We start from the raw sequence: 415,085 nt of genomic DNA on the forward strand, positions 1-415,085 counted from the left end.
CACTGACGTATGCCACTGCGTCCCCTTCCGAGTATTGCCATGTCTTTTCCCCATCGCTCACATAATACTGTACAGGCAGATCTTCAGTGTGTACTTCCCGGCGGACGAAACTCTTGTCATCTTCCGTATGATACCACTCCTTCGTTTCGGACACCTGCGTCTCCTCCTGATATTCCATTGTGACGCGGGTATGGAGATAGTAGTTGAGATTCTCTCCAGCCCGAGCCTCCACCGCATCGACGATCGATTCGGCCGTCATCGACTCCGGTGAAATGGAGGACTCTTCGGGATCTTCCGGCTCCTCCGAAGGGGCACTCGCCTCTTCTTCCGTCACTTCCTCGGTCGTCTCTTCAGGCGAGGATTCTTCCTCTTCATTTTCCTGCGTGCCGCAGCCCGAGAGATACAGGGCTGCTACAATCAACATCAGCCATCGTTTGTACATACAGCACCTCCCCTCCAGATACTTCCTCTTATCATATACCCTTTCTGATCCAGCCGCGCACATCAATAGCGCCAAATAAAAAAGAGCAGTTTTTATCTGCTCTTCATCACACCAGCCGCCCGTCCCATATGGAAGCGCCCTTCTGCCCTTCGTATTCCGATTCTCCCTGAAGACGTCCGGACTCCACTTGACGGAGCAGCTGCTCCTGCTTGCGGAAAAGGGTGATCGCACGCTTCCTGTTTGAGACGATGATGGATTCATATTGATGGGCCAGTTCAGCCATTCTTGCTTCGATGGCATCCACTTCCATCTCGGCACTTCGTTTCTGTACTTGTAGATGCCGTTGTACGAGGATGCAGTCGGTGATCATCCATGTCAGTCCGATGCCGCTGCTCAATGTGACCAAGAGGAACATCCCCACGAGCCCAAAATCCAGGCCGAGATACAGTATATGGACGAAAGCCAGCAGCACAGCTGCGATGACTGTCGCTGCTGCACCACGCATGAAGCTGCCGCAGAAAGCCATGAAGTTTCGAAGTTTCCCTTTTCCACCAGACATTTCAGCATCGGAAGATCCCGACAGGCGGTCTGCCTTCAGGTTTTCATACCATCGCAACGTATCTTCATACTGATGACTCAGATTATTCTCATGGTAGGCAAGGAGCCTTTTTTCATAATACGCTATATTCTCCTGGCAGACGTCGATTTCATTTTCGATGCGCCTCAATGATTTTCCAATATGCTGGCCAGCTGCATACTGCGATTGAACTTTATGGACCACGACATTCTCCCCCATGATGTATGTACAAGTAATTTTACCCGTTCAATACATTATAGGGTATTTTATTGTAATTGCCTATCATATATTTCCTAAAAGGAGAAGAAAATGAAAAAATAAAGGGAATTATACACTTCACCCTATCTTTCTTCATGAAGAAGCCCCTTCCGAGCAACATACGCCGGAAAGGGCTTCAAATTCGTTTATTTTATGATCATGCTCTCCAGATCCCTCGGATATTCCGTGATGATTTCAGCACCGTTCTGCGTCAATACGACGGTATCGGAGTGTCTGAACCCGCCTACGCCTGGAATGTAGATGCCCGGTTCGACGCAGAATACCATGCCCGGCTCCAGTACAAGGTCGTTGTCGAAGCGAAGTGAGGGCTCTTCATGCTGGCCGATGCCGATTCCGTGGCCGGTGCGGTGCGAGACGTAGGCGTCGTATCCGGCTTCCTTGATGACGTCGAGCGCCGCCTGGTTGACGGCCTTTGCGGTGACGCCCGCCTTGATGAAATCGAGCGCGGCTAGGTGCGCCTCCAGCATGACGTTGAAGGCCTTCTCCTGTTCTTCCGTCGGTCCGCCGATGAAGTACGTTCGTTCACATTCCGCCCGGTAGCCGTTCAGGCCGACCTGGCGGCTGTGGATGATGGCGTCACCCATCTCCAGTTTCCGCGTATTGGAGAATACATGGGGCATGTTCGTCCGCTCGATGCCCGACGGTGACATGACGAAGTAGTCCAGCGTGGAGTCGGTGTGATTCTTTGATATCTCTTCAAAGAGATATTGGTTACCATGGTAGTCGATCTCAAGCTCCGACTTGCCCGCTTCCGAATGTTCGAGCGTGTGCTTCAGTGCACCGCTCACAAGCTTGCCGGATTCCTTGATCATGTCGATTTCTTCATCACTCTTGATGGCCCGCATCCGAACGATATCCCCTTGAATGTCGATGAGGTCATGGCCCTTCTCCTGGATGCTTGAGGCAAGTTCAGCCGGCAGCGAACCGAATTCGATGCCCACCTTATCACCTTCAATACCGTCCATCACTTCATCGAACAGTTCGTGATAGTCCGTGCTGCCTCGTCCTTCAACTTCATGGTAGATGTGGAGCGCCGCATCCGTCTTCTCACCAGCATGCTTCTCCTCAAGCGATGGGATGATCAGACTCTCTTTCGTCTGCTCCACGACCATGATGATCGGACGGGAATACGTGATGGCCTTGAGACCGCTGAAATAGAACTGGTTCTCGAAGTTGAATATGACGGCGGTGTCCAGATGCTTTTCTTTCATGACTTCTCTGAGATTGTCCACTCTTTTTGTCCTATCCATTCTCAGGCACCTCCTTCATTTCATTATGCTGTCCTTTAGTAAACAGTGTCACGGCAAACAGGACGATGAACGCGATCGGTACTGAAATCAGTGCCGAATTGATGCCTGTCGACTGTACAAAGAAGAATTCCCAGAACAGTGTGGAGACGAGTCCAGAGGCCATTGATGCAAGGCCGGCCGGTTTCGTGACTTTCGGGAACAGGAACACTGCGAGCAGTGCTGGGGTGATACCTGCGCCATACACCGTGTACGCATACATCTGTACGGAAAGTACGGTCGGGAAGTACATCGTCAGCATGAATGCGATGATGCCGAGTATCGGAATCAGTACCCTTGTATAGACCAGTCTTTGATGGTCATCAATGTCCTTCTTCAAGTACTTGCCGACGAAGTCGTAGACGACGCTTGTCGCAGCAGACAGGAGATACGAGTTGCCCGTCGTGACGATGAATGCCGTCAGTGCCGCAATCAGTATGCCGCCGATGACGACCGGCAGTACACTCGTGATGGCGATCAGTGCCATGCCCGGTTCAATATCCGGGAACATGGAGCGTGAAATGAATGCCAGGATCGAAATCACCGGTGTGACGATGATCAGGCCGATGATCCAGCCCGCTGTACCCAGCTTCGTAGATTTGTCGTCCATTGAAGACGACATCCGCTGATAGATGTTCTGGTCACCGAGCAGCAGGAACAGCGTCGGGATGTAGTATCCCATCAGCTGCAGGAAGCTCAGTGAACCCGTAGCGCTCAAGTGGCTCTCCGGCACGTTGGAGGTGATTTCACTCCATCCGCCGCCTGAAGATAATGCGATCGGCAAAGCGATGATCAGACCGAAGATGACCAGGAATGCACTGAATGCATCCGTCGGTGCCACGGACATCAGTCCGCCGATGCCTGCTAGGAATATGATGATTACTGCAGCGATGATCGTACCCGTACCGACCGGTATGCCGAGTGAGATGTTGAGTATGTAGGCGAGACCCTGGTACTGGTATGAGACGATGCCCACGAAAGCGAGTATGATGATCAGGGCTGCAAGCAGGCTTGCCACCTTGCCATATTTCACTTCCAGTATTTCAGCGACTGTATATTTTCCGTAATGTTTGATCTTAGAAGAGATGAGGAAGATTGTCGCGATACCGATGAGCGACGGCAGCGTCGACATCAATGCCGGCCATATTCCGAATGAGTACGCCAATGAGTTCTGTCCACCCGTGACGGACCCGCTTCCGACCCAAGTTGCAAGCAGCGTCCCCATCAGGACGACCGGCCCCAATGACTTGCCGGCGAGTATGAAGTCCTCGCTCGAACTGATCTTCTTGGAGTAGTACATGCCGAGCAGCAGCATGAACACACCATAACCTACTACAAACCATATGAGTATGGGTTGATTTGAAAATTCCATTGTTTTCCCCCTGTGTTTGGATTGTGCCCTTAATCAACCTAACATATTGAAATTTTCATTTCATCTTCTCATCCGGAAAAAATTTCACAAATCCTATAAGAACAACTGATACGACGACAAAGTAAAAATTTTCAGTAATATATTATTTCATGTATACAAGATTTAAATAATATTAACCTGTAGCTCAAGATACACTTTAAATTAATCCCTCTAACTATTCCTATTATGTTCTTCAGCTCCCAAACCTCTTTTCCATTTTTTATAGTAAGTTGTACTATTTTAATTTTTCCTTTAAGTTTCTTCGAAATTTATAAAACGCTTACAATATATATTGACAAAACTGTCTGAAAAGGATAGATTTATATTATACTTAATTAAATTAATTAATTAACTTAGGAGGTTGTGTATGAAAAAAGTATACTTGTTATTAACTCTAGTCTTTGCGCTCGTTTTAAGTGCTTGTGGGAATTCCGGCGAAACATCCGGGAATGCAAACAACGAAGGAGGCGGTGATGGGGCTTCATCATCTGGCGATACTTCTACAGTAAAACTCTATGCTCCTTTCTCAGGCCCGGATGGAGAAAACATGAAGCAGATTGTGGAAGATTATAATGGGTCACAGGAAGACGTCCAAGTAGACTTGCAAATTGTTCCACAGAACGACTACTATACTACACTCGACCTTACCCTAAGTGGTGGTGGCGAAGGCGATCAACCGGATCTTGTCGTTATGCACGGTGATCAGATTCAGACATATGTAGAAAACGGTAGCCTCCAAGAAGCCGCTCCTCTTCTCGAAGGAGATATTTCAGCAGACGATTACCATGAAAAAGCTCTGATCGGTACAGAACATGAGGATACACTTTACGGTATACCTTTCGATATACACCCTCTCATGTATTTCTGGAATAAAGACTTGATTCAAGAAGCTGGTTATGATGCAGAATATATACCCTCCAACAGGGATGAATTCATCGAAATGACAACGGCAGTATCCGAACTCGGGGACGATAAGCATGGTTTTGTTGTACCTACACTTTGGCCACAACAATTTATCTTCCCTACACTGGTTTATCAGAATGGTGGAGAACTCATCACAGATGGAGAGGTCAATTACACTGAAGAACCAGTCGTTGATGCGGCACAGTTCCTCTATGACTTGATCTACACACACGAAGTATCTCCTTCAAATGTTCAACAGGATGGAGAATTGACGCTCTTCATGCAAGGTAACAACGCAGTAACATTTAATGGTCCATGGATGATGAACCAATTTGAAGAATCTGGCATAAACTATGGTGTCGCACCAGTTCCACAACTGGGCACTGAACAGCAGGCAGTATTTGCAAACTCACATAACTTTGTTCTTCCTGCAAGCGTTGAAGACGAGACAAAAATCGAATCAATCAGAAACTTCCTAGGCTACGTTGCAGAAAACTCCATGGAATGGGCTGAGTCAGGCCAAGCTCCAGCTGCAAAAGCAGTATATGAAAGCGAAGAGTTCCAAGATATGGAATTCCAATCTCAAGTTGCTTCACAATTCGATGATGTAAAGTTCGCACCAGAAGTCTCGAACTGGGGTCCTGTATCCGACCCACTCTTCCAGAACCTGAACGAAATCTTACTTGATGAAAAAGAGATTGAAGCCGCACTTCAAGACGCTGAAGAAGCATCACAAGCTAATCTTGAATAACAAAGAAATCAAGGGAGTTTATCACATGATAAGCTCCCTTAAATTTAAGGTGGTACTATGAAAAAAGATGACAATAAATTCACATCAAGCCTATTCATCCTTCCCTATCTGATTATGTTTATAATCTTCCTTATAGTCCCCCTGGGCTATGGGTTCTATATAAGTCTACATGATTGGAGTCTTGTAGGTGGCAAAGGGGAATTCGTTGGCCTTGCCAACTACACGGAAATCCTCTTCTCAGGGAACTCTTCGAGTAACATATTCATGAACGGCCTGATTAACACTCTGATTTTCGTAGTCTTGAGTGTACCTGCCCTTGTAATACTTGCACTCATATTGGCATTACTCTTAAATTCTTTACCTGAAAAGTTGCAACCTTTCTTCAGAACCGTCTATTTCATACCATACTCCATTTCAGTATCCATCATCGCTGTAATATGGCTCTGGATGCTTGATACCAATTCTGGATTTATCAACGAGTTTCTTGGACAGTTTGGGATAGGACCACTACCTTGGCTGACCGATACAAACTATGCATGGTTCTCACTGGTTCTTGCCACGGTATGGTGGACAGTAGGTTTCAATATGATCATACTTATCAATGCATTAAATGAGGTGTCTGAAGAGTTGTACGAAGCAGGCAGTATCGATGGAGCTTCTCCATGGCAGAAGTTCATCCATATCACATTGCCCAGCATACGTCCCATCATGTTGTTCGTTGTCGTCACGACCACAATCGCCTCTTTCAACGTCTACGGACAACCCTACCTCATGACACGTGGTGGCCCAGGTACCTCGACCGAAGTACTGCTTATGGGCATCGTCAGACAAGCTTTTGAACTGCGTGACATCGGTCTCGCTTCTGCCATGGCTGTAATCATGACACTGATCATCATTTCTATTTCAGCAGTCCAGTTTAAATTCCTAAGAAATAAAGAAGGTGTTTAAGATGAAGAATATGAAACTTCTCAGAAATATAGGGCTGACCATTTTAGCGATATTTTTTGCAATATTTTTTGCCGTGCCACTCATCTGGATGATATCCACCGCCTTCAAAACTGACATGGAAGCCATGCTTGGCGGCATCAATATAATTCCTAAAGAGTTTACTCTGGATAATTTCAAGTATTTCTTTGAAGGTGCCAATAGTGATGCACCTGTGTTCCGATGGATGTTCAACTCGTTGTTCTCAGCAACCATGGGCACAATCATCATTGTAGCCATCGACGCAATGGCCGCCTACGCACTCGCACGATTAAACCTTCCAATCAAGAAAGTACTTTTCGCTATCATAATCAGTACTCTGATGGTGCCATGGGTAATCACTTTCCTTCCAATGTATATGCAATTTGCTCAATTTGGAATGCTGAATAGCTATGCTGCACTTATTCTGCCCTACTCAGCAAATGCGTTTGGCGTGTTCCTCCTTTACCAGTTCTTCTCCACATTTCCGAAAGAACTGGAGGAAGCCGCACGCATTGATGGCGCGAACAAATGGCAGATATTCATCAGGGTGGTACTGCCATCCGCAAGACCGCTTATGGCAACACTCGCTATCTTCTCATTCATGACAATATACAATGACTTCCTGTGGCCGCTCGTAGCAACCAACAGTCCCGACATGAGGACAATCACTACAGGTATCGCCATCATGTCACAGGGCAGCTTCGTTTCTTCATATGGAAAGCTGATGGCGCTGACAACAATTGCAACCGTACCAATCATTATTGTATTTATACTAGGACAAAAACACTTCATCCGTGGCATTACACAGTCCGGAATTAAATAAACTAAGGAGATATCTTTATGAGAAAAATGTATCCAAGACCAGATTTCCAAAGAGAAGAGTGGATTAGTTTAAATGGTCAATGGGAGCTTAGATTTGATGATACAGACCAAGGGATTAAGGAAAAATGGGGGAAAGGGTTTGAGGGTAACCATAAGATTACAGTCCCCTTTGCCTATCAAGCAGAATTGAGCAACGTCGATGAAAAGGAAAACCATGATATATTATGGTACCAGAAAAAATTTGATATCACCGATAAATCGAAATCCTATATCCTCAATTTCGGCGCAGTCGATTATGAAGCTATCATATTCGTCAATGGGGAGCGGATTGGCTCACATATCGGGGGGCATTCATCTTTCAATTTTGATATTACGCCCTATGTGGAGAAGGGTGAAAACCTTCTTGTCATTCGTGTTTATGATCCAATGACCGATGAAACGATTCCACGGGGCAAACAATATTGGAAATTGGAACCAGAATACATCTTCTATACACGTACATCCGGTATATGGCAATCTGTTTGGATTGATATTCTTAGCAGAGAGCATCTGGATGCATTCAAGTTTACGCCAGATATAGATAGAGGGACAGTAAATATCAAAACATATTTTGACAATGTCATTCACGATAAGAACAGGAAAGTTAAGCTGAAAATTTCATTCGAAGACCAGCTGATTTCAGAAGATATCAGCACAATCAACAGTCGATTCTTCTCACGCGACATTGATGTCAGAAATCTCTTTACCGAAAGAAGTAACATTCATAACGACGGCTGGTACTGGACACCTGAGAATCCTAACCTGTTCGACGTAACCATTGAGCTTTTGGATGAAACCTTTAAAACTCTGGATAGAGTAGAAACATATTTTGGGATGCGGAAAGTGGAAGTGTTGGACGGCAAATTTATGCTGAACAACAAGGCATATTATCAGAAACTTGTCCTTGATCAAGGGTACTTTCCAAAAGGCTTGATGACAGCTCCAGAAGATGATGATCTCAAGAGGGATATTGAACTGGCAAAAGAGATGGGATTTAATGGTGCCCGTAAACACCAGAAGGTGGAGGATCCTATATTCCTCTATTGGGCAGATAAGCTCGGCTTTCTCGTCTGGGGAGAGATGGCCAATGCTGCTGAGTATGATGAAGGTTACGTTGAGCGTATGAACAAGGAATGGATCGAGGTCATCGAGCGTGATTACAACCACCCTTCCATCGTCACCTGGGTTCCGCTCAATGAAAGCTGGGGAATCTCACGAGTTGCCCATGAAAAGAAGCAGCAAGATCATTCATTGTCTATGTATCACCTTACCAAGTCTCTAGACAACACTCGACCGGTCTTGTCCAACGAAGGATGGGAGCATACCCAATCCGACATATGCGGAATCCATAACTACCTAGATGAAACAGATATACGCAATCATTATCAGGATGTGGACAGTGCCCTATCTCATACACCTGCAAACCGTCTCATCTATGCACGTGGGTATGAGTATAATAACGTTCCGATTATGATTACGGAGTATGGAGGCATCGCCTATGTCATTGATGACAAAGGTTGGGGCTATTCAAGTGTCGATTCCGAGGAGGCATTGATTGAAGGCTACAGAGAGCTGACAGAAGCAATCGGCGAAAGCCCGGTACTGCATGGCTACTGTTATACCCAACTTACAGATGTGGAACAGGAGATAAATGGCCTGTTGACATATGACAGGAAGCCTAAATGCGACTTGCAAAAAATCAAAGAGATCAACGACAGTGTAAGTCATTCTAACTAAATAAAACCCTTCAGAGATTACTCTGAAGGGTTTTATCATATCAATCGACTTGTGGACTTCTATTCACTTCTGATTGTGGTTCCTCTGTTTCCATTGCAGGCCAACCATCCTCAAATGCTAAAGGACTCATCATGAGAGGTCTTCTTGTGGCACCCATGGGAAGGTAAGGTTCATCAGTATCTATTGCGTGATATAGGAGCCAGTGCTCTTCATTATCATCAACTATCATTGTAGTATGTCCAGGCCCGACGAAGGTCTTCCCTACGCCTGAATCATTGCCGTCCAGCAATACTGTGCCCCGACTCTCCATGATATCTTCACCTTCCTTGTTCAAGTAGGGTCCTCTGATATCATCCGCTTTTGCGATTTCCAACTGGTATTGGCTTGCTATACCCTCACAACAGCTTCCTGTCGAACCGATGAAATGGAATTCATCGTCTTTTTCGAAGATGTATGTCGCTTCGAATGCATCACCGGCAATTTGGAACTTGTCTCCTGTTGTCGTAAATCCATCATCCTCGAGTTCTATGCCATATATCCCGTGGAAACTGCCCCAGAAAAGATAGTTCGTTTCCCCTTGAACGACAAAGGGATCGATGGAATTCGATACACCGATTTCTTCACTCTTGAATATCACTCCTTTATCTGTAAAAGGGCCCTCAGGAGTGTCAGCTACAGCCATTCCGATTCCAGGATTCGGATCACCCCATATGGAATACGAATAATAAAGATTGTACTGGTCGCCGAATTTGACTATTTCAGGTGCCCATAGGAAACCCTCATCTTTCCAGTCTGGTTTTTCCTCGAGTGCCTGTCCGACAAACTCCCATTCAATCAAGTCTTTCGACCGGATGATGGGGATATTTGGTTGCCCTTTCTCTTCGTCAAGGTAGTCCTCTGTACCATACGCATAGAAGTAGCCATCATCTGATTCAATCACTGTCGGATCTGCCAAAGTAGGTTCAAAAACCGGATTTGTGTAGCCTTTGTCCCTATTTAAAAGTAAAAGACCGGCTGCTATCACTGCAATAAACAGTACACCGATTATCGAAATGACAATTTTCTTCATGGCATCCTCCTAATCTCCAGTAACTTCTTTAAAGAAGACCTTGAACGTCTTCTCGTCTTTGAAGACACCACATGCCTCGAGTATCTTTCTGAACTTCAATCCGAGTTCTTTCTTAAAAACCTGTTCAAAGTTTTCTTTGATGTGATTAGCTTCATATTTCTTCTTCCAAGCTTCCACCCACTCATCGTGGACAGTATCGATTTTTTCACCATTTTTGAATGACGCTTCCAACTCTTCAGCATCCTGCTTTAGACGTGCAGGCAATACTGCTAATCCCATCGCTTCAATGAGTCCAATATTTTCCCGCTTGATGTGAAAATCTTCAGGGTCAACATGAAACAGTCCTTCCGGTCTTTCTTCAGTCGTCCTATTATTGCGCAAGATAAGGTATATATGATACTTATCTTTCATTTTTCGGACTATGGGTGTCACTGTGTTGTGCGGTGCATCTGTATGTGAGAGGATGCCAAGCGCTTCATTATCGTATTGCTTCCAAGCTTCTGTCATCTCTACAGACCTTCTGATTACCGCTTCCTTGTTCCTTCCAGAAATGCGTATGGTAGACAAAGGCCACTTCAAAAGTTCATAAGTCACCTCATTTACTTCATGTTCAAAGAAGGACGGAGCTTTCTCGATTGGGAAGACATGCCGTCCAGCCTGATAATGCTCATGCGACAGCATGCTCCCTCCCACTATAGGCAAATCGGCATTCGAGCCTATGAAATAGTGTGGAAATTGGTCGACGAAATCAGTCAGATTTCTGAATGTATGCGCACCAATCTTCATAGGAGTATGATTTTTCGAAAATACGATGCTATGCTCACTATAGTAGGAATACGGGGAGAACTGGAAGTACCATTCATTCCCGCCCATTTCTATGCCTACAATCCTATGGTTAGATCTCGGAGGGTGGTTGATATGACCGATGTATCCCTCATTTTCTTTGCACAACAGGCATTTTGGGTAATCATCGTCTTCTTTTTTATTGTTCTGCGCTTCCCTTATTTCTTCTGTCGTTTTTTCCGGTTTGGATAGATTGATCGTCAACTCCAAAGGACCCTTATCGGAATTGCTCGAGAATGAAATGTTCTGTCTGATCCTATTCTTCTGTATATAATTGGAGAACAAGGAAATGGCATAGAAATCGTCTGTTGCCCTGACAGTTCCTTCCTGCATCAGACGATGAAACCGTTCTTCGATGACTGAAGGTTTTGGAATCATTAAATTCATCATATTGGCTGCTGTAAGGTCCTTTACATACACTTTATCTTCTATCACCTTACTTTCTGCAAGCCTTTCAACAATTTTTTCTATCAAGGTATTCGAATCACTTTTTAAAACTTCTTCAGATTCAAAAAACAATTTCTCAGGTATATAGCCCATCATCTGATTATGAAGATACGTACGGTCACGTGCTTCGACAAGCTCCAGCTCTATTGCCTGGTCTATGATCTGATCAATCAGCTTTTTCATCGGTCATCCACCCATCTGGATTTTTTTGATGCCAATTCCAGGCATCAGCTATGATTTCATGTATTTTATTATGTTTCGGCTGCCATCCCAATGTATCCATCGCCTTACCTGAATCAGCAATAAGGATAGAAGGATCACCTGCACGTCTGTCACGGTATTCGAACTCTATTTTCTGCCCTGTCACCTTCTCAGCCGCTTTTATGATTTCAAGGATCGAATAGCCACGGTTGTAACCGAGATTGAAAATATTCGAATTGCCCCCATCCATCAAATACTTAAGCGCCAGTATATGAGCATCGATGAGATCTTCCACATGAATGTAGTCTCGGATGCAAGTCCCATCTTTTGTATCATAGTCATTTCCGAATACATATAATTTTTCCCGCTTTCCAAGCACCCGCTCAAGGACTATTGGAATCAGGTGCGTTTCAGGATCATGGGACTCCCCGATTGTTGAATCCTTGCTCGCTCCTGCTACATTAAAATACCTGAGTGAAACGAAGTTCAGATCAGTAGTTCTGCTTACCCAACTGATGATTTTCTCCATCATGAGTTTGGAGTCTCCATATGGACTGGAAGGATGCTTCGGCACCTCTTCGTGGATTGGCACTTCCTCAGGTTCGCCATATACGGCTGCCGTAGAACTGAACACCAGGTGTTTCACATCATGTTCATTCAGCTTTTCCAGCAATGTCAGCATCGTGCCTGTATTATTTTGAAAATATTTCAATGGTTGTTCCATAGATTCGCCGACAAGCGAGAACGCTGCAAAATGGAAGACCCCTTTAATGTCATTTTCATTGAATACTGCATCCATTGCAGATCCATCCGCAATGTCACACTCATAAAACTTTGCCCGCGCGTCCACTGCCTTCCTATAGCCGGTCGACAGATTATCGACTACAATGACATCTTCCCCCTGTTCAACCAATTTTTTTACCGCATGGGAGCCAATATATCCGGCACCTCCCAATACAAGAATACTCATATACCTGCACCTCTTTCAGAAATGATTGACGGTCCTGTGGAAAGTCGAACCGGATAGAGACTTGGAGCATAACCAATACGCTCATTATAATCCGCTTCAATTGCTTCTTTAAAATCGTCAAACCGTCCCTTTTCAATAAGGGCGATAGCACTTCCACCGAAACCCGCACCTGTCATTCTTGCTCCAAGGACATAGTCAAGCTGTTTCGCCGTGTCCACTATCTGATCCAATTCCTTGCCGGTGACTTCATACATCCTCTTCAAGGAATCATGCGACTCATACATCAACGCTCCGAACAATTTAAAGTCTGACTTATCAAATGCTTCAATTGCCTTCAGAGTACGCTCATTCTCGTCGATGACATGATGAGCACGCAAGTAAAACACGTCACTACTTAATCCTTCACGGCTTGCATTAAGATCTTCAAGGTTATAATCACACAAATATTGTTTGGCACCAGCGTTAAACCGGTTTAATTCCTCCAATGCTGCTTCGCACTCGGTTTTCCTGTTCTTATACTCGGAACTGATCAATTCCCTCGGTTTATTAGTATTGATGACGACGAATTCATGTTCATCCTCCATATACTCATGGAGGCTGTATTCCATAGTCTTACAATCGAGGGCGATCGCTGAACGATCATGTCCGAAGGCGATGGCAAACTGATCCATTATGCCACTCGGCAGACCCAGGTAATCATTCTCCACCCGTCTCCCGATTTCGGCCATTTCAAACCTTGAGAGTGTCGCACCATAGACGTCGCTGATGATGTAAACCATAAGCAGTTCGATTGAAGCTGAAGAAGACAGGCCGCTTCTGTTTGGCAGAGTCCCATTAATAGTGATATCCAGACCATGGGATAGCTCGACCTCTTCACCCATCAACTTGAATGCACCAGCAACATAACTTGCCCAGCCATATTCACTGCTTTCCCCTATGTGGGAAAGCTCTATATCCACGATTCCAGAATCCGGGAAATTATGCGAATATACCCGGACTCTGGAATCCTTCCTCATACCGATGACAGCATAGGTTCCCAGATTGATTGCTCCCGGAAAAACCGTTCCCCCATTATAGTCAAGATGCTCTCCAATCAGATTAATCCGTCCTGGAGAAAAGAAGATTTTCTCTTCTGGGTAATAGTGATGAATCTCTTTATGTACTTCAAAAAGCAGATTTCGCTCCATAAAATGACTCCTCCCTTTATTAATTTTATATTCAATGGTATTATAAACTTAATAAATTAATTTAATTAAGTATATAATAATTAATACTACTATTCAAGCGAGGGATGTTTATGGGATCAATAAGCTTCAAATCAGTAAATAAGAAATATGATGACAAATTTCATGCAGTGAAGAATTTTGACCTTGAGGTGGAAGACGGCGAGTTCGTCGTCTTTGTAGGACCTTCAGGCTGTGGAAAATCGACGACTCTCAGAATGCTGGCAGGACTTGAAGAGATTTCATCTGGGGAAATTTGGATTGAGAATAAGAAGGTCAATAACGTGGAACCGAAAAACAGGGATATTTCCATGGTGTTCCAAAACTATGCACTTTATCCGCACATGAACGCCTATGACAATATGGCATTCTCACTCAAACTCCGTAAAACGGATAAAAAGGAAATTGAACGAAAGGTGATGGAAGCAGCAAATATACTCGGTATTACCGAACTCCTTGAGAAGAAACCAAAAGCGATGTCCGGTGGTCAGAGGCAGCGGATTGCCCTTGGCAGGAGCATCGTAAGGGATCCTGCTGTATTCCTTATGGATGAACCCCTATCTAACCTCGATGCCAAACTTCGTGTTCAGATGAGGTCCGAGCTAACCAAACTGCACAAGAACTTAAATGCCACTGTCGTTTATGTTACCCATGATCAGACGGAAGCGATGACAATGGCAAGCCGTATCGTTGTATTGAATGCTGGGGAGATTCAACAAGTCGGTGCACCTCGCGACATATACGAAAATCCAAGAAACAGATTCGTCGCAGAGTTCATCGGCAGTCCTTCCATGAATGTCGTCGAGGTGGAGCTCGAGGGGAACACCATCAAATGGGGAGACTTCAGAATAGAGATTCCGAAAGGTAAATTGAATAAGATTAAAGATTACAACAAGGACCGTATGCTCCTCGGCATCCGGCCGGAAGATATACACGATGAACCGATTTTCATGGAGAACACAACCAACAACAAGATCAACCTGAAGATCGATACGGTTGAGCTTCTAGGTGCAGAAACGATCATCTTTGGAAGGGTCAATGGGGACGAAGTAAAAGTGAAGCTGGATTCAAGATTCGAATATACAGTGGGGGATAAAATCGAACTTGCAATCGATCAGAACAAGATGTCATTCTTCGACATCGATACTGAGGAAGCCTTATGAAAGTCGATATAGTAAGCTCTTTCACCGAAGAGGAGAAAGAACTGACAACAATAACCATTTCAAATAAGGGGAAAAGTGTCACACTCCTCAATTTCGGTGCACGCATCACCAGCTGGGTTGTACCTGACAAGGACGGTACATTTGAAGATATAGTGCTCGGGCACGAAGCCCCTCACGATTACCTCACCAACCCCTACTACTTCGGAGCGGCAATTGGGAGAGTGGCCGGCAGAATCAGGGATGGTAAAGCACAGCTTGAAAAGCAAACCCTAGACCTCACCAAAAATGATGATGGCAACCATCTTCATGGAGGAAACTACGGCTTTGATCGTCTATTCTATACTTATGACATCATTCAGAATGACAATGCCGTCACCATACATTTCAGCAGCAGACTGGAACATATGTCAGATGGTTACCCAGGCAATCTGGACATCAAGATTTCCTACACGTATACGATCGATGACCTTCTCATCATTGATTACACTCTCTCAACAGATCAGGATACACTGGTCAACCCGACAAATCATATGTATATAAACCTCAATGGGAACCTGAAATGCGACATATTGAATCATCGTATGAATTTGGGTGGAAAGAAGTTCGGAACAGTTGATGAATCCGTTATGCCAACAAGTAAAAATGGTATAATTGAAAGCAGTAACGAAATACTACCACTTGCTGATATCATCAAATCAGACAATCCTCAGTTCAAACAGTTCAATGGCCTTGACCATCCATTCATAATTGAAGACGAACGACTGATAGTACAGACGCAAAACGGCAGAACTCTCAGTGTAGAAACTGAAGATCCTGTCGTGGTGATATTCACTTGCAATGATTTTGATTTTAAAGATTCATCAGAAAAACATTTTTATCAGCATTGTGGACTGACATTGGAAGCACAACTGCCTCCGGATGACATCAATAGTAATCCTGCTTCAAAGACAATACTTAAGGCTGGAAAAACATTCAAAAAGCGCACAGCATATCAATTCAATATACAATGATTAAGGTGGAGTCAAATTGGAAAGAGCAACATTTGAAAATATGAAAATGAGAAACAAGAACCTGGTACTGAACTATATTCGCAAAAATGACGGCATCAGCCGAGCAGAAATTGCCCAACAGACCGGTTTGACTCCTCCTACCGTAAGCTCACTTGTAAAAGTGCTGCTCGATGAAAATATAATCTATGAGTCAAGCATCGGTGCTTCGAAGGGCGGCAGAAAGCCTAGGTTACTGAAACTCAATGATGAAGATAACAAAGTCATCGGCATCTATATTGGACCGAAGACACTCGAAGCAGTAGTCACCAACTTGCGCGGTGATGTAGAAAGTGTAGAAAAGCACAGTATAGAAAGCTCCATTGATAAAAAAGCACTGAAAACACTCATTATCGATGTAATCCGACATGTAATGAAACCTTCACACAACTATCTTGGGATAGGCATAGCGATGCATGGTTTCGTCGATGTTGAAACAAACACATCCCTCTATGCGCCCCTATTGCTTAATATTAAAGGTTTCAATTTCAATTTCATTACAGAAACGTTCGGCATTCCCATCCATGTAGAAAATGATGTGCGATGTAAACTTTGGGGAGAGGTATCTAAGATAGAATCAGATCATAACAACATCGTCTACATTAATCTTGGCCACGGTGTCGGTGGGGCCATCATGATCGATGGCCAGCTATATAATGGCAGTCATAACCATGCCGGTGAAATTGGCCATTCAATCATCGAGGTCAATGGACGCCAATGCGAATGCGGCAGGAAAGGATGTCTTCAAGCCTATGTATCTGGACTGAGCATCGCAGATAGTGCCCAGCAGAAAAAGATCATAAGTGAAGGCGAAACAGCGAAAGAACTTCTCCGTCTGGCAGATCAAGGAGATGTTGAAGCTAAAGCACATATTTCTACCATAGGTACTTATCTTGGAACTTCCATCAATAATCAAATGAATATGTTGGATCCTGATCTCATCATACTGGGTGGCGGCATCAGTAACCTCTACAGTCATTTTAAGGATGAGCTTCGTAAGACTATCGCAAATGAGAATGTCTCTACAAACTTTGGTACCCCTGAAATAAAAATTGGAGAAATCAAGGACTCAGCTTCTTCGCAAGGAGCGGCGTTACTGATTCTCGAACAGATATTCAATTCCTAAAATTTTGTCTAACAATCTTAAAGTCACACCATTAAAATTGATGGTGTGACTTTTTATAGTGCCCCTACTCACTCCACCAGTATATCCCCATCCTGTACACCCACAGTTTGATGTATTCACTGTACCAGACATAGAAACCATCGCCGCCTTCATGCCATCTGCCATCTTGGAAGGGCAGCGCCGATATATATTTGAAGTCGAAGCGGCCATCATTCAGCTTGTCATAGATGTACTTGGTGCGTTTGATGTGCCAGTCGCTCGTGACGATGAGTGCGGAGTCCATATCGCGCTGTTCCATGATGTCCATGGTTATTGTGGCTTTGGTGTATGTGCTGATCGCTTCGTATTCCAATATCAGTGTTTCTTCGGGGATGCCGTACTCCATTGCGAGTGCTGTACTCTGGTTGAGGTCGTCGGACTCGACAACTGGAATAATCAGGACATGATCTGCATAACCTTCGTAGTAGAGGTGTGCGGCCTGTTGCATCCTTGAGTCTTCGCCGTCTCCAAGCATTACAATCAGATCACTCTCTACAGGCTGATCCGTATAGCCGTGTTCAAAGCTGTCTATGATGGATACGACAATCAGCATCAATGAAATGCAGAACAGAATGATTAATATCCTTATTTTCATAATTTTCATATGTCCTCCTCGACGGGCAAATGATGCAGGTGCATCTCTTCCACCACCAGTTCTTCCAATCAGAACTGCATTCCAGACCTTTGTGACTGCTAAACTAAACTGGACAGTTCGGCATGCGGACAAAATCTTAGACCAAATTGAGTAGTAGACAGTCGATGTATTCTTATAAGTTTCGTTTGTCAAAATAAGCTAGACAGTTCCTTATCACCCATGTAACTCAAAAACGCTTCCAACGGCGTACGATAGTTCGATGATTTTCTCGGTATGTGGTTTCTTCTTGCGGCAACAGATGAGATAAAAGTCTGATCAACCGTGTTGAAATCCATATCTTTGGGCAGTCCATCTCTTCTGAGCAATCCATTTGAATGTTCGTTCAATCCCCGCTGGGACGGCGTCCCCGGGTCGGCAAAGTAGATGGACAGATCATTTCGATTGCTCATCGATCGCCAGTTGGAGAATTCCTTACCACAGTCGAAAGTGATCGATTTGAATAGGTTTCTCGGCACCCGATGACACCACGTGTTGATGGCGGTTTCGATATCCTTGGCCGTCCGGCCTTCGGGCTTTAGCGTAATGATGACCTTGGACAGGCGTTCAACCAGTGTGATGACGGCACTCATATGTCGCACACCGACGATGGTGTCCCCTTCGAGGTGGCCAAATTCATCATTGAACGCCGGGTAGTCATTTGTTCTTTGGGAAATGTTGCGCCTGAATGCCTGACGGCCCCGGCGTTCCTGATGGCCGTTCGGTTTTCGCTTGCCCTGCATCGGCAGTGTGGCTGCATCAAAAGCTTCCCGTTTGAACATCCGATACAGTGTACGGCCTGAACAGTCAAACGACATTTCCTGCCGACCGACGATGACATCCGGCGTCCAACCCTGCTTACGGCGCTGCTAAGTTACCATAAAAACGCGATTTACGATACCACGTAAATCGCGTTTGTCATTACCACTTAAATCGGTGTATCTCTTGATAAATCATCCATTTTTCCACTCCATGTTCTCCCCCTTTTGTCAAGGGCAACTTAAAATTGGTTCTTACGCTAATTTGGTGAATATATGCGTATGTATTTAACTAATATCTCAATCATTTTTTAAATCAGGCTATTCTGTAAAGCATCCGCTGTCGTAACAATTTAAATCCTGCACGGCCATATATCATTCTTTTCAGTGTTTTCAGCCGGTTGACATTGCCTTCCACAAATCCATTACTCTCTGTGTACACGATGGCATTCACCATGGATTTGAAGTCACTGAGCAGTCTTCGGATGAAGTGTTTCGTCAATGGGTCCTTCCGCTCTTGCTCATAGAGTATCAGCTTGATAAATCCGGTATGGTCTTTCAGAACAATGGTTTCACGGAAGCCGGCGATGAATGCATAGACGGGCTGAATTTGTGGATATTTTTTCAAGACACGGTTGATGATTTCCCGTTCCGAATCGTCTTCCAGATGATTCTGCCAGAGGATACGGCGAATGTCCCGCCGGCTGTGATATTCAGTGTCCAATGGCGCTTTCGCCCGTTTTTTCTTCCGGAGCTCTACAATAAAGACTTTGACCGCGCCATATGCCCCTGTATAGCCGATGCCCTGGAGTTTCTCATAAATGATATGAACGGCATGCCCCGCAGCTTCCCAATCAATGATCTGCGTGTGATAGACATCCAACGGTTTGGCCCGTTTCTGTCTGGACGTGTCCGGTGGACCGGTCATCTCAAGGTAGCGTTTAACTGTCTTCCAATGCAGATTGAACTGCTTCGAAATCCGGGTGATCGAGTATCCATCCGCATAATATTTCTGAAGTATTTGGGCCTGCTCCCATTTGTTCCTGGCATTTTCTTTCTGCCGAAGTTCTGCTTTTGACTGCGTGCGAGATGGATCCGGCCGTGGCAGGTGTGTGCCCAAGTCAACGCGTGCAGGCAATATTTTCCGGATAATCTGGTCATGCAGAGACCATAGATTCTGAATCAGATGAAACCGGTCATGGATCTGAATGACATTCGAAGCATGGGTAGAGATGACCTCCTGAAAACGGGGATACCGATCTCATGTAACGTGCGTCAGTTCCGGGTGACTGCCCAGCCAATCCGTCAGTGTCTCAGCTTCCCGATCGGGCAGGAGGTCGATGGGATGATGAGTCATGGCATCACAAATTAGGATGCCGTACCGGTGGCCTTTTTTCCAGGCGAAATCGTCAATGCCGATAAAAGGGGCTGTGTACCGTCGGCATCTCTGTTGTATGGATCAAACGGAGCAGTGTGTCATGACTCACCGGCATACCCAGCATTCGAGTGACATGTGCCGCCTCGATACAATTGGTGGAGAAAGCAATGACCCGGAGCGCAGCATCCAGACGGACCGTTCGCTGTCTATGGGGCAGGAGCCATTCGAAGCGTTCCGTAAACACTTTTGCTTCGCAGAAACTGTTTGTACAGAACCATTTGTGGGTTTTCAGATACAACTGGACAGACTTGCCCTGGATGGGCAAATCATCAATAACCCGCATGTAGGCACTATGCCGCTTATGGGACCCGTACTGACACTTCGGACATCGGCCTGTTTTTGAAACTATTGTAACGACACAGGTCAATGTATTAGCATCTTCGATGCACGACAAGACAATCAGGCGAGAATCAAGATCAGCAAAGTGGGTATACATGACCATCATTCCTTTTTACTGATATATACCCCGTTCTCCCCAAATTAGCGTAAGAGCCCTTTTATAACTGCCATTTACACTCTTGATAAATCATCCATTTTTCCACTCCATTTTCTCTCCCTTTCAATATACTCTGTCTCAGTATGCCGAAAAGTGATTTCTAGTTTGTAAACTGTTGAGTCTTAATTGTGGAAAACTGTTGAGTCTAGTTTAGCAATTACAAAAGGCCCCTGAACACTAAGAAGAATGGCGATTCATCCCGATAAGCGGATGAATCGCCATTCTTTGTGTCTGTTTTCAAAGCAGTGCGCATCATTTGGGTGAACTTCCGGAGGTTCGCGGCCAATAATGCGAGGCCGATTTCGATTTTCACTTTGCGTCTCCCGCGGAGTGAAAATCGCTTGAACGCCAAATTGGCCTTCAAATTGCCGAAATCCGTCTCGACATCCACCTTGCGCTGCTGATAGATGCTGCGGTGCCCTTCAATTGAAAGCTGCTTTTTCACCTGGACCCTGAAGTAGTCCAGGTTCATATTCTTTTGGATGCGCTTAGTGGTCTGCCTGTCGCTTTTGATACATATGTCATGGAGGGGGCATCCGGTACAGTCTGCTGACGCATACATTTAAATGCCCGGGGTTAGGCATATTTGTGGGTCCGATCGGAATAGCGTTCAAACTGGAGCGGCCGTCCGGGCAGATGTACATATCATTCCCCTCATCATACGTCCAGTTGTCCGGATGCATTTCATCGGTTTGGTGACTCTGCTTCTATTCCTCATGGTATGTATTGTAGGGGATGAGCGCCGCCGTGCGGCCGTAGTCGTCCATGATCATCTCGTAGTTGGCTTCACTGCCATAGCCGGCATCGGCCACAATCTTTTCAGGCAAGTGCTGGAAATGTTCCAACATCGTATAGAGAAATGGCGGCAGGGTCCGGGTATCTTTCAGGTTGGGATAGAGATTAAAGCCTAAAACGAATTGATTGTTGGTCGCAATCTGCAGGTTGTAGCCGGCTTTCAGTTGACCATTCTGCATATGGTCCTCCTTCATGCGCATGAAGGTCGCATTGGGTCGGTTTTCGAGTATCTGTTGCGGTCACCGAGTATCTCCAATTGCTCGGTATATTTCAATTCCCGGTCCCGCAGGTCTGCACATTTCTTTTTGGTCTTTCGGATGACGGACCGTTCAGACCGGCGGGCTTTTCTCTCTTCCACGTCTTCCGTCGCATCGATGGTCTCCGTCATATCCGTTTCCACCGTCTCCAACGCCTGGTGCATCGTGTGCAGGTGATCGGCCGTCACGACGGCTTCCGACTCTTCAAGGAGGGCCGGCACGATCTGCTCTTCATACAGCGTTTAATACATCAGCTTCGATTGGGCCCGGAGTTTCTCCTGGTGTTTCTCGACACTTCTCCGAAAGACGAATGTATATTTGTTGGCATTGGCCTCGAGATTCGTACCATCGATGAAAATCGCATCCGTATCAATCAGCGCCTGGGCTTCCAGCTGCATTCTGAACTGGATGAACGCTTCCTGGATCAGCGCATCCATGTGAGGATGCACCCGGAACCGGTTGATGGTCCGGTAGGAAGGCGTCTGGTTTTGAGCCAGCCACATCATCCGGACACTGTCTGTCAACAGCGCTTCACTTTTGCGCCCAGATGTCATCGATTGTGTGTAGCTGCAGAGGATGATCTTCATCATCATTCTCGGATGGTACGACGTCGCACCGAAGGCATGGTCAAAGGGCGTAAATTCAGTCTCCGGGATGCTTTCCACCAATGCATTGACGGCAAGGGCGATGTCATCTTCGGGTATGATGACTGCCAGATCGAGTGGCAGTGTCAGTTGGTTCATGGTATAATTTTTATACATAAGGCACCTCTTTTTCTGTTTGTGTGGTCACTTACATTATAAAGAGTGCCTTTTGGTTTGTCTTTCATTTATATACATAAGAATCCCCCGGGTTAAAATAAAAATTTTAACCCGGGGGATTCTGCTTGGATTGGGACTTATGTCCCAGCCCCAACCATAACTGATTCTTTTTTCACTGTCTACTTAACGGGGTTCAGTCCAATCAATCGCTATGGGGGCTAATAACGAAGTAATGAAAACTTCATTTCATTGTAAACACATTTTAAAGGCTCCATAATGTAACTTGTTCTGGTTGTTTTTCTTTGTCTAATTTGCCTTTAATGTCTATTACAATGCCTTCACTGTTTTTAAGTAAATAATCAAACTGAGACCAACCGTTGTCTAAATAGAATTGGTGGGGCACTGCTAAGATAACCCCATCTGCTGGTCTTAGATTTTCGTATTCTAAGAGATCAACATTATATATTTCTTTAGCTTGTTTTTTTTCCGCATAAACATCTGTTATTTGAAGTTCTACCCCAAATTCATCTAGTTCTCTAATAATATCAATCACTCGTGAATTACGTAAATCTGGAACATTTTCTTTAAAAGTCAAGCCAAGGACTGTTATACGAGAACCACGGATGTGGATATTTTTATTAATCATTTCTTTGATTAATGATGTAGCAATATGTTTGCCCATGCCATCATTAATTCGACGACCTGCTAAAATCATTTCAGGATGATAACCAATGCTTTCAGCCTTATGAGTTAAATAGTATGGATCTACTCCAATGCAATGTCCTCCGACCAACCCAGGAGAAAAAGGAAGAAAATTCCACTTAGTTCCAGCAGCCTTCAGCACCTCATTTGTGTCTATATTGAGCTTATTAAATATTAATGATAATTCATTCATTAATGCAATATTTAAATCTCTCTGTGTATTTTCAATCACTTTAGCAGCTTCTGCGACTTTTAAGGAACTCGCCTTAAAGACACCAGCTGTAATAACACTCTCATAAACTTTAGCTATTATATTAAGTACCTCAGGTGTTTGACCAGAAACTACTTTTGTTATTGTTCTAAAAGTATGTTTTTTGTCACCTGGGTTAATTCTTTCAGGGGAATAACCGACAAAGAAATCTGATTCGGACTGTAAACCTGATTCTTTCTCTAAAATAGGTATACAAACTTCCTCTGTTGCACCAGGATATACTGTGGATTCATATACAACTATGGATCCTCTTTGAAGTATATTCCCTACCATTTCTGTTGCTTTAATAAGTGGGACTAAGTCAGGCTGTTTATTTTCATTAATTGGGGTTGGGACAGCTACAATAATAAAATCACAATTTTCAAGACATTTAGGATCTGTAGTGAATTCTATATCAGCCTCCTCTAGTTCTTTAGGATCTACTTCGTTTGTATAATCATAATTATCTTTTAAAGTTTGAATACGGCTCTCACTAATATCAAAACCAACAATTTTATGTTTTTGACCAAAAGAAACAGCTACAGGCAATCCAACGTAACCAAGCCCTACTACACCTATTTTTCTATCCATTTTATCTCTCCTATCTTCTAACTTATATTTAAATTAATAACTCAATAATACAATTACAGTAATAATCGGTCTATATATTGATTATTAAACATAATTATTATTTAACAACTATCGAAGGTTTTCACTGCCTTTAAAGTATAAAATATTAAAATTATATAAATAAAAACACTGACAATTGAAAATATTGCCACAGCTATAATGTCATCATTAAACAAATAAAATCCTAAAATTAATGAAATTAATTTAGCTATAGTTCCAAAAACTTCAAATATTAAAAACTCTTTTTGTATGTTCACTATTGGTATTGTCGAAATAATAGGCCTTGTAATCAGCGTGAAAAAAGAAAGAACTGCAATCCATTGAACATAATATCCAGCTCTTCTCCATTCTTCTCCAAATATAAAACTAAAAATTTCCGGACCAAAAATAACAATAAAACCGAAGGGCACAACTCCAATGAACCCTAGCCCAGCCATAGTTTTAATAAGAACCTTTATAATTTCTCCCCCATTGTTAGCTACTTCGGAAATCCTTGAATAAAAAACATTTTGTACAGATTTTCCTATTAATTGAACTGGCGCGCCCATAGTTTGAGTACCTAATAAGTAAAATCCTGATGTCACAGGGCCAAAAAATATAGTAAGAAGTAAGATTGGCAATTTTTGTGAAAATGTGTTAATGAAAATTTGAGGAGATCTATAAATAGGAAAATCCTTATAATAACTAGCAATTTTTAGTAGTTCTGATCGATCGTTGGAATTCCCTTTAAAAGTCATTGATCGATCTGATAAATAATGCATTAATATTCCTCTTAACGCAATACCCAGTGTTTGCAACAATATTAACGATGCTGCTATTGGTAGAAATAGCCCAACTCCAATTTTGGATAGATTAACTAATAGAGAGTTATATATTTCTGTTTTTGCTGATACTCTAAATTGCTTAGTGCGTATTAACCATTGTTGAATAACTTGCAAAATCCCAGAAAAAATAATTACTAAAGGAATTAAGTATAAAAATGTCGATATTTTTTCTATATTGAACAAGCTAGCAATTGTGTTATTAAAGAAAAGAAGAATAATTAGCGCTATAATTGCAACTGTAATAGTTAAATATAGGGATAGACGAACTAATTTATTTGCATCATTATTACTTTTTGGCAATACTATTGCCACCGGGTAGCTTAAAGCTGCAATAGGAGAAAGAATTCCTACCACAGCCGTAAATATGCCTAGCAAACCAAAGGCTTCTGGGCCATACAAACGTGTAATTATAGGAGATAGTGCAATAGTTACTATTTGGGCAAGAGCTGTTCCACTCGCCACTATTATGATATTGCGTATAAAAGATTTCTCACTCAGTCTTATCAACTTATTTTTCATCTTAAACTCCCTCAATTTGATGGTGCTTTATAAGAAAAATTGAATGTTAAACCATATATTGGGATTTATCAAAATAATTAGATTTATAAGTTAATAGATTAACATTGTAAATATGATTAATTTGGTTAGCCAAAAGATTATAGTTCTTTCTTATACCATTCTATTGCGGCTCTAATCCCACGTTCAAAATCCCAATCCGGATTATAGTCCAAATACTGCTTAGCCATGGTAATATCAGCATTACTATGTTTGATATCTCCTTCTCTTTCTAAACCGAACTTTGGATCAATATCTTTTTCTAATATTCTACATAGCACTTTATATGTATCTAGGAGATAGCTCCTTCCTCCATAAGCAATATTATAAGCTTTTCCAGCAGCTGCATGCGTTGCTTTACAAGCTTTTAAATTAGCTTCGATTACATTTTCAATATAAGTAAAATCTCTACTTTGGCTTCCGTCACCATTAATGACAGGTTGCTCTTCGTTGAGCAATTGTTTAATGAATTTAGGAATTACTGCAGCATATGCACCATTTGGATCTTGTCTTTTACCAAATACATTGAAATATCTCAGTCCATAAGTGTCTAAATTATATAAACTGGTGTATATCTTTGCATACTCTTCATTCACTTTTTTTGTTATAGCATAGGGCGAAAGCAAACTGCCTTCTCTACCCTCTTTTTTTGGTAGTGTAGGTTCATCTCCGTATACTGAAGAACTAGAGGCATATACAAACTTCTTTACACTATTTTGTCTAGCTGCCTCCAGCATATTTAGTGTGCCTTTAACATTTATTTCATCGTATAACAATGGCATTTCAATACTTCTTGGAACGCTCCCCCACGCTGCTTGATGTAATACATAATCGACATTTTCACATGCACTCAAACATGTTTCAAAATGCCTAATATCTCCTTTAATAAACGTGCAATTTTCATTGTTTTTAAATAGATCTACGTTTGATTGAAGTCCTGTTGAAAGATTATCTAGACATTTTACTTTATATCCTTTTTCTAATAAAGCAATACATAAATTTGACCCAATAAATCCAGCTCCGCCAGTGACAAGAAAGACTGTTTCTTTTTTAAAAGTAAGATCTTCATAACCCATAAGCCAATCGCCTCCATTACGACTTCTAGTAGTCAACTTATTTAATTCTCGTTATTGTTATTGCTGATATTTTCTCAATGCTACCCGCTTGTATATTACATAAACTAAAACTAGCGGCAAAATTACCTGAAATAAAGTTTGTGTTAACAAGTTAATATTCGCATTAATACTTGAAGCGAATAGCCAAGCAGTATATCCCCAAAGAAACTTTTCGAATATATCTTTAGAAAGTTTATATTTACCATCTGCCTCTAAGGCCAATTTTGTGAAAATAGCTGAGAATAAAGGAGAAAAAATGTAACCTCCATATATAGTCCCTTGTCCCACAGAGGGGATAACACGATCTGTAATCAGCGTATTATTATAAAATGTGTAATTAAAAAATATTGTACTTCTGGCGTTTCCATCAATTAATTCTCCTCCAAAATAAGGAAATGGATAAAAAATATCATTAATTAACGTAGACACTCCTAATGTCTCATCATACCTTATACTTGTTTCAATAGCTATTGCAGTGTGTTTGATAAATGCAAAGTATGAATCTAAATATGTAGCAAACCAGTTAATCTGGTCTTTTAACATTGAAGTCTCAATTGATTGACTTACTATAGATTTTTGCATCGTCATATATAAAAGTATGGAAACTGCGGTGCCTCCCATTAATACGAGTATCCTTCTTCTGTATTTAGGGAACATCTTAATAGATATTAATAATGTCAAAATAAATGGTACTATTAGTGCACCTCTACGATTTCCTTCCGCAAACATAATTATAATGAAAGATGGGAATAGTGCTAATATTACTGGAGTAAATTTTTGAGTTTTATCATAGAACATTTTCCCATAGTATATAAAAAGCAGAGGAATGAGTAACTTAGCTGTATTAATAAAAAGAGTTAAAAATCCGAAATGAGAATAGTCCTCACTATTCATGAGATTATTCGCAGGCGTAAAAACAAAATTGTAATTACGTAGTACACTTGGATTAATTAAAACTATTAATATGGCTATTAATATGAATACTATTATTATAAATTGGCTTTTTTTTGTTACTAAGGAATCTACTACTCTAGTTTGTTTAAACTTTTGTTTTCGTAATGTCCAAAATGCTATAAAATATACAATTATCATTTCATATAGCAATAAAAAAGTAGCTGTTGTATAATACTGATCACTAGTATATCTACCTTCAGTTACCGTATGCATACCTGATAATGCCGTGACTAATGGTGTGATAAAATAACGGATAAAAGACACACTCATAAAACAAATTATCCCCGGAGACCATGAAATATATTTTAATAATTGGCCCGGAAAAAAGGTCAAAAAACCATAAATCAAAGGTATTAAAAACATTATTGAATAGCTTAGTGGTGATATAGAAGCTATTAGTATACTAGTAACAATACATATTATTAGTCCGATTATACCAATAATAATTTTACCATTTTTTTTAGATGATCCTACATCATTATTCATAATTAAATTTCCCGCCCGAAAATTAATAGGATACAATTGTCCTTATATTTTCTTCATAACTTTATCCATTTGAGCTTTCCAAGTTAAATTCAACTTTGCATAATTTCTCAATTCTTCTCTAAAATCTTTTTTCTCTGATACACTGTGATAAAAATCAATAATTTTATTAATATTTATTGGTGAATCATCCGAAGAAACACGACATACGAAAGATTTAGATTCATTTATCCCCCCTTCTTCATTAGCTATAATAAATGGTATTCCGCGTGCACAGTATTCCCTTACTTTTAATGTATTTACATAGCTCATATTTTTTCGATGCAACCCAAGACAACCAATGCCAATATCTATTTTATCAAACATGAGATCTAATTCTTTACCATGTAATTCACCTGTAAAAATAACAGTTTCACTATCAATAAGACCATATTTATCTGCTAACTTGTATAACCTATCTCTTTCTCCACCTTCTCCAATGATTAAAAACCTGACGTTATTATTTCCTTGCTGATTATACTTATAAAGACCTTCTATTACTCGATCAAATCCTTGCCAAAATGATAAACTCGATACAGTTGCTAACGTAATATTTTCATCCTCTTTTTCACTATTAGCAATGGGCACTTGATCTACATCAAATCCGTTATGTATATTCACGGTGGGAACACCATATATGGTATTGTATTTAGAAGATGTAACAATAAAGTCTACATACTCTTTCATTTTCGTACGATAAACTTTATCTTTAGCAAAACGCATTTTTTTACTAATAGATTTAGCTTCCCCATCATATGGAAAAGTTGCTACTTCAATAATTAACTTACTATTTGGATTCTCTTTTTTTAATTTTTTAAAAAAGCGGATAAGCCACTTATCAGCTAGTGGGTACCTTATATAAAAAAAATCGGCACCTTTATAGAAATTTTTGTATTTCCACCGAGAAGATAAGGGAAAGAAAGGAAGTCTTGTAGTAAGAGCTTTTAACTTCCTTAATCGATATCTTTTAAAATAACTTATTAATTCTATTTCATGTCCTAGACTTTTAATTGCTGATATTTGCATATCTATTTTTTTCGACACGCCAGACTGTTCATTTAAATTAAGATTCGTAATATAGTACCCTTTCATATTTTCTCCTTTATAACTATTTTCGTTTGTAAAATAAGCTAGACAGTTCCTTATTATCCATGTAACTGAAAAACACTTCCAATGGTGTAAGATACTTCAATAATATTCTCAGTATGCGATTTATTCTTGTGGCAACAGATGAGACAAAAGTCTAATCAACCGTGTTAAAACCATATCTTTGGGCATCCTTTGTGAACAGTCCATTGGAAATTTCATTCAATCCTCACTGCGACGAAGTCCCTGGATTTGCAAAGTAAATGGATAGATCATTTAAATTGCTCACCGATCGCCAATTGAAATATGTCTTGGCGCTGTCGAAAGTACTGAAATTGGACAGGTTTCTCGACATCCGATGACACCTCGTGTCGATGAAGGTTTCGATATCCTTGTTCGTACGGACTTTAGACAGGCGTTCAACCAGCATGATGACGGCACTCTTGTGTCGCACAATGACGATCGTGTCGCCTTCAAGGTGTCCAAACGCTTCATTGAAAGTGGGATAGCCATCGACTCCTTTAGAGATATTATGCTTGAAGGCTTGTGTACCTTGGCGTTCCTAATGGCTATTTGGTTTTCGCTTGCCCTGCATCGCCAGTGTAGTCGTATCAAAGGGGTCCATTTGAACAACCGGTACATTAGTCAATCGACGTTACTTGCAACCGACAACCACATCTGGCCTCCATCTCTGGGGCATCTTCTTTTCAACATTCTTCTGCTGATCGTTAGGCACGCCATTCCACTTTCTACCACAACGTTTTATTTTCCTTATAGCACTGATAATGATCCAGCTCGTATGTGGTAACACGAGTGTAGGTCATGCCTGATCACTCTTATGATTTTCTTTGGTATAATAACACATTTTAATCTATCACAGGTGACCAATTTTAAGTATCTAGCTAAATTTTACAATCGCAGATTCTAAACATATACTAGAACTTTTAATCATTTTCATTTATCTTTTTATTACTTTTCCTGGAATGCCAACTACTGTACAATTACTTGGTATATCATCAATAACTACAGCATTAGCACCAATTTTAACATTATCTCCTATAACTACTTTACCAAGAACACATGCACCTGTACCAATTAAAACATTATTTCCAATGACAGGGTTTGCACGCACTCCAGCTCTTCCTCCTATAGTCACATTATGTAATAACTTTGTATTCTCTCCAATTACTGTATCGTGACCTATAACCACACCTAACCCTTTGTGTGAAAATATAACCGTGCGATGAATATCTGCTGTATAGGGTATATCGCAAGAATAGAAATGATGCATAATCTTTCCGTATATTTGGGGTATGAGTGGTATTTTTTTTAAATAACATTTGTGAGCGAAATTTTGTAGTTTTGTTATATTCACTATACTACCTCCTCTTAATATGAATAATTCAAATAAATCAATAAATTAAAAGTCATGAAATTTTTATAGCATACTCTGATTGTTATTCTCATCTTTCTTTTTCAAAACAATTACACTTAATCAATACTTCCCCACTTATAACTAAAGTAAATAATATACTACTCTCCTTACCTTGGTTTTAATAAATAATTAAATTATTTATAATGTAGATACTCTATCCACACAATATATAAATAACTAAGTCACTCTTTATAATTAATAGCACATGTTCTAAATCTTATTATGATTCCATATAACTAGTTATTAATAATTTGTTCAAAACTCGCAATCGTACTAGTCATCGAATTCTTAGTAATTTCAAGGTTAGAAACACAATTTAGTTTTAACTCTTCGTTTTTCATCATCTCTTTTATGCCCTCAGCAAGATCTTCTGGGCTCATGCTTACAATTATACCATTATGTAAATTAATAATTTGTTCCCTCACAGTTGGATAATTAGTAACTACAATGGGCTTACAAGCATATTTCGCTTCATCTACAGCATTTGATTTACCTTCAAACCTTGATGGATGTACAAAAATATCACAATCCTTAATAAATTGATAAGTATTATTTTTAAACCCTAACAATATAAAATCATTTTCTAAATCATACTTAGCTATCTTTTTTTGTAAAGTTTTTCTATATGTTCCATCGCCTAAAATATACCATTTCACTCTAATATCTTGTGATTTTAGCTTTTTCATAGCCTTTACTGCAAGATCTAAGCCTTTGTTGGGGTCTAACCGTGATATTGTTAATAAAACCGTTTCATTTTTTGTTTTAATTATTTGAGAAGTATCTTTTCCCATTTTTTCGTATAATTTAAACGGCAACAAATTATAAAAAACATGAGTTTTATATGAAAATTCTGGGAATTCTTCATCCATAATATCTTTACAAATATTAGAAACTGTAATAATCCCATCAACTTTAGAAAAATATTTTTTATCTATTTTTTTATCTCTGTTAAAGACCCGGTAGTCTGATCTGACCCAAGTATATTTTTTTGTTGCTGAAACACAATCGGATATAAAATAGCATAAATTTCCACCAGAAACCGCAATTGCTATATCATATCTGTTATCTAAAGTTGGAAAATTTTTTTTATTTTTTTCCCAAAATTTTTGACGTCCTATTGCCATGTTCTTTCTATATTTTATTGTAGTTAAGAAGCCAGATTTAACCAATCGATGGTGTCCATTAAATACCATTTTCAAACTATTCTTAACTATTTCACTTTTAGAAAGTCTTAAATAGGATAATTCTATAGGTAGGTTAACAATTTTAACTTCCTTAGGTAAATATTTCTTCAAAGAACCATTTTGCGACCATATCATTAAATCAACATCATAGCGTTTGTAATCTATGTCATAAAGAAGTGATAATAAACTCTTTTGAGGCCCACCCATATCCAAATTTTGTATGCAAAATAGTATTTTCTTTTTCATAATTCACCTCTATTTCGATACTTTATATATAAATATAACAGTATACCTAATGGCGCCATAACTATATTTGCAACCTTATAATCAGAGTCTTTGAATCCTATACCATTTTTAGCGATTAAATTCATAGCTACAAAATGAATGGATTGTCTAAATATATTCTTATAGACAGGATTATATTGCATTATAAACTTTCTATATGCTGCTAACCCGACTGGATTTTCATAATATCTCTTGTATCTAGAAGCGGTAATTCCATCTGGTAAATACTCTACAACACATATTGGTTCATTTAAAAGAAGGCACGGGCCTTCTGTATCAATCATGTAATACTTTTGTCTATTAGGATAGTATTTTTCTCCTTTATAATTAGGAGTAGGGTATTTCTTACATACAGATGTCTTATAAGCCATCTTCTTATCTCCATAAATCCCATATTTCTCATATAATTCAAATAGTGTAGCTTCTGTTAATTCTTTTGGGAAAGGTTTCCCTACAATAACTTCTGATGGATAACAATCTAATCCAATTACTCCTACATAAATATCGCTTTTCCTGCCATCCCAGGTTGTAAGTATTTTTTCGATTGCTTCATCTTTAAAAAAATCATCTGAATCCAAACAAACGTTTAGCTCTGAACTTATATTTTCTATGGCCTTATTTCTAGCAATATTCACTCCTTGATTTTCTTGAAATATATATCTTATATTAATTTCGCCTTCATTAATCCATTTTTGCACTAAGGTTGCTGTATTGTCCGTTGATCCATCATCCACAATTAACCATTCAAAATCATCACACGTTTGTCTGCATAAAGACTCATATGCTTTTGTTAGTATATAAGCTCTATTATAGGTTGTAGTATATACTGTAATTCTATTAGTTTTCTCATTCATTAGTCTCACCAAATTCATTTTTGTTTCTTTTATAGTTCAATTTTCTCACGTTATTTATAAGCTTCAACCTTTGATTTTTTACATTTTCAATATAGTGATTTATTTCTATATTTATATCTTCTTCGTTTTCTTGTAATGTAATGAATTTTTTTTGCAACTCTACAAAGGAAACAAGTTCAATAGGGATACTATAATCTGATAAATTCATGTCTTTCATAATTCCTTGCCCCTTATTACCCCCGTAAGTGATAGCTAATGATGGCGTTCCTTCCGATAAGGAAAAAATAATGGAGTGGAATCTAGTTCCAACTACGTAATCTAAATTACTATAAATAGCTTTCAAGTCTTTACTGTTATACTCATCATTACTTATAATTTCATATTTTACTTCAGAAAGCCTAGCAGTAATTTCTTCGATTGCCGAGCCATCATTTTCATGAGTATGCTCAGATAAGGTATGTTCAACAAATACTGGTAAAAATTTATTCTTATAAAGCCATATACTGAATTCTGCCATACTTTTGATATACGCTTCATAATCTTTGGAAGGGTTTTTGCTTGTTGGAAAACGGTATGGCCTAGCTGTTATTCCCACCAACTTATAGTCCTGATATTTTTGTCGTATATTTTTAATTTGACTATATTCTCCACTTTCTTTCTCTAATAAAAAACCTAGGTCAGGTGATATTTGATGCGGAACGCTTATTTGTTTCAACATTTTAGAAGATATACTTTCTCTTACAGTAACAAGTTGACAGCCTTTTAACACTTTCTTAACCATTTTTTTTACTCCAACACCTTTAAAAGGTCCAAATGAGTTGGGCATTACATAGACAGGCTTTTTAAAAGATTGTGCTAAAGCAATATGAAATAAAGAATAATATATTGTATAGGGGTCTGTTATTTTCCCAGATGAATGTATAAACCCCCCACCCTTAACAAAGCACACCTCTGCATTCTGTATAAGCTTTAATGTTTCTTTCTCTTTGTTAGACAGAAATAATGTTCCTATCTTACTAGTCGCTTTAGATAATAGCAGGATACTTCGTATTAAATCGAAAGATGCTACCACCCCCCATTTAACTATCAAACCAGCGGTATACTTACTATTGTTTTTATTTTTAAATTTTCTATTAGGGTGCTTTAATATAGGTTCCAGTATTTTAATTCCTTGACCTTGGGATTGCTTAGTTAAACTTTCTTTTTCAGCTAGCATATAATAGTCACTATTATATCCAGCTTTTTTGGCTACTTCTATCGTTTCCCAAATTAGTGCTTGATCCCCACGGTTTAGATCATTATTCGAAGGAAGAATGACTACATTATTCATATAAATCGCCTCGTTCCGCTATTTTCTATTATTTGTATATATGTATTTAAGACATTGTCTATACCATACTTTTCAATAGTGGTTTTATTCTCTTTAATCATTGATTTAGAGATAACCTTATTATTCATTATTTTATCAATGCTATTTGCAAAACCGTTGACGTCCCTTGGGTTCGATAAATATCCATTTATCCCATCATTAATTAAATCTTTATTACCTCTGATATCGGAGCAAATGACAGGTAAACCTGAGGCCATCGCTTCCATCAAAGATAAAGACAGTCCTTCCCTGTACGATGGAAATGCAAATAGATTGGCTATTTTACATAGCTCTGGTATATCATTTCTAAAACCTAGAAATATTACATTTTTACTAATACCTAAATGCTCTGCTAAATCTCTTAATTCTTTTTCCTTCGGTCCTTCCCCACATAAAACATATACTATATTATTATTATTTAAAGTTGCTATTGCTCTAATTATCACTTCATGGTTTTTGTTTTTATTAAGCTCTCCAACAGATAATATCATAAACTGGTTTTCATTTATGTTGATTTCTTTTCTTTTCTTTTTCTCATCAATAGACTTTTTTTTAAACTCCGTAGTGTCAATTCCAACGCCAGGTATATACTCAATTTTTTTAGCTTTAAACTTTCTACTTGTTTTAAAATCTTCTTTGTTTATAGTTATGAGCAGATCAGTATATCGAGATAGCCAGAACTCTACAGGATAATAGGTTAACCAATTTATAATTGAAGATCCTTTAAAAAAGTGAAAGCCATGAGCAGTATAAATAACCTCAGTATTTCTTTTTCTTGCATTTTGAGCTGCTAACCTAGTCAGCACCCCTCCCATTGGAGTATGGCAATGAATAATATCATAGTCATTCGAATTAATAATTTTTTTTAAATTGTGATAAGTTTTTATATTATTCAGTTTGAGAGGGGACCTTTCAAAAGGTAGGTCATAAAATTTATCACAGAAAGGTATGTTACAGTTCTCTTCTTTATTGTAATCATTCTTAGCACATACATGAACTTCATACCCACTTTTTTTAAACCATTCTAAATAAGGGATGTGAAAGGTGTTAATATGGGCTTTTACCACGGTTGCTACAAAGAGGACTTTTTTCATCCTTTTCTCCTCCTTCCGTTATAAGAATAGATTCTTTAAAAGCGTAGAAATTATAATTACTATCAGAAATGTTTTTATCATATACTAAATTGCCAAATAGCTTTTTAACTGTATTTATTTTAATGAAATGAAGTACTGGATTGAATACCTTCGTAAGATAAATCTTTTTTCCATGAGCTTGAGCAATTAACTGAACCATTTCACTTGTATTTACATATTCTGTATTTTGAGGCATGAAAATTCCCCTCTTTTTTCCATCAACTATTTGCTGTATATAATGAGTCAAATTATCTATATATAGCATACTTCTTTGGTTATTAATATAAGGGAAAATACATGTTTTAGTTGCAAGCTTGGCTAATTTAGGATAATTACCTTTACATCCTTTTCCATAAATCATGGGAGGCCTTAAAATGACAACCTTAAATGAATCTTCATCAAGGTATAGCAATAACTTTTCTGCTTGAAGTTTTGATTTCCCATAGTTACCTGAAGGTTGAAGTGGTGTGTTACGATCTATGGTTCCACACTCTAATCCATAAACACTCATCGAACTTATGAACACGAACTGCTTTACCGATTCTTCTTTAGCTTTTTTAGCTATTTGATAAGATAAATCTCTGTTTACTTTATAGTACTCTTTACAATTTTTTTTTCTTTCTTTTCTATGGGCTATTCCTACCGTATGAACAATAACATCATATTTTGAAAAATCTCTAGTTTTCCAAGCGTTATCTCTTAAGCTAATGGTATCAACAGAATAAGCATCAGGATATCTTGCTAACCAACTCGATAAACTTTTTCCAATATAACTGTTAGTTCCCGTTACTAATATTTTTTTCATTAAGAATAATTCTCCTTTTGAGAACTCTTTCTTCCACCTTCAACTACACCATCACTTTTTACAACACTTATTAAAGTACCAAAAAAACACTTTGTATCCATTATAGGTCCCATATTTTTAACATATTCTCCATCCAACATGGCCTTTGTTTCAATAGGTGTTTCATCCCGTCCATTAATTTGTGCCCAGCCTGTGAGTCCTGTTGGAATATCATTAGCCTTATATTTGTCACGTTCTGCTATGAGATCATATTGATTCCATAAGGCTGGTCTTGGACCAATGATGCTCATTTCACCCTTTAAAATATTAATGACTTGCGGGAGTTCATCCAAACTTGTTTTTCTAAGAAACTTGCCGCTTTTTGTAATGAATGTATCCGGATCTTCAAAGAGGTGGGTCGGCATATCATCAGGTGTGTCTATTCTCATAGTTCGGAATTTCAATATATTGAAGTGCTTTTTATTCCTCCCAATTCGTTTTTGTTTAAAGAGCACAGGTCCTTTTGAATCAATTTTTATCACTATCGCTATCAAAAGGAACAAAGGCCAAAGCACCAACATAGCTAGAAGGGATAGACTAAAATCTATTAGCCTTTTTATTTTCAAATACATCTTCATAACGCTCCTCATAAAAGATATTTAGTCTCTTGTTACTTAACTATGTGTGTAAAGCGGTTATTATCAAACTGCTTATTAATCCACTAAAATTTACCTAATCTAATGAGTCTACGTACTTCATCCTAAAGATTAAAATAAAGAAAAATTTGTAACTTAATTTTTTGTATACTCTTTTTGATTCACAAAGTCTAGCAGCAGTTCTTTGATATTATCTTTATTTTCTAATTGATTAATAGTCTTTTCAATTTCGAAAATAGGATAAGATACTGTTTTTCCTCTATAAATTTTTGTATATACTTGATTTGGATGTATTTCATCTTCACTCAAAAGTTCTTCAAATAGTTTCTCGCCCGGTCTAACGCCACTGAACTTTATTTCTATTTCATCTTCTTTATAACCGCTTAGTTTAATCATATTTCTGGCTAAATCCACTATTTTTACTGGTTCTCCCATATCAAGCACAAACACTTCTCCACCTTCTGCTATTGCTCCTGCTTGGATTACAAGTCTAGAAGCCTCGGGTATGGTCATAAAATACCTAGTCATTCGTTCATCCGTAACGGTGATCGGGCCACCCGCCTCTATCTGCTTTCTGAATTTAGGTATTACAGAGCCTCGACTGCCTAAGACGTTACCAAATCTTACAGCTACCAGAGTAGTTTCTTTACAATCTTGATTCAGCCCCTGTACCACCATTTCAGCAACCCGTTTTGAGGCTCCCATCACATTCGGTGGATTTACCGCTTTGTCTGTAGATATTAATACAAACTTTTCAGCTTTGAATTCACATGCGGCTTCTGCTGTATTTTTTGTTCCTTTTATATTGTTCTTTACAGCTTCTTTTGGATTATATTCCATCAATGGCACATGTTTGTGCGCAGCAGCATGATAAACAACATTCGGTTTATACGTTTTAAACACTTCAAATATTCTTTCACGATCCTGAACATCTGCAATGATTGGAATATATTTTATATTATTGTTAAGCCCAGTCATTTCTTCTAAAATCGTATATATACTGTTTTCGCCGTGGCCAAGCAACACGATTTCCCTAGGCTGGAATTTGGTAATTTGCCTGACTATTTCTGATCCGATACTGCCTCCAGCACCTGTGACAAGTATTGTTCGGTCTCTCACCTGGTCTTCTATACCTGCTGCGTCAAGTTCTACAGGTTCACGTCCCAGCAAATCTTCTACTTCCACTTTTTTGAGTGCATTCACTTCCACTCTCCCTGACATCACATCATCGATATTCGGCATAATCATGACTTCTATATTCTCATGGTTTGCCAATTCATAAATTTGATTCAGTTCTGTCTTGCTTAACGAGGGGATTGCTATGACGACTTTCCGAATGTCATACTTTCTTATAAGCTTTTCTATATCTTCTCTTGTACCCTCTACCTTAACCCCACCAGCAAGTTCCATTCTTTGCTTCGTTGTATCATCATCTACCGCAACCACTGGCAACATATTCATCGCAGGGGTGTCCAACATCTGTTTAATCAGTATTGACCCACCCTTCCCAGCTCCTACTACTAAAGTACGCAGTTTTTCCTGATCCGATGATTGTTTTCCAATCAAGTGATGACGTGCAACTCTCCAAGATAACCTAGAACCTCCAATCAATATAAGGTGCATCATCCATGTAATGATCATCAACCTTGTAAATGTTGTCTGAAACAATAGGATATTCAATATATAAGTCGCAATAATTGATGCAGTTACAGCTTGGGCGATGGACATCAATTCTCTGACACTTGCATACTCCCAAGCACGGTGATACAGGTTAAATACGTATGCAAAGACATGGTGACTGATCAAGAGGATGATTGAAGTGGTAATAAGTACCGGTATTGTATACTGGAGAAAGAATGGAGCCAGTATGTAATAGCCGAAGAATACCGAGAAAGTAACAATCAATGAGTCAATGATAAGGAGAAGTATATACCGTTCTTTTGCACCCATAAATCACACGCTTCTTTCCAATTAAAATAATCCTAAAAACTTCTTCTTTTTTCTTTTCTTACTGCTTTTATAATGTGTTTCTATCTTAGATGGCCGCTTCACCTTCACTTCTTTCCCAAGAAGCACCGCTTCTGCATTGTGTTTCAAGTCTTCTACATAAATGGAGCCAAGTTCCCTCTCCACCACATCATATGCTTTCTGGAGCATAAATGGTCTAAGACCCGCATGATGGGCATCACTGGCGATGATGTGGACGAGATGCGCCTCGATCATCTTTAAGCTTGTTTCTTTAAGATTCTCTCCAAGCTCCCCAGCCACCGACCCTGCAGTAACCTGAGCCACGGCACCCCTCTCCACATACTCATGAAGCTTATCCGGGTCCTTGATGATCGGTTTGCATCGTTCCGGATGTGCAATGAGTGGGGTATACCCGCTCATCTGCATGTCATAGAACATGGGACATGTATAGCTCGGCACTTCATTAAAAGAAAACTCAACCAGCACGTACTGCGATTGGTTGAGCGGGATGCCTGCACCGGACTTCAACTCTTCGACGAAGTTCCCATTCATTCTGATCTCCTGTCCGGGGTGTACGTTGATGTCCAATTGATGTTGTGAAATGATCTGGTTGAGTTCGTCCATTTTTTCTAGAATCTTACTTCCGGGGTTAACGAAATCCCCACTATAATGATGTGGGGTCGCAATGATATCCGTTATGCCATTGTCGATGGCCTGTTTAAGAAGCAATACTGCCTCCTCTTCTGTCTGTGGACCATCGTCCACTCCTATGAGTACATGGTTATGGATATCTATCATTTCTATTCACTCCCGTAGTAATAATAATAGTCGTCCTTCTTCGTGTTCATCTTCTTATTGTTCATGACGACGCCGAGAATGTTCGCATCGGCCTTATCCAATAGATCCTTCGCTTCCCGAAGCCTATCCCTGTTGTTTTCAGCTACGTTGGTGACGAGCACTGTGCCGTCTGTAATCTTGCTAAGTACTTGGGCATCGGTCACCGCAAGCAGTGGCGGCGAATCGATGATGACCATGTCATAATGCATGGAGAATGTTTTGAGCAGGTGCATCATCTTATTGGATGACAGGAGCTCTGATGGATTCGGCGGAATCGGCCCGGAAGTGATGAGGTCGAGGTTCTCAATTTCGGTTTCCCTGACTATGTTCTCCACCGGTACATCATTGACGATGGCTGTGGACATGCCACGCTGGTTCGTCATTTCAAAAGTGTAATGCATCGTCGGACGACGCAGGTCTGCATCAATCAATACAGTGCGCTTGCCGGACTGTGCATAGGCGACAGCGAGGTTCGCTGCGGTAGTGGACTTGCCTGCACCGGGTGTTGCCGAGGTGACGAGGACCGTCTTGATTTCAGTATCGATGTTCGAATACATGATGTTCGTCCGGACGGTACGGAACTGTTCACTGACCGGGGATTTCGGCTGCTTCTCCACGATAAGTTGTCTTGGCCCGGATACATAGTTGCGGGATTTATTTTTACCAAACATGATCAGTTTCCTTTCTGACTCTCGAATTTTGCGATGGTACCAAGCACAGGGAGTTCAAGGACTTTCTCAATTTCCTCGTCCGTCGTAACGCGTTTGTCGAGGAAGGCCCTGAGGAATGCGATACCGAGTCCAAGCAGTCCACCCAGAATCATGCCGATGGCGATGTTGATGAGTGGCTGTGGAGATACGGGTGATGGCTCTTCTCCCACATCCGCCGGCGCAAGAATGGAGACGTTATCGACGTTCATCACTTCCTGCACGCGTTCCTGGAACACATCTGCGATTTCATTGGCGATGGTTTCCGCATCCTGCGGGTTTTCATTGGTGACAGTCACTGTCACGACCTGGGACTGGTCCTGGTTATTTACTGTAATCTGGTTGGCAAGTGCCGCTGTTGATTGCTCCAGATCAAGGTTGCTTACCACATCATCGAGCACTGTCGGACTTTTGATGATATCCCTATATGTATTGATCAGCTGAAGGCTGGCCTGAATGTCCTGATTGTTGACGGCTTCTGATTCTTCGGATTGACTGACGAGGATTTGTGTATTGGCTTCATATTGCGGGGTCATGAAAAATGCGGTGGCGAATGCAGCAGCTGCACCGAAGAGCAGTACAAGGGCGACGATCATCGCCAGGTTCTTCTTGATGACTTCAAGAATGTCTTCCAAATTCAATGTTTCTTCCATGTTGGCCTCCATATTTATATGTAGAAATATTATATATGTTTATAGTTTATTACTATATCAGATTATAGATGCTTTTTGGACAGATTTTTGGATTTTCTTCATGAAAGCGCATTTTTACAACATTATGGCATTAAGTGTCGTCATTCATTTTAAAAGAATAATATTTCACCCTGACTCGAGTAATTCACGGAATATTGTTTAAATTTTAACATATCGTCTATAATATTAAAGTCCAAAATTCAAATACGGAGGAGATTTTTTGAGTTATCGACGAGAATCAATGATGATTGGATTTGCCTATACGGGGGTCATTGTAGGGGCCGGATTTTCCACAGGCCAGGAAATACTCCAGTTCTTCACAAACTACGGGACATGGAGCTATGCTGCAATCATCCTTTCGGCACTGATTGTCATGTTTGTCGGCCGGCAGGCGGCTAAACTTGGCTACCGGGTGAAGGCGGATTCCCACGAGGAGCCGATCAACACGATGTTTGGAGATATGATTGGAAAGGCAATCGACTACATACTTGTCTTTTTCCTATATGGCATCGCAGTGATCATGCTCGCAGGTGCGGGCTCTGCATTCTACGAAAGCTTCGGTGTCGCCCCGTGGATCGGTTCGCTGATCATGATGGTGGCGGTGTTCGTCACCCTGCTGCTCGACTTCAATAAGATCGTCGCGGTACTTGGAGCAGTGACACCATTCCTGGTGGCGTTCGTACTCATCATTGCGGCGTTCAATGTATTCAATCCATCTGTGCCGATGAGTGAAGTGAACCAGTATGCACAGATCGACCGGACGCCATCGGGACACTGGTGGTGGGATGCAATCACATACAGCGGCCTCGTGCTCGCGACCGCATTCAGCTTCCTGTCCATCATGGGCTCTGAGGCGTCGAAGCATAAGGCGGCGAGGCACGGCGCATTGGTCGGCGGCATCATCATCATGCTGCTCATGCTGCTGATCAACGGCGGCATGCTTGCGAACTTGAACACTGCCAACGAGGCGGCACTGCCTACCATTCTGCTCGCAGAAGGTGTGCATCCGGCGCTGAGCTTGGGACTTTCCATCGTCATGCTGCTGGTCATTTATAATACGGCAGTTGGCCTGATGTACCCGTTCCTGACACGCTTTGCCACCGCGTATTCCGGCAAGTATAAGATCATGCTTGCTGTGGGGCTCCTGTTCGGCTATGCACTCAGCTTCGTCGGATTTGTGGACCTGGTCAACATATTCTATCCGATTTTCGGATACATCGGCCTGTTCATCGCAGGCGGACTCACCATCCGCTGGGTGGCGAACAAGTTCTCAAGGAAACAACTCGTATAGATTCATGCCGGCAGGGTATCCTGCCGGTTTTTTAGTAGATTGATAGTGGTAAAGAGGAGTATTACGCGATTGGAGGTCATATGATGAAGCTAAAGGCATTGATACTCAATACGACATTGAAATACGGTGAGGATCCATCCAATACGGAAGTGTTGGCCCGTGAAGTGATGGACATCTATGAGGCTCATGATGTAGAGACGGAAATCGTGCGCCTCAACGACTACAACATCCGCTACGGGATTTCTGACGACATGGGGGATGGAGATGAATTCCCTGAAATACTCGAGAAGGTCAAGGCAGCAGACATCGTTTTGATCGGCACGCCGATCTGGCTCGGTGAGAAGAGCAGCATCGCGACACTGGCCATAGAGCGTCTATACGGGAGCTCATCACTCACGAACGACAAGGGCCAGTCGATCTTCTACAATAAGGTCGGCGGAGTAGTCGTGACGGGCAATGAGGACGGGGCGAAGCATGCGGCACAGTCGATTCTCTACGGCCTCTCCCACATCGGCTTCACCATTCCGCCAAACGTCGATACGTACTGGGTTGGAGATGCAGGACCGGGCCCATCGTATATGTACACGGACCAAGACAACGAGTTCACGAAGCAGCATGTAAAGATGCTCGCCTACAATACGATGCATCTGGCGAAAATGTTCAGGGAACAGCCGATACCAGCAGAGGGCAATGTGATGGAATAGTACATTTCATTTGAAAGAATCCGAGTTTCAGCTATCATTGAAGTAACACAAATTAGGAGGATGCGTTATGCAACTTACAGTATATTTGGCAGGACAGATCCATGACGACTGGCGTGAGGAAGTGAAGCAGATTGCGGATGAGAAGGATCTGCCGCTCGACTTCGTCGGGCCGCAGACGAACCATGACCGTTCGGACAATATCGGAGAGGATATCCTGGGTGAACAGCCGAGCGGCTTCTTCAAGGACGATGCCGCTTCTGCAGTGAACAACCTCCGCACGCAGGTGCTGATGCAGAAGTCGGATGTCGTGATTGCGCTCTTCGGCGAGAAGTACAAGCAGTGGAATACGGCGATGGATGCAAGTGCCGCCGTGACGCTCGGCAAGCCGCTCATCATCGTACGCCCTAAGGAACTGATCCATCCGCTGAAAGAATTGTCCAACAAGGCGAACATCACGGTGGAGACAGTCGAGCAGGCGCTTGATGTCCTCGCCTACATCTACGAGTAGATGCAGATATTCAGAGTAAGTCCCGACCACACGACGAGTGCGCGGTATCTCGACAACCGGCGGCTCTCCAAGCAGGTACTGGAGCTCTATCAGATCCTGCGGGTAAATTTGAGCCTCGTCGGTGTGCTCGATACCAATACACGGTATCAGCACCACCCGATCGTGAAGCATGTATATAATGTTGGGAACCCGTACATTACGGATACCTACCGTCTGCTTGAGGCGTGCGACCTGGAGCATCAGCGGCGGGGTGGCAAGCGAAGCCCAGCGTTCCGGGAAGATCTCGAATCACTGAAGAGATTGATCGAAAGTCATCTCGCTGATGACCTGTGGAACCATGATCCGCTTCCCCCGCTTTATGTATTCGGGGACGACCGTGTATATGGCGATGCGGCATATGATCTATATGTATTACTCCTCCACGACAAGTGGACGGCGGACACCATCGCCCCGCGGTGCGGAACGGGACTGAAGAAATGATGTTGATGTGGAAGAATCGGTTCGAAATGCCCTTTTCGGGTATCCTCGGACCTTTTTCTATTTTGCTCATTTCTATATTATAATGGAAGAAAGCATAGCGCCTGATATACTGGATGATGCAACGACACTGCCAATATATGGGCGCGAATCGGGTAGAATATGAATAGGACATCACTGAAGGAGGTGGATCGATGGGCGTGCTGCAGAAACAGTGGAATAAGATATATAGAAAAACTTTTCCCAGACGAGTAAGGGAACGTTTGAACAAGAAATTGACTCTGCATGACATCACCGTGCACGCGGATCATGTAATCGTAAATGTTTCATTCAAGAATTTCGTCAGGGTCGGACTGGAAAAGCGGCTCCATATTACATTGACGAATGGCCCGGCGATCTATGAACTGGATGCCCACTGTCAGGGCCACATCATCGGCATTGAAATTCCATTTGCCGTCATCGATCAGACAGAAGGACAGTCCACCATCAAAATGATGCTCGGCGGAAAAAGATTGATCGTCCAGACGGATGTGGACAAGGCAGGAAAGAAGCGATCCTTCTTCTCGAACCGGCGCTATTTCACTGTATCCATCGCCCGGGGCAACCTGCTGATTGCCAACCTGCTTTCGGACTACCGCTTCAGGATGGATCAGCCGGTGGCACTTTCAAATATCGAAGCCGGCTACCGGAGGCTTGAACTTTCTACTGAAGACATGGATGACCTGAGTGATCATGCGCTCGCCTTCCACTACGGCAATAAGCTTAAAATAATGGAGAATGTATCCGATGACCCTGCCGTCATGCAGATTAGGGATTTCACGGATGTTGTGACGGGACAGCCGGATGTATATCTGTTGAAGGACTTTGAGCTGGTGCCGATCCGATATACTGGAGAACCGTTATCCGTGGCTGCATTGAATCATGCAATCACATATTTTGGACAGGACGGTATGCTGTCGGCGGAAATCACCACCCACAAGGCACGTGTGGAGGCGTTCGAAAGCAGCCTCGAGGGGGATGCTGTACGGATGCACTTCTACACCGATACATCCGCAGCATTGTCTGCACTGCTCGTGGCGGATACGACTTCCGACGACATCATCCGTATCCCGTTTGACGGCGATCAGACTGGAGAGGCGACCGAAGTCAGCGTGCCGCTCGATCAGCTGATCAACAACATATCACGGAAACGGCTCATGTTCGAGACCGCCGGCGACGCACCAATCCGTCTGCAGCTGGACATGAGGGACATTGGAACATTCGGGTTCGATGGGCGGATATGGGCGACTTCCCACTTCGAGAAGTTCCAGATATGGTTCTACCGACGCAAGGATGGCATGCTCGGCTTCAATGTCGCGAGGCGCCGGCTGAAGCGTCAGGTGACCGAAATCGACGACTTCAACCTGGAGGGGTATATCAGCGGTGAGGATGCATTCATCGACAGCACCCCGAATATGGCATTCGTCGACCGGTACTCTGGAGACTTCGTGCGGGTGGAGATCGGCAACAGCTTCAACGTGGACTTGAAGTCACTCGACCTCATCGACATCAAAAGCAAGGATAAGACGATCATCGATGTATTCATAGAAATCGTCCACTCGAGCGGCGAAGTGCTGCGCCGGGAGAAGATCAAATACAGACATGCCGACTACAGGAAGGACAACTTCTACTCGCGGCATGAAGTTGTGGATGCAGAGGGCAACACCCACCATCACCTCATTACGACGACGCCCTACAACAACCTCAAAGTCGAGACCTTCATGATCCCCGCTTCCGTCGACATCCCTGAGGACACGAGCCACAAGGACATGAACATCTGGCTGCTCGGCGAACGGTATGACACGGCACAGGATAACGGCTATGCCCTCTTCACCTGGCTGAAGGAGAATACGGATATCGAAGCCTACTATGTCATCGAGGATACCGCCGAAGACTATGAGAAGATAAAAGATGAGGACAATGTGCTTGCATTCGGGTCGCATGCGCACTTCGACCGCGCCTTCCGGGCGGGTGTCCTCCTCGGCACCCATGACCTTGAGAACCTGCTGCCATACAAGACGGCACGGGGCTTCTTCCACTATGAGGATACGGTCAAGGTCTTCCTCCAGCACGGCGTGCTGGGAAGGAAACCTGTTGAGTATGACAAGAAATACTACGACCTTCCGTTCGACCTGTTCATCGTCAGCAGTACACCGGAGAAGGAGGATGTCGTCATGCGCAAGATGGGGTATGAAGAAGATGAAGTCACGGTAACGGGGCTGGCACGCTTCGACCATCTGCCCCACCACAACGAGACGCGCGACATCCTCCTCATGCCGACTTGGCGCGACTGGATCAGCACGGATTATGCATTCCTTAACAGCACGTATTACGCACGCTACCACAGCCTGATCCATAACGAACGCCTCAACAGGCTGCTTGAAGAGAATGATGTGCACCTGAACTTTTACCCACACTACCGTGCACAGCGCTACTTCAACGATGAGCATCTCGACCAGGGGAAGAATATCCACTTCATACGGCTCGGTGAACGGACGGTGCAGGATCTCTTGATCGCGCACTCCCTGCTGATCACCGACTACTCGAGCGTCAGCTTCGACTTCACGCTGATGAACAAGCCGGTCATCTACTACCACTTCGATGTCCGCCAGTTCTTCAGACAGGGCAGATTGCGTCCCCTCTCCCAGACATTCATCGGAGATATTGCGAAGAAGGAGGAGGACCTGGTCGACGCCATCGAAATCTATATCAGAAATGGCTTCCAGCCGCGCGAAGTCGACCTGTCCAGCATATTCGACCACCAGGACCACAACAACCGCAGACGCATCTATGAAGCGGTGATGGAAAAAATAGAGAAGCTTGAGGACTAGTCCTCAAGCTTCTCTTTATATACTGTCTCAATCAATCTTTTCGTCGAATTGCCGTCTGCATACTTGTTCCATACCGCATCGAACGCTTCGATAGCTTCCATATTGAAGCTGTCTGCTTCAATCGCTTTGATGACCCCTTCCGTCGTACGGACGACGGGGCCCGGGGCCAAGGCTTCATAATCGAACCATAGCCCGCGCGTCGCTTCGTATTGTTCCAGATCATATGGATAGAAGATCATCGGCCGGCGGAGCGTCGAGAACTCGAAGGGGATCGATGAATAGTCCGTAATGAGGATGTCCGTCACACTGAGCAGGTCGAAGATGTCATGCCGCTTCGAGGTATCCGTCGCAAAACGGGTCGATTCGAAACCTTTGAAGTCCACCGCCGGATGCAGGTGGACGAGCAGATGATGCGTGTCTCCGAGTGCCTGCTCCATCATTTTGAGGTCGATCGGCAGGTCACGCACCGTGAACCCATCATCGCGGAACGTCGGTGCATAGAGGATGACGGTCCTGTCCTTCATCTGCGGCAGTGCTTCATGCATCTTTCTCCTGGCCTCATCAAGCCGATCCTCCGAATGGAAGAAGTCAGTCCGCGGTACGCCTGTCCGCATCATATTCTCTTCTTCGAGACCGAACGCCTCCTTGAAAATGTCCGCCATCGCGTCGGAACTCACGACCACCTTATGGAACCGGTCATACACCTGCCTGAAGCGCCTGTGGGCGGAATCCGGGCGGGTGTTCGTCGTCTTGTCCCTGAGGCCAAACAGCTTGACCGCCCCATTGGCATGCCACAGCTGGACGCATATCGTCTTCTTCTTGAAGTCGCATGCGGCGAGGATCAGGTGGTAGTTGTCGACGAACACGACTTTGGCCGTGGCAAGATGGTAGATTCCCCTGATGAGATTCAGGAGGTGCTTCGGTGAGAAGTCGATGCGGTTTTTATTTTCCATCCCCGTGAATGCACTTCTGCATGATGGTTCCCTCAGTACAATGATACGGGAGTCCGTACGCTGTGTGACTTCATGGCGGACTTCCTCGATGTTGTCGCCGAAGGATGCCAGCATGACGCTCTTGTTACGGACCGGAAACAGTTTGAACACGGTGAAGATGATGCGGACCACCGCAAGGTACACGGTGATTGCGGCTTCCCTAATCATGCCGCTTCGACAGGTCCTGCTTCGTCTTCGTCGTGGATACCCCTTCGGTCCGCGGCAGGTAGATGACTTCACAGTATTCCTTCAGGAAGTCGAACTCCCCTTCCCAGTCGTGTCCCATGACGAAGATGTCGATATCGTGTGCCTTGACGTCCTGAATCTTCTGGTCCCATGTGTGTTCGGGAATCACTTCGTCCACATAGCGTATGGCTTCGAGTATCTGCTTCCGTTGTTCGAAGGAATAGTATGCCTGCTTGTGCTTGATGGTATTGAACTCATCGGTCGAGATGGCGACGACGAGGTAGTCTCCCATTTCCTTCGCGCGGCGCAAAATGTTGATGTGTCCCGTATGGATTAGATCGAATGTCCCGTAGGTGATTACTTTTTTCATGGTAATGCCCCCCTGTTTACATCGAAAATGATATAATATTCTAGGTATACTATATTAATGTAAAGATAATGTAAATTATATCATACTATTGGTAAAATATTAATTCAGGTGTGGTGCGTATGAAATCCTTAAAAGTAATTGCATTGAAACTCTACAAATTGCTGTTCTGGTCGCTTGGGAGATGCTTCCATAAGGACCACCGGCTCATCATGTTCGAGAGCTTCCTCGGCAGGCAGTACAGCGACAATCCGCGGGCGCTGTACGAGTACATGTCGGTGGCCTACCCGGACTACCGCCTGATGTGGAGCGTCGACAGGCAGCATAAGAAGATCTTCAAAGAAATGGAGATTCCGTATGTCACACGATTCACGCCGAGCTGGATCATCTATATGAACAAGGCGACGCTGTGGATCACGAACAGCCGCCTCCCTCTGTGGATACCGAAACCGAAGGATACCACGTATCTGCAGACATGGCACGGGACGCCACTCAAGCGTCTCGGCACGGACATCGACACGGTGCACATGCCGGGGACGGAGACGGAGAAGTACAAGCGGAACTTCACTAAGGAATCCAGCAAATGGGACTATCTGATCTCCCCGAACCGCTATTCGACCGAGATCTTCCGCCGTGCATTCGCCTATGAACGGCCGGTGCTCGAGACGGGCTATCCGCGGAATGACCACCTGTTCGTGAACAATGATTCGGCGGCCAAGGAACATATCCGCCGGAAGCTGGGGCTTCCACTCGGCAAGAAGATCATCTTCTATGCACCGACGTGGCGGGATGATGCCTATCACGCACGCGGCAGATACAAGTTCGACCTCCAGTTCGATGTGGACCGGATGCAGCGGGAGCTGTCGGATGACTACATCATCATACTGCGGCTCCACTACCTCATTGCCGAGAATCTGGACCTTTCCCGATATGAAGGCTTCCTGTACGACTTCTCCAAGTACGAGGACATCCGCGACCTCTACGTCATCTCGGATGTGCTCGTGACCGACTATTCCTCCGTGTTCTTCGACTACGCAGTGCTCGAACGCCCGATGATCTTCTATACTTACGACATCGACAACTACCGCGACAAGGTGCGCGGCTTCTACTTCGACTTCGAACAGGAGGCGCCGGGGCCGCTCGTCAAAACGACTGACGGACTGCTCGGGGCCATCCGGGAGACGGAGACGCTCGACTTCAACGAAAAATACGATACCGCAGCCTTCCGGGAACGCTTCTGCGCCCTCGAAGACGGACAGGCGTCGAAGCGCGTCAGTGATGAGATTATTTGTCATTTAAAAGATAAAATTGTATAATTCAACAACGATGAAAGAAATGGTTGTGAAAAACTGATGAAATCCATATGGGTCGTATTGAAGGAGCAGTTCAATCACTTCTACCTTGTGAGACGCCTGTCCATGTACGACATAAAAAGTAAAAACCAGAACAACTACCTCGGCATCGTGTGGGAAGTGCTGACGCCGTTGATCAGCATACTGATCTATTGGTTCGTCTTCGCCACACTGCGGCAGCGGGAGCCGATACAGATGGGCGGCATGGAAGTGCCCTTCTTCTTCTGGCTCTTCATCGGCTTCGTCGTCTGGACGTTCTTCTTCCAGGGCAGCATCGAAGCATCGAAGTCGATCTACCGGCGCCTTAAGCTGCTGTCGAAGATGAACTTCCCGCTCAGCCTCATACCGAATGTCGCGATATTCTCGAAGTTCTATACACATATACTCATGCTCGTTATTGCGTTCGTGGTCTTCCAGTTCGCCGGATACTACATCAACATATACTATGTACAGCTCGCCTACTACATCTTCGGCACATATGCCTTGGTGTTCGCGTTCTCACTGATCACGTCCACCTTGTCGACGCTCGTGCGGGATGTGCACCTGCTGCTCAACTCGCTTCTGCGCATGGCACTGTACCTTTCCGGTGTACTCTGGCCGCTGACGCTGCTGTCGGACTTCCCGACGCTGATGCGGCTCATGCAGCTGAACCCGCTCGTCTACCTGATTGAAGGCTACCGTTCGGTATTCTTCGGTACCGAGTGGTACTTCATCACCCATTGGGAGCTGACGCTGTACTTCTGGGGCCTCATCTTCGTGATGCTCGCCATCGGTGCGACGCTGCACGTCAAATTCAGACGCAATTTCATCGACTACCTATAAGAGGGATGTAAATGACCAAAACAATCGTGACCAGGAATCTGGTAAAAAACTACAAGCTCTACGAGAGTCAGAAGGAGCGCATCTTCGACCTCCTCAGTCCGCGTTCCCATGGGCAGGTGTTCCATGCACTGAACGGTGTGGACTTTGAGGCCGAACAGGGGGACGTCATCGGATTCATCGGCATCAACGGCTCCGGAAAATCGACGTTGTCGAACATCATCGCCGGCATCGTGCCGGAATCCGGCGGGGAAGTCCATGTCAACGGCCAGACGGCGCTGATCGCCGTCGCAGCAGGCCTGAATGATGAACTGACCGGACGGGACAACATCGAGCTGAAATGCCTGATGCTCGGATTCTCGAAGGATGAGATCCGTGAACTCGAACCCGACATCATCGCCTTCTCCGAACTCGAGAACTTCATCGATCAGCCGGTCAAGTCGTATTCGAGCGGCATGAAGTCGCGCCTCGGCTTCGCCATCAGCGTCAACGTCGATCCGGACATCCTCATCATCGATGAGGCACTGTCCGTCGGCGACCGGGCATTCGCAGAGAAGAGTCTGCAGAAGATGATGCAGTTCAAGGAACAGGGCAAGACGATGATCTTCGTCAGCCACTCGATCAACCAGGTCAAGAACTTCTGCGACAAGATACTGTGGCTCGAATTCGGCCGGGTCAAGGCATTCGGTGAAGTGGGCGATGTCATTCCGCTGTACGAGTCGTTCCTCAACAAATGGCAGAAGATGTCTAAGGAGGAACGCGAGGAATACCGGACACGGACGATGAACCGTGAGATGAACGGCGACGACTACCGCAAGGTCGGCAGCCTCCTCCTGCTGGACGATGGGGAGGAAGATCTCGAAATCTCCCACAAATACACCATCCAGCCGGTCAGCAAGCTCGCCCACCTGAAGGCGCATGCCACCGATATATTCAGGGTACCGAACGACCCTGAAGGCATCGAAAACGCCAAGCAATACAAGCACCGTGTCTATCATGTCAAACGGGAAGCCACCTATCAATTCGAGAACTACTACCTGCTCAGTACACGGGCGAGCGGCACCGAAGGCGTCATCGGCTGGATCCGCGCCACTGAAGCAACAGCGCACGTGCATACGCTGGTCGATCGTGATAAGAAGCAGCTGATGCTGACCGGCAGCGGCTATGCATCCACAGCCCCCTGGGGCGGCCAGCAGCAGTATGTACATGAATCTTTGGAAGATCAGGCCGGCCTCGGCTTCGCTGTGAACCAGACCGTACTCGTCGGCAACAACGTCTGGTACAGGGGACGGATCAAAGGCGAAGACAAGGACGTCTGGGTCCATGAAAGCAGCACTTCAGAAGAAACGACGGAAACATGATACAACCGCCGGTCGCCCTGACCGGTATTTTTCTATAGAAATAGAGGGGATCTTATGATTGAACAGCACGGAAACGTTACAGTGATGGAGATCGAATTCACGAATACGACGCTGGAAGGCTTTATGGAGAGTACCGTACGCCCATGCCTTGATGGCGCGGACAAATGCTTCATCGTCACTGCCAATCCCGAAATCGTCATCGCCACCCGCGATCACCCTGACTTCAAGGAAACCGTGCAGTCTGCGGACCATGTACTGCCTGACGGCATCGGCATCATCAATGCAGCAAAAATGATGGGCACACCGCTCCAGGAGCGGGTGAGCGGCATCGACACCATGCGCGCGATGCTCGCCTATGCCGAAGAGCAGGGCTACAGCGCCTACTTCCTCGGTGCGAAGGAAGACGCCAACCGTAAAGCTGTGGAACGGGCAGAAAGGCGTTTCCCGAAACTCAAGATCGCCGGACGCCACCACGGCTATGCGGACCTTGACGATGAGGCATTCGTAGAGTCCATCGCGGCCACCGAGCCCGACATCATCTTCGTCGCACTCGGAATGATGAAGCAGGAACAATGGATCAGGGACCATATGGACCGCTTCAACAAAGGCGTCTTCATGGGCGTCGGCGGCAGCTTCGATGTCCTCTCCGGTGAAGCCAAGCGCGCACCCGACATCTGGATCAGATTCCAGCTCGAGTGGCTGTATCGGCTCATCAAGCAGCCGAAGCGCATCACACGGGTGATGAAGGTCGCCCAGTTCATGATGCTCCATACACCGATCATCAGCAGCATCATGCGGCTGTTCGGATATTCGAAGACACGCCAACGCAAAAAGGGCTGAGAAATCATCATGATTTCCCAGCCCTTTCTTCATGCCTATTTGGTTTACTGCTCCAGTGCCATATCCACATGCTGATGCCCCGCAATGTCATAGCGTTCCGATATCCGCCTGAAGCCGAAAGTCTCATAGAAGTCCTCCAGATAGCACATGGCCGTGATGACGACCGGTGTCGACGGATGTTCCTGCTTTACATATTCAAGGGCATAGTCGAACAGTTCCTTCCCCCTGCCCTCTCCTCTGTAATCAGGATTGACCAGCACACGGCCGATGACGACCTTATCCGCCTGCATCACCCGGCAGTAGGATTTGATCATGTCATCCTCCTGATGGAAGATATGCACCGCTTCTCCATCTCTCCCATCAATATCCTCAAACAGGCTTTCCTGCTCCAATATGAACACCCTCTGCCGCAGACGGAATATCTCTGCCAACTCTTCAAGGGACAGTTCCTCAAACCTTCTAATATGCCACATGCAGTTCCTCCTAATATATTCGACAACTCCATTGTACTATATATTTTCAGAAAATTTAATATACTGACTCAAAGCGCATTAAAAAAGGCACAGCAGAAGTCTGCTGTGCCAGGGATTCTATTTTCCAGATTTGGCCGCATTCATATCGGACATGTCCTCCCTGAGTGTCAAGATGTACGCCATGAAGATGAACAGCAGCACGATCGGCGAGAAGTAGACGAACATGAACAGGTAGTTGTATTCGAACAGCCCGATGAAGATGTAGGCACCGAAGTACAGCAGGATGCCGAGCGTGTATTTGGTCGTCGCCAAGAGGCTGATCACCCCAAGCACCAGGATGAACAGCACCAGTGGGATGATGCCGTAGCGTCCCAGCGTATCGAAGAAGATGTTGTGGGCGTGGATCAGATCCGTGAAGTTGAAGTATGAATGCCCCTCCCCGAACCACTGCCTGTTGTGCCACACCGTCGCCCACAGTTCATAGCGGTGGGAAGTGAATTCATTCATATTGAATCCCTGCCCGGTGGTACTGTATCCCACGAAGAACCGGTATATCGATCTGCCGAAAATGAGGAGGACGATGGCCACCCCACCGGTGACGATACCGAGGAACCATTTCCTCTGGGTCTCCGTCGTCCTGTACAGGTTGATCCAGGCAAGCTGCAGGAAGGCGATGGCCATATAGGTGAAGATCGCCGTCCTGCTTGTCGTAATTATGTTCAATATCAGGAACGTCGGCAGCATATAGAAGATCATAGCCCTGTTCGTCCTCGGCATGAGCAGAAGCCCTGCTGTGAATACAAGAACCAGCGTCGCACCCGATTCATTGAGCGTATGGTCGATCAGGAGCAGTGACGGCAGGCTTAGGAGTGCACCGATGACGAGATACACTACGAGCCGGCCTGGTATGCGGTAGAAAAGGAGCGCCGTGACCATGAGCAGAATCAACGCCTCTGTCCAGACGAAGTGTCCGGCAATGACCATGCTGAGGAACAGTGACCCGATATAGAGTCCCCAAAGCGTAAGGAACATTTTTCTGAGCGGGGACAGCGAAATGCGGGCATTCTTATATAGGAATACGAGGATTGCCGCAAGCATCAGGATCATGAAGGGGTCCTGTGAAGCTATCATACTCTGGAGGTTCCGGTAGTCGATCATGAAGATGTTGGTCACCATGAACAGCAATGTAAACACTATAATGAATACGAATGCTTCATATGTGAAATAGGCACGTTCCACATTGATATTTGTCATGATGGTCTCCCCTCCTCCTTAGTGATTATGTCATTCTATCACGGCTGACTGAAAAAGTCCGAAGAAAACATATGGTATGATTACCCCGAAATGATACTCAATTAAAAAACGATGCACCAGTGAGGTACATCGCCTTTTCAGCTCTCCAGAAACTTCTCGAGTTTCTCTATATTGTTTTCCCAAAGGAACTTTTCATCGAGCAGCGCTCTTGAGTTTTCCCGGTATGAGGCTTCAAGCTGCGCGTTGTCCCTGATCTTCTCGATCGCTTCGATGATCTCTTCAGCTGTGGCCTTCTCCTTCGCGAAGCCAACCTTGTATGTGTTGATCATGCTGTTGGTATAGCCGCCGAGGTTCGTGACCACCGGGATGCCGCAGCCGATGCCGTCGATGATCTTGCCCGGCAGGACATTCAGGAAGACATCGCTCTCCTTAAGCAGTGAGAGCTGGATGCTGTGGTGGCGGATCATGTCGAGGCATTCCGACCGGCTCTTCTCTTCGTGTGTATGCACATATTTGAAGTTGTGCTTTTTGATGTAGTGGTTGAACTTGTGTGCATTCACCCCGTAGCCGATGACGTTGAAGATGATCTCACGCTCCTCGAGCATGTGGGCGACCTCGATCAGCTGATCATAGCTCTGTGCGAATCCGATATTGCCGGTATAGATTACCTTGAAATCTTCAGGCAGCTGCCTGAAGCCGACCTCGTTTGAGGTGAAGGCGTTCGGGAGGAAGAGCTGACTCTTCAGCGGCGCCATTTTGGCAATGTGGGCACGGAAGCCTTCATTGTTGATGACGATCCTGTCCGCCTTGCGGTACATCATCTTCTCCATGAACTTGAGTGTGGGATAGAATTTGTCGATGTTGATCTTCTCGATATCCCGCACACTGTCGGGCCAGAGATCCCGCACTTCAAGGATTCTTTTGGTCGAATTCAGCTTCTTCTGAAAGAAGAATGTCGCCCACGGCAGGAAGATGTTCGGCGTCGTCACATACACTGCATCATATTCATGCTGGTACTTCCTTATGTAGGTGCGCACCTTGTAGGCAAGCTCCAAGTAGTAGAGCATGCGTGAAGCCATCGTCTTGCCTTGCTTATCACTGCGCATATTGAGGCGCATTATGTCGGTCGAATTGTTGATCAGTGGTTCATTCCAGTACTTGTCATCCTTGTACATCTTCGCATTCGGATATGTCGGCTTTGTGGTGAGCACTGTAACCTCATGGTTCTTCGACAGCTGCGTATATAGGTTTTTGAATCTATTTGCCCCTGAGCCGATCTCAGGATAGAAGTTCTGTGTAATGAGTAGAATTTTCATCGGGTCACCTTTAGGGTTGTATTATCTTACTCCAATCATAAATGATACCATGAATCAAGTGACACTGAAACTCTCTTAATACTATCTTAAGTAATTGACTTTAAATCATCTTACAACTGAATAAAACAAACACCTATATAGAACTATTTCATAGATTCCTATTTACTCTATATTATCAAATGTTATTATGCACACATCATTAAAATAGCTTAACTTTAATTATTTAATTTTTAAAGAAATCCTCATAGTTTCCAGACGTTCGCCCGTTCAACGAATCTGTTTTTCAAATCCATTACTATTCCTGTGTCTTTTATAAATCGTTCTATGTCTCCCAACTTTTTAAAACTATTATGATCTACTGCATAAACCAATGCATCATATTGATCACTCTGTATTTCATTGATATCTATGTGATTAAATTTCTTCGATGTAACTGGTTCTACAACGTCATCGATAATATCCACATTAATATTATAATCATTTAAAAGATCAATTATATCAAGAACCTTGGAGTTTCTTATATCAGCTGTGTTTTCTTTAAAGGCGAGACCGAAAACCAGTACTCTGCTGTTATTAACATTGATGTTGTTTTGAATCATCCGTTTAACAAGAGATTGAACGATAAACTCTGGAACACTGTTATTGATTTTACGGCCCGCAGAAATTATTTGTGAGTGATAGCCTAGCTGTTCTGCTTGATAAATGAAGTAATATGGATCTACACCTATGCAATGTCCCCCGACCAATCCTGGATAAAATCCTAGAGCATTCCACTTGGTACTCATTGCTTCTAGGACATCCTGGGTATTTATATTCATTTTATCCAATATCATTGCCATTTCATTCATAAATCCTATATTGACATCCCTTTGACTATTCTCCAGTACCTTAGCAGCTTCTGCCACCTTTATTGAGGGAGCTTCATGAATTCCTGCCACTATTATTTCTCCATACACCTCTCCTATAGTACGAGTAACATTGTCATTAGTACCTGCAACGATCTTCATTATATTTTCAACCCTATTTACTGGATCTCCGGGGTTAATCCTTTCCGGGGAATAACCTACAAAGAAATCTTTTCCGCAAGTCATGCCTGTTTGCTTTTCTATAAGGGGTATACATAACTCTTCTGTAACACCTGGATAAACTGTGGATTCATAAATTATATATGCTCCACGCTTCATATTTCTTGCTATCATTTCTGTAGCGTTTATTATTGGTGATAAATCCGGCGATTTATCTGGTTTAATAGGTGTTGGTACTGTCACTATAATGAATATAGGTTCACCCAACATAGATTCTTCTGTTGTAAATTGAATGTGACTATTGTTCAATGCCTCATTTCCTACCTCATTAGTTCTGTCTATTCCTTTTTTATAATCCTTTATCTTACCATCATCGATATCATAACCGATAACATCAAACGATTTAGAGAAAGCATGAGCCAATGGTAAACCAACATACCCTAGACCAATGACTCCAACTTTTTCTTTTCTATTCTTTAAATTATCATATATGCTCATGAAACTACTCCAATATTATTATTATAGTCTAGAATGCATTACAGCCTACAACCCAGGTGACTTACCCCTTAATCTATAGTAATAGTGGGTTTAGGATCCCCATAGCATATTACCTCAGCTTTATTCATCATTGCCATATCTTCAACTTTCCATGTGTGACTCCCCTTGTCAGCACCTCTGAAAACACAAAATTCGTAAGGATGTCCTTGATAAACTTTCCCACCCTTTTCTCTGACACGCCTTAGAAGGTCGGTATCTACAGCAGCAGGCAGATCACTGAACATAAATTTTTTCATATATGAAGTGTCTACCATAATAGTCGCTCCCATGATAAATCTATCAAACTTAAAGTAACGGTCATGTTCCCTTTTTATCATCAAATCCTCTTCCTCGATATATACGAATTGGGATGCTTTGCCTACTAAATCAGCCTCACTATATTTCAAGGCAATCCACTGGTCAATGATATAGTTCTTCGTATAATAATCATCATCATCAATTTTTGTCACAACTGGATATGTAGCTTGATTTATACATTTATTGAGGCAATGCCCAAAAGAAGTTTCCTTTGGTTCGTCCAATATAATAAGTTCAAAACTAGCAATTCTATGCAATTCTTCTTTTTCTTTATCACTCAATACAAACCCGTGTGTCAAAAGAATAACTTGTAGATGGACATACGTTTGTGCTTTCATCTGGATAATGAAAAAATCAATATTTTGTTTACGGTTTGTAGAACAGATGACACTTACCATTGGTCTCTTACTATCTAGCTTTCCATTGATTATTTCATTAAGAGGATGTCTAGTTATAAATGAATTGTTCAGAAACGCTTGACGTTGCTTAGGCAATACCTGTTTATCTTTATATAGTTGACTGTTCATAATGGCACGCATCTTACCAACATTGCCTTGATCGGTTGTTGACTGAAAAGCATATAGCTTTTCTGATTCATATCTGGAATCGAAAACTACAAAGGTATTCGACATGCACGCAATTATTTCCAGATATCTTAATATATTCTCATCAATATTTTCTATATAATCTATGTATAATATCTTAGATTCTTTAATCTTGGATAATAGTAAATTAAGCTGTTCGCGGTTTAATTTTTTGCACACAACCTCTTCTCTCTCTGGGAGTGCTTTAACATGGAAATGCTGTATTGCTTTGTTCCTTACATGAGTTCCCAGATAAAAGTATACAACATCCAATCTCTTCTCAGAATCTACTGGGTTTATAGTCCCTTGATCCACCAGTAATGGAAGCTTTAAAATATTGCCTTCGAAAGCTGCCTCATCCACCTCTACCGATAATTCTATAGTAAGATATGACTCTAATAATGTCTGTATAGGCACATCGGTGTTCCTAATCACTATTAACCTCAAGTTGCTGCCTTTTACATATTCGATTAAGTCGTGGTAAGAGAAACCGAACCAGTCATGGTCTATCTCATAGATATCATTATCAATAATTACAGTACGGAGTTCATTGCTTTCAATTTCTTCTTTGAACCCTGTTGGCGTAAGATCAATTCTTTCGTAGCCATTATCCAGTGTATGATTTGTAAGGATTGTAGTGATACTGCCGACTTTTTTCTCTGTCTCGTATGAGGGTTGTTCTTCCATCTGACTCATATCCTCTGTCTTTTGCCGCCTAAGTGTTTGGTTAAGTACATTGATTATTCCCATTCCATCCTCCATTTATATACTATTACAACTAAAATTAGCTATATAAATTGTAACATAACTGAACTCAGTTCCGAATTTATATAAACTCTATTGAAAGTTGTTTCTTAGTTCGAAGCTGTATCCTTAAGCTTATGTAATCATAGCAATTGAGTCCATTTAAGAGCCTCATCAATTTATGTTCGAATATTAAAAAAGGAGAAGCAATGCTTCTCCTTTTTACGCTTTGTTATATTCAATGTCGAGAGTGTTGTCCACTTTTTGTATATTGCCGTAGTTGTAGTATTTCACTTCTTTGAAGTCATTCTTCATCACGTTTTTCGTATCGAAGATATAGCTGTCCTTCATCGTGGAAAAGTCTGCATCCGTCATTTTCTTGAATTGGCTGTGGTCACTTAGTACCAGTACCAGGGAACTGTCGGCCACTGCTTTCTTTACATCTTTTTCTACCCAGTCCATCTTGACATGTGGATCATAGGCGACAACATCAAGGTTCGTTTCTTTTCTCAGCAGTTCGTAAATATCGAAAGCCGGGGATTCCCGTATATCGTCCACATCACCCTTATATGTCAGCCCGAATACAGTAACCTTGTTGCCACCAAGTTTGTTCAATATCTCTTTCGTATACTCGACGACATATTCCGGCATGGAGTTATTGATTTCCCGAGCCATCTGTATCAATGGGGATTTCTCAGGAGCTTCAGCAATGATGAAGTATGGGTCAACCGCGAGACAGTGACCACCTACACCAGGCCCTGGTGTATGCAGGTTCACTCTTGGGTGTTTGTTCGCCATTTCAATGACTTCATGTACATTAATATCGAGATGGTTACAAATTTTCGCGAGTTCATTGGCGAGTGCAATATTCACATCACGATACGTGTTCTCCATAAGTTTGGACATCTCTGCAGTCTTGGCGTTTGTTTCTATCATCTCGCCTTTGACGAATGTTCCATAAACTTTCTTGCCAGCTTCGACACAAGCTGGTGTCATGCCACCGATAATACGGTTGTTGTAGATGAGTTCTTCCATAATTTTGCCTGGCAGCACACGTTCCGGACAATGGACGAGGAAGATGTCCTTACCGATAATGAATCCTTGTTCTTCAAGGTAAGGTGCAACATTGTCATTCATAGTGCGTGGGGCAATCGTAGATTCGACGATAACTGTATCGCCCTTTTTGAGAAGAGGCACGATGCTCTTCACACCGGACATGACAATTGAGATGTCACAGGATTTAAATTGATCATTATTATTTGGTGTTGGAACTGCGATGATATAGACGTCTGCTTCTTCAGGAGTTGTAGAGGCGCGGAATGTGCCGCGATCAATCACTTCCTCCAAAGCCTCCTGTAGACCCGGTTCTTCTATATGGATTTTGCCGTTGTTAAGCATATCCACTGCTTCCTGTTTGATATCTACACCAAGAACATCTACACCATGTTTTGCAAACATGATAGATGTTGGCAAACCGATGTATCCTAAACCAACTGTCGTCAATTTCATAACTTTACATCCTCTTCTCTTCCATTAATTATTCACAACATTAGACATTATAGCAAATTCTAATAAATTTTCAAATTACCATATCTTATTGAATCTTATTAGAGCAATTGGCACACACTATACAGATATCAGCAACAGTTGCATTTAAGTAAAAGAAATCTTTATAGAGTGTCTATCTTCTACAACATCTTTACCTGAAGTTTCCCTGCCTCAAACCAAGACGCTCTATTAAAGTTTTTAGTGTATTCATAACCTATTTTCATTGTGCTCCCTGCTTGCAGTATTACGCTTTTACCTTCTTTGAAAACATTGATTGATTGACTCTTTCCATCAATCAAGATGAATATGTTCTTTTGAGGATGTTGATAGAATCCCTTTATACCAATTTCTTTATCTGATTTAGTGTTATTCCTGATGGTAAACGTAACCTCATCATCTCTTAGACGAGTGCCGCCTTTAGGTTTTATATACAAATTATTCTCGGCAAAAGATACTTCCACATTAACCAATTCTTCCAAGTACACATCGGTGTCTTCTAACTTCACTGAGTGACTGTATTCAGAAATATCTTCTAGCGTTTTGTAGGAATTAGGGATGAAATAATTCAACATCGGCCAGAACCTTTCGACAATCTTCGTAAAGTATAGCTTATCGCGACGGGCCCCTACTTCTAGAAACATGAATTGATTAAGTATATATCTATTATTTACAAATATGAAAGTTTCTAAGGTATTATCAGTTTCATGAGTAATGTTTCCGTGCCAATTTCCCATGCGGGTCTCCCAATATAAGAGCATTGGCAAATTATAAGAATATTCATTGCTTAAGTCGAATTTAGATCTTTCCAGATAACCCTTGAACATTTTAGTAAGCCATTTCGTGTTCTTCTTGAATGATTTTGGTGCCCATGTGGATATTACTTTTAGAAGTTTTTCAACATCCTCAGTATGGTCATACTCTATTAAAAACGGTAACTTAGCAATCTCATATATAGTAGATTTTACATGAACGGATTCCGGTATGAACTCCTTATAAGTTAAATAACTTAATATATAGGAATGATTTGATGATACTGTCTTTTTTAGGGTATCTTCATATTCATCTGGTATAACATAGTCGCTGAAGAAATAATATTTATGATCAAGTCTCAAGTTATAGATAAGACGATCCACAAGATCTTTATCTTTTTTGTATATACGGCTAAAAGGTGTGTCAGGGGTATTATCAAGGTTAATCATATAAGTAAAGTATTCAATATTCTCCATAATTGGCTTTGTTAGAGCCAAAGAAACTTTAGAATCAAACCCTCCTGTCACTGACTGGTATATCTTATTGTAATTCTCCTTTAACCATTCGGTTTGAGGTTGGTAATATGGTAATGTGTTTTCAATTACGTCCTCTACAGATAACCGCTGTGAAGTTACCCTGGGGTAATAGCGGACAAAATCTTTTTTGACTGATGAGAACAAGACGTTTGGATTCATTTTGTATATTTCTTCAGTATTGGAATAATCCAGAAAACCGTTCATAGTATACCAATCACGGTTCAGTTTTATATTTTTTTCTTTTTCCACTGCATGATTGACTAAAGATTCATGAGATGCAAAAATCTCCTTATTCCAATAGAAAACTGGACGCATACATGTGGCATCAGTATACAATTGCGTGTCTTTTCCATCGTCCATAATAAGGATATATCGTCCATTCATAAAATCAAGTTGATTGTAGAAGGCTTCTTTGTCCTCGTAACTGAATAACTCACATAAGTTCTTAAGGATTTCTTCAGCACTTTTTTCTCCACTGCTAATATCAAGGATATATCCCACAAGAACTACTTTTACTCCATCACTGAACACTTTCTTCACTGCAGTCTTCTCATCATAGTATAAATACCCAGAAGTGAATTCTTCTGTACAATCGAACTCATCCCTTATTCTATCCAATTCTCTTGGAGAGAAAACAAAAGGCTTTCTTGTTAATGTTTTATCCATACCCTTCCCCCTAGAAGAAATTCAGTTGATTCAGTATGCTGTATAGAAACAAACCTAATATTGAAAGTCCAGGCAAATATCTCAACCACGGTCGTTTGTATTTTTCCACACTCAAGCTCTGGCTTTTTTCCTGCTGCTTACTTATCATATCTTCTTTATATTGAAGTTGCTCTTCTTTACTCATGGCTTTGAACTCGTTAATAAATCTCGCATACTCATTCACTATTGGTACACACTCACCATAATCTTTTAGCTCTCCATAATGGACCCAAAGGGCTTTATTGCACATTTTGGCGACTTGTTTGGCCGAATGTGAAACAAAGAATATAGTTTTCCCTTGTTTCTGAAAATCTTTCATCCTGTCTATGCATTTATTGGAGAAGGTCTCATCCCCAACCGATAACGCCTCATCAACAATCAAAACGTCAGGGTCTGTATGGATGGCTATAGAGAAACCAAGCCTCGACTTCATTCCACTGGAATAGGCTTTTATAGGCTGCTTAATGAACTCTCCCAGCTCACTAAATTCCACTATATCTTCATACCTTTCATCAATGGTTTCTTTACTCAAACCATGCATCAAACATTTCATACGTATATTTTCTTCTCCAGTAAGATCTTGGTTGAGCCCCGCATTTATAGCAATAAGGGAGCTTTGTCCATTAATTTTCACCTTTCCCATAGTAGGCACGGTAACCTGACCAAGAAGGTCAGATAAAGTAGACTTCCCTGAGCCGTTAAGTCCGATGATTCCCACCGAATCACCAGGTTGGACCTCAAAGTTTATATCTCTTAGAGCGAAATAAGGTTTTTCTTTATAAAAATGTCCCAGCGTAAAGAGAGATAACAGTTTTGATATCTTGCTCCGGTTCAAGTCGTAGACTTTCGATACATTTTCAACTTTCACTTTATAAGTCATATGCATGACCTTCCTTCATCATTCTTGGGAGAGCTTGTCATATACATTCAGCAGCTTCTCTTTTTCAATATCCCAATTATACTTATATTTCGCAGTTTTACAATTATTGCTGAACGTCTCTCTGAGTGCCTCATCCGCAACAAGACGATTGACTGCTTCTGCAATGTTGTGGGGGCTCGCTGCATCTATCGAGAAGCCAACCGACTCACCTTCCACTACATTCCTGATTTCTGGAAAATCACAGCTGACGACCGGCACGTGTGCCATGATGTATTCGAACAGCTTATTGGAGGATGCAGAGTAATGATTGTAGTTGATATTCTGCAGCACCTGGAAACCGAGATATGCGTTACGTGTATAGGAGGGCAGTTCGGACAGATGAACTTTTGGAACAAAACGGATTCGTTCTCCAAGCTGTCTTTCCCTGACCATCTCTTCGAGTTCCTTCTTCTGGCGGCCATCTCCAAGGAACACAAGGGTGCCCTCCTTGACCAGCGGCATCATGTCCACGAGCAGTTCAAGCCCCCTGCCCGGCTGAATGCCCCCCTGATACAGGAGAATCTTCTCATCCGCAGGCAAGCCGAGTGCTTCATGGAGATCTTTTTTGGGCTTATCTTCAATATCATACAGTTCAGAGTAGTTATACAGCGTATGTGGATAATATCCATAAAGCGCTTCATGCTTCTTCGCACGTGTGTGGTTCTCGACGAGCGTTTCATCGACGAAGGGCAGGAGTGCACCCTCCCATCTTTCAATGATTTTCGGATTATATCCTGTTCGGTCCGTCTGTACTTCATGGGAGTCATAGACAAGCTTCTTCGGCTTGAACCTCAGTTTCGAACATATGACGCCTTGGGTCAAGGTGTTCAGATCATTCGAATGATAGATGTCTGCATTCTGCCTGTACCCTTTGATGATCATCTTCATGCTCCTGACAAGCTTGATCATGTTGCGTCTTGCACTGCTGTTCTTCACGACGCCATAGGCAATCCCAAGGAACAGGAAATATGCGGACATCAGCAGCCACGATTTATAGAAAAGAGCTGGAGCGACTAAAGTCGTTACTCCAGCCACACTGATGACAAACTCTTTTTTATTGTTCTGGTACACTTCAAGAAGCCATGGATACATCGGTACACGGTGTACCCTGAAACGGCCATTGATTTTTTCGAATGCCTGGGCCCTCGGGTCCTTCCTGTTCTCAATCGCAATCAGGTTCACATCGTAATTGTTTTCACTGAGTGCCATCCCTTCCCGCATGACACGGGCATCGTTTGTAAAATGGTTCCAGACGAACATTGTCACTTTTTTCATTTTCTCACCTATTCGGATTCAAGGACTTTCATTACATCTTCTTTTATGATCGGTCCCATCGATTTGCTGTAAGTAGAACTCATATGGCTTCCGTCAATATATACAATTATATTTCCTATAATTGCTGGACACTTACCTTCAGAACAGAAGTATTCACTGTAGTCCACATAATTTACGTATTCAGGAGGGGAATCAAGTTTTTCCCAGGCACTGGGGGTATGCAGGGCCTCTTCTTCTTCGATGTCACACTCTCCACTTTTAACACCAAAACTGTTTAGACATTCTGGAATATCCTGGTTTAGATAAGGTGTATCCCTCAATGCCAAAATTGGTATATTTTCGTTATGCAATCTCTCAAACTGTTTTAAGTATCCTTCAGGAACCTCATCATAATTTTTAGATGCTGTATCTGCTAAAACGACCGCGAGGTCGGGGGATTCTTTGGCAACTTCAGACACAACGTTCTCATTCCATACAGTACATTCTTCTTCTTCAAACGTATCTAAGGACAACCTGCATCCACTTTTCGTTACGTTCAATAGGCGTATTCCCTCCGCTTCAGCAAAGGACTGTAATGCCGGCAACCAGTGTGTAGACTTGGATCCGCCTATAAGCGCTACAGTATAATCACTTTCTTCAACTGCACCATATTCACAAATAAGGACTTCCGAGTTTCCTGGTCTTTGATGGCATCCATCAAAGTAAGGTTCCGCTTTGTCATTCTTTATATCAGCTAAGCCTGGGATAGGTTCTTTTTCCTCCAAAGTAGTATACTCATCTTCTACAGCTACGGCTCCTGGATAATCAGGATCTTCGACGAGGTTCGCCATATTAGCAGACTGGTACTGACTAATGCCAAACCACGTTCCGACCGCAATGATGAGTGCTCCGATCAATGCAAAAATCGGCCGGAAAGCTTTCAGCGTGAAATTGTGCTTTGCTATATACTTGTTGACTGGGTTTTCTATTAGGACAGTTGAAAGATAACTGAGTCCGAGTGACAGGGCAATGATAATGAGCCCATGTAGCACACTGACATCTTTAGTGTCGAATATGACGTAATAAAAGCTCAGTAACGGCCAATGCCATAAGTATAGGCCATAACTGAGACTACCAAGATAGACCATCGGTCGACTTCCGAGGAACTTTTCTACACCAATTTTGGTTGGATTCTGCCCTCCCAGCATTATGAATACTGCCGCCATTACTGGCCATAGTGCAACGTAGCTTGGGAAACTCCCTTCCACATCAAGTAGTAAGCCGGTGCTCAATAACGCCAGCAGGCCTGTCCACCCCATTAATGCGCTGATGAAACCAGGAAGTTTGACTCTGAATATGAACAGCATCAATATCCCGCCAATGGCAAATTCCCAGATACGTGTACGCGTATCAAAGTACGCCCATGGCTGATTCACTGCGGTAAGGTATATAGAGTATGCCAATGAAACTGTGAAGAGTACTAACAGTATTGTAAAGAATATTTTGTATAAATTACGCTTCAGCTTTCTATGAAGAAATATAGTCAATGAAATGATCAGAAACCAGATGACATAGAATTGTCCCTGTATCGACATTGCCCAGAAATGTTGAACAGGGCTCTTCTCATTCGTCTGATCAAGATAGTCGGTACCAATTATTGCAAGCTGCCAATTCTCATAATAGAACAGCGAAGCAATGATTTCCTTCATCGTATCGAAATGCCGGACTTCTGGAAGGAGGAAGTAGCCAGCCACTGTGACGAATAAAAGTACTGTTAATGCATTCGGCAGCAGCCTCTTCAATAGACCTAGGATGAATGTCGAAAATTTTATATAGCCATCTCGTGCATATCGAGACAGGAGTGATGTAGTAATCAAAAAACCTGAAACAACGAAGAAGACATCTACTCCGCCAGATACTCTCATCATCCAAATATGATAAATTGCAACAAGAAGCGCTGCAATGACTCTGAGCCCTTCAATTTCCGGCCGATACTGCTTTTTCACTTCCACAATCTCACCTAATTCATTTTAGTCATAATTAAAATATCACAGCTTTAACCATCATCTAATAGATAAATACCCAAGAAAAAGTTTTACTTCAAAACCGTATACTTCTGATTATCCAACACAATCTCTACAGACTCTTCCTTCACTTCGATATTCAGGCTTTCCACGGTTTCTTCATCATATACCGCTGTTGTAAAAGCAGTGCCAGATGTGAGTGATTTCGAGAAGTCCAATTGCCTTGTGTTTATCCCCTTGCCGAAACTGGCAGTATTGATGACAAGCTTATCTTCCTCATTACCATCAATTACAGTCTGCGCATTGATTTCATTAAACTGTTTTACAGTAAGTGATTCTTCCCCATGAGTCAATCTATATCCATGTTCATTCTCGGCTATTTCAACATCTTGATGAAGGTTGAATTTCTGCACTACATTCAACTCATGTTCTATATCCGTCTCCAACTCATCCAGAACTATGAGGACTGGAGCATGTTTAAACACTATAAGCGTACGATAAAGCACCGCACTTGTGCCTGTATATCCAGTGTGTTTCCCTTTTACTATCGAATAGAATTTGTTGTCTTCATAGGCATTTAAAACGGTTTTTCTTTCAAATCTGTTCTTAGGGTCTATGACATAGTTGAAGTCCTTTAAGTGGAAGCTGCTATGTGCGGCCTTTGATACCACGTATGTTCTCTCCTTGGACTTGCTATAGTTGAACTTTCCTGGGTCGACAAAAAATTCCTTACCATTGTAGTTCGTAGTGATACTGAGGTCATCCTTGTGTTTGTGCACAGCACTGCTATATCCGCAGACAAAACTTACATAGAAAGGCTTCGGATCCTTATTTTGAAGTACAGCAATCCCCGCTTCTACATCGTATATATTTTTATATACTTTATTTTTTCTGACGATGCCTTTTCCGGAATCACCAATGGAAGGCATTCTGCCATCCGGTTTCAATAAAGCATTGGGATAATCTTTAGCAAGCTTCAAGTATCCTGTAACGTTTTTACCTAATGTCTTTCCTTTTTCGTTCAGATACTCTTCTATACCTTCATACATGGATACGACCATATTATGGTATTCCGGTGAATTCTCGAGATGTATACCTTGGTGACTGAAACTAAACCAGAAGGTGTCTATTGCCCGATAAAATCCTTTGGTAAACAGATACTTATCATCCAGGACGTTCCCTAGAATCATCAGGGAACGATCCATCATAAGCCCATGATTATTGTTGTTGTAATTTTTATCATCACTCAACACTTCTGCATGTCTCTGCATTATTCTATAGTATTTGTCCTCCTGAATGCTGAGTCCCTGTTGCTTCGCATGGTAAAGAAAATGTATGATCGTCTGAATCCGGTTTGCTGTTGGATGATCATACCAGAGCATCTTTTCCGATGGTTTTCCCTCTTCATATTTAATCCAGGATTCTATAATCTCCTGTGTCTTGTTCAGATATCTGGGATCCTCGGTTTTCTCATATTCATTAAGCAGCTCGGCACATACACGAAGCGACTGGATGTACAGTTGGTAACTTGCACCATATTTTTTGGTTTTATCTACGTACCAGAAGTTATCATCAAAGACAGTAGGGTCAAAATTCGGAAATGGAATGATTATATTATTCAAAGCCTTATCTGCAATGTTTCTTGTTCTTTTAGTGTACTTCACTAGAGAAAAGACATCCGATTGGCTTACTTCAACACTGTATTTCTTCGTTTTTGTTCTACTGCCCAATAATTTTTTTAACACGTTTTATCCTACTTTCTTGTTTTATCTTTATTATAATCGACCTCGTCTTTAAGTTCTTTGATGATATTGTCCAGGTCTTTGTTGGCAGGTTTTTCAAACTCATCATACAGGCTATAGATATCCAAAAACCTGGTTACTGCCCTATGTCTAAATTCCGGTTCAACACGTTCAAGTCTCGGCAAGTACCATCCTCTGACATAGAAGTTAAAGCGATGCTCAAGGTAGGAATCCAGTAGTCCGTGCTTTTGCAGAAAAGGTATGCGCTCTATTTCTAATTTATAGTATTTATCAAAAAATTTATCTTTAATGGTATTGGTTACCGAACCTGTAACTGCTGCATAATACATGTGTATGATTTCATTGACGACTTTAACCTTGCTGCTGTTCAGCATCAATTCCTGGAAATACAATGTATCTTGCCCCGCTGCGCCTTCAATCATTTTTATATTGTTATCTTGAATCACTTCTCTTTTAACGAGGAGAGCCTGTATGCTCTGCGCTCTAAGTCCACAGCGTTCCATATATGCTTTTGGATCACTGATGACTTCTTGATCATCATTGTATTTCTTTGCTGTAGCATAATAGTTGAAGTAAGCCTTCCGTTTGTTGTCTTCCTTAATGATGTTACCTACAACCATATCCAATGAAGGGTCCGTTTCTGCTTCTTGCAATAGGTTGGCATAGCCATCCCCAATTGCCTCATTATCTGGATCAAGGTAAGTGATGTACTTCCCAGTAGCCATCTCAGCACCAACATTTCTTGGTCTAGAAGCACTACCTGATCCTGTATCGAATGTCTTCAATCTGATGTTTGGATGCTTCCTCATTAATCGGTTGATGATTTTATTTGTAATTCCATCGTTGCTGCCATCATTGATGAATAATATCTCCATCTGATTAAAAATGGTGGATCGCTGGAGGGACTTCATGCATTTCTCTTCCAAATACACTCCATTGTTATGGATTGGTATAATGACACTTACTTTAGGTGCATCTAAATTCTCGTAGTTGGAATTCATACTGCCGGCCTTCTTGACTTCACTCATATCCAGGGCATAACCCTTGCTGTTTGTTCCTTCAACAGCATACATGGTAAGACCTTTATCCAATGATCCTTCGAAGTAATTGTGGTGATATCTATTGTCTGAGGTTTTAGTAACAAAATCTACATCCACGTAATTGAAAGCGGAGACGAGATCGGCCAAATAGTATTCCTCATATAGATACTCTGGCAGAAAATACGTAAAGAAGTCGAAATCACCTTTATTTTCTTCAAATTCTTCCTTTGTAAGCAATGCTATATTTTCACAAATTTGTCTGTCGAACATTTCTTGGACAGATTCTGTCTTGTGCTCTACCACAACAGCTATTGTAGGAGAAACATTTATACTGGATTCAATACCAGTGTCCTTTAATATCTGATTCATCCTATGATACGTGGTATTATTAATCATTACATTGCGGATGGCTTTAGCCCTAAAGGATAGTATTTCATCATCCGTATATCCATTCAATATTGCGGGCACGTCAGACTTTGTATTGATGATGAATACATTGGGAAATTTATCGTTCACTCCGACACTATAGTTTGAGAGTATAACATTACCAAACGCCTGTAATTCATAAATTCTATTTGCAAACATACTTTGGGAGTACTTGACGGAATTTACATTGATGCCAAAAGTATGCACCCTATGTACATCCTGCAACAGATCGTGGGAGATTGGGCTTGTTATGTTGGGCATGAATTTGATTGGATATTGGTATCTCTGTTTATTCAGCCAAAGGTTTCGATCAATTATCGTCAAATCATTTCCATTCTCCAAAACCCCTTCAAAAATCGTCTGGGATTCTTTATTCCTGATGCCATATTTCTGAGTCCAGGAACCTGAGAAAATGATATCGTTCTTAAGCCTTTCTGCACTTTCACTTCTGGAACCAACAGGGTTGTGATAATGCGGGTTGACTCCAAACTCGAGAACATCCACCCTATCATGGCCGCAGTATTCCTTGTAGTCTTCGATACACTCTACAGCAGATGTATAGACATAATCACATTCTTTTGCAAGATCTTTGTACAAGTCATAGTTGACGGGGTCTTCTTTAGAATAGAATACAGTAGGTACACCCTTGCTCTTCAGATGACTGATGAGGTCATATGCTGTCTGCCTTTTTTCGTGTGTATGAGTGGCCAATCCTTTCCAACTCTCATCTACACCTTTCCAGGCAGTTGCAACTATCATCAAATCGAGGTTCAGGTTATCCACCTCTGCCTCAGTCCACTCAGAAGAAATATGATAAGTGTTTGCAATATCCTTATAGGAATTGTACAAGAATTCGTCCGCAATGAAGCCGACATTCACATTTATTTTGGAGAAATTACGGGAACCGTTAGATCGTGGCAGATCAGTGATGATTTCTTTCATTTCATCTAGATATTCTGTCTTTCCTCTCTCCCTGAAGGCTTCCAAATAATCAATCATATCAGTATTCGATGATTCTTTTGTTAACAGATTGTTTCCAATAAGGAAAGAGTTACTCAGATGCTTTATATATTCGTGATAGCGTTCGTCCTTATTCATATCCTGTATCTCGTTTAAATAATGCATTAAGACTCTCTCCTCTTTTTCTTCTTTTCCCAAATCTTGGTCTGAATTCTACCGAGCTTTGAATGTTTGAGGTTTGTATATAGCTGGTTGACCCTACCTAGGCGTTTCTTTAACCGCCCTATCTCTTCTTGGTATTTCAAAGATTCGCGTAGCAACTTGATCATATTATTTTTACTCTGCTTGCGCTCCCTCTCAATGTTAGCTAAAAGGTCTTCCATAAGAATATCTTCTATGCGCACAGGCTCCTCTTCCAAATCAGCCAGTTGATTCAAAATGACATTCTTATCTTCCTGAATCCAACCTTCCCGCTTACCTTGAATGACTTTGAAGATTTTACTGTGTGGGAAATATGTAGTCACTGTTACAGGTTCGATTCCAGAAAAATTCCAATTAACCATGTCTTTGACTTGGGAGTTCTTATATACAGTATAGTTTTCGATTTCTTCAATCGTGTGTTCATTTTTCTCCTTGAGCACTTTTGCCTTCTCTAAAATATCAGTGTGGCTCCATCCTACAAACCTTTTATTGGCATACAATGCTTCATAAAGTTCTCCTTCATGTACAGCGTAAAACATCGAGACAAGTCTCCTATCTTTAAATGCAAGATTCATATCACCCTTGATATTCATAACATCATGAAGGAGAGGGGTTTCATATTTTTCCAGGTCCACTCTCACCATTTCAGACTTCTTTTTGAAGAGCTCAATGCTCTCCTCTACATGATACCAGCCAAGTATCTCATTGGATCTTTCAAGAAGATAATATAAATCCCCATTTATCATACGCTGGCTTATTACCCTGAGCATACGGCCATTATACTGGTCGAGCTCTGCCACCACTTCTTCCAGGTTTACGTTCCTGTATAGGGATTTATTCTTTTCATTAACAATGACATGATGACCAAAATCGAATTCGTTTCTCTTGTTTCTCAGAAAATCAGTTATTTCAGAATTAGACATGATATAAAACTCCTATTTTATAAGTAATCAATAAGTTTATTCCTGAATCTATAGTGGATATGTGCACCCATATACAGTAGAAGTAGCGTCAACGACCAGAAATATAGGTGATCTCCAAAATCACCGTACAATGGGGCGTCTGAAAGTACAAATGCTTGTCTGTAATTCATCACCAAATAAGCAAATGGGTTGAACGAAGTAATTGTCTGAAGGATTGGGTGTACCCCCTCCAATGCCCAGAATATAGGTGTCAGGAAGAAAAACATTCGAATCGCATTCTGCAAAACATTCTTCATATCCCGTACCAAAATCACTAAGGAAGACATTATAAGCCCGAACGCAAAAATAAAGGTATAAGATGCCACTAAAAAATAAATGAATCCAAGATAATGCAGAGGCTCAGAATAGCCATTCCATAGGCTGAATATGATTATAAGCGCTGTAGTCATAAACAAGTTAATAATACTGTTCACAATAGCAATTGAGAGCAGAGTGCTCGAGGGAAACTTCATCTTCGTCACAAGGCTCAACTGCCCTTGGATAGCATTAGCTGCAGAATTCACACCTTGAGAGAGGAACAACCAAGGAAATAGACCTGAAATGAGATGAATTATAAAAGGGACCTCACCAACATCACCCCTTACCCCTCGTAGCCCAAGTCCGAATACTACGTAGTAGATAAGGACCTGCATGGCAGGTTGGAGGATGTTCCAGAAAACGCCTAAATAATGATTAGCATATTGACTCTTAATCTGATATATACTGAGTTCCCAAATCAGATGACGATGAATCCACTGCTCTTTAAATATGTCAAAAATTTTTTTCATGATTAAGCCTCTATTCCCTTACTTGCAGAAATTTTCTACTCAAAATAATTATTGGAAATCTTGGGTTACTCAAGCAACGATTATATCACAGTTTATAGTTGATAAAATATGAACAAAACCACTATGTCATTATAATATTTTATATTGAGCATGTCATCCTACGACTGATAGCGTCCTACATTATTACAGTTATATTACATTTATAAATTTATGGAAAAAATTATACCTAATTACAAGGGAATCGTTTAAAATGTGATTGTACATCATTTTAGGAGGCACAAATGAAATATAAAAATAGGCTGATTGTCCCAACCCTGATTTCCACCGCCCTGTTTGGAACTGCTTTAAATGTTGAAGCGGAAGAAATGGTAAAAGATGAGAAAGCAACATATAGTGAAACAACTCTTGAGGTTTCAAACGCAGAAGTAGATGATGCAGAAAAAGAACACTACATAGAGCCGAAAAATGGAGAACCAGTCAAGGAAGAAGTTCCACTCGAAGAAATAAAGACAGAGGATCTATCCAATGATGCTGGAGATAATCTTGAGAATTCACTCGAAGAGGGGACTCCACAAGAAGATGAAGGCTCATTGGCCAAAGAACCTCCAAACGAACCTTCTACCGAGCCGATAGAAACAAATGCTGAAAGCCCATCTGACATTGACCAGGCCAACGCTCTCGAAGATGAAGGGGAAATGGGCCAAACATTGTCTGATGAAGAAAACAAGTCTACTTCAGATACATCTGAAGCACCGGATGGGACAGTTTTGAAAGAAACAGAGAATGTAGAGCCAGAAAATGGCATAGAGGATTCCTCAGTGGAAGAAACCGAGGAAGTTCACGAAAATGAACAGCCATCTTCTAATCAGACAAACGAATATGTAGATGAAGAATTGGATAGGTCAGAAGACTCCCAATCTAGCGAGGCTGTTAATGCTGTCGAACAAGGTGACACTAGAGAATCTGAAGAAGAAGAACTAAGGAAGCCAAAAAACGATGATTCTCAAAACAACGGAGAAGACGAAACATCAGAAACCGGACCTGAATTAAGCACTTCAGACAATGCAGACATCTCAGAAGAATCTAAAGAAGAAAATGATAATGAGCTTATATCAGAAGATGACGTTAATTCTGGTGAGTCAAATGAGAATGATGAAGATGTTGATAAAGCAAATGTTATGAAGCTTGAGCCGACCTCCCTCTTCTCACTGATGTCAGCTCAAAAAATTGATGCTGCCTCTCCTGTTTATACTGAAGCCTCTTACGCCGCTAAAATTGCTTCAGCAATAAATTCAGGTCTATACAGCCCTGTAACAAGTAAGAAGGGGGTCAATGCTGATTTCCTTCTAGATAAAACTATTTATGTTGAACGGAAAGCCAGTTATGGGGGAGAAACATTCTACAGGGTCCACTCCAGTTATGAAGGCGCAATGCAGGGTTGGATGAGAAAGAACGATCTGAAGCTTTGGAAGCTTTCTGAGGAAACTAAAAACTCACAGCAGTACAAGCTTTCCAGAAATAATGGCGGGTTACTTACAGACCCCTGGGGTACAGAAAAACAGTACGTCAAAACGCTCGATAGTTACAAGAGTAATGCAATCTTTAAAGCTGAAAAAACAGTGAAACTAGGAGCACTTACTTTCTACTATGGAAAATTAGGTCAAGACTATGGATGGATACAGGATACAAAAGTTGAAGAAGTCAAATCTCCTCCTGTATACTCTGATGCCAGGTTTGCGGCTAAGATTGACTCAGCCAAAAATTCCGGACTTTATAGCCCTGTAACAAGCAAAAAAGGAGTCAACTCCGACTTCCTTTTAAACAAAACCATTTATATTGAACGTGAAGCAAACTATGGGGGCGAAACATTCTATAGAGTCCACTCCAGCTATGAAGGTCCAATGCAAGGGTGGATGAAGAAACATGACTTGAAGATTTGGAACCTCTCTACAGAGACTAATAACACTCAAAAATACGATCTTACAAATCATAAGGGCGGTTTGCTGACTGACCCCTGGGGCACGAAGGAACAATACGTCAAGGCCCTGGACCGCTACAGTGAAGACGAGGCATTTCAAGCTGAAAAAACACTAAAACTTGGCGCGCTGACATTCCATTATGGGAAGCTTGGTACGGATTATGGTTGGATACAAGATACAAAAGTAACACCTGTTCAACCGTCTACCCCTTCACCTGTCATCAACGAAGTCAAATACGGCATTTCACTCGACGAAGCAGTCGACATCCAGATGGGCCTTCGTTCCAAGCCGCAGGCCTGGGCATCCGGAGGGGGCTGGAGAGATGCAACACGCAGTGAGGTAGAGTATTACCTCAATCCAGCGAACCATAGGACGGATGTTTGGGACTACACCTATCTCGACCTGAACCGTGCGCAGAACATCTCCACCGTGGAACTGAACAATAAGCTGCTCGCCAATAAAGGCATCCTGCACAACCAGGGTACAGCCTTCCTGCAGGCGGCGAACACGCATGGGGTCAATGAAGTCTACCTGATTTCCCATGCCCTGCATGAGACGGGCAATGGTCAAAGCACACTCGCACAAGGCGTACGCCTCGATGAGAATGGCAACATCTCAAAGAACGGCAAACTCTACTACAACATGTACGGCATCGCAGCATATGACCACAACCCTGTGCTTGAAGGTGCACGCTACGCGCAGCGCATGGGCTGGGATACGCCTGCCAAAGCGGTCATCGGTGGTGCGCAGTTCATCTCGAGTGGCTACTTCAACCGTGGACAGAACACGCTCTACGCAATGCGCTGGAACCCGGCAAACCCGGGCACATACCAGTATGCAACGGATGTCAACTGGGCCTATGCCACAGCACGCAACTTGAAGAACTACTACGATCAGCTCGGCATCCGCGGACAGTACTACACAAGATACACGTTCTAACAAAAATCCGTTCCTCAAAACGAGGAACGGATTTTTTCTATCTGCCTATTCTTCTGTACACCTTCTTCAGTACATCCTTCTCTTCATTCCAGTTGTATTTCAGCTTCGCCTGCTTCGTATTCTCTCTGAACCTCTCCCTGAGTGCATCATCACCCATGAGCTGTTCGATCGCAGCCTTCAGCTGAATGGTGCTCTCGGGTTCGACGGTCAGCCCCACTTCTTCTCCTTCGATGACCGCTTCGATCTCCGGAAGCTTCGAACCTATGACGGGCACATGGGCCATGATATACTCGAAGAGCTTGTTGGATGACGCGGAGTAATGGTTGAAGTTCGTGTTCTCGAGGAACTGGATGCCGATGTCGGCGGATTTCGTATAGCGTCTGAGTTCCTTGTACGGTACCCGGTCGATGAAGATGACCTTGTCCTCGATGCCGAGCTGCTTATGGTATTCGATCAGGTTGAGGCGTTCCTTCCCATCTCCAAGCATCATCAGACGGGCGCCTTCGATATCCTGGAAGGCATCGAGCAGCTTGAACAGCCCCCTGCCCTCCTGCATTCCGCCCTGGTACAGCACGACCTTCTCGTCGGGGGCAATACCGTATTCCTTGCGAATCGGGTATGCATCGACCGTTTCAATATCATAGAATTCCGAATAGTTGTGGACTGGTGTCGGCCTTTTTCTATACAAACGCCTATGGTAATCTGCCCGTGTGTCATTCTCCACGATGACGTGATCGATGAACTTGAGCAGGAATTTCTCAATTCTATATATCTTATTGAACGAATAGTGTGTACGGCTGGTCTGCACTTCGTGGGAATCGTATATGAGCGGCTTCCGATCCAGTCGCAACTTCGCGCTGTATATGCCCTGGAGCAGCGTGTTCAAGTCATGGGCATGATAGATGTCTGCATTGCTGCTCCGTCCAAGCATCATCATCTTGAACATCTCGAGCATGTTCGGCAGATGCTTCGACAGGATGGTGGACTTCATTTTCTTCTGTATGATCTTCGGCAGTTCTATCTTGAGCGGCCGGTTGACGTAGACGTTCGGGGCGACGGTTTCGCTTGAAGGGAGATGCAGTTCGTCCATCTCCTTCTTGGCGATGACGGTGACTTCATATCCCTCTTCCGTAAGCGCAGTGGCTTCCCTTAGCACCCTTGCATCATTGACGAAGTTGTTCCATACAAACATTGTGACTTTCTTCATAAAGCACCTCTGACGTTTTCTGGTTATCGCTTGTGATTTCACTCTATATTCTATATCATATGGTACAGTTTTAATAATGGGAAATAATATTCATTTCCTATTCCATTTTATGGTTCTTCCATATTATAATTAAAAGATGGCGATCTGTCATTACATACCAATACCAAAACAAAGTGGGTCTATCAAATCATGAAAAAGAAAATTTTTATCGGCATACTGCTGTTCCTCATCATTGTGCTTGTGGTCATCGGGGTATATATATACAACCTGTTCAATTCATTCGAGCAGGGGGTGAGCGATTCGTTCGAAGCGACGGACCGCGACCGTTCCGAGCTCCGGCTGGATGATATCGATCCGACGATGGACAGCTTCACAGTCCTGATCCTCGGCATCGACGAAAGTGAATCCCGCAAGGAGGAGGACGACCTGGAATCAGGCGACTTCCGTACGGATTCGATGATCCTTGCGACATTCGACAAGGATCAGGATGAAGTGAAACTCGTCAGCATCCCGCGGGATACATTGACGTACTTCCCTGAAGAGAACTATTTCGACAAGATTACACACGCCCACCGTGAAGGCGGTCCGGAAGCATCCATGCGCGCTGTGGAATCCCTTCTTAACGTACCGGTCGACCACTACGTCCGCGTCAACATGGCCGCCGTCGTGGATATGGTCGATGCGCTCGGGGGAGTGGAATTCGATGTGCCGTTCGACATGAACGAGCCGAATTCCATGGACCGTGGACGGATCAAGCTTGAAGAAGGCGTGCAGGAACTGAATGGTGAAGAGGCGCTCGCAGTCGTAAGGAGCCGTCGTGTGGATACCGACCTCGGACGCGGCCAGCGCCAGTTAGAGATGGTGGAGAAGATACTCGCAAAGGCGAAATCGACCGGTGCCCTCTCCAAGATCGATGACCTGATCGAGGTCGTTGCAGACAATACGAAGCATGACATGGAATCGAAGACGATACGCAGCCTTGCGGCCTACTACTCCTTCAACGACATCGATTTCAACACGACGCAGGTGCGCGGGGATGACTTCTGGAACCCAGGCAACGGTGCCTACTTCTACTGGGCGAACGAAGAGCATCTGTACGTGCTGTCGAAGACATTGCGCGATGTACTGAAGCTCGATGAACCGGATCCGTATGACCTCATCAATATCCGGCTGTCGGACCATATCGTGCCGTACCAGTTCGTGGACGACTACTACCTGAATGAGTTCGAACCTGAGGGAGAACCATACTTCGTGCAGGAGGGCTACGAAAGCCGGTTCGGTAACGGCTTCAACATCCAGGAGGACAACCCTGAGGACAGCATCGAAGGTGAAGAGAACCCTGAGGAGACGACCGGCGAGGAAGTGACAGGAGAACAGCCGATCCAGGAGGAAGCGACGGGCGAAATCCCAGGTGAGCAGACGACCGAAGAGGACAACTACTGGCCGCCGGAAGACGGCAACGGTTCTGACGGCATACAGGAGGAAAGCACAGAGCAGTTCAACTATGAAGAGGACACAGAGGAATACTATGAGGAGAACACCGGTGAATACTACGACAACGGCACTGGCAGCGCGGACTTGGACCGTGCACAAAATGAATACTAGGAGCGGATTGTGATGCGGAAGACGTATGACAAGGAGACGAACATCAACGAGATGTTCGACTTCCTGGAAGATCAGATCAAGCACAGCGGCGAGCCGAAGATCGAAGATACGTATTTCTATCAGAACCATGAGCACAAGGAGATGTACCAGTCGATCCGGGGCTACTTCAGCGAATCGCAGAAGAATCCGGAAGTCGATGCGGCGTGCTACATCATCGCCCTGCCGGACATCTACAAGCGGATCAACATATTCGAGCTCATCTTCCCGATGGATTGGATCAGGGAGGATGGCCGGCTATCCGAACCGTTCAAGCAGCTCAGACCCCATATCCAGTATCTAGCGCTCGCAGCGGCTGAAGCGAGCGGCATCAAGTTCAACACGAAGCCTGCCCTCTCACTCGGCCTCGAGTACTGGAACCTAGAGCAGTTGAAGATGTTCTGGCAGTTCACCGCCATCCGGCGCAAGAATGCAATGTAAGGAGGATTCCATGGAAATCAAAGTGGCTGACAACAACATCATGTACAACCAGTGCCTTGAAATCAGGAAACGCGTCTTCGTCGAGGAGCAGAACGTCCCGATGGACCGCGAAGTCGATGAATATGAAGACGTGGCGACGCACATCCTGCTCATCGATGACGAGCCGATCGGCACGGTCAGATACCGTCCGGCCTCAGAGGATATGATCAAGGTCGAACGCATGGCCGTCCTGCCCGAGGAGCGCGGCAGGAAGCTCGGTTTCAAGCTGATGGATTTCGTTCATGACCATGCCCGGGAGCATTGCTACAACCGCGCCAAGCTCGGGGCGCAGGTGCACGCTATCGAATTCTACAGGAAGCTCGGCTACACCGTCAGTTCCGATGAATTCGAAGATGCTGGCATTCCGCATGTGTATATGGAGAAGGCACTGTAGACAGTGATCGACACCTGGACGGCATCCTGCTGTCCGGGTGTTTTTAAATAACCGTTTGGACATGAAAAGTGTCCATGATATAATGGATGTGCAAAATGAATAGAAACAGCATAGGGGAGCCGTTACGGCTGAGAAGGTGAATACCTGACCCTTGGACCTGATCTGGATAATACCAGCGTAGGGAATGTGCAGATTATACGGCATCCGTATATCCTGCTGCAGCTCTTTGACGCCTCCAGATAAGGAAGGTGTTTTTTTATACCGTTTTTGCGGTATGGAAAGCACCCCATCTTGAGAGGAGATTTTATCATGAAGAAATTATTGTCCATCTTTATACCGGTACTGCTGCTCGCAGCATGCAGCGGCAACGGGGACGGCGGCCAAACAGAGGATGATGGGCTGACGGAAGTCACCTTCGTACTCGACTGGACGCCGAATACGAACCATACGGGCATCTACACAGCACAGGCGGAGGGCTACTACGAGGAAGCGGGACTTGATGTCGAGATCATCCTGCCGGGTGAAGCCGGTGCGGAACAGACCGTTGCGACGGGCAACGGGGACTTCGGCATCAGTGCCCAGGAGAACGTCACACAGGCACGCCTCCAGGACGTATCGATCGTTTCGCTGGCGGCCATCATACAGGATAATACATCCGTCTTGGCTTCACCTGAGGAATACGGACTCGAGACGCCGTCGGACCTCGAAGGGCACACATATGGCGGATACGGTTCACCGATCGAGGAGGAGACCATCGCGTCCATCATGCAGGCGGATGATGCTGACATCGAGAATGTCGACATCATCAACATCGGCGACACGGACTTCTTCACCGCCGTACAGCGCGATGTCGACTTTGCATGGATCTACTACGGCTGGACTGGCGTCGAGGCGGAACTGCGCGACTTCCCGCTCAACACGATCGACTTCACCGAGTATTCCGACGCACTCAACTTCTACACGCCCGTCCTGATCACGAACGAAGAGATGATCGAAAACGATGCCGAAACCGTCGAGGCATTCACAGAAGCGACGGCTGAAGGCTACCAGCTTGCGATGGACGACCCGGAAACGGCGGCACAGCATCTGCTCGATGCAGAACCGGATCTTGACGAAGAGCTCGTCATGGCAAGCCAGGAGTGGCTGACGGACGTCTACCAGGGGGATGCACCCTACTGGGGCCACCAGGAGCGCGACGTCTGGGAGAACTACATGAACTGGATGTATGAAAGCGGCCTGATCGAATCCGAACTCGACGTCGACCAGGCGTTCACGAACGAATACCTGCCCGGCGGAGAGTAAATTGGAGGAATAGCGAATGCGACGAATTTCATCATGGAGCGTGATTCCACCGCTCCTTGCGATACTGGCCATACTGGTGGTCTGGCAGCTGGCCGTCTCGCTCTTTGACATCCGGACCTGGATTCTGCCGAGCCCGTTACAGATCATACAGGAAGGCATGGAGATCTATCCGCGCCTGTTGAGCCATGGTCTCGCCACAATACAGATTGCGCTCGGGGGATTTGCTCTCGGCGTCGGTGTCGGGCTTCTGCTCGCCATACTGCTCCATCTGATGCCGCGGGCCAAGGAGAGCATCTATCCGCTGATGGTCCTCTCCCAGAATGTGCCCATCATCGCCCTGGCGCCGCTGCTCGTGCTGTGGTTCGGCTTCGGCACACTGCCGAAGATACTGATCATCACACTCGTCTGCTTCTTCCCCGTCGCAGTCTCGCTGATCGACGGGTTCAGGCAGACCAATCCGACGCTGCTCAACTACATGCAGATGATCGGCGCGTCCAGGCGGCAGATCTTCTTCAAGCTGGAATGGCCGAGTGCCCTGCCCTACTTCTTCTCAGGTCTCAAGATTTCAGCGACATACAGTGTGATGGGTGCCGTCATCGCGGAATGGCTCGGCGCCCAGGAGGGGCTCGGCGTCTTCATGACCGTCGCCTCCTCCGCATTCCGGACAGACCAGGTATTCGTCGCCATATTCGTCATCATGGCGATCAGCCTGCTCCTCTTCGGCTTCATCATGCTGATGGAAAAATGGCTCGTGCCATGGGATACGGACAGGAAAGGAGCGGATGATGATGACGAATAAGCTTGAGGTCCACAACCTCACACACACGTTCAATGGCGGCAACACCGTGCATGTGCTCGATGACCTGTCCCTCGATGTGGCAGATGGTGAATTCGTCACCCTGCTCGGACCCTCCGGCAGCGGCAAGAGCACCATCTTCAACCTGATCGGCGGACTCTACAGACCCGATTCGGGCGACATCTTCATCGACGGTACCCGTGTCAACGGCACGCGCGGCAACATCAGCTACCTGCCCCAGCAGGATTCCCTGCTGCCGTGGCGGACGATCGAGGACAACGTCACACTCGTCCAGGAGATCACCGGCACCGTCGATAAGGATACCGCCCGCAAGTGGCTCAAGCGCGCCGGACTCGAAGGATATGAAAAGGCCTACCCGAGCACGCTGTCCGGCGGCATGCGCCAGCGCGTCGCCTTCATCCGGTCGCTGCTCAGCCCGCAGGAGCTGATGCTGCTGGACGAACCGTTCGGGGCACTCGATGAGCTCACCCGCCTCGATATGCAGGACTGGCTGCTCAAAATATGGGAGATGGACCGGCGTTCCGTCCTCTTCATCACCCACAGCATCGAAGAGGCCATCTACATGTCCAACCGGATCCTCATCCTCTCCGACAAACCAGCCCGCATTGCACGCGAAATAGAAGTGCCGTTCGAACGGCCGCGAAATCACGACATCATCCTTGATGAATCATTCACCAAGCTGAAACGCGAAATCTATCATATGCTCCGGGCAGGGGACGACTGAACATAAAGGGAGCAGGAGACTTTGTCCCCTGCTCCCTATTTTCTATGCTAGAACCCGAGGCGTGACACATTCAGCGTCACCTTCATGTTGGCGTTCTTCGTCCGGATGGCGTCCATCAGCGTCTTGTCCCGGGTCTCCTTCTTCGTGCGCACCCTGTACTCAAGCATATACATCGTGCCGAGGTTCGTCGTTTCGATGTTGACGAGCTCGTTCTGTTCGAGATATTGGCGGAACACGTCATCGAATGCGCCTTCGAAATGCATGTTTTCAGGTACGGTGATCTTGAGCACCTTCTCATCGGACCCCTTGCTGCCGTAGTCGGTCTTGTGCATCACTCCGATGATCAGGCTCATGATGGCCGTGAATATGACGGCGAGCAGATAGAATCCGAGGCCGCATGCGATGCCGACGACCATGCCGAAGAAGATGAAGGCGATGTCCTTGGGATCGCTCATGGCGCTCCTGAACCGGATGATGGAGAATGCGCCGACGAGTCCGAATGCGACGGCGACATTGTTGCCGATGACGATCATGATGATGGCGACGACGACACTCATGATGACGACCGTCTGGACATAGGACTGCGAGTAGTTCACCCCGTGGTGCGTCCATTTGTAGACCAATGTCACCACCGTGCTCAGAATGGCGCTCAGGATGATCGCAAGCAGGAGCTCGATGACCGTAAACGTCGTCGTTTCATTGCCGATTTCAAAATACTGCTGTACAAATTCATTCATTGTTATCCCGTCCTTTTCTCATTTACGGCATGCTCGATGCCCTTCGTTTCAACGTCGATGCTGGTGCAGAATTTGGATACCCCTTCCTTCCGGAGCCCGTGGGCGGACAAAATCTCCGTCAGCCACAGCGGGATGCTTGAAGACATCTTCACTTCCATCACGACAAGACCTAGGTCGATGAAGTGGGTGCCATGCGGTCCGTTCTCTATATTCAGATCATCCGAACGGCAGCGCAGATTGTAGTCGAACGTCACCCGGAGGTCGTCCTCACGTATGCCGTGGAAGGCCTGGCGGTCATAGCTCACGACCACCTGCGGCGCGAGGTTGTAGAGTTCCCTGAAATGGTCCGCCTCCCTGAAGATCTGCGGGTTCGTCGCCGCTTCCACCACATCGCGGCCCCCATATATGTAGTCATATGCCGCATGCAACGGCAGCCCCGTCCGTCGCTTGTTGACCACATTGTTGTACTTCTGCTTCACTTCGAGGAATGCCGTACTGGTGAGATCGGCATCATCATAGACCCGGAGCCTCAGCTTCTGGCGGAACCTGAGCTTATTGCGTGTCTCCGAATAGATCCTGCCATCCTCGGAGTCGAAGTACAGGCTGACGATGTTGTACTTCCCCTCCGTGCCGAACCGGTCGAAGCGCATATGTGCGGCTATTTCCCGGGCGATTGCTTCATACGTTTCAAAGGGGATCAGATACTTCACTTCCCTGCGGCTGAAAACTTCAAGTGCCATGGTCATTCTCCTTTCTTCCTCCTGCATGGTTCAAATGTACATGTGGATTATTAAAGGATGGTTAGACGCTGATGATAAGTCCTTTAAAAGACGGTTAATCGGCAAAATGAAAGGCCCGCCTCCCGGATGGGGAAACAGGCCAAACCTTGCGTTATTCTGCATGGGCGACGATCGCATCCCGCAGGAATGCTGCAGCACCCGGTGCGACGTCGTCATAATATTTTTTGAAGCGCTCGTCATATACATACATTTCGGCGAGTCCCTGATGGGCTTCTTTCGAATAGGTGCTCCATGTGAACATCAGCCATTCCTTATGCAGCCGGGCAGCCTCCCGGGCGTGCTCTTCCATCGGGTCATCCACCGCCTCCTTCAGGACTGCCTTGAGCTCCGCTTCAACCGCCGTCATCCTGTCGTAGTCCGCTTCCGACATGCCCATCCATTTCTCATTGGATGCCCTGACGGTGTCCTCCCCGTACTTCTCACGGATCTCTTCACCGTACTGCGCTTCATTTTCCTGTAGCTTCTCCTCCTTGAAACCTTCGAATTTATCCTTGTCCTTCATATGTCTGCCTCCTTCTTTTGCTTCCAAAGTCTGTTCCACATTCCGTATCAGCCTGTCGATCCTGCTGCGTTCTTCAAGCAGCTGGGCATGGTGGCGCCGGAGTGCCGCTTCCGCGTCGAAATCCGGGTCCTCCATGAGCTGCCTGATTTCACCGAGCCGCACCCCGAGTGTCCGGTAGAACAGGATGAGCTGCAGCCGGTCCACTTCCGCCCGTCCATATATCCGGTAGCCCGAGCTGTTGATGCGGGCGGGTGTGAGCAGTCCGATCTGGTCGTAATACCTGAGTGTCCGCCGGCTCACGCCGGCGAGGTCGGCAAGCGCCTTCACCGTATACTCCATCATTCCCCCTCCTCACATTCATGATAGACCGTGACGCAGCGTCAATGTCAATATACATTATACCCGGCTCTAAAAAAGTTTATATTCCCCGTTCCGGGGTACGCTATAAACGAAAGCCGATTCAATAAACCGGGAGGAGGATGGACATGGCCAAGAAGAAGGATAAGAAGCAGAATAAAAATGCAGACAAGCCGGAGCTTGCGGTGCATGAGACACTGGAACTCCATGAGGTGACGACGGTGAAGCAGGCATCGCTCCTCAAGGCGGGCATGATGGAATCGCTCGTCGAGGATGCCAAGCTGCGTGAAATCATACGCAAGGAGCGCAAAATCTCCAAAAAGGCGATTGATGAAATACAGGAACTTCTGCCCTAGGGGTGGAACAATGGAAAGGAGTGGTATGTATGGAAATGGAGGAAATGCTTGAACAGGCAGGAGAGAAGCGGGATGAACTCATCGCAACGGAGATGCTCGTCACAGCCAAAGCTGCCGTACGCACATATGCCGTGGCGCTGACGGAAGCGGCGTCACCGGAAGTCCGTGATGTGCTGAAACGCCAGCTGACGCAGGCGATCAACCAGCATGCACGGATCGCCGACTACATGATGGAGAACGGCATGTATCATGCCCATAACGTCAAGGATCAGCTGAAGAACGACAAGAAGAAAGTGAAGACCGTAAAGAAGCTCACCAAAAAAGATAAATAGATGCATTAAATCCCCCGGAACCTTCAGGTCCCGGGGGATTTTTCATCACAGATGAATTTTTTCAAGAATGTCGGTCAGCGCCTTCTTCTCATCTCGATCCAGCTTCTCAAGTACGTCATCCGTCACTTCACAGATCTTCTCTTCCAGTTCATCGAGCGTCTCCACCGACTGTGCCGTCACTTCAAGATATGAGGCCCGCATGTCATCATGATGCTGACGTTTGATGAGGTAGTTCTGGTCGACGAGCTTCTGGACGGCACGGGAAATCGAAGTCTGCTCCCGTTTCAACCGCCCGATGAGCGTCTTCTGTGTGATGCCCGGCTCCTCAGCCACCATTTCGATGATGTAGAGCTGTTCCCTGGACAATGCACCGTACTTTGTCCTGAATTCGACCAGATGATCGATCTTTGCATTGAGCAGATAGATGTATCTGCAGACATTCCGTGTGTTCAATTTACTCATAGATAGTCAACCCGCTTCTTTGACATATTACTCTCCCTCACATTATGACAATAAAGGTGTCATGCTCCATAGTGGCATCAAAGACACTGTATGGCAACCATTGAATTCACCGGATGCCTTCCAGCTGCGCCCTTTCTATATATCCTATGGAAGCGGCGGCGCCCAATTGTACGTATGTCGGCAGATGTGTGTCAGTACTTTCAAGATGAGTGGTGGTCCCTTCGAATTCGCCGATGATATCGGCCATATGATGGATGAGTGCTGTAATCATATCGATGTGCTGCTGCGAAATCGGCGGATGGTTCAGGTGGATCAGTGGATTGCGCTGGCGACGGGATGGGAACATGATGCTCCGCACCCACTTGAGCTCCTCCTTCGTCAGTTCATCCCGAGACTTCAGTTCGATGGTCAGGAACGGATCCCGATCCGTCTCCCGGAAAGCCGCTTCATACTGCATATCGAAATGGAAGACCTCGATCGTCTGGAGCTCCCGCCGCAGCAGATACTGCTCCGATTCCTCCTGGACGAAGAATACCGTCCCCGGCCGTACCGCAAATGCTTCCAGCGCCTCATCATACCGCTTCACGGCCCCGACGACCTTCGAATAGTCGAGCAGCATCTGGTTGGCGAGCGATGGCACTTCCTTCTTCCGCGTCAAAGTGATGCTGATGTGCGCATTGCTCAAGTAAGCCTTGTCCGTACTCCAGAAGAGCCTGGAGAGTCTAAGCTGTTCTTTCTTAATTTTTTCATACCCCTTTACAGTCAAATCATGCATCATCTGTGGAGGTGCAAGCCTCTTTTCGATCAGCAGGCCTATGAGGTCGTGTATGGTGTCTTCTTCATTGATGCTTACGGTGTCTATCGTGAGTGCCGTATCTCTGATCTTCACTTTAATCTTCAATTGAAGCCCTCTCCTTTTCATATTCCAGGATGTTGGATAATATGTCGACGCGCAGTCCGACGAGTGCCGGATCTTCGTACATTGCGCGCACTTTGATATCCTTCAGCTGTCTGCTCTCCTCCGGCATTTCATTGATGATGAAGTGCAGGAAGGTGATCGCAAAGTCCTCCTTCGGATTGGTCGCCTGATAAGGCTCGTGGAAATCGTTGATGTTGTTGTTGTAGAATGCCTCCCGCTCCGGCTGGGATTTGAACTTGTTCTCGATCCACTCCTCGCCGTACTGGCTCCAGAAGCGCTCTGTGTACTCCGCCATCAGCGTACCCTCCTTCAGATCATCGAGATCCGTGCCGTTGCTCTCGAACGCCTCGATCGGCAGGGAGTAGACATGGGCAAACTCGTGGATCAGCGTACGGTACTCGCTCGGCAGATCCCGGTTGTCGCGGATGTCCATCGCAAGCGTCGTGCCTTCTTCCGTCACATCGACATAGGCGAGCGTGTTGCCCTCCCCGTCGGAGAACAGCTCGAACTGGTCGACATCCTGGATGTGCGCCTCCGGGAAGAACCTGTGGAAGCGCGTCCATATGGCTTCGAACGCTTCCCTTGAACCGAGCGGCAACGGCTCGTGCTCAGTCGGATTTGTGAGCATGAAATCCTCCACCGTATAGGTGATGTAATGGATCCGGCTCCGGTTCTCGACGAACATATGCGGGGACTCCCTGATGTCGATGTATGTGCCGAGCGCTGCCAGATGATCGTCCCCAAGTGCACGGCATTCCGCAACGGTACTGCAGTCGGCGTGGTCCACCGCCCGATCGGGGTCGACATCCGCCTCATGGGCCCCGCCCCCACTGGTGAGTCCGATGAAGTAGAGCACGCCGAGTATCGCCAGGCCGGCGATTGCACCGATGGCCGTCAGCTGCAGGAGGACACGGAGCACCGTATGGAGCGGCGAACGGACCCGGCCGCGCCGCTCGACCGGGGAGGGTTCGATGATGCCCCGTGCAAGCAGTGCCTCCCGGATGGCCTCAATGTGGCTGTGATACTCCGGCACCCCCGTCTCTGCCAGGATGATGGTGTCGATGTCATGCGTGCTGAACGACGTGTACTCGCCGCATGTGAAGACGATGACCGGAATGTCCTCCCGGCGGGCACGGGCCAGCAGCCACCTGAAATCACGTTCGGCGATGTCGGTGGTGAGGATGAAGAGGTCATAGTCCTCCCCTTTCCCGCTCCGGTCGGCCCGGACGGTTTCGAACACGTTGCTCCCGGGTTCGACGGCCTCCCCATCGATCGTGCCGTAGGGGGCGGAAACGCGGCCGGCGATGCGCGGATCGACCCCGTCGTCACGCAGGCGGCGCTTCAGGACCTTCGTCTGTTCCGTCGACTCGGTGCTGAGATTCGTATGTAGGTGAATGGTATGCCGGGAATGGGATGCCGTCAGGATGGCCACTTCATGGCCGCCGATGAAGGCGTCATCCGCTTGAGTCTGATCGATATATACGCCGCCGGCTGTCAGAATCTTCATATTGCACCCCCGTCCCCACTACCATTATGCAAAAATTTACCCAAAAAGAAAAGTTTTAATATAAAGACTAATCGATCAATTATAGAAATCCGCCTCTTGGCTGTGCTTCTGGTGCCTTGTGATGTAGAGTGCGCTCTGCTCACGGATCTTCGTCGAGCGGTCCAGAACCCGGAGCGCCTTCTCGTACTGCTTTTCGCAGAAATTGTAGTCTGCCGCCACCCGCTTAATCATACCATGATTGAAGTGGATTTCCGTCATCCCCTCCCCTGCAGGTGCACACATGAGGAAGTGGTGGAGGTTGATCCAGAATGGATTGCGGGCGCGGCTTGTCGTAACGGGAAAGAGGACGAACTGCATGCGCTCGTCGATGACGATCGGCCCCATGCGGTGGATGGCATGCGCCGCCTTGAGATGGGCGCGCCGTGCCGCGAGGTTCGTTCCGTAATAGTAGATGAGCAGTTCGTCGATCAGTGCTTCTGTCGGCTTGTGTGATGGCTCCGGCGCCCTGCCATGGTAGACCGCCTGGCACAGGAACTCTGCATGCCGGACGGGTTCGATGCAGCAGACGCCCGGATTCAATGATGGTGTCGTAAACATGGTTCACCCCTTTATGTAGTTGCAGCCTCAATTATACCCTAACTTCACTTTACATAACATAATATTAACAATATTTAAATAAATGTTAACTTAACTTTGATTAGGGGTTTGTTTTGGGGGCGGGGGACATGTGCCGCAGGGAGCATTTTATTATAAGATGCAGTCATCCGGAAATAAAAGAGGCATCGATGCGTCACAGGACGAAGCTATGAACGAGAAGATAAAGGATTATGAACCGATGATCTACAGCATCATGAAGCGTCTGAACATACAGTATGACCAGGATGACTACATGCAGGTGGGCCGCATGGCGGTGTACAATGCGCTGTCGACCTTCGATGACATTGCGGCGAAGGGGGCGACGGAATCCCAGTTCGTCTACACGCGGATCCATCAGCGGCTGATCGATGAGATACGCAGGGTCTCCCGCTATACGAATGCGGTGAGCGTGACGGCGGATGATCTGCTGGCGGAATCGGTCGGCGGGCGTTTGGACAACCTCCATATGATGGAACTGGAAAGCGCGCGGGGGCTGCTCGGGGAGCAGGAGTGGCTGTGGCTCGCGTACACATTGAAAGGGTACAGTGTGCGGGAAATTGCCGGGGTTACGGGCTTCAGCGTGTCGAGCGTGAAGAACTGGCGGGCGTCGGCGCGGAAGAAGCTGCGTGCGGTGTATGATGGGGCGTGACGGTGCAAGTTGTTAGAATATTATTTCTATTGCGTCCCATGGTGTCTATTTTCCCCAGTCATGGTATTCTAATGCCATAGAGTGAATTGAGGAGGCAAACCATGGCCAAAAAAGACAAGCTCGACCTTGACCTCGGCGTCCACGAAACGCTGGAGCTCCATGAAGTGACGACGCTGCGCCGGTCGACTTTATTGAAAGCCCATATGATGGAATCCATCGTCGAAGATCCGGAACTGAGGAAGCTGCTGCGCAAGGAAAAGCAGGTTTCCGAGAAGGCTATCGATGAAATAGAAGCACTGCTGCCATAGCTCAGGATGCAAGTTGTGAGTCACCAGACCGATAGTGATATGCAAGACCAGGACCCAGGGAGGCCAAACAATGGAATTCGAAGATATTTTGGATCACGCTGGCAAGAAGCGGGATGAGCTCATCGCCACGGAGCTGCTCGTCTCGTCCAAAGCCACCGTCCGTGCCTATGCCGTTGCACTGACGGAAACCATTTCCCCGGAAGTGCGGGAGATTCTGAAGCGCCAGCTGTCACAGGCGTTGAACCAGCATGCACGCATCGCCGACTATATGATCGAGCGGGAGATGTACCATCCGTTCGACCTTGATAAACAGGTCAAGAAGGATAAGAAGAAGGTGAAGAAGGCACGCAAGATCATCGCGGAAGGCGAGAAGCCGAAGCAGCGCAGCCAGAAGGTGAAGAAGCGCAGCAGGGCCGAAGCAGCCGTGGCTGATGATGCTGCGCCCAGGCTCGAGGATGATGCTTCCATGTCTGATGCGCATGAAACAGACCGCCAGCCGGTGGAATCCGGCAGTACACGTACAGAATAATAGTGTGGATTGGACCGGGTGCCGTATGTTTGCTGGAAGCTGCTGTACCCGGCATTTTTACGGATTATGGTGTAAGCGGTTACTTTTATTTTTCATATAACGCAGCTATGGATTGAAAAATATTCAAAATGTAGTATAATGTCTTACATCATTGTTGTGGAGGTATGTTCCATGGAAGTAGAAGTAGTAGCGGCGAAAGTTGGAAACATCGTAGAGTTTGACGGCATGAAAGGTAAAGTTGAGAAAGTGAACGAAAACTCCGTCATTGTCGACGTAACGATCAATGATAATTTCGACGAACACGAAATGTTTGAAAAGACGGTCGTCAACCACAAGAGATACAAGATCATCGAAGAGTAGTTCTCTAGCAATCGATGGAGACGTCCGGCAATCGGGATGGATTCAAGTTTTCTTAAAGGGGCATGTATGATAGGTATTGCTGTGAGGCGATATTGATATATGATTTTTACAGATTAAAGGATGTAGGACGTCCATCGATTCTTTTATAGATTTTATAAATAGAGATGAAAACCACCCTCAGTGGCTGCGTTATGCAGTGTGCTGGGGGTGGTTTTTTATGCGGGTGGTGGGTGGTGGTGTGGGGTGCGGTGGTTAATTCGCAGTGGGAAGTGCTGCGATGGCAAGTTAACCCGTCAACTCACCGTCGCAGGCGAAACGATGGCAAGTTAACCCGCCAACTCACCGTCGCGCCCAAAACGATGGCAAGTTAACGCCCTAACTCACCGTCGCAGGCGAAACGATGGCAAGTTAACCCGCCAACTCACCGTCGCGCCCAAAACGATGGCAAGTTAACGCCCTAACTCACCGTCGCAGGCGAAACGATGGCAAGTTAACGCCCCAACTCACCGTCGCGCCCAAAACGATGGCAAGTTAACGCCCCAACTCACCGTCGCAAGCAAAACGATGGCGAGTTAACCCCCCAACTCACCGTCGCGCCCAAAACGATGGCAAGTTAACGCCCACACCCCCCGCCATCCCACAAAAAATCAGCAGCCCCCATCAAAGGGAGCTGCTGATCTTCATTTTCATAGATGGTAGTGCACGAGGTCGAGCATGCGATGGTCTTCCGTGAGCTGGGAGACGGACTGGTCGATGCGTGAGACGGAATGGCTCAAGTATTCGTAGGTGGTCGTCCGGGTCTTGAAGTTGAGCTCGACGTGCATGATCTTGCCGGTGTGGTGGTGATGGTAGCGCGGGATGTTGTGGTCATCGGCCGCGGTGAAGGTTTCGTGTGTGTCCTCTTCGACCGGCTCGTCGTCGCAGCTGCCGGTGATGAGGAGGCCGACGCCTTCCATATCTTTGATGATGGCGCTGATTTCGTCATCGGCATCGGAGATGCAGACGATGACGTAGTCCGGATCTTCGGTGTCGTAGATGTAGCGGAGCCAGCGCTTGATTGATCCGCTGAGTGATGAGACGTGGAGTGTCGGGCGCTTCTTCCCTGATTCGGGAAGGAAGCTGCCGGCATATCCGCCGAGGATCGCGAGCTTCATGCCGTTGATGACATAGATTTCATATGGCTCGCCGAAGAACGGTTCCTTCGTCATCGGATGGGTGATGTTGCAGTTCATCCACGGGAAGTTCGAGAAGCTCATCGTCCGGCGCAGATGGGAGATGTTCGACATGTCCTGATGGTTGAAGACGCCGAAGTCGTATCCCATGTAGTTCATGCTGGTGATGGACGGATTGCGCGGGGCGATGTACTCCATATCGATGCCGAGCGTCCCGCCGAGGTCGCACAGGAGGATGTGATTGTTCTCCTCGAAAGAGAGTCCACGCTTGTACCTCGAGACTTTGGACAGGGTGACGCCGGGCTGTTTACCGAGCTGACGGTTGATGTGCTGCGTCAGGATGAGACTGACGCTGAAGAATTCCTGCATGGCGGTCCCTCCTTTCTCATTAGGATATGCTTAACCGATCAGGATGCGTTCTTTAGGGAAGTGGTACGGCAGTTCCTTCTGGCGGCCGGCCATGGAGAACAGGAATGAAATGAACCCGATCCGGCCGATGAACATGAATATCATGACGACGATCTTGCTCGGCGCCGACAGTTCGTCGGTGATGCCGGTGGATAGTCCGGATGTTCCGAATGCGCTGGTCACTTCGAAGATGACGTCGATCAGGTCGAAGCGGCTGTCCTCGAACAGGACGACGGAGATGATGCCGCTGAAGACGAGGAACACCGCGAGCGTGATGACGGCGAATGCGCGGTGCAGGTCCTCCTTCGCGATCTCCCGGTTGAAGATGCGGATGTCCGTGCGGCCGCGGCTGAAGGCGACCAGGAACAGGATGAGCAGGGCGAACGTCGTCGTCCGGATGCCGCCGCCGGCGGAACTCGGCGAGGCCCCGATGAACATGAGGGCGCTCATCATCAGCTGGGTGGCATCACTGAACAGGCTCGGGTCGACGGTCGTCAGCCCCCCACTCCGCGTCGTTGCGGAGGCGAAGAGGCTATTCATCATCGTCTTGAACCATGAATCGCGGGCGAAGTAGTTCTGCGATTCCATGATGAAGATGAAGAATGCGCCGATGAAGAAGAGTCCCGCGTACGTCACCGTCGTGATCTTGGCGAACAGGGTGAAGCGGAAGTTCTTGTGGTGCTTGCTCAAATAGTTCCTCACTTCGATCAGGACCGGATAACCGATGGCCCCGAGCATGATCTGGATCATCACCGGCACCTGCAGTATGTAGGCTTCTTCAAACCCGAGCAGGGAATCGCCGAACAGATCCATCCCGCCGTTCGTCGTGGCGGATACGGAGAGGAAGATTCCGTTCATGAGTGAATAGTACAGGTCATTCGACTCCACGAAGAAGTAGATCACGTACATGAGCGCCCCCACCGCTTCGATCACCAGCAGCACCTTGATGATTTCGAGCACCAGCTTGACTGCGCCGGAAAATTTGTACTGGTTGTTGTCGACTGCAATCTGCATGCGTTCGCGGAGGCCGATGCGGCGGCCGAAGAGCACCCATACCATCGTGCCCATCGCCATGATGCCGATACCCCCGAGGTTCATGATCAGCATGATGACGACATATCCCCCGAGGTTGAACGTCTCGGCGATGTTGATTGACGTCAGACCCGTCACCGACAGGGCGGAGGCGGCCACGAAGATGATGTCGATCAGTTCCGTCGTCTTCTCCCCCCTGTAGAATATAGGGAGGCTGAGCAGTACACTCGCCAGCATCAATGCAATGAGATAGTACAGAAATATACCGCGTTGTGGACTGAGGGAATCCAGGAAGCGCTCCAGCCACTTGAACATTGCAACCCCTTCTTTCAAATGCATTCATTTCGCATCATATATTCAAAAATACACTTCATTATCACGCAGGTGGACACCTGTGTCAAGACGCTCTGTAATTGCTTCTACAGTACCCTCTTTCACCCCCTTACATGCATAATAAAAAGCACCGGCCATCAGCCGGTGCCCCTCTCCTACTCCAATGTCGCCGTCGTCTGCTGCAGCTGTCCATCGCGGTAGTATTCTATCTGCATCTCTTCGCCCTGTTCCTTTTCATAGTACAGGTACTTTCTGAGTTCCATCATGTTCTGCACTTCGTTGCCGTCGAGCGATACGACGACATCAAGCGCTTCGAGTCCTGCCGCATCTGCAGGCGTCCCCTCTTCGACGTTGCTGATGATGACGCCGGAATTCACGTCATCCGGAAGATTCATCTCATTGACCAGCACTTCTGCAGGGACCGTATAGAGGTCCTGGAGCAGCACACCGAGATAAGGCCGCTGCACTTCGCCGTTCTCCTCGAGCTGTGTGACGATCTGCTCGACTTCATTCACCGGAATGGCGAAGCCGATGCCTTCGACCGTCGGCATGCTGATCTTCATGGAGTTGATGCCGATCAGGTCGCCGTTCTGGTCGACCAGTGCCCCGCCGGAGTTGCCGGGGTTGATGGCGGCATCGGTCTGGAGGACGTTCGCCTCCCAGTCGTAGTTGCCGTCGGTATCGATGTCGACGGGGACGCTCCGGTCAAGTCCGGAGATGATGCCCCGGGATACGGAGCCCGAGAATGCCTGGCCGAGCGGCGAACCGATCGCGATGGCGGTCTCACCGACGAGCAGCTGGTCGCTGTTGCCGAAGTCTATGGCATCATCGATGTTGCCGCGTTCGACGCGTACGACCGCGAGGTCCGTCCAGAGGTCGGTGCCGATGATCTCACCGCTCAGCTGGTCGCCATTTTCAAGGTTGACCTGGAGCTCCGTCGCACCTTCCACGACGTGGTTGTTCGTGACGATGTACGCATGCTCTTCAGTCAGCTTATAGATGACACCGGAGCCGGTACCCGCTTCCTCGGGTTCACTTTCCGGCCCCTCCTGGAGACCCGGTACTACTTCGCCCATCCTTTGCAGGTTGATGATCGAAACGACCGACTGCTTCGCCTTCTGGATGGCGGCCGTCGTGTCCGATACGACCTTATCGGAGTTGCCGCTCTCTTCCTTGAGCTGTCCCTTGATGTCCTCCATCTCCTGCTCGTTCTCTTCGGAGACGCTCCGATCGGCGGCCTCTTCGGTATCGGCGCCATCTTCCGCGCCGTTGCCGCCGCTGCCGTCATCGTTCAGGAAGTTGAACAGGAGCAGCATGGCGAGTGCGCCGAGAAGCCCTGCGATGAATGGCAGGAGGAAGCCGCCGAGGCAGCCGCGCCGTCTGTTGCCGTCGTTCCCGCCATTACCATCATTGATGTGTCTCTCGTCATCGGAAGGCCGGTCCGCATCGTCCGCGCCCGGGGTCATGCCGGCAGTGCCGCCCATGCTGGCTGGTGCGCTCCGGTCCCTGTATCCTTCCTCGCCCGGAGCGTATTCCCGCTCCGTTTCCGGAGGCTGTTCATTTTCACGACGCCTGGCCGTCGCCGGCACCTCTTCCGCATCACTCGATGCTGCCTGGGTTTCGATGTCTTCATCCTGCGGTGCCTGTGACACGGACTCCCGTTCATCCGTCACATTGTTCTGCTGTGACGGTCCCTGGTCCGGCCCGTCCCTGCGCTCTGGCTCATCGCCCGAAAACGTCCTCCGCTTCCGGCGGTATCTATCTTTTGGAATGATATGCTTCTTCGATCTTTCCAAACGCGACCCCTCCTAACTTTTTATACCCCCCATTATAGGGATTTTAATAAGTGCTTTCCACTTTTTCACCATGTCCCCGGTCTTTGCTCAGGAACCATCCTGCTGCGATGATGATCACCATCACTGCCCAGAAAATCAGCTTCCATGTACCGGAATGCGGGAAATCATGCGGAACGACTGCGATGGCATCATGCGCAAGCGTAAGCACGGCAAGCTTCACGCCGACCCAACCGACGATGATGAAGGCTGCGACTTCGAGCCCCGGCTTCCTGTTGAGCAGCTCGACGAACCATGTGGCGAAGAACCGCATGATGATGACACCGATCAGTCCGCCGATGAGCATTACGGTGTACTGTCCAGCATTGACGCCGAAGAAGTCGCCGCCGACTTCAGGCAGTGCAAGTGCGATGGCTGCAGCTGCAAGTATCGAATCGATGGCGAATGCGATATCCGCAAGCTCCACCTTGAATACCGTAAACCAGAAGCCGCTGCCCTTCTTTTCCTTCGCTGCTTCCAACGCAATGCCTTCGGTGCCGGCTGTAGGTTCCTCCGGCTCCTTGTTGCCCTGCCACAGCTTGTAGAGGTGTGAGATCGACACGTAGAACAGGTAGAGTGCGCCGAGTGCCTGCATCCACCACCACTGGACGAGCCAGACGAGCAGCAGTATGGCGATCATGCGGAAGACGAATGCACCGAGCAGTCCGTAGAACAGCGCCTTCTTCCGGCGTTTCCTATCCAGGTGCTTGACCATTACGGCGAGCACGACCGCGTTGTCTGCAGCAAGCAGCCCCTCAAGCACGATCAGGACGACGAGCACCCATGCGTACTCCAAAATTATCGCAAAATCCATAACATTTCCTCCTAAAATTTGATGTGAACGCAAAAAGACCTTGATCGCATGCCAAAAAGGCATGCGGTCAAGGTCTCACGACACAATACGATGTATTGCTCAATGCACCGGGATTCATCCGTCATGACGATGCATTGGTGGGTCGCCCCACTCGTTACTCCCCTTTTCCGCTGAAAAGGTGTACGTCCACTGTGATTACATTCTAAATATAGACGATGTGCCGTCCAAAGTAAAGTGCAGATGCTACAGCAGCGTATAAAGTTTTATTTCGGGATACTTCTCGCTGAACCAACGCATGGCGAACTCGTTCTCGAACAGGAAGACCTGGTTGTCATAGCGGTCGAGCACGAGGTTCGAGCGCGAGGTGCTCATCGCATCCGTGATGGCATCCTCGTTCTCCACCCAGCGGGCAATCTTCTTGCCGACCGGCTCCATGATGACGTCGGTGTTGTACTCGTTCTTCATGCGGTGTTCGAACACTTCGAACTGCAGCTGGCCGACGGCGCCGAGTATCGGCTGGTTCGTGTGCACCGTCTTGTAGTACTGGATGGCGCCCTCCTGCACGAGCTGTTCGATGCCCTTGTAGAAGTGCTTCTGCTTCATGACGTTCTTAGCGGATACTTTCATGAATATCTCCGGAGTGAACTGCGGCAGATCCTCGAAATCCACCTTCTGCCCATCATAAAGCGTATCGCCGATCTGGAAGTTGCCGGTGTCATACAGTCCGATGATGTCGCCGGCGTATGCCTCGTTGACGGTCTCCGTATCGTCCGCCATGAACATTGTCGCACGGCTGACCTTCGTCTTCCGGCCGGTGCGTGCCAGGGTGACGTCCATGCCGCGCGTGAACTTGCCGGAGACGACGCGCATGAACGCCAGGCGGTCGCGGTGACGCGGATCCATGTTGGCCTGGATCTTGAAGATGAAGCCGCTGAAGGCTTCATTCGTCGGCGACACCTGCGACTCCTCCTTCGTGCGCCTTGGCGTCGGCATCGGTGCATAGTCGACATACGTGTCGAGGAATTCCTCGATGCCGAATGTGGACAGTGCCGAACCGAAGAATACCGGTGTCAAGTCGCCCGTCGCAATCTTGTCGCGGTCGAAGGCATCCCCCGCCTCCTCGACGAGCATGAACTCGTCGATTGCGGTCTGGAACGCTTCGTCTTCTGCGATCGGATGCGATTCCTTGAGTGCATAGTCCGCATCAAGCGTAAGCTTCTCCTCTTCGCGGTACGGGTTGATCGTGTGGTCCTTGCGGTTGATGATGCCGAAGAAGGAGGGCCCCATGCCGATCGGCCATGTCATCGGATACGTTTCGATCTCTAGCGTCTCCTCGATCTCCTCGAGCAGTTCGAACGGCTCCTTGCCGACACGGTCGAGCTTGTTGATGAACGTGAAGATCGGGATGCCGCGCATCCGGCAGACTTTGAAGAGCTTCAGCGTCTGCGGCTCGATGCCCTTTGCGGCATCGATGACCATGACGGCGGAGTCGACCGCCATCAGTGTGCGGTACGTATCTTCCGAGAAGTCCTCGTGGCCCGGCGTATCCAGGATGTTGATCTTGTAGCCGTCGAAGTCGAACTGCATGACGGAACTCGTGACACTGATGCCACGCTCCTGCTCCACCTTCATCCAGTCTGAAGTGGCGAACTTGCCGCCCTTCTTCCCCTTGACCGTACCTGCCTGGCGGATGGCGCCGCCGAACAGCAGCAGCTTCTCCGTCAGCGTCGTCTTCCCGGCATCCGGGTGCGAGATGATGGCGAATGTCTTTCTTTTTTCTATTTCATGAGTGAAATCCATAATTTTCTCCTTACTTTGTAGAGGTTGCGCGTGTAATGTCACGTGCGACTGCTTCGCATGTTTCCTCATCCATCACATTGAACAGATGAAGGACGATCTCCTCGGCCTGGTCCGCTTCACTTAAGTCCTGGCTGTACTCCAGGCTGAAGTTCATATCCGGTATGCTGACGATGTACGTGCCCCGTTCCTCGTGCGGGACAATGAAGACCGGCATGCGGGCGTCATTGATGGATGTCTGTATCTGTAACATATTCATCCCTCCGGTATTTGCGGTATGCCCGATCCAGTGCGATCAGGTCGTCGCGGTGCGGCACCTTCACATAGTCCTCCATGATCTGGTACGGCTCGCGCCCCTTGCATGCGAGCACCACGGTGTCGCCGGGCTCTGCGATGTCTATCGCGTATTCGATGCCTTCTGTGCGGTCCGTGAAGGAATGGTAGTTGTCATGCGAAGCGCCTGCCGCGAGCGCATCGACGAGCATCTGCGGGTCGTCATTGGCCGGGTTGTCCGGCGTGAAGATCGCCACGTCCGCCCGTGTGGAGATGCGACCCATCTCGCGGGCCTTCGACAGATCGCGTTCCCCCGTCATGCCGACGAGGAAGATCATGCGCTGGGTGACGAAGGGTTCGATCGTATCGATGATCTTGTCGAGCGCGTCCGGCGTATGGGCGAAGTCGATGATGATGTCGATCGGCAGTGTCTTATCGAGCACCTCAAGGCGCCCTTCGACCGGTGCCATGTCGCCGACGGCCCCGATGATGCGGGAGAGCCGGTACCCCTGCAGCCATTCACTGATGATGGCGCACATCAGGTTCTGTATATTGAAGTGGCCGATGTACGGCGAATTGACGTGGAAGGCCCCTTCCGGCGTATTGAGCGTGAAATTGAAGCCTTCGAGCGTCCCCTCGATGTCCGTCGGATGGAAATCCGCTTCCGGGGTCATGCCGTAGGTGATCACTTCGTGCGGCGTCATTTTGCTGTAGCGTGCACTCCATGGGTCGTCCTGGTTGAGGACGATGTATTTGCGGTCCTTCATGTTGTGCCCCATCTGGGAGAACAGGAGGCCCTTCGTATAGCCGTATTCATCCATCGTATTGTGGAAATCGAGGTGGTCCTGCGTCAGATTGGTGAAGATCGTTATATCATATTCGATGCCGAATGTGCGTCCGAGGCCGAGCGCGTGCGAGGACACTTCCATCGTGAACACTTCGGTCTCACGCTCATGGGCCTCCTGGATGCGCTTGTGCAGGCGCGTCGTCTCCGGCGTGGTATTCGTGCTGCCGTAGCGGTCTTCATTGAGCATGAATCCGTTCGTCCCGAGATAGGCACTGTTCTTGCCGAGCGCCCGGCTCAGGTTATGGATCATCGTCGCCACGGTCGTCTTGCCGTTCGTACCGGTGACCCCGATCATCGTCTGGGTCTCATGCGGGAAATCATAGATGTACTCCGCAAACAGCGCCGCCACCTTTTCCGGATCCTTGACGATGAGCAGTCCGGCACCTTCCGGCAGCTCAACATGACGGTCTGTGACGATGAACCGGCAGCCGGACCGGATGGCCTGTGGAATGAAGTCAAACCCGTCCACCTGGTAGCCCCTGATCGCGACGAACACGGAACCTTCGTCCACTTCACGGGAATCCATCGTTATATTTGTCACGGTTTCCGGGAAATCCCCATAGGCCTCTTTTATTTTCAGAAGGGAAATCAGAGTCTTCGAATTCATGTTTCCTGCCACCTTTCAACTTTTATATTATACAATAGAAGCGTGGTGTTTAATAGTAGGAATTGACAGATGGAACCGCCCCCAGTATCATCAAACAATGATATACTGGGTGGTAAAATATGCTCCACCCATCAAATAATCTTCTAAAAAGGTGACACAATGGCAACCAATGATCATAAGAAAAGATTCTGGAAACTTGCTTTCATCCTTTTCCTGACTGAAATCGTCCGGGGGATGTTCATATTAAGTTACCTGCCCGCCCTGCCGACCATCGGCATCATTTCGCTCAGCCTGTCGGCCATCGTCATCACGATGCACTATGTATTCGATGCCGTGACGAACATCTGGCTCGGCTTCCTGATGCGCAAGATCGGCGCCTGGTGGACGATGTTCCTGTCATATGTCGTCGGCGTCGGTGCCATGGTCACCGTCATGTTCGACCAGAGCTTCTACGTGCTGCTGATCGCAGCATGCCTGCTCGGCATCAGCGTGTGTCCGATATGGATCATCGCACTGTCGAACGTGAAGGATGAGAACCGTGGCCGCGAGATGGGCCTCATCTTCTTCGCATGGCTTGCGGGGCTCGGTGCCGGCATGGTCGTCATGAACTTCCTGATCGGCATCTTCGATGCCGGTGCCGTCTATGCGATGGCCGGGGTGTTCCTGATCAACTTCATCGTCTTCCTCGTCATGCCGGGCGACTACAAGGTGAAAACCCGGGAAGGACAGACGGCGAGCCGGCGCAAACAGCGCCTTCCGCTCCGCGAGACGTGGGATATCCTCCGCCACCATATGAAGAACATGCCGGGCATCATGCTGCAGGGACTCGGTGTCGGGATGCTGCTGCCGGTCCTGCCGACATACATCACGACGCTGCTCGAGCTCAACTATTTCGAATATACCTTCTTCATCCTGCTCGTATTCGGCATCGTCGGCTTCGGCATGACGGTGCTGAGCCGGGCACTCGACATCCATACCGAACGCTTCACGCGCACTATGATCACCGGCGGATTCTTCGTCTATGCTGCCGGTGTCATCTGGTTCAGCACGCTTGAGACCGTATGGCTCATCTTCGCCATCGCAAGCTTCATCGGCCTCGCCTATGGCATCATGCTGCCGGCATGGAATAAATACCTCGCCGGCACGATCGCCGACAGCCAGAAGGAGGAGTCATGGGGCGTCATCAGTTCCGTCCAGGGCATCGGCGCCATGATCGGCCCGGCGCTCGGCGGGCTCATCGCCGACATCTTCGGCACGGTGACCGCCACCCTCATGGCGAGCGGTCTGATCTTCGTCCTCCTGTTCGTCTACTATGGCGTGCTGTTCTCCATCAACTGGCGGACAGCGCGGAGCTGACCCTGGCCCCGCCCGCGACTACTTATACGCCCGTTTCCCTATGCAGATGGAAACGGGTTTTTCATTTTCCCGAAAGGTCTCGTGCAATTGGTAGGCAAGCCGGGGATTAAACGGTAGAATGGAGGTAAGCGCTATCGCTGAAGTCCAATTCCAATGGGGTGTTTATATATGATGAAAATAATGATGTTCGTACTGCTGAGCCTGCCGTTCGGCAATGGCGAGGTGGCGGACTATGAGACATATGACAAGGAGCTCACGCAAGTATCCGGGGAGACGATACATAATGTGATCAATACGCACTTCCAGACGTCGTTCAGCTTCGCGGCGACGGGGGATGTGCTGATCCACGACCACCTGTACGAGGATGTGGAGACGGAATCGGGCTATGATTTCATCTCCCGCGTCGATGAGGTGGCACCGTATCTCCAGAAGCAGGATCTCGTATTCATGAACCAGGAGACGCCGATCGGCGGGGAGGACTTGCGGCTGAGCGGCTACCCGATGTTCAATGCCCCGCTTGAGGCGGCGGACCTCCTCGAGTATTTCGATGCGGACATCGTGTCGTTCGCGAACAACCACACGCTTGACCGGAGCACGGAAGGTGTCGAGCGTACGGCGGATATACTGAACGAGAAGAGTATTGAATATGTCGGGGCGAACACGAGTCCTGAGGATGCAGAGCGTAAGCGGATCATGGAGGTCGACGGCGTCGAAGTCGGCTTCCTCGCCTACACCTACGGCACGAACGGCATCCCGGTGCCCGAGGGTGAGGACCACCTCGTGAACCTGATCGACATGGAGACGATCCTCTCCGATATGGAGGAACTGCGTGATGAGGTCGACATGCTGGTCGTCAGCATGCACCAGGGCGTCGAGTATGAACCCTATCCGCGCGATGAGCATGTGGCGCAGTTCGAACAGATTGCAGAAGCCGGCGCGGACATCGTGCTCGGCCACCACCCGCACGTGCTGCAGCCGGTCGACATCTATGAACGGGAGGACGGTGGAGAGACCGTCATCGCCTACTCCCTCGCCAACTTCTTCAGCGCCCAGCAGGATCTCGACACCAAGCTCGGCGGCATCATCGAATTCGATGTGAACCACAAGCAGGGCACAGGTGACACCACTGTCGAAGGCGTCCGCTTCATGCCGACATACGTCCACAGCGAGGAGTACGACAACTTCGAATTGATCCCGCTGGCCGATGCCGACGAATATGGCCTCGAGGACGCCGATGGCGTCTATCAGGATGTCAGCGATCATATGCAGTCATATACGGAAGAGCTCGAAATCGTGGAATATCTGGAATAATAATGAGTTGCGCCCCGAAACCCGGGAGGAAAGATTTGGGTTTCGGGGCGTTTTTGTGTGGTGTGTGGGTGTTGGGGTGTGGTAGGAGTGTGGGGGCTTAACTTGCCGTCGTTTCGTCTGCGATGGTGAGTTAAACCGCCAACTTGCCATCGTTCTGTCCGCGACGGTGAGTTAACCCGCCAACTTGCCATCGTTTCGTCCACGACGGTGAGTTAAACCGCCAACTTGCCATCGTTCCGTCCGCGACGGTGAGTTAAGAATTAACAGATGACCTCCCTCCACCTTTTCACCTCAATCCACCAGAATTCGTTTACCTTTTTCATATTTGGAATTGTATCCCTTCATTTTCAGCAGGTCTCCAAGATTTAAGGTGTCAATCGTATAAGTTGAATGCTTCCCTTTTCTCACAAGTGTACAGTATTTATTCAAATACCGCTCTATCCTGCGGTCACTGACCCCCGCCCCGGTAATCCAACGAATACCCTTTTTGCTGAGACTTTCTTCAGAAAATAAAGTGGCAAAATCGATGATTGACTGCACCGTCTGATACTCTATCGTTTCCTGATGCCCGCATGACGTGCAATGTGACCGGTAGCGGTCAAGGGTCAGCTTGAAACTGCTGCATCGCCCGCAATATAACCCCGTCCGAATCCGGGCCACATCGACTTCCGGCAATGCCATCGGATCTTCGATGATGCAGTTCCGGATGGTATCCGACAATGCTGACGCGTCAGCTCCGGAACGCCGGCGTGCAACATCGCGCATGTAGTATTTCAGCATGGGACGGGTGATGATGTGATTTTTACTCTCTTCCGTATCGACTGTGAGGTTGAAGTTCGGATTGACGAATGCCACTTTCCTGTCGACTTCGAACGGATGGCCATGTCCGCCGCCATATTTCAGTCGGATGAGCTTGCCGGCGGTGCGGCTGACCTGGGCGACCGGATCCTCTGAAATCTGGAAGCTGTTGACCGACCAGCTGCCGTCGGCATACTGATACATGCCGCTGTAATTCTTGATTTCGTTGACGATCAGACGATCTCCATACACAATCAACCCATCAATCTGCAGTGTGGCATTCTCCACTTTCATCCAGATGTCGCGGAAGATCAGCAGATGGTCATGGCCGACCTCCTCCCACAGACGGTCATATGACTGCTCGCCTTCGAATCCCTGGCGCAGTATCTTCAGCGTCTTCCTCTCCCCCTCCCCGAGTGCTGTGCGCCGTTCAAGCACCTCGTAAAAATTAAGTTCCTTCGATTTCTTCCTGTCCGTCAAAAACATAAAACACCTCCTATTATATATATGGAGGAAAATGGCCGTTTTGCTCTTTTATTTTTTGGGCAGTTTTACACTTCAGGCAAAATAAAAAAGCGGCATGACTCCCCATCCTCTCGGGATCAGGGTCATGCCGCTTTTCATCTTTACTGCCGTCTGCCTGCGTTTTCATTCTTCTCCAGAGTTTCCGCCATGAAATCCAGGAGTTCATCCTTCATGTCGGATTTCAGTGCGTATTCGATCGTCGTCTTGACGAATCCGGTCTTATCACCCACGTCGTAGCGGCGGCCTTCGAAATCGACGGCATGTACATCCCCGCCGCCTTCAGCGACGGCGCGTATGGCATCTGTGAGCTGGATCTCTCCGCCGGCGCCGACTTCCCCTTTTTCGAGGTGGTCGAATATCTCGGGGGTGAGGACGTAGCGGCCCATGATCGCCAGTGTGGAGTCGGTCACGCCAGGGGCAGGCTTTTCGAACATGTCGGAGAGATGGTAGAGGTTGCCCTCCTGGCGGTCGAATTCCACGATCCCGTAGCGGGATGTTTCGGATTCGGGCACCTGCTTCACCCCGATGATTGGGCTGTGGCACGCGTTGTACTGCTCGATCAGCTGGCCGATTGCAGGGGTGCCGCCTTCGTTATCGACGATGTCGTCCCCGAGCAGAACGGCGAAAGGTTCATCGCCGATGAACTGTCTGGCTGTATGTATGGCGTGGCCGAGTCCTTTCGGTGCCTTCTGCCTGACATAGAAGATGTTCGCAAGCCCGGTCGCATGTTCGACCTTTTCGAGCAGTTCGAACTTCTCCTTCTTCTTGAGGTTCATTTCAAGCTCGATCTGATGGTCGAAATGGTCCTCGATTGCCCGCTTATGCTTGCCGGTGACGATGATGATGTCCTCGATGCCCGCTTCGACCGCCTCTTCGACGATGTACTGGATCGTCGGCTTGTCGAGGATCGGCAGCATCTCCTTCGGCATCGCCTTCGTCGCCGGGAGGAACCGCGTTCCAAGTCCTGCAGCCGGAATGACCGCTTTTCTTACTTTCTGCATGTTTCCATCTCCTTTTCTGTTCCCTCTCATTTCTTCTACTATAACAAATACTGCACCACTATATGCGATTCGCGTGTGATTTATTTATAGGAGGATGCGGCTGCCAGGATCCGCCCACCAAAAAAAGAGGGCCGAAGGCCCTCCATAATCCCCGGTCACATCAGGCTGCCTCCGCTTCTGCTCTCTCTTTCTGTGCGGTGCGCCTTTCTTTTCGTCTGACGAGGATGATGCTGATTTCATACAATCCGATCATCGGCAAAAGTGTAATGAGATGGGTGAAGAAATCGGGTGGTGCAATGAGTGCAGTGATGACAAGCAGCCCGAAGTAGGCGAACTTTCTGGATTTCTTCATGAGATCGGAATCGAGCAATTCTATATGATTAAGGAATAGAACAACAATCGGCAGCTGGAAGATCAGTCCGAACGGAATCGTCGTGATCAAAAGGAATGACATGTACTCATCCGCTGTGACGAGCACATCGAAGTTGATCTGCCCCATCTCTATCAGAAAGAAGTAGCTGATCGGATGGACGACGAAATAACCGAAGGAGAGGCCGACCAGGAACAGCCCGAGCATGACCGGCAGCGACCCCTTGAGGAACTGGGTCTCCTTGTCGACCAGCCCGGGCCGGACGAACTGCCAGAGGAACCAGCAGATGAACGGCAGGCTGAGCCCAAGGCTCATGGCTGCTGAAGTCCGGATGTAGAACCGGATGACCTCGAAGGGGCCGAGCACGATGATGTCGGCGCCCTTGGAGACGACCGGGAACCACCAGCCGACCGTCATGAATATGACGAAGAACCACAGGACGAAGACGACAGCCGATTTGATCAGCAGGCTCCGCAGATCCTCGATATGATCCATGAGCGGCGCATATGGATCTTCCGTACTCACCTTTTTCCTTTTCCTAGGTTCCTCCGGCTCCTGCGGATTGCGCGGTCCATTGCCGTTTCCACCCCCGCCGCTGCCTCCGGAACCCCCTGAAGCTTTCTCCTCCTGGGCCTTCCTGTTCTTTTCGGCCTTCCGCTTGTGTACCGGACTGACGTTCAGATTTTGGTATGGATCCATCTATATCACCTACTCTTCTTCGAGACGTCCGCCTTCCTCCGCGAATCTGATCACGCCTTCTGCGCAGCGGTAGGCAAGTGCACCGACTGTCGCAGTCGGGTTATACCCTCCATTATGGACGAAGTTTCCGGCACCGACAACAAACAGGTTGTCGCGATCCCAGTGCTGCAGCCAGTTGTTCACGACGCTCACTTCAGGGTCGTCGCCCATGATCGTGCCGCCTGTGTTGTGCGTGGACTGGTAAGGGACGATGCTGTAGTCGCCGAGCTCACTGTTCTGTACGACTTCCGACGCCCCCATCTCCTCGAGCACTTCTGCAGAACGTTCTGCAAGGTACTTATGGCGTGCCCTGTCCTGATCTTTGAAGTTATATGTCAATCGGACGAGCGGCACACCGTAGACATCGGTGTACTCCTCATCGAGGTCGAGGTAGTTGTCCTTATGCGGCAGGGTCGCCCCCTGTCCTGAAACGCTCAATGTACGTGTATAACTTTCGATCGACTCCTTCTTGAACTCGCTGCCCCAGGAAGGCGTGTCCGGGCGTATCCGGTTCGTAGCGATCGGACGGTTGCCGGTCTGGGTGATCGAGATGTTGCCGCCGTGCAGGAAGTCGAGGTCCTCGTGGTCGAAGTTGTCCCCGTTATAATCATCGAATGCCATGCCCAATGCGCCGGCTCCCATGAATGTATTGAACTGTTCATCGAAGTAGCCCGTCGCACCGCCGAAGATCTGGTAGCAGTAGCTGCGGCCGAGTGTACCTTCTTCCGTCTCCGGATCATACTGCTGGCCGATGTCGGACACCCTGAGGAGCTTGTAGTTGTTGAACACGTAGCTGTTCAGCACCACGACATCCGCCGGCTGGATGAACTCTTCACCCGTACGCGTATCGACGTATCTGACGCCGCTGACCTGGCTGTCATCCTCCTCATCCGTCAGTACCTCCACCACATTGGCATGCGTCCGGACTTCGAAGTTGCCCGTCTTGCGTGCTGTCGGGATGACCGTCACTTCCGGCGAGGACTTCGCACCGTATTCACAGCCGAAGCGCTCACAGAAGGCGCAGTACTGGCAGGCCGCGATCGTTTCGCCATCCGGGTTCTCGAACTGTTCGCTCAAGTTCGCAGAAGGCATCATGATCGGGCTGTGGCCGAGCCCGGAAGATGCTTCCTCGAACATCTCGAGTATGCGGGTCTTGATCATCGGCGGTGTCGGATAGGCATCCGACCGCTCCCCGCCGAGCGGATTTTCTTCGCCGGAGATGCCACACGTCTTCTCGAACTTGTCGAAATACGGTTCGAGTTCGTCGTATGTAATCCCCCAGTCCTGCAGACGGTATCCTTCGTCCTCCATCAGCTTCTCTTCACCATATTTCTCCTCCGTCATGCTCCGGATCTCGAAATCATATGGCAGGAAGCGCCATGTCTGGCCGTTCCAGTGCGTCCCTGCACCGCCGAGGTTTTCACCGAGCAGGAAGGAGCCCATCTGACGCATCGGCAGCGCACGCTGGTCGGGGGTATTCCTGAAGGTGATGGTCTCCTTCGAGACATCCTGCATGAGTTCATACCGTATCGCGTACTTGTATTCATCATGAATGTTCTGGTAGTCTTCAGTCCCGCGCTCCCTGCCGCGTTCGAGGCCGACGACCTGAAGTCCCGCCTTCGCCGCTTCCGCCGCTACGATGCCGCCTGTCCATCCGACACCGACCGTCACTACATCCACTCTATCCAATTCTGTCGCCATTAGCCATTCCCCCCATACAATGATTGCGGATCGATCTCTTCAAAACTTCCGGTGTCGATGCGGTCGATGTATTGGTGCTGGTGGCCCGGGAAGTTCTTCATCTTCCAGCCCTCCATGCCCCGGTTGCCGCGGTAGAGGGGATCTGCATAGACGCCTTCGATCGTCGCCGAGCGCAGGAGTCCGAAGAAGTCTTCGGGCTTGGCCGTGGCTGCAGGTACCCCCATGTCCGCCTCCCCTTCCTGGAAGCGAGTCAGTATCTCGTCCTGATCCTCACCGTCAAGGTTGCTGAAATCGTCGTCGAACTGGTCGTTGGACTCGGTGTTGAGCCGTTCGATGCCCAGCCTGAACAGGTCTGCCCGTTTCAGCCTGGACTGGTACCCCTGTGTCGGTTCGCCTTCATAGAACGGCCCCTGCATATATTCCTTGGTGTTGTTGCCGTATTCCCCGGCCAGCTGCATATCCAGGAAATAGGGGGCGCCGAGTGCAATGGCCCCGGGTCCCATGTCGTCTTCCGGGAATATGCGCTCCATGGCCTGCGAGATCGTTTCGAACTCAGCATCATTATGGAAGAAGATCCGACCCGGATTCTCCTGGCCCTGCTGCGCCGTATCCCCGCCGGTGCCCTGGTCGTTCTCGGCCGTGTCGCTTCCGGAGTCCGCCATGTTGAATCCCACAAAGCCGCCGAGCAGCGATCCGCCAATGATGCCGCCTGTCGCAACGCCGGTGGTCTTGAGGAAATCACGTCTCGAAAACTGCTTATCGTCAGGTCCTTTTTCTGCCATAATCAACACCCCTTTGATAAATAGATGATTTCATTATATAATATTAACAGAATATTGCAAATAAAGATTGGGGTGAATTATTTGGCTTTCTTCAAGTATCTGACATGGGACAATTCACACATGGATCTGCGCTACACAAAAGATGAATATGGCGGTGATGTACACATCACCAAAGTCTATCGGGACGACCGGGATGTGAATATGGACCGGGTCAACCAGAAGTATTCGGATCAGCTCAGGGATGCCCAGCGTGCCATATATGGCAACCGCCTCGGAATGTTCCTCGTCTTCTTCGCACTCGTCATCATGCCGGCACTCGTCATCGGCGTCATCCAGAGCAATATCCTGCTCATCGCCGTCATCACCGTCTACACGATCATCGCCTATTTCCTCGTTGAAGCCGTCAATCAGGTGGAGATCAACCGACTGCTCTACAAGCTGGACCAGGAAATAAAATCCTCACCCCGCATCGAAAACCGCCGATGAAATCAAAAGAAGGGCTGAAGTCTAATGACTTCAGCCCTTCTTTGCTTTGCCCCGTGAAGTATCCAGTCCGCCGACCTTCCCCCACAGACGGCCCAGAGCATCCGCCCGGCGGAAGTTGACCCCCGTCTGCTTTTCTCCGACTGCAATACATTTCTGTCCACCATCACCCGTCATGCGAATCCACCACAGCCCTTCATTGACATATAGACTGTCGAAGCGGACTTTCCTCCCCGGCGTGACGATACCCGTCGCTGGTGCCTGCTTCGATGGATGGTCACGGATGCGGATGCGGCTGTCTGCCGTAAAGTGTCCCCGCCACAGCCAGGTATCCGGCCCGTCATCTTCCGGGATGTCTATCTTCAATGGATCGATGCCGCTGCATACGAAGGCCCGCTCCCCTGCGATGTAGCCGTAATGCTGGAACTGGATGTGCAGATGGCTCGCCATCGTGACGTTGCTGTAGTTCGTGTTCGACTGGAGCCCGACTGTATCGCCCTGCCGGAGGATCTGGCCGATCCGGACTTTGAGGTTCCGGTCGAGATGCCCGTAGATCACCTGGATGCCGAGCGCCCTGTTCGCAACAACCACCGTCCCCCCGAAGTTGCCGTGCCGCGCAGTGCCTGCAGCCACCACTCCGCCGCATACCGCCGGCACCGGTGCCAGGTGTGACTTGGCGAGATCGTATGCCCGGTGGTATCCGCCACAGTATGCGTCGTAATTGTAGCCGTCCACCGTATAATCCCGCTTCCCCCATATCCCGCTCCTGTAGCGGGTTGGATCCGATGTGACCCTGAAGCCTTTGCCCACAAGATAATCGATTGGATTCATGAATGTCCTCCTTTTCCATGCTGTTCCATATATCGAAACCTTGTGTGTAAAAAGTCATTGACCACATCGGTCAATAGGAATATAATGAAGTTGACCAGGTTGGTCAATATAAAGGAGGTGCCCATGAAAAAGCCATTCAAAAAGCTGGATGACGCCCAGCAGTACCACATCCTGACGACTGCCATGGCCGAATTTTCGAAACATGGCTACAAGCAGGCATCGACCAATCGCATTGTGAAGTCGGCAGGCATCAGCAAAGGGATGCTCTACTACTATTTCGACAGCAAGCAGTCGCTCTACCTGAGCGCTGCGAAGTATGCCTATGACCACTTCACCACCCATCTCCTCGATCAGATCCGGCTCGAGGAGGAGGGCTTCATCGAGAGGCTCGCCAGGCTGTCGCGCATCAAACACAAATATTTCATCCAGCATCCTGAAGTTTCCCAGTTCGTGACCCATATGTTCTACGATACGGAGATGCTCGACGACTATCAGCAGTCGCTGCAGGCACTGCGGGAATCGAACCTTGCTGCGATGTATGAGAAGGTCGATATGGACCTGTTCCGCCCCGACATCGACCGGGAGACGATGATGAAGATGATCCGCTGGACATTCGACGGCTACATCAGGGAAATGGAACAGCACTTCGAAGCGGAAGGCATCGACTTCGGACAGATCGACGTCTATTTCGACCGGTTCGAAGGCTACCTTGGGACAATGCGCAAGCTCTACTATAAGGAGGCAGCACAATGACAGTACTTGAACTGAAAGGTCTGACGAAACGCTTTGGCAAAACAGTCGCTGCAGATGATGTATCATTCGAGCTCAGGGAAGGCGAAATCTTCGGCTTCATCGGGCCGAACGGTGCCGGAAAATCGACGACGCTGCGCATGATCATCGGCGCCCTCACCCCGGATGCCGGAGAGATACTGATGGACGGCACCCCGATCAACAAAAATCGGCACTACAGGCAGAACATCGCCTACGTTCCGGGGGACATCAACCTGTGGGGGAACCTGACCGGTGAAGAGGTCATCCGCTTCTTCATGAAAGTACGCGGCTACACGGACATGGAACACAAGGACCGGCTGGTCGAGCGGTTCCGCCTCGACACCTCGAAGAAATGCAAGGCCTATTCCAAGGGGAACCGGCAGAAGGTGGCCCTGATATGCGCCTTCCTTTCCGATGCCCGCTTGCTCATCTTCGATGAGCCGACTTCCGGCCTCGATCCGCTGATGGAACGTAATTTCCATGAAGAGGTGACGGCGGCCAAAAAGGATGGCAGGAGCATCCTGCTCTCAAGCCATATCCTGTCTGAGGTGGAGAAGCTGGCCGACCGCATCGCCATCATCCGTGAAGGTCAGATCATCGAAACCGGACGGCTCGAAACGCTGCGCCATATCACCCGGACCGAATATGTCATTCAGGCGGAAGGCGACCTTGGCGCCCTCAAGGAACTCCCCTATGTGCATGACTATGAGGTGACGGAGACGGGCGTCCACATGCGGGTGGACAACGATGCGGTGGGCGATTTCCTGCAGGCACTCGTCCCCCATCAGCCGAGCCATCTGGAATCACTGCCGCCGAGGCTCGAGGACATATTCATGCGCTACTACGAAGGCCGGCATGAACAGTCATGAGACATTTCCTTAAGCTGACGCTGGATGATGCATGGTTCCGCATACTCCTATGGGTCATCGGCATCAGCGCACTGACGCTCATCGTCCCCTACGCCTTCCTGGGACTGTATGACGATCCCACAGAGCGCGAACTGCTCCGCGAGACGCTGGACAACCCGGCGCTGATTGCGATGGTCGGTCCCGTGCCGGAAGGCGCCTACACAACCGCCATCATGTTCAGCCATGAGATGCTCGTATTCATGGGTGTCATCCACGGCCTGTTCGGCGTCATGATCGCCAATTCGGTCAGCCGCAAGATGGAGGACCGGGGACTGATCGAATACGTCAACAGCGCAGGCATCACACGCCAATCCATCTTCATGACGCAGCTCCTCATCGGGGCCGGCATGAATGCACTCCTCGGCCTCGTGCTCTTCGCCGGCCTGTCCCTGTCACCGGACGACTCGTTCACATTTGCAGGCAGTGCGATGTATGCCATCGGCACCAGCCTGTTCGGGCTGATGTTCTATGCACTGACGCTCGTATTCGCACAGCTCTTCCCGGCATCAGAGTGGGCGTTCGGGGTTTCACTTTCCGTCCTGCTCCTCCTGTATCTCTACCGTGCGATTACGGATGTCGCAAGTCCGGACCTGTCCGTCGTATCACCATACAACTGGCTGACACGGCTCGAGCCGTTTGCGGGCAATGAGGTCGTCTGGCTGCTGCCATTCCTCATCATCCTGCTCTTCTTCGGCCTCGCGTGGATTTTATTTTCCAGAAGGGATCTCGATGATGCCTATCTGAACTTCACCATGAATAAAAAGCCGCGTGCGATCGGATCCTATCCACGGCTCATGATGGGCGGCATGAAGATACTTGTTGCAAGCTGGCTCATCGGCATGGTACTGATCGGCGCCTCATACGGCTCGATATTCGCCGACCTCGATACGTTCATCGGGGGAAATGAATTCCTTGAAGAGAGCATGGCTGCTGCCGGAGTGGATATCGTCACCCAGTTCATCAGCGTGCTCGTGCTGATCACTTCGATCATCGGCATCATCCCAGCCCTGATGATCTCCGGACGCATTCTGCGCGAGGAGAAGCACGGACGCCTCGAATGGCTGGAGAGTGCCGGCATCCGCCGCCGGACGATGCTCCTCTCCCACGGCATCTACGCAGTCGTGACTGGGTTCATCGGCATCGCGGTCGCCATGCTTGGCATGTATGGCGCCAGCATGAACGCCGAAGGCATCGATATGACATTCGGCGACTATATGCTCATCGCCGTCAACTATGGCGGAGCCGTCGTCCTTTTCGTCGGCCTGTCGATACTGCTGATCGGCATATCGGCCCGCCTCCACATCATCGTCTGGTTCTATCTGCTCTATTCCTTCTTCGTCAACTACCTGGGCCTCATCCTCAACCTTGATGATGTGTGGCGGATGGCGACGCCGTTCCATCACCTGGCCGAAGTGCCGAAGGAATCCATGGACTGGGCGGCCTGGGGTGGCGTTGTCGCCATCGGCATCGTCCTGATGGCGCTCGGCGTACTGTTCTTCAGGAGAAGGGATGTCGGATGATGTGTGGTTGGCTGGAACTTGCAGTCGGAATGGGTGCGACGGTGAGTTGGAGGCCCAAACCCGTAACAATCATCACAACATCAAAAAACGGTCTGAATCCCAACCGGGTTCAGACCGTTTTCATTTCTAGATTTCAACTGTCATGCCCGCTTCTGCCAGCATTATTTTGCCGGCCGGGTGCTGCTTGGCACTGTCGAGCAGGACTTCCCGTTCCCCATGATGTGGAAGATTGGTGAGGACCGTCTGCTGGACATCGGCCTTGGAGGCGAGCCGGCCGGCTTCTTCGGCGTTCATGTGACCCTCCACTTTCCCGTCGAATCCTTCATACAGCTTGCTGTCGACGAGGAGCAGGTCTGCTCCAAAGGAGAAACGGACGAGACTGCCGCGGTAGCATGTATCCGATGTATACACACATACCGCACCATCATTGTCCGTAACCCTTATGGCATAGGTTTCGACTGAGTGTTCGTTACGGTGGAACTCGAATCTGAACGGACCGATGGTATAGGCTTTATGCGCCTTCACCGGCAGGAAGGTGGTGTATTTCATCCGGCGGATCGTCTTTGCAGCTGCACCGCTCTCCGGTCCATATATTTTGAGGTTGCGGTCGACGCGCTTCAGTTGTCTGGCCACCCTGCGTGCCAGCATGAACGCTTCGGCGTCTCCCGCATGGTCATGATGATAGTGGGATAGGATGATATAGTCCAGATCATGTATGCCGATATATTTCTGTATACCGCCTGCGATGCCGCTGCCGGCATCCAGCAGTATCCTGACCCCGTCCTTCTCCAAAAGATAGCCGGATGTCGGCTCTGTACCGTTCGGAAAGCTGTTCCACATTCCAACAATGGTGACTTTCATGACATCATCCCCTATAGGCTTCTACTATCCCATTTACCCATTTTCTTCTCCCTGCAAGCGGTGCAGGTCTTTCATTTTAAAATATTCCATGAAAAAGAGGCGGGCTACCCCGCCTCCATATTGATGCCGGTCACTCCGTCCCGGCGTCGTTCGCTTCCGCAAGCATCGTCTTTCTGAGGTTCGTGCGGTAGCGCCAAATATTCTGGATGATTGTCTTGACGACCGCATAAGTCGGTATGGCGATCAGCATGCCGATGAATCCGGCGATATTTCCTGCAGCAAGCACCACGGTGATGACCGTGAGCGGATGCAGCTTCAATGTCTGGCCCATGACGTTCGGTGTAATCAGGTTGCTTTCGATCTGCTGGGCGACCAGTGTGATGCCCGATACCCAGAGCAGCAGAATCGGGTCCTGTATGACAGCAAGGAGCGCTGCCGGCAGGAAGGCGACCCACGGACCGATGAAAGGGATGAGGTTCATGAAGAGCGCGAATATCGCGAGCAGTAATGCATAATCCAGGCCGATGATTGCATATCCGATGTAGAGGATGATGCAGAGGATGAAGCTGACCAGCATCTGCCCCTGTATGAAGGCACGCAGTGTACGGTCGACATCATACATCACCTCTGTCATGAACTGCTTCGTCGTCCCGCTGAATGGGGAGACCATGGATGGAATGAACTTCTCGTGGTCCTTCAGCATGAAGAAGAAGAAGAACGGAATCAGGATGAGCGTGATCAGGATGCTCACCGTACTCGTCAGGATCGTGAAGGCATTGCTCGCCAGGTTGGAGAGCATCTGCGATCCCTGATCCAGGGCATCCTGGACATACTGCTGGGGATCGATCGGAAGCCGGTCCCGATAGGACAGGATGACATTGAAGAGATCCTGTATATCGTTCTGGATCGCCGGTGCACGGGAGATCAGGTTCTGCACCTGCTGGGTAACCATCGGTACGATGACCATGGCAAGCGCCGTCAGCACAAGTACGATGATGACGAACACGGCAAGGATGCTCGTCAGCCTCCCTACCCCCCGCCTCTCCAGCAGACGCTGTATGGGCTCGGTGATGTAGTAGAGCAGGCCGCCCAGAAGCAGCGGCACGAATATCGTCGTCACGACCGTCAATGCCGGTTCGAAGACGACCTGGACCCGGATGACGAGCATGATGATCAAAAGCGTGATTATGATTGCTATACCGGTTTGGAACCAGACTTTATTCGTCATATGATTGCTCCTTCATTCTCATTTTGAAATTTGTATACAGTGTATCATAAAAATACACATTCCAATAAAATTTATATGGACAAATGCATAATGTACCAGTAATATAAATGTTGTCAGAATCTTCAATACAAAGGGGAAAAGGGGAAAATAACTATGCAGACAATCGTAGATTTTCTGAATGGTCTGGTATGGAGTTCACCACTCGTTTACGGCCTTCTGGCTGTCGGGCTCTACTTCAGCCTGAGGATGCGCTTCTTCCAGATCAGACACTTCAAGGAAATGATCAGACTGATGTTCCAAGGGGAGAAATCACCAGTCGGCATTTCAAGCTTCCAGGCACTCGCGGTATCACTATCAGGACGTGTCGGCACAGGTAACATCGTCGGTGTTGCAACAGCCATCTTCATCGGTGGTCCCGGCGCAATATTCTGGATGTGGCTCATCGCCTTCCTGGGGGCGGGCAGTGCATTCGTGGAATCCACATTGGCCCAGATCTACAAGCAGAATGAAGATAACCAATACCGTGGTGGCCCAGCCTACTACATAGAAAAAGGACTTGGCGGCAAGCTCGGCAAGATCTACGCCGCCATATTCGCACTCGTGACGATCCTTGCCACAGGATTCCTGCTTCCGGGCATCCAATCCAACTCGATTGCAGGATCCATGACGAATTCGTTCCCGCTGCCGCACTGGGTGATCGGTGCAGCACTTGTCGTACTCGTCGGCCTCGTCATCTTCGGCGGGATTAAATCCATCGCACGTGTCGCTTCCGCGGTCGTGCCGTTCATGGCATTGATCTATGTCTTCATCGCCATCATCGTGGTCATCATCAACATCCAGGATGTGCCGGCACTGTTCGCGCTCATCTTCAGAAGTGCCTTCGGCATGGAGCAGCAGTTCGGCGGCATCATCGGTGCCATGATTGCAATCGGCGTACAGCGCGGCATCTACTCCAATGAAGCCGGACAGGGTACAGGACCGCACGCGGCCGGTGCTGCTGAAGTCTCCCACCCTGCAAAGCAGGGGCTCGTCCAGGCATTCTCGGTATATGTCGATACGCTTTTCGTATGTACAGCAACGGCACTCATGATCCTCATGACGGGCATGTACAACGTATCCGACGGTGAGGACGGACTCATCGTCGACAGCGGTGTACACCAAGTATCGCCGGACGGTGAAGAGAATTATGGCGGTACGGTCGCCTATACGCAGGCCGGCCTCGACCGGGCATTCAGCGGACAGGAGACATTTGATGTTGACTTCGTAGGCTTCGGTTCCTACTTCATCTCATTTGCACTGCTGTTCTTCTGCTACACCACCATCCTTGCATACTACTACATCGCAGAGACGAACCTCGTCTACCTGACGCACGGCCGCTGGCCGATCACCAAGATCCTCTTGGGTGTGCTGCTGATCGCATCCGTATTCTATGGTACGATCAACTCCGCAGGCCTTGCATGGGACATGGGTGACCTCGGTGTCGGTCTGATGGCATGGCTCAACGTCATCGCCATACTGATCCTGCAGAAACCGGCCCTCGCCGCGCTCAAGGACTTCGAGCGCCAGAAGAAGGAGAAGGGTTCCGGAAAGTTCGCCGTCTATTCACCAGATCCAGCAGAGGTGAAGGAAGCAGACTTCTGGCATCATGACTATCCGAAACGCCTCGAAGAGGAAAAAGAGTATAACATGGACTTCAAGAACATCGATCGTTAAATTGTAGAAGTTATATGTTTCAGACATACCCCCTTATTGGTAAAATGACCATGAGGGGGTATTATTATGGACATGACACCAGGAAAGATACACAGTATTGATTTCAAATCAGAGACATTGGAAGAGACATATGAAATACAATACTATCTGCCTAAAAACTATTCAGATCTTTATAAACACCGTGTGGTGATCACATTCGATTCGCAGGATTTCTTCAGGTATGGACAGATTGAACGTGCCTACGAAAAATTGAGGAAGGCCGAGGAGATCGACCGTGCCATCATCGTTGGTGTGCCCTACCCGAGCGTCGACTGGAGATATGACTACTTCGACCCGAACGGGGAGCATCACGAGGCGTTCATCACTTTCGTCGCCCACGAACTCATCAGCTGGGTGGATGAAAATTTCCCGACACTGAAGGTCGGCACATCGCGTACACTGATGGGGGATTCCCTGGCCGGCAGCTTTGCATTTTCAATCGCAGCCAAGTATCCGGCGACTTTTTCGAATGCACTGGCCTTCAGTCCATTCGTCGATGACGCATTCATCGAACGCTTCAAATCGCAAATGACACTCATGCATCTCGATCTGTATCATACGATCGGACTTGAGGAAGATGACTTCGAAACGATTTCGGGTGAACAGGCAGACTTCCTGACACCGAACCGCGAACTCAACGAATATCTCTCCACACAGATGCTCGAATACACGTACCGCGAACTCGAGGGGGGCCATATCTGGAAGACCTGGAAGCCTGAGCTTGAACCGGCGTTGCGTCACTTCCTTAGTTAGAATATTGTGGTATTTTGAGAAAACTTTGATATAATGGATTATATAATCGAACAGGGAGGAATTACGATGAAGTTTGGGGTAGCGATGTTTCCATCCAAAGAACTACAAGATAAAGTGAATCAATATAGAAAAAGATATGATGCACACTACGCACTTATTCCCCCACACATTACGATCAAGGACCGTTTTGAAGCGGATGAATCCGAGAAAGAGGAAATTGCAAAATATCTGAAGGAAGTTGCAAAAAAGCATGAGCCGACTGAAATTGAAATCAAGAAGGTTTCCAGCTTTTCACCGAACTCACTCGTCATCTATTTCAAGGTGGAAAAGAATGAAAAACTCCAATCCCTGCATGATGCATTGAACAGCGGTGACTTCTATGGTGAAAACAAACACCCATTCGTCCCGCACCTTACAATCGCACAGGGCCAGACAACACAGGAATATGAAGACATCTTCGGCCATCTGAGCATGATCGGCATCCAGCACAAGGAAACGCTTGATAAAATCAGCCTCCTCTATCAGCTGGAAAACGGTGTATGGCAAGTCTATGAAACATATAGGCTTGGCGAAGGTTAAAAAAGTAAAGAAATTGATGATCATGCCTGCCTACCCTATCCGGGTGGCAGGCTTTTTTTTGCGTGGTCCGGGGGGTGGAGGGATGGGTGAGTTAGACTGTTAACTCGCCGTCGTTCCGCCCGCGACGGTGAGTTGACCCGCCAACTTGCCATCGTTCTGTCCGCGACGGTGAGTTAAACCGCCAACTCGCCGTCGTTCCGCCTGCGACGGTGAATTAACCCTCCAACTTGCCATCGTTCTGTCTGCGATGGTGAGTTAACCCGCCAACTTGCCATCGTTCTGTCCGCGACGGTGAGTTAACCTGCCAACTTGCCATCGTTCTGTCCGCGACGGTGAGTTAACCCGCCAATTTGCCATCGTTCTGTCTGCGATGGTGAGTTAACCCTCCAACTTGCCGTCGTTCCGCCTGCGACGGTGAGTTAACCCGCCAACTTGCCGTCGTTCCGCCTGCGACGGTGAGTAAAACCTCCAACTTGCCGTCGTTCCGCCTGCGACGGTGAATTAGACCCTGAACCGACGACCGTCCACCATGCCAATCACTCCCAACCCTACAAAAAACAGCACCCCCTGAGGGTGCTGTCCTATATCCAATCTCTATCAACCTATGCCATGATGTGGTAGCCGGAGTCTACGTGGAGCACTTCACCGGTGATGCCGCTTGCGAGGTCGCTGAGCAGGAAGGCGACCGTATTGCCGACTTCGAGCTGGTCGACGTTGCGTTTGAGTGGTGCGCGTTCCTCGATTTCCTTCAGGATCGACTTGAAGTCGCCGACTGCTGAAGAGCTCAGTGTACGAATCGGGCCGGCAGATACTGCATTGACGCGGAAGCCGGATTCACCGAGGTCGAGGGCCAGGTAGCGTACGCTGGACTCGAGGGCTGCTTTGGCAACGCCCATGACGTTGTAGTTCGGCATTGCGCGTTCGCCGCCGAGGTAGGTCATCGTGACGATGCTGCCGCCTTCATTCATGATCGTCTTGGCGTGCTTGGAAACGACTGCGAGTGAGTATGCGCTGATGTCGAGGGCATTCTTGAAACCTTCCCGTGTCGTTTCGCTATATCCGCCCTGCAGCTCATCCTTTCCTGCATAGGCGATGGCGTGGAGGACACCGTCGATGCCGCCTGTCTTCTCTTTGATTTCGTTGAATGCCGCTTCCACCTGCTCATCGTTCGTGACGTCACATTCAACAATGACGTCGTGGTCGCCTTCAAGGTCGCCGACCAGTTTATCCAGCTCGCGTCTGAAACGCTCATTCAAAATCGTAAATACAAGCTTTGCACCCATCTGGTCCAGTGCCCGCGCTGCGCCCCATGCGATACTGCGCTTGTTGGCGACACCCATGATGACAAAAGTTTTACCTTCGAGATTCATATGTCATAAACTCCCTTTTTGTTAATTGTGCGCAATAGTCTGCACATCAATTAGCGTTTGTTATTAGTACCTACTACTAATCTACATTTTTTCGGGCTGGAATGCAACAAAAAAGATGGCACCGGAACAATTGCCCGCGTAAAAAAAGACGCACATCCGACCCTGTCGGATGCACGCCTGTCCCATCAATAAAGTTCAAGCTCGCGCTTGAGCTCTTCGACATATTCCCTTGATCCCGTCATGAAGATGCGGTCATCCACATGCAGCGGCGTATCGCCATGCGGCACGAGGGATTCCTGGCCCCGCAGTATCCTGAGGAAGATGATGTCCCCGGTGAACGGGAAGTTCCGGAGCAGCATCTCATCATAACGGTAGTTATTCATCTGGATTTCATATATTGCTGTATCCTCATCCGAGAGGAGCTGCATCATGTTCGGAGATTCAATCAGGCCGCGCAGCAGCGTTTTCGAACTGAGCATCGTCGAGAACAGCTCGTAGCCGCGTTCCTTGACGGCACTCTCCTGCGTCGGATCGTCGACGCGGTAGATGATGCGCTCGACACCCTTCTTGTCGGCCATTTCGGCAACACGCCAGTTGATATCGGAATCATTGGCGCCGAGCACGACGATATCCGCATCGAAGGCTTCGATCTCATCGAGTGCCTCCTCCGAGTATTCCGGAATTTCATGGAAACTCAGATTATCGGTACTCCGCTCCCTCGAATCCGAATAGTTCTTGTGGAAGACGAGCTTCACATGATACAGACCGCCGGCGATGCTGTGGGCCACCGGCACGGTCAGCTGGTTGTTGCCGAAGACCGTCACATTGATGACGCGGTCTTCATTTTCACCTTCAGGATAGAGATGACGGAAGATTGCCGGCGTGATGATGCAGGCGATGACTGCACTCAATATGAACATGCCGCTTTCAGCGTTCGTGATCATGCCGATCTGCTCGGCGATGACGGCTGCTGCGATGATGAGCGACAGTGTCGACGTCAGCAGGAATCCTGCCGCTGTAACGCGCTTCGCATCAAAGTATCTGAGCAGTACCAGCACCGGCACCAGCTTGCTGAGCAGGAAGGCGAGCAGCAGCACAGGGATCAGTATGAACACCCGGCTGTCCGAGAACAGGGACGGCAGGTCGAGGTCCACGCCCACCATGATGAAGAAGATGGGAATGAAGAACCCGTAGCCGAATGAATCGAGCTTGTGGACGATGTCCTGGTCGGGCTTGAGCAGGCTGACGATGCACCCGGCGATGAAGGCGCCGAGGATGTTCTCCGCACCCACCCCTTCAGCAAGTGCCACCAGCATGATGATCAGGGCGAAGACGCCCCGGATGCCGATCTGCATTGTGCCATTGTTCAACTGTTTGATGAAGTGCGATTGGTTCATGACCCTGCCCAGGAAATAGAACAGGATCGCAAAGCCGACGAGGATCGTCATCAGCCAGATCGGCTGGCTGGCGTCCGCGTACAGCTGGGAATAGAATGCCAGCATGATCATCGTGGCGAGGTCCGCAATGACGGCGACGAGCAGGATGATCTGCCCCATCTGCGTCGTGATGAGGTTCGCCTCCTTCAGTGTCGGTACGACGACACCGAGTGAGATGGTGGAGATGATGATGACGAGCAGGAAGATGTCGTCAAATACACCGAATCCCCGCATCATGAGCGCAAACAGCAGGCTGAGCGTCAGGATGCCGATGAATATGCCGGTGGTCAGCAGAAGCGTGTTCGGCAGCGGCCGTTTCAATACCTTCGATTTCTTCTGCCCGGTTGATTTCTGGGTGAAGGCATCGAAGTCGATTTCAAGTCCGCTGAGGAACATCAGAAATATGAAACCGAGCGTGGAGAGGATGTTCAGCCACGGGTCACCTGCATCGACGATATCAAGGAATGATCTTCCGATGATGACCCCGACGATGATCTCTGCAACCACGACCGGGAGGAAGCTTACTTTAAGGCGGCTGATCAGTATTGGCGTAAGCAGTGCCGCAAGCACAACGATCGCCAGTGATACTACAGATGGTCCATGTTCCATAGGTTACTCCTTATAACAGATACGACATGAAGGCATTCGCAAGCGAGAAATAGACGAGCAGGCTGATGATGTCGTTTGCCGTCGTTATGAATGGTCCGCTCGCAACTGCCGGGTCGATGTTCAGCCGGCTCATCAGCAGCGGTATGAGTGTTCCGAGCAGCGTGGCCAGCGTCATCGCAATCAGCAGACTGACTCCGACGATGATACCAAGAATAGAGGAGTCATACAAGAGTGAAATGATCCCGAATATGATCAGGCCGCATACAAGTCCTGTGATGAGACCCGATCCCATCTCACGGAGGGCCAGCTTTATTTTACTTGTGTCCTTTATTTCACCGGTTGCGATACCGCGGACGGCCACAGCCAGCGACTGTGTGCCGCTGTTGCCGGCCATACCACCGATGATGGGGATGAAGGCACCGAGGACCGCGACCTGGGCCAGGGTGTCCTCGAATGTCGTCAGCATCGCTGCGGTGATCATCCCCATGAACGTCAGGCCGATGAGCCACGGCAGCCGCTTCTTAGCTGTGGAGAATGAAGAGTCGGAAGTTGGTTCGATTTCACTCATACCGGCAAGCCGGGAATAGTCTTCGTCGGCCTCTTCAGCCATGACGTCCATGATGTCGTCTGCCGTGATGATGCCGACCAAGTGGTCCTGGTAGTCGACGACCGGCATCGCAAGGAAATCGTAGTCCCGCATGATCTGGGCCACTTCCTCCTGGTCGTCGGAGACGCGTGCCGAAACGACACGCTCGACCATGATGTCCCCGATATAGGCGTCGTCATCCGCAATGATCAGTTCACGGAGGGAGAGGATCCCCGCAAGCTTCCGGTCCGGGTCCACGACGAACACATAATAGATCGTCTCCGAATTAGGCGCCATCTGCTTAAGGTGCCGCATGGCCTCACGCACAGTCATGAGGGAGGTCACGCTGACGAATTCGGTCGTCATGATACCGCCGGCCGTGTCCTCCTCGTAGTTCATGAGCTTGCGTATTTCCTGCGCATCCGCTTTCTCCATCAGTGTCAGGAATGAAGTGAGCTTCTCCTTCGTCACTTCGTTCAATATATCGACGGCATTATCGTACTGCATCGCCCCGAGCATGCTTGCTGCATACCGGGCATCCATCTCTTCAAACAATGCGTCGTACTCTTCCGGATCGAGCTCCAGGCTGTCGAAGAACTCCGCCACCTCTTCCGGACTGAGGAAATGGTACATCTTCTGACGGTCTTCTTCCTCGAGCTCAAGATAGAATTCACTCTGCTCATAGGTGTGCAGATCGAAGAATGCATCACGGAACGCATCCATCTCCCCCTCCCTCAGGCGGGCGAGCAACGCTTCATATTCAAGTTCCATTTCTGTCTTTTCTATCACATCAGCCATGATGCCACCCCCACGGGATTATTTTTTTCCAAAGGATGCCTAAACTAAAAAAGCACCATGACAGTGCTTTCACCCTAGGAGATAAAGGAATCGTGCACCCGTTTCCAGAATGGGAACGGTCTGAAGCGGGCAAACCTTATCTTTTCATCCGCCACCCTGAACTGGATCGACTTGACACCTTTGTGCACGAGATTGATATGGTCGATCGTCATCTGGTAGACTTCGCTGTTCACCGGCAGCACCTGGCATGTGTGGTGTTTCGGCAGGACCAGCGGTGAACCGACGGTACGGAAGACCCTGTTGTTGATCGAGGCGATCTCGGTAATCTGTATCGCTTCGATGGACGGGTGGATCAGCGCGCCGCCGAGGGCCTTGTTGTAGGCGGTCGAACCGGATGGTGTCGAAATGCACAGGCCATCCCCCCTGAACCGTTCGAAATGCTGGTTCCGGATATCGACATCCATGACGAGCGTCGTCCCATTGTCGGTCCTGAGTGTCGCCTCATTCAGCGCGAGATACCGCGTTTCCGTGCCTTCCGTCTCATACCGGATGATTGTCTCCAGCAGCGGATATTCGATCACCTGGAATTCGTCGTTCTGTATGGCGATGATGAGCCGCTCCACTTCCTGAGGCAGCCAGTCTGCGTAGAAGCCGAGATGTCCTGTATGTACACCGACGAACGCCGTGTGGTCAAGAAGGTGCTGATAGCGGTGGAAGGCCTGGAGCAGCGTGCCGTCCCCTCCGACCGAAATGACGATGTCGGGCGCCTTCTCATCGGGTGTCATCCCCATGTCCACCATGTAGTTCATCATTTTATCCTTCAATGCATTCGATTTGGTGTCTCCTTTGGAAACGATGAAAAACCTCATATAGCCACACCTTCCTCAGCCTTTGTCTGTAGTCGATCAGCGGATGTTCCGCTTTTTCGTATAATATTTCTGGGCATCCTGGATCTCCTCGCGGATCTCTGACATCTCCTGGTCGAGAAGATATGCCGCTTCAGCCGCGTTCTGGAGACGTTTCTTTATTTCCGGCGGGTATTCCCCGCTGTATTTGTAGTTCAGCGTATGTTCTATTGTCGCCCAGAAGTTCATGGCCAGCGTGCGGATTTGGATTTCTGCGAGGATGGTCACCGCGCCGCCGATGCGCTCCACCGGATATTCCACGATGAGGTGGTAGGAACGGTATCCGCTCTCCTTCGTGTTGGCGACGTAATCACGCTCTTCGACCACCTTCATATCCGAGCGATTGCGGATCTGGGTACAGATCAGTTCGATGTCATCAACGAACTGGCACATGATCCTGACACCTGCGATATCATACATGCCCTCCTGCAGGCGGTCATAGGGAATATTGCGCGCACTCGCCTTCTCTATGATGCTCTGCACCGGCTTGACCCTTGCCGTTACGAATTCCACCGGCGAGGACTGGCGAGTGAGCTGATAATCCTGGCGCATCCCCTTGAGTTTGATCTTGAGCTCCTCGACAGCCTGCTTGTAAGGTGCAAGAAATTTCTCCCATTGTTCCATCACTTACACTCCAGTCCCTAAATCCGTTCTATTGTATGAACTCTTCTTTGACTGCACTCTCAAATGCTTCCCCGTAATTGTCGTTGTCCTCGATGTTATCGACCAGGTAATCCAGCTCATCCCAGAAATCCGTCAGGATGACATCCGTATTCAGGATGACTTCAGCACCATGGTGGGCCTTCAGCATGGACCACGTTTCCTTTACAAAGTGAACCCTTCTGAACGCTTCCCCATCGTCCAGCATGTATATGAACGCCATGTTATCAGAATCGACGATCATGCGCGCAGCTGCCTTGAGTCCCTGTGTGTCTTCCTCTGCGTAGCATTTCAATGCATCATCTTCATATTTCATCTCTGTTACATATATATCCATTATCTTCACTCCTTGCGCAATTTATTTTACCATAGTATCTTGCATTTGATAACGTTGGAATCTGTTTACTTTACACTGCATTTCAAATTTAAGATAATATACATTAAGGAGTGGATCTGATGAAAGAACTCGAAATAGAATTTAAGAACCTCTTGACCGGAGAGGAATATGGACGCCTGCACGAAGCGCTGTTCAAGAACACACAGCCGGTTGTACAGACGAATTTCTATATAGATACCCCGGATCTCAGCCTGAAACACAACCGCCTGCTGCTGAGGATCAGGGATACAGGCGGAGAACAGGTCATGACGCTGAAGGAACCGACCGTAAAAGGCGTGATGGAGTACCACGGTGAAGTGGAGAGCGACCTGAACTTCGACCGCAACATCCGTACGGACGAGATACCTGAACTCATCTGCGGTGAGCTCGAACGCTTCGGCATAGATACGACACAGCTCAAGATATATGGAGCACTGTCCACCGAAAGGCGTGAAACGTCATATAAGGATGGCCTGCTCGTGCTCGACAAGAACAGCTATCTCGACACGGAAGACTTTGAACTCGAATTCGAAGTGGACAATTACGACAAAGGTGAAACCCACTTCCTGAACCTGCTTGAGGAATATGGAATCGAGCGCCGCCGGGAAGTGACGAAGGTCGAGCGTTTCTACAATAAATTGAACGACATCAGATCGGGTGACAACTATGCCAATTCCATTTAAGGAAATCGGCCAGGACAAGCTGTACCGCATGATCGACATCTTCTACAGCTATGTTGCAGAAGATGCACGCATCAACCACCTTTTTCCGGACGACCTGACTGAGACGGCCTATAAACAGAAGCTGTTCCAGACACAGTTCCTTGGTGGGCCGAACCTCTACAATGAGGAATACGGCCATCCGATGCTGAAAGCACGCCATGCCCCGTTCCGCATCACGCCGGAAGCGGCTGAAGCGTGGCTTGAGAACATGGACCGGGCGATGAACGACGTAGGTCTTGAAGAGGAATTGAAAGCATACATTATGGCACGTTACACATTGACAGCGAACCATATGGTGAATTCAATAGATTAAGCAGGGTGAGGACATGAATAGAACTGGAACACAGTCACTTGTATTGGAACCGACATCCCATTATATTGAGATATTTTATTTTTTCGACCCGTTCTCCAACGACTGCCGCGCACTGGAACCGATCATCAACAAGCTCCAGCTCGAATATCGCGGACACGTAACGATCAAGAAGATATTGGCGCCATCATTGCAGGTGCTGACAAAGTGCCAGGCCCAGTCCACCTCGGATATCGACAACATCGCACTCGCCTACAAGGCGGCTGAAATACAGGGGCGCAACAAGGCACGTGCATTCATACGCTATGTTCTCAACCGCATTGTACCAACCAGGAATATATGCACAATCGAGCACATGGAGGAAAGCGCCAGGCTCGCCGGCCTCGATGTCAATGCCTTCACAGCCGATGCACACTCCGAGGACGTGCGCAGTCTGCTGAAGCGCGACCTCATGGTCTACCGTGAGATGGACGTCGAAGAGCTGCCCGCCATGGTCTTCTTCTCGGGAGACGTAGAGACTGAAGGTGTGAAGGTGGAGGGCGTCTACCCTTACCACATCTACACCTACATCATCAACGAGCTCATCGACAAGGAGATAGAGAAGCACCCGCTGCCGAGCATCCATGATTACATCGAGTCCTATGAAGTGGTCAGCTTCCACGAGCTGAAGACCGTCTTCGAATGGCGGACCGGCCTCCTGCTCAACGAGCTCAAGAAGCTGCGCCTGCAGCGGCTGGTGGAAGAAGTCGAAACGGAAGATGGCATGTACTACCAGATACGGGGTGGCCCCTCTTCCTTTGGAAGATAGTATTTTTATTTGTTTTGTATAGATTGATTTTGGGAGGGACACCAGAGATGGTGTCCCTTTTTTGGTTGGGCGTGCAGCGACACGATCTTCCAATTCGCAGTCGCGGGCGTTCCGACTGCAAGTTAGACCCACACGCCCAGCCCACAATCCATGCTTATATGATATGATATAGCAAAAAGAAAAGTGAGGTATCAAAGATGCAGCGAACCGATCTGGAACGTCTGCTTTCTCAGATTGAGATTTTCCGTTCATTGACGGATGAGGAACTCGGGCTCATCGTGGATATTTCAAATCAGAGGAAATTCTATCGCAACACCCATATATTCATGCAGGACGAACCGATGAATCATGTCTATTTCGTCGCATCGGGCAAAGTGAAGATCTACCGCAACGACCCTTCGGGCAGGGAGCAGATCGTGAATTTCTTCCAGGCCGGGGAGATGTTCCCGCACCATGGGCTGTTCCGTAAGGATTCATACCCTGCGAACGCAATCACTGTAGAGACGTCGGAGCTGATCACCATCGAAAAGTATGATTTCGAACAGCTGCTGATGGACCACCCGGAAGTGTCGATCAAGATGTTCCGGACACTCGGGCAGCTGATCGTCGATCTGCAGAAGCGTCTCGAGGACAAAATCTTCCGTTCGACGGACAAGCAGATCCTGCTGCTGCTCGAACGCCTGCTGACGAACCATGGTGAAGTGATTGATGAGACATACAGCCGGATATCCACACGCCTGACGAAGCAGGACATCGCGAACATCATCGGTACGACCCGGGAGACCGTGAGCCGCAACATTACACACTTCAAGAAAATGGAGATCATCACCGAGGGTGCAGACGGCCACCTCATCGTCCATCTTCCGAATCTGAACGCACATTTGAAAGCCTCCACCTGAATCAGGTGGAGGCTTCGTCGTAGTATTGGGACTGGTCTGTAAACAGCGTCAGCACAAGGTAGAGTATCAGGCACAGGCTGAAGAATGCGAATCCCCAGCCGACCGTCTTCTGGTCGACGAGCAGATAATTGTTGCACAGTGTGCTCTCGAAGAAGATGTAGAGATAGGCCATGATGCTGAAGAGGATGGCCAGCACGAGCAGCAGGATGCTTTCCGTCGCCTTTCCGATCTTCGACCAGCTGTCCCGGAGCGGAACGCCTGCCAGGAACGGAAGCGAGATGAACTTGAATGCTTCGACTGCCATGATCTCGAGCGATTCATCCATCGCCTTCGGCACCATCCAGTACATGACGATGATGAGGAAGAGGATGATCCCCGGCAGGCCGCTTTCATTCCACTTGCCGAAGAATTGCCGGAAACGCTTCATGAAGAATGGCGCCATCAGAAGACCAGAAACGAAGAGCAGCGGCATCTGCATGTGCATATGGAATGCCATGATCGATTCGAGCAGATGCCTCACAGGCGGCAGTGCAAGGAAGAGGAAGAGTACAAGTCCATACCAGAACTGCTTCATGATGCCGCCTCCCCTACATATTTGTCGAGTGTCTGCACTGCCCCGTCGATATCCCGGTAGTCGAGCACTTCTGCGAGTCCGCCGTCCGGTCCGAGCAGGTAGAATGAAGTGTTGTGCTGATAATCGGCATCCCCTTCAGGGATGACTGTGACGCCGTACGTATCGAGTACCGTGTCGAGGTCCGAAGCTTCAGGCACCCGGAGCATCCGCCACGTGTCGCCGTCGGCATCAAAGTATTCAGCATACCTATCGAGCACCTCCACCGTATCGCGTTCGGTATCGAATGACGTGCTCAGGAAGACCAGATCATCACTGTAGGCTTCCGCATCGAACGTATCGTACACTTCCTTCATGTTCGCCTCCATCATCGGACAGGCCGTCTCACATGATGTATAGATGAATGTCATCAGGATGTATTTCCCCTCGAATTCATCGAATGGATACGCCCGCCCCTTGTTGTCGACGACGTCCACATCCGGGAAATCAGGCTTTTCATTTTTCAGGGATTCGACGCGTTCCGCTTCAATCGTATAGATCCGGAAGCCGTCTGTGGAAATATAGAACAGGAGGCCTCCCAGCAGCAGGATGATTATGATGGATATGATGTCCTTTTTCATGCGGGCGGCCTCCTTTCATTTGAATTACCATGTTCTGTGCGGCGGTGATCCCGGTGGTGCATTTTCAATCAGGTCGACAAGCGGGACGACGTAGCCCATCGAGATGATGAGGATGGCGACGATGACCCACAGTCCCCAGTTCTCAGTCCATTTCGGTGTCGGATGTGCATTGTCCTCAACACGTGAATCCATGAATGGTGTGTCCCCTTTTGGTGCAAAGAACATCAGATGGAATACGATGTAGACGATGAGGATGACACCGAAGAACAGCAGCGTGCCGCCTGTTGCCAGGAAGGATAGGTATGGTTCCCAGCCGAGTGCCGTGGCGCTGTCCCCATATGTCGTATAGGAAGTCCGTCTCGGTGCGCCGAACAGGCCGACTGCATGCATGGAAAGTGCCATCAGTGCCATGCCGACCGTCCAGGTCGCTGTCTGGAACATTCCGAGATGGTGGATGAATGGTGTCATCACACGGCCTGAGAGGTGCGGGATGAGCCAGTAGACAAGTCCGAAGAATGTCATCACGACGGTCACGCCGACTGTGATGTGGAAGTGTCCGACCACCCACAGCGAGTTGTGCACGACCTGGTTCAACTGGTTGTTTGTCTGGGCGATGCCGCCGGCGCCCCCGATGATGAATGAAATCATCGCAATCATGATCGTGAGGAAGCGTACATCTCCCCAAGGGAGGACCCAGAGCCAGCCGAGGAGCCCGCGTCCGCCGCGTTTGCGTCCCGTCCGTTCAAGCACCGCGAACATTGCGAATGCCGTCATCAGTGAAGGGAATGCGATGGACAGGCTCATGAATACGTGCATGAACTTGAGTCCTTCTGAGAAGGCCGGGTCGACGATCTGGTGGTGGAAGCCGCCGGGTACATTCAGGATGACGATGAGTATGACGACGAGTCTTGCGAGCGTGTCGCTGAAGATGCGTCCGCCGATGATCTTCGGCAGGATCGTATACCATACGGATATCGCAACCAGGTACCAGACGTTGACCAATGTATGGCCGAAACTCCAGAACAGTGTCCGGCTGAGCATGACGTTGATGGTCTCCGTCCAGCCGAATGCCCAAGGGATGAGCATGAGTACTTCGACTGTGACACCAAGGCTGCCGAAAATCACGAGCGTATAGATGCCGACTGCGAAGAATGCCAGTATCGGAAGATGCTGCCCTTTATTCCTCCGCTTCCATTGGAAGGCACTGATGAAGACACCGAGGCCGGCCAGCCAGATGCACAGGACGACGAACACGAGGCCGATGTAGAACCACGGTGACGCCTGCATCGGCGGATAGAAGGTGTACATGACGGTCGCTTCACCGGCAAGCACCATCCACACGACGAGTACAGAGCCGATCAGGAAGCTCGCGAGACTGGACCAGGCGAGTATCTTCACGGTTTTGGACAGTTCACCGAGCGTATGCCTTATTGCTGCATACAGGTAGCCGTTCGTGAACAGCGTCGTGAATGCCAGGATCAGCAGGATGCCGTGGAGTGTAAGCACTTCGTAGTAGTTGAAGCTCGCCGGGAGCTCGAATACGCCGCCCCGGTTCAGCCCTTGGAGCAGTCCGAGCGTACCTCCGATCAGGAGCATGATGAATGCCAGGAAGAAGTGTACAAGCGGAAGGGTGTTGTTCTTCATGTGTGTCTGTATTGTATTTGCCATAGTCTATTCCTCCACCGTTATGGTCGCAGACATCATCTGGTGTCCGGTTCCACAGTATTCGTTGCATATCAGCAGAAACTCATCCGAGTCGTGGAAAGTCTGGGTGATGCGCTGGACCTGTCCCGGGACGACCATCGTGTTGAGGTTCGTATGCGGGGCATTGACGCCGTGGATGACATCCTTCGAAGTCATGATGAAGGTCACTTCCGCACCTTTCGGGACGGTGATTTCACTCGGTTCGAAGCTGAACGCCTGAAGCGTCATCACCACTTCATATTCATTCTCCCCTGTCTGGTAGACCCCTGGATTGTCGAACGGGGCGGTGTTCTCCACCTGGGTCGGGTCGATTGTCTCCTTGTGGCTTGGAGGCGCCATTCCCTGCGCGAATGCCTGATACCCTGTAATTGCCATCGAAATGACCAGCACAGCCACTCCGAATATGAGCCATATCTCTTCAAATCTATGCATTTTCATTTTCTTTCTCTCCCATCTAGAATCTCATCATATAGAACATCAACAGCAACAGTATGAATAAAATGATTGTGCCGCCTACGAAGACGACTGTAGAAAACAGCGTTCCCTTAAGAGATTCCAATTCCTCCTGCGAAGGCTGGTGTACTGTATTGTATGGCGGTTTCGTATATTTCCTTTTCATGCCGCTCTCCCCTTTCTCCTTGATTGATGTGTTTGAAATTTATCTTGATTTAATTATATATTTTAAATACATCTTTTAACGTGATGCATATCACGATGCCTCAAGTCGAATTTGTGACAATGGTGGATTTTGATGGGATATTTTGCAAGTTGATGTTTACTTCGCCGGTGTTGGCGTGGCGAGGGTGAATTGGAGGTTAACTCACCGTCGCAGGTGGAACGATGGCAAGTTGGACGCCTAACTCACCGTCGCGGGCGGAACGATGGCAAGTTGGACACCTAACTCACCGTCGCGGGCGGAACGATGGCAAGTTGGACGCCTAACTCACCGTCGCGGGCGGAACGATGGCAAGTTGGACGCCTAACTCACCGTCGCGGGCGGAACGATGGCAAGTTGGACGCCTAACTCACCGTCGCGGGCGGAACGATGGCAAGTTGGAGATCTAAACACAAAAAAGCGCGGCGATCCAATTCGGATCACCGCGCTGCAATAATTATATCCATGTTAAACCAATTCAAATAAAAAAAGCAGCACACCTTCTATAGTGTGCTGCTCAAACAAAGGGGATGGGAGAAATTTTTCACTGTTTTAACAAAGGGGTATGTTTCAGTGATAAAAATTTCATGTCTAGAATATACCACGGTTTAAGGTCTCAGACAATATTTTGAACGACTTTTCACAATATGGACATAATGAAAACGTATCCACATTATATCTTGTACATAAAATACATACATGTATAGTTTATTGCATAAACTAAAAGGTCCCCGACCTTAAAATAGATCGGGGACTGCCAGGCATTATACCTCCTGGAGCAGAGCTTCAAACTGATCGAGCTGTGCTTCGAATACCTTCATGGCATTCTCTATCGGTTCTGATGTCGTCATGTCGACACCGGCATTTTTGAGCACATTGATCGGATAATCGGATGATCCTTTTTTCAGGAATTCGTTGATATAGCGCTCTGCTGTCTCTTTGCCTTCTTCAAGTACCTGCTTGGACAGGCTGGCAGCCGCAGCATAGCCGGTGGAGTACTGGTAGACATAATAGTTCATGTAAAAGTGCGGGATGCGCGCCCACTCCACTTCGATATGCTCATCGTATTCGACCGCGTCACCGAAGTACTTGCGGTTGAGTTCTCCATACACTTCATTCAGCTTGCCGGCAGTGAGCGGTTCGCCGGCCTCCTTCATGGAGTGGATCTTATGCTCGAATTCGGCGAACATCGTCTGCCTGAAGACGGAGCCCCTGAATCCTTCGAGCTGCTCATTCAGCAGATAGAGCTTCTTCTTCGTATCTTCAAGATTTTTGAACATATAGTCGGCAAGCAAGGCTTCGTTGAAGTTGCTGGCGACTTCAGCGACGAAGATGGAATAGCCGGACATATTGGATGGCTGGTTCTGTCTGCTGTAGTAGCTGTGGACGCTGTGGCCGAATTCATGTGTCAGCGTGAACAGGTTGTTCACGTTGTCCTGCCAGTTCATGAGGATGAATGGATTCGTACCGTATGTGCCTGAGGAATAGGCGCCGCTCCGCTTGCCTTTATTCTCATACACATCAACCCAACGGTTCTCGAGTCCTTCCTTGATGATGTTCACATAAGTCTCGCCCATCGGCTCGAGTGATGCAAGCATCCATTCCTTCGCTTCCTCATAGCTCATTTCGAAATCGACATCTTTAACCATTGGTGTGTAGACATCATACATCTTGAGCTTGTCGAGGCCGAGCATCTTTCTGCGCAGTTCCGTATAGCGGTGCATCAGGTGCAGGTGATCGTTCACCGTCTTCACAAGGTTATCGTAGACTTCTTCGGGAATGAAGTTGTTGGACAGTGCCTGATGCCTCGCGGATTCATAGCCGCGCGCCTGAGCCTGGAATACATGCGTGCTGACGACGCCCTGAAGCGTCTGACTGAGCGTATTTTTGTATGCGCCATATGTGCTGTACAGATTTTCATATGCCGACTGCCTCAATTCACGGTCGCTGGATTTGAGGAGATCGATGTAGGTGCCCTGCGTCAGTGCATGTGCGTTGCCTTCGGAATCGACAGCATCAGGGAATTCAAGGTCGGCATTGTTGAACATGCCGAATGTGGAAGTCGGATTCGACATGACCTCCCCTGCCTGCGCCAGCAGCTTCTCTTCCTTGTCGCTGAGCACGTAGGCCCGCTTCCTGTTGAGCTTCTCAAGGTCGAAGGAGAACTCACTGAGGCGCGGATCCATACGCCACTCTTCGAGCGTCTCTTCATCGACCTTCATGACTTCCGGCACGAGGAAACTCCATGCAGTATTGAACTTCACCACGAGCGTGCGTGCCTTCGATTCGAGTGCGCTGTATTTGTCTTCCGATGTATCCTGATCATGCTTCAAGTGTGCATAGACGAACAGTCTGCCGATTTCCTCACTCAGTTCCCGTTCCGTCTCCAAAGCATCCGCAAGTGTTTCCAGTGAATCGATCTGTCCTTTGAAACGCTCCTCTTCCCCGAGACGCCCTTCCAACTCTTTATATTTTTCTTCGAATGCTTCATCCGATTCGAAGATGGTTTCAAGATCCCAAGTATTCTTCTCTTCCTGTTCCTGTCGCGTAATGACTTTTGCCATAATTACCCCTCCATTTTTCAGATGGTATAATTTTCTCAATATTCCTCATAAATTTCAAGTATCGAAGTTTATTGTGAAATATATAGCATTTTATAGGCGGCCAGAAGAGCCTTCAGCACTTCCTCTTTCGCGGGTGAAGTCTGCATTTCACGCATATGGATGAAGCGGCCGAACTGCTCTTTGTCGAACCTTCCCTTCTCCAGTGCATGCATGATATAGAGCTTCCATTCCAGCGGCGGATTCAGTATCCATCTTTCAGGCTCGACACTCATGCACAGATGCGGCGGCAGCTTCCCTGGGTCCAATGAAAGTTGGTAGAGGAATGTAAGTGTCGGATTCAGCCGGTTTTTCTGCTGGCGTTCCCGCTGTATCATACGCCTGATATCCCCCGCTCCGAGCTGGAGCGGAGCGACGGGTTCTGCGGGATGCGGACCAAGCAGGTCGTCGGGGGTGATTTCTTCGGTATGGTATGTCCACCGGTTGCCGCCCCTGTGATGTCTGAGATGCCATTTCATCAATCTTTTGTGAGTGTTCGAGTAGGTGAACAGTGCGGTGTTATAGAGCGTCGACATCTGAAAATGTGTGGGGCTGATGCATCCGTCCCCCTGTCTGATGGATGCTTCATCAAGCAGCCAGATGACATCCATTCCGATGGAATGGTAGCCCTTAGAGCGCTCGGTGATCAGTTCCGGGGAAATCGCCGAATACTGGATTTCAAGCGCCCGATTTCCAACCATCAAGTCAGGAATCTGCTCGATTTCCTGAAGGTAGTACTCCATCGAAACGTGATGCCGCCTGCTCAATGCCTGATAGAGGTCGTGCTTCGCCTCAAGATGTTCGAGAGACTCCTTTTTGTACAGGTAGCGGATGCAGTCGACGATCCTGTGATGGGAAAAGTGGGCCGTCTTGACATTGCCCGCCTTGAAAGTGACGGGTGCCTCACATACCGGGCAGAAGTATTTCACTCCTTTTCTTGCTTCATCTGCTGTGATTCTTGTGCCATTCGTGTCAGTTGCTGTGAACATAAAAAAACCTCCTCTTCTATATATGGAAGAAAAGGGGGTTTTTGATTTATTTTCGCTTCAAGTAAATTATTTTTCTTTAAAAAATCTTCTTACCCGGGCTCTGACGTTGATGCTCATGATAATTTGACCATATTCTTCAACCACCATGCTGGATATTTCTGCTGGAGAACTGTATTCGAGAAGTTTCGCTTCGATGCGCTCCATATCCATGTAATCCATGCGGTAGTCGAAGAAAATCTGATAGTAGTAGCTTCCTTCGTGGACGATGAGCAGATCTTCGTACTGCGTTTCATCGACTTCCACTTCATGGGTGTATTTTATGAGGTCCTCGAAATCATTGAATTTCACCATGACCGGCTCTTTCGTCACTGGCGCAATTTCTTCCTTGTCTCCGGAAATGCTTTCAAGGAACTGTTCTACATCATTATTATTCATATCCATAGGCGTCTGCTCCGTTGAGAATGGTTTATCATCCTGAGATTTGGAAACCACCACTTCAATCCCTTTGTCATAGGCATGCACTTGGATCCATAGCGGCCCTTCCATTGAGAAATCTTCTTCATGCTCGTGGTTCACTTCGTCCATGATGGACCAGAAGAACTCTTCACCACGCTTCCGGTTCATCCATAGGTCTTCTCTATCAAATCCGCGATTCTCGATGTCCTGGTAGGTAATGAAAAACTTGATCGTCGAGTCGTCAATTCTTTCAATCCTCATACTTCTCACTCCTCTCCTTCAAGTATGCTCCTTATCTATATTATACCTTATTCTTATGGGGTAAAACCAGTTTTGGAATTGTCATGTCATTATACGCCAAAATACCCGCAGACATCAAGTAATCTGCGGGCATCTCAATCGTAAGTATTATATCAGTTATTTTTGGGGAAACACACTTATAGTTCAGCGAGGCGCTTTGCTTCCATCAGATGGAAAGTCCTCACCTTACGAGGCAGGAAACGACGGATTTCATCTTCGTTGTAGCCAACTTGAAGACGTTTTTCATCCATGATGATCGGCCTTCTGAGAAGACCAGGATTCTCCATGATCAATGTGTAAAGTTCCTGCATTGGCAAGCTATCGATATCTACATTAAGTTTCTGGAAAGTCTTGGATCTTGTAGAAATAATTTCGTCTGTGCCATCTTCAGTCATTCTGAGGATGGACTTCACTTCGTCCAATGTAAGTGGTTCAGAGAATATATTTCTTTCATTATAAGGAATTTCATGTTCTTGTAACCATGCTTTCGCTTTACGGCATGATGTGCAGCTTGGAGAAGTAAAAAGTGTTACCATACAACTCACACTCCAATTTTAAAAAGATTTGTAACAACAATCTATACCCGATTTATCTCCATTATAAACATATTTCATATAACTTTGATAAATTGATGTATAAACTTTATTTACACTATGTAGTATACAGAATGAACATTAAAATAAAATGAGAATCATGTAATAATCTAACAAATTTTTAGAAAAATTATGGTTAGATTAAATTTCAACATCACCGTGTCCATATTGCAAGCGGCCCGGAAGTTTATTATCATGTATATAATGACTAACTTAAAGGTGATTACGACATGAAAACATTATTCTCAGGAGTACAACCAAGCGGCATCCCCACTATCGGAAACTATATCGGGGCATACAAACAGTTTGTGGAGATGCAGGAGGAATATGATTCCTATTTCTGCATTGTGGACCAGCATGCGATAACCGTTCCGCAGGACCGACTCAAACTCAGGGACAATACAAAGAAACTCGCAGCCATCTATCTTGCCTCGGGGCTCGATCCGGAAAAGATCACCCTCTTCATCCAAAGTGAAGTGGCGGCACATGCGAAAGCAGCGTGGATGATGCAGTGTGTAGGATATATCGGGGAGCTTGAGCGCATGACCCAATATAAGGATAAGGCACGCAAGCAGAACCAGCGCGACGGCATCAGCGTCGGTTTGTTGACATACCCATCCCTCATGGCTGCCGACATCCTCATCTACAGCGCCGATGTCGTGCCTGTCGGAGAAGACCAGGGACAGCACCTTGAATTGACCCGCGACCTGGCAGAACGCTTCAACTCGAAATACAACGACATCCTTACAGTATCTGAAGTCAAGCACCCGGAAGTCGGCGGACGCATCATGAGCCTGAACGATCCGATGAAGAAGATGTCGAAGAGTGACGACAACCAGAAGGGCTTCATCTCACTTCTTGATGATCCGAAAGCCGCGGCCAAGAAGATCCGAAGCGCCGTAACGGACTCGGGCAGCGAAATCAAGTACGACAAGGAAGAGAAGCCCGGAGTTTCAAACCTGCTGACGATCTATTCTTCCCTGACTTCAAAGAGCATCAAAGATCTCGAGAAGGAATACGAAGGCAGCAACTACGGCACATTCAAATCCGACCTCGGAGAAGTTGTTGAACAGTTCCTGATCGAATTCCAGGATAAAGTGAACCACTACCTGGAAAGCGGTGAGTTGGATGACATTCTTGACGAAGGCGCCATGAAAGCATCACGCAAGGCCGATAAGATGGTCGAAAAGATGGAACGTGCAATGGGACTCGGCAGAAAACGCAGATAAATTTCATATTACGGCGGACAGGCAGCTGCCTGTCCGTTTTTTGTTACCTGTGAAGGCTCTGTGACCCCCAATTCACAGTCGCAGGCGTTCCGACTGCGAATAGAACCCCCCAGAACAGCAGAAAGCCTGCCTTCCACACGGGAAGGCAGGCTTCATCTATATAATCTATTCTTCGTATTTCTTGAATACAAGGCTTGCGTTATGTCCACCGAAACCGAAGCTGTTTGATATTGCATATCGGAGATCCGCTTCCACTGCACCTTCTGTGACATAGTTCAAGTCGCATTCAGGATCCGGATTGTCCAGGTTGATCGTCGGGTGCACCTTGCCGTCCCGGAGGCTCAATACGGTGATGATGGCTTCCATGCCACCGGTACCGCCGAGCAGGTGTCCTGTCATCGATTTCGTGGAGTTGACGAGCAGGTTGTAGGCATGGTCTTTGAAGACGTTGCGGATGGCCATCGTTTCAAACAGGTCATTATACTGTGTACTTGTTCCATGTCCATTCACATAGCCGATTTCGTTCGGGTCGATGCCCGCATCCTTCATCGCTTCGATCATCGCGCGTGCACCTCCCTCGCCTTCTTCAGCCGGGGCTGTGATGTGGTGTGCATCGCCTGTAGTGCCATAGCCGACCACTTCACCATATATCTTTGCACCGCGTGCTTTAGCATGCTCAAGTTCTTCAAGCATGACGATGCCTGCACCTTCCCCAATGACGAATCCATCCCTGTCTTTGGAGTATGGGCGGGATGCCTTGTTCGGGTCATCAGATGTGGTCAGGGCCTTGTTGGCCTGGAAGCCTGCAACCCCCATCCGTGTGATCGGGGCCTCTGTTCCGCCCGTCACCATGGCATCGGCCTGGCCGCGCTCTATGAATTTGAATGCTTCACCGATGGAATTCGTACCTGTCGCGCAGGCAGTGACCGTAGCACCGTTCGGCCCTTTCAATCCATGCTTGATGGAGACCTGGCCGCTTGCCATGTCCGGAATCATCATTGGAACGAAGAAAGGACTCACACGGCGTGGTCCGCGTTCATAGAGCACTTTGAAACCATCTTCAAGGGCCTGTATACCACCGATTCCGGAACCTATCCACACACCGATCCGTTCACGGTTGTCATCGGTGATTTCAATCCCACTGTCTTTCACAGCTTCATCGGAAGCCACCATCGCATATTGCGTAAAGCGGTCCATACGGCGCGCTTCCTTCTTGTCCATGTAGTCTTCAATATTGAAGTCCTTGAGCTCTCCCGCAACATGAACATTGTATTCACTGTTGTCGATGCGGGTGATCTTATCGATACCATTTACTCCCTTGAGGGCATTCTCCCAGGTCTCAGGTGCAGAATTGCCAATTGGCGTCAACGCACCGATACCCGTTACAACTACTCTTCTCTTATCCATGAGTTTCCTCCTTATTGTCTCCCCATGTCAGGCATATTGCCCCCCATGTCAGGCCGCCACCAAAGCCGACCAGAACGAGGGTGTCTCCTGACTTTATTCTACCATTTTTAACTTCGTAATGGATACTTAACGGTATTGACGCAGCCGAAGTATTGCCATACCTGTCAACGGTGACACTCATGCGGTCCTCAGGCAGGCCCATGCGTTCGCGTGCTGCATTCATGATGCGGATGTTCGCCTGATGCGGCACCAGCATATCGATGTCTTCCTTGGAGAGGCCAGCCTTCTCGGTCACATGGACACTGGACTCGCCCATCTGCCTGACGGCAAACTTGTAGACTTCCCGGCCATTCATCCTGATGTTGCCGTCCTCTTCATCGTCATACAGATACGGGCCGCCATTTCCATTGCTGCCGAGCTCGAACGAATGCATTCCGTGTCCATCCGCCACTTCTCCCATGACAACTGCGCCGGCGCCATCACCAAACAGGACAGCTGTGGAGCGATCGTCAAAATCGGTGATTTTGGACAGCTTGTCTGCACCGACCACCAGAACATGATCATATGTCCCCGTCTGGATGAACTGCTGTGCTGTGACCATGCCATAAATGAAGCCCGTGCATGCTGCAAGCTGATCCATCGATGGCACTGACCTCAGTCCAAGTCGTTTCTGGAGCATGGTTGCCACAGTCGGGAATTGATGATCGCCTGTCGAAGTCGCCACGATGACCAGATCGATGTCCTCCGGGGTGACGCCTGAGTTCTCCAGCGCCTCCTTCGCCGCTTCGTAGGCCATATCACTCGTATCCATGTTTTCGGCAAAACGTCGCTCTTTGATGCCCGTCATCTCTGTAATCCATTCGTCGGAAGTATCAAGTATCTTTTCAAAGTCATGGTTGGTAAATACCTTTTCCGGTACATAGGTACCCAGACCCAGAACGCCTACATTTTTCATTTGACCACACCTTATAATCTCATATTATCACTAGGTACTAATTTATCACATTTGAGAATGTCATACAACAAAAAAAGCATCCATGCCAAGCATGGATGCTTCATGTTTCAGCTTATTCAGTTTCCGTTACGCCCCAGTTGTAAGGGAGTGTTTCTTCATTGTAGCCGAGTTCGATGCTGTAGTTTGCGACTCTTTCATTTACAGGTACAACATAAGATCTGTAAAGTGTCGGTACTACCGGCATTTCCTCAACCATAAGCGCCTGCCATTCGTTGTAGATTTCCTGTCTCTGCTCTACATCGAATGCATCCGGAGAGTTACCCTCTTCCATCAGCTGTGTGCTTTCTTCAGTCTCATAGCGTGGGTAGTTGAATGGTACATCCGGACCGTAGAGTCCGTATGGATCCACATCGGAACCGACGCCCCATGCACCCTGGTAGATGTCCACTTCAGGATCGTCGTTTTCAACCATATCGTAGAATGTGTTGAATTCGATCAGGCGGCCGTTTGTAAGCTGTACATTCAGGCCGATATCTTTCCAGGATTGGATGTAGTAGTTTGCCAGTGGTTCTGCAGTGTCGCCGCCGGACATGGAAGCAAAGTTGATTTCAAGCGGTTCGCCATCCGGTGTTTCACGGAAGCCGTCGCCATCAGTATCTTCGTATCCTGCTTCATCAAGGATCTGATTCGCCTGCTCTGGATCGTATTCAGGCACCTCCAGGCTGTCATCATGCCAGTTTGCATGGTAAGGCGTGATCAGGGATGTCGCTTTCCAGCGGAGTCCATTGTAGAAACGCTCTCCGACTGCATCGTTGTCCATCGCATGCCACATTGCACGACGGAGTTCCTTGTCGCCCATCTTCATTTCTTCCGGCTTGTAGTCTACACGTCCTTCGTCTTCGTTCCACTCACCCAGTTTGAAACCGATGTAAGTGTATGCACCCTCGATGTTTGCGAGCCATTCCACGCCTTCCATTCCCTCAACATCAGGATACTGGTCGGTCGGGAAGTTGATTGCAACATCGACTTCTCCTGTTTCCAGAGCATTCGCTATGGAAGACGGAGATACGACAGTCAGTTCGACACCGTCAAGGTTCGGTTCGCCTCTCCAGTAGTCTTCGTACTTGGACATTACAACCGCTTCACCCGGAGTGATGGAATCCACTTTGTATGGTCCCATTCCAAGCGGGTTTTCGCGAGTCTGTGGCGCTTCAGCCATATCTGCGATCTCTACCCCTTCATAGTGGTGCTCAGGCATTGCGTATGCCCAGAATCCACCGGCAGTGAGGGATGGTGCCAATTCAGTGTAAGTAAACGTAGCAGTGTACTCATCTTCCACTTCGATGCCGGAAATTTCTTCTGCATCTCCAGATTTGTACTCGTCATAGCCTTCGATCAGAGTGAATCCGTCAGTCGCGCCACGGATACCCGGGTATTCCGGATGTCCGATGACTTCGTATGAATAGACATAGTCATCGATTGTGACAGGTTCACCATCGTGCCAAGTGACACCTTCCTGCATAGTGAATGTAACTGTGTTATCATCTTCATTCACCTCATAGGTCATGGCGCCATCATTCGTGTACTGGAAGTCTTCATCCATTGACATCAGCGGCTCATCGAAGAGGCTGATGACCTCGAAGTCAGGGTTCCCCTGGTAAAGGTTGAAGTTCAATGTACCCTCGAATGGCGTGTCTGAAGTCAGACCTACATTAAGTGTACCTTCTCCGCTCGCTTCACCATCGTTTGATACGGTCTGGTTGAAGTCTTCATAGTTGTATACATCGCCTGAAGCTGAATCCTCGGACCCTTCCTCGGACCCTTCTTCAGTTTCCTCTTCTGAACCTTCTTCTGTTGATTCTTCAGACCCTGTGTCGCCAGAGCCCTCTTCTTCTGACGTCTCTTCTGATGAGCCCCCGCCACATGCAGCCAATGCCAATACCATGATCAGCATCGTAAGAAACATCAGTTTCGACCAAGAATATTTCCCCATCATATTTCCTCCCTATAATTTAGAATATAACTGATATATATACTTAGTTCAGCTGAAACTGAAACTTAGTACCATAATATGGTTAAAACCGTCTTTGGATTTTAATGCGTATGTAACTCCATCTACGCATAATGTTATCACAATTGTCTGAAATATCAATGTCTTGTTAAGAATAAATTTCAATATATGTGTATTATAACACTCTATTGTTAATTTTTTGTAAACATCAGCAGTTTCATAGAAAGCGCTTCCATTCCATTTCATTTATAAGGTTCCATTTCACTGGAACCTTGTAGATTATGCCTGTCTCTGTCTTGCATCTCCGGCACGTCTCATCGCTTCCCCGATGTTCCGTACACACAGCATGAGCACGAGGATCATGATTGCTGCCGGCACCCAGATCCACGGTCTATGCTGGAGCGTCTGGGAATTCGTGGCGTAGGCCATCAGCGTACCGAGGGAAGGATAGTCTTCCGGGAAACCGAAGCCAATGAATGACAGCCCGGATTCGATGCCGATGTTCGCCGCAAGCGACAGCGTACCGTTGACGATGATGATGCCGACCAGGTTCGGCATGAGTTGCGTGAATACGATCTTTCCATGCGAACTGCCCAGGGTTTTGGAAGCGCTGATGTAGTCGAGCTCCCGCTCCTGGATGGCAAGGGACCGCACGAGGCGGGCGGTACCCGTCCACAGGAATGCCGCCATCATGAACGAGAATGTGAAGATGTCGTAGGATGGTGAGATCGTAACGAAGACGATGACGATCATCAGGAATGGCAGTACCATGAAGAAGTCCACGATACGCATCATGATGTTGTCGATCTGACCGCCGAAGTAGCCGGAAACGACCCCGTATACGACACCAAAACCGACACTCATGATCGTTACGAGCATACCAATCGCGAGGGAGTTCCTCGTACCGATGATCAGCTGGCCAAAGATGTCACGTCCGCCATAATCGGTACCCAGTCTGAACGTCTCATCAGGTGGCTGGTTGATGGCAAACAGGTCGACCATGACGATCTGCTCCCTGTTGAGGAACATCGTCAGCCCGAATACATAGGCTGTAATGATCGTGAACAGTATGAGTGAAAATAGTGCAAGCTTGTCTGCTATCACTTCCTGGATGATGATCCGCCATCCCGGAGTACTCCTCGGCAGATTCTTGGAATCGAGCGCGCCATGGCCCGCAGCCCCGTGAGGCAGGTCTGCCTTAACGGTCATGTCCATATCGCCCTTTTCGTAGGTATGGTCATCATCCGTGCGTGCTTCGAACGGGTCCCCATTTCTCGGCTTGTCATCACTTTCCGTATTGCGTCGATCCAGTTCCTGCTGACGGAGACGCGCTTTGTCTTTATTTGCATCTTCTTCCGGACGCCCGGCGCCGGAATTCTGATTGAAATCATTTCTATTGCCCACTTTATACGCTCCCTCCTATTTGATGCGGATCCTAGGATCTACGATACTGAGAATGATGTCCGATATCAGTGCACCGAGAATGGCCAGGAATCCATAGAATAGGATGAGCACATTCGCTACACTGAAATCGCGTGTTGAAATGGAATCCAGGAACAGGCGGCCCATGCCCGGATAGCTGTAGATCATCTCTATGAAGATGGAGCCACCGAGCAGTGCAGTGATCTCATAGCCGAAGAATGCTGCAATCGGCAGGATCGAGTTTCTGAATACATGCCTGTTGTAGACGGCGGACTCCTTGACACCCTTGGCACGTGCCAAAATGATGAAGTCCTTCTGTTTCGTCTCGATGATGCCGCTCCTCAAATACTGCACTGTCCCTACCAGCCCGATCAGGGCGATGGCGAAACTCGGCAGGACAAGGTGGTTTATCTTGCTGAGGATATAGTCGATGCTGCCCGGCTCAAGTCCCGGTGCGACGGAGCCGCCTGTCGGGAACCAGCCCAGGTTGTAGCCGAATACCCACAGTATGACGAGTCCGAAAATGAACTGCGGCGTTGCAAAACCGAGATATGTATATCCAGTGATTGCATTATCGAGCAGTGAGTCGTTGTAGCGTCCGGATACGAGGCCGAGCGGCAGTCCGAGCAGGTAGATCAGCACTGTTGAGAACAGCGACAACCATACCGTGTTCATCAGGCGGTCTCCAATCACGTCCATTACCGGACGCTGGTGGAAGATCGATGTCCCAAAGTCGCCCTGGAACATTGCGAAGATCCAATCCCTGTACTGTATGTACCATGGATTGTTCAGACCGAGCGCTTCCCTTCTGGCCTCGATGGCCTCCCTCGGAATGTTCGGATCGATCAGTCCGGACAGTGCATCGCCCGGCATCATCGATCCCATTATGAATACGAGCACGCTCAAAATGACGAGCTGTGGAAATGTGATCAGGAGTCTTCTTATTGTAAATTTCAGCATATGTTCATCAACCTTTCACCGGCAACGCCACTCTGTGCGTCTCCGTAATGGATTGCAGCGGGAAAGCCCTGCCCTCTTCATCAAGATGGTCGGCGAAATTCCGGTCGTACTCTTCCTTGACCATCTTCCTGAATGCAAGGTTGGCTTCTATTTCATCCACATCCGTATCGGGAATCGCTGCAATCAGCCGCTTCGTATAGATATGCTGTGGGTTCTTGAAGATCTCTTCCGTCTTCCCCTCTTCAACAAGCCGGCCCTGATACATGATGCCGATATGCCGGCACATGTGCCGGACGACACCAAGGTCATGGGCGATGAACATCATCGTAAGGTTCATATCCTGCTGGATGTCCTGCATGAAGTTGAGCACCTGCGCCTGTACAGACACATCGAGGGCCGATACCGGCTCATCCGCGATGATCAGCTTCGGGTTCAGAGCAATCGCCCTGGCCACACCAATCCGCTGGCGCTGACCACCCGAGAACTCATGCGGATACTTATAGAGGGAGCCCGGCGGCAGACCGACACGCTGAAGCAGCCCCAGTACTTCGGGAACAAGTTCGTTCCTCGGCTTCTTATTGTAGTTCCTGATCGGTTCAGCGACGATGTCGAATACGCGCTTCCTTGGGTTGAGCGAGGAATACGGATCCTGGAAGATCATCTGGATATCATCCCTGACATCGACCTTCTTCCCCTTGCTGTTGAGCTTCTGACCTTCAAAATATATTTCGCCATCAGTGACATGGTTCAGTCCCATGACTGCTTTTCCAGTCGTGGTCTTTCCCGAACCCGATTCTCCCACAAGGCCGTAGGTCGTACCCTCAGGGATGCTGATGCTGACCCCATCCACCGCCTTGACATGATCCTTGACCGTGTTGAAGAAGCCGCCCTTTATCGGGTAGTGGACTTTAAGATCTTTGATTTCCAATAGATTCATCGTGCACTTCCCCCCCGGGCTCCTGTTTCAATCTGGTATTCCTCTGCATCGATATTCTGGGTGGTCCCGCCTTCCAGGGAGAAATTCTTGTAGCAGGTGCAACGTACATGATGCCCTTCTGAAATTTCCCTGAGCTGTGGGTTGTGCTCATGCGCATCGGCCGGCACCCATGGGATCCGTGGTGCGAAACGGCATCCTGTACGGTCCATCTTGTTCAATGCCGGCACCACACCCTGGATGACATGAAGCTTATTGCCGAGCATGGATTCGGTCGGCAATGAATTCAGAAGCGAGCGTGTATAAGGATGCTGTGGATTCTTGAAGAGCTCCCGTACCGGCGCCACTTCGACGATCTGGCCGGCGTACATGACGGCCACCCGGTCGGCCATCTCAGCAACGACGCCAAGGTCGTGTGTAATCAGGAGGACGCCTGAATTCAGGTCATCCTGAAGTTCGCGGATCAGGTCGAGGATCTGGGCCTGTATCGTCACATCCAGTGCCGTCGTCGGTTCATCTGCGATGAGCAGCTTTGGACGGTTGGCGATCGCGATGGCGATGACGACACGCTGGCGCATGCCTCCGGAAAGTTCATGTGGGTAGGCTTCCGCTACACGTTCAGGACGCGGTATGCCGACGCGGTCCAGCAATTCGACAGCGTAGGACTCCCGTTCATTTTTCGATTTCGTGTTATGTATCTTGAGTGTTTCAATAATCTGCTGCTTTATCTTCATCAGTGGATTGAGCGCCGTCATCGGATCCTGGAAAATCATCGCCAGGTCGCCTCCACGGATCTTATTCATCTTGCCTTCATTCAGTTTCAGGAGGTCCCGTCCCTGAAAGTTTACTTCTCCTTCAATGCGGGCTTTCCTATGCAGCCCCATCAGTGAGAAGGCTGTAGCACTTTTCCCAGAGCCCGACTCTCCCACGAGCGCCAGCACTTCATTCGGCTGTATGCTGAAAGAGACATCATCCACGGCCGGGAAGTACTCGCTTCCAATCTTGAAGGAAGTCGTCAGGTTGTTCACTTCCAGAAGCTTATCAGTCATTTGATTTCACCTATTCTTTCCCCTTTTATACATGATCGATTGTTCCAATACGATATATTCTGCACCCTTGCAGTCGACGCCTGGAATATGCATTGATGAATGGAAGATGGATGCCTTCCTTTCAAAACGTATCGCCCACCGAGGGATTCGGAGGAGCTGCGAAAGCTTGCAGCCGGCATATTCCATTGATTTCGTCTCCATATATTGTAAGGTCACAGGTAATAATTTGCAACATTCATTTTTTGAATTGCAACAATATTTAAGCATTTACAGGAACTAAATATACACTAGTGAATAAATGTTTTCAACTCATTTTCCATATATTTAAGCCCTTTATTGAAAACGTTTACATTTTATTATTATCGTGACCGGCTTCCGAAGCCATTATGTGAAAAAATTATTTTTGTAGCCTTGTGTCGAGATTACCACTATACATGGAAATCGTTTTAGGTTATCATTAATTTATATAATTATGTAGTGGAGGCAGGACCATGAAATATATCATCAGTTTCATCTGGGCACTCATGCTGACTCAAATGGTCAACTTCGTTTTGAACAGCCTTGGCGGCGGCGGACCGCTCAACATCTGGAGCGGTGTACTCCTTGCAGTACTTGTCACACTGACAATCATCGTTCTGGACTTCATGCTGAAGCCGGACAAGACGAACGAAGCACAGCATAACCATTGATTACAGAAAAGACTCACCACAATGTGGTGAGTCTTTTTTCATTATGTTCGGGCTGCCCTTAGCACATGCCCGTCATACTTCCACCCCGAACGTCCTCGTTTCTATGACTAGCTGCCGGACCAGTTCGCCGGCAGACATGGTGCGGGCCATGCCCTTCCCCTGGCCGGCAAGGAGCATGGCATATTCTGTGCTGCCTGCAGCCTTCGAAGCATCCTGGACCGGCTGGGTCAGGCGCCTCTGGACTGGATAGTCGACCATGCTCTTCGTATGTTCGGCCATATCCCTGATGAAAGTATTCTGGATCGCCCGTGCAGCACGACCAGTAAATACTTTCGTCAAGACGGATGGTATATGCCGATTTTCACTCAGCGCATTCTTATGTACCAGATGCGCCCCGCTTTCTTCAGTAGAGATGAAGGCCGTACCCAACTGGACACCTGCTGCACCGAGGATTCTTGCAGCCGCAACACCGCGTCCATCCATGATGCCGCCTGCAGCGATGACCGGAATGGACAGCTGGTCTGCCGCTTCAGGAATCAGGCTCATGAGGCCCACGAGACTGTCGTCCACCGGATTGAGGAATGTCCCCCGGTGGCCGCCTGCTTCTGCCCCCTGAAGCACAACAGCATCGAATCCGGCCCGTTCGATCGCTTCAGCTTCCTCCACTGTCGTTGCTGTACCGAGCAGGATCGTCCCGGCCTCTTTCAGCCGTTCGATGTGATGACTTTCCGGGATGCCGAAAATGAAGGAGCATACAGGCACCTTCTCCTCCACAATGACATCGAGCTGGGCATCGAACTTCACTTTGATGTCCTTCATATCCGGCGGTATGAAAGTTTCCTGCTCCAGCCCAAAGTGGTCATACACCGGCCTCAGCTTTTCATAGGCACCGGCAATATTCTCTTCAGTGACTTTGAAGTTCCATGGGACGAACAGGTTGGCACCGAAGGCGCCATCGTTCCTCTTCTTCAGTTCATGAATCGTTTTACGCAATGCTTCCGGATCCATGCCGCCTGCACCGATCATGCCGAGTCCCCCGGCCCGGGAGACGGCACTGACCAGTTCTTCGGTCGTTATGCCGCCTGCCATAGGCGCCTGTATGATTGCATGCTCCACCCCGAGCAGTTCCTTGAGCATACTGTTGCCTCGTGATGTATCCACTTGCCCTACCCCCTTGACGTTACTTCCATGAACGTGTTTCTACTATTTAAATGGAGGTGGTCCGTCCACCCCCTTGTTACTGTACACTACAATGGCCCACATTGTGTTTATCTATACCCCAATTTCCAGATGCTATACAATTTTACATATCTATTCTATGATAAAAGGAATAATAAATTTGAAATGAAGGTGCAATGGTGTGAAAATTCTACCCGCAATCCGTTCCATGAAGGATTTTGAAAAACTGATCGGCAGTCCCTATCGGGCCTGTGTCATCCTGGATATCCATATCGGCCACCTGGAAAGCCATATCACCACCATAAAGAAACATGGTTTTGATGTCTATCTTCATCTCGACCTCATCAAGGGGCTTGCGGTGGACACCGCTTCGCTCGAATACATACACCAGAAATATAAGCCGACGGGCATCGTCACCACACGTGGCAGGATCATCAAAAAGGCCAACCAGCTCGGCCTGGAGACTGTTCTGCGCATTTTTGTCATCGATTCCTCAGCCATCGAGAAAAGCATCGAACTCATCAGACAGACGGAGCCGAAGCTGATTGAAATCCTGCCCGGTGTCGTGCCGAAAGTGATCCACCTGATCAATTCAGAAGTGGAAGCTGATGTCATCGCAGGGGGATTGATTGAAACGCAGCGTGAAGTCGACGAGGCCATCGCCGCCGGAGCGAAGTATGTGACGACAAGCAAGACCAGCCTGTGGTTCGATCCCGCCAACCAAACTCCCTGAAGTATATAAAAGTTGACAGCGCTGCCATTATAGGATAGATTATAAAGTAAGTTAATAGGACACGGAGAGACAGAGCCCACATTAGTAGCTTTTACAAAGCTACCAGTGTGGGCTTTTTTATGTTTTATTAGCGGATCAATCAAACAAAGGAGTGGTTTGCAATGAATGAACTCGTTGCAGAATTTGTTGGAACGGCAATACTTATCCTGTTCGGGGCAGGCGTCGTAGCCAACGTCAATTTGAAGGGGTCCCTGGCGAAAGGGTCGGACTGGATCGTCATCGCATTCGGTTGGGGTTTTGCGGTGGCTTTTGCCGTATATGCCGTCGGCCAGTTCTCAGGTGCACACATCAACCCGGCCGTTACACTCGGCTTCGCATTTGCGGGTGAATTCGAGTGGGCGAAAGTAATTCCCTACATCATCGCACAGGTACTCGGGGCAATGGTTGGTGCATTCCTCGTCTGGCTGCACTTCATGGCGCACTTCAAGGATGAGGATGACGAAGGCACGAAACTTGGTGTGTTCGCCACAGGTCCGGCCTATCCAAACTATGTCGCCAACTTCACCAGTGAGATGATCGGTACATTCATCCTTGTCATGGGCCTGCTCTTCATCGGTGCCAATGATTTCACTGAAGGCCTGAACCCGCTCATCGTCGGCTTCCTCATTACGGCGATCGGACTCAGTCTCGGCGGTACTACGGGATATGCCATCAACCCGGCCCGTGACTTCGGCCCGCGGCTCGCTCACTTCCTCATGCCGATTCCAGGCAAGGGAAAATCGAACTTCGTCTATGCCATCGTACCGATACTCGGTCCTTTGGCCGGCGGTGCGCTCGGTGCAGCGGTATATAACGCGATATTCCTGGGTTCACCGGACCTTTTCCTCGCCATTGCGATCGTCTTCACTGTTTTGGTTCTCGTGCTTGGGGTATTTCTTAATAAAAGCATCCTTAAGGACGAAGCTTCCAAACTGATGTAGATTTCAACGTTTTTGAATACAACAAAAGTAAAGGGGAATGAATCAATGGAAAAATATATCATGTCTATCGACCAGGGCACTACGAGTTCACGCGCCATCCTGTTCAACAAGGAAAGTGATATCGTCGGCACCAGCCAGAAGGAGTTCAAGCAGTATTTCCCGGAATCCGGATGGGTGGAGCATAACGCCAATGAAATCTGGAGTTCGGTCCTCTCCGTGGTTGCAGGTGTCATGTCTGAAAATGACATCAAAGCCGAACAGATTGAGGGCATCGGCATCACAAACCAGCGTGAAACCACCGTCGTCTGGGATAAGAACACCGGCCGGCCCGTCCACAACGCCATCGTCTGGCAATCCCGCCAGACCGCAGACATCTGTGATGAACTGAAATCCCAGGGCCATGAGGATACATTCCGCAACAAGACCGGTCTGCTCCTCGATCCTTACTTCTCCGGTACGAAAGTCAAATGGATCCTCGACAATGTCGAAGGCGCACGGGAAAAGGCGGAGAACGGCGACCTTCTTTTCGGTACCATCGACACGTGGCTCATCTGGCGCTTCACTGAAGGGGATGTCCACGTGACGGACTATACCAACGCCAGCCGTACGCTGATGTACAACATCCATGAGCTGGAATGGGATAAGGAACTGCTCGACATACTGGGTGTTCCGGAATCCATGCTGCCGGAAGTCAAATCCTCGAGTGAAGTATACGGGGAAACGACGAAATCCCACTTCTTCGGACGCAACGTTCCCATTGCAGGGGTTGCAGGAGACCAGCAGGCGGCCCTGTTCGGCCAGACCTGCTTCAAGGAAGGCGACGCGAAGAACACTTATGGTACCGGCTGCTTCCTGCTCATGAATACAGGCACAGAAGCCATCCAGAGTCAAAACGGACTGTTGACGACGATTGCCTACGGCATCGACGGCAATGTGAAATACGCACTCGAAGGATCCATCTTCGTTGCCGGATCCGCCATCCAGTGGCTTAGGGACGGGCTGCGCATGTTCAATGACTCGCCGCAGTCGGAATCATATGCGAACCGCATCGAATCGACGGAAGGCGTATATATGGTTCCGGCATTCACCGGACTCGGCGCGCCATACTGGGACTCTGAAGCACGCGGTGCCATCTTCGGATTGAGCCGTGGGACTGAAAAGGAACATTTCGTCCGCGCCACGCTTGAATCCCTTGCATACCAGACGAAGGACGTCCTCGATGCGATGCAGAAGGATTCAAATATAGAACTGGAGACGCTGCGTGTAGACGGCGGCGCTGCAGCCAACGACTTCCTCATGCAGTTCCAGGCAGACATCCTCGATACGACTGTAGAACGTCCGGAAGTGCTTGAAACGACGGCCGTCGGGGCCGCCTATCTTGCAGGCCTCGCAGTCGGCTTCTGGAAATCCACCGATGAATTGAAATCGGTCAGCGAAACGGACAGCGTATTCGAACCGAAGATGGAACAGGAGCAGCGTGATGCCCTCTATGATGGCTGGCAGCACGCCGTACAAGCCACACAGGCATTCAAACCGAAACACAGTTTCAAGAAAGAAGATTCACAATAAAGACCCGGGGACGCATGGGCTTTATTTGCCATAAAAATAGGAGGTAGGAAAATGCTGAACACATTGACCAGAAAAGACCAGTTACAGCATATGGAGAAAGTCGACTACGATATCGTCGTCATCGGCGGCGGCATCACCGGTGCCGGAATCGCACTCGATGCGGCGAAGCGCGGCATGAAGGTCGCACTCGTCGAGATGCAGGACTTTGCTGAAGGGACGAGCAGCCGGAGCACGAAGCTCGTCCATGGTGGCCTGCGGTATCTGAAGCAGTTCCAGGTGGGTGTCGTACGTGAAACCGGAATCGAGCGTGCCATCGTATATGAGAATGGCCCGCATGTGACGACCCCTGAATGGATGCTGCTTCCCTTCCACAAAGGCGGCACCTTCGGACAGTTCACGACAAGCATCGGCCTGCGTGTCTATGATATGCTCGCTGAAGTCAAAAAGAGCGAGCAGCGCAAGATGCTGAGTGTGGATGATGTCCTTGAGAAGGAACCACTCGTGAAGCAGGACGGCCTGCTTGGCGGCGGCTACTATGTAGAGTACAGGACGGATGATGCGCGCATGACGATCGAAGTCATGAAGAAAGCTGCAGAGTTCGGTGCTGACCCGATCAACCATGTGAAAGCCATCGGCTTCGTATATGACGAAGGCAAAGTAGTCGGCATTCACGCCGAAGACCAGCTCAGCGGGGAGACCCATCAGATCCTCGGCCGCCGCGTCATCAACGCCACCGGGCCATGGGTGGATGATGTCCGTTCGAATGATGAAGAAGCCAAAAAGGGCAAGAAACAGCTCTTCCTCTCAAAAGGTGTCCACCTCGTTTTCGATGAGGAGGACTTCCCGCTCCACCAGGCCGTCTACTTCGATGCCAAATCGGATGGCCGTATGATCTTCGCCATCCCAAGAGATGGCAAGACATATGTCGGAACGACGGATACGCATTATGAAGGGGACAAGCAGAACCCAGTCACAACGCGCGAAGATCGTCAGTATCTTCTCGATACGGCGAATGATATGTTTCCGGGACTCGGCCTTACAGAGGAGCATATTGAGTCCACGTGGGCAGGCATACGGCCCCTCATCCATGAAGAAGGCAAGGACCCTTCAGAAATATCCCGGAAGGATGAAATCTGGGAAGCGAAGAGCAATCTCATCACCATCGCCGGCGGAAAGCTGACCGGCTACCGCCACATGGCCAAGGAGATCGTCGACCTTGTCGCTAAGCGCCTGGCCAAGGACTATGGACTCAAATTCGATAAAAGTGATACTGTGAACCAGCCGATTTCAGGCGGTGATGTGGGTGGCAGCGAAGGTTTCAGTGAATTCGTGAGGAATATGGGCGACCGTGCCCCATCCTACGGCCTGTCCATCACAAATGGCCAGAAACTCGCCTCCCACTACGGCAGCAATGTCGAAAAAGTATATGAAATCATCGGTGGACTCGGGGAAGCTTCAGAACACTACGGACTGCCGAAGGACGTTCACGCAAAAGTCATCTACAGCATACAGCACGAAATGGCTGCAAACCCGCGGGACTACTTCGTCAGACGTACAGGCGAACTCTACTTCGACATCGCCAAGGTAGAGGAATACAAAGATGGCGTCATCCAATTGATGAGCGACATCCTCGATTGGGATGACAGCACACGCCAGACCTATAGGGATGAACTTGAAGTCGCCTGCCGTGAAGCAAAAGGTGTCTCCACCATGGAACACGCATAAACCATCCTCACCCGCCCCAATATGGGCGGGTTTTTTATGTTGGTTCGGCGAGTGGGCGGGCGGCGTGGGCTTAACTCCCAGTCGGAACATCTCCCACTGTGAATTGGAGGTCTAACTTGCCGTCGTTCCGCCTGCGACGGTGAGTTAACCCCCTAACTTGCCGTCGTTCCACCTGCGACGGTGAATTAACCCCCTAACTTGCCATCGTTCCACCTGCGACGGTGAATTAACCCCCTAACTTGCCATCGTTCCACCTGCGACGGTGAGTTAACCCCCTAACTTGCCATCGTTCCACCTGCGACGGTGAGTTAACCCCCTAACTTGCCATCGCTCCACCTGCGACGGTGAGTTAACGCTCCAACTTGCCGTCGTTCCGCCTGCGACGGTGAGTTAACGCTCCAACTTGCCGCCGTTCCGCCTGCGACGGTGAGTTAACCCCCTAACTTGCCGTCGTTCCGCCTGCGACGGTGAGTTAACCCTCCGCCCCCGGCACAAATCAAAAAAGCGCCGGCTTCTGCAGCCGGCGCTTCATCTTTATACTTCTTCTTTTCTGAATCTCCTCAGGAAATCCTGGAGTCTTGGGTTGTCTGACTTGTTGATGACCTCATCGGCGGTTCCGGATTCAGCAATGACCCCGTCATCCAGGAAGAGGACGCGGTCTGCTATTTCCAGTGCGAAGTCCATTTCGTGTGTGACGAGCACCATGGCCATATCATCCTGTTCTGCGAGGTCACGGATGACTTCGAGCACTTCCCCTACAAGTTCCGGATCGAGTGCTGAAGTGACTTCATCGAACAGCATGATTTTCGGCTTCATGACCAATGCGCGAGCCATGGCGACACGCTGCTTCTGACCCCCGGAGAGATTGGATGGATAGGCTTCATATTTGTCACCAAGCCCTACCCGGTCGAGCATCTGTTTGGAGAGCTCCACGGCTTCCGCTTTTTTCAGCTTCTTGACCTGGACAAGCGGAGTGACGCAGTTGTCCAGTATGGTCTTATGCGGGAAGAGGTTGAAGTGCTGGAAGACCATGCCGATATTCTTCCTTACTGACCGAAGGTGCTTTTCGTTTGCCGTCTTCATCTTGCCCCCTGATTCCATCTTCCATAGATTTTCTCCAGCGACGATGATGTCCCCTTCACTCGGCTCCTCAAGTGTCATCAGCAGGCGGATGATTGTGGTCTTCCCCGAGCCGCTCGGGCCGATGATCGCAATCTTCTCAGTCGGGTATATATCAAGATTTATGCCCTTCAGAACATGTGTATCACCGAATGACTTATGGACGTCTTTGTATTGTACGATGGGTTCCATTATTCGGTCACCTTCACTTTCTTTTGCTTAGTCTCGAATCGACGATTCATTTTATTTTCAAGTCTTCTGATCAGCAGTGCAGAAGGATAGCTGAGCAGCAGGAACAGCAGCGCGACGATGGTCAACGGTTCAATATAGGACCATGTCTGTGCACCATAGCTCCGTGCGATGCTCAGTATGCCGACCACCCCGATGGTTGCTGCAAGCGGTACTTCCTTGAACAGTATGATCAGGTAGTTTCCGAGCATCGGTATCGTCGGCGGCAGTGCCTGCGGCAGGACGATCTTCGTCCATTTGTCGCGCGTCGAGAAGTTGAGTGCGGTCGACGCTTCCCACTGTCCCTTGTCCACGCTTTCTATACCGGAACGGTACACCTCACTGATATAGGTGGAAAAATGGATTCCAAGTGCCAGCATGGCTGCGACGAAGGGTGTGAAGGATGTTCCTACATACGGTACCATCGGCCACGCAAAGTACAGGAAGAAAATCTGCACAATCGGCGGCGTGGATCGTATGAACTCTTTTATCCAATAGACGATGAAATTGAATGGTTTGACTGGTGTGGACTCGAGGAGCAGCCAGACGAACCCTGCAACCAACGCAAGCAGGTAACTGGCCACAGTGAGGCCCAATGTGATCTTGAGTCCCTCCAGTATGATTGGAAATGCATTGAAGAATGTTTCCCAACTCCAATATGTTGCTGACATCAGCTCGCCACCCCTCTCTTGGAGATTTTCTCACCTTTTTTGGAAAGCCAGATGAGCGGCAGTGCGATGATGAAGTACATTACCAGTACCATGAAATAGGCCAGTGGTCCTTCTGAAAGATTCGATGACCGATATATGTCCCCGTAGTAGAGTATGTCGGTCAGACCGATCAGTGAGACGAGGGCTGTACCTTTAAGTATCTGTATTGAATAGTTTCCGAACTCGGGCAGCATCAGCCTGAGTGCCTGGGGCAGTATGATATGCCTCATGCGCTGGAATCTTGAAAGATTCAGTGCAACACTCGCCTCCGTCTGGCCCTTGTCGATGGACAGAATGGAACTTCTGACCACTTCCGACATATACGCCCCGTAGTTCAGTGCAATGGCAACGACCCCTACCCACCAGTTGCTTCCAAGGTCGATATTGAACAGCATCGGCACGGCATAGTAGAGCCAGAAGAGCTGGACAATCAGCGAAGTCCCCCGGAAGATTTCAACATATAATGTAGTGAAGCCACGAATGAATGGATTTTTCGCCAACCGTGAAAGGCCGGCGATGAATGCCATTACGAAAGAGAAGAACGTGGCCATCAGAAATATGCTGATGGTCGTCCATGCACCCTGGGACAGGTAGGTCAGTATGTTCACCCCGGTATCAAACATTTTCCTCACTCCTTATCTTCCAATAAAAAGGTCCAGTTTTTCCAAAGGAATGACTGGACCTGAAAAGATTATTCGCCTTCACACAGCTGCTCGGTTGTCACTTCTCCGACTTCCACTCTGTTGTTTTCTGCAGTGAAGCCTTGGGATTCATCGAGAATCTCATCGATTGTGCCATCTTCCTTCAGCGTTTCGAGTGCATCGTTATATGCAGTGCGGAGCTCTTCATCCTCAAGGTTGAATGCTGCTGCACCGAAGCTTGGTATACCCTCGATATCAGGCTGCTCGAAATCTTCGACGATTTCCACATCGTCACTATCCAGTGATTCATATGCTGCCCTGAGCGTTGCTTCAGTCGCCGCTGTCACATCCGCGTTACCGGATTGTACTGCTGAAAGCTGTGCAGGTATGTCTCCGACCGACATGATCTGGCTTGGATCTACACCCTCCTGATCGAGGAAGTCGAACTGTGTCGTTCCTTCCATAAGTGCCACCGTCACGTCAGGGTTGTCGGCGATATCCGCATAGCTGTGGATATCTTGCGGGTTGCCCGCTTGTACCACGAGCCCTTCACCGTACTGCATTTCAGGTTCTGCAAACAGTGCATTTTCACAACGGTCCGGCAGGATCGCCATACCGGCAGTGATGACATCATACTGTCCGGCCTGTACGCCCGGAATCAGTTCGCCCCAGTCCGTCAGGTGCCCTTCCACATTGTCGATGCCCATTTCCTGGAACACCGCTGTCGCTATGTCTATTGCGGCCCCTTCAAGTTCTCCGCTCTCTGAATCTTCATAAGCATAAGGCGGTTCATTCGCAAATCCGATGTTCACAGTCCCGCTTTCCTGAAGTTCAGCAAGCTTTCCTGATTCTCCACCGGATTCCCCTTCTCCGGACCCGCTGTCTTCCGAGCCTCCATTACCGCAGGCTGCGAGTACGAGAACAAGCCCAAGCATAAGTACTAATGCGTAATTCTTCAAAAGAATCTCCTCCTAGTAAGTTGGTTATCTTTCCCTAGCCATGAACATGTACAACGTTAGTATACAGGAGTGACGTTCTGTGTCAAATTCAGGATGCGGTGGATAAAAAAGGGGGGAAACATAACGTCGGGGGACTATGCTGTAAAAGCAGTAGGACTTGAATCAATTTTAATATAAATTTACAGATAATTCAAATTATATTGTAAATGTTCAACTATTAAAATGATTTTCATCATTTGAGAACATATGCAACAAAAAAGCTGCCCCTCATCAGAGGGACAGCTTGGATAAAACTGATCTACATCTCAAATTGCAGCGCGCCGTCTCGGTAGTCTATCTTTACATTGATGCCTTCCGACATATCCGCTTCAATGAGCTTCCTTGCAAGCGGTGTTTCGATGTGGCGCTGGATGAAGCGCTTGAGCGGACGTGCACCGAATTGCGGTTCATAGGCCTCTTCAGATATCCAATCCTTAACCGCATCCGTGACTTCAACGGTCATATGCTGGTCTGTGAGGCGTCTGTTCAGGTCGTTGATCAGCTTGTCTGTAATAAGCTTCATGTTCTCCCTGGACAGCGGGCTGAAGATGACGATGTCATCCATGCGGTTGATGATTTCAGGTTTGAAGTGCTGATGGACCTCCTTCATGACGATGTCCTTCGTGCCTTCGGAAATCTCCCCATCCTCCATCACCGTATCGAGCAGATGGTTCGAGCCGATATTCGATGTCATGATGATGATCGTATTCCTGAAGTCGACCGACCTTCCCTTCGAATCCGTCAGGCGGCCTTCGTCCAGCAGCTGGAGCAGGATGTTGAAGACATCCGTGTGGGCCTTCTCCACTTCATCCAGCAGGATGACGGAGTACGGCTGGCGGCGGATGGCTTCCGTCAGCTGGCCGCCCTCCTCATGTCCGACATATCCCGGCGGTGCACCGATGAGCCTGGAGACGGCATGCCGTTCCATGTATTCACTCATATCGATGCGGATCATGTGCTTCTCGGAATCGAACATCGTCGCCGCCAGCGTCTTAGCGAGTTCCGTCTTGCCGACACCGGTCGGGCCGAGGAATAGGAAGCTGCCGGTCGGCCGGTTCGGATCCTTGATGCCGGCCCGTGCCCTTATGACAGCATCGGCAACGAGGTCAACCGCCTCATCCTGCCCGACTACACGTTCATGAAGTATATCGGACAGCTTCAACAGTTTATCCTTTTCGGTTTCGACGAGCTTCGTTACCGGTATACCGGTCCACTGGCTGACGATGTAGCCGATTTCATCCTCCGTCACCACTTCACGGATGATCCGGTTCTCCCCGGCGCTTTCCTCCTGGAGGGCCGCTTCCAGCTCTGAGAGTTCACGCTCGAGCTGCGGCAGCCTGCCGTGCCGGAGTTCTGCGGCCTTTTCAAGCTCATAGTTGTTTTCGGCCTCCTCGAGCTCCTGGCGTGTACGGTCGAGTTCCTCACGCTTATCGTTGACCTTCTGGATCTGTCCTTTTTCCTTCTCCACACGCTGAGCGAGGGACTGCTGGGCTTCACGTGCTTCGGACAATTCCTTCTGCAGTTCTTCAAGCCGTGTCCTTGATACGGAATCATCCTCCGACTTCAAGGCCTGCTCCTCGATTTCAAGCTGCATGACGCGGCGGTTGATCTGGTCGAGCTCGGTTGGATTCGAGCCCATCTCCGTCCGTATCGTGGCGCTCGCCTGGTCCATCAGGTCGATCGCCTTGTCCGGCAGGAACCTGTCCGTAATGTACCGGTCGGACAGTTCAGCCGCTGCAACGAGGGCGCGATCGGTGATCCGCACCCCGTGGTGCACCTCATAGCGCTCCTTGAGCCCGCGGAGGATGGAAATCGTATCCTCGACATCGGGTTCCGGTATCTGTACCTTCTGGAAGCGGCGTTCCAGGGCGGAGTCCTTTTCGATATATTCGCGGTATTCATTCAGTGTGGTGGCCCCGATGCAGTGGAGTTCCCCTCGGGCGAGCATCGGCTTCAGCATATTGCCGGCATCCATCGCACCTTCAGTCTTGCCGGCGCCCACCAGCATATGGATCTCATCGATGAAGAGGATGATCCGCCCTTCCGACTCCTTCACTTCCTTGAGTACAGCCTTCAGGCGTTCCTCGAATTCACCGCGGTACTTCGCACCGGCGACAAGCGCAGAAAGATCGAGTTCAAATATCGTCTTATCAAGCAGGCTGTCCGGGACGTCCTTGCGCACGATGCGTTGGGCGAGCCCTTCAACGATCGCCGTCTTGCCGACGCCCGGCTCCCCGATCAGGACCGGGTTGTTCTTGCGTTTTCTGCTCAGTATGCGGATGGAGTTGCGGATTTCCTCATCGCGCCCGATGACGGGATCCACATTGCCGCTCCGGACTTCCTCGACGAGGTCACGTCCATATTTTTCCAAAACTTCATATTGCACTTCCGGATTTTGTGTTGTCACATGATTTCCCCCTCTTACTTTGTTGATGATCTCCCTGATCACTTCACCCTTGTTTCCGACGGTCTCCTTCAGGATCGGTTCCGTCTCGATGCCTGCCATGAGCATGTGTTCGACCGAGATGTATTCATCCTTCATTTCGCCCATGATCTTCTCTGCCCTGTTCACTACCTGTGTGAAGCCGTTCGACATGTACTGCCCATATTGGACATTGTCTCCCTTGACCACATTGTACTTCGACAGTTTTTCATCATATTTCGTGAGCAGTGCATCCACATCGATGTTCGCCCGTTCCAGCACATCCCGCGCCATGCTTTCATCAATGGTGAAGAGCGCCTTCATGACAGCTTCCACCTCGATCGACTGGAGCTTCAGGTCGACTGAGATCGACTGTGCCCGTTCGATGATGGACTGCACGCTGTACGTCATCCTGTTGATATCCATATTCATCACCTCTTGTTTCAAAATGGGAGCAGTTGTTTACCAACTGGCTCAAAAATGTTTGACCTTTTTTGACCTTTAATTATATTATACACCCACTGCATTAATTTTCAAGTAATTGATAGCTTTTATCCGGCATTTATTTTATATTATATCCTAGGGTTTCATAGGAGGTTGAATCATGGATATCTTGGAAATTATCCGTTACATATTTTTGGGGCTGCTGCAGGGGTTCACTGAACCGATTCCTGTATCATCCAGCGGCCATCTCGTCATCGCCCGGGAAATCTTCGGGATAGAGGCCAAGGGCCTGTCGTTCGAAATACTGCTGAATACCGCATCACTCATTGCGATACTCTTCATCTACCGTCTGGACATCACTGCAATCATCGTCAATCTGAGCCGCTTCCTGTTCAAAGGGGCCAGGGATGAAGAAGCGGTCGAGGACTTCCGCTATACCATCTATCTGATCATCGCCACCATCCCGGTCGGTGTCCTCGGCATCCTGCTGAAGGACATCATCGGGGACAATGTCTCCATGCTGACCGTCGGAATGATGCTGTTCATCACCGGCCTCGCACTCTGGTTCATCAAGAACAAGCGGGGCGTGAAGCGCGACGGCGACCTGAGCATCAAGGATGCCATCATCGTCGGGCTGGCCCAGTGCGTTGCACTGATGCCAGGCGTGAGCCGCAGCGGTGCCGCACTCGTCGGTTCAATGGCTGTAGGCATGAACCAGAAGAACGCCCTCAGGTTCGTATTCCTGCTCTACATCCCCGTATCGCTCGGCACGGCACTGATCTCCGTCGGGGACCTCGTGAACGACCCCGAGATCATATCGCTGGCCATTCCCTATGCGCTTGCATTCATCGCCAGCATCATCGCCACATACTTCGGCCTGAAGTGGCTTCAGGGGGTCATGGAGCGCGGAAATCTCGCCATCTTCACCTATTACTGTTTTGCACTCGGTTCATTCGCCATCCTGTATCATCTATTCATACTGTAGGATATGGGTCATACAGTATTATGCATACCCCGGTAGCATCCTCCGGACACAAAAAAATCCCACAACCTGGAGGTTGTGGGATTTACTTATATGCTGGCCTAGCTCACACCGAGTGCAATCTTGGCGTAACGGCTCATTTTATCTTTGTCCCATGGTGGATTCCATACGATATTTACTTCCGTCTCTTTGACTTCGGGAAGTTCAGAGAGTGCAGTTTTGACCTGATCCACAATCTGTGGTCCCATCGGGCAGCCCATGGAGGTAAGTGTCATTTCAACACCTGCGTTGCCATCTTCATCAAGATGCACACCATAGACGAGTCCGAGGTTGACGATATCGATGCCGAGTTCCGGGTCGATGACGTTCTCAAGGGCACCCATCATGCTTTCTTCCATTGCTTTATCCATTTATCTCACTCCTTTTAGAGTATATACTATATAATATATCAAAAAAACTACACGATATAAACATAAATGATATGATAGTTATGATAGTTTTATGAATGTTGACAAGGAGATTTGCCGTAATGGAAAAGCATCTTATATGTTTGGACCTGGATGGGACGCTGCTGACCGACGACAAGGCGATCAGCCCATTCACCAAAAAAGTACTACTTGAACTCAAGACCCACGGCCATGAAATCATGATCTCGACCGGCCGCCCCTATAGAGCAAGCGAACCCTACTACCGGGAACTTGGCATGAATACGCCGATCGTCAATTTCAACGGCGCCTTCGTCCACCATCCCCAGGATCTGTACTTCAAGACAGTTCATGAAGAACTCGACCTCGAAGTCGCCCAGGAGATCGTCAAGCGTGTGCCGGATTTGAACATCCAGAACATCATCGCCGAAGTGAAGGACAATGTCTATATCCACTACCATGACGAGGTGCTCTTCGAAGCCTTCAGCATGGGGAACCCACAGGTCAAGATCGGCGACCTGACCCAGAACATCGACTCCGGCCCGACGACCATACTGATCCAGGCTGAGGAGCCGGAGGTGCCGGCCATAAGGCAGGCACTGGATGACCTGTTCGCCGAAACGATCGAACACCGTCGCTGGGGTGCGCCCTATCCAGTCATAGAGATCGTCAAGAAGGGCATCAACAAGGCGGTCGGAGTCGACTACTGCCGGGGCTACCTCGGCATCGACCAGAAGTACACGATCGCCTTCGGCGATGAGGACAACGACACCGAAATGCTCCGCTATGTCGAGCATGGGGTGGCGATGGGCAATGCCATCGATGAAATCAGGACAGTGGCCGACTACATGACGGACACCAACAACGACGACGGCATTGGCCAGTTCCTGAATGACTTTTTCAAATTGAAACTATAACGAAGAAAGGAGCAGATGATATGCAATTGATCGCAGACAGCTGTTCAGATATTTCCGTAGAGGAACTGGACAGGATGGAGATAGAAATGGTCCCCCTGAAGATTACGATTGATGACAGGGACTACCTGGACCAGTTCGACATTTCAAGTACGGAAGTACTCGATGCTATATCCGAGGGCAAACGCCCGTTGACGAGCCAGGCAAACCCGGAGGATTTCACAAAAGTCTTCCAGAAATACGTGGACCGGAAGGAACCTCTGCTCTACATCGCCTTCTCGAGTGAACTTTCCGGGACATACCAGAGTGCCGTAATCGCCAGGGATACGATTCTCGATGATCATCCCGATGCCGACATCACCATCATCGATACGAAGGCCGCAAGCTATGGCCTTGGACTCATCGTGGAGCGTGCCCACAGCTATGTGGAGTCAGGACTCTCCAAAGATGAGATCATTTCCAAAGTGGAAAAGGATGTCAAGGACATCCGCCACTTCTTCACAGTGGACGACCTCGACTATCTGGCAAAAGGGGGGCGTCTGTCGAAAGGTCAGGCATTCCTCGGCGGCCTACTCAACATCAAGCCGCTGCTCCATGTCGAAGAGGGGAAACTCGTCCCGCTTGAGAAGCACCGCGGCGTCAAGAAGGTGCACAGCAGCATGGTCAAACATCTGATCGCCGATAATGTCACCCGTGAGGTGCATATCACCCAGGCCAATGCGGTAGAGCAGGCGGAACAGCTGAAGCAGAAGATACTCGACGGAACCAACATCACCGATGTCAGAATCAGCACAATCGGCCCGACGATCAGCAGTCACACCGGCAATGGCACGGTAGCAATGTTCTATTTCAATGAGGGAGTGTAGGCATGTCGAAAGTTATTATTGTAGGGGGCGTGGCTGGAGGCGCCACGACAGCCGCTCAGCTCAGGCGAATCGATCCGGAAATCGACATCACCATCTATGAAAAGGGCCGCGACATCAGCTACGGCAATTGCGGCCTGCCATATCACATCGGTGGGGAAGTCGAGGAACGCGACCAGCTGGTCGCAGCGACACCCGAAAGTTTTGCAGAACGCGATGTCACCGTCGAAATATTCCATGAGGTGACGGCAGTCGATGCGGATAACAGGACGGTACAGGTGAAAGATATCAAAAATGACCGCACGTTCGATGCAGCGTACGACTACCTGATCCTCTCCCCCGGCGGCTCCCCGCGCCTCATTCCAGCACTGCTTGATGTGCCCCAGGCCTTCGTCCTCCATTCCCTGGAGCACCTTGATGAAATCAAGGCCCACATCGAGGAGAAGAACATCACCCGTGCAGTCGTCGTCGGTGCCGGGTACATCGGTCTTGAGATGACCGAAAACCTTGTCCATCGCGGCATCGAGGTGACACTTGTGCACCGGGACACGGAAATCTATCGGCCGCTTGAATCCGATATGAGCGATTTCTTCATGGAGGAACTTAAATCACGCGGAGTCGATGTGAAACTGGATACGGAAATTGTCGATGTTTCAGGTGAGACTGCGACCCTCTCAAACGGTGAAGAAATCGATGCACCTATGATCATCGCAGGAATCGGCATCACGCCGCGTACAGATTTCCTTGAAGGGTCAGGCATCATGTTGAATGATGAAGGCTATATCTGCACAGATGAGCATGGCCGCACCAACAAGGAAGGTGTATATGCTGTCGGGGATGCAATTGAAACGAACTACCACCACGTAGACCGCCCGGTCCACGTGGCACTGGCATGGGGCGCCCACAGGATGGCATATGTCATCAGCAACCAGATCAGCGGTGACAGTTCGGTCTGCTTCGAGGGTCTGCTCGGCACCAACATCATGCGCTTCTTCGACTATGACATCGCCACGCTCGGACTGACCGAACCGGAGCTTGCGGACTATCCGCACTTCGTTGTGGACCATAAGCAGAAGAACAAGGCTGGATACATGTCGGACAGTGTCCCGATCCATGTCCGCGCCTATGTCGGCAGGGATGACGGCAAAATATTGCGTGCGGTGGTCGTCGGTACCGAAGGCGTCGACAAGCGTATCGACATCCTGTCCGCCCACATCCGCCTCGGTGGGACCGCCATGGATCTTGCCAACATCGAAGTCGCCTATTCCCCGCCATACTCAAGCCCGAAAAGCGTGCTCAACATGGTCGGATACAAGGCGATAGAGAAAATGAAGAAAATACATGAATAAAATTATGCTCCCCTCCGATTGGAGGGGAGTTTTTCTATGTGGATGAACAAAAAGATGACCAGGATATCCATCCTGGTCATGCATCTCATTAATATCCAATTATTCTTTCGTTTTTCTTCCTCTTCTCGCAACAATCCAGATGAAGATTCCGAACCCGCCGAAGATGATGAGTGCGGCATAGATGTAGCCGTTGTTGAATCCTCTTTCTTCGACTACGGCATAGAGTTCCGTCTCTTCGCGGTCAAGCACTGCCAGGAAGGCATCATCCTCCATGTCGCTGCTGCGCAGAAGGTCACCGATCAGGAGCCCGCTCAGCATCTTTCCTTCATCCTGGGACTCGATCGGGATTTCGGCATTTTCCGTAACCGACGTGTCGTTCAGATTCAGTATGAAATCAACATCGGAAGTATAGTATCTCTGGACATAATGTCCATCTTCGTTCTTCAGTATCTCCCTTTCCCCTTCAAACATGTTCGGGTGCTGCGACAGCACGTTATTGAGCGACTCGATGTAGTCCACGACCTCCTGGTCGGTCCAGAGGTCCATCTGACGGTGAACGTGCGGTATGTCGTCCCCATTCAGTGCGACTTCCGTTCCGTATTGGAAGGCGATCGGCCCCGGATATGCATACAGATAAGCCGTGAGCTGGCTGATGCGGGTGCCGGGGAACATGTTCTCTTCCACCGCAGACTTTGTGAAGCGTTCGCTGAACCAATGGTCGGCAAGCAAAAGTGTGCCGTCGGTCGGATGTTCGGGAATCTCCCTGTCCGTCGTACTGAATGATTCAGTCAGCTCATTGGTCATGGCAGGGTCATTCGTATGGTCGAACCCTTCCGCAGACATCCCCTCGCCTGGAATGATGCCGTAGGTCGTCACGCCTTCAGGCATGAAGGTTTCGGCATCAATGCCATCCTGCACGATGGTCATGCTGAGTCCATCGACATCATATTCGTCGACGAACGCCTGGGCCATCTCCTGATACCGCGCCTGGTTGTCCGTATTGGTGAAGTCGATGAATTCGGCATCGATCATATCATAATAGCTCTGCTGAAGTGCATTCAGTTCAGGTTCCTCAAGTGCCGTGTAGCCATCGGCCATTGTGGCCGGCATGTCGATGACGACTTTCATATCGCGTCCATGTGCGGCATCGATCAGATCTTGGAATGCTTCCGCACCGCCGAAAGCCGCTTCGATCTCTCCATAGGCTTCGACATCATAACCGAGGTAATCCTCATCCGCCTTGTCGAATACAGGAGACAGCATCAGCGTATCGAAGCCCATCTTTTCTATGTAGTCCAGGTGGTTCCGGATGCCCTCGAAGTCGCCGCCAAACGGCAATGGTGCGTCTTCATCGTCTGTGACGCTGATGTCATTCCCGGAATCGGCATTCAGGAAACGGTCGACGACGATCGTATAGATCCGTGCCTCATCGTTCTCCTGGGCCGCCACTTCTCCATTCGACATGGATATGCCCATGAGCAGAACCGCCATATATATCATTAATCTCTTCATTGCTATCCTACCTTCTGTTTTTATACTGCAAGTATACTAGATAAAATTTGAAAAAAGCACCATGTCAATAAACGTTCACAAATTTGCATGAAAAAAGGCACCCTGTAGAAGAGTGCCTGTCTCCGTCCCGTCTATGCAAACATTGCGCTCAACGGACCGGCCGGTAGATAGATTCCAAGGGCAATCGTCACGATCAGGAAAATGACCAGCGCGATGACGAGGTTGCGCCCCGTCCCTTTTTTGCGCTGCTTGATCAGTGCCATCTCCATCAGGCCGATCGTGATGAGGCCCGCAAGGAATTTAAGTCCGTACATCATCTGGTCACCGCTGCTGAAGTCGAGGAACAGCATGAGGCCAGTGAACAGGATGATCAGGTAGATCAGCCTCAGGACCATATGCAGTGCTTTTGAATACTTGGATTCGCCATCCGGACGATCGATCGAATTATACGTGATGATGAATAGTATGATCGCCAGGACCAGCGATGTCAGGTGCAAGTGTATCATTTAATCTTCCTTTCAAATATGAATCAAGAATATCTTATCATATTTCAGGAAAGATTACCCATCAATATATGTCGTCAATGTACCGATTCCATTGATGGAGATGCGCACCTCATCGCCGGGCTGCAGGAACTTCGGCGGATTCATGCCGGCGCCGACGCCGCCCGGTGTTCCAGTAGCGATGATGTCGCCCGGTTCAAGGGTCACATATTTGGAGACTTCAGCAATCAGTTCGTCGAGCTTCAATACCATCTCGCGCGTGCTGCCGTCCTGTCTGATCTCCCCGTTCACCTTGGTTACGATGGAGGTCTGCTCGGGATTCGGCAGTTCATCCTTTGTGACGATGAAGGGCCCCATCGGACATCCGCCCTTCAGGCTTTTGGAAAGGAAGGCCTGGTGATGTTCCCTCTGCAGGTCACGGGCAGTGATGTCATTGATGATCGTATAGCCGTAGATGTGATCCAGTGCCATGGAACTCTGGATCTTCTCGGCGCGCTTACCGATGACGACACCCAGCTCCCCTTCATAATCCAGTTCGCTTGTGACGTCCTGATGGTCCGGAATGGTCGCCTCATCACCGACAAGGCTGGTCGCCGCCTTTGTGAAGACGTAGAGGCTCTGCACTTCGTTGTTCATCTCTTCGGCATGCTTCCTGTAGTTCCGTCCGAATGCAATCACATTGTTCGGCGGCGTGACGGGTGCACGGAAAGTGATTTCATTGAACGGTGCCTTGTACTGGTCGGCATCTCCCGACTCTTGTGCCTTTTCCACTAATTTTCGGACATGTTCCTGGAAATCCAGCGTGTGGTATTTTGAAATGCCGTCAAGCAGGGTTTTAGGATAATCCGCTTCATCCCCGAACGCTTCGAACAGCTTCGGAAGGATCCAGGCACTCTCCTCACGCTTTACTTTGACGCCGTAATACGTATGATTCCCATAATCAAATGTTAAAAATTTCATGGAATACGCTCCTTATGTGTGTATTTACTTCATTATAACAGACAATGGCTATCTGTTGATTCCATTTTCAGAATTATGCGCAAATAAATCCTCGATGCTTCTGATACGGTAACGGTGCATCACGGTTGCAAGGACCATCAGGAAAACCAGAATGATGAGGACGGTCCATATCATGGCAGTGATCTCGATTTCCCCATACATTCCCGCGCCTATGCCGTAGAAGATCAGCATGAAGACGACGTTGGACAGGATGTAGAGCGTCAGGAAATATCTGCCCATCCGTCTGAACACTTCCAGTACGGAAGAGGGCACGATGGTGGTGAGGTACATCACCAGCAGGAAATAACCGAGGGCGAGGACCGGCCCGCCGAAGTTCTCAGCCAGCAGGCGGCCGCTGTAGCTGCCGAGCGTCAGCACCTGGATCATCTTGATCGCCATGCCGCCGCCTGCAAGTACGATGAAGAGGATGATGTGCATCACCGGATTCGAACGGATGAAACGGACGATATCGAGTCTGCCGAGGCTCATGCCGACGAGCAGCCAGGGCAGTACGGTGAACAGCAGGCCATAGAGCGTGCTGACCGCATTCCTCGAGAACAGTTCAATGTTCAGTGCGATGATGGCGAAGTAGTCCGTACTCCTGAAGACACTCGTGAACTCCTGGACATCCTGCATCGCCGTATAGATGATATCCGTCGGGGAGCCGACGCTCGCAAAGAAGCCGACGAGCACATTGGCCGTCAGATGGAAGAAGAACAGCAGCAGTGCCGCCAGGAGCGACACCGCCCAGTGCGCCTTCAGGAAGAGCAGTGCCACCAATGCCATCAGCGCGAGTCCGGGCAGGAAATCAAACGCGAATATGAAGAATGTCTGTACGATGCCGAGTGCCAGCACGAAAGCTGCCACTTTGGCGAGATTGCCCATCCCATAATGCCTGAAGGCATGGATGAGATAACCTGTGGCCAGGGCCACAAACGGCACGACGGCGCCTCCAATGAGGATATCCAGCACCTGGAAGGTGCTCAGATTGCTGCCTCTCAAATATTCATATGGGTTCAACGCTTCATAGGGCATCATGAAATAAAGGCCGTTCATCAGCAGTATACCGAGGAACGCAAGCCCTAGGAAGATGCTTGAACGTATGTTGTCAGTCATCAAATTTAATCGCTCCATAATCAAAGAAATATAGGTATACCGTAACATCTTTCCCAAGCGCCTGCATTATCGAGCGCCTGTATATGTCCATCTGCGTCCGGTATCTTTCCACAAGATCCGCTTCAGTCAGGCCGGTATGCGCCACCCGGTCCGTCTTATAGTCGATGATGACGAAATCCTCCTCCATCTCGAGGAGTGCATCGATTATACCCTGCACCATCTGCCGGTCGAAACTGGAATAGCCGATGGCCTGCTGGTTCATGATGAATGGGATCTCAGTGTGGATCGACTGTTGGTCTGCAAGCAGCTGCTGCATCGTTTCATCTTCCAGGAACCGGTGGATGTTCTGGATCATCTGCGTCTGGTGTGCCGGCGTGATCAGCGGATCGTCGGCCGTCTGTTCCAGAATCATACGTTCGATGAAGGCCGCCTGCGCTTCTGCATCCAGCGTGCGGAGCGCATCGTAGCGGTTGAGCAGATGCATCATCATCTGGTGCATCATCGTCCCGAACACCGGTGCATCGAGCGATTCATTGCGGAAGTTCGGGGCACGGAAGTTCGGCGTGCGGTCGTGCCGGATGATGGCACTGTCGTCAGGCGGTGTTTCATTGCGCCGTTTGATCTCCGTCACGGATTCCTTATATACGGTCTCAGTCGCCTCCCTGTGCGGATACCGGTGGAGGATACGGTCCTTCAGCAGCTGGTCCCCCCTGACCTTCAGGTCTTCCAGCGCTTCGAGGGAAGTATATTCTACCGCCTGGGGCTCCGCCTCCACCTCTTCAATGGTGTGCACCTCAAGTGCATCCATCGGCGTATTCATGAGGACCGGGGCGAGCAGGTCCTGGATGCTCCGGATGGAGAGCCTGTCGTCCGCATGGACCTTTCCGCCTTCATAACTGTACTTCTCCGTCACCTCATGCTTGTAGACGAGGGGGATGATCAGCTGGTCGATGGCACGCGTCAACGCCACATAGACGAGGCGCATCTCCTCACTGATCCGTTCCTGCTGGATTATCTGTTTGACGACCTGGGCATGGATGCTCGGCAGGAGCACCTGCTGTTCCGGCATGAAGCGTTTGAAGGCGATGCCCCCGTCCGGGTGGATTGTCACCTTCTTTGTGACATCCATCATGTTCAGCTGCCTGTGCAGGCCGGCATATATGACATGGTTGAATTCGAGTCCCTTGGATGCGTGGATGGTCATGACACGGAGCGTATCCGCATCATCGGAGACCGTATTCTCCTCGCCGAAATCCTGGCCGTCCTGGATCATGCGGCCGATGTAGGTGATGAATTCATAGAGGGAGAGGTGGGACATCTTCTCGAAATCCATCGCCTTCTCCACAAAGCCGTTCAGATTGGCACGGCGTGTAAGTCCGCCCTTGAGCCCTGCGAAATACTCCAGGATGTTGAGTTCAAGATAGATTTCATCGATCAGCTCCGGCACACTCATGTACCTTGCATAGTCCTGAAGCGTCCGGAGCGTATCCAGGAATTCTTCGATCTTCTTCATCACGAGTGCCGGGCCCTCGTAGCCGACGAGGGCTTCATACATGTATTCGCAATCGGAATCGGCCCGTATGCGTGCGATGTCATTCTCCGAGAAATTGAACATCGGCAGACGCATGACGCCGACCAGATGGTCATCCTGGAGCGGGTTGTCGACGATGGACAGGATGCTGATCATCGTGCGGATCTCAAGGGTGTCGAGATAGCCCGAGCGGTTGTTGACGAACACCGGCAGTTCCGCTTCCGACAGCAGTTTACGGTAGGCTTCATTATCCCTCGTGTTCCGTGTCAGTATGACGATGTCCCGGTAGTCCGCCCCGGCTTTCCTGAGGCACTTCACCACCTGGACGATGTGGAGTATCTCCGCGTCCTCCCCCTTGCCCTCTGCATCTTCGATGATGTGGCACTCCGAGGCGAGCGGCGGGGCATCCAGATAATTCCCCTGGACGAGGCGGTGGGTTTCATCATACTCCACTTCCCCGACCTCCCTGTCCATGATGCGCTCGAAGACCGCATTCGTCAGATCGATCACTTCGCCGCGGGAGCGGAAATTGTGGTTCAGGCTGATGACTCGGCCGCTGCCGGGTTCGCGGAAGCGTTCGGACTTTTCGATGAAGAGTGAAGGATCCGCCTGCCTGAATTTATAGATGGACTGTTTGACATCCCCCACCATGAACAGGTTACCCGTCGCCTCATCCCCTCTTTTTAGGGATTGGATGATCGCCTCCTGGACACGGTTGATGTCCTGATATTCATCGATCATGACCTCCTTGAACTGGCTCTGGTACATTGATCGGACCGCCCCGTCGGATGCATTCAGGATAGCCAGTGCGTAATGCTCATAGTCGGAGAAGTCCATTTCATTGCGGGTACGCTTCTGTCTGCGGAAGCGTTCAACCACTTCCAGAACGATGCGGATCAGGGTATTGCTGTAGCCGTTCAGCGGGCCGAGTTCAGCCTTCACACGGTCGAGCGTATAGGCCGGAGCCTCCCTGATTTCCGCATACCGCTTCTTCACCCGGTTCTGTACTGCAAGCAGCTGTGCTTTGGCGTCCGGGTCTTCGATGTTTTTGATGAATGCAGAGCGGCCATCCTTGAGGCCGAACACCGGCAGTTCCACCGGCCGCCCTTCGCGGTTCTCCTCCATCGCACCCATGACGGTACGGCCGAGGCCCTCGAGGGCGTCGAAGGCATCCCGCACCTGCGTTTCCTTGATCGATTCGTGCGTCACCACATGATAATGTTGGCGCAGCTGATCGACATCGGCCATCAGGGCGTCTAGCTTCAGCTTGATGTTGTGGTTGTGCGCATCCAGGATATCCTTCAGGTGCGCTTCATCCAGATACTGGTCGATGTTCCCTTCCAGATAGCCTTCCGGGTCGGGGCTTGCCACAGCCGTATAGTAGAGGTCGCGGATGGTATTCAACAGCCCGTCGTTATTCTTGTCGGTCGACAGCATCATCGACAGCGTGTTGAAATCCTCTCCTCCTTCATCATAGTAGGATTCGAGTACATTTGATATCACCTGATCCAGGCGGATCTTCATCTCGACATCCCCGAGCGTCCGCATATCCGGGGACAGGCCGATCGTATTGTAGTGCATCTGTATGAGGTGCAGGCAGAAGCTGTGGAGCGTGGATATGTGCGCCTCCTTCAGCTTGAGCATCTCGGTGTAGATTGCCGGATCCCGCTTCTCCCCATACGCCTGGCGCAATGCCTTCTCTATCTTATCCTTCATGTCCCGTGCACTCATGTTGGTGAAGGTGGCCACGAAGATTTCATCGATGCTGTAGCGGCCCTCGAGGATCTTGCGGATGATCCGCTCGACCAGGACCGTCGTCTTGCCGCTGCCGGCCGCTGCTGCCACCAGCACGTCCGATCCTTCATATTCAATGGCTTCAAGCTGCTTATCTGTCCACTGGACCATCGATGGACACCTCACTTTCAAATAGGCTGACTGCTTCCTCATCCAATTCGTTCTTTCGTATATCCTGGCGGTTCATCAGCGCATCGATGTGGCACGCGGACTTGAAGTCGCACATCTCACATGCGAGCCGGGTATTTCCGGCATCCGTCGCCATCGGTGATGCGAGCACTTCCCCGCCATATATCTCATCCGTTGCATTCCTGTACATGTCCATGATGTGATCGGCATAATGCCGGAAGAGTTCCGGACTGAAGTACTTGCCCCGCGTCCGCGCATTGATCTTGCCGTTCTTCGAGACGGATATCGGCAGATACCTGTTGTATTCCTTGAAATCATCGAGATCCGCAAGCATCCCCTGTATTCCGATGGACGTCTCATCGAGCTGAGCGTCATATTCCGCATGCTCATTGATGAATACGCCATCCGGCCGCATGCGCTTCTTGTGCTCGGCTTCCGCCGCTTCCAGAGCCGCTTCGTCATCGAGTGACAGGAGCGGGTCCCTGACCGGGAAGAAGAGCATGCTGTTCGGCATGATCTTCTCCTTGCCGAAGTATTTCCTCCCCTGGTCCATCAGCACATGCATATAGGTCATCATCTGCAGCTCGAGGCCATTCAGTACGCCTTCACGCGAGATGCTGCGGGTGCTCGACTTGTAGTCGATCAGGTTGACGTAGGCGCCGTCCTTCGTCTCGTACATGTCGACACGGTCGATCTTCCCGCGCAGATGGATCTTGTAGCCATCATTGCTCGTCAGCGTGACCTCCTCCATCGGGCTGTCCCTGAAGCCGAATGACAACTCGACATCGGCGATCCTGTAGTGGCCGAGCGCCTCGATGTCCTTCATGAAGAGGAGCAGTTTGATGATTGCGTCGCGGGCCCTTGATTTCAGGGATTTATAGTAGCCGGTATGTTCGAATATGCCGAACTGGATCGCCTGTGAAAACCGCTCGATGGATTCCGCCACCTGTCCGCGGATTTTTTCGTCCGGATGGCGCAGCGTATAGTCGAGCGATTTGACGACATCATAGAGCACCTCATGATACAGGTTGCCGAGTTCGAGCGGCGCCACCTGATAGGGTTTACGCACCTTGAGCTTCAGGCCGTAGCGGCTGAAATGCTGGAAGGGACACCTGAAGAACGATTCGAACCGTGAAACGCTGGCATTCATCTCGGGGGTATAGAGCGCCTCGGCCGCCTCGCGCGTCAGCGGCTCCGCCCGGTTGTCATAGGTCAGGTTGCGCTTGAGGCGCGGGTACACATCGTGCCAGCGCTCCTTCATCAGTATATGATATGCTTCGATCCACCCCCTGTATTCCGGGAGCTCGAGGAAGGCTTCCGGCGACCCGACGGGTGCCGTCATCATCTCGCGCATCTTCAGATGGAGGAGCGGCTCCATGCTTTCTATGGAGGTGATGAGCCGTGACGGGTTGAAGCGGTCATATTCCGATGTCCGTCTGTAGTCATAATGCTTCACACGTGCCTCCCCGGGCAGGAGTTCTTCGAGGAACGGGCTGATCTTCGTCGCTTCGCCGGACGGCAGTGTACTCGACCAGCTGAGATAGAGCCCCTCCGTCGCACGTGTCACACCAAGATAGAAGACGAAGCGTTCATCCTGTGCAAGGGTTCTGGAACTTGGCGAGAGCTCGATGTCCGCATGTTCGAACACCGTCTTCTCCTCATCGGAGATGATTTCCGTATTGCGGCTCTCCCGCGGCATGACGTCCCTGTTCAGGCCGATGATGAAGATGTATTTCTTGTTCTCCACCTTCGACAGGTCGAGGGAGCCGACCATCACCTGGTCGATCGTCGAGGGCAGCAGGCTGAACTCCGCATTCTTCAAACCATCGATGAAAGTCTCGTAGAAGAGCGTGAACGGGACCTCTTCATCATCGAACACCGTATAGGCATCATCCAGCAGCCGGATGAACATGTTGTAGGCCTGCTCGGTCTCATCCCGCACCTGGATTTCGTTCCTTTCATCGAGCGCCTGCATCTCTTCGGCGAGCACATCGATGATCCCCTCATCCACGATGAAGTCATAGATGGTGTTGATGTAGTCGCGCACTGTGCCTTCCTTCCTGAATTCCCTGAAGATATTCTCGAGCTTCTCGAGCACTTCATTCTTGAAATCGATCATCCCGGCGTACGCATCGCTTTTGTCCACCCGCCTGATGCCTTCATCCGTCACTTCCGTATGATAGCGGAACTGTTCGTCATCGAAAAGGGAGGCGCCACTCAGGCCGCGCTCCAGCACGAAGTTCTCGAGCTGATCGATGTAGTGCCGCTTTGATGCTTCGCACAGGTATCCCGTCTTCAGCACATTCATGAATGCGCCGAACTCATAGTTCCGCATGTAGCACTCCAGGAGGCTCATGATGAACTGGATGAACGGGTGGGCGTGCATGGGCACTTTCTGGTCGATATGATAGGAGATTCCGTACCGGCGGAAGACCGACTGGAGCACGGGTTCATAGTTGGCGTCCCGATAGAGTACACCGATGTCGGTGTACTGGGCCTTCCCATCGAAGACGAGCGACTCGACCTCCCGTGCCACATCATTGACTTCCTCAAGGACGTTCGGCGCCTCGGTGAATACGACCCCGTCATAGTCGTAGATCGATTCGTTCCGGTCGAAGTACCGTTCGACCTGGATGAGCCCATTCCTGCTGGAACGTCTGAAGTCCTCCCCGAAATGCTCGAAGGAGAGCTTGTGGTCACCCATGTGGTAACGCAGGCGTTCGATGACTGAATCCGTCTTCCGGAACAGCTGCTTGTTCGTCCCCTGATGGGTCAGCAGCAGGTTGATTTCCCTCACCCGTGTCTCAAGCGCCTGGATCAGGGCGAACTCGCTCTCTGTGAAGTTGTGGAAGCCATCGATGTAGATGACGGCGTCCTCGAGCGAGCGGATCGGCGTATCCGAATACAGAAGGTTGATGAACTGGTCGGCCAGATTGATGTCCTCTATCTGGAGTTCCGTGATGCGCTTTTCCCAATTTCGGTAGATGATTTCAAGATCATGCATCTTGTCCCGGATGCGGCCGGAAGGGGTCTCGATGCGTCCGAAATCGTCAGGTGATACACGGTAGGCACGGAATTCACTCAGCATATCCAGCACCTTGCCGGAGAATTTTATGTACTGCGCGCTGTCGCGATAGAACTCGAATTCAGACTTCATCTCATTCATCATCTTATGGAGCAGCATGATGTGGCCGCTCTCGGACAGTGCATCCCGTGTCGAATGCCCCGTCTCATTGAAGATGTGCCACATCAATCGCGAGAAGCTGAACACCGCGGTACGCAGACTCCCGACACTTGGGTTCTCCCCCGTCGGGTTGGTGATGATGTTCTCATAGCGTAATGTATTCTGGGTAGGGGTGACGATATAGATGCTCGAACCGAGCGGTGCTTCACTTGTGATGGCATTTATCTCATCGAACATGCGCTGCGTCTTTCCAGTTCCGCTTATTCCTGTCCAGATGTTGATTCCCATGTATTTCCTCCTTATGAGTAGACAAAAGACACCCCAAGGGGTGCCTTTCTAATCAAAATTTACTGCAATCCTATTGAATGGCCAGAACCTGAGCTGTACCTCACCGATGATCTGGGATTCATCGACGGTACCGAAATCGCGGCTGTCGCGGCTCAGCGGCCTGTTGTCCCCGAGTACGAGGTACTGCCCTTCCGGTATGGTCTCCCCTTCGACCCCAAGGTCCTGGAGCGTAAAGTTATCCATGTACGAATCGGTCCTGTGCACAACGTAGTCCTCTTCCAACGGCTCACCGTTCACAAAGACCTCCTTATCCTCCATCGTCACCGTATCCCCCGGCGTACCGATGATGCGCTTGACGTAGGCAGGCCCCGCCTCCGAATTGAAGACGACGACATCGCCCGTTTCATATTCCCCAAAATTGTCCATGAGCTTGTTTACGACCACCCTGTCCTCATCTTCGAATGTCGGGTCCATACTGAGCCCGTCCACTGTATAGGAGACGAAAAGGAATGACCGGATGAGGACGATGAGCACAACGGCAATCAGGATCGCAACAAGCCATTCACCTATTTCCTTCTTCACTCGACTTCACCTCTATTTCTCTAATTTGCGGTTTATATATTTCTGGTACCATTTCGAAAAGAAATAGAGTACCACAAGGAATATGATTGACACTGTCAACTGCAGCGGTGAAGTGAAGAATGAAGTGATGTCATATCCGACGACCGACATCAGCAGTATCATAATCGCTTTTGCTGCAATCAATATGGATAAATATACAGTCTTTTTCATGTTGGATAAGGCCGCGATGACATTGACCGCAAAACTCGGCGTAAACGGCAGGGACAGAAGGATCAGCAGAAAGGAGAAACCCTTCGTGTCGATGAAGTGCAGCATCCTCCCAAGCCGTTCATGCTTCTCGATGTATCTTTGGGCCGGCTTCCTGAAGAGGTATCGGACGAGCAGGAACACAAGGTAGCTTCCGATCACCGTGCCCGAGTAGCTCGCCACGAAACCCAATAAGAACCCATATGAATTGATGTTGATGATGACGATGGCGAACAGGGGAAGGAAGGCAAACAACGACTCGGCCATCGCAAGCAGGAAGCCCACGATGAGGCCAAGCGCCTCTACCTCTGCAAACAGGGACTCCATCCCTTCCCGGGTGGTCAATTTTTCAAACAGCTTTTCCAATTCCACACACATAACCTCGCACATTTAATAAAGGCTATATTACAGTGTAATATAGCCTGACTATCCTTCAATTATATAATTTTTATCCGAGTCTGTCATTCAATTGTTTTCTGAGGTCCTCAAATCCTGATTTTCCGAGCAGGGCGAACATGTTCTGCTTGTACGCTTCCACACCCGGCTGGTTGAATGGATTCACACCAAGCAGGTAGCCGCTCATCGCACAGGCGATCTCAAAGAAGTAGACCATATACCCGAATGTATAGGCATCGAGCTTCGGCACATTCACAATCATGTTCGGCACGCCGCCGTCCACATGGGCGAGTACCGTCCCCTGCATGGCCTGGTGATTCACTTCGTCCACCGTCATGCCTTCGAGGTAGTTCAGGCCGTCGAGATCCTGTTCCTCGGCCTCGATCACCACATCGCTTTCAGGCGTCTCGACATTGATGATGGTCTCCATCAGCATGCGGCGGCCTTCCTGGATATACTGGCCGAGCGAATGGAGGTCTGTAGTGAAGTTTGCGCTATGCGGCAGGATGCCCTTGTTGTCCTTGCCTTCACTTTCACCGAACAGCTGCTTCCACCACTCCCCGAAGTAGGAGAGGCGCGCCTCATAGTTGATCAGCATCTCCACATCGTATCCCTTGTTGTAGAGGGCATTGCGCACCACTGCATACTGGTAGGCCGGATTCCTTTCAAGCGATGCCTCCGAGAGGTCGCCCATTGCGGACCGTGCACCTTCCATCATCTTTCCGATGTCGATGCCTGCGGCTGCAATCGGCAGCAGTCCCACTGCGGTCAGGACAGAATATCTGCCGCCGACGTTATCAGGTACGACGAACATTTCATATCCCTTTTCACGTCCGAGCGTATTGAGTGCACCCTTCTCCTTGTCGGTCGTGACATAGATGCGCTCTGCCGGATTGTCGTATTTCTCCTCGAGCAGTTTCTTGAAGACGCGGAACGCTATCGCAGGTTCGGTCGTCGTGCCGGACTTGCTGATGACGTTGATTGAAAAGTCCTTATCCTTCAGATGGTCCTTGAGCTCATTCATATAATGGCTCGACAGCTGATGTCCGGCGAACAGGATCTCGGGGCCGTCCTGGCCGAAAGTCGGCGTCAGCATTTCAACCGCCGCCTTCGCACCGAGGTAGGATCCGCCGATACCGATGACGACGAGCACATCGGAGTCCGAACGGATCTTATCTGCAGACTGCTGGATGCGTGAGAACTCTTCCCTGTCATAATTTTCGGGAAGGTCCACCCAGCCCAGGAAATCACTGCCGGCGCCTGTGCCCTTGTGGATCATTTCATGTGCACTTGAAACGAAAGGCGCCAAGCCTGACATCTCTTCTTCACTCATGAATGGTGATGCATTTGAATAATCGAATTTAATATGTGTCATAGGTATCCTCCAAATAGTTTATCCATCATCCATATTGTAGATAAAAACAGGAGGCCATTTCAATTATTTTGTCGCATCCGCTGCAATATCGCGATTTTTGGGGATGAGCGTCCTTATTTCATCCGCCTTCCCTTCGTTCAGCAGGTTGACGATGCGGCTGCCGACGATGACACCATCACAGTGTGCACCGATCTTCTCCGCCTGTTCCGCATCATTGATGCCGAAACCGGCACAGACAGGCACATCACTCGCCTGGCTGATCTTCTCAAGATGGTCGTAGAGGGAGTCGACAAAGCCTTCCCTCACACCCGTCGTGCCGTTGACCGTCACTGCATAGATGAAGCCCTCAGCACCTTCAATGACTTCCTTGATGCGGTCTTCCGAACTCGTCAGCGTGATGAAGCGGATCATCGCGATGTCATACTTTGCAAGGGGCGCGCCGAACTCGTACTCCTCCTCCAGGGGTACATCCGGAATGATGACGCCTGAGACGCCCGCTTCATGTGCCAGTTCCGCAAAACGGTCTGCACCGAGGCGGAGCACCGGATTGGCATAGGTCATGATTACGACCGGGATGGATACCTCGTGCCTGATCCGTGCAAGCTCGACCAGCACCTTCTCAAGTGTGACCCCCTGCGCCAGTGCGCGCTGGCCGGCCGCCTGTATGGCCGGGCCGTCTGCAACGGGATCTGAAAACGGGATGCCGAGCTCCACGATCGATACACCGGATGCTTCAAGCGATTGTATCTGTCCCTTCAGATTCTGGAGGCCGCCGTCGCCCGCCATGATATACGCGATGAACGCCTTCTCGTCCTCTGTCCTCAATGTACCGAATGCCTTTTCCAATTCGAATTTGCTCATAGTTCCCTTCCTTCCTCTCTTGCCTTGATCTGTGCCACGTCCTTGTCTCCGCGTCCCGACAGACAGATGACCAGTGTTTCATCCGGGGACATCCCTGCCGCCATCTTCACTGCATGCGATACCGCATGGGCGCTCTCGAGCGCCGGGATGATGCCTTCGGTATGCGACAGCAGCTTGAAGGCTTCAAGCGCCTCCTCATCCGTCACATGTTCGTATTCCGCCCGTTCGATATTCTTCAGGTGGCTGTGCTCCGGTCCGATGCCCGGGTAGTCCAGTCCGGCTGAGATGGAATAGGCCTCCTGTACCTGGCCTGCTTCGTCCTGCAGGAGGTGCATCTTGGCACCATGAAGGATGCCGATGGATCCTTCATTCAATGAAGCTGCATGCTCCCCGGATGGTATGCCATGGCCTGAGGCCTCGACTCCGACGAGACGGACCCCACTGTCATCGATGAATGGATGAAACATGCCGATCGCATTGCTCCCTCCGCCGATGCATGCCACGACCGCATCGGGCAGCCTGCCTTCCTTATCGAGCATCTGCTGCTTCGTCTCCTTGCCGATGACCGACTGCAGGTCACGCACAATCTGCGGGAACGGGTGCGGTCCCATCGCCGAACCGAGAATGTAGTGCGTATCCTCGACATTCGCCACCCAGTAGCGCAGCGCTTCATTGACGGCATCTTTGAGCGTGCCCCTGCCCTGGTCGACGCTGACGACTTCGGCACCGAGCAGCTCCATGCGGAAGACGTTCAGCTCCTGGCGCTTCACGTCCTCCTTGCCCATGAAGACCACGCATTCCAGGTCCAGCAGTGCACATACGGTCGCTGTCGCGACCCCATGCTGGCCGGCCCCCGTCTCGGCAACCACCTTCCTCTTGCCCATCCGTTTCGTGAGCAGCGCCTGACCGATCGTGTTGTTGATCTTATGTGCGCCCGTATGGTTCAGGTCCTCCCGCTTGAGGTAGATTTTTGCCCCGCCGGCCTTTTCCGATAAGCGCTCCGCGTAATAGAGCGGGGATTCCCTGCCGACATAGTCCTTCAAGTAGTAGTTGAGCTCCTGCTGGAATGCTTCATCGTACTGGGCAGATTTATATTCCGCCTCCAGTTCCTTGATGGCGCCCATCAGTGTCTCCGGCACATATCTGCCGCCGTATTCTCCGTAGTGGCCGTTTTCATTCGGCTGAGTGTAGATCTGTTCCATTTATATGCACACCTTTCATCTGTTCAGTCAATTCGAATATCTTCTTCCTGTCTTTCACACCATCCGTCTCCACCCCGCTTGAGATGTCTACATATGCCGGTGATACGGATTCATATGCCTGGCGGATATTGCCGCTGTTGATGCCGCCTGCGAGAATGAGGCGGCTCTGGTCCACGTCCGGGTGATCGAGGGCCGACCAGTCGAATGTATGGCCCGTGCCTCCCCGGTACCTGCCCGGCGGACTGTCGATCAGTATATAGTCTGCACTGTATCGGAACATCTCCCGGATATCCGTCTGGCGGATGGAGAAGGCCTTGATTACTGGAATTTCCAGAATATCGACGTAGTCCCGGGATTCGTCCCCATGCAGCTGTACAAAGTCCAGGCCGACCGATTTGTATATCCGCCTCACTTCATCGACCGGCTCATTGACGAAGACACCGACGGTTCCTATTTCATTCCCAACAGCCCGGACGATTTCACGCGCTTCTACCACACCGATCTTCCGGCGGCTGTCGGCGAACATCAGGCCGATCATGTCCACCCCCGCCTCGACTGCCCAGCGGGCCGCTTCCACCGACTGGATGCCGCAGATTTTGATCTTCATCCGCGCGTCACCTTGAGTGAACGGATGGTCGCGTCCGGTTGTTCTGCACGCATCAGCGTCTCGCCGACAAGCAGCGCGCTTGCCCCTGCGTCCCGCATGCGTGCGGCATCCGCTTCGGTCTTTATACCGCTCTCTGCGATGAAGTGCGTGGAGGCATCGCCATATTTTGCGAGCAGCCTTTCGGTGTTTTCGAGATCCACTTCGAATGTCTTAAGGTCCCGGTTGTTGACGCCGATGAGTTCAGGACTTATTGCGAGCGCCCGTTCCATCTCTTCTTCCGTGTGGACTTCTACGATCGACTCCAGGCCATATGTCCCGGCATAGTCGTACAGACGTTTGAGCGTTTCGTCATCGAGGGCCGCCACGATGAGCAGGATGACATCGGCACCGTACAGGTACGCCCGGTCGATCTGCCGCTCGTCGATGATGAAATCCTTGTTCAGCACCGGTACACCGACTGCACATTTCACCGCTTCAAGATCTCTCATGGACCCCTTGAAGTAGTTCTTATCCGTCAGTACGGAGATGGCATCCACACCGCCTGATACGTATTTTGCCGCCTGGTCTTCAGGCCTGATGCCGATGTTGATGTCCCCTTTCGAAGGGGATGCCCGCTTCACTTCTCCGATTACAGCCATCGTCTCCGAGTCTTCAAGGCGTGCCCTGAAGGATACCGGCTTCCGGCTCCGGATGATCTGCTGGGCATCCAGTGATTTTATTTCAATGCGTTTATGTGAAATGATCTCTTCAAGTATTGCCGCCATTTTATATCCCGCCTTCTTGTGTATAGGTAACCAGGTGGTTCAATTTCGCAAGTGCCCGGCCAGAATCGATGCTCTCCCGCGCTTTTTCTATGCCTTCCTCGATCGTTTCCGCCCGCTCTGCACTGAACAGTCCGAGTCCCGCATTCAGCAGGATCGTGTCGCGCTGGGCCGGGGTGGCCCGTCCGGAGAGGACATCAAGGAGGATCTGTGCATTTTCACTGCTGTCGCCACCGGTGATCGCTTCCTTCGGATATGCCGGCAGGCCGACCGATTCCGGGGTGAACGTCATATTCGTGATTTCACCACCGTCAAGTATCGTCATGTGGTTTTCGCCGAGCAGGGATGCCTCATCCATCGAACCTGCCCCGTTGATGACCACGGCGCGCTTCCTGCCGAGACGCTTCAGCACCTGTGCCATCATCTCCACCTTATCCTTGCGGTAGACGCCGAGGAACTGGTAATCCAGGGCTACCGGGTTGATCAGCGGACCGATCAGGTTGAAGATCGTCGGCACCTTCAGGTCGTGCCGCACCTTCATGATCTGCTTGATCTTCGGATGAGCGTGTGGTGCAAAGAGGAATGCGATGTCGTTCTTGTCGAGCAGTATATCGATATCCTCCGTGTCGAATGATAGGGAAACACCGATTTCACCCAATACATCTGAACTGCCCGTCTTGCTCGTGATGCTGCGGTTACCGTGCTTCGCAACCTTCACGCCCGCACCCGCCAGTACAAAGGCGGATGTCGTCGAGATGTTGAAGCTGTTCGAGCCGTCCCCTCCAGTACCGCAGTTGTCCATCACGCCATCGATATGGCGGCGGATCGGCATCGCATGTGTGCGCAGCACTTCGACGAGTGCCGCAATCTCCTCCACAGTCTCACCTTTCGCCTTCAAGGCCATGAGGAGTGCTGCGATCTCACTATCGCTGACTGCATCCAGCAGCAGGATCGACACGGCTTCCGACATCTCTTCGAAAGTAAGATCCTCGCGCTCGGACAATTTTGCCAGATAAGGTTTCATGCTTCTATCCACTGCTTGTTTGACTGCTTCTGATCTCATCATTTTTCCCTCCCAGAATATAAAAAATCCTCCACAGACCAATATGGTCTATGGAGGACGATTTCACCGCGGTGCCACCTCGCATTGAGCCCGTAATGGACTCCTGCTCTTTCCGCGTAACGTGCGGCGTACGGACGCATTCCCACCAGGCCCATTCATGGAGCATGCATGCATCGGTTTCCAGCTTCCCCGACTCTCTGTGCCATGCGGTGCTCCACTACTTGTTCTGATATGCGTTCTATCCCATTTTTTATACAAAAAGGCTCCCCTGTCTTTAAAAAAGGACGGGGAGCCGTGGTGCCACCTTTATTGACCGGTCGCGACCGGCCCGCTCAAGATATGGACACATATGCATCCATATCAACCATGTAACGTTGGAAAGACGCCGGTGCCTTCTGCAGCAACCGGTTATACAGAAGTCCATTCACAATATCATTGCACCGGTTCGCACCACCCACCGGCTCTCTTCAGCATGGAGAAATTGCTACTTCTCTTCTTCAATCAAAGGCTATTCAATTGATTGAATATTATAATAATACAAAGGCGGCATAATTACAACCCTTAACCGGAAAAAAGTTTTTGCCGATTAAGGGAGACCCCGCCACTACAGGGTCTAGTTCAGGTCGCGGAATTCATCTGCGATGCGGTTCAGCGCCTCTTCAAGCACGGATCTTGGGGAAGGCACACAGATCCTCTGGAAGTCATCGCCCTCCTCGCCGAACATCTTTCCGTCCTCAAGCAGCACGTTGGCCCTGTTGTAGATGCGGTCGTGCACTTCCTCCAGCGTGATGCCGTATCCTGAGAAATCCATCCACAGGACATATGTGCCTGCCGGACGCTCCACCTTGACCTTCGGCATTTCACGTGACAGGAAATCGATCACGAAGTCGATGTTGCCGTCGATGTACTCCCTGACCTGATGGAGCCACTCGTCGCCTTCGGTGTAGGCGGCGATGAGGGCGGAGACTGTAAACGGGCTCGGCAGGCTCATCCCCTGTTCTTCCTGGAACTGCTTCCTCAGTTCCTCATCCGTGATCACCACATTCGTACAGTGCAGCCCTGCGAGGTTGAATGTCTTGTTTATGGCCGTCAAAGTGACGATGTGATCCGTGTGGGATGCGGCCTTGACGATCGGTGTGAAGGTCTCACCCAAGCGGATCAGGTCCCCATGGATTTCATCCGCGATGATGGTGACGCCATTTTCACGGCAGATCTTGGCAAGGCGTGCAAGATCGTCCTCCCTGAAGATGTTGCCCGTCGGGTTGTGCGGGTTGCACATGATGAACATCGTCGTATCATCTTCTTTCGCCAGCGCCTCGAAGTCTTCGAAATCGATATGATAATGGCCGGAATCATCCCGCTTCAGCATGTTGTTCTTCACTGTTCGCCCATTGCCTTCGATCGCTGAAGTGAATGGTGGATATACCGGACGCTGGATGATGACGCCGTCCCCTTTGCCGGTGAACGCCTTCACCGCGATGTTCAGGGAATGCACCGTCCCAGGGGCATATATGATCTCTTCCTTGTTGATCTCCCAGTCATATTTGTCCGAAAACCACTTCTGGATGGCTTCATAGTAGGCGGGCGGCGCTATCGTATAGCCGAATATCTGATGATCCACCGTCTTCCTCAGCGCCTCGACGACCGGTTCGGCCACCTGGAAGTCCATGTCTGCAGTGAACAGTGGGATCGTATCCTCATCATAGCGCTCGGTCAGCCCGAACTCCTTGATCAGTTCTCCGCCATCCCATTTCATGGCATAGGTGTTCCTTCTGTTTATTGGTGTATCGAAATCATATTTCATCATAACCGCTCCTTGTAGATATGTTCATATGGGACAATTATAGACTTTGATGTGCAGGAGTTGAAATGATTCAACTTGAAAAACCCCTCCTCTAGGGAGGGGTTGAACCTATACCGCCCTGTCCATGCATGTGATCAGGCGGTCCTCTATGTCCTGGGCGAATTGCTTGAGTGCGTCATCGTTGACCATTTCAATCAGGGCCGTCGGTTTTGGCAGGCCGATCTTCGTCGTGCCCCCGTCTTCATAGACGACCATCTTGCACGGCAGGAAATAGCCGACCATCTGGTTCTCTTCGAGGACGTTCTTCGCTTCCTGCGGGTTGCATACTTCAAGGACACGGTATGGCTGCTCGAATTCAAGGCCTTTCGATTCAAGCGTCTCCTTGATGTCGAAGTGCCACAGGACGCCGAACTTCTCCTCCTTAAGGCTCGCTTCAAGTGATGATACCGCCTCTTCAATGGGTTTGTCCGTCTCTACTGTGTAGTGGAACATGCACTCATCTCCTTGTATGATTGATCTGCACAAGTACTCTATCCGTTAAAGGGGCCGATGATTCATGGATTATCCCGGTCGTTCAGCATGCTGTTGGTGATGTTCAATGTACCGATGTGTGCCACCCGCTCATACAGTGCACTCAATTCACACTCCGTGAGGTTCTGGCCGTTCTCCACCCACAGCTGGTACATGTTGATCATGCCGGATATATGGTATTCGATGATGTATTCGTACTCGATTTCCTCCCTGATGCCCAGTTCATGCACGAAGTTCATGATGATCTGACGTACCCGTGCCTTCATCTCATGCGGAAATCTCGGATCCCCCTCGGGACCAAGCAGTATGGCGATGCGGTCACCATGCTCATTGATATAATCGGAGACGCCGTTCAGCGACTCCTCTACCTTCCCGCCGTTCTCCCTGATCTCCTTCAATGGATCGAGGATCATGTCTTCTGTCGGCATCACTGCGGCCTTCTGTATTTCCAGCACTTCGTAGACATCGGAGAAATAGGTGTAGAAGGTCCCCCGGTTGTACCCGGCAAGATCCGTGATTTCCTTGACTGTGATCTTTTCCAGCGGCTTCTCCACATAGAGCGACCAGAATGCATCCAGGAGATTTTTCCGCGTCTCCTCTTTTCGACTTATTTTCGACATATTACTGCTCCTTTTCAACACTTGCCAGTGGATTGTATATTGAATCGATTATATAATTTAACTATCATTGAATATTATACAACATGTTGTTGGATAAAAGTATGCATTTTTCATATTAAATTAGGAGTGAAAATATTTGAAGCTAGCGGATTTCTCGATAAAGAGACCCAAGTTCACCATCGTCGTAATGATCATACTGATCCTGCTGGGGGCCGTCTCGCTGACCCGCCTCCCGCTCCAGCTCCTCCCGAATGTGCAGCCGCCGATTGCTGCGGTTGCCACCACATACCAGGGAGCCGGGCCTGAAGAAGTGATGGAGGATGTCACCGTGCCGCTTGAGGCGGAACTGTCGACCGTCAGCGGATTGACCAACATCTCATCCCAATCCCAGGAAAGTTCCTCGATCATCCTTCTCGAATTCGGTTATGACATGACCATCGATGAGGTCGAGAACGAAATCATGCGGACAATCGAGAATACAAGTCTGCCCGACCAGGCGGGCGATCCCTCCTTCCTCGAATTCGACATCACGATGTTCCCGAGCATGACGCTTGCCGTCACCTCGGGCAATGACAGTGTCAGTGAATTCCAGGGTCAGGTCGATGATCTCATCGGGGAACTCGAGAACATCAATGGTGTCGCCTCGATCAGTGAGACCGGAAGCATCACCGAAGAGATTGCCGTCACACTTGATACGGAAGCACTCGAAGAGTATCAGCTGAGCCAGAGTGATGTCGCCAACATCATTGAAGCGAACAACATCTCCATCCCGAATGCCACCATCGTCGACGAAGAAGCACAGGAGGCCATAACGACACGGACGGTGAGCAGCATCGACGGTGTGGAAGAACTCCAGAACCTCGTGCTGATCGACCTGCCTGAAGATGCGGGCACCATCGCCCTAGATGATGTGGCCGATGTGGAAATACAGGAGCAGGATAACGATGTCCTGACACGCCTCAACCAGGACGATGCGATGCAGATCGAAATGAGCCTCTCTTCCGATGCCAATGCATCGACAGTCAACGGCGAGTTCCGTTCCGTGCTGGAAGAACAGCTCGACAAGGAAGAATTTGAAAACCTGACGGTGGAGACACTTTATGACGAAGGTGAGTACATCGATGTCGCCGTCAACAGCGTCTACCTGTCCCTGATCAGCGGGGCCATCCTCGCTATGGTGGTGCTCTTCGCCTTCCTGCGCAACCTGAAGTCGCCGCTGATCATCGGAATCGCCATCCCGTTCTCCGTAATCACCACATTTGCACTGCTGTACTTCACCGACATCAGCATCAATATGATGACGCTCGGAGGACTGGCACTTGGAATCGGGATGCTTGTCGACAACGCGGTCGTCGTCATTGAAAACATCTACCGGCACCTCTCCATGGGAAAAACGCCGAAGCAGGCCGCAAGCGACGGCGCGAAAGAGGTCGCAGCAGCCATCACCGCTTCCTCCATGACGACAGCGGCGGTATTCCTGCCGGTCGTATTCGTCAGCGGACTTGTGGGGCAGCTGTTCGCGCCATTTGCAATCACAGTGGTATTCAGCCTGCTTGCCTCCCTGTTCGTCGCACTGACCGTCGTGCCTATGATTGCAAGCCGCATCCTGAAGGCACCGGATGAAAACAAAGAGAGGAAACGCCAGAACAAAGCCTATATGAGAGGGCTCAGGAAGCTCTCACGCTGGACACTCGCGCACCGCATGCTCGTTCTGGTGCTGACGGCAGTCATACTTGCCATCGGTGTCGTCGGCATCTATATACAGGGCATCGATCTGCTGCCGGAAAGTGACGAAGGCACAATGATGGTGGAAGTGGAAATGCCCCAGGATGCCATCCTCTCCGATACGGAAGAGACCATCGGACTGATAGAGGAGAAGCTTGAGGAGTACTCCGAAATCGAGACCTATATGAGTACCATCGGTTCCGCATCTACGATGAGCCCGGTCGATGAAAGCAATGTCGGGAACATCATGGCCACACTCGTCGGTCAGGGCGAACGCAGTGTCACCACCAATGAGTTCATCGAAGACATCGAAAGTGACATCGAAAATATCGATCCTTCCGCAGACATCAGCGTCAACCCGATGTCGCAGGCGGGAACCGGCTCGAATCCGAATACACTTACGCTCAATGTGGCGGATGAAGATTCCGACCGTCTGGCGGAATCTGAGGCAGCCATCATTGAAGCACTTGAAGATGATAGTGAGATTGAAGGCGTCACTTCCAGCCGTGAAGAAATGATCCAGGAACTCCAGGTGCGCGTCGACCGTGCAGCTGCACGTGCGAACAACCTCCAGCCTGCCGAAATCGGCAGTTCCATCTACGAAGCGGCAAACGGCGTTGCCGCCTCCACTGTGGATGAAGGGGAGGAGTTCCTGACCATCAACGTCAAATATCCGGAAAGCATCCTCTCCAGTGTCGATGCCTTCCAGGATATCCAGATCGCCAACGGCCAGGGGGAATATGTCTCCATCGGTGATGTGGCCGAACTTGAAGAAGCGGAAATGCTGCCGCTCATCAACCGGGATGACCAGAGGGAAACGAGCGAACTGACGGTCAACTATTCTTCCGACATGAGCCTGAACGAAGCGGGCACCCACGTCGAATCCATCGTGGACGACGCAGAATTCGCTGATGAAACCGAGACTTCGATCGGGGGAGACCTTGAAATGCTCGAGGATGCAATTCCACAGCTCGCCCTTGCGATTGCACTCGGCATCATCTTCATCTACCTTGTGATGGTTGCCCAATTCGAATCATTCAAGCACCCGTTCGTCGTCATCTTTACACTGCCGCTCAGCATCATCGGTGTGATGTTCTCATTGATCATCACCAATAATCCGCTCAGCGTCATTGCCGTGGTCGGCATCATACTGCTGCTCGGCATCGTGGTCAATAACTCCATACTGCTCGTCGACTACATCAACCAGCAGAAGGAGAAGGGCATGCCTGTACTCGAAGCGATCGAAAAGAGTGTCCAGGACCGTTTCCGCCCGATCGTCATCACCGCGTTGACGACGGCGCTCGGCATGGTGCCACTCGCCATCGGCATCGGGGAAGGTGCAGAACTCATCGCTCCGATGGGCATCGTCGTCATCGGCGGTCTCATCAGCAGCACCTTCCTGACATTGTTCATCATTCCGATCATCTACAGCTACTTCGACAGTGAAACCCGCAAGATGAACAAGAAGTACATGACGCCGGATGGTGAAATCATCACCCAGAAGGAAATCGATGCACAGAAACGTGAAGAGGAAGCACTTCATTCCGAAAACGAATACGATTATAATTCGGAAGCCGCATATCCCAATGAATCAGATCATGATGCACCGAAAGTGCAGGAAGATCTGTCCGGACAGGAAACCGGCGGTTCCGACCGTGACTACATCGATGAGATGGAGCGGTTGATCGATAGAATGAAGAACGACCGAAGAAAAGAATAGAAGACAATACAAAAAGCCTGTTCTCCAAAGTATTGGAGAACAGGCTTTTTCGATGATGCAGGGTGGCCGGGCCCCGCCCCCTAGGCCCATCCTCTGAATCTGACTGCTTCTGAAGTCCGTTTGATGCCTACAGTATAGGCTGCAAGCCTCATATCCATATTCCGCGCTTCATGCAGGTCATATATGGTATCGAATGCGCTCTTCATCTTCTTCTCGAGCAGCTCCTGGATCTCATCCTCTTCCCAATAGAAGCCCTGCTTGTTCTGGACCCATTCAAAGTAGGAGACCGTCACACCACCGGCTGAGGCGAGGACATCCGGAATGATGAGGGCGCCCTTTTCCGTAAGTATGCGGGTCGCCTCTTCTGTGGTCGGGCCATTGGCCGCCTCACAGATGATGTCCGCCTTGATGCGTTCGGCATTCAGTTCAGTGATCTGATTCGCGATTGCTGCCGGGATGAGGACATCGCAGTCCAACTCAAGCAGTTCCTCATTCGAAAGGACTCTGACTGCCATATGATCTGCAAGATCAACTTTTTCCCGGTTGTCGAGGACATAGTCTATATCGATGCCTTCAGGATTGTACAGGGCACGGGAAGACCTTGAAATACCGACGATCTTCGCTCCTTTGTCATAGAGCATCTTGGATATGTAGCTTCCTGCATTCCCGAATCCCTGGACGACGACGCGCGCTTCTTCGATCGGGATGCCCCTCTTTTCCATCGCCTGCTCGACACATATGACCGCCCCCATTGCGGTAGCTGTTTCACGGCCTTTCGATCCGCCTACTGCAAGCGGCTTGCCTGTAATGAATTCAAATGGATCATCCGAGTTCTTGACGCTGTATTCGTCCATCATCCATGCCATCACCTGAGCATTGGTGTAGACGTCAGGCGCAGGGATGTCCTTTGTCGGGCCCACAATCTGGGAGACGGCCCGCACATAGCCCCGTGCGACCCCTTCGAGTTCCCTTGTGCTCATGACCCGCGGATCACAGATGACGCCGCCTTTGCCGCCACCATACGGAATGTCCACGATTCCCGCCTTCAATGTCATCCACATGGACAGCGCCACGACTTCATCTTCTGTGACATCAGGGTGGAACCTGATGCCGCCCTTCGTCGGGCCTGCAGCATCATTATGCTGCGCACGGTATCCTGTGAATACTTTCGTCGAGCCATCATCCATTTCTACCGGTATACGGACTTTCAGTACTCTGAGCGGCTCCTTGATGAGTTCATACATTCCCTCATCATATCCGAGGTTATCCAATGCCTGATGGATGATCTTTTGAGTGGATGTGATGAGATTCGATTTTTCTGTCATGCTTTCCTCTCCTTTTCATACGATACTGCCGCCCATCGGATTGAATCTTATATGTATATTTATACTAAAATGATGCAAAATCATTATACAGCAAAAAGTGTAGAGAGCAATCGCAATGGACACTAATATTATTAGAAATTTTCAACATATTCAAATATTTATAATAATACATTTATCTTAATAAATCAAGGGAAGTCATGGATTAAAATGCAAAAAAGCCGGACAGATGTTCTGTCCGGCCCTTCTTCTGTCTTGCTTATGCCCAGCCTCTATAGCGTGCAGCTTCAGCAGTACGTTTGATGCCGACGATGTACGCGGCAAGGCGCATATCGATATGGCGTTTTTCATGTAGATCATAGATTTCATTGAATGCTTTCTTAAGCTTGATTTCAAGCTTTTCATTCACTTCTTCTTCATCCCAATAATAGCCCTGGTTGTTCTGGACCCATTCGAAGTAGGAAACTGTAACCCCGCCTGCAGATGCAAGGACATCCGGTACAATGAGTACACCTTTATCGGTCAGTATCTGCGTCGCTTCCTTCGTCGTTGGACCATTGGCCGCTTCACAGATGATATCTGCCTTGATGTTGTCTGCATTCTCTTCTGTGATCTGGTTGGCGATTGCAGCCGGTATGAGCACATCACAGTCGATGTTGAAGAGCTCTTCACCTGCAAGAACATCATCGAACAGATTGGTCACCATGCCAAAGCTGTCACGGCGGTCAAGAAGGTAATCGATATCGAGTCCATCCGGTTCGTGGAGGGCACCGTTGGCATCTGAAATGCCGACGATCTTGGCTCCTCTGTCCGCCAATATTTTGGCGAGGAAGCTTCCTGCATTCCCGAAGCCCTGAATGACGACCCGTATCTCATCCATCTTCTTGCCGCGCTTTTCAAGCGCCTGTTCGAGACACAGGATGACACCCATCGCTGTGGCACGGTCACGGCCCTGGGACCCGCCGAGCACAAGCGGTTTCCCCGTGATGAAACCTGGAGAGTTGAATTCATCAATGATGCTGTATTCATCCATCATCCAAGCCATGATCTGGGAGTTCGTAAAGACGTCCGGCGCAGGAATATCCTTCGTCGGTCCAACAATCTGGGAAATCGAACGCACATATCCGCGACTCAGGCGCTCGACTTCAGCGATGCTCATTTCCCGTGGATCACATACGATGCCGCCTTTACCGCCGCCATACGGCAGGTCCACGATCCCTGATTTCAAGGTCATCCACATGGAAAGCGCGACAACTTCCTCTTCATTGACGTCCGGGTGGAAACGTACGCCACCTTTCGTCGGTCCGACAGCATCATTATGCTGTGCACGGTAACCGGTGAACACCTTGACGGAACCATCATCCATACGCACCGGGATGCGTACTTTCAGAAGACGCATGGGTTCCTTGATCAGCTCATACATTCCCTCATCAAAACCGAGTTTATCCAAAGCCTCATGAATGATTGCCTGTGTGGAAGTGATAAGATTTGATTTCTCTGACATTTTATATCCGCCTCTTTTTTGGAACTGTTTTCAATGTTATTGTAACATATTAATTACTATTTGAAAGCGTTATTTGGACAGTACCTTCCTCACTCTTTCGAGCGCCCAATCCAAGTCTTCCTTCGATATGACAAGCGGTGGTGCAAAACGGATGACCGTGTCATGCGTTTCCTTGCACAGAAGGCCGAGTTCTTTCAGCTCTTCACAATATGGACGTGCAGACTCCGTCAGGTCGACGCCTATGAACAGGCCGCGTCCCCTGACTTCCTTTATCAATGGTGTGTCGATTTTTTCGAGTTCGGCTTTGAAGTATTCCCCAAGTTCATTCGAACGCTCGACAAGTTCTTCATCCACCAGCACATCCAATGCTGCCTCGGAGACGGCACATGCAAGCGGGTTTCCTCCGAATGTGGATCCATGGGATCCCGGATTGAACACGCCAAGGACTTCCTTGTCTGCAAGTATGCAGGAGATCGGGAAGACGCCGCCGCCAAGCGCTTTACCCAGAATATACATATCCGGCTTTACATCATCCCAGTCCGTCGCGAACATTTTGCCTGAACGGCCAAGTCCAGCCTGGATTTCGTCTGCGATGAAGAGGATGTTATGTTCATCACACAATTCCCTGACTTCCTTCAGGAAACCTTCAGGTGGAATATTGATGCCTGCTTCCCCCTGTATCGGCTCGAGCAGTATCGCTGCTGTATTTTCGGATACTGCATCCCTGATCTGCTCGATATCGCCGAAATCGACCAGCTTGATGCCGTCGAGCAGCGGGCCATAGCCACGGCGGTATTCCGCTTCCGAGGAAAGTGAGACCGCAGCCAGTGTACGGCCATGGAAGTTCTGGTTCATTGCGATGATTTCAGCTTTGTTGTCCTCTACGCCCTTCACATCATATGCCCAGCGCCTCGCTGCTTTGATGGCTGTCTCCACAGCTTCCGCACCAGTATTCATCGGCAGTGCCATTTTCTTGCCGGCAAGCTTGCAGACCTTCTCATACCATGGGCCGAGCCTGTCGGAGTGGAAAGCACGGGAAGTCAGGGTGAGCTTATCTGCCTGATCCTTGAGTGCCTGGATGATCTTCGGGTGCCTATGCCCCTGGTTCACTGCAGAATATGCACTGAGCATATCCATGTATTCATTTCCTTCCGGGTCCCTGACCCATACTCCTTCTGCCTCCGAGATGACGATCGGCAGCGGGTTGTAGTTCGGTGCACCATACTGTTCTGTCTGCTTGATGATTTCTTGTGATTTCGTCATTTTACATCCCTTTCCAAAAAACAGCGGGTGGATTCCCGCTGTTCTATTTGTGTTCTTGCTGGTGATGGAGCTTGAAGCTGTTCGGAGCTTGTCTTACCTTGCACATGGAGTGTCAGGCAATCCGGCCAACCTGTTTCCGGGCCGGCGATGGAACATATTGAAGCCGACGAATGCCAGACTGGAGATTTCCTCCTGCATGAGCATATCTTCATGCTTCATTACTGGTATTTCCCTACCTCAAGTTTACCTTCTTCTTTCCCGATTTCAATATGCTTTTTGATTTTTCCGGGGAAATGGCTGAGTGGTCCGGGATCGATGCCGGATTCCTTCCTGTCATCCATCATGACAAGCTCCCCTTTGTGCAGCATCACTCAGTAATCTTCCTTATAACAGTGAAGCACTATAAATAATAATGGACTTTTTTTCAGATTTTTTCAAGCTTTATGAAAAATGGGCTGCAGACCTCCCAATCCCCTTTGCAGGCATGTTCTGATCTGCTTTTCCAGGATCAGGATTTGCGCCCCTGATATTTTCGGCAAATAAAAAAACTGCAGAGGATCACCCCCTGCAGATTCCATATTTCCGGCTGTACGTTTCGATTGTCTGGCCAGCTATGCTACTTCATGCGTCGTTTCGCCGTCTCTATCCATTCCGGCATCTTTTGTCTAAGGGACTCGAATCCATATTTTTCCGTATCCTTGATCTGGTCCAGGACGGAACGCCTATCCCGTTTCCTTTCCTCATTCTTGAAGTATTCATTATCCTTCAGAGTAAGGTTGAGTTTCCCATTCTTGTCCACACTGAGCACTTTCGCCTTGACTATCTGCCCTTTGGATAAAAATTGATTGACATCGTGGACGTAATCGTTCATCACTTCTGAAATATGAATGAGTCCTTCTTGATTATCAGGGGTTTTGACAAAAGCACCATACGGCTGGATACCAGTTACTTTGACCTTCACGAACTGGCCTGTCCGATATTTTTTTGCCACTTGGATTACCCCACTAACTTTCAGTAGTTCATACGCACTGATTATTTTATCATAATAGGAAGGGATTATCTAATCATAGGTCGGGAACAACGCAAAAAACCGCATGGAGAGCTCGGCTCATCCTGCGGTCAAGGTGCTTTATATAATTCCACGATCTCCAGTCCCTCTTCAGCTACCGGACGGATTTGTGCAAGCGGTATCTCCTCTTCAAACGAATGGAGGAAGATCTGCTGTATCTTCCGGCCCGCCGTTTCGACGTCCCGGGTGCTGTGCAGCACTTCCATGCTGTCATAGATTTCAGCATCATAGTCGAAGTCCTCCGCCGCCAGACCAAGTGGATCCCACTCCTTGAGCAGCCGATAGAGTTCGATGCTACCTTCCGGATTCATGGTACTGTTCCTGTTCAATTCTTTCCATCACCTGCTGCTCGAAACGCTTCATCTTCTCTTCCTGCTTTTCTGAATGCCTCTTTACGAACCGGTAGGCAAGGTAGGCAAGCAGTATGCACAGGGCAAGCATGAGGAGCGCAGGGATATACTCCGTCTTATCCTCAGGGAAATATAGAAACGGCATCATGATTAATCACTCCCCTTTACTCACTACAGTATAACAAACACCATTTATGTATGAATCCTTTATTAATGACTATTTTGTGAGCATTTTATGATGAAGGGAGAGGGCCTGGTGCCCTCTCCCTCATGATCCTATTCGGTGATTCCAATCGTTTCGATCTTGACATCCTCAACCGGACGGTCCTGCGCACCCGTCTTCACTTCAGCGATCTTCTCGACGACATCCATGCCGCCGATGACCTGGCCGAATACAGTATGACGCTGGTCGAGCCATGGTGTGCCGCCGCGCTCTTTGTATGCTTCGATGATTTCAGCAGGATACCCTGCGCCCTCAAGCTGGCCGAGCATCTGGGAAGGGACTTCCTTCGCCTGGACGATGAAGAACTGGCTGCCGTTTGTACCCGGGCCGGCGTTCGCCATGGACAGGGCACCGTACAGGTTGAATGCCTCGGTGGAGAATTCATCCTCGAAGCTGCCGCCGTAGATGCTTTCGCCGCCCATGCCTGTACCAGTCGGGTCTCCTCCCTGAACCATGAAGTCCTTGATGACACGGTGGAAGATCTGGCCATCGTAGTAGCCGTTCTTCGCATGGGTCGTGAAGTTCTCGACCGTCTTTGGTGCGATGTCCTTGAAGAGCTTCACCTCTACATCCCCATGGTTTGTATGGATGACGGCCTGTACTTCATTACTGCCTACTTCTGTCGTTAACTGTGGGTAAGTCATGTTATGCCTCCTGATTTCATTTATTGCAGATTCAGTGCCTGAAATGTGAAAAATATGTGACAGGAAACTGCTTTTTTCCTATTTATACTATACAGATATTTTCACATTTTTCAAACCCTATACGTTTATTTACCCTATTGGTTACTGTATAATTGCTATATATATTGTGCAAATAAAGGAGGATACACTTTGGCACTGATACACTTAGCGATCTTATTGCCTCTGATCGCCGCCATAGCAATCGGCGTCATCTACAGGTATTATAAACGTCTTCACCTGGGCTGGTTCGTTCTGCCGGTCCCCCTCATCATTGTAATCTACCTGCTTACACTTATACCCAGGGTGAGCAGCAACCAGTTGATCTATGAATCATTGGCAATCATGCCTAGGATCGGCATGAACTTCGATGTATACATAGATGGTCTTGGACTTTTATTTGCCATACTCATTTCCGGCATTGGGGCACTCGTTGTACTCTACTCGATCGGTTACCTGTCCCACAGGGAGGATCTTGGAAGTTTCTATGTCTACCTGCTCATGTTCATGAGTGCCATGCTTGGTGTGGTACTGAATGATAATGTCCTCATGCTCTACCTTTTCTGGGAGCTGACATCGATTTCCAGCTTCCTGCTCATCGCCTTCTGGTTCATGAAGGAGCGATCATTATACGGTGCACAGAAATCCATGCTGATCACAATGGGCGGCGGATTCCTGATGCTCGGCGGTTTCATACTGCTCTATATAATGACCGGCACATTCAGCATCAGGGAGATGCTGAACCAGGTTTCAGCCATCCAGGAGAGCCCTCTGGCACCCCTGGCGGTCGTGCTCATCCTGTTCGGCGCCTTCACCAAATCGGCACAGTTCCCGTTCTACATCTGGCTGCCGGATGCAATGGAAGCGCCTACTCCGGTAAGTGCCTACCTCCACTCCGCCACCATGGTAAAGGCGGGCATCTACCTCGTGGCGAGACTGACGCCACTGTTCGCATTTTCGGAACTGTGGGTGTGGATCATACTCCTCGGCGGACTGATCACCATGGCCTGGGCCTCCTTCAATGCGATACGCAAGGATGACCTGAAGGCCGTCCTCGCCTTCTCGACGGTATCCCAGCTCGGACTAATCATGTCACTGCTCGGTCTCGGTGCCCTGAGCGTCGTGACCGGTGCAAACGAGGAATACTTCTCGATCGCCGTGGTCGCGGCAGTCTTCCATCTGATCAACCATGCGACCTTCAAGGGCGCACTCTTCATGGTGACGGGCATCGTCGACCATGAAGCGGGTACGAGAAGTCTGAAGAAGCTCGGCGGCCTGCTTACGGTCATGCCGGTGTCCTTCACTCTGACGCTGATTACAGCGTTATCCATGGCGGGGCTCCCGCCGTTCAACGGCTTCCTGTCGAAGGAACTCTTCCTAGAAGCGATGATCCACGTGGGAGATGCGAACTTCAGCGCACTGGCGGATGTCGCATTCATCTTCCCACTGCTCGCCATTGTAGGAAGCATATTCACCTTCATATATTCCATACTGCTCATATACGGTGTCTTCTTCGGCAAACGGACTTATGATACGCCGAAGGAGCCGCATGAAGCGCCTGCGCTGATGCTCATCTCCCCGGCGATCCTGACTGTCCTCGTTCTTGTCTTCGGCTTCTTCCCGAACGTATTGTCAGGAACGATCATTGATCCGGCTGCAATGAGCATCATGGCGTCCGATACACCGCTCGAGACCCATCTATACATGTGGCATGGGTTCGCCAACCCGGCCCTGTGGGCAACGGTCTTCATAGTGATTACAGGCACCCTGTTGTTCTACTTCAGGGACAAATGGATGTTCATCTACGACTATCATAAGGACCGCTTCACCCTGAACTACCTGTATGACCAGGGATTGATCTACAGCCGCTTCGGCTCGCGGAAAATAACCGATTCATACATGAGCGGCTTCATCCGCTCCTATCTCGTATATATATTCCTGTTCTTCATCGTGATGGGCATCCTCACGCTGCTGAATACAGGGATACGGATCAGCTTTGATGATATGGCACCGGTCGGCATACATGAAATGGCCGTCGTACTCATCATACTGGTGTCGATTGCCGTCATCCTCGGCACGAAGTCGCGCATGGTTTCGATCATTATGCTCGGAGCCATCGGCTTCTCCATGTCGCTGTTCTTCGTATTCTTCAGGGCAGCCGACCTTGCACTGACACAGCTTGCCATCGAAACGGTGACGACTGCGCTCTTCCTGGTCTGCTTCTATCATCTGCCGAAGAACAGCAGACATCAGGAGCGTATGAGGTTCAAGCTGACGAACTTCCTCGTCTCCCTCGGGGTGGCGCTCATCGTCATCATCATCGGGCTTACCGCCTATTCGAACCAGCTGTTCGACCGCATCAGCGAGTTCCATATAGAAAATGTATATGAGCTTGCCGCAGGCGGCAACATGGTCAACGTCATACTCGTCGACTTCCGTGGTTTCGATACACTCTTCGAAACACTCGTATTCGGCATCGCAGGCATCGGCATATACAGCCTGATGAAACTCAGATTGAACAGAAAGGATGGGAATAATGAAGAACACGCTGAAGAAAGCCGGATATAATAAAGTTCAGAAACAGATGAACGATGTGTTTCTCCAGTTCACTGCGAAAGTGGTCTTCTTCATCGTCATCATGTTCTCCTTCAACCTGTTCTTCGCAGGCCACTATACACCGGGTGGCGGATTCGTCGGGGGGCTGCTCGCAGCAGCGGCACTCATCCTCCTTCTAATCGCATATGACAGGAAGACGCTGGAAAGCATGGTGCCCATCGATTTCAGGTTGGTCATCACGATCGGACTGGTGTTTGCAGCAGGCATACCGACGCTCTCCTTCCTGTTCGGCACACCGTTCTTCACACACCAGTACACCTACGTGGAAATTCCGGTATTCGGGGAAGTGGCGCTCCACTCCGCAGTCCTTTTCGACATCGGAGTCTTCCTTACAGTAGCTGCCACTGCCCTCCTCATCATCGTACTTGTAGGGGAGGCGGATGAATAATGGAACTGATCACAATCATATTGAGCGGCATCCTCATCGGCTCTGCCGTATACATGATGCTGTCGAAAAGTGTTTTGAGAATCATCATCGGCACTGCGCTCCTCAGCCATGGGGTCCACCTTATGCTCCTTACAATGGGACAGCTGAAGCGCGGGAATATCCCGGTGCTCGATGAAGAAGTATCCAACTACTCTGACCCGCTGCCGCAGGCGCTCATCCTGACCGCAATCGTCATTGCCTTTGCACTGACCGCCTATATATTGGTTCTTGCCCTGAGAAGCTACAGGGAGCTTGGTACAGACGACGTTGAACAGATGAAAGGAGTCCCACATGACGACTAACATATTGCCTCTATTGCCAATAATGATTCCATTCTTTGCGGGAATCATCATGTTATTTACAGGGCAGCGGCCATTGGCACATAGGGTGATTGCGACAATAAGCAGTCTGCTCATCATCATATCTGCCGTTTGGCTGGTCGTCCTCGTCTATCGGAACGGCACGATTGCGACTTTCCTTGGAGATTGGGCTCCGCCCTTCGGCATCAGTGTCGTCATAGATATGGCGGCGGCGCTCCTGCTCCTTACAACCGCAATCATCACATTGTTTACCGTAATCTATTCCTTCCAGTCCATCGGCGTCGAACGTGAGAAATTCTACTACTATGTCATGGTCATGTTCATGATTTCCGGTGTGAACGGTGCCTTCTCGACCGGAGACCTGTTCAACATGTTCGTCTTCTTCGAAGTCTTCCTGCTCGCCTCCTATGTACTCATCACGTTGGGCGGCACTAAGATCCAACTTCAGGAAGGATTCAAATATATACTCGTCAACATGATCTCCTCGAACTTCTTCGTCCTTGGACTCGCCTATCTCTATTCGGTGACAGGCTCACTCAATATGGCTGATATCCATGCGAAGCTCGCAGGATTTGAAGGAAACTACAGCATCATGACACTCGTCGCTGTTGTCCTGCTGTTTGTATTTGCGACGAAGGCTGGGGTCTTCCCCCTCTACTTCTGGCTGCCAGGCTCATACTATGCCCCGCCGATGCCTGTACTGATCCTGTTCGGTGCACTGCTTACGAAAGTCGGCATCTATGCGATTGCCAGAACGTACAGCTTGCTATTCATAGATAATGTCGAATTCACCCACCAAATGCTGCTTCTCCTCGCTCTGGCCACCATCGTCATGGGGTCCATCGGTGCACTCAGCCACGCGGATATGAAGCGCATCATCATCTACAACATACTGATTGCAGTCGGCGTCATTCTTGTCGGCGTATCGATGATGGATGAGTCCGGAATGCTCGGTGCGTTCTACTACCTGATCCATGACATGATAATCAAAGCGGCGCTGTTCATGCTTGTCGGCTTCCTCATCTACCGTACCGGGGAGACGAACGCCGAAAGGCTGGGCGGTCTGATCAAGATCCACCCCATTACAGGCTGGATGTTCTTCATTGCCGCTCTGTCACTTGCAGGAGTGCCGCCACTTCCGGGATTCTACGGCAAGCTGTTCATCGTGCAGTCGACGTTCGCCAACGACAACTACATCGCCGGCATCCTCGTGCTCATTTCAAGCCTTGTTGTGCTGTACTCCGTCATCAGGATCTTCATCAGCGCATTCTGGGGCGAGGATATGGACTTCAGCAGGCTGAAGCCGGTCAAGAGCGATAAGCTGCTCTTTGCCTCCATAGCGATGGTGATCGTCTCCGTCGCTTTCGGTCTCGCGGCGGATGCACTCTATCCGATGCTCGAGATGGCAGCGCAATCGTTCCATGATCCAGCCTCTTACTCTAATTATCTGCCGGAGGTGGAATAGATGGCATTACAAATACTGATCAATCTGGCCCTCGCCGCCCTTTGGATGTTCCTGTCCTCGAATTTCAGTGTGGCATCATTCACTGCCGGGTACCTGCTTGGGATGCTCGCAGTGTACATGCTCAGGAACTTCCTGCCGGGCTCCTTCTATCTCAGAAGGGTCAAAGCAGTTATCGTTCTTGTGTTCATCTTCATCTGGCAGATGATCCTGGCCAACATCGACGTGGTGAGGATCGTCCTGCGGCCGAAGATAGATATACGTCCCGGGTTCTTTGCATATCCATGCGACCTTGAAGACGAATGGGCAGTCAGTCTGCTGTCCGCCCTGATCACTTTGACTCCGGGGACTGTCGTAGTAGCCATATCGGATGATCATTCCACACTGTATGTACACGGACTTGATGTTGAAGATTCAGAGACCGAAATCGCCTCGATCAAGGACAGCTTCGAACAGGCGATCAAAGAGGTGAAGAAACCATGAATACTTTCCTTGATATCGTCATCATTCTGAGCATCATCATTCTTGCATTCTCGATGGTCGGCATGGTGTACCGCATGGTGAAGGGGCCTTCCCTCCACGATAAGGTCATGGCCCTCGACGCCTTCGGTGTCATGCTGATGGCGATGATTGCATTGATTGCCATGACGCTCCATACGACCTACCTGCTTGTAGTCATACTGCTCATCGGCATACTGGCCTACATCGCCACGATCGCATTTGCCAAATATCTGGAGAAAGGCGTGATTTTTGAAAATGATAGAGATCATAATGAGTAGCCTCATCGCCTTCTTCATACTGGGTGGTGCCTTCTTTACAGCCGTCAGTGCCATCGGTGTCATCAGGCTGCCTGATGTCTATTCCCGGATGCATGCAGCTTCGAAGAGCTCCACTCTCGGAGTGATGATGATGATGATCGGCACCTTCCTCTACTTCTGGTACATGGACGGCTACATGGACAGCAAGCTTTTCCTTGCCATCCTGTTCATCTTCATCACTGCACCGGTATCCGCCCACATGCTTTCACGCAGTGCGTTCCATACCGGCGTCACGCCCTATAAGCTGACTGTGCTGAATGAACTCAAACGGGACGAGATGGGCGAATCCGACGATACGGACACCCACCCGATCACAATAAAGAACTTCAAGAAATAAATAAAAAAGTGCAGTGGCACCCAAATGGGTGCCACTGCACTTTTTTCATCTCTTCTTTTTCACTGCCATGGTACACCGGGACAGGCAGACGAGTGATTCCTCCTCGTCCATGATCTCGATTTCCCATATCTGCGAGCTCCTGCCCTGATGCCGGCACCTTGCTGTGGCGGTAAGCATGCCCGACTGCTTCGTCTTGATGTGGTTGGCGTTTACCTCCATGCCGAAGGTGATCTCATCTTCGGCAATAAGCCCTGCGGCTCCGCGGCTGGCGGCTGTTTCCGCCAATACCACATTTGCTCCGCCATGAAGGTAGCCGTATGGCTGGAGCACCTTCTCCGTAACCGGCATCCCCATTACCATGAGGCCCGGCTCATCCCGCACGACTTCAATCTCGAGCAGTTCGATCAGACCGCCGCTATTCATGGACATCCCCTGTCTCGAACAGCTTTACGATGGTGCGTATCATCACGCCTGTCGCCCCTTTGGGACCATATGGCGTTTCTTTATCCGATGTACCCGTCCCCGCAATATCGAAGTGGATCCACGGTGTGCCGTTGGCGAACTGCTTGATGAAGCAGGCCGCGAATGATGCTCGGCCTGGCTTCTCCACGTGATTCGTGAGATCTGCGACCTGCGACTGGCGTACATTCTGCTCCTCGATTTCGGAAATCGGCAGCTGCCAGATCTCTTCACCGGTATGCTTCGTCATTTCCACCAGCGGTGCGAGGAATGAAGCGTCCTTGTTCGTGAACACCCCTGTACGCTCTGTACCGAGTGCAGCCACGACGGCACCGGTCAATGTAGCGAAATCCATGATCAGGCTTGGTGCGTACTGGGAGGCATGGAAGACTGCATCCCCGAGTACCAGACGGCCTTCAGCATCCGTGTTCTTTATTTCCACAGACTGTCCGCTATAGGAAACATAGACATCGTCCGGCCGCATGGCATTTCCATCCACCATATTTTCTGCGAGTGCTACGACTGCGATGACATGGACCGGCAGCGACATCTCCGAAATGGCATGGACCATGCCGATTACATTCGCAGCCCCGCTCATATCATATTTCATTTCCGGCATGCCGGTCTTAGTCTTGATCGAATATCCGCCTGTATCGAACGTGATGCCCTTGCCGACCAGGGCGATCGGCCTGTGTCCTTCCGCTTCCGGGTGACGGTATTCGATGGTGACGAGCCGCGGCTTCGCCTTGGAGCCTTTGCCGACTGCATTGATCAGGCCATACCCTTCTTCTTCAAGCGCTTCCGCGCTCTTCACTTCTCCCGTCACATACGGATGGGAGCGGAATATGGCGGCGATCTTGTCTGCCATATGTTCCGGTGTCATGATGTTCGGCGGCGTCTCACTGAAGTTTCTCGCCATGGCAATCGCCGCACCGACTTTCCTGTAACGTGAAATCCTCTCTTCAACCGCTTCGCTGCTGGTGATCGAGAACATCGCTTCTTCAGAGAAGAGGGGCGCCTGGTCGGTCTTATATGTATTGAATTCATACACACTGATCTCCGCCATTATGCCCACCGCCTCCGCAAGCATGTCCATATCCACCGGGAACGTATCGAGCAGTATCTGTCCGCGGACCGTATCCGTATCTTTCATGAACTGGAACATTCTGCCCAGTGCTTCCGACAGTCTCACTGAATCAAGCTTGTCGATCGCCCCGAGTCCGATGGCGATGACTTTGCGGTAGTCCCGCTGTATGGTCACGCCAGTTGTCGTCACTGCTGAAAATTCCGTCGACAGGACATCCTCCTTGATGATGGCATCCATCTGGCCGCCAAGCAGCGTGTCCACTTCTTCATAATTCTCCATACGGGCCGGCTCATGCGGCAGCCCGATGATGATCGGTTCCTCTGTTGCGACATATTTGTCGCGATATTGAAATTCCATCATTTATCCTCCTAGAACATCTGATACCCGGCTTTGCGCAAGTAGCGGATAGTCATACCGGCAAGTATCGTCCCGACGAGCCCGCTCCCAAGCATCAGCATATCCGCCGGATGCAGATTCACAAGCCTCTCCCCAAGGGCGCTGAAGGCTTCAGATGTATTTGTAAAATATTCCGCTGTTGAGATGCCGTCCACGATGATCAGGACGATGAAGGGATAGACGCCCACCATCAGCCATGTCATTTTCAGAATCATATTCAGTATGAAGCTGATTCCATAGAATAGGACGAAGAACAGCAGCATGGATATTGCAAGTTGTATTATTGACATTATTTGTTACCCTCCACATGAAAAAAGGCACGGGCATTAAAGCAATACCCATGCCTGTCATATCAGTTGTATCAGAACAGTTTTCCTTTAGAATAGGCAAGCAGTGGCCCACCGATTTTGTATATTGCCCTCGAATCGATGACACGCTTCATGAATGCTGCCTTCTTGCCTTTGATTTCACGGCCCATGACGAGTCCGATTCCATCTTTGGATCCAAGTGAACAGACGGTACCCCTATCATTGTAGGAGAACTCCTCGAGCCGTTCCCCTTTGAGTGAAAGCTCGATGTTCTTCGCTGTATGCTCACCAAGCTGCATTGCAATCTGGGCAGTCGTCGGCCATGGACGTTCAGTTTCCCCATTCATTACTGCAGCGACGTCGCCGATGGCATAGATGTTATCGTATCCTTCGATGCGGAGATCCGGACCTACAACGATGCGTCCGCGTTTGACACCATCGAAGGATTCCTCCATCAGGCTGCTTCCGCGTACACCTGCAGTCCAGATGACGTTGTTCGCTTCAATCTGCTGCTTCTCACCATCCACTTCCACAACGAAGCCATCTTCATTCGCTGCGACGATCGGGGTATCGACCATGAATTTGACACCGCGGTCTTTAAGGAAATCAACAGCATATTCGACCAGGTTTTCAGGGAACATCGGCAGCATTTTAGGCGCTGCTTCCACACATGTGATGTTCACTTTGTTGTAGTCGATGCCATGCTTTTCACAAAGCTCCGGTACGCTTTCGACAAGTTCGCCCAGATACTCTATGCCTGTAAATCCTGCACCACCGATAAGGATGGAAATATCCTTCGGATCATTGGATTGCCTGTAGTTTGCAAAGTTCCGTTCGATCTCCTTGCGTGCTGCTGTAGCAGTCTCCGGGTTGACGATTGAATGCGCATGCACTTCCATGCCCTCGATGCCGAAAGTTTCACTTTCGAAGCCAAGCGCTACGACAAGGATGTCATATTCAAATGTGCCCTGAGTCGTTTCCACACGCTGTTCATCCTTATGGATGGCAGTAACCTCAGCCGGTACGAAAACCACCTTCTGTGCATCGACCACCTTGTTGATCGGGTATACGCCCTCTTCCCAGTCGATTGTTCCTGCAGCCGTTTCATGCAGCCACGTAGCTTCATAGTGGTACTCATTCTTATTGATGAGTGTGATATCGGCATCTTGATGAGACAACAATTTCTGAAGTTTGGATACAGTCTGCAATCCGGCATACCCTGCACCCAGCACCAAAATTTTCTTTCTCTCAAAACTCATTATAACGTCACCTTTTCTCTCCATTTTTTTATACTGCACCTGAATTTGGGCATAATTAAAACCGCTAATATTAATCTCCTATAATATTAGCGATTTTCTTCACATATTTCAAGCGGTTTGGATGATTCTTTAGCAATCTTCCGGTTGGCCGGCGACTTCTTTAGTCCTGAATGAAGAGCCGCATCCACAGGCGAGCGTCGCGTTCGGATTGTCTATGGTAAAACCGCCGCCCATCAGGGACTGTTTGAAGTCGATCACAGTACCGTCTATGACGGGGATATCCTTCTTGTCGACTAGTACTTTAACACCATGGAATTCGTAGACTTCATCGTTGTCCGCCTGTTCGATTTCAGCTGCCATCCCGTATGTCAGACCGGTGCAGCCTCCACCCTGGACTTTGAACCTCAGGTAGCCATCTTCCATCTCGTTCTTCTCAAGCATGTCCTTCACTTCGTAGGCGGCGCTTTCCGTCAGAGTTACGTGAGACACATAATCACCCCTCGTTGATTTTTAGTAATTCCAATTATAGAGCAAACGGACGTCTAACTCAAATCCTCGGTCCATTCTTCCATTTCCCGCTTGTTCCTGTCTATCCTCTTATATATCTTCTCAAGGAGCTTCTCCGGTGTCATGGCACTGACTATCTCGCCGTCCACAAGTACGAAGAATGCTTTGCTGCATAATCCGCAGTTGTTCAGGCAGCCATAGTCCAGCACATCGATTTCGGGATCGTCGTCCAGTGTCCGGTACACCTCTTCGGTGCCCTTCAGCATGTTTGATGAACAGAACTCGACAAGGGTAAACATTGCACTCCCTCTTTCTCGGTATTATTGCCGACTTTCATTGTAGTTTATCGCGTTAAATATTATAATATAAATAATAGAATTTTAATACAAGGCGGTACTGACTATGAATACTATCGTATGTCTTGGAGGCGGTTATGGAAATATGCGATTCATTCAGCGCATCCTTCCAAAACTGCCCTCCGGTTACACCATCACCCTCGTGGATAAGAATCCTTTCCACGGGATGAAAACTGAATACTACGCCCTGGCTGCAGGGACGAAAAGTGAAAAGAACGTCCGGGTCGACTTCCCCGACGACGACAGGGTCAATATCGTCTTTGACACGGTTTCGGAAATCGACATCGACAGAAACAGGGTCATCCTCGAGAACCAGGCGCTGGACTATGATATGCTCGTCATTGGCCTCGGCTGCGAGGATAAATACCATGGCGTGCCGGGTGCTGAGGAACATACATACAGTATCCAGTCACTCCGGGAATCGCGCGCTACATACGAGAGCATCGGGGACCTCAAACCCGGCTCCACAGTCGGCATCGTGGGTGCAGGCCTGAGCGGCATCGAAGTGGCCAGTGAGCTGCGCGAGGCACGCGAAGACCTCCACATCAAGCTGTTCGACCGCGGAGACCGCATCCTGCCGATGTATCCGGCACGGCTCAGTGCCTACGTCAAAAGGTGGTTCGATGACAACGACGTCGAAGTCATCCCGAACTCGAACATCGTAAAGGTCGAAGCCGACAAGGTCTACAACAACAATGAATCGCACAATCTGGACATGGCCATCTGGACAGCAGGCGTACAGCCGGTGGAGGTCGTACGCAACCTGCCCGTTGAATTCGGCCCCGGCGGACGCGTCGTCCTCAACCAATACCATCAGGTACCGGGACACGAAAACGTCTATGTGGTCGGCGATTCGGCAGCACTCAAGCACGCACCATCCGCTCAGGTCGCAGAAGGGCAAGCTGAACAGATCGCGGAAGTCATCGAGGATATCCTCAAAGGCAAGCCGCTTCCGGAACAGATGGCGGACATCAAAATGCAGGGGATCCTCGGATCACTCGGCTCCAAGGAAGGGTTCGCCTACCTCAAGGAACGGACGGTCACAGGCCGTATTGCACGCATGCTGAAAAGCGGTGTGCTGTGGATGTACAAACTGGGCAACAATTAACAAACAGCCCCCGCGATGCGGGGGCTGTCCATTTGGATGTATCAGAATACCTGTTCCACTTCCACAAATCCAGGTACTTCTTCAAGCAGTGCACGTTCGATTCCTGCCTTTAGTGTGATTGTTGAACTTGGGCATGTGCCGCAAGCTCCGAGAAGACGCAGCTTCACAATGCCGTCTTCCACATCCACAAGCTCGCAGTCCCCGCCATCCCTCAACAGGAACGGACGCAATTTATCCAATACTTCATCGACTTGTTCAAACATCGTATCTTGTCCAGTAGTCATGAAATTCACTCCCTCTTATTTCATACGCAAATGATTATATGTATATTATAATGGATATGGAATAAAAAATCCATCATCTGAAAGGCGGATGTTACTTTATGAAATACGCAATCAATGTATACGGCCGTGATGTCGTATGTGCAAGCTGCGTCAATGCACCAGGTTCCAAAGATACGTACGAATGGCTTGAAGCCGTATTGTCAAGGAAGTATCCAGACCACGAGCTCAAGTTCAATTATATCGACATCGACCATGAGGATAACCTGTCGGATTATGACGAGAGCCTCATCGAACGCATCAATGACGATGAACTGTTCTATCCGCTCGTCACCGTAAACGACGAAGTCGTCCAGGACGGCCATGTCCGGCTCAAGCCGATACAGAAGACAATCGAAAAGGAAGCATGATTTTTGCCACTGGGAAGCATTTTCCAGTGGCATTTTTCATCACCCATTCGCCAGGTGGAGTCCGCGTGTATGGAGCATACGGGCAAACATGCTCGTCAGTACAGCCACAGCCACATCCTTCAGTATGAATGGAAGTATCGCCACCTTGAAGGCAGCAACAGCACTCATCGGCGTGTCGAGTACCACATTCATGATGAAGATGAAGTACAGGAAGCCGAACAGGAAGATGACAGCCGTTGCAGCGAGTGCAAAGCTGATCGCCCGGGCAGACGAGGACTTGTGAGCGGCACCGAATCCGGCAAGCCAGGCCGCAGGTATGTAGCCGACGATGAAGCCGAAGGATGGTGAAACAAGCGATCCGATGCCGCCTCCCCCGGCAAAGACGGGAAGCCCGACGAGGCCCATCAGCATATAGACGAGCGTACTCAGCGCACCGAGTTTCGGCCCGAGCATCAGACCGGCAAGGAGGACCATCGGCACCTGCATCGTCACCGGTACCGGACCGATGGGCAGACGGATCTGTGCACCGATTGCAATGAAGGCTGCAAACAGGGCAACGTAGAGAAGATGTTTCGTTGACATAAAACCACCTCTTTCCTTTATGTCTACCATCATATCACTAACGGAACCCTATGTTAACCTTTTATTTTTATAGGTTGACAATAAGCGGTGAAGACGGCCCATAGGGACGCCTTCCCTATTGGACCGGTGTAATCGGTTTGCCGCCGTTCAGCACTTCCATGATGTTATTGACGCAAAGATTCATCATGTTGTTCCTTGTATCCACAGATGCGCTGCCGATGTGCGGAAGCAGTGTCATGTTCTCGATGCCGATGAAAGGATGATCCCGTCCGATCGGTTCATTCTCATAAACGTCGAGGGCAGCCCCTTTGATGTCCCCATTCCTGACCGCTTCTGCAAGGTCCTCCTCCACCACATGGGCACCGCGGCCGATATTGATGAAATAGGCGCTCTCCTTCATCTGGCTGAATGCCTCCTTGTCAAAGCGGTGCTTCGTCTCGCCGGTCAGGGGTGCAGCACATAATACAAAGTCCGACTCAGCCAGAAGATCTTCGAATGAGACCAGTTCCGCACCCATGGACTCGCCGACTTCAGAGCGGCTGCGGTTATGGTAGAGTACCTTCGCACGGAATCCCGAGAGGCGTCTGGCGAATGCCGCGCCGATCGAGCCCATGCCGAATATGCCGACCGTCTTGCCGAAAACATCCGTGCCTGCCATATGGTAGGGGCTCCAGCCGGACCATTCCCCTGCCATCAGCTCACGGTTCGCCTCCAGTACACGGCGTGCGGCCGTCAGCATGAGCGTGAATGCCAGTTCGGCAGTCGTTTCCGTCAGCACATCCGGCGTGTTCGTAATGACGACCTCATTGGCTCTGGCCGCCTCCAGGTCGATATTGTCGAAACCGACCGCCAGGTTCGCCACCACCTTGAGTTTCTCGGCATTTTCCAGCATCTCGCGGTCGACCTTGTCGCTGAGCATGGTCATCACGCCGTGGGCATCTTTCGTCTCTTCGAGGAAACGTTCGCGCGGCATCGGCTGCTCATCTTCGTTCCATACAACCACTTCAAAATCCTTCTTAAGTTTTTCAATCATGTTCGGGTTGATCTTTCTGGTGATCACAATCTTCTTCATTTACATTACACTCCATTCCTTCAGGTGATCGATCATATATTCAGGCTGTCTTTCCTGTTTCTTCACTTCCTCGGCCGATGTGACCCCCGTATTGACGTGAAGGGTGTGCACCCCGTTGTCGAGGCCGGTGCGTATATCCGTGTCATAATTATCCCCGACGAGCAGCACCCTATCCTTCGGCAGCCCGAGCGTAGAGACTGCCGCCTCCAGTATGATCCCCTCAGGCTTTCCGATTACAATCGGCTCTATCCCGGTCGTACTGACGAGTACCGACACCAGGGAACCGTTTCCCGGCACAAGGCCTGCTTCCGTCGGAAACTTCCGGTCCGGGTTTGTGGAGATCAGCTTCGCCCCTTCCGCAATCAACAGGGCACCGCGGGACAGTTTGTCATAATTGATTTCCCTGTCGAGCCCCATAACCACATAATCCACATCATCATCCGCCAGTATGAACCCCGACTCTGCGAGTGTCGACTTCAAGCTTTCTGAACCGATGACATGAATGCGTGCACCGGGCTGTTCATTCTCAAGATAGGCGGCTGTCGCCATCGCTGAAGTGTAGAGGGTTTCCGGATGGATGTCGAATCCCATGTCGATCAGCTTCTGGGCCGCCTCCTGCTGGGTCTTCGTCGCATTGTTGGTCAGGAATACATAGGGCATGCCGTTCCTGTTGAGCCTGTCGATGAAATCGATGGCCCCGTCTATGACCGTGTTACCGTTGTACATCGTCCCGTCAAGGTCGATGAGATACCCTTCATACTTCATGCTGGTCTCCCTTGAATGCGGTGATGGTCTGCCCCTCATTTTCAAAGAAGGCAAAGACGTTCCCCTTGAAATCCTTGTACGCCGCCAAGTGCGCCTGGAATTCCTTCTTCATCGCCTCGTGGTCGAGCTTTGTATAATTACGCGTAAGCTCGCTGCGCCATGTGAATGTTTCGCTGAAATGGCGGTTGTCATCCGACGGGATCACACCTTCATTCTCCATGATGTCCATGACGTCCTGGTAACTCCCCGGATCCCTCAGGATGAATGCATCGATGATCATGTTGCCGACATCCACCACCGCTTCGATCAGCATATGGCATGTGCGCTCGAGCGCAAGCCCTTCGGCCCTGTCGAACCCGGCTGTGAGCCCTTCTATATAGTCCAATCTTTCAAGCAGTATATCCTTATCTACAAAATACATCCAGCGACACTCCCATAATCGTTCTTTTGTAACTCTTACAATAATATGATAGCATAATTCCAGTATACTTGAACTGGAGGGGACCCCTTTGATCGACTTCTTTCTATATGATGAATCAGAAGACACCTATACACGCTATGTCAGTTTCGTCGGTGACCATGGGCGGTACGACCTCGCCATCATCCAGACGGCCCGCTATTTCGGCAAAAGTCTGGTACTGAATACACAGGGCAACCGCTTCGGCATCATCGGCCCGGATGATCTCGAAGAGGAGGGATACATCGCCCATATACTCGGATACACCGATGATGAAGCTTCGGAAGTGGAGGCGTTCCTCTCTGAGGTCATCGTCTGACGAAAGTACAGCTCCATATAAGAATCAAGCCTGCTCCCCTGATGGGGAAGCAGGCTTTTTTCATTTCCCATCCACAGGCTGGTGGGCGGCGAGTGTCTTGTTTTTCTTTGGTTCCGGCCTGCTGGCCGCTCGGCCCTGTTCATCCGATGAAGTTTCGGTTCTGGAACTTTCTGCCTCCGCTTCCTGTCCGGCCTTCATTTCCGATTTCGGTATTTTGCGCAGTACGAAGTAGGCGCATCCGAAATTGCAGTACTCATAGAGGTAATCCTGTATCGCGCTGTATTTCTTGTCGCGCTCCACCTTCGATTTGCCGTCCCGGTAGAAGCCGGTCAGCCTGAGTTTCTCATAGCCGATGTCCCCAACGATATAATCATATTTATTCAGCACTTCACTGTACTTCTTCTTAAATTGTTCTTCATCAAAAGCATCCCGGTAATCTTCCACCAGTTCAAAATGCATATGATCTATCGTAATCATAGTACTTACTCACCTTTCAATAGTTCATCACCTTTGGCCTGCCTCGCCTTGGCAGCTTCATTCACCTGCTCGTCGGCATGATAGCTCGAACGCACCATCGGTCCCGCTTCACAGTGCTTGAATCCCTTTTCCATGGCCACTTTCCTGAGCTTGCCGAATTCAAGCGGCGTATAGTACTTCTGCACTTTGAGGTGCTTCCTTGAAGGCTGAAGGTACTGGCCGATCGTCAATATGTCGACGTCATTCGCACGGAGGTCGTCCATCGTCTGGTGGAGCTCCTCTACCGTCTCACCGAGACCGACCATGATGCTTGATTTCGTCGGGATGTCCGGATACATCTCCTTGGAACGCCTGAGCAGTTCAAGCGTCCGGTGATACTTTGCCTTCGCACGGACCCTCGGCGTCAGGCGCTCGACCGTCTCGATGTTATGGTTCAGTATATCCGGCTTCGCATCCATCAGTGTCCTGAGGTTATCATACTCCCCACCCATATCCGATGGCAATACTTCTATTGTAGTAAATGGATTCTCCTCGCGGACTTTCCTCACCGTCTCCGCGTATACCCTGGAACCGCCATCCTTCAGGTCATCCCTTGCGACCGCGGTGATGACGACGTGCTTAAGGTTCATCAATTTCACGGATTCTGCGACGCGGTTCGGCTCGTCCCAGTCAAGTTCATTCGGCAGCCCCGTCTTGACTGCACAGAACCGGCAGGCACGTGTGCATATCGCACCCAAAATCATGAAGGTGGCTGTACGGCGCTCCGCCCAGCATTCGTGTATGTTTGGACATTTCGCCTCTTCACATACTGTATGTAGGTTCTTCTCACGCATCATCTTCTTCAGACCAGTATAGTTTTTGTTCGTGTTCAGCTTGATCTTCAGCCAATCCGGCTTCCTCAGGATCTCTTCATTTTTTGTAGCCAATTTACAATGCCCTCCTTAATGAAATCAATATCATGTTCATGTTATCATAATTATTCGAATAAAGTGGCAAAAACAAAAAATTCTTCGTTATGGCTCCAGCACATTAAAGAAGCCCCCACACGCGGGTGGGGGCTGATATGCTCTATGATCCTGCGCTCTCCTTGGCGATCGGTGTATGGACGACTTTGGAGACGACCACAACGATGATGAGGAGCACCAGCAGTGTCAGAAGGGCAAGCGGAAGGCTTGATGTCAGACCAAGCACCAGATACCCGGCCAGCGCGATCATCGCGGAGCCGATCGCATATGGCAACTGCGTCATTACATGGACGATGTGGTTGCAGCCTGCACCTGTCGAGGAGAGGATCGTCGAGTCGGATATCGGTGAACAATGGTCACCGAACACTGCACCTGCGAGCACTGCTGCGATGCTCGGCAGCAGCAGATCCGTCGCATCGAGTGAAATCATGATTTCACCTGTAATCGGGATGAGGATGCCGAACGATCCCCAGCTCGTCCCCGTGGCCAGCGCCATCAGACAGGCGACCGCAAAGACGACCGCAAGCAGGATGCCTGTCGGCATATTCGAACTTTCGACCATGGAACCAAGCAGTTCGCCGGTGCCGAGTTGGCCGATCAGGTCACCGATCATCCATGCCAGCGTCAGCACGAGTATCGCCGGGAACATGGCCATGAAACCGGTCTTCACACCGAGCCATATCTCCGTTTTGCCGAAGGCATTGTCGCTGCGTGTGTACCTGAAGAAGTAAAATAGGCTCAGCGACAGTCCGACGATGCCCCCGATGACGAGGGAGTGGGTAACGAGCGTATTTTCGAAGATGCTGAAGATATCCATGGAACCGCCTGTGGCTGCACCTGTGACGAACATCGCTATGATGACCGTAAAGGCGAGTCCCAGGATCGGCACGATCAGCGCCTTGGCAGACCCCTGCTGATGGACGGGCAGTTCCTCATCCGTCTCACCAGGTACCTCACGCGTGTCCCCGACCACCTGTCCATCATTGATTGCGAGGGATTCATGCTTCCGCATCGCTCCGATGTCGAAGCGTGTAAGGATGACGATGAACATCATCGCCACTGCAGTCAGCACATAGAAGTTCATCGGTATCATATAGACGAATGCCTGGAATGGCGTCACTGCCACCATGCCCGCTGCGGCAATCAGCGGGGCCACAAGCCCCATGATGCCGGCGCCCCAGCTTGAAATCGGGGCAATGACGGAAATCGGAGATGCCGTCGTATCGATCAGATAAGCAAGTTTGGCACGGGAGACATTGTATTTGTCCGTCAGGGGCTTTGCCACCTGGCCCACGATCAACGCACTGAAGTAGTCATCGATGAAGACGATGATGCCGAGCAGTGCAGTAGCCATGTTGGCACCCTTCCGGGATTTCACCTTCGTCAGTGCCCAGGCCGTGAAGGCCCTTGCCCCGCCCGACATATTGATGAATGCAGTCATGATGCCGAGCAGACTGAGGAAGATGAGGATGAAGGCATTCCACGTATTGATGGCGCCCCCATCGACGAAGATGATTGCGAAGCTGTTCCATATCATCCGCAATGTCTCCATTATATCCGCACCCGCAACGACAAACGCCGAAGTGAGGATGCCGACACCGAGGCTGATGCCCACTTTGCGCGTCAGCACCACAAGCAGCAGCGTAAGGAGCGGCGGGATGAGGGAGATGTACTCCCAGTTCAATATACTTTCCATATATATCCTCCTGAAAAAACTATTTAGATCATAAAAAAGACGTCACAGCAGCATTACAGAATCAGCCACCGTGACGTCAATCACCAATATGTAGCGCATCATCGTAATGACAGTATCAGGACTCTTCGACCTGATCCCAGGATGTCACCCCGCCGGATGCACCCTTCGGCAACTGCCCCTTTCCAGGAGTTCAAAGCATGCCTGCTCCCTCCTGTACTCATGGCCGTTGCGACCTCTACTTTCCGTTCTTCAATTGTCATAGAATATTATAGCATAAACTGCATACTTTTCAACTATAATTCCGTGCGGTACATCTTGACGATTTCCCTCAGGAACTCGGGCATCTTATAGACCTTCTTCGAATATCTGAACTGCGGGAATATCCTGCCGAATGTATACATGTCCAGTGTGCCGAGCTTATAGTGCCGGCGGTCATCGATCCGTTCACCATTGATGTAGTATTCGCGTTCCGACTGGATATAGCCGATATTGTCCGTGACGAAGCAGCCGAATATATCACCGCGGAAGCCGAGCCCCCGGATGATGTCATCCTTGAACTCATGCTTCGACGCCTGATTGAACACTTCCTTCAGCTCACGTCCGGTCAATTCGATCTGGACCGTGTTGATCGCGTGCGGCAGCACCTTATGCAGATCATATTCCGTCAAGGTCCCGCCCTCGAAGGACTTCGCAATGAGCCCCGTATGGAGCAGGCTCGCATCACTGTCCGTGAACAGCCTGAGCATGCGGGCCAATGCCATGATGAACCGGCTGGTGGAATAGAGGGTCCGTTCGATCGGCGGCGCCTCTTCCTTGACGACCGTCGACATCATGTCCCGGCCGATTTCATAATAATGGTCGTCACTGCTCGACAGCAGATCGGTGTCGTAGAGCCGGGCATGCTTGCGGATGAGTGTGCGCCCTTCAAACTCCAGCGTCACCTCCCCCACAAAATCCCCGAATCTTCCGGCAGCGGCAAGCAGCGTATCGCCGATCCACTCACCCTCTTCGAAATAATGGTGTGTATGTGAACTCAATATGACATCTATCTCAGGAAACATCATTGCGAGGGATTCATCATCATAGCGTCCGAGATGGCTCATCATGACGATGCAGTCGACCTCTGTATTGATCTCCGTGATGGCTTTCAAAATCCACTCGAAAGCCTCCGACACTTCCCAGCCCAACGCCTTGTAGAAGGGCGTAAATTCGACCGTTGCGGCGATGAAACCGAATTTGATGCCATTGATCTCCTTGATGACATACGGTTTGAAGTATGGGGAGGTGCTCCCCACCTCACGAAGGTTGGCACAGATGACATCGAAATCCGCGTCGTCGTACAGTGTCTTCAGGTCCTCCTTCTGGAGGGTGATCCCTTCGTTGTTGCCGATTGTAGCAATATCGCATCCGGCTTCGTTGAGGATCTCCACATTGCCCTTGCCGAGTGTCGCCTCGGTATAGGGATGGGAGCGGTCCGCGTGGTCTCCAAGGTCGACATACACCATATCCTGCTTGTACTGCCGTTTCTTGTTGTCGAGAAAATCCTTTATCTTCAAATAGTTGTACAGATGACTATGTATGTCATTTGTATGAAAAAGCTTCACTTCCATCCAATCACCTCTAAATGATGGTCTGTAGAATCATATATACGCCGAGCAGCAGAAGGACTGTGCGCAGCACGACAACGAGCGAATCGGAATTGAAGCGGTGGTTGGCCATTACGCCGATTTTGGCCCCGATGAATGCGGCGGGAACGATGAAGACCGCGTACCAGAAGTCCACATTACCCTGCAGTATGTGTCCGGCTGCAGCAGCCGAGCCGGAAAAGAAGACCATCATCATGCTGGTGCCGATGGCGATCGTCGCCGGCATACGGAAGACGAGCAGCATCAGCGGCGTCATCAGTGCACCACCGCCAATGCCGAAAAGCCCGGTGAAGAAGCCCACCACAAATGTCGAGATGACGGCGATATAGGCCGGAAATCCATAGTGGTGGACCTCCCCCATGTTGTCCACGTGGGGTTCCATATACCGTTCATCCTGAAAGATGGAAATGGGTTTTATCCTGTCCCTCACGATGAGCAGGGTGCTCAGGAATATGAGGAATATGCCGAAGTACAGATTGAAGCTGTCTATGGTGAAGAGACGGCTGGCATACGACCCGATGAAAGCCCCGGGCATGATGCCGAGCAGGAAGAGCCGGCCATTCTTCCAGTCCACCTGGTTGCTTCGTCCGTAGGAGATCATCGCCGACAATCCGATGACGATCAGGATGATGCTCGAAGTGCCGACTGCACTCTGCGGTGTGATGCGGTCCAGGATCCCCATGTTGATGCCGAAGAATATGAGCAGCGGAACGATGATTACCCCGCCGCCGATACCAACGAGTGCGCCAAGGGCAGAAGCGGCAAGCCCGATCAATATAAGAATGATAAATTCCATAAGCGTGGCTCCTTTGAAAGACCAGGAGATCCTGGCTGTAATTGTGCATCAGAAATCTTCTTCCCCCTTACTGCTAGAACAGCTTCAACTGTTTCGGGGAAAGCCCTTCATACCGTATATCCATCATTGACATGAAATCCTGTGCATTTCCTGCGGCATGGCCGCCGGAATTGTTGTTGAACACGATGTAGATGTCCTTCGTCTTGTGCTTGAGGATTTCGACCTGCCGCTTCAGCCATTCCAATTCTTCTTCGTTGTAGTCGTAAAGATACCTGACGGTCCGCCATTCCTGGCTGCTGCGGTCCTTCTGTGTCCAGCCGTGGACGTTGCGCCCATGCAGCCTGATGAATGCCGTCCGGTCCGTCACCCGGTTGACGAATGGGATGCTGCCGATGCCGGCCTGCGGTTCATCACAGATGCTGTGGATCATGCCGTTGGCGTCGAGGAATGACAATGTCTCCTCCCGGTAGCGCGTCTCGAACCATGTCTGGTTTCTGAACTCTACCGCCACCTTATATGGTTCAAGCTGTTCCTTCGCATACTTTACATAGCGTATATTCTTATGTGTACAATCGAACCATGGGGGGAACTGCAGCAGGACGAATCCGAGCTTTCCAGCCTGTTCCATCGGGCGCAGCATATCCCGGAATGCGCTGAAGACATCCCTGATGGAGTCGTAGTGGTCGCGGTAGTCGCTGTGCCCCGTCATATACTGGTGTGCCTTGACGACAAACTTGAACTTGCCCGGCGTTTCATTGCACCATTTTTCAACCGTTGAAGTACGCTGAATCGCATAGTATGTCGCATCCAATTCAACGATGGGGAAATGGGAGGCATAGGCCTGCAGCTTATCCTTCTTATTTACAAGGTCGGTATACAGATCGTCGTGATCGCCCCAACCTGTCAATCCAATATAGATCATAGAAATCACCTTAATTTATTGTAACATAATTCGGTCTGCCATTTGTATAAAGTCCCCATCAGAGATGCTACGCCAAATATATTATTTATAATAATTACAATCTATGTTATAGTTTATTTATAATTATTATAAATAATATGAGCATCTCTTTTGTCGATGACGGGAAGTTGATATAAGATGGTAGTTGAAAACGCAGCGATTATGGTTGTTTATATTCATATATAAATAATAAAAGCATCTTAAGGAGATGACTCCAATGGTTCTTGATCTGAAGGACTATGGAAACGACCCATTTGTAATCAACATCGACGACGCTACACTGCAGAACGAAGATTACCGCGTTGCACTATGGACGGGTGAGGAAATCCAGATTACGCTCATGTCCATTCCGCCCGGCGGGGACATCGGTGGGGAGGTCCATGAAGGGCACGACCAGTTCCTGCGCCTCGAAGCTGGACACGGCAAGGTGATCATGGGGGATTCCGAAGATGAAATCACTTTTGAAAAGGAAGTCGGCCCGGATGAGGTCATCCTGATTCCAAAAGGCAAGTTCCACAATGTGATGACTGTCGGCGATGAACCGATGAAGCTCTATTCAATCTACGGCCCGGCACACCATCCCCAAGGAACCAGACAGGCGACGAAAGAGATCGCCATGGAGGAAGAATCAGACCATCACTGACCCCACCCCCAATGCAGGAAACAGCCATGCAGGTGCATGGCTGCATCATTCCTGCCATTGAAGAACCATCCCTGCCACTCTAATGTATAAGGAGCACATTCCCATGACTATAATAGAATTCAAAAACGTCAGCCACAATGACATTCTACATAATATTACCGGCCACTTTAACGAGGGGCGCATCACAACCTTCGTCGGACCCAGTGGTGCAGGAAAGACCACATGCCTGAAGCACATCAACGGTCTGCTGTCGCCCGATTCCGGAGAGATATTCTTCAGGGGCGAGAACATTGCTGATATGGATATGATCGAATTGAGGAAGCGCATCGGCATGGCCTTCCAGAGTGCACCAATGATCGGCGGCACCGTCTATGACAACCTCAACCTTCCAAAAGCCATCTTCGGTGAGACAATCGATGAGGCGCATGCCCTCGAGTGCCTCGAACGTGTCGACCTCGGCGGCATCCCGCTCGATCAGAATGTAAAGTCACTTTCCGGCGGGGAGAAGAGCCGCATCTCCATCGCACGCACGCTCGTCAACCGCCCCGAGGTCCTGCTCCTCGATGAGATCACTGCGAGCCTCGACTACCGGATGGTGAAGGAGGTCGAACGGCTGATCATCCGCCTGCAGCGCGAAAATAATGTCACCGTCATCTGGATCACCCACGACCTCGATCAGGCACGCCGGGTCAGCGATGACATGTGGTTCCTCAGAAGTGGAGAGCTGATCGAATTCGGGGACGCCTCCTTCATCGACCAGTCGGATAATCCGCTCATCAGAAAATTTGTGGAGGGGGAAGAACTTTGAGTTATGCACAGCTTGCACTGTCCCTGATATTCATCGCCATCCCGCTCGGCTTGGCGATCGTGCTCAAACTCGGACTTGAAAAGGATATCATCATCGCCACCATCCGTTCGATTATACAGCTGCTGATCATCGGATACATCCTCACCTTCGTCTTCGAAAGCGACAGTCCGATCTTCATCATACTGATGATCATGCTCATGATCGCCGCTGCCACACAGAACATCATCAAGAAGGGGGACGGCATTCCGGGCATCACCTGGATGATCGTCCTTACCCTCATCGTTGTCGAAACGGTGACGATGGGTATCATGCTGAGTTTCGGCATCATCCCTTTCGCTCCGGAAGAAGTCATCCCGATCAGCGGCATGGTCATCGGCAACTGTATGGTGCTGTCCCTGCTCTTCCTCAACAAATTCAAGGATGAGGTCGACCGCAGTGATGAAACCATCGAACTCATCCTGTCCATGGGCGGCCAGCCAAAAGTCGCCATCGACAAGAGTCTGAAGTCTGCAATCCAGACCAGCATGATTCCGACGATAGAAGCCCAGAAGACCATGGGGCTCGTCCAGTTGCCGGGCATGATGAGCGGCCTCATCATCGGCGGCGCCGATCCGATGGAAGCCGTCATGTACCAGCTGCTGATCCTGTTCCTCATACTGACCACCGCAGCCATGTCCTCCGTCATGGTCGGATATATGGCCTATCCGAAACTGTTCAACCAGAAGATGCAGTTCATCGGTCTTCAGTATAAAACAAAATAGATTTCGAATCCGCTTCCGGTTGGAGGCGGATTTTTTATTTTTATGGGGCGGATGGGTGGTGGAGGGTGTTTAACTCGCCGTCGTTCTGGTTGCGACGGTGAATTAAACCTCCAACTCGCCGTCGTTCTGGTTGCGACGGTGAATTAAACCTCCAACTCGCCATCGTTCCGCCTGCGACGGTGAATTAAGCCCGCAACTCGCCCTCGTTCCGCCTGCGATGGTGAATTAAACCCGCAACTCGCCCTCGTTCCGCCTGCGATGGTGAATTAAGCCCGCAACTCGCCCTCGTTCCGCCTGCGATGGTGAGTTAAGTCTCTAACTTGCCGTCGTTTTGGTTGCGACGGTGAATTAAACCTCCAACTCGCCGTCGTTCTGGCTGCGATGGTGAATTAAGCCCGCAACTCGCCGTCGTTCTGGCTGCGATGGTGAATTGGACAAAAAAAGGTGCACAAATGTGCACCTTTCTACCTGCTATCTTCTGTAACTTCTCCATAGCGTACTGCGATAATGTGACGGCGCCCGCAATGACACCGGTCATTACTCCTTCTACAAACAAACCGAGCAGACCTCCTGCAATCACATATGTTGTCACCCTATTCTTCATACATCAAACCTCTTTTCATGACTACAGCTTTTCCCCGAGGGTCTCTTTTATGCTTTCGTATGTGGCCTGCCAGAATGTCTCATCACTAATAAAGCGCGAAGTCAGCGTCTGGATGGCTTCCTTGAACTGGGCATCGTATTCCGGCGCATCCTTTTCCGGCAACCCGGCCATCAGCTGGTCGACTGCTGTCTGCACCGTTTCTGAACGCGGGCCCCAGTGCGCGACTTCTTCCCCGTCTTCATCAATGAAGATGAAGATGGGGATCGAACGGGATCTGCCGTTCGTCAAATACTGATCCATCAGTTCGAGATTGCTGTCCCTCAGCAACATACGTACTTCCATGTGGCTCTTTTCGGCCAGGTGCAGCAGTATCGGGATGTTCATCATGGCATCACCGCACCAGTCCTCGGTAAGGACGATGACCCGGAGTTTCCGGTTTTCCAGCTGCCTGAAAAAGTTTTCGTCATCCGGAACCTGGAATTCATCGTATACCTTCTGCAGGTTCTCCCTGTGCTTTTCCATATCTTCTATATAGACTTCTGCTGTCATTGCCTGATCATACCAATGTTCGAGCGGCATCTTCTCTCCTCCAATATTCCTTTATCATCCCGATTATATCATTCCCTCGTACACCCAACTAATAAATGGGCATTGTATTTTTTGATGCCCTGGACTATCCTTTTAATAATAGAGAAGGGAGGCACAAGTATGGAATCGAATTCGAAGCACCTCAGGGGCCTGATTTTTGTACTGCTCGGTGCAACATTATGGGGCGTCGGAGGTACAGCTTCTGACTATATTTTCAGGAACACGCCGGTCACTGTGGAATGGTATGTGGCATTCCGCCTGACGGTGAGCGGCATCATCCTTCTTTTTGCATATTGGCTGTTTTCACGGAAACAGCAGCCTGTCCGGCTCGACCGCCGCACCCTTGGCATGCTGATCATCTATAGCCTCCTCGGCATGACGATGGTGCAGTATTCATTTATGGCGGCAATCGGTTACGGCAATGCCGCCATTGCAACGGTGCTTCAGTATACGGGTCCAATCTACATCATCCTGTGGCTGATCATCCGCAAATATGCAAAATGGACGTTCGCCGACGCCTTCATCATTCTCGGCATCATCACTGGCGTTGTGCTTCTTGCAACAAATGGAGACCTCTCAAGGCTGGTCGTCTCACCTCCCGCCCTGATATGGGGTCTGATATCGGGTGTTGCACTCGCATACTACACCCTGCATGCCCAAGTGCTCCTGTACCGTCTGCACCCGCTCCAGCTCGTCGGCGGTTCGATGCTCATCGGGGGGATTGCGATGAACTTCATCCATCCCATCTGGCAGTTTGATTTCAGCTTCGACTGGACGGTCGGGCTCATCACCATACTGCTCTTCTCCGTCCTTTTTGGAACGACCCTCGCTTTCCTTCTTTACATAACCAGCCTGAAGCACATCTCTTCAAAGGAAGGTGGCGTCCTCGGAACTGTCGAACCAGCTTCGGCGGTCCTGAGTTCAGTGTTATGGCTTAATATCAACCTGGGATGGTATCAGATCATCGGAACCATCATCATCCTCGGGGTGGCCCTCTATATTTCCGTCGGCCGCAAGGAGATGGAGAAAAAATAAAACCACCCTGCAGGGTGGTTTTTTACATATCCGGAAACAGGCCCAGCCATATCGCTGTGACCATCGCCAGCAGAAGGAGCACTTTTTCGTAGGCGGTCACCTGTTCGACATCCCGTACCCGCATCCTGAGCACGAGATAGATGCCATACCCGAGCATGAGCAGCGTACCGATGGCACCGATCGGCCGGTCCCCTATCATGAAAAAGGCGATCAGACCGACCAGGAGGAGATAAATCAATGCAGGCAGGCCTGCACGGTTCATTCCAAACCGCTTCACTGCCCATACGACACTCGTTTCCTTCACAGGTGTCGCCCTGCGGTCGGCTCGGATATCAGGCACATGGTGAATCATGACCCAGGCCATGCACCAGATTGCGTTGATCAATGCATTCTGCCAGGCCCAGGCGGGGATGTGATCCAGCATGATCCATGGTGCTGCCAACCCCAGCAGCAGAAGGGAGGGGAACAGGCTCAGCCATTCGCCAAGGAAGGGGCGGTATGCAAACCTGAATGGTGCAAGGGAATATGTAGCCGCCCCCCACAACCCGACCATGCACAGGATCGCGAGCTCAATCTGTCCGAAAAGGAAAAACAATGCTGCAGCAAACACGAGTATCGCCGTCACGATAAGACCTATGCGCTTCAGCATGCCGAGGGTCATGGTGCCGGTCTGCAGCACACGGCTGCCGCCTGACAGCAGTCCCGGACTTTCCTGATCGGTACCGGAGTGGAAATCTGTGATGTCATTGAAGACATGGGTGAGCACACCGTGGACGAGAAACCCTCCGATCACGAGCAGAATGAATAATAGAAATAGATTGGACTTCGATACATCGTACCCGAACGCCAACGGGAGCACCGTTGATATGATCGTTGCGATACTCGATGTCACGACCGCAACCACCCGCATGAGCATCCCGATTCCCCTGAAACTGTATGATCCCTGTTCTGCCATAAATATACCCCTTTCGCCCTTTATGTTACATGCTGTCGTGCATTGCGCAGTGCCTGTTCGATATCACGCTTCCAGCGCTTCCTGCCATTGACGACAAAACGCATGGATTCTCCACTTCTAAGGACGAGTTCCAGTCCGTTCGGGACCGGGAGCACCTTCATGATATGGTGGCTGATGAGATTCACATGCTCCACTTCCTCGAGTGCTATTTTCGATTTCTTGTTGTTCAGATTCATCGCGTGCGGAAAATGATATATATATTTCGATGTCAGGTGGAGTTTTCCACCTTTGGCCACGCCATTTTTGAACAGGTTGCCGTTACCGCTTCTCAAAGCCTTTTCCTTCACTTCTTCTCCTCCATTTCCTTGAGTATCCCTTTGGCCGCTTCAATGACATCCCCGGGCGTGACGCCATAATGGGAATGAATGCCTGCCGCCCTTTCACCAGCGGTTGCATGCAGATATACCGCAATCTGCATCGCTTCGGCTGCCTCGGCACCCTGGGCCAGGAAGGCAGCGATCATTCCTGTGAGGACATCGCCGCTTCCCCCTTTTGCAAGCGCATCATTTCCATGCGGATTCACCCAGAGCCTTTCAGGCGTCGCGATGATCGTCCGATGCCCCTTCAGTACGAAATTGACCTGATACTTTTCTGCAAAGTCCTTCGCAACACCCATCCTGTCGGCTTCAATATCAGCGACCGTCCGGTCTGTCAGATTGGCCATCTCGCCAGGGTGCGGCGTGAGGATGACGGGCCCATCGTATCGGGCCAGGAGTTCAAGCCGGTCCTTCACATGATGCAGTCCATCAGCATCTATGATGATCGGCTGACCATCCAGCTGCCGGATGATCTCTTCGATGAATGCCTCTCCTCCATCAAACCTTCCAAGTCCCGGTCCGATGGCCACTGCATTGACCTTCTCAAACAGTTCCGCCTCCACACCCGCACCACTGAAATGGCCGTCAGCTTCCGGCAGGGTCCGGAGGAGGGCCAGCTGGTTCTGCCCGGCAACGGCCGGGTAGATGCCTTCCGGTATCGCCAATGTGACGAGGCCGGCCCCCGTCTTATATGCGGCATGGGCACTATAGAGTGGGGCACCGACAAACGGTCTGGAGCCGCCAATGACCAGCGCATGTCCGAAAGTACCCTTATGCCCAAACTCCGGTCTCCCGGGCAGTGCCTGGACAGCCAGCTGCTCCGTGACCAGTTCGGGCAGCTTCATACCGATCCTATCCGCCAGCGTTCCCGGCACTGAAATGTCCTTCACTGCAAGCCGTCCGATGACGGAAGGCCCATCCTGCGTAAAGAAGCCGAGCTTCGGAAATGCGAACGTGATTGTTTCGTCCGCCCGCACCGCCACATTCTCCACCCGCCCTGTATCACAGTCGAGACCCGATGGCAGGTCCACCGCATATACATGTGCTGCATGACTGTTGACCCTCTCGATGACACGGTCGAACGGCGCCCTTACCGCACCGGATATACCCGTACCAAGCATTGCATCGACGATCACATCAGATGAGGCAAGCGCTGCATCGAGATGCGCCAACCCTTCTTCGACGGAATGGAGCGGCAGCTCCCTCGCAGTATGTATCCGGTATTGCACCAACGCATCGCCCTTCAGCTTTCCCGGGTCCACAAGCAGCCAGGGCGCCGGGGTATAGCCTGCATCGGACAGGCGTCTGGCGATGACGAACCCATCCCCTCCGTTATTTCCACTGCCGATCAATATGACGATCGGCACCGACTGGTCCGGGTATGACCGGATGATCTCTTCTGCAACCTGGTTGCCGGCAATCTCCATGAGTACGGCACCGGATATACCCACTTCATCCATCGCAAACTGTTCGATGGCGCGCATTTCATCCCGCTTCACAATTTTCATGTTCAACCCCCATTCGCCTTTTCTGCCATTATACACTCAATTGTTTGAAAATAAAAAACCCACGGCAAAGATTGCCATGGAAATATTCAGCCGCCTTTCATGCATTTCTCCATATTCAGCGCCGCGTCCATCCTATTGGAGTCTGCCCCTGGCATCGACCCTGATCTCTTCAAGCACTTCGTCCCCTGAGACCAGCCAGGCTGTATCATACAGGTTCGATACAGGACAGATGTGGTTCGGTATGATCCGCACCCTCTCTCCGACCGCCACATTCCGGTTGAACGCTTCATCGTAGATGATCGCATGTTCATCGAACACGGAATCGATATGGACCCCTTCATATTCCCTGAGGAGACCGAGTCCCTCGGTACGTGTGATTCCGGCTATCCTAGTCTGCATGGTCAACCCTTTTGCGCCGACATCCGTAATGACTCGTGCCTGTGTCGGTTTGCTGATGACGCTCGTCAGCACTGACGCAGCACAATGTGCATACGTACCGATGACATTCGACTGTCCGGCGTCCATCAGGATATAGGTGCCCGGCCTGATTTCAGTAATGCCGTCAGGAATGTCGAAGCCCAGCATGAAGGGCGGTGTCGAGCCGATGCTGATGACTTCGGGAGGCATGTCCATCTCCCGGGCGAGCTGCGCAAAACCGAGGGTGCGGTGGGCACTTTCCTCATAGAGTGTCCTGCAGGCTTCAGCATCCTCCGCCTTGTATGTATGCCCATCGTGTGAGAAGACTCCTCTGAAGTGTACATTATCGCTCCTGCCTATCGTTTCGAGCAGCTTCTTGAAATCATCCGCTTCGATGATGCCGGAACGCTTTTCACCCACTTCAATTTCCACGACCACCTGTGCTTTTCGGCCGCTGCCCTTAAACACAGCGTCTGCTTCCTCAACATGATGGATGCTGTCGATGCCGAATGAAATGTCGATGGTTCCGGAAAGCTGCCTTATGCGTTCCAGCTTCTTGCTGCCGACAACCTGATTGGCGATGAATATGTCATCGAGGCCCGCCTGTGCCATCACCTCAGCTTCCCCCACCTTGGCTACCGTAATGCCCTGGGCGCCCGCTTCAACCTGCCATCCTGCAAGTGCCGACATCTTGTGGGTCTTGGTGTGCGGCCTCAGTGCCACCCCATTCCTGTCGGCAAAATCCTGCATTCCTTCAATGTTCTCCCATACCCTTTCCCTGTCGATCAGAAGGGCCGGTGTATCAATCTCCGAATAATGCATACTTCTACCTCCCATATGTTCATATCCAATTCAATTCTATCATGAACCTCCGCTGTAATCAGAATTCAACATTTCCGGTTCCCCTGAAATGAATGTTACAGCAAAGTTAACCTTTCTTTTCAATCCCCCTTCCCATGTTTAAAAAGGGAAAGGCGGATGATATGATGCTTCAGTATCTTGATGGAACTGAAAAAATATAACCCGGAAGGAGCTGGAACCAGCCAATGACAAAATACATAAAACTGTTGACCATGATATGCTTCAGCCTGTTGGCAGCAGGCGGAATCCTTCTCATGGATGCAGGCACCGCAGCAGCGGAAGATGAGGAGAAGGACGAAGCCAAAGAGGAGAAAGAAAAGGAAGAGGAAGAGGAAGAAGAGGAGCTCGACTTTGATGAACTTCCGGACGGTCTGCACCCGGAAGTGGAAGAGAAGGCGGAGGAACTCATTGAAGAGGCGGAAGAGGAAGGCATAGACATAAAGATCACTGATGATTTCCGATCCGTTGAGGAGCAGGATAAGCTCTTCAGCAAAGGCAGATCCTTCTTCGGGCAGATCGTCACCAATGCCAAAGGCGGCGAATCCTACCATAACTATGGCCTCGCCATCGACTATGCGCTCGAAGTCGACGATGAGATCATCTGGGATATCGAATATGATGGAAACGACAACGGAGAACCCGACTGGTTTGAAGTCGCTGATATCGCCAAGGATCTCGGATTCGAATGGGGAGGTGACTGGGAAGATTTCAAGGACTATCCGCACCTCGAAATGAACTTCGATTATTCCATTCCTGAACTGCAGAAGGAGTACCAGGACCTGCTGTAGGAAGGACGAGAACCGCCGATGCCTCTGCATCGGCGGTTTTTTGATGGATTGATAGTCGCTTCCTAATGAAAAGCTGCATACATAATGAAATTAATATCTATACTTTATTTAAAATTATATTACATTAGTATTACTATTTCATATCAATTTTTCTATATTATTGAAAAATTTAGACATAATGATATCGTAGTTACGTACCATACAACTATGAAAAAGGAGCAGGACTACATTTATGAAGAACTTCAAACCTCTAGCACCATTGCTTTTCACACTTCTTGCTGTGCCGAGTTTTGCATTCGCAAGCTTCAGCACTGCATCCGCCGACCAGTGGCACGAGAATACATATGAAAGCAGCCAGCCTCAGGGGCTGCACCCCATCGTTGCCGAACGCGCTGAAATATTGAGGCAGCGGGCTGCTTCCATCGGCATCGTCATCAGATTTACAGATGGCTTCCGTTCATTCGAAGAACAGGATGCCCTCTATGCCCAGGGACGTACGGAGCCGGGGTACATCGTCACTAACGCCCGTGGCGGACAATCCTATCACAATTACGGCCTCGCGGTCGACTATGCGCTTGAAGTGGGTCACCAGGTCATTTGGGACATCGAATATGACGGCAACGGCAATGGCAGATCTGACTGGTTCGAAGTAGCACAGATGGCCAAGGAGCTTGGCTTCACCTGGGGCGGCGACTGGGAGAGCTTCCGGGACTATCCGCACCTCCAGATGGATTTTGGCTATTCACTGCATAACCTTCAGACAGGGAACCACTACCTGTACTGATGTCCATAAGAACCAAAAATCACCCTGGTCAATATTGACCAGGGTGATCTTAATGGTCTCTGGTGTAATCTGAACCTATATCAGCGTATCATAGACTTCCTTCACGATTTCATGGCTCGGCATCGGACCGAGGTTCTTCGTAATCGTCCCCTTGAGATAGGACGCGCTCATATGCGGTTCTATTTCAGCAACCGATTCCCGGCTGCCGACGAGATAGGCGCCGCTCAGTTTACGCTCCTTGATCTCTTTCGACAGGCGCGGGACAAGGTTCTTGTACCAGCGCTGCCTGTTTTCATCGAACCGCCTCTGGAATGCGTCCTTGCCGGTTGCCCGGTCGACGGGTGGCGTCGCCTTGTCATAATCCACCCAGTCCTCCCGGTCAAGGTCCCAGCTGAAATGCCTTTCATCGAGAATCTCCCCGAGTGCCGTTTCTATAAAAGCGACATTCCTCTGCTGGATGACGATGATGCCTGTTTCAGGAAACTTCTGATCCAATGCTTCCAGCTGGTGTGTCTGGGCTTCAGTACTCCAATGGAAGGAGGTGGTTACAGGCACTTGGAGGATCTTTTCCTCCCATAGCTCCCCATCAGCGGATGCAGCAAGGAAATAGCTCTTCTGCATATTCAGCTGCTGTTCCAGAATACGCGTTTCCATCTGGTCCAGAAGCTTCTTCAACGCCTTCTCCTCTTTCGGATTTTCACTTTCCTTGACCTGGTCCTTCAATTCCTTCATGCCATTTTTCAATTGGATCTTCCATTCCCCGTTCTGCTGGCCTTCACTGGCATCCGTATTGAGATACATGGTGAGGATGCCGATGTCATCCGATTTTGCGTTAATCTTCTTTATGTCTTTTGTCATAGCCATATACGTGCTCTCCCCTTCTTCGTAAATTCATATTTGCGAAGCGGCACACATTTCAGTTGCTTTCCACTTTCATACAGTCTACCCTGAAATATTTCATATGAAACATCGATCAGGCTCCGTTGCGGCCCACTGTGACCTCTCCATCCCTTCTGCCATGCATGAAGTGATAGACCGCAATGCCGGCCAGGATCACCGCAACAAGCACCATGTACATCCCACGGTAGCCGGAGACGGGAACGATATATCCAAGCATCAATGGTCCAAGTCCGAGACCAAGGTCGAGAGCGATGAAATAGGTCGAATTGGCAAGGCCCATCCGGTGATGCGGAGTCAGCTTGATCGCGAGCGCCTGGGCGATGGACTGGAAATTCCCATACCCGAGCCCCATCAGTACTGCTGCAGCAAGAAACATCCACCCTGCGAAAGACTGGCTGAGCATCAGCATTCCTGCTGCGAATGAAACGAGGGCAGGATAGACCACGATATTGGCACCCCTCTGGTCCATCAGACGACCTGTGAACGGGCGCGACAGCAGCACCGACATGCCATAGACGAGGAAGAAGAAACTGCCTGCTTCGACCAGATTGATTTCAGCTGCATATTCGGTCACGAATGACAGGATGCTTGAATATGCAAGGGCCAGGACGAACATTGCGATCGAAATCGGGAGTGCACGCGCTTCGAAGTAGTCCGTGATCCTGAACCCCTTCCTGCCCGTCTCAACTTTGACCTCAGGAGGCTGCAGCGAGAGGCTGAGCACAAGGCTTAAGGCTGCCATGATGAGGGAGAAGAGGAAGATGCTGTTGAACCCAAACTGGGTCAGAAGCATCACACCGATCAAAGGTCCGATGGCTGTAGCCATGACCACACTCATGCTGAAGTATCCGATGCCCTCCCCGCTCCTTGAAGTCGGAATGATCTGTGAGACGATGGTGCTCGTCGCGGTCGTCGCAAGGCCCATTGCCAAACCGTGAAGAAATCTGAGCACCATCAGCGGATAGAGGCCGAGCGGCAGAAAGTATAGTGACGTCGCAAGCAGCACGGACACCGTGCCGATCAGCAGCATCTTCCTGTTGCCGACCACAGCAATCCGCTTTCCACCATAGAGACGGCCGAACAGTGCCCCGATGATGAAGATGCTGGAGACGAATCCACCCATGCTGACCGAAGCATCGTATGTGTCCATGGCATATGTCGCCATCGTGACGAGCAGCAGGTACAGCGACAGCATGAGAATCAGGTTGGCGACCGACGTGAAGACAAAATCCTTCGTCCATAGTCTTTCCTTGTATGTATCACTCATATGGTATTCAACATCCTTATCAATAGAAGTGGTTAGTCCGCCTAACTATTGTATTCCTTTTTATTCACCGTGTCCATGCATTACGGAAGGTCCCGAACCTGAGATCCCCATAGTCCGCTTTGTGATGTGGCACATGCCGTTATGCTGTTATAATGGAAGATGAAGACCGTGCCGTCCATAGGGCGGAATAATATAATGCTTGTGAGGGAATACCTATTGGATAATCGACGAATGCCAATCCACTTAAAAATGGGCAGCTTTCTGGCCAATATGAAGAATCTGCTGAAAGGCAAGGTGCTGCTGGCCAACGTGCTCCCTGTCTTTACAGGCTACTGGCTGGCTCTCTATTTCAGCGGTGCACGCTTCATGGACCACCTGGGGCTGTTCCTGCTGACGATGGCTGGGAGCACACTTGTCATTTCAGGGGCACTGATGCTGAACAACTGGTACGAGAGCGACCTCGACATGAAAATGGACAGGACCCGGAACCGCCCAACGGTGACAGGCGCCTTTCCACTGCGCGCCGTACTGTTGGGAGGAATCGCGACGACGACCATCGGCCTCTCCATCATGATGTTCACCACCTTCGAGGCAGCCATCTATTCATTTCTTGGCTGGTTCTTCTACGTCGTCCTCTACACATTCTGGACGAAGCGCAGATATACTCTCAATACCATCATCGGCAGCATTTCAGGTGCGTTCACCCCACTGATCGGCTGGGCCGTCATCATACCGGCGGATCATATCGTGCCGATTGCTCTGTTCTATCTGCTGCTCATCTGGCAGGTTCCCCATACGTTCGCCATCGCAATAAAGCGTCTTGAGGACTATACCCGGGCTGGTGTTCCCATGCTGCCGGTCGTGAGCGGAGTCGATCTGACGATCCGCCAGATCATCGTCTACGTGATTGCACTCCTGCCTTTCCCCTTCATCCTGGCCGATCCGATGGGCTGGATCTTTTCCACGTTTGCACTCGTCCTTACCATCTTTTGGATCATACTCGCAGCACTGGGACCGAAAGCCCAGAATAAAAAGGTATGGGCACGGATGAACCTGAGATACTCGATCATCTATCTGTTCCTCGTCCTTTTCTCCATGGTGCTCATTACATTCTTCACAGGCTGAAGAAGATGCGCCGAAATAAAAAGCCTTATCACACTCGAAGTGTGATAAGGCTTTTCGTATATCGATTAACCGATGGAACCTTCCATTTCGAAGGAGATCAGACGGTTCATTTCGACCGCATATTCCATTGGCAGTTCTTTCGTGAATGGCTCGATGAAGCCCATTACGATCATTTCAGTTGCTTCTTCTTCCCCGATGCCGCGGCTCATGAGATAGAAGAGCTGCTCTTCTGATACTTTGGAAACTTTCGCTTCGTGTTCCAGTGAGATGTTGTCGTTCAGGATCTCATTGTAAGGAATCGTATCTGAAGTGGAATCGTTGTCCATGATGAGCGTGTCACATTCGATGTTGGAACGTGCGCCATCCGCTTTCCTGCCGAAGTGGACCTGTCCCCTGTAGGAGACTTTGCCACCCTGCTTGGCAATGGACTTGGAAACGATTGTGGATGATGTGTTTGGAGCAAGGTGAATCATCTTAGCCCCGGCATCCTGCAGCTGTCCTTTGCCTGCAAGTGCGATGGACAGTGTCATGCCACGTGCGCCTTCGCCTTTGAGGAATACTGCCGGATACTTCATTGTGATCTTGGAACCGATGTTGCCGTCGACCCATTCCATTGTACCGTTCGCATCAACGAAAGTACGCTTCGTAACAAGGTTGTATACGTTGTTCGCCCAGTTCTGGATGGTGGTGTAACGGCAGTATGCGTCCTTCTTGACGATGATTTCAACAACAGCGGAGTGCAGTGAGTTCGTCGTATAGACTGGTGCAGTACAGCCTTCTACATAGTGTACGCTTGATCCTTCATCACAGATGATCAGTGTACGCTCGAACTGTCCCATGTTCTCGGAGTTGATGCGGAAGTATGCCTGCAGTGGTGTATCGAGCTTCACACCCGGCGGGCAGTAGATGAATGATCCACCGGACCATACAGCTGAGTTGAGTGCAGCGAACTTGTTGTCCGTCGGTGGCACGACCGTCGCCCAGTACTCCCTGAAGAGGTCTTCGTTTTCACGGAGGGCAGAGTCTGTATCCTTGAAGATGACACCTTTGTCTTCAAGATCCTGCTCCATGTTGTGGTAGACAACTTCGGATTCGTACTGTGCGGAAACACCTGCAAGGTATTTCTGCTCAGCTTCAGGAATGCCAAGCTTGTCGAAAGTACGCTTGATTTCTTCCGGTACTTCGTCCCATGAACGTTCAGACTGCTCGGAAGGTTTTACGTAGTATGTGATTTCATCGAAGTTGAGTTCCGAGAGGTCGCCGCCCCATGTAGGCATAGGCATTTTATAGAAATGTTCCAGCGCTTTGAGTCTGAAGTCGAGCATCCATTCCGGCTCTTCTTTCATTTTGGAAATTTCACGTACAATTTCTTCAGTAAGGCCGCGGTCGGAACGGAAAATGGATACGTCTTCATCGTGGAAACCATATTTGTAATCGCCGACTTCTGGTGCTTGTTTAGCCATTTAAATCACTCCTTCTTATTGTTTGCTGTCAGCCTTGACACCTTTTTCAAGTGCCTTCCAGGACAGTGTGGCACATTTGATGCGTGCCGGGAACTGGCTTACGCCTGACAGCGCTTCGATATCTCCCATTTCTTCGGAGATATCATAGTCTTCACCGAGCATCATCTTGCTGAACTCGTCTCCCATGGAGAGTGCTTCATTGATGTCCTTCCCGGTGATGGACTCGGTCATCATGGAGGCACTGGCCATGGATATGGAACAGCCTTCCCCATCGAACTTGACGTCTTCAACGATTTCATCGACGACATTCAAGGTGAGGCGGATGCGGTCTCCGCATGTCGGGTTGTTCATATCCACCGTCAGTGTACCATCTTCGATGACCCCTTTGTTGCGCGGATTCTTGTAGTGGTCCATGATGACTGAGCGGTATAGCTGATTGAGATTGTTAAAATTCATAAGAGAAAAACTCCTTCGTACGCTTGAGGCTTTCGATAAAGCTGTCAATCTCTTCTGTAGTGTTGTATATATAGAAACTTGCGCGGGCTGTAGATGATACCCCCAGCCACTTCATCAGCGGCTGTGCACAGTGGTGGCCCGCCCTGACAGCTATGCCTTCAGAATCGAGTGCGGTGGCCAGATCATGCGGATGCACATCTTCGAGGTTGAATGTGATCAGGCCTGCACGTGACTCGGGACCATAGATTTCAATGCCCTCCACTGCGTTCATGCTTTCAAGCGCGTAGTTCACAAGTTCCTGTTCATATTCCAAAATGGCTTCCGGACCGATGTCTTCGATATAGTCGATTGCTGCAGCAAGGCCGATCGCTTCTGCAATCATCGGTGTCCCTGCTTCGAACTTCACAGGAAGGTCCGTCCAGGTGGATGTCCTGAGATCGACAAAGTCGATCATGTCCCCACCGTATTCAATCGGTTCCATATCGTCAAGCAGTTCACTTCTTCCATAAAGTACACCGATCCCCGTCGGGCCGAGCATCTTATGGCCGCTGAATGCGTAGAAATCGACATCCAGGTCCTGTACATCGACCGACATGTGGGGAACGGCCTGCGCCCCATCGACTGCGATATAGGCATCATTCCTGTGGGCGACTTCGGCAATTGCCTTGATGTCATTGATGGTGCCAAGGACATTCGAAACGTGGGTGATGGCGACGATCTTCGTCTTTTCACCGATTGTCGCCTCCACATTCTCCATCGTCAATGTGCCGTCCGCCTCCATGGGAATGAACTTCAATTCCGCCTGGGTGCGCTTGGCCAATTCCTGCCAAGGCACTATATTGGCATGGTGCTCCATCTCCGTCACTACAATTTCATCTCCCGGCTCTATCACCATGTCACCGAAACTGCGTGCTACAAGGTTGATTGCTGCAGTGGTTCCCCGCGTGAATACGACTTCCTCAAATCGCTTGGCATTGATGAATGATCTCACTTTCATACGTGCCTGTTCGTAACCATCTGTCGCTTTCGTGCCGAGTGTATGCACCCCACGGTGCACATTGGAATTGTAAGCTTCATAATACGCAGTCATTGCATCTATTACAGGTGACGGTGTCTGACTCGTTGCTGATGTATCAAAGTAGATGAGGTCATTGCCGTTGACCTGCTGATCAAGGATTGGGAAATCCTTTCTGATATCTTTTGCATTCATGCGGGAAAACCCCTTTAACGCTTATTTTGAAAGAACTTTGAGTTCTATGACTTCTCTGAGCTGGTTTTTCACGGATTCAATCGGCAATGCACGCACTACCGGGTCGAGGAAACCGTGGATGACGAGCCTCTCCGCCTCTTTTTGGGAGATGCCGCGGCTCATCAGGTAGAACAGCTGGATAGGATCCACACGTCCGACGGATGCGGCGTGGCCTGCTGTAACGTCGTCTTCATCGATCAGAAGGATCGGGTTCGCATCACCGCGCGCCTTTTCACTCAGCATCAATACTCTGGATTCCTGCTGGGCGTCACTGCGCGTTGCGCCGTGCTTGATGTATCCGACACCATTGAAGATGCTGGATGCACTGTCCTTCATTACACCGTGCTTCAGGATATGGCCTGAAGAGTCCTTGCCGTAGTGGATGATCTGTGTCGTGAAGTTGAGCGTCTGTTCTCCACGGCCCACAACGACCGTCTTAAGGTTGGAGACGGAATTATCCCCCATGAGATAGGTCGTGTTGTCATTGATGACATTGGAGTCGTTCATCAGACCGAGCGCCCAGTCGAGTGTTGCGTCACGGCCGACGACACCACGACGGTTGACATAGCCTGTGAAGCCTTCAGAAAGGAAGTCCACTGCACCGTAGTTGACCTTCGCGTTATCTTTTGCAATGACTTCTGAAATGATGTTGAACTGTTCATTGGATTTATCTACGTTGGAAAGGTAGTTTTCGACATAAGTCAGTTCCGAACCTTCATCCGCGACGATCAGTACGTGGTTGAAGAGGGAAGTCTTCTCATCATCATGGAGTACAACCATCTGTACCGGATCTTCAATCTGTACATTCTTCGGTACATAGACGAACAATCCGCCGTTCAGCATTGCTGCATGGTAGGCAGCAAGCTTGTGCTCATCAATTTTCACGCCTTCGGTCATGAAATATTTTTCCACGAGTTCCGGGTGGTTTGCACTGGCTTCGATGATGTTTTCGATTACCACGCCCTGGTCGAGCAGTTCATCGGAAACTTGAAGATATGCAGGCGTATTGTTGTGCTGTACATAGATGTTTTTCGTGTGCTCGATGTCGAGCAGGCTCTTGACTGCTTCAGGCAGTTCTTCCAAGGAGCTGTATGTCGCGCTGTCCGTCACCGGCTGGGATACTGTGAAGAAATCCCACTTGTTGAGTTTCGTCTTGTCCGGTTTCGGCATATCGAGGGATTCGATTTGTTCTAGTGCTTCTTTTTTCTTGCTGATGAGAAGTTCAGATTCACCGCGTGATTCTGCACGGGAAATGACTTCATCAGCATTGATAACATATTCATTAACTTCAGTAGCCATGGTCATCCTCCTGTCCTATTCTACATCTGCAGCGATAGTTTCGTCTTCAATGCCAAGTTCTTCCTTGATCCAGTCGTAGCCTTCCTCTTCAAGACGCTTGGAAAGCTCTTCGCCACCGGATTTCACTACACGGCCCTGCATCATTACGTGGACGAAGTCAGGTGTGATGTAGTTCAGAAGACGCTGGTAGTGTGTGATGATCAGTGCGCCGAAGTTTTCGCCACGCAGTTCATTGATGCCTTTGGATACTACTTTGAGGGCATCGATGTCGAGACCGGAGTCGATCTCATCCAGAATGCCGAATTTAGGTTCGAGCATCATGAGCTGCAGGATTTCATTACGCTTCTTCTCACCGCCGGAGAACCCTTCATTCAGATAGCGTGTTGACATGTCGAGATCCATTTCCAGGTAGTTCATGTTCTTGTCCAACTTCTTGATGAACTGCATCAGGTTGATTTCGTCGCCCTCTTCGCGCTGTGCATTGATTGCAGAACGCAGGAAGTCTGAGTTCGTCACACCAGAAATTTCGGATGGATACTGCATGCCGAGGAAAAGACCGGCTTGCGCACGTTCATCAACTTCCATTTCGAGTACGTTTTCGCCGTCGAGCAGAACTTCACCTTGAGTCACTTCGTACCTTGGGTGGCCCATGATTGCCTGGGCAAGCGTGGATTTACCTGTACCGTTCGGTCCCATCACCGCGTGGATTTCTCCTTGTTTGAGTGTGAGATCGACACCTTTAAGAATTGGTTTGCCGTCGATTTCGACGTGCAGATCTTTGATTTCTAGAACAGAAGCCATTTATTAACCCTCCAACAGATTATTTTGTATAAGTTTCTCCATACCAGTTTATAATAATTATAAATAATAGTCAAAGCCTGGTACGGGATTTAAATTACCATTATATTATAACGTAAATGCGCCACACTTTAAACCTTTACCCCCCTTTTCACGGGAAAAGGCCCATAAAATAGACCTCACGACTGATAATGGTCGTGAGGTAAATGAAAATGACTACTTGATGATGTCCAGGGTGAATGGGGGTTTGTAGACTTTCCCGTCATTCGCCTGGATGGCGCCGATGATGAGGAATACGTAGAATGCGATGGTGATGATCGGGCCGATGATCAGACCGATGAGGATAAAGGATGTAAGCCATGCGATGAACATGTAGATCGTGTAGGAAAGGCCGAAATTGACTACATGCCTCAATGCTTCTCCTGTAGCGGGATCATCGTCCTTCTTCAGTACCCAGATGAGCAGCGGGCCGAGGACAGCTGTAAAGGCGGATACGATGAATGAAACCATTACGAGGGACTTGTCGAAGACGTGGACTTTTTCTCCATCCACGTTTCTTCCGTTCATATTTCCTTCGTTCATTTCTCCTCCCCCTCCAATTAAAATACTATACAGTGTATATTTACCCTCATCCCTCAAAAAATAACACGCTGTTTCAATTTCTTTCCAGTATCCATTCCATGACAATTGAAAAAAGGACAGGATTTTTTTCAATTAAAACATATTAATCGTAAAAAACCCCCGGTCCACAACCGGGGGCCCTGCATTATTCTGTTGGAATGACTGCACCTTCATAATTCTCTTCGATGAACTGCTTGATTTCTTCACCCTGGAGCACTTCCATGAGTTTCTGGATATCTTCGCGCTCTTCATCGCCGGTGCGGACTGCCACAAGGTTGGCGTAAGGGGAGTTGCCATCCTCAACGACGATGGAATCCTCCGTCGGGCTCAGTCCGCCGTCCAGTGCGAAGTTGGAGTTGATGATGACAGCAGGCGCCTCATTATTTTCATACATGCTGACAAGCAGCTCCGGAGCAGTCTGGTTATCGAATTCAAAATTCTTTTCATTTGATGTGATGTCATCGAAAGTCGCATCTTCAATGTCGATGCCATCTTCGATTTCAACCAGTCCTGCATTTACGAAAAATGAAAGGAAACGCCCTTCTTCAGCGGGGTTGTTGGACACGAGGATCGTCGATCCATCAGGCAGGTCTTCAAGGGAGTCGTAGTCCTGGGAATATACGGCCATCGGCTCGATATGTACATTTCCCGCACTTGTGATGTCATAGTCATGGGATTCCTTTTCCGTTTCCAGGTATGGCGTATGCTGGAAGTAGTTTGCATCCACTTCCTCATCCGCCAGCAGACGGTTTGGCGTCGTGTAGTCATTGACGATGGAAATATCGAGTTCTATACCCTCTTCCTCAAGAACCGTTGCCGCTTCTTCAAGGATTTCAGCATGTGGCGCTGGAGAGGCTGCGATGGATATCGTGCCCCCCGCTTCTTCAGTCTCTTCATTTTCAGCGTTCTCCGCTGTTTCTTCGCTTTCTTCACTGTCGTCGGTGACGGCCTCTTCCGATCCGCCGTTGCCGCATGCGACCAATAGAGCTGCAAAAATAGAAATGGTGAGCAACAAGAAAATCTTCTTCATTACATTTTCCCTCTTTCCTGATTGATTTTTATATTGAAGATTACCGCTTATCGACCGCTTTCGCAGTCAAGTCACCCAGAATCTGGATGATGAAGACGATAACCAGTATTACTACAGTTGCGACCAGGGTGACATCACTCTGGTTTCTTGTGAATCCTACCATGTATGCAAGGTTGCCGAGGCCGCCTGCACCGATGACGCCGGCGATTGCTGTGGATCCGACAAGCATGATTGCGGTGACGGTGATACCTGAGATGAGTGCCGGCAGAGATTCCGGAAGCAGCACCTTCCAGATGATCGTCCATGTATTGGCGCCCATGGATTCAGCTGCTTCAATGACACCTTTATCAATCTCTTTAAGCCCTATCTCGACCAGGCGTGCATAGAAGGGTGACGCCCCGATGATCAGTGCCGGCAGCGCCCCCTGTGACCCCATGATGGTGCCCATCAGCACTTTCGTGAATGGGATGAGGAGGATGATCAGTATGATGAATGGTATCGCACGGAACAGATTGACGAGGAATGCAGTGACGCCGTAGACGGGCGCGCTGGCTGCATGTTCGCTTTTCGACGACAGGAACAGGATGATGCCGAGGACCAGTCCGAATATGAATGTGAATACGGTGGAGATGACGGTCATGTAGAGGGTTTCATTCGTCGCCGTCAGTACATCATCCCATTTGACATTTTCGAATGAGAACATTTCGGCGAAGGCATTGATGAACTCGCTCATCCTTCCACCTCCACTGTTACAGCATGTTCAGCCAGTTCCTGCCTCAAGCCCTCAAGGTCGGCGTCATCAATTTCGATCGCAACATAGAGGTGGCCGTATGATTCATTGTTCGTCCGCTTTATGTTCCCCGAGAGGATGTTCAGGTCAAGGTTATACTTCTTGACGACCTGAGAGACGATCGGTGCTTTCGACTGGGAACCGACGAAGCCGAGCTTGAGTATCTTCGATGTCGGGAACATCTCCCTGACCTCCTCGAATGACAATGCCGTCTCCTCATCGTTGATGTCGTCCTTGACGAAGCGTTTCGTCACACCGTGCTCGGGGTTCTGGAACAGTTTGATCACCGGCCCCGTCTCCACGACGCGACCGTTCTCCATCACTGCCGCACGATCGCATATTTTGCGGATGACATGCATCTCATGGGTGATGAGGACGATGGTGAGGTCCATCTCATCACGTATCTTCACCAGCAGATCGAGCACCTCGTCGGTCGTTTCGGGATCAAGCGCACTCGTCGCTTCATCACACAGAAGCACTTCCGGCCTGTTGGAGAGTGCCCGTGCAATGCCGACCCGCTGCTTCTGACCACCGGAGAGCTGGCTTGGGTAGTTGTCTTCGCGCCCCGTGAGACCGACGAGATCCACGAGCTCGGCTACACGGCGCGCACGCTCCTTCTTCGGTATGCCGGCTATCTCCAATGGGAAGCTGATGTTCTCGGCTACCGTCCGGGACCAGAGCAGGTTGAAGTGCTGGAAGATCATTGAGACCTTCTGCCGTTTCTTGAGCAGGTCCGCCCGGCCCATGGCACTGATGATATCGTCACCGATCACCACTTCCCCTGAAGAGGGCTGTTCCAGGCCATTCAGCATCCTGATCAGTGTGGATTTCCCTGCACCTGAATAGCCGATGACACCGAATATCTCCCCTTCCCTGATATGGAGATTGACATCATCCACAGCCTGGATTGTATTGTTCTTCGTCTTGAATATTTTCGTTGCCTTCTTTATATCAATCATATGTTTCACCCTGACCTATATATTGGAAAAGTCGAACATTTTCCTCGTGATAAACAAAGAGCCTGCTCAAAAGTTGAGCAGGCACCGGTTTTATCCATAAGCCTCTCATCTTCGATCGATTGATCAGTGAATTGGCACCTTGTCATAAAGACGGTTGCCGTGGTTTCGTCGGGCACTTCCCTCCACCACTCTGGATAAGAGTTGTATTATTAGATTGTCAATAATATTATCATCCGCATCACTGTCCGTCAACAAGGAAGTCATCGAAGACTTCCGACAGATGGAGCACGGACTGGAAGGCGTAAACTTCACGGACGAGCCTGCCATCCCTGAACAACAGCAGTGCAGGTGCCGATCTGACCTCGTAGGCCTCAATAAGATCCTTATGATAATTCAGATCTATCGAAGTATAGGAGAACCCCTTCGTCTCAGAAACGATATCGAGCATGCGTTCTGCAATCTGGCAGTTGGCGCATATCGGTGCATATCCATAGAGTATGAATGTTTCCTCAGATTGAATACGGCTCGTAATATCGATTGTCCTTGATTCTTTCATCATTGCCGAACTTACCTTTCATGATCAGACTTGTATCTACGTAGAAATCGTGTCTCATAAGGAGGTTTGCCAGGTAGTCACGTGGGCAGCGGCCCACTTCACCGAACTTCGGATCAATATATATATGAGTACTTTCACTCAGATGTTTTTTGAACCATTTCCTGATGTTTCTGCCTTCTTTATCCGCATCGGAGAGGATATAGATGTCGGAGCCATTCAGCTCATCGAGAATCTCATCCAATTTTGAGATTCCCATTGTACCATGGGTGCATATGATCTGTACAGGTTCTATCAATACTTCTTCGATACGCCGCTTATCCGTCTTTCCTTCGACAATGAGCACTTTATCGGAAAAATACACTGCCATCACCCCTGGTATGATATTTTAAAAAAACTCCAGACAGAGTCCAGAGTTTCAGGTTCTATGCATCCACCATTTCATCGTAGGCATCTGCATCCATCAGTTTATCAAGCTGTGATTCGTCAGACAGTTCAATGACGATCATCCATGCTTCTTCATACGGAGATTCGTTGACAAGCTCAGGGCTATCCTCAAGCTCTTCATTGATTTCCACTACCGTACCGCTGAGCGGTGCATACAGCTCTGATACCGTCTTTACGGATTCTACACTGCCGAATGATTCTCCGGTAGTGATTTCATCGCCTTCAGCAGGCAGCTCCACGAATACGATATCACCGAGCTCGGATTGAGCGAATTCTGTGATGCCGATAGTCGCTTTGCCATCTTCAAATTTGATCCATTCATGATCTTCTGAATACTTATATTCTTTTGGTGTTGCCACGACAAAAACCTCCTTTTCTTATACACATATATAATCTCATAGTTCGCACTATTTAGGCAAGCCTAATTCTCAGCGTTCATAAATTGTTTGTATTCGTCCTCTTTGAAGCCAAGAGTGACACCTGAGCCGTCATAAAGGAGGGGACGTCTGATCAGCATGCCATCTGTAGAAAGCAGTTCGAGCTTCTCCTCTTTAGTCATTTCATCCAGGCGTTCCTTGAGTTCCAGTTCCTTGAATCTTTTGCCGCGCTTGTTGAAGAATTCATCTACATCCTTCCCCGAGCGATCCACCATCTCGGCCAGTGTGGCGGCTGCCGGCGGCTGCTTCACCATATCGATGCTCTCGAAAGCGACATCATTTTCCTGCAGGAACTTCTTCCCTTTACGGCAAGTCGTGCATTTCGGGTATTCATATAATGTAATCATCCATTACCTCCAGAAGGTTTTCTACACATAATATACTTGCAAATAAACACCCATTGCAAGCGGAACCGGATTGTCCGTTTCATATTCGGCCTGAAAGATGGTAAAATGGGTGGCAATCACACTGTTAAAGGAGCACTGATAGATAATGGAAGCAATCAGACAATACGACGACTACAGGAAGAAAATACAGGGCGATGACAAGATCGTCATCAAGTTCTTCGCCGACTGGTGCCCGGACTGCACACGCATGAACATGTTCATCGATCCGATTCTTGAGGAATACAGCCACATCGACTGGTATGAACTGAACCGTGACGAAGTGCCGGAAGCCGCAGATGAAAATGATGTCATGGGCATCCCGAGCCTGCTCGTCTTCCAAAATGGGGAGAAGCTCGCGCATCTCCACTCTGCAGATGCGAAGTCCCCCGAATCGGTCAAGGATTTCCTTCAGAAAAGCATATAGCACAAGAAAAGCGTCCAAAGTTGGACGCTTTTCTTATGCCTATTCGAATATCTTCAAGTTCTCCTTGAGGACCTCGGCATGAATCTGCCCCGGTGCCGCCTTATGGGATATATACCCGTATGTCAGGCAGGAACCGAATACACCGCCTGCAAGACGTGTGATCCTGCCCATCTCGCCCATCGCAATCCCGACTATCTGGCAGTTGAACTTTTCCCGTGCGTCATGGACGGCGCTGAGTACACTGAGCACATCCCGTCCATCTGAGGGCTTGTAGGCAAGCTTCAGTATGTCTCCGCCCCGTTCATACATATTCATATATGTCGCCATCATCTCATCAAAGTGCGGGGTATCCTTGAAGTCATGCTGGCTCAGAATGACGCCGACACCCTTCTCCTTCGCCTTCTGGACAAGGTTATCCACGATATCCTCATATTTGAAGAATTCGATGTCGATGATGTCGACGCTGCACTGTTCAAGTACAGCATCGAGCAGGGATTCGTACTCCGCCGCTGTCTTCTGCCCTTTCCCCCCTTCATTCAGCGTACGGTACGTATAGATGATCGGGTAGTCCTTCATTTCGTCGACGATGTGGTTGACCAGGTTGATGTGTTCTTCATGACTCAATGCGTCGAATGCATCACTCCTGATTTCAACGATGTCGAATATCCCCTTGTGGGATAGCGCCGACTCGATTTCTTCATCGATCGTCTCTTTGGAATGGTTCGTAAAAGAAACCACTACCTTCGGTTGCCCTGCTCCAATTTCTACACCTTTAATATTCATATGGACCCCTCTCGCAATCTCTTTTTATTTATATACATTATAGAAAGTTTAAAGAAAATTCAATCACCCGGATGGAATATATGTAAAATTCCTATATTGTTTATTCCCTTAATCCAATGGGGACAACCATAATGAGGTGATGAAAATGCTGAAGATGAAGCGGGCTTATGATGATATATCGAAGCAGGATGGAAGAAGGATACTCGTCGACGGTATCTGGCCGAGGCGCGTCAGCAAAGAGGACCTGGCACACGACGAATGGTACAAATCCCTGGCGCCCTCGAAGGAGCTCAGGGAATGGTTCGATCATGACCCCGGGAAGTGGGACACCTTCAAGGAAAGGTACTTCAAGGAACTCGACGGCCATAAGGAGACCCTCAGAGAAATAAAAGCACAGAGCGAGGGCCATAACGTCACACTCCTGTATGGAGCGAAGGATGAAGAGCACAACCAGGCGGCAGCCATAAAGGAATACATTGAAAATATGGATTGAGCCGCTTTTTGAATGATCATGTTTATCCCATGCGTTGGACGGCTATTTTATGAATAGAGTATTCATCATACTCTGAATTTCATCGTTCATCATGCCACTCCCGTCGGCATTAGCGTATACTACCACTAATATTGACCAGCAGGAGGTATGGAATATGAGTAATGAAGAAATGAGAAATCCCGAGGAAAAGGCTGAAAATATGGATCAGGAAAACAAGGATGAGATCCTCGAGAGCTATAACAAGTTCCTCAACTACCTTGGAGACCAGGTCAGCAAGGGTGAAAAGGTCGGAATGGATGAAGACCAGCTGGCCAAAGCTGCCAAAAGGGTTGCAGACTACCTCGCTTCCAATGAAGAGCCACGCAACCGTGAAGAACAGGTGCTGAAGGAACTTTGGAAGGCTACAGACAGCAGTGACGAAAAGGACACGATGGCAGGAATACTTGTCAGACTTGCACAGAAGACAAATGGCTAGTCCATTTCATCATAGTAGAGAGGACACTTCCGACCGGAAGTGTCCTCTTATGTTTTCCTGCAGTCATCCAGATACTGCAGGATGAATTGCCTGTCATCGTGGGCAATCACATCCCCCCTATAGTGCTGGGGTTCATTGATGCCCGTCAACAGTATGATCGTATCCGGACCAGCATGGTCGATGGCCCGGATGATGCCCTCCTGGCGTGATAATGCCGTGGTGGTGTTGGAAGCATCGTATGATGGAGGCAGGTGCTTCTGCATCATGCCGACAATCTTCTCCTCATCTTCATAGCCGACCTGCTCTGCAGCCAGCACGAGATGATGCAGTTCTTCAGGAATCAATCTCATCGTCATTCTGATCTTACGATACCCCCTCATCCCAATTCCAGTCACCATGACAATCAGTTTCTTCTCCATCTTTTCTGCATATATCATCGCATTGATGATGGATTCCTTGGTCGCGATCGGTGTGTGGGCGAAATCCAGTATGAATTGGTACTGTCCTTCCGAAAACAGCTCGAAACGGTGCACCGGGGGAGATATTTTTGCCGCTGCATGGATCACAGCTTCAACATCATGACCCAGTTTCAGCAGAGCGAATATGCCCGTCGCCAGGTTGATGTAGTTATGCTCACCGAGGAATCCGGGTCTGACTTCATAATGGACCTCCCCTACATGGATATCGATATGATCGATGTCCGTCTGATAGCGGTAGTAGGTATCCTCGTCTTCTGAAAACTGATGCCTGTCCTTCGCCAGTACCCGGTATTCGGGGGCATCCATGTTGACGAGCACCTCGTCACTCAGGTCGGCCAGGCTCAGTTTGGACTCGAGATACCGCCTCATCGTCTTGTGGTAGTCCAGATGCTCTGGACTGAAATTGATGAATACCGCCAGGTCATTGCGTATGAATCCCGTCCGCCCCTGGTCCAGGGCGATGGATGTGGCTTCATAGACGATATAATCATATTCCCTCGTTGAAAAGTACTTGATGATTTCAGCAAACTCGAAGTGCATCGGAGTGGTCGGAGTCGTGTGAGCAAAGTCCACCTTTTCGTATGCGCCATCAAACACCCCGAGGGTGCCAACCGTCGCCACTTTACAGCCGAGTTCCGACAGCAGGCGTCCGATGAAATGGCTTGTCGTCGTCTTGCCATTCGTCCCGGTCACCGCGATATATTTCATTCTCCCGATATGCTCACCATAGAAGAGTTCGACGAGCCTGATCGATACCTCAGCGAAGTCATCGACATAGCAGATGGCGACTTTATCATGGAAATCGATGAAGGCATCCTCTTCAAAATCTGTGATGATGAGCGCCGGTTTCCTCAAAATCGCCTCCTGAAGGTACTTGGCTGAATTTTTTGATGCTTTGAGCATGAAGATATGATCTTCCCCGAGGTTCTGGTACATCGAAGTAATGCCCTGTACTGCTCCCCGGTTGTGCATTTCTGCCCTCACGTTGTAACCAGTAATGTTTTCCCGAATCGTTTCGAATACTGTTGCCGCGTTCATCAAAGTCCCCTTTATTCCTTTATTTAATTGTAAATTCACCCTATGCTTGGTCCTTATACTATACATTAAATCATCCCGTCATAATACCTCCGGGATAAAATTTTGCGCTATATATATGATTCCAGAATCGACGAATTGAGCAGATACCGTTCATCATATTTCTTTGAAAGGGCGGCCAGGAAGTAAAGCAATGCTTCAGCCTCCACTTCACCTTCCAGAAGATGCTCCTTCAGCCTCCTGTACTCCGCCTTCTCATCCTCATCGCTGCAATTCCTGAAATAGCCCCACATATGATCGATGGCATTCATCATGGATCCTTTAGTTGGCGAGACCTTGATTGCTTCCATGATCAGCTCTTCGACCGTCTCATAGGAAGCTGCACCCTTCAGCACTTCGCGGATTTCATTGTAGTGCTTCTGGCTGTGGAACATCACCCGGTATTTTTCATGTGCCCACAACTGCTCCATTCTGCCCCTTTCCTTCATATCCTTCCCTCCTACTTCCCATTCTACCCATGATAAAAAGCCTGCAACCGTTGGCTGCAGGCTTTTACATCCATGCTTCTAAGTTCCCCTTCCTCGGAAACAGAGGATACCATCCACCCTCCTCCCACCACATGACAAGAGGACAATGGTCCGAAATATTCAAGTGTGAAATATAATATGAACCGAAACCGAGTGTCCTGGAAGCATCATACCCCAGAGGCTTCATATAAACTTCCGGCTTCATCATATGATTGACGATTTCCACCCCCTTCTCGAGGAAGAGCTTTTCCACCAGCTTCCTATTCATAGCCCCTGTAAAGTATGCATCGGATTTTGGATGTCCGCTTTTACGCAGTATGGGCACTACTTCATTCCGGACATTGGACCTCATCTTCACGATACGGCTGATGTAGTCGGTGGTTTCTTCATTATAGCCGATTCCTGAAGAAGGCCAATAGCCCTCGTAAACCTTCTTCGCATCATCCAGCCTGTTTTTGAATTCGATGAAATGCCGCAGGTATATTCTTGTGTGCGGCAGAAGCCTTTCCATTTGTGCGGTGATATAGTCCAGATCCCTCGTGTGGACAGCGAAAACGATGATGTCCAACCTCTCTATGGACTGGGAATCATCGAATGTCGCCATCCATCTCCTCAGTCCGTCGACGAACCGTCCACCCGACCAGATTGCTTCATCTATGTAGATGTATGAAGCAGCCTCTCCTTTCCCACATTCAGACATGAAAATGCCGTATGCTTCAGAAAGGGCTTCATCGAACATCTGCAGAATCATCTTCCGGTCCCCTTCCGCCTGTCTTGGATCCATGAACTTAACCGATTCCACGCCATCCGGGAATATATTCGCATCTGATATGATTTCACCTATCATCCGCTTCATTTCCATCCTAGAAAGATATGACCTGCCCAACACATTTGCCAGTTCCTTCAATATGACCTTATGATGTTCCGCAGGAAACTGATCCAGCCACCTTTCAACATGTCCATCGCTGAAGTTTATGTTCCCATAATCGCTGACAGCAGCCAAAAGCGAAGATATCAAATCCCCTGTATCCTTCATCAGCACTCCCCTCCTGAAAGGCTGTACCATATTTCCTACCATCATCTGCCTGTGCCTCGTAATCATATGTAATTGAGCTGTGTCTTCTGCTTTTATGGCCAAAAAAAGCCTGCATATGGATGATGCAGGCCGGTGCGATGGACCCTTCTCCTAATCCCGGAAAGTGGCAGAGCCGGGTCGGAAGGAATTCGAAATCGTTATTTGATGATCAGGACCGGTGTGTTGACACGTTTTGCCACTTTGTGTGTGACATGTCCAAGTACATGTTTGATCTCACGTTTTGAACGCCTGTTGCTCATGACGACAACTTCATAATCGTTTTCATTTATCTCCTTCAGAAGCTCGTTCGTCACACGTCCTTTACTGAAGCGGGTCGTATAGTTCAACCCCCGTTCCTCCAGTTCTTCGAGGAAAGGTTTGAGCTTCTCCTCCTTATCGCGGATGATCTCCTGAAAATGTTTGCCCTGATACTTTACGTTATCCACCATTTCGCTCTCCGGAATGACATTGAAGATCGTGATCTTCGCATCTTCGCTGTTGTCGGTCAGTTTGATCAATTGCTCTGGTACGTTATTGAAGGAATTCCCAAAGTCGTAAGGCAGAAGTATATCCTTGTACATAGTCACACACCCTTCTGTTTTCTTAAGTTTTCTGCCTCTAAAATAACAGATTTCAATAAGTTTATCCAATAATTATTCTGAATTTTAAAATTGTCCTCATCCGGTAGTTTTTTTGGCCGCCTCTTTCATTTGAAGAACTGCAGAATCCTTTTAGCCGGAACCACAAAAAGCCTCCGGCCCAATGATGGGCCGGAGGCAGATATGGAGACGGCGGGAGTCGAACCCGCGTCCAGAGACTTTGGCACAACTCTTTCTACGTGCGTAGTCCATTTTTCAATTTCGCATGGCTGATGGTAATGAACGGACCACAGATCCATGCTAGTCTGATTGATCTCTTCACCCGGTTCTCCAGACGGAAGAACCGGATGCGTATCCTGTTAAGGTTGAATCATCCGGTCACGACGCACAGGAAACGTCATGGGATGATGCAGAGCGCTCTTAGGCAGCTACTGCGAAGTTATCTTGTTTGCCAGTTATTATTAACTGAGTATCGTTTATGACGGAGCCGATACCTCCGGCACGCTTAAGTTGCTCAAACAGCCCCTGTCGAATCCGGAACGTCCCCGGATTAAAAGGTACATCCCTCTCGAGACGTATACTATATAATACCATATTCCGGAATGAAAATCAAGATGGATGCTACTGCATACGGTCCTTGAGCGCGCGGTCGACGTCGCGTTTCATCTGCTTGCGCTTCAGGTCTTCCCGCTTGTCATACTTCTTCTTGCCGCGTCCGACACCAAGGAGCACTTTGCAGAAACCGTTCTTGATGTAGAGCTTCAGCGGAATCAGTGCATACCCTGCCTCCTGCACCTGTCCCTGCAGCTTGTCGATCTCCTTCCGCTTCAGCAGCAGCTTGCGTGTCCGCAGTGGATCGTGGTTGTAGCGGTTGCCCTCCTCATAGGGGGCGATGTGCATGTTGTACACATACATCTCACCCCTGTAGACCCGCGCATAGGCATCCTTCAAGTTGGCCGATCCCCGTCTGATGGACTTGATCTCGGTCCCCCTGAGCTCGATGCCCGCTTCAATCGTATCTTCAATATGATAATCGTGGCTCGCTTTCCTGTTCTGTGCAAGGGGTTTATCATGTGTCTTCTTCATAATTACTTCTTCCTCTTACTTTTTTTGGCGCCTTTGTAGAATGGCTTCTTGTTGGTCTTGCCCTTATCGAAGTTTTTCTTGCCATCCTGCTTCTTATCACCGTTCTTCGGTTTGGACTTGGCCTTGATCTGCACAGGCTTGTCCCTGCGTTCCCTCGGCTGGCGTTCAGGCATTCCGACGACCTTGAAGTCGATCAGCCGCTCTTCGAGGTTGACGCTCAACACTTCCACTTCGACAGGGTCCCCGATGCGGTAGACAGTGCCCGTACGGTCGCCGATCAGTGCCATATGACGCTCCTGGTACTGGTAGTGGTCGTCCGTCATATAGGAGACATGGACAAGACCTTCTATGGTATTCGGCAGCTCTACGAACATGCCGAAGTTCATGACGCCGGAGATGACACCTTCGTACGTCTCGCCCACATGCTGGATCATATACTCCGCCTTCTTCAGGTCATCAGTGTCCCGCTCTGCTTCCTGGGCCCTTCTTTCCCTGTTTGAAGTGTGCTCTGCGATATCAGGCAACTCGGCATCGATCTCATTGATCGTCTTCCGGTCCGTCTTCCCTTCGATCAGATACTTTCTGATCAGCCGGTGGACGACGAGGTCGGGATAACGGCGGATCGGGGACGTGAAGTGCGTATAGTACTCGGCCGACAGGCCGAAGTGTCCAAGATTGTCCTCCGCATACCTTGCCTGCTGCATGGAACGCAGCATCAATGTACTGATGACCATCTCTTCCGGACGGCCTTCAACTTCTTCGATGATCTCCTGCAGCGCACGCGGATGGATTTCGTTGCCCTTCCCTTTGACGATGATGCCGAAGTTGGTCACGAATTCGAAGAACTGGCGCAGCTTCTCCTCTTTTGGATCCTCGTGGACACGGTAGAGGAACGGCACTTCCATCCAGTGGAAGTGTTCAGCCACCGTCTCATTGGCGGCAAGCATGAATTCCTCGATCATGCGCTCGCCGACGGAACGTGTACGGAGGACGACATCCGCCGGGGTGCCATCCGCTTCAACGAGCACCTGCGCTTCGTTGAAGTCGAAGTCGATGGCACCACGCCGCTCCCTTCTGCCACGGAGTATCTTGGCCAGTGCTTCAGCCTCCTGCAGCATCGGATAGACGTCACTGTATTCTGCGATCAACGCTTCATCACCGGAATCCAGCATGTTGTTGACTGCGTCATATGTCATGCGGCGATCCGAATGGATGACACTCTGGAAGATGTCGTGGTTGACGACCTTGCCCGCAGAGTCAATTTCCATCCGACAGCTCATCGTCAGACGGTCGACGTCAGGGTTCAGTGAACAGATACCGTTCGACAGCCTGTGCGGTATCATCGGAATCACACGGTCGACCAGGTACACACTCGTCCCCCGCTCATATGCTTCCTTATCGAGGGGGGAGTCCTCCTCCACATAGTAGCTGACATCAGCAATGCTGACGATGAGTTCATGATTTCCGTTGTCGAGCTTCTTGACGGAGATCGCGTCATCGAGGTCTTTCGCATCGGCCCCGTCTATCGTAATCGTGAACTCATCACGCAGGTCCGTACGGCCTTTGAGCTCATCCCCACTGATCGTATCCGGTGCAGCCTCTGCCGCCTTCATCACTTCATCCGGGAACTCGATTTCTATCCCATGCTGGAAGATGATGGACAGTATATCCACTCCAGGGTCATTCTTATGACCCAGTATCTGGATGACGTGACCTTCGGGATTTGATTCCTCTTCACGGTATTTGGTGATCTCGACGAGCACCTTATGGCCGTCCACCGCTCCGAGATTCTGGTTCTTTGGAATGAAGATGTCATCGACGACCTTCTTCGAATCGGGGACGACGAATCCGAAATGCTTGCTCGCACGATACTCCCCAACAACACGTGTCGTGCCCCGGGTCAGTATGGTCGTGACCTCGCCTTCCTGGTTGTCCCCCTGCGAATGCTTCTGCACTTCCACAAGGACGATGTCCCCATCGAAGGCACCATTGATGGCATTCGGCGGGATGAAGATGTCCTCCATCTCGGTGTCTTCCGGTCGCAGGAAGCCGAAGCCGCGCTTATGAAGGGACAGCTTGCCTTTGACGAGGTCCGTTTCGCTCATCTTCATGTACTTGTCCTTCTTCGTCCTGTAGACTTCCCCGGACTCCTCAAGGGCAACCATCTCTTTTACCATTTCCTTGAAGTCTTCGGAGTCATATGCAGACAGTTCCTGTTGGAACTGGTCCATTGTCATCGGCCGATAATCTTCGGATCCGATCATTTCCAAAATCTTTTCTCTATAGTTACCCATGAATATGCCTCCTATTGCTCATTCCAGTCCAACTGGTTCATAAATGCGTGTATATCTTCGAACAGTTCCTTCTTCTCTTTATCTATCGTCAGTACATGCCCTGATTCCGGGTACCACTTCAGCTGCTTCTCATCTTCTTCAGTCCCGGACTCGTCATGGATGATGTTCGCCGAATCCGGATTGATCATTTCATCCTTTTCAGATTGGGCGATGAAGAGCGGTACATGCACATCCGGCAGACTGTCTTTTGCCGCCTCGATCATATCCCTGACCTCATCCAGCATGACGGTCGGTTCGAATGCCGCCATTTCACGCTCAATCTCCCCTATCGACTTTCCTTCCATCTTCTTGAACCCCCGTGCGTATTCAAGCACGCCCTCATACATCGTTCCGCGGTCCTTGAGGTACATTGGGGTGCAGATTGTTGAAACGCCTACTACATCACGCACTGTCGCAAGGCGCAATGCAAACACGCCACCAAGTGAAAGGCCGGATACGAATATCTTCTCATATCCCTCATCCACCAGAAAATCATAGGCTTCAAGCACCTGGGCCCACCATACGTGCGGGCTTGACTTCAGAAGGTTCTCCGGAGGTTCGGCGTGTCCTTCATAATGGGGGGCATAGGAAGTGATCCCCTGCTTCTGGAGGTAGCGTCCGAGCTGCCTTACATCTGATGAATTGCCGGTGAATCCATGGAGCAGCAGGACCGCCTTCTCCCCCTCCTCGAAGAAAAATGGCTGCGGTAACTGAATCTTCATTATTTATACCCTACTTTCAATTCATTAATTTCATTGTACTTTAAAAATCCCGCTTATAAAAATAAAAACCCCCTATGACATAGGGGGCTTCATATATTAGCTTAAATATGTGAGCAGCAGCATGATCAGGAAGAACAACAATGATAGAATGACGGTTGTCCTATGAAGTATAAGATCCATGCCACGCGCTTTCTGTTTACCAAATAATTGCTCTGCACCGCCACCGATTGCACCTGAGAGGCCGGCGCTTTTCCCTGACTGTAGCAATACCACTGCAATTAAAGATATACAAACGATAATCAATAGCACGACCAGTAGTGTTTGCATGTGGTAATCCCTCCGAATGATATTAACATTATGCATTTTATCAGATATGACGGGTGATTGCAAACTGGGAAGAGTACGCGCAGTGCCCTTCCGCCCACCTACCTGCAGTCCCTGATGAACGCTTCAACTTCCCCCTGTTCAGGGATGCTCGTGATGGCGCCTCTTTTAGATGTGGAGAGGGCACCGACCGCATTCGCAAAGCGGAGTACCTCCGGGCCGTTCTGCCTCAGGATTTCAAGGGCGGGGCCGGAGTCCGAGGAAAGCTTACGGAGCACTGCCCCTATGAAGGCATCCCCTGCGCCTGTCGTATCGATGGTCTCCACTTCGAACCCCCGATGCTCGCAGCGTCCACCTTCCCTGAAGAGTATCTCACTGCCAAGCGGCCCTTTCGTATAGATGACCGCTTCTGTATCCCCTGTGAAAAGTGCGCCCAGGGCAGCCGATTCCCCACTGATTCCGGTGATGAACTCAAGCTCTTCATCCGACACCTTTATGATATCGGCAAACCCCATGAATTCACGCACCGCTTTGCGGCACGCCTCTTCATCTTCCCACAGCGGCAGGCGGATGTTCGGATCGAAGACGATGGTGCCGCCCGCCTCCTTCACCCTCTGGATCACCGTCCGGTGTGTCTCCTTCATGACGCTTTCCACAAGGTCGACCGAACAGAAATGCAGGAGGTCGGACTTCGCGAAGTCGATTCCGCTGACTGCCGAACTGTCATATAGAAGATCGGCCGAAGGGTTCCTGTAGAACGAAAAGTCCCTGTTCCCCGCCTCATCAAGAGAGACGAAGGCAAGTCCTGTATTCGCTTCATGTGTCCGGGTGATGTACGCCGTATGTACCCCCTTCGCTTCAAGGAGTTCCAGTATACGGTCACCGAATGCGTCTGTGCCGAGCTGTGTCAGAAGATGGGATTCCCCGCCGAGTATCGCATGTGCCGCAGCGACATTCGCCGGTGCGCCCCCGACCTGTGGCTCGAAGCCATCGACATCCTTCAGCTTCCTCCCCTTTTCTGAAGGTATGAAATCGATCAGTGCTTCTCCGATAGTATAAAGGCGTTTCAACATCACCATCTCCATTCTTATGCTTGTTGCGAGAATTATATCATATGAGCGGCAGCGGTTTCTCCATAAAAAAAACCTCCCCTTGCAGGGAGGCTATGATGCGGACTACTTCTTGTCCAGATTATAGAAGGAGGAGAGTCCTTCGTATTTTGCCGTTTCGAACAGTTCGTCTTCGATCCTGAGCAGCTGATTGTACTTCGCCACCCGGTCCGTACGGGATGGTGCACCTGTCTTGATCTGTCCGGCATTGACCGCAACAGCGATGTCTGCAATCGTCGTATCTTCCGTTTCGCCGGAGCGGTGGGAGATGACGGCTGTGTAGCCGGCACGTTTTGCCATTTCAATCGCTTCAAATGTTTCTGTGAGCGTTCCGATCTGGTTGACTTTGATCAGGATGGCATTGCCGACACCTTCATTGATTGCGCGGGCAAGTTTCGTCGTGTTCGTCACGAAGAGGTCATCACCGACGAGCTGTACCTTGTCACCAAGCTTCTCGGTGAGCAGGCGTGTACCTTCCCAGTCGTTTTCATCCAGTCCATCCTCGATGGAGATGATCGGGTATTTCTCGATCATTTCTGCATACCAGTTGACCATTTCTTCAGATGTGTAGGATTTGCCTTCACCTTTGAGTTCATATTTGCCTGTTTTTGCATCATAGAACTCACTGGAAGCGGCATCCATTGCGAGACGGATCTGGTCGCCTGGTTTATATCCTGCCTTCTCCACTGCTTCAATGATTGTCGACAGCGCTTCTTCATTGGATCCGAGGTTCGGTGCGAATCCACCTTCATCACCAACACCAGTGTTGTAGCCTTTATCCTTCAGCACCTTCTTCAGGTTGTGGAAGATTTCAGCTCCCATGCGGAGGCCTTCCTTGAATGACTCTGCGCCGACAGGCATGATCATGAACTCCTGGATATCGACGTTGTTGTCTGCGTGCTCTCCGCCGTTGATGATGTTCATCATCGGTACTGGAAGCTGCACAGCACTGAAGCCGCCCAGATATTTATAGAGGGGCTGGCCTAGGAGGTCCGCTGCAGCTTTCGCTACGGCCATTGAGACTCCGAGGATGGCATTGGCGCCGAGCTTCCCTTTATTTTCCGTCCCATCGAGTGCGATCATCATCTTATCGATCGATACCTGCTCGAGTACACTGAAGTCGCCATCCACAAGCTCAGGCCCGATGACTTCATTGACGTTCTCGACTGCTTCTTCGACACCTTTTCCGAGGTAGCGTGTGTCATCGCCGTCACGCAGTTCGACAGCTTCATATTCTCCTGTGGAGGCACCTGAAGGGACGAGCGCACGTCCAAAGGCGCCGCTTTCCGTCAATACTTCCACCTCAACTGTCGGATTCCCGCGGGAATCGAGGACTTCGCGTGCATAAACATCTGTAATTAATGGCATATCAATATCTCCTTTTGTGTTGGTTTATATTTGTCAGGAAAGGATACCTTTCCGGCAACAACTATCTGATTAGACTTTCACCTGTCATTTCTTCCGGCTTATCGATGCCCATCAGGTCGAGGAGGGTTGGAGCAAGGTCGGCCAGACGGCCGCTTCCCACTTCCACGCCCTCTTTCGTGACGATGACCGGCACAGGGTTTGTAGTATGCGCAGTCATCGGATCCCCTTCGATGGTCGTGACTTCGTCGGAGTTGCCGTGATCTGCGGTGATAATTGCTGTACCGCCCTGGGCGAGTATCTCATCGACGATCGGGCCGAGACACTCATCCACTGCTTCAATCGCCTTGACGGTCGGCTCCAGCTTGCCGCTGTGGCCCACCATATCAGGATTTGCAAAATTCAGGATGACGAGGTCGAGGTCTTCCTTGGCAAGTTCCTCCATGCAGCGGTCCCTCACTTCGTAGGCACTCATTTCGGGCTTCATGTCATAAGTTGGCACTTTCGGAGAATCGATCAGCGCACGGCGCTCACCGTCGAATTCATTGTGCCGTCCCCCGCTCATGAAATAGGTCACATGCGGGTATTTTTCCGTCTCGGCAATACGCAGCTGCTTCTTGCCTGCCTTGGAGACGACTTCCCCTATCGTATTGATGATGTCCTCCTTTTCAAAGACGACATCCGCCACGACATTGTCACTGTATTTCGTGAAGGTGACGAATTTAAGGTCGGAATATTTCTGTTCGATTTCAAATCCCATAAATTCCTCATTCGTATACACTTCGGACAGCTGGGCTGCACGGTCCGGCCGGAAATTGTAGAAGATGACTGCATCATTATTCATGATGCCCCGGTCGTAGTCACCATCCTGGCCGAATACGATGAAGGGTTTGACGAACTCGTCATAGATGCCTTCTTCATAGCTCGCACGGATGCCTTCTTCAGCAGTATCGAACCTTTCACCGACACCGTTCGACATCGCCTGATATGCGAGCTCCTCACGATCCCAGCGCTGATCCCGATCCATGGCGTAATACCGGCCGCTGACTGTGGCAAATTCACCGATGCCGATTTCCTCAAAGCGCTTTTCCGACTCTTTGACATAGTTGAGCGCGGATTCCTGATTGACGTCACGGCCATCGAGGAATGCGTGTACATAGACCTTCTTCAGCCCTTTTTCCTTTGCCATCTTCAGGATGGCGAAAAGGTGTTCATAATGGGAATGCACCCCGCCGTCACTGAGCAGGCCCATCACGTGCAGGGCACTGTCATTCTCATCCACATGATCCATAGCATCAAGCAATACTTCATTGCGGAAGAAATCCCCATCCTCTATGGACTTGTTGATCCTCGTCAGACTCTGATAGACGACGCGGCCGGCACCGATGTTCAAATGTCCGACTTCCGAGTTGCCCATCTGCCCTTCCGGCAGCCCAACATCCAGACCGCAGGCACTGAGTTCATTATGCGGATATTTATTGAAATAGCGGTCAAAGTTCGGCTTATTGGCCGCTTTGACGGCATTGCCCTTCTCTTCTTCCCTGTTGGCGAAGCCATCGAGGATGATCAGACCTACTGGTTTTGCCATCATTTAGCACCTTCCAACAGTTGGACGAAGGACTCGGGTTCCAATGAGGCACCGCCGACCAGCGCACCGTCGATATGCTCCTGTGCCATATACTCCTTGATGTTCTCAGGCTTTACGGAACCACCGTATTGGATGCGGATTGCATCTGCAGTCTCCTGGTCATATAGTGAACCGACCGTTTCACGGATGACACCGCACATTTCGTTGGCATCATCGCTTGTTGCGGACTTGCCTGTACCGATTGCCCAGATCGGCTCATAGGCGATGACAGATTTTTTGACCTGGCCGGCATCGAGCCCTTCAAGTGCCTGCGTCACCTGGTCCTTGACCTTATCTGCAGCCTTGCCAGATTCGCGTTCCTCATCTGATTCGCCGCAGCAGATGATCGGCACGAGATCTTTGGAATGCAGCGCATGCGCCTTCTTGTTGATGTCCGCATCCGTTTCATTGAAATGCTCCCTGCGCTCGGAGTGGCCGATGATGACATAATCCACACCGAGGTCCGCAAGCATGGCTGGGGATACTTCACCCGTATAAGCGCCGCTGTCTTCAAAATGGCTGTTCTCTGCGCCTATGCCAAGTTCCATCCCTTTCGTCTTTTCGACGAGGGAAGGGAGGTGGATGAATGGTGCACATACCGCACTTTCGACCTCATCCTTCTTCGGGAGGCCGCCGAGTGCATCGATGAACGCCTCGCCTTCAGAAATCGTCTTGTTCATCTTCCAGTTGCCTGCTATAAATGGGGTTCTCATAAATCTTCCTCCTCATATTATAAAATCATGTCCATACCTATTTATCATCTATTACCGAAAGTCCCGGAAGCTCCTTGCCTTCGAGATATTCGAGTGAAGCGCCCCCACCTGTGGAAATGTGGGAAAAGTCATCCGCATATCCCAGATCCATGGCCGCTGCTGCGGAATCGCCGCCGCCGATGATCGTCTTGGCGTCCGTAAGTTCGGCTATCGCTCTGCATACACCAATCGTCCCTTTGGCGAAGTTCTCCATTTCGAACACGCCCATCGGACCATTCCAGACGACCGTCCTTGCACCTTGAAGCACTTTCTTGAAATTGGTCACCGTGTCCTCTCCTATATCGAGCCCTTCCATATCTGAAGGGATTTCATCTACAGAGACGGTCTTGTGCTTGGCATCCGCATCGAACTCCTCTGCCACCACAACATCACTTGGAAGTACAATCTTGTCGCCTGCTTCATCAAGAAGGGATTTGGCAAGATCAACCTTGTCCGCTTCAAGCAGGGAATTGCCGATTTCCTTGCCCTGTGCTTTCAGGAATGTGTAGGCCATGCCCCCGCCGATGATCACCTTGTCCGCCTTGTCGAGCACGTTCTTGATGACCCCGATCTTGTCGGAGACTTTGGCACCACCGAGAATGGCGACGAATGGCCGCTCTGGCGAATCGATCGCCCCACCGATGAAGTCGATTTCCTTCTTCATGAGGTAGCCGGATACCGTTTCGATGTTTGAGCCGATGCCGACATTGGAAGCATGGCTCCTATGGGCTGTACCGAATGCATCGTTGACGAAGATATCTCCAAGGGAAGCCCAGTATTTGCCGAGCTCTGCATCGTTGCCGCTTTCCTTCTTACCGTCGATATCTTCAAAGCGGGTATTTTCAAACATCAGAAGTTCCCCGTCCTCAAGCTTGTCGATCGCCTGTTCAAGGGCGTCTCCACGTGTATGGGGAACGAACGGTACATCCTTGTCGAGCAGTTCAGCCAGTCTTTCGGCTACAGGCTGAAGCGTCTTATCCTTCTTGTCCTCCTCGCTCTTCACTTTCCCGAGGTGGGAGAAGAGGATGACCCTTCCGCCCTGCTCAAGTACATACTTGATCGTCGGAAGTGCCTGTACGATACGGTTGTCGTTCGTGATCTCCCCGTCTGACATCGGAACGTTCAAATCAGCGCGGAGCAGCACCTTCCTGCCTTTCAGTTCTACATCTTCTACAGTCTTCTTCATTGCCATGCCTCCTATACTTTTCTGTCCATCCTTATTATACCCATATGCAAATGGGAATAAAATAAAAACGGGCGGTTCCCCGCCCGTTTATTCATCGGCATTACTTATTGTTCGTCACCATGTGGTTCAGTGTTCTTACAAGCTGGGCAGTGTAGGACATTTCATTGTCGTACCATGCTACTGCACGTACAAGCTGTTTTCCGTCGACATCGATGACACGTGTCTGTGTCGCATCGAACAGGGAACCTTCTTTGATTCCGATGACATCAGTAGATACAATCTGATCTTCAGTATAGCCGAATGAAGGGTTCTTGGCTGCCTTCATCGCTTCGTTGACGTCTTCTGCAGTGACCGTCTCATTGAGTACTGCCGTCACTTCAGTGAGCGAACCTGATTTTACCGGTACACGCTGCGCACCGCCATCGAGCTTGCCATCGAGTTCAGGAAGCACGAGGCCGATCGCCTTTGCAGCACCTGTGGAGTTTGGCACGATGTTCTCTGCTGCTGCACGGGCACGACGGTAGTCGCCTTTCGCGTGTGGCGCATCCAGTGTGTTCTGGTCACCTGTATAGGCGTGGATCGTCGTCATCAGGCCGCGTTGGATGCCGTATTTGTCATTGAGCACCTTAACGACCGGAGCGAGACAGTTTGTTGTACAGGATGCAGCTGAAACTACCTCTTCAGAACCATCGAGTACATCTTCGTTCACACCGTATACGACCGTCTTCATATCGCCTTTGCCGGGAGCGGAGATGAGTACTTTCTTGGCGCCTGCATCAAGGTGTTTTCTTGCATCTTCTTCATTGGTGAAGAAACCAGTACATTCCAGGACGATATCGATATCGAGATCTCCCCAAGGAAGTTCTGCAGGATCTTTTCTATTGAAGGATTTGATTTCCTTGCCATTGATTTTGAATCCACCGTCAATCTGCTCAACTTCACCTTCGAAGCGTCCTTGAGTGGAATCATATTTGAAGAGGTGCGCGAGAAAATCGTCATCTGTAAGGTCGTTTACTGCCACCACTTCCATATCGTCATAGTTCAGAATTTCCCTTGCTGCCAATCTTCCGATGCGTCCGAATCCATTAATTGCTACTCTAACCATAATTTATGTCCTCCTTGATTTCATATATCATTATTATTTAACTGTCCAATAAAAATTCTGCGATGCTCTCATCAATAAAAAGCACGGTATTCCTGGGTGCCATCTTCATGTAGGCTCTGACCGCCTCTTTCTTGCTGCTGCCGCCAGCTACGGCCAGAATGGCCTTCTTGCTTTCCAGATCTTCGAGCTGGAGGCCGATTGTTTTGACTTTTCGGACGATGTCCCCCTCTTTGTCGAAATAATAGCCGAAGGTTTCACCCACTGCGCCGCTATCCTTCAACCCGGCGAGCGTCTCGTCGTCCACATTGCGCCGCTTGGCCATCGTAAAGGCTTCTCCGATGCCATGGATGACATAGTGCGATTGCCTGTTCAGTTCAGCGATTTCCTTTACGGATGGCTCGGCCTTCAACGATTCAAGTGCACTTTCACCGACGTTGTCCGGGGCATAAAGCACCTTGTGTTCACCACCGGTTGCTGAAGCCAGCCGGCTCGCTATCGAGTTCGCCTGGTTGCCCAGTTCCTCACCAAGTCCGCCACGTGCCGGAACGAACAGCAGCTTTTCATCTGCGGGGTGCAGGTACTTCCCGACATTGGCCATCGTAGAGCCGCCCGTCACGGAAATGACTGCACCATCGAAGAGCATCTTCTGGAATTCCTCGGCCATGAGCTTCGCCAATTCCTGCTGAAGTTCAGGACTTTCGTCTGCATCACCACGGATGATGAAGAAATCCTGCAGCCCATATTTGTCCCTGAGTCTGCGCGCAAGATCGGTTCTTCTGTCCAGCGTGGTCATGTAGGGGGATAAATCCCGCAATACTTCAATACCCGATTGGGAGATGGATATGCCTTTTTTATCTATATCTATCAACCCCAGGGCATAAAGCGAATCCACTTCTTTCCTTAAAACTCTTTCCGTCATGTTCAATTTCCTCGAAAGTGTCCGGCGCCCTATCGGCTGATGGGCTTCAATCTGCTTGAGTATGCTGGAGCGCTTCTGCAATTCCAGGACAACTTCCGGGGCGATGCGTTTCTGGATGTCCAACAGTTTCTGCCACATGAGACTCAACACCTCTCGTCAAAGTGAGACGTATTACGTCCCACCAGGGACAAAAAATAATTACATCATTTAATATATCATAAATATTAAAGAATGCAATTATTTCTATTGCGTTATTCTATTCTTTACCCACAATATCCTTAAGATAATCATAGACGTATACAAAATCTATGATGCCCTCCTGGATGACCTGCCCTTCGTGCATGAGTACAGGGACCCGGATCATATACTCCTCCTGGAGTGCATCATCCTGATCGATGTCGATGCTCCGCATCTTTACATCACTGTATCTGAGTTCCGACAGGGCAAGCTTTATCTGCTCTATCCCTTCGTCGCATAAAGAACACCGTTCCCTCGTATAATATGTCAGTTCAAGCACATTTATACCTCTTCTCTCTTCAATTTCCTTCTGATCGTCTGCAGAACCTGGTCGGCCATCTCGGTACTGATGATGCCCATGGCGATGGCAAGCGAAATCAGTGCAGCTTCGAATCCATACTCCAAAGCGGTCATATATTCATTCAATACTACGTGGCGCATCGCATCATATGCCAATCCACCAGGGACAAGCGGAATGATTCCACATGTGATGAACAGGATGATCGGCATCTTCTTGCGCCTCGAATTCAGGATGGCGATGGCGGAGAGTGTCAGTGCGCCCAGAAAGGAAGCAAGGACAAGATCCGTCCCCCCCTCCCTGAACAGATAGAAGACGATCCAGCCGAAAGCGCCCGTCGCCCCGCAGCTGACAAGTGCATTCCTCGGCGCATTGAAGAGCACACCGAAGCTGGCGGATGCAAAAAAACTGAGTACAAATTGATAGAAATAGACCAACTCCATCCCCTCCTATGCCAGCATGAATACAAGGCCGACGCCCGCACCGATGGCAATTGCCGTCAGACCGGCTTCAGCGCCTTTCATGATGCCTGCCATCAGATGGCCACGAATCATCTCCCTGATGGCATTCGTGATGAGCACGCCCGGCACGAGTGGCATGACGCTGGCGATGATGATGGTATCAAGCATGAAGCCATAGTCGAGATTGACAAGGATGACTGCCACCGTTGCTATGTACAGCGCTGCGAAGAATTCCGTGAAGAACTGGACCCGCGTATAGCGCTGGATGCCTTCCATCAGGAAGACACCCCCGGCGCCCCCTATGAAGGCGGCCGGAATATCCCTTGCGACCCCGTCGAACAGCAGCAGGAACATGATGCCTATGACCCCGCCCGAGAGGACCAGCAGCCACAGCGGGAAGAATCGTGTATTATGTATCTTTTCCATTCCTCTGATCGCCTGCTTCAGGGGCAGCCCGTCGGAAATCCTCCTGGACAGCTCGTTGACGACCATGACCTTCTCCAGATTGTTGGACCGTTCCTCGATACGCAGCGTCTGGGTCAGCGCATAATCGTTCAGGGAAAAAATAATGACCGTGGGAGTGACGAAAACCTGGGCATTTTCAATACCATAGTTCGAAGCGATGCGCAGCATCGTATCTTCAATACGGTATGTTTCAGCTCCACTCTCCAACAGCATCTTTCCACAATTGATCGCAATGTAGAACACATCGCGCACAAAATCTTCGCCAAGGACTTCATCTGGAGCTTCTATAACCTCAAGTTCGCCACTCACACGGCCCACCTCGATTGACACCCCCGGAGAGAATCGAACTCCCATCTCAAGAACCGGAATCTTACGTGTTATCCATTACACCACGGGGGTATGTTAAAATCATATTTATATTTCTTAATAAAGCATATACAAGTATAGCAATAATTTCAAATGAATTAAAGACTTAATTTTACTCTTTATAGCAGATGTTTTTCTTTTGACCTTATTTGACTAATGTGGTATAAATGAATTAGTGAATGACAGCAATCATATTTCCAGGAGGTAATACAATGAACTTAATACCTACAGTAATTGAACAGACCAACCGCGGAGAACGTGCCTATGATATCTATTCAAGACTGCTGAAGGACAGGATCATCATGATCGGTACAGGCATCGACGATAACGTAGCGAACTCCGTCGTCAGCCAGCTGCTCTTCCTGCAGGCACAGGATCCGGAAAAGGATATATTCCTCTACATCAATTCCCCGGGCGGCAGTGTGACTGCCGGCATGGCGATCTATGACACGATCCAGCACATCAAACCGGATGTACAGACGATCTGCCTCGGCATGGCGGCATCCATGGGCTCATTCCTACTCGCTGCAGGCACGAAAGGCAAAAGGTTCGCACTGCCTAATGCTGAAGTCATGATCCACCAGCCACTCGGCGGGGCACAGGGTCAGGCGACAGAAATAGAAATCGCAGCCAAGCATATACTGAGGACACGCGAGAAACTCAACAAAATCCTTGCCGAGCGCACCGACCAGCCTCTGGACAAGATTGAAAGGGACACGGACCGCGACTTCTTCATGACAGCGGAAGAAGCTAAGGAATACGGCCTCGTGGACGAAGTGATGGAGCCTGAAAAGCTTAAAGGCTGATCCATTCCATAAGGAAAGCGCTGGGAGAAAAATTCTCCCAGCGCTTTCTTTTTTGGTTGATTTCTGATTATACATATACTTTAAAGGCTATAATGACACTAAGGAGCGTGATGATATGAATATATTGATAACAGGCGGTTCAGGTTTTGTCGGTTCCAGGCTGACGGATATATTGAGGCAGGAGCAGGACCACGTCTATATACTCAGCCGCAGTGACCGCAATTCGGACCACCCTTTCGTCCATTATATAAAGTATGACCCGGATCGGCCTGAAGATGATTCATGGATGGAGAATATGCCGCTCAAGGTGGATGCCATCTACAATCTGGCCGGCGCTTCGCTTCAGGAGAAATGGAGCGATGAGCACAAGGAGGAGATATTCGATTCCAGAGTGACCGTCACCCGCATGCTCAGGCGCTGGGTGGAACAGGCGGACATCACCCCGAAAGTACTCGTCAATGCCAGTGCCATCGGCTATTATCCTGTAAGCAAAAGTGTCCGTTATACTGAAGCGGATCAGTTTGCGCCCCATGATTTCCTCTCCAGGGTGATCGTCGCCTGGGAAGGCGAAGCGGAGAAGTTCGAAGACTTGGGCGTCCGTGTCGTATGTGCACGTTTCGGCCTTATTCTGGACGCCGAGGAAGGGGCATTGCCGAAGATGAGCATCCCCTACAGGCTGGGGGCCGGCGGGCCTCTGGGAAGTGGTGAGCAGTGGTACAGCTGGATCCATATCGATGATCTCCTGAACGCCCTCCTCTATGTGGCGGTACACTCGGAGATTTCAGGACCGGTCAACCTCACCGCGCCAATGCCGCTCAGACAGAAGCAGTTCTCAAAATACTTGAGTTCCGCACTCGGCCGCCCGGATTTCGTCAAAACACCGGCATTCGTGATAGAGAAACTGCTCGGGGAACAGTCACTCCTCATCTTGAAGGGACAGTATGTACTCCCTGAGGTGCTGATGGAAAACGACTTCAAATTCCTTTTCCCGACCCTTGAAATTGCGCTCGAGGATATATTCGACCTTGAGGACAAGAAGAAGACCGTCGGCTGATTGGAACACTAATCTTTTTATCCCCCATCATCAAGTGGTATAATTGAAGTGTTATAGAAAGGAGATCGTATATGGACAACAGGAAACTTGTACGCTCCTCAACCGACTCCTATATCATGGGAGTATTCGGCGGCCTGGGCGAACGGACCGGCATCGACTCGACGATACTGCGGATCATCTTTGTGGTACTGACTGTACCGACATTGAACATCTTCCTTGTAGTACTGTACTTCATCGTCGGCTTCATCATGCCTACCGATGATGAAACCGACCGTACTGCCGGACGCCCCAACGAACCTTTCGATTCCGATTCATTCTGATCCATGCAAAAATGCTTGTACTCGATGATGAGTACAAGCATTTTTATTTGAAGGTGACCTCTTCGCCGCTTCTAAGCTTATCTGCAATCTTATCAAGCTTTCTGAGGCGGTGGTTCACACCTGATTTTGAAATGACGCCTGTGGACATCATTTCTCCAAGCTCCTTCAAGGAGACATCCTGATGCTCCACACGCAGCCTGGCGATCTCCCGGAGCCGCTCCGGCAATTCGTCAAGGCCGATCTCCTCATCGATGAATTGGATGTTTTCCACCTGCCGCATGGCAGCGCTGATCGTCTTGTTGAGGTTCGCCGTTTCACAATTGACGAGGCGGTTGACCGAATTCCTCATATCCCTGACGATGCGGATGTCCTCGAATTTAAGGAGGGCCTGGTAGCCGCCGATCAGGCTCAGAAATTCGGCAATCTTCTCCGCTTCCTTGAGATAGGTGATATAGCCGCGCTTCCTTTCGATGAACTTCGCATTGAGCTGATATCCATTCATCAGTTCTGTGAGGCTTTGTGCATGTTCTTCATACAGCGAGAATATTTCCAGATGATAGGCTGAAGTTTCGGGATTGTTTACAGACCCTCCGGCCAGGAAGGCCCCGCGCAGATAGCTCCGGATGCAGCACTCCTTCTCCTTGACCGAATCGCTGATTTCATGGGAAAGCACCCCGCCCTTCATGATATCCAGATCCTCCAACACTTTTCTGCTGTCCTTCTTTATGCGGGAGATATAGACATTGTTCTTCTTCAGCTTCATCTTCCTGCGGACAAGCAGTTCTATCTCGACACCGTAGAGATTCCGTATCAGTGAAAATATACGCCTTGCGATGGCGGCATTTTCGGTCTGGATATTGATGATCCATTCTCCATTGAAATGGCTGAGTGCCCCATTCATCTTGATGAGTGCAGAAAGTTCACTTTTCATGCAGCACGTATCCACTTCGATTCTTGTCAATTCATTCTTCATCTCGGAAGCAAATGACATGCAATCACGCCCTTATCGTTTATTTCTTATATTGAAGCGTGCTGATTTCCTTGAGTGCAATATCGTATATGATCTCTGCCAGCACTTTGTTGTTGTGGCGCACAGCGCCCTCATCATCGATCTGGACCAGATGATCATCTGTAACCACTGTGGCTCCCATCTCCTTCAGTCGTTCCCTGTCGCTTTCAACTATCGTCATATCGTTCCGGCTGTAGTAGTCGGACACACGACCCTTGATGTCCTCTTCGTTCAGGATGATGAAATCGATGACGTTGCTGCCCATATGCCCGTTGATTGCCTCCAGATGATCGGCTGCGGAATACCCGAGCGTCTCGCCCATCTGCGTCATTATGTTGGATACATAGACCTTTATGCCTTTGGCATCCTCCACCGCTTCCCGCATCCCTTCAGGAAGCAGATTCGGGATGATGCTGGTGTAGAGGCTTCCGGGGCCGAAGACGATGACATCGGACGCCTTGATGGCTTCTATCGCTTCCGGCGTCGCCACCGTATCGTTAGGTATGAGATAGACTTCCTCTATCTTCTGCTTCACTTCCGGGATATAGCTTTCCCCCACGATGATCGAATTGTCCTCCATGCGTGCTGCGAGCTTCGGACTGATGTTCGTGGATGGAATCACCGTACCCTTCACGTTCAATATCTTGCTCAGTTCCTTGACCGCCACGGCGAAATCCCCCGTCATGTCATACATCGCAGCCAGCATAAGGTTGCCGAGGGCATGACCGCCAAGCGCATCCTTTTTGAAGCGGTAGGCAAAGAGGTTCTCAAGCTTCGTCTCCACATCACTCAGGGCCGTCATCACGTTCCTGATATCCCCCGGTGCAGGCATATCGATCTGGTCCCTGATCAGTCCCGTCGAGCCCCCGTCATCGGCAACCGAGACTATTGCGGAAATGTCCACAGGATACTTCCTGAGCCCCCTGGCCAGTACGCTCAGGCCCGTACCGCCACCGACCAGTGTGATCCTAATCTTCTTCATTTTCCGCACCTTCAACCGGCGCGTCCCTGTGGACTGCGCGGATGGCAAAGTCAAAATCGTCGTTGAGGTCCCTGACCAGTTTTTCAGCAAGCGTCACCGAACGATGCTGACCGCCTGTGCATCCGATTGCGATGGCAAGCTGGGACTTCCCTTCCTTCATGAACTGGGGGAGCATGTATTTGATGAGGTCATAGAACTTCGCATAGAAAGTCTTCGTTTCCTTCCACTTCATGACATAGTCGGATACGGGCTTGTCCAGTCCCGTATAGGGTCTGAGTGCATCGACATAGTGTGGATTCGGAAGGAACCTCACATCGAAGACCAGATCCGCATCAATGGGGATGCCGTGCTTGAAGCCGAAGCTCATCACATTGACGTTGAAGACGGAGCGGTTTTCACCGGCAGACATTTCGAACATCATGCCCCTCAACTCTTTCGGTGTCGTCTGTGTCGTATCGATGATGTGGGTGGCCCGCCCCTTCAGATCATTCAACAGCTCCCGCTCCTTTGTGATCGAATCCAGAAGGTTCGCTTCATTGTCGAGAGGGTGGGCACGCCGTGTTTCTTTATATCGTGTAACAAGGCGGTCGTCGGCCGCGTCTATAAAAATGATTTCAAGGGCCAGGTCGGGATGGTCCCCAATCTTTTCGATTTCGGCCACAAGGTGGTCGAAGAACTCTTTACCCCTGAGATCGATGCCAAGGCCGACACGGTCCATCTGGCCGTCAGTCGTCTCCATCAGTTCCACAACCTTCTGCAGTAGGATCGGCGGCAGGTTATCAATGCAGAAATACCCTATGTCCTCCAATGCTTCGATGGCTACGGATTTCCCGGCACCGCTCATTCCCGTCACAATAATCAGCTGCTTCATTGCTCCACATCCTCTTGTCTTTTTCATCTTTCTTTTCCCTCAATTAAACCACGCCTGAAGCTTTGTAGCAATATTATATGATACGCCCTATATGTGCTGTTTTCAATCGAATGGCTCAAAAAAATCCCCAAGGGAGATGTCCTTGGGGAAGATGCTATTTGCTTTCCTGCATATCTGCAAGCTTTTCGATATAATGCTGTGCATTCTGTGCAGCGATGCTGCCGTCGCCTGTTGCCGTGACGATCTGGCGCAGCGTCTTGTTGCGCACATCCCCTGCTGCAAAGATGCCCGGGATGGATGTTTCCATTTCATCATTGGTTTCCACATACCCAAGTGTATTGAGTATGCCAAGACCCTCAAATGGAGCTGTCAGAGGCTTCATGCCGACATAGATGAAGACGCCATCTGCATCATACTCGTATTTGGAACCCGTATTCTTGTCGAGCAGCGTGACGCTTTCCACTCTGCTGTCCCCATTGATGGACTGGATTTCAGTGTCCCAGATGAACTCGATCTTATCATTCTTGAATGCACGGTCCTGAAGGATCTTCTGCGCACGCAGCTGATCTCTCCTGTGTACAATGGTCACTTTGCTGGCGAACTTGGTCAGGAAAACACCTTCTTCGACTGCGGAGTCCCCGCCGCCGATGACGACAAGCTCCTTCTCCTTGAAGAAGGCACCGTCACATACGGCACAGTAGCTGACGCCGCGGCCGCCGAGTGTGTCCTCACCGTCAACGCCGACCTTCTTGTATTCTGCACCTGTCGCAATGATGATCGTACGTGTAAGGATGTCTTCACTGCCGGTCTTCAAGACTTTGTAGTCGCCTTTATCCTCTACGGATTTGATGTCTCCGTATTTATATTCGGCACCGAACTTCTGGGAGTGCTCGAACATTTTCGTGGACAGTTCCGGACCCGTGATGAAATCAAAACCAGGGAAGTTCTCCACTTCTTCAGTATTGGCCATCTGGCCGCCCGGCATGCCGCGCTCCAGCATGACCGTCTTCAGGTTCGCACGGGAAGCATAGACGGCAGCCGTCATGCCTGCCGGTCCTGCACCAATGATGACGACATCATAGATATTTTCTTCAGTCATGAGATAAAACTCCTTTTCTTCTGTATCGACTACCAAATATTATAAGCGGTATCGACCGATTTTTCATCAAATCTGCTTGACCTTCTCGAGCGCCTTGTTCAGGCGGTAGAGCGTCGTATCAAAACTGTCTACGAGTGTCTTCTTGGTGAGCTTCCTGCCACGTTGATGGAAGTACAGGGTGGCTGCTGCGAAGGCATTGATGTCTTCAAGTTCCACCTTGCTTTCATAGAGGGCATGGAATGTCTCTATCCAAGCCAGCTGGTCCTCCTCCTCTTCGTATCCTGCACGGCGCATGGCTTCGAGCCCCTTATGCATACGGCCGAGGCGGACGAGCTTCAGTCCCTGGAAGAGGTAGGAGATATAGAGTTTCTCATAGTCTTCCAGAGCTTCTATCGTCTCCCATACATCGTGGCCCAGTATAGCATCGCGCGGCACGACATTATAGATCTTGTATAGGCCGAGCAGACGCACATAGGGATCATCATCCTTCAGATAGAACGCCTCAAGGTCGGCAATCCTCTGCGTCGCCTCCTGGCGCTTCCATGGACTGTACATTTCATTCACCTGATGGAATGTCTGCATCCGTTCCCAGAACATCCAGGCTTCCTCGTCATGCCCGATATGATAGCTCGCATGGCTGAGTGCATGAAGCAGCTGGAAACTGACGAATGCCTGCTTCTTGTACAGTGGGAACAGCAGTTCATAGGACCGTTCATACTGCTGGAGGAAATTAAGGACGAGCCCGACCTTGAAGCGATCGTCATCATCGAGCGGCTGGACGACCTCGAGCTTCTTGAGGAACGTCCTGTATTTCTCCTCCTCCCCTGTATGATAGTACAGCAATGTCATGTGGCTGAGGGCGTGCATGTCCGTGCGGTCCTCCTTCAGCAGCTGTTCAAGCAGTTCATGCGCTTCCTCGTAGCGGTTCAGGAACAGCGCCGCCATCGCTTTCTGGTTGCGGAATTCCCGCTCTTCCCTGATCGATTCGGGGATGGTGGAAAGGAAGTCCAGCGCCTCTTCTATCCGTGCATTCATGAACAGATGCTGGAACAGGTGCTGGCCTGTGAAGCGGATCGCTTCCCGTTCGACTTCATCCTCATCATGGATGCTGACTTCGAACATCTGCTCGAGCTCCTCATCATAGCCGGATTCCGGCTCATGCTGGACATACTGCACGCCAAAGAGGAACGCCTTGTTGGGATCGTTCATGATGACATAGAGCTGACTCAGTATAAAATAAAATTCAGCATCATACTGATGCTGAATGAAGGCATTAATCAATATATGTTCAGCTTCTGCTCCGCGTCCATTTTCAGCAAGCAGGTATGCGTACTGGGAAAGGTATGCCAAGTTGTTCTGATCGAGCTCGAAGGCCTTATGAAAACTCTTCAGTGCCGCCTGCTTCTTATTCTGTTCTGTTTTTTTCAAGCCCTGATTAAAATGGAACTCTCCATTCTGATCGAAAGGGATCACTTTCCTATTCATTATTCCTACTCCTTACTATAAGCGGGTTGCCGTAGCAGATTGAATGGTCGGGAACATCTTTCGATACCACACTGCCCGCACCGATGATGGCATGGTCTCCGATCACCACACCAGGCAAAATCGTCACATTCGCTCCCACCATAGTATCATGGCCGATGCGTACGTCTCCGATCCTGTACTCATCCACCAGATATTCATGAGTCAATATTACTGCATTATACCCGATTATACTGTTTTTGCCAATGTGGATGCGTTCTGGATGCATCAGATCCGGCATCGCCTTGAATGCCAGGGAGACATTATCCCCGAGCTTCATTCCAAGCAGATTGCTGTAGAGTCTGTGCTTCCATTTCGTCGACGGACAGTAGCGTCCGATTTCAATGACGATGAAATTCCTGACGACCTTGAAGCGGGAGATGGTCTGGTACATGTTCCACAGGGGGTTGACCCCACCCGCTTTGATCCTCTTCAATCTTCTCATGCCCCTTCCCCCTATCTTCCTTTGTATACGCCGTCTGTATCCTTGTATCTCGGCAGCCTGTATTTCATTTCACGATAGATCCATACTGCAGCCGCTGCCATAATGATCAGTATCGAGATGAACTGTGCCGTCCGCAGGCTCTCCCCGATCATCAGGCTGTCCGTGCGCATGCCCTCTATGAAGAAGCGCCCGATGGAATAATAGACCAGATAGAGCAGTATGGTCTGGCCGATCTTCAGTTTCGGACGGAGCAGGATGAGCAGGATGAAGCCGATGATGTTCCAAACCGATTCATAAAGGAAGGTCGGATGGTAGTAGGCACCGTCTATGTACATCTGGTTGATGATCCATTCCGGCAGCATCAGGGATTCCAGGAATCCTCTGGATACTTCCCCGCCATGGGCTTCCTGGTTCATGAAGTTTCCCCAGCGTCCGATGGCCTGGCCGAGGATGAGGCTCGGGGCTGCAATATCTGCAAGCTGGAAGAAGCTGAACCCTTTTACGCGGCAATAGATGATGCCGGCGAGAAATCCACCGATGAGGCCGCCATGGATCGCCATGCCGCCTTCATTCACCATGATGATGTCGAGCGGGTTCTGGCTGTAGTACTCCCATTGGAATACGACATAATACAGCCTTGCCCCGACGATCGAAGCAATGATTATATAGAACATCAGATCCATGAAGAGCCCTTCAGGCAGGCCTTTACGGTTCGCTTCACGATCGGCGATGAAGTAGCCGAGAAGCATTCCGGTGGCGATGATGACACCATACCAGTAGATGCTGAGCGGCCCGATTTCTAAAGCGACGGGGCTGAGGGGTGCATTAAAGATCATCGATCATACCTCCATTGACCTGGATCTGACGGTTCAGGCGGTCGTTGAATTCCTGGGCAGCGTCATATCCCATGTACTGCATCCGGTAGTTCATCGCTGCAACTTCTATGATACCGGCAAGACTCCGTCCCGGACGGATCGGAATCGTCTTCTGGTCGATCTCCGCATTGAGTATGCGCATCCGCTTCTGGTCGAGGCCAAGCCGTTCATACGTCTTGCCGGGCTCCCATGTCTCCAGATTGACATTCAGCATGATGCGCTTCTCCTCAAGTATGCTGCCCGCCCCGAAGAGGGTCATCACATTGATGATGCCAAGCCCCCGGATCTCGAGCAGATTACGGATGAGCGGCGGCGCCGATCCCATAAGGACGTTCTTGGATACTTCCTTGATTTCGACATTATCATCAGCTACAAGGCGATGTCCGCTCTTTACGAGTTCAAGCGCCGTCTCGCTTTTGCCGACACCGCTTTCCCCGGTGATCAGCACACCGATGCCGTATATGTCGACCAGGACACCGTGCATGTTCGTTTCTGGTGCCAGCGCCTTTTCAAGGAAATTCGACATGCGGCTGATGAAGTTCGTTGTATTATCCTCCGTAACCAGCAAAGGTGTATGCGTCTGGTTGCACGCCTCGATAAGCTCAAGGGGGGCGCTCAAATTACGTGTGATGATGATGCACGGGGTCTCTTTCCGGCACAGCCGCTTCGACCTGTCCTCCCGCTCTTCCTCGGTGAGCATACGTTCGAAGAATGAGGATTCCGTCATTCCAAGCACCTGGACGCGGTCTGAGGAATAGTGGGAGAAGTATCCGGCCACTTCAAGGCCTGGACGGGATACATCGATGTTCTCGATCTCCTTGTCTATCCCTTCGTTACCGGAGATGAGTTTCAAATTGAATTTATCTATTATCTTCTTTACTGTAAGCATCTTGTCACCTCGGCTGTTTATTACTTCAACTATAAAGAATCGGAAAATCATTTTCAATAAATCGGGTTGTACAGGAAACGTAATATCGAGCCATCCTGCCCTTATTTCACAAGGCGGTCATATTTGTCCCATGGGACTCGCCTGTGCAGAACGCACAAAGCCCGGCAGAGGCTGCCGGGCCATGGCTTCATCCTATTCAGCTTCGGTGCAGCGTTACACTGCCGAACTTCGTCCCCACTTCCAGGAGGAGCGCCTTCTCATCGGTGTCATTGACGAGCATGAGTTCCTTGAAGCCGATATCCTGGGATTTCATGAATCTCGCGTCCAGATCCGGTGGATAGTTGATCTGTCCGACGACGGTGCTCAGCCGTCCCTCCAGGGAACGGTCATGCGGCACATTTATATTGATGCTGCCCATGTTCGCGTTGATTGTGGCCGATTCGGTACGCTCGTTGAGGGAGATGTTCACCGAACCGTTGGATGACACGGTGACATCCTTTGCATTAAGTGTTTCGGTATTGATCGTCCCAACCATCGAGATCAGTTCAAGGGCACCGTGTGCCCCGCCTTTGACATTGACGTTCCCTCTTGATGTCCGTATGAAGGCGCTGCTGCTTGCCGTCTCATCAAGATTGATGCTACCATTCAGCAGATCCACAGTCAGATCATTGAATTCCTGACCTTCGATGCTGACGTTTCCGTTCGACCCGGAGACGATCAGCCTGTTGACGATGGATGGATTCACCTGCAGTTCGACGTTCACGCGCGCTGTGCGGATGTCGGAAACGATGATGAGTTCGTCATTCTTGACTTCACAGATGATGTCCTGGAAATAGTTCCGCTGCTTGTCAAGTTTGCGGTAGAAGGGCGTGACTTCGAACTTAGCCGTCGTCACCCTGTCCGTCGGCACCACCTTGACGTTGCCGTTCGTAATGTCGACCGAGATGTTCGAATAGCTGTCTTCGACCGTTTCGATCAGACGGTTCTTCGATCCTTGAGTAAACATGGAATCGATTGTACTGTTTTTGACATTGTCGAAAGCCTTTTCAAAGGTCTTGTAGACCTGCGCCGCCTGCTTCTGCCCTTCAAGCCTGCTCTTAACCTGGCTGAATGCCTGATTTGCCTTATCGGTATTGACGTACTTCTGGAATTCATTCATGAACTGTTGGAGGACATCCTTGGAATCTTCTTCGGCTGTATTCCTGGTGTCTTCCTGTCGGCTGTGGCCTTCATTTTGCGCCGTCTGTTCCCTGTCCGGTTTGGACTCTATTGCGTCGAGAAGCCGGACTGCTTCCTCGGATGTGATCTTTCCTTCTTCCAACATTTTTAGAATGCGGTCTTTATTATCCATTTCAATCCCCCTGGTGGTTTCTGTCCAACCATTTTTTTAGATGATGGCCCGTATAGCTATCCGTTTCCGCCATGATATCCTGTACGGATCCTTCGACCACGACCGTGCCGCCGCCATCGCCTCCCTCAGGACCCATATCGATGATGTGGTCCGCCACTTTGATGACGTCGAGATTGTGCTCGATTACGATGACGGTGTCCCCGTTGTCGACGAGCCTCTGTATGACGGTGATCAGCTTTCCGATGTCTTCGGAATGCAGTCCTGTCGTCGGTTCATCCAGTATATAGAGCGACTTGCCGTCGGAACGCCTGTGGAGCTCGGAGGCCAGCTTGACACGCTGGGCCTCCCCGCCGGACAGTGTGGTCGCCGGCTGGCCAAGCCTGACATAGCCGAGGCCCACATCGAGCAGCGTCTTGATCTTGCGCTTGATTTTCGGGATGTTCTCAAAGAAATAGTACGCCTCTTCAACCGTCATCGCCAATACGTCTGCAATGCTCTTGTCCTTGTATTTGACTTCGAGTGTCTCTCTATTATAACGCTTTCCATCACATACTTCACATGGTACGAACACATCCGGGAGGAAGTGCATTTCTATCTTGATGATGCCATCGCCCTTGCAGGCTTCACAGCGCCCGCCCTTGACGTTGAAACTGAAGCGGCCCTTCTGATAGCCGCGCACTTTCGCCTCGTTGGTCTGGGCGAAGACATCGCGGATATTATCGAAGACACCCGTGTAGGTGGCCGGGTTGCTCCGTGGTGTCCTACCGATCGGCGACTGGTCGATGTCGATGATCTTCTCAATGTTTTCGGCACCTTTTATTTCCCTGTGCTTCCCTGGTATCTGCTTCGTCTTGTAGAGTTTCGAGTGCAGTCCCTTATACAGGATTTCGTTGATCAGTGTACTCTTCCCGGAACCGGAAACCCCCGTCACGACATTCATTACAGATAACGGGACCTTCACATTGATGTTCTTCAGATTGTTCTCCTTGGCGCCGCGCACTTCAAGGACGCGCTTCATGTCCGGCTTACGGTAGTTTTCGGGCAGCGGTATTTCCTTTTTGCCGCTGAGATACTGTCCGGTGATGGAATTCTCATCCTCCATCACTTCCTGCGGGGTGCCCTGGGCCATCACACGGCCGCCGTGCTCCCCCGCCCCTGGGCCGATATCGATGAGATGGTCGCTCGCAAGCATCGTATCCTCATCATGCTCTACGACGATCAGCGTATTGCCGAGATCCCGCATGTCCTTGAGGGTTCTGATCAGCCGGTCGTTATCGCGCTGATGGAGGCCGATTGAAGGTTCATCGAGAATATACAGAACACCGCTCAACCTCGAGCCGATCTGGGTCGCCAGCCGGATGCGCTGGGCCTCGCCGCCTGAGAGCGTCCCGCTGCGCCGGTTGAGTGTGAGATAGTCTAGACCGACATTGTACAGGAACGTCAGCCGTTCATTGATTTCCTTCAGGATCGGCGCCGCAATCTGCCTGTTCTTCGGCGACAGTTCGAGGCCGTTGAAGAATTCAAGCGCCTCCTTTACGGGCTCGTCGACCGCAGCCCCGATATGCCGGCCATCGATCTTGACGGCCAGTGCCTCCTCGTTCAGGCGGTATCCGCCACATGTCTTGCATTCGATTTCCCTCATGTATGTGCTCATGACCCCCCGTGTATATTCGGAAGGGCTCTCTTTATACCTGCGTTCAATATTATTGACGAGGCCTTCATAAGGCATTCTGCGCTGACGGACGATGCCATTGCTCTGCCTGAATTCATAGTTGACCATCTCGCCTTTCGATCCATAGAGGAGCAGGTTCTTCTCCTTCTTCGGCAACTTCTTGAAGGGTACCTTCATATCGATGCCGAAATGGTCGCAGGTCTGTCTGAGAAGCGTCGGATAATAATCCGAACTGATCGGCTGCCATGGGGCGAATGCGCCATCTTCCAGGGTGAGGGAGTCGTCGGGGATGACTAGACGCTCATCCACGGCCATCTTCATTCCGAGCCCATCACAGTCCGGGCAGGCCCCATAGGGGGCGTTGAATGAAAACAGCCTCGGCTCCATCTCCGATAACGTAAATCCGCATTCGGGACATGAGAAATGCTCTGAAAAGTGCATATCATGCCCATCGATCACATTGACTGTAACATTGCCTTCACCTTTTATGAGTGCGGTCTGCAGTGAATCGCTCAGGCGCGATTCTATACCATCCCGTACCGCCAAGCGGTCGACGACGACATCGACGTCATGTTTCCTGTTCTTTTCGAGTTCCGGCACAGATTCGATATCATACATCTCACCGTCTACGATGACGCGGGCGTACCCCTCCTTAGCCAGCTCTTCGAACACTTTTTCATGCATGCCCTTGCGTCCTTTGATGATCGGGGCGAAGAGCTGGATCTTAGTGCGCTCAGGCAGCTCCATGACACGGTCCACCATCTCCTGGATCGTCTGGGAAGTGATTTCTATGTTATGGATGGGACAGTATGGTGTACCAGCACGTGCATAGAGCAGGCGCAGATAGTCATAGATTTCCGTGATTGTCGATACGGTTGAGCGGGGGTTGTTGCTCGTCGTCTTCTGGTCTATGGAGATTGCCGGGGAAAGTCCCTCGATCGAATCGACATCCGGCTTCTCCATCTGTCCGAGGAACTGTCTCGCATATGCGCTCAGCGATTCGACATAGCGCCGCTGGCCTTCCGCATAGATCGTGTCGAATGCCAGGGAGGACTTGCCGGAACCGGACAGTCCCGTCATCACCACCAGCTGGTCCCTTGGGATATCTACATTGATGTCCTTCAGATTATGCTGTCTTGCACCTCTGATGCTGATATTTTTATTTTTCAAAAATGATCACCCTTCTGCTTTCAGCTCAAACAATGCGTCTCTCAACTCTGAGGCAGTCTCGAAATCGAGTTCCTTGGCCGCCTGTTTCATATCTGCTTCCAGCTGAGCCATTATTTTTTCTCTTTCCTTCTTCGTCATCTTGCCTTTCTTCTTGCCGTCTTTCTTTCTGCCTTCCTCTTTCAGGTCGACCTGGGCGCTGATCGTGTCCCGTATCTCCTTCTGGATGGTCTGAGGCGTGATGCCGTGCGCTTCATTGTAGGCGATCTGCGTGTCCCGGCGCCGCTGCGTCTCATCCAATGCATATCTCATGGAATCGGTGATCTTATCACCATACATGATGACATGGCCGCTACTGTTCCGCGCTGCACGGCCGATCGTCTGGATGAGGGAACGGCTCGAGCGCAGGAACCCTTCCTTATCGGCGTCGAGTATCGCTACAAGGGAGACTTCGGGGATGTCCAGACCTTCCCGGAGCAGGTTGATGCCCACAAGGACATCATAGGTGCCCATGCGCAGTTCCCTCAGTATTTCTATCCGCTCAAGCGTCTTGACCTCTGAATGGAGATACTGGACCTTGACGCCGGATTCCTTGAGATAGTCCGTCAGATCCTCGGACATCTTCTTTGTAAGCGTGGTGATGAGTACACGTTCATTCCTTTCTGTACGTGTGATGATCTCTTCGAGCAGATCATCGATCTGGTGCTCTGTCGGACGGACATCGATGGTGGGATCGAGCAGGCCGGTCGGACGGATAATCTGTTCCACCATCTTCTCGGTATGTTCGATTTCATAAGGTCCCGGGGTCGCTGAAACATACAGCAGCTGCTGGGTCTTGGCTTCGAATTCCTCGAACTTAAGCGGCCGGTTGTCAAGCGCACTCGGCAGCCTGAAACCATGGTCGACAAGCACTTTCTTCCTCGCCTGGTCACCATTGTACATCCCCCGTATCTGCGGCAGTGTAACATGGGACTCATCTATCATTACGAGGAAATCGTCAAAATAGTCGAGTAATGTGTATGGTGTCGATCCCATCGGACGGAGTGTCAGGTGGACGGAGTAGTTCTCGATGCCGGAGCAGAAGCCCATCTCCCGCATCATCTCAAGGTCATAGTTGGTCCGCTGTTCGAGACGCTGGGCCTCAAGCAGCTTGTTGTCCTCCCTGAGGATCTGGAGCTGCTCCTCGAGCTCACGCTCAATCCGTTCGATCGCCACTTTCATCTTCTCTTCACGCGTGACGAAGTGGGATGCCGGGAAGATGGCGAAGTGTTCCCTTTCGGCAAGCACTTCCCCTGTAAGATAGTCCACTTCCCTGATGCGGTCGATTTCATCCCCGAAAAATTCGACACGGATGCACTGTTCGTCCCTTGAAGCGGGGAAAACTTCCACTATATCTCCCCTTACCCGGAATGTTCCCCGCCTAAAATCGATATCGTTTCGTGCATACTGGACATCGACCAGTTTACGGAGGAATTCATTGCGGTCCATCTGCATGCCGACACGCGCACTGACGACCATATCCTTATATTCTTCAGGATTACCGAGGCCGTAGATGCAGCTGACCGAAGCGATGATGATGACATCATCACGCTCGAACAGCGAGCTTGTCGCAGAGTGCCGCAGCTTGTCGATTTCGTCATTGATCTGTGCATCCTTCTCGATGAATGTATCAGTCTGGGGCACATAGGCTTCCGGCTGATAGTAGTCATAGTAGCTGACGAAATACTCTACCCGGTTGTTCGGGAAAAATTCCTTGAATTCGCTGTACAGTTGGCCCGCAAGCGTCTTGTTGTGGGCGATGATCAATGTCGGCTTGCCGACCTCCTCGATCACCTTGCTCATCGTATAGGTCTTCCCTGTACCCGTGGCACCGAGCAGCGTCTGGTGCCTGTTGCCGGACTTGATCTGTCCGCTTATCTCTTCTATCGCTTTTGGCTGGTCACCTGCCGGCTTGAACTTGGAAACGACTTCAAATTTTGCCATTCGACTCTTCCCCCATTTTTTACTCAAACACTATTCTACAAAATAAAAATAGAAATAACAAACATTTGTTCGGTTATTTCTATTCTTCATCCACTTGATCTAAACTGTATATTTCCACCAGCATATAGCCGATGACTATGGAAATGGCATCGATGAAAATGACCCATTCGGAATGATAGAATCCACGATAGATCGACACGCCGAAAATGATGAACGTCAAAAGGACGGCCAGGAATTTATTGCGTGTCAACCGTGTGAATACCACAACGGTGATTGCAGGAACGACCATTGCCATCATGTACCAGTAAAGCGCCATCCATCAGATCTCCTTGTTCATGATGGATTCTGTAATATCCATCAGTTCCGTTTTAGGTATAAAACGCTCTTTCAGCATATCCGTCAATATGTTCTCGAGAAAGTCCTGCACGCACGTGAGATGGGAGAATTTTCTTATGGTGAGAAGGGACATCTCATATATTTCGAAGAACAGGGGTTCCGGATTCCGCTTCTGTATCTCACCGAAGGATTCATATAGGAGGTCGATCTTGTCGGCCACGGAGAGGATCTGCCCTTCGAGGCTCCCGTCCTTTCCCTCCCGGAGACGCTTCAGATAGATGTCCTGATATTCAGGCGGAAACTCTTCTTCTATAAAACGGGTCGTCATGCTTTCCTCCACTTCCTTGAAGAGCATATTGAGCTCCCCGGATGCATATTTGACCGGTGTCTTTATATCCCCTGTGAAAATTTCCGGATAATCATGGTTCAGCGCTTTTTCATACAGGCTCTTCCAATCGATTTCGTTTCCGTGGTACTCTTCCACAGTCCCAAGGTACTGCGCAATCTTCGTCACTTTGAAAGAGTGGGCTGCGACATTATGATCCTGATATTTGAATTTGCCCGGACACCTGACCAGCTTCTCCAGGTCATTCAGGCTTTTGAAATACTGATGGACCCCCATTAGGATTCCTCCTTGACGTAGTTAGTATAATCGTTGATCAGATTCTGTTCCACTTCGCCGACATATGCCCTGATGATTTCACCTTCACCATCCACAAAGAATGTGGTGGGCATGAGATGTATGTTATACGATTCGATGGATTCAGCCTCATCAGAGAACTCGAATACCGGATATGCCACTTCGAACTCCTCCAAAAAGGCATCCCTGTTTGAAGGCTTATCGTCCACATTGATGCCGACGATGGCGACCGGCTCGTCTTTTTTCCCTTCATGGAAAGCATTCAGTTCCGGCGTCTCCCTGCGGCATGGATCACACCAGGAAGCGAAGAAATTGATGACGGTCACCTCGTTCGATCTGATGATCGACTCAAGGGAATCCTCATCGTTGCGGAGACCCGTCATCGGTTCACCGAGGATGTTCATGCCGACGGCATGATGGTTGTCACGCCCTTCAGAATCCTGAAGCGTCTGGAGGGACTGCTCCTTGAGCCCCTCTTCCGACATATTCACAACAGCTGCAATACCTGCACCGACAAAGAAGAAGAACACTGCCAACAATAAAATTATGATTATATTTTTCGTTTTCATCATTCAACATACCTTATGATTTATTTAGATTAGTTTAACATAATAGACCTTTGCTTACATTGTTTTAAGCATGCAAAAAAGGCCAGAACAAAGTTCTGACCTTGAAGATATCAAATATATTAGTATCTGAAGTATCCGTCTATCGTGCCGTTCACATAGCTTACAGAACGTTGTCCGACACCTTCGGAAGGGTTGAGTGCATCGATCATCTGACCATTGCCGATGTAGATTCCAACGTGGGAACCACCGTTGAAGAATACAAGGTCACCAGGCTGTGGATTGGATACCTGGGTGCCCGCCGCCATCTGTGCTGCAGCTGTTCTTGGAATGCTTTTACCTTTATATGCCTGCATGAACTGCTGAGTCAGTGCTGAGCAGTCCACCACTGAAGCAGTGTTGCCACCGTATACGTAGGATTTACCAGCTGCTACGGAACGTGCTACTGATGCTGCATTGCCGCCTCCGGTTGAAACCTGCTGAGTCTGTGACTGTTGAGCCTGCTGTTCCTGAGCTTCAGCCTGCTCGGCTTCACGCTGCTGGATTCTTTCCTGACGCTCAGCTTCAGCCTGCTCTGCAGCCCTCTGTTCTGCAGCTGCCTGTTCAGCCGCTCTTTCTTCTGAAGCCCTCTGTTCTGCAGCTCTCTGCTCTGCTGCTGCTTGCTCAGCTGCCTGGTTGTCATTTTGTGCAGCTGCTGGTGCAGAAGGCTGGTCCTGTTCAGTCTCTTCAACTGCTGGCGCTTCCTCCACGACTTCAGTCTGCTCTTCAACTGCTGGCGCTTCTTCCACGACCTCAGCCTGCTCTTCTACTGCTGGGGCTTCCTGGACTGCTGGCGCTTCTTCTACAGTTTCATTACCTGGCGCTGCACTCGCAGCTACGATCAATGTCTTGCCTGCATAGATTATGTCTGTAGAAAGGTTATTCCACTCCATGATCTTTTGATAGTCCACATCGAACTTCTGTCCAATTTCAAAAAGCGTGTCACCGGATTTGATGACGTATGTACCGTCATTTTCCTGAGCATCTTCTTCTGAAGGCTCTGCATCGACTTCAAGTACATCTCCTGGAACGATGAGATCTCCGGAAAGTTCATTGACTTCTTTAAGAGTGGAGACGGATGTGCCGCTTTCATTTGCGAGGCTCCATAGTGTATCTCCACTCTCTACCGTGTACTCTGCTGCTGATATATTGTGTGACGCGATCCCTGTAAGTGCTGTAACTGTTGCTACTGACAGTAGTGTCTTCTTCATAATAAGTAAATCCTCCTAATTTCTTTTGAACCTTAATTGATGTTTTATTGTTTATATATGTCCCCGACCGGGTAAGTTTTTAATGTTAGTTTGTCTTTAGGCATGTCCTTTTGACTACGGTGCACACTATAGCACACAAGAAATGCTTTATGGGCGTTTGTAATTGACTTGTAATGTAATCGAAATGAGGGGAATGGACTGTAATATGCAGCATCACCCACCCCCATACAAAATAAAACAGGCTGAGCCCCATGCTCAGCCTGTTTTCGCTATTTCTATGGATATTCAATTGATTCATTTCTTTCTATCATTGAAGCGTCATTGTAATATTTCTATTCACCGGTCTGAGTGGACAGCCATTGGACAAGCGCATCCAGTTCCTCTTCATCACTTACCAGTCCGGACGGCATGCCGTTCCCGCCCTCTTCAATCGTCGTGCGGATTTCATCCTCTGAAAGGCGGCTGCCTACATCCGTCAATGCCGGACCGCTTGCACCTTCCAGGTCTTCACCGTGACAGCTCATGCAGTTGTTCTGCTGGTATGCTTCCTGTGCAAGCTCTGAATCGCCGGCATCTGCACTGTTGGACTCCTCAGTACTTTCCTCAGTCTCCTCTTCGGTGCTCTCTTCCATTGTCGTCTCTTCAGTTGTTGCTTCATCAGTCGCCTCTTCTGAATCCCCGCCGGAATCTCCGCCACAAGCACCAAGTACAAGCACCATCGCAAAACTCATAAGTAACCAGAACTTTTTCATCAGCCTGTCTCCTTTACCAATATAATTGTTTATATTAGCTCAATACCCCGGAGCATTGAGTACTTAAACACCATTTTCGGATGTTGGGCAGAATTATGAATTTTCTAAAGTCTGCTTGGAGTATTCCAATGAAGTTTTCTGACCATGAAAAAATGTTCCCCCATCCGGGGGAACATGATTCATCATCCTTCATCATCCATCGTCATTCGGAGATAGGCATCAATGAACGGACCGATATCACCGTCCATGACCTTGTCAGTGTTTCCAACCTCCATATTCGTACGATGATCCTTCACCATTGAATAGGGGTGGAAGACGTAGGAGCGGATCTGACTGCCCCATCCGATTTCCTTCTGCTCACCCTTGATCGCATCGATTTCTGCCCGCTGCTCCTCAAGCTCCCTCTGATACAGCTTGGACTTCAGCATCGTCATCGCCTGGTCGCGGTTTTTGATCTGTGACCGCTCATTCTGGCATGTGACGACAATGCCGGTCGGGTGGTGGGTGATCCGCACTGCAGAGTCGGTCGTATTGACGTGCTGTCCACCGGCCCCGCTTGCACGGTAGGTGTCGACACTGATCTCTTCAGGCTTCACTTCAATCTTGATGTCCTGGTTCTCAAACTGCGGTGTAACTTCACATGAAACGAATGAGGTGTGCCGTCTGCCTGATGAATCGAAAGGCGAGATGCGCACAAGACGATGCACGCCCTTCTCGGCCTTCAGCAGCCCATAGCTGTTGAGTCCCTTAATCAGCAGCGCGACACTTTTGACACCTGCTTCGTCCCCGGCCTGGTAATCGAGCGTTTCGACTTTGAAGCCCTGCTGATCAGCATAGCGCTGGTACATGCGCAGCAGCATCTCCGCCCAGTCCTGGGATTCGGTACCGCCGGCGCCGGGGTGGAGCTCAAGTATCGCATTCAGTCCATCATGCTCGTTGTTCAGGAGCATGTTGAGTTCGAATGCCTCGATTTGGGCGCGCACCTGTGCCACGTTCTCTTCCAAGGTACGGTACATGTCTTCATCGTTTTCCTCTTTAAGCAGCTCATACGAAACTTCAATATCCTCAACGGCTGCTTCAATGTTGTGGAATTCATCGACCACCCGTTTCAGGTTGTTGTTGCTGTCGATGACCTGTTGCGCCTCTTCCTGGTTATCCCAGAAACCAGGCTCGGTCATCCTTTCTTCATACTCCTTGATCTGGACCTCTTTTTCCTCTAAGTCAAAGAGACCCCCTGAAGTCATCAAGTTTCCCGTGCATGTCGCCAATGAAATTCCTTATCTCATACAATTCCATAAATATCCCTCTTTCATCTATTTGCCATGACAATTTTTGTATTTCTTCCCTGAACCACATGGGCAGGGATCGTTGCGGCCGACTTTCATTTCTTTCTTGACCGGCCCTTTCTTCACTTTCTCCTTGCTGTCTCCTGCGTGCATTTCACCCTTATCGATGACCTGCTCGCGCCGGATCTCCTCGTCTGACTTCACTTCAGTCTTCATCACATACTTTGCCGTATCGTCCTCGATGGATACAAGCATATCCTCAAACATCTGGAGTCCTTCATTCTGGTACTCCCGGAGCGGATTGATCTGGCCGTAGGAACGGAGGTGTATTCCGGTCCTGAGCTGATCCATGCTATCGATGTGCTCGACCCACTTCTGGTCGATCGTCCGCAGCATCATCATGCGCTCGAACAACCTCATCTTCTCTGCACCCAATCGCTCTTCCTTCTCAGCGAGTTCATGCTCAATCTTTTCTAAGATCAGTGGAACGATTTCTTCACTTTCCTTGCCCCTGACATCTCCAACTTCAATGGATGCTTCAGTCAGGTACATGTCTTCCACCGTCTTGATGAACTGCTCGTAGTCCCTCAGTTCCTCATCTTCAAGTATATAATAGTTCGTCGTACGTTCGACGGAGGATTCAATCATCCCCATGAGCTGCTCGCGCACATCTTCCTTGTCGATGATCTCATTTCTTTCTTCGTAGATGATCTCCCTCTGCCGCCTCAATACATCATCATATTCAAGCAGTTTCTTCCGGGAGTCGAAGTTGTTCCCTTCGACGCGTTTCTGTGCAGATTCGACTGCCCTGGCGATCATTTTGGAGGTCAGTTCCTCCTCTGCCATGCCCAGACGCTGCATCGTGCTCTGCATGCGTTCGGAACCGAATCGTCTCATCAGGTCATCTTCAAGTGACAAGTAGAATGTACTGACACCCACATCCCCCTGACGTCCGGCACGGCCACGGAGCTGGTCGTCTATACGCCGGGACTCGTGACGTTCAGTACCGATGACTGCGAGCCCGCCGACTTCTTTGACGCCTTCACCGAGTTTGATGTCCGTCCCACGTCCAGCCATGTTGGTCGCGATCGTCACAGCGCCCTTCTTCCCTGCATTCGCAATGATCTCCGCTTCCCTTTCGTGGTTCTTCGCATTAAGCACATTATGCCGGATGCCTTTCTTGCGCAGCAGTTCCGAGATGTACTCGCTTGTCTCGACGGCGACTGTACCGATGAGCACCGGCTGGCCCTGGCGGTACCTTTCCACTACTTCATCGATGACGTGCTTGAACTTGTATTCCTTCGTCGAATAGATCTTGTCCGTACGGTCGGTTCTGGCAATCGGTTTGTTGGTTGGGATCATGGTGACCTTCATATTGTATATGTTGAGGAATTCTTCTTCCTCGGTTTTCGCCGTACCCGTCATTCCCGACAGTTTATTGAACTGCCTGAAGAAGTTCTGGAAAGTGATGGAGGCCATCGTCTTGGATTCGTTCTGGATGTCCACCCCTTCTTTCGCCTCTATCGCCTGGTGCAGGCCATCCGAGAAGCGCCGTCCCTTCATCTTACGGCCGGTGAACTGGTCGACGATGACGATCTTCTCCTCTTCCACGACATAGTCGATGTCGCGCTGCATGGAGAAGTGCGCCTTCAATGCCTGGTTGATGTGGTGCAGGAGGTTCACGTGCTTCACATCATATAGGTTCTCCACCTTAAACCATTTCTCCGCCTTTTCCATCCCCTCATCATTGAGCTGGATGTTCTTCGTCTTGACGTCATACGTGAAATCCTCATCTTCCTTGAGCATTTTAACGAATGCATTCGCCTGGATGTACTGTGTATTGGACTGGTCCGCCTTGCCCGAAATGATGAGCGGTGTACGCGCTTCGTCTATGAGGATCGAGTCGACCTCATCGATGATGGCATAGTTCAGTCCCCTGAGCACCCGGTCCTTCTTATATGTGACCATGTTGTCCCTCAAATAGTCGAAGCCGAGTTCGTTGTTCGTGGTATAGGTGATATCAGCAGCAAATGCCTCACGCTTCTCCTCGCTGTTCTTCGCATTGAGGTTCAGTCCTACGCTGAGGCCGAGGAAATTATACAGGACCGACATCTCTTCCATCTGCGTGGCAGAAAGGTATTCGTTGACTGTGATGACATGGACACCCTTTCCGGTCAGGGCATTCAGATAGACTGGCATCGTTGCAGTGAGGGTCTTACCTTCACCCGTCTTCATCTCGGCGATGTCCCCTTTGTGGAGGGTCACCCCGCCCATGATCTGAACAGGATATGGTTCCAGCCCCAGTGTGCGCTTTGAGGCTTCCCGCACCGTCGCAAAGGCTTCAGGGAGGATGTCATCCAACATCTTCTCCTGCTGCTTCTCATCTTTGGCCCCGCCAAGCTTTTCCTTGAATTCATCCGTCTTCGCCCTGAGCTGCTCATCGCTCAACTTGGCGAAATCCTCTTTATATTCCTCTACTTTATCAGCAACTTTACGAAGTGATTTCAGCTCCCGTTTATTGCCGTCGTAGATCTTATCCAAAATACCCATGGATTTCTCTCCCCCGCTCTATCTCACTGTTAATTCATTTCATAATAATATCATTAAATGGGGTAAAAATAAAATGAACACAATCAGAAGGAGTCCCTGATTGCATGCAATCAGGGACTCCTTGTAATTATGGATGAAACGCGTCATCAGACGCCTTCATTCGTTTCGATCAGGCCATACTTGCCGTCGTTGCGTCTGTAGACGATGCTTGTACCTTCCGTTTCCCTATCATTGAAGATGAAGAAGTCATGGCCAAGCATATTCATCTGCAGTACCGCCTCTTCAGAGTCCATCGGCTTCAGCTGGAATTGCTTGGAGCGCACGATATCGATGCCTTCATCGCTCTCCTCTTCCTGTGTACCATTCGCGCCCGCTTCCAGTGCTGCAAAGAATTCCTGTTCCGGATTCTTTTCCCTGAATTTGCGGTTGATCTTCGTCTTATGCTTTCTGATCTGCCTTTCCAGCTTATCTATTATAAGGTCGACAGCTGCATATAGATCATCATGTCTTTCCTCTGCGCGTAGTGTCAGGTCTTTCATGGGGATGGTGATTTCAACTTTGCCCTTCTTGTTGCCGTATGTCTTGATGTTGACATGGGCGTGTGTATTTGGAGCATTTGTGAAGTAACGTTCCAGCTTGCCCACTTTCTCCTCTATGTGGCTTCTGATTGCATCTGTCACTTCGATATTTTCTCCACGAATTTCACATCTGATCATGGTGAAACCCCTCCTTAAGTACGTTATTCTTCCTACTTTCATTATACCAAACTGTTCAGGCTTTTGAAAACGTTAACACATCGATGGTGCCGGGGGAAAAGGTGTATAGTTTCTCCATTGCCTGATGCACCGTCATCCCTGTCGTGTAGATGTCATCGACCAGGAGGATGCGTTTACCTTCAAGATCTTCATGGCGGCAGGTCAGAAGGAATGGATTCTCCCTACGGGCCCTCTCTGCCTTTCCAAGCCCGGACTGGCGGCTCCTGGTTTCCGTTTCGAGAAAAGGGCTGTAAGCCACTCCTTTTGCCTCCAGCACCATGGCCGTCTGGTCATAGCCGCGCTCTTCCATCCTGGCCTTCGAGATGGGTATTGGTATGATTACATCATATTCCCTGAAACGGCTGTCGAGAAACATCGCAACCACTTCGGCGAGTGCACAATCACCTGTGAACTTATAGCGGTGGAAAAGCATTTTTACTGCCCCGTGATAATCGAGCAGACAGGTGATGCTCTCAGGTGGACGGAAGCGGCTGGACAGGAAATGGCAGTCCAGGCACGCCGTTTCATCGGTCTTCATCAGCCTGTGGCAGAATCCGCAGCGCTTCCCGGCACGCCATCGGGAAAGTGCATTCCGGCATCCATCGCACAGGGGAGCCCTTTTCTTGAACAGATTGACGATATCCACTTCTTCCCTCATTGCTTCATGACAGTAGTAGCAGATCATCCTTCCACCCGCCTGCGGTTGAAGCCGTGGATGGTACGCAGGGTCTTTCTGATGCCACTGCTCTGATGGTGGGCGATGAACCAGATTCGGCCGACCGGATCCGTCGTCTTCCTTCCTACACGGCCGCACATCTGTATGAGGCTTTCTGAATTGAACCTTTCCGCATGGATGATTATGGCATCGAGCCGGTCGAATGTGACCCCCCGCTCAAGAATCGTCGTCGTCAGCATCACTTCAATCTCCCCTTTCCGCATCCGCTCCACTTTCCCGCTCCGTTCGGGGTCACCGCTGTGCACCGAGGCGGAGGCTGGAAAATTGACACTGATCAGGTCGAAGAGCGCTTCCATCATGTCGATTTCTGGCAGGAATATGAGCACCCGCCTTTCTTCTGCAATTATGGCATCGATCAGCATCATCAATTTTCGGGGAAGGCGTCCATGGCCAAGGTCCCGGGCGACGTTATGCCAGACCAGCTTCGGTACTGCCAGATCGTGGCCGTGGTACCTTCTCGGCAGTGTGATGACATTATCCCTGCCCACCTCCCTGATCAGTTGCCGGGAAGGCGTCGCCGTCATGAATATGAAGGAGGCACGGGGCGCCGCTGCACGACGGACCACCTGCATGAGCAGCGGATCCTGGGGCAGCGGGAAGGCATCAGTTTCATCGACGATGATCAGATCGAAGTGCCCGATGAAGTTGTATAGCTGATGGATGGTGCATACGGTGAAGTGATGGTTGTATATCTGCTTGACCCCGTCATGCATGAGGTCGATATCACTTCCCTTGAATGCCGCACAGAGGCGCATATGCACTTCCTTCACCACATCTATCCTAGGGGAAGTGAAGGCCACATTCAGCCCGTTCATCCGTGCCCATTGGATACTTTCAAAGGTCATCTCCGTCTTGCCGGCCCCAGTCACTGCATGGACCAGCAGGGAGCCGCCCGTCTTCACCGTTTCAAGGATCCTTTCCGAAGCACGGGTCTGTTGGCTGCTGAGGGTGAAGGAGAGTCCATATGGACTCTCTTCCGCCATCCTTTCAGTGTCACGGCATCTAAGAGGGGTGATGCTGTCCGAGCGGCCCAGATTGACGCATTTCATGCAGTAGATTACCATCGACTCATGAAAATCCGCATAGTAGGTGTAGAAATAACGCCTGTCCCTGTTTCCGCAACGGTGGCATAGCGGCGGTTCGGCCTCTACACCTGCAGGTTTGTAGGTGATGTTGCCTGTATGGTCGAGTATCATCAATCGGCTCCTTTATTTTGGAATGAAAAAGGACGCAGCAAAGAATGCTGCGTCCCTGATCTATAGTTCAGTAGTCTGTATCGATTTCATAGGTCGTATAACCGAGCCCGAGCGCACCCTCACCAAGATGCGCTGCAATCACCGGCCCAAAGTAGCTCAACCTGAATGTTATATCCGGATAGTCGGCCTGCAGACTTTCCATCCATTTTCTGCCCTCTTCTTCTGCATTGCTGTGGATGACGACCGCTGTGACCGGTTTGCCCTTATGGCGCTCCATCTCCTTGGCGAAAACTTCCTCCACACGGGTCAATGCCTTCTTCTTCGTCCGTATCTTTTCGAAAGGTACGATCCTGCCCTCTTCGAATGCAAGTATTGGCTTGACTTTAAGCAGACTGCCGACCAGCGCCTGTGCATTCGTCAGCCGTCCGCCCTTCTGAAGGTTCGAGAGGGTGTCGACGACGAAATACGCATTCGTATGCTTCTGGCGCTTCATTTCCTCCAGCCGCTCAAGCAGCGTGTCCAGGGGAAGGCTGCCTTTGTTCTGCGCAGCATAGAGTGCCATGAATCCCTGGACATAGCAGGCGACCTCCGAATCGACTGCATGGACTTCGATTCCTTCAACACTCTGGCCCGCAGCCATCGCATTCTGGTAAGTGCCGCTGAGTGCACCCGAAAGATGGACGCTGATCACATCCGTGAATCCTTCGCTCCTCAAAGACTCCAGGAGGAGGATATAGTCACCGATTGACGGCTGGCTCGTTGTCGGCAGCTCATCCATCTGACGCATCTGTCCGAAGAATTCTTCATTGGTGATGTCTTCATCCTCCCTGTACACCTGGTCACCTATGAGGACATTGAGCGGGATGGTGCGGATATCGTATTTTTCTTTCAGCCCTTTGGGCAGGTAGGATGTTGAATCCACTACTACCGCTATCTTCATTCTCGTTCCTCCAATTTGCATTCACACTTCAATTTTCCATTCACACTTGATATACAGTTTACTACATTCCTAAGGAATCCGTCCATGTGTTACTATGTTCTAGAGGTGAACATATTATGGAACAGCAGTACATGAACAGGGTGGACACGACCACCGAAACAGTCATCAACAAGTCACGCTTCATCGCGTACATCCAGCGTACCGACTCCGAGGAGGCGGCAAAATCCTTCATAAATTCAATCAAATCACAGCATAAGGATGCCAACCACAACTGCAGTGCATACATCATCACACCAAGCGCCCTCATACAGAAGGCCGATGACGACGGGGAGCCCTCCGGCACTGCCGGCGTCCCCATACTTGAAGTGCTCAAGCGGGAAGGGCTCTATAATGTGACTGTTGTAGTCACCCGGTATTTTGGCGGCATCAAACTTGGGGCCGGCGGCCTGATACGCGCATACTCCGGTGCTGCTTCTGATGCTGTGAATGCCGCGGGCAAGGTAGTGGAGATCGATATGACCCCCTACAGGATTACGATGGACTATACGTATACGAACCGCTTCGAACATGAGCTCGAAGCATCCGGCATCGCCATCAGCGAGACGGCCTACACGGACAAGGTCACCTACCTGGTGCATGTGGAGGAAGATGACCGCCAATCATTCATCTCCCGGGTCCAGGAAATTACAAAGGATACGGCTGCCCTGGAGGAACTGGATATGATCCAGGCTGAGAGCCCCGTGGAATAATCAGGGGATCATGCGGTGGAAAATCCTTCTGGCAAAGTCCAAAACGGGTTTTTTATCGCTGTCGATGAGATTCGTCGCCTCAACGATGATCTCTGTTGTAAGGATGAGCAGAAGAATGATGATGACCGACCCTGGAATGGTCGACAGGTACAGGATGATGCTGGCCCCTGAGTACAGAAGGGCTATGAAATAGATCAGCACCACGCTCTCAGCGTGTGTATATCCCATATTCTGCAATCTGTGGTGGAGATGGCTGCGGTCGGCCTTAACCAGTGAGACATTGCTCCGGTAGCGCCTCAATGCTGCGAAGAACATGTCTATGAAAGGCACCGCGAGAATGATAATCGGGAAAAACAGTGAAATCAGTGTAATGTTCTTGAAACCCATAAGCGACACGACACTGATGATGAAGCCGAGCAGCATCGCCCCGTTGTCGCCGAGGAATATTTTGGCCGGGTGAAAATTGTACACGAGAAAGCCCAGGCACGCGCCGATGAGGATGACGCATATCATCATGACGAATATATTGCCCTGTAGGATGGTGATGAAGCCGATGCTGGTCAACGCAATGATGGAGACCCCTGTGGCAAGACCGTCCAGGCCGTCGACAAGGTTGATGGCATTGATGATCCCCACCATCCAGAGTATTGTGATTGGAATGGCCAATATGCCGAATTCGATTTCAACACCGAACGGTGTGATGCGGTCGATGAGGATGCCATATGATACCGGGACCAGGCTCGCCGCTATCTGCCCGATGAGCTTGAGTCCCGGTTTCAGATCATACTTGTCATCTATTATCCCCACAATGACGATGACGACCCCCCCGAGGATGATCGCCTTGTATTCCGCCTCGATGGGACGGGAGATGAGCACACCGATCGCAAAGGAGATCAGAATGGCCACACCTCCGAGGTATGGTATAGGTTTTAAATGGACTTTTCTGCTGTTTGGGTAGTCTACAAAGCCGAACTTGCGGCTCCCCCAAATGAAAATCGGCATCAGAATCAATGAAATCAAGAATGACACCGTCAATAGAAATAGAGTATACATATCATCACCGTCTTAAATATTTCCAATTCACTATATCACATTCCACTTTATTTATGGAACGCGCACCTGTTTTTGCACAATTATATTTTCCAATACCGTGGGTTTCGTTGTATAATTATGTCACTATGCAAAAGGAGATTTATAATGAAAAGAACAGAAAAAAAACGGATGCATCCCGCAATCAAAGTATTGCTTGCCCTCATCCTGATATCAGTCATTGTTTTTGCGGGGCTTATCGCCTATGTCTACTTCCAGCTTAAAGGCACTGCCAATCAGGTTTTCGATAACGATTTTTCCAACTCCACTTCGGAACTCAGGGAAACGGACGTCAGCTTCCGGAACGGAGATCCCGTCTCTGTCGTGCTGTTCGGTACGGATGATGACCAGGCACGCAATGAAAGCGGCATGGGTCAGCGTTCCGACACGATTATGGTCGTCACCCTGAACCCCAATACGGACGAAGGGAAAATAGTCAGCATCCCCCGGGATACGCGTGCAGAGATTGCAGATCGGGGCACAGTCGAGAAGATAAATCATGCCTACGCATACGGTGGGCCTGAATTGGCGAAGCGTACAGTGGAGAATTTCATGGATCTGCCTGTGGACCATTTCGTATCGATAAATATGGACGGCTTCACTACAATCATCGATGAAATCGGCGGTGTCAGCATAACAAGCCAGGATACTTTCCAGCAGTCGGGCTACCAGTTCACAGCAGGTGAGACCTACGAAATGGATGGAGATATGGCCCTCGCCTTCTCAAGAAGCAGAAAATCGGAGGGTGCAGGCGGCGACTCCGGCCGGCAGCACAGGCAGCAGCAGGTGGTTCAGGGCATTGCCCAGGAGATCATGAGTCTCCAGACGCTCACCAACTTCAACTCTGTATTGAATGTATTGAGCGATAATGTAAAAACCGATATTCCATTTGGTGAGCTTAACGCCCTCCGTTCGGACTACCAGGAGGGTGCACAGAACATGGACCGCCTTACACTGGAAGGTACGGACCAGAGACTGGATGATGGTCTATGGTATTTCCTTCCGAATGACGAATCGTACAATGAATTAAGAAGAGAGCTGCGCGAAAACCTGGAACTGGAATAAAAATGGAAGGGGGACAAGTATATGCTCATCGATTTCGTACTGAATGTTTCAATCACCATCACCGGCATATATCTGTTCCACCGGCTCCAGTACCTGGAAGACCGCAGATTCATTGATTCGGACATCTTTCAGGCGCTGCTGATGACCACCCTGTCCGTACTGCTGCTGATGGTACCCATCCATATGTATGATATGGTCTTCAGCCTTTATTTCATTCCATTGCTGATCCTCGTCAAGTACAGCGTCCCCTACCTGATCATCGGTTCGGTGCTGATCGTCTTCATGTTCCATCATATGATATTCAACTTTGACTGGCAGCTCTATCTCATATTCTTCATCCTCTATATACTGATCATGATGATACTGCCCTTCCTGAAATTCCAGAAGTTGAAGGCGCTCACTGCAGCAAGCATCATCTTCACTTCGCTCTATGTCATCAGCATCCATTTCTTTTTCCAGGCACTCAATCCATTACAGATGATCGTCTTCGTCCTGGCGAGTACCCTCGTTATGTTCGTAGCAATGATGATGTACGAGGACATCAATGCGATCCTCAGGCTCCTTAAACGCCATGAGGAGGAGGAATATAAGGACTTCCTCACCCAACTGGGAAATGTAAAGGCGCTGGACAACGCTGTCGTCGAGCTTCTGGAGGAGAGTGATACACTCAGCATGCTGCTCATCGACATCGATAATTTCAGTCTGATCAATGATGAACACAGCCACGCTTCAGGCGATGCGCTTATCAGACAGATGGCGCACCTTCTGAACAACCATGCCCCGACAGGCGGCATGCTATTCAGAAGCAGTGGAGAAGAGTTTTCCATGGTCATACCAGACCTGTCATTCGATAGGACGGTCAGGCTGGCCGAAGCAATCCGCAACAGCGTCGAGCGTGCAAACTTTCATATCAACGATACGGATACGGTCCACCTGACCGTATCGATTGGTGTCGGATACCAGGTTGTCGTCCCCCATACGAAGGGAAGGCTGCTCAAGGAAGCGGATGATATGGTGCACGCGGCAAAAAAACAGGGGCAGAACCGCGTCATGTTCAATCCACTATAAAAAACCAGGATTGCATATCGCAACCCTGGTGCTAGTCTTCTACCGAGGAAAGGTTCTTAAGTGTAATGTTATGATGTGAGCCACTCCACTTCAACTCTCCACCCTCAAAATAGAAAGCTTGGGGAGATTCATGTTTGATATCAAAATGTTCAGCGATATAATTGGATAGGTTCCGGTGGTCCTGAACGACCAGGTAGTATCCGTCCATATCCCTTTCATAATGGAATTTCTGGAATTCGTCGAAGGCATCAGCTGAAATCGGACATGTACTGCTATGCTTCATAAAAAAGAAATCTTTATTATCCTGCAACAACTTTTGAAAAGCTTCAACCGATGTTGTTTTTGTTAGCATTTCATCACCTTCTCATTAAACTGTTAATAACTTATCATTTATTGCTTCATTTAGCAAATACCATTCTTTCCTGTGCTATAATGATTTTGATTGGAGGATTTACATGAATAATAAACCACTCAAAAGATGGACCTTCCTGGATACCATCAATGCAGCCCTATTGATAGTCGTTCTGCTGTTCATGCTCGATTTCGAGAATAACAGAGCTGTATCCATCATTCTTCTGGCTGTATTTGCATTCTGGATTACGACCGTGATCCTGAGGAACGTCTTCATCTCCAAAATTGAAAAGGACCCGAACCATCCGATGCATAGACAGCAGTCGGGTAAAGGAGAAGATAAATAGAGAGCGAACTATGAGAGTTCGCTCTCTATTTCGTTGAGCTGGTCATAATACTCCTGATCCAGCTGCTGATATGTCTCCCGCAATGGGAGTATGTTCTGCAGCTGCAGTTCCTGAAGCTGTTCGTTATACTCCATCGTGTTCTTGCGCTCCTCGTAGTACTTTTCGAAACCATAGTACATCTCAAGGGTGAGGCTGCGGACGCGCACTCCCCTATCAGTCTCGAGGTTCATTTCATTCAGTGACTGTATATGCGCGTTTATGAGGGGGATCATGACTTCATCGATATGTTCCATCTTTTCCGCCCTTGATTCATCCTGCTGCAGCATCTCGGCCTCTGCTTCGAGGGCTGCACTGTTTTCATTGATCTGGGCGACGATTGCATCCATTTCTTCCGTTTCATCCTCACCGCTGATTGAATCTATCACTGCGTCCCTCTCCTCCTGGTTTTTCATGAAGGTCTGGCTCAGCTGTATGAGTGTCTCGTTGGAATGGACGGACCTATAGTACGTTTCTGTATAGTCACTCAACTGCTGGACGAAAGTACTCTTCAGTTCCAGGCTCTCAAGATATGATTCGTGGATATCAACCAATTCCTCATTGGATACTTCGATGTCTGCCACTGCTTCTTCCATCTGCGTGACGATGGGCATGATCTCCTCATCCAGCGTTTCACTCAGGGCAGCAAGCCTTTCCGTATCAATCTCCTCGTTTCTCGGAGAGAGCGTTTCCGGCAGATCATCAATTTCCAACTGGCTCATCTTCTCATCATATTCAGAATCAAGCACATGCACATCCTCCATGTTTGCCATATAGCTTTCGACATCCGCCTGGAAACCGGAAGTGCATCCCGCCAACAGGAGAGTGCCCAGCATCATGGATGCTATGATTGAAATTTTTTTATTATGCACGGAAGGTCACACTTTCATATTGTTATAGTGAGGCGGCCACTGCTCCAATTGCTAAACAAAATATAGCACACATCATAAATCATAACAACGTAATGGATATTGGATTGGCAAACGGGGAGATGTTGCCTTATAATGGTGATAAGTATTTTCTTTTGAAAGGAAACGTTATGGTGAACCATACTCAAATCGAAGAAGACTTAAAGTCTCTATTGGATCATTCAGAAATCAAAACATATGAACCCTTAAAAAAATATACATATACCGAAACCGGCGGCCCTGCCGACTTCTATATCACCGTCCATGATATAGAAGACGCCTCCAGGGTCCTCCAGTATAGTTATAGGAATGGGATTCCTGTAACTTATCTCGGCAACGGCTCCAATATCATCATAAGGGACGGGGGCATCCGCGGTATTGTATTGAACCTGCTCGAGTTGAATTATTTATTCGAGTCGGATGGCATCATTACAGTGGGCAGCGGCCGTGCCATCATTGATGTCTCAAAATATGCAAGGGACCTCTCGCTGACCGGCATGGAATTTGCATGCGGGATTCCCGGGAGTATCGGGGGCGCCGTCTATATGAACGCTGGTGCCTATGGCGGGGAAATCAAGGACTGCCTTCTCGAAGTCACCGTCTTGGATGAAACCGGCAAAAGGATTACCTTGAGAAATGATGAACTGGGCCTCGAATACAGGAAAAGCATGGTGCAGGAAAATGACTATGCCGTAGTCGAAGCCAAGTTCAGGCTGAAACCCGGGAAACGGGAGGATATACAGAAAATGATGGATGACCTGACGGAGCGCCGGGCTTCCAAACAGCCGCTGGAGTATCCTTCATGCGGGAGCGTCTTCCAGAGACCACCCGGGAATTTTGCAGGCAAGCTTATCCAGGAAGCCGGGCTTCAGGGCTACCGGATCGGTGGCGTCGAAGTTTCGAAAAAGCATGCCGGCTTCATGGTGAATGTGGATGGCGGTACAGCAAGTGATTATGAGGCATTGATTGAACATGTCCAGAAAAGGGTCTTCACCCTTTTCGGCGTCACCCTGAACCGCGAAGTGCGCATCATCGGCGAACCTGCCCATAAGCGGGCGGAACCCTACAAGTGACGTTCCATATTAAAAAAGACCCATCAAATGATGGGTCTTTCTTTTTATTGCTCCAGAGCCTGCTCGATTTCTTCCAGCTGACCGATTGTCGTCATCACGCCTCCGGAAGCGAGGTACCATAGTTTGGCGTCGAGATCGACGATTCTGTCATTCTTGATTGCATCCACATCCTGAATGACATTATTATCAAGGACTGTGCTGGAGGAGGATTCTCCACCAATCGCACTGCCCCTGTCGAGGGCAAGGATGATGCCTGGGTTCCTATCATTGATATATTCGTAGCTGATGGCCTGGCCATGTCTTGTAGTCGAGATTTCCTCATCTACTGGCTCAAAGCCCAGGTCATCAAAAAGGAATCCGTAACGTCCACCTGGTCCGTGCGCTGAAAGTTCTCCTTCATTTGCCATGACGAACAGCATTGTTTCATCGGTATCCGCCACTTTCTGCTTCACTTCTTCGATTTTGCTGTCGAAATCCGCAATCAGTGACTCAGCTTCTGAAGACTTGCCATAAATGTCTCCCAGCATCTGAGTGTAGTGTTTGATTTCTTCAAAATAGTTTTCGTTTGAAGGAGCAACATAAAGCACTTGGGCATCCGGTGCCGCCTTCTCAAATTCACTGATGATAGCCGAGTTCGCCTGGCGTCCAGAAATCATGATGATCTCCGGCTGAAGTTCAGCAATCTTTTCAAAGTCCGGGTCTTTCAGTGAACCGAGGTTTGCGTACTCATCTCCCTGGAATTCTTCCAATTCGTCTGGTAGTGTGCTTGAACTTTCACCTTTTGGCAAACCGACAACACTGTCCGACTCACCAAGCTCGTGGATAGTAGAGAGTGCACCATAGTCGAATACTGCAACTTTCTCCGGATTTACCGGCACTTCCACCGTTTCCGACACTTCTTCGCTTGCTTCTTCACCTTCGGCAGATTCATCGGAAATCGTGAACTGGTTTTCCACTTCGACAGTCTCGGTGCCTTCAGTTTCCGACGCTTCACTTTCGGATTCTGCACCTTCGGATGTACTTTCTCCATTTCCACATGCTGCAAGGACCATGAGTACCATTACAGTAAACAATAAGTAAAATTTCTTCATTTCCATTCCTCTTTCCAATTAGTGTTTTCAGCCCCCACTAAAAACATCCATATATCCGATAAGTCCCCATCACCTCCTTAAATGTGTATGCATTCGATAGACTATGCTCGTACCTGGTCTTCGATGAAATCATCCACCGAAGCATCTTGATGCTCGTCGAAGTAAACGCATATCTGCTGTCCATAGATGCACTCTATGTTGATGTCCATTTCGTATATGTCTTCAAGAATCTCCTTCTTGATTACATCATCCTTCTTGCCGCTGATCGCCACTTTTCCGTCTTTCATTGCAACGATGTTATCGGAATAGCAGGAAGCGAAATTAATGTCATGGATGACGATGATGATCGTCTTATTGCGTTCCCTAACAAGCCTCCTCAAGATCTGCATGATCTGCACGGAGTGCTTCATGTCAAGATTGTTGAGCGGTTCATCGAGAAAGATGTATTCGGTATCCTGGGCGATCGTCATGGCAATGTATACACGCTGCCTCTGACCGCCGGAAAGTTCATCGATATAACGCTCTTCATATTCCTCAAGTTCCATATAGCTGATCGCCTCATCGATGATTTCGTGGTCCCTTTCGTTCAGCCTTCCCTTTGAATAGGGGAACCGGCCGAAACTGATCAGCTCACGTACCGTGATCTTCAGATCCATGTGATTGGACTGCTTCAGGATGGCGATCTTCTTGGCAAGGGTATCACTTGGTGCCTGGAGAATGTTCTTCCCTTCCAGCAGCACCTCTCCACTGTCCTGGTCGAGCAGGCGTGTGATCATTGACAGCAGCGTACTCTTGCCGGCGCCATTCGGTCCGATGAAGGAGGTGACTTTCCCTTTGGCAATTGAAACGGATACGTCATTGACTACTTTCTTTTGGCCGTAAATTTTTGATATACCTTTAAGATCGATCATCTTCGACTCTCCTTAAGCATTAATATTATGAAGTACACCCCACCGACAAGGTTGATGATTACACTGATCTCAACCGCCTGGTTGAATACGTACTGGGTCAGCATCTGACCGAGCAGTAATGTGATCACTGCAAGCAATGTGCTCCCAAGGAGCAGGTAGCGGTGCTTGAACGTTTTGAACATTTCATGCGCCAGGTTGACGACGAGTAGGCCGAGAAACATGATGGGGCCGACGAGCGCGGTCGAGACCGATACCAGAACTGCGATGATGAGCAGAAGCTGGGAAACTTTTCTATCGTAGTTTACCCCCAAGTTTATCGCATGATCCCGTCCCAATGCAATTACATCCAGGGAATGGAAGTCCCTGAGGACTATTATCAGCATGAGGAGGACGATTGCGCCGGTGACCCAGATCAGGGAATCATTGATGGCATTGAATGATGCGAACATCGAATTCTGCAGGATCAGGAAATCATCGGGGTTGATCAGCATCTGCATGAACGTCGACAGGCTGTTGAAGAACGTGCCCAATATGATGCCGATCAAGAGCAGCAGGAATACATGGCTGCCGGTAAGTTTGAACAGATACTTGAAGACCAGAACCGTAAAGATCACGAGCCCGAGCATGCTGACCAGATAGTTGACGAAGTCATTGGTGAGCAGTGGAGAACTGGTTCCGACTATGAATACGATGATGGTCTGTATGAACAGGTAGACCGAGTCCAGCCCCATGATTGATGGCGTCAGAATGCGGTTTTTGGTGATCGTCTGGAAGATGACTGTCGAAATCGCAATCGCTATACCGACGATCAGCATCGTCACCACCCGGTTGACCCGGGAAGGGAGCTGATAGAACAGTATGTCAAAATTCAACTGATAGAGGATGTAGAATCCTGCAATCGCCAATGTCACAATCGTCAATATGAGAAGCAGGCGGTTGTTCTTTCCATTATGCATTTGATTTCACCCTCCTGAATATCATGATCAAGAAGATGAAACTTCCTATGACGCCGATCATCAGTCCAATTGAAATTTCGTAGGGGAAGATGATTACACGTCCCAGAATATCACATATCATTACAAACACTGCCCCAAGTACTGCTGTCTGCAGAATCGTATTCTTCAGATGGTCTCCCCGGAATATGGAAATGATATTTGGAATGATCAGACCAAGGAATGGCAGCATTCCCACAGTGACCACCACAAGCGCTGTAATCACTGCAGTAATAAGCAGACCTATGTTTATGACCCTTCTGTAGTTGAGCCCAAGATTCTTTGAAAAATCCTGCCCCATTCCTGCAATCGTAAATTGGTTGGCATACAGAAGTGCAATGATCAGGAATGGAATGCTTATGTATAGGACTTCATACCGACCGGAGATGATGATTGAAAAATCTCCTTGCAGCCAGCTCGATAGGGACTGGACCGAATTCGTCCTCAGACTGAGGAAGGTTGCCACGCTGGAAACCACATTCCCGAGCATCAGCCCGATGAGCGGGACGAACACTACATCCTTGAACTGTACACGCTGTATGATCTGCATGAACAGCAGTGTGCCTGCTAGACTCAAGGCCGAAGCGAAGAGCAGTTTCACAAGAAGGCTTGCTGTCGGGAAAAACATCAGTGCGATCAATATGCCGAGCCGTGCCCAATCCATCGTACCCGCAGTGGTGGGAGAAACAAATTTGTTGCGGGTCAGCTGCTGCATGATCAGCCCACATACACTGAGTGATGCACCTGCGATGATGATGGCGATGGTCCTTGGAAACCGGCTCTCCATGATGATGTTCTTCTGGTTGTCGGTCAAGTTGAAAAGATCACCAGGAGAGAGGTCGACGACGCCCACAAACATCGAAATGATTGAAAGCACGACCAATAATATAATCATGATGTCCAGTCTGAATAATTTATGTATCATATTAATCCACCTTAATTGATAATGATTATCACCGATAATCACAGTTACAATTATACACTGAAAACTAGTATTTTCAAGCATTTACACGATTCAGATAAAAAATAAAGCCATCCAATTGAACATCAGATGGCATGGCGTGGTATCAGTTGATGATGATGGTGTTGCCGTTCGGTGCCTCTTCCGAGCCTGAGAGGATGGACATGACTGTGCTGATCGCCTCGGAATTCGAGCGCTCCGGTGATTCCTCGTATCTGATGGAAGGACGATAGCTCAGTGCATACACATCGACATCCTCTTTCCTCAGCTCTGCAGCGGTGGAGTGTGTGAGCGCCTCAATGGCCCCGGTCACTGTATAGTACAGATTCCGTTCAAAGACATCTTCAAAGGATGGTTCGATGACATTGATGATTTTGGCGTCCCTCTCATCCTTCAGCATTGGCCTCAATGTACGTATGCCGAGATAGGTGCCCCATACGTGCTCATACATCACCTGATTGAACTCATCAAACGAAACGTCATATACGGAACGGTTTTCTGTAAATATGGTATGGACGAGTATGATGCCATTCAATGTATTATAATCCTGCTGTATTTCCTCAACGGTAGCCACCCAGTCGATTTCCTTCGACTGCTCCAGAAGGACCACCTTATGATTGCCTTCCGAACGCTCCTGGAGTGCTTCCAGAAGATTGTCCAACTCCACGTGTTCAAGCCCTGCAAGAATAACATTTGCCCCCTGCTCTGCCAGGTGCATGGACAGTTCCTTGCCGAGCGGTGTGACAGCACTCGATACGATATAAGTTTTATCCTGCAAATTCATGGTTTCCTCCTGATTTCAAGCTTCCAATCTATATATATTGTAAACCTTAAGAGGCCACTTTACAAACGGCAGTATCTGCAGGAGAGGCATCTGTTACTCCACCGTAATATCAGACTGCGGCATCGTATGGAGACGCAGCGCATCCACATGTGAAATGACCGTATAGGTGCCCGCTTCTTCGAATGTATACTCGATTGAATAGACGCCATTCTGATCATGCTCCGCCTCTATCTTCTCAAGGCTTTCCTCCCCCTGCAGCACTTCGTACATCACCTTGTCTGCATCCGTGATATCCTCGCCATTCGAATGGACATGGGCGCTGAATTCGACTGTCTCGCCAACTTCAGCACTCTCCGGTGCTTCCAGGTCGACTTCGAGTGCATGCACTTCATCCTCGCTCGGGTTGTCATGGTTCATGTCATCCTCCGTCTCCCCGCCATTGCCACATGCCGTGAGGAAGGCAAGGCCCAGCATCATTGCAAACATAAAAAATTTTGATTTCATGGTTATTGCTCCTTTTATTTGATATATGAAATCATAGCACGGAATAGGACAGCGTGTTTGCACCCCAATTGTCATTTGTTTGAAAGCATTGTGTCGAAAAAATGACGAAAAGCCGATTTTCATCAGCTTTCTGATCATCCTATCTTTTTCATGAGGTTGGCCATCTCGATGGCCCCGACTGCTGTTTCTGCCCCCTTATTTCCTGCCTTGGTGCCTGCGCGCTCGATTGCCTGTTCGATATTTTCTGTGGTGATGATGCCGAACATGACCGGGATACCTGTAGTGAGGCCGGCCTGGGAAATTCCCTTGGCGGCTTCATTGCAGACATAATCGTAATGCGTCGTACTGCCGCGGATGACACATCCAAGTGCCACCACCGCATCATACTTGCCCGATTCCGCCAATTTCTTGGCTGCAAGCGGGATTTCAAATGCACCTGGAACGTAGATGAGATCGATATCGTCAGTGTCCACATCGTGGCTGATGAGCGCCCCTTCCGCCCCGCTGACGAGCTGGGATGTGATGAAGTCATTGAATCTGCCTGCCACAATGGCAATCTTAAGATCTGTACCAATCAATTTTGTGTCTATTCTATTCATATATTTATGCCTCCTAAAGCAGATGTCCGAGTTTTTCCTTTTTGGTCTTCAAATAATCCTGATTGACGACATTGGCCTGAACGATGTGGCTCTGACGGTTCACTTTGATGCCTTGCTCTTCGAGCCCCCTGATCTTTCTCGGGTTGTTGCTGAGCAGTGTCACTTCATCCAGTCCAAGATGCTGGAGCATTTCCGCCGCCACATCATACTTCCTCAGATCGGCATCGAAACCGAGGTGCTCGTTTGCGCTTACCGTATCATACCCCTGCTCGATCAGTTCATAGGCTTTGAGCTTGTTGATCAGTCCGATGCCCCGGCCTTCCTGCCTCATGTAGAGGATGATGCCATCCTGGTCGCTGATGATGCGCATCGCACGCTCCAGCTGTTCCCCACAGTCGCAGCGCTGGCTGTGGAAGACGTCGCCTGTCAGGCATTCTGAGTGGATCCTCACCGTCATATTGTTCTTCAGCTCACCATGGACAAGCGCAAGATGTTCCTTGCCCGTGTCGTTGTCCACGAATCCATACATCTTAAACCGCCCATAATCCGTCGGCAGCTGAACGGTGCTTTCCAGTGTAACGCCTGTGAACTTCTGCATATGCCGCTTCAGGTCCTCTATTGTAATCATTTTGAGACCATGCTTTTTCCTGTAGATTTCAAGGTCATCCACACGTGCCATTGTGCCGTCATCATTCATGATTTCGCATATCACTCCGACTGGTGCCGCCCCTGACAGGCGGGCCAAGTCCGTCGATGCTTCGGTGTGCCCCATGCGTTCAAGCACCCCGCCATCCTTTGCGACCAGCGGAAATATATGACCGGGCGCATTGAAATCGGAAGGCTCCACTCCCGCCTCCGACAGCGCACGGATCGTGTCATACCTTTCATGGGCACTGATGCCGGTCGTCGTGGAGACATGGTCGATGGATGCCGTAAAAGCTGTCCCATGGGGATCGCTGTTGTTGTTGACCATCGGGGAGAGTCCGGCCTTTTCTGCAATTTCACCGGTCAGCGGCGTGCAGATCAGGCCGCGGCCGTGGGTGGCCATGAAGTTCACTTCATCGGCTGTAATATACTCTGCGATACCTACCAGGTCGCCTTCATTTTCACGATCTTCGTCATCCACGACAATGATCAGTTTTCCCTGCTTCAGATCTTCAACTGCAGATTCTATCGTATCAAACATGGCGGTCACCCACTTCCTCGAGCGCCCCGATATTCAAGGTTCCTCCTGAGCGGAGCAGATGATCCACATGCTTCATCAGCATATCCGCCTCGATATTGACCCGCTCTCCCTTGTCCTTTTGTGCAAGTGTTGTCCGCTCCTGCGTCTCCGGAATCAGGTTGAGGATGATTTCGGATGCTTCCAGATCGACATCGAACAGTGTGAGGCTGATGCCATCCACTGCGACAGATCCTTTCTTAACCATATATTTCATCAATGACGAAGGGCATGCGATATGCATGACCTGGGCACTGCCGTCATCATCGACGGAAGTGATTTCTCCCGTACCGTCCACATGCCCGGAAACGATATGCCCCCCAAGCCTTGTGGAGAGTGTCAGTGCCCGTTCAAGATTGACACCCATGCCCGCTTCCACCTTGTCGAGGCTCGTTATGCGCTTCGTTTCGTTGACCATCTCGACTGTGAAACTGCCTTCTTTAATGTCAGTCACCGTCAGGCACGTCCCATTCACGCTGATCGAATCTCCAAGCCTCAGATCATCAAAAATACCTGCAGTAATTTCAAATACCGTATGTGCGCCTGTATCCTCCGCTATCTTCACTTCGCCGATCTGTTCGATAATTCCTGTAAACATTATGCTCAAGCCTTTCTATAAGTTAATTTAAGGTCAGACCCGAGCTTTTCAACATCAATCATTTCAAGCTGAACCGCCGTTTCCATCGAAGCAGGCTGTTCCTTGTACAGTGTATGTCTTGATTCACCAAATATCTTCGGGGCAACGTAAGTCAATATCCGGTCGTACAGTCCCTCATTTATGAAGGCAGTCAGGACGCGTGCGCCCCCTTCCACAAAAAGGGAGGAAATGCCTTTGCCATAAAGATCATCCAGTATGGCTTCGGGGGACCATTCCCCCACTTTCACTTCACATATTCCGTCATGTTTCAAGTTTGCTTCATTCGTCGTATAGATGATCGCCCGTTTAGGGTGTTCAAATATCTTCAGCCCACCCGGCAGTACATGACCTCCGGCCATCACCACCGGCACCGGCGATTTGCCGCCGCCTTCGATTCTAGCCGTGAGTTTCGGATCGTCGTGGAGAAGTGTGCCCCCACCTACGAGTATCGCATCGTGGACATGCCGTTCCTGGTGGACATCGGCCCGTGCCGCTTCACCTGTAATCCATGTGCTCGTTCCATCATCGAGTGCAAGTTTACCATCCAGGCTCATGGCGCATTTCAGAGTCACATTCGGACGATGCCGTTCCAGATGACTGAAGAAAGGTGCATAGAGCTGATCGATCGCTTCATCCGGCTGGTGAAATACATTCAGCCCAGCATCGGCAAGCACTTGATGGCCGCTCACCTTCGGGTTCAAATCCTTGGCCCCGTAATGGATGTTGCTGAGTCCGGCCTCCATGATTGCTTCCGTGCATGGGGGTGTCTTGCCATGATGTGAACACGGCTCGAGGGTGACATAGATGTCCGCCCCCACCGGATCCTCGCTGCAGCTCGATAATGCCTGCCGCTCTGCATGCGGCTTGCCGTAGCCGAGATGTGCCCCCATGCCGATCACTTTTCCTTCTTTGACTATGACGGCGCCCACTGCAGGGTTCTTCCCCGTCTGGCCCACTGTCATGCGGGCCAGATCGAGCGCCATCTTCATATATCGATTCAAGTTTTTCCCTCCTGAACATAAAAAGCGCCAATGAATAGAAATATCCATCGGCGCTGTAAAAATGTATGCAGAAATAAGCATTGCTGACAATGCTGAATAAGCACTACTGTATGAAGGTATGACAAATAGCCCCATCTTCATAATAGGCTCTGCAATTCTTTCTCCCATCCAGACTCTCACTGTCGGCTCCAGACTTCCACTGGATCAGCCACACCGTCAAAGACGATGCAGGTCGCGGGCTTGCTTTAAAGCTTACCGCCGGTTGGGAATTCCACCCTGCCCCGAAAGAATGATTGTATTCAGTTGAAAAACTCTACTCCTATCATATGCCATTCATATGAATTGTCAATACAATTGCCTATATTACAAAAATAAAAAGGCTTCAGTTCCGATGATTTCGGATCTGAAGCCTAGTTTTTCTATTTTACCTCATCAAAGATGAAATCTTCATCCTGGATCGGCTCGACATTCAGTGCAATCACATAGCCGTCTCCTTTGACGCTGAAGAAGTCATGGTTCTTCGTTGTCGTATCGAGGGCATTTTCGATGATCGGGTTGAATGACTTCTCTTCAAAGTAGGCATCGAAGCCGAGATTTGAGAGCGCCTTGTTCGCATTGTACTGGATATAGTTGAGGACATCTTCCGTCAGACCAAGTTTATCATAGAGGTCTTTCGTATAGACTTCCTCATTGGCGTAGAGTGCTTTGAGCAGCTCATACATCTCCTTGTCCGCCTGCGCCTTTTCTTCAGCCGAGAGTTCCCCCCTCAGGGATTGTGCATCCAGGCCTGTAAACACACCGTGGATGGATTCATCCAGAAGGATCTTCCTGATGATTTCGCCACTTGTAGTCATCCTGCCCTGACCGGCAAGGTAGAGTGGATAGTAGAACCCGGAATAGAATAGGAAGGATTCAAGGAATACACTGGCAACACGGGCCATGTACTGGTCATACACGGAAGCTTCCTTGCCGTACAGCTTATGATAGTATCCCACTATCTTGTCCGCCTTATACTTGAGCTGTTCGTTTTCGATCACCCAGACATCCAGGAGTTCATTCGTGTCCTTGGACGACAGAAGTGTCGTGAATATATGGGAATAGGACTTCGCATGAATCTGTTCCATCATCCCCATGAAGGAGTACACTGCTTTTTTACGGAGGTCGTCCGTATGGAGCATGATGAGCGGCATGCCGTCATCGGCCTGGTGTGTATCCAGTCCTGTGAGCCCCGCGAGGACCTTTTTGAATGTGTCCTGTTCATCTTCTGTCAGGCTTGACCATGAACTCAGATCCTTGGAGACCTTGAATTCCGATTCCACCCACATCTGTGATATGTTCTGACGCCAAAAGACATTCGTCATGTCGTCTTCTTTATTCCAGTTTACTGCAATCATTTTAATGACTCCTTTATCGTCGCTCGATTATATTATATGGAACAGCTTGTGCATTCTTCTACGCTGAGCAGTTTGTTCCTTGTATAATAGAGGGATTTCAACCCTTTATGGTGCGCATATATATACAGTCTTGCCAATTCTCTTGTGGAAATATCGGAGTTCACATACAAGATTGTGCTGATGCCCTGGTCGATATGCTGCTGGATTGTCGCAATCATATCGAGGAGTTTCATCTGATCCGTATTGAATGCACTCTTGTAGTACCACATCGTCTCCGGGGAAAGGAACGGCATCGGATAGAATGTTTCGGAATTGCCGTATGTCCGGCGCTCGATCGTATCCACAATCGGCATTACGGAACTTGTCGCATTCTGTACATAGGAGATGCTCTGTGTCGGCGCAATTGCCAGACGGTATGCATGGAACAGACCATTTTCCATCACTTCATCACGCAGTGCCTCCCAGTCCTGCTGACTTGGGATGTGGATGTTCGAGAACAGGCCGGCAACCTTTTCGGATTTCGGCTCCACCGCTTCTGAAATGTAACGCTCGAAATATTTGCCTGTCGCATATTCGGACTTGTCGAAATCCTTGAATGTTTCTCCGCGTTCCTTGGCGATCAGCATTGATTTCTCAAGGGAGTAGAAGTTGAGCAGCATGAAGAAGACATTGGCAAAGTCCCTCGCCTCTTCGGATTCATAGCTGATCTTGTTCTTCGCGAGATAACCGTGGAGGTTCATCGCCCCGAGGCCCACGGAATGCAGTTCATCATTCGCCTTCTTGACGCCCGGCGCATTTGCGATTGCAGTATCATCACTGACGACGGTCAATGCTTCTATGCCGTCATGGACGGAATCGCGCACCTTGCCGGACTCCATTACATTGGCGATGTTCAGTGAGCCCAGGTTGCAGGAGATGTCACGGCGGATTTCATCATCCGTACCGTAGTCATTGATTGTGGATGTCTCCTGAAGCTGGAAGATCTCGGTACAGAGGTTGCTGATTTTGATCTGTCCGATATCCTTCAGCGGGTGGACCTTATTGGCATTGTCCTTGAACATGATGTACGGATAGCCGGACTGCAGCTGTGTCTGTGCAATCGTATTGAGCATCTCGCGTGCATCCATCTCACGTTTCTTCACCTTGTCGTTTGCGACGAGTTCATCGTACATCTCGTCGAGATTCATATCATCCAGAGACTGGCCGTATTCGCGTTCGACCGTATGCGGTGCGAACAGATAGAACGGATCGTTGTTTTTGGCCAGGTCGAAGAACTTGGATGGCACGACGAGTCCGGTGGAGATCGTCGCAAGGCGGATATCTTCATCCGCATTCACTTTCTTCGTATCCAGGAATTCTGGAAGATCATAGTGGAAGATGTTCAGGTAGACAGCACCTGCGCCTGGTCTCTGGCCCAGCTGATCGGCATAGCCGAATCCGCCTTCGAGCGCCTTGGCGACCGGCAGTACACCTTTGGCGACGCCTTCGATGCCTTTTATCGCTTCTCCACGGGCACGCAGTTTGGACAGGTTGATTGCCACCCCGCCACCGATCTTGGAAAGCTGCTTGGCTGTGGAATCGATGTAGTTGATTGAATTCAGGCTGTCATCGACTTCAAGCAGGAAGCAGGAGACCATTTCACCGCGGCGTGCGCGTCCTGCATTCAGGAATGTCGGTGTCGCAGGCTGGTAGCGCTGTTCGATCATCGACAGGATGAAGCGTTTTGCCTGTTCCTTGTTGCCTTTCGCCAGGTAGAGGCTCACGATCACCACGTGCTGCTTGTAGTCCTCGAGGTACTGCTTCTTGTCGTTCGTCTTCAATGTATAGTCCTTGAAGAACTTGCTCGCTGCCATATAGCTCTTGAACTGGAATGGGATACTGTCCGCGTATGTGACGATGTCCATTACATCCTCATCGGAATACTCTGCGAAGAGGTCATAATAGAAATCATTGTCCACAAGGTAGTGCAGACGTTCGAGCTCGCTGTCGAAATGGATGGTCTTGTCCTTGACCTCCTCCATGAAGACGGCCAGTGCCTCCTGATCCTTATGCAGCTGATAAAAACCTGTTTCATCGCGCTTCGTCACTTCGTTATTCAGTTCAATATGGTTGTATTTCTTTTCGTCCAAGACTTTCATGCATAGCCCCTGCCTTTTCAATGAATTCTTCTCTGTCTTTCTGGTTTCCATGAAGCTCAAACTTCATCAGCAATGGTACTCCGTATTCGTCACTGATATGCTCTCCGGCACGTGCAAAGTTGTTCCCCCAGTTCCGGTTGCCGCTTGAGGCGACACCCACCATCAATTCGTGGTTCACTTCAAGAAACGTCTTCACTTCATCCGGCACTCCGCCGAAGCCGTAGGTCCCGGTAACGAGTATGAAGGGCTCCCGAATCCGCTCGCTGCTGTTTGAAGCATTGATTTCGTAAGTATCATACTGCTCCGCCACCTGTGCGTTCCTGATGAAGCGCCTGGTATTCCCCGTCATGGAATAGAATGCAATCATCATGCCATCGCCTCCCCATTCCTTCTCCTGCAAAATAAAATAATCGAACTCCCGTCCGACAATCATGGTTGCATCTATTATCTCTTTACACGCTTCTTAAAGCTGGTAAACACTATATATTGTGTCCTACGGAAAATTTACACACAATATATGTGTATTGCACGTTCTATAATGACATAATCATCCAGAATTATCAATGGCATAATAAGACATTTCATTGGGAATAATATCACTTAAATATAGACGAAGTCGCATCATATGTATGTTATACTATAGCAAAAATTCGACCAAAAATTTTTTGGTAAAACTCTCTCTGCATATAACTGTGAAATAAAAATTTCACCAAAAATTTTATCATGGAGTTGTTTCTTAAAATGAACAATACGACGAAAGGCATCATCGCCCTTCTCATTTCATCCCTCGGGTTCAGCCTGATGGCCCTGCTTGTAAAATACAGCGGAGATCTGCCGACGGTCCAGAAGGCATTCTTCAGGAACTTTGTGGCGATGCTCGCCGCCCTCTCCCTCGCATTATACTACAGGGAGAAACTTTTTGGCCGCAGGGAGAACCAGGGGCTGCTCATACTGCGTTCGACCTTCGGTGTACTCGGAGTCGTACTCAACTTTTTCGCAATCGACAGGATGGTGCTGAGTGATGCGGACATCCTCAACAAATTGAGCCCCTTCTTCACCATAATACTATGCGCCATATTCCTTAAGGAATACATACGGAAATATCAGATGATCGCAATCATCATCGCCTTCATCGGCGCCGTCTTCATCATCAAGCCCTCAATGTCGAGTGAGACGCTGTATGCCGTGGTCGGCGTACTCGGTGCCCTGTTGGCAGCTGGCGCCTATACTGTGCTCAGGGTGCTCGGGAGCCGGGAGAAGTTCTACACGGTCGTCTTCTATTTCTCCTTCTTCTCCTCGGTTGTCCTGCTGCCCTTCTTCATCTGGCAGTTTGAACCGATGACCGCCTCGCAATTCTGGATGCTCGTCTTCTCCGGCCTGTGCGCAGCTTTCGGCCAGTTTGGCCTGACCATCGCATACAGTTTTGCACCAGCCAAGGAGATATCCATATTCTTCTATTCCACAATACTCTACACGGCAATCTTCAGCATCGTCTTCTTCAATGAAGTGCCGGACATGCTGTCCATCTTCGGCTATATCATCATCTTTGCAGCCAGCTTCTACATGTTCATGAAGAACAGGCCGCCGAAGCATTCCACAATGTAACTATAATAGCCGGCCAAAGGCCGGCTTGAGTCATTCCATTTCAGTCGTCTGCTTCTTGTAGGCGTTGATCGTTTCCAGAAATTCTGGACAGTAGTGCTTCAGCTTATAGTTCCCGACTCCCTGGATATGCACCATATCCTGCTTGGTTTCGGGAACTTTTTTGGCAAAATCCCTGAGGACGTTGTCCGTGAATATGGATGTTTCCTCCACATCATGCCTTTCGGCAAGGCGGCGTCTTGTCTCCACGAGTTTTTCATACAGTATCTCATTCGGAGAGGATGCTGTGCTGATGTCCACCTTTTCATTGAAGTATCTCCTGAAAGGAACGGTGTGGAGTGTGGCCGACCCATTCATCACTTTCCTGCTCCGGTCGACGATATAGAGCTGCTCATCCCTCAGATGGACATAGCCCCTGTAGATGAGCTCCTCCAGTATATGGTTGAGTTCGCTCGTCAGATAGCTCTCCATCGTGCCGAAGGCGCTCAGAGTGTCGAGGTTGAAGGCAAGGATGTTTTCGGCCGATTCACCCCGCAGTATCTGGATGGCCTGCTCCTTCGTCACAGGCATCTCGCTCTGTGCCAGAAGGTTCAAGACAAGCTTCGCCTCCAGTGTCATGTCATAGGTGCGCTCCGGATTCAGACAGTTCGAACACTGTCCGCACTCGACCACATATTCATCGGCATCAAAGTACTTGATGATGAAGCTGCTCAGACATTTGTTCGTCCGGTTGTACTGGATCATCCTGTCGAGCTTCGCCCGCATGTGGTCCTTATACTGCTCGGTCGAGCTTGAACGGTCTATGAAGAACTGGTGGAGGTTGACGTCCCGCGGGCTCGACAGCAGGATGCATTCACTGGTCTTCCCGTCCCGTCCGGCACGTCCGATTTCCTGATAGTAGCTTTCGAGGTCGCCCGGCAGGTTGTGGTGAATGATGAACCGGATGTCCGCCTTGTCTATCCCCATGCCGAAGGCATTCGTCGCCACAGCGATGTCCACTTCCCCTGTAATGAACAAACGCTGATTGCGGTTCCTCTCCTCTTTGCCGAGGCCGCCGTGATAGATGACATTTTCAATCCCATGTTCCTCGAGATGGAGGGATATCTTTTCCACCTCTGCGCGTGTAGCCGCATAGACGATGCCGGGAGCGCCGGGACGATCTTTGATGTAGGATTCTATGAACTGCTCACGCTGGTATGTCGGGTTGACGCTGAGATGCAGATTATCCCGCGCTACACTTGTGCTGTAGACACGTGCCCCTTCGATGTCGAGGAGCTCCTGGATGTTCTCCTGGACCTCCTCTGTTGCTGTGGCGGTCAGCCCGACCGTGATCGCTTCCGGCACGAGTTCCTTCAATACAGGTATGATGTTCTGGTAGCTCGGCCGGAAGTCATGGCCCCACTTCGAAATGCAGTGTGCCTCGTCGAATGCAATCAGTGAAACATCGAGCCTGCTGATCAGCTGTCTGAACTCCTCGTTATTGAACCGCTCCGGCGCCACGTAGAGGAACTGGTAACGGCCCGATTCAAGACCGGACATCACAGCGTCTATTTCCTTCTTCTTCAAGGTTGAATTCAAATAGGCGGCTGGAATGCTCTGCGCATTCAATGTTTCCACCTGATCCCGCATCAATGAGATCAACGGGGAAATGACAAGCGTCAGGCCGTCCATTTCCAACCCCGGCACTTGGAAACAGAGCGACTTCCCGGACCCTGTCGGCAATACTCCCAGAGTATTGTGGCCGCTTACGACCGATTCTATGATTTCCTTTTGCTTAGGTCTGAAATTTTCAAATCCAAAATACTGCTTCAAGATTTTTTCCATAACGAAACCGATCCCACCGTTCACTGGTCATTACCAATAACCCATTATTTCTGATATGTCATTATACCTTATTTTTCATCGCAATTGTTGCTCGCAATCTAAATTTCGGAAGAAATCATCAAAAAAATTCCGGAGCGTGGGCTCCGGAATGCGCATCCTACATCTTCTCTTTTATGAGCTCTTTAGACAGTTTGTAATCGATCGCCTTGAACAGGCTCTTCACCCACAGGTGATGGGCGTAGAGGTTCGCATGGGCATCGTCCGCCCCGATGCATTTGAAGCGTATATGGGACCCTGCCCGCTTCTGGACGAGCTTGTGCAGGTGGTAGGAAGGTATTGTACCGATATGCGGTGCAGTCGTATAGTCATTGAAATCATTCAACGCAAGTACCGGCTGGCCATCGGCGATATATACTCCACCCTTCAGGCCCGGGTGTTCGATGCCCTCGGCATCCACGTCGATCCCTGCTCCTTCCAGATAGAGGGCGGCACGGTATTTCTCATTCCTTACCGTATACTCGTTTGCTTCGAGTGCTTCGTAGACCGCATCCGGCACATCCGGACGCCTGACTATATGGTATGTGTCCGATAGATACACTTCCACGAGCGCATATGTGTCCACACCCCAGTTCACTTCCTTCTGCTGCTTGAGCATATTGAAGAGCTCGTCATGTTGCGGAGTGTAGTCGCGGCACATGATGACTTCGTCGCCGGACCGGAGGACATTCGATCCTTCGACTTTTATGCCGCCGGCGACAGCAAGGTAGACCCTGTTTCCTCTCGTGGACTCACCAAAGGTGAGTTCATCCCCACGGTCGAACAGGTATATCCTGTTGATGAATATGTCGCGGTCCCCGGACTTTGCCTTAAACTCTGCACCCGAGAAGGCGACGATGGTCGGTTCGGTGAATTTGATGGCCCCGGGACGCAGCGTCATTTCGATAGTCGGCTGTCCGGGACTGTTCCCCACAAGCTGGTTGGCCAACTGGTGGGCTAGACGGTCGCAGGCCCCGTTGTATTCATTGCCTCTGGCGGAAACCTCAGGGTCCAGCGTCTGCAGAAGTGTCAGCATTCCGCTATCCTGTATGATCAGGCTCATATTGAAAACTCCATTCCTGTGAGAAATTCCCGGACTTCCTCTATGATGATGTCACTAGGTTCGATGGTGTTCTGCTCCTCCATCACTTTGATGGGCGAATAGTAGAAAGTAAGGGTGTGCTCGGTCGTGATCATGCTGTTCAGATAGACATGCTTCCCCTCTTCAAATGCCTTTTCCAGCTCCACCCGCTTCGTGGAATCGATCGGGTCAGGCTGCTGGTACGTGATATAGCAATCCCCATTTGCAAAAATCATGACTGGTTCCTCCTAAATGTTCTTCTAATTGTCCCTGTAGAAAATATCCAATTCATCCGCCACGAAATCGGTGACGCCACTGATGATGAACTGTACGATGATGATGGCTGCGATGACTCCGACGAAAGCAAGGAGCACCCCCACGATCTTGACGTCATTTTCAATGAGGTATGTCACTACGAAATGGGTAAACATCACAATCGCAATCACCAGTATTATTAAAAAGAGAGTTAACATGCATTCACCCCGGAATATTCAGATTGATCCGCACCCATTCTTTCAGGCTGTTGATCATGTATATTTTTATGCTGCCGTCTTCGAGCTTCTCAAGGAACGTTTCCATGGGATAGCCCCGCTCCTCCAATCTTCCATCTGCCATCAGACTCTGGCGCATCACGCCATCAAGCAGTCCGCTGGTGACAGGTGGTGTATAGAATCTCCCGTCTTCCTCGACGACCAGGTTGCCGATGTTGAATTCGGTCAGTTGCTGATACTCATTATAATATAAAACGATGGGGAAATCATCGCCCACACCATGATAATGGTGCCTGATCGTCGTTTTGTTCGTCAGGAACATCGGAGGGGCCTTGATCGCCGCATCCGCAAGCCTTGCATCTGCGTACTCCACAGCTTCAACTTCTCCATGTGAGAACGTCATCTGTCCCGAGGCATCCGCAACTGCACGCAGCCTGTAGATGCCGTCTGCTTGGTCCAGACCATGCCTTTTAACGTATGCCTCGACCTCCCCCTTGAAATCCGGTGTAGAGAAGGCCAGGGCATCCGCCGATTTCAGGATACGCTTCTCGTGGAGCGCGAACCGTCTGACGGTCCCGGATTCGATGCGCATGGTCTCGATCAGCTTGTATCTTCCGTCCTCAAGGAACGCAGTCTTTGCGACCATTTCATCATATTCGCTCTCTGGAATCGAGTCGTAGGTGATGCCGCCGCCTGTCCCGTATTCATAGCGGCCGCCTTCGATATACAGTGTGCGGATAGGGACATTGAAGACTTGGGAACCGTCCGGGTACATGATGCCGAGTGTCCCGCAATAATAGCCCCTCGGCGTGCTCTCGAGCTTCCGTATGATATCCATGGTGGACTGCTTCGGTGCACCGGTGATCGAACCGCAGGGGAAGAGGGCTTTGATCAGCTCGGGCAGGCCCACCCCTTCCTCAATTTCCGCCTCGACCGTCGAAGTCATCTGGTAGACCGTATCGTAGCGTTCGATGGTAAACCGTTCCGGCACATGCACGCTGCCCTTCCTGGCCACTTTGGAAAGGTCATTGCGCAGCAGGTCGACGATCATGACATTCTCCGCCCGGTCTTTACCCGAATGCCTCAGGAAATCGAAGCTCTCCTGGTCCTTCACTGGATCGTCATACCTTCTCGCCGTCCCCTTCATCGGACGTGTGGAAATCCTTCCGGAAGCATCGACTTCAAAGAAGAGCTCCGGCGAACAGCTCACTATGGACGTGCCCTTCCAATGGATGAACATCGTATAATCACCATTGTTCCTTGCGATGAGCTGTTCGAACAGTGCATGTGCATCCCCGGAAAAAGTGCCTTTGAGCCGGGTCGTATAGTTGACCTGGTATGTATGGCCATCCCTTATACTGTTCCGGATCTCTTCAATATCAGACATGATCTTCCCAGGCGCCTCCGTAAATGCCGGCTCCCCCATCATGTAGACACCTGCACCATCATAAGCCTCGAGAAAAGCTGTCCTGTCCACGGGTGCCCCAAAGACGCCGATGACGAATGGGCCGCCCTCCTTCGCCTCATAGCTCAGGGCCGGAATCACATACCGTCCCGCATCCGCATGCTTCTGGGCGCTTGCCAGCGCTTCTTCCAGACTCATGTACTGTCCGGTCAGCACTTCAAGCGGCTCCGCAAAATACAGTTCTTCCATTCTCTCCGCCTTTTTAAACTTTACATGGACCTGCATCCATTTCACCTTCCTTAAGAAAACTGATGAACCTGCCCAGCTGCTCCCTGCCATACTCGGAGAGGATCGCTTCAGGGTGGTACTGCAGCCCGTAGATCGGATAGTCCAAATGTCTTATCGCCATCACAACCCCATCTGCGGTCCGAGCCGAAACGGTGAATCCATGAGGCGCTTCCCCTGAACATACAAGCGAGTGGTACCGGGTTACTGCGAACACATCCGGGAGTCCCGCGAACAGCCCCTGGCCATCGTGGGTGATTTCAGACACGTGGCCATGGACAGGGCGCACTCCACGTCCCACCATCCCCCCAGCCATATGCCAGAGCATCTGATGTCCGAGGCAGATGCCGAGGATAGGATGTGAAGACCAGCAGCTTTCGATGAAATCCATCACTTCCCGACGGTCTGCAGGATGTGAAGGGCCCGGCGATATGATGACGCCCGAAATGTCTTCCAGGCAGACCTGCGTGAGTTCCTCCGGTGTCCGGACCAGAACTTCAGCCACTTGCGGGACATCTTCCAGGTAATGGACAAGATTATATGTAAAAGAATCGTAATTGTCTATCATGAGTATCTTCATCAGTGCACTATTTCCTTTGCTTTTGTTTCCTATAATTCTACCACATTCCGTTTTCTTTAAGAAAACCCAAATATACGCTTCAGGATGGATGAAAAATTAATTTCATTGTTGTAGAATGAACATTATTACTTTTTTCGAAAATCGAAATAAAATGCTCTTTATAAAAAACAATCAAAAGTAAGAAGGTTGAAATTACATGTCGGATACAAAACAGAAAATATGGACTAAGGACTTTATTCTCATCGTCATCGTCAATTTTTTCATATTCACTGCGTTCCAGATGACCCTGCCCACCCTGCCGCTGTTCGTCCAGGAGATCGGGGCAAGTGACCGCTGGATCGGAATTGTCGTAGGGATATTCACCTTTTCCGCACTGCTCATACGTCCAAGCGCCGGTAAGCTGCTGGATACGAAGGGACGGGCTCCAGTGTTCCTGACTGGACTTGCACTCTTCGTCATTTCAATGTTCTCGCTGGCAGCAAGCTTCACGATCCTCATGCTGCTGATGGTCAGGATCATCCAGGGGGTCGGATGGGGACTCTCCAGCACTTCCGCAGGGACGATCGCCACAGACCTCGTGCCAAAAAAGCGCCGCGGGGAAGGGCTTGGGTATTATGGCTTGAGCGGCAACATCGCCCTTGCCTTCGGTCCTGCTCTTGGACTGTTCCTAGTCAACCATATCTCCTTTACGATGCTGTTTGCGATATGCGGCCTGCTCGGCCTCACCGCAATCATCCTCGCCGCCAACATCAAATATGACAAGCCGGAAAAAGTCGCCGACACACGCAAGCAAAAGGAGTCCTACCCACACTTTGACATTGTGGAGCGGCGGGCGCTTGCTCCTGCGTCACTCCTCTTCTTCATCACCGTGACATTCGGGGGCATCGCCACATTCCTCCCGGTCTATACGTATGAGAAGGGCTTCGATTCCACGTATATCCAGTTCTACTTTGTGATATATGCAGCCTTCCTGATGCTCTCACGCATACTCGCCGGCAGACTGTATGACAGGCATGGCATCACCATCGTATTCATCCCGGGCTCCCTGTCCATCATTGCGGCAATGATCCTGCTCGGCTTCCTGCCGGCCCCGATCTTCCTGTTCGTGGCGGCGGCACTCTATGGCTTCGGTTTCGGATGTGTACAGCCGGCGCTGCAGGCCTGGGCCGTCAACCGCGTCGAGAACAACCGACGCGGCATGGCCAATGCGACATTTTTCTCCGCTTTCGACCTCGGCGTCGGACTCGGTGCCATCAGCTATGGTTTCGTCGCCGAAGCATTCGGCTACAGCACCATCTATTTCTCCAGCGCCGTCAGCGTTACAGTGGCACTCATCCTATTCCTGTTCATCATGAGGAAGTACAGGAAAGACACACTGAAAACAGCAAAAATTTCATAATTTTGTTTAGAAAAATCAATCCATGGGTATCTATCCTACTAGAAAGAAGTTTTATTTCTACTGTTAAAACGGACAATCAAGACACAAGGAGGAATCATCCATGGGTTGGATTATCACATTGATCGTAGGCGGCATCATCGGATGGCTCGCCGGACTCATTCTCGGTAAAGACGTGCCATTCGGCATCATCGGAAACATCATCGCAGGACTTGTCGGTGCTGCAATCGCAAATGCACTCGGCCTGAGCTTCGGGCCTGAAGTCGGCGGTGTAAGTATTATCGGTGGCCTGCTCGGTGCAATCATCTTAATTCTTATTGTTTCATTCATTATGAAAGCACTTGGCGGCAACAGGGCATAATACGTGAAAAGACCTCGTAAATTCATTTTACGAGGTCTTTTTTTCTTTATTTTCTTCATCCGTATCCTTAATCAGCCAGCGTGATTCCCTGGATTCTTCCAGACGCCGCTGTCCGTTCTCTTCCTTCATACGGTCAAGCTCAAGCTGCATATGTTTGTTTTCAAGCAGGAAGTTCTCCTGTCTGAGCCGTTCCAGCTCCTTCTCCTCCTGGAGCCTGCGGATTTCAAGCTTCTCCTTCTTCTGCCTGTGGCTGACGTTGATGGCATAGAGCGGGATGGAAAAGAAAAGTGCAACCGGCACTGTTGTGACAAGAAACTCAAAAATACCCATATGGACACCACCCTCGTTTGTTAACTACAGTTTATCACACCCTCATATGCAATTGCATATTTTGAAAATGGTCATGGGATCTTGGAAAGCACCTGCGGTTCCCATATAATGAAGAGAAAGAGGTGTCATTATATGGAATTGAACAGAGATAACTTATTAAATGCATATGAACAAGGTTTTCTGGACAAGGATACGCACAAGATCGGACATCACCCTCCTCGCATGATCATCAATTCCAAGGAGGAGAATGTACTTTCTTCCATGCTTGATGAAATGGAAGGCTGCCTTTCTTTCTCCATATCCGTCGCCTTCATTACGGAAGGTGGTCTGGCTACCTTGAAGACGGCACTCTATGAACTTGCAAAGCAGAACAGGGGCGGGAGGATCATCACCTCTACATATTTAAATTTCAATAAACCCAAAGTATTCAAAGCTCTGCTCAATATACCGAACCTTGAGGTCAGGGCAGCAGATAAGGAAGGCTTCCATGCGAAGGGCTATGTCTTCCGCAACAGCCACTATTCCTCCATGTTCATCGGCAGCTCTAACCTTACCGACACTGCCCTGAAGAAGAACTACGAATACAACCTCAAGCTGACCAGCCTTGAAAATGGTGCCGTCATCCAGCATTTCAACAGTCAGTTTGAAAAGTTATGGGAAGAGTCCACCGTTGTAGATGACGAATGGATACGGAGATATGAACAGGCCTATGTTGAACAGCCGGAACAGCGGAAAGTCCTGCAAGTCATCGAAGACCGTTCGAGATATCATCACCAGATGATGACCGGTCAGGTCATCCAGCCGAACATCATGCAGAAGGAGGCGCTGATGGAGCTTTCCGGTCTTCGCAAGGCCGGAAAGGACAAGGGTCTCGTCGTCTCTGCTACAGGCACCGGAAAGACGTATCTGGCGGCATTCGATGTACAGCAGTACCGTCCCGGGCGCATGCTTTTTCTGGCACACCGCGAACAGATTCTTGAGAAGTCCATGAATGATTTTTCAAAACTGCTCGGGGAACCCCTCTCCGACTTCGGACTTTACAGCGGCAGAAGTAAAAAAAGTGAAGCGAAATATCTATTTGCCACTGTCCAGACATTATCTAAAGAAGCCAATCTGGGGCAGTTCAATCCGGATGACTTCGACTACATCATCGTGGATGAGGCCCACCGTTCCAGTGCTGCAACATATACGAAGATCCTCAATCATTTTTCTCCCGGTTTTCTGCTTGGAATGACAGCCACACCCGAGCGGACGGACGATATGGAGATATTCAGCCTGTTCGACTACAATATCGCCTATGAAATACGTCTTCAGCAGGCATTGGAGGAGGAGATCCTTTCCCCCTTCCATTACTTCGGCGTCACCGACTACGAAAAGGATGGCATGAGCATCGATGATACGACTGCACTCGGACAACTGACGAGCAATGAACGCATCGCCCATCTGATTGCAAAAATCGAATACTACGGCCATTCCGGCGAAACGCTCAGGGGCCTGATGTTCGTATCCAACAGGGCAGAAGCAGCAGAACTGAGCCGATCGCTCAATCATCACGGTTACAGGACCCGCGCCCTGACAGGTGATGATTCCCAGCAGATGCGCCTACAGACGGTCAGGGAACTGGAGGGTGGGATGCTCGACTATATCATTACTGTGGACATCTTCAATGAAGGCGTCGACATCCCTTCCATCAACCAGGTGGTGATGCTCCGCCAGACGCAGTCGAGCATCATCTTCATCCAACAGCTCGGCCGCGGGCTCAGAAAACATGATGACAAGGAGTACCTGACCGTCATCGACTTCATCGGCAACTACAGGAACAACTATATGATCCCCATCGCCCTTACAGGCGACAGATCCTACAATAAGGACAGGCTCAGGAAATCACTGATGGACCGGAATACACTCACCGGTGTTTCGACCATCAACTTCGAATCGATCGCAAAGGAAAAGATATACAAGGCCATAAATACCACCACACTCAACACCCAAAGCTTCCTGAAGGAGATGCACCTGTATTTGAAGAATAAGATCGGCAGGCCTCCTGCACTCATCGATTTCCATGATGATGCGGATGTCATCGATCCTCTTGTGATACTTCATAAGTACAGCCATTACCTGGAATTCCTGGTTAAGATCAAAGAGAAGCATCTGACCATATCAAAGAATGACCATCAGGTCCTGAGCTTCCTTTCCAAGGAAATCACCGAGGGCAAGCGTGTCCATGAGACCCTCCTGCTTCAGCAGATCATCGAATCCCCAGTCAATATGAGGGACTTTCAGTTGGAGATGCATCGACGGGGCTACCATATGACGGATGATACGATGCGCTCGGTCCTCAGAAACCTTACCCATGCTTTCCATACGCAGCAGGATCTCAAAAAATATGGCGGCCCCCTCATAGAAGTGGCAGACGACCTCATCCGCCCCGCCCCTGCGTTCTCCAGTGCATTGGAGAATCCCGAAATCAGGACACACATCACCCAGGTGCTGGAATTGTCGCTCGTCCTCAGCAGAGCATATGACCAGTCGAAGCCCCTGACAGTCAATCAGAAATATTCAAGGAAGGACGTCTGCCGCCTGCTCAATTGGGATAAGGATGAATCCTCTACATTATATGGATATAAATATAAGCATGGGACATGTCCGATTTTCATCACCTACCATAAGGACGATGAGATTGAAGATACAATCCGATACGAAGACCGCTTCCTCGACCTGAATACGCTGAAATGGTTCACCCGGAGCAACCGCACCCTCCAATCCAAAGAAATCAAAGCCCTTCTCGAGGGCCACAGGGAGGGCGACCCCATCCACATCTTCGTAAAGAAGGACGATGATGAAGGAAGCACATTCTACTACCTCGGTGAGGGTCACATCGATCATCAGACATTGGAGGAGACGAGGATGAATGATGGTACGGGCAAACCGGTAGTGAAGATGAACATGCTGATGGAGAATCCGGTCGACTATGACCTATACAAATACCTGGAATCCGGTACACACGAATGAAAAAATGGAACCCCACGAAACGTGGGGTTCCATTTCTATTCCTCTTCTTCGTCACCATCCGGCTGGTTATAGCCTTTGAGCAGGGCGACCTGCTTGATCAGATGGCTGTCCATATCGAGTACGATCCATTTGTCTTCTTCCGTATTGACATAGTCATCCGTTTCAATATCAGTATTGATGCTCTGGAGCCAGCCGCCGATGGTGTCGATGTCATCACTGTTGTCGAAAGTGATGTCGAACTGTTCATTGAGGTCGTCGAGCAGTACACGTCCATTTATGTGGTAGATGTCATCCTCCACTTTGACGATATCAGGTTCTTCATCCTCATCGAATTCGTCCCTGATTTCCCCGACGATCTCCTCAAGGATATCCTCCATGGTAATCATGCCGGCTGTACCACCATACTCATCGATGATGAGGGCGATATGCACACGTTCACGCTGCATTTTCACCAGCGCATCGCTGATGCGTGATACTTCAGTCAGCATCGGTATTTCATGTATGTGATCCTCCGGCCTGACTTCCTCGTCGGATACATGGTTCGTCAGGAACTCCCTCACATTGAGGAAGCCGATGATCTGGTCCTTGTCCCCGCTCTCATCGGTGACCGGATAACGGGTATAGTTATGCTCTTTGACATTCTCCAGTACATCTTCGATGTTTACAGGGTCTGTCAGTGTGATCATCTGCGTCCTCGGCACCATGATGTCCTTTGCAAGCCTTTCATCGAAGGAAAAGATGTTCTGCATGTATGCGAGTTCCGTCTGATTTATTTCTCCACTTTGATAACTTTGTGTCATTATAATCTTAAGCTCATCTTCCGAGTGCGCCTGTTCTACAGCCACATCCTTGAATCCGACGAGTCTGACGAGGAATCTTGCTGCACCGTTCATCGTCCAGATCAGTGGTTTCATTATGACGCCGAAGAAATACAGGGGGCCTGAAAGTGCCAATGCCAATTTTTCTGCATACTGGATTGCGACTGTCTTTGGTGCAAGTTCACCAACGACGACATGGATGAAGGTGACGATGATGAATGCCAGCGCTACGGTCAATACCGTGGTCAACTGGTCCGGTATCCCCATCAGTTCAAAAAGGGGATGCAGTACGACTTCGAATGTCGACTCACCGATCCACCCGAGACCAAGGGCAGTTACAGTAATACCCAGCTGACAGGCGGACAGGTAATAGTCGAGTTCCCTCGTCATTTTGCGCACACGTCGCGCTTTCCTGTTCCCTTCTTCAATGAGCTGATCGATGCGTGACAGCCTTGCTTTGACGAGTGCAAATTCAGATCCTACAAAAAGCATTGTGAGTAATATAAGAATTACAAATAAAATTAAGTTCCATATCGTGGTTATGTCCAATTAGTTCCCTTGTCTAGAAGGGATTCACCTCCGGTAATATTTGACTACAATCTTTGCGTATAGTGCTTTCTGAAACAGGGTAACGATTCTCTTCTAACATCTCAGTCGGCACATGAAATTTCAAATCCGCCTTCCCAATTGTAGTCACCTCCCAAAAGTTAATAATTATAGTCATTTTACCATAATCACTTTTCTCCTTGCTACATCTAATCACTTTTCAAACTATATAATATGTAGGTTTTATGTCGAAGCCACGTTTTCCGGCACTCCCGCTTCCTTGTTTGCATAAAAAACGCGATCCGGAACTGATTCCGAATCGCATTTCCTATCGGCCTTTTGTAAACCCAAATCCAATTGTACCATGTCCGGTATGCACGCCGGCTACAGTCACCAGAGGTTCTACCACCAGATTGACATCAGGCAGCCTTTCCTCGATCTTCTTCTTCCATTCGTCCACCAGGCTTGCACTTCCCGCATGTACGAGGCCGAGGGTCTTCACTCCCCCTGCTTTTACGTGCTCCTCAAGATTAGCAAGCACCGCATTGTATATCTTCTTTTTCGTGCGCAGCTTTTCTCCGACAACAACTTTACCGTCATCGAATTCGAGCTTCAGGTGGATGTTGAGGACGGAGGCGAGCATGGACTGGGAAGCTGAGATCCGTCCGCTCTTCCTCATCTGACTGAAGCTCTGCGGCAGAAGGTAGAGCTGGGCGCGCCTGGTCATTTCCCTGATCTCCTCCACCACTTCCTCTATATCCTTGTCTGACCCCCTCGACTCCACAGCATGTTCGACCATCTGTTTCATCGGATAGCTTCCGATGCGCGAATCGATGACATATACAGGTTTTGACATGTCCTCCGAAGCACTGAGCGAGCTCTGGTATGTCCCTGTCAGTTCACTTGATGCGTGTACTGCAATGACGGCTTCATATTCATCATCCGCTTCAATCGCTTCGTATATCTCCATGAATTCCCCTATTGTCGGCTGGGAGGTCTTCGCCCCTTCCCCGCTCTCTTTCAGCATGTCATAGATTTCTTCAGTCGTCGCATCAATGCCGTCCCTGTAGGCGACGCCATTGATGATGACAGACATCGGCAGCACCTTGACATCATGCTTGTCCCTGTATGCCTGATCGACGCCGGATGCGGAATCCGTCACCACTGCTATCTTTTTCATGTTTATCCCTTCCTTCGTACCACGTAATGTTTCAACCAGTGTAGCATTTACTCCCATATAATACTATAAATAATCCCTGAAGCGCTGTACCGCCTGATGGACGGCACCTTTCTCCTTCATCAGGGCTTCATACGAACCTGATTCGATGATGCGTCCCTGCTCCATGTAATGGATGAAATCGAATGATTCGAGTCTGCTGAGATCATGTGTGCTGATGATGAGGGTGGGCTTCGACAGTATGCGGTCCCACACCTTCTGCTTCAGACTGTCATCCAGGCGTGCCGTCGGTTCGTCCATGATCCACCATGGCTTATCTTCAGCCAGCATCCGGATGAAATGCAGCCGTTTCTGTTCCCCACCCGACAGTCTGCCGGTGAATTCGATGAGGGTATCAGGGCTGTAGTATGCCATTCCCATCTCTTCCAGATCAGCCGACACTTCTTCCGGTGACCTGTCGATATGTCCGAACAGCGTGACATTATCCATTACCGTCGCATTATAGAAATCCAGCTGCTGGGGCATGATCGAAGCATTGCCGGCCAGTGCCTCGTAATCTGTTTCGCTGTCCCCGCTGTACACAGTGACCGCAGGATCTGCATGGATGAGGCGTTCTATCAGCGTCGTCTTTCCTGAACCGCTGCTGCCGATGATTGCATGCTTCTCCCCTTTTTTGAATGTTACAGAAATATCCTTCAGTACATCCAATGAGGCATTCGGATAGCGGAAGTTCAGACCTTCCGCCCGGATGGCCGTCAATTCCGCCCCACTGTCCCGTTGTCGAGAAGCCGGGACATCCGTCTCCAGTTCGGCAACTGCCGACTTCACCCTCCCATATTGGCTGGCAGGGTTCATCACAGGCATTATCAGGTCGAAATAGCTCAAGGCAATGAGCATTACCATCGGTACCCAAAGCGGCGTGTCTTCATAGGTCAGGACGATGATCAGAACGATGGCCGCAATCTGGATTGTCTGGGCGATGAACTGCATCATCGCTTCGTATGCGGCAAGCCGGTCCTCATTTCTTCTGATGGCCCGCAGTTCAGGGGAGAGCCCCGCCCTTTGTGCCCCAGCCTTCTTCGTCACCCATAAATCGGTATAGTCATGGATGAAGTGATACAGTTTTCCGTAGAGGACATCATCCGTGGCTTCCCTCGCTTCGAGTGCTTTTGCCATCCTTCCTTCAAACATCTTGGGGATGGCGAATAGCAGGATGAGTGCAATTGCTCCTGCCAGCACTGCAAAAGCAGGACCGAAATAGATCGACAGCACTATGAGCAGCAGTGAGATCAGTACGGCTACGATATAGGGATAGATGATCCGTATATAATAGTTCTCGACCTGCTCGAAATATTGATTCAGCCTTTGGATGAATTTTACGCTATGGGTATTCCTGTCGGTGCGGATCGTACTCCTGAAATAATCCAGCCGGAGCCGTCCGATCAGCTGGAAGGTCGCCTCATGGGAAAGAAGGCGTTCTATATACTTGAATGCCCCCTTCATCATCCCGAAAAGCTTGATGACTGCGATGATCAGTATGATGACAAAAAAAGGCGGGTCGAAGAAGCTCAGACTGATCATGTAGCCGCTGAGGCCAAATAGCGCGATGCCGACAAGACCGCCCGAGAGGCCGAGGATGATGCTGTAGAGTATCTGCTTTCTTTCATTCTTTAAAAATTCCATCACGATGCCCCTTTCGCGAGGGTGATCTGCCTGTTGCTGAATGTATAGTGACGGTCTGCAATATTGAGCAGTTTCTTCCGGTGGACAACTGCCACAATCGCCGCCTCCTGCTTGAGTTCTGCCAAGTGCTCCATGATGAGCGCTTCAGTCGTGGCGTCGAGGAATTCGGTCGGCTCATCCATCAGTATGATGCTGGGGCGCCTTATCAGGACGCGCGCAATCTTGAGTCTGACGATTTCCCCGCCAGAGAGGGGGATGTTGTGGTTCACTATCGGTGTATGGATTCCTTTCTCCAGGTTGTCCAGACTGTCCATCAGCCCGAGCTGATCCAGTATATGGACAACTTCCCGCTCCGCATACTCGCCATCCGATACATAATGATGGATGGTCGTGTCGGAAAAGTAGACTTCATCCGAAATATATCCGACGTCCTCATCTGACAGGGCGACTGTCCCCTTCTCCGGCCGATGCAGTCCAAGCAGCATGTGTATGAAGGTGCTTTTCCCGATGCCGGACGGTCCGGTGATGGCGACGAACCCCGTCTTCGGCAATGTCATATCGACATCTTCAAGCAGCATATCCTCACCATAGCCGAGCGAGATACCCTCAAGTGCAACCGAATCGGAGGTGGCTCCGAATGTTCTGTAGTCCTCCCTGGCAGAGTCAGTGGCAAGCCATTCTTCGATGCGTTCCAGATGACCCTGCGAGAGCTTACCATTATGGAACTCGATGCCGAGCACCTTCAGCGCATTATAGAATTCAGGCGCGAGCAGCAGGGTGAAGAATGCCGCGTAGAATGTGATGCCATCGAATATGATGATCTGAAGTCCAACCTCCAGTGCAATCAGTCCGATGCCGAGTATCGTAATGAATTCGAGCATCAATGTAGACTGGAAGGCATATTTCAGAATATGCATAGTCTCCCTGACATAGCTTTCGTTGTATTGTTTGAGTTTCCCGATCACTGTATCTTCAGCCCCGGTGTGCCTCACCGTATTCTTTCCCCTGATGAGGTTGAGGAAAAGTGTGCCGAGTTCATCGAATTGCGCTGCCTGCGCCTCCGATTCATCCTTCGTCCGGAGACCCACCAGCACATAGTAGAGCGGGACGAACGGTGCCGTAAACAGCATGATGAACGCTGCATTGCTGTGGATCATGAACATCGCAGCAATGATGACGGTAAGCTTGACCATCGTCTGGATGACAGTCGGGATGAAGACCTTCTCGAATGGCCGATATTTTTCGAGATGGACGAAGATTGCGTTGAGCATCGACTCAGAATGCTTCCGCGTCTGATCGTCTATAGTGGAGACCACCCGGCCAGCAAGTGCTTCAATCCTTGAATTCGCCACACGTGCTCCGACAACTTTGTAGAGTGCAGACATAAGGGCATAGAGGAGGAAGAACAGGGCCACCCACATCAGGCCGTGAACACCCGGGGCAGCGCCCTCCATTACGATATCCTCAAGCATCATGGACAGATGATGTCCAAACATGATGAGCGCTGCCACTCCGAGGGCGGACATGAGGGCATACAATATAAGGTATTTCTTTGGCATGTTCAGCTTCATATTATTCCTTTCTGTCGACAAAAAACGTGAAGGTATACTCCACGTTTGATCAGCCGCCTATATAGCTCATATTGATTTTATTCCTCTTGCGCCGGTTTTCCGCTGTAATCTCAGTCCGGAGATCCGAATACCGGTCATCGCGCTTGTTCCATACACCTGTCAGCACTTCAACCAGCTCATCGTCTGAAATGCCCTTCCGCATGATCTGCTTGATGTCGAAACCTTCCACAGCAAACAGGCAGCCATAGAACTTGCCGTCGGATGATAGGCGCGCGCGTGTACATGTGGAACAGAAGCTTTCCGAAACACTTGTAATGAAGCCAAGATAGGATTCTGCATCTTTGTGGCGGTAGACTTTTGCCACTTCGCCATAGTAGGCGGGATTCAGGGGTTCTATATCGAACTCGTCCTCGAGCATCGCAAGAATTTCCTTCTTCGTAATCACCTTATCAAAGTTCCAGCCATTATCGTTGCCCACATCCATGAATTCTATAAACCTGAGCGTGACGGGCATCGTCTTGAAGAACCTTGCCATAGGGAGTATCTCCTGTTCATTGAGGCCTTTCTGGACAACCATGTTGATCTTTATTTCAAAGCCGAGGGATATGGCATACTCGATCTGCTCGATGATCCTCGATGTACCGATGCCGCGGTCGTTGATCTGACCGAACAGTTCATCATCCATCGCATCAAGGCTGATGTTGAGCCTTCTCAGCCCCGCATCATACAGCTTCTTGCCATGCTTCTTGAGCAGCAGACCGTTTGTCGTCATTCCGATATCTTCGATGCCTTCTATTTGGTTGAGCCGGGCGATCAGCTCGTGCAGGTCTTTCCTCAACAGAGGTTCCCCCCCTGTGATTCGCAGCTTTTTGACACCGAGCGACGCATAGATTTTTGCGATGCGCTCCAATTCTTCAAATGAAAGGAGCTCGTCCTTCTTCATGAATTCGAAATCGTCCCCGAAAATCTCCTTCGGCATGCAGTAGCTGCACCTGAAGTTGCAACGGTCAGTCACTGATATCCTCAAATCGCGGATCGGCCTGCCAAATTTATCTGTAATGCTTTCTACCATAGGTATTCCTCCTCAGTGAATGTCCGTCTTTCTGTTTATATTCATGAACGTTCCGTTATCGATGTCATGAAGCGCTGCATCCACTTCGATCATTTCCTTCTTTTCAAATAAAGCACGCATGCTCCGCCGATTCTCTTCCAGCAGCTGTCTGATGGTTCTCGACAAATCGCTGCCCTGGTACACTGCAATGAGCGGGTGGAGGCGCTCGCCTTCCTTCGTGACGATGAGCGCATCCTTATGCTCGACCGCCCGGTCATGCAGTATCTGAAGCCAGGACGGCGCCACATAGGGGGCGTCACATGTTACGACGAGGAGCCTTTGCCCCGGAAAAGCTTCCGCCAATGCAAAGAGTCCCCCGAGGGGACCCTGACCCTGGAATTCAGGATGGTCCACAACCGTCTGATAGTCGTTGAAGTATGCTTTCAGACGCGCATTTGTACTGATCGCTATCCGGTCACACCTCCCGGACTCGACGAGGGAATCGAGAGCATGCCTGTACATCGGCCTGCCCTCCAGTTCGAAGAATGCCTTATCCTCCCCGAAACGCGTTGAGTTGCCTCCGGCCAACACGACGCCGATCGTCTCCGTCATCCGCCGCTCACTGGTGGAATCAGTGCAACCTCATCATCTTCATTTATGATCTGGTCATCCTTGACGAATGCCTCGTTGCAGGCCACCTGGAACACATCTCCTTCAAGTGATGGGAACTGCGTATATATCGCCTGCCTCAATTCGCCGGCCGTCATGGCGCCGGGGCCATCCAGTATGATGCGGCTTTCCCCGATCTTTTCCTTCAATCCTGCAAACAGCATTACCTTCATATCATTTCTCCTCCAAGCTTGGATGATACTGGCGCTGGTCGCCCATCCATTCTTCTCCGTCTTCCCATACTTCCTTCTTCCAGATGGGGACGATCTCCTTGATGCGCTCGATGGCATATTCATTGGCGCGGTAGCTATCTTTCCTGTGTGGAGCACTCGTCACGATGACGACCGCAATATCCGAAATTTCAAGCTTTCCGACACGGTGTGCAATCGTCGTCCGGACTCCCGGCCAACGTTCGCTGATCTCTTCCCCGATCTGGGCAAGCTTCTTCTCCGCCATCGGCTTGTAGGCCTCATATTCCAGGTGGACGGTCCGTGTTCCTTTCGTCCACTCCCTGACATGACCGGTGAACATGCATACAGCGCCCTGCTTTTCATCTATTGTATATTCGTGATACCGATTGATGTCAATCGCCTCATCCACTACTTCAAACTGTTTCATCATCAGAACTCCATTCGTCAAACCATTGGATAATATTACCCTCATCATACCGCATATCAGCATGCTTTAAAACATTCCGGAGGCCTATTTTATCTACATTTGTGTGACCATCCGTAAAAGAGTGGGTGAGTACGATTTTGGGGTATTCCTCCCGTTTGTAGCCTTCTATCAATAATACATCGACCTCCCCGGCAAGCTGCATCATCTGAGCCTCCAGGGACGGCTGTACATTTTCAGTCCGCACCGACATATTCGGCGTATTGAGTATTGTGAAATCTGCCCCTTTTTCAAGGAAGCTGCCTGTATCTGTACCTGCATCGATGACACCTTTATCCAGATGGTGGTGCTTGATGACTGCTACCCGCCTGCCTTTTGATTTCAGCAACGCCACCATACGCTGGATCAGGGTCGTCTTGCCTGTATTCTTGAATCCGACGACTTGCAGAACCTTCATAGGTCGAATTGCGAGGTGCCGGTCGTCATGTCGGTCATCATGACTTTGACACCGTCCCCTTTTTCATAGCCTCTCGTTCCCCCGGGCAGGACGATGATGCCGTTGCTTCTGGCAATTGATGTAACCGCATTCGATTTGTTGAAGCCGGCTGGTCTGGCATATACCCGGCCGTCACGGTAGTCGATCTCAGCCCGGACGAAACGGGTGAAGGGATTCGCCTTTTTGAAGTCTCCATCAAGAACCGCATCAAGAATCGGTGCATGGATGCGGTCGTGTCCCATCATCTTGAGGAGAGCCGGTCTCACGAAGAGTTCGAAACCGGTATAGCAGGCCGAAGGATTCCCGCTCAGACCAAAAAGCGGAGTGTCATCGAGCATGCTCACCGTCGTAACACTGCCCGGCCGCATACCGACCTTATTGAACAGCTCTACAGCACCCAGTGCTTCGTAAAGCTTCGGAAGATGATCATAATCGCCGACGGAGACACCGCCAGTCGTGATGATCGCATCCACTACCTGAAGCATCTCGCGCACCCTTCCAAGGAGTGCATCAAAATCATCCGCCTCCAGTGCATACATGCGTCCATCGATATTCATCCGTTTCAGTTGGCTCAAGATCATCGGCCCGTTGGAATTCCTTATCTTTCCGGGCTCAAGCGGTGCATCGATATCCACCAGTTCACTGCCGGTCGCAAGTATCCCGACGATCGGCTGACGGTATACCTTCACATGCTTGTAGCCGAATGTTGCCAATGTTGCCACAGCGCCTGGATTGATGAAGGTGCCCTCGGGCACTATCGTTTCGCCCTCCCTGCATTCCTCGCCCCGGATGGCGATATTCTCCCCAACCTCGAACGATTTCCTTACAGTAAATGTATTTCCCGCCTGCCGTGTCTGCTCAAACATGACGACTGCATCGGCACTCTCTGGGACCGGCGCACCCGTCATGATGCGGAAGGCTTCATTCTGCTTCAATTCGTAGTCGCTTGTCGAACCGGCCGGAACCTCGGCAACGACTTCAAATTCGACCCTGCTTTCCCCGGACGCCCCCGAAGTGTCTGCTGCGCGGATTGCAAAACCATCCATCGCAGATTTATCGAACAGCGGCACATCCATGGTCGCCTTCAAATCTTCACCAAGGATACGGCCATAACTCTCTGTATGGGAAACCGTTTCGACAGACAGTGGCTTTATGCGTTCCACGACCCGCTCCACTGCTTCTGTCACTGGGATGGGTGTACGATTCAAATTCATATCATCACTACTTTCGTCTTGTAGATTCTGTTATACTCATTGTACTAGAAAGGAAGATTCAAATGTCGGAATTCACTCATTTCAACCCGGAGGGCAGAGCACGCATGGTCGATGTATCAGATAAGGAAGTGACGACCCGTACAGCCGCCGCCAGAAGCATCCTCGGCGTAACCGGGGAAATCCATCAGGCGATTACCGGCGGTAAGGTCAAAAAGGGGGACGTCCTGTCCGTGGCGCAGGTTGCAGGCATCATGGCAGCGAAGAACACTCATCAGATCATCCCGATGTGCCACCCCCTTCCCCTTTCCGGCGTCGATATATCGTTCCATTGGGACCTTGAGGACGGATACTTCCTCCATATCGAGGCGACGGTCAAAACGACCGGCCGGACAGGTGTGGAGATGGAAGCGTTGACCGCAGCCAGTGCCGCCGCGCTCACCATCTATGATATGTGCAAAGCCATCGACAAAGGTATGGTCATATATGAGACGGCGCTCCTGTCAAAAACCGGAGGAAAGTCCGGAGACTACCATATCAACAAATAAGGCGTGCCCGCCGGGCACGCCTTATTTGTTGAGTTCATGTACAAAGTGGTTCAGCTCAGGCACGATCAGCCGCTCCATGCCAAGCGTCACCGCTCCTGTGGAGCCCGGCAGTGCAAAGATGACGGTACGCCCCATCGTCCCCGCCACAGCCCGTGATAGGATGCTCCGTGACCCGATATCTTCAGTGAAGCTCAACATCCTGAAGATCTCACCAAATCCTTCGATTTCCTTGTCGAACAACGGACGCAGTGCCTCGATCGTCACGTCTCGGCGGGCGATGCCCGTGCCCCCGGTCGTAATGACGGCATCCAGTCCACTCTCGACCATCTGCCCGATGGCTTCTCTAATTTCGTGGGCGTCGTCCTTTACAATCATGTAGTCGCCCTCACCGATGACGGTATTCAGCGCCTCCAAGTGCTGAATGACCTTCATTCCACCCTTGTCAGTATCCTTCGTCCGCGTATCACTGATGGTGATGACGCCCACTTTGATGTCCCGATCGATTCTGCCGATGATGCTCATAGATATCCTCCTAGCCAAACAGTTGGTTGACGAGCGTTTTCGCCTTGTTCATTTCATCCAGTCCATGAATCAAGAGACGCCCATTCCTGAAACATACGAAACGGTAACCGTCATAATGGAACTCCTGGAAATACGGGGTCCGGTTCACCTTCGTGCCAAGATGGCCTACCGCATGCTCCACCGCCGCTTCGGTGATCCGGTCATCCATCACCTGGACCGTATCCCTCCCGCACAGGCGCATCGCCACATCAGCCTTCATATCGAGCGCCGGGTAGGTCGGGGCTTCCCCGCATGTATCACAATGTGCCTCCTTCATACCGTCGATGCGGTATTTCATATGATCCATATCCCATACATTCCCGATACGCATGTAGAATGGCGCTTCGTACTGTTCCGTCAATATCTTCAGCGCTGTGGTGACCTGTTCGGCCACTGCCATCTGGACAGCCGGCGCGATGATGCCGGCTGTATCGCATGTCAATGTGGTCGTTGGCAGCACCGGCACGAGGCAGCGGTAGCAGGGCGTCGCCGGGACGAAACCGCAGCTGCTGTAGGATGCTTCGACACAAGCCGCATACACCCATGGTTTGCCGTACTTATAGGCCACATCATTGATCAGGAGGCGTGTATCGAAATTATCTGTACCATCCAAAAGCAGATCCGCTTCCTCTACGAGACTTTCGAGCAACGGCCCGTCACAATGTGCGATGTGGGCGTCGATTTCGAGATCCGGACGTATTTCCAACAGCCGTTCCCTGGCTGCTATCACTTTCGGTTTCTTCTCGTCCGCATCCTTTTCGGTATAGAGCGTCTGGCGCTGCAGATTGGAATACTCCACATAATCACGGTCGATCAGGATGAGCTTCCCTATCCCGGCACGTGCCAGCAATTCACTCGAAAGAGAACCAAGCGCCCCGGCCCCGACGATGAGTACCGTACGGGACGCGATGAGGCGCTGTCCTTCCACTCCTATTTTATTGTATAGCATCTGTCTCGAATAGCGTTCCATATTATCACTCTCATGCCAGTTCATTTTTCTTAAGATTACTATTCATGTAGAACATTGTAAACAGGGCGATGATACAGAATACGGCCAGGAGTATGAACCCGAGGGCATAGCTCCCTGTTAAATTGTGCGTCTGGTCGATGACTATCGGCGGGAAGAAGCCGCCAAGTCCGCCCATCATGGCAACAAATCCGTTGCTGATGCCCGCCTGTTTGGAGAAGTATGTCGGAACGAATTTGAATACGAGACCGTTCCCGATTCCTGCACATACTGCAGCCAGCAGGCTGCCCACTGTAAACAGGAAGATGAAGTTGTACGTGAAGGCCAGAAGCAGCCCGGAAATTGCCAGTCCAACAAAAGTGATGATCAGGGCATGCAGTGCATTGAACTTGTCGCCGATCATCCCTCCCACCGGCCTGAGCAGTGTCGCTATAATGATGAATACCGCTGTCCTGACACCTGCATCAAGCGTAGTCAGGCCAAACAGTTCCTCATTTGTAAGGAAGCCCGGCAGGAAGAGGCCGAACGCGACAAATGCACCAAATGTGATGAAGTACCACAGGTTGAAGAAGTAGAACTTGTAGTCCCTGATGACTTCCTTGAACTGTTTCGCAAGCGGAAGGTTCACCTTCTTCTCCTGCTTGTCTCCAAATATGAACTGCAGGATGGCGAAAAGTGCAAGTACTACAAGATAGGTCTGCACTGCTGCCTGCCAGCCGCCGAAGGCGAGTGCCAGTGCAGGTGCGCCGAAGCTCGTCACCGCAGTACCGATGTTGCCCATTCCATATACACCGTTTACGAAACCATGCTTCTCTTTTGGATAGTATTTAGGAAGACTTGTAACACCAATACTGAATGTTGCACCACCGATGCCGAGGAATACGGCTGCGATCATAAGATCCATTACGGTGCTTGCAATGCTTAGATAGAATACGGGAATCAGCAGGAATATGAAACTGAATAGAAATACTGTGCGCGCGCCTGTCTTATTCGCGAATATGCCGAAAGGTATGCGCAATACGGAGCCCAGTATTACCGGCAGCGCAACGATGAGCGCCTGCTGTTCTGCAGCTTCCGGTATATCCTTTACAATTTCGGGGAATAGCGGCGCCAGCAGTGTCCATACCATGAATCCAGCGAGCAGGCTGAATGTATGGAGGATAAGCTGTTTTTTACCCATTTTTTCATTCATACGGACTAACCTCACTTACTTTAGATTGTGATTTATTATACAAATTTATTATATAATCTGTTGGCAATCTCTGTAAGAAGGGAAAACCCTACATTTGGGCAGCGGGGCCCCTATTCGGTAATCAGGGTGTTCACCTGCTCCAGAAGCACTTCTTCATCGACTTCCTTGAGTACTTTATCGGCCATCGTAAACAGCACGGACTCCTCTTTCACCATATGTACCATCAGCACTTCGTATGCTTCCATGACGTCCTTTACCATTTCATTCATGCTGTCGAGCGACATTTCATTCATATCGTGCATCGAATGATGGAAGAAGTGTTGGATATAGGCATCGATTTCCTGATGCTCTTCCTCTATTGAGAAGATCGGTCCCTGCTCCAGTCCAATGTAGGCACCGAGCATCGGGAAGAAATACTGCTCCTCCTTTGCCTGATGACGCTTCAGGGGCTTCTCGAACGCCGTCAGCTTCTCCCTCAGATCCTTTATGACCATGAGTCCTTCGAGGCGGCTTTTGACATCATCGTTTTCAAATTTGAGCACCAGCTGGAACCATTCATTCATCAGATATTTCAGATACCTGTGCTCATTCTCCAATACACGCAATGCTTTTACTTTAAATTGAAACTGTTCCTGCTCTACCATTCCATTCACCTACATTCAAAAATCTATCAATTTTTTCTTCATGGCATATTCTACAAGTTCAGGGCGTGTGGAGAGGCTCAGTTTCTCCATGATCCTTGCTTTATGCGCCTCCACCGTCTTGACTGAAACGAACAGCATTTCCGCTATATCCTTATTGCCGTAGCCTTTGGCGACCAGAGGCAGGATTTCCAGCTCCCGCTTCGTAAGGATGCTGAAGGGTTGCCCCAATTTCTCCGGGACATCTTCATCATTCAGAAGCTTTTCCATATTCTCATCCATGAGGACCGGGTCGATATACCTCTCCCCCTCGTGGATTTTCCTGATTGCCTTGATCAGTTCCTCATCGGGAGAGTTCTTCAAAATATATCCTTTTGCCCCGCTTCTGAAGGTATGCCTAATATATTCCTCATCGTCGTACATCGTCAGAATAAGTATCTTTATATCAGGAAATGCATCGTGGATGCGGCTGGCAGCAAAAAGGCCGGATTCTCCTGGAGGCATGCTGAGATCCATCAGGAGCACATCCGGCCCGAGTTCCTTCACCTTTTCGAAAGCCTGTCTGCCGTCAGCTGCCGTGCCGACCACTTCCATATCCGGCTGATAGTTGATCAGCATGCTGAAGCCTGTGCGGACTACTGCATGGTCATCAGCAATGACAATTTTCATGCTATCTCCTCCTATACTGGAATGGAACCGAAGACTCTGGTGCCTTTTCCGGGCATGCTGTCGACGCTGACAGTGCCGCCCACGCTGCTGGCCCTTTCCGACATGCCGAAGAGGCCGAGACCTGTACCAATCGGAGTGTCCCCGGTCCGGAAGCCCAGGCCGGAATCTTCAATTTCGAAATGGACATGTGGGCCTGTTCCGTCATCCATTTCCTCAAGCCTTACATTGACCGTATCCACTTCAGCATATTTGGCGGCATTGAATATCGCTTCCTGGATGATCCGGTAGAGCACCGTCTCCACTTCCGGATTGAAGCGCTTCCGCTGGATGTCGAGCGTGCAGTCCACAGTGATTCCATACTGCTTTTCGATCCATTTGAAATGTGTCTTGAGAGCTGCTTCTATACCTAGGTCGTCGAGGCTCGCCGGACGTAGTTCTACGGAGATGTTCCTGACATAATCGAGCAGCCGGCTCAGGGAATCCTCCGACTTCATCATCTTTTCGTTCAGTTCATCACGGTCATCGATATACTTGAAGAGCCGCATCTCCAGAAGCACATTGAGCAGCTCCTGGGTGACGCCGTCATGCAGATCCCTCGATATGCGCTTCCGCTCACCTTCCTGTGCATGGATGATGCGCTGCGTCAGCCTCTTCTGGTGCTCGATCTCCTGCGTCCTGAGCTGCTCGGACAATGGATTCAGCGTGAACACACTGATGTTGTTTTCCGGGTCGATGCGCTGGAAGTTGGCGATGAAGGGTACAACATCACCCTCCCTCGTGCGCATATATACTTGGAAGGTCACCTTCTCATCAACATGCAGATAGCAGTTGTTGCACTCCACACGCCCCCCGGCAGCATACATGCCCTGGCAATGTGTGCATATATGCTGAAATTGGCTTTTGTCATAGTTGGTATCATCCAGTGTGGCTGCGGCATGGGCATTCATATATACGATTTCTCCATCATTGTTGACGAACAGTATCATTTCTTTTGACTGGTGGAACATCGCTTCAAGCAAATTGACCAGGCTTGTATTATTCATTAACCATCAGCTCTTTCAATATTTGTTGTCTGAGGGTCGTTTCTACATACTGTTTGATTGCTTTATACTCTGTGTCGGTAAACGCCCTTTCCCTTCTATTACCCATCAGCAGAATGCCTATAACCTCTTCATCGTCGTTCCATATCGGAAAGGCGATGAAGCTTTTCAGGTGCTCCATCCTGAGTATGGGATAGCGGAAAAGGCTCGTCGCTATCTCCGTTTCTGATATATCCTGGACAACCATCGTCTTGCCGCTCTTCATGACCGCCCCGGGCACCCCTCTGCCGGTCGGGAGGGCAATCTTCCTCCACCTTTCGTTCGTACTCCCGACATTGTACTTCCATTTGACCATATACTGCCCACGTCTGTTCTTCACATCCGTCAGCGCCACTATATCAAAATCGAATGTTTCCTTCATGTCCATCAGGACAGATTCAGTTTTCTCTACCATCATACTACTCCTCCATCTCAAGGAGATCCCCTCTGCCATGTTTTCCTTCTGCTATCTGTTCCTGCGGTAGACGACATAGCTTCTTCCCAGATAGTTGAAAGGCAGGCTCCATGCGTGAACAAGACGTGTTGCAGGCCATAGTGCAAAAATCAGGAATCCGGTTAATACATGTATTTTAAAGGTTAATGGTACATCCGTCATCAGATTTGCATCAGGTGAAAAGATCAGCAGCCCCCGGAGCCAGACGGAAATCGAGGCCCGATAGTCGAAATCGGTCACCACTGCATTTGTTACGAGTGTTGCATACACACCGATGAAGGTGATGAAGAGCAGGAGGAAGTTGACGGCGATGTCCGATGCTGAACTCAACCTCCGTACCGATGTCTTCGTGATGCGGCGGAAGGTGAGGATGATCATGCCGAGGAGCATGACGACACCGAAGAACCCACCGACATATACAGCCCCCAGGTGATAGAGATGCTCGGTCACACCGATTGCCTCCATCCAGCGTGCAGGAATCAGCAGCCCGACCACATGGCCAAAGAAGACAGGGATGACGGAAAAGTGGAACAGGATGCTTCCGACCATGAGCTGCTTCTTCTCGATGAACTCGCTCGATTTGGCGGTCCACCCAAATTGGTCAATTCTATATCGCCAGATGTGTCCGACTACGAAAACCGCCACACACAGGTATGGGAAAATCACCCATAGAAATTGGTCAATCATTTTCCACGCCCTCTTTCTCCGACACTTCCACACATGCTTTGAATGTTTCCCTCAATCCTTTGATCAGATTGAAATACGGGCTTTTATTCTTTTCAAGCGCCTGGATGATATGGTAGGTGCCGTCTTCAAGCACCATGATGAGCAGTGCCATGCTCTCTTTCGCCCGGTCATCCCCACGCCAATCCGCGGCATAGAGGAATTCGAGCATCAAGGGCAGGTAGTCGCTCAGTTCATTGTCCGGCATCTTCAGGCCGAACATTTCATAAAGTACCTTAAGCTTCGCGAGCATCTGCCCGCGCTCCTTCTGGTCTTCGAATTTGAAATACGTCATATACAGGTTCGTGTGCTTGTCGAAATCGAATGTCTGCGTATAGACCTGCTGGATGTCATCCAGTCCTATTTCATGCATATCCTCCCAATACTGCTGGACATAAGGGTAGGCAGGGTGGCTTTCCCAGAAAGCCCCCTCGAATTCCCTTGGGTGAAAATCCAGCTTTTCAGGATATGTGAGCTGGTTTGCAAAAAAGCCGAATGATTCTTTGTAATCATATAATTTTTCGAGATTAATCACGCCATATTCCCCCGTAGAAGTTCTCTTCATAGACTTCCTTACCAGATTTTGCTACTGACGCCTGAGCAAGGGATGGTCCACATCCATCACAGTCCGATCCGCCGAAACCGAAGCCGCTGCTGCCCTGTGAACGGTATGGGTCAGCATACTGCTCCCTGTGGGAACTCGGTATAACGAAGCGGTCTTCGTACTTGGCGATCGCCAACAGGCGGTACAGAGATTTTGTTACATTGGCATTCATGCCGACACGTTCCAATCTTGTTTCATCAAAATCCTTGCCACTTGAGATGGCCCGCATATATTGTCTCATCATCGCCATCTTCTGGAGCGCTCCTTTGACCGGCTCCACATCGCCGGCAGTCAGCATGTTCGCCAGGTACTGCAGTGGAATCCGCATTTCTTCGATTGCCGGGAAGATCGCATCCGGATTCTTGATGGAGTCCTTGCCCTCGAAGTAGTTCATGATTGGACTGAGGGGCGGGCAGTACCATACCATAGGCATCGTGCGGTACTCAGGGTGGAGCGGGAATGCAAGCTTGTACTCCACCGCCAGTTTGTATACAGGTGAATTTTGGGCTGCTTCGATCCAGTCTGCTGAGATGCCGTCGCGTTCCGCCTGCTCGATCACCTCAGGATCATTCGGATCGAGGAAGAGGTCGAGCTGCGCTTCATACAGTGCCTGCTCATCTTCAATGGACGCCGCTTCAAGTACGCGGTCCGCATCATATAGCATGACGCCGAGGTAGCGCATTCTGCCTGTACAAGTTTCTGAACATACAGTCGGCAGCCCCGCTTCTACACGCGGGTAGCAGAATGTACATTTTTCAGCTTTGTTCGTCTTCCAGTTGAAGTACACCTTCTTGTATGGGCAGCCGGTCATGCAGTAGCGCCAGCCGCGGCAGGCTTCTTGGTCGACGAGTACGATGCCGTCCTCATCACGCTTGTACATCGCACCTGACGGGCAGCTTGCCACACAGCTCGGGTTCAGGCAGTGTTCACACAGTCGTGGCAGGTACATCATGAATGTCTGCTCGAAGTTGAATTTGATTTCCTCTTCGATCTTTTCGATGTTCGGGTCCTTTGGTCCTGTAATGTGGCCGCCGGCAAGGTCATCCTCCCAGTTCGGTCCCCATTCAAGGTCCATCTTTTCTCCGGAAACGACCGAGTGGGCCTTCGCTACAGGGCTATGTTCGCCCTCTTCTTTAGTGATCAGATCGTGATAATTATACGTCCACGGCTCATAGTATTCTTTCATTTCAGGCATATCCGGGTTGTAGAAGATCTTCCCGAGCGCAATCTTTGAAAGTTTTGTTCCGCTTTTGAGTTCCAGGCGGCCGTTCTTGAGTTTCCAGCCGCCTTTATAATGTTCCTGGTCTTCCCAGCGTTTAGGGTAACCGATCCCCGGTTTCGTCTCTACGTTGTTGAACCACATGTACTCTGCACCCGGTCGGTTCGTCCATGTACTTTTGCACGTTACACTGCACGTATGGCATCCAATGCACTTGTCCAGATTCATCACCATTGCTACTTGCGCTTTAATCTTCAAGCCAATTGACCTCCTTCATTTTTCTTACTGCCACATACACATCCCTCTGGTTGCCTATCGGTCCATAGTAGTTGAAACCGTAGCTTGTCTGGGCGTATCCCCCGATCATCTGTGTCGGTTTCATGTGTATTCTCGTCGGCGCGTTGTGGCTGCCGCCCCTTGTATCCGTTATTTCAGAACCCGGCATTTCAATATGCTTGTCCTGTGCGTGATACATGAACATCGTCCCTTTAGGCATCCTGTGGGAAACGACTGCCCGTGCGTTGACCACGCCGTTGCGGTTGTAGACTTCAAGCCAATCGTTGTCGTTGATGTCGTGCGCTTCTGCATCCAGCCTGGAGAGCCAGACTGTCGGCCCGCCCCTGAAGAGCGTCAGCATGTGCAGGTTGTCCTGGTACGTGGAGTGGATGTTCCACTTGCCGTGCGGCGTCAGATACCTCAGTACGAGGCTGTCGACGCCTCCTTTGACCTGCTTATCCCTTGTGCCGAACACCATCGGTGGCAGCGTCGGTTTATAGACCGGCAGCGCCTCCCCGAACTGCAGGAACATGTCATGGTCCAAATAGAATGACTGGCGCCCCGTCAGTGTCCTGAAAGGTACGTTATGCTCAACATTTATCGTGAATGGGCTGTAGCGTTTGCCTGGTCTGTTGTAGCCCTGGAATACTGCAGTCGGCAGTACTTCCCTTGGCTGTGCGGTAATGTTCTTGAAGGTGATCTTCTCATGTTCACGCTCGGCTGCGATATCCGTGACCGGCATGCCGGTCTGATTCTGCAGGTTTTCATAGGACTTCCTGGACACTTCACCATTCGAGCAGGAAGCAACATGGAGGATGACATCGGCAACATTCCTTGCCGTGCCCATCTTCGGCAGACCATCCTTGATGGTGCCGTCGGTATAGACTCCAAGCATATCCTTCAGTTCCTCGTACTGGTCGCTCACATCGAATGAAACACCATGGGCACCGATGTTCGTCTTGAACTGCGGTCCGGCGGTAATGAATTTGTCATACACTTCCGTGTAGTCCCGCTCCACCACTTTCATTCCCGGCATCGTCTGTCCCGGAATGGCTTCGACTTCTCCCTTCGACCAATCCTTCACATGGCCGAGCGGCTGTGCGATCTCCTGTTTCGTATCATGGGCCAACGGTGCTGTGACAAGGTCCTTATGCTTGCCCGGCAGATGCTCCTTCGCCATGTCTGTGAACCTTTTCGACAGGTCCTTGAATATGTTCCAGTCGGATTTCGACTCCCATAGTGGGTCGACAGCAGGATTGAACGGGTGGATGAACGGGTGCATGTCGGTACTTGAAATATCATGCTTCTCGTACCATGTCGCCGCTGGCAGGATGATGTCCGCATAGATCGGTGTCGCCGTCATCCTGAAGTCGAGCGCAATCATGAGGTCGAGCTTCCCTTCAACGTCATCCCTCCATTCGATCTCTTCCGGGATGAATTCATCGTTCGGTGTGGCGAGCAGGCCGTTTTTGGCTCCAAGCAGGTGCTTCATGAAGTATTCCTGTCCTTTGGCAGAAGAGGAGATCAGGTTGGAGCGCCAGACGAACAGCGTTTTAGGGTGGTTCTCCTTAGCACCCGGATCTTCAATCGCAAACCGTGTTTCCTTATTCTTCAGCTGATCGACAGCGAGGTCGATGATGGCCTGATCGGAGTCATCCCCCTTGGCAGCGGCCTCCTTGGCAAAGTCAAGGCTGCTCTTATTGAACTGCGGATAGCTCGGCAGCCATCCCAGTCTTGCTGCAAGTACGTTGTAGTCCGCAGGGTGCCTGTAGTCGATCTTCTCGGCTGTCGGAGACTGCAGTGCATCTGCACCAGCCTCTTCATATCTCCATTGCTCTGTGGCAAAATAGAACCAGCTTGTCGCATTCTGCTGGCGCGGTGGGGCCTGCCAATCCTTGGCAAATGCAACGTGGCCCCAACCTTCATAGGGACGCACTTTCTCCTGACCGACATAGTGTGCCCAGCCGCCGCCATTCTTACCCTGACAGCCGCACAGCATCACAAGGTTCAAAATCGCCCTGTAGATCGTGTCGGAGTTGAACCAGTGGTTGATGCCGGCGCCCATGATGATCATGGAGCGGCCATCCGTATCGACTGCGTTCTGTGCAAATTCACGTGCAATCTGAACGACGAGTGATTGCTTCACGCCGGTGATCTCTTCCTGCCATGCCGGTGTATAGATGCAGGATGCATCATCATAGCCCTGAGCCTCATTTTCAGTGCCGAAGCGGTTGACGCCATACTGGCTGGTCATCAGGTCGTATATTGTGGCAACATAGCGCTCCGTGCCGTCCGCAAGCTTCACTTTGCGTGCTGCGATCGGACGTTTGAATACGCTGTTGCCCGCATTGTCGAAATACGGGAAGACGACTTCGATCACTTCAGCACCATGTCCTTCAACAGTCAGCGCCGGATCGATGATTGAGCCATCCTCCTGTTCAAGTGTGAGGTTCCACTGCTTGCCGTCTTCCCAGCGCTGCCCCATCGTGCCGTTGGGAGCGAGCAGCTGATCCGTGTTGCCATCCAGAATGACGGGCTTCCACTCTGCGTTCGTGGACTCGATGCCAAGGTCGCTTTCCCTGAGGAACCTTCCTGCCTTCAATGTATCCTGGAAATCGTCCAGCATGATCAGGAACGGCATGTCGGTGAAGCGTTTCGCATAATCTATGAACATCGGCTCCTGCCTCTGATGATAGAACTCGTCCAGGATGACATGCGTCATTCCCTGTGCAAGCGCTGCATCCGTGCCCGGGTTCGGAGCAAGCCAGTTATCGGCAAATTTGACGTTCTCTGCATAGTCCGGTGCCACGGAAACGATTTTCGTCCCCTTGTATCTCACTTCCGTCATGAAGTGGGCATCCGGTGTGCGGGTCAACGGTACGTTCGACCCCCACATCATCAGATAGTTGGAGTTGTACCAGTCCGCCGATTCCGGAACATCCGTCTGTTCACCCCATATTTGTGGTGAGGCGTTCGGAAGGTCTGCGTACCAGTCGTAGAAGCTGAGCATCTCGCCGCCGAGCAGAGAGATGAACCTTGAACCTGCTGCATAGCTGATCATGCTCATTGCAGGAATTGGCGTGAATCCTGCAATGCGGTCAGGGCCGTATTTCCTGATCGTGTAGATGAGTTGGGCCGCAATCAGCTGCGTTGCATCCTTCCATGTGACGCGCACGTGCCCCCCCATGCCCCTTGCCTGCTTGTAGGACTTCGCCTTCTCTTCATCTTCGACGATGCTTGCCCAGGCTTCGATCGGATCATCATGTTCTTCGAGCGCCGTCCGCCACAGACGCCACAGCTTGCCTCTCATATATGGAAACTTGATGCGCATCGGGCTGTATTCGTACCATGAGAAGGAGGCGCCGCGTGGACATCCCCGCGGTTCATATTCCGGCATATCGTTACCGCAGGAAGGATAGTCCGTCTGCTGGTTTTCCCATGTTATGATGCCGTTCTTGACGAATACCTTCCAGGAGCAGGAGCCTGTACAGTTTACGCCATGGGTCGTCCTGACGACCTTATCATGACTCCAGCGCTGCCGGTACATCTTTTCCCACTCCCTGCTCTTATCTTCCATTATTGACCAGTTACCGTTGAACTTTTCCGTTGGTTCGAAAAACTTCAGACCGAACAATTTCTTCATCTGTGCCACTCCTATCAGAATATCTACTATGACTCTAAGATATATCCATTATCTGACTGTTTCAGAAAGAATGATATTAGGGAAATTCCTACTTTTCCAAAAAGGCATAAAAAGATTGTGACAAGTATGTAAAGTTTTCAAATTTTCTGTGACTCCATGGTAAAATATAACGGCTGAGATAATTAGACATAAAAAACCGATTTATATGGAAGGAGCTATTACTGTGCATAAGATCCTCGTAGTGGATGATGAACCCTCCATTGTTACATTGATGAAATTCAACCTGGAAAAGGCCGGATATGAAGTGATTACGGCGGAGGACGGGCGTCAGGGCCTTGACCTTTCCCTGACCGAGAAACCTGATCTGATCGTACTGGATCTGATGCTGCCCGGCATGGATGGGATGGATGTGTGCAAGACACTCAGACAGGAGAAGGTCGGTACCCCGATCCTCATGCTGACGGCAAAAGATGAGGAATTCGATAAGATTCTGGGGCTGGAGCTCGGAGCCGACGACTACATGACAAAACCCTTCAGCCCAAGGGAAGTCGTCGCCCGCGTCAAGGCGATCCTCCGCAGGACACAGGTGCAGCAGGCACCCGACGATGCATCTTCAGTCATCAAGCTCGGGGCACTCGAAATCCATACCGACACCTATGATGTGTACGCCCGCGGTGAACAGCTCGTACTCACCCCAAAGGAGTACGAACTGCTGCTCTACCTTTCAAACCATAAGAATAAAGTGCTCAGCCGCGACCAGCTGCTGAACGGTGTGTGGGATTTCCATTATGACGGGGATACACGGATCGTCGATGTCCATATCAGTCATCTGCGCGAGAAGATCGAAGCCGATCCGAAACGCCCGGCCTACATCCGGACCATCCGGGGATTCGGATACAAGCTTGAGGTTCCGGCAGAATGAAGCGGCTATGGTTCAGGATTGCTTCCGCCTTCTTCATCCTGATCCTCGTCCTGATTTTCATCCTCGGTTTCTTCCTGGCAGCTCTGCTGAAGAATGCCTATACCGATATGACACGCAACCATCTCGTCGAAAATGCAGAGATGGTCACCCAGCTCATCGTCGCCTCGGAAAGCTACGGTGAACGCGAACAGCTGCAGGAACTCATCCAGAACTTTGAACAGCCCATACAGATGCGCTTTACGGTTGTTGATACGGAAGGTGTGGTCATTGCCGATTCCGAAAACGACCCTGCAGAGATGAATAATCATTTCAACCGTCCTGAAATACAGGATGTGCTGGAGCAGGATGAGGCATTCGGAGAATCAATCCGCTATAGTACAACACAGGACTTCAATATGATGTATGTCGCCCTGCCGCTTGTTTCCGAGGGCGAGACTGTAGGAGCAGTCAGGACCTCCCTGTCCCTCGGCGTCATCGATGATGCCATGAATCGGCTGTGGTTCAGCCTGTCGATTGCCCTCGGCCTGATGTTCCTCATCGCCGCCATCGCAAGCACCATGCTCGCAAGGAGCATTACACGCCCGATCGACAGCATCATGAACGTCACTTCCCGCCTGAGGAAGAATGACTACAGCAGCCGGGTGAACACGGAGGCGAAAGGGGAAATCGGCGACCTCTCCCAGTCCATCAATGCACTTGCTGCAAGCCTGCAGAGGCAGATGAAGGAAATCGAGGAGAACGAACAGCAGCTTACGAGCATCATTTCCAACATGGTAAGCGGTGTCATGCTCGTCAACCAGGATGGGAAGGTTGTGCTGCTGAACTCGGCGATGGAGCGGTTCCTATCCCAGCACAAAGGCAATCTCATCGGCCAGCCCTATGAAAAGGTGGGTGAGCGCTTCGCCCTCAGTCCGCACATACATGCCGTCTTTGAGACCAATGAAAAGGTGCATGAAGAAGTCCACTCCTATTACCCTCAGGAACGCATCATGGATGCCCATCTCGCCCCCTACTATGGCCAAGGGTGGCAGCAGCGGGGTGTGATCGTCGTCCTCCACGACATTACAGAGATAAGAAGGCTCGAAAAGATGCGCAGCGACTTTGTTGCGAATGTATCCCATGAACTGAAGACCCCCGTCACTTCCGTCAGGGGGTTCTCGGAGACTCTGATGAGCGGGGAAGTGACCGATGAGGAAACAACTAAGCAGTTCCTCAAGATCATACACGATGAAAGCCAGCGGCTCGACCGACTCATAAGGGATCTTCTGAACCTCTCCAAGATTGAAAGGCAGAAGATGCCGCTGAACCTTGAAACACTCAACATGACAGCACTTGTCCACGAAGTGTCCGTTACACTGCAGGGGGCCGTCGAAGAGAAGCGGACGAGGCTGGTGCTCCCCGACCCATCAAAGGATGTATATCTCCAAGGGGATGAAGACCGTCTCAGGCAGATCATACTCAATCTGGTGGGTAATGGCATCAACTATACTGCCGAAGGCGGTACTGTCACAGTCTCATTGAAGGAGAATGTCGAAAAGGTCCGACTCATCATCAAGGATGATGGCATCGGTATCCCCGAAGAGAGCCTCCCCCGCATATTCGAACGCTTCTACCGTGTGGACCGGGCCCGTTCCCGCCACTCCGGTGGTACAGGACTCGGCCTTGCCATAGTCAAGCATCTGATAGAGTCCCACCATGGGGAAATAGAAGTGGAGAGCCGCGAAGGTGAAGGCACAACATTCACCGCCATACTGCCGAAAAAGCAGGAAGAAAAATAGAAACGGTTGTGTCCATCAACATCCGGCCATATTAAATGGAAAGGCCCCCTGCTTCCTAAGGAAGCAGGGGGCCTTTCGGTCTGCACTTCTATTGGTCATGGGTCTCCCTCACCCTTTTGAAGAGAATATTATTCTCAAGGTGCACATGGTCGAGAGTGGCTTTCTCAAGATTTTCCAGCCTCTGGTAGACGAATCGGATGATTCCAGAATCCCCTTCTTTCGGCGTATAGTCATTCGTCAGATCCCTGAGGCGCCAGAATGCTTCCGCGGCGTTGCGGTGTTCATCCTCAAGCTCTGTCATATGAGGTTTCAGGGCCTCCCGCTTATCTTTGGAAGGGGTGTCGATGAATGACTCCAGCATCGGAAAGACATTGTCATCTTCATCCCTCGTATGGTCAAGGAGTGCTTCCTTCAAGTTCAGGAAGATGTCCTCGACAGCTTCCAGGCTTCCATCCTCCTTCACCATCTTCTCTACATAGGATTCAAGGACAGGAAGCTCATCCTTCAGATCTTCATGATATTTCATCTGTATATATTTGATGATGCCCGCTTCATCCATATATTTTATATCAATGCCATCCTGATTTGCTGATTCCTCTGCATTAATCTCATACAACAGGTTTTCCAATGGAAGCTGGTGGTTCAACGCCGCTTCCTTCAATGTCTTGTTTCCATCATTGGCGAAATCGATTCTCTGCTTCCTTAGAATGTCCCCTGATTTCGGGATTTCTGTTACTATGTCACCAAGCGTCATCTTTTCAGTAATTGTTTTCACCATGCATTCCTCCTCATTTACTGTAACCATACCTTTATAATGCTTTAATTAAACGAATTTGTTTACAGTTTAATGAAACATCCCGAAGGGTATATTATAATCATCATATACGAAGTTTCTGGAGGTTAGATGAATGAATGATAAAGTGAAAATGGCAGCTACGCTGCTTCCTGTTATACTCGTTCCTCTTTTTAATGAAAGAAAACGGATCAAAAAGCATCCTGATGTGCAAAAGATCGGAGAAGCATCGACCACCGTCTATCATGCAGCTAAAGATAAGGGCAGCAGTGCTGTCGAATCTGTAAAGAATGCAGGTACATCCACATATCAGACGGGCAAATCAGCCGTTTCCAAAGTAGGCGGCGCCGTCACCGACAAGCGTATGAAGCACACCTACAAAAAAGACCAGAAACAGTATGAGCAGAGCCTGAAGCAGGAGGAGTCCCTCCTCAAGCAATTTGAGAAGGAAAAGGAGAAGCATAGGAAAGACCGTCTGAAAGAGCAGACGGAAAGCAGGATTTCCGTTCCAAAGATGCTCCAATCAGGCCCTGAGGAGAAGAACGGGGATAAGTCACAGTCAATGACAGTGTCCGATGATCATAGGGAGCCCGATGCCGTCTCACCTGAAGCACAGGCGGAGAAAAAGTCCAATCCGGACAACTATGGAATCGCTGTCGAATATGACACGGACCAGTCCCGCAACCGCGCCAGCCTTTCGGAAGACGATGAAGAGAGATTGGCTATGGATACCAGTGAAGAAACAGGCGCCCAAAACAACGATGAACATGAAAGGCTGGACAACATGAATCAGAATATCAACCATTGGATCGACAAGAAAGTAAAAGGTCATGATGAGGACACTTATGAAAACGGGGAACTTTTTACAGAGCACAAGAACGTCCTGGACCCGAGAAATGCAGAAACCAGGAATGAAAATACTGAACAGGACAATTCACTTTTCAACCAGCACCGGGCACTCCACGAATCCCAAGTCTCTTCCATAGGCAGAAGAACAGGGGAAACGGGTGCAGTCAAAAAGTCCAGAAAGCAGAAAAAGCTTGAAAAGAAAATCAACAAGCATAGAAAGAAGCAGTACAAATAATAGTCTGACATTATGAACTGAAATGCAGAGAGGGGCGGCAGACGATGAAGATCAACAACATCACCATATTCTGTGGTGCCAATACTGGAACTGACCCTATATACGAAGAGAGTGCCTATGCACTTGGACAGCTGTTGGCAGAAAAAGAGATAGGTATCATATTCGGTGGAGGCGCTGTAGGACTGATGGGTGCTGTAGCTGACGGTGCCCTTTCAAAAGGCGGCACTGTAACAGGGGTCATACCACAGTTTCTGGTGGACCGCGAGATGGCACACCCAGAAGTTCAGCATATGGAAGTCGTCGAGAGCATGCATGAGAGGAAGGCACGGATGGAAACACTCGGCGATGCGATCATCACGCTGCCGGGTGGCGCAGGAACGATGGAAGAGTTCTTTGAAATGTTCACTTGGGGACAGATTGGTTTGCAGAAGAAGCCGATTGGCCTGTTGGATGTGAATAATTTCTTCTATGCCCTTACCGGCCTTTTCGAAAAACTCATTGAAGAAGGGTTCCTCGACGAGAAATATATGGGACAGCTTTTCATCGGCGATGACGCCAATGAAATATTGAAAAGTTTTGAAATATACAAACCCATTGAGACAAGAACATATGAAACTGAAAAACGACGTCGCTAGGACGTCGTTTTTTACATTTCCAACTTATATACAACGTGTTTCCTCAAGGAATGGCCTTCAATTATCAGCGGATGGTCAAACTCCTCCACCCTGGCCATGCCTATCTTCTCCATCACATGGATCGACGGCCAGTTCCGCTTCGCTGCGAGACCATATATCTCCTTGATATCCGTATGGCGTTCGGCAAACTTGAGCACCCCCACCGCGGCCTCGGTCGCAAACCCCTGGTTCCAATGCTTCTTCATCAGACGCCATCCGATTTCTACGCAAGGAAGGAACTCAAGCCTGAAGGGTCCGTCCTCTTCCAATACCTGCATGCCTGTAAAACCGATGAATTCACCGGTGTCCCGCCTTTCAACCGCGAACAGGCCAAATCCCCTGTCTTCGATATCCTTCTGTGCATCCACTATGAACTGTTTCGATGCCTCTGTCGAAAGCTTCTCCGGAAAATACCTGCGTACATCCGGATCCTGATTCATCGCGATGAAAGGGACAGTATCACTCTGCTGCCAATCACGTAATATCAAGCGCTTTGTTTTGATGTATTTCATGCTTATCCTCAACCATTCTTTCATTTGTATAATGACTGTATTCGATAGCTCCATCCATTAAAAATGAAAGAGAAAGAGAGCAAGCATCCCTCTACTCCTCCACTTTATCACCCTCATTCCCGAGCGGGGCATCCATACGTTTGTAAGTAATGAGCTGAACCTTCACTTCTTCATCATCAAAATCATAATCTTCAAGATTTTCTTTCTGATCGGTAGTGAACACTACATCTACAAAGTCATCTGAATCCTTGAAATCGTATCTCACATTGAACGTTTCGAATTCCTGATCCACATTTGGTTTTTTGGAGACGAACCGGGAAACTTCCCCCTCAAAGCTCTGGACGCCCATCCCGGTAATCTCCTCTATTTCATAGCGCAATGCCTCAAGTGTCATTTCTTTGCCTTCGATGATATTGAACTTCTCTTCGTGCATAACTATCCCTCTCTCTCTCTCAATTGTTTACATCACATATTCCCTTTTGAGAGGCATTTAATCTTAGCTGCTATTCTTCCGAAGGTTCTTCTTCGCTTTCTTCGCTCGTCTCTTCTTCGTCAGGCCCTACATCACCAGACTCGTTCTGCTGCAGCTCTTCAAGCTCCTGTTCCTTCGTTTCGATATTATCTTCCAGCTGGCTGTTCTCAGTTTTGACGTTCTGTATTTTATTTTCCAGTGCCTTATTCTCCTGGTTCACCTTCTCCAGATCCTTTGCAGCCTGACTTTCATCTTCACCGCATCCAGCGAGAAGGACCAGCAGTGCCACTGCGAATAGACGTTTCATGGCCTCACCCTTTTTTTATCCTGATACAGATTATATCACTTTCTGGAATCCATGAAAATTTAAAATGGCACCCCGGAAGATTCCGGAGTGCCATAATATACTATTCGCCGAGAGTCACTTCATCCAATTGATAGATGCCAAGGGCATCCACTTCGAAATTCTGTACCTCTGTACGGACGCCAGTCAGATAATTCTGGTGGTGGATATATGCCATAGGAGCGATGTCCACGAGCATTTCCTGAGCTTCCGAGTAAATTTCCTGACGTGCTTCAGGGTCAGTTTCCTGACGGCCTTCTTCAAGCAGGGCATCCACTTCCTCGTTGCTCATGAATGAACGGTTACCCGGGTCACCATGCATTTCAGAGTGGAACAGCGGGTACATGCCGTAGTCTGCGTCCCCAGTAACTGTCGACCATCCAAGAACGAACATGTCATGCTCGCCCTGTGCAGTCCTCTCAAGATACGCACCCCACTCGAGCTGTTCTACATTCAACTCGATGTTGAGCTCCTGCAGGGATTCCTGCAGATAGACTGCCGTATCGATACGCTGTGGGCTGTCATTTGTCCAGATTTCAAGTGAGAAGCCATCTTCATATCCAGCTTCTGCCATGAGTTCCTTCGCACGATCCATATCGTAGGAGAGGCCTTCAACGTTTTCATCATAGCCGAATACATCCGGAGCAAGTGGACCTTGTGCCGGGATGCCTACACCATCATATACACCATCGATGATTGCTTCCCTGTCGATGGCATGGGAAATCGCCTGACGTACGAGTGGATCATCGAGTGGTTCCTTCTCCATGTTGAAACCGATGTATGAAAGAGAAAGTGATTCTGTGTTGTCGAGATATGTTTCTTCGTGGGAGTCAACACGATCCATATTGTTGGACTCCACTGCACCTGCAACATGGCTGTCCCCAGTTTCGAGTTCGGCAATGCGGGCTGCAGTTTCCGGTACCACCTTAAATGTCACCGTGTCCAATGCTACAGGTTCTTCGTGATAGTCATCGTTTCTTTCGAGTACGACTTCTTCACCGGCTGCACGGGACTGTACCTTGAATGGACCTGTACCGATCGCATTGTCAGCAGCATGCTGCCCCATGTTTTCGGAGATTGCATTCGCAACTTCCTCATGCTCTTCGCCGCCGCTGTCGCGAAGTTCATAGTACTCTTCAAGCGTCATCTCTTCACCAGAGTCGGACAGCGCCTGCTCATAGTCAGCTTCGATGACATCATTGCTCAGCATGCCGCCTGCATCATGCGCCAGGTGTGCAAGGAGCGGCGCGAATGGATATTCTGTCGTGATTTCGACAGTATAGTCATCAACAGGTTCCACGTCTGTAATCATCTCATACAGGAACATACGCGGGGACGCCATTGCAGGGTCTGTAATGCGTTTCAGGTTCGCTTCGACAGCTTCTGCATTGAACTCAGTTCCATCATGGAACATGACACCTTCCTTGAGAGTGAATTCCCATGTATTGTCATCCAGCTGTTCCCATTCAGTCGCCAGACCAGGCTGAACTTCCATGTTCTCATCAAGGACAGTCAGTGTGTCGTAGATGTTTGAACGTACGTTACTTGACGGTACGTCATTATTGCCGTGCGGATCCAGACTGACGATGTCGCTCATTTCGGAAATGACAAGATCTCCGCCTTCTCCACCTTCTCCGCCTTCAGTATCACCTGAAGATTCTTCTCCGCCGTCTGCAGAATCGCTCTCCGGATCGACATTACTATCGTCCGTACACGCAGCCAGCGCAAATGATAAAATTAAAACCAGGCTCAACATTAGAAGCAGTTTTAAATTTTTCATTTTGGACCTCCTAATAATTTTTAATTAAATGCGAGATTTAATCAACTTCATGATACAGGAATAAGTAAGCGCCTTCAAGATGAATTTTCCCACATTTTCAAATAATGGAAAGAATAAAAAACGGAAAACACATTATGTATTTTCCGTTTTATTTGTTTCTCCCTCAATGAAAGTAATTATTCATTGAGGGTGGTTTCACGAAGGTCAAAGATATTATAGCTGTCGATATCAATTCCCTCCACGTTGTTATTGTAGGCATTCAGGTTCTCAGAGTGACGTACGAAGATTGCCGGCGCTTCGTCTACAAGCAGCTGCTGCGCTTCTACATATAGCTGCTCACGGGCATCCTGGTCGGATTCACGCTTTCCTTCATCCAGCAATGCATCGAGCTCATCGTTCTCGAAGAAGGACCGATTTCCTGGATCCCCGACCATGTCAGAATGGAATAATGGAGAGATGCCGTTATCCGGGTCCCCTGTTGAGTTGGACCAGCCGAGGATGAACATGTCATGTTCGCCGTTGCCCGTCATCTCGAGGTACGCTCCCCACTCCACTTGTTCAATATTTACGTTGATGTTGAGCTCGCCCAGTGATTCCTGGAGCCATACAGCCATGTCCACACGTTCTGGGTTATCATCGTTGACCATCAGATTGACATCGAATCCATCCTCATATCCTGCCTCTGCAAGCAGTTCCCTTGCCTCATCCATATCGTAGCCCAGACCTTCGATATCCTCACTGTGACCCATTACGCCAGGCGCAAGTGGACCGACTGCCGGTGTACCGGAGTCATTATAGACACCAGAAAGGACAGCCTCTTTATCGAAGGCATGAGTGATTGCACGCCTTACCTGCGGATCATCGAACGGTTCCTTTTGGGTATTGAAACCGATGTAGTCGATGGAAACCGAATCCGTGCGCTCAAGCGTCACTTCTTCATTGCCTTCTACACGGTCGATGTTGCTGGACTCGACCTGTGCAATGAAGTCCGAGTCACCTGTTTCCAGTTCTGCGAGCCTGGATCCCGTTTCGGAAACAACCTTGAAGGTGGCCGAATCGATTGTCGGCGCGCCATTCCAGTAATCTTCATAGGCAGTCAGTTCGGTTTTCTCACCCGGGTTCCTGCTTTCAAACTGGAGGTAGTTGGAGCCGACAGGATTCTGCTCGACCATGGTACCCATGGCACCCCCGATTTCATTCGCAGCTTCCTCATGCTCTTCTCCGCCTGCTCCCCGGAGTTCATAGTACTCTTCCAGAGTCATATCGAGTCCTGCTTCGTCCAGCGCATTCTGATAGTCTTCATCGATGAGGTCTTTACTGATCATCTTGCCGGCGCCATGCGTCAAGTTGTTGAGCAGTGGAGAGAAAGGGAATTCTGTGACGAGTTCGACCGTATAGTCATCCACTACATTCACTTCAGTCACCATTTCAAGCAGGAAGGACCTCGGGGAAGCCATTGCCGGATCCAACAGCCGCTCGATGTTCGCCTTCACAACTTCAGCGTTGAATTCACTGCCATCATGGAAAGTGACACCCTCCTGCAGGGTGAACTGCCATGTAGTATCATCGATCTGTTCCCATTCGGAAGCCAGTACCGGTTCTATTTCAAAGTTTTCATCCTGTGTCACAAGTCCTTCATATATTGTATCCCGGACCTGCTCAGATGGTACATCGTTGCTGCCATGCGGATCCATGGACACAGCATCACTCGGGAAGGCCAGCACCATGTCGCCGCCCCCATTTGAGGACGACTCCCCTTCAGCGCTACCTTCCGGCTCCACCTCGCTGTCATCCGTACAGGCTGCCAGTACGAGTACAAACACACTGAGCAGCATCAATCGCCAAAAATTCTTCATCCTACTCCTCCTCTGAAAAATCTCTCCCATCCAAATATGTAAGACTTTTTTTGGGGTAAACCTATTTTATATCACCATAAGATTTCTTTCAATAACGAATATTCTGAACTTTAGTAGTCATATGCTCTCTCAAATATAGAATCCAGCCCAAAAAATGTTTGAACTCGAAGTTACTGGAATTTTATAATTGATTGAATATACTGAATTTTTGACAGTTACACTAAATATACATATTTCTTCCATAAACTTAAATACTTATTACATAATTTAAATTGTTTTATTACACAATTTTAAGAAAATTTCTTAAGAAATATGTGAAAGCCCTTTCATTATTTTAGAGAAAATATTGAAAAATCCACCTTATGACTGTATCATTATAAGAAGCAATTCAAGGATTTGTCATAAAATTCAATCAGAATTATTAGGAGGTCAATTCATGGCAGTTGCATCCAAAGAAAGAATCCGGGACACCAAACCGGTCAATCCACGGGTTAAAAGCATGAAGGATTTCTATAAGCGCCTGAAGAAGAATAAATCGGCCCTTACAGGCTTCTATATACTATTGTTCTTCTTCCTTGTATCGATTTTTGGTGCAATCGATGCAAACTATGGTCTTACAGGAATCAGTTCAAATGCAACCAGTCTGACAGAAAAGTTGGAAGGTCCTTCAGCCGCGCATTGGTTCGGTACAGATCACCTCGGCAGGGATATTTTCATCAGAATAATACACGGTATGTACATAACATTAGGGGTAGGGTTTGCAGCAACTTTCCTTGCCGGCCTTGTGGGTGTGCCACTTGGGATTCTCGCCGGCTACTATGGCGGCTGGCTTGATACCATCATCATGAGACTCATGGATGTCCTGCTCGCTTTCCCGGGTATCCTGCTTGCGCTTGCTATCGTCAGCGTACTTGGTGGCAGCACAATCAACGTGACCATCGCCATCGCCATCGGCGCCGTTCCACAGTTTGCACGGATTGTAAGAGGATCCACATTGACGACAAAGAAACTGGAATATGTGGATGCGATACGTGCCCTCGGTGCACGTGACGGCAAGATCATCTTCCAGCACATACTGCCGAACATCATGTCGCCGATCATCGTAAATACTACTCTCTTCATCGCTACAGCAATCCTTTCAGCAGCAGGCCTTTCATTCCTCGGCCTTGGCGTACAGCCGCCGACACCTGAATGGGGTGCCATGCTCAATGACGGAAGAAACTATATGTACCAGGCAGGACACATCACATTCTTCCCTGGCATGATGATCGTCATCGTTGTACTTGCATTCAACTTATTCGGAGACGGATTGAGAGATGCACTCGATCCGAAATTCAAGAAATAGGAGGCATCATATGACTACATTCATTATTCGTAGGCTGTTGCAGGCCATCCCCGTTCTCATCGGGGTCACAATTCTCGTGTTCAGTCTGATGCACCTTACTCCGGGTAACCCAGCGGTTATTATGGCAGGAGAAAGTGCGCCTCAGGCGACAGTACAGGCAATTGAAGAACGTTTGGGTCTGAACGATCCGCTTCACATACAATATTTCAACTTCCTGGGCAATGCCCTGCAACTGGATCTTGGTACGTCCATCCGGGACAACATCCCGGTATTCGACCATGTCCAGTCAAGATTCCTGATCACATTGGAACTTTCAGTATACTCAATGATTTTTGCGATAGTGCTTGGACTTCTGGCAGGCATCATCTCAGCAGTGCGCCAGTACACATTCTCTGATGTTGCCATCATGATTGTTGCCCTGTTCGGACTGTCCATGCCGAACTTCTGGCTCGGCCTCATGCTCATCCAGTGGTTCGCCATTAACTTGGGATGGTTTGCGCCGACAGGCTGGGGGGATGCCGACCAGATTGTTCTGCCGGTCATCGCACTCGGTACAGCCGGTGCCGCAATCATTGCCAGGATGACACGGAGCAGTATGCTCGATGTCATTTCACAGGACTACATCCGTACTGCCAGGGCAAAAGGGGTCAAGGAACGTGTAGTCATATTCAGACATGCGCTCAAAAATGCTATGATCCCCGTCGTGACTGTAATCGGTCTCCAGTTCGGCTACTTCCTTGCCGGTTCGGTGCTCACCGAGAGTGTATTCGCGATCAACGGCCTTGGCCGCCTGATCATCGACTCCATTCTGCAGCGTGACTTCCCGGTTGTACAAGGCGCCATCCTGGTCATTGCCGTCACATTCGTTCTTGTAAATCTGGCAGTCGATATTTCCTACAGGTTCCTGAACAAACGGATCGACCTAAACTAAGTTAGGAGTGACACATGTGTCAGAAAATATTCTTGATATAAATGATCTCAGAACTTCCTTCTTTGTGGAAGGAAATGAAATAAAGGCAGTCGACGGAGTAACATTCCAGGTGCCTAAAGGAAAGACCCTCGGGATCGTCGGTGAATCGGGATCGGGCAAGAGCATCAGTGCCCTGTCCATCCTCCAGCTCATCGAAAACCCTGGCAAGATCGTCGGCGGCAGCATCAACTTCAAGGGTGAGGAGCTCACGGAAGCGAAAAATTCCAGGATGAGGGATATCCGCGGTAACGAAATCTCCATGATCTTCCAGGAGCCGATGACTTCACTCAACCCTGTCTACACGATTGGCCAGCAGCTTCGTGAATCCTATAAGATCCACGAAGGACTCGGCAAAAAGGAAGGGACGAAACGTGCCATCGAAATGCTCGAGCTCGTCGGCATCCCTTCCCCTGAAAAGCGCATCAACCAGTATCCATATGAACTTTCCGGCGGAATGCGGCAGCGTGTCATGATCGCCATGGCACTTGCCTGCAAACCGGAACTGCTCATCGCGGATGAACCGACCACAGCACTCGATGTCACCATACAGGCGCAGATCCTCGAACTGATCAAGGAACTCCAGGATGACATCGGCATGAGCGTCGTCATGATCACCCATGACCTTGGTGTCGTGGCCGAAACCTGCGACTATGTTGCCGTCATGTACTGCGGTAAAGTCGTCGAATATGCAGATGTGGAGACATTGTTCGATAACCCGAAACATCCCTATACGGTAGGGCTGCTCAATTCACTGCCCCGCCATGATGTGGACCAGGACGAACTTGTACCCATTAAAGGGAACGTGCCTGCACCGGATGAAATGCCTACGGGATGCCGATTCGCACCACGCTGTCCGCACGCCTCCGACATATGCAGCAAACTGCCTGAACTCGAAACCCAGGAAGACGGCAACGACGTAAGATGCTGGATCTACACTGAAGAGTGGGACGGCGAGAAGGGAGTAGAAGTCTATGACAGAGAATCCACTACTTAAAGTAGAGAACCTTAAACAATATTTTCCAATCAAAGGCGGACTCTTGGGGCGCACAGTAAACAACGTCAAGGCGGTCGACGATATCTCCTTCACCATCGGCAGGGGCGAAACGGTCTCCGTAGTTGGTGAATCCGGCTGTGGAAAATCCACTACAGGACGTGCTATCCTGAGGCTTGATGAACCGACTGAAGGGAACATCGAGTTCGATGGCAAGGATGTACTCGGCAAGAGTGCTTCTGAAATGCGCAGCATGAGAAGCGAAATGCAGATCATCTTCCAGGATCCATATGCTTCCCTGAACCCCCGCAAGACTGTCCGCCAGACGCTCAACGAAGCCATGGACATCCATAACATCGTTCCAAAGAAGGAACGCAACGACCGCATCACCGAGCTTATGGAGACGGTCGGTCTGCAAAAGCACCAGATCGACCGCTTCCCCCACGAGTTCTCCGGCGGCCAGAGGCAGCGTATCGGCATCGCCCGTGCACTGTCGGTCAATCCGAAACTCATCATCTGTGATGAAGCAGTCAGTGCCCTTGATGTATCCATCCAGGCACAGGTTCTGAACCTGCTCAAACGTCTGCAGCGTGAGATGGGTCTGACATATCTCTTCATCGCCCATGACCTTGGGGTCGTACGCCACATATCAGACCGCATCATCGTCATGTACCTCGGCAAGATCGTCGAGATCGGTGATACGAAGAGCATTTTCGAGAATCCACAGCACCCTTATACGAAAGCCCTGCTTTCTGCGATACCGGTGCCGGATCCGAAGAAGAAGTCGGAACGGATCTTCCTGCGCGGAGACGTCCCTTCCCCGATCGATCCGCCGACAGGCTGCCGCTTCCACACAAGGTGTCCTTTCGCCACGGACAAGTGCCGTGACGTGGTACCGGAACTGGAAGAGAAGGATGAAATCTACAAAGGCAAGCACAGCGTGGCCTGCCACTACGCACTGGATATCCAGCAGGGCAAGCATAAACCGAAATACAATATGACGGATGTGCGTAAAAATCTGGATGAAGAAGGTACAGATAACCAGAGTGCTGAAAAAGAAGTAGAAAAAGCACAGAAATAAAATAAAGCTCCCTCGCATGAGGGAGCTTTATTTATGTCTAGAACACGAGTGCATCAAGCAGGAACCATACCACCATCAGCACATAGACGACTGCATTGAATACGGCACTTGATACGAAGGCAAGCAATGAACCGACGGATGCCTTCAATGCCTGGTTGAAGTCCTTTGAATTCAATGCTTCTACAATCAGGACCAGTACAAAAGGCACGAAGATGATGCCAAATGGTGGATATAGGAACATCCCGATGACCACCCCGACGATTGCGGCATACTCACCGCGCTTGGTACCCCCATATCTTTTTACGAAATAGCTGTTTGCGATGAAGTCGCTGAAAAGCACCAGCACCGTCAGGACGAATATGATGATCCAGAACATCCATGACAAGGTTTCACTGTTGAGTGCAAAGTGGTAGACGAGAAAACCGATCCAGAACATCAATACGGATGGAACGACTGGAAAGACCAGCCCCAAAAATCCGATGATGAACGAAGCGATGACAATGAGCCACCATATGATTTCCATTATATTTCCCCTTTCCTGATTTCACTTCTAGTAAAGAAGAACAGTATGAACGCTAGGAATACGAACATTCCCGATACAAAGAATGAGTACTCCAATCCTACAACATCACTGGCCATTCCACCAAGCAGGTTGCCCAGAAGCTGGCCGATGATCATCGCATTGGCGAAAAGCGTCGATGCATATCCCGGGAAATCCGGAAGCAAATCCTGGAAATAGCTGATGCCGAGCCCGAGCAGGACCGCGAGGAATATCGCCAGGGGCACCTGGCCGATCACCATTGCTGTGAAATCATTGAAGATGCCGATCGACATGAAATAGAGGCTGCCGAGAAAAGCGCCGAGAATCAACAGAGACTTGGAGCTGACCCTGCCTGCAATCATCCCCATGAAAATCATGAAGGGCACTTCAAGGCCGGCACAGAGACTCGACAGTATTCCTACACCGCGCTCCCCTTCCTCAAGGTATTGCGTCACATAGAGCGGCATGTTGAGGAGGTACATCCATTGTCCCACATGCAGCATCGTAAATGCTATGAATGGAAGCAGCAGCGCAGGTGTCCTGAGCAGGTTGGGCGCAATCTTCTCCTCATAGCTTTTTATATCAACGGCGCTCTGGGGAACGACCTTCTTGTCTGCGGGACGGATCAGGAAGGACAGTCCCAGGACAAGTATGAACATGATGACAGTACCCGTAAACAGGCCGTTGAAACCATAGATTCCGATCAGCACAGAGCCGATCAGTGGGCCGAACAGGAAGCCGAAGGAGAACATCGACCTGAGCACGGTATTCGCAAGGACGGCGATACTCGACCTGTAGGCGTTTATCGATTCGCGTGCTGAAGCATAGAGCTGCGGCATTGCAGGCGCCCCGAGTGAGGCGAACAGTATATATGAGAGGGCCAGGAGCCAGACATTGCCGATGAGAAGATAGCTTGAGAAGGCAATGATCATCATCACTAAGGCGCCGATGATGAGATACTTGCGGTCAAAGGCCATCCGGTCGCTTTTCCTTCCGATCAAGGTGTTCATCATGAAACTTCCGACGGCCACCGTTGCCATGAACAGGCCGTATATGGCGGTCGGCATGCCGTGTGTCTCCGTCATGAAGATGACGAGGAAGGGAGCTGTGAGTGAGACGGCCATCCCGAGCAGTGTCATGTTCAGCAGGAAGAGGCGGTAGTTCTGGATGTAAAAGAGTTCTCGCATTGTCTTAACCATTCTTTCTATACTTTTTAGTCATTAATTTGCATTGACGAACGTCCGCACCAGTGTCAGGAAGGCTTTGACCTGAGGCAGTTCGAGCACGCTCCTGTCGAAGGCGATGTACGTATCGCGGGTGATCGGCCGATCTTCGTAGAGCACTTCATCAATATTGAACTGTGTGCTGTCGAACCCTTCGACCACTATTTCAGGCAGAACGGTCATGCCGATGCCTTCAAGCAGCAGCGCGCGGCATGTGGCAATCTGATCCACCTTTATCTGGGAATCATATTTGCGGTTGAACCGCCGTTCGAAAAACTGCTCGATTTCACTGATGTATATGGGGTCCGCCTGAAACTCTATGATGGGAAGCTGCTTCTCATCATCGGTCGTTTTCGGCGTCACCAGATAATGGCGGTCCACAAACAGCAGTTCATTCTGCTTGTTCAGTATCCGGTTTCCCCGCACGATGCATATATGGAAGTCATTCTGCTCGCTGATGATCTGCTGCGAAGAACCGACCTTGATCTTGATGTTCACATTCGGATAGAGTTTCAGGTACTGGGCCAGTATTTCGGGCAGTATAGTATGGCCGATCAGTGAGGAGACGCCTATGGAGAGATTTCCCTGTATGGAATTCTGGTTGATGCGTATGTATTCCTTGACCAGCGACTCACGCTCTACGACATTGCGGGCGTGCTCGATGATCTTCTCCCCTTCCCCGGTTACATACAATTCCTTCTTCGTGCGGACGAATATCTTCACTCCCCACTCATCTTCGATGGATTTCAGACGCTGGCTCACAGCCGGCTGGGAAATAAACAGCTTTTCTGCAGCACGCCGCAGGGTCCGCGTCTCATCCAGTGTGACAAGCAGCTTATAATCATCGACTTTCATTCCAATTCAACACCCTTTCATCAATAAGAAAATCTTATCATAAATAAATAATTCTACAATGCTTGATTTCGAATAAGTGTAGCGCAAGTACTCTTTGGGTATATGCCTATTGATCAAATCATTGTAATGGGAGGCAATACTACTATGAGTGAACAGAACAAGCATGAGAAGATCGATGAAAAAATCGAAGGCTATACTCTGGAGCGTCAACCCGGCATCGAGGGTGAGATGGACCCTAAACCGATATTCGAAGACGATGAATACAAAGGCAGCGGCAAACTGAAGGACAAGGTCGCCATCATAACCGGCGGCGATTCCGGCATCGGCCGTGCGGTTGCGGTCGCCTATGCCAAAGAAGGCGCCAATATGGTCATCGCCTATCTCGATGAGCATGACGATGCGGACAAGACGAAGGAAATTGTCGAGTCCTACGGGGTCAAATGTGAAACCTACGCGTTTGATGTCAAAAAGAAAGCCGAATGTGAAAAGCTCGTAAAGTTCACCATCGACAACTTCGGCAAACTGAATGTGCTGGTCAACCACGCTGGTGTCCAGTATCCGACAGAAGATTTCCTCGATATCGGCGAAGACCAGATCAGGGAGACTTTCGAAACAAACATCTACGGCATCATATTCATGTCCCAGGCAGCACTGCCGTATCTGGACAAGGGTGATACCATCGTCAACACAACAAGCGTCACAGCCTATAGGGGCTCTCCAGGACTCATCGAATATTCCGCAACGAATGGAGCCATCACGTCGTTCACACGCTCACTCGCAGGCAACCTTGCCTCTAAAGGCATCCGTGTGAACGGGGTTGCTCCTGGTCCGATATATACACCGCTCATCCCTGCGACATTCGATGCAGAGAAAGTCGAACAGCATGGTGGAGACACACCGATGGGACGCCGCGGCCAGCCAAGCGAACTCGCCCCAAGCTATGTGATGCTCGCATCCAACGACTCAAGCTATATGACGGGGCAGATCATCCACGTCAATGGCGGAGACTTCATGACCACTTAAACAAAAACAGTAAGGAGATATTTTCTCCTTACTGTTTTTTTACTGGTCGATTGTGCGTTTGCAGTGGTCTGCAAAACGTCTGAAGCAGTCGAAATCCACTTCAATATCCTGCATCAGCTGGTTTGCGGCCACATAGGCATAATCACGTTCCGCTTCAGTGATATGTCCCCTCTTGAGCGCCCGCTTTATATCTCGTTCATCAACGAGCTCATAGCGGCCGTCGGGCAGAACGAGCACATCGAGATAAATATCCGTCCGCCTGGCGTTGCCAAGCTCCAGTATATGTTCGATATTGATGTCAAAGTAGTACTGCAGCACCTGGCCCCTGTCATCATACATGACGGTAAGACTGTAGTTCCCATTCTTCGGCATGATCTGCAGCCATTTGTAGTGATTATCACATACCCGGACCTTCTTATCCAATATCGGCACCGTTAGCGGAGACCGGACCTTATGGATATCAAGCAGTCCGACCAGTATTTCCTCACCTTCATGGTGGATGATTTTTTCCTTGTAGTCAGATCGGAGGAGACGTCTCCATCCTCTCTTATCGAGGTATTTGGTTTTCATCACGTTCATCTCCTTCCCCCAATTATACAAAAATCGGGGAAAGAATGTGAAGGAATAAGGATCTTAAATATTACAGGCTATTTGATGCCGATCATATAGTGTGTATCAGCGGCAGCATTCCTTTCCATTTCAGGACCGAATTGCTGCATGAATGCAGGTGAGTACAACAGCACCTGATCTGCAGCCGCATCCAATTCCCCTTCGTTTAAGGTCTCCATGACTTCAGCGCGGTCGCCATCCCCCAATTCCTCCAAAGGATACGCTTCATTCAATTCATCGAATGAAAGGGTCTGATAATCTGAGAAGAAGTCCTCTTTTTCATCATTGGACAGTGAGATTGTATGCATTGTCCGGCTGTCCGTCGCTCCAAGGAAGTCTGCTATATCCTGATCTTTTTCCACTACATCCAGAACCGCAGGGTTATAGATGGATGCCCGGCCCTGGTAATGATTCAATTCGAAGCCGACCGACACATTCACCATCGGAACATTCGTATTGCTGACCAAAGCAGGAATCTGCTCATCAATCCTGGGCGCATGTCTTTGATAGTCCTTGGCGAAGTCTGCTATTTCTTCAGAAGAATAAAGGGCCACATAGCCGTTCACGCCAGAAATTTCCATATTCCTTATATCTCCAGCATCGGTGATGTTATAGACGATATCATAGGATGTTGAAAAGCTGCTGCTGTTCAAGGTTTCGAGGAGGGTATCATATTGTGTGTTATTCAGTGTAATCGTTTCGTATCTTCTATTGACGTGATCCCCATCCTTCATCCGGTAGGTGATCTCGAGTGCCTCTCCATCATATTCATTGGTTCTTGGAGCCGACTGCCCGACTGCTGCCTGATGGAGGGAGAGGGTCTGGCCGATGACCTTAGGATCACTGATGAACATATAATCTTCACTCATCCCATCAGCACTGCCTTCACCGCTTCCATACATGCTCGCCCAGTGTGCGTTGATGCTGACACTGTCGACTTCCCCTTCCTCTGGAACATATGATGTATACTGCTGCCAACCGAAGACAAAGAAAATCCAGAAGAGGACTATAGATACTGCAGTGATTACTAGGGAGCGCTTCCTGAACTGTATTTTTGCCGTACCCTGGAAGAACATTTCCTGAACAATATACGAAAATACCGCTCCGATGATGAAGGCCAATATGAAGACGAGCGTCAGCCTAGGCAAAGCGAAGGAAATGGCAAGCCCGAGAAGAAGCATCCCTGAAATCGTGATGAAAGCAACCAGTATATCCCGCACCCAAGTATTGGTGAAAGTATGATGGATATCCTCATTCCGGCTTCTATTGTAGATTACATAGGAGAACACGATCAATATTACGGCCAATAGGGACCATATTATCGTCTTCCATAGTATCAGTCCCTCCATGGCCTGCTGAACAGCAAAAATGGGGAATGTATTGTCCGTGACGACACTAAGCAGTCCCCCTCCACCTGTAGTCGGAGCAGTGACGATCCCATCATAAAGCATGTCTGCCACCGCTACGGTCAGCCCCCAGAAGACAAGGGGCAGAAAGAAGACGATGATGACCAGCTGCATATGGACGAATATGCTGTTCACAAGAAAACCGAGGAAGACAGCCGATGCAAAGACGACGATCAGTACAAATAGGGTGTAGAAGAACCACTCCACAATCTGCATGAAGGAGATCTCAAAAGCCAAAAAGTACCTTTCAAAAAATAGGATGAAGGCTGTTACTGCTAGCGGCACGATGATATTGATGATTCCCGCAGTCAGTGCATGGGTGAGCAGTCCTCCCCTTCTGATCGGCAGGCTGTGCATGAAATCGACTGAAGCCTCCCTATTTTTGTAGTTGAAGAGGAACATCACCATAAACAGCACATAAAGCATGCCACCGGCAAGCTGGAAACCAATCATCATATCCAATGGGTTTTCCGGCAGGGCTCTCCTGCCGCCCATCATTTCGAAATTTGATGATGCAATCCATAGTGCCAAAGGCTGGATCAGTACATTTCCGATGATGAACAGTACCGTCAGCCAGAATATTCCACCCATGAAATGATTGAGCAGCGTCCTATTCAACAATGATGTTGCTGATTTCATAGCCTTTTTCCCCCATTTCATAAGCGAATATCTCTTCCAGTGATAAAGGCAGGATATCGTACATCAACGGATGATATTTCGTCACCTTCTCTTCGATATGCTTCATATCGCCTTTGATGATGCATGTGAGGACTCGTCCCTTCACTTCATGATGGACGACGCCCATATCCCTGTAGAAGCGTTCATCCGGAAGTGTGTTGAAGGCGATCTGCAGCTTGCAGTGGGAGCCTTTGACTTCATTCAGGTCGCGATGGAACAGGAGTTTCCCCTCATGCATGATGGAGACGGAATCACATAAATCCTCCATCTCCCTCAAGTTATGGCTGGAGGCGATGACCGTCATGTCATGGTTCGCGATATCCTGCATCATGATGTTCTTCACCTGACGGCGGACTATCGGGTCGAGGCCATCGAAAGGCTCATCCAGTAGCAGCACTTTTGGCCGTGCTGAGAATGCCAGGACAAACGATGCCTGACGCTTCATCCCTTTGGAGAGCTGCGAAAGCGGCTTCTTTATATCCAGGCTGAAATGTGCCGCTAGCTGTACAAAACGCTTCTGTGACCATCTGGGATACATCGACTTGTAGAACCGTCCCATGGTCTTCAGCGTGGCACCATTGAAAAAATAGGGGATGTCATTGATGAACATTACATCATCCTTGATGTCAGGATTCTCGAACACGGGGACACCATCATACAGCACCTCTCCCGCATCCGGCTTATATATGCCGCTGAGCAGTTTCATGAAGGTGGTTTTACCTGCGCCATTGGAGCCGAGAAGGCCATGGATGGTGCCTGAAGTGACAGTCAATGTAACGGTGTCGACCGCCTTCTGTCTGCTGAATGCCTTATCCAGCTGCCTAGTCTCGAGATTCATCTTCTTTTCTCCTTTCCTCTTCCAATTGTTCAATCAGCTTGATGAGCTGCCTCTTGGATGCGCCAAGATAGAGCAGTTCACTGGTCACCTGTTCAAAATTGCGGGTGAGCGACTCGATCTTCCTTTCGTTTTCATGTCCTTCCACACGACCGACGAAGCTTCCTTTGCCAGGCAGGGAGTAGATGTAACCTTCCCTCTCCAGTTCACGGTAGGCCTTCTGAATCGTGTTCGGGTTGATCGTCAATTCCTGTGCGAGACTTCTGACTGAAGGAAGCTTCTCATCCGGCTTTATGACGCCCTGTATGATGAGCTGCTTTACTTTGTCGACAAGCTGTTCGTATATGGGCACACGGCTTTTAAGATCCAAGTTGATCACCAGACTGCCTCCTCCCTACTGTATTAATTATAATAATACAGTTAATATGGATTAAACGCAACAAAAAAACGCCCGAAGGCGTTGATGATCAGAGTGCATGGCCGGCGCCGCCATCTATATTAACAGCGTCCCCGCTGACATATGAAGCAAGGTCGGAACAGAGGAATGTGATGACATTGGCCGCTTCTTCCGTATCCCCGATCCTGCCGAGCGGAATATCATGTTTATCGAGCCTGGAATATTCCTCCCATGTAAGGTCAGGCGCCTCGTTTTTCCATTTTTCTTCTATCTGCTCGCTTCTGATGAGCCCGATGCATACCGTATTCACCCGGATGCCGTACTTCCCGAGATCCTTGCTCATCGCCTTCGTCATCGCCATGCCTGCCGCACGGGATACCGACGTCGGCAGTGAGGAGGCAGGCGGCGTCTTGCCGAGGACCGCAGTGAGGTTGAGTATCGCTCCACCCTGTTTTTTCAGATGCGGCAGTGCGGCATTCGATATCCTGACCGCAGCCATCAGTTTGAGATCGAGATCCTGTTCCCAATCCGAAACAGACACTTCCTCGAATGGTTTTGCGAAGGAGCCGCCGGCATTATTGATGAGCACATCCAGCCGGCCGAACTTTTCAACCGTCTGTTCGATAATCTGCGATGCTGCTGCATCTTCCTTCACATCAGCAACAACATAGTCGACCTCCCCGAACCTGGAAATCTCCTCCTTGGCCTCTTTAAGCCCCGCTTCACCTCTTGCGACGAGCATGACTTTCGCCCCAAGCTTCACCATCTGCTCGGCTGTCTTGCGTCCGATGCCCTTGCTGCTGCCCGTGATGACCGCTACCTTTCCCTCATATCCAAAATCCATTGCTGTTATCCCCCTTTGATTATTCACCCAGGTTGACGTTGTGGTAGATGTTTGAAACATCTTCGAGGTCATCCAATGCCTCGATCAGCTTTTCAAACTGCTCCTGGGTCTCCTCTTCCAATGATACCTCATTCTGGGCAATCATCGTCTGTTCGGCGACTTCATAATCTTCCACACCCATCTCATCGAGTGCTTCCTTGATTTCATGGAAGGCCTGTGGCGTACCATAGACGACCGTGAAGCCGTTCTCCTCCGTCACATCTTCCACATCGACATCCTTCTCCATCAGCTCCATCATCGTGTCCTCCGGACCGAAGCCAGTGAACACAAATACAGATTTCGCATCGAACATATAGCTTACCGCTCCGCTGACACCCATGTTGCCGCCGTTCTTGCCGAAAGCCGCACGCACATCTGAAGCGGTACGGTTCACATTATTCGTCAGTGCATCCACGATGATCATCGTGCCTTCAGGACCGAAGCCTTCATAACGCAGCTCATCGAACGCTTCATCGTCACTGCCCTTCGCCTTGTCGATGGCCTTGTCTATGATGTGCTTCGGCACGGAATAGGTCTTTGCCCGATCCAGTACAGCCTTCAATGCCTGGTTGCTCTCAGGGTTCGGTTCCCCCTTCTTGGCAGCGACATAGATCTCCCGCCCGAATTTCGCATTGACCCGGCTCGTATCCTTATCCTTCTGTGCTTTCTTCTCTTTGATATTATTCCATTTGCGTCCCATTCGTCATCTTCCTTTTTAGCTGGTTTATATCCTCTAATATATCATTTTATATCATTCATCGCCTATTGTTAACGTACTGGTAGAGCCTGAGCAGCCTCTTGATGATGATCAGGAGGTTGATGAAGAGGTTGAAGCCCATTTCCCTCGGCCTGAATTTCTTGTTCTTCATACGGTTGAAGTCATACATCGTAAAGAGGATGTAGAGCACGAGACCCACTATCGTAATCACCAGTGTCATATACGGCAAGTTGATGAAGAAGTTGAGCAGGGAAGCGAATATGAGTATGAGCAATGCAACGAACAGGTACTTCCCCCAATGGGTGATGTCCCTCAGGAAGAAGTAGCCGATGAGTCCGAAGAAGACGAATACGATGATTCCAAGGAGTACTATACGGTAGAATATATCCGCCCCGAAATCCGCTATGAATGACTCGAACAGGCCGAATGACACCAGGCCGACCAGAAAGGCATAGAGATGGCTTATGATTGGGCCGCTATGGTTGAACCCCCTGACGAAAAGTGAAAGCATCAGCAGGCCGAACAGCACCATCGAAGCAGTCGGACGCCATTCCTCCGGCAGATACTGGCCGAAGTATGTCCCTATGCCGAAAATCACCCAATAATAAAGAAAATAAAGCCATACCAATCTATAGTTATGACGGTCCGTCATTTGAACACCCTCCATTTACTTTGCTTTAATACATTTTCTATACCCCAGTTCGCCTAAAACAACCAGATCAGGTTTCCGTTCCATTACGTAAGGCTGCAGAATGTATTAGTAATGTTTTAATTATATTACAGTTGTATTACATTGCCCTATTTCCGCCATTTATTTGCTAAGATATGTTCTGTAAACATAGACAGCAAACTTTGGATTTCACATAAACATGCAACTTGGATTTCACATAAACATATATATATAATCTACAAACACAACTCAGGAGGATTACTCACTTATGAAAAAAGTCATTACTGCTTTGACAGCAACAGCAGCCATCACTACATACGGACTTTCAGACGATGCGGAAGCTTCTTCCTACAAAGTTCAAAGTGGCGACACACTTTGGAAGATTGCAAACCAGAACAGCGTATCCGTATCCCAGCTCAAGTCCTGGAACAACCTTTCTTCTGATATGATCTACGTAAATCAGACGATCAAGACCAGCTCAAGCAGCAGCTCTTCAAGCTCCAGCAGTTCTTCAAGTTCTTCAAGCTCTGCAAGCACCAGCAGCTCTAGCTCTACAGGTGGTACATATACAGTTAAATCCGGCGACACTCTCAGCAAGATTGCGAGAGCGCACGGCATGAACTACAGGACATTGATGAACATAAACAACATTTCTTCCCATCTCATATACCCAGGACAGAAACTGTCCGTAAGCGGCAGCAGCTCAAGCAGCAGCTCTTCAAGTTCTGAAAGCACTAGCAGCTCTTCAAGTTCTGCGAGCAGCAGCTCTACAACACAGAACGTTTCAGCACCGGCACCAACAAGCGTTTCATACGGCACCAACCACTACTACTGGGGCGACTGCACATGGTATGTTTTCGAACGCCGCCAGCAGCTCGGCAAACCGGTTGGCAACAATTGGGGCAACGCATACGACTGGGATAACAGAGCAAGAAGCGCAGGCTACAGAGTCAACAACTCTCCATCCGTCGGTGCAATCATGCAGGCGAATGCATGGACCAACTACGCTTGGGGCCTTGGCCACGTAGCAGTTGTTGAAAGAATCAACTCCAATGGCTCCATCCTCGTTTCCGAAATGAACTTCGGCAGCGGCAAAGGTGTCAAAACCTTCAGGACCATCAGTGCTTCCCAAGTTTCTGGACATAACTTCATCCACTAATAAAGCATTGAATCATAAAAAGAGTGCAGCTCCCTTCCGGGAAGCTGCACTCTTTTTCTATTCCCCGTTGTATGGGCGGTTATGCGATCCCGGGGCTTCATTGTTGATGGTCATCTCCACCTGATATATACGGTTGACCAGTGTATACAGGGGGGCCTGGGTGAGCAGATAGACGGCCCATGGGGATTTTGGCTCGAAGTCATGCAGCGCCATGATGAACTCCTCGCGTCCGGGCAATTCCCTGAACTCCAGGCGGGGTGTCTTGTTCGACATCCGCTTCGACAGGCCGCCGCCCTGTATCCTGTATATTTCCACACCATTATAGCTTCTTTGCGCATCGTATTCCACAACCAGCGCTGGGCTGTCCATCTTCGCAAAACGGATTTTTATGAGGTGTCTGTCGTATTCTACATTGATCAGGTCATACAGGATTTCATTCAGCCACTCAAAATAGTACCTTCCCACATCTCTGATGTGCCAGCCGGCCGGCAGTGGAGCCCTCTGCACACTTCTGACACTGTTGTAGTCGGACGCCTTATACGATAGGGTTTTCCCGTACCTCTTGACGGGTGTCTGGGTAATCTTGACTTCCGTGCCATAGGCACCAAGGACCTCGGCTGTATATTCACTGCTGACTTCATCCGCAACAAAGATGATCTGTTCCACTTCCCTTATCTGGGAGGCACGGGCGATATTGTCTGCCAGAAGTATATAGAGGTCCTCAAACCTGCCCTGTGTCTGACGGTTGAGCCTCATTATCGGATCCTCGAAGAATATCACAATGTCGATCCCCCTCAAAGCCTCTTCCACTTCCGGGAGTATGAACAGATCCTTCTTCAGAAAGGTGACATCGAGATTCTTATCGTCCTGATTGGCGCTCGAGAATGCATAGAGGTTGAATGACCCCTTCAATTCCCTGTAGAGATTCTGGCCGATTCTGCCATTCACACCCATTAATAGGACATTTTTCACTTTATCACTTCCTTAGACAACTTATTTCCCTAAAATGTCTGTTTGAATCCACTCTTTTCATGTGCAGCATAGATTGCAGCAAGCAGCATGATGAGCATCAATCCGATGAACAGGAAGGGGGTCTCGAAATATGTGGCGAATATACCGGAAAGGTAGGATCCCGCCACAGACCCAAGGGAAAAGAATGAATAGAATATTCCATTTGCCTTCCCCCGCTCATGCATCTCCGTATTCTGTCCGATGATCTTGTTCATCGATGGGAAGATGAAGCTGAATCCGATGCCATATATGACCATCGTAGTATAGATGAGGGACACGGTCGGCACGAAATGCAGAAAGATCATTGCTGCCCCCACGATGAATATTCCTGTGGAGACGAGGGCGACCGGACTGTACTTCGAGTATATCCGGTTGACCGGCGTGGCAAAGACCAGGATGGCCACGATGCCAAAGACACTCAGCATGGCTCCTGTCGTCTGGTCAGACAATCCGACTGCTGCCACTTTCAATGGAAGACCGAATGCAAGGGAACCGTTTGAGACCATCAGCGTGAAAGCGGAGATATAGGCGACGATCAGAGAGGGGCGGGTGATGATCTGTCCATAGTTCGTCGCATAATGGATTTCCCGGCTCTGCTCCGTCGTACTCTCCTTCACTGTAATGAAGATCAGCAGGATTCCGAATACGAATATTCCCGACATGACGAGATACACCATCTGATAGCTCGTCTGGCTCGAAATGATGCCGCCGAGTGCAGGCCCAAGTACGGCTGCCGTGCCGATCGAGACGCCCGTCAGGGCCATCGATCTGCCGATGGCTTTCCTTTTCGATATATCTGCCACCAGGCTGAATGCAGCAGGCGTCAGCAGGCCGCTTGAGAATCCGTGCACTACACGGATGAGGATCAGCAGCCCGACAGTGGGCACTATCGTGTACGTAAGCAGTATGACCACCTGCAGACCCATGCCGAGGAGAAGCATATTCCTGCGTCCGAACTTATCGGAAAAAAAACCTCCAAAAACGTTTCCCACCATGTTGAAAAGGGAATAAATTGCTACTATGATGCCTGCCGTATACTCATCCGCACCGAGTGAAATAGCGAACGGAGTGATGATCGGCAGCTGGACGAACAGATCCAGAAAACAGATGACTATGATTAGGTACAAAAATTTATTCATGACCAGTATCCTTTTTTCTTATTATCGTATCTATCATTATATACAATTTTTCACTTTTGGGGGAATTTGATGGCTCACGCTTTCCTTGGCATACTTGTCGTTCTTTTATTGCTCCAGCTTGGTGCGTTCGCCAGAAAGAAGGGGGAACTCTCGAAAACGCATAAACTGTCACTGGATTGGCCCCTGTATTTATACATATTCACGGTCCTGCTGTCCATCATGTTCATCTTCGCAATCATCTACTATGTCATTTCCTTGAACACACCCATCCTGATCAATGGGACGAGCGGGGAAGAAGTCGTAAACTATACTTTCCTTCAGATACTCTACTACAGTGGGGTAACATTGTTATCTATAGGATACGGGGATTTCACACCCATCGGTCCAACGCGTTTCCTCTCCATCTTCCAGGCCTTTCTGGGAATCGTCATCCCCACCGTCATATTCATCAAAGAAATTACAAAAGACCGCACGTAGCGGTCTTTTGTGTATCATCCATTCAATTTTCGTTCATATGCATCGATGATGCTGCTGACTGCACCATCCCCCGTGATGTTTGCTGCAGTACCGAAGCTGTCCTGAGCCATATAGAGCGCGATCATGAATGCCACGGCCGCTTCAGTGAAGCCCAGATTCGTCATGAGCACACCACTTGCTGCCATGATTGCACCACCCGGCACACCTGGAGCCGCAATCATTACGACGCCAAGCAGCATGATCGTCCCCAGCATCGTGAAGAAGCCTGGAAGTTCATAGTCCGGCAGAACAGACATGACTGCAATCGAACAGCTGACGATCGTAATGGTGCTTCCTGCGAGGTGGATATTGGCACAAAGCGGGATGACGAAGTCTGCAATCCTGTTGCGTATTCCATTCTCCTTCGTCTGCCTCAATGTAACTGGTATCGTGGCAGCACTGCTCATCGTACCCAGCGCTGTAAAGTAGGCGGGCATCATCGTCTTTATCATCTTGAATGGATTTTTTCCGAGCAATACGCCTGCTATCGTATACTGGACGGTGATCCAGACCCAGTGGAGCAGTATCGCCACAAGAAGTACGACACCGAATACGGCGAGCGTATCAAATACCGTTCCCTGCGATGCCATCCCTGCGAATACACCTGCAATATAGAAGGGAAGTATTGGAATGACGACCTTTTCTATCAGGAATTCGACAATGTTCTTTCCTTCTTCGAACCATTTCTGCATAAGCTCAGAACGCGTGATTGTAATGACGATTCCAAAAGCGAATGCCAGAACGAGCGCTGTGAGGATGTCCATGAGCGGTGCAATTTCAAACTCGAAGAACGGCTCGAGTCCTGCACCTTCCTCGGGGACACTTCCCCCATCAGTGATGCGCGGCATGACCATCATTGCGACCAGATATGCCAGGATGCCGGCACCGAGCGTCGATATGTATGCTGTGCCCAATGTTGCACCGACGACTTTGCCGGATCCTGCGCCGATCTTGGAAATTCCGTTGGCAATGAAGAAAAGGATGATCAATGGGATCATGAAGAATATGAAGCTTCCCAGAATAGATTCCAGAGTAAGCAGCAGCCTGACCAGGAAAGCCAGTACCGATTCCATTCCCCCTGATGCATCCACACCATAATACAGTGCACCGACCCCGATACCAACGACGATGCCGGCGATCAGCTTAAGTAACAGTTTCACTAAAAATTCCCCCTATTTTCATATATTCCATCATACATCTTACACTATAAGCAGAAGGAAAAAAACAAAATTCATGAATGCGCCTTCACCCTGCTCAGCCGAGCACCTTTTCGTAGGCGACATACCAGTCATCCGCGTTGTCATCGAGATGCAGCCTGCCCCTGAATATGTAGCCGTTCTTTTCGAACTGCTTCTGCATCCTTTCATTTTCAAGGGACGTGTCCGTATGGATGGCCCTACAGCCCTCCGCTTCAAGACGGTCTTCAACTTCCTCCATCATTTTACGGGCGATGCCCCGTCCTTGCCTTGAAGGATCCACTGCCATCCGATGCATCGCCCTGCTTTCTGCACGAACAACTTCCCATTCTATTTCGTCATATGCCTCGGGGTGGTCATCGTCTACAACGACAAAGCCATCCAGGATGCCGCCTTCTTCATATACATAAAGCGACCCGGCTTCCACATCTTTCCTGAACCTGTTCATATCAGGATATTCCTCACTCCATTGGGTGTTGCCCGCACCAATCATCAGGGGAACCACCTTCTCCTTTATTTCCATTACCCTCTCCAGATCTTCATATACCGCTTCTCTGATACTCATATCGAACCTCCTAGTTTTTCTATAATTCACTATTTTCTATTTTCTCATAGACACATTATAGTGTATAATATGGATGAAATGAATATGAAGGGGAATCTTACAATATGTTCAAGTTCGACAAATATACACTGCCCTACCACATTACGAATATGATCTTCTATGTGTTCACACTGGCGGTAATCGGACTCATCTATGTCTATGTCTTCTACCCACCGCTTTCCGATGTCGCCACACAGGAGTTCTTCGCCAATTTTGGACTGCGGGAAATCGGCGGCCTGATCTTCTTCCTGCTGCTGATCATCACACCGCTGCTTGTCCTGTTTGGTGCAGTACACCACCTATACAAGATCATCACATACAAACAGTCCCGCCGCACTGCTGCAGAATAGGAAAAGGAGCCCTTTTGGGCTCCTTTTTTCGTCAGTTCATCTATTATCCACTTTTTCAGGATACATGTCATGGTTCATCATACGGTAGTCCGCCATTTCTTCATACTTGGTCCCCGGGCGGCCATAGTTGCAGTAGGGATCGATGGAGATGCCGCCACGCGGGGTGAATTTCCCCCATATTTCAATATATTTCGGATCCATCAGATTGACCAGGTCATCCATGATCATATTGACGCTGCTTTCATGGAATCCGCCGTGGTTCCTGTAACTGAAGAGGTAGAGCTTCAACGCTTTGCTTTCAACCATTTTGACATCCGGGATATAGCTGATATACAGCGTTGCAAAATCAGGCTGTCCGGTTATCGGACATAAGGTCGTGAACTCCGGGCAGTTGAATTTGACGAAGTAGTCCCGTCCCGGATATTTGTTGTCGAATGTCTCAAGGACATCCGGATTGTAGTCAAAATCATATTTTACGTTCTGGTTCCCGAGAAGACTCAGGTCCTGTGTATTTTCTTCACTCATCTTTCCTGCTCCTTTTATACATGGAGAAGCCGCGCAGCTCCCCATGTCTCCTAGTTTTTTTATAGAGGGTAGCTAAGGGACCTCTATATTGAATTTTCTACTCGCAACCGTCCTTGCCGCAGGATGCCCCTGCGTCCCCACTCATGTCGACGAGCGGCTGCTCTTCCTCATACGCCTTGTTGACCGCTTCAAGAAAAGCCTCTGGAGGCTGTGCACCGGACACACCATACTTCCGGTTTATGACAAAGAACGGTACGCCCTGGGCACCCAGCCGTGTGGCTTCATTCTGATCTGAGATGACTGCTTCCTTATAGTCATTCGAGGCGAGCTTCTGCTCCACCGTCCCACGGTCCATGCCGAGGGTCTCGGCAATGTCTAGGAGCACTTCTGCATCAGCGACATTGCTGCCCTCTGTGAAGTATGCATGATACAGATGCTCAAGTGCTTCGCCGTCCTTCCCTTCACCTTCCGCCATCTTGATCAGGCGGTGGGCGTCCATCGTATTGGAGGGGATGACCGCATCCAGATTGAATTCGAGTCCGGCGGCTTCTGCTGCCCCGCTGACCTGCCTGTTCATCTCTTTTGCCTCTTCAAGGCTCTTTCCGTACTTTTTGGCCAGCAGTTCAGCCATGCTTGCGTCGGGTGCCATCGGTGCCGAAGGGTCGAGGCGGAAGCTTTTATGGATGACGTCCACCTCATCTTTCCCGCTGAACTGCTCAAGTCCCGCTTCAAAATTATGCTTTCCTATATAGCAGAACGGACATCCGATATCAGACCAGATTTCAATTTCCATAATCCTGCCTCCTTCACTGAATAAACCCTATTCATAGTATAACATTTCAAGGAGCTGTCATCTCCCGTCAGACGCCCTGTTTATTGCTCCACAGCAGTGTATGAAGCTGCGGCAGCACTTTCGCATCATTCATGCGCGGGTCCGCCATGGCCATGTCGACAAGCCGCTCATAGCGTTCCAGCAGTTTGAATGTATGGCCTTCAACATTGTCCCCCAGATAGGGGTTGCCGACCTGGAGATAGAAGTCCACATGCGGATATTTCCCGTGGACATCCGCTGCATACTCGAAATCCTTTTCATCGAAGACGACGACTTTGAGGTTGTAGTGGGCAGTACCTTCATCCAGACCGGCCATTACACGCTCCAGCTTTCTGAAGTCGGTATCCATCCCGGAACTTGGCGGTTTGGGGCTGATCGTCACATCATCGATTACAGCAAGCCATTCCTGGAACACCGTCCCCTGCGTTTCCACAGCCAGCTTGATGCCGCGCGCCTTCGCCTTCTCCACAAAGTCCTGCATATTTTTCAGCAGTGCAGGGTTTCCTCCGGATATGGTCACATGATTATAGTTGCCAGGCGCAAGATGATCCAGCGCCGCCAATATATCATCGCCATCCATCATACGGATCTTGTCCTTCTGGCTGCCATCCCATGTGAAGGCGGAATCGCACCAGCTGCAGCTGTAGTCGCAGCCGGCCGTTCTGACGAACATGGTCTTCTGGCCGATGACTGCACCTTCCCCCTGGAAGGTCGGACCGAAAATCTCTAGTACAGGCACTTTCATCAGTTCCGACGCTCCTTGGGACGATAGATCACATAGCTTGTCGGCGTCTCCCTCAGGTAGACCTGCAGGCAGACTGGCCGGTTGTCCAGTCCATCGACAAATTCCGCCACCATATCGTATATCGTCTCCGCCATGGTTTCCGTAGTCGGCGGGCGTTCCTGGAACCGCTCGTGTTCATTGAGCAGTGTATGGTCGAATGCATCGCTGATCAGGGATTTGAGCGACGAAAAGTTGACCAGGAATCCGAGGTCGTCAAGTTCATCACCGGCAATCGTGATGTTGACGAAGTAGGTATGACCGTGGACATTGCTGCATTTTCCAGCACGGTCATCAGGTATAAAGTGTGCTGCGGAGAAGTTCAAATCTTTGTTGAGTTCAAATCTATAATCATGATCAGGCGTTTTATAGCTCATCATTGCCACTCCTTTTCATTCAGATATGCCTGCAGTCCATCGTTCCTCAGCCTGCATGCCGGGCATTCGCCACACCCGTCTCCAATGACGCCCTCATAGCACGTCAAAGTTCTGTTCCTTATATAGTCGAGCTGTCCATATTCATCGGCCAGCGCCCATGTCTGTTTCTTGTCGAGCCACATCAGAGGTGTTTCGATGACGAAGTTCCGGTCCATCGCAAGATTGGCAGTGACATTCATCGATTTGACGAAAATATCCCGGCAGTCCGGATAGCCGCTAAAGTCCGTCTCGCACACACCTGTAATGATCGTACCGGCTCCTGTCTGGTAGCCTAGGGCGGTGGCGAAGGACAGGAAGAGCATGTTTCGCGCTGGTACGAATGTGTTGGGCACGCCCTCATCCTCCGACTGGGTGATGTCCATGCCATGCTCGGTCAGTGCATTCGGGCTCAGCTGCCCAAGCAGCGACATATCAAGCACATGATGCTTGAGCCCCTGTTCCTCGGCAATGCTTTTTGCCACTTCTATCTCTTTGCTGTGGCGCTGTCCGTAATCAAATGTCACCAGTTCCACAGTTCTGTAATTTGCCAGAGCATGGAACATGCATGTCGTACTGTCCTGTCCGCCGGAGAAAACGACGAGCGCTTTGTTTCTGTCCATTCTTCATCTACCTCTCATCATTCGATATCCAATTATATGATTTTACCAATTTTTAAGGTGAATTTCCACTCTCCAAACCTTTTATTCCTCATCCTTCAGGCTGAAAGTTGTGTTTATCATTATACTTTTTAGGCTATGAAACTATATCTCGATTTAAAGAAGAACAGGAGAGATTGATAATGGCAAACCTGGAAAAGATTTTTAAAGCGCAGGAAAAATATTATGATACAGGCAATCAGATAAAAGGCGACACCGGCAGGTACGGGATGGTCGCAAGTGCCATCAAGGAGGCCACCCATGCGGGTAACCAGATGCTTGATCAGGGAGGCAATGCATTCGATGCACTCATTGCGGTGCAGCTCTCACTGGCAGTCGTTGAAGGTATGAATACCGGCATCGGCGCAGGCGGTTTCATCGTGTGCCACGAAGAGGAGAAGAATGAAACCAAAGTCATCAACGCACATTCGCGGGCGCCGGCGGAACTGGAGCCTGAATGTTTTGTAGATGATAACGGTGAAGTCATTCCTTTCGACAAACGGTCCACCCACGGAACTTCTGTCGGCGTTCCAGGCATCATGAAAGGGCTGAAGCACCTGCATGAGCAATATGCTACGCTGCCCCTTGAAACATTGATTGCGCCTGCAATCGAACTTGCCGAATCTGATTTCCGTGTGAACTCTTTATGGGAACGTACACTCGACCTTTTCGACCATCGCCTCGGGGAAGAGGCACGCAAGAAATTCATGCAGGACGGCAAGCCGCTCAGGGAAGGCGATACCATCGTCCAGCCTGAACTTGCGAAAACTTTGAAGATCATCAGGGACGAAGGGTTCGATTCCGTATATGAAGGTGAGATTGCAGATGCCATCGTAGAGGCCGTCCAGGACCAGGGCGGAGTCATGACCCATCAGGATCTCATCAACTACCATGTCAAAATTGAAGAACCGTTATGGAGCCGCTACAGAGGCTACGACATAGCGACGCCTGCCCCACCAAGCGGTGGCGGCATCGCAGTAGCCCAGCAGTTGAAAATACTCGAAAAACTCGATATTTCACAATATGATCCGCATTCCGTTGAAAAATACCATCTGCTTGCCCAGACGATGCAGCTCGCCCTTGCGGATAAGAATACGCACATCGGTGATGCAGACTTCCACGAACTCCCGATGGATGGCCTGATGGATGAGGAGTATATAACAGAACGCATTCAGCTGATCTCCGAAGAAAACAACGCCAGAACTTATGAAGCGGGAGACCCTTGGAAATATCAGCCAGGCAGGGACGGTACGATTGAAACCGACAGATATGCAGGCAATGAAGGGATGGAGACGACCCACTTCACTGCGGTGGATCAATGGGGCAATGTCGCTGCCTGCACATCTTCCATAGAACGCATCTATGGTTCAGGCATCATGGTGCCCGGCTACGGGTTCATCATGAACAACGACCTTACAGATTTCGAAGCTGAGCCGGGACAGGTCAATGAACCGAACGGCCATAAGTATCCGACAAGCTCCAAATGCCCAACGATACTGTTCCACGAAGGGAAGCCGTTCTTCACACTCGGTTCACCAGGGGCACAGACAATCGTCGCCTCCGTTGCCCAGACGATCATCAACATCATAGATTACAACATGTCCCTTGATGAAGCGATCAAGGATGCAAGAATCTATGTGACCCATGATCTTGATACACAGTGGGAGGATGGCCTCGAAAAAGAAGTACTTGAATCACTCAAGAAGCTTGGCTATTCATTCGACCAGTCGTTCAGGGAACAGACTGCAGACACCCGTCTCGGCGATGTACAGGCGATCATGATCGACCAGACGAACGGCCATAAGCTCTATGGTGCAGCCGACTCGCCGCGCCCGGGCGGTGCAGAAGGCCTGTAGCAATGAATTGAATAATTTTTGACAGGTGTAAAAAGTCCTTTCAAATGCATTGTTTAATTGATATAATAAACAATTGCATGAAAGGACTTTTATTCCATGCAACTATCAGGTATATCCTGCAAATATAATTGATAGGTGGAAAAGACAATGAAATACCAAGTTTTACTCTATTACTACTACACAGACATTGAAGATCCCGAGGGATTCTCATCGGAGCACCTTGAGCTGTGCAAAAGCATGAACCTCAAAGGGCGCATCCTGGTCGCGAACGAAGGTATAAACGGCACCGTATCCGGCACCTTGGAAGATACCGAAAAGTATATGGAATACATGAAGAATCATCCACTTTTCGATGGCATCGTGTTCAAAATCGATCCGTCTGAAGGCCACACCTTCAAGAAGATGCATGTACGTCCCCGTCCTGAGCTCGTCAACCTCAGCCTTGAGGATGACATCAATCCCCGTGAAATGACGGGTGAATACCTCGAACCAAAGGATTTCTATGCGCAGATGCAGGACGAAAATACGATTGTCCTCGATGCAAGGAACACTTATGAGTATGATGTCGGCCATTTCCGTGGCGCCATCCGTCCGGATGTGGAGACATTCCGGGAACTTCCGGAATGGGTGAGGGAGAACCGCGATATGCTCGAAGGCAAACGCATCCTGACATACTGCACCGGCGGCATACGCTGCGAGAAGTTTTCAGGCTGGCTCAAGCGTGAAGGATTTGAAGATGTCGGACAGCTCCATGGCGGCATCGCAACATACGGCAAAGACCCTGAAGTCAAAGGGCAGAACTGGGATGGCATGATGTATGTCTTCGATGAAAGGCTGACCGTACCCGTAAATCAGGTGGAACACAATGTCGTCGGCAGAGATCATTTCGACGGCACACCATGCGAACGCTACATCAACTGTGCAAATCCGGAATGCAACGACCAGATCCTCGCTTCAGAGGAAAATGAAGCGAAGCACCTTGGCGGTTGCTCCCTGGAATGTACAAAGCACCCGAGAAACAGATATGTCATTGAAAATGATCTGTCGGCAGAAGAAGTCGATGCACAGATAAAAGTGCTCGAAGAAGAAGCATACGCCAAATAAAAGAGGACCCCTCATCCAACATAGATTGGATGAGGGGTCTTTTCATCAGAATTTGACGATGACGCGGCCACGCACACGTCCTTTAAGGATATCCCGCAAAGTATCCGGCAGCTCCTCGAGCGACACTTCATGGGAGATATGCGTTTCCAGGGCAGAAGGCTTCAGTTCCCCGGCGAGGCTTTCCCAAACCTTAATCCTCGGCTCCATCGGATATTTGACGGAATCGATGCCGAGCCAGTTTATTGCCCGGGAAATGAACGGCAGGACCGTCGTCTCCACTTCTATGCCGCCTGCAAGCCCACACGTGGCGACTGAACCGCCATAATCGAGACTGCTCAATATATACTGCAATGTCTTGCCGCCAACCGGATCGATGGCTGCCTGCCATTGCCGCTTCCGGGTGGACTTTCCGTCGGTATCGGTGACTTCATCCCGGTGGATGACTTTCGCGGCCCCGAGGGATTTCAGATATTCCGCTTCTTCTGTCCGGCCGGTGCTTGCCACGACCTCATATCCCTTATCCGCGAGCATATTGATGGCAAGACTGCCGACCCCGCCGCTTGCGCCGTCGACGAGCACCTTTCCACTCCCGGGCTCAAGTCCATTCTCCTCAAGCCTCTTTACACACAGTGCGGCCGTGAAACCTGCGGTGCCGAGTTCCATCGATTCCTTGAGCGTCAGTCCTTCAGGCAGGGGGACGACCCATTCAGCCGGAATCCTGGCCACTTCACTGAAACCGCCGCTGTGCCGCGTACCGATATAGTAGCTGGTGGCGATCACTTCGTCCCCTTCCTGAAAACGTTCATCTTCAGATGAAATCACCGTACCTGCAAGGTCGATTCCCGGTACAAGCGGGAACGTCTCGGCAATGCTGCCCGTCACTGCGACCATGCCATCCTTATAGTTCACACTTGAATATGCAACTTTAATCGTCACTTCCCCTTCAGACAGATCCTCCATGCCGATCTCCTTGATATCCATCGTTGTACCCTCATCCGCCTTGTCTATGACCAATGCCTTGAATCGTTCCATATGTAGCCTCCTCATAAAATGATGAATCTTCAATATTTCACTATACCCATTTATGGAAAATTTATGTGTGCAGTCCGTAAAAGTAGAAGCCACACTTCAAAGAGGGGTGGCTTCAACCATTTCTGTATGTCTGATAGCGTATCATTCCCCTGCTTGCGAAGGAGGCAATGAGCTGCTGGAACAGCATGCAGAAGACGACGGGCATCGCAACTTTTGGCGGGAAATAGGCGGTCGCGATGACCACTCCTACCGAAATGTTCCTCATTCCCACATTATAGGTGAAGGTCGTGACGATGGACGGCTCCTTGAGCAGATAGTGTCCGGTAATCAGGGCAAAGGCATATGCAGATAAAGTAATGAACAGGACAAGGAGCAGTATGCCGATGATTTCCCAGGAAAAGTTCTGCAGGTATGGTGCGATGACGCTTCCGTTGATCATGATGATGAGCAGCAGGCTGATTTTCGAAAAAGGCGCCAGGCGCCCGCCCCATGTATCCTTCACCTTCCCCCTTGTCACTTCGTTCATCAAGATGCCAACCAGGGTCGGCAGTACGATCATCCACAGGAGCCCCATGATGAGGGAGGCGGAATCGATGGTGACCGCTGTGCCTGCAACCACAACGAGTATCAGTGGCAGGATGAGCGGGGCGAGCAGCGTATCGAGGAGGACGATGGAGAGCGCAAGCGGCAGATTGCCCCGGGTAATCGTCACCCATATGATTGAAGTCACACCGGTGGGCACTGCCACCGCCAGTGTGAAACCGATGGTCAGAAGCGCATCATCCAGCAGGACCGTTGCCAGCACATAGCCCCACACCGGCATCAGGATATGCAGGAACAGTATGCTCAGCAGTATCGTCCCCGGATATTTGACGACCATCCTGAAATCCTTGAAATCCATGCCAAGTGCCCCTGTGAAGGTCATGAAGGCAAAGAACCAGGGAATCAGGAAGAGGAAGTGCGTCCCCATTTCACCAAGCAGCACACCGATGATCAGACTGAGTGGTGTGAGGAGCGCAATCCATTTTTGAATGAAAGCATTGAAACGCGTCAGCACCGTATCCCCTTCTTTTCAATTTTATATATACTCTACCATAACGGCCATGCGCCGGTAAGGTATGCCAATAAAAAGCTCAGTATCAATCCACTTTAGTAGGTTGATACTGAGCTTTTTAATTTGTATACTCTTCGGTTAATCCAATACTGCCATGACGAACCCGTCATGTCCTCTGCTGCCTACCGTCTGAACTGCCGTTGCATCTACACGGGGATGCTCTGTAAGTATCTGCAGGAAACGCTGCATTTTAGGGCATTTCGCCTCTTCTTCTTCAAACGATTCCATGATCTTACGTTCCGTTACGATGACCGAACCGCTCTTGGCCATGTTGATTGCCGCTTCGAGGTAGTCCGGATAGTGCTTCTGATTTGCATTGATATAGATGAAATCAAAGCGCGGATATCCTCTTTCAAGCAGTTTCGGCAACGTATTTTCCGCCGGCGCCTCGATGACTTCAACCTTGTCATCCAGTTCAGCAGCCTTAATGTGCTCGAACGCTGTCTTTGCATATTCAGGGTTGGACTCGAGCGTGGCCATCCTGCCTTCCTCCGGCAGTGCCTTACCCAGCCATAATGTACTGTAGCCACTCAATGTGCCGATCTCCAACACCGTTTTTGCACCTTTGATTCTCGCCAATAACTGAAGAAATTTGCCTTGACCACTCGCCGCTTCGCTTCTTTCTTCTTCGTTTTCGAGAATTCCTGTAATTACTTCGTCGTCAGCATTCAGCTGGGAAGTAAAATACGCGTCCACATCATTCCAAAGTTTGGACATGTTAAATAGTTCGCCTCCGTATTTTGTATACACTAATTTATAGTACACTTCAATATTTTCCGAATATTTAAGAAATATACTATAGTTTTGCATACTACACTAACAGCGTATGAATTGCAAATGCTCATTTGTATTTTTTCACTATTTTTTTGACCCGGCTGTCGGATCCATATTTGCTGCTGACCATCCTGCGCGCTTCTATATGGGAACGCGCCTTTGCCTCCTTCGTATACAGCGCACCATCTTTTTCGAATGTCACAATGAAGCATTCCGTGCCACATCTCATATGCTCCGCTCCTTTTTCTGGAAATCTTCAAGACTTAATTCTTGTATAATCGCTTCATCCATAATAATATATTCAGATGCACTTATGCACCAAACATTCAAATCCAATACATACAGGAGATCTATATATGGAAAAAGACAGTGCCAGACAATATGAATATCTATCGGAAAACCCCGATATCAAAACCCTCCCGATCATGCTGTCGCTCATCATCGGGGCATTTTTTGCAATTTTGAATGAAACGCTCCTCAATATTGCGCTTACGACATTAATGGGTCAATTCGACATCACCTTGCCGACCGTGCAGTGGATGGCTACAGGCTTCATGCTCGTCATGGGCATCGTCATCCCCGTCTCGGCCCTACTGATCCAATGGTTCACCACCCGTCAGCTTTTCCTGGGGACGATGATCATATTCACCCTCGGTACAGCCATCGCCGCCTCTGCCCCGACATTCGGCATCCTGCTGACCGGCCGCCTGATACAGGCAGTGGGCACCGGCATGCTGATGCCGATCATGTTCAATGTGTTCCTGCTCATGTACCCGCCCCATAAACGTGGCAGAATCATGGGAATCGTCGGTCTCGTCATCATGTTTGCGCCGGCAATAGGGCCCACGCTCTCGGGCATCATTGTTGAATACCTCGGATGGCGTTTCCTCTTCATTACCGTCATTCCGTTCTCATTATTCTCCATAGTATTCGCCTATTTCTTCCTGGTCAATGTATCGGAAGTGACACGGCCGAAAATCGACATCCTCTCCATCTTGTTCTCCACCGTCGGTTTCGGAGCGACCATATACGGATTCAGTTCGGTCGGTGAGAGCGAAGCCGGGTTCCTGAGTCCAGTGGTGCTCGTTTCCCTTCTGCTGGGAATCGCCGGCATCTTTCTGTTTGCCTATCGGCAGCTCCACCTGGATGAGCCCATCATGGATCTCAGGGTGTTCAAGTATCCGATGTACCGCCACGCCGTCATCATGTTCGTGATCATCATCATGGCCATGTTCGCCTCGGAGATCATACTGCCGATCTATATGCAGGGTCCCTTGGCACTGAGTGCCGCCACTGCAGGCATTCTTCTGCTTCCCGGCAGTCTGCTGAACGGCGCGCTCTCCCCTTTCATGGGTCAGCTGTTCGATAAGGTCGGCCCAAGGCCGATGATGATTCCTGCAACACTTGTGCTGAGCGGCACCATGTTCATGATGAGCCGCCTGGACACCGGCAGTTCCGTATGGATGATCGTCATCGGCTTCCTGCTGCTCATGGTCTCCGTTTCGGCAATCATGATGCCTGCCCAGACCAATGGGCTCAACCAGCTGCCTAAGCGGCTCTATCCGCACGGTACAGCCGTCATATCGACCTTGCAGCCAATGGCCGGAGCCATAGGCGTTTCGGTCTTCATCAGCATCCTCAATGCCAGACAGGCAAACTACCTCTCAAATGCAGAGACCCCGGACGATCCGGCAACGATCGACTTGGCCATGGTGGCTGGTGTGGAACTCGTCTATTTCACCGCCTTCATCTTTTCCATCGTTGCGGTAGTGATGGCACTGCGCGTGTATCGTGCGCGTCCAGATGACATTGCAGACACGAAAGTTGAATAGAAATAACGCCCCACCAATTTCGGTGGGGCGTTATTTTTCATTCAGCCCAATATCTCCTTAACTCTGCCGACAGTGCCATCTTCGAGCTTCACTTTGATTCCGTGGGGGTGTGTCGCCGAGTTGGTCAGCAGTCTCGCCACCGTCCCTTCGGTCAGTTCCCCCGACCGCTGATGATGCTTCTGTACCACTTTCACTTTGACACCTGGTTTGATATTTTCCCTTTTTGTTCCGTCCATGATATTCTCCTTAATGATTGATATGCTATTATTCCTTAATCGTCTGACCACCATCGATGATCAGCTCTTCCCCGGTGATGAACCTGGCTTCATCCGATGCCAAAAACAGCGCTGCATATGCTACATCTTCCGATTGGCCCAAATATTTGAGCGGCACAGCAGCAATCAGTGCATCCCGTATATCCGCATTCGAAGTCAGATACTCCGTAGATGGTGTCTCGATGTAGCCGGGGTGTATGGAATTCACCCGTATATGGTCCCCACCGAAATCTCTTGCCGCACCCTTCGTCATGGTGCGGATTGCCCCTTTCGAGGCAGAGTAGGCAGTGAGTCCCCCAAGACCGCTGATGCCGGTCAGGGAGGAAATGTTCACAATGGAGCCCTGACCATTCCTTTTCATCTCGGGAATCACATGCTTCATGCCGAGGAAGTTCCCGAGTGCATTGACATTCATGACCTTATCCCATTCCTCAATCGTCAACTTGTTCAATGTAAATTCTGTAATGCCTGTAATGCCCGCGTTATTGATGAGTATATCGACTTTGCCGAATGTGCCGACAGCCTCCTCCACGATATGCTGCCAGTCCGCTTCCTTAGACACATCCTGCCGTAGGCCGATTACCGCATTAGGATACTGTTCCCCGAGCCTTTCGAGCAGTTCACCGAGATGTTCATCGTTCATATCCGTCGCTACAACCTTCGCGCCCTCCCGGGCGAAAAGCTCCGCTTCCATCGCTCCCTGGCCGCTGCCTGCACCAGTGATCACCGCCACTTTGCCGTCAAGTCTTCCCATACTTATCCCTCCTGGTATACCGGGGCCTACATCCGTTCATGTAGGGCAGAACGCCATCACCACCCAGCATTTTCCTTTGTTTCTACATTCCCTTTCTCATCGGATGTAATCCTCGACTTCCCTGAGCTGCATATATTCTACAGCACATTCAAAAAATACAGTAAAAATGCATATAATATATTATAATGATACTTCAGGCAAAATTAAGGAGGCGGCATCATGACTGGAAAAACACATATAATGGGCGGCATCACAGCAAGTCTTGCGGTTGCCCACGCAGCGAATGAAAATCCACTGATCATGGTAGGGGCCGGCATCGTCGGTGCACTTCTGCCCGATATTTGCCATAGTGGAAGCAGGATTGGAAGAAGATTCCCCATATTATCACGCATCATCAATCTTTTGTTCGGCCACCGCACATTTACCCACAGCCTCCTGTTTCTGGTAATCGTTTCGTTCCTCATCGACCGGTTCTTTCCAAACGATATACTGAAATATGGATTACTGACGGGTATGGTCAGCCATTACATACTGGATATGGCGACAAGAAGCGGCATCAAGCTCTTCTTTCCGCTCGACCTCACCGTCCGCTTCCCCCTCACCCTCAGGACCGGAAGCAAGGTGGAGAACCTGATTTTCAGCATTCTTGCGCTTCTATCCTTCTACTTTGGATACGAAACGCTCGGGTGGTTCAGGTTCTGGTAGTCAAAGATATATGCGCGCCTCATCCCAGTGATGCGGTGCGCATTTTCATTTTGCGGAAGCCAAGCAACCCTACTTCAGCCACCCCTTCCCCCTCGCCTTCGAGATGGCTTCGATCCGGTTGTCCACATACAGCTTATCCAGGATGATGGAGATATAGTTTCTGACGGTCCCATTCGAAAGGTGCAGCTCCTTCGCAATAGCCTTCGTCGTCCTGCCCGCTTCAAGCAGCTGAATGATCTCCATCTCCCGCGGGGTGAGGGGATTGGAGGCTTCAAAAGCAATGTCTATCAGCTCGGGGGAATAGATGCGTCTGCCTTCAATGATATGTCTGATCGACTGTGCGAGCGTTTCGCTGGAGCTGTCCTTCAGCAGATAGCCGCTCACCTGCGCCTGCTTCGCCCGTTCGAAATACCCGGGTCGTGCAAAGGTCGTCAGCATGATGACTTTGCATGACCCGCCCTTCAGGCGTTCTGCCGCCTCCAGCCCGGTCATCACCGGCATCTCGATATCCATGAGGCACACGTCCGGAGATTCCACCGCAACAAGGTCCAAAGCTTCTGCGCCATTCTCCGCCTGTCCGACGACAGTCATATCCTCTTCAAGATCCAACAGCGCACCGAGTGCTCCCCTCAACAGGTTCTGGTCTTCAGCCAGCACAATACGGATCATATTCATCCCTCCTCAATCTCTTTCAATACTTTCGGCACCGCGATATTGATTTCAAAACCACCGTTGTTGTTGACGATCTGCATCTCCCCATTCACGAATGACAGACGTTCACGCATCCCATGGATGCCGTGGCCCGACTGGAAGATTTCCTTGCCCTCTCCATTATCCATGACCTTGAGGAGTATATCCTGATCCGTATCGACCAGCTCGATCACGCACAGATGCGCTTGGCTGTGCTTCACCACATTGGTGACCGCTTCCTTCAGGCACATGCTCAGTACATTTTCGACAAGCACGGGTATGTTGTTGAAATCCCCTTCGACAGTTATATCATACCGTATCTGGGCGGCATCCATCAGCTTTTTGACATGATCCACTTCACCCTCCAGATTGACATTCTTCATATCGCTGATCATTTCCCGTACTTCCTTCAGCGCCTGTCTCGATGTCGACTGTATGTCTGCGAGCTCGCGTTTTGCAGCATCGGGATCCTTGTCGATCAGCTTCTTTGACAATTCACTCTTCAGGCCGATCATCGACAGCTTCTGGCCAAGTGTATCATGCAGATCACGAGCGATCCTGTGGCGTTCTTCCAATATCGCAAGTTCTGCGATCCTCATGTTGGCATCTTCAAGCTGCATTTCTAGTTCCTCCTGCTTCAAGCGGTTGTACCGGCTGATCGGAAGCAGGATGACGCCGAGGACGGTCATGATGAGAAAAGGCAGATGGCTGAGCAGCAGCGTATAATTGTAGAAGAAGCCGAAAGTGATCGCACCGACCGTCGTCACCAGGTGAATGACATACATCGAGATGAAACCGCCCCTGTTTCTTATATTGCCGACATAGAAAGCGGTGAAAAGCGCAAAATAGACATAGCCGTAGAATATGGTCATCGCAATATTGATGCAGAATTCAATGCTCAGACCTATGTAGATCAGTGGTCCCCGTGTGTTGAACGTCAACCAGTATACCGTGAAGAACAGGATGGTCATGATAATGCCGGAGACGATCTCCCCTGAATCATTGGAGCGGAATATGAAATAGAACGGCAGGATGCAGAATATGATCCATATGTACAGACTGAGTCCGGTATTCTTCGGGAATATATGATACCAATCGCGCATGAATGACCGCCTCCCTTCTCCTTATTTGTTCCAGTGTAACAGTTTTATGGAACGATGGGCCCACCAAAAATGTATAAAAATGAATCCCCCTAATTGATTAGGGGGATTCCATCTAGTCTGTACTTGGTTGGTGCTTTTCATTCAATTGCGCCTTCATCTCTCGGAAGGTCACAAATGTCTTCTTCTTCTCATCATACAGGCGGAAGCGGATGGATTCGAGGCTCGACTTCAGAGTGATGGTCGTCGCCTGATGCAGGGGTGGCGTGCTCTCATGTGCTTTTTCCAGTGAATAGTTGGGCACTCTTGGCGCCAGATGGTGCACATGGTGATAGCCGATGCTGCCTGTCATCCATTCGAGCCAGCGGGGCAGCTTGTAGTAGGAGCTGCCGTCCACTGCCGCTTTTACGTAATCCCATTCGGATTCATTTTCAAAATAGGAGTCTTCGAACTGGTGCTGGACATAGAAGAGCCAGATGCCGAGCATGCCTGCAACGTAGATGATCGGAAGCTGTACGAGCAGCAGTACATGCCAGCCAAGCGTGAAACCGATCAGACAGTAGATTGCCACAAGCAGCCCATTGATCAGATAGGTGTTCATGCGTTCCTTCTTCTTGGCGCCTTTGCGGTTGAAACGGTTGTCCAGCAGGAACAGTGACAATGGTCCAAGGCCGAACATGATGAGCGGATTACGGTAGAGGCGATATTTCAGCCTCTCCCATTTTCCTGCTTCTTCGTATTCTTCGACCGTCATGACCCAGATGTCACCGATGCCCCGCTTGTCCAGGTTGCCGCTTGTTGCGTGGTGGATCGAGTGTTCCCGCTTCCATTTTTCATACGCAAAGTGGGTGATGACGCCGGTGATGGTGCCGAATATCGTGTTCCACTTCTTGCTCTTGAAGAATGACTGGTGGGCACAGTCGTGGAAGATGATGAACGTCCGGATCATGAAGCCGGCAGCTCCGATGCTGAACAGCAAACTGAGCCAGAATGAAATGCTCAGTGACTGGTACGCCAGGAACCATAACGCAAAAAATGGAAGAATCGTGTTGAACAGCTGTGTGATGCTTGTCTTCGTCTGTGACTTGGCGAACGGCATGACATCTTTCCTCAGCTGTGCCTGTTTCTGTTTTGACATGTGGGCAAACCTCTTTCCTGTAATCTTGTTGGTTTTATTCTAATACATGCCAACAAGCGGGTATAGAGGCAGGTGTCAGCAATAATACATGACATTTGTCATATAAGGAGCATGGCCCGGAACCCCCTGGCACTGTAATAGGATTCCGCACCGTTATGATAGATGAACATCGCGCCATATCGGTAATCCCCAAACAGGGCGCCTCCCCGCTTCCTGATGTCGGCCGGTGTCCGGATCCAGCTTGATGTCTTGCGATCGACCACTTCAATGGTCTGGAGCTGCCGGTAATGCGCCTCATCAAGGAGTTCCACCCCCATCTCCTCCGCCATGCCGACTGCACTGTTTTCAGGCTTGTTCTTTTTTCTTGCCTGGAGTGCCTCATCGTCATAACAGACCTTACGCCGCCCTTCCGGGCTTTCAGCTGAAAAATCATAGAATATTATTGTCCCATCCGCCTCAGTTGCCACATCCGGTTCCCCACCGGTCCGTTCCATTTCCCCCAGGGACCACAGCTTTTCGGGATGTCTGTCGAGACGTGCTTCAACATCTCTCCACTCCATATCCTCATGACGGTACATATGCGATTCAAAACGTACCTTCAATACACTGAGCAAATGCCGGCTCTCCTCATTCGTCAACTTCCTTACATCTGCCATAAACATTCCTCCCATCAATATGTCCCTTCATCGGTTGCAGGGGACAAAAGACCTCCCTTCAGATGTTCCGTTCCTGAGGGAGGTCTTCCAATACTCATAAAATTATAGCAGCCTCAACTATAGCGCCTTGAATGCTTCGACCCCCGCTTCGGCCACCTTCACATCATCCGGTACACTGCTGCCGCTGACACCGATGGCGCCGACAACCTTGCCATCCGCTTCAAGCGGGATGCCGCCACCAAAGACGACGATGCGTCCCTGATTTGTCGTGTTCAGGCCGAAGAGTTCTGCATTCGGTACCGTCGCCTCTTCCAGATTGGATGTCGGCATCTTCAGGGCCACTGATGTCCATGCCTTGTTCTGCGCAATGTCGATGCTTGCGAGCCACGCATCATCCATGCGGTGCACCGCAACCAGGTTGCCGCCTTCATCAATGACGGAGATCACCATCTGTACACCGATTTCAGACGCCTTCTTCTCGGCACCTTCAATTATCTTTTTTGCATTTTCCAGGTTGATTCTACTCATTACGCTTCCCCTTTCAAACTTTCAGTTTTGAATCGAATGTGGTAGTACGCATATGGCAGCTGTTTCTGTAATGTCACCATATCCATCATATACAAATCAAAAAATTCAGTCAAATAAAGCAGTGCTTCATCTTTTTGGCTATTCTTACTGATGTGCTTCATGCACGCTTTCATCAAGACAGCACATCAATGCTTCATCATGTGGGTGGGATTCGCCCTCCACCTGTATGGTCACGTGACCGATACCCTCATCCCCAAGCCTCCGTTCCAGTTCATGCAGCAGCTCACCACTCTCCTTGATCGTCATGGTGTCATCGACCGTCACGTGGCATGACATGGCGTTCTGTCCACTCGTGATGCTCCACATATGGAGGTCGTGTATATCGATGATGCGGGCATCCGCCTGCATGACACTTACGATGTGCTCTACATCTACACCAACCGGTGTCCCCTCCATCAGGACATGGATGGCGTCCTTCGTCACCCGCCAGCCGCTGATGATGATCAGGACAGCAACGATGACGCTCGCCAATGGGTCGGCCAGCCCCCAGCCGAAGAATATGATCAGGAGGGCAGCGGCGATTGCCCCGATCGAGCCCAGCAAGTCTCCCATCACATGGAGGAAGGCGGCCCTGATGTTCAGGTTTCCCTCTGTATCACCCCCGCGCATCAATATCCATGCGACGATGATGTTCACCACAAGTCCCATTGCAGCAATCACCAGCATGCCCCCCGACGCGACTTCAGGCGGATCCATGAAGCGTTGGAACGCCTCGTAGAAGATGTAGGCGGAAATGAGTATGAGCGTCACACCGTTGAAGATCGCCGCCAGTATTTCAAACCGCTTGTATCCATAAGTCTTGCTGTAGTTGGCCGTCTTCCGCCCCAGACTGAAGGCGAGGACCGCCACACCCAGTGAAATCGAGTCACTCAGCATATGCCCCGCGTCGGACAGGAGTGCGAGACTGTTCGTCAGCCAGCCGCCGACCGCTTCAACGAGCATATAACCGGTGATGATGAAGAAGCTGATCAGAAGAACCCTCCTGTTCGCTCCGTGCGAATGATCATGCGGCATATCGATCCCCCCCTGTAGCATCTTTTCACATTCAATTATATCAGCATGAATATCTTTGCACAGTGAATATGCAACCCACGGCGCACGTGCTGGACTTCCATGTTCCTGCAGTACGCCCCCAGTCAAAGTATTTTTACATCCAATCATGGGCATTTGTGGTTAAATGGAAGCATGACCAATCCTAAGACGAAGGAAGTGTCAATATGGACATTGAAGAGTATATCAGGCAGATCGACGACAGATGGCAGGATGCTTTTATAGGAGTCTGGAGGGCAATCGGGGAAAACCTCCCAGAAGGATTCCAGACGGAGATGCAGCACGGCATGCCGACTTATGCTGTACCGAAAGAGACGTATCCGGAAGGCTACCATGTGGATGGTGAGGCCCTTCCCTTTATAAGCGTCGCCGCCCAAAAAAGGCACCTCGCCATCTATCATATGGGGATATACAGTGACGATGAACTGTACGAATGGTTTACAGACGCCTATCCGGAGCATATGGCGACCAAGCTCAACATGGGCAAAAGCTGCAGCCGCTTCTCCAACCCACAAAATATTCCCTATGCACTGCTTGGGGAACTTGCCGGGAAGATGACAGCGGATGAGTGGATTGCACTGTATGAGTCAAGGAAGTCTTAGTATGCGCGAATATGAATTGAAAGGGGACCTCTTATGCATAAGGCAGTATTTCTGGATCGGGACGGCGTCATCAATGAAGTGCTCAACCACCGGGTGAAGTTCGTGAACCGTCCCGAGGATCTCCACCTCCTTGAAGGTGTAGAACAGGCCATCAGACAGTTCAATGAGGATGGATGGAAAGTGTTCATCGTCACCAACCAGGGCGGTGTCGGCCTTGGCTATATGACTGAGGATGCGCTCGGGGAAATACATGACAGGCTCGTGAATCTCCTTGGGGACTCGGGTGCCAGGGTGGATGATATCGCCTACTGTCCGCACATGCCCCATGAAGGATGTGCATGCAGGAAGCCGGAAGCGGGGATGATCCTGGACCTTGCAGAGACCCACGATATCTCTCTTGGAGAGAGCTACATGGTGGGCGACAGGGAACCGGATATCCAGGCTGGCCGGAATGCAGGCACTCGGACCGTCTTTATCGGCAACAGGAAAAATAAGAAAGTCGGCGCAGATCATCATTTCGCGGATCTCCTTTCATTCTCCAACTGGCTGGTGAACAGGGGATGGACGTGACAACTCATGTTTATGTTCATCTGCAGGGGGAAATTTAACTTAAAAAGGGTTCTAAGGAGGATACCATGGATTATATCTATCTCGGAAATTCCGGTTTGAAAGTGCCCAAGTACATTCTCGGGACGATCCCTTTCAGTGGGACTAATGGATTTGAGCCGGCCGGAAACATTGATGCGGAAACCGCAAGACGTCATGTGGACATCTGCCTCGATGCAGGCATCAACATGTTCGATACAGCCAACCTCTACTCAGAAGGAGATGCGGAAAAGGTGCTCGGAGAAGCCATCAAAGGCAGGAGGGATAAGGTACTCCTGACATCCAAGACAGGATTCGACCTGGGGGAGGACCCAAATGCGGGTGGTGCTTCGCGCATCAATATCGAAAAGTCGATCGACCGTACCCTGGAACGGCTCGGCACCGATTATCTGGACATCTACTTCGTCCACCTCTGGGACGGACGTACCCCCATCGAGGAAACGATCGAAACGATGAACGATCTCATCAAGTCCGGCAAGATCCGGTACTGGGGTGTATCGAACTACAGCGGCTGGGCCTTGGCCAGAACCTATACGATTGCAGAACAAAGGGGGCTCATTCCACCGATTACCCAACAGATCTACTATACGCCTGAAGCACGGGAAGCGGAATACGAGCTGCTGCCGGCCGGCAGTGAACTCGGCATCGGCTCAATGATATGGAGTCCCCTCGGAGAAGGCCTCCTGAACGGAAAGATCGACCGCAATAATGAAGCGCCTTCTGGTACCCGTCAGGGTAGCGGATGGCCAGAGCCCTGGGTGAAGGATGAGGAGCGCTTGTATGATGTCATCGATGCACTCAAGGAAGTCGCAGAAGAGCGCAACGCTACAGTGCCGCAGATCGCCCTTGCATGGGTCAAGGACCGTCCGAATGTGGGTCCTGTGGTCATTGCGGCAAGAAATGAAGAGCAGCTTCATGAAAACATTGCTTCCTACAACATCCGCCTGACCCAGAAAGAGCATGACAGGATTGAAGCAGCAGCCCGGCCTGAGCCATATTATCCACTATGGCATCGTGCGATGAACAGCATGGACAAGGGCTCCCCATCAGAAATCTCCTATTTGGAGGGCTATAAGAAATCGATGGGACTCGAATAGAAGAGGACACCCAAACAGAACACTCCGGAGGCCGTCTGGCCTCCGGAGTGTTTCGTGATATATGCTATTCTCCGATTACACCACAAGCGATGCGTTCACCGGCATCACCTGAGGGCTGGCTCTCATAGTCATCAGCACCTGAATGGATGACGAGTGCCGTCCCACCTTCCGGGTAGAGCGTAGTCTCCTGACCTTCTTCCATCGTCACCATATCTGCTGTGACTTCCGTGTTTATGGTGCCATCTTCAGCAACCTCTATGTTTTCCATGTCACCGGCATGTGGTCCTTCAGGATCGTCAAACCCATGGTTCGCATCTGTCGGATTGTAGTGTCCACCAGCTGATTCGAAATCGGGCTGCTCGCAGCTGCCCGTCTCATGGATATGAAAACCATGTGTACCGGCAGGAAGATCTTCTCCCACAAGCGCAATATTCACTCCATGTTCCCCTTCACTCAGTGTTGCAGTCGTTGTCTCTTCCCCTTCACTGTTCATTAGGCCAACTTCTTCTTCACTGCCTGCGTTCGTTTCCTCGGCCACATCCTCCCTTTCTTCATCAATCGTTTCATCGACTCTTTCCTCATCTTCCTCTTCCGGTTCTTCATTACCGCCACAGGCTGCCAGCACGATTCCAAGTACCAGTGCCAAAAACAAAAGTTTCCAGATTTTCATGACATACCCCTTTCGTACTGATTTACATATTCGATTCCCATGTATTATGGAACTAAACATATCCCCCAGCCTGTCCATTGGATGTATTCAAAAAAGCGGTCATATCCGACCACTTTTCAAATATAGCAATTATGTAGATGTTACTCCTGGCTGTTTCCATCAGATCCGTCCTGGCTCTGCTGGTTCATCGTATCATTTATCGTCTGCTGCTGATCGAACTCATTCGAATCATTGTTCATTCCACATGCTGCCATCAATGTACTGAGCATAGCTGCTGTGATCAAAAGTCTAAAACGTTTCATTTGGATTCCTCTCCCTTTCTGCTATTTGCTCCTTTCCCTGAAGTTCATACATTCAAACAGAGCAGAAGATGTCCCTCTGCCCTTATTCAACCAATATTCAAGGTTTCACCCACAGCATATGAAGGCAGCCGACCAGATGCCTCTCCTCCTTCACGATCTTCAAATCGGAATGCCTTACAATTTCTGAGATATTCCTGTTCTGATGGCATCCGAGCACCTTCATCGAAACCGGATTCACTATATTCAGTGCCCCTGCAAGCAGGCGGTTTGTACTTTCGCCATGTTCCATCATCAATATCGTTCCTTCCGGCCTGCACCATTTTGCAAAATTCGCAAGTACATCATCAGGGTGCTCATAGGTACAGAATGAGAGCGTGGAGACGATGGTGTCAAAACTGTTTTCATCAAACTCCAGCTCTGCTATATCCGCCTCGTACAGTGTCGCTTCAAAGGGATAGGCTGAAGCAGCCTCCTGAGCCGCATTAATCATTTTGGGACTGAAGTCGACACCTGTCAGCTCAATATCAGCTTCGTAGTACGGAAAATTCCCTCCGGCACCAATACCCACCTCCAAAACCTTGCCTTCGGCTTCCGGAATGATGCGCGCCCGGTATTTATCGGTAGGATCGTTGCCCCTCCGCTTGTCATACGTTTTTGACTGCCGATCGAACTTCTTGACCATTGCCTGGTTTCTCATGACTCCCCTCCTCATCAATTGGGATTTTTGAAGGACTGCAATTATGTAAAGCCTCTTTAAGTGTATTATAACACCATCATGGAGATGAGTGGATTATCTTGGACTGCGGCATTGAAAGATGGGCTTTATGTATTGAAAAGATGCAGAACCGGAGGGCTCTGCATCTATCGATCATTCTTCTATTTTTTGTTTTCCTTATACTGCATATAGACCACCTGGGTCACAAGGAAATCCTCTACGCCATATTTGCCGTCTGTGCCGCCAAGGCCAGATTGGCGCATTCCTGCATGATACCCCTGAACAGCCTCGAAGTTTTCACGGTTGACGTAAGTTTCACCGAACTTCATCTCATTGATGACACGCATCGCTTCGTTCAGGTCCTCCGTGTAAACTGAAGATGAAAGGCCGTATACGGTATCATTGGCTTTTTCAATGGCTTCATCCAATGTGCTGAACGTTGATATCGGCAGCACCGGCCCGAATATTTCATCCGTCATGATGTCGGACTCATGGGTAACATCTGTGAGGATTGTCGGTTTATAGAAGAATCCTGCGTCGACATCTGCGGCTTCTCCACCCGTAACCACTTTTGCACCAGATGAAACTGCATTCTGCACCATCTCATCCACTGTCTCAAGACGGTCCTGATTGACTAGGGGGCCGAGATCCGCTTCCTTGTCTTTGCGTGGATCTCCGAATGTCTTCACTTCAAACTTCTCCTTGAGCTTACGGGTCAGTTCCTCAGCAACACTCTCATGGACATAGACGCGCTCCGCATTTGTGCAGGCCTGCCCATTATTGGCAAGCCTTGAAGTCGTGATCTCTTCTGCCGCAAGATCGAGGTCTGCATTTTCAGTCACTATGGCGGGCGCCTTGCCACCGAGCTCGAGATTCACTTTTGTAATGTTCTGCGCCGCTGCCTCCATCACTTTTGTACCAGCAGTGATGCTGCCTGTCATCGTCACCATGTGCACATCCTTGTGTGAAGCCAGGGCATTGCCGATTTCAGAGCCTGCACCCGTTACGACATTATATATGCCTGCAGGGACCTCTGACATCTCATCTACGATTCTGGTGAATTCCATCGTCGTGTTCGGTGTATGCTGACTCGGCTTTATTACAACGGTACAGCCCGTCATCAGTGCAGTGGCCACTTTCCGTGCCAGGATGAAGACCGGGAAGTTCCACGGAATGATGCCGGCCACTACGCCGATCGGCTTCTTGTAGACAAGGATGTTCTCATTGGACCTGTCACTTGGGACGATATCGCCTTCGATTCTTCTCGCCCATTCGGACATGTATTCGAAATAGTCTATCGCCAGATCCACTTCACCGCTTGCCAACTCGTAATCCTTCCCCTGCTCTTCCTGGAGCAGATCGATGAAAGTCTCTCTTCTTTCGGCGATCTTCTCACCCATCCTGCGTACAATCCTGCCCCGCTCGATGTTCGGCACCTGCTCCCATGCAGGCTGGGCCTTGGAAGCGGCTTCCACTGCCCTGTCCACATCTTCTGATGTGCCTTTAGGTGTCCTGGATATCACTTCCTCGGTCGCCGGGTTGATGATGTCGATCCATTCGTCTCCGGTCGAGGATGTATATTCGCCATTTATATATATCTGATGGTCCTTCACAGTATCTCCTCCTAGAGTATTGTCGGAACACTCTTCCCGTATGCTGCAAATATGAAACAACACTAGAGAACATAAAAGGCTGCCATCCCTTTCGGGACGGCAGCCTCCATTTATATACAAGTGCGAAACTAGCCTTTCACAACTGCAATCTCTTCGTCTTCCAACTGTACTCTTACATCATCTACAGTCTCTTCCTCCAGGATGAGATCGGTCAGCTGATCTTCTATCTTATCCTGGATGACCCTGCGGAGCGGCCTTGCACCGAACCGTTTGTCATAACCGAGCCGTGCAAGTTCACGCTTGGCTTCATCAGTGATTGTGATGCTGATGTCGTTCTCCTCGACAGTCTCCTGAAGTTCTGCAAGCATCAGGTCGACGATTTCAATCAGGTTATCTTCAGTCAATGCATTGAAGTTGATGATCGAATCGAAGCGGTTCAGGAATTCAGGCTTGAAGTAGTCGCTCAAGTTGTCCAGCGTCGATACGGATTCATGCTTGTCCGGGTTGAAGCCGACGCTTGCTGTATTCACACCAGTTCCCGCGTTGCTCGTCATGATGATGACGGTATCCTTAAAACTGACCGTACGGCCATGGGAATCTGTCAGATGACCATCTTCCATGATCTGCAGGAACATGTTCTGTACATCCGGATGGGCTTTTTCTATCTCATCCAGCAGAATGATGCTGTAAGGGTTCCGGCGGACCTTCTCCGTCAGTTGTCCCGCTTCTTCGTGTCCGACATATCCCGGTGGCGAACCGATGATCTTGGACACGGTGTGCTTCTCCATGTACTCACTCATGTCGAGCCTGATCATTGATTCACGGGAGCCGAAAAGCTCTTCAGCCAGTGCCTTTGTCAATTCCGTCTTACCGACCCCCGTCGGTCCGACAAATAGGAATGACCCGATTGGACGATGCTTGGACTTCAGCCCGGCACGGCTGCGGCGCACAGCTTTGGCCACCTTGCCGACCGCCTCCTCCTGGCCGATGACCTTCTTGGCAAGTTCACCTTCAAGATCGCGCATCTTCTTCTGTTCATCGGCCTGAAGCTTCGTTACAGGAATACCCGTCTTCTCTTCGACGATCAATTGGATGTCTGAAACTTCGACATCGAGCACCTGTTCCTTATCCTTGGCCTTCTCAAGCTGCTTTTCAAGCTGTATTTCCTGATACTTGAGGTTTGCAGCTCTTTCATACTCTTCACGCTCAGCTGCCTCCTCTTTTTCCCGGGCGATTTCATTCAGACGCTGCTGGATGGAGTTCGAATCGCTTTCCGCATTCGAGAGGTTGAGGCGTGAGCCGACTTCATCCATAAGGTCGATTGCCTTATCCGGCAGGAAACGATCCTGGATATAGCGGTCACTCAGTGTAACGAATGCGTGGATGGCATCGTCGGAGTAGCGTACTTCGTGGAATTTTTCGTAGCGGTCCTTAATCCCCTGAAGAATCTGCTCCGCTTCGTCCAGTGTCGGCTCTTTTACGAGAATCGGCTGCAGACGGCGTTCAAGGGCCGCATCCTTTTCAATCTGGCGATACTCCTTAAGTGTCGTCGCACCGATGATCTGGACTTCACCACGTGCCAGTGCCGGCTTCAAGATGTTGCCTGCATCCATCTGTGAACTTTCCGCTGTCCCTGCACCGACGATCTGGTGGATCTCATCGATGAACAGGATGACATCCTTACGTTCCTGAAGCTCAGCAATCAGCTGCTTCATGCGCTCTTCAAATTGACCGCGAATGCCTGTGTTCGCTACGAGTGATGCCACATCAAGCACATAGATCTCTTTATCGGTGAGTTTCGCAGGAACTGCCCCTTCGGTGATCTTGAGTGCCAGACCTTCAGCAATAGCGGTCTTACCGACACCCGGCTCACCGATCAGTACCGGATTGTTCTTATTCCTTCTGTTCAGCGTTTCGATGACACGCTTGATTTCCGTGTCACGTCCGATGATCGGGTCTATGTTGCCTGCCCGCGCTTCATCGGAAACGTTCTTGCCAAGCTGATCCAGCAGCCCATCGCCTCCGGCAGCCTGTTTCTGTCTTGTTCTTGTTCCGGCCTGGCCGCTGCCATTTCCTTGGAACTGCTTATCATTGGAACCTGAATTTTCGAAAGGAGACCCCGAAAAGAAATCACCGCCGCCCATCATCTGGCCTCTGATTTCACGGAAACATTCATTGCATAAGTGGACTTGTGCCTTTTGGTTATTGATGTTCATTGCCAAGTTGACATTCGCATCATTAATACCACAATTTTGACATTTCATGAATAGATTCCTCCTTCATTTTAATATATATACGTCTCAGTGATTTTTGACTTTATTTGACTATATAAGCATTATAAAACCTGTGGGACATTGATTCAACAATACTGCTCATTGGTATATTTAAAGTCGAAGTCATAAAATAATGAATTACTGACCAACTTTGACCTTAACTATATTATACATTGACCATGTTTGACTTTCAAGCATTTTATCCGCTATACCAAAAAAATAGGACTGCATACAGTCCCTTTCTGCTCATCGCCAGAATGTTTCCACCCCAGCCTTAGCTTCAATGTTAAACTCGATGATTTTCTTCAGGAGCGCATAGTCCACTTCCCTATCCCATGGTATACGGAATATTTGACGCGTATGGACATAGCCGACTTCTTCGAGGGCACTTCCGAATTCCTCGATTGCTTTGTTCTCGGGCGCAACCGACATGTGCTTCTTGGCCACACTGAAGCCAATGATATATGTACCATGATCTGTGAACATCGGCTGGTTCCACTTCACAACCCTCTCCATATTTGGATATTCGTCATGCACCCAAGACAACACCTCTTCCATCCTCTCCCTATGATCACTGTCATCGATTCCACTGATGAATTCTTCAAATACTGACATTCTCGTTCCCCCTGCTTTTAAAATTTTCTTCATTAAATTAGTTCATTTTCATTTATAAATATACCCCTTTAATGTTATAGTACACTAAACGTATATTTATGTAAGCGTTTCCATTATATTAAAGGGGTGTGTTGAAATGAAGAGAAATGTAGATCATGCAACGGAAGCAGTTTGGGCAGGGGAGAAGGCGTACCGGGTACATGGCGCCAGCCAGGTGCCGGTCGTAAACAGCGTCGCCTACAACTACGACGACCTCGACCATTGGTATCAGGTGGCCATCGGTGAAGAAGATGGCCATATTTACGGAAGAAATACGAATCCGACCGTCGCTTCATTCGAAGACAAGATCAAGCAGATGGAAGGTGCTGAAGCGGCTACAAGCTTTTCCACCGGGATGGCTGCGATCAGCAACACCCTACACACTTTCCTCCGTCCAGGGGACCGTGTCGTCAGCATCAAGGACACATACGGTGGAACAAACAAGATATTCACGGAGTTTCTGCCGAAGCTCGATATTGAAATTGAACTGTGTGAGACAGGCAACCATGAAGCGATGGAAAATGAAATCAGAAAAGGATGCCGATTGATCCATCTTGAAACACCGACCAACCCCACTGTAAAGATCACTGATATCGAAAGGATCGCAGAACTTGCCAGGGAACAGGATGCCCTACTTGTCGTGGACAATACATTCGCCACCTCTATTCTGCAGAACCCGCTGTCACTTGGGGCCGACCTTGTCATCCACAGTGCCACGAAGTTTCTGGGCGGACATGCAGATGCACTCGGCGGGGTGCTGTGCGGAAGAAAGGACCTTGTCGAGCAGGTCTTCCACTATCGTGAAATCAATGGTGCCACGATGGACCCCAATGCCGCCTATCTGATGATCAGAGGGATGAAGACGTTGGACCTCAGGGTCTGGAAGCAGACCGAAAACGCCGGCAGGCTTGCAGAGTACCTGTCCGGCCATCCTGCTGTGGCTGAAGTATTCTATCCGGGACTTGAGGACCATCCGAACCATGATATCGCAAAAAAACAGATGAAAGGATTCGGCAGCATGTTCAGTTTCTCCCTGCATGGCGGGATGGATGCCGTCAAAGAAGTGCTGCCACGGCTTGAATTCGCAAACAGGGCAGCCAACCTGGGCGCCGTCGAAACAACAGTCGGACCGGCCAGGACGACCAGCCATGTGGAATCCACTCCGGAAGAACGGGCGGAACTCGGAATCGCTGAGGGCCTCATCCGTTATTCTGCAGGCATAGAATCATTCGACGACTTGAAGCAGGACCTTGAAAATGCGCTGCAGGCACTCAACGTGTCCAACGCCCAATCCTGACCCTCCACATCCTGCCTTTGAGCAATAATCCACAGACAAAGGGGAGAGGCCCATGTTCTCCAAAGAGGAATATGATATCAGAATGAACAATACGAAACAGAAGATGCTGCAGTATGGGGTTGAGGGCCTGATCATATCCAATCCCTCAAACATGTACTATCTGACGGGATACGATGCATGGAGCTTCTATGTAAATCAGGTCGTCCTCGTCTTCATCGATATGGATGAACCCATATGGATCGGCAGGCAGATGGATGCCAGCGGAGCAATGATGACTACATGGATGAAGGAATCCAGCATCCGCTTCTATCCAGACAATTATGTGCAGTCGACCATCAGGCATCCCATGGATTACGTGGCTGACGTACTGGTCGAATGCAGCCAGGATGATAAGAAGATCGGTGTCGAAATGGACTCCTTCTACTACACGGCAATGTGCCATGAACGTCTGCAGATCGGTCTGCCCAATGCCGAACTGAAGGATACCGGCAACCTCGTGAGCTGGGTCAGGGTCCTTAAAAGCGATACGGAAATCAGCTACATGAAGAATGCTGCACAGATAGTGGAAAAGGCCATGCAGGCCGCATACGACACCGTCAATATCGGTGTCCGGGAAAATGAAGTGGCAGCGGCCATTACACATGCCCAGATCTATGGCAGCGATGATTTCGGCGGCGACTATACTTCCATGGTCCCTATGTTACCTGCCGGAAAGATGACCGCCAGTCCCCACATTACATGGTCGGACAGAAGATATATCGAGGGGGATATACTGACACTAGAAATTGCCGGATGCTATAAACGGTATCATACGCCACTAGCCCGCACCATGATCCTCGGTAAAGCCCCTGGGCACGTGCAGGAGGTGGCAGATGTAATAAATGAAGGCATCAATGAAACGCTCTATCACATGACTCCCGGCACCACAGCCGAAGAGGTGAATGAGGTGTGGACCCGCACCATCGGCAAGCACGGATATGTAAAGAACGCCCGTATCGGATACTCCATCGGACTCAGCTACCCACCCGACTGGGGGGAGCATACCATCAGCTTCAGGGCGGGAGACCACACCATGCTTCAGCCGAACATGACCTTCCACCTCATGCCCGGCCTATGGTTCGACAACTTCGGTGTTTCCATCACCGAATCGGTCCACATCACAGAAGATGGGGCAGAGACTTTCGCCTCCTTCGACCGGAAACTTTTCGAAAAGACGGCGGAATAAAAAAACAGCTTCCAGTTTGAACTGGAGGCTGTTTCTCATTTTGTCTGATTATAGATGAACCGTCACATCTGCATCTTCACGAAGCTCTGAAGCAAGGTTCTGTGCAGCCATTGTTTCCTTCTCCATCTTCACCTGGTCTTCAAGCTGCGGCTTGATCTCTTCAAAGGAAGGGACTTCCCCTTCAGCCGCTTCTTCCTGCTGCGCTGTCATCTGATCATACATTGCCTGAAGTTCTTCCTCTGTAGGGTCGACTTCACCAACCTCTTCCTCGATCATCTTTTGGATTTTACTTTCCGTTTCAATCTGGGACATCACTTCTTCTTTTGCCATGCTCTGCTCTTCAAAGGCAGCAAAGAGCTCATCTTCAGATTCGAATCCATTCTGTTCGACCAGCTGTCCTACAATTTCATCGACTTCCTCTTCAGAGGCATTCATATCACGATTGTCCACTTCCTGGATGAAGAGCCTCTGACTGATCATGCCATCAAGAATGTCTTTTTTCATCTGATCCTGGTCGATTTCTTCACCGGTCATCTGCTGCTGCATCGCTGCCGACTGGAATTGATTGGTGTATGTCTGCTCGAATTCTTCCTTCGTGATTTCCTCACCGTTCACTTCAGCGACGACATCCGGTATGCCCTCAAGATCCGGTTCCGGCATTTCAGGGTGTTCTGCTCCTTCCCCGGTTGCCTCTCCATTGCTTTCTGAGGCCGCCCCATCACCATTTTCTGCTGAAGCTTCCTCCTGTGTTTCCGCTTCTTCATTTGTATTTTCTGCAGATTCATCTCCGCCACCACATGCTGCCAGAACAGCTATGGATGTGCCGAGGGATAGGCTGAATAATAATTTCTTCATTAAATATCATTTCTCCTTCTAATACATATTGTCCGTTATTTTATCACATCCCTATCAAATGTAAATTTATAAGGGGTAAAACCTATCAGATTCATCTTAAAATGTGACTATAAATTGACTGACTTCACAAGGTAATCGTTGCCATACTATTTAGTATAGGCCTCTCATTATTGGAATGGGCCCAAGAGGCCGTCATATCTTCAAACCCGCCATTCCACATTCACTTCAGTCCTTCCAATACTTGACCGCCCTTCTACTTATCCAGAGTGAACCGCTCTTCCCATAGGTCATTATATATCTGATACCTTACACCCCGGTAGGCCCAGGCGCCTGTCCGAAATTCTGTCATTTCGGCTTCAAACACCCTTTCCGACTGCGCGTCATGGGTCACTTCGACAAATGAACTTCTTTTCCCTTCATCGGCATAACCGAAGTCAATCAGTATGTTGCCACTGTTCTCCAGATATCTTGCACTGCTTATGATCCTTGTGAAATAATCTGCCCCGAGCTCCTGCCCGTAGGTCCATACGATTTCCGCATCCAATGTCTCTTCATTGATCCGATAGTGGGTTGCAGCACTGTATTTCCCAGCCGAGTCTTTATCCCCTCGAGTCACTACAGTATTATTATCAAACAGCAATACATCTATCGTTGCAGGATTATCATCGAAATCGGGCAGTATTGTCGCATCATGCTGGGCCGCAGGATATTTGAAATCATCACCTTTCCCTTCTACAAGATAATCCATCATTTCTTCATTCCATCCTTCGGGATGAGCCAAGATCCAGATGGTCTCTTCCGTCTCATAGTCAACCTTCATCACGGTATCCTGATGTCTCCCCGAGATGATGATGCTGTCGTCATTTTCATCATATACAACAGAATTCTGGTGGAACCAGTCCCTCAGACCATAGTCATCCCTGACTTCGTATTCTTCATACACTTCTTTTGGAAACAGATCCTTCAATTCGAGGACTTTCAGCACTTTCCCCGTCTTCCTGTCCACCTCGATCATCATGTCCTCCATGTATTCGCCGCCCCCATCGTTAACGGTCATCAGCAGGTTTCCATTCGGAAGTTCTGGAACGTCATGGTGAATCAAAGTCGATTCCAGGTCCTCGGTCTCCTGCTCAGCTGCTTCCTCACTGATATCGAAAGCATTATGCAGCTTGCCGATGTAATCTATTTCATACAGACGGTTATACGTACTTCCACTGTTGTCATCTTTGCTCAAATAGAGCAGGTTCCCGTTATCCAATTCCTGCAGGATATGGCTGTTGAAGCCCGCTCCATACCACCGTACGTCTCCATTAGTATCAAATGCGAATGCGTGCCTTGTACTCGGCACATAGAAAGTCAATTCATTTTCAGCGAGCTGCATCTTTTCAGGCTTGGCTTCTTTGATCTCAATTGCGGGTATGTCAGACGGCAGACGTCCTGTTACTATTGTCACTGTATTGGTCATGGTTTCCCCGGATTCCGTTCCCACCCTGATTTCCACCGTGTTCGTATAACTGGGATACAGACCCACGATGGGAAGCTCATGATGTGTACGGAATCCCTCGATTGTATTCGAAATATCCATTTCACTGTCCTTTCCCTGTACGGTGAAGGAGACTTGGGCGCGCGCTTCCGTATCAAAGACCACCAGCGCAGATAGTGGACTTCGACCATAAGGATCGAGGTTCACATATGGATCTTCCAGTGTACCCCCACTGCTTTCCGTCAAAATGTCCGCTTCCAGTCTCTCCTGTTCCCGGAGCAGCTCTTCCGCCCTTTCCGGCGGATAGTTGTAGTCCACCCCTTCTGCTGTATTCGGTCCCTCCCGTACTTCTTCTGTCTCCGGATTGCCATTCCACAAAGTTATGAGTCCCACCGAAGCTGCAAAGACAGTAATAATGACAACAATTGCGATATTTGTTTTCTTCATATCCATAACCCCTTCGATCCAGACATAGATATCATATGTAACTGTCGTAATGGGCTTAACAATAGACGAATACCCCTAAACGTCCATTGCTATACACATCTATTCTATCCTTGAAGCAAGAGGTTCTTTGTTTGGTTGATATTTCAAAATTATTTTTAAGGACTAAAATGACCTCCAACGGCCTAGCCTGTTGGAGGTGTAGCTTTAAAATAAAGTTTGATTAAAAGTCACTCATAAATTCGTGCGTTACCGTAAACATCAAAATTCATTTTAAAAAAGATTGATCACTTTCTAATGTGTTCTTCCACAAACCTGATAGCTTAATAATATCCAATATGATCATTGTCCAGGCATTCTCAAAGGCAGAAGTTTCACTTCCCTTTATCCGAAAGTAATTTATTTTTCAACTGCAATAGCTCCTGAAATTCCTGATCGAGTTCTTCAGTTGATTCCAAACTTAATTTTCCAAGAACTTCAGTAATTTTATTTTCGATTACAAGCAGTTCTTGTTTATTTGTATCAGCTGCGGGGTTTGGTGAAAAATTTTTATAGTGTTCATAAGTGCCATCAAAAATATTCAATTCCTCATCTTCTATAGAAAATATCCGATTGGCGATATTATTAACAAATACACGGTCATGAGATACGAAAAGGAGTGTGCCTTCATAATCGATTAATAGTTCTTCTAATGCTTCAACTGCTTCAATATCTAGAAAATTTGTTGGTTCATCGAGTATAAGCATATTATTGTCGCTAACAAAAATTTTTGCAAAAGCAACTTTCACTCGCTCCCCACCACTTAATACATTGACAGTCTTATACACGTCATCACGAAAGAAATGTAATCTCGCAAGCACTGTCCTTACTGTTGTCTCATCTTGAATCGAAGTAGACATCACATTATCTAAAATCGATTTCTGTTTATCCAAAACATCTAAATTCTGACTGAAATAGCCGAGTTTAACAGCAGGAGAGACAGTAATACCAGTTTCTTCTTTCAAAATATATTTGATTAGCGTTGTTTTCCCCGTACCACTATTACCAATTAAAGCAACTTTGTCTCCACCTTTTATATAAAAATCTGCAGGCTCCCAAAGTGTACGTTGGCCAACTTTTCCACCAATATGTTCTCCGCGTATAATAAACCTTCCATAGAGGGCTTCAGAGCTTGATATATCCATTTTTATTTTAGGATATTCACGAACCTTTTCCACTTTTTCTAGCTTATCAATCCTTGTTTCAATGGATTTGGCTGTCTGTTGTAACTTTTTTTGCTTTTTCGCAAAGTAAGGTTTAGCACCAGTAATTTTTGCTTCAGAAGTACTTATATTTTTTGGTTTTTTAGTGGCACGATTTGCTTTTCTCTCTTTTTTAGCAAGAGCTTGCTCTAGTTGCTGTTTTTTCTGCATATAGTTTTCATAAGCCGCTTCTTGCTGTCTAATTTTCAAGTCTTTTTGGGCAACATAATCGGAATAATTCCCTTTATAGACATTTAGTCTTCCATCATCAATTTCCCAAATGGTGTCACAAATCGCATCTAAGAAAGCACGATCATGGGAAACGGTGATGATTGCTCCTTGGAATCGGTGGAGTGCTTTTTCAAGCTTTTCTATTTTCTCTGTATCCAGATTTGTAGTAGGCTCATCTGCAAGTAATAAATCCGCCTTCTCTGCAAGTGCAGTATCTATATAGCTTTGTGTTATTTCTCCACCACTTTGAACTGTATTTGTCTGTTTCAGCTGTGGGAGAAGCGTGATGGTAGCCTCACCGTTAACCATTCCTTGTTCTATTCGTTTTTTCCCTGCGATTATTTCAAGGAGACTCGTTTTACCCGTCCCATTCTTTCCAACAAGTCCAATACGTTCTTTTGCTTGCACTTGTAATAGAGGGATTTCAAAGAGCGTTCGATCCCGGATTCCAAATTTTAGTTGTTTGATTTCTTTAATAAACATATATTTACATCTCCATTTCCGGACACAAAAAAAGCCCCTTCTGATTTTTTCAGAATAGGAGACAACAAATAAAGCCAAGGGTATCCCTTAGTTGAAATCAGTTCCATTATCTAATCCTATTCCGAAACAAGAAAATCAGGCATGATAAATAAGCAAGCATTTCTGCTTCTCATACAATACACCGTTTCTTGAATTAGTTTTGCTTATAAATAGGATTAGTTGCGCATGTTCCCTTGGTTCACCCTTTCAAACAATAGTACACTTTGTATTTTATCATAAATTCACCTAAATAGAAAGGTCCCCTCAATCCATACTCCGTCTTTTAAAAACACAACCGGTTCTAGATAAATTGGATGTTCTTTTCCTTTTAGACATAAAAACCCCCTTCAGACAATCATATCCAAAGGGGGGGAAACGGTATAAGTTTTCATAAACATTTAATTTTTTAAACGGGCGAACTTTATTTTAAATCTACAGGAAGTTATTTTCCTTACTTTATACTATTCAACCGTTACAGATTTCGCCAGGTTGCGCGGCTTGTCTACATCGTTGCCGCGGTGCAGTGCTGCATAGTAGGCGATGAACTGGTACACGACTACGGATACGAGTGGTGTAAGCATCTCATGGACGCGCGGGATGACGTATGTGTCGCCTTCCTGGTCCAATCCTTCCATGGACACCAGGCATACTTTGGCGCCGCGTGCTTCTACTTCCTGCGCATTGCCGCGGATGTTCAGGTTCACCTTCTCCTGTGTAGCGAGTGCAAAGACCGGGGTGTTCTCTTCAATCAGTGCAATCGTACCGTGCTTGAGCTCCCCGCCGGCGAATCCTTCTGCCTGGATATAGGAGATTTCCTTGAGCTTGAGGGCGCCTTCGAGTCCGACATAGTAGTCCATCGTCCTTCCGATGAAGAATGCATTGCGCGTCGTCTCAAGGTACTCGTTGACGATCTGCTCAATCGCGGGCGCATCGTCAATGATGGCTGTGATGGCCGTCGTGACTTTGGCAAGCTCCTGCATCAGGTTGATTTCCGTACCCTTGCCAAGCTCTCTTGCCGCTACCTGGGCCAGGATGGAGAGGACGGCAATCTGAGCGGTATAGGCCTTCGTTGAAGCGACGGCAATCTCAGGTCCCGCATGCAGGGTGAGTGTCTGGTCTGCTTCCCTTGAAAGCGTGGAGCCCGGTACGTTCGTCACTGTCAGGGATTTGTGGCCAAGCTTCTTGATTTCAACCAGTACGGCACGGCTGTCTGCAGTCTCACCGGATTGTGAGATGAAGATGAAGAGCGGTTTCTCCGACAGCATTGGCGTATTATATACGAATTCCGAAGCGACATGTACTTCCGTCGGCACGCCTGCCCATTTCTCAAAGAATTCCTTGCCGATCAGACCTGCATGATAGCTGGTTCCGGCAGCGATGACATAGATGCGGTCGGAGTCTTTCAGCTGGTTGATGATTTCGGGATCAATCTTGAGGTTCTCGTCTTCATCCTGATACTCCTGGATGATCTTGCGCATTGCAGCCGGCTGATCGTTGATCTCCTTGAGCATGTAGTGGTCATATGTGCCCTTCTCGGTATCACTTTCATCGATTTCTGCAATATAGGATTCCCGATCCACTTCTTTGCCGGTCTTATCCTTGATGATGATTTCATCTCTCTTGAGCAGTACAACTTCGCCGTCCATCAGTTCGACGAATTCATTCGTCTGCTGCAGCATCGCCATGGCATCGGAAGTGATGACATTGAAGCCATCGCCTCTGCCGAGCAGCAGTGGGGATTTGTTCTTTGCAGCATAGATGACATCCGGCTCTTCCTCATCCAGCAGCCCGATTGCATATGAACCATGGAGGATATCCAGTGTCTTAGTGAATGCCTCCTCTGTAGAGAGTCCTTCCTGTGCGAACTTGGACATGATTTCAACTATGATTTCAGTATCAGTACTTGAAACAAGCTCCACATCAGGGATATGCTCCTGTCTGACCTGTTCATAGTTTTCGATGACGCCATTATGGACAAGCGTGAAACGTCCGTCAGCACTCTGGTGCGGGTGTGCATTCTTGACGTTCGGCACACCGTGTGTCGCCCATCTTGTATGGCCGATGCCCACTGTAGCATCAAAGTCGCCATCGACTTTCTCTCTGAGATCTTTGATCCTTCCCTTTTCCTTGAAGACTTTCACTTCATTATCGTCCCTGACCCCGATGCCTGCAGAGTCGTAGCCACGGTACTCCATCTTCTCAAGCCCGTACAGCAATATTTCCTTCACATCTTTATTTCCAATATATCCAACGATTCCACACATTAAAAAACGCCCTTTCTCTCTCTTATTATATTTAGTTATCTTTTGCCAGTGCTCTGTCCCGTCGGTCACCCGACGGCTTTAACAGCTGGCCTTACGAATACTTCAGTATCCGGGACAGTATCCGCCGATGATCGATCACTGTCCTCCTCGTCAGCAAGCCGATGCTTGCCCAGGCGCTATTCCGATTTATAGTATACCTATACCCTACCCTCCTTATTCTTCACCATCCACATTGTAAGGGATACCAGTCCATACTTCAATAGAATCATGCATTTATCATATATTTTGGAAGAAAAAACCTCCAACCCGGAGGTTGGAGGTTTTTGTCATCATTAGTCGAGACCCATTTCTGCCTGGACCACTTCAGCGATGTCATTGCTGTATTGTCTTGCCAGTTCTTCCGTCTCCGCTTCCACCATTACGCGGACAAGCGGTTCCGTGCCTGACGCTCTGACGAGGACGCGTCCGTTGCCGTCCATCTCTTTTTCGACTGCTTCGATCTTTTCGGCCACCAGTGCGTTATTCGCCACGTTATATTTATCTGTAACACGTATATTCACAAGCTCCTGAGGGAATGTTTCCACCTGACCTGCGAGTTCACTCAGTGTCTTACCTGAGGACTTGATGATGGATGCGAGGTGGAGGCCGGTCAGCAGGCCGTCTCCCGTCGTATTGTAATCCATCATGATGATGTGGCCGGATTGTTCGCCACCAAGGCTGTAGCCACCTGACCGCATCTCTTCCACGACGTAACGGTCACCGACTTTCGTCTTGTCACTCTTCAGGCCATGTGCCTCGAGTGCCTTGTAGAAGCCCAGGTTGCTCATTACAGTAGATACGACCATATCATCCTTCAGCATGCCTTCAGACTTCATGTGCTGGGCCAGAAGGAACATGATCTTGTCGCCATCTACGATGTTCCCTTTTTCATCCACTGCAATGATCCTGTCGCCATCTCCATCAAAGGCAAATCCAAAATCACAGGATTCCTCCTTGACGAGTTCGACGATCTTTTCAGGATTGGTGGAACCGACACCGGCGTTGATATTTGTACCGTCCGGGTTGCAGCCTACAGTAACGGTATCCGCTTCAAGATCCCCAAAAAGGTATGGCGCAAGAGAATAGGTGGAGCCGTGGGCACCATCGAGCGCAATTTTCATGCCTTCGAAATCCTCATCGACTGTCGACTTGAGGTAGCTTACATATTTCTGGCCGCCTTCATAGTAGTCGGATTTATTGCCCAGGTCGGCACCCGTAGGCCTTGGCAATGTATCTTCCTCCATGTCCAGAAGTTTTTCAATTTCGGCCTCCTGGTCATCAGTGAGCTTGAATCCATCCGCACCGAAGAACTTGATGCCGTTATCTCCTACAGGATTATGGGAAGCAGAGATCATGACTCCCGCATCCGCCTCCATCTCCTTCGTCAGGTATGCGACGCCCGGCGTGGAAATGATGCCGAGCCTCATGACTTCCGCTCCGATGGAGAGCAGTCCGGCTACAAGTGCCGACTCGAGCATCTCTCCTGAAATACGCGTGTCGCGCCCAACCAGTACCGTCTTATTCTCACTTTTCTGTCCTGCCAGTACGTAACCGCCGAATCTTCCCAACTTGAATGCAAGTTCCGGGGTCAGTTCAGTATTTGCTACACCTCTTACTCCATCAGTTCCAAAATATTTACCCATGACGTTCTCCTTTTTTTATGCAATATATTATCCGTTATTCTGCTTAACTTCTATATCCGCCCGAAGAACCGCAGGTTCTGTCCTGTCGACGTCTTCAGGCACATCGATATCCACGTCCTGTGTAGTGGATTCGTCAAGACCTTCCACATCCACTTCGACATTTATCTCTTCGAGCTCCTCCAATACCTCTTTTGTCCCGTAGACTTCTACAGTATCATAATTGAGCCCGACATCTTCCAAAGTGTAGCCTTCTTCGACTTCACCGTTCACTTCATAATTCACAGAGACTTCCTTGCTCCGTTCCTCGACATTTATTTCCACTCGTACATGCGTCGGGTCGATACGGACATCAAGTTTGTTGAATTGTGTATCAAATACGCTTACTTCTGCTTCTTCCACACGATCTTCAGTGATTCTTGCATTGTCGTTCAAGGTGGCCCGTACATACTGTATACGGTTCATTTCACTTTCTCCACCCATCACAGTAACAGTTTCGGGTTCAATCTGTACAGATTCAAGATCATGATTTGGCCCGACACGGCTTTCACTGACTTCCGCCTGCACTTCAAATGTCCGCGTCACCAGTTCCTGTATATTCACATTTGCAGTTTCCGGCACTACTTCAGCAGTTACATTCTCAGGCAATCCATCTACTGTGAAATGCTCTTCATATTCACCGACTTCCCGATTCCTGAGGTCCAGAAAGACTTCGAAATCCCGGGTGGTCTGAAGCCGCTTCACATTGGATGTGTTGCCGAAAAGCTGAACATTGACCTGATCGGGAGCCCCGGATATATAATGTTTTTCATCATCATAAAGCACTTCCACCGGCATGCCCTCGATCACTTCCGATTCAGGTGATTCTCCATTCGAAGCAAGAAATTCATCGAAGACATCATTGACCGACAGAAACATGAACAGTGCCAGCAGCAGCGCGACAAACCTTAATCCCCATTTACTTTCTAGCAAACAGACCGCCCCCTTCCTTCAACGGTGGAAGAATGCTCCAATGTGACTTGAGCAGTTCGTCAAGTTCATCAAGCGATATTTCTTTTGTCAGCTTACTGTCATAGGTGACGGATATGTTGCCCGTCTCCTCTGAGACGACGACCGTAAATGCATCAGTCACTTCAGACAGCCCGACGGCTGCACGGTGTCGGGTACCAAGGTTCTTGGCGATCTTGCTGCTGTCCGACAGCGGCAGATAGCTGGCCGCTGTAGCGATCTTGTCCCCCTGTATGATCATTGCACCATCGTGGAGGGGGGTATTCGGGATGAAAATGTTGATCAGGAGTTCTGAAGTGATGTTTCCATTGATCGGTATGCCGGTCTCTATATAGTCTTTCAGTCCCGTTTCCTTTTCAAACACAATCAGCGCACCGATGCGCCGCTTGGCCATGTACCTGACGGATTTCACCATCGCTTCCCTCAGCTTGTCCTGCTCAGTTGTGGAGCTTGCACTCCCATTGGTGCGGAACAGGCTGCCACGTCCGAGCTGCTCAAGTGCGCGCCTCAGCTCAGGCTGGAAGATGACGATGATTGCAAGGAAACCCCATTCCAGGACAGTATCGAACATCTGCGTCGTTGTCGTCAAATCGAAAAAGTTACTGATTGATCGGCCGATGAGGATGAGAAATATCCCTTTTATCAGCTGGATGGCCTTTGTGCCCTTCATTACAGTAATCAGAAGATATATTACATACCATACAATCAGCAGATCGACAATACTTGCTATTATGGTTGCCGTAGTGACATTTTCAAAAAAATTGCCTGTCTGCATAATGCGTCCCTCACTTAATCATTCATATGGACCCAAGTCTCTTCTCCAATTCTTCATGAATATTGGAAAGGACTTCGTCTTGTCTGATCATCTCCACATCAGTTCCAAGACCCTTGAATCTTTTTTCTGCTTCTCTTATATTTCCATTCCTATACTTTGCGTAGCTGTCGAGCAGCTGCATTACCGGAAGTCCCGACTCCGATACCATTGCTTCGAGTGCTTCCGTCTTGCCGAGCATCGCGAGGTTTTTCCCTTCAAGGAGGGAAAGCTCGTCCTTCCTGTAGTCGATATTAAGCATCCTGGAATGCTTTTTGATGCGTGCCACGAAACGGGAAGAAGTAAAGTATTCCCCAGCCTTATGATAGCACTGTGCCACCTCAAACAGGATTCTTATGACCACTAGGTCAAAATCGGAAAAACGAAGGATGGTATAGAGCGTATCTTCCAGCAGGTCGAGTGATGCTTCGTACGAGTCCTCCTCAACCAGTAATTCCACTTTGAGGATCACTGCGTCGATATAGGCCTGGTTGATTGAGACGGTCGACAGCAGTTCAAGCGCCCGGTCAATATGTACCCTCAGCTTCCTCCGGTCTCCCGTATGTTTGAAGTACTTGGCATAAAGAAGATGGACACGCCCGCTGTCTGGTGCTGGAATCTGTTCCACCTCTTCATATTCCTTCTCTATGAAATAGTGGAGCGACGAATAGTCCCCCTGCTCCATCTTCTGTTCATAATAGGCGATTTCACGCAGAATCTCCACATCATTATAACGGAAGTGGGAAACTTCCTGCATAAAATCGTTGACCGAACAGTTGAGCCTTTCGCTCAATTTGATCAATACATTGGTTGAAGGGTGCACGCTTCCCTTTTCGATCAGGCTCAAATATGTCCTGGAAATGATGCCGTCTGCCAACTCTTCCTGTGTAAGGTTGTTATTATTGCGTATTTCCTTGATCCGCTGTCCGATCATAATGGTGCCCCTTTCACTGTCTTAACAGTTCCATCATACCAAAATGGCAAAAATGCAACAAATGTTACAAGTGTGATCAAGCAAATATTATCGATGTTCATTTTATTGACATCGCTTTTATACTTAATCATACTATAAATATACATTATAAGGGGTGTTCTACATGAAAAAATTATTGGTTATCGATAACCTCGCCCAACTGAAAAGCGTAAGTGACCCTTTCAGGATCCAGCTCATGACCATGCTTGCAGAGAATCCGAAAACCGGCCAGATGCTTGCTGATGAGCTCGACATCCCGCGGGCCAAAATCCATTACCATCTGAATGAACTTCTTAAGAATGGGATTATTCATGTAGTGAAGACCGAGGAAAAGAACAGCATCATCCAGAAGTTCTATGAGCCTGTAGCCAAAAAGGTCGTTCCCAACATCGATCTTCTGAAATACAGTGCTGATGAAAAGAAAAAGGACAGCATGTCCTATAATTTGAGGATGAAGGAAGACGATCTCAAGCAGTTCAAGAAGGAACTGAAGAATTTCGTGAAGGATAATTCGGAGAAAAAAGGAAGCAAAAATACAAAGGACTACAAGGTCCAGATTCTGCCCATAGGGGAAGACTAGCCATTAAAGAACTGCATCCCGCGAGAGATGCAGTTCCTTTTTGCCTAAAGCTGCTTCTTGCCGAAAAGGGAAGCAGCGATTTCAACAGCTTTCTCAGCAGTTTTATTCCTGTCATCGAGCAGAGGGTTCACTTCAACCAGATCCATTGAGGTGATCCGGTCCGAATCATTCAGTATGCTCATCGCCAGTTGTGTTTCGGATAATGAAAGGCCACCATTGACCGGTGTACCTGTACCAGGTGTTTCCATAGGATCCAAGCCATCGACATCGAGCGAAAGGTGGATGCCATCGCATTTTTCTTCAATATGGTCCAATGCCTGCTGCATCACATCAGCAATGCCCAGCCTCCTGATATCCGTCATTGTAAAGGTTAGGATATCATTTTCTTGGATGAATTGCTTTTCCCCCTCATCCAAATCACGCACTCCAACCAGGACGATGTTCTCAGGCTTAATCTTCGGCCCAGAATCATATAGGTTGACCAAGTCTGTATCACCAAGGCCGCATGATATGCCAAGTGGCATGCCATGAATATTCCCGGATGGGGATGTCCTGCTGTCATTCAAATCCCCATGGGCATCATACCAGATGACTCCCAGATCATTGTAATGCCTGCTGATGCCGGCAAGTGAACCGATGGACAATGAATGGTCCCCACCCAGTATCAATGGAAAATGCCCATTGGACACCGATGCATCGACAGCTCCCGCCAGTATAGTATTGAAGTCTTTAACAGCATCATAATTCAACAGGTTATCATCATTCTTTATGTTGTGACGCCCTGCTTCAACCTCAAAGTTTCCTCTGATATTGCCCTTGTCGGTCACAGAGAGTCCCAATTCCTTCAAAATTTTTATCAGCCCTGCATATCTCAGAGCATCCGGACCGAAATCTACACCAAGTCTCGGTTGACCAAAAGCAGTAGCCGCACCGATAATATGTACATTCTGATTCATTGAATTCCCCTTTCCATTCATCTCACAGATACTATAGTATACAACCTTGGATTTTTATGCAAATATTATTGCATAGACGAATAGAGGGGAACAAAAAAGGCACCTTCCAAAGGAAGATGCCTTGTGAGTGAGCCATAGAGGATTCGAACCTCTGACCCTCTGATTAAAAGTCAGATGCTCTACCAACTGAGCTAATGGCTCATGGCTGGGCTAGCAGGATTCGAACCTGCGCATGACGGTACCAAAAACCGTTGCCTTACCGCTTGGCGATAGCCCAATACTTTTAAAAATGGAGGGGGGCAGATTCGAACTGCCGAACCCGAAGGAGCGGATTTACAGTCCGCCGCGTTTAGCCACTTCGCTACCCCTCCGTGGTGGAGAATGACGGGTTCGAACCGCCGACCCTCTGCTTGTAAGGCAGATGCTCTCCCAGCTGAGCTAATTCTCCAATCAATGACCCGTACGGGATTCGAACCCGTGTTACCGCCGTGAAAGGGCGGTGTCTTAACCACTTGACCAACGGGCCAGCATATATGTAATTAAACAAAAAAATGGCTCCACAGGTAGGATTCGAACCTACGACCGATCGGTTAACAGCCGATAGCTCTACCACTGAGCTACTGTGGAATAAAACAATGAATTGCCCGGCGGCGTCCTACTCTCACGGGACGTCAGTCCAACTACCATCGGCGCTGGAGAGCTTAACTGCTGTGTTCGGCATGGGAACAGGTGGGGCCTCTCCGCCATTGCCACCGGACAATATTCAGG

General features: G+C 49.5%; 405 protein-coding genes, 7 tRNA genes, 1 rRNA gene, 1 other RNA gene, 3 pseudogenes, 4 riboswitches and 1 other annotated feature (1 of these 422 only partly in view). Of the genes and pseudogenes, 109 read left to right on the forward strand and 308 right to left on the reverse strand.

Annotation, left to right across the window (positions count from 1 at the left end; translation table 11 throughout):
• From LLU09_RS04835 to LLU09_RS04850, 4 genes are all read right to left on the reverse strand, one after another.
• On the reverse strand, positions 1-442 hold the 5' portion of the coding sequence (locus LLU09_RS04835; protein ID WP_228310704.1) for a LolA family protein. 374 nt of this gene lie to the left of the window's left edge; only the first 442 of its 816 coding nucleotides appear in the window; the start codon lies at positions 440-442; its stop codon lies off the left edge, out of view.
• Between the two features lie 106 nt (positions 443-548).
• The gene (locus LLU09_RS04840) at positions 549-1,223 is read right to left on the reverse strand and encodes a hypothetical protein (protein ID WP_228310705.1); all 675 of its coding nucleotides are present in this window, start codon (positions 1,221-1,223) and stop codon (positions 549-551) included.
• 200 nt (positions 1,224-1,423) lie between these two features.
• Positions 1,424-2,548: a M24 family metallopeptidase gene (locus LLU09_RS04845; protein WP_228310706.1), complete on the reverse strand. Its 1,125-nt coding sequence runs from the start codon at positions 2,546-2,548 to the stop codon at positions 1,424-1,426.
• On the reverse strand, positions 2,541-3,956 hold the full coding sequence (locus tag LLU09_RS04850) for a sodium:solute symporter family protein (protein WP_228310707.1): 1,416 nt from the start codon (positions 3,954-3,956) through the stop codon (positions 2,541-2,543). Before LLU09_RS04850 ends, LLU09_RS04845 begins: the two co-directional genes overlap by 8 nt.
• A gap of 406 nt (positions 3,957-4,362) precedes the next feature.
• Here LLU09_RS04850 and LLU09_RS04855 point away from each other — a divergent pair, with 406 nt between their 5' ends.
• Genes LLU09_RS04855 through LLU09_RS04870 form a run of 4 tightly spaced genes read left to right on the forward strand, consistent with a single transcriptional unit; the run spans position 4,363 to position 9,213 of the window.
• On the forward strand, positions 4,363-5,649 hold the full coding sequence (locus LLU09_RS04855; protein WP_228310708.1) for an ABC transporter substrate-binding protein: 1,287 nt from the start codon (positions 4,363-4,365) through the stop codon (positions 5,647-5,649).
• Positions 5,650-5,706: 57 nt separating this feature from the next.
• Complete coding sequence (locus LLU09_RS04860) at positions 5,707-6,597, forward strand: carbohydrate ABC transporter permease (protein ID WP_228310709.1); 891 nt, start codon at positions 5,707-5,709, stop codon at positions 6,595-6,597.
• Position 6,598: 1 nt separating this feature from the next.
• Entirely contained in the window at positions 6,599-7,438 is an 840-nt protein-coding gene (locus tag LLU09_RS04865; RefSeq protein WP_228310710.1) for a carbohydrate ABC transporter permease, read from the forward strand.
• Between the two features lie 17 nt (positions 7,439-7,455).
• Complete coding sequence (locus LLU09_RS04870) at positions 7,456-9,213, forward strand: glycoside hydrolase family 2 protein (protein ID WP_228310711.1); 1,758 nt, start codon at positions 7,456-7,458, stop codon at positions 9,211-9,213.
• A 40-nt stretch (positions 9,214-9,253) separates the two neighbouring features.
• Here the strand turns inward: LLU09_RS04870 and LLU09_RS04875 are convergent, their stop codons facing one another.
• The 4 genes from LLU09_RS04875 to LLU09_RS04890 are packed head-to-tail and all read right to left on the reverse strand — an operon-like array spanning position 9,254 to position 13,930.
• Positions 9,254-10,282, reverse strand: a complete 1,029-nt coding sequence (locus tag LLU09_RS04875) for a family 43 glycosylhydrolase (RefSeq protein WP_228310712.1) — start codon at positions 10,280-10,282, stop codon at positions 9,254-9,256.
• 9 nt (positions 10,283-10,291) lie between these two features.
• Positions 10,292-11,755, reverse strand: a complete 1,464-nt coding sequence (locus LLU09_RS04880; protein ID WP_228310713.1) for a UDP-glucose--hexose-1-phosphate uridylyltransferase — start codon at positions 11,753-11,755, stop codon at positions 10,292-10,294.
• Positions 11,739-12,743 carry a UDP-glucose 4-epimerase GalE gene (gene galE / locus LLU09_RS04885; RefSeq protein ID WP_228310714.1) on the reverse strand — a complete coding sequence of 335 codons (1,005 nt, stop codon included), beginning with the start codon at positions 12,741-12,743 and terminating at the stop codon, positions 11,739-11,741. Before galE ends, LLU09_RS04880 begins: the two co-directional genes overlap by 17 nt.
• Positions 12,740-13,930 carry a galactokinase gene (locus LLU09_RS04890; RefSeq protein ID WP_228310715.1) on the reverse strand — a complete coding sequence of 397 codons (1,191 nt, stop codon included), beginning with the start codon at positions 13,928-13,930 and terminating at the stop codon, positions 12,740-12,742. Before LLU09_RS04890 ends, galE begins: the two co-directional genes overlap by 4 nt.
• A gap of 110 nt (positions 13,931-14,040) precedes the next feature.
• Between LLU09_RS04890 and LLU09_RS04895 the strand changes: the two genes are divergently transcribed.
• The 3 genes from LLU09_RS04895 to LLU09_RS04905 are packed head-to-tail and all read left to right on the forward strand — an operon-like array spanning position 14,041 to position 17,301.
• The gene (locus tag LLU09_RS04895; protein WP_228310716.1) at positions 14,041-15,129 is read left to right on the forward strand and encodes an ABC transporter ATP-binding protein; all 1,089 of its coding nucleotides are present in this window, start codon (positions 14,041-14,043) and stop codon (positions 15,127-15,129) included.
• The gene (locus LLU09_RS04900; RefSeq protein ID WP_228310717.1) at positions 15,126-16,139 is read left to right on the forward strand and encodes an aldose epimerase family protein; all 1,014 of its coding nucleotides are present in this window, start codon (positions 15,126-15,128) and stop codon (positions 16,137-16,139) included. Before LLU09_RS04895 ends, LLU09_RS04900 begins: the two co-directional genes overlap by 4 nt.
• 16 nt (positions 16,140-16,155) lie before the next feature.
• Positions 16,156-17,301: an ROK family transcriptional regulator gene (locus LLU09_RS04905; RefSeq protein ID WP_228310718.1), complete on the forward strand. Its 1,146-nt coding sequence runs from the start codon at positions 16,156-16,158 to the stop codon at positions 17,299-17,301.
• A gap of 64 nt (positions 17,302-17,365) precedes the next feature.
• Here LLU09_RS04905 and LLU09_RS04910 read toward each other — a convergent pair whose 3' ends face one another.
• The 11 genes and pseudogenes from LLU09_RS04910 to LLU09_RS04975 all read right to left on the reverse strand — a co-directional run bounded on the left by LLU09_RS04910 (position 17,366) and on the right by LLU09_RS04975 (position 29,120).
• The gene (locus LLU09_RS04910; protein WP_228310719.1) at positions 17,366-17,944 is read right to left on the reverse strand and encodes a YdcF family protein; all 579 of its coding nucleotides are present in this window, start codon (positions 17,942-17,944) and stop codon (positions 17,366-17,368) included.
• Positions 17,945-18,123: 179 nt separating this feature from the next.
• Positions 18,124-18,828 (reverse strand): annotated as a pseudogene (locus LLU09_RS04915) (IS30 family transposase); the annotation flags it as partial.
• Positions 18,829-19,045: 217 nt separating this feature from the next.
• The gene (locus LLU09_RS04920) at positions 19,046-19,657 is read right to left on the reverse strand and encodes a transposase (RefSeq protein WP_370632472.1); all 612 of its coding nucleotides are present in this window, start codon (positions 19,655-19,657) and stop codon (positions 19,046-19,048) included.
• A gap of 333 nt (positions 19,658-19,990) precedes the next feature.
• Positions 19,991-20,185 (reverse strand): transposase, encoded by a 195-nt coding sequence (locus LLU09_RS12665; protein ID WP_370632473.1) that lies wholly within the window; start codon positions 20,183-20,185, stop codon positions 19,991-19,993.
• Positions 20,139-20,612, reverse strand: a complete 474-nt coding sequence (locus LLU09_RS04930) for a transposase family protein (RefSeq protein WP_370632459.1) — start codon at positions 20,610-20,612, stop codon at positions 20,139-20,141. Before LLU09_RS04930 ends, LLU09_RS12665 begins: the two co-directional genes overlap by 47 nt.
• Positions 20,613-20,820: 208 nt before the next feature.
• Positions 20,821-22,476: pseudogene (locus LLU09_RS12670) on the reverse strand (IS1182 family transposase).
• Positions 22,477-22,738: 262 nt separating this feature from the next.
• Entirely contained in the window at positions 22,739-24,019 is a 1,281-nt protein-coding gene (locus LLU09_RS04955) for a nucleotide sugar dehydrogenase (RefSeq protein WP_228310726.1), read from the reverse strand.
• 101 nt (positions 24,020-24,120) lie between these two features.
• Complete coding sequence (locus LLU09_RS04960; RefSeq protein WP_228310727.1) at positions 24,121-25,401, reverse strand: oligosaccharide flippase family protein; 1,281 nt, start codon at positions 25,399-25,401, stop codon at positions 24,121-24,123.
• A gap of 137 nt (positions 25,402-25,538) precedes the next feature.
• Positions 25,539-26,513, reverse strand: coding sequence for an SDR family oxidoreductase (locus LLU09_RS04965; RefSeq protein WP_228310728.1), 975 nt, complete (start codon positions 26,511-26,513; stop codon positions 25,539-25,541).
• Between the two features lie 57 nt (positions 26,514-26,570).
• Positions 26,571-27,992 (reverse strand): hypothetical protein, encoded by a 1,422-nt coding sequence (locus LLU09_RS04970; protein WP_228310729.1) that lies wholly within the window; start codon positions 27,990-27,992, stop codon positions 26,571-26,573.
• Between the two features lie 42 nt (positions 27,993-28,034).
• A complete protein-coding gene (locus LLU09_RS04975) occupies positions 28,035-29,120 on the reverse strand; it encodes a glycosyltransferase (RefSeq protein ID WP_228310730.1) in 1,086 nt (361 codons plus the stop codon).
• Positions 29,121-29,472: 352 nt separating this feature from the next.
• On the opposite strand from LLU09_RS04975, the gene LLU09_RS04980 reads away from it, so the two are divergent.
• Positions 29,473-29,922 (forward strand): hypothetical protein, encoded by a 450-nt coding sequence (locus LLU09_RS04980; protein ID WP_228310731.1) that lies wholly within the window; start codon positions 29,473-29,475, stop codon positions 29,920-29,922.
• 150 nt (positions 29,923-30,072) lie between these two features.
• Here the strand turns inward: LLU09_RS04980 and LLU09_RS04985 are convergent, their stop codons facing one another.
• The 11 genes from LLU09_RS04985 to LLU09_RS05035 form a co-directional block, all read right to left on the reverse strand.
• A complete protein-coding gene (locus LLU09_RS04985; RefSeq protein ID WP_228310732.1) occupies positions 30,073-30,489 on the reverse strand; it encodes a serine O-acetyltransferase in 417 nt (138 codons plus the stop codon).
• A gap of 296 nt (positions 30,490-30,785) precedes the next feature.
• A complete protein-coding gene (locus LLU09_RS04990) occupies positions 30,786-31,979 on the reverse strand; it encodes a glycosyltransferase (protein ID WP_228310733.1) in 1,194 nt (397 codons plus the stop codon).
• On the reverse strand, positions 31,976-32,872 hold the full coding sequence (locus tag LLU09_RS04995; RefSeq protein WP_228310734.1) for a glycosyltransferase family 2 protein: 897 nt from the start codon (positions 32,870-32,872) through the stop codon (positions 31,976-31,978). The genes LLU09_RS04990 and LLU09_RS04995 overlap by 4 nt, the downstream gene beginning before the upstream one ends.
• The gene (locus LLU09_RS05000) at positions 32,865-34,202 is read right to left on the reverse strand and encodes a polysaccharide pyruvyl transferase family protein (RefSeq protein WP_228310735.1); all 1,338 of its coding nucleotides are present in this window, start codon (positions 34,200-34,202) and stop codon (positions 32,865-32,867) included. The genes LLU09_RS04995 and LLU09_RS05000 overlap by 8 nt, the downstream gene beginning before the upstream one ends.
• The gene (locus LLU09_RS05005; RefSeq protein ID WP_228310736.1) at positions 34,199-35,335 is read right to left on the reverse strand and encodes a glycosyltransferase family 4 protein; all 1,137 of its coding nucleotides are present in this window, start codon (positions 35,333-35,335) and stop codon (positions 34,199-34,201) included. The genes LLU09_RS05000 and LLU09_RS05005 overlap by 4 nt, the downstream gene beginning before the upstream one ends.
• Positions 35,289-36,179 (reverse strand): NAD-dependent epimerase/dehydratase family protein, encoded by an 891-nt coding sequence (locus LLU09_RS05010; protein WP_228310737.1) that lies wholly within the window; start codon positions 36,177-36,179, stop codon positions 35,289-35,291. The genes LLU09_RS05005 and LLU09_RS05010 overlap by 47 nt, the downstream gene beginning before the upstream one ends.
• Positions 36,179-36,790: a sugar transferase gene (locus LLU09_RS05015; protein ID WP_228310738.1), complete on the reverse strand. Its 612-nt coding sequence runs from the start codon at positions 36,788-36,790 to the stop codon at positions 36,179-36,181. The genes LLU09_RS05010 and LLU09_RS05015 overlap by 1 nt, the downstream gene beginning before the upstream one ends.
• A gap of 159 nt (positions 36,791-36,949) precedes the next feature.
• Positions 36,950-38,764, reverse strand: coding sequence for a polysaccharide biosynthesis protein (locus tag LLU09_RS05020; protein ID WP_228310739.1), 1,815 nt, complete (start codon positions 38,762-38,764; stop codon positions 36,950-36,952).
• A 21-nt stretch (positions 38,765-38,785) separates the two neighbouring features.
• A complete protein-coding gene (locus LLU09_RS05025) occupies positions 38,786-39,580 on the reverse strand; it encodes a tyrosine-protein phosphatase (protein WP_228310740.1) in 795 nt (264 codons plus the stop codon).
• Positions 39,581-39,582: 2 nt separating this feature from the next.
• The gene (locus LLU09_RS05030; protein ID WP_228310741.1) at positions 39,583-40,290 is read right to left on the reverse strand and encodes a CpsD/CapB family tyrosine-protein kinase; all 708 of its coding nucleotides are present in this window, start codon (positions 40,288-40,290) and stop codon (positions 39,583-39,585) included.
• A 2-nt stretch (positions 40,291-40,292) separates the two neighbouring features.
• A complete protein-coding gene (locus LLU09_RS05035) occupies positions 40,293-40,979 on the reverse strand; it encodes a YveK family protein (RefSeq protein ID WP_228310742.1) in 687 nt (228 codons plus the stop codon).
• A gap of 280 nt (positions 40,980-41,259) precedes the next feature.
• Here LLU09_RS05035 and LLU09_RS05040 point away from each other — a divergent pair, with 280 nt between their 5' ends.
• The 5 genes from LLU09_RS05040 to LLU09_RS05060 all read left to right on the forward strand — a co-directional run bounded on the left by LLU09_RS05040 (position 41,260) and on the right by LLU09_RS05060 (position 46,868).
• On the forward strand, positions 41,260-42,309 hold the full coding sequence (locus tag LLU09_RS05040; RefSeq protein WP_228310743.1) for a YkvI family membrane protein: 1,050 nt from the start codon (positions 41,260-41,262) through the stop codon (positions 42,307-42,309).
• An 80-nt stretch (positions 42,310-42,389) separates the two neighbouring features.
• Positions 42,390-43,013 (forward strand): flavodoxin family protein, encoded by a 624-nt coding sequence (locus tag LLU09_RS05045; RefSeq protein ID WP_228310744.1) that lies wholly within the window; start codon positions 42,390-42,392, stop codon positions 43,011-43,013.
• A 67-nt stretch (positions 43,014-43,080) separates the two neighbouring features.
• Positions 43,081-43,521 carry a YtoQ family protein gene (locus LLU09_RS05050; protein WP_228310745.1) on the forward strand — a complete coding sequence of 147 codons (441 nt, stop codon included), beginning with the start codon at positions 43,081-43,083 and terminating at the stop codon, positions 43,519-43,521.
• Entirely contained in the window at positions 43,522-44,001 is a 480-nt protein-coding gene (locus LLU09_RS05055; protein ID WP_228310746.1) for a pyrimidine dimer DNA glycosylase/endonuclease V, read from the forward strand. It abuts the gene before it with no gap.
• 260 nt (positions 44,002-44,261) lie between these two features.
• A complete protein-coding gene (locus LLU09_RS05060) occupies positions 44,262-46,868 on the forward strand; it encodes a CDP-glycerol glycerophosphotransferase family protein (protein ID WP_228310747.1) in 2,607 nt (868 codons plus the stop codon).
• On the opposite strand, the gene LLU09_RS05065 is transcribed toward LLU09_RS05060, so the two are convergent.
• Complete coding sequence (locus LLU09_RS05065) at positions 46,865-48,028, reverse strand: CDP-glycerol glycerophosphotransferase family protein (protein WP_228310748.1); 1,164 nt, start codon at positions 48,026-48,028, stop codon at positions 46,865-46,867. The two genes, LLU09_RS05060 and LLU09_RS05065, sit on opposite strands and share 4 nt — an antisense overlap.
• Positions 48,021-48,416, reverse strand: a complete 396-nt coding sequence (gene tagD, locus LLU09_RS05070) for a glycerol-3-phosphate cytidylyltransferase (protein WP_222998044.1) — start codon at positions 48,414-48,416, stop codon at positions 48,021-48,023. Before tagD ends, LLU09_RS05065 begins: the two co-directional genes overlap by 8 nt.
• 119 nt (positions 48,417-48,535) lie before the next feature.
• Here tagD and LLU09_RS05075 point away from each other — a divergent pair, with 119 nt between their 5' ends.
• From LLU09_RS05075 to LLU09_RS05090, 4 genes are read left to right on the forward strand one after another with little or no spacing between them, the layout of a single operon-like run.
• A complete protein-coding gene (locus tag LLU09_RS05075; RefSeq protein WP_228310749.1) occupies positions 48,536-49,729 on the forward strand; it encodes a CDP-glycerol glycerophosphotransferase family protein in 1,194 nt (397 codons plus the stop codon).
• A 36-nt stretch (positions 49,730-49,765) separates the two neighbouring features.
• On the forward strand, positions 49,766-50,587 hold the full coding sequence (locus LLU09_RS05080) for an ABC transporter permease (protein ID WP_040104900.1): 822 nt from the start codon (positions 49,766-49,768) through the stop codon (positions 50,585-50,587).
• Positions 50,588-50,598: 11 nt separating this feature from the next.
• Entirely contained in the window at positions 50,599-51,945 is a 1,347-nt protein-coding gene (gene tagH, locus LLU09_RS05085; protein WP_228310750.1) for a teichoic acids export ABC transporter ATP-binding subunit TagH, read from the forward strand.
• A gap of 54 nt (positions 51,946-51,999) precedes the next feature.
• Positions 52,000-52,785 carry a WecB/TagA/CpsF family glycosyltransferase gene (locus LLU09_RS05090; protein WP_228310751.1) on the forward strand — a complete coding sequence of 262 codons (786 nt, stop codon included), beginning with the start codon at positions 52,000-52,002 and terminating at the stop codon, positions 52,783-52,785.
• Between the two features lie 44 nt (positions 52,786-52,829).
• Here LLU09_RS05090 and LLU09_RS05095 read toward each other — a convergent pair whose 3' ends face one another.
• The 14 genes from LLU09_RS05095 to LLU09_RS05160 all read right to left on the reverse strand — a co-directional run bounded on the left by LLU09_RS05095 (position 52,830) and on the right by LLU09_RS05160 (position 72,912).
• Positions 52,830-53,258 (reverse strand): GNAT family N-acetyltransferase, encoded by a 429-nt coding sequence (locus LLU09_RS05095; RefSeq protein WP_228310752.1) that lies wholly within the window; start codon positions 53,256-53,258, stop codon positions 52,830-52,832.
• Positions 53,259-53,375: 117 nt separating this feature from the next.
• Positions 53,376-54,512, reverse strand: coding sequence for an O-antigen ligase family protein (locus tag LLU09_RS05100; protein WP_228310753.1), 1,137 nt, complete (start codon positions 54,510-54,512; stop codon positions 53,376-53,378).
• A gap of 137 nt (positions 54,513-54,649) precedes the next feature.
• Positions 54,650-55,828, reverse strand: a complete 1,179-nt coding sequence (locus LLU09_RS05105; RefSeq protein ID WP_228310754.1) for a glycosyltransferase family 4 protein — start codon at positions 55,826-55,828, stop codon at positions 54,650-54,652.
• 242 nt (positions 55,829-56,070) lie between these two features.
• Positions 56,071-57,351: a nucleotide sugar dehydrogenase gene (locus LLU09_RS05110; protein WP_228310755.1), complete on the reverse strand. Its 1,281-nt coding sequence runs from the start codon at positions 57,349-57,351 to the stop codon at positions 56,071-56,073.
• A 68-nt stretch (positions 57,352-57,419) separates the two neighbouring features.
• Positions 57,420-59,042: a glycosyltransferase family 2 protein gene (locus LLU09_RS05115; protein WP_228310756.1), complete on the reverse strand. Its 1,623-nt coding sequence runs from the start codon at positions 59,040-59,042 to the stop codon at positions 57,420-57,422.
• Positions 59,043-59,258: 216 nt separating this feature from the next.
• The gene (locus LLU09_RS05120; protein WP_228310757.1) at positions 59,259-60,545 is read right to left on the reverse strand and encodes a nucleotide sugar dehydrogenase; all 1,287 of its coding nucleotides are present in this window, start codon (positions 60,543-60,545) and stop codon (positions 59,259-59,261) included.
• Between the two features lie 179 nt (positions 60,546-60,724).
• Positions 60,725-62,536 (reverse strand): hypothetical protein, encoded by a 1,812-nt coding sequence (locus LLU09_RS05125; RefSeq protein ID WP_228310758.1) that lies wholly within the window; start codon positions 62,534-62,536, stop codon positions 60,725-60,727.
• A gap of 10 nt (positions 62,537-62,546) precedes the next feature.
• Positions 62,547-63,455, reverse strand: coding sequence for an ABC transporter ATP-binding protein (locus LLU09_RS05130; RefSeq protein WP_228310759.1), 909 nt, complete (start codon positions 63,453-63,455; stop codon positions 62,547-62,549).
• A gap of 18 nt (positions 63,456-63,473) precedes the next feature.
• Entirely contained in the window at positions 63,474-64,769 is a 1,296-nt protein-coding gene (locus tag LLU09_RS05135) for a glycosyltransferase (RefSeq protein ID WP_228310760.1), read from the reverse strand.
• Between the two features lie 8 nt (positions 64,770-64,777).
• Complete coding sequence (locus LLU09_RS12675; RefSeq protein ID WP_228310761.1) at positions 64,778-66,760, reverse strand: acyltransferase family protein; 1,983 nt, start codon at positions 66,758-66,760, stop codon at positions 64,778-64,780.
• 83 nt (positions 66,761-66,843) lie between these two features.
• Positions 66,844-68,436 (reverse strand): heparinase II/III domain-containing protein, encoded by a 1,593-nt coding sequence (locus LLU09_RS05145; RefSeq protein WP_228310762.1) that lies wholly within the window; start codon positions 68,434-68,436, stop codon positions 66,844-66,846.
• Positions 68,437-68,525: 89 nt separating this feature from the next.
• Positions 68,526-71,159, reverse strand: a complete 2,634-nt coding sequence (locus LLU09_RS05150; RefSeq protein WP_228310763.1) for a glycosyltransferase — start codon at positions 71,157-71,159, stop codon at positions 68,526-68,528.
• Entirely contained in the window at positions 71,126-72,085 is a 960-nt protein-coding gene (locus LLU09_RS05155) for a hypothetical protein (protein WP_228310764.1), read from the reverse strand. The genes LLU09_RS05150 and LLU09_RS05155 overlap by 34 nt, the downstream gene beginning before the upstream one ends.
• A 17-nt stretch (positions 72,086-72,102) precedes the next feature.
• Positions 72,103-72,912, reverse strand: coding sequence for an ABC transporter permease (locus LLU09_RS05160; RefSeq protein ID WP_228310765.1), 810 nt, complete (start codon positions 72,910-72,912; stop codon positions 72,103-72,105).
• A 281-nt stretch (positions 72,913-73,193) separates the two neighbouring features.
• On the opposite strand from LLU09_RS05160, the gene LLU09_RS05165 reads away from it, so the two are divergent.
• Positions 73,194-75,830 carry a glucosaminidase domain-containing protein gene (locus tag LLU09_RS05165; protein ID WP_228310766.1) on the forward strand — a complete coding sequence of 879 codons (2,637 nt, stop codon included), beginning with the start codon at positions 73,194-73,196 and terminating at the stop codon, positions 75,828-75,830.
• A gap of 37 nt (positions 75,831-75,867) precedes the next feature.
• Here LLU09_RS05165 and LLU09_RS05170 read toward each other — a convergent pair whose 3' ends face one another.
• The gene (locus tag LLU09_RS05170) at positions 75,868-77,037 is read right to left on the reverse strand and encodes a glycosyltransferase (protein WP_228310767.1); all 1,170 of its coding nucleotides are present in this window, start codon (positions 77,035-77,037) and stop codon (positions 75,868-75,870) included.
• Between the two features lie 189 nt (positions 77,038-77,226).
• Here LLU09_RS05170 and LLU09_RS05175 point away from each other — a divergent pair, with 189 nt between their 5' ends.
• The 6 genes from LLU09_RS05175 to LLU09_RS05200 all read left to right on the forward strand — a co-directional run bounded on the left by LLU09_RS05175 (position 77,227) and on the right by LLU09_RS05200 (position 82,395).
• Entirely contained in the window at positions 77,227-78,642 is a 1,416-nt protein-coding gene (locus tag LLU09_RS05175) for an LCP family protein (protein ID WP_228310768.1), read from the forward strand.
• A gap of 12 nt (positions 78,643-78,654) precedes the next feature.
• Complete coding sequence (locus LLU09_RS05180; protein ID WP_228310769.1) at positions 78,655-79,119, forward strand: DUF2538 family protein; 465 nt, start codon at positions 78,655-78,657, stop codon at positions 79,117-79,119.
• A gap of 10 nt (positions 79,120-79,129) precedes the next feature.
• Positions 79,130-79,552, forward strand: a complete 423-nt coding sequence (locus LLU09_RS05185) for a GNAT family N-acetyltransferase (protein ID WP_228310770.1) — start codon at positions 79,130-79,132, stop codon at positions 79,550-79,552.
• A 102-nt stretch (positions 79,553-79,654) separates the two neighbouring features.
• Positions 79,655-79,753, forward strand: a riboswitch (TPP riboswitch).
• A gap of 108 nt (positions 79,754-79,861) precedes the next feature.
• Positions 79,862-80,854 (forward strand): ABC transporter substrate-binding protein, encoded by a 993-nt coding sequence (locus LLU09_RS05190; protein WP_228310771.1) that lies wholly within the window; start codon positions 79,862-79,864, stop codon positions 80,852-80,854.
• Positions 80,855-80,870: 16 nt separating this feature from the next.
• Positions 80,871-81,653: an ABC transporter permease gene (locus LLU09_RS05195; protein WP_228310772.1), complete on the forward strand. Its 783-nt coding sequence runs from the start codon at positions 80,871-80,873 to the stop codon at positions 81,651-81,653.
• Positions 81,643-82,395, forward strand: coding sequence for an ABC transporter ATP-binding protein (locus LLU09_RS05200; protein WP_228310773.1), 753 nt, complete (start codon positions 81,643-81,645; stop codon positions 82,393-82,395). The genes LLU09_RS05195 and LLU09_RS05200 overlap by 11 nt, the downstream gene beginning before the upstream one ends.
• Positions 82,396-82,442: 47 nt before the next feature.
• On the opposite strand, the gene LLU09_RS05205 is transcribed toward LLU09_RS05200, so the two are convergent.
• From LLU09_RS05205 to LLU09_RS05215, 3 genes are all read right to left on the reverse strand, one after another.
• Positions 82,443-83,132, reverse strand: coding sequence for a DUF4956 domain-containing protein (locus tag LLU09_RS05205; RefSeq protein WP_228310774.1), 690 nt, complete (start codon positions 83,130-83,132; stop codon positions 82,443-82,445).
• Positions 83,133-83,134: 2 nt separating this feature from the next.
• Positions 83,135-83,872, reverse strand: coding sequence for a polyphosphate polymerase domain-containing protein (locus LLU09_RS05210; RefSeq protein ID WP_228310775.1), 738 nt, complete (start codon positions 83,870-83,872; stop codon positions 83,135-83,137).
• 151 nt (positions 83,873-84,023) lie between these two features.
• The gene (locus LLU09_RS05215) at positions 84,024-84,773 is read right to left on the reverse strand and encodes a MerR family transcriptional regulator (RefSeq protein ID WP_228310776.1); all 750 of its coding nucleotides are present in this window, start codon (positions 84,771-84,773) and stop codon (positions 84,024-84,026) included.
• A gap of 146 nt (positions 84,774-84,919) precedes the next feature.
• Between LLU09_RS05215 and LLU09_RS05220 the strand changes: the two genes are divergently transcribed.
• Both LLU09_RS05220 and LLU09_RS05225 read left to right on the forward strand, forming a co-directional pair.
• Positions 84,920-85,147, forward strand: coding sequence for a spore coat protein (locus LLU09_RS05220; protein WP_228310777.1), 228 nt, complete (start codon positions 84,920-84,922; stop codon positions 85,145-85,147).
• A gap of 29 nt (positions 85,148-85,176) precedes the next feature.
• Entirely contained in the window at positions 85,177-85,479 is a 303-nt protein-coding gene (locus tag LLU09_RS05225; RefSeq protein WP_370632462.1) for a spore coat protein, read from the forward strand.
• A gap of 45 nt (positions 85,480-85,524) precedes the next feature.
• Here the strand turns inward: LLU09_RS05225 and LLU09_RS05230 are convergent, their stop codons facing one another.
• The 4 genes from LLU09_RS05230 to LLU09_RS05245 form a co-directional block, all read right to left on the reverse strand.
• Positions 85,525-85,941: a MarR family winged helix-turn-helix transcriptional regulator gene (locus LLU09_RS05230; RefSeq protein ID WP_228310778.1), complete on the reverse strand. Its 417-nt coding sequence runs from the start codon at positions 85,939-85,941 to the stop codon at positions 85,525-85,527.
• A gap of 106 nt (positions 85,942-86,047) precedes the next feature.
• Positions 86,048-86,842 (reverse strand): hypothetical protein, encoded by a 795-nt coding sequence (locus LLU09_RS05235; RefSeq protein ID WP_228310779.1) that lies wholly within the window; start codon positions 86,840-86,842, stop codon positions 86,048-86,050.
• Positions 86,832-88,367, reverse strand: a complete 1,536-nt coding sequence (locus tag LLU09_RS05240) for a hypothetical protein (protein ID WP_228310780.1) — start codon at positions 88,365-88,367, stop codon at positions 86,832-86,834. The genes LLU09_RS05235 and LLU09_RS05240 overlap by 11 nt, the downstream gene beginning before the upstream one ends.
• Before the next feature lie 75 nt (positions 88,368-88,442).
• A complete protein-coding gene (locus tag LLU09_RS05245) occupies positions 88,443-88,964 on the reverse strand; it encodes a competence protein ComK (RefSeq protein WP_228310781.1) in 522 nt (173 codons plus the stop codon).
• 157 nt (positions 88,965-89,121) lie between these two features.
• Between LLU09_RS05245 and LLU09_RS05250 the strand changes: the two genes are divergently transcribed.
• From LLU09_RS05250 to LLU09_RS05265, 4 genes are all read left to right on the forward strand, one after another.
• Complete coding sequence (locus LLU09_RS05250) at positions 89,122-89,652, forward strand: sigma-70 family RNA polymerase sigma factor (RefSeq protein ID WP_228310782.1); 531 nt, start codon at positions 89,122-89,124, stop codon at positions 89,650-89,652.
• 101 nt (positions 89,653-89,753) lie between these two features.
• Positions 89,754-89,960 (forward strand): hypothetical protein, encoded by a 207-nt coding sequence (locus LLU09_RS05255; RefSeq protein ID WP_031547879.1) that lies wholly within the window; start codon positions 89,754-89,756, stop codon positions 89,958-89,960.
• Positions 89,961-90,030: 70 nt separating this feature from the next.
• Positions 90,031-90,489 (forward strand): spore coat protein, encoded by a 459-nt coding sequence (locus LLU09_RS05260; protein WP_228310783.1) that lies wholly within the window; start codon positions 90,031-90,033, stop codon positions 90,487-90,489.
• Positions 90,490-90,660: 171 nt separating this feature from the next.
• Positions 90,661-90,849 (forward strand): YkvS family protein, encoded by a 189-nt coding sequence (locus LLU09_RS05265; protein ID WP_228310784.1) that lies wholly within the window; start codon positions 90,661-90,663, stop codon positions 90,847-90,849.
• Positions 90,850-91,535: 686 nt separating this feature from the next.
• On the opposite strand, the gene LLU09_RS05270 is transcribed toward LLU09_RS05265, so the two are convergent.
• The 7 genes from LLU09_RS05270 to LLU09_RS05300 form a co-directional block, all read right to left on the reverse strand.
• A complete protein-coding gene (locus LLU09_RS05270; protein WP_228310785.1) occupies positions 91,536-92,390 on the reverse strand; it encodes a bifunctional UDP-sugar hydrolase/5'-nucleotidase in 855 nt (284 codons plus the stop codon).
• 30 nt (positions 92,391-92,420) lie between these two features.
• Positions 92,421-93,776: a TrkH family potassium uptake protein gene (locus tag LLU09_RS05275; protein WP_228311125.1), complete on the reverse strand. Its 1,356-nt coding sequence runs from the start codon at positions 93,774-93,776 to the stop codon at positions 92,421-92,423.
• A gap of 173 nt (positions 93,777-93,949) precedes the next feature.
• Positions 93,950-95,590 (reverse strand): S1C family serine protease, encoded by a 1,641-nt coding sequence (locus LLU09_RS05280; RefSeq protein ID WP_228310786.1) that lies wholly within the window; start codon positions 95,588-95,590, stop codon positions 93,950-93,952.
• 43 nt (positions 95,591-95,633) lie between these two features.
• A complete protein-coding gene (locus tag LLU09_RS05285) occupies positions 95,634-96,440 on the reverse strand; it encodes a TerC family protein (protein WP_228310787.1) in 807 nt (268 codons plus the stop codon).
• Between the two features lie 243 nt (positions 96,441-96,683).
• The gene (locus LLU09_RS05290; RefSeq protein WP_228310788.1) at positions 96,684-98,240 is read right to left on the reverse strand and encodes a peptide chain release factor 3; all 1,557 of its coding nucleotides are present in this window, start codon (positions 98,238-98,240) and stop codon (positions 96,684-96,686) included.
• Between the two features lie 10 nt (positions 98,241-98,250).
• Positions 98,251-98,490 carry a YueH family protein gene (locus LLU09_RS05295; RefSeq protein ID WP_228310789.1) on the reverse strand — a complete coding sequence of 80 codons (240 nt, stop codon included), beginning with the start codon at positions 98,488-98,490 and terminating at the stop codon, positions 98,251-98,253.
• On the reverse strand, positions 98,462-99,964 hold the full coding sequence (locus tag LLU09_RS05300; RefSeq protein WP_228310790.1) for a UDP-N-acetylmuramoyl-L-alanyl-D-glutamate--2,6-diaminopimelate ligase: 1,503 nt from the start codon (positions 99,962-99,964) through the stop codon (positions 98,462-98,464). Before LLU09_RS05300 ends, LLU09_RS05295 begins: the two co-directional genes overlap by 29 nt.
• A 159-nt stretch (positions 99,965-100,123) precedes the next feature.
• Between LLU09_RS05300 and LLU09_RS05305 the strand changes: the two genes are divergently transcribed.
• Entirely contained in the window at positions 100,124-101,320 is a 1,197-nt protein-coding gene (locus tag LLU09_RS05305) for an MFS transporter (RefSeq protein ID WP_228310791.1), read from the forward strand.
• A gap of 168 nt (positions 101,321-101,488) precedes the next feature.
• Positions 101,489-102,631: a CapA family protein gene (locus LLU09_RS05310; RefSeq protein ID WP_228310792.1), complete on the forward strand. Its 1,143-nt coding sequence runs from the start codon at positions 101,489-101,491 to the stop codon at positions 102,629-102,631.
• A 291-nt stretch (positions 102,632-102,922) separates the two neighbouring features.
• On the opposite strand, the gene LLU09_RS05315 is transcribed toward LLU09_RS05310, so the two are convergent.
• From LLU09_RS05315 to LLU09_RS05335, 5 genes are all read right to left on the reverse strand, one after another.
• On the reverse strand, positions 102,923-103,915 hold the full coding sequence (locus LLU09_RS05315; RefSeq protein WP_228310793.1) for a nuclease-related domain-containing protein: 993 nt from the start codon (positions 103,913-103,915) through the stop codon (positions 102,923-102,925).
• A 140-nt stretch (positions 103,916-104,055) separates the two neighbouring features.
• A complete protein-coding gene (gene galU / locus LLU09_RS05320) occupies positions 104,056-104,955 on the reverse strand; it encodes a UTP--glucose-1-phosphate uridylyltransferase GalU (protein WP_228310797.1) in 900 nt (299 codons plus the stop codon).
• A 160-nt stretch (positions 104,956-105,115) separates the two neighbouring features.
• Entirely contained in the window at positions 105,116-106,024 is a 909-nt protein-coding gene (tatC, locus tag LLU09_RS05325; protein ID WP_228310799.1) for a twin-arginine translocase subunit TatC, read from the reverse strand.
• Between the two features lie 9 nt (positions 106,025-106,033).
• Positions 106,034-107,764 (reverse strand): GMC family oxidoreductase, encoded by a 1,731-nt coding sequence (locus tag LLU09_RS05330; RefSeq protein ID WP_228310801.1) that lies wholly within the window; start codon positions 107,762-107,764, stop codon positions 106,034-106,036.
• A complete protein-coding gene (locus LLU09_RS05335) occupies positions 107,764-108,546 on the reverse strand; it encodes a gluconate 2-dehydrogenase subunit 3 family protein (RefSeq protein WP_228310803.1) in 783 nt (260 codons plus the stop codon). The genes LLU09_RS05330 and LLU09_RS05335 overlap by 1 nt, the downstream gene beginning before the upstream one ends.
• Positions 108,547-108,627: 81 nt before the next feature.
• On the opposite strand from LLU09_RS05335, the gene LLU09_RS05340 reads away from it, so the two are divergent.
• The gene (locus tag LLU09_RS05340; RefSeq protein ID WP_228310804.1) at positions 108,628-109,032 is read left to right on the forward strand and encodes a hypothetical protein; all 405 of its coding nucleotides are present in this window, start codon (positions 108,628-108,630) and stop codon (positions 109,030-109,032) included.
• A gap of 30 nt (positions 109,033-109,062) precedes the next feature.
• Here LLU09_RS05340 and LLU09_RS05345 read toward each other — a convergent pair whose 3' ends face one another.
• Positions 109,063-109,860 (reverse strand): M23 family metallopeptidase, encoded by a 798-nt coding sequence (locus LLU09_RS05345; RefSeq protein WP_228310805.1) that lies wholly within the window; start codon positions 109,858-109,860, stop codon positions 109,063-109,065.
• Positions 109,861-109,983: 123 nt separating this feature from the next.
• Here LLU09_RS05345 and LLU09_RS05350 point away from each other — a divergent pair, with 123 nt between their 5' ends.
• From LLU09_RS05350 to LLU09_RS05360, 3 genes are read left to right on the forward strand one after another with little or no spacing between them, the layout of a single operon-like run.
• Positions 109,984-110,613: a TetR/AcrR family transcriptional regulator gene (locus LLU09_RS05350; protein ID WP_228310807.1), complete on the forward strand. Its 630-nt coding sequence runs from the start codon at positions 109,984-109,986 to the stop codon at positions 110,611-110,613.
• Positions 110,610-111,500, forward strand: a complete 891-nt coding sequence (locus LLU09_RS05355) for an ABC transporter ATP-binding protein (RefSeq protein WP_228310809.1) — start codon at positions 110,610-110,612, stop codon at positions 111,498-111,500. Before LLU09_RS05350 ends, LLU09_RS05355 begins: the two co-directional genes overlap by 4 nt.
• Complete coding sequence (locus LLU09_RS05360; RefSeq protein WP_228310811.1) at positions 111,497-113,059, forward strand: ABC transporter permease; 1,563 nt, start codon at positions 111,497-111,499, stop codon at positions 113,057-113,059. Before LLU09_RS05355 ends, LLU09_RS05360 begins: the two co-directional genes overlap by 4 nt.
• Positions 113,060-113,185: 126 nt before the next feature.
• Here LLU09_RS05360 and LLU09_RS05365 read toward each other — a convergent pair whose 3' ends face one another.
• Together LLU09_RS05365 and LLU09_RS05370 are read right to left on the reverse strand one after the other, a co-directional pair.
• Complete coding sequence (locus LLU09_RS05365) at positions 113,186-113,920, reverse strand: MBL fold metallo-hydrolase (RefSeq protein WP_228310812.1); 735 nt, start codon at positions 113,918-113,920, stop codon at positions 113,186-113,188.
• A 130-nt stretch (positions 113,921-114,050) separates the two neighbouring features.
• Positions 114,051-115,148 (reverse strand): AI-2E family transporter, encoded by a 1,098-nt coding sequence (locus tag LLU09_RS05370; protein WP_228310814.1) that lies wholly within the window; start codon positions 115,146-115,148, stop codon positions 114,051-114,053.
• Positions 115,149-115,301: 153 nt separating this feature from the next.
• Between LLU09_RS05370 and LLU09_RS05375 the strand changes: the two genes are divergently transcribed.
• From LLU09_RS05375 to LLU09_RS05385, 3 genes are all read left to right on the forward strand, one after another.
• The gene (locus LLU09_RS05375; protein ID WP_228310815.1) at positions 115,302-116,861 is read left to right on the forward strand and encodes an alanine/glycine:cation symporter family protein; all 1,560 of its coding nucleotides are present in this window, start codon (positions 115,302-115,304) and stop codon (positions 116,859-116,861) included.
• Between the two features lie 66 nt (positions 116,862-116,927).
• On the forward strand, positions 116,928-117,653 hold the full coding sequence (locus LLU09_RS05380) for an alpha/beta hydrolase (protein ID WP_228310817.1): 726 nt from the start codon (positions 116,928-116,930) through the stop codon (positions 117,651-117,653).
• 66 nt (positions 117,654-117,719) lie between these two features.
• Entirely contained in the window at positions 117,720-118,232 is a 513-nt protein-coding gene (locus LLU09_RS05385) for a YjcG family protein (RefSeq protein ID WP_040104964.1), read from the forward strand.
• 602 nt (positions 118,233-118,834) lie between these two features.
• Here the strand turns inward: LLU09_RS05385 and fabI are convergent.
• The 6 genes from fabI to LLU09_RS05415 form a co-directional block, all read right to left on the reverse strand.
• The gene (fabI, locus tag LLU09_RS05390) at positions 118,835-119,602 is read right to left on the reverse strand and encodes an enoyl-ACP reductase FabI (protein ID WP_094906520.1); all 768 of its coding nucleotides are present in this window, start codon (positions 119,600-119,602) and stop codon (positions 118,835-118,837) included.
• A 185-nt stretch (positions 119,603-119,787) separates the two neighbouring features.
• On the reverse strand, positions 119,788-121,647 hold the full coding sequence (locus LLU09_RS05395; RefSeq protein ID WP_228310818.1) for a cation:proton antiporter family protein: 1,860 nt from the start codon (positions 121,645-121,647) through the stop codon (positions 119,788-119,790).
• Positions 121,648-121,657: 10 nt separating this feature from the next.
• Complete coding sequence (gene mgtE, locus LLU09_RS05400) at positions 121,658-123,031, reverse strand: magnesium transporter (RefSeq protein ID WP_228310820.1); 1,374 nt, start codon at positions 123,029-123,031, stop codon at positions 121,658-121,660.
• A gap of 74 nt (positions 123,032-123,105) precedes the next feature.
• Positions 123,106-123,900 carry an NAD kinase gene (locus LLU09_RS05405; RefSeq protein ID WP_228310822.1) on the reverse strand — a complete coding sequence of 265 codons (795 nt, stop codon included), beginning with the start codon at positions 123,898-123,900 and terminating at the stop codon, positions 123,106-123,108.
• Positions 123,901-123,936: 36 nt separating this feature from the next.
• Positions 123,937-124,560, reverse strand: a complete 624-nt coding sequence (yjbM, locus tag LLU09_RS05410) for a GTP diphosphokinase (protein WP_040104969.1) — start codon at positions 124,558-124,560, stop codon at positions 123,937-123,939.
• Positions 124,561-124,588: 28 nt separating this feature from the next.
• Entirely contained in the window at positions 124,589-124,933 is a 345-nt protein-coding gene (locus LLU09_RS05415) for a UPF0738 family protein (RefSeq protein ID WP_228310823.1), read from the reverse strand.
• A 119-nt stretch (positions 124,934-125,052) separates the two neighbouring features.
• Between LLU09_RS05415 and LLU09_RS05420 the strand changes: the two genes are divergently transcribed.
• The 4 genes from LLU09_RS05420 to LLU09_RS05435 all read left to right on the forward strand — a co-directional run bounded on the left by LLU09_RS05420 (position 125,053) and on the right by LLU09_RS05435 (position 127,711).
• On the forward strand, positions 125,053-125,655 hold the full coding sequence (locus tag LLU09_RS05420) for a CYTH domain-containing protein (protein WP_228310824.1): 603 nt from the start codon (positions 125,053-125,055) through the stop codon (positions 125,653-125,655).
• Positions 125,639-126,007 (forward strand): globin domain-containing protein, encoded by a 369-nt coding sequence (locus LLU09_RS05425; protein ID WP_040104972.1) that lies wholly within the window; start codon positions 125,639-125,641, stop codon positions 126,005-126,007. The genes LLU09_RS05420 and LLU09_RS05425 overlap by 17 nt, the downstream gene beginning before the upstream one ends.
• Positions 126,008-126,020: 13 nt before the next feature.
• Complete coding sequence (locus LLU09_RS05430) at positions 126,021-126,812, forward strand: DsbA family protein (protein WP_040104973.1); 792 nt, start codon at positions 126,021-126,023, stop codon at positions 126,810-126,812.
• Positions 126,813-127,009: 197 nt separating this feature from the next.
• Entirely contained in the window at positions 127,010-127,711 is a 702-nt protein-coding gene (locus LLU09_RS05435) for a Crp/Fnr family transcriptional regulator (RefSeq protein WP_052443628.1), read from the forward strand.
• A gap of 1 nt (position 127,712) precedes the next feature.
• Here the strand turns inward: LLU09_RS05435 and LLU09_RS05440 are convergent, their stop codons facing one another.
• The 9 genes from LLU09_RS05440 to spxA form a co-directional block, all read right to left on the reverse strand.
• On the reverse strand, positions 127,713-128,285 hold the full coding sequence (locus LLU09_RS05440; protein ID WP_228310825.1) for a hypothetical protein: 573 nt from the start codon (positions 128,283-128,285) through the stop codon (positions 127,713-127,715).
• Positions 128,282-128,902: an SCO family protein gene (locus tag LLU09_RS05445; protein WP_228310826.1), complete on the reverse strand. Its 621-nt coding sequence runs from the start codon at positions 128,900-128,902 to the stop codon at positions 128,282-128,284. The genes LLU09_RS05440 and LLU09_RS05445 overlap by 4 nt, the downstream gene beginning before the upstream one ends.
• A 24-nt stretch (positions 128,903-128,926) precedes the next feature.
• On the reverse strand, positions 128,927-130,570 hold the full coding sequence (locus tag LLU09_RS05450) for a cbb3-type cytochrome c oxidase subunit I (RefSeq protein WP_040104976.1): 1,644 nt from the start codon (positions 130,568-130,570) through the stop codon (positions 128,927-128,929).
• Positions 130,571-130,573: 3 nt separating this feature from the next.
• A complete protein-coding gene (locus LLU09_RS05455; RefSeq protein WP_228310828.1) occupies positions 130,574-131,044 on the reverse strand; it encodes a cytochrome c oxidase subunit II in 471 nt (156 codons plus the stop codon).
• Between the two features lie 16 nt (positions 131,045-131,060).
• Positions 131,061-131,225 (reverse strand): hypothetical protein, encoded by a 165-nt coding sequence (locus LLU09_RS05460; RefSeq protein ID WP_156964943.1) that lies wholly within the window; start codon positions 131,223-131,225, stop codon positions 131,061-131,063.
• Between the two features lie 800 nt (positions 131,226-132,025).
• On the reverse strand, positions 132,026-133,825 hold the full coding sequence (gene pepF, locus LLU09_RS05465; RefSeq protein ID WP_228310830.1) for an oligoendopeptidase F: 1,800 nt from the start codon (positions 133,823-133,825) through the stop codon (positions 132,026-132,028).
• Between the two features lie 68 nt (positions 133,826-133,893).
• Entirely contained in the window at positions 133,894-134,850 is a 957-nt protein-coding gene (locus tag LLU09_RS05470) for a competence protein CoiA (protein WP_228310831.1), read from the reverse strand.
• 66 nt (positions 134,851-134,916) lie between these two features.
• Positions 134,917-135,567 (reverse strand): adaptor protein MecA, encoded by a 651-nt coding sequence (locus LLU09_RS05475; RefSeq protein WP_040104980.1) that lies wholly within the window; start codon positions 135,565-135,567, stop codon positions 134,917-134,919.
• Between the two features lie 176 nt (positions 135,568-135,743).
• On the reverse strand, positions 135,744-136,142 hold the full coding sequence (gene spxA, locus LLU09_RS05480; RefSeq protein WP_040104981.1) for a transcriptional regulator SpxA: 399 nt from the start codon (positions 136,140-136,142) through the stop codon (positions 135,744-135,746).
• Positions 136,143-136,429: 287 nt separating this feature from the next.
• On the opposite strand from spxA, the gene trpS reads away from it, so the two are divergent.
• Positions 136,430-137,428 carry a tryptophan--tRNA ligase gene (gene trpS, locus LLU09_RS05485; RefSeq protein WP_228310832.1) on the forward strand — a complete coding sequence of 333 codons (999 nt, stop codon included), beginning with the start codon at positions 136,430-136,432 and terminating at the stop codon, positions 137,426-137,428.
• Between the two features lie 165 nt (positions 137,429-137,593).
• On the opposite strand, the gene fabF is transcribed toward trpS, so the two are convergent.
• The 7 genes from fabF to LLU09_RS05520 all read right to left on the reverse strand — a co-directional run bounded on the left by fabF (position 137,594) and on the right by LLU09_RS05520 (position 146,166).
• Positions 137,594-138,835 carry a beta-ketoacyl-ACP synthase II gene (gene fabF / locus LLU09_RS05490; protein WP_228310833.1) on the reverse strand — a complete coding sequence of 414 codons (1,242 nt, stop codon included), beginning with the start codon at positions 138,833-138,835 and terminating at the stop codon, positions 137,594-137,596.
• Entirely contained in the window at positions 138,828-139,790 is a 963-nt protein-coding gene (locus LLU09_RS05495; protein WP_228310835.1) for a beta-ketoacyl-ACP synthase III, read from the reverse strand. Before LLU09_RS05495 ends, fabF begins: the two co-directional genes overlap by 8 nt.
• A 112-nt stretch (positions 139,791-139,902) precedes the next feature.
• Positions 139,903-141,783, reverse strand: coding sequence for an oligopeptide ABC transporter substrate-binding protein (locus LLU09_RS05500; protein ID WP_228310836.1), 1,881 nt, complete (start codon positions 141,781-141,783; stop codon positions 139,903-139,905).
• A gap of 297 nt (positions 141,784-142,080) precedes the next feature.
• Complete coding sequence (locus LLU09_RS05505) at positions 142,081-143,205, reverse strand: ABC transporter permease (RefSeq protein ID WP_228310838.1); 1,125 nt, start codon at positions 143,203-143,205, stop codon at positions 142,081-142,083.
• 15 nt (positions 143,206-143,220) lie between these two features.
• Positions 143,221-144,183, reverse strand: a complete 963-nt coding sequence (opp4B, locus tag LLU09_RS05510; protein ID WP_228310839.1) for an oligopeptide ABC transporter permease — start codon at positions 144,181-144,183, stop codon at positions 143,221-143,223.
• Between the two features lie 7 nt (positions 144,184-144,190).
• The gene (locus LLU09_RS05515) at positions 144,191-145,120 is read right to left on the reverse strand and encodes an ATP-binding cassette domain-containing protein (RefSeq protein WP_228310840.1); all 930 of its coding nucleotides are present in this window, start codon (positions 145,118-145,120) and stop codon (positions 144,191-144,193) included.
• A complete protein-coding gene (locus LLU09_RS05520; RefSeq protein WP_228310843.1) occupies positions 145,117-146,166 on the reverse strand; it encodes an ABC transporter ATP-binding protein in 1,050 nt (349 codons plus the stop codon). Before LLU09_RS05520 ends, LLU09_RS05515 begins: the two co-directional genes overlap by 4 nt.
• Positions 146,167-146,657: 491 nt before the next feature.
• Here LLU09_RS05520 and LLU09_RS05525 point away from each other — a divergent pair, with 491 nt between their 5' ends.
• Positions 146,658-146,855 carry a YjzD family protein gene (locus tag LLU09_RS05525; RefSeq protein ID WP_228310844.1) on the forward strand — a complete coding sequence of 66 codons (198 nt, stop codon included), beginning with the start codon at positions 146,658-146,660 and terminating at the stop codon, positions 146,853-146,855.
• Between the two features lie 72 nt (positions 146,856-146,927).
• Here LLU09_RS05525 and LLU09_RS05530 read toward each other — a convergent pair whose 3' ends face one another.
• A complete protein-coding gene (locus LLU09_RS05530) occupies positions 146,928-148,016 on the reverse strand; it encodes an NAD(P)H-dependent flavin oxidoreductase (protein WP_228310845.1) in 1,089 nt (362 codons plus the stop codon).
• Positions 148,017-148,215: 199 nt separating this feature from the next.
• Here LLU09_RS05530 and LLU09_RS05535 point away from each other — a divergent pair, with 199 nt between their 5' ends.
• From LLU09_RS05535 to LLU09_RS05550, 4 genes are all read left to right on the forward strand, one after another.
• Positions 148,216-148,767, forward strand: coding sequence for a glycerol-3-phosphate responsive antiterminator (locus LLU09_RS05535; RefSeq protein ID WP_228310847.1), 552 nt, complete (start codon positions 148,216-148,218; stop codon positions 148,765-148,767).
• A gap of 161 nt (positions 148,768-148,928) precedes the next feature.
• Positions 148,929-149,747 (forward strand): MIP/aquaporin family protein, encoded by an 819-nt coding sequence (locus LLU09_RS05540; protein ID WP_094906541.1) that lies wholly within the window; start codon positions 148,929-148,931, stop codon positions 149,745-149,747.
• Positions 149,748-149,792: 45 nt separating this feature from the next.
• Positions 149,793-151,316: a glycerol kinase GlpK gene (gene glpK / locus LLU09_RS05545; protein ID WP_124010492.1), complete on the forward strand. Its 1,524-nt coding sequence runs from the start codon at positions 149,793-149,795 to the stop codon at positions 151,314-151,316.
• 51 nt (positions 151,317-151,367) lie between these two features.
• Positions 151,368-153,041: a glycerol-3-phosphate dehydrogenase/oxidase gene (locus LLU09_RS05550; protein ID WP_228310849.1), complete on the forward strand. Its 1,674-nt coding sequence runs from the start codon at positions 151,368-151,370 to the stop codon at positions 153,039-153,041.
• Between the two features lie 534 nt (positions 153,042-153,575).
• Here LLU09_RS05550 and LLU09_RS05555 read toward each other — a convergent pair.
• From LLU09_RS05555 to clpB, 5 genes are all read right to left on the reverse strand, one after another.
• Positions 153,576-154,355 (reverse strand): amino acid ABC transporter ATP-binding protein, encoded by a 780-nt coding sequence (locus LLU09_RS05555; RefSeq protein ID WP_370632474.1) that lies wholly within the window; start codon positions 154,353-154,355, stop codon positions 153,576-153,578.
• Complete coding sequence (ehuD, locus tag LLU09_RS05560) at positions 154,352-155,059, reverse strand: ectoine/hydroxyectoine ABC transporter permease subunit EhuD (RefSeq protein WP_228310851.1); 708 nt, start codon at positions 155,057-155,059, stop codon at positions 154,352-154,354. Before ehuD ends, LLU09_RS05555 begins: the two co-directional genes overlap by 4 nt.
• Positions 155,059-155,721, reverse strand: coding sequence for an ectoine/hydroxyectoine ABC transporter permease subunit EhuC (gene ehuC / locus LLU09_RS05565; RefSeq protein WP_228310853.1), 663 nt, complete (start codon positions 155,719-155,721; stop codon positions 155,059-155,061). Before ehuC ends, ehuD begins: the two co-directional genes overlap by 1 nt.
• Before the next feature lie 68 nt (positions 155,722-155,789).
• Positions 155,790-156,674, reverse strand: coding sequence for an ectoine/hydroxyectoine ABC transporter substrate-binding protein EhuB (gene ehuB / locus LLU09_RS05570; protein ID WP_370632475.1), 885 nt, complete (start codon positions 156,672-156,674; stop codon positions 155,790-155,792).
• A gap of 322 nt (positions 156,675-156,996) precedes the next feature.
• Positions 156,997-159,585 carry an ATP-dependent chaperone ClpB gene (gene clpB, locus LLU09_RS05575; protein ID WP_228310855.1) on the reverse strand — a complete coding sequence of 863 codons (2,589 nt, stop codon included), beginning with the start codon at positions 159,583-159,585 and terminating at the stop codon, positions 156,997-156,999.
• 178 nt (positions 159,586-159,763) lie between these two features.
• On the opposite strand from clpB, the gene LLU09_RS05580 reads away from it, so the two are divergent.
• Positions 159,764-160,588: an undecaprenyl-diphosphate phosphatase gene (locus tag LLU09_RS05580; RefSeq protein ID WP_228310856.1), complete on the forward strand. Its 825-nt coding sequence runs from the start codon at positions 159,764-159,766 to the stop codon at positions 160,586-160,588.
• A gap of 98 nt (positions 160,589-160,686) precedes the next feature.
• On the opposite strand, the gene LLU09_RS05585 is transcribed toward LLU09_RS05580, so the two are convergent.
• A complete protein-coding gene (locus LLU09_RS05585; RefSeq protein WP_040105000.1) occupies positions 160,687-160,995 on the reverse strand; it encodes a metal-sulfur cluster assembly factor in 309 nt (102 codons plus the stop codon).
• A 119-nt stretch (positions 160,996-161,114) separates the two neighbouring features.
• On the opposite strand from LLU09_RS05585, the gene LLU09_RS05590 reads away from it, so the two are divergent.
• Genes LLU09_RS05590 through LLU09_RS05600 form a run of 3 tightly spaced genes read left to right on the forward strand, consistent with a single transcriptional unit; the run spans position 161,115 to position 164,136 of the window.
• Positions 161,115-161,927, forward strand: a complete 813-nt coding sequence (locus LLU09_RS05590; RefSeq protein ID WP_228310857.1) for a Cof-type HAD-IIB family hydrolase — start codon at positions 161,115-161,117, stop codon at positions 161,925-161,927.
• A gap of 20 nt (positions 161,928-161,947) precedes the next feature.
• Positions 161,948-162,790, forward strand: coding sequence for a DegV family protein (locus tag LLU09_RS05595; protein WP_228310859.1), 843 nt, complete (start codon positions 161,948-161,950; stop codon positions 162,788-162,790).
• Between the two features lie 2 nt (positions 162,791-162,792).
• Positions 162,793-164,136, forward strand: a complete 1,344-nt coding sequence (locus tag LLU09_RS05600; RefSeq protein WP_228310861.1) for a CoA-disulfide reductase — start codon at positions 162,793-162,795, stop codon at positions 164,134-164,136.
• 99 nt (positions 164,137-164,235) lie between these two features.
• Here LLU09_RS05600 and LLU09_RS05605 read toward each other — a convergent pair whose 3' ends face one another.
• From LLU09_RS05605 to LLU09_RS05685, 17 genes are all read right to left on the reverse strand, one after another.
• A complete protein-coding gene (locus tag LLU09_RS05605; protein ID WP_228310863.1) occupies positions 164,236-165,627 on the reverse strand; it encodes an alpha-amylase family glycosyl hydrolase in 1,392 nt (463 codons plus the stop codon).
• Positions 165,628-165,779: 152 nt separating this feature from the next.
• Positions 165,780-166,154: a YisL family protein gene (locus LLU09_RS05610; RefSeq protein ID WP_228310865.1), complete on the reverse strand. Its 375-nt coding sequence runs from the start codon at positions 166,152-166,154 to the stop codon at positions 165,780-165,782.
• Positions 166,155-166,208: 54 nt separating this feature from the next.
• Positions 166,209-167,111 (reverse strand): fumarylacetoacetate hydrolase family protein, encoded by a 903-nt coding sequence (locus tag LLU09_RS05615; protein ID WP_228310866.1) that lies wholly within the window; start codon positions 167,109-167,111, stop codon positions 166,209-166,211.
• A gap of 48 nt (positions 167,112-167,159) precedes the next feature.
• Complete coding sequence (locus LLU09_RS05620) at positions 167,160-168,266, reverse strand: DUF418 domain-containing protein (protein ID WP_228310867.1); 1,107 nt, start codon at positions 168,264-168,266, stop codon at positions 167,160-167,162.
• The gene (gene addA / locus LLU09_RS05625; protein ID WP_228310869.1) at positions 168,259-171,702 is read right to left on the reverse strand and encodes a helicase-exonuclease AddAB subunit AddA; all 3,444 of its coding nucleotides are present in this window, start codon (positions 171,700-171,702) and stop codon (positions 168,259-168,261) included. Before addA ends, LLU09_RS05620 begins: the two co-directional genes overlap by 8 nt.
• The gene (locus tag LLU09_RS05630; RefSeq protein ID WP_228310870.1) at positions 171,683-175,192 is read right to left on the reverse strand and encodes a PD-(D/E)XK nuclease family protein; all 3,510 of its coding nucleotides are present in this window, start codon (positions 175,190-175,192) and stop codon (positions 171,683-171,685) included. Before LLU09_RS05630 ends, addA begins: the two co-directional genes overlap by 20 nt.
• A 48-nt stretch (positions 175,193-175,240) precedes the next feature.
• Positions 175,241-175,774 carry a signal peptidase I gene (gene lepB / locus LLU09_RS05635; RefSeq protein ID WP_228310871.1) on the reverse strand — a complete coding sequence of 178 codons (534 nt, stop codon included), beginning with the start codon at positions 175,772-175,774 and terminating at the stop codon, positions 175,241-175,243.
• A 12-nt stretch (positions 175,775-175,786) separates the two neighbouring features.
• Positions 175,787-176,398 carry a TVP38/TMEM64 family protein gene (locus LLU09_RS05640; protein WP_228311127.1) on the reverse strand — a complete coding sequence of 204 codons (612 nt, stop codon included), beginning with the start codon at positions 176,396-176,398 and terminating at the stop codon, positions 175,787-175,789.
• A 70-nt stretch (positions 176,399-176,468) separates the two neighbouring features.
• A complete protein-coding gene (locus tag LLU09_RS05645) occupies positions 176,469-177,791 on the reverse strand; it encodes a glucose-6-phosphate isomerase (protein ID WP_228310872.1) in 1,323 nt (440 codons plus the stop codon).
• A 63-nt stretch (positions 177,792-177,854) separates the two neighbouring features.
• Positions 177,855-178,652, reverse strand: a complete 798-nt coding sequence (trpA, locus tag LLU09_RS05650) for a tryptophan synthase subunit alpha (RefSeq protein ID WP_228310874.1) — start codon at positions 178,650-178,652, stop codon at positions 177,855-177,857.
• Complete coding sequence (gene trpB, locus LLU09_RS05655; protein ID WP_228310876.1) at positions 178,649-179,854, reverse strand: tryptophan synthase subunit beta; 1,206 nt, start codon at positions 179,852-179,854, stop codon at positions 178,649-178,651. Before trpB ends, trpA begins: the two co-directional genes overlap by 4 nt.
• Complete coding sequence (locus LLU09_RS05660; protein ID WP_228310877.1) at positions 179,826-180,461, reverse strand: phosphoribosylanthranilate isomerase; 636 nt, start codon at positions 180,459-180,461, stop codon at positions 179,826-179,828. The genes trpB and LLU09_RS05660 overlap by 29 nt, the downstream gene beginning before the upstream one ends.
• Positions 180,458-181,225 (reverse strand): indole-3-glycerol phosphate synthase TrpC, encoded by a 768-nt coding sequence (gene trpC / locus LLU09_RS05665; protein WP_228310881.1) that lies wholly within the window; start codon positions 181,223-181,225, stop codon positions 180,458-180,460. Before trpC ends, LLU09_RS05660 begins: the two co-directional genes overlap by 4 nt.
• Position 181,226: 1 nt before the next feature.
• The gene (gene trpD / locus LLU09_RS05670) at positions 181,227-182,246 is read right to left on the reverse strand and encodes an anthranilate phosphoribosyltransferase (protein ID WP_228311128.1); all 1,020 of its coding nucleotides are present in this window, start codon (positions 182,244-182,246) and stop codon (positions 181,227-181,229) included.
• A 316-nt stretch (positions 182,247-182,562) separates the two neighbouring features.
• Positions 182,563-182,795 (reverse strand) — a binding site (T-box leader).
• 103 nt (positions 182,796-182,898) lie between these two features.
• Positions 182,899-184,089 carry a MalY/PatB family protein gene (locus LLU09_RS05675; protein WP_228310883.1) on the reverse strand — a complete coding sequence of 397 codons (1,191 nt, stop codon included), beginning with the start codon at positions 184,087-184,089 and terminating at the stop codon, positions 182,899-182,901.
• 108 nt (positions 184,090-184,197) lie between these two features.
• Entirely contained in the window at positions 184,198-184,581 is a 384-nt protein-coding gene (locus tag LLU09_RS05680) for a DUF302 domain-containing protein (protein WP_040105018.1), read from the reverse strand.
• Between the two features lie 62 nt (positions 184,582-184,643).
• The gene (locus tag LLU09_RS05685; RefSeq protein ID WP_228310885.1) at positions 184,644-185,240 is read right to left on the reverse strand and encodes a TetR/AcrR family transcriptional regulator; all 597 of its coding nucleotides are present in this window, start codon (positions 185,238-185,240) and stop codon (positions 184,644-184,646) included.
• A gap of 136 nt (positions 185,241-185,376) precedes the next feature.
• Between LLU09_RS05685 and LLU09_RS05690 the strand changes: the two genes are divergently transcribed.
• Positions 185,377-188,685, forward strand: coding sequence for an efflux RND transporter permease subunit (locus LLU09_RS05690; RefSeq protein WP_228310887.1), 3,309 nt, complete (start codon positions 185,377-185,379; stop codon positions 188,683-188,685).
• 80 nt (positions 188,686-188,765) lie between these two features.
• On the opposite strand, the gene LLU09_RS05695 is transcribed toward LLU09_RS05690, so the two are convergent.
• From LLU09_RS05695 to LLU09_RS05730, 9 genes are all read right to left on the reverse strand, one after another.
• Positions 188,766-190,010, reverse strand: a complete 1,245-nt coding sequence (locus LLU09_RS05695) for a Glu/Leu/Phe/Val family dehydrogenase (protein ID WP_228310888.1) — start codon at positions 190,008-190,010, stop codon at positions 188,766-188,768.
• A gap of 256 nt (positions 190,011-190,266) precedes the next feature.
• A complete protein-coding gene (locus LLU09_RS05700) occupies positions 190,267-191,511 on the reverse strand; it encodes a Glu/Leu/Phe/Val family dehydrogenase (protein ID WP_228310889.1) in 1,245 nt (414 codons plus the stop codon).
• A 69-nt stretch (positions 191,512-191,580) separates the two neighbouring features.
• On the reverse strand, positions 191,581-192,774 hold the full coding sequence (locus LLU09_RS05705; RefSeq protein WP_228310891.1) for an ornithine--oxo-acid transaminase: 1,194 nt from the start codon (positions 192,772-192,774) through the stop codon (positions 191,581-191,583).
• A gap of 93 nt (positions 192,775-192,867) precedes the next feature.
• Positions 192,868-192,993 carry a hypothetical protein gene (locus LLU09_RS12590; RefSeq protein WP_255620658.1) on the reverse strand — a complete coding sequence of 42 codons (126 nt, stop codon included), beginning with the start codon at positions 192,991-192,993 and terminating at the stop codon, positions 192,868-192,870.
• The gene (locus tag LLU09_RS05710; RefSeq protein WP_170156364.1) at positions 192,993-193,145 is read right to left on the reverse strand and encodes a hypothetical protein; all 153 of its coding nucleotides are present in this window, start codon (positions 193,143-193,145) and stop codon (positions 192,993-192,995) included. Before LLU09_RS05710 ends, LLU09_RS12590 begins: the two co-directional genes overlap by 1 nt.
• Before the next feature lie 245 nt (positions 193,146-193,390).
• A complete protein-coding gene (gene ygs / locus LLU09_RS05715; RefSeq protein WP_040105024.1) occupies positions 193,391-193,765 on the reverse strand; it encodes a S1 domain-containing post-transcriptional regulator Ygs in 375 nt (124 codons plus the stop codon).
• Between the two features lie 128 nt (positions 193,766-193,893).
• Positions 193,894-194,154, reverse strand: a complete 261-nt coding sequence (locus tag LLU09_RS05720) for a DUF1871 family protein (RefSeq protein WP_094906567.1) — start codon at positions 194,152-194,154, stop codon at positions 193,894-193,896.
• Positions 194,138-194,341, reverse strand: coding sequence for a hypothetical protein (locus tag LLU09_RS05725; protein WP_040105025.1), 204 nt, complete (start codon positions 194,339-194,341; stop codon positions 194,138-194,140). The genes LLU09_RS05720 and LLU09_RS05725 overlap by 17 nt, the downstream gene beginning before the upstream one ends.
• A 128-nt stretch (positions 194,342-194,469) precedes the next feature.
• Entirely contained in the window at positions 194,470-195,060 is a 591-nt protein-coding gene (locus LLU09_RS05730; RefSeq protein WP_040105026.1) for a peptidylprolyl isomerase, read from the reverse strand.
• Positions 195,061-195,249: 189 nt separating this feature from the next.
• On the opposite strand from LLU09_RS05730, the gene LLU09_RS05735 reads away from it, so the two are divergent.
• The 7 genes from LLU09_RS05735 to mnhG are packed head-to-tail and all read left to right on the forward strand — an operon-like array spanning position 195,250 to position 201,076.
• Positions 195,250-197,664 carry a Na+/H+ antiporter subunit A gene (locus LLU09_RS05735; protein ID WP_228310892.1) on the forward strand — a complete coding sequence of 805 codons (2,415 nt, stop codon included), beginning with the start codon at positions 195,250-195,252 and terminating at the stop codon, positions 197,662-197,664.
• Positions 197,633-198,100: a Na(+)/H(+) antiporter subunit B gene (locus LLU09_RS05740; protein ID WP_052443632.1), complete on the forward strand. Its 468-nt coding sequence runs from the start codon at positions 197,633-197,635 to the stop codon at positions 198,098-198,100. The genes LLU09_RS05735 and LLU09_RS05740 overlap by 32 nt, the downstream gene beginning before the upstream one ends.
• Positions 198,100-198,441, forward strand: coding sequence for a Na(+)/H(+) antiporter subunit C (locus LLU09_RS05745; RefSeq protein ID WP_031547385.1), 342 nt, complete (start codon positions 198,100-198,102; stop codon positions 198,439-198,441). The genes LLU09_RS05740 and LLU09_RS05745 overlap by 1 nt, the downstream gene beginning before the upstream one ends.
• Positions 198,431-199,924 carry a Na+/H+ antiporter subunit D gene (locus tag LLU09_RS05750; RefSeq protein WP_228310893.1) on the forward strand — a complete coding sequence of 498 codons (1,494 nt, stop codon included), beginning with the start codon at positions 198,431-198,433 and terminating at the stop codon, positions 199,922-199,924. Before LLU09_RS05745 ends, LLU09_RS05750 begins: the two co-directional genes overlap by 11 nt.
• Complete coding sequence (locus LLU09_RS05755) at positions 199,925-200,404, forward strand: Na+/H+ antiporter subunit E (RefSeq protein WP_228310895.1); 480 nt, start codon at positions 199,925-199,927, stop codon at positions 200,402-200,404. It begins immediately after the preceding gene.
• Positions 200,401-200,700 (forward strand): Na(+)/H(+) antiporter subunit F1, encoded by a 300-nt coding sequence (locus tag LLU09_RS05760; protein ID WP_228310896.1) that lies wholly within the window; start codon positions 200,401-200,403, stop codon positions 200,698-200,700. Before LLU09_RS05755 ends, LLU09_RS05760 begins: the two co-directional genes overlap by 4 nt.
• A complete protein-coding gene (mnhG, locus tag LLU09_RS05765) occupies positions 200,693-201,076 on the forward strand; it encodes a monovalent cation/H(+) antiporter subunit G (RefSeq protein ID WP_229716611.1) in 384 nt (127 codons plus the stop codon). The genes LLU09_RS05760 and mnhG overlap by 8 nt, the downstream gene beginning before the upstream one ends.
• A 45-nt stretch (positions 201,077-201,121) precedes the next feature.
• Here the strand turns inward: mnhG and LLU09_RS05770 are convergent, their stop codons facing one another.
• From LLU09_RS05770 to LLU09_RS05795, 6 genes are all read right to left on the reverse strand, one after another.
• On the reverse strand, positions 201,122-201,499 hold the full coding sequence (locus LLU09_RS05770; protein WP_228310897.1) for a PaaI family thioesterase: 378 nt from the start codon (positions 201,497-201,499) through the stop codon (positions 201,122-201,124).
• Positions 201,492-202,979, reverse strand: a complete 1,488-nt coding sequence (locus LLU09_RS05775) for a leucyl aminopeptidase (protein ID WP_228310899.1) — start codon at positions 202,977-202,979, stop codon at positions 201,492-201,494. Before LLU09_RS05775 ends, LLU09_RS05770 begins: the two co-directional genes overlap by 8 nt.
• Positions 202,980-202,990: 11 nt before the next feature.
• On the reverse strand, positions 202,991-203,308 hold the full coding sequence (locus tag LLU09_RS05780; protein WP_228310900.1) for a YuiB family protein: 318 nt from the start codon (positions 203,306-203,308) through the stop codon (positions 202,991-202,993).
• A gap of 71 nt (positions 203,309-203,379) precedes the next feature.
• The gene (locus tag LLU09_RS05785) at positions 203,380-204,585 is read right to left on the reverse strand and encodes an NAD(P)/FAD-dependent oxidoreductase (RefSeq protein ID WP_228310901.1); all 1,206 of its coding nucleotides are present in this window, start codon (positions 204,583-204,585) and stop codon (positions 203,380-203,382) included.
• 129 nt (positions 204,586-204,714) lie between these two features.
• Complete coding sequence (locus LLU09_RS05790; protein WP_228310902.1) at positions 204,715-205,074, reverse strand: HesB/IscA family protein; 360 nt, start codon at positions 205,072-205,074, stop codon at positions 204,715-204,717.
• Positions 205,075-205,127: 53 nt separating this feature from the next.
• Entirely contained in the window at positions 205,128-205,391 is a 264-nt protein-coding gene (locus LLU09_RS05795; protein ID WP_040105036.1) for a DUF1450 domain-containing protein, read from the reverse strand.
• Between the two features lie 103 nt (positions 205,392-205,494).
• On the opposite strand from LLU09_RS05795, the gene LLU09_RS05800 reads away from it, so the two are divergent.
• Positions 205,495-206,556: an NAD(P)/FAD-dependent oxidoreductase gene (locus LLU09_RS05800; RefSeq protein ID WP_228310903.1), complete on the forward strand. Its 1,062-nt coding sequence runs from the start codon at positions 205,495-205,497 to the stop codon at positions 206,554-206,556.
• Positions 206,557-206,597: 41 nt separating this feature from the next.
• Here the strand turns inward: LLU09_RS05800 and LLU09_RS05805 are convergent, their stop codons facing one another.
• Positions 206,598-206,840 (reverse strand): NifU family protein, encoded by a 243-nt coding sequence (locus LLU09_RS05805; RefSeq protein ID WP_031547410.1) that lies wholly within the window; start codon positions 206,838-206,840, stop codon positions 206,598-206,600.
• A gap of 98 nt (positions 206,841-206,938) precedes the next feature.
• Here LLU09_RS05805 and LLU09_RS05810 point away from each other — a divergent pair, with 98 nt between their 5' ends.
• Entirely contained in the window at positions 206,939-207,247 is a 309-nt protein-coding gene (locus LLU09_RS05810; RefSeq protein WP_228310904.1) for a YuzD family protein, read from the forward strand.
• A gap of 39 nt (positions 207,248-207,286) precedes the next feature.
• On the opposite strand, the gene LLU09_RS05815 is transcribed toward LLU09_RS05810, so the two are convergent.
• The 4 genes from LLU09_RS05815 to LLU09_RS05830 form a co-directional block, all read right to left on the reverse strand.
• On the reverse strand, positions 207,287-207,829 hold the full coding sequence (locus tag LLU09_RS05815) for a biotin transporter BioY (protein WP_228310905.1): 543 nt from the start codon (positions 207,827-207,829) through the stop codon (positions 207,287-207,289).
• Between the two features lie 115 nt (positions 207,830-207,944).
• Positions 207,945-208,901 (reverse strand): 2-hydroxyacid dehydrogenase, encoded by a 957-nt coding sequence (locus LLU09_RS05820; RefSeq protein WP_228310907.1) that lies wholly within the window; start codon positions 208,899-208,901, stop codon positions 207,945-207,947.
• Complete coding sequence (locus LLU09_RS05825; protein WP_228310909.1) at positions 208,902-209,666, reverse strand: TIGR01457 family HAD-type hydrolase; 765 nt, start codon at positions 209,664-209,666, stop codon at positions 208,902-208,904.
• Complete coding sequence (locus tag LLU09_RS05830) at positions 209,656-210,087, reverse strand: DUF86 domain-containing protein (RefSeq protein ID WP_228310910.1); 432 nt, start codon at positions 210,085-210,087, stop codon at positions 209,656-209,658. The genes LLU09_RS05825 and LLU09_RS05830 overlap by 11 nt, the downstream gene beginning before the upstream one ends.
• Before the next feature lie 88 nt (positions 210,088-210,175).
• Between LLU09_RS05830 and LLU09_RS05835 the strand changes: the two genes are divergently transcribed.
• Positions 210,176-210,442: a DUF3055 domain-containing protein gene (locus tag LLU09_RS05835; RefSeq protein WP_228310911.1), complete on the forward strand. Its 267-nt coding sequence runs from the start codon at positions 210,176-210,178 to the stop codon at positions 210,440-210,442.
• Positions 210,443-210,502: 60 nt separating this feature from the next.
• On the opposite strand, the gene LLU09_RS05840 is transcribed toward LLU09_RS05835, so the two are convergent.
• The 6 genes from LLU09_RS05840 to LLU09_RS05865 form a co-directional block, all read right to left on the reverse strand.
• Complete coding sequence (locus LLU09_RS05840; protein WP_228310913.1) at positions 210,503-210,919, reverse strand: YutD family protein; 417 nt, start codon at positions 210,917-210,919, stop codon at positions 210,503-210,505.
• Positions 210,920-210,924: 5 nt separating this feature from the next.
• The gene (gene lipA / locus LLU09_RS05845; protein ID WP_228310914.1) at positions 210,925-211,845 is read right to left on the reverse strand and encodes a lipoyl synthase; all 921 of its coding nucleotides are present in this window, start codon (positions 211,843-211,845) and stop codon (positions 210,925-210,927) included.
• Positions 211,846-211,987: 142 nt separating this feature from the next.
• Positions 211,988-213,580 (reverse strand): Na+/H+ antiporter NhaC family protein, encoded by a 1,593-nt coding sequence (locus LLU09_RS05850; protein ID WP_228310915.1) that lies wholly within the window; start codon positions 213,578-213,580, stop codon positions 211,988-211,990.
• Positions 213,581-213,663: 83 nt separating this feature from the next.
• Positions 213,664-213,826: riboswitch (Lysine riboswitch) on the reverse strand.
• Positions 213,827-213,873: 47 nt separating this feature from the next.
• Positions 213,874-215,190 (reverse strand): bifunctional metallophosphatase/5'-nucleotidase, encoded by a 1,317-nt coding sequence (locus LLU09_RS05855; protein ID WP_094906578.1) that lies wholly within the window; start codon positions 215,188-215,190, stop codon positions 213,874-213,876.
• A gap of 10 nt (positions 215,191-215,200) precedes the next feature.
• Positions 215,201-216,022, reverse strand: coding sequence for a sulfite exporter TauE/SafE family protein (locus tag LLU09_RS05860; protein WP_094906579.1), 822 nt, complete (start codon positions 216,020-216,022; stop codon positions 215,201-215,203).
• A 73-nt stretch (positions 216,023-216,095) separates the two neighbouring features.
• Positions 216,096-216,944 (reverse strand): DUF72 domain-containing protein, encoded by an 849-nt coding sequence (locus LLU09_RS05865; RefSeq protein ID WP_228310916.1) that lies wholly within the window; start codon positions 216,942-216,944, stop codon positions 216,096-216,098.
• 256 nt (positions 216,945-217,200) lie between these two features.
• Here LLU09_RS05865 and LLU09_RS05870 point away from each other — a divergent pair, with 256 nt between their 5' ends.
• The 3 genes from LLU09_RS05870 (at position 217,201) to LLU09_RS05880 (ending at position 219,195) form a co-directional block, all read left to right on the forward strand.
• Positions 217,201-217,626, forward strand: a complete 426-nt coding sequence (locus LLU09_RS05870) for a cupin domain-containing protein (protein WP_228310917.1) — start codon at positions 217,201-217,203, stop codon at positions 217,624-217,626.
• Between the two features lie 103 nt (positions 217,627-217,729).
• Complete coding sequence (locus LLU09_RS05875) at positions 217,730-218,434, forward strand: ABC transporter ATP-binding protein (protein WP_228310918.1); 705 nt, start codon at positions 217,730-217,732, stop codon at positions 218,432-218,434.
• Positions 218,431-219,195 carry an ABC transporter permease gene (locus LLU09_RS05880; protein ID WP_040105051.1) on the forward strand — a complete coding sequence of 255 codons (765 nt, stop codon included), beginning with the start codon at positions 218,431-218,433 and terminating at the stop codon, positions 219,193-219,195. Before LLU09_RS05875 ends, LLU09_RS05880 begins: the two co-directional genes overlap by 4 nt.
• A 307-nt stretch (positions 219,196-219,502) precedes the next feature.
• Here LLU09_RS05880 and LLU09_RS05885 read toward each other — a convergent pair whose 3' ends face one another.
• Entirely contained in the window at positions 219,503-219,799 is a 297-nt protein-coding gene (locus LLU09_RS05885) for a hypothetical protein (protein ID WP_228310919.1), read from the reverse strand.
• Between the two features lie 21 nt (positions 219,800-219,820).
• Positions 219,821-220,378 carry a thioredoxin family protein gene (locus LLU09_RS05890; RefSeq protein ID WP_228310920.1) on the reverse strand — a complete coding sequence of 186 codons (558 nt, stop codon included), beginning with the start codon at positions 220,376-220,378 and terminating at the stop codon, positions 219,821-219,823.
• Between the two features lie 129 nt (positions 220,379-220,507).
• Between LLU09_RS05890 and LLU09_RS05895 the strand changes: the two genes are divergently transcribed.
• The gene (locus LLU09_RS05895) at positions 220,508-221,422 is read left to right on the forward strand and encodes an EamA family transporter (protein ID WP_228310921.1); all 915 of its coding nucleotides are present in this window, start codon (positions 220,508-220,510) and stop codon (positions 221,420-221,422) included.
• Between the two features lie 22 nt (positions 221,423-221,444).
• On the opposite strand, the gene LLU09_RS05900 is transcribed toward LLU09_RS05895, so the two are convergent.
• From LLU09_RS05900 to LLU09_RS05915, 4 genes are all read right to left on the reverse strand, one after another.
• The gene (locus LLU09_RS05900) at positions 221,445-222,377 is read right to left on the reverse strand and encodes a prenyltransferase (RefSeq protein ID WP_228310922.1); all 933 of its coding nucleotides are present in this window, start codon (positions 222,375-222,377) and stop codon (positions 221,445-221,447) included.
• A gap of 20 nt (positions 222,378-222,397) precedes the next feature.
• Positions 222,398-222,724: a hypothetical protein gene (locus LLU09_RS05905; RefSeq protein WP_228310923.1), complete on the reverse strand. Its 327-nt coding sequence runs from the start codon at positions 222,722-222,724 to the stop codon at positions 222,398-222,400.
• Entirely contained in the window at positions 222,721-224,262 is a 1,542-nt protein-coding gene (locus LLU09_RS05910; RefSeq protein ID WP_228310924.1) for an NAD(P)H-hydrate dehydratase, read from the reverse strand. Before LLU09_RS05910 ends, LLU09_RS05905 begins: the two co-directional genes overlap by 4 nt.
• A gap of 132 nt (positions 224,263-224,394) precedes the next feature.
• Positions 224,395-225,501 (reverse strand): alanine racemase, encoded by a 1,107-nt coding sequence (locus LLU09_RS05915; protein WP_228310925.1) that lies wholly within the window; start codon positions 225,499-225,501, stop codon positions 224,395-224,397.
• Positions 225,502-225,725: 224 nt separating this feature from the next.
• Between LLU09_RS05915 and LLU09_RS05920 the strand changes: the two genes are divergently transcribed.
• Complete coding sequence (locus tag LLU09_RS05920) at positions 225,726-226,328, forward strand: M15 family metallopeptidase (RefSeq protein ID WP_228310926.1); 603 nt, start codon at positions 225,726-225,728, stop codon at positions 226,326-226,328.
• Positions 226,329-226,560: 232 nt separating this feature from the next.
• Positions 226,561-227,112 (forward strand): M15 family metallopeptidase, encoded by a 552-nt coding sequence (locus LLU09_RS05925; protein ID WP_228310927.1) that lies wholly within the window; start codon positions 226,561-226,563, stop codon positions 227,110-227,112.
• A 75-nt stretch (positions 227,113-227,187) separates the two neighbouring features.
• On the opposite strand, the gene LLU09_RS05930 is transcribed toward LLU09_RS05925, so the two are convergent.
• Both LLU09_RS05930 and LLU09_RS05935 read right to left on the reverse strand, forming a co-directional pair.
• Positions 227,188-227,976 carry a VLRF1 family aeRF1-type release factor gene (locus LLU09_RS05930; protein ID WP_228310928.1) on the reverse strand — a complete coding sequence of 263 codons (789 nt, stop codon included), beginning with the start codon at positions 227,974-227,976 and terminating at the stop codon, positions 227,188-227,190.
• Between the two features lie 109 nt (positions 227,977-228,085).
• Positions 228,086-229,279, reverse strand: a complete 1,194-nt coding sequence (locus LLU09_RS05935; RefSeq protein WP_228310929.1) for an MFS transporter — start codon at positions 229,277-229,279, stop codon at positions 228,086-228,088.
• Positions 229,280-229,549: 270 nt separating this feature from the next.
• Between LLU09_RS05935 and cyoE the strand changes: the two genes are divergently transcribed.
• On the forward strand, positions 229,550-230,404 hold the full coding sequence (gene cyoE / locus LLU09_RS05940; RefSeq protein WP_228310930.1) for a heme o synthase: 855 nt from the start codon (positions 229,550-229,552) through the stop codon (positions 230,402-230,404).
• A gap of 65 nt (positions 230,405-230,469) precedes the next feature.
• On the opposite strand, the gene sufB is transcribed toward cyoE, so the two are convergent.
• The 13 genes from sufB to LLU09_RS06005 form a co-directional block, all read right to left on the reverse strand.
• Entirely contained in the window at positions 230,470-231,867 is a 1,398-nt protein-coding gene (sufB, locus tag LLU09_RS05945; RefSeq protein ID WP_228310931.1) for a Fe-S cluster assembly protein SufB, read from the reverse strand.
• Between the two features lie 15 nt (positions 231,868-231,882).
• A complete protein-coding gene (gene sufU / locus LLU09_RS05950) occupies positions 231,883-232,323 on the reverse strand; it encodes a Fe-S cluster assembly sulfur transfer protein SufU (protein ID WP_228310932.1) in 441 nt (146 codons plus the stop codon).
• A complete protein-coding gene (locus LLU09_RS05955) occupies positions 232,313-233,533 on the reverse strand; it encodes a cysteine desulfurase (RefSeq protein WP_228310933.1) in 1,221 nt (406 codons plus the stop codon). The genes sufU and LLU09_RS05955 overlap by 11 nt, the downstream gene beginning before the upstream one ends.
• Before the next feature lie 21 nt (positions 233,534-233,554).
• Positions 233,555-234,871 carry a Fe-S cluster assembly protein SufD gene (sufD, locus tag LLU09_RS05960; RefSeq protein WP_228310934.1) on the reverse strand — a complete coding sequence of 439 codons (1,317 nt, stop codon included), beginning with the start codon at positions 234,869-234,871 and terminating at the stop codon, positions 233,555-233,557.
• Positions 234,872-234,886: 15 nt separating this feature from the next.
• The gene (sufC, locus tag LLU09_RS05965; RefSeq protein WP_040105066.1) at positions 234,887-235,672 is read right to left on the reverse strand and encodes a Fe-S cluster assembly ATPase SufC; all 786 of its coding nucleotides are present in this window, start codon (positions 235,670-235,672) and stop codon (positions 234,887-234,889) included.
• Positions 235,673-235,885: 213 nt separating this feature from the next.
• Entirely contained in the window at positions 235,886-236,251 is a 366-nt protein-coding gene (locus LLU09_RS05970; RefSeq protein ID WP_228310935.1) for a DUF4870 domain-containing protein, read from the reverse strand.
• Positions 236,252-236,435: 184 nt separating this feature from the next.
• Positions 236,436-237,320 (reverse strand): MetQ/NlpA family ABC transporter substrate-binding protein, encoded by an 885-nt coding sequence (locus tag LLU09_RS05975; protein ID WP_228310936.1) that lies wholly within the window; start codon positions 237,318-237,320, stop codon positions 236,436-236,438.
• A gap of 40 nt (positions 237,321-237,360) precedes the next feature.
• On the reverse strand, positions 237,361-238,053 hold the full coding sequence (locus tag LLU09_RS05980) for a methionine ABC transporter permease (protein ID WP_271398556.1): 693 nt from the start codon (positions 238,051-238,053) through the stop codon (positions 237,361-237,363).
• Positions 238,050-239,069, reverse strand: coding sequence for a methionine ABC transporter ATP-binding protein (locus tag LLU09_RS05985; protein WP_228310937.1), 1,020 nt, complete (start codon positions 239,067-239,069; stop codon positions 238,050-238,052). The genes LLU09_RS05980 and LLU09_RS05985 overlap by 4 nt, the downstream gene beginning before the upstream one ends.
• A 102-nt stretch (positions 239,070-239,171) precedes the next feature.
• Positions 239,172-239,270, reverse strand: a riboswitch (SAM riboswitch).
• Between the two features lie 37 nt (positions 239,271-239,307).
• Positions 239,308-239,628 carry a thioredoxin family protein gene (locus LLU09_RS05990; protein ID WP_228310938.1) on the reverse strand — a complete coding sequence of 107 codons (321 nt, stop codon included), beginning with the start codon at positions 239,626-239,628 and terminating at the stop codon, positions 239,308-239,310.
• On the reverse strand, positions 239,579-239,986 hold the full coding sequence (locus LLU09_RS05995; RefSeq protein ID WP_200887916.1) for a toprim domain-containing protein: 408 nt from the start codon (positions 239,984-239,986) through the stop codon (positions 239,579-239,581). Before LLU09_RS05995 ends, LLU09_RS05990 begins: the two co-directional genes overlap by 50 nt.
• Before the next feature lie 61 nt (positions 239,987-240,047).
• Positions 240,048-240,428 (reverse strand): glycine cleavage system protein GcvH, encoded by a 381-nt coding sequence (gene gcvH / locus LLU09_RS06000; protein ID WP_228310939.1) that lies wholly within the window; start codon positions 240,426-240,428, stop codon positions 240,048-240,050.
• Positions 240,429-240,490: 62 nt separating this feature from the next.
• Complete coding sequence (locus LLU09_RS06005; protein ID WP_228310940.1) at positions 240,491-240,853, reverse strand: Spx/MgsR family RNA polymerase-binding regulatory protein; 363 nt, start codon at positions 240,851-240,853, stop codon at positions 240,491-240,493.
• A gap of 145 nt (positions 240,854-240,998) precedes the next feature.
• Between LLU09_RS06005 and LLU09_RS06010 the strand changes: the two genes are divergently transcribed.
• Positions 240,999-241,316, forward strand: a complete 318-nt coding sequence (locus LLU09_RS06010) for a thioredoxin family protein (RefSeq protein ID WP_228310941.1) — start codon at positions 240,999-241,001, stop codon at positions 241,314-241,316.
• Positions 241,317-241,355: 39 nt separating this feature from the next.
• Here the strand turns inward: LLU09_RS06010 and aroD are convergent, their stop codons facing one another.
• Positions 241,356-242,099: a type I 3-dehydroquinate dehydratase gene (gene aroD, locus LLU09_RS06015; protein WP_228310942.1), complete on the reverse strand. Its 744-nt coding sequence runs from the start codon at positions 242,097-242,099 to the stop codon at positions 241,356-241,358.
• Positions 242,100-242,244: 145 nt separating this feature from the next.
• Between aroD and LLU09_RS06020 the strand changes: the two genes are divergently transcribed.
• Both LLU09_RS06020 and LLU09_RS06025 read left to right on the forward strand, forming a co-directional pair.
• Positions 242,245-242,592, forward strand: coding sequence for a DUF488 domain-containing protein (locus tag LLU09_RS06020; RefSeq protein ID WP_228310943.1), 348 nt, complete (start codon positions 242,245-242,247; stop codon positions 242,590-242,592).
• 154 nt (positions 242,593-242,746) lie between these two features.
• Positions 242,747-243,067, forward strand: a complete 321-nt coding sequence (locus LLU09_RS06025; protein WP_228310944.1) for a DUF3243 domain-containing protein — start codon at positions 242,747-242,749, stop codon at positions 243,065-243,067.
• 47 nt (positions 243,068-243,114) lie between these two features.
• Here the strand turns inward: LLU09_RS06025 and LLU09_RS06030 are convergent, their stop codons facing one another.
• The 20 genes from LLU09_RS06030 to LLU09_RS06125 all read right to left on the reverse strand — a co-directional run bounded on the left by LLU09_RS06030 (position 243,115) and on the right by LLU09_RS06125 (position 261,170).
• Positions 243,115-244,584, reverse strand: coding sequence for a Mur ligase family protein (locus tag LLU09_RS06030; RefSeq protein WP_228310945.1), 1,470 nt, complete (start codon positions 244,582-244,584; stop codon positions 243,115-243,117).
• A 107-nt stretch (positions 244,585-244,691) separates the two neighbouring features.
• Complete coding sequence (locus tag LLU09_RS06035) at positions 244,692-245,069, reverse strand: YbgA family protein (protein ID WP_228310946.1); 378 nt, start codon at positions 245,067-245,069, stop codon at positions 244,692-244,694.
• Between the two features lie 64 nt (positions 245,070-245,133).
• A complete protein-coding gene (locus LLU09_RS06040; RefSeq protein ID WP_228310947.1) occupies positions 245,134-246,144 on the reverse strand; it encodes a phosphoribosyltransferase-like anti-phage protein in 1,011 nt (336 codons plus the stop codon).
• A gap of 197 nt (positions 246,145-246,341) precedes the next feature.
• Positions 246,342-246,764, reverse strand: a complete 423-nt coding sequence (locus tag LLU09_RS06045; RefSeq protein ID WP_228310948.1) for a universal stress protein — start codon at positions 246,762-246,764, stop codon at positions 246,342-246,344.
• A 199-nt stretch (positions 246,765-246,963) separates the two neighbouring features.
• Positions 246,964-247,329: a transfer-messenger RNA gene (gene ssrA / locus LLU09_RS06050) on the reverse strand.
• 74 nt (positions 247,330-247,403) lie between these two features.
• A complete protein-coding gene (gene smpB / locus LLU09_RS06055; protein ID WP_040105080.1) occupies positions 247,404-247,868 on the reverse strand; it encodes an SsrA-binding protein SmpB in 465 nt (154 codons plus the stop codon).
• A gap of 2 nt (positions 247,869-247,870) precedes the next feature.
• Positions 247,871-250,162 (reverse strand): ribonuclease R, encoded by a 2,292-nt coding sequence (rnr, locus tag LLU09_RS06060; RefSeq protein WP_228310949.1) that lies wholly within the window; start codon positions 250,160-250,162, stop codon positions 247,871-247,873.
• Positions 250,163-250,173: 11 nt separating this feature from the next.
• Complete coding sequence (locus tag LLU09_RS06065) at positions 250,174-250,923, reverse strand: alpha/beta hydrolase (RefSeq protein WP_228310950.1); 750 nt, start codon at positions 250,921-250,923, stop codon at positions 250,174-250,176.
• A 96-nt stretch (positions 250,924-251,019) separates the two neighbouring features.
• A complete protein-coding gene (gene secG, locus LLU09_RS06070) occupies positions 251,020-251,250 on the reverse strand; it encodes a preprotein translocase subunit SecG (RefSeq protein WP_228310951.1) in 231 nt (76 codons plus the stop codon).
• A gap of 98 nt (positions 251,251-251,348) precedes the next feature.
• A complete protein-coding gene (locus LLU09_RS06075) occupies positions 251,349-252,317 on the reverse strand; it encodes a carbohydrate kinase family protein (RefSeq protein WP_228310952.1) in 969 nt (322 codons plus the stop codon).
• A gap of 105 nt (positions 252,318-252,422) precedes the next feature.
• Entirely contained in the window at positions 252,423-253,724 is a 1,302-nt protein-coding gene (gene eno, locus LLU09_RS06080) for a phosphopyruvate hydratase (RefSeq protein WP_228310953.1), read from the reverse strand.
• Positions 253,725-253,785: 61 nt separating this feature from the next.
• Positions 253,786-255,312 (reverse strand): 2,3-bisphosphoglycerate-independent phosphoglycerate mutase, encoded by a 1,527-nt coding sequence (gene gpmI, locus LLU09_RS06085; protein WP_228310954.1) that lies wholly within the window; start codon positions 255,310-255,312, stop codon positions 253,786-253,788.
• On the reverse strand, positions 255,309-256,061 hold the full coding sequence (gene tpiA, locus LLU09_RS06090) for a triose-phosphate isomerase (RefSeq protein WP_228310955.1): 753 nt from the start codon (positions 256,059-256,061) through the stop codon (positions 255,309-255,311). Before tpiA ends, gpmI begins: the two co-directional genes overlap by 4 nt.
• 37 nt (positions 256,062-256,098) lie before the next feature.
• Positions 256,099-257,286: a phosphoglycerate kinase gene (locus tag LLU09_RS06095; protein WP_228310956.1), complete on the reverse strand. Its 1,188-nt coding sequence runs from the start codon at positions 257,284-257,286 to the stop codon at positions 256,099-256,101.
• A gap of 100 nt (positions 257,287-257,386) precedes the next feature.
• Positions 257,387-258,394: a type I glyceraldehyde-3-phosphate dehydrogenase gene (gap, locus tag LLU09_RS06100; protein ID WP_228311130.1), complete on the reverse strand. Its 1,008-nt coding sequence runs from the start codon at positions 258,392-258,394 to the stop codon at positions 257,387-257,389.
• A 34-nt stretch (positions 258,395-258,428) separates the two neighbouring features.
• Positions 258,429-259,448: a sugar-binding transcriptional regulator gene (locus LLU09_RS06105; RefSeq protein ID WP_228310957.1), complete on the reverse strand. Its 1,020-nt coding sequence runs from the start codon at positions 259,446-259,448 to the stop codon at positions 258,429-258,431.
• 118 nt (positions 259,449-259,566) lie between these two features.
• On the reverse strand, positions 259,567-259,827 hold the full coding sequence (locus LLU09_RS06110) for a glutaredoxin family protein (RefSeq protein WP_040105089.1): 261 nt from the start codon (positions 259,825-259,827) through the stop codon (positions 259,567-259,569).
• 2 nt (positions 259,828-259,829) lie between these two features.
• The gene (locus LLU09_RS06115; protein WP_228310958.1) at positions 259,830-260,282 is read right to left on the reverse strand and encodes a threonine/serine exporter family protein; all 453 of its coding nucleotides are present in this window, start codon (positions 260,280-260,282) and stop codon (positions 259,830-259,832) included.
• Between the two features lie 12 nt (positions 260,283-260,294).
• A complete protein-coding gene (locus LLU09_RS06120; RefSeq protein ID WP_228310959.1) occupies positions 260,295-261,125 on the reverse strand; it encodes a threonine/serine exporter family protein in 831 nt (276 codons plus the stop codon).
• Positions 261,099-261,170, reverse strand: a tRNA-Arg gene (locus LLU09_RS06125). Before LLU09_RS06125 ends, LLU09_RS06120 begins: the two co-directional genes overlap by 27 nt.
• 179 nt (positions 261,171-261,349) lie before the next feature.
• Between LLU09_RS06125 and clpP the strand changes: the two genes are divergently transcribed.
• From clpP to LLU09_RS06140, 3 genes are all read left to right on the forward strand, one after another.
• The gene (clpP, locus tag LLU09_RS06130; protein ID WP_175287455.1) at positions 261,350-261,943 is read left to right on the forward strand and encodes an ATP-dependent Clp endopeptidase proteolytic subunit ClpP; all 594 of its coding nucleotides are present in this window, start codon (positions 261,350-261,352) and stop codon (positions 261,941-261,943) included.
• 115 nt (positions 261,944-262,058) lie between these two features.
• On the forward strand, positions 262,059-262,997 hold the full coding sequence (locus tag LLU09_RS06135; protein WP_228310960.1) for a TIGR01777 family oxidoreductase: 939 nt from the start codon (positions 262,059-262,061) through the stop codon (positions 262,995-262,997).
• A gap of 71 nt (positions 262,998-263,068) precedes the next feature.
• A complete protein-coding gene (locus LLU09_RS06140) occupies positions 263,069-263,317 on the forward strand; it encodes a PspC domain-containing protein (protein ID WP_228310961.1) in 249 nt (82 codons plus the stop codon).
• A gap of 43 nt (positions 263,318-263,360) precedes the next feature.
• Here LLU09_RS06140 and whiA read toward each other — a convergent pair whose 3' ends face one another.
• From whiA to LLU09_RS06250, 22 genes and pseudogenes are all read right to left on the reverse strand, one after another.
• Positions 263,361-264,308, reverse strand: coding sequence for a DNA-binding protein WhiA (gene whiA, locus LLU09_RS06145; protein ID WP_040105093.1), 948 nt, complete (start codon positions 264,306-264,308; stop codon positions 263,361-263,363).
• 19 nt (positions 264,309-264,327) lie between these two features.
• Positions 264,328-265,308 carry a gluconeogenesis factor YvcK family protein gene (locus LLU09_RS06150; protein ID WP_228310962.1) on the reverse strand — a complete coding sequence of 327 codons (981 nt, stop codon included), beginning with the start codon at positions 265,306-265,308 and terminating at the stop codon, positions 264,328-264,330.
• Positions 265,295-266,179 (reverse strand): RNase adapter RapZ, encoded by an 885-nt coding sequence (gene rapZ, locus LLU09_RS06155; protein WP_228310963.1) that lies wholly within the window; start codon positions 266,177-266,179, stop codon positions 265,295-265,297. Before rapZ ends, LLU09_RS06150 begins: the two co-directional genes overlap by 14 nt.
• Positions 266,180-266,333: 154 nt before the next feature.
• The gene (trxB, locus tag LLU09_RS06160) at positions 266,334-267,278 is read right to left on the reverse strand and encodes a thioredoxin-disulfide reductase (RefSeq protein WP_228310964.1); all 945 of its coding nucleotides are present in this window, start codon (positions 267,276-267,278) and stop codon (positions 266,334-266,336) included.
• 66 nt (positions 267,279-267,344) lie between these two features.
• Positions 267,345-268,763 (reverse strand): tetratricopeptide repeat protein, encoded by a 1,419-nt coding sequence (locus tag LLU09_RS06165; protein ID WP_228310965.1) that lies wholly within the window; start codon positions 268,761-268,763, stop codon positions 267,345-267,347.
• Between the two features lie 19 nt (positions 268,764-268,782).
• Positions 268,783-268,932, reverse strand: a pseudogene (locus LLU09_RS12680) (DapH/DapD/GlmU-related protein); the annotation flags it as partial.
• 323 nt (positions 268,933-269,255) lie between these two features.
• Positions 269,256-270,080: a prolipoprotein diacylglyceryl transferase gene (lgt, locus tag LLU09_RS06175; RefSeq protein ID WP_228310967.1), complete on the reverse strand. Its 825-nt coding sequence runs from the start codon at positions 270,078-270,080 to the stop codon at positions 269,256-269,258.
• Positions 270,070-271,008: an HPr(Ser) kinase/phosphatase gene (gene hprK / locus LLU09_RS06180; protein ID WP_040105099.1), complete on the reverse strand. Its 939-nt coding sequence runs from the start codon at positions 271,006-271,008 to the stop codon at positions 270,070-270,072. The genes lgt and hprK overlap by 11 nt, the downstream gene beginning before the upstream one ends.
• A 196-nt stretch (positions 271,009-271,204) precedes the next feature.
• Positions 271,205-272,359 (reverse strand): DUF4097 family beta strand repeat-containing protein, encoded by a 1,155-nt coding sequence (locus tag LLU09_RS06185; protein WP_228310968.1) that lies wholly within the window; start codon positions 272,357-272,359, stop codon positions 271,205-271,207.
• A gap of 1 nt (position 272,360) precedes the next feature.
• On the reverse strand, positions 272,361-275,201 hold the full coding sequence (uvrA, locus tag LLU09_RS06190) for an excinuclease ABC subunit UvrA (RefSeq protein ID WP_228310969.1): 2,841 nt from the start codon (positions 275,199-275,201) through the stop codon (positions 272,361-272,363).
• Between the two features lie 6 nt (positions 275,202-275,207).
• On the reverse strand, positions 275,208-277,181 hold the full coding sequence (gene uvrB / locus LLU09_RS06195; protein WP_228310970.1) for an excinuclease ABC subunit UvrB: 1,974 nt from the start codon (positions 277,179-277,181) through the stop codon (positions 275,208-275,210).
• A 79-nt stretch (positions 277,182-277,260) separates the two neighbouring features.
• Complete coding sequence (locus tag LLU09_RS06200; RefSeq protein WP_040105103.1) at positions 277,261-277,497, reverse strand: DUF2198 family protein; 237 nt, start codon at positions 277,495-277,497, stop codon at positions 277,261-277,263.
• Positions 277,498-277,500: 3 nt separating this feature from the next.
• Positions 277,501-278,139, reverse strand: a complete 639-nt coding sequence (locus LLU09_RS06205) for a YfbR-like 5'-deoxynucleotidase (protein WP_228310971.1) — start codon at positions 278,137-278,139, stop codon at positions 277,501-277,503.
• On the reverse strand, positions 278,139-278,729 hold the full coding sequence (locus tag LLU09_RS06210; protein ID WP_228310972.1) for a TlpA disulfide reductase family protein: 591 nt from the start codon (positions 278,727-278,729) through the stop codon (positions 278,139-278,141). Before LLU09_RS06210 ends, LLU09_RS06205 begins: the two co-directional genes overlap by 1 nt.
• A 116-nt stretch (positions 278,730-278,845) precedes the next feature.
• Complete coding sequence (locus LLU09_RS06215; RefSeq protein WP_228310973.1) at positions 278,846-279,973, reverse strand: LysM peptidoglycan-binding domain-containing protein; 1,128 nt, start codon at positions 279,971-279,973, stop codon at positions 278,846-278,848.
• 332 nt (positions 279,974-280,305) lie between these two features.
• The gene (locus tag LLU09_RS06220) at positions 280,306-280,725 is read right to left on the reverse strand and encodes a c-type cytochrome (RefSeq protein ID WP_228310974.1); all 420 of its coding nucleotides are present in this window, start codon (positions 280,723-280,725) and stop codon (positions 280,306-280,308) included.
• Between the two features lie 182 nt (positions 280,726-280,907).
• A protein-coding gene (prfB, locus tag LLU09_RS06225) for a peptide chain release factor 2 (RefSeq protein ID WP_228310975.1) occupies positions 280,908-282,021 on the reverse strand; the annotation gives its coding sequence in 2 pieces (ribosomal slippage) (positions 280,908-281,948 and positions 281,950-282,021; 1,113 coding nt in all).
• Positions 282,022-282,038: 17 nt separating this feature from the next.
• Positions 282,039-284,561 carry a preprotein translocase subunit SecA gene (gene secA, locus LLU09_RS06230; RefSeq protein ID WP_228310976.1) on the reverse strand — a complete coding sequence of 841 codons (2,523 nt, stop codon included), beginning with the start codon at positions 284,559-284,561 and terminating at the stop codon, positions 282,039-282,041.
• 146 nt (positions 284,562-284,707) lie between these two features.
• Complete coding sequence (gene hpf / locus LLU09_RS06235; protein ID WP_040105107.1) at positions 284,708-285,277, reverse strand: ribosome hibernation-promoting factor, HPF/YfiA family; 570 nt, start codon at positions 285,275-285,277, stop codon at positions 284,708-284,710.
• A 55-nt stretch (positions 285,278-285,332) separates the two neighbouring features.
• The gene (locus tag LLU09_RS06240; protein ID WP_228310977.1) at positions 285,333-286,001 is read right to left on the reverse strand and encodes a ComF family protein; all 669 of its coding nucleotides are present in this window, start codon (positions 285,999-286,001) and stop codon (positions 285,333-285,335) included.
• Positions 285,998-287,248 (reverse strand): helicase-related protein, encoded by a 1,251-nt coding sequence (locus tag LLU09_RS06245; RefSeq protein WP_228310978.1) that lies wholly within the window; start codon positions 287,246-287,248, stop codon positions 285,998-286,000. The genes LLU09_RS06240 and LLU09_RS06245 overlap by 4 nt, the downstream gene beginning before the upstream one ends.
• Before the next feature lie 67 nt (positions 287,249-287,315).
• Positions 287,316-288,188 carry a DegV family protein gene (locus LLU09_RS06250; protein WP_228310979.1) on the reverse strand — a complete coding sequence of 291 codons (873 nt, stop codon included), beginning with the start codon at positions 288,186-288,188 and terminating at the stop codon, positions 287,316-287,318.
• A 116-nt stretch (positions 288,189-288,304) separates the two neighbouring features.
• Between LLU09_RS06250 and LLU09_RS06255 the strand changes: the two genes are divergently transcribed.
• Positions 288,305-288,937, forward strand: a complete 633-nt coding sequence (locus tag LLU09_RS06255) for a YigZ family protein (protein ID WP_228310980.1) — start codon at positions 288,305-288,307, stop codon at positions 288,935-288,937.
• Here LLU09_RS06255 and LLU09_RS06260 read toward each other — a convergent pair whose 3' ends face one another.
• Complete coding sequence (locus LLU09_RS06260; protein WP_228310981.1) at positions 288,938-289,990, reverse strand: glycosyltransferase family 4 protein; 1,053 nt, start codon at positions 289,988-289,990, stop codon at positions 288,938-288,940.
• 144 nt (positions 289,991-290,134) lie between these two features.
• Here LLU09_RS06260 and LLU09_RS06265 point away from each other — a divergent pair, with 144 nt between their 5' ends.
• Together LLU09_RS06265 and gdpS are read left to right on the forward strand one after the other, a co-directional pair.
• Positions 290,135-291,091 carry an LCP family glycopolymer transferase gene (locus LLU09_RS06265; RefSeq protein WP_228310982.1) on the forward strand — a complete coding sequence of 319 codons (957 nt, stop codon included), beginning with the start codon at positions 290,135-290,137 and terminating at the stop codon, positions 291,089-291,091.
• Between the two features lie 21 nt (positions 291,092-291,112).
• Positions 291,113-292,159 (forward strand): GGDEF domain-containing protein GdpS, encoded by a 1,047-nt coding sequence (gene gdpS, locus LLU09_RS06270; protein ID WP_228310983.1) that lies wholly within the window; start codon positions 291,113-291,115, stop codon positions 292,157-292,159.
• A gap of 31 nt (positions 292,160-292,190) precedes the next feature.
• On the opposite strand, the gene ytxJ is transcribed toward gdpS, so the two are convergent.
• Positions 292,191-292,511, reverse strand: a complete 321-nt coding sequence (ytxJ, locus tag LLU09_RS06275; RefSeq protein ID WP_228310984.1) for a bacillithiol system redox-active protein YtxJ — start codon at positions 292,509-292,511, stop codon at positions 292,191-292,193.
• A 103-nt stretch (positions 292,512-292,614) separates the two neighbouring features.
• Here ytxJ and LLU09_RS06280 point away from each other — a divergent pair, with 103 nt between their 5' ends.
• Positions 292,615-292,857, forward strand: a complete 243-nt coding sequence (locus tag LLU09_RS06280; RefSeq protein WP_094906699.1) for a hypothetical protein — start codon at positions 292,615-292,617, stop codon at positions 292,855-292,857.
• 8 nt (positions 292,858-292,865) lie between these two features.
• On the opposite strand, the gene LLU09_RS06285 is transcribed toward LLU09_RS06280, so the two are convergent.
• Positions 292,866-293,765, reverse strand: a complete 900-nt coding sequence (locus tag LLU09_RS06285) for an EMYY motif lipoprotein (RefSeq protein WP_228310985.1) — start codon at positions 293,763-293,765, stop codon at positions 292,866-292,868.
• A gap of 167 nt (positions 293,766-293,932) precedes the next feature.
• Between LLU09_RS06285 and murB the strand changes: the two genes are divergently transcribed.
• A complete protein-coding gene (gene murB, locus LLU09_RS06290) occupies positions 293,933-294,874 on the forward strand; it encodes a UDP-N-acetylmuramate dehydrogenase (protein ID WP_228311131.1) in 942 nt (313 codons plus the stop codon).
• A 44-nt stretch (positions 294,875-294,918) separates the two neighbouring features.
• Here murB and LLU09_RS06295 read toward each other — a convergent pair whose 3' ends face one another.
• The 13 genes from LLU09_RS06295 to nrdI all read right to left on the reverse strand — a co-directional run bounded on the left by LLU09_RS06295 (position 294,919) and on the right by nrdI (position 307,478).
• A complete protein-coding gene (locus LLU09_RS06295; RefSeq protein ID WP_228310986.1) occupies positions 294,919-295,965 on the reverse strand; it encodes a siderophore ABC transporter substrate-binding protein in 1,047 nt (348 codons plus the stop codon).
• 101 nt (positions 295,966-296,066) lie between these two features.
• A complete protein-coding gene (locus LLU09_RS06300; protein ID WP_228310987.1) occupies positions 296,067-296,876 on the reverse strand; it encodes an iron ABC transporter ATP-binding protein in 810 nt (269 codons plus the stop codon).
• Complete coding sequence (locus LLU09_RS06305) at positions 296,873-297,832, reverse strand: iron chelate uptake ABC transporter family permease subunit (RefSeq protein WP_228310988.1); 960 nt, start codon at positions 297,830-297,832, stop codon at positions 296,873-296,875. Before LLU09_RS06305 ends, LLU09_RS06300 begins: the two co-directional genes overlap by 4 nt.
• Positions 297,825-298,793: an ABC transporter permease gene (locus tag LLU09_RS06310; RefSeq protein WP_228310989.1), complete on the reverse strand. Its 969-nt coding sequence runs from the start codon at positions 298,791-298,793 to the stop codon at positions 297,825-297,827. Before LLU09_RS06310 ends, LLU09_RS06305 begins: the two co-directional genes overlap by 8 nt.
• A 142-nt stretch (positions 298,794-298,935) precedes the next feature.
• Complete coding sequence (locus LLU09_RS06315) at positions 298,936-299,613, reverse strand: SDR family NAD(P)-dependent oxidoreductase (RefSeq protein ID WP_228310990.1); 678 nt, start codon at positions 299,611-299,613, stop codon at positions 298,936-298,938.
• A gap of 93 nt (positions 299,614-299,706) precedes the next feature.
• Complete coding sequence (locus tag LLU09_RS06320) at positions 299,707-300,117, reverse strand: FixH family protein (RefSeq protein ID WP_228310991.1); 411 nt, start codon at positions 300,115-300,117, stop codon at positions 299,707-299,709.
• A gap of 134 nt (positions 300,118-300,251) precedes the next feature.
• Positions 300,252-300,716 (reverse strand): 6,7-dimethyl-8-ribityllumazine synthase, encoded by a 465-nt coding sequence (ribH, locus tag LLU09_RS06325; protein ID WP_228310992.1) that lies wholly within the window; start codon positions 300,714-300,716, stop codon positions 300,252-300,254.
• Between the two features lie 13 nt (positions 300,717-300,729).
• Entirely contained in the window at positions 300,730-301,902 is a 1,173-nt protein-coding gene (gene ribB, locus LLU09_RS06330; RefSeq protein WP_228310993.1) for a 3,4-dihydroxy-2-butanone-4-phosphate synthase, read from the reverse strand.
• Positions 301,895-302,536: a riboflavin synthase gene (locus tag LLU09_RS06335; RefSeq protein ID WP_228310994.1), complete on the reverse strand. Its 642-nt coding sequence runs from the start codon at positions 302,534-302,536 to the stop codon at positions 301,895-301,897. The genes ribB and LLU09_RS06335 overlap by 8 nt, the downstream gene beginning before the upstream one ends.
• A 5-nt stretch (positions 302,537-302,541) precedes the next feature.
• The gene (gene ribD / locus LLU09_RS06340; protein WP_228310995.1) at positions 302,542-303,576 is read right to left on the reverse strand and encodes a bifunctional diaminohydroxyphosphoribosylaminopyrimidine deaminase/5-amino-6-(5-phosphoribosylamino)uracil reductase RibD; all 1,035 of its coding nucleotides are present in this window, start codon (positions 303,574-303,576) and stop codon (positions 302,542-302,544) included.
• Between the two features lie 152 nt (positions 303,577-303,728).
• A riboswitch (FMN riboswitch) is annotated at positions 303,729-303,869 on the reverse strand.
• A 126-nt stretch (positions 303,870-303,995) separates the two neighbouring features.
• On the reverse strand, positions 303,996-304,970 hold the full coding sequence (gene nrdF, locus LLU09_RS06345; RefSeq protein ID WP_228310996.1) for a class 1b ribonucleoside-diphosphate reductase subunit beta: 975 nt from the start codon (positions 304,968-304,970) through the stop codon (positions 303,996-303,998).
• 32 nt (positions 304,971-305,002) lie between these two features.
• Positions 305,003-307,108, reverse strand: coding sequence for a class 1b ribonucleoside-diphosphate reductase subunit alpha (nrdE, locus tag LLU09_RS06350; protein WP_124010565.1), 2,106 nt, complete (start codon positions 307,106-307,108; stop codon positions 305,003-305,005).
• The gene (nrdI, locus tag LLU09_RS06355; protein ID WP_228310997.1) at positions 307,071-307,478 is read right to left on the reverse strand and encodes a class Ib ribonucleoside-diphosphate reductase assembly flavoprotein NrdI; all 408 of its coding nucleotides are present in this window, start codon (positions 307,476-307,478) and stop codon (positions 307,071-307,073) included. Before nrdI ends, nrdE begins: the two co-directional genes overlap by 38 nt.
• A 371-nt stretch (positions 307,479-307,849) precedes the next feature.
• Between nrdI and LLU09_RS06360 the strand changes: the two genes are divergently transcribed.
• Positions 307,850-308,713, forward strand: a complete 864-nt coding sequence (locus LLU09_RS06360) for a DMT family transporter (protein ID WP_228310998.1) — start codon at positions 307,850-307,852, stop codon at positions 308,711-308,713.
• A 30-nt stretch (positions 308,714-308,743) separates the two neighbouring features.
• On the opposite strand, the gene recQ is transcribed toward LLU09_RS06360, so the two are convergent.
• From recQ to LLU09_RS06390, 6 genes are all read right to left on the reverse strand, one after another.
• The gene (gene recQ, locus LLU09_RS06365; protein WP_228310999.1) at positions 308,744-310,534 is read right to left on the reverse strand and encodes a DNA helicase RecQ; all 1,791 of its coding nucleotides are present in this window, start codon (positions 310,532-310,534) and stop codon (positions 308,744-308,746) included.
• Between the two features lie 157 nt (positions 310,535-310,691).
• On the reverse strand, positions 310,692-311,633 hold the full coding sequence (locus LLU09_RS06370; protein WP_228311000.1) for a 5-oxoprolinase subunit C family protein: 942 nt from the start codon (positions 311,631-311,633) through the stop codon (positions 310,692-310,694).
• On the reverse strand, positions 311,630-311,887 hold the full coding sequence (locus LLU09_RS06375) for a hypothetical protein (protein WP_094906716.1): 258 nt from the start codon (positions 311,885-311,887) through the stop codon (positions 311,630-311,632). The genes LLU09_RS06370 and LLU09_RS06375 overlap by 4 nt, the downstream gene beginning before the upstream one ends.
• 24 nt (positions 311,888-311,911) lie before the next feature.
• Positions 311,912-312,097, reverse strand: coding sequence for a hypothetical protein (locus LLU09_RS06380; RefSeq protein ID WP_228311001.1), 186 nt, complete (start codon positions 312,095-312,097; stop codon positions 311,912-311,914).
• Between the two features lie 31 nt (positions 312,098-312,128).
• On the reverse strand, positions 312,129-313,796 hold the full coding sequence (locus LLU09_RS06385; RefSeq protein WP_228311002.1) for a chorismate-binding protein: 1,668 nt from the start codon (positions 313,794-313,796) through the stop codon (positions 312,129-312,131).
• A 13-nt stretch (positions 313,797-313,809) separates the two neighbouring features.
• A complete protein-coding gene (locus tag LLU09_RS06390) occupies positions 313,810-314,412 on the reverse strand; it encodes an anthranilate synthase component II (RefSeq protein WP_228311003.1) in 603 nt (200 codons plus the stop codon).
• 196 nt (positions 314,413-314,608) lie between these two features.
• On the opposite strand from LLU09_RS06390, the gene LLU09_RS06395 reads away from it, so the two are divergent.
• Together LLU09_RS06395 and LLU09_RS06400 are read left to right on the forward strand one after the other, a co-directional pair.
• Positions 314,609-315,811 (forward strand): MFS transporter, encoded by a 1,203-nt coding sequence (locus LLU09_RS06395; protein WP_228311004.1) that lies wholly within the window; start codon positions 314,609-314,611, stop codon positions 315,809-315,811.
• Between the two features lie 100 nt (positions 315,812-315,911).
• On the forward strand, positions 315,912-316,169 hold the full coding sequence (locus LLU09_RS06400) for a GlsB/YeaQ/YmgE family stress response membrane protein (protein ID WP_040105136.1): 258 nt from the start codon (positions 315,912-315,914) through the stop codon (positions 316,167-316,169).
• Between the two features lie 27 nt (positions 316,170-316,196).
• Here the strand turns inward: LLU09_RS06400 and LLU09_RS06405 are convergent, their stop codons facing one another.
• The gene (locus LLU09_RS06405; RefSeq protein ID WP_228311005.1) at positions 316,197-316,499 is read right to left on the reverse strand and encodes a hypothetical protein; all 303 of its coding nucleotides are present in this window, start codon (positions 316,497-316,499) and stop codon (positions 316,197-316,199) included.
• Between the two features lie 132 nt (positions 316,500-316,631).
• Here LLU09_RS06405 and LLU09_RS06410 point away from each other — a divergent pair, with 132 nt between their 5' ends.
• Positions 316,632-319,511 (forward strand): DEAD/DEAH box helicase, encoded by a 2,880-nt coding sequence (locus LLU09_RS06410; protein WP_228311006.1) that lies wholly within the window; start codon positions 316,632-316,634, stop codon positions 319,509-319,511.
• Between the two features lie 35 nt (positions 319,512-319,546).
• Here the strand turns inward: LLU09_RS06410 and LLU09_RS06415 are convergent, their stop codons facing one another.
• The 10 genes from LLU09_RS06415 to LLU09_RS06460 form a co-directional block, all read right to left on the reverse strand.
• Entirely contained in the window at positions 319,547-320,878 is a 1,332-nt protein-coding gene (locus tag LLU09_RS06415) for a hemolysin family protein (protein ID WP_228311007.1), read from the reverse strand.
• Between the two features lie 325 nt (positions 320,879-321,203).
• Positions 321,204-322,055, reverse strand: coding sequence for a DegV family protein (locus tag LLU09_RS06420; RefSeq protein ID WP_228311008.1), 852 nt, complete (start codon positions 322,053-322,055; stop codon positions 321,204-321,206).
• A gap of 63 nt (positions 322,056-322,118) precedes the next feature.
• Positions 322,119-323,735 (reverse strand): ATP-binding cassette domain-containing protein, encoded by a 1,617-nt coding sequence (locus LLU09_RS06425; protein ID WP_228311009.1) that lies wholly within the window; start codon positions 323,733-323,735, stop codon positions 322,119-322,121.
• Positions 323,735-325,294: an ATP-binding cassette domain-containing protein gene (locus tag LLU09_RS06430; protein WP_228311010.1), complete on the reverse strand. Its 1,560-nt coding sequence runs from the start codon at positions 325,292-325,294 to the stop codon at positions 323,735-323,737. Before LLU09_RS06430 ends, LLU09_RS06425 begins: the two co-directional genes overlap by 1 nt.
• 61 nt (positions 325,295-325,355) lie before the next feature.
• Positions 325,356-326,378, reverse strand: a complete 1,023-nt coding sequence (moaA, locus tag LLU09_RS06435; protein ID WP_228311011.1) for a GTP 3',8-cyclase MoaA — start codon at positions 326,376-326,378, stop codon at positions 325,356-325,358.
• Positions 326,379-326,390: 12 nt separating this feature from the next.
• Entirely contained in the window at positions 326,391-326,969 is a 579-nt protein-coding gene (locus LLU09_RS06440; protein ID WP_228311012.1) for a molybdenum cofactor guanylyltransferase, read from the reverse strand.
• Positions 326,966-327,199 carry a molybdopterin converting factor subunit 1 gene (moaD, locus tag LLU09_RS06445; RefSeq protein WP_228311013.1) on the reverse strand — a complete coding sequence of 78 codons (234 nt, stop codon included), beginning with the start codon at positions 327,197-327,199 and terminating at the stop codon, positions 326,966-326,968. The genes LLU09_RS06440 and moaD overlap by 4 nt, the downstream gene beginning before the upstream one ends.
• Position 327,200: 1 nt before the next feature.
• Positions 327,201-327,644 carry a molybdenum cofactor biosynthesis protein MoaE gene (locus LLU09_RS06450; RefSeq protein WP_228311014.1) on the reverse strand — a complete coding sequence of 148 codons (444 nt, stop codon included), beginning with the start codon at positions 327,642-327,644 and terminating at the stop codon, positions 327,201-327,203.
• Positions 327,631-328,098: a molybdopterin-guanine dinucleotide biosynthesis protein B gene (gene mobB, locus LLU09_RS06455; protein ID WP_228311015.1), complete on the reverse strand. Its 468-nt coding sequence runs from the start codon at positions 328,096-328,098 to the stop codon at positions 327,631-327,633. Before mobB ends, LLU09_RS06450 begins: the two co-directional genes overlap by 14 nt.
• Entirely contained in the window at positions 328,095-329,351 is a 1,257-nt protein-coding gene (locus tag LLU09_RS06460) for a molybdopterin molybdotransferase MoeA (RefSeq protein WP_228311016.1), read from the reverse strand. Before LLU09_RS06460 ends, mobB begins: the two co-directional genes overlap by 4 nt.
• A 62-nt stretch (positions 329,352-329,413) precedes the next feature.
• Between LLU09_RS06460 and moaC the strand changes: the two genes are divergently transcribed.
• On the forward strand, positions 329,414-329,896 hold the full coding sequence (moaC, locus tag LLU09_RS06465; RefSeq protein ID WP_228311017.1) for a cyclic pyranopterin monophosphate synthase MoaC: 483 nt from the start codon (positions 329,414-329,416) through the stop codon (positions 329,894-329,896).
• Between the two features lie 21 nt (positions 329,897-329,917).
• On the opposite strand, the gene LLU09_RS06470 is transcribed toward moaC, so the two are convergent.
• The 11 genes from LLU09_RS06470 to LLU09_RS06520 form a co-directional block, all read right to left on the reverse strand.
• A complete protein-coding gene (locus LLU09_RS06470; RefSeq protein WP_228311018.1) occupies positions 329,918-330,418 on the reverse strand; it encodes a MogA/MoaB family molybdenum cofactor biosynthesis protein in 501 nt (166 codons plus the stop codon).
• A gap of 10 nt (positions 330,419-330,428) precedes the next feature.
• Complete coding sequence (locus LLU09_RS06475; RefSeq protein WP_228311019.1) at positions 330,429-331,427, reverse strand: ThiF family adenylyltransferase; 999 nt, start codon at positions 331,425-331,427, stop codon at positions 330,429-330,431.
• A 10-nt stretch (positions 331,428-331,437) separates the two neighbouring features.
• On the reverse strand, positions 331,438-332,616 hold the full coding sequence (locus LLU09_RS06480; RefSeq protein WP_228311020.1) for a nitrate/nitrite transporter: 1,179 nt from the start codon (positions 332,614-332,616) through the stop codon (positions 331,438-331,440).
• 110 nt (positions 332,617-332,726) lie between these two features.
• Positions 332,727-333,260 (reverse strand): hemerythrin domain-containing protein, encoded by a 534-nt coding sequence (locus tag LLU09_RS06485; protein WP_228311021.1) that lies wholly within the window; start codon positions 333,258-333,260, stop codon positions 332,727-332,729.
• A 15-nt stretch (positions 333,261-333,275) separates the two neighbouring features.
• Positions 333,276-333,926, reverse strand: a complete 651-nt coding sequence (locus tag LLU09_RS06490; RefSeq protein ID WP_228311022.1) for a response regulator — start codon at positions 333,924-333,926, stop codon at positions 333,276-333,278.
• A gap of 11 nt (positions 333,927-333,937) precedes the next feature.
• Positions 333,938-334,969 carry a sensor histidine kinase gene (locus tag LLU09_RS06495; RefSeq protein ID WP_228311023.1) on the reverse strand — a complete coding sequence of 344 codons (1,032 nt, stop codon included), beginning with the start codon at positions 334,967-334,969 and terminating at the stop codon, positions 333,938-333,940.
• On the reverse strand, positions 334,962-335,420 hold the full coding sequence (locus LLU09_RS06500; RefSeq protein ID WP_228311024.1) for a GAF domain-containing protein: 459 nt from the start codon (positions 335,418-335,420) through the stop codon (positions 334,962-334,964). Before LLU09_RS06500 ends, LLU09_RS06495 begins: the two co-directional genes overlap by 8 nt.
• 51 nt (positions 335,421-335,471) lie before the next feature.
• Complete coding sequence (gene narI / locus LLU09_RS06505) at positions 335,472-336,146, reverse strand: respiratory nitrate reductase subunit gamma (RefSeq protein WP_228311025.1); 675 nt, start codon at positions 336,144-336,146, stop codon at positions 335,472-335,474.
• On the reverse strand, positions 336,139-336,717 hold the full coding sequence (gene narJ, locus LLU09_RS06510) for a nitrate reductase molybdenum cofactor assembly chaperone (protein ID WP_228311026.1): 579 nt from the start codon (positions 336,715-336,717) through the stop codon (positions 336,139-336,141). Before narJ ends, narI begins: the two co-directional genes overlap by 8 nt.
• On the reverse strand, positions 336,710-338,263 hold the full coding sequence (narH, locus tag LLU09_RS06515) for a nitrate reductase subunit beta (RefSeq protein WP_228311027.1): 1,554 nt from the start codon (positions 338,261-338,263) through the stop codon (positions 336,710-336,712). Before narH ends, narJ begins: the two co-directional genes overlap by 8 nt.
• Entirely contained in the window at positions 338,253-341,924 is a 3,672-nt protein-coding gene (locus LLU09_RS06520; protein WP_228311028.1) for a nitrate reductase subunit alpha, read from the reverse strand. The genes narH and LLU09_RS06520 overlap by 11 nt, the downstream gene beginning before the upstream one ends.
• Before the next feature lie 205 nt (positions 341,925-342,129).
• Here LLU09_RS06520 and LLU09_RS06525 point away from each other — a divergent pair, with 205 nt between their 5' ends.
• Together LLU09_RS06525 and pnpS are read left to right on the forward strand one after the other, a co-directional pair.
• Entirely contained in the window at positions 342,130-342,846 is a 717-nt protein-coding gene (locus LLU09_RS06525; protein ID WP_228311029.1) for a response regulator transcription factor, read from the forward strand.
• Positions 342,843-344,624, forward strand: coding sequence for a two-component system histidine kinase PnpS (gene pnpS / locus LLU09_RS06530; protein ID WP_228311030.1), 1,782 nt, complete (start codon positions 342,843-342,845; stop codon positions 344,622-344,624). The genes LLU09_RS06525 and pnpS overlap by 4 nt, the downstream gene beginning before the upstream one ends.
• An 88-nt stretch (positions 344,625-344,712) precedes the next feature.
• Here pnpS and LLU09_RS06535 read toward each other — a convergent pair whose 3' ends face one another.
• The gene (locus tag LLU09_RS06535; RefSeq protein ID WP_228311031.1) at positions 344,713-345,402 is read right to left on the reverse strand and encodes a DUF542 domain-containing protein; all 690 of its coding nucleotides are present in this window, start codon (positions 345,400-345,402) and stop codon (positions 344,713-344,715) included.
• A gap of 130 nt (positions 345,403-345,532) precedes the next feature.
• On the opposite strand from LLU09_RS06535, the gene LLU09_RS06540 reads away from it, so the two are divergent.
• Positions 345,533-346,501 (forward strand): hypothetical protein, encoded by a 969-nt coding sequence (locus tag LLU09_RS06540; RefSeq protein ID WP_228311032.1) that lies wholly within the window; start codon positions 345,533-345,535, stop codon positions 346,499-346,501.
• Between the two features lie 44 nt (positions 346,502-346,545).
• Positions 346,546-347,136 (forward strand): LOG family protein, encoded by a 591-nt coding sequence (locus LLU09_RS06545; protein ID WP_228311033.1) that lies wholly within the window; start codon positions 346,546-346,548, stop codon positions 347,134-347,136.
• A gap of 11 nt (positions 347,137-347,147) precedes the next feature.
• On the opposite strand, the gene LLU09_RS06550 is transcribed toward LLU09_RS06545, so the two are convergent.
• The 5 genes from LLU09_RS06550 to LLU09_RS06570 all read right to left on the reverse strand — a co-directional run bounded on the left by LLU09_RS06550 (position 347,148) and on the right by LLU09_RS06570 (position 352,138).
• Positions 347,148-347,663 (reverse strand): GNAT family N-acetyltransferase, encoded by a 516-nt coding sequence (locus LLU09_RS06550; RefSeq protein ID WP_255620688.1) that lies wholly within the window; start codon positions 347,661-347,663, stop codon positions 347,148-347,150.
• Between the two features lie 115 nt (positions 347,664-347,778).
• Positions 347,779-348,120: a hypothetical protein gene (locus LLU09_RS06555; protein ID WP_228311035.1), complete on the reverse strand. Its 342-nt coding sequence runs from the start codon at positions 348,118-348,120 to the stop codon at positions 347,779-347,781.
• 70 nt (positions 348,121-348,190) lie between these two features.
• Positions 348,191-348,466, reverse strand: a complete 276-nt coding sequence (locus LLU09_RS06560) for a hypothetical protein (RefSeq protein WP_228311036.1) — start codon at positions 348,464-348,466, stop codon at positions 348,191-348,193.
• A 100-nt stretch (positions 348,467-348,566) separates the two neighbouring features.
• The gene (locus tag LLU09_RS06565) at positions 348,567-350,282 is read right to left on the reverse strand and encodes a glutathione ABC transporter substrate-binding protein (protein WP_228311037.1); all 1,716 of its coding nucleotides are present in this window, start codon (positions 350,280-350,282) and stop codon (positions 348,567-348,569) included.
• Between the two features lie 176 nt (positions 350,283-350,458).
• Positions 350,459-352,138, reverse strand: coding sequence for a glutathione ABC transporter substrate-binding protein (locus LLU09_RS06570; RefSeq protein ID WP_228311038.1), 1,680 nt, complete (start codon positions 352,136-352,138; stop codon positions 350,459-350,461).
• A gap of 436 nt (positions 352,139-352,574) precedes the next feature.
• Between LLU09_RS06570 and LLU09_RS06575 the strand changes: the two genes are divergently transcribed.
• From LLU09_RS06575 to LLU09_RS06590, 4 genes are read left to right on the forward strand one after another with little or no spacing between them, the layout of a single operon-like run.
• The gene (locus LLU09_RS06575; protein ID WP_040105168.1) at positions 352,575-353,483 is read left to right on the forward strand and encodes an ABC transporter permease; all 909 of its coding nucleotides are present in this window, start codon (positions 352,575-352,577) and stop codon (positions 353,481-353,483) included.
• A 10-nt stretch (positions 353,484-353,493) separates the two neighbouring features.
• A complete protein-coding gene (locus LLU09_RS06580) occupies positions 353,494-354,414 on the forward strand; it encodes an ABC transporter permease (protein ID WP_094906750.1) in 921 nt (306 codons plus the stop codon).
• 16 nt (positions 354,415-354,430) lie between these two features.
• Complete coding sequence (locus LLU09_RS06585) at positions 354,431-355,447, forward strand: ABC transporter ATP-binding protein (protein ID WP_094906751.1); 1,017 nt, start codon at positions 354,431-354,433, stop codon at positions 355,445-355,447.
• On the forward strand, positions 355,425-356,525 hold the full coding sequence (locus LLU09_RS06590) for an ABC transporter ATP-binding protein (RefSeq protein WP_228311039.1): 1,101 nt from the start codon (positions 355,425-355,427) through the stop codon (positions 356,523-356,525). Before LLU09_RS06585 ends, LLU09_RS06590 begins: the two co-directional genes overlap by 23 nt.
• A gap of 37 nt (positions 356,526-356,562) precedes the next feature.
• Here LLU09_RS06590 and LLU09_RS06595 read toward each other — a convergent pair whose 3' ends face one another.
• Genes LLU09_RS06595 through LLU09_RS06605 form a run of 3 tightly spaced genes read right to left on the reverse strand, consistent with a single transcriptional unit; the run spans position 356,563 to position 359,144 of the window.
• The gene (locus LLU09_RS06595) at positions 356,563-357,048 is read right to left on the reverse strand and encodes a DUF456 domain-containing protein (RefSeq protein WP_228311040.1); all 486 of its coding nucleotides are present in this window, start codon (positions 357,046-357,048) and stop codon (positions 356,563-356,565) included.
• On the reverse strand, positions 357,048-358,253 hold the full coding sequence (locus LLU09_RS06600; protein WP_228311041.1) for an MFS transporter: 1,206 nt from the start codon (positions 358,251-358,253) through the stop codon (positions 357,048-357,050). Before LLU09_RS06600 ends, LLU09_RS06595 begins: the two co-directional genes overlap by 1 nt.
• Positions 358,254-358,286: 33 nt before the next feature.
• Positions 358,287-359,144, reverse strand: coding sequence for a LysR family transcriptional regulator (locus LLU09_RS06605; RefSeq protein WP_228311042.1), 858 nt, complete (start codon positions 359,142-359,144; stop codon positions 358,287-358,289).
• A 144-nt stretch (positions 359,145-359,288) separates the two neighbouring features.
• Between LLU09_RS06605 and LLU09_RS06610 the strand changes: the two genes are divergently transcribed.
• Positions 359,289-360,167 (forward strand): SDR family oxidoreductase, encoded by an 879-nt coding sequence (locus LLU09_RS06610; protein ID WP_228311043.1) that lies wholly within the window; start codon positions 359,289-359,291, stop codon positions 360,165-360,167.
• Positions 360,168-360,206: 39 nt separating this feature from the next.
• On the opposite strand, the gene LLU09_RS06615 is transcribed toward LLU09_RS06610, so the two are convergent.
• From LLU09_RS06615 to LLU09_RS06645, 7 genes are all read right to left on the reverse strand, one after another.
• On the reverse strand, positions 360,207-360,737 hold the full coding sequence (locus tag LLU09_RS06615) for a ribonuclease FAU-1 family protein (protein ID WP_228311044.1): 531 nt from the start codon (positions 360,735-360,737) through the stop codon (positions 360,207-360,209).
• Between the two features lie 77 nt (positions 360,738-360,814).
• The gene (locus tag LLU09_RS06620) at positions 360,815-362,821 is read right to left on the reverse strand and encodes a hypothetical protein (RefSeq protein WP_228311045.1); all 2,007 of its coding nucleotides are present in this window, start codon (positions 362,819-362,821) and stop codon (positions 360,815-360,817) included.
• Positions 362,793-363,698, reverse strand: coding sequence for an ABC transporter ATP-binding protein (locus LLU09_RS06625; RefSeq protein WP_228311046.1), 906 nt, complete (start codon positions 363,696-363,698; stop codon positions 362,793-362,795). Before LLU09_RS06625 ends, LLU09_RS06620 begins: the two co-directional genes overlap by 29 nt.
• Positions 363,682-364,074 (reverse strand): GntR family transcriptional regulator, encoded by a 393-nt coding sequence (locus LLU09_RS06630; RefSeq protein ID WP_228311047.1) that lies wholly within the window; start codon positions 364,072-364,074, stop codon positions 363,682-363,684. The genes LLU09_RS06625 and LLU09_RS06630 overlap by 17 nt, the downstream gene beginning before the upstream one ends.
• Before the next feature lie 88 nt (positions 364,075-364,162).
• A complete protein-coding gene (locus tag LLU09_RS06635; RefSeq protein ID WP_228311048.1) occupies positions 364,163-364,936 on the reverse strand; it encodes an SDR family NAD(P)-dependent oxidoreductase in 774 nt (257 codons plus the stop codon).
• Positions 364,937-364,955: 19 nt separating this feature from the next.
• Positions 364,956-365,675, reverse strand: a complete 720-nt coding sequence (locus LLU09_RS06640) for a YebC/PmpR family DNA-binding transcriptional regulator (protein ID WP_228311049.1) — start codon at positions 365,673-365,675, stop codon at positions 364,956-364,958.
• 55 nt (positions 365,676-365,730) lie between these two features.
• Positions 365,731-366,345: a Bax inhibitor-1/YccA family protein gene (locus LLU09_RS06645; RefSeq protein WP_228311050.1), complete on the reverse strand. Its 615-nt coding sequence runs from the start codon at positions 366,343-366,345 to the stop codon at positions 365,731-365,733.
• A 286-nt stretch (positions 366,346-366,631) separates the two neighbouring features.
• On the opposite strand from LLU09_RS06645, the gene LLU09_RS06650 reads away from it, so the two are divergent.
• Entirely contained in the window at positions 366,632-367,522 is an 891-nt protein-coding gene (locus LLU09_RS06650) for a LysM peptidoglycan-binding domain-containing protein (protein ID WP_228311051.1), read from the forward strand.
• Positions 367,523-367,579: 57 nt separating this feature from the next.
• Here the strand turns inward: LLU09_RS06650 and LLU09_RS06655 are convergent, their stop codons facing one another.
• The gene (locus LLU09_RS06655) at positions 367,580-368,494 is read right to left on the reverse strand and encodes a Rossmann-fold NAD(P)-binding domain-containing protein (RefSeq protein ID WP_094906763.1); all 915 of its coding nucleotides are present in this window, start codon (positions 368,492-368,494) and stop codon (positions 367,580-367,582) included.
• 29 nt (positions 368,495-368,523) lie between these two features.
• Positions 368,524-369,672 (reverse strand): MFS transporter, encoded by a 1,149-nt coding sequence (locus LLU09_RS06660; RefSeq protein WP_228311052.1) that lies wholly within the window; start codon positions 369,670-369,672, stop codon positions 368,524-368,526.
• Positions 369,673-369,741: 69 nt separating this feature from the next.
• On the opposite strand from LLU09_RS06660, the gene LLU09_RS06665 reads away from it, so the two are divergent.
• Positions 369,742-370,149 carry a potassium channel family protein gene (locus LLU09_RS06665; RefSeq protein ID WP_228311053.1) on the forward strand — a complete coding sequence of 136 codons (408 nt, stop codon included), beginning with the start codon at positions 369,742-369,744 and terminating at the stop codon, positions 370,147-370,149.
• Positions 370,150-370,163: 14 nt separating this feature from the next.
• Here LLU09_RS06665 and LLU09_RS06670 read toward each other — a convergent pair whose 3' ends face one another.
• A complete protein-coding gene (locus LLU09_RS06670) occupies positions 370,164-371,348 on the reverse strand; it encodes a dicarboxylate/amino acid:cation symporter (RefSeq protein ID WP_228311054.1) in 1,185 nt (394 codons plus the stop codon).
• 94 nt (positions 371,349-371,442) lie between these two features.
• Entirely contained in the window at positions 371,443-371,949 is a 507-nt protein-coding gene (locus tag LLU09_RS06675; protein WP_228311055.1) for a GNAT family N-acetyltransferase, read from the reverse strand.
• A 104-nt stretch (positions 371,950-372,053) separates the two neighbouring features.
• Here LLU09_RS06675 and LLU09_RS06680 point away from each other — a divergent pair, with 104 nt between their 5' ends.
• Entirely contained in the window at positions 372,054-372,338 is a 285-nt protein-coding gene (locus LLU09_RS06680) for a hypothetical protein (protein ID WP_228311056.1), read from the forward strand.
• A gap of 36 nt (positions 372,339-372,374) precedes the next feature.
• On the opposite strand, the gene queF is transcribed toward LLU09_RS06680, so the two are convergent.
• The 5 genes from queF to queC form a co-directional block, all read right to left on the reverse strand.
• Positions 372,375-372,863, reverse strand: coding sequence for a preQ(1) synthase (queF, locus tag LLU09_RS06685; protein ID WP_228311057.1), 489 nt, complete (start codon positions 372,861-372,863; stop codon positions 372,375-372,377).
• Between the two features lie 97 nt (positions 372,864-372,960).
• Entirely contained in the window at positions 372,961-373,656 is a 696-nt protein-coding gene (locus tag LLU09_RS06690; RefSeq protein ID WP_228311058.1) for a DsbA family oxidoreductase, read from the reverse strand.
• 67 nt (positions 373,657-373,723) lie between these two features.
• The gene (gene queE / locus LLU09_RS06695; RefSeq protein ID WP_228311132.1) at positions 373,724-374,443 is read right to left on the reverse strand and encodes a 7-carboxy-7-deazaguanine synthase QueE; all 720 of its coding nucleotides are present in this window, start codon (positions 374,441-374,443) and stop codon (positions 373,724-373,726) included.
• A complete protein-coding gene (gene queD, locus LLU09_RS06700) occupies positions 374,440-374,853 on the reverse strand; it encodes a 6-carboxytetrahydropterin synthase QueD (protein ID WP_228311059.1) in 414 nt (137 codons plus the stop codon). The genes queE and queD overlap by 4 nt, the downstream gene beginning before the upstream one ends.
• Positions 374,853-375,512 (reverse strand): 7-cyano-7-deazaguanine synthase QueC, encoded by a 660-nt coding sequence (gene queC, locus LLU09_RS06705; RefSeq protein ID WP_228311060.1) that lies wholly within the window; start codon positions 375,510-375,512, stop codon positions 374,853-374,855. Before queC ends, queD begins: the two co-directional genes overlap by 1 nt.
• A gap of 179 nt (positions 375,513-375,691) precedes the next feature.
• Between queC and ggt the strand changes: the two genes are divergently transcribed.
• Together ggt and trhO are read left to right on the forward strand one after the other, a co-directional pair.
• On the forward strand, positions 375,692-377,404 hold the full coding sequence (gene ggt, locus LLU09_RS06710) for a gamma-glutamyltransferase (RefSeq protein ID WP_228311061.1): 1,713 nt from the start codon (positions 375,692-375,694) through the stop codon (positions 377,402-377,404).
• A 147-nt stretch (positions 377,405-377,551) separates the two neighbouring features.
• On the forward strand, positions 377,552-378,508 hold the full coding sequence (gene trhO, locus LLU09_RS06715) for an oxygen-dependent tRNA uridine(34) hydroxylase TrhO (protein ID WP_228311062.1): 957 nt from the start codon (positions 377,552-377,554) through the stop codon (positions 378,506-378,508).
• A gap of 45 nt (positions 378,509-378,553) precedes the next feature.
• Here the strand turns inward: trhO and LLU09_RS06720 are convergent, their stop codons facing one another.
• The 4 genes from LLU09_RS06720 to LLU09_RS06735 all read right to left on the reverse strand — a co-directional run bounded on the left by LLU09_RS06720 (position 378,554) and on the right by LLU09_RS06735 (position 381,657).
• On the reverse strand, positions 378,554-379,540 hold the full coding sequence (locus tag LLU09_RS06720) for an acrylyl-CoA reductase family protein (protein ID WP_228311063.1): 987 nt from the start codon (positions 379,538-379,540) through the stop codon (positions 378,554-378,556).
• Positions 379,541-379,652: 112 nt separating this feature from the next.
• Complete coding sequence (locus tag LLU09_RS06725) at positions 379,653-380,597, reverse strand: bile acid:sodium symporter family protein (RefSeq protein ID WP_228311064.1); 945 nt, start codon at positions 380,595-380,597, stop codon at positions 379,653-379,655.
• A 135-nt stretch (positions 380,598-380,732) separates the two neighbouring features.
• A complete protein-coding gene (locus LLU09_RS06730; RefSeq protein ID WP_228311066.1) occupies positions 380,733-381,371 on the reverse strand; it encodes an O-methyltransferase in 639 nt (212 codons plus the stop codon).
• Positions 381,372-381,495: 124 nt separating this feature from the next.
• A complete protein-coding gene (locus LLU09_RS06735) occupies positions 381,496-381,657 on the reverse strand; it encodes a hypothetical protein (RefSeq protein ID WP_179287281.1) in 162 nt (53 codons plus the stop codon).
• Between the two features lie 127 nt (positions 381,658-381,784).
• On the opposite strand from LLU09_RS06735, the gene LLU09_RS06740 reads away from it, so the two are divergent.
• Entirely contained in the window at positions 381,785-383,260 is a 1,476-nt protein-coding gene (locus LLU09_RS06740) for an MDR family MFS transporter (RefSeq protein ID WP_228311068.1), read from the forward strand.
• Between the two features lie 41 nt (positions 383,261-383,301).
• Here the strand turns inward: LLU09_RS06740 and LLU09_RS06745 are convergent, their stop codons facing one another.
• Positions 383,302-383,496 carry a YwbE family protein gene (locus tag LLU09_RS06745; protein ID WP_094906780.1) on the reverse strand — a complete coding sequence of 65 codons (195 nt, stop codon included), beginning with the start codon at positions 383,494-383,496 and terminating at the stop codon, positions 383,302-383,304.
• Positions 383,497-383,524: 28 nt separating this feature from the next.
• Positions 383,525-384,289: an SDR family NAD(P)-dependent oxidoreductase gene (locus LLU09_RS06750; RefSeq protein ID WP_228311069.1), complete on the reverse strand. Its 765-nt coding sequence runs from the start codon at positions 384,287-384,289 to the stop codon at positions 383,525-383,527.
• 219 nt (positions 384,290-384,508) lie between these two features.
• Between LLU09_RS06750 and LLU09_RS06755 the strand changes: the two genes are divergently transcribed.
• Complete coding sequence (locus LLU09_RS06755) at positions 384,509-384,994, forward strand: metal-dependent hydrolase (protein ID WP_228311070.1); 486 nt, start codon at positions 384,509-384,511, stop codon at positions 384,992-384,994.
• A 69-nt stretch (positions 384,995-385,063) separates the two neighbouring features.
• Here the strand turns inward: LLU09_RS06755 and LLU09_RS06760 are convergent, their stop codons facing one another.
• From LLU09_RS06760 to LLU09_RS06785, 6 genes are all read right to left on the reverse strand, one after another.
• Positions 385,064-385,663 (reverse strand): response regulator transcription factor, encoded by a 600-nt coding sequence (locus tag LLU09_RS06760; protein ID WP_228311071.1) that lies wholly within the window; start codon positions 385,661-385,663, stop codon positions 385,064-385,066.
• A gap of 2 nt (positions 385,664-385,665) precedes the next feature.
• Positions 385,666-386,787, reverse strand: a complete 1,122-nt coding sequence (locus tag LLU09_RS06765) for a sensor histidine kinase (protein ID WP_228311072.1) — start codon at positions 386,785-386,787, stop codon at positions 385,666-385,668.
• A 112-nt stretch (positions 386,788-386,899) separates the two neighbouring features.
• Entirely contained in the window at positions 386,900-387,922 is a 1,023-nt protein-coding gene (gene desA / locus LLU09_RS06770) for a Delta(5) desaturase DesA (protein ID WP_228311073.1), read from the reverse strand.
• Between the two features lie 98 nt (positions 387,923-388,020).
• The gene (locus tag LLU09_RS06775; RefSeq protein WP_370632465.1) at positions 388,021-388,578 is read right to left on the reverse strand and encodes a DUF4256 domain-containing protein; all 558 of its coding nucleotides are present in this window, start codon (positions 388,576-388,578) and stop codon (positions 388,021-388,023) included.
• A gap of 117 nt (positions 388,579-388,695) precedes the next feature.
• On the reverse strand, positions 388,696-389,106 hold the full coding sequence (locus LLU09_RS06780) for a GlcG/HbpS family heme-binding protein (protein ID WP_228311075.1): 411 nt from the start codon (positions 389,104-389,106) through the stop codon (positions 388,696-388,698).
• A gap of 144 nt (positions 389,107-389,250) precedes the next feature.
• Positions 389,251-390,180 carry a cation diffusion facilitator family transporter gene (locus LLU09_RS06785; RefSeq protein ID WP_228311076.1) on the reverse strand — a complete coding sequence of 310 codons (930 nt, stop codon included), beginning with the start codon at positions 390,178-390,180 and terminating at the stop codon, positions 389,251-389,253.
• Positions 390,181-390,383: 203 nt separating this feature from the next.
• On the opposite strand from LLU09_RS06785, the gene LLU09_RS06790 reads away from it, so the two are divergent.
• The 3 genes from LLU09_RS06790 (at position 390,384) to LLU09_RS06800 (ending at position 392,521) form a co-directional block, all read left to right on the forward strand.
• Positions 390,384-390,818: a DUF1801 domain-containing protein gene (locus LLU09_RS06790; protein ID WP_228311077.1), complete on the forward strand. Its 435-nt coding sequence runs from the start codon at positions 390,384-390,386 to the stop codon at positions 390,816-390,818.
• A gap of 33 nt (positions 390,819-390,851) precedes the next feature.
• Positions 390,852-391,388: a D-glycero-alpha-D-manno-heptose-1,7-bisphosphate 7-phosphatase gene (locus LLU09_RS06795; protein ID WP_228311078.1), complete on the forward strand. Its 537-nt coding sequence runs from the start codon at positions 390,852-390,854 to the stop codon at positions 391,386-391,388.
• A gap of 65 nt (positions 391,389-391,453) precedes the next feature.
• A complete protein-coding gene (locus tag LLU09_RS06800; protein ID WP_228311079.1) occupies positions 391,454-392,521 on the forward strand; it encodes an aldo/keto reductase in 1,068 nt (355 codons plus the stop codon).
• A 64-nt stretch (positions 392,522-392,585) separates the two neighbouring features.
• On the opposite strand, the gene LLU09_RS06805 is transcribed toward LLU09_RS06800, so the two are convergent.
• From LLU09_RS06805 to LLU09_RS06830, 6 genes are all read right to left on the reverse strand, one after another.
• Positions 392,586-393,191 (reverse strand): superoxide dismutase family protein, encoded by a 606-nt coding sequence (locus LLU09_RS06805; RefSeq protein ID WP_228311080.1) that lies wholly within the window; start codon positions 393,189-393,191, stop codon positions 392,586-392,588.
• 140 nt (positions 393,192-393,331) lie between these two features.
• Positions 393,332-393,493 (reverse strand): hypothetical protein, encoded by a 162-nt coding sequence (locus tag LLU09_RS06810; protein WP_156964950.1) that lies wholly within the window; start codon positions 393,491-393,493, stop codon positions 393,332-393,334.
• A 97-nt stretch (positions 393,494-393,590) separates the two neighbouring features.
• On the reverse strand, positions 393,591-394,190 hold the full coding sequence (locus LLU09_RS06815) for a class I SAM-dependent methyltransferase (protein ID WP_228311081.1): 600 nt from the start codon (positions 394,188-394,190) through the stop codon (positions 393,591-393,593).
• Positions 394,191-394,369: 179 nt separating this feature from the next.
• On the reverse strand, positions 394,370-395,821 hold the full coding sequence (aldA, locus tag LLU09_RS06820; RefSeq protein WP_228311082.1) for an aldehyde dehydrogenase: 1,452 nt from the start codon (positions 395,819-395,821) through the stop codon (positions 394,370-394,372).
• 128 nt (positions 395,822-395,949) lie between these two features.
• Positions 395,950-398,085 (reverse strand): ATP-dependent Clp protease ATP-binding subunit, encoded by a 2,136-nt coding sequence (locus LLU09_RS06825; protein ID WP_228311083.1) that lies wholly within the window; start codon positions 398,083-398,085, stop codon positions 395,950-395,952.
• A 255-nt stretch (positions 398,086-398,340) separates the two neighbouring features.
• Positions 398,341-398,709, reverse strand: coding sequence for an iron chaperone (locus tag LLU09_RS06830; RefSeq protein ID WP_228311084.1), 369 nt, complete (start codon positions 398,707-398,709; stop codon positions 398,341-398,343).
• Positions 398,710-398,845: 136 nt separating this feature from the next.
• Between LLU09_RS06830 and LLU09_RS06835 the strand changes: the two genes are divergently transcribed.
• Entirely contained in the window at positions 398,846-400,045 is a 1,200-nt protein-coding gene (locus LLU09_RS06835) for a cystathionine gamma-synthase family protein (protein ID WP_228311085.1), read from the forward strand.
• Positions 400,046-400,097: 52 nt separating this feature from the next.
• On the forward strand, positions 400,098-401,270 hold the full coding sequence (locus LLU09_RS06840) for a M24 family metallopeptidase (protein WP_228311086.1): 1,173 nt from the start codon (positions 400,098-400,100) through the stop codon (positions 401,268-401,270).
• Between the two features lie 48 nt (positions 401,271-401,318).
• Here the strand turns inward: LLU09_RS06840 and LLU09_RS06845 are convergent, their stop codons facing one another.
• From LLU09_RS06845 to LLU09_RS06880, 8 genes are all read right to left on the reverse strand, one after another.
• On the reverse strand, positions 401,319-402,125 hold the full coding sequence (locus LLU09_RS06845) for a SurA N-terminal domain-containing protein (protein WP_228311087.1): 807 nt from the start codon (positions 402,123-402,125) through the stop codon (positions 401,319-401,321).
• Positions 402,126-402,378: 253 nt separating this feature from the next.
• A complete protein-coding gene (locus LLU09_RS06850; RefSeq protein ID WP_228311088.1) occupies positions 402,379-404,055 on the reverse strand; it encodes an aryl-sulfate sulfotransferase in 1,677 nt (558 codons plus the stop codon).
• Between the two features lie 371 nt (positions 404,056-404,426).
• Positions 404,427-406,007: a Vga family ABC-F type ribosomal protection protein gene (locus LLU09_RS06855; protein WP_228311089.1), complete on the reverse strand. Its 1,581-nt coding sequence runs from the start codon at positions 406,005-406,007 to the stop codon at positions 404,427-404,429.
• Positions 406,008-406,507: 500 nt separating this feature from the next.
• A complete protein-coding gene (gene glmS, locus LLU09_RS06860) occupies positions 406,508-408,310 on the reverse strand; it encodes a glutamine--fructose-6-phosphate transaminase (isomerizing) (RefSeq protein ID WP_228311090.1) in 1,803 nt (600 codons plus the stop codon).
• Positions 408,311-408,642: 332 nt separating this feature from the next.
• The gene (gene glmM / locus LLU09_RS06865) at positions 408,643-409,992 is read right to left on the reverse strand and encodes a phosphoglucosamine mutase (protein WP_228311091.1); all 1,350 of its coding nucleotides are present in this window, start codon (positions 409,990-409,992) and stop codon (positions 408,643-408,645) included.
• 27 nt (positions 409,993-410,019) lie between these two features.
• Positions 410,020-410,961 (reverse strand): CdaR family protein, encoded by a 942-nt coding sequence (locus tag LLU09_RS06870; protein ID WP_228311092.1) that lies wholly within the window; start codon positions 410,959-410,961, stop codon positions 410,020-410,022.
• The gene (cdaA, locus tag LLU09_RS06875; RefSeq protein WP_040105219.1) at positions 410,948-411,772 is read right to left on the reverse strand and encodes a diadenylate cyclase CdaA; all 825 of its coding nucleotides are present in this window, start codon (positions 411,770-411,772) and stop codon (positions 410,948-410,950) included. Before cdaA ends, LLU09_RS06870 begins: the two co-directional genes overlap by 14 nt.
• A gap of 22 nt (positions 411,773-411,794) precedes the next feature.
• Positions 411,795-412,742: a helix-turn-helix domain-containing protein gene (locus LLU09_RS06880; RefSeq protein ID WP_228311093.1), complete on the reverse strand. Its 948-nt coding sequence runs from the start codon at positions 412,740-412,742 to the stop codon at positions 411,795-411,797.
• 163 nt (positions 412,743-412,905) lie between these two features.
• Here LLU09_RS06880 and LLU09_RS06885 point away from each other — a divergent pair, with 163 nt between their 5' ends.
• On the forward strand, positions 412,906-413,361 hold the full coding sequence (locus LLU09_RS06885) for an ArsR/SmtB family transcription factor (protein ID WP_040105221.1): 456 nt from the start codon (positions 412,906-412,908) through the stop codon (positions 413,359-413,361).
• Between the two features lie 44 nt (positions 413,362-413,405).
• On the opposite strand, the gene rocF is transcribed toward LLU09_RS06885, so the two are convergent.
• The 8 genes from rocF to rrf all read right to left on the reverse strand — a co-directional run bounded on the left by rocF (position 413,406) and on the right by rrf (position 415,074).
• Positions 413,406-414,317, reverse strand: a complete 912-nt coding sequence (gene rocF, locus LLU09_RS06890) for an arginase (RefSeq protein ID WP_228311094.1) — start codon at positions 414,315-414,317, stop codon at positions 413,406-413,408.
• A gap of 128 nt (positions 414,318-414,445) precedes the next feature.
• Positions 414,446-414,518, reverse strand: a tRNA-Lys gene (locus LLU09_RS06895).
• Position 414,519: 1 nt separating this feature from the next.
• A tRNA-Gln gene (locus tag LLU09_RS06900) sits at positions 414,520-414,594 on the reverse strand.
• Between the two features lie 13 nt (positions 414,595-414,607).
• Positions 414,608-414,688 (reverse strand) — tRNA-Tyr (locus LLU09_RS06905).
• 1 nt (position 414,689) lies between these two features.
• Positions 414,690-414,765: transfer RNA gene (locus LLU09_RS06910), tRNA-Val, on the reverse strand.
• A 6-nt stretch (positions 414,766-414,771) separates the two neighbouring features.
• Positions 414,772-414,843, reverse strand: a tRNA-Glu gene (locus LLU09_RS06915).
• 26 nt (positions 414,844-414,869) lie between these two features.
• A tRNA-Asn gene (locus tag LLU09_RS06920) sits at positions 414,870-414,944 on the reverse strand.
• Positions 414,945-414,959: 15 nt separating this feature from the next.
• Positions 414,960-415,074, reverse strand: a 5S ribosomal RNA gene (gene rrf / locus LLU09_RS06925).
• Positions 415,075-415,085 lie beyond the last annotated feature (11 nt).

The sequence above is a fragment of the Salinicoccus sp. RF5 genome (assembly GCF_020786625.1).
Classification (GTDB): Bacteria; Bacillota; Bacilli; order Staphylococcales; family Salinicoccaceae; genus Salinicoccus.

Excerpts from the sequence above, each read along its gene's own strand:
- LLU09_RS04845 (WP_228310706.1), bottom strand. The coding sequence starts at position 2,548 with ATGGATAGGACAAAAAGAGTGGACAATCTCAGAGAAGTCATGAAAGAA.
- LLU09_RS04850 (WP_228310707.1), bottom strand. The coding sequence starts at position 3,956 with ATGGAATTTTCAAATCAACCCATACTCATATGGTTTGTAGTAGGTTAT.
- LLU09_RS04855 (WP_228310708.1), top strand. The coding sequence starts at position 4,363 with ATGAAAAAAGTATACTTGTTATTAACTCTAGTCTTTGCGCTCGTTTTA.
- LLU09_RS04860 (WP_228310709.1), top strand. The coding sequence starts at position 5,707 with ATGAAAAAAGATGACAATAAATTCACATCAAGCCTATTCATCCTTCCC.
- LLU09_RS04865 (WP_228310710.1), top strand. The coding sequence starts at position 6,599 with ATGAAGAATATGAAACTTCTCAGAAATATAGGGCTGACCATTTTAGCG.
- LLU09_RS04870 (WP_228310711.1), top strand. The coding sequence starts at position 7,456 with ATGAGAAAAATGTATCCAAGACCAGATTTCCAAAGAGAAGAGTGGATT.
- LLU09_RS04875 (WP_228310712.1), bottom strand. The coding sequence starts at position 10,282 with ATGAAGAAAATTGTCATTTCGATAATCGGTGTACTGTTTATTGCAGTG.
- LLU09_RS04880 (WP_228310713.1), bottom strand. The coding sequence starts at position 11,755 with ATGAAAAAGCTGATTGATCAGATCATAGACCAGGCAATAGAGCTGGAG.
- galE (WP_228310714.1), bottom strand. The coding sequence starts at position 12,743 with ATGAGTATTCTTGTATTGGGAGGTGCCGGATATATTGGCTCCCATGCG.
- LLU09_RS04890 (WP_228310715.1), bottom strand. The coding sequence starts at position 13,930 with ATGGAGCGAAATCTGCTTTTTGAAGTACATAAAGAGATTCATCACTAT.
- LLU09_RS04895 (WP_228310716.1), top strand. The coding sequence starts at position 14,041 with ATGGGATCAATAAGCTTCAAATCAGTAAATAAGAAATATGATGACAAA.
- LLU09_RS04900 (WP_228310717.1), top strand. The coding sequence starts at position 15,126 with ATGAAAGTCGATATAGTAAGCTCTTTCACCGAAGAGGAGAAAGAACTG.
- LLU09_RS04910 (WP_228310719.1), bottom strand. The coding sequence starts at position 17,944 with ATGAAAATTATGAAAATAAGGATATTAATCATTCTGTTCTGCATTTCA.
- LLU09_RS04920 (WP_370632472.1), bottom strand. The coding sequence starts at position 19,657 with ATGACCGGTCCACCGGACACGTCCAGACAGAAACGGGCCAAACCGTTG.
- LLU09_RS04930 (WP_370632459.1), bottom strand. The coding sequence starts at position 20,612 with ATGATGGTCATGTATACCCACTTTGCTGATCTTGATTCTCGCCTGATT.
- LLU09_RS04955 (WP_228310726.1), bottom strand. The coding sequence starts at position 24,019 with ATGGATAGAAAAATAGGTGTAGTAGGGCTTGGTTACGTTGGATTGCCT.
- LLU09_RS04960 (WP_228310727.1), bottom strand. The coding sequence starts at position 25,401 with ATGAAAAATAAGTTGATAAGACTGAGTGAGAAATCTTTTATACGCAAT.
- LLU09_RS04965 (WP_228310728.1), bottom strand. The coding sequence starts at position 26,513 with ATGGGTTATGAAGATCTTACTTTTAAAAAAGAAACAGTCTTTCTTGTC.
- LLU09_RS04970 (WP_228310729.1), bottom strand. The coding sequence starts at position 27,992 with ATGAATAATGATGTAGGATCATCTAAAAAAAATGGTAAAATTATTATT.
- LLU09_RS04975 (WP_228310730.1), bottom strand. The coding sequence starts at position 29,120 with ATGAAAGGGTACTATATTACGAATCTTAATTTAAATGAACAGTCTGGC.
- LLU09_RS04980 (WP_228310731.1), top strand. The coding sequence starts at position 29,473 with ATGACACCTCGTGTCGATGAAGGTTTCGATATCCTTGTTCGTACGGAC.
- LLU09_RS04990 (WP_228310733.1), bottom strand. The coding sequence starts at position 31,979 with ATGAAAAAGAAAATACTATTTTGCATACAAAATTTGGATATGGGTGGG.
- LLU09_RS04995 (WP_228310734.1), bottom strand. The coding sequence starts at position 32,872 with ATGAATGAGAAAACTAATAGAATTACAGTATATACTACAACCTATAAT.
- LLU09_RS05000 (WP_228310735.1), bottom strand. The coding sequence starts at position 34,202 with ATGAATAATGTAGTCATTCTTCCTTCGAATAATGATCTAAACCGTGGG.
- LLU09_RS05005 (WP_228310736.1), bottom strand. The coding sequence starts at position 35,335 with ATGAAAAAAGTCCTCTTTGTAGCAACCGTGGTAAAAGCCCATATTAAC.
- LLU09_RS05010 (WP_228310737.1), bottom strand. The coding sequence starts at position 36,179 with ATGAAAAAAATATTAGTAACGGGAACTAACAGTTATATTGGAAAAAGT.
- LLU09_RS05015 (WP_228310738.1), bottom strand. The coding sequence starts at position 36,790 with ATGTATTTGAAAATAAAAAGGCTAATAGATTTTAGTCTATCCCTTCTA.
- LLU09_RS05020 (WP_228310739.1), bottom strand. The coding sequence starts at position 38,764 with ATGGGTGCAAAAGAACGGTATATACTTCTCCTTATCATTGACTCATTG.
- LLU09_RS05025 (WP_228310740.1), bottom strand. The coding sequence starts at position 39,580 with ATGATAGATATCCATAACCATGTACTCATAGGAGTGGACGATGGTCCA.
- LLU09_RS05030 (WP_228310741.1), bottom strand. The coding sequence starts at position 40,290 with ATGTTTGGTAAAAATAAATCCCGCAACTATGTATCCGGGCCAAGACAA.
- LLU09_RS05035 (WP_228310742.1), bottom strand. The coding sequence starts at position 40,979 with ATGGAAGAAACATTGAATTTGGAAGACATTCTTGAAGTCATCAAGAAG.
- LLU09_RS05040 (WP_228310743.1), top strand. The coding sequence starts at position 41,260 with ATGATGATTGGATTTGCCTATACGGGGGTCATTGTAGGGGCCGGATTT.
- LLU09_RS05045 (WP_228310744.1), top strand. The coding sequence starts at position 42,390 with ATGATGAAGCTAAAGGCATTGATACTCAATACGACATTGAAATACGGT.
- LLU09_RS05050 (WP_228310745.1), top strand. The coding sequence starts at position 43,081 with ATGCAACTTACAGTATATTTGGCAGGACAGATCCATGACGACTGGCGT.
- LLU09_RS05055 (WP_228310746.1), top strand. The coding sequence starts at position 43,522 with ATGCAGATATTCAGAGTAAGTCCCGACCACACGACGAGTGCGCGGTAT.
- LLU09_RS05065 (WP_228310748.1), bottom strand. The coding sequence starts at position 48,028 with ATGATTAGGGAAGCCGCAATCACCGTGTACCTTGCGGTGGTCCGCATC.
- tagD (WP_222998044.1), bottom strand. The coding sequence starts at position 48,416 with ATGAAAAAAGTAATCACCTACGGGACATTCGATCTAATCCATACGGGA.
- LLU09_RS05075 (WP_228310749.1), top strand. The coding sequence starts at position 48,536 with ATGAAATCCTTAAAAGTAATTGCATTGAAACTCTACAAATTGCTGTTC.
- LLU09_RS05080 (WP_040104900.1), top strand. The coding sequence starts at position 49,766 with ATGAAATCCATATGGGTCGTATTGAAGGAGCAGTTCAATCACTTCTAC.
- tagH (WP_228310750.1), top strand. The coding sequence starts at position 50,599 with ATGACCAAAACAATCGTGACCAGGAATCTGGTAAAAAACTACAAGCTC.
- LLU09_RS05090 (WP_228310751.1), top strand. The coding sequence starts at position 52,000 with ATGATTGAACAGCACGGAAACGTTACAGTGATGGAGATCGAATTCACG.
- LLU09_RS05095 (WP_228310752.1), bottom strand. The coding sequence starts at position 53,258 with ATGTGGCATATTAGAAGGTTTGAGGAACTGTCCCTTGAAGAGTTGGCA.
- LLU09_RS05100 (WP_228310753.1), bottom strand. The coding sequence starts at position 54,512 with ATGACAAATATCAATGTGGAACGTGCCTATTTCACATATGAAGCATTC.
- LLU09_RS05105 (WP_228310754.1), bottom strand. The coding sequence starts at position 55,828 with ATGAAAATTCTACTCATTACACAGAACTTCTATCCTGAGATCGGCTCA.
- LLU09_RS05110 (WP_228310755.1), bottom strand. The coding sequence starts at position 57,351 with ATGAGCATATATGATAATTTAAAGAATAGAAAAGAAAAAGTTGGAGTC.
- LLU09_RS05115 (WP_228310756.1), bottom strand. The coding sequence starts at position 59,042 with ATGGGAATAATCAATGTACTTAACCAAACACTTAGGCGGCAAAAGACA.
- LLU09_RS05120 (WP_228310757.1), bottom strand. The coding sequence starts at position 60,545 with ATGAAATTGACGACAGTTGGTTTAGGATACATCGGTTTGCCAACATCT.
- LLU09_RS05125 (WP_228310758.1), bottom strand. The coding sequence starts at position 62,536 with ATGGATAAAACATTAACAAGAAAGCCTTTTGTTTTCTCTCCAAGAGAA.
- LLU09_RS05130 (WP_228310759.1), bottom strand. The coding sequence starts at position 63,455 with ATGACTTATAAAGTGAAAGTTGAAAATGTATCGAAAGTCTACGACTTG.
- LLU09_RS05135 (WP_228310760.1), bottom strand. The coding sequence starts at position 64,769 with ATGAAAAAAGTGACAATGTTCGTCTGGAACCATTTTACAAACGATGCC.
- LLU09_RS05155 (WP_228310764.1), bottom strand. The coding sequence starts at position 72,085 with ATGTCTAATTCTGAAATAACTGATTTTCTGAGAAACAAGAGAAACGAA.
- LLU09_RS05160 (WP_228310765.1), bottom strand. The coding sequence starts at position 72,912 with ATGAAAAAAATTTTTGACATATTTAAAGAGCAGTGGATTCATCGTCAT.
- LLU09_RS05165 (WP_228310766.1), top strand. The coding sequence starts at position 73,194 with ATGAAATATAAAAATAGGCTGATTGTCCCAACCCTGATTTCCACCGCC.
- LLU09_RS05170 (WP_228310767.1), bottom strand. The coding sequence starts at position 77,037 with ATGAAGAAAGTCACAATGTTTGTATGGAACAACTTCGTCAATGATGCA.
- LLU09_RS05175 (WP_228310768.1), top strand. The coding sequence starts at position 77,227 with ATGAAAAAGAAAATTTTTATCGGCATACTGCTGTTCCTCATCATTGTG.
- LLU09_RS05180 (WP_228310769.1), top strand. The coding sequence starts at position 78,655 with ATGCGGAAGACGTATGACAAGGAGACGAACATCAACGAGATGTTCGAC.
- LLU09_RS05185 (WP_228310770.1), top strand. The coding sequence starts at position 79,130 with ATGGAAATCAAAGTGGCTGACAACAACATCATGTACAACCAGTGCCTT.
- LLU09_RS05190 (WP_228310771.1), top strand. The coding sequence starts at position 79,862 with ATGAAGAAATTATTGTCCATCTTTATACCGGTACTGCTGCTCGCAGCA.
- LLU09_RS05195 (WP_228310772.1), top strand. The coding sequence starts at position 80,871 with ATGCGACGAATTTCATCATGGAGCGTGATTCCACCGCTCCTTGCGATA.
- LLU09_RS05200 (WP_228310773.1), top strand. The coding sequence starts at position 81,643 with ATGACGAATAAGCTTGAGGTCCACAACCTCACACACACGTTCAATGGC.
- LLU09_RS05205 (WP_228310774.1), bottom strand. The coding sequence starts at position 83,132 with ATGAATGAATTTGTACAGCAGTATTTTGAAATCGGCAATGAAACGACG.
- LLU09_RS05210 (WP_228310775.1), bottom strand. The coding sequence starts at position 83,872 with ATGGCACTTGAAGTTTTCAGCCGCAGGGAAGTGAAGTATCTGATCCCC.
- LLU09_RS05215 (WP_228310776.1), bottom strand. The coding sequence starts at position 84,773 with ATGGAGTATACGGTGAAGGCGCTTGCCGACCTCGCCGGCGTGAGCCGG.
- LLU09_RS05220 (WP_228310777.1), top strand. The coding sequence starts at position 84,920 with ATGGCCAAGAAGAAGGATAAGAAGCAGAATAAAAATGCAGACAAGCCG.
- LLU09_RS05225 (WP_370632462.1), top strand. The coding sequence starts at position 85,177 with ATGGAAATGGAGGAAATGCTTGAACAGGCAGGAGAGAAGCGGGATGAA.
- LLU09_RS05230 (WP_228310778.1), bottom strand. The coding sequence starts at position 85,941 with ATGAGTAAATTGAACACACGGAATGTCTGCAGATACATCTATCTGCTC.
- LLU09_RS05240 (WP_228310780.1), bottom strand. The coding sequence starts at position 88,367 with ATGAAGATTCTGACAGCCGGCGGCGTATATATCGATCAGACTCAAGCG.
- LLU09_RS05245 (WP_228310781.1), bottom strand. The coding sequence starts at position 88,964 with ATGTTTACGACACCATCATTGAATCCGGGCGTCTGCTGCATCGAACCC.
- LLU09_RS05250 (WP_228310782.1), top strand. The coding sequence starts at position 89,122 with ATGCAGTCATCCGGAAATAAAAGAGGCATCGATGCGTCACAGGACGAA.
- LLU09_RS05255 (WP_031547879.1), top strand. The coding sequence starts at position 89,754 with ATGGCCAAAAAAGACAAGCTCGACCTTGACCTCGGCGTCCACGAAACG.
- LLU09_RS05260 (WP_228310783.1), top strand. The coding sequence starts at position 90,031 with ATGGAATTCGAAGATATTTTGGATCACGCTGGCAAGAAGCGGGATGAG.
- LLU09_RS05265 (WP_228310784.1), top strand. The coding sequence starts at position 90,661 with ATGGAAGTAGAAGTAGTAGCGGCGAAAGTTGGAAACATCGTAGAGTTT.
- LLU09_RS05270 (WP_228310785.1), bottom strand. The coding sequence starts at position 92,390 with ATGCAGGAATTCTTCAGCGTCAGTCTCATCCTGACGCAGCACATCAAC.
- LLU09_RS05275 (WP_228311125.1), bottom strand. The coding sequence starts at position 93,776 with ATGTTCAAGTGGCTGGAGCGCTTCCTGGATTCCCTCAGTCCACAACGC.
- LLU09_RS05285 (WP_228310787.1), bottom strand. The coding sequence starts at position 96,440 with ATGGATTTTGCGATAATTTTGGAGTACGCATGGGTGCTCGTCGTCCTG.
- LLU09_RS05290 (WP_228310788.1), bottom strand. The coding sequence starts at position 98,240 with ATGGATTTCACTCATGAAATAGAAAAAAGAAAGACATTCGCCATCATC.
- LLU09_RS05295 (WP_228310789.1), bottom strand. The coding sequence starts at position 98,490 with ATGTTACAGATACAGACATCCATCAATGACGCCCGCATGCCGGTCTTC.
- LLU09_RS05300 (WP_228310790.1), bottom strand. The coding sequence starts at position 99,964 with ATGAATTCGAAGACTCTGATTTCCCTTCTGAAAATAAAAGAGGCCTAT.
- LLU09_RS05305 (WP_228310791.1), top strand. The coding sequence starts at position 100,124 with ATGGCAACCAATGATCATAAGAAAAGATTCTGGAAACTTGCTTTCATC.
- LLU09_RS05310 (WP_228310792.1), top strand. The coding sequence starts at position 101,489 with ATGATGAAAATAATGATGTTCGTACTGCTGAGCCTGCCGTTCGGCAAT.
- LLU09_RS05315 (WP_228310793.1), bottom strand. The coding sequence starts at position 103,915 with ATGTTTTTGACGGACAGGAAGAAATCGAAGGAACTTAATTTTTACGAG.
- galU (WP_228310797.1), bottom strand. The coding sequence starts at position 104,955 with ATGCAGAAAGTAAGAAAAGCGGTCATTCCGGCTGCAGGACTTGGAACG.
- tatC (WP_228310799.1), bottom strand. The coding sequence starts at position 106,024 with ATGGATCCATACCAAAATCTGAACGTCAGTCCGGTACACAAGCGGAAG.
- LLU09_RS05330 (WP_228310801.1), bottom strand. The coding sequence starts at position 107,764 with ATGGCGACAGAATTGGATAGAGTGGATGTAGTGACGGTCGGTGTCGGA.
- LLU09_RS05335 (WP_228310803.1), bottom strand. The coding sequence starts at position 108,546 with ATGGCAGAAAAAGGACCTGACGATAAGCAGTTTTCGAGACGTGATTTC.
- LLU09_RS05345 (WP_228310805.1), bottom strand. The coding sequence starts at position 109,860 with ATGAATCCAATCGATTATCTTGTGGGCAAAGGCTTCAGGGTCACATCG.
- LLU09_RS05350 (WP_228310807.1), top strand. The coding sequence starts at position 109,984 with ATGAAAAAGCCATTCAAAAAGCTGGATGACGCCCAGCAGTACCACATC.
- LLU09_RS05355 (WP_228310809.1), top strand. The coding sequence starts at position 110,610 with ATGACAGTACTTGAACTGAAAGGTCTGACGAAACGCTTTGGCAAAACA.
- LLU09_RS05360 (WP_228310811.1), top strand. The coding sequence starts at position 111,497 with ATGAGACATTTCCTTAAGCTGACGCTGGATGATGCATGGTTCCGCATA.
- LLU09_RS05365 (WP_228310812.1), bottom strand. The coding sequence starts at position 113,920 with ATGAAAGTCACCATTGTTGGAATGTGGAACAGCTTTCCGAACGGTACA.
- LLU09_RS05370 (WP_228310814.1), bottom strand. The coding sequence starts at position 115,148 with ATGACGAATAAAGTCTGGTTCCAAACCGGTATAGCAATCATAATCACG.
- LLU09_RS05375 (WP_228310815.1), top strand. The coding sequence starts at position 115,302 with ATGCAGACAATCGTAGATTTTCTGAATGGTCTGGTATGGAGTTCACCA.
- LLU09_RS05380 (WP_228310817.1), top strand. The coding sequence starts at position 116,928 with ATGGACATGACACCAGGAAAGATACACAGTATTGATTTCAAATCAGAG.
- LLU09_RS05385 (WP_040104964.1), top strand. The coding sequence starts at position 117,720 with ATGAAGTTTGGGGTAGCGATGTTTCCATCCAAAGAACTACAAGATAAA.
- fabI (WP_094906520.1), bottom strand. The coding sequence starts at position 119,602 with ATGAATCTCGAAGGTAAAACTTTTGTCATCATGGGTGTCGCCAACAAG.
- LLU09_RS05395 (WP_228310818.1), bottom strand. The coding sequence starts at position 121,647 with ATGGAACATGGACCATCTGTAGTATCACTGGCGATCGTTGTGCTTGCG.
- mgtE (WP_228310820.1), bottom strand. The coding sequence starts at position 123,031 with ATGGCTGATGTGATAGAAAAGACAGAAATGGAACTTGAATATGAAGCG.
- LLU09_RS05405 (WP_228310822.1), bottom strand. The coding sequence starts at position 123,900 with ATGAGGTTTTTCATCGTTTCCAAAGGAGACACCAAATCGAATGCATTG.
- yjbM (WP_040104969.1), bottom strand. The coding sequence starts at position 124,560 with ATGGAACAATGGGAGAAATTTCTTGCACCTTACAAGCAGGCTGTCGAG.
- LLU09_RS05415 (WP_228310823.1), bottom strand. The coding sequence starts at position 124,933 with ATGGATATATATGTAACAGAGATGAAATATGAAGATGATGCATTGAAA.
- LLU09_RS05420 (WP_228310824.1), top strand. The coding sequence starts at position 125,053 with ATGAAAGAACTCGAAATAGAATTTAAGAACCTCTTGACCGGAGAGGAA.
- LLU09_RS05425 (WP_040104972.1), top strand. The coding sequence starts at position 125,639 with ATGCCAATTCCATTTAAGGAAATCGGCCAGGACAAGCTGTACCGCATG.
- LLU09_RS05430 (WP_040104973.1), top strand. The coding sequence starts at position 126,021 with ATGAATAGAACTGGAACACAGTCACTTGTATTGGAACCGACATCCCAT.
- LLU09_RS05435 (WP_052443628.1), top strand. The coding sequence starts at position 127,010 with ATGCAGCGAACCGATCTGGAACGTCTGCTTTCTCAGATTGAGATTTTC.
- LLU09_RS05440 (WP_228310825.1), bottom strand. The coding sequence starts at position 128,285 with ATGAAGCAGTTCTGGTATGGACTTGTACTCTTCCTCTTCCTTGCACTG.
- LLU09_RS05445 (WP_228310826.1), bottom strand. The coding sequence starts at position 128,902 with ATGAAAAAGGACATCATATCCATCATAATCATCCTGCTGCTGGGAGGC.
- LLU09_RS05450 (WP_040104976.1), bottom strand. The coding sequence starts at position 130,570 with ATGGCAAATACAATACAGACACACATGAAGAACAACACCCTTCCGCTT.
- LLU09_RS05455 (WP_228310828.1), bottom strand. The coding sequence starts at position 131,044 with ATGAAAATGCATAGATTTGAAGAGATATGGCTCATATTCGGAGTGGCT.
- LLU09_RS05460 (WP_156964943.1), bottom strand. The coding sequence starts at position 131,225 with ATGAAAAGGAAATATACGAAACCGCCATACAATACAGTACACCAGCCT.
- pepF (WP_228310830.1), bottom strand. The coding sequence starts at position 133,825 with ATGGCAAAAGTCATTACGCGACAGGAACAGGAAGAGAAGAATACTTGG.
- LLU09_RS05470 (WP_228310831.1), bottom strand. The coding sequence starts at position 134,850 with ATGTTCACAGCAACTGACACGAATGGCACAAGAATCACAGCAGATGAA.
- LLU09_RS05475 (WP_040104980.1), bottom strand. The coding sequence starts at position 135,567 with ATGAGGATTGAAAGAATTGACGACTCGACGATCAAGTTTTTCATTACC.
- spxA (WP_040104981.1), bottom strand. The coding sequence starts at position 136,142 with ATGGTAACACTTTTTACTTCTCCAAGCTGCACATCATGCCGTAAAGCG.
- trpS (WP_228310832.1), top strand. The coding sequence starts at position 136,430 with ATGAAAACATTATTCTCAGGAGTACAACCAAGCGGCATCCCCACTATC.
- fabF (WP_228310833.1), bottom strand. The coding sequence starts at position 138,835 with ATGGATAAGAGAAGAGTAGTTGTAACGGGTATCGGTGCGTTGACGCCA.
- LLU09_RS05495 (WP_228310835.1), bottom strand. The coding sequence starts at position 139,790 with ATGAAAAATGTAGGCGTTCTGGGTCTGGGTACCTATGTACCGGAAAAG.
- LLU09_RS05500 (WP_228310836.1), bottom strand. The coding sequence starts at position 141,783 with ATGGGGAAATATTCTTGGTCGAAACTGATGTTTCTTACGATGCTGATC.
- opp4B (WP_228310839.1), bottom strand. The coding sequence starts at position 144,183 with ATGCTGAAATTTACAATAAGAAGACTCCTGATCACATTTCCACAGCTC.
- LLU09_RS05515 (WP_228310840.1), bottom strand. The coding sequence starts at position 145,120 with ATGAATCTATTGGAAATCAAAGATCTTAAAGTCCACTACCCGATAAAG.
- LLU09_RS05520 (WP_228310843.1), bottom strand. The coding sequence starts at position 146,166 with ATGACTGATAAGCTTCTGGAAGTGAACAACCTGACGACTTCCTTCAAG.
- LLU09_RS05525 (WP_228310844.1), top strand. The coding sequence starts at position 146,658 with ATGAAATATATCATCAGTTTCATCTGGGCACTCATGCTGACTCAAATG.
- LLU09_RS05540 (WP_094906541.1), top strand. The coding sequence starts at position 148,929 with ATGAATGAACTCGTTGCAGAATTTGTTGGAACGGCAATACTTATCCTG.
- glpK (WP_124010492.1), top strand. The coding sequence starts at position 149,793 with ATGGAAAAATATATCATGTCTATCGACCAGGGCACTACGAGTTCACGC.
- LLU09_RS05550 (WP_228310849.1), top strand. The coding sequence starts at position 151,368 with ATGCTGAACACATTGACCAGAAAAGACCAGTTACAGCATATGGAGAAA.
- ehuD (WP_228310851.1), bottom strand. The coding sequence starts at position 155,059 with ATGTCAGCAACATATTGGAGTTGGGAAACATTCTTCAATGCATTTCCA.
- ehuC (WP_228310853.1), bottom strand. The coding sequence starts at position 155,721 with ATGTTTGATACCGGGGTGAACATACTGACCTACCTGTCCCAGGGTGCA.
- ehuB (WP_370632475.1), bottom strand. The coding sequence starts at position 156,674 with ATGCTTGGGCTTGTTCTCGTACTCGCAGCCTGCGGTAATGGAGGCTCG.
- clpB (WP_228310855.1), bottom strand. The coding sequence starts at position 159,585 with ATGGATATCAACAGGATGACGTACAGCGTGCAGTCCATCATCGAACGG.
- LLU09_RS05580 (WP_228310856.1), top strand. The coding sequence starts at position 159,764 with ATGGATATCTTGGAAATTATCCGTTACATATTTTTGGGGCTGCTGCAG.
- LLU09_RS05585 (WP_040105000.1), bottom strand. The coding sequence starts at position 160,995 with ATGGATAAAGCAATGGAAGAAAGCATGATGGGTGCCCTTGAGAACGTC.
- LLU09_RS05590 (WP_228310857.1), top strand. The coding sequence starts at position 161,115 with ATGGAAAAGCATCTTATATGTTTGGACCTGGATGGGACGCTGCTGACC.
- LLU09_RS05595 (WP_228310859.1), top strand. The coding sequence starts at position 161,948 with ATGCAATTGATCGCAGACAGCTGTTCAGATATTTCCGTAGAGGAACTG.
- LLU09_RS05600 (WP_228310861.1), top strand. The coding sequence starts at position 162,793 with ATGTCGAAAGTTATTATTGTAGGGGGCGTGGCTGGAGGCGCCACGACA.
- LLU09_RS05605 (WP_228310863.1), bottom strand. The coding sequence starts at position 165,627 with ATGGCGGTTCTGCTCATGGGCATATCCATGTCGAATGGAGAAGTGGCG.
- LLU09_RS05610 (WP_228310865.1), bottom strand. The coding sequence starts at position 166,154 with ATGATACACTTGCACCTGACATCGCTGGTCCTGGCGATCATACTATTC.
- LLU09_RS05615 (WP_228310866.1), bottom strand. The coding sequence starts at position 167,111 with ATGAAATTTTTAACATTTGATTATGGGAATCATACGTATTACGGCGTC.
- LLU09_RS05620 (WP_228310867.1), bottom strand. The coding sequence starts at position 168,266 with ATGACTGACAACATACGTTCAAGCATCTTCCTAGGGCTTGCGTTCCTC.
- addA (WP_228310869.1), bottom strand. The coding sequence starts at position 171,702 with ATGGTCCAGTGGACAGATAAGCAGCTTGAAGCCATTGAATATGAAGGA.
- LLU09_RS05630 (WP_228310870.1), bottom strand. The coding sequence starts at position 175,192 with ATGGGAATCAACATCTGGACAGGAATAAGCGGAACTGGAAAGACGCAG.
- LLU09_RS05640 (WP_228311127.1), bottom strand. The coding sequence starts at position 176,398 with ATGTGTGTGGAATTGGAAAAGCTGTTTGAAAAATTGACCACCCGGGAA.
- LLU09_RS05645 (WP_228310872.1), bottom strand. The coding sequence starts at position 177,791 with ATGACACATATTAAATTCGATTATTCAAATGCATCACCATTCATGAGT.
- trpA (WP_228310874.1), bottom strand. The coding sequence starts at position 178,652 with ATGAGCAAATTCGAATTGGAAAAGGCATTCGGTACATTGAGGACAGAG.
- trpB (WP_228310876.1), bottom strand. The coding sequence starts at position 179,854 with ATGGAACAGATCTACACTCAGCCGAATGAAAACGGCCACTACGGAGAA.
- LLU09_RS05660 (WP_228310877.1), bottom strand. The coding sequence starts at position 180,461 with ATGAAGATCAAAATCTGCGGCATCCAGTCGGTGGAAGCGGCCCGCTGG.
- trpC (WP_228310881.1), bottom strand. The coding sequence starts at position 181,225 with ATGGCGGCAATACTTGAAGAGATCATTTCACATAAACGCATTGAAATA.
- trpD (WP_228311128.1), bottom strand. The coding sequence starts at position 182,246 with ATGAAACCTTATCTGGCAAAATTGTCCGAGCGCGAGGATCTTACTTTC.
- LLU09_RS05675 (WP_228310883.1), bottom strand. The coding sequence starts at position 184,089 with ATGAAATATGATTTCGATACACCAATAAACAGAAGGAACACCTATGCC.
- LLU09_RS05680 (WP_040105018.1), bottom strand. The coding sequence starts at position 184,581 with ATGTTCCACTACACAGTAGAGACGGACAAACCCATTGAAGAGGCGGTA.
- LLU09_RS05685 (WP_228310885.1), bottom strand. The coding sequence starts at position 185,240 with ATGTCGAAAATAAGTCGAAAAGAGGAGACGCGGAAAAATCTCCTGGAT.
- LLU09_RS05695 (WP_228310888.1), bottom strand. The coding sequence starts at position 190,010 with ATGACAGAAAAATCGAATCTCATCACATCCACTCAAAAGATCATCCAT.
- LLU09_RS05700 (WP_228310889.1), bottom strand. The coding sequence starts at position 191,511 with ATGTCAGAGAAATCAAATCTTATCACTTCCACACAGGCAATCATTCAT.
- LLU09_RS05705 (WP_228310891.1), bottom strand. The coding sequence starts at position 192,774 with ATGACGAAATCACAAGAAATCATCAAGCAGACAGAACAGTATGGTGCA.
- LLU09_RS12590 (WP_255620658.1), bottom strand. The coding sequence starts at position 192,993 with ATGAAGCATGAAGATATGCTCATGCAGGAGGAAATCTCCAGTCTGGCA.
- LLU09_RS05720 (WP_094906567.1), bottom strand. The coding sequence starts at position 194,154 with ATGAATCCGGAAGGTAGCATCGAACTCTATCGGCTGCTCAAGGAGTGG.
- LLU09_RS05725 (WP_040105025.1), bottom strand. The coding sequence starts at position 194,341 with ATGATGCCGTTTCTATATTTCCCTGAGGATAAGACGGAGTATATCCCT.
- LLU09_RS05730 (WP_040105026.1), bottom strand. The coding sequence starts at position 195,060 with ATGACTTACCCACAGTTAACGACAGAAGTAGGCAGTAATGAAGTACAG.
- LLU09_RS05740 (WP_052443632.1), top strand. The coding sequence starts at position 197,633 with ATGAAGAACACGCTGAAGAAAGCCGGATATAATAAAGTTCAGAAACAG.
- LLU09_RS05745 (WP_031547385.1), top strand. The coding sequence starts at position 198,100 with ATGGAACTGATCACAATCATATTGAGCGGCATCCTCATCGGCTCTGCC.
- LLU09_RS05750 (WP_228310893.1), top strand. The coding sequence starts at position 198,431 with ATGACGACTAACATATTGCCTCTATTGCCAATAATGATTCCATTCTTT.
- LLU09_RS05755 (WP_228310895.1), top strand. The coding sequence starts at position 199,925 with ATGGCATTACAAATACTGATCAATCTGGCCCTCGCCGCCCTTTGGATG.
- LLU09_RS05760 (WP_228310896.1), top strand. The coding sequence starts at position 200,401 with ATGAATACTTTCCTTGATATCGTCATCATTCTGAGCATCATCATTCTT.
- mnhG (WP_229716611.1), top strand. The coding sequence starts at position 200,693 with ATGAGTAGCCTCATCGCCTTCTTCATACTGGGTGGTGCCTTCTTTACA.
- LLU09_RS05770 (WP_228310897.1), bottom strand. The coding sequence starts at position 201,499 with ATGAATAGCGGCGGTCTGATCGAACTGCTCGAGATTGAAGTCGTGCGG.
- LLU09_RS05775 (WP_228310899.1), bottom strand. The coding sequence starts at position 202,979 with ATGGAATTTCAATATCGCGACAAATATGTCGCAACAGAGGAACCGATC.
- LLU09_RS05780 (WP_228310900.1), bottom strand. The coding sequence starts at position 203,308 with ATGTCAATAATACAACTTGCAATATCCATGCTGCTGTTCTTCGTCCTA.
- LLU09_RS05785 (WP_228310901.1), bottom strand. The coding sequence starts at position 204,585 with ATGAGTTTTGAGAGAAAGAAAATTTTGGTGCTGGGTGCAGGGTATGCC.
- LLU09_RS05795 (WP_040105036.1), bottom strand. The coding sequence starts at position 205,391 with ATGTTTACCCTTGTCGAGTTCTGTTCATCAAACATGCTGAAGGGCACC.
- LLU09_RS05800 (WP_228310903.1), top strand. The coding sequence starts at position 205,495 with ATGAATACTATCGTATGTCTTGGAGGCGGTTATGGAAATATGCGATTC.
- LLU09_RS05805 (WP_031547410.1), bottom strand. The coding sequence starts at position 206,840 with ATGACTACTGGACAAGATACGATGTTTGAACAAGTCGATGAAGTATTG.
- LLU09_RS05810 (WP_228310904.1), top strand. The coding sequence starts at position 206,939 with ATGAAATACGCAATCAATGTATACGGCCGTGATGTCGTATGTGCAAGC.
- LLU09_RS05815 (WP_228310905.1), bottom strand. The coding sequence starts at position 207,829 with ATGTCAACGAAACATCTTCTCTACGTTGCCCTGTTTGCAGCCTTCATT.
- LLU09_RS05820 (WP_228310907.1), bottom strand. The coding sequence starts at position 208,901 with ATGAAGAAGATTGTGATCACCAGAAAGATCAACCCGAACATGATTGAA.
- LLU09_RS05825 (WP_228310909.1), bottom strand. The coding sequence starts at position 209,666 with ATGAAGTATGAAGGGTATCTCATCGACCTTGACGGGACGATGTACAAC.
- LLU09_RS05830 (WP_228310910.1), bottom strand. The coding sequence starts at position 210,087 with ATGTATTTTGTAGATAAGGATATACTGCTTGAAAGATTGGACTATATA.
- LLU09_RS05840 (WP_228310913.1), bottom strand. The coding sequence starts at position 210,919 with ATGATTACGATAGATCATATGCATTTTGAACTGGTGGAAGATTACCGG.
- LLU09_RS05850 (WP_228310915.1), bottom strand. The coding sequence starts at position 213,580 with ATGGAAAGTATATTGAACTGGGAGTACATCTCCCTCATCCCGCCGCTC.
- LLU09_RS05855 (WP_094906578.1), bottom strand. The coding sequence starts at position 215,190 with ATGGAAGTGAAGCTTTTTCATACAAATGACATACATAGTCATCTGTAC.
- LLU09_RS05860 (WP_094906579.1), bottom strand. The coding sequence starts at position 216,022 with ATGGAATTTATCATTCTTATATTGATCGGGCTTGCCGCTTCTGCCCTT.
- LLU09_RS05865 (WP_228310916.1), bottom strand. The coding sequence starts at position 216,944 with ATGATCTATATTGGATTGACAGGTTGGGGCGATCACGACGATCTGTAT.
- LLU09_RS05870 (WP_228310917.1), top strand. The coding sequence starts at position 217,201 with ATGGTTCTTGATCTGAAGGACTATGGAAACGACCCATTTGTAATCAAC.
- LLU09_RS05875 (WP_228310918.1), top strand. The coding sequence starts at position 217,730 with ATGACTATAATAGAATTCAAAAACGTCAGCCACAATGACATTCTACAT.
- LLU09_RS05885 (WP_228310919.1), bottom strand. The coding sequence starts at position 219,799 with ATGAAGAATAGGGTGACAACATATGTGATTGCAGGAGGTCTGCTCGGT.
- LLU09_RS05890 (WP_228310920.1), bottom strand. The coding sequence starts at position 220,378 with ATGCCGCTCGAACATTGGTATGATCAGGCAATGACAGCAGAAGTCTAT.
- LLU09_RS05895 (WP_228310921.1), top strand. The coding sequence starts at position 220,508 with ATGGAATCGAATTCGAAGCACCTCAGGGGCCTGATTTTTGTACTGCTC.
- LLU09_RS05900 (WP_228310922.1), bottom strand. The coding sequence starts at position 222,377 with ATGGCAGAACAGGGATCATACAGTTTCAGGGGAATCGGGATGCTCATG.
- LLU09_RS05910 (WP_228310924.1), bottom strand. The coding sequence starts at position 224,262 with ATGAAAATTGTGAAGCGGGATGAAATGCGCGCCATCGAACAGTTTGCG.
- LLU09_RS05915 (WP_228310925.1), bottom strand. The coding sequence starts at position 225,501 with ATGCATTATTCGGAGATTGATACACCGGCCCTTCTGATCGACAGGGAA.
- LLU09_RS05920 (WP_228310926.1), top strand. The coding sequence starts at position 225,726 with ATGACAAAATACATAAAACTGTTGACCATGATATGCTTCAGCCTGTTG.
- LLU09_RS05925 (WP_228310927.1), top strand. The coding sequence starts at position 226,561 with ATGAAGAACTTCAAACCTCTAGCACCATTGCTTTTCACACTTCTTGCT.
- LLU09_RS05930 (WP_228310928.1), bottom strand. The coding sequence starts at position 227,976 with ATGGCTATGACAAAAGACATAAAGAAGATTAACGCAAAATCGGATGAC.
- LLU09_RS05935 (WP_228310929.1), bottom strand. The coding sequence starts at position 229,279 with ATGAGTGATACATACAAGGAAAGACTATGGACGAAGGATTTTGTCTTC.
- cyoE (WP_228310930.1), top strand. The coding sequence starts at position 229,550 with ATGAAGAATCTGCTGAAAGGCAAGGTGCTGCTGGCCAACGTGCTCCCT.
- sufB (WP_228310931.1), bottom strand. The coding sequence starts at position 231,867 with ATGGCTAAACAAGCACCAGAAGTCGGCGATTACAAATATGGTTTCCAC.
- sufU (WP_228310932.1), bottom strand. The coding sequence starts at position 232,323 with ATGAATTTTAACAATCTCAATCAGCTATACCGCTCAGTCATCATGGAC.
- LLU09_RS05955 (WP_228310933.1), bottom strand. The coding sequence starts at position 233,533 with ATGAATGCAAAAGATATCAGAAAGGATTTCCCAATCCTTGATCAGCAG.
- sufD (WP_228310934.1), bottom strand. The coding sequence starts at position 234,871 with ATGGCTACTGAAGTTAATGAATATGTTATCAATGCTGATGAAGTCATT.
- sufC (WP_040105066.1), bottom strand. The coding sequence starts at position 235,672 with ATGGCTTCTGTTCTAGAAATCAAAGATCTGCACGTCGAAATCGACGGC.
- LLU09_RS05970 (WP_228310935.1), bottom strand. The coding sequence starts at position 236,251 with ATGAACGAAGGAAATATGAACGGAAGAAACGTGGATGGAGAAAAAGTC.
- LLU09_RS05975 (WP_228310936.1), bottom strand. The coding sequence starts at position 237,320 with ATGAAGAAGATTTTCTTGTTGCTCACCATTTCTATTTTTGCAGCTCTA.
- LLU09_RS05980 (WP_271398556.1), bottom strand. The coding sequence starts at position 238,053 with ATGAGCGAGTTCATCAATGCCTTCGCCGAAATGTTCTCATTCGAAAAT.
- LLU09_RS05985 (WP_228310937.1), bottom strand. The coding sequence starts at position 239,069 with ATGATTGATATAAAGAAGGCAACGAAAATATTCAAGACGAAGAACAAT.
- LLU09_RS05990 (WP_228310938.1), bottom strand. The coding sequence starts at position 239,628 with ATGATGAAAGAATCAAGGACAATCGATATTACGAGCCGTATTCAATCT.
- LLU09_RS06005 (WP_228310940.1), bottom strand. The coding sequence starts at position 240,853 with ATGATTACATTATATGAATACCCGAAATGCACGACTTGCCGTAAAGGG.
- LLU09_RS06010 (WP_228310941.1), top strand. The coding sequence starts at position 240,999 with ATGGAAGCAATCAGACAATACGACGACTACAGGAAGAAAATACAGGGC.
- aroD (WP_228310942.1), bottom strand. The coding sequence starts at position 242,099 with ATGAATATTAAAGGTGTAGAAATTGGAGCAGGGCAACCGAAGGTAGTG.
- LLU09_RS06020 (WP_228310943.1), top strand. The coding sequence starts at position 242,245 with ATGCTGAAGATGAAGCGGGCTTATGATGATATATCGAAGCAGGATGGA.
- LLU09_RS06025 (WP_228310944.1), top strand. The coding sequence starts at position 242,747 with ATGAGTAATGAAGAAATGAGAAATCCCGAGGAAAAGGCTGAAAATATG.
- LLU09_RS06030 (WP_228310945.1), bottom strand. The coding sequence starts at position 244,584 with ATGAACGCGGCAACAGTATTCGAAACGATTCGGGAAAACATTACTGGT.
- LLU09_RS06035 (WP_228310946.1), bottom strand. The coding sequence starts at position 245,069 with ATGAAGGAAAGGGGCAGAATGGAGCAGTTGTGGGCACATGAAAAATAC.
- LLU09_RS06040 (WP_228310947.1), bottom strand. The coding sequence starts at position 246,144 with ATGAAGGATACAGGGGATTTGATATCTTCGCTTTTGGCTGCTGTCAGC.
- LLU09_RS06045 (WP_228310948.1), bottom strand. The coding sequence starts at position 246,764 with ATGTACAAGGATATACTTCTGCCTTACGACTTTGGGAATTCCTTCAAT.
- smpB (WP_040105080.1), bottom strand. The coding sequence starts at position 247,868 with ATGAAGAAGACACATGATAAACCCCTTGCACAGAACAGGAAAGCGAGC.
- rnr (WP_228310949.1), bottom strand. The coding sequence starts at position 250,162 with ATGGGTAACTATAGAGAAAAGATTTTGGAAATGATCGGATCCGAAGAT.
- LLU09_RS06065 (WP_228310950.1), bottom strand. The coding sequence starts at position 250,923 with ATGAAGATTCAGTTACCGCAGCCATTTTTCTTCGAGGAGGGGGAGAAG.
- secG (WP_228310951.1), bottom strand. The coding sequence starts at position 251,250 with ATGCAAACACTACTGGTCGTGCTATTGATTATCGTTTGTATATCTTTA.
- eno (WP_228310953.1), bottom strand. The coding sequence starts at position 253,724 with ATGCCATTAATTACAGATGTTTATGCACGCGAAGTCCTCGATTCCCGC.
- gpmI (WP_228310954.1), bottom strand. The coding sequence starts at position 255,312 with ATGATGGCAAAACCAGTAGGTCTGATCATCCTCGATGGCTTCGCCAAC.
- tpiA (WP_228310955.1), bottom strand. The coding sequence starts at position 256,061 with ATGAGAACCCCATTTATAGCAGGCAACTGGAAGATGAACAAGACGATT.
- LLU09_RS06095 (WP_228310956.1), bottom strand. The coding sequence starts at position 257,286 with ATGAAGAAGACTGTAGAAGATGTAGAACTGAAAGGCAGGAAGGTGCTG.
- LLU09_RS06105 (WP_228310957.1), bottom strand. The coding sequence starts at position 259,448 with ATGTGGCAGAAACTGTTGGACATCCAGAAACGCATCGCCCCGGAAGTT.
- LLU09_RS06120 (WP_228310959.1), bottom strand. The coding sequence starts at position 261,125 with ATGGGAGTTCGATTCTCTCCGGGGGTGTCAATCGAGGTGGGCCGTGTG.
- clpP (WP_175287455.1), top strand. The coding sequence starts at position 261,350 with ATGAACTTAATACCTACAGTAATTGAACAGACCAACCGCGGAGAACGT.
- LLU09_RS06135 (WP_228310960.1), top strand. The coding sequence starts at position 262,059 with ATGAATATATTGATAACAGGCGGTTCAGGTTTTGTCGGTTCCAGGCTG.
- LLU09_RS06140 (WP_228310961.1), top strand. The coding sequence starts at position 263,069 with ATGGACAACAGGAAACTTGTACGCTCCTCAACCGACTCCTATATCATG.
- whiA (WP_040105093.1), bottom strand. The coding sequence starts at position 264,308 with ATGTCATTTGCTTCCGAGATGAAGAATGAATTGACAAGAATCGAAGTG.
- LLU09_RS06150 (WP_228310962.1), bottom strand. The coding sequence starts at position 265,308 with ATGAAGAAGATTAGGATCACACTGGTCGGTGGCGGTACGGGCCTGAGC.
- rapZ (WP_228310963.1), bottom strand. The coding sequence starts at position 266,179 with ATGAAGCAGCTGATTATTGTGACGGGAATGAGCGGTGCCGGGAAATCC.
- trxB (WP_228310964.1), bottom strand. The coding sequence starts at position 267,278 with ATGACTGAAGAAAATATCTATGATGTCGTCATCATTGGTGCAGGACCG.
- LLU09_RS06165 (WP_228310965.1), bottom strand. The coding sequence starts at position 268,763 with ATGAATAGGAAAGTGATCCCTTTCGATCAGAATGGAGAGTTCCATTTT.
- lgt (WP_228310967.1), bottom strand. The coding sequence starts at position 270,080 with ATGATCTTTAATGCACCCCTCAGCCCCGTCGCTTTAGAAATCGGGCCG.
- hprK (WP_040105099.1), bottom strand. The coding sequence starts at position 271,008 with ATGCTTACAGTAAAGAAGATAATAGATAAATTCAATTTGAAACTCATC.
- LLU09_RS06185 (WP_228310968.1), bottom strand. The coding sequence starts at position 272,359 with ATGGATAATAAAGACCGCATTCTAAAAATGTTGGAAGAAGGAAAGATC.
- uvrB (WP_228310970.1), bottom strand. The coding sequence starts at position 277,181 with ATGGCAAAATTTGAAGTCGTTTCCAAGTTCAAGCCGGCAGGTGACCAG.
- LLU09_RS06200 (WP_040105103.1), bottom strand. The coding sequence starts at position 277,497 with ATGGCGCTTTACTGGTACATGATGGCAATGGTCGTTCCTGCAATCACC.
- LLU09_RS06205 (WP_228310971.1), bottom strand. The coding sequence starts at position 278,139 with ATGGGGGTCCATCAGTATTTCAAAAGCCTGAATGACCTGGAGAAGCTG.
- LLU09_RS06210 (WP_228310972.1), bottom strand. The coding sequence starts at position 278,729 with ATGATGAAAACGAAAAATATAATCATAATTTTATTGTTGGCAGTGTTC.
- LLU09_RS06215 (WP_228310973.1), bottom strand. The coding sequence starts at position 279,973 with ATGAAGAAGACACTACTGTCAGTAGCAACAGTTACAGCACTTACAGGG.
- LLU09_RS06220 (WP_228310974.1), bottom strand. The coding sequence starts at position 280,725 with ATGAAAAAGTTCTGGTTACTTATGAGTTTTGCGATGGTGCTTGTACTT.
- secA (WP_228310976.1), bottom strand. The coding sequence starts at position 284,561 with ATGGGTATTTTGGATAAGATCTACGACGGCAATAAACGGGAGCTGAAA.
- hpf (WP_040105107.1), bottom strand. The coding sequence starts at position 285,277 with ATGATCAGATGTGAAATTCGTGGAGAAAATATCGAAGTGACAGATGCA.
- LLU09_RS06240 (WP_228310977.1), bottom strand. The coding sequence starts at position 286,001 with ATGATCTGCTACTACTGTCATGAAGCAATGAGGGAAGAAGTGGATATC.
- LLU09_RS06245 (WP_228310978.1), bottom strand. The coding sequence starts at position 287,248 with ATGATACTCGACCATACAGGCAACATCACCTACAAACCTGCAGGTGTA.
- LLU09_RS06250 (WP_228310979.1), bottom strand. The coding sequence starts at position 288,188 with ATGAAGATAGCGGTAGTAGTGGATTCAACATCCTACCTGCCCAAAGGG.
- LLU09_RS06255 (WP_228310980.1), top strand. The coding sequence starts at position 288,305 with ATGGAACAGCAGTACATGAACAGGGTGGACACGACCACCGAAACAGTC.
- LLU09_RS06260 (WP_228310981.1), bottom strand. The coding sequence starts at position 289,990 with ATGTATACTCTATTTCTATTGACGGTGTCATTCTTGATTTCATTGATT.
- LLU09_RS06265 (WP_228310982.1), top strand. The coding sequence starts at position 290,135 with ATGAAAAGAACAGAAAAAAAACGGATGCATCCCGCAATCAAAGTATTG.
- gdpS (WP_228310983.1), top strand. The coding sequence starts at position 291,113 with ATGCTCATCGATTTCGTACTGAATGTTTCAATCACCATCACCGGCATA.
- ytxJ (WP_228310984.1), bottom strand. The coding sequence starts at position 292,511 with ATGCTAACAAAAACAACATCGGTTGAAGCTTTTCAAAAGTTGTTGCAG.
- LLU09_RS06280 (WP_094906699.1), top strand. The coding sequence starts at position 292,615 with ATGAATAATAAACCACTCAAAAGATGGACCTTCCTGGATACCATCAAT.
- murB (WP_228311131.1), top strand. The coding sequence starts at position 293,933 with ATGGTGAACCATACTCAAATCGAAGAAGACTTAAAGTCTCTATTGGAT.
- LLU09_RS06295 (WP_228310986.1), bottom strand. The coding sequence starts at position 295,965 with ATGAAGAAATTTTACTTATTGTTTACTGTAATGGTACTCATGGTCCTT.
- LLU09_RS06300 (WP_228310987.1), bottom strand. The coding sequence starts at position 296,876 with ATGATCGATCTTAAAGGTATATCAAAAATTTACGGCCAAAAGAAAGTA.
- LLU09_RS06305 (WP_228310988.1), bottom strand. The coding sequence starts at position 297,832 with ATGCATAATGGAAAGAACAACCGCCTGCTTCTCATATTGACGATTGTG.
- LLU09_RS06310 (WP_228310989.1), bottom strand. The coding sequence starts at position 298,793 with ATGATACATAAATTATTCAGACTGGACATCATGATTATATTATTGGTC.
- LLU09_RS06315 (WP_228310990.1), bottom strand. The coding sequence starts at position 299,613 with ATGAATTTGCAGGATAAAACTTATATCGTATCGAGTGCTGTCACACCG.
- LLU09_RS06320 (WP_228310991.1), bottom strand. The coding sequence starts at position 300,117 with ATGAAATCAAAATTTTTTATGTTTGCAATGATGCTGGGCCTTGCCTTC.
- ribH (WP_228310992.1), bottom strand. The coding sequence starts at position 300,716 with ATGAATAGAATAGACACAAAATTGATTGGTACAGATCTTAAGATTGCC.
- ribB (WP_228310993.1), bottom strand. The coding sequence starts at position 301,902 with ATGTTTGATACGATAGAATCTGCAGTTGAAGATCTGAAGCAGGGAAAA.
- LLU09_RS06335 (WP_228310994.1), bottom strand. The coding sequence starts at position 302,536 with ATGTTTACAGGAATTATCGAACAGATCGGCGAAGTGAAGATAGCGGAG.
- nrdF (WP_228310996.1), bottom strand. The coding sequence starts at position 304,970 with ATGATTGCAGTAAACTGGAATAAAGAAGACGACATGACGAATGTCTTT.
- nrdE (WP_124010565.1), bottom strand. The coding sequence starts at position 307,108 with ATGAAAGTCTTGGACGAAAAGAAATACAACCATATTGAACTGAATAAC.
- nrdI (WP_228310997.1), bottom strand. The coding sequence starts at position 307,478 with ATGATGATTGCATTCTATTCCATGACGGGGAATACCAGGCGCTTCATC.
- LLU09_RS06360 (WP_228310998.1), top strand. The coding sequence starts at position 307,850 with ATGAACAATACGACGAAAGGCATCATCGCCCTTCTCATTTCATCCCTC.
- recQ (WP_228310999.1), bottom strand. The coding sequence starts at position 310,534 with ATGGAAAAAATCTTGAAGCAGTATTTTGGATTTGAAAATTTCAGACCT.
- LLU09_RS06370 (WP_228311000.1), bottom strand. The coding sequence starts at position 311,633 with ATGAGCCTGATCATACAGGATAGCGGAATGCTGACACTTCTGCAGACG.
- LLU09_RS06375 (WP_094906716.1), bottom strand. The coding sequence starts at position 311,887 with ATGATTTTTGCAAATGGGGATTGCTATATCACGTACCAGCAGCCTGAC.
- LLU09_RS06385 (WP_228311002.1), bottom strand. The coding sequence starts at position 313,796 with ATGGAAGAACTGTATTTTGCGGAGCCGCTTGAAGTGCTGACCGGACAG.
- LLU09_RS06390 (WP_228311003.1), bottom strand. The coding sequence starts at position 314,412 with ATGAAGATACTCATGATAGACAATTACGATTCTTTTACATATAATCTT.
- LLU09_RS06395 (WP_228311004.1), top strand. The coding sequence starts at position 314,609 with ATGTCGGATACAAAACAGAAAATATGGACTAAGGACTTTATTCTCATC.
- LLU09_RS06400 (WP_040105136.1), top strand. The coding sequence starts at position 315,912 with ATGGGTTGGATTATCACATTGATCGTAGGCGGCATCATCGGATGGCTC.
- LLU09_RS06405 (WP_228311005.1), bottom strand. The coding sequence starts at position 316,499 with ATGGGTATTTTTGAGTTTCTTGTCACAACAGTGCCGGTTGCACTTTTC.
- LLU09_RS06410 (WP_228311006.1), top strand. The coding sequence starts at position 316,632 with ATGGAATTGAACAGAGATAACTTATTAAATGCATATGAACAAGGTTTT.
- LLU09_RS06420 (WP_228311008.1), bottom strand. The coding sequence starts at position 322,055 with ATGAAAAAGATAGCAGTGGTGACGGATTCCGCATCCGGCGTCGATCAG.
- LLU09_RS06425 (WP_228311009.1), bottom strand. The coding sequence starts at position 323,735 with ATGGAATTTTTAAAGAATGAAAGAAAGCAGATACTCTACAGCATCATC.
- LLU09_RS06430 (WP_228311010.1), bottom strand. The coding sequence starts at position 325,294 with ATGCCAAAGAAATACCTTATATTGTATGCCCTCATGTCCGCCCTCGGA.
- moaA (WP_228311011.1), bottom strand. The coding sequence starts at position 326,378 with ATGGTAGAAAGCATTACAGATAAATTTGGCAGGCCGATCCGCGATTTG.
- LLU09_RS06440 (WP_228311012.1), bottom strand. The coding sequence starts at position 326,969 with ATGACGGAGACGATCGGCGTCGTGTTGGCCGGAGGCAACTCAACGCGT.
- moaD (WP_228311013.1), bottom strand. The coding sequence starts at position 327,199 with ATGAAGGTAATGCTGTTTGCAGGATTGAAGGAAAAGATCGGGGAAAGC.
- LLU09_RS06450 (WP_228311014.1), bottom strand. The coding sequence starts at position 327,644 with ATGAAACAGTTTGAAGTAGTGGATGAGGCGATTGACATCAATCGGTAT.
- mobB (WP_228311015.1), bottom strand. The coding sequence starts at position 328,098 with ATGAAGGTTCTGCAAGTCGTCGGATTCAAGAATACAGGCAAGACGACC.
- LLU09_RS06460 (WP_228311016.1), bottom strand. The coding sequence starts at position 329,351 with ATGAATTTGAATCGTACACCCATCCCAGTGACAGAAGCAGTGGAGCGG.
- moaC (WP_228311017.1), top strand. The coding sequence starts at position 329,414 with ATGTCGGAATTCACTCATTTCAACCCGGAGGGCAGAGCACGCATGGTC.
- LLU09_RS06470 (WP_228311018.1), bottom strand. The coding sequence starts at position 330,418 with ATGAGCATCATCGGCAGAATCGATCGGGACATCAAAGTGGGCGTCATC.
- LLU09_RS06475 (WP_228311019.1), bottom strand. The coding sequence starts at position 331,427 with ATGGAACGCTATTCGAGACAGATGCTATACAATAAAATAGGAGTGGAA.
- LLU09_RS06480 (WP_228311020.1), bottom strand. The coding sequence starts at position 332,616 with ATGAATGAAAAAATGGGTAAAAAACAGCTTATCCTCCATACATTCAGC.
- LLU09_RS06485 (WP_228311021.1), bottom strand. The coding sequence starts at position 333,260 with ATGGTAGAGCAGGAACAGTTTCAATTTAAAGTAAAAGCATTGCGTGTA.
- LLU09_RS06490 (WP_228311022.1), bottom strand. The coding sequence starts at position 333,926 with ATGAAAATTGTCATTGCTGATGACCATGCAGTAGTCCGCACAGGCTTC.
- LLU09_RS06495 (WP_228311023.1), bottom strand. The coding sequence starts at position 334,969 with ATGAATAATACAAGCCTGGTCAATTTGCTTGAAGCGATGTTCCACCAG.
- LLU09_RS06500 (WP_228311024.1), bottom strand. The coding sequence starts at position 335,420 with ATGGTAGAGAAAACTGAATCTGTCCTGATGGACATGAAGGAAACATTC.
- narI (WP_228311025.1), bottom strand. The coding sequence starts at position 336,146 with ATGATTGACCAATTTCTATGGGTGATTTTCCCATACCTGTGTGTGGCG.
- LLU09_RS06520 (WP_228311028.1), bottom strand. The coding sequence starts at position 341,924 with ATGAAGAAATTGTTCGGTCTGAAGTTTTTCGAACCAACGGAAAAGTTC.
- LLU09_RS06525 (WP_228311029.1), top strand. The coding sequence starts at position 342,130 with ATGGAAGGAGCTATTACTGTGCATAAGATCCTCGTAGTGGATGATGAA.
- pnpS (WP_228311030.1), top strand. The coding sequence starts at position 342,843 with ATGAAGCGGCTATGGTTCAGGATTGCTTCCGCCTTCTTCATCCTGATC.
- LLU09_RS06535 (WP_228311031.1), bottom strand. The coding sequence starts at position 345,402 with ATGGTGAAAACAATTACTGAAAAGATGACGCTTGGTGACATAGTAACA.
- LLU09_RS06540 (WP_228311032.1), top strand. The coding sequence starts at position 345,533 with ATGAATGATAAAGTGAAAATGGCAGCTACGCTGCTTCCTGTTATACTC.
- LLU09_RS06545 (WP_228311033.1), top strand. The coding sequence starts at position 346,546 with ATGAAGATCAACAACATCACCATATTCTGTGGTGCCAATACTGGAACT.
- LLU09_RS06555 (WP_228311035.1), bottom strand. The coding sequence starts at position 348,120 with ATGCACGAAGAGAAGTTCAATATCATCGAAGGCAAAGAAATGACACTT.
- LLU09_RS06560 (WP_228311036.1), bottom strand. The coding sequence starts at position 348,466 with ATGAAACGTCTATTCGCAGTGGCACTGCTGGTCCTTCTCGCTGGATGC.
- LLU09_RS06565 (WP_228311037.1), bottom strand. The coding sequence starts at position 350,282 with ATGAAAAATTTAAAACTGCTTCTAATGTTGAGCCTGGTTTTAATTTTA.
- LLU09_RS06570 (WP_228311038.1), bottom strand. The coding sequence starts at position 352,138 with ATGAAGAATTTTTGGCGATTGATGCTGCTCAGTGTGTTTGTACTCGTA.
- LLU09_RS06575 (WP_040105168.1), top strand. The coding sequence starts at position 352,575 with ATGGCAGTTGCATCCAAAGAAAGAATCCGGGACACCAAACCGGTCAAT.
- LLU09_RS06580 (WP_094906750.1), top strand. The coding sequence starts at position 353,494 with ATGACTACATTCATTATTCGTAGGCTGTTGCAGGCCATCCCCGTTCTC.
- LLU09_RS06590 (WP_228311039.1), top strand. The coding sequence starts at position 355,425 with ATGACAGAGAATCCACTACTTAAAGTAGAGAACCTTAAACAATATTTT.
- LLU09_RS06595 (WP_228311040.1), bottom strand. The coding sequence starts at position 357,048 with ATGGAAATCATATGGTGGCTCATTGTCATCGCTTCGTTCATCATCGGA.
- LLU09_RS06600 (WP_228311041.1), bottom strand. The coding sequence starts at position 358,253 with ATGCGAGAACTCTTTTACATCCAGAACTACCGCCTCTTCCTGCTGAAC.
- LLU09_RS06605 (WP_228311042.1), bottom strand. The coding sequence starts at position 359,144 with ATGAAAGTCGATGATTATAAGCTGCTTGTCACACTGGATGAGACGCGG.
- LLU09_RS06610 (WP_228311043.1), top strand. The coding sequence starts at position 359,289 with ATGAGTGAACAGAACAAGCATGAGAAGATCGATGAAAAAATCGAAGGC.
- LLU09_RS06615 (WP_228311044.1), bottom strand. The coding sequence starts at position 360,737 with ATGAAAACCAAATACCTCGATAAGAGAGGATGGAGACGTCTCCTCCGA.
- LLU09_RS06620 (WP_228311045.1), bottom strand. The coding sequence starts at position 362,821 with ATGAAATCAGCAACATCATTGTTGAATAGGACGCTGCTCAATCATTTC.
- LLU09_RS06625 (WP_228311046.1), bottom strand. The coding sequence starts at position 363,698 with ATGAATCTCGAGACTAGGCAGCTGGATAAGGCATTCAGCAGACAGAAG.
- LLU09_RS06635 (WP_228311048.1), bottom strand. The coding sequence starts at position 364,936 with ATGGATTTTGGATATGAGGGAAAGGTAGCGGTCATCACGGGCAGCAGC.
- LLU09_RS06640 (WP_228311049.1), bottom strand. The coding sequence starts at position 365,675 with ATGGGACGCAAATGGAATAATATCAAAGAGAAGAAAGCACAGAAGGAT.
- LLU09_RS06645 (WP_228311050.1), bottom strand. The coding sequence starts at position 366,345 with ATGACGGACCGTCATAACTATAGATTGGTATGGCTTTATTTTCTTTAT.
- LLU09_RS06650 (WP_228311051.1), top strand. The coding sequence starts at position 366,632 with ATGAAAAAAGTCATTACTGCTTTGACAGCAACAGCAGCCATCACTACA.
- LLU09_RS06660 (WP_228311052.1), bottom strand. The coding sequence starts at position 369,672 with ATGAATAAATTTTTGTACCTAATCATAGTCATCTGTTTTCTGGATCTG.
- LLU09_RS06665 (WP_228311053.1), top strand. The coding sequence starts at position 369,742 with ATGGCTCACGCTTTCCTTGGCATACTTGTCGTTCTTTTATTGCTCCAG.
- LLU09_RS06675 (WP_228311055.1), bottom strand. The coding sequence starts at position 371,949 with ATGAGTATCAGAGAAGCGGTATATGAAGATCTGGAGAGGGTAATGGAA.
- LLU09_RS06680 (WP_228311056.1), top strand. The coding sequence starts at position 372,054 with ATGTTCAAGTTCGACAAATATACACTGCCCTACCACATTACGAATATG.
- queF (WP_228311057.1), bottom strand. The coding sequence starts at position 372,863 with ATGAGTGAAGAAAATACACAGGACCTGAGTCTTCTCGGGAACCAGAAC.
- LLU09_RS06690 (WP_228311058.1), bottom strand. The coding sequence starts at position 373,656 with ATGGAAATTGAAATCTGGTCTGATATCGGATGTCCGTTCTGCTATATA.
- queD (WP_228311059.1), bottom strand. The coding sequence starts at position 374,853 with ATGAGCTATAAAACGCCTGATCATGATTATAGATTTGAACTCAACAAA.
- queC (WP_228311060.1), bottom strand. The coding sequence starts at position 375,512 with ATGGACAGAAACAAAGCGCTCGTCGTTTTCTCCGGCGGACAGGACAGT.
- ggt (WP_228311061.1), top strand. The coding sequence starts at position 375,692 with ATGGCAAACCTGGAAAAGATTTTTAAAGCGCAGGAAAAATATTATGAT.
- trhO (WP_228311062.1), top strand. The coding sequence starts at position 377,552 with ATGAAATACCAAGTTTTACTCTATTACTACTACACAGACATTGAAGAT.
- LLU09_RS06720 (WP_228311063.1), bottom strand. The coding sequence starts at position 379,540 with ATGGAACGATTCAAGGCATTGGTCATAGACAAGGCGGATGAGGGTACA.
- LLU09_RS06730 (WP_228311066.1), bottom strand. The coding sequence starts at position 381,371 with ATGTCCAAACTTTGGAATGATGTGGACGCGTATTTTACTTCCCAGCTG.
- LLU09_RS06735 (WP_179287281.1), bottom strand. The coding sequence starts at position 381,657 with ATGAGATGTGGCACGGAATGCTTCATTGTGACATTCGAAAAAGATGGT.
- LLU09_RS06740 (WP_228311068.1), top strand. The coding sequence starts at position 381,785 with ATGGAAAAAGACAGTGCCAGACAATATGAATATCTATCGGAAAACCCC.
- LLU09_RS06745 (WP_094906780.1), bottom strand. The coding sequence starts at position 383,496 with ATGGACGGAACAAAAAGGGAAAATATCAAACCAGGTGTCAAAGTGAAA.
- LLU09_RS06750 (WP_228311069.1), bottom strand. The coding sequence starts at position 384,289 with ATGGGAAGACTTGACGGCAAAGTGGCGGTGATCACTGGTGCAGGCAGC.
- LLU09_RS06755 (WP_228311070.1), top strand. The coding sequence starts at position 384,509 with ATGACTGGAAAAACACATATAATGGGCGGCATCACAGCAAGTCTTGCG.
- LLU09_RS06760 (WP_228311071.1), bottom strand. The coding sequence starts at position 385,663 with ATGATCCGTATTGTGCTGGCTGAAGACCAGAACCTGTTGAGGGGAGCA.
- LLU09_RS06765 (WP_228311072.1), bottom strand. The coding sequence starts at position 386,787 with ATGCGCGATTGGTATCATATATTCCCGAAGAATACCGGACTCAGTCTG.
- desA (WP_228311073.1), bottom strand. The coding sequence starts at position 387,922 with ATGTCAAAACAGAAACAGGCACAGCTGAGGAAAGATGTCATGCCGTTC.
- LLU09_RS06775 (WP_370632465.1), bottom strand. The coding sequence starts at position 388,578 with ATGGCAGATGTAAGGAAGTTGACGAATGAGGAGAGCCGGCATTTGCTC.
- LLU09_RS06780 (WP_228311075.1), bottom strand. The coding sequence starts at position 389,106 with ATGAGTAGAATCAACCTGGAAAATGCAAAAAAGATAATTGAAGGTGCC.
- LLU09_RS06785 (WP_228311076.1), bottom strand. The coding sequence starts at position 390,180 with ATGCCGCATGATCATTCGCACGGAGCGAACAGGAGGGTTCTTCTGATC.
- LLU09_RS06790 (WP_228311077.1), top strand. The coding sequence starts at position 390,384 with ATGGACATTGAAGAGTATATCAGGCAGATCGACGACAGATGGCAGGAT.
- LLU09_RS06795 (WP_228311078.1), top strand. The coding sequence starts at position 390,852 with ATGCATAAGGCAGTATTTCTGGATCGGGACGGCGTCATCAATGAAGTG.
- LLU09_RS06800 (WP_228311079.1), top strand. The coding sequence starts at position 391,454 with ATGGATTATATCTATCTCGGAAATTCCGGTTTGAAAGTGCCCAAGTAC.
- LLU09_RS06805 (WP_228311080.1), bottom strand. The coding sequence starts at position 393,191 with ATGAAAATCTGGAAACTTTTGTTTTTGGCACTGGTACTTGGAATCGTG.
- LLU09_RS06810 (WP_156964950.1), bottom strand. The coding sequence starts at position 393,493 with ATGAAACGTTTTAGACTTTTGATCACAGCAGCTATGCTCAGTACATTG.
- LLU09_RS06815 (WP_228311081.1), bottom strand. The coding sequence starts at position 394,190 with ATGAGAAACCAGGCAATGGTCAAGAAGTTCGATCGGCAGTCAAAAACG.
- LLU09_RS06825 (WP_228311083.1), bottom strand. The coding sequence starts at position 398,085 with ATGAAATGTCAAAATTGTGGTATTAATGATGCGAATGTCAACTTGGCA.
- LLU09_RS06830 (WP_228311084.1), bottom strand. The coding sequence starts at position 398,709 with ATGTCAGTATTTGAAGAATTCATCAGTGGAATCGATGACAGTGATCAT.
- LLU09_RS06835 (WP_228311085.1), top strand. The coding sequence starts at position 398,846 with ATGAAGAGAAATGTAGATCATGCAACGGAAGCAGTTTGGGCAGGGGAG.
- LLU09_RS06840 (WP_228311086.1), top strand. The coding sequence starts at position 400,098 with ATGTTCTCCAAAGAGGAATATGATATCAGAATGAACAATACGAAACAG.
- LLU09_RS06845 (WP_228311087.1), bottom strand. The coding sequence starts at position 402,125 with ATGAAGAAATTATTATTCAGCCTATCCCTCGGCACATCCATAGCTGTT.
- LLU09_RS06850 (WP_228311088.1), bottom strand. The coding sequence starts at position 404,055 with ATGAAGAAAACAAATATCGCAATTGTTGTCATTATTACTGTCTTTGCA.
- LLU09_RS06855 (WP_228311089.1), bottom strand. The coding sequence starts at position 406,007 with ATGTTTATTAAAGAAATCAAACAACTAAAATTTGGAATCCGGGATCGA.
- glmS (WP_228311090.1), bottom strand. The coding sequence starts at position 408,310 with ATGTGTGGAATCGTTGGATATATTGGAAATAAAGATGTGAAGGAAATA.
- glmM (WP_228311091.1), bottom strand. The coding sequence starts at position 409,992 with ATGGGTAAATATTTTGGAACTGATGGAGTAAGAGGTGTAGCAAATACT.
- cdaA (WP_040105219.1), bottom strand. The coding sequence starts at position 411,772 with ATGCAGACAGGCAATTTTTTTGAAAATGTCACTACGGCAACCATAATA.
- LLU09_RS06880 (WP_228311093.1), bottom strand. The coding sequence starts at position 412,742 with ATGATCGGACAGCGGATCAAGGAAATACGCAATAATAACAACCTTACA.
- LLU09_RS06885 (WP_040105221.1), top strand. The coding sequence starts at position 412,906 with ATGAAAAAATTATTGGTTATCGATAACCTCGCCCAACTGAAAAGCGTA.
- rocF (WP_228311094.1), bottom strand. The coding sequence starts at position 414,317 with ATGAATCAGAATGTACATATTATCGGTGCGGCTACTGCTTTTGGTCAA.